The organism is Pseudobutyrivibrio sp. LB2011, assembly GCF_000701765.1.
Taxonomy (GTDB): Bacteria; Bacillota; Clostridia; order Lachnospirales; family Lachnospiraceae; genus Pseudobutyrivibrio; species Pseudobutyrivibrio ruminis.
In genome coordinates this window covers 1-461,373 of record NZ_JNJS01000002.1, presented here as the reverse complement: position 1 = coordinate 461,373, position 461,373 = coordinate 1, and the positions used below count along the sequence as shown (strand labels likewise).

The window sequence follows — 461,373 nt, the reverse complement described above, 5'->3', positions numbered from 1 at the left end:
GAACTCTTTCATCTGACCATTTTCAGCTGTTCTTTTCATAACGCCAGTGTAGATAAGAAGATGTCTGCCATCCTCTAGAGTAATGGCACTTCCTGAGAAGACGCCATCCTTGTCGTAGAACTCATCTGGAGCCAAAGCAACTGGAAGAAACTCCCAATGAAGCAAATCAGTACTTGTGGCATGGCCCCAATGCATTGGGCCCCAGTGTGCATCATATGGATGATACTGGTAGAATAAATGATACTTCCCTTCATAATAACTTAATCCATTAGGGTCATTCATCCAACCAACCCTAGGCGATAAATGAAACTTTGGTCTATTCTCCTCAGGTATTAATTTCTCATAGACCTCCTCGTATTTTCTCGCCGCTCTAAGTGTTTGACTGCTCATTGGTATTTCTAATTCCTTCCATGTTTTATTTCTTAATTAGCATAGAAATCATCAAAGTACTTCTGATAGATTTCCAAATATTGATCTAAGCCATAGCTATCAACCTGATCAAGGTATGACTGCCAAGTAGCATCTGTAATACCATCTCTGATAAACTCAGCCTTGCTTGAATTTAAGTATGATACTAAATCTGTCTGGATTGTTGAAAGCTGTTCTGTATCATCAGCTGACATAAATACCTTTGGATATACATACTTGCAGTTCATATCATCTGTGTAGTAGTCCTTAATCCAATCAAGACGATACTGAGCATCATCTGGGCATGTTACATAAACATCATAGTATTCATCTAATATTGCAAGTGGTCCACCTACGCACTCAGCCTCACGAACCTCAACAGGTGAAGCATCACCTAAAGCTGCATGCTTAAGCATTGGCTCGCCGTCTGCATTCTCGCTAAGCTCGAAGATATCGAAATCATCATCCTCGCCGTATGTACCCCAGTTGTTCTGTGGAGACTGGAATGGATCATACATCTGATCTAACCAAGCACATACTAATGCAGGGTTTGAACATACACTTGTTACTACGCAACGTCCTCTATCAAAACCAGAAGTGAATGAACCATTCTGTGGAGTAACGCTTACTGTATCTGCCTTAAGAGCTGCAAGTGGTACATAGTCCTGAATGTTGTCGATGTTTGCAACATCCCATGAGAAGCATACACCATATCTGTGTGATTTACCCTTTGCAACGTATGTTGACCAATCCTGTGTGAAGCACTCTGGATCGATTAAGCCTTCGCTGTAAAGCTTATGTAACCATTCTACACCATCTCTAAAACCATCTGTAGTTGCAGTACATACAACTTTTCCGTCATCATTTACTGCAATATGCTGACCCATATCTACATCACCGATACCATCGCCGAAACCATTAATCAAAAGGTTTGGATCCTGATCATTTACGATGCAAGACATAGGAATGATGTCACCATCAATGTTGAACTCTTTCTGAAGCTCACTTGAGTGCTCCTGGAAAGCTAAAAGAACCTGCTCAAACTCATCTACTGTTGTAGGTGTTTCAAGTCCAAGAAAATCTAACCACTTCTGGTTGATGAATGTCATGTTGTTACCAACAGTCTGGATAGCAGTCTTTTCTGAACCAAGCTGCTCAATCCAAGGCAATGCCCAAATGTGTCCGTTTTCATCTTCGCACATTGTTCGATATTCTGGATACTTCTCGAATACAGCGCTTAAGTTTGGCATGTACTCATCAATGTAATCCTCCACAGGAATGATAACGCCCTGATCAGCGTATCTTAAAAGGTCACTATCACTGAAGCCTGCGTTAAACACGAAATCTGTAAGTGTATTTACATTTGCCATGTTTAATGAAATCTTGTCACCCCACTGATCTGAAGAAATGGCTGTCCATTCAACATGTACATTTGTGTCATCCTCAAGTCTCTTGAAGATTGTACGATTGTTTGGCTCCTCCTCTGTTCCTACTGGATAGCTAGTCATACCTGTGATTGTTACCTTCTCATCCAAAGGAAATGATAGATTTGATACATCTACCTTGTCTGCATTGCTTGCGCTGTTACCCTTTGATCCACAGCCTGTGAATGCTGATGCTGCCATCGTCATTGCAAGAGCGGCTGCTGCGAATCTCTTTACATTTTTCTTCATTTTATCTCCTCCATTTAATATATATAATAGCTGCACGCTACTATTTACCCCTTAACTGAACCAACCATAATTCCAGCATCGAAATACTTCTGGAAGAATGGATACATAACTAAAAGTGGCAAGCTTGAAATAATGATTGTTGAGTATTTTAATAACTCTGCAAGTCTTGCTCTTTCTGCTGTTGACTGCATATCTGCAATCATTCCTGCATCTGGCTGATTCTGAATCAGAATAGCTCTAAGTACCAACTGTAATGGCTGCTTTGAAGCTGTGTTTAAATAAATCATTGCATCGAAGTAGCTGTTCCACATTCCGACGAACTGCCATAAGCAAAGCACCGCAATAACTGGTGTACATACTGGAAGTAGAATCTTGAAGAATAATGTGAGCTCATTTGCTCCATCAACTTCTGCTGCTTCTCTAAGCTCTCCTGGGATTCCTTTATAATATGTACGTGCAATAATCATGTTCCAAACTGAGAAAGCACCTGGAAGAATTACTGCCCACATACTATCAAGAAGACCAAGGTTGCTGATTAACAAATATGTAGGAATCAATCCACCGCCGAAGAACATTGTTATCATAAAGATAACGTTAAATACCTTTTTACCTTTGAAGTCATCCAATGACATTGGGTAGGCACATAGCATTGTAATGGCGACTGATAGGAAGGTAAACAACAACGAATAAATTACGGCATTTCTAAAGCCTACCCAAATCTGTGAATTGGAAATAACTCTTTCATATGCTGTTATTGTCCATTTATCTAAGTCAAATGTGATTCCTTGGTTTTGCAATGTAATTGGATCCATAAATGAAGCAATTACTATGTATACCATTGGCACGATTATGGCCAATACAAATAATCCTAAAAGTACATATCCAACTAATAAGAATGTTTTATCACCAGCTGAATACTTGGCAAATGTACTTTTCTTCTTTTTCTTATTCTCCATCGTATCCTCCCAATTACAGGCCCTGGCCGTCGTTCATTTTCTCAACAACTTTGTTTACTGATAAAAGTAGGATTAAGTTGATGACTGTATTGAACAAACCAACCGCTGTTGAATAACTGTAGTTTCCATCCAACAAACCTTTTTTGTATACGTAAGTAGCAATGATTTCTGAAGCACCTAAGTTCAAGTCTGTCTGTAAAGCATATGCCTTTTCAAAACCAATGCTCATTATGTTACCAGCCTGTAAAATGAACTGGATGATTACCATATCTTTAATGGCAGGCCATTCAACTGCCTTAATCTGCTGGAAGATGTTTGCTCCGTCAATCTGAGCTGCTTCCTTTAATTCCTGACTAGCATTTGCAAGTGATGCTGTGTACATGATTGATGCCCAACCAGCACCCTGCCAAATACCACTTATAATGTAGATAGGTCTGAACGCTTCTGGAAGTGTAAGGAAGTTGATTGTTGTATGGAACAACATATTAACTGGTCCTGTTACCGAAAGAAGAATTCTTACCATACCGCAAAGTACAATTACTGATATGAAGTTTGGCATGTATAAAACAAGCTGAATCTTTTGTTTGATCTTGCTGCTCTCTATTCTATTAAGAAGAAGCGCAAGAATGATTGGAACGGGGAAGCCCCATAACAATCCAAATACACTAAGCTTTAATGTATTAACCAGATATGACATGAAATCTGGGGATGATAGGAACTGGCTGAAATATTCAAACCCAACCCATTCACTTCCGAAGAAGCCTTTGAAAGGACTGTACTTTTCAAATGCAATCAAAATACCACCCATTGGCAAATACTTAAAAATGATTGTAAGTAAAAGCGCTGGTCCCAAGAAGAAAACATATAGTCTCCAATGATGTGTCACATACGTAATCGTATTGTGAAATTTGCCTTCCTTTTCCATTTATCCTCCTCATATACACCCAAAACATTTGTGTGCGTTTGCACAATTTGTGTATGAATTTACTATACCATTTTTTACATTTGTGTCAATGCGTTTTTGTTTATTTGTAACATTATTACAATACTCTACTTTTCTTTTTGTAAAAATGAACCATCTCAATTTTTACATTTGACAAATATATTTTTACATTTTATAATTCTATCAACGGATTTAGACAATAAATCCTACAGCGGATTTTTACATAAAATAAATAGGAGAATATAATGGCAAACAAAGTTACGATTCAAGATATTGCCGATGCACTTGGTGTCTCTAGAAACACCGTATCAAAGGCAATCAATAACACTGGCATACTTGCAGATGCCACACGTGAAAAGGTATTAGCGAAGGCTGTTGAAATGGGGTACAAGCAGTTTTCATACGCAAATTCAGTTTCCGATATCTTCGGAGGAAGCATAGTAAAGAAACCAGAGCACACTGGTGAAATAGCTCTTTTTACAGGAAGCTTTTTGGATAACTCCCATTTTGCTTCTACTATGCTTGATAAATTCCAGCACGAAATTACAGATTTAGGATATAGCATGTTGATGCATCGTGTTACTCCTGCCAATATTGCTGATATGGTTTTACCAGCCAGCTTTAACAGAGAGCGCACAAAGGGCATCATATGTGTAGAAATGTTCAATCAGAAGTACTGTGAAATGCTTTGTAGCCTTGGCATCCCAATGCTATTTGTGGATGCACCAGTTGAAAGCTACAGCAATCAGCTTGAAGCAGATGTGCTTATGATGGACAATTCAGCGGGCTTCTTTAACTTGATTTCTAATATGAAAGAACGCGGTGTTAAAAAGATTGGTTTCGTTGGCCAGGCTAATCACTGCCGCTCTTTCTTTGAACGATATATGGCTTTCAGAAATGCAATGTATTTAAATGGACTTCCAATAGATGAAAAGTTCTGTCTTACAGATATTCATCCACATGGCCCAGAATATTTTGCCAATCTGTTTAAAGTCATTTCAGCACTTGATGAGCTTCCAGAATTGCTTATCTGTGCCAACGATTTCATTGCAATAGACATAATCAACTGCCTCAAGGTTATGGGTCTTTCATATCCAAAGGATGTTATGGTTGCAGGCTTCGATGATTCAGCAGAATCAAAGGTTATGACACCAGCCTTAACCACCTGTCACATTCACTCACAGATTATGGGCTTTACTGCTGCCAATCTTTTGGTATCTCGTATCGAACAGCCTGATTTAAACTATCGCACTGTTTATACCGAGACAAACCTTATTTATAGAGAATCTACTAGGGATTAATTAGTAGGAGATTTTATGAGAAATTTACTTAATTACGACGGTCCGGTTCTGACCTTTCTTACCAAGATTGTCTACAGCGTCTGGCTAAATATACTTTGGTTTATTTGCTGTATACCAATTGTTACAATCGGAGCATCTACAACAGCTTTGTACTACTGCTGTCAAAAGATAGTAAAAGATGAAGAAGGCTATATTACCAAGGCATTCTTTAAAGCTTTTAAGGATGATTTTAAGAAAAGCACTATTATCGGATTGATTATGACCTTATTAGGATGTGTCATCGTCACAGACGGATACATTCTTTATCATCTTTGTTTTACTTCAAAGCTTTGGACTTTAATCAGCGCAGTACTTATCATCGCCTCTATCGCATATGCGATAGTATTGCTTTGGATTTATCCTTTACATGCACACTTCGAAAATACGATAGCTAATCTTTTCAAGAACTCAATTATGCTTGGCATGCGTTTTGTTTTTTGCACCGTCATAATGTTTGGCGTATTTCTTATTATGGGATACATCGTATATTATGTTTGTACACCATGTATCATCCTGGGTGTGGGTACATGTGCACTTATTAATTCCATGCTAATGAAAAATATATTGATTCAATGCGAGCTACAAAGCACTGAGAACTATGAAGAACAAAACTAATAAATTTTCACAATTAAACAAAAAACAAAAGCTGCAGTACATCTGGGATTACTACAAAATCCACATAATAGTCACTGCAGCTATTATTTGTATTCTTTTTTCTATCATAAGAACTGTTCATAAAAATCATGATATAGATTTATATGTGGCATATGTAAACATCGCCGCAGATGATAGTTTGCTTGAATCTATCGATGATGCGACAGGTCTTAACATTTCCAATTACACAAATCTACTTATCACTGAAGATCCAGCCAGCGACAATCTGGAGTATGCCTATGCATCTTCTATGAAGCTCATGTCTGCAATTAGTGCTGGCAAGCTTGATATCATTGTTGCTGATAGCTACGGCATCGAAATGGCTAATAACGCTGGATATCTTACAAATCCAAAGGATTATTTAGAGTCAAAAAATCCTGCTCTCGCAAACAAATTAGAGAACTATTACGTAGAGGATGAAAGCTGTGTTCCATATGCCATCGATTTATCTTACTCTAATATATTTGTTCAAGCAGGTTTTTCTGAACATCTTTATGTTGGCATCGTCGCCTCTGAGGAGGTTTCCCCAGAGGTTTCCGATTACCTGTTATCAATCAACTGATTTGATATTTACCACTAATCTGCCTCCATCCCAGGCATCGTTGCCTTCTGGATCTATGGCAAATAGTATTACATCGCCTTTCTTTACATCTATTGTTTTATCAAATGTAGCTTCTCTTTCTGAATCAAAGTTTCCAGCTGTTTGATTTTCAAAGTATATCTCCTGTCCGTTGACTCTGATTCTCATGCAGGTTCCTGTAGCATTTTCATCTTCACTATTTGCAAACTTCACATAGCTTCCTGAAATATTGATTGTTCCATCTTCTGCTACTACCCATTTGTACGCTGCATTTCTACCATTTCCTGGTTCAACAAAATCTGACTTAAGCTCTGGCTTGCCATCATTGTAGTATCTGTTTGCCCCTGAATCATAACCTAACTCGCTAAAGTTTGCTCCGTCCCAGTCGCACATTCCATAATACCATCCATCAGAGCCCTGCTCACCAAATGCAGATGCAAGATTAGTATTATTTGTTCTGCCATCTGTTTCAGGTTCATCTGATGGCTCTGGGTCTGTGTTTTCACCTGGATTTTCTGGCTCATCAGGATTATCTGGAGTGTCCGGAGTCTCTGGTTCATCGTCATTTCCTGTTCCATCAGAAATCTTGATTTCAAGACGTCCACCGTCATAACTATCGTTGCCCTCAGGGTTTACCGCAAATACGATTTCATCTCCTTCATGAACAACATATTCTTCATTGATATCTCTAGTGACTTCGCTTGAGAAGTTTCCTTGAACGCCAATAAACTTCTTTTCCTCACCATTGATAAAGATTCTGATAACTACGCCATCTGCTGCAGGATCATCGCTGCTAACAAACTTAGTATATTTTCCTGTTATCTTAATCTTTCCTGTTTCACCTGCAACCCATTTGTATGCAGCGTTCTTACCATTACCTGGTTCAACAAAATCTGCCTTAAGCTCTGGCTTACCATTGTTGTAGTATCTGTTGTTTTCTGTGTCCATTTCAAGCAATTCAAAGTTCTTGCCATCCCAGTCACACATTCCATAATACCAACCATCTGAACCCTGCTCACCGAATGCTTTCTTAAGGTCTGTATTATTTGTTCTACTTGATGCTGCTTCCTTTGCTTCGTATATACTAACTGAAAGCTTGCCGGCATCATATGCATTATTTCCTTTTGCTGAGATTACAAAGGATACCTTGTCTCCTCGGTGAATATCCTGCTTGGTGAACATGAAATCGATTTTGTTATCATTTCCATCTCCTGCAAATACTGCAACATCCTGCTCAGTTAAAAGCTTATCATTTATGTAAATCTGAATCTTTGTACCATCTGGATAGCTTGGATTTGAATCATTCTGACCAAACTTTACATAATCTCCTAAAATATCAATTTTGCCGTCTGAATAAGCTACCCACTGATAAATAGCTGCTCCATCTTTTCCTGGATGAACGTAATCTTTCTTGATTTCCAGACCTTCATTCTTTCCTGAAAGATATGCTGTACTATCATCATTCATATAGTGAAGAACCTTTGCATCCTTCAGTGATGTGCCATCTAAGAACCACCATCCATCTGTACCCTGCTCTATTGAATCTATAGCACCGAGCACTGTATTGTTTGTTCTCTTTTTGTCGCCTACTCCAACCTTTGTTGCATTAGCATCTTCAATGTCGATTTCAAGGCGTCCGCCGTCCCAGGCATTGTTCTTATTGCAGCCAATATCAAAAGTAATAACATCTCCAGCTTTAACACTAAGCTTTGAAATATTTATATCTGTCTTGTAACTTCTGTCCTCACCTCGTGGGCAGGCGCAGGTTTCATCAAAAATATCCTTACCATTCTTGTAAACCGTTACTACTGTTCCATCTGGCCATGATGCATTAGGATCTTCATGTCCAAACTTAACATAGGCTCCAGTTATATCAATTTCACCATCCACAGCAACAACCCACTTATACATTGCATGAGCATTGAGACGAGGCTGAACGAAATCCTTCTTAACCTCTAAGCCCTTAAGCTTTCTAGAAGTGTAGCCTGTACCGTCCTCTGTCTTCTGGCGAAGGACCTCTGCCTTATCTACACTCTTGCCTTCCCAGTAGTACCAACCATTGTTGCCCTGCTCACCGAAATCTAAAGCAAGGTTAGCGTAGTTGCTACCACTATTGTTTACCATATCAACAGTTTTTAAATCTGCATCTTCAATTACAAATGTGAAATTACCACCGTCATAGGCTGTATTTTCCTTGCCATCTACCATAAGTGTCAGGCAATCTCCTGCTTTTACATTTACACCTTCTACTGACAAATCCTTTGTTACTTCTTTGTCTGTAAGAGGTTCGAAATCCTGCTGTTTTAGGATTTCGTTATTCTTCTTGAGATATACTGTTACACCATCTGGCCAATCAGGATTTGCATCCTCATTTTTCAGCTTTGTATAGGTCAATGAAATATCTACTGGACCTGTCTGTGCTGCAACCCATTTTACATTTGCCGATCTGCCTTTATTGGCTGGCATAATGTAGTCTCTTTTTATTTCAATTCCATCATTAGTTGTGTACTTATCATTCTCCTTGTAGGTTTCAACATTCACTGCATAATCTGGATCAAGGTAATATCCTGACTGGAATACCCATCCATTGGTTCCCTGCTTTCCGAAGTCTTCCTGCATAGAAGCATTGTTTGTTCTAGAGCCTCCTGTATAAGTAACATCCTTATGGGTCTTTCCTGTAAGAGGTGATAATCCCTTGATTGAAAACTCATATTTTCCACCATCATAAGCATTGTTGTCCTTACCATTTACTACCATTGTGATGAAGTCGTCTTTTTTAACAGACACTTTTTCAACATTCAGAGATTTCGTTACCTCTTTTTTAGTATCTGCTTCAAACTCTTCCTGAACTAAAACTTCATCATTGTGATAGATGGTTACTCTAGTACCATCAGGCCAGCTTGGATTCTTATCTTCGTTTTTGAACTTGGTATAAGCTGCATCGATTTTGATATCACCAGTCTGAGCAACCTTCCACTTAATTACTGCAGATTTGCCCTTTCCTGTGTTTACAAAATCACGCTTGATTTCCAAATAGCTGCTATCAAAATATCTATCTTCTTCAGTTTCGAAGTTTTGCATGTTATATGAACCAGTTGGCTCATCACCAAATCCATCCTGATAGAACCATCCGTTTTTGCCCTGCTCGCCGAAATCATATTTTACATCTGCAAAGTTCTGTCTTGTCTCCGATTCATCTATCTGAACATCTGCTTCTGTAGTTGCTCCTGTTCTATCAATGATATTTATATCGAAGCATCCGCCGTCATATGATGAGTTGATTCCTGCATCAACTACAAAATATAGTTTATCTTCTGTAGTTACTTCTAAGTCCTTCTCTCTAAAGGAAATGCTGTTTTCTCCCTTAGCTGGAGCAGCCACCTTCTTGTTGAATAGTTTTTCACCATTCTTGTATACAGATACGACTACACCATCTGGCCATGTTGGATCACCATCGTTTTGCTCAAACTTGGTGTACTTTCCTCTGACCTCAATCTTTCCATCCACTGCTGGCTGCCAGCAAAGCATAGCCTCATCATTTATAGCCGGATGGATGAAATACTGGCTAATTGTAAGATTTGGAGATGTAACATTCATGTATGCTCCATCTTTTTCTGTGGAAACAAGCTTGGCATCCTTTACATTTTTGCCGTAAAGATAGGTCCAACCATTATTTCCCTGCTTTCCAAAATCCTCCTGAGAGTTTGCATTATTATTCTCTCTTGTGGTATCTACCGAAGCAGTTGGCCCTTTAGCGTTTACATCGTTGATTGCAACATAAAGCGAACCACCATCAAATGCATTGTTCATGTTAGGGTCAACGATAAAGTATAGGCTCTCCAATTCCTCCACAGATAAATCCTTGATTGTTTCCTCTACAACCTCTTCCTTATCTGTGCTTACATCTACTTCGTATCTGCCAATTGCTTCATCGCCCTTGTACACATAAAGTGTGACACCATCTGGATAAGAAGGATTCTTGTCCTTATTGGCATTCTTTACGTAAGTCAGCTGTACATTTACTTTACCTGTATCTGCAGCTCGCCACTCAAGAATTGGCGCCGTTCCTTCGGCAGTGTGTATAAAGTTTGATTTTATTTCCATGCCCGTTTTACCAAGCTGGAAATATTTCTCCCCGTCATAAGACTCAAGTCTTCTAGACTTTACTGGGTCCAGGGCTGAACCATATCTATAAAACCAACCGTTATTTCCCTGTTCTCCAAAATCTGCCACATTAAAGGCATTGTTTGTTCTGCTTGGATCATCCACAAATTCAGGCTCTACGTATTCGTCTGAAAAAAATGAATCCGGCCATCCGCCTCCTAAGGCTATTATCTCATCCTTAATTTCCATAGGATGATTCGTCATTACCACTGCAGCAACCGCAATAGCTGCCGTGGTTCCAGATGCAATCAGCGCCGTTTTTACCTTGTGAGCCAAGATAGCCTGAAGCACCTTGCTAAACCCCTTTTTTAACATTATTCTCCTCCTACTTGCTAATACTCATATTTTCGAATACCACATTAGAATTAACTGAGAAAATTCCCCATTCCATTCCCTGTGATAAATACATGCGAGTTGTAAAAGCCAGCTCATCGTTTACATACATGCAAACAACTCCATCAGAAATAACCATTGATACATGCAGCTCTTTCTCCTTTGACAAATCAAAATCAACATAGGATTGAGCGCTTATTTCCATTATGTTGCTGCCGTTGTAAAACTCGATTCTATTATTTGCCCCGTTGAAAATGATGTTGAGATTGCCCACATTTTCAGTGTTTGTATTGAAGCAAAAGCCAAACATGCCATCGGCATCAAAATCCTTGATGTCTGCCTTTAACAGGTAGCTTCCCATTAGATTCTTAAAGCCAACCATTTCATATTTGTCACCGCTAAAGGTATAGGTTGTACCGTCTGCTTTCACTGTCTCTGTCATTTTAAGTGGTTCCAAATCAAGTTCGTGTATCAGCTTCTTATTAATCTCTGGATTCAATACTGGTGATAATGTTCCATCATCATTTTGATTCAAAAGATGAGAGACCATATTTCCACCCCAGTCATATTCTCCTGTATCCTGGTGTTCCTTCTTGGTTCCATTCCAGCCAACTACATAAAGATTCTCACCATCTGTCTCCAGTCTTCCAGCATAGAAACCATTGCAATCAAATGAATCTCGTTCAGGCTTTTCAAATGGTCCATCCAATGAATCTGCTACACGATAATGAACAACTCTATTTGGCCATTGGTCCGAAAATGCTAAATAGTATTTTCCTTTATATTGAAGAAGAGATGGACACTCCATATTTGAATCGGTTCCCAAGTCATTCTCAAAAAAGACTCCCTCGTCAGTCCATTTGCTCAAATCTTTGGATGTGTATTTTACGATAACTCCCTTATTATCAAAACGAGTGGTTACAAGCATCTCATAGCATTTATCATCAACCGAATAATAAACATATGGATCTCTGAAATCATCTGTGGAGTACTTGCCCGCACCTGTAAACGTATCTGCTGGAATCTTTTCCCAGTTTTCTAAATCCGAACTTGTGGCATGCATCACAGCTTCCTTGGGTTCATATGTATCATTATGGCCTGTGTAAAAGGCATGATAGATTCCTTTGTCATCCTTGATTACGCTTCCTGTACCAAGTGCAATATCCTGACTTTCGACAGTATCTCCATAATTAATCACCACACCCTTGTCATCATACTCTGTAAAATTGCTGGTCTGAATCAAAGCCCATGGATGATAACCCTGTTTTCCATTTCGTTGATCAGCCAAATAGAAAACATTATATTTTCCATCATCATAAAAAGGCATTGTATCTCCAATAAATCCTTCTACCGAAGCTGGAAACAACTCATAATTATCATATTCTTCTCCCAAGTACTTCTCTTCCTCTGCCTCTACCTCTACTGTTTGATTGCCACATGCTACCATGTTTAACCCCATGATACCGGCCAAAATCACTACCGCTGCTTTTCTCATATTACCTCCCTAAGGTGCATTTGCACTATATCTTGCACCATAAATTTTACATTCATGGTGCATATAAATCAATAATGCTTTGCAAAAGTAACATATTTTTGTGCAAATGTAATCAAATGCACCATTCATTTTGTTAGAAATTACATACTAGACTATTTCAAAATGTTACAATTGACACATTTATCACCTTCAAGTATGATTGATATTAGATTAAATTTAGGAGACTATTATGAGTAAAAGGGTTACTTTACAAGAAATTGCAGACGCTCTTGGATTGTCACGAAATACGGTCTCAAGAGCTCTTAATAATACAGGAAATGTTTCAGAAGAAACAAGAAATCAGATATGCCAAACTGCCATTTCAATGGGATATAAGCAATTTAGTATGCCTGATTCAAGAGCCATGTACAATGGTACAGTGAGTGCAAATTTACCTGCTTCAGATGGAAAAACTGAAATTGCTTTGTTTACACATTCCTTCCCAGGCTACTCTCACTCTGGAACCAAGCTTTTAGAAGCATTCCAGCACAAAATCGATAGCCTTGGTTACAAATTAACTATCAACATTATCAGAGATTATGAAATAGACAATCTATGTTTTCCTAGCAATCTTAACATTGATAATATTGCCGGCATTCTATGTATAGAGCTTTTTTCCGAAAAGTACAGCGAGTTTTTGTGCAAACAAAATATCCCTCTTCTCTTTATAGATAGCCCTATATCTCATCGCTGTGAAATAAATGCAGATGTTTTATACATGGAAAATCTATCAAGCTCATATCACATGCTTGATACTCTGATAAAAAAAGACTGCAAGAATGTCTCTTTCGTAGGTGACCGTTTCCACTGCCAATCATTCTTTGAAAGATGGCAAGCATACGTGTCTGTTCTTGCAGATAGAGGAATTAATATAGATACAGCAAACTGCATATTAGAGGATGACAGTTGTCCATATTCAGATGTTTTATGGCTTAGCGAAAAAATAAAAGCCCTTAAAACGATGCCAGATTTGTTCTTCTGCGCAAACGACTTCTTGGCAATGTCGGTTTTAAAGGCTCTTAGATTATTAGGCAAGGATGCTCCTGCAGATGTAAAGGTGTGTGGCTTTGATGATGCCCCTGAGGCAGCCCTTTTAGAGCCAAGCCTCACAACCGTTAAAATCCATAGCAGTTCTATGGGTTACACAGCTGCAGAAATTCTTCTTTCTAGAATTGCAAATCCTCTTATGCCATATAAGAAAACATACATCGAAACTGATGTTATATATAGGGATTCCACTAAATAAGTGGAATCCCTTATTTTTATTTTATGTATTTTTTGAAGAAAGCAGCCTCATCTTGGTTGATTTGTTTGGCCTCTTCAAGATTCATATTAACATGGCACACATGTCCCATGTATTCCTGACCTTCCTCTCCATACAGCTTCCATTCTGTATCAATCCCCTTGTCCTTAAGGAAATTGTACATAGGCTCTGCATTGTCCTTCAGGAAATCATAGTAGGATGTCATAACATAGGCTGGTGGGAAGTTTTCAGTAATGTGACCTAACACATCAAGCTGTTTCTTTACTTCATCATCGTCTCTTCCAACATACATGTTGTACAAATCCTGAGTAAATTTTTCATTTCCCTTTCCACCTGCTTCAAGGCCAAATTTATACATTCCACAATTGAGAGCAATAGCCCTAACCTTTATTTCCTGTGGGGTGCTGAATGGAAATAGCTTTTCATACTTTGGATTTGTGAAGATAGCTGCATACTGGCTGCACATCTGCGCTCCAGCAGAATCGCCTACCAAAAATACATTATTAATATCGATATTGTATTGGGCTGCATTTTTCACCATCCACTGCATCACTTGATTGATTTCACTAAGCTGAGATGGGAACTTAGCCTTAGGTGCCAAATGGTAGTTGAAATTCACAACTGTGAATCCAAGGCCTGCAAGATATACACAATAGTGTTTGTAAATCTCCTTTGTGCCGTAGATATATCCACCGCCATGAATACTAACAATTGTTGGTTGAATTTCATTTGTGCCCTTCTTGAAATAAACATCTAAAAGGTTGTATTTATCGCTATTCCCAAGGTAGTTGATGTTTGTTTCAAGTTGAATATCATCTGGTATTGTCAATGTAGAATCCCTCTTTTTGTCCCCCTTTGCTGCCATATACTTAAACATGAATGTTTGAAATGACATAATACATTATCCTCCTGTGTGTTAACTAAACAGCTTGGTTCCATCTGAATCAATTGTGATAGTTGAACCTTCGCTTATGTCTCCTGCAAGTATGATTTTAGCTGCCATAGTCTCCACATTTTTCTGAATGTATCTGCGAAGAGGACGAGCGCCATATACTGGATCGTAGCCCTGATCAATGACGAACTGCTTTGCTGCTGGAGTAAGTTCGATTTTTAGCTGTCTGTCTTCAAGTCTACCATTCAATTCAGCCATAATCAAATCTACTATTCCACCAATATTGCTCTTTGTAAGTGGCTTAAACATGATGATTTCGTCCAGTCGATTTAAAAACTCTGGTCTAAATGAATTTCTCAAATCATTCATTACCAAATCATTTGTCGCTTGGGTGATTTCACCAGTATTTTCATCGATTCCCTCAAGCAAATACTGAGAGCCGATGTTGCTGGTTAGAATAATGATTGTATTTTTGAAATCAACTGTACGGCCTTGTGAATCGGTGATTCGACCATCATCAAGTACCTGTAATAAAACATTGAATACATCAGGATGTGCTTTTTCCACTTCATCAAAAAGTACTACCGAATATGGCTTACGGCGAACTGCCTCTGTAAGCTGACCGCCCTCGTCATATCCTACATATCCTGGAGGTGCTCCTATAAGTCTGCTGACGCTAAACTTTTCCATGTACTCCGACATATCAAGACGAACCATGGCGTTTTCATCATCAAATAGTGCCTGAGCTAATGTCTTTGCAAGCTCTGTTTTACCAACACCTGTAGGGCCAAGGAAAAGGAATGATCCGATTGGCTTGCTTGGGTCCTTTATTCCCGCCTTTGAACGAATTATAGCTTCTGACACAAGCTTTACAGCCTCATCCTGTCCCATAACTCGTTTGTGCAATTCCTCATCAAGATGAAGTGTCTTGCTGCGCTCTGTTTCATTAAGCTTTGCTACAGGAATACCTGTCCATCTTGAAATGATTCTTGCAATTTCTTCCTCTGAAACATTTTCATGAACCAAGCCTGTGTCTCTAACTTTAAGCTTTTCTTCAGCTTCTGCAAGTCTTGCCTCAAGCTCTGGAAGTTTACCATATTGAAGCTTTGCAGCCTCCTCTAAATCGTATTTCTGCTGTGCAACCTTTATCTGACCTTGCACATCATCAAGCTCTTCTTTGATTTTTGCTACATCCTCAACAAGCTTTTTCTCGTTGTCCCATGCAGCCTTCTTTGTGTTGTATTCATCACGAAGCTCTGACAATTCTTTTTGTAAATCAGCAAGTCTATCTTGTGACAATCTGTCTGTTTCTTTCTTAAGAGCAGCTTCCTCAATTTCCAACTGCATAACTCTTCGATTCATCTCATCCATTTCAGCTGGCATGGAATCAAGCTCTGTTTTGATAAGTGCACAAGCCTCATCCACAAGGTCGATAGCCTTATCTGGAAGGAATCTATCGGAGATGTATCTGTTAGAAAGTGTTGCTGCACTAACTAATGCGCCATCGGTAATCTTTACTCCATGGAATACTTCGTAGCGTTCCTTAAGTCCTCTAAGGATAGAGATTGTGTCTTCAACTGTTGGCTCATCAACCATTACAGGTTGGAAACGTCTTTCAAGAGCAGCATCCTTTTCAATGTACTCGCGGTATTCATCAAGGGTTGTAGCACCGATACAATGAAGCTCACCACGAGCAAGCATTGGCTTTAGCATGTTTCCTGCATCAAGACCACCATTGCCATTTTTACCAGCGCCAATGATTGTATGAAGCTCATCTATAAAAAGAATGATTTCTCCATCAGAGTTTTTAATCTCATCAAGAACAGCTTTCAACCTTTCCTCAAACTCACCCTGGTATTTGGCACCTGCAATCATTGAGCCAATCTCAAGTGAAAATACCTTTTTGTTTTTAAGTGCTTCAGGTACATCACCTCTGACAATACGCTGAGCCAAGCCCTCTACAACTGCTGTCTTACCAACACCAGGCTCACCTATAAGTACTGGATTGTTCTTTGTCTTGCGGCTAAGAATTCTGATGACATTTCGGATTTCTTCATCACGACCGATAACAGGATCAAGCTTGTTATCTCTAGCTCTTTCTACCAAATCGTATCCATATTTTTCAAGTGTGTCGTAGGTTGCCTCTGGATTATCCGTATTTACGGTTTGATTTCCTCTGACAGTTGCAAGCACTGCAAGGAATGAATCCCTTGTAATATTAAATGCCTTGAAAATATTTTTGATAGGTGTGCTTGGCTTTTTAATCATAGCAAGCATCAAATGCTCAACAGAAACGTAGCTATCTCGCATTGATTTAGCTTCGTCCTCAGCATAAGTAAGAACATAATTGAGATGCTGACCTACTCGAAGGTCACCACCCTGCACCTTTACTCTGGCTTGAAGTGCCGCATCTACAGCATTTTTGAATTGTTCCACATCGATGTCCATCTTGCTAATCAATGATGGAATCAATCCATTTTCCTGACGTAGCAACGCCATCAATAAATGCTCCTGCTCTATCTCCTGATTGCCATAATCCATGGCTATTTTTTCGCATGCATTAATTGCTTCGATTGATTTTTGTGTAAATTTTTGGATGTTCATAATCTCACCTCCACCCGTTATTTATCTTGTAATTATGTTCTAACACAAAAATTAGCACTCGACAAGTCCGAGTGCTAATAATTAATAATTATTTTAGATTTCTTTAGTTTTGTCTATCATAAACGCGTAAGTCATAATGTGTTGAATACATGTCTTCCAGACTTTCTACATCTACATCCCCACTAATTAGAAGTCTATCGAAAGATTGCGATGTACGATGCTGACGATAATCTTCGTAACACATGTAAGCAAAAGTCTCTATTAGTGTGGCATTAGGCTTATAGATAGAATAAATATCTATAATATCTGGATTCAATAAATATGTCTTCGTACCAATCGAATATGAACGAACCGCAACAATAGGTCTTTCCTTGGTACTACTTTCATGTAAATATGCAGTCAGTTTATATGCATCAATATTGGCTCCACCAACTACACAGCTTCCTAATTCTTCGTATACTGGTGGCTGAGGATCAAAATCGTATTGTTTGACATTAAGCAGTTCAATCGCACTAGCAAGCTTTTGCAACTCATTAAATAAAGTCATATTGCCAATAGTGATGGCTGTATGCTTTGCATAGTCTGTCAAAGATACAAAATCATATTTTTCATTCTCATTAAAGCCTGTTGGCTTAACTGCCTCGATAGCAGCATCACTATAATAATAATCTGGGTAATTGTCTCGAATGTAAGTAAGAAAAGTTTTGAAGTCAAAGAAAGTACAGCGATGTAGGTCAATGTTTTCGATTTCGTCCCGCGTGACTTGCCGGACTTGCTCCTCATCGCTATTAGCTTCAATTTGATAATTTAAATGCGTTCTAAATAAAATATCTGTTGTTTCCATAATTTTAATCTCCCCCTTTTAGTATACTAGCACATATAGTACCTTCTGTACATAGTAATACTAGACCTTGTAGCAATTTTATTAAATTATACTAAAATTAAATATTGGGGTTTATACAAGTTTAATATTTTTTATATTAAATATTTCTATAACTAATTATCAAATTAACTTAAAATTAATTTTAATTTTCCTCTTTAAACTACTAAAGTATTGTGCTATAATTCGACGCAAGTACAATGAAGTGCTAACAATTAGGTAGAGCTTCATTGTTTTTTTTGCCAATATGCTTTAGTTCTCTAAAGAAGAAAAGCAAGCCTAAATTTAATAACCTAAGGAGGATGAACTTATGAAGAAAAAACTACTTGCTTTAGTTCTCGCAGCCACAATGGTTGCTGGGTTAGCAGGCTGTGGAAACTCTAGTGCAGATACAGCATCAACAGGCTCTGCATCTACTGCTTCTACATCAACTGACCTGAATGTAATGATTGAAACTGCTGTTGAATCACTTGATCCACAGCAGGCAACAGACGGTACTTCTTTCGAAGTAATCGCTGACTACACAGATGGCCTTATGCAGATGGATTCTGATGGAAATCCAATCAACGCTTTAGCAGAAAGCTATGATCTTTCAGATGACGGCCTTACTTACACATTCAAGATTCGCGATGATGCCAACTGGTCAAACGGTGAGCCTGTAACAGCACAGGATTTCGTATTTGCTTGGCAGCGTGCAGTAGATCCTGAAGTAGCATCTGAGTATTCTTACATGCTTTCAGACATCGGCCAGATTGTAAACGCAGCAGAAATCATTGCTGGTGAAAAGGATAAGTCAGAGCTTGGAGTTACAGCTGTTGACGACAAGACACTTGAGGTTCAGCTCAATGTTCCTGTTTCATATTTCCTTTCACTTATGTATTTCCCAACATTCTATCCTGTAAACGAAGCTTTCTTCAACGAATGCGGTGATACATTTGCAACAAGCCCTGAGACAGTTCTTGCAAACGGTGCTTTCGTACTTGATAGCTACGAGCCAGCTGCAACAGCATTCCATCTTACAAAGAATGAGGACTACTACGATGCAGCTTCTGTTTCACTTTCAGGTCTTTCATATCAGGTAATTCAGGATTCACAGACAGCTCTCATGAGCTATCAGACAGGTGATTTAGATATCACACTTGTAAACGGTGATCAGGTTGACCAGGTTGAAGACGATCCTGAGTTCCAGTCAATCGGTGCTGGTTACTTATGGTATGTAACTCCAAACATCAAGGAAGTTCCAGAGCTTGCAAACCTCAACATTAGACTTGCTCTTACAATGGCAATCAACAGAGAATCTGTTACAGCTGATGTTTTAAAGGATGGCTCACTTCCAACATACACAGCAATCCCACGTGACTTCTCTGCTGACTTCTCTGCAGATCAGGAACAGTTTAAGGATTACTGCCGTGACGATGCAGCTGCTGCAGCTGAGTACTGGCAGGCAGGTCTTGATGAACTTGGTATCACAGAGCTTACTCTTGAGCTTGTAGCTGATGAGGATGATGCACCTGCAAAGGTTGCTACAGTTCTTAAGGAAGAATGGGAAACAACTCTTCCAGGACTTACAGTAAACATCACAACAGAGCCAAAGAAGCAGCGTGTATCTGATCTTCAGGAAGGTAACTATGAACTTGGTCTTACAAGATGGGGACCTGACTACGATGATCCAATGACATATCTTGGAATGTGGTACACAGACAACCCTAACAACTACGGTTTCTGGTCTAATGCTGAGTACGATGCAATCCTTGATGAATGCACAACTGGTGACCTTTGCACAGAGATTGATGCTAGAAGAGACCGACTTTACGATGCAGAGCAGATTGTTATGGAAGAAGCAGTTATCTTCCCAATCTACACAGCAGCAAATGCACAGATGGTTTCATCTAATGTTTCAGGAATTGATTTCCACCCAGTTGCTCTTAACAGAGTTTACAAGAACACAACAAAGAACTAATAGAAATTAAATTCTTACTTTGGAGCTCAGAATTTATAGCTGAGCTCCCTAAGTAAAAATTTAAAAGGGAAGGATATGTAATATGAAAAAATACATACTAAAGAGGGTTCTTACATCTATTCTTACTCTCTTGGCAATCGTTCTAGTGCTATTCATTTTGATGCACTTGATGCCAGGTTCGCCATTCAATGACGAAAAACTTTCAGATGATCAGCGTACCGTCTTGTACGCGAAGTATGGACTGGATCAACCAATTGTAATTCAATTTGGACGATATGTAGTCAACATGCTAAGAGGAGACTTCGGAGTAAGCTACAATATTTCCAAAAACACTCCAATTTCTCAACTTATCCAATCAAGACTTCCAATTTCAATCAACATTGGTTTCTTCGCAGTAGCATTAGGCGCTATAGTGGGCCTGATTCTTGGTCTGATTGCAGCACTAAAGCGGGATACTATTTTGGATACTATCTGCACCATCATTTCAGTAATTGGTGTGTCAGTTCCATCCTACGTATTTGCGTTAGCTCTTTCATACAACCTTGGTTTCAAATGGAAGGTATTCCCAATGCTTTACAACACTGCAGATGCGCTGAATTCCAGCATTATGCCTTCAGTTGCATTATCGATGTTTACCATGGCAACAATTGCCAGATTCACCCGCAGTGAAATGATTGAAGTATTAGGCAGTGAATACATGCTTTTTGCAGAAAGTAAAGGACTAACAAGCAGTCAGATTATCATCAAGCATGCTCTAAGAAATGCTTTGATTCCTATCATCACTGTTCTTGCGCCACTTGTAGTTGACCTTATGACAGGTTCTCTGGTTGTAGAAAAGATTTTTGCTATTCCTGGTGTAGGAAGCTTGCTTGTAAATGCAATTCAATCAAATGATTATAACGTAGTAATCGCTTTAAGTTTTATCTACTCTGCTCTCTACATTTTCGTAATGCTGGTTGTGGATATTCTTTACGGCATAATCGATCCACGAATCAGACTTGGAAAGGAGGGCGACTAAGATGGATGCATACTTTGTTTTAAAAAAGCAAAATGAAGATATCAATATCGATTCCAACTATGCTTCACAAAGCTTTTGGAAGGAAGTCAGACATCGTTTCTTCCACAAGAAAAGCGCTGTGGTCGGACTTATCTTCATTATTCTTATTGTATTTTTCGCCATCGTTGGCCCAGGCATGACCGAGTATGATTACTCAACACAGGAGCTTACTCAAAAAAACTTTGCACCACGTGTTCCTGGCCTCGAAAACCTTGGCATTCTTGATGGAACAGAAACACTTAGCACCACAACAGGTAGCAAGGAAATCAATCAATATGAAGCTGGCGGCCATGATGATTTGTACTACTGGTTCGGTAGTGACATGTACGGTCGCGACCTTTGGACTCGCTGCTGGTCAGGTGCCCGAGTATCGCTTATCATCGCTGTTGCTGCTGCCCTTATCGATATGATTATCGGTATGAGCTACGGTCTTATCTCCGGCTTCTTTGGTGGTGCCGTTGATATGGTAATGCAGCGTTTGCTAGAGATTTGGAACGGTATTCCTCGACTTGTAATCGTAACTCTTCTGCTTCTTATCTTAAGACCAGGTATGATTACAATTATTTTTGCATTAATGCTTACTGAGTGGGTTGGTATGAGCCGAATCGCACGTGCAGAAATGCTTAAACTTAAAGAGCAGGAATTTGTTCTCGCATCAAGAACTCTGGGTGCCGGCAGCTTCTTCATTATCTTTAAAGAAGTTCTGCCAAATATTATTGGACCAATCATCACACAGGTAATGTTCTCAATTCCTACAGCTATTTTTACAGAAGCTTTCCTTAGCTTCGTAGGTCTTGGAATTCCTGTACCACAGTGCTCTCTTGGTTCACTGATTTCAGATGGATACGATTCATTTACAACCCATCCATATCAGATTATTCCACCAATTATCATAATGGCACTGTTGATGCTTAGCTTTAACTTACTTGGCGATGGCCTTCGTGAAGCCTTCGATCCAAAGATGAAAGAAATGTAGGAGGGAGATATGGCAGACGTAATTTTAAATGTAAAAAACCTGGACATTTCTTTCAAGACAAGTGCAGGTATGGTACACGCCATCCGTGGAATCGACTTTGATTTGGAGCGCGGTGAAACTGTAGCAATCGTTGGAGAATCTGGTTCTGGAAAATCAGTTACAATGAAAGCCGCTATGGGAATTCTTGCAAAAAATGCGGTTGTTAACAGTGGCCAAATTGATTTCACTTACACAAACGAAGATGGCGAATTAGGAACTGTGGACATCCTTGAGAAGGATAAAAAATGGCTTAGAAAACACATCAACGGAAAAAGAATCGCAATGGTATTCCAAGATCCAATGACATCATTGGACCCTACCATGAATATAGGTAAACAGCTTGTTGAGGGAATCCTTCTTCATACAAAACTAAGTAAAGACCTTGCTTATATGAAAGCCGTTTCTCTTTTAAAGGAAGTTGGTATTGAAGATGCTGAAAAGCGAATGAAACAATATCCTCATCAGCTTTCAGGTGGTATGCGCCAGCGTGTTGTTATTGCTATCGCATTATCTTGCGACCCTAATCTTTTAATCTGCGATGAGCCTACTACTGCTTTAGATGTTACAATCCAGGCAAAAATCATAGAGCTTATCAAAAAGGTACAAAAAGAAAGAGGCATCTCTGTTATTTACATCACTCACGACTTAGGTGTTGTTGCCAAGGTTGCTGACTACGTCAACGTAATGTACGCAGGAAAGATAATTGAAAAGGGCCTGACAAACGAAGTCTTCTACGATCCAAAACATCCATACACATGGGGACTTTTATCTGCTATGCCAGATTTGGAAACAGACGACAGGTTATACACAATTCCTGGTTCTCCACCAAATCTTTTACACGAAGTCAAAGGAGATGCATTCTCTCCTCGTAACAGATTTGCACTTGAAATTGACGACATTGAAGAACCACCAATGTTCCAGATTACAAAGAATCATTTCGCAGCCACATGGTTGCTTGACCCACGTGCTCCAAAGGTTGAAATGCCTTCAGAGCTTCGTGAAAGACTAGATAGAATGAAGAAGGAGGCAAGTAAATATGACAGCGAACTATAATGCAGAGCCTCTTTTGAAGGTTGAAAATTTAAAGCAGCATTTCAAAGTTAGCAACAACTATACCGTAAAAGCGGTAGAAGGTGTTTCATTTGAAATCTATCCTGGTGAAACCTATGGCCTGGTTGGAGAATCAGGCTCAGGTAAATCTACTATCGGCCGCTCTGTAATCAGATTGTACAATCCAACCGATGGAAAGATTACCTTTAACGATACTGACATCACTGGTCATCTTTCTAGAAGCGACAAGACCATGCTTCGTACACAGATGCAGATGATTTTCCAGGATCCTATGTCGTCTCTTAATCCTAGAAAAAAGGTTGAGGACATCATCGGTGAAGGATTAGACATTCATCACACCTACTCATCAAAAGCAGAACGTGATGAAAAGATTAAGGAGATTCTTGCAAAAGTAGGGCTTGCTCCAGAGCACGCTTCTAGATATCCTCATCAGTTTTCTGGTGGACAAAGACAGCGTGTAGGCATCGCCAGAGCTTTAATCATGAATCCAAAGCTGATTATTGCCGACGAATGTATTTCTGCTCTTGATGTTTCTATCCAAGCTCAGGTTGTAAACCTTATGAAAGATATCCAGGCCGAAACAGGTGCCGCTTATCTTTTCATTGCTCACGACCTTTCAATGGTAAAGTACATCTCCGACCGCATCGGCGTACTTCACCTAGGCCACTTGCTAGAAACTGGCACCACCGAGGAGATTTTTTCAAATCCTATCCATCCTTACACAAAAAGTCTTCTCTCTGCCATCCCAGAACCAAATCCTGTTGTTGAGAAAAATCGCGTAGCATTGACTTACGATTATAAAACTTCGGGTATCAATTATAATGAGGGAACGGAGCATTTAGTTGATGGAACTCACTATGTAAAATGTACCGACGCTGAGTTTGAAAAATGGAGTAAATAAAATAAAGGCCTCTCCTGATTTGGAGAGGCCTTTGAAAGTTCAAGTTATCCTTCGATAGCTATATATTTTGTTTCATCTTTCTGAGGAATTTCTTCCTTCTTAGGTACGCTTAAAGTAAGAACTCCATCCTTGAATGCTGCATGTATATCTTCCTGTGTGATGTTATCACCTACATAGAAGCTTCTGCTGCAAGAGCCAGTGTAGCGCTCACGGCGGATGTAGTTGCCATCATCATCCTGACTGTCGTTGTTCTGATTTGTTTCAGCTTTAATTGTAAGATATCCATCTTTCAACTCAGCTTTGATATCTTCCTTGGAGAATCCTGGAAGATTCATATCTACTTGATAACCGCTTTCGGTTTCTTTTACATCTGTAGTCATCATTCTTGAGAAGTCATTGTCAAAATTTCTTCCAAATCCTGTGACACGTGGTACTCCAAAGAAATCATCCATAAAATCATTTGATAAAATACTAGGCATTAACATAATACTTACCTCCTTTTATTTACGGGCTTCTTTGAGCCTGATTGTTAATGTGGTTAAAGAAGAACTTCTTTTGTTCCTCTTTGTGATTATGTTATAAACCTAAAATTAGCACTCGTCAAGTACGAGTGCTAATAATTTATAATTATTTAATATTTTGTTTATAATTTATCTGACATTTCCAAAACTCAACATCTTCAGTAATAATCATAAACCTGCCTCTTTAAACATATATCTTCCATTTTTGCAATCAATTATTTCTGATACCCATAATGCCTTAAGGAAGAAATCCTTAGTGTTGCATAACTTTTTAAGAGACTACTACCTAAACTAGATTTTGCTAGATTAGGCAGTAGCCTTTTTGGTATTTTGTGACAGATAAGATTGAAATACTTTTGTATGCTAAAAACTAATCAACTTAGCAATAGAAATGTCGTCTAGTTACGCCACACTGCCCTTGAAAACTACTGCCTATTTCTTATTTTTTATTCTAGGCAGTAGTCTCCTAGTGATGACTTGTGGCTTCGCCACAGTCCCAGTTTCAAACCTGCTTGACTAACATTAATCTGCCAAAAGTTATGAAGTCAAGGGAGCGTAGCTCCGAAGGCTTGCCCTTGACTGAAATAACTTGGCAGATATGATGTGTCTAGCAGTTTGAAACATAAAAGAGACCAGACGCAAGTCTGGTCTCGCATTATACAATTTGCAACTACATTTAATTACTATTTAATTCCTACAAACTCGTAGCCTGCTGCTTCTACTGCAGCCTTAAGATCTGCCTCAGCAACATCAGCTGAAGTCTTAAGTGTAACAAGGTTTGCCTCGTGGTTTGCTGTAGCCTCGTCTACTCCGTTGATTTTCTCAAGGGCTTCCTTTACGTGTGCTTCGCAGTGAGCGCACATCATTCCTTTTACTGTAATTTCCATTGTTGATTTGTCCTCCTTTATTTCTCCAGCTTTTGAATGCTGGCTGTTAACTAATAATTTTTCATGGCCAACTGAGCTCTTTAACGCCTTGTCTCTAGTGTGGTCGTGCATTTTAAATAGATTTAAACGCAATGCATTTGTTACAACGCAGAAGCTTGATAAGCTCATAGCTGCTGCACCAAACATTGGATTCAGAGTCCAGCCGAATGCATGTATATATGCGCCTGCTGCAAGTGGTATTCCAATAACATTGTAGAAGAATGCCCAGAATAGATTCTCATGAATATTTCTTAATGTTGCGCGGCTAAGTCTGATTGCTGCAACAACATCAGAAAGTCTGCTCTTCATAAGAACTACATCTGCTGCATCGATAGCAACATCTGTACCAGCGCCGATGGCAATTCCCATATCTGCCCTAGTAAGTGCCGGCGCATCATTGATTCCATCTCCTACCATGGCAACCTTGCCATACTGCTGCAATGCTCTGATTACTTCCTCTTTGCCATCTGGCTTTACGCCTGCAACGACTTCATCTACACCTGCCTCAGCTGCTATGGCTGCTGCAGTCTTTTCATTGTCACCAGTAAGCATTACCACGTGGATACCAAGATTCTTAAGATGTGCGATAGCCTCTGGCGAATCTTCCTTTATAACATCTGCAACTGAAATAATTCCTAGATACTTGCCATTCTTGGCAAAGAATAATGGAGTCTCTCCCTTTTCAGCTAATCTATCTGCAAGCTCTACTATTTCAGTACCGACATTAGCATGCTGCTTGATAAGCTCAAGGTTGCCTCCGTAGACTTCCTCTCCATCCAAAATAGCTGTGATTCCATTTCCAGATAAAACCTTAAAGTCTGTAACCTCAGCTGGCTCCATGCCATTTTCAAGGCCATTTTCTACAATGGCTTTAGCTAGCGGATGCTCTGATTTATTCTCTACTGCAAAGGCTACTCGAAGAAGATCCACATCATCCACATCCTCGGCCTCAAAGATTCCTACAACCTTTGGTTCACCTTTTGTGATTGTACCTGTTTTATCAAGTGCGACAATCTGAACCTTTCCTGTTTCTTCCAAAGATACAGCTGTCTTAAACATGATGCCATTCTTGGCGCCCATGCCATTTCCTACCATAATGGCAACCGGCGTAGCAAGGCCAAGAGCACATGGGCAACTGATTACAAGAACAGAAATTGCTCTAGCAAGAGCATAGCCCACAGGCTGTCCAACAAGCATCCACACTATAAAAGTAATTATCGCAATTACGATAACTGTTGGAACAAATACGCCTGAAACCTTGTCTGCGATTTTAGCAATTGGAGCCTTTGTAGCTGCCGCATCACTAACCATCTGAATAATCTGAGAAAGTGTTGTGTCCTTTCCAACTCTAGTGGCTTCGCATACCATATATCCACTTTCATTGCTTGTAGCTGCTGAAACTGAATCACCAACCGACTTATCTACAGGAATGCTTTCGCCTGTAAGTGCGGATTCATTTACTGCACTGCTACCATCCACAACGATTCCATCCACAGGGATGTTGTCCCCAGGCTTTACAACAAATCTGTCTCCGATTTTGACCTGTTCAATAGGGACTTCTGTCTCTACTCCATCCTTTAATACAACTGCTGTCTTGGCAGCAAGCTTCATCAAATCCTTCAGGGCATTGGTGGTTCTTCCCTTTGAAATAGATTCCAGCAGTTTGCCAACTGTAATCAGTGTAAGAATCATAGCCGCTGATTCGAAATAGAACTCCATCATATATTCCATGACTTTGTCCATATCACCATCAACCATAGCTGATGTCATTGCAAATAATGCAAATACACTGTATCCAAAGGATGCTGTTGCGCCAAGGGCTACTAGGGTATCCATATTAGGTGCACCATGCATGAGCCCTCTAAATCCGCTAACAAAAAACTTTTGATTAATAATCATAATCGCGATTGTAAGAAGCATTTCATACAATCCCATAGCGATATGATTTCCATCCAAAAAACCTGGCAGTGGCCAATCCCAAAGCATGTGTCCCATCGACACATACATGAGAGGAATCAGTAGTATCACTGAAGCGATTAATCTATTTCTAATCTTTGGAGTCTCGGTGTCTGCAAGCTCATTGTCATAATTTGGCACTGAAGCACTTGCTCCTGCAGAACCATCTGCCTTTAAGCTGGCACCATAGCCTGCATTCTCGATAGCCTTTATGATTTCAGCAGAGTCTGCATTTCCTTCGACTCCCATTGAATTCGTAAGAAGGCTAACTGCACAACTGTCCACACCAGGAACTGCGGATACAGCTTTTTCCACCCTAGCCTGACATGCCGCGCAGCTCATGCCTGTCACATTATATTGTTCCATATAACACCATCCTTATTTCATTAGTTTTTGAAGAACCGTTACAAGCTCGTCTACCACCTCTTCATCACCATTGCGGATGTTGTCTGCAACGCATGTCTTTACATGATTTGCAAGCAACACCTTGTTGAAGCTATTGAGAGCTGATGTAATGGCAGAAACCTGCATGAGAATATCTGTGCAATATGCATCCTTCTCAAGCATACTTTCCACCCCGCGAACCTGTCCCTCAATTCTTTTCAGGCGATTCATCAAATCCTTAAATTCTTTATCCTCGCGACTTTTGTGCTTGCCAGAGCAGCAGCATTCGCAAGTTTCCTCTATTAATTCTTCCTTATTTCCCATGATTAACTCCTTTTGTATACCCCCAAGGGGTATCCCCTTCGTTAAGACGATAATATACCCCCATAGGGTATTTGTCAACAATTAAATTTTATACAATGAAAAAGGACCACATCACCTACTGGCAATGCGGTCCCAAAATTATATTTATTTAGTTCTGTCCGTAATAAGCATTTGCTCCGTGCTTACGGTTGAAGTGCTTATCTCTGATGCAATCTGGAGCTGGCTCAACCTTTGGGTTAACCTGCTCTGTGAAGAGTGCCATCTTTGCGACCTCTTCAAGTACTACTGCGTTGTATACTGCCTGGTCTGCATCCTTGCCCCATGTGAATGGGCCGTGATTCTTGCAGATAACGCCTGGCACATACTTTGTATTAACGCCACGCTCTTCGAATGTTTCGATGATTACTTTTCCTGTGTTTACTTCGTATGCCTCATCGATTTCTTCTGGAGTAAGATTTCTTGTACATGGAATAGGTCCGCAGAAATAATCTGCGTGAGTTGTTCCATATAAAGGAATATCTCTTCCTGCCTGGGCCCAAGCTACTGCGTATGTAGAATGTGTATGAACCACACCTCCGATGTTTTCATACTTTTTATAAAGCTCAACATGTGTAGCAGTATCTGAACTAGGCTTATATTTGCCTTCTACTACCTCACCATCAAGATTTACAAGCACCATATCCTCAGGCTTAAGCTCATCATATTCTACACCTGATGGCTTAATTGCAAATATTCCAGACTCTCTGTCGATTCCAGAAACATTGCCCCAAGTATATGTAACCAAGCCGCGTTTTGGCAACTCCATATTAGCCTCATAAACCTGCTTTTTTAATTCTTCTAACATTATCTCCATTCCTCCACTGCGCATGCCTCAGCCTTAAGTGCCTTGCGGTAGTCAACCATCCACTCATCGTAACCCTTTACCATATCAGCATCTGGCTCCATTGTTGTAGACTCCTGACCTGCAAATACGTTTTCATCAAGGTAATCCTGTAACTTCTTGCTCTTGTCTTCGCGAAGAAGATAATTTGCAAGAACAGCCATACCCCAGGCACCACCTTCGCCTGCTGTAGCCATTACAGTGATAGGTGCATTGAGTGCTGCTGCAAGAACAGACTGGCCAACACCCTTTGTCTTGAAGAATCCGCCGTGGCCTGTAATAGACTTGATAGGCACATGCTCTTCCTTAAGAAGAATATCATTACCAAGCTTTAATACGCCAAGTGCTCCGTAAAGATTTGAGCGCATGAAGTTTGCAAGACTAAACTTGGCATCTGGCTGTCTTACCACCATTGGACGACCTTCGTTTACATTAACAACAGGCTCGCCACCGAAGTAGTTGAATGAAACAACGCCACCGCAATTTGCATCTTCTGTAAGAGCCTTGCGATAAAGTGTTCCATAAATATCGTTCATTGAAACATCCATTCCAAATGCATCTGCGAACTCTTTAAAGATTCCAACCCACGCATTTAAATCGGATGTACAGTTGTTGCAGTGAACCATTGCAACTGCTTCTCCAGTAGGAGTTGTAACCATATCGATTTCCTCGTAAGGCTTTGATAATGGCTTGTCCAAAACTACCATAGAGAATACTGATGTACCAGCAGAAACATTACCTGTACCTGCTGAAACTGCATTTGTTGCAACCATACCTGTGCCTGCATCACCTTCTGGTGGAGCAAGTGGACAGCCTGGCTCAAGTTCTCCTGTTGGATCAAGGAGCTTTGCACCTTCCTCTGTAAGAGATCCTGCATCATCACCTGCCACAAGAACAGCTGGCATTAAGTCTTCTACCTTTGTTGTAACACCATGTGCTGCTGCAAGCTTGTTGAATTTTTCAAGCATTGCTGTGTCATACTGGCATGTTTTTGAATCGATAGGGAACATACCAGATGCTTCACCAACACCTGCTACCTTCTTGCCTGTCATCTTGAAATGAACGTAGCAAGCAAGTGTCATGAAGTATGCAACATCTTTTACATGTGGCTCCTTGTTAAGAATGCACTGATAATAATGTGAAATACTCCAGCGCTGAGGCATGTTGAAGTTGAGCTCTTTGCTAAGCTCTGCTGCAGCCTCTCCTGTGATAGTATTTCTCCATGTTCTAAATGGAACCAAAAGATTATCATTCTTATCAAATGCAAGATAGCCATGCATCATAGCTGAAAATCCGATGGCACCAATCTTTGTAAGCTTAACATCATATTTGTCGTTTACATCTTTTTTAAGCTTTGCATAGCAATCCTGAAGTCCAGCCCACACTTCCTCAAGAGGATATGTCCAGATACCATTATCTAAATGATTCTCCCATTCATGATCCCCCTGAGCCAAAACCTTATTCTCCTCATCAACGAGTACGGCTTTGATTCTTGTCGAGCCAAACTCAATACCAAGGGCTGTCTTCTTGCCCTCAGCAATTATCTCATTAATATTCATGTGTAAATTCCCCCAATATATCTCGCTGGTTACGGCTACAAGCCTACTGATTTCTCCGCTCGGTGACATACCTCGCTTGAGAAATAGTAGAGCTTGATGCCTACCAGCTATTTATACTTTATGAAAAATTACTCTCCAAAGACCGCTACGTAGTCCTTCTGGAATTTCTCTATGCCAGCAGTTGTAAGTGGATGATTAATCATCTGCTCGATAACATGGTATGGTACTGTTGCGATGTGAGCACCTGCAAGAGCGCAGTCTGTAACGTGAATTGGGTTACGAACTGATGCAGCGATGATTTCTGTGTCATATCCATAGATATCAAAGATTTCTGCGATGTCGCGGATAAGGTCGATACCTGGCATGTTGATATCATCCAATCTTCCAAGGAATGGAGATACATAAGAAGCACCTGCATTAGCTGCAAGAATTGCCTGGTTTGCAGAAAAGATTAATGTAACGTTTGTCTTGATGCCCTCAGCTGAAAGAACCTTTACAGCCTTAAGTCCTTCTGCAGTCATAGGAATCTTTACTACCATGTTTGGATGCATTGCTGCAATCTCACGGCCCTCTTTAATCATACCTTCTGCATCAACAGTTGTTGCCTTTACCTCGCCTGAGATAGGTCCATCTACGATAGATGCGATTTCCTTAAGGATTTCTTCCTGGCTACGTCCACCTTCCTTAGCAATCAAAGATGGGTTTGTGGTAACTCCACAGATTACTCCAAGATCGTTAGCCTTCTTAATGTCCTCAATTTTTCCAGTGTCAACAAATAACTTCATTTTATTTCTCCTTCTTTCTATGCTGGCAATTTTGCCAATTTCTTCTAGTTTTTAACTACTAAAAGTTTAATGCTTTTAACCTTTGCCTTCAATCAAATTTATGACTTTCTAATGGCAATTTATTTACCGTATACAAGATTTCCAAGTGCAAGATCACGCTTGAAATCACGAATCTTTGTATCCTTATCAATGTATACTGCTTCGATTCCCATTGCTGCAGCCCAGTCGCCCATCTGCTCTGCTGTCAAATCATAAGAGAATGCTGTATGGTGTGCACCACCTGCAAGTAACCAAGCTTCTGTACCTGTGTAGAAATCTGGCTGTGGTGTCCAGAAGTTGATAGCTGTTGGAAGCTTTGGAAGTGGCTTCTCAACCTTCTTGCAATCAACATCCTGAATGATAAGACGGAATCTATTTCCAAGGTCGATAAGAGATGTTGCAATACCCTTTCCTTCCTTTGACTGGAACACAAGACGAGCTGGATCTTCTCTGTCGCCCATTGAAAGAGGCTGAACCTTAATCTGAATAGGACCATCAGCAAGTGTTGGGCAAACCTCAAGCATGTGAGCCTGGATAATTCCTTCCTTACCTTTTACAAGATTGTATGTGTAATCCTCAAGCATTGAAGTACCCTTAGCATCCTTCATGCCTGTTGTCATAATCTTCATAAGGCGAACCATAGCAGCAACCTTCCAGTCACCTTCTGCGCCAAAGCCATATCCTTTTTCCATAAGTCTCTGGATTGCAAGACCTGGAAGCTGCTGAAGTGCGCCAAGATCACCAAAGTGAGTTACAATTGCCTGATAGTTCTTCTCCTCAAGAAATCTTTCAAAACCAAGTTCAATCTGTGCCTGAACAGCAACATGCTTTTTGAATTCCTCTGGGTCTCTACCTTCAAGGCAGATATCATATTTGCTGTAATACTCATCGACAAGAGCATTTGTATCAGACTGAGAAACAGCTGCAACTGCCTCAGCAATTTCATTTACAGGATAAGCATCAACTTCCCATCCGAACTTAAGCTGAGCTTCTACCTTATCACCTTCTGTTACAGCAACATTTCTCATGTTGTCAGCAACTCTCATTACACGAATGTGGCTTGACTCAACAACACCAACTGCTGTACGCATCCAAGAAGCAAGCTTTTCCTGAACCTCAGCATCCTGCCAATATCCAACAATTGTCTTTCTCTCAATACCCATTCTTGAAAGGATGTGAGCGTACTCTCTATCTCCGTGAGCTGCCTGATTCTCATTCATGAAATCCATATCCATTGTCTCGTATGGAATCTCACGATTATACTGTGTATGAAGATGGCAAAGTGGCTTTCTGAATTCCTGATGTCCAAGTATCCAAGACTTTGCTGGTGAGAATGTATGCATCCATGTGATTACACCTGCACATGTCGGATCATTGTTTGCCTCATTAAATGTACGTCTGATTACCTCGTTTGTAATCATTGTAGGTTTCCATACTACCTCAAAAGGAAGACGTCCCGACTTGTTTAATGTCTCAACAATCTCCTTTGAGTGTGCTGCAACGTGCTCTAAGCACTCATCTCCGTACAAATCCTGAGAACCTGTGCAGAACCAAAACTTGTAGTTAAGCTGTGTTTTCATAAGATTTACCCTCCTCCTAAATCGTTTACCTTATATAAATAAAATACAACTTGTCCAACAATTGGCACAAGTTGTATTTCTTTAATTAAAAATATTATATTTTAGCCATTTATAAGGAGTGTACAAGTTGCATTACTACTGTACAAGTTCCGCCTTTTCTCCACTTCCTTCAATTTCAAGGCTCCAATACATGCTTTTAAACTCTGTAGGAGTGCATCCCTTTTGAAGCTTAAACATTCTAATAAAAGAAGAAATAGACATAAATCCGCAGTTAAGGGCCACATCTGTAACGGAATTTCCCGGTTCTATCAAAAGCTCTGATGCTTTAGCAATACGCTTTTGATTTACGTATTTATAGAAGCTGGTACCTGTAAACTGCTTGAACAGTCTTTCAAAATAGAACTTACTAAAGCCGCTCATATCCGCAACCTCATCCAGCTTCAAATCTTCTGAACAATGGCTATCTATATAATCACAGATTTCCACAAACTTGTTGGCATAATCCTCCTTTGAGGAAATACTTGTATCATTTGTTTTAGTGGACTTGCTTGAATAGTTTTGTCCTATGAGCTTTAGCATCTCCAAAATCTTACTATATATACTAAGTTCTGAAAAAGATGTGCCTGCCATATACTCTTCTTTTATTTCTACAAGCATCTTTACCAGCTGCTCATGTATGCTTGGATATTCCTCCGGCGTGATGATTGCATATGGTGACATAAAAGAAATCAAAACCTCGAATTCTCTAAGGAATCTCAGGTATGTAGTGTTTGGTTGAAAGATGATTCTACGACCGGTTTCAGGTGCTTTTATGGCGTGTACACAACCTGGACAAATAATACAGATATCCTTCTCCCTCAAATACACCTCTGAATTTGAAAACTGCATTGTATATCCATTTTCCACTGGCATTACTATTTCAATAGCAGGATGCCAATGCTTTGGATAATCCTCATATTCTCTATTGTCATAAAGCTTTAGCGTGGTGCTTTGCTTATAATGGACAGTCTCAAATATGCCATCTAAAGTCTCTATCATTTGTAAATTCCCCCTATAGCAACAATTAGCAATAATTCTTGTTTTCAATTTTTGCTCTAATTGTCAAAAAAATCAAGACATTTTTTATTGAATTCAATTTATATTTCTCTGTTTTTGTGCATAATGCACATTTCTACAAAGCCTCATTCAGAAATCATATACAAATCACCGATAGCTAACCAACCTACTACAGCAAGATTTGATAATCAAGAAACAACAATTTATAAGAATGTGAATAATCTGTGTGCTACATTTAGGTTAACAACAACGAAGCAGTTTATTTGGGGTTTTTATAACAAACTGCTATCTAAGAAAAAAAGGAGAAAGGTATGAGAAAAAAATTATTATCAGCAATCTTATCAACAATGATGGTCGCTTCTTTATTTGCAGGTTGTGGCCAGTCAGGAAGCTCTAGCTCATCAACATCTGCTGATGGAGTAGAGGAAATCACTTGGATGTTCTGGGATGACTTAAATGCAACTGAGGATCTTATCTCTCTCGGTTACAAAGATGTTATCGACAGATTCAACGCCGATTACGAAGGTCAGTATCACGTAAATGTAGTTACAACAAACCTTGAAGAGTACTACGCAAAGCTAAATGCTCTTGTAGCTGCAGGCGATACACCTGATGTATTCATTGTCAGCCCTGGTCCAAACCTTACAGATTATGTAGAGCCAGGCGTTGCTGCTCCACTTGATGATTATCTTGCACAGGATGGTTGGAAAGATACATTCACAAGCGACGCAGTATTTACACAGCAGACGTACGATGGAAAGATTTACGCAGTACCTCTTAACACAGCTGCAGCTTGCTGCTTCTACAACACAGAGATGTTCGAAGAAGCTGGTGTAGAAGTTCCTACAAACTGGGATGAAATGCTCGCAGCATGTGACAAGCTTCAGTCAGCAGGTTACACACCAATCTCAATCTCAGCTGGTACAGCGTGGTGCCTTTCAATGGTAGCTGGTTACCTTTGCGAAGAGGAAGGTGTTGACCTTGCAGCTCTTGCAGATGGTAGTGCTTCTTGGGAAGATGGAAAGCTCGAGTCAGCTGCTACAAAGCTTGTTGAACTTTCTAAGTACTTCCAGCCAACAGCTGCTGGTGATACAAACGATGTAGCTACAGCAAACTTCTACAATGAAGAAGCTGCTATTCTTATCCAGGGTTCATGGGCAATCGCACAGATCAATGGTTCAAACCCAGACTTCGAGTCTAAGTGTGGTGTATTCCAGTTCCCAGGTTGTGACAGATTAATTGCTAAGTCTGATTCACTTGCTATGAGCTCAACAACAGAGCATCCAGAAGCTTGTGCTGCTCTTATGAAGTACTTCACAGACGACACAGCTCAGAAGTACACAGCAGAAGTTGGTGGAAAGATTCCTGTAACAAACGTTGAGTACGATGCATCTAAGGCTCCTGCACAGCTTGCATACGTTATGGATGTATTCCAGAACGCAAAGGGAACATTCGGTTTCTACAACGAGTCAATGCCTACAACTGAGACAGGTTCTCACTTCGATGACACAATGGTTTCTGTATTCCTTGGCGAAATAACCCCTGCTGAGGCAGCTACAGACATGGAAGAATATTACGAGGCAAACTGTAGATAAAAACTAAACTTCTTCTTCATAATCTCATTCTTTTTGGGGCACTTTAATGTGCCCCAATTTTAAAAAAGAAACCAATTCAGACTAACTAATTAATAAGGATATTGTTATGGATAAACTATTAAGAAATAAAAAAGCCATATTCATCTTTATGGCGCCAGCATTTATACTTTTTACATTTGTTCTATTTATACCTATTTGTCAGTCAATCTATTATTCATTCTGTGACTACAATGCACTCACTCCTCCTAAATTCATAGGACTTGAGAATTATAAAAACCTTTTACAAGATAAGACTTTAGCAATTGCATTAAAGAACTCATTGTTCTTTCTAATCTTCTCTTGTGTAACACAGCTAATTATGGGTCTGTTTCTTGCAGCCCTTCTCACAAATATAGACAAAGGAAGAAACTTATTCAAAAACATCATTTATTTACCATGCGTTCTTTCTTCTGCAGCATTAGGACTTTTGTGGATGTTCATCTTCAGTCCTAAGCTTGGTATCAACCAATTACTTGCAAAGCTTGGTATCGAAGGCCCTCTGTGGCTCATGGATATAAACGGATTCATAATCCTTCCTATGTGGGTAATCGCTTTCGTAGCCCTTTGGCAATATGTTGGTCAGTCTATGATGCTTTACATGGCCCAGATATCAGGCATTAGTAAGTCTCTTTACGAGGCTAGTTACATTGACGGATGCAACAAGGTCAAAAGTTTTCGTTACATCACACTCCCCCTCATCAGACCTATGGTTGCAACCGCAATGTCACTTAATGCTATTGGTTCATTAAAGTTCTTTGATCTGATCTTCAACATGACTGAAGGCGGACCAAACCACAAAACTGAAGTTCTTGCAACACATCTTTATCAGCAAGGCTTCAAATACTTTAAATACGGTTATGCAAGTGCCATCGGTGTGCTCTTACTAATCCTGTGTCTGCTTGTAACAGCTTTCATTAATAAAGTTGTAAAAACCGAGCAGTACGAAATGTAATAGGAGGGTTTAGTAATGAAAAAAATATCAATTCCTAAAATTATTATTTATATATTTTTAGTACTCATGGCTGTGCTTTACCTTGCACCACTACTTTGGGTATTTAACGTATCTTTTAAAACAAATGCAGAAATATTTACAGCACCATTTGCTTTGCCACAGGCTCCTACCTTTGAAAACTTTTCATTTGCCTGGACAGCAGGAAAGCTAGGCATTGCCACATTAAACTCTTTCCTTGTGTGTGTAATTACACTGGCATTAAGCATGATTATCGGCTCTATGGCAGCCTTTGGAATCGCAAGACTCCGTTGGAAATTTGCAAAGCTTTCACTTACATATTTCCTTCTTGGAATGATGATTCCTGTTCACTGTGTAATGATTCCTTTGTTCACTCGTTTTGCAAAGGTTCATCTTACAAACAGCCTAATGGGTTTGATATTGCCATACCTTACATTTGCACTTCCAGTTACTATCTTCATCATGGTTGGCTTCTTCGAAGGTATGCCAAATGAACTTATTGAAAGTGCTTGTATCGATGGTGCTACTATTTACCAGATTTTCTTTAAGGTTTGTCTTCCACTTGGAAAGACTGGCTTATTTGTAACAGGTCTTATGACTTTCATTGCAAACTGGAACGAACTTCTTTTAGCAATGGTATTTATATCTGATGATTTGAAGAAAACCCTGCCAGTTTCACTTTCAAAATTCGTAGGACCTTATAATACTAATTATTCCCAGATGTTTGCTGCAATCATTATCGCTATCGTTCCTACAATAATTGTGTACTGTGCATTCTCTAACCAAATTGTTGATGGATTGACCGCTGGTGCAGTTAAGGGCTAAAGGAGACAAAATGAAAAAACAAAACACACCCCTAGTGACACACATTTTTACAGCAGATCCATCTGCACATGTTTTCAACGACAGAATTTACATTTATCCATCCCATGATATTCCTCATGATGGTGAAGACAACGACAATGGTGATGAATACCAAATGCGTGATTATCATATCCTATCAATGGATGACAAAAGCGATGAGGTTATAGATCACGGCGAAGTTCTACATCAAGACCAGATTCCTTGGGTTAAGGAACAGCTTTGGGCACCTGATGTAGTTTACAAAAACGATACTTACTATTTAGTTTTCCCAGCAAGGGATAAGGATGGAATATTTAAACTTGGAATTGCAGAAAGCAAGAATCCAGAAGGCCCATTTACTCCAAGAAAAGAGCCAATTCCAGGAAGTTTTAGCATCGATCCATGTTCTTTCATGGATGACGATGGAAAGGTTTACATCTACTTTGGCGGTCTTTGGGGCGGCCAGCTTGAAAAATACAGAGAAGGCAGCTTTAATCCCAACGGAACAGAGCCCGAGAAAAATGAACCAGCTGTATGTCCAAAGGTTGCTGTAATGACCGATGATATGGAAGGCTTCGCTTCTACTCCTGCTGATGTTGTAATTCTTGATGAAAATGGAAAGCCACTTTTAGCCGGAGATGAAGACCGTAGATACTTCGAAGGTCCTTGGATGCACAAATACAATGGTAAATACTACTTCTCTTACTCTACAGGCACAACACATACCATTGCTTACGCAATCGGAGATAATCCACTTGGACCATTTAAATATGCAGGCAAAATTCTTGAGCCTGTTATCGGTTGGACAACTCACCACTCAATTGTTGAGTATCATGATAAATGGTATCTCTTCTATCATGATTGTGAGTATTCAAAAGGAATCAACCATCGCCGTTGCGTAAAATACTGCGAACTTACCTACAACGCAGACGGCACTATCCAGACAATAACTCCTCAATATAATTAATCAAAAAAGCTCCTAGCAACTTGGCTAGGAGCTTTTTTGTATCTTCTTTTAGTTTTTAAATGAATGAATAGGTGCTGGGATTCTTCCCTGACGATTTACAAAATCAGCACATGAGAATTTGTTAACTGGCATGATTGGAGCATATCCAAAGAGACCACCAAACTCTACTGTATCGCCTACGCCCTTTCCGATTACAGGAATAAGACGAGCTGCTGTTGTCTTTTGATTTACCATACCAAGAGCCATTTCATCAGCAATCATACCTGAGATTGTTGTGGCTGGAGTATCACCAGGGATTGCAATCATATCAAGACCTACAGAACATACGCATGTCATGGCCTCAAGCTTCTCTAGAGTGATTGCACCTGCCTCTACTGAGTTAATCATACCCTGATCCTCTGAAACAGGAATAAAGGCACCAGAAAGGCCTCCTACGTATGAGCTTGCCATTACGCCGCCCTTCTTAACCTGATCATTAAGCATAGCAAGAGCTGCTGTTGTACCAGGAGCACCTGCATACTCAAGACCAATTTCGCAAAGAATATCAGCAACGGAATCACCGATAGCTGGTGTTGGAGCAAGTGACAAATCGATAATACCAAATGGAATTCCAAGACGCTTGCTTGCTTCTTGTGCTACCAGCTGACCTACACGTGTAACCTTGAATGCTGTCTTTTTGATTGTCTCACAGAGAACCTCGAAGCTTTCACCTCTAACCTGCTCAAGAGCCTTCTTTACAACGCCTGGGCCAGAAACACCTACGTTGATAATAGCATCTGCTTCTGTTACGCCGTGGAAAGCACCTGCCATAAATGGGTTGTCATCAGGAGCGTTGCAGAATACTACAAGCTTCATACAATCAACTGAATCTCTGTCCTTTGAACGGTCAGCCACCTGAAGAAGAATATCTCCCATAAGTCTGACAGCATCCATATTAATACCAGTTTTTGTGGAAGCTAAATTAACTGAGCTACAAACTCTTTCTGTTTCGCAAAGAGCCTGTGGAATTGAACGAATAAGTAATTCATCAGCTGTTGTCATTCCCTTTGAAACAAGAGCTGAGTAACCACCGATAAGATTTGCACCAACTGCTGCTGCGGCCTTGTCCATTGTGTGAGCCAAAGTAACAAAGTCCTCTGGTTTCTTGCAAGCTGCACCGCCGATTAAAGCTATTGGTGTAACAGAAATACGTCTATTAACAATAGGAATACCGTAATCACTTTCAATTTCCTTTGCAACTTTATCTAAGTCCTTTGCAACTGTAGTGATACGGTTGTAAACCTTTTCATTAAGCTTATCTAAATCTGAATCTATGCATTCTAAGAGACTGATACCAATAGTAATAGTACGAACGTCGAGGGTCTGTTCCTCAACCATTTTGTTTGTCTCAAGTACTTCCTGTAGATTAACCATATTCCCTCCTATAATCTGTGCATTGCGTTGAAGATGTCTTCCTTCTGAGCTTTAATCTGAACTCCAATTTCATCTCCAAGCTTTTCCAAATCACACTGAATATCGCCAAAAGCACGTGAGCTTGAATTGATATCTACAATCATCATCATATTGAAGAAGCCTTGAACTATAGTTTGAGTAATATCCAACACATTAACACCGCTCTCTGCCAGATAAGTACAAATACGTGCAATAATACCTACTGTATCTTTGCCAACTACAGTAATAATAACCTTATTCTCCATCTTTTCCTCCTATAGTCCATTATCTACTAGTTATATAACCACCAATTGGGAAACCTCGCTGCGACTTGCAACTGTGATATTGAAATCATTCCCCTTGTATGGAGTGGTTTCATCCATGGTAACTTCGAGTCGGACAGTCTCGTAAGCTAAATCTGGATAATTATTTTCATGGCTTAAATGCCCTAAAAATACATGTTTAATGTTGTCATTTAAAACCTTGCTTAAAAGCTTACCGCTGGTTTCATTTGACAGATGACCATAATTTCCAAGAATTCTTTGTTTTAAATGATATGGATATGACCCCACTTCTAGCATGTGGATATCGTGATTGGCCTCTAAAAGCATAGCGTCCAAACCTGTGAGATTCTCCACAATATTGTTGTCATAATACCCTAAGTCAGTGCAGACTGCAACCTTAGATTTATCATTTTCTATACGATATGCAACTGGATCAGCCGCGTCATGGCTGATGTGGAATGGGTGAATTTTAAGACTACCTAAGACGAAGTCCTCATCGGGCTTGATAACATGAAAAAGAGTGTCATCGATAGCCCCAAGACTCTTCATAGAACGTATTGCTCTGATGGTACCAGCTGTAGCATAAATTGGGATGTGATATTTACGAGAAATAACACCAAGCCCAGAAACATGATCTGAGTGTTCGTGGGTCACAAGAAGACCAGCCATATCTGCTGTGGTGTAATCGTACTGATTCATACCTGCTTCTATGCGTTTTCCAGAAATACCAGCGTCAATCATTACGTGGGTGCTGCTGTCACCCACGCAAATGCAATTACCGCTGCTACCACTTGCAATACTAAAAAAATCCATTACTAAAATACTTCCTTACTAACTTTCGCTCCATCTAATTTCGACTTCATCGCCGGCGTTAAGATCCTTAGCATAGCCGCATGGCTGACCATTAACCTTTGTGATAAGCTGTCTTCCGCCGCCTGTACTTGGGTCGAAATTGATGAGATTGTATACATCCACAAAGATGTAATCCCTTTTACCTGCCAAGACCATGTTCTTGCCATTGACCTTGATAGGGATTTCAACGGTTTCTATTTTCATTCTTGTTCGAGCATCCTCTGCTGGTGCCTCAGGTGCTGCTGGAGCTTCGTAATCCTCTGGCAAGCCTTCTGATTCATCAACAAGATAATCTGCTCTGTATGCGATTTGATTTGTAGTTGTCCACTCGATTGCAAAGTTTTCGTATACAAGGGATTCCTTGCTAGATGGACGGTTGTTTACAAGGATTTCGTACCTGTCATCGATTGTAACATCCATAAACTCTGCCAACTGGCCAACTGTGTAGAATGGTCGAGTCTCGATGACATCTCCATCCTTGACTGAATATGTAGGTGGTTCCATTGAACCATTAACCTCAACAAACTTTGGACACTTAACTCTATGTCCGCAAACATTGAAATAGAGATACTCTGTAGTAAACTCTGCTAAATCAGCAATTGTACCGCGTCCACCTTCTCCAACTGTAGAAGGAACAACTGTAACATCTGCATTGAACTCAAGTGGTGTGTTGATTCCAACTGATTTGCCATTCATAGTAACAACTGCAGATTCGCCCTCTGTACCACGAATCATGCGTGATACACCATTGACTGTGAAATTGATTTCACGGCCACGTCTTGGGAACAACTGGTCAGCAGAGAAGCCTGCCTGCATAGCTGCATCGACAATTGTAAGCTGTCCATTATCATAAAGCTTCATCATTTCACCGTTGAAGTGAATCATAATGAAGTTGTTCTTTGTCTCGTAGTAATTCAAACAGATACCGATTGGTGTAACAAGAAGTGAATCCTTTGTAATATCCTCCTGCTCGAATACGATGTTTTTCATTACTTCCTCGCCACGAAGAGCAACACGCTCTGGCACGATTTTAAGATCAGCTGCTAACGCTTCTGTAAAGCCGTGGATTTTACCGCCACCGCCAACAACAAACGCTGCAGATACTGATTTGCCACCGTTAAGCTCTTTAATCTTTTCTGCAACCTCAGAAGCGATTTTCTTCATAACAGGATCTGTGAGCTTCCAAACATCCTCTGATTTGATGGTATGGCTAAGACCCATAATATCCTCGTATGTGATTTCTCCACCTTCGGTAGAAGCACGCTTGATTTGTTCTGCTGTAGCAAAATCTACAAGGTATTCATGTACCAAAACTTCTGTAAGCTCATCACCAGCCATAGGAATCATGCCATATGCGATGATGCTGCCGTCTCTGGTGACACAGATATCGGATGTACCTGCACCAACATCGATAAGGGCAATATTAAGCATTCTGAAGCTCTGTGGGATTGCAACATTGATAGCTGCAATAGGCTCCAATGTAAGGTTGGCAACTGAAAGATCAGCCTTGCCAACAGCTGAATAAAGACCATCAACTACATCCTCTGGAAGGAATGTTACGATGATGTCCTCTCCGATTGTATCGGCCTTGTGGTCCTCAAGGGATGTGAAAACATCTCCGTTTAAGTAATATTTAACAGTAGAATAACCTACACAGAAGAACTTGTATTTATTGTCCTCGTCGCCTTTGATTTCCTTACCAGCCTGCTCGATACCCATCATATCAAGTGTATGTAAGTCCTCTCCGGTAACAACTGTTTCCTCCGGAAATTCCAACTCTACGTGAGTAGTGATTGTACGAAGCACACGACCAGCGGCAGCGATACATACTTCTGATAAAGCAAGGCCTGTCTGTGCTTCAAGGTCCTTTTTCACCTCATCGCAAGTAGCTCCTACTCGACCAATGTCATGAATCTGACCATCAAGCATAGCTCTGGTGTCATGTTCTCTAAGATTTTGAGCGATAACATGGAATTCATCGCCATCAAGATATCCTACTGTACCAATGACATTTCTGGTACCAATATCAAGTCCAAATACAATATCTTTCTTCTCCATATAAGTTACTCTCCTCGGGAATTATTCGTGAATAATCTGGCGCAACTGAGCAAGTGTTTGCTCCTTTGTGCCACTGTTGTCTATGATTCTGTTGCAGTGAGCTCTGAAGCTCTCCTCACTGCGTTGTGTACTGATTGTTTTTGCGATTCTTTCTTTAGAATATCCGCGAGTCTCCATAAGGCGTTTTTCCCTTACTTCCTGGCTTGCATAGATATACCACATCTCATCCACAAGTTTACCATAACCGCATTCTATGAGCAATGCAGCTTCAAAGAAAAAATACTCTATATTGTGCTTTTCTTTCTCAGCTTCCACTTGATTTAGTACTTCTGTTTGTACTGCTGGATGAACTATTCCATTAACTGCCTCGCGAAGACTATTGTCAGCAAACATAAACTTTGCCATCTTAGGTCTATCGATTTCCCCCTGATGGTCCAAAATGCTCTCTGGCCATGGCAACGCCACCACCTTATCAAAGCATTCCTTACCAGGCCTCATTAAATCGGCAGCAACTAAATCTGCCAACAAGACCTTACAATTAAAGTTTTCCTCTAGTAAAGAGAGCACCGTGCTCTTACCAGCACCGATGCCCCCTGTGATTCCGATAAATTTCATTAATGTGCCTCTGCCCAATTCATTCCGATTTTCATATCGATTTCCAAATCAACTGCCAGTGAAGCAGCATGCTCCATCTCTTCTGCAACAAGCTTTTCAACCTGTGCCTGCTCGTCCTTGAATGTCTCAATAAGGAGCTCATCATGAACCTGAAGCAATAGCTTTGATTTGAGCTTTTCTTTTAATAATCTGTCATGAACATTTACCATGGCAATCTTGATAATATCTGCAGCTGTACCCTGAATAGGGGAGTTCATAGCCACTCTCTCACCAAACTGTCTTGTCATAAAGTTTGATGATTTAAGCTCTGGGATAGGACGACGTCTGCCGTACATAGTAGTAACGTAGCCCTTTTCATTGCCCTCAGCCTTTAATCCTTCCAAAAATGTATGCATCTTTGGATATGCCAAGAAGTAATTATCAATGTATTCCTGAGCCTCTTTTCTTCCAACTCCGATGTCCTTTGCAAGGCCGAATGCGCTGATTCCATAAACGATTCCAAAGTTTACAGCCTTGGCGCTGCGGCGCTGGATATCTGTAACCTCATCAAATGGTGTGTTGAATACAAGCGAAGCTGTTGAACGGTGAATGTCCTGTCCAGCCTTGAATGCCCCGATAAGATTGTCATCGCCAGACATATGAGCCAATACTCGAAGCTCTATCTGAGAATAGTCAGCATCGATGAATACGCAACCATCCTTTGGATAGAACACCTTGCGGATTTCACGGCCAAGTTCCATTCTAACTGGGATGTTTTGAAGGTTTGGCTCAGTAGAGCTGATACGGCCTGTAGCTGTAACTGTCTGCATAAATGTAGAACGAATTCTGCCGTCTGAATCTAAGCAATTTGCAAGGCCATCTGCATATGTGCTCTTAAGCTTTGCAAGCTGTCTGTACTCTAAAATATCGTTGATGATTGGATTTGCTGGAGCAAGCTCCTCAAGAATATCTGCAGCTGTAGAATAACCTGTTTTGGTCTTCTTACCGCCCTGGATTCCAAGCTTTTCAAACAAAATTACACCAAGCTGTTTAGGAGAATTGATATTGAACTCCTCGCCAGCCTGCTCATAAATGCTCTTTTCAAGCTCTGTGATACGCACTGCAAGCTTGCTTCCGTATGCTGATAAGGCCTCAGCGTCCATTGCAATACCTGCTATTTCCATATCAAACAATGTGTAAACTAAAGGAAGCTCAATATCCTCGTAGATATGAAGCATTCCTTGATCTTTAATTTCAGAAATAACCTTTTCGTATGATGCATAAGCTACATAAGCATTGTAACAAGCGTATGTTGTAATGTGCTCAAGCTCTGAATCGTCTTCTAAGGCTACCTCGAGCTTTTTCTTACCAAACAAATCAGCCACTGCAGGAATGATTACGCCAAGCATCTCGCTTGCCACGTCATCTGCTGTGTATGCATTCTTTGTAGGGTTTAGAAGATATGCTGCCACTGCAACATCGCAGGCAGTAGGGAAAATCTCAGCCTTACCACCATTAGCATCTACCTGTACTTTTTCCTCTGATGAGAAAAGCTGATAAATGATGTGCATTGCATTCTTTAAATCCCAGAAGCAAAGCTTTACGCCTGCCTTGCTGATTTCAACAAGCTTGTGACCCAAATAATCAGGAGTAATAAAGCCTGCGCAATCCACATAGACAGTTTCGTCACCGACAGAAAGGGCTACACCCTTTATGGATTTATCTGCACCAGCCATAATGCTTGCACCGATAAAGTCTTTTCCACTTTTGCTTAAATCTGCAAAGAAGTTTTCCACATCTGAAAGATCACTGATGTGCTTAAATGTCTCAGATGTTGTGTCCTGAACCTTTGAAGTATCAGTGTTTTCAAATCTTGGAAGAAGCTTTTTAAGCTCATAACGCTTGCAAAGAAGATATGCCTCCTCTGTGAATAAGTTTTCAAGCTTTGTAGAGCCTTCCTCAAGCTCGATTGGAGCGTGTACATTAATAGTAGCAAGCTCCTTTGATAAAACTGCTATGTCCCATTGAGCAATGAAATTATCAAGGACTTTTCCCTTTTTCATTTCATCCACATGGGCATGGCACTCTTCGATTGAGCCATACTGAGCAATCCACTTTTCGGCTGTCTTTGGACCAACGCCCTCAACGCCAGGAATATTATCGCTGGCATCACCCTGAAGTGCCTTTACATCTATAAACTGCTTTGGTGTAACACCGTATGTTTCCTTAACATCCGCAGCGTAATACTGCTCGATTTCAGTGCCACCCTTTTTTGTCTTTGGAATTGAAATCTTTACTTTGTCTGTAGCTAGCTGGAGAAGATCTCTATCTCCGGAAACGATAGTTACATCGAATCCCTTTTCCTCACCAATTCTAGAAAGAGTTCCAAGAATATCATCTGCTTCCCATCCCTCTAATGTGATTACAGGCACCCCCATGGCTTTAAGCATTTCCTGAATACGAGGAATCTGCTCTTTAAGCTCTGGAAGCATTGGCTTTCTAGTGCCCTTATATGCATCATACATTTTGTGGCGGAATGTTGGAGCTGAAACATCAAATGCAACAGCAAAATTGTCAGGCTTCTCATCATCTATAAACTTGAGCATCATATTCAGGAAGCCAAAAATGGCTCCTGTATGCTCGCCCTGACTATTTGTAAGATCTGGAACACCATAGAATGCACGGTTGGCAATACTATGGCCGTCAATCAATAATAATTTTCCCATTAAATGTCTCTTGTCTCCTTAGCAAGCCATGCGTATTCCTCGTCGGTTAAGTATGGCTTAAGTGTTTCACGAACAAATGCGTGATATTCGTTAAGAGTCTTCTTTTCTGCCTCTGTCATCATCTCTGGGATAACTGGATCAAGGTCGATTGGGCATACTGTAAGTGACTCAAAGTGACGGAAATCACCGTACTCTGTTGTCTCACCAGCTACACAAAGAAGCTCATTTTCAATTCTGATACCGAAGCCGTCTTCGATGTAAAGACCTGGCTCGTCTGTTGTAATCATTCCTGGCTGAAGCTCTGCAGCATTCTTACCCTGTGGAACTCTCCAACGGAAGTTGTTTGGTCCCTCGTGAACATTGAGGATGTGGCCAACACCGTGACCTGTACCGCAACGATAATCAAGTCCCATATCCCAAACTGGGCCACGTGAAAGTACATCAAGGTTTGCTCCTGTAACTCCCTTAGGGAAATTTGCAGCCATAAGTCTTAAGTGGCAACGAAGAACTACTGTGTAGTATTCCTTCATCTGCTGTGTAAGCTCACCAAGAGCTATTGTTCTAGTGATATCTGTAGTACCTTCAAGGTAGTGGGCTCCTGAATCAACAAGAAGGAATCCTTCTGGCTTAAGTGTTGCTTCTGAGCCTGGCTTAGCGCTGTAGTGCATCATCGCAGCGTTTGGACCATATGCTGAAATTGTATTAAATGATAAATCTACAAAGTGCTCCTGCTCGCGACGTCTTGCTTCAAAGTAATCTGAAGCTGTGATTTCTGTCATTGGCTCCTTTGTAATGTTTTCTTTGATATATTTGATAGCCTTTGTGCAAGCTACACCATCCTTGATATGGGCTAATCTTGTGTTCTTAATTTCTGTCTCGTTCTTAACTGCACGCATAAGCTCTGAAGGGTTCTTGCCATCGATAATCTTTGCTGATCCCTTTAATGCCTTAACGATGTTGTAGTTAACAATTTCCTGATCAAGAAGGATACGTCTGTCTGCCATATCAGCGCTCTGCATGTAGTGGTAAACCATGTCGTATGGATAAAGCTTAACGCTGTTGTCATTGAGGTAGCTCATAGCCTCCTCTGGCCAATTTGTTGTGTCTGTAAATAAGATTACGCTATCATCTGTAATAAGAAGGAATGAAAGGAAAACTGGTACGTTTGCAATATCATTTCCTCTGAGATTAAGAATATATGCGATATCATAAAGGCTTGTTACTAAATGAGCATCTGCCTTTTTCTTTTTCATCTTTTCGCGGATGCGGTAAATCTTTGCCTGCATGCTCTCACCTGAGAACTCATCCTCAAGTACCCATGTTGTAGCCTTTGGAAGCTCTGGTCTGTCTTCCCAGATAATATCAACTAAATCCTCTGTTGTAGCAAGCTCTCCGCCCTTGTCCTGAGCAATATCAAAATACTTTGCTGCATTCTTTGCTGATACGCATCTGCCATCAAATCCAAGACATCCTCCCTCAGGGAAGTTCTTCTCGATAAACTCTTCTACCTCTGGAACCTTTGGCTCACCCATTTTTTCAAGGATAACCTCTGAGCCTGCAATCTGCTTTGCAGCCTGTACAAAGTAGCGTCCATCTGTCCAAAGATGTGCCTCTGTCTTTGTGATGACTGCTGTTCCTGCTGAACCTGTAAAGCCTGTCATAAAGCTACGAGCCTTAAAGTGCTCTCCTACATATTCTGATGAATGGAAGTCATCTGTTGGAATCAGGTAAAGATCGATTCCTCTTTCATTCATTAATTCTCTAAGTTTTGCGATTTTCTCATTTGTTGTCATTATCTTTTTTTCTCCAAATTACTTTTTTCTTTATTGAGCTTTTGCTCTTTTTCTTTTATGTCTTCTGATGTTTCATCAGAGATTTTTTCATTTTCCTGCTTGCTTGTATCTATTGTTGTAAGCATATCGAAGAAGTACTGGCCCTGCTCAGAAAGCTCCTCTTCTTCCCAGTCAGCTGTTTTGTCACAGTCTGAACTAATCAAAGCAGAACCCTCTGCCTTATTTGAAAGATTCCAGATGCAAGATGAAAGCTGATACTCATCGATAATATCCTGCCATTTAGCAGCTTCCTTTGTATCAACTGAGCCATCACCATCTGCAGAAACAAAACCGTACTCTGAAATGAATACTGGAAGGCCTGCATCTAAAGCGTCTGTAAGTGTATTTCTAGCGCTGGATTTGTGTGTGCCAGCATAGAAATGATATGTGTACATGATGTTGTCGTAATCAAGTGGTGCTTCCTTAACTGAATCAAGGTCACTAGACCAGTTTGGTGTACCAACCAAAATAACTGCATCACTATCAACATTTCTGATTACAGGGATTACTTCGTTGGCATAATTGCAAATGTCTTCCCATGTAGTGTCACCGTTTGGCTCATTGCAAATCTCGTAGATAACATTTTCGTTGTCTTCGTATTTACGAACCATCTCTCCAAAGAACTGGATAGCCTGAGCTTTATATTCGTTTGGATTGCTGTCGTTTAAGATGTGCCAGTCAATGATGACATACATATCGTTTTCTGTTGCAGCTTCAACTGCAGCATCGATGTTGTCCTTTAATGTATTTTGAACATCCTCTCCTGCCACGCAATAGCCATTGTAATCGCTTGTATACATAGCAAGGCGGATAACATTGATTCCCCAGTTATTTCTAAGAGATTCGATAGTCTCAGGTGTGACATATTCTGGATACCAGCTAAGTCCATGTGAGCTGACACCTGTAAGCACTGCTACATCCCCTGACTCGTCTACAAGCTTGCCATCCTCTACATGAAGGGCACCATAATAATCAAGTGAGACACCTGTAGTAGCTGCTGTAGTCTCTGGCTCTTCTGGCTCTTCTGGCTCTTCTTCAACAGGTTCTTCTGGCTCTTCTACCTTTTCTACCTCTTTTTGAAGCTCTTCCTCTTTAGCAGTAGCCTCCTTAACCTTTTCAGCTTCTGGCTCCTCAGCAACCTGCGGCTCCTCTTCCTGCTTTTCAGTTACTTCCCAAGGAAATACCACACTGCCCTTGGCATAGCTTACTCCAAATACTCCAGCGATAATTGCTATCGCAAGAATTAATATTAACAATACTGTTCTGAATTTCTGCTTTTTTGAAACCATACCATTCTCCTTGTTTTAAATTTAGTCGAAAGTTACAGCAGCCTCTCCATTGTGAGCATACTGAATGTAATCATAGAGGCGTGAACTGGTTAAAAGATCTGTAGCCTCAAGGTCAAAATCATAATCAGCAAAATCAACTTCTTCGATAAACTTATCTAACTCCTCATTGCTGAGTGAGTTTACATATTCTTTTATTTCTACAATTGTTTTTCCCGTTAAATCGTACATACATAACCTCTTTTCTATAAAACATTCTTCTTAAGATTATAGTACATTCTCCCCTTTTAAAAAAGAATGTTTTTGTTGTGAAACTCATTGTAGTCTGTTATCATATATGATAACATTATAGTATCGAATTGGTGGGTAGCTAATGAAGGAAAGATATTCAGATGGAATCATTTCATCTCAAGCCATAGCAGCCCGGCGTTCCATTGCAAAACAGCTTAAGGACGCCCGCAAGTCCCTGCATCTCACGCAGGAGGTTTTAGCTGATATGGCCGGCACGAAAAAATCAAATATCTCCCGCATGGAAAGCGGTAAATACAATCCCTCATTGGATTTTCTAGTGAAGGTTGCAAATTCTATGGGTAAAGAAATAAACATACACTTGGATTGATAGGAAATTGTTATGAGAAAGAAACCAAAGCTTGCCAAAAACATTGATAAAGACGTTGTCTTATGCGAAATCACAAACAGAATAGTATCTAATCGTACTTCTAATCTACTTCTTCATGAATCAGTACCTTTTTCAAAGAACTGGCACCGAGTGCCATTCTTCAAACGCAGATCTTACAATGGAGCCAGAAATGTCTGTGTTATTTCAATTAGTCGTACACAATATTCAAGAGCCCGCCGTGTCCTTGATCTTCTAGAAGACCGTGACTACAACAGACTCTTACTTAACATCATATAAAATAATGCCAGGTTCAGTTGAACCTGGCATTTTATTTAATCTCTATTTCTTATTAACTTATATATACCTATTATAATTCCTCGTATCAGGGCATATATCAAGAACATCAACATAAAGCCCCAAACGCCAAACACAATATCCTCAAACTCCATAGCGCCTGAGCCTGTAATCTTTTGCTCGATTTCGATGGCGAAGGTAAGAAGAAGGATTAACGTAAATACGTATATCCAACTTATTACAAGAACGTGACCTGTTTTGGCCAAAAGCGAGAAAATTGGCTGTACAACAAAAATCATAGCCATACCAATTGCGCCAATTACAAGGAAATGTAGCTCTTTATCTGTGAAATTTGCCTCATATGCATCGTTCAGAGAAAGAAGATACGTGTGCATGTCGTTAATAAAATCCAAAATAGCGTATAAAAAGGTGTTCATAGTATCTCTCCTTATGTTAGAATAATCCCTAGAAGCTTAATTATAAGCATACGTTCGGGAGGTAATCAAATGGGAAACATCATCGTCGCACAGTCGGGCGGACCAACTGTGGCAATCAATGCCAGTCTTGCTGGCGTCATCGAGGGAGCCTTGTCCTCTAAATATGATACAATTTACGGCTCCATCAACGGAATCACAGGAATTATAGACGATAACATTATCAACTTATCCGAAGTTGTTAAATCTGATTCAAATTTTCTAAAAAAACTCAAAGTAACTCCAGCCATGTACCTTGGCTCATGTCGTTTCAAGCTTCCAAGCGTCACTTCAAACGACCCTATCTATAATACCCTATTTCAGCAATTTAAAAAATATGATATTGAAGCATTTTTCTACATCGGTGGAAATGACTCCATGGATACAGTAGACAAGCTTTCAGCATACGCAAAATCAATAGATTCTCCTATCAGATTTATTGGTGTGCCAAAGACTGTAGACAACGATTTGTGTGTAACAGATCACACTCCAGGTTTTGGCTCAGCTGCAAAATACATTGCTACAACCACTATGGAAGTTATCTACGATGCTAAAATCTATAACACTCCTAGTGTTACTATTATAGAAGTAATGGGACGAGATGCCGGATGGCTTACAGCTGCCACATCTCTTGCAAGAAACAATTGTTGCTGTGGACCAGATTTAATCTATCTTCCAGAGGTTCCATTTGACACAGAGGTATTTGTAAATGATTTATCTAAGCTTTTAAAGGAAAAGACAAATATCGTTGTAGCTGTATCTGAGGGAATTCGTGATGCAAAGGGCGAATATATCTCTGCATCTACAGGCCAATTAGACAACTTTGGTCACGCTCAGCTTTCAGGTGCTGGCAAAACCCTTGAATACATTGTAAAAGACAAACTCGGTGTAAAGGTTCGCTCAATCGAAGTAAATGTTCTTCAAAGAGCTGCCGCTCATATGAGCTCACTTACTGATTTAAAGGAATCTGTAGAGCTTGGTAAACACGGCGTTCAGTTTGCAGAAGAAGGTGTAACAGGTGCCATGGTAGTTCTTAACCGCACAAGCAATGCACCATACACTGTGGACTACAGCCACGCTACTATCAGTGACATTGCCAACGAAGCAAAGGAAGTTCCTCAGGAATGGATTAACGATAGCCACAACTGGGTTACAAACGAAATGATTGAGTATCTCAAGCCTCTCGTAATTGGCGAGCCTGAGCTTGAATATGCAAATGGACTTCCTGTTTACGTAACAAGATAATTTTGCACATTTCACAAAATTTACACTTACATTTTGTTGAAAATCATGTTATCATTGCTGACGCAACTAAAGATAATATGGTTTAATTGGAAACGACACATCCTCCGGATGATAACGAACAACACATGTAATTTTATGTATTATTCATTATCAGAAGGAGGATTTATTATGCCTAAAAACAAATTTCAAGACGTAGTATTAACTATAATTATGGCCACTGTTATGGTTTACGGAATGGTGGTTTACAACGTTGCATTAAACACAGGTGGAGTAACAGGTCAGACATTCCTTTTAGCCCTCCATGAGCTTCCTATAATGGTGCCTATCGCATTCATTCTTGAGTTTTTCATCGTTGGTAAGCTTGCACGTGCCCTTGCATTTTCTGTAATGAAACCTACTGACAGACCTCAGTTCATTACATATGCTATTTCAATTTGCATTTGCTGCATCATGTGCCCAACAATGAGCCTTGTAGCTACTATTCTTTTCAAGGACACTCACACATTTGGAACATGGATTCAGACATGGGCTATGAACTTCCCAATGGCACTTCTTTATCAGTTGTTCTATTGTGGACCATTTGTAAGACTTATTTTCAGAACTATTTTTAGAGAGAAAAATACAGAAAACGAGCTTTCAGCAGAAGCTGTAGCAGAATAAAAATATGTATTAAAAAACCAGCTTGTAGATTCCTACAGCTGGTTATTTTTATACGTTCATGCCCGCATTTTTTTGTCTCTGTTTTCTTTCTTTAATCATTTGCTTGTACTGAGCCAAGCTCATCATTTTCTTTGGGCGCTTTGTATATTTGATTTTTAATTCCTCTGGCTTATACATCTTCATGATGCCAGTGTATGTGATAAGTGTGCCATCAGACTTTGTAACACATCGTCTGTTTATATGGATATGATAGTTTGAAACTGAGCCGTTAATAATAAGCTCTGCAATGCCTTTATCATCGGTGATTTCACCGCTATTAACCTTTGCCTGAAAGGTATATATATCCATAATAATACTGGCTTTATCTTGAATTTTCTTTTGAGCCTCTTTTGCAGCCTGGATAGTCTCCTGGTCTGGGGCTTCTATTGTAAATCTATTATTCATTTCCTATTCCTCAAAAAAACCTCAGACATTCTATCATAATTTTATCGCAATTTGAAGATACTCAATTGATTTTACTCTAATACAGAATTAAGTATAGTTATATACTGGTACTCTCCTTCTGAGTAAGTTGAAAAATCACCGGAAATAACAATCTCGTCGCCATTTTCTGGATAATCTGAAGTTTCATACTGGCTTTCATCAAGAACAAACTCTAATCCTTGTGAACAACACTGGGTGGCATCCTGAACAATACATGCATAGTATGTTTTGCCTGTTTCTGGATCCTGATACACATTACAGATTCCATCCATTTTTATTGTTTTGCCTTCATATTCTTCAGGTGCCATCATCATGTTAAACACCTCAGAATAAACCATTGTTGAGGAAAGCACTGTTAAGTCCAGATCCACACTAGTATCTGCTTCAACAGTCTCATCTTCTAATGGCAGTTCGTTTTCCAGGCTTTCTGAATCTTCTACTTCTACCTCTGGCTCTTCGGCTACCTGTTCTTCTGCAATCTCAGTCTCCTGAACTGACGCAGCCTCTGTCGAACCACAACCTACAAGCACCAAAGCCATAAGTAGACCTAATAAAATATTAACTTTTTTATACATAAATTATCCTTTAATCCTTCCAATTAAATAGCAAGCACCAAAAAGGATGCAGTCAACTGCTACAATTGTGGAGCCCACTGGTGTACCTGCAAGTATGGATATAAGAATTCCTACAAGTGCGCAAATCATTGATGATACTGCTGAAAAGATTGTCACACTTCTAAAGCTCTTTAAAATGCTCATAGCTGACAATGCCGGGAAAATTACCAAAGCAGATATAAGTAACGAGCCCACCAAATTCATTGCAAGAACAATGATTACAGCAATTACTGTGGCAATAAGCAGATTGTAAAGATTTACCTTTGTACCTACCGCATTAGCAAAATTCTCATCAAATGTAACTGCAAAAATCCTGTTGTAAAACAGTATGAAAATCAAAATCACTATAACAGCAAGAATTCCGCAAGCCCATACATCAGTCTTTGTAAGTGTAAGGATAGATGTTGAGCCAAAAAGTGTAGAACAAACATCTCCGGATATATTAGAAGATGTAGGGAACAGATTCATAATCAAGTAACCAAATGCAAGTGCTCCTACTGAAAGCATAGCTATTGCTGCATCGCCTTTGATTTTTGCGTTTTGGCCCTTTCTTAGCAAAAGGATAGCAAACAGAATTGTCAGCGGAAGCACAATAATCATCTTGTTTGTAAGCTGAAGAACTGTTGCTATAGCAAGTGCGCCAAATGCTACGTGTGATAATCCATCTCCAATAAATGAATATCTTTTAAGAACAAGTGTAACTCCAAGAAGAGATGAACATAGGGCGATAAGCACGCCTACAATTAACGCATATCTTACGAATGGGAATCCCATATACAAAATAAGTTTATCTAACATGACATTCCCTCCATATCATTAACATTTAAAATACGAGTTGCGTAGTCTTTTACAGCAACCATGTCGTGACTAATCATGATAATTGTAAGCCCCTCATCGTTAAGCTGCTTTATAAGCTGATACATTTCCTCTGTAACAATAGGGTCAAGACCAGCTACTGGCTCATCTAAAAGCAGTACTCGTTTTGTTGCACATAAAGCTCTAGCAAGAAGTACACGCTGTTGCTGCCCTCCCGAAAGCTCTCTATAGCATTTGTCCTTTAAATCTTCAATACCCATTCTTTTAATATTTTCCATAGCTAAGGCTTTATGCTCCTTAGTGTAGAAAAACTTTTTCTTTAGGCTATTCTGGCAACCTGAAAGAACAATCTCAAATACCGAAGCAGGAAAATCCCTTTGAACTACTGACTGCTGTGGTAAATAGCCGATTTCATTTTGAATAAGACCATCTCCAAACTCAATGCTACCGGAAATAGGACTTTGAAGTCCCAGCATAGTCTTCATCATTGTGGACTTTCCCGAGCCATTCTCCCCGATAATACAGAAATAATCTCCTGCATTAATCTCGAAATTAATATCTGAAAGAACTGCCTGACCTTCATAGCCAACGCATAAACTTCTTGCTGTTAAAAGTGCCATATTGCCTCCTAATTTAGCCCCTGACTAAGTATATCCAAATTTCCTTCCATCACTGAAAGATATGTCACCCCTGCATTTACGTCATCCATAGTTGTGGACTGTAGAGAATCAAGGGTAAGAATCTGAGCATCCTTAGCTGCTGTGTTTTCAATAATAGTCTTAGCTATTTTTTGATCTGAGTTTTCTATCGTAAATACGGTATTAAGATTAAGCTCATCAACCTTTCCTGCAAGGAATGTGACAGTTTCAAAGCTTGCCTCTGTCTCTGCTGAGCAACCAACAAATGCTGCATAATAATCAAGGCCATAATCATCTACCAAATATCTAAATGGGAAACGGTCTCCAAATAGAACTGTTTTTACTGAAGCTTCATCGATAGTAGCCTGATATTTTTCATCAAGGGCAGCAAGCTCATCGATGTAAGCAGATGCATTGGCAGCATAAGTATCTGCGTTGTCTGCATCTACTGTAGCAATAGCCTGTTCGATAGCATCAACAAGAACCTGGGCATTCTTAAGTGAGAGCCATACGTGCTCGTCGTATTCAACCTCTTCCTCTTCGCCTTCTTCAGCTTCTGCCTCTTCCTCTTCTTCAGCCATCATGCCTTCTACAACTTCCTCTTCCTTAACAGATTCTCCAAGAGATTCAAGAAGATTTACAACCTGCATATCCTTATTAGTAGCCTCTGAAAGTGCATCCCCGACCCACTCATCAGACTCGCCGCCAACATAAACAAACACATCGCAGGAAGCGATTTTCATGATGTCCTCGGCAGTTGGCTGATAGTTGTGAAGATCTACACCATTGTCAAGAAGCATTGTGATTTCTACGTTGTCATTATCACCCACGATTTCTCTTACCCAATCATATTCTGGGAAAATAGTGGTTACTACAGATATCTTATTCTCTGAAGTTGTATTATTTACTGATGAATTATTATCTGTACTTGCACCACATCCTGTAAAAGCCGAAACTCCAAGTGTTGTTGCTGCAAGCATAGCGATTATCTTATTAGTTTTCATTATTTATTTCTCCATTCTTAAAAAATTTTACCAAAACAGAACCTGCATTGTGTTAAATGCAGAGTGAAAGGCAGTATTTTTCAAGAATCCATTCTTACCTTTTGGGAAATCAGTGTAGTCTGAACAGACTTGAATGAATAACCCTGGAATAGATTTGTGTACAACATGAATGTAAATAGGGCTACTACAGCAACAGCTACGCCTGTGCCAAGTGTCCTGAGAGAACGCTCGCACTGAACCATCATTGCACATACAGGACAGTGACTGCTGTCTTTACAATGATGTGAAGCATGCTCTGTAAGATAAATACTAGAAAAGAGCATCATAAATAGAGTAGCTGCAAGAGCTACTACAGCAATTATTCTATTTCTATAACTGCTATATTCCATGATTTCTCCTTAATTTCAGCTAATTAGCTGACTCTAACTAAATATCACTGTCATGATACTTATATCCAGTTTCTTTGTCAATTTGCAAAACTCCACATTAAAAGGCCTAAATTGAAAGAAAAGTTTTGTTATTATTTCTTGACATATGAATGAGTGCTCAAATTAAAGAATTAGTTGTTAGAATATTCACACAACTACTGGAGTTTTATGATATTATACTAATAGGATTTTTTTGAGCGAAAACTAGAATTTAATGAGAGGAGGCTCTTTTATGTACGACTACATAGCAATAGAACGTAAATATGGTAGTGGTGGTCATGAGATTGCTGATAAGCTTGCAAAGAAGCTTGGATATCAGCTTTACGATCGAGGAGTTGTTGTTGAGACTTGCAAGCGAATGGGACTTCCTTATGATCAGGTTTCTGGAATGGACGAACAGACTCCTGTAAAAGCTATTTTTAAGGCTTCAGGAACTGACAATACTTCCATGGAAGAAAAAATCTATAATACTGAGGTAGAAATCATTAAAGAAGCTGCCGAAAAGCCTGGCTGCGTTTTTGTTGGTCGTTGCGCAAGCGAAATTCTAAAAGACAAACAATGCCTTAAGGTTTTCATTACCGCAGATGATTCTTACCGCATGAAACGTGCAATTAACGTGGAAAATATTGAAGCCGACAAGGCTGAAGATGTAATGAAACGTTTTGACAAAAAGCGTGAGAAATTCTTTACCACACATTCTGGATATAAATGGGGCTCCACAGACTACTTCGATATAGTTCTCAATGTAAGCGAACTAGATGAAGAAGCCTGTGTTGCAATGCTTGAAGCATTAGTTAAGTTTTAAATATGCATCAATTCCACATTTTAATCTATCAAGGCCATCCTGTAGGGTGGCCTTTGTGCATGCCACATTCATACGAAGGAAATTGGCGCCTGTGCCACCGTAAGCTGTACCAGCTGACAGGTAAAGACCTGTTTCTTTTCTGATAAAGGCAGCAAGCTTATCACTTGATACTCCTATAGTTGAAACATCAATCCACAAGAGATATGTAGCATCTCCGCGGACCACATGAAGCTGTGGAATGTTGGCATCCACATACTCTTCTACAATACGTCTGTTTTCAAAGAGATATTCTCTGAGTTCGTCTAGCCACTGCTCCCCCTTAGTGAAAGCAGCAACTGCCGCATGAGCTGCAAATACATTTGGCTCTGCAACTTCGTCTGTATTTATTCCTCGCCATACCTTGTGACGAAGGAATTTATTTGGAACAAAAATAGCTGCTGTCTGAATTCCAGGGATGCTGAATGTCTTTGTAGGAGCGATGCAAGTGATACTGATGTCCTTGCATGTTTCTGACACCGAAGCAAATGGAACATACTCCTTGCCTGGTGCTGTCAAGTCACAGTGGATTTCATCTGATACCACGGTAACCCCATACTTCTTTGCAAGCTCTCCTACCTTGGCCAAATCTTCCTTTGACCAAATCTTACTAACCGGGTTGTGAGGGTTGCAAAGAACCATAAGACTAGCCTGTGGATCAGACATTTTCTCTTCCAGATCCTCAAAATCCATTGAGTATACACCGTTTTCATACTTCAACGGATTTTCAAGGACTCTACATCCATTATTTACAATGCTATTGAAAAAGATATTGTATACAGGTGTCTGGATAATAACCTTTTCATTTGGAGTAGTAAGCTTACGCACAATTGATGAAAGTGCAGGGATTACCCCTGTACAAAACATCAACCAATCCTTTTCAATTTTAAGGCCATGACGGCGGTCCCACCATGAAATATAAGCCTGATACCAATCGTCATCCACATCAGTGTATCCAAACACACCATGTGCCACACGCTGCTGAAGTGCCTCTATTATTTCTGGGGCGGTCTGAAAGTCCATGTCTGCCACCCACATAGGAAGTTCATTTTCCTTCACATCCCATTTCATGGAATCTGAGCCACGTCTGTTTGTGTCTAAATCAAAATTATACTTTCCCATAATTGTCCTAAACCCTGTCATATTCAAAATCTTCGCTATGCTCGATTTTAAATATGAGCTCGCCATTCAACTATCTCCTCTTTCTTTCCAACTGCCTGGCATTTGATAATAGTCTTTTCAGGATCAACGAAATCCTTCTCTACAATTAATGTTTCAATCTCAGGTGCTGAAATAGTACCGCTGATTGGGTTAAATACGCTGTCAATCTTGTTTGTAATCTCTACATCGATATTATTTGCATACTCAAATGAAAGTGTTGTATTGATAAGCTTGCAATTCTTCATTGTAAGATTGTCGATGTAGCAAAGTCCCTGAAGACTCTCGATTGTACAATTTACAAAAGTAAGATTCTTAGCATTCCATCCAAGGTACTCACCGCAGATGTATGAATCATATACAGTAACATTCTCTGTATTCCAGAATGCATCCTTTGAAAGGATAACTGAATTTCTGATAGTAATATTCTTGCCACCATCGAATGAATAGTTACCATCAAGTCTGAGATTATCAATTTCGATGTTCTCAGAGTTCATAGCAAAGTAATGTCCCTTTGCTGTAACATCCTTAAGATTGATGTTCTTACACATCCAGAATGTCTCTTCTGCATTTGTAAGGTCTACATTATCAAGTGTTACTCCATCACATCTTCTGAAATTCTTTGGAGCTGTGATAAGAGAATTCTTAATTTCGATATTGTTTGTGTACCATACACCAGAACGAGCCATCTCGAACCAGTTACAGTTTTCTACCTTTACATTGTTTGAATACCAAATTGGATACTTCCACTTAAACTGAGAGTGGTATACCTCTATATTCTTGCTTTCCTTTAATGGTGACTCGCCCTCATCAAAGATTGAATCATAAATTACAGCATCCTCTGCTGCATAAAGAGCTCGCTCGCCCTTGAAAAATTCTTGTCTATATTCCTTCATATTGCTATAACCTCCGAATTCATACTTATAATACTTCCTAAAGTTAACTTTAGGTCAAGGTATGTTTTCAATTTTATTCACGACATATATTCTAACACCTAAATTTGATTTTGTAAAATTAAATAGCGCGTCTTGATGTTAAAATTCTGTTAAATATCATTATAAGATTGATAATTCCGTCGGTAAGTAACACAATTCCAAGAAATACCATATACCATCCCAAAGTATCCTTTGGCGCTACCAAAATGAATCCTCCCAATATAATGAGGATAGAAATTTCAGCTATAAGCTTTATCTTTTCGCCACGTCTTTCTTTCTTTTCTGTTCTCTCACAAAGATTTCTGAAAGCAATGGCATTGCGGTAGGCCCAAGCTAAAAATGATACGCCAATTACTGCACTACCTATTAAGAAAATGGCATCTTCTTTTACAAGAAGCATAGCGTATACACCAACCATTCCAAGACATATATATACTCTCGCAGATTCTTCCTGTAGATTCCATTTTGCCTTGTATAAGTGCCTGATAGTAACGGCTATCTCAAACACGATTACTGCAAACAGCGCCAAGCTAATGGCTGTCTGTAAAATATACTCTGGAATAATGAACAGAACTACACTACATAAAATCATGCCCACATATGGAAGCCAATCCTTCTTTTTAATCTCTTCCTTTATCTTTTTAGCCTTCTTTTCATCTGGCGCTTTGTCTAAAGCTGCTGTAATAGGCAGTTTCCAGAAAGTCTTTACAGTCTCTTTATCAAGAGCTAAAAGCTCAATCAAAATCTTTTCTATGGCGAAAGGTCCCTTCGCCACTACCTGACTGGTTGTTTTAATGCCTGCCTTATCGATAGCATTAAACAAATCGTTAACAAAGCTTGTTCGCTTAGTATTGTTAACACTTTCTATCCACTGATTAAGAACCTGATTTATAAAAACGCATCCCGGATCAAAGCCGTCGCTAACGAAAGGATTTCCATGAGCAACTGCCCAGGATGTAGGGTCATGCTGCATGACACCTTCATTTGTGCTCTTTACAATTACCTGTGGAATATCGTGTTCTTCAAACAGCTGTCCAAAGATAGAATACTCCGGAACATATCTGGTTGCTTTATCTTTTATTTTTGAAACACAGGATTTATCGCATACTTCCGGACAAAGTCCTGGGCCATCATTCAGATACACATGCTCTATCCACTTTTGATATTCGTCTGAAATATGTGTAGAAGCATAAAGCGCAAGATTGGCACCTTTGCTGTGACCTGCCACTATTACCTGATGTTTTTCATCGAAGGCTTCTTCCAAATAAGCTAAGGCTTTCTTTTGTGCCTCAGTCTCAGTAAAGCTTATCATGAAATCTTCCTTCCAGCCTGCCATGGTATCGTCCGTTCCACGATATGCAACGAATCTGATTTCATCTGTCAAATCAAAGGTCATAGCAGAAAACTGGGCTGATATTGATTCATCCAATACATCCTCATGCTTTACTAAAAGCATTTCTCCGTATCTTTTAGAATCGGCAGCTAAAGTAACGATTTCTTCTTTGCCATAGAATGTGCCCTGGATTCCAGTTTTGGCCATCACTTCATAAACAACATCCCTAAATGGTCTAGGCTTGTCGAGCTTTACATCCTCAAGTATCAGATATGCAAGCTTACACAGGATAAAGTTGTCCACCTCTTTAAGTGGCTTCTCCTGAAATGAGTAGTCTTTGTACCATTTTATATAATCGATTACGTTATCCATATTATGCTCCACAGATTATAAAAAAATAATAGTCACTATAAAAATAGTAACTATTACTTTTCCCAAATACAATAAAGCAAATATTAAATTTTTGAAAACTTTTTGTTACTTCAAGCTTTCATCAAAATCCATATAGACTTCTTTATTCAAAGGTGTGTAAACCATGTATGTTTCTTTACCATAGATAAGTGATGCTGGGATTTCCCATGGCTTGCCATAGTAATAACAGTCGGCCACCAGCTTTCCATCTGCAATAATCTGTGCCACATCAAATTCCATATTAATAGAAACTAGTCCTTCTGGACTATCCACAGATAGCTTTTTGCATTGCAACTCTTTTCCACCACATACTGAAAACTCCTCTGGATAATCCAGCTCAGGTGTATAAACACTGTCCTCAATTTTAAGATTTGTGTGGCATATTCCCTTGTTGATATTTCTTTCAACATAGACTTTTCCATCCACTTTTCGCAAATATAGAGCCACTTCCCATGGGATAGTGACTATAGTTAAATCTCCTACCTGGTTATGGCTTACATGGGTAGAATCATCCACCGCAATCACCTTTCCATCCACAGAATACTCAGGCTTTACACCAGGCACTGCTGCAAAGAACAGAGTATTATCGTCTTTGCAAAGCAATTGAGCTGTGGCATAGTCTATATTATGATTTGAAAATGATAGATTAAATGGCAGAATAAATGCCACATCACCTTTTACATCAAACTGTGGGAACTTTACACTTCCAGTGTCTATCACTACATCCTTAATATCATTTAGCTTCAAGCTTCTCTGATGATGATTTATAAACACAAAACCACTGTGTCCATCAGTACGCATAGCATATCTTAGGCTATCTGCATCATCAGCTTCCACAAAAGTCTGGCTTCCTACATGCTCCATTGGTGCCAGAATATCACCAAAATCATTTATAAACATATGGAGCAAATTACAAAGTCTATATTGATCCCTGACCTGGCCATACTGACCAATGCAAGTCATGAAATCGTAATTCAAGATTGCATAATCATTAGGATATCCAGTAGCCTTGCTTTCATGCAATGTGGAAAGCGCACCAAGTTTGTTAGTGCCCCCATGATACATGTAGTAACCTACCAGATTATTTCCGCATCCTAGCTTTACCAGGCTAAGTGCATAGGCATCCATTGGCGCCACATACGGCCTACGTATATACGAAGTAGGAAGTCCACTGCCCAGCTCACAAGTAGCAAATGGATAATCCTCATAAGGAAGTCTCCAGCCCTCGTCATCTGTTTCATTAATCAAATCTACACCTATGGCAGCATCATTTCTGATGGTATTAAATGTGAAGTGATGTGATGGAGAAAGTGGCTTTGTATGATCTAGCCATGGAGCATCCACATATCCACCAAACACTGGCAGAAATTCCTTTACTGGAAACTTTGCTCCGTACAATCTATCCCATCCTGTCACAGTCCAAATAGGCACATCAAAACCAATTGAAACAGCTATTTCCTTGAGCTTTCCTAAGTGTTCGCACTGATCTACAAGCTCATTTTCAATCTGAATACCTATAATAGGGCCACCGTCTTTGAAGAAAAGCCCCTGCACCTGCTCATAAATCTTTGAATACCAGCCTCTGACACATTCCAAATATCCAGCGTCATTTGTTCTCAGCTTGTAGCCCTTTTTCAAAAGCCAATCAGGGAAACCACCATTTCTAACCTCTCCATGGGCCCATGGTCCAATCCTTAGCATCACAGTAAGACCTAGTTTTTGGCACAGCTCTACAAAATATCGCAGATTTCTGTCTCCAGTAAAATCATACTGTCCTTCTATCTCCTCGTGATATATCCAAAACACATAGAAAGCCACTGTTGTGATTCCGCCAGCCTTCATCTTGGCCAGCTCCATCTCCCAGTCACTACGAGGATATCGCACAAAGTGAAACTCCCCCATTATTCCAATCCAAGGCTTGCCATCCTTCTCAAGGTACAAGCTATTTACCTGATAGCTACTTCCATCTGCTCTAACCTGCCCCAAATTGAGATGATTACGTTTTATCTCAGCCTTCTTGTACTCTTTAAAACCGTATTCCATTTTCCTTCTCCCTATTTTTAAACTAAACCTATAATAACAAAAAAAATACTCTTATGGATGCCATAAGAGTATTTTTCATTTTAAAATCTTTGTTTAGTTTTCATCCACATATTTCTGGATATTGCTTGCGTTAGCATAACGCTTAACATCATCGCCGTTAACTACTACAAGAGTAGGCGCCTGCATAACGCCATATTTCTTTGTCATATCAACCTGTTCCTCAGCATCTACAAGGATGTAATCCTCATCCTCAAGGATCTCCTTTGCTCTAGCGCAGTTTGGACATGTCTTTGTAGTGAAGAGATATTTAACACCTGTTGTTGGCTCCTCTGAAACTACCTCAAGGTTGATTTCAGGCTGTTCAGCCTTTGCTGCCTGCTTTTCTCCAGCACGGCGGCATATAGAACCTGCAATATCGTAAAGCTTACGGTTCTTGTACTCCTGAGCCTTTCCTTCGTTCCAGTTCTGTACTGGACGATAGTAACCAGTGATACGGCTGTAAACCTCTGCTGTCTTGCCACAGTGTGGGCATGTGTAGTGCTCACCAGCGATGTAGCCATGATCCTTACATACTGAGTATGTTGGAGACAATGTGTAGTATGGAAGCTTGTAGTTTTCAGCAATCTTACGTACAAGATTTGCTGCTGATTCCCATGTAGGAAGCTTCTCGCCAATAAATGCATGGAATACTGTTCCAGATGTATAAAGTGTCTGGAGCTCATCCTGAACATCAAGAGCATCAAAAATGTCTGATGTGTACTCTACTGGCATGTGTGAGCTGTTTGTATAGAATGGTGTGTCGCCTTCTTTACCTGCTGTAATGATATCTGGGAACTGCTCTCTATCATGCTTTGCAAAACGGTATGTTGTAGACTCAGCTGGTGTAGCCTCAAGGTTGTAAAGGTCGCCGTACATCTCCTGATAATCAGAAAGACGCTCACGCATGTGATTAAGGACATCCTTTGCAAACTCCTGTGTCTTCTTGCTAGTCATATCTGCACGAAGCCAGTTTGCATTAAGACCTACTTCGTTCATACCGATAAGACCGATTGTAGAGAAGTGGTTGTTGAAAGTTCCAAGGTATCTCTTTGTGTATGGGTATAATCCCTCATCAAGAAGCTTTGTGATAACGCCACGCTTAATCTTAAGTGAACGCGCGCTGATATCCATAAGCTTATCTAATCTAGCATAGAAATCTGCCTCATCCTTTGCCTGGTATGCAATACGAGGAAGATTGATTGTAACTACACCTACAGAACCTGTGCTCTCGCCTGAACCAAAGAATCCACCTGACTTCTTGCGAAGCTCACGAAGATCAAGACGAAGACGGCAGCACATAGAACGAACATCGCTTGGCTCCATATCGGAATTGATGTAGTTGCTGAAGTATGGAGTACCATACTTTGCAGTCATTTCGAATAATAGTCTGTTGTTTTCTGTGTCAGACCAATCAAAATCACGAGTGATAGAGTATGTAGGGATTGGATACTGGAATCCACGACCGTTAGCGTCGCCTTCGATCATGATTTCAAGGAATGCCTTGTTAACCATGTCCATTTCCTTCTTGCAGTCCTTATACTTGAAATCCTGCTCTTTACCACCAACGATAGCTGGAAGCTCTGCCAAGTCGTTTGGTACTGTCCAATCAAGAGTGATATTTGAGAATGGTGCCTGTGTACCCCAACGTGATGGAGTGTTTACACCGTATATAAATGCCTCAAGGCACTTTTTAACTTCCTGATATGAAAGGTTATCAGCCTTAACAAATGGTGCAAGATATGTATCAAATGATGAGAATGCCTGAGCACCAGCCCACTCATTCTGCATGATACCAAGGAAGTTTACCATCTGGTTGCAAAGTACTGAAAGGTGCTTTGCTGGAGCAGATGTAATCTTTCCTGTGATTCCACCTAAGCCCTCCTGAATAAGCTGCTTAAGTGACCAACCTGCACAATAACCTGTAAGCATTGAAAGATCATGAATGTGGATATCTGCATTGCGGTGTGCCTGTGCAATTTCCTCATCATAAATCTCTGAAAGCCAGTAATTAGCTGTGATTGCACCAGAGTTTGAAAGAATAAGACCACCTACAGAATATGTAACTGTGGAATTCTCCTTAACTCTCCAGTCCTCAACCTTAACATAGCTATCTACAACGTTCTTGTAATCGAGAACTGTAGACTTCATGTTGCGCATCTTTTCACGCTGTTTTCTGTAAAGAATATATGCCTTAGCAACATCTGTATATCCAGTCTGCTCAAGTACGTTTTCTACTGAGTCCTGAATATCCTCCACCGAGATCTTGCTTTCTTTAATTTTGTTCTGGAAATCAGCCGATACTCTAAGCGACAATAATCCGATAATATCGTCGTTGTATTCCTTTCCAGTAGCTTCAAAAGCCTTTGCTATCGCATCGTTAATTTTGCCTAAATTGAATTCTGCGACTTGACCATCTCTTTTTACAACATCAAACAATTCTACTCACCAAATATTCCTTTCTCTAGTATCCTTATAATGTCAAAAAAAGGACTCCCCCTCCACCTTCTTTCAAGGCATTTTCGACTTGGTTATATGTTATCAAAATATAGGGTGATATTCAATTTAAAAAGACTAGATATTGTGCTTTTCGTCATAATTACCTAAATTGCTTCCAAGAATTTGATTATTTTCTAAGTAGAATCACGTTTCAACACACACAATATTTGGTATTTTAACACAAAATGGACACACCATATATAGTGTGCCCATTTTACGTATTTTATCTTGTCTCCAAGAATATTAACTCTTTTGATGCCTCTTCATCATTTGGATAACTCTCAAGATATTGTGTCAACACATCCTTAGCTTCTGAGTATCTTTCCAGCTTTTCAAGTGCTGCAACCTGTCCCTTCATAAGTTCAGACATATTGTCTATTGAATCCAGACTCAACCCTGCCTGATAGTATCCTAAGGCGTTTTCATAGTTGCCATTTGTCATCTCAATATCACCTAGTGCTGCAAGAGCGCTACTGGTAACTTCATCTGATGCAGCATACTCTTCTAACAGAGTCTGTGCTGAATCATAGTCCCCAGAATCCTGATATAGCTTTGCCAGATAAAGCTTTGCTTCTATTACATCTTTATCAACTGCTGCCTGAAGGTATTCCTGAGCATCAGCGGTTTGACCAAGCATGTAGTATATTCGGCCTTTGTAGTATTTTGCATTGGCTGATTTATCAGATACATCCAAAGCATTGTTTAAATAAACCAATCCCTGATCCGTGTAACCTAAAGAATTAAGGTTTTCATAAATCTGTATATATAATAGGTAATTCTTTTCATCAATGGCTACAGCAGCATCATAATCTGTGATGGCCTCTCCGATTTCCCCTTCTGTTGCATAAATGCTTCCTCTAAGGAAGTAGGCCTCGTAATTATCGCAGTCATATTTGATAAGGTAAGTGTAAGTCTTTACTGCATCGTCAAATGAACCTGCGGAGAACTGAGCTGCTGCTTTGTAATAGTTAATGTCTATCTCTAAATCAGTAACCTTACCAATGGATTTGGCAAGTGCCTGGTCGAAAAGGGTGATGGCTTCTTCATAGTTTCCTGCATCCATCTGCTCAATTCCCTGGTCTCTCAAGTCGATTTCAGACTGGCTATATTTACCACATCCTGCAAAGGATGCTGTCATTATTAAAGTTAGTAATACACATAGAATTCTTTTTCTCATAGCATCCATTTTAGCAAAGATGAACCCCTTTGGGTAGGTTATCCTTGCAACAACTTTTTACCATATGTATAATTCTAGTTATTAACTGACGAAATAATATTTTTGGTAAAAGGAGCATACATTATTGGATACACACCTGTTAATTAGACTGATAATTCTCATATTATTGTTAGTCCTTTCCGCTTTCTTTTCATCAGCAGAAACAGCACTAACAACAGTAAATAAAATCAAACTGAAAACTATGGCAGACGATGGCAATAAGAAAGCCGCCAGGGTTTTAAATGTTGTCACCCGTCCTAAAAAAATGTTATCTGCCATACTAATAGGAAATAACATTGTGAACCTGTCAGCATCTTCCCTTGCAACAACCCTTGCAATAGACATATTTGGCAGCGTTGGAGCAGGAATCGCTACAGGTATTCTTACATTATTAATATTGATATTCGGCGAAATCACTCCAAAGTCTATAGCAACTATTAATTCCACATCCCTCAGTCTTCTATTCGCACCTATAATCAGTGGACTGATGTGGTTGCTTACTCCAGTTATTATAATAATTAATTTCCTGGCAGGACTTTGTATAAAGCTTTTTGGAATCGATCCTGATTTCAAGGATGACACTATAACTGAGGATGAGCTTAGAATAATGGTAGATGCCAGCCATGAAAGTGGTGAAATTGAAGGCGATGAGCGCACCATGATACACAAAGTGTTCGACTTCTCTGATGCTTGTGCAAAAGAAGTTATGATTCCGCGTATCGATATGACCATGGTTGACGCTGATATCTCTTATAACGATTTAATATCAGTGTTTAAAGAAGACATGTTTACACGACTTCCTGTTTGTGAGCCAGACAGTGAAAAAATTATCGGCATGGTGAATATGAAGGATTTCCTTGGACTTGTTCCAGGTGATGACTTCTCTGTTAGAAACTACCTTCGCGATGTTTACTTTACTTATGAAATGAAAAACGTATCTGATCTTTTTGATGAGATGCGTGAAGAATCTACAACAGTCTCCATTGTTTTGGATGAATATGGTGATTTATCCGGAATGATAACCATGGAAGACTTGTTGGAAGAAATTGTTGGCGAGATTCGTGATGAGTACGATGAAGATGAGGAAGACCCAATCGTACGTCTAAACGATAGAGAATACCAGGTTCTCGGTTCAATGAATCTAGAAGATTTATGTAATATAATCCCTCTAGGATTTACAAGCGAAGACTATGATACCATCGGCGGATACATAGTTGGAGCCTTCGATCATTTTCCAAACGCCGGTGAAACCTACGTATCAGAAAATGGCACCATAGTTCGCGTGCTTGCAGTTGATAAAAAGCGTATCACAAAGCTTAGAATCAAATTACCTTATCAAGATACTGCTCCACAAGAATAGTTACATTGATTATTAGACCCAGACTAGCTACAGTTTGAAAGATTTCTTTCATTCTGTGGGCTGGTTTTAGGGTCTTTTTTTCTACTGCATCATTTCTTGCAAGTTTTCTGTCACGGAATTCCTCATCTACAACAACACATTCATAATCCAGAACAATGAACAAAACTACTCCAATTGTATTGACAACAATAAATATAAACAGGGTAATATTTAGTCTACTTCTGAAATATAACGCCAAATTTGCAATCATAAAAATTGTCTTTTCAATTATGTAGATAAGCCTGTTAGTATTTAAATGTTCTTGCAGCTTTTTTCTGGAAGTTATCCACAATTCCAATTGCTCTCGAAAATACTCCAACGTATCTTTGGTCAATTTTCTATCCTTGCTGTTTATAAGATACCCATTTAATAGTCTAACGGGTTCACAATATAAAGCTTTCGTCATATATCTAAATCCGCTATTGGGGTTTTGTAGACTTAAAGCCTTAAAAAGCAACCTCTGTAATGCCTTGCAGGATGCGGTATTCAAGTAGCATTCCTGAAGTAAGCTCTCCCTTTGCACTTTTCTTTCCATTAAATAAAGCATTCTATTGAAATATAGCTGTTTCATGCGAAAAGCCTTATTACTTCTGTGTTTATGGCAAAAGGCGGCAAGTATAGAAATAGCCTCTACTCCTATCCATAAAGCAAAACAAAGCCTTAAATTATTAAGTTCCATAATATTATTGGGATATGAATGAAATAAATGAAAAAGCGACACGCAAAACGCGTGCCGCTATGATATCACAACATTATGATTGTGGCAATAGTTGTTTTAGCAAAGCTAATAATTAGTACTTCTCTGGTTCTGGATACTCAACTCCGAAAGTCTCAACAGTAACCTTCTTCATCTTCTGCTCGTTAACAGGTCTATCTGACCAGTCTGTATCTGTCTCAGCGATTTTGTTAACAACATCCATACCTTCGATAACCTTACCAAATGCAGCATAGTCGCCATCAAGATGTGGGCTATTCTTGTGCATAATGAAGAACTGGCTACCTGCTGAGTTTGGCATCATTGTACGAGCCATTGAAAGTACACCTGGCTCATGCTTTAAATCGTTCTTAAAGCCATTGCTTGTAAATTCACCCTTGATAGAGTATCCTGGGCCACCCATACCTGTTCCATCTGGATCTCCACCCTGAAGCATAAAGCCCTTGATAACTCTATGGAAGATAACTCCATCATAGAAGTTGTGGTTAATCAAGCTAATAAAGTTATTAACTGTGTTTGGCGCAATCTCAGGATAAAGCTCAGCTTTCATGATATCGCCGTTTTCCATTTCGATTGTAACTACTGGATTCTGTGCCATAATTAATTCTCCTAATCCACCGTTTGCGCCTACGACGCAACAGTTTTCTTAATAATTTATTCTAGTTTTAACAATACTTAGTGAAGCTGTCTTTAACAAGCTATTATATTTCTTAAGTGAGACGTGTTGTCGAACGAAGAAATCATAATGCTTGTTAAAGTAACAGCTGGACTTAAGTATTATAAAGACTCGAGTACTTGTTTAGCCCCCTGGAGGTACTCGTTAGGTACATCATAGATGCGTCCTGCATCTGCAGCTGTTGCGAAAGCTCTATCCAGTGGCATCTTGCCAAGTACTGGAATATTAAGGCTTGCTGCAACCTCATCGATGTGGCTCTCACCGAAGATTTCGATTTTCTTTCCACAATCTGGGCAGGCAATATATGAATAGTTTTCAACAAGGCCAAGCACTGGAATGTGCATCATATCTGCCATGTTGTATGCCTTCTTAACAATCATCTGTACTAATTCCTGTGGGCTTGTTACGATAACAATTCCGTCTACAGGAAGTGACTGGAAGCATGTAAGAGGAACATCACCTGTTCCAGGTGGCATATCTACGAATAAATAATCGATATCGCCCCACTGTGTGTCTGTCCAGAACTGCTTTACAACACCTGCGATAACTGGACCTCTCCAGATAACTGGTGCTTCCTCATCCTCAAGCATAAGGTTGATAGACATGATTTTTGTACCGTCCTCAGCAACCTCTGGGAATGTACCGTCATCGTTAGCCATAGCTGGGCCGTGTACACCAAACATCTTTGGAATAGATGGGCCTGTAATATCTGCATCAAGAATACCAACACTATAACCTGCTCTAGCCATTACACCAGCAAGTGAAGAAGTAACTAATGATTTACCAACTCCACCCTTACCAGATACAACTCCGATAACATGTTTTATATTAGAATTCTTATTCTGTTCTTCTAAAAATGCTGTATTTCTAACTCCTTTTTTTGCTGCCTCTGCAGATGGACAGCCTTCACAAGAGCCTCTGCTACAAGAACTAGCTGAAGCACATGTTTCTTTCTCTGCCATTATTAGACCTCCTAATTTCTGTAATCCGTCAAACATTATATCACAATTACCTTAAATGCCCTACAATTCATAGGTTTATTTAAGAAAACATTAATAAAAATTGCCTTGTTGATATTAGTCTCAACCAGCAACTTGACTTATCCACAATTTCCACAATGGATTTTTTTCAGTTGAGGATAACTTCTATTTTCCATGTTATTAACATATTTATCCACAAATTGCACTCAATCAAAATGCCAACAAACGTTGAATTTATCAGCGATAACGTTTCAGTGATACACATTTCAACGAACAAAGTTTTCCCCAAAAGTTATCCACAATTGTAAATAACTACACATTTGGTTGAAAAACTTCTGTTAATAATGGATAATCAAAGTAGAATTTTTATTTTAGGGAGCAACAATGTCAGATACAAAAAAAGTATTGTCCTTTGCTGTGGAACTAGGAGACATTCTTCTTAGAAATGGAGCAGAGGTTTACAGGGTCGAGGACAGTGTCCTCGCCATTTTAAATTCATATGATATTACCGACTGCGATGTGTACGTATTGAGTAACGGAATATTCGCAAGTGCAGATGAGGTTACCGAGCACGCCAGCTCAATGATCAGACATGTACCGATGTATCCAACCCACTTAGGACGTATCGCTGGGCTGAATGCTTTATGCCGTGAAGTCTGTTCAAAAGAGATCACACTAGATGAAGCATGGGCAAAGCTGGAAGAATGTAAACGAATTCCTTCTTACAATTTTCCAATGTTGATAATTGCCACTGCCATTGGATGTGGTGGATTTTCTTATCTATATGGAGGAACAGTTTTAGATGCTTTAATCGCCTGCATAGTTGGTGCAGTCCTTAGATTATTCCTTCATTTTGAAGCACGCATGGGTAATTCCAAAACAATTACTAACGTATTAGCAAGTATGGTTATATCCCTTACTGCTATTCTCTTTTATGCAGTAGGGCTTCCAGTTCACTATGACAAAATAATCATCGGTGCAATTATGCCATTAGTACCAGGTATTCCTCTTACTAACAGCATTCGTGATTTTATCAACAGCGACTATTTGTCTGGCTCTATTCGACTTATAGACGCCCTTCTTACAGCCTTCTGTATTGCTGTAGGAGTTGGTGTTGTAATCACCTTTGCTCATTTCATAGGAGGAGGTGCTTACATCTAATGATAGCTGATTACATAATTCAATTTATAGTAGCTATGGTAGCCACATTAGCTTTTGCAATGATTTTTTCCGCACCAAAGTCAGAGCTTCTATTTTGTGGAATTTCTGGTGCCATTGGCTGGATATCCTACTCTATAATATCCTCCTTCCTTGGTGCACCAACACTTGGAAACATGATAGGTTCTTTGTTCCTTACACTGTTTTCACGTTCACTGGCTGTAAAAAGAAAAAATCCCGTCACCGTGTACCTTATAGCGGGAATATTCCCATTGGTACCTGGTGCCGGAATCTACTATACTTCTTACTATTTAATTATGAACAACATGGAAACCTTCGGTTCTTACGGGTTATCCACCATCAAAACAGCAGGTGCAATCGTAATGGGAATCATCTTTGGTATGGCATTCCCTCAGAGCTGGTTTAATACAGTTTTTGCACCTTCCTGTCATAAGTCATCAAGCCATTAACCTCATCTTCGATGTCAGTAGCTTGAGTGAACACCGCAGCACTTAGTCCCTCTTCCTGGAGGGACTTTATTTTTGCCATAAGCTCATCATAAGCATTCTGCAACTCATGTTGCTGTTGATATTTTTTGTATCCATAAACAGCGTCTCTCTTCACGTGAGTCCCCACTTTAAGAGAATATCCGCCATATTCAGAGATAACATAAGGTCTTCTGTTTCGCTTTACCTTTAATTCTTCAAAATAAACATGCTCAGAGAAAACATCTCCACAACCCTCATGGAACCATCCAGAAGCAGCATCAATAGGCCTTGTATCATCGATTTCTTCGGCAAAATCAAGGCAACCTGCAGCATCAAACTGCCCCCATCCCTCATTAAATAGGCACCACTGGCCTAATGAAGGTACATTATAAAGCTGATGCATCATTTCCCTGCATTCCTTAAACCATACTTCCTTTGATTTTTCAGTATTTCTTCCGGTAAATCTAAGGAAAAGTCTGTTTTTATCCTTTGCATTACCAAATGGACGCACCACAGTGGGAATATTGCAAATCATGTTCATATCGTATTTTGTGCCGCCATTGACAATATCCTGCCATACAATCATTCCTAGCCTGTCACAATGGAAATACCAGCGCATAGGCTCAATCTTGCAGTGTTTGCGAATCATATTGAAGCCCAATGATTTGATGGTTTCAATATCATTTATCATGGCTGCATCAGATGGTGGAGTCATAAGACTCTCAGGATAGTACCCCTGATCTAATATACCGTTCATAAAATAAGGCTTATGATTCAATGTAAGGCGAGGAATTCCCTTTTCGTCCCTAGCCACACCAAAATGCCTCATGGCAAAGTATGTAGAAAAACTATCCTTGCCATAGCTTATATTTAAAAAGTAAAGTACCGGGTCTTCTGGTGACCACAGCTGATACTGATTGAGTTCTATAGTCACATAAAGCTTATCATCCTTGATATTATCAACCCTGTACTCTTTTATTAAATCTTGATTTGAGGATGATATATCCAGATGTCCCTTCATTTCAGACACCTTTATTATCATATTTAGCTTATTTCCATCAATGTCTGGATTAATCTTTAAATCCGTCACAAAAGCATCTGGCACCCATTCCATCCATACTGTCTGCCATATGCCGCTTTGTGCTGTATACCACATGCCTGATGGCTCAATGCTTTGTTTTCCTCTAGCATATCCAATTCTGTCTGTATAGTCCCTAACCTTAACTTTTAGCTCGTTATTTCCCTCTACAACATAATCTGTGATATCAAAGGTAAATGCAGTAAATCCACCTTCATGGGAGCCTAAATTAATGCCATTTAAAGACACATGAGCCACCTGATCTACCGCTCCAAAGTGAAGTAACAAATGCTTTGATCTTTTCACCTTATCTATCTCAAATACCTTTGTGTATTCCAATGTTTCCTCTGGAAGAAGGATGTGCATATCCGTACCAGAAAGCTTAGTTTCTGGTGAAAAAGGGACAAGTATACTGCCCGAACTGCATACTTGTCCCTTACCATTTATAATTCGATAGTCCCACTGACCATTTAAATTAATATAAGATTTGCGCTGAAGCTGAGGACGTGGATACTCTAACAAGCCTTCAAACTTATAGTCTGTTGAAAGCTCATAAGTCTTTCCATCCTTATTAGGCTTAGCAATAGCTCCAAGCATTTCTTTCCAATACATAACTAACCCCCTAGTCCGCCTGTCACGCTCACAAGCATGATAATTCTACGCTCGAGCATTTCTCGCTTTAGAATTATCATAGCTTGTTAGCTACAGGCTCATTTAGTGTAAAGTTCTTGTCGCTTAACGTTTATTAATTTACGATTTAAATTCTCACCTCGGACGCTTTACGCTTTACCCAACCACGATATACCACTACGAGGCAGATGCTGTGGACGCTAAGGGTCAACAGCCAGCTTCCAGGGTATGAGAAAAACAGTACTGATTGTGTATGATGAACGTGGAAATATGTGGCAATCCAGATTAATCTGGTTACACATGCTCCCAACAACGACACTATCATAGGAACTGTAGAACGTCCCAATCCTCTCAGCCCACCTGTTAGTGTATCCATGACTCCACAAAGGAAATATGGACAGCAAACCCAGAAAAGACGCAGGGTTCCGGCTGCTATTGCATCTGCACTGTCTGTGTAGATACCAAGCAGTGGAGTTGCAAAATGGTAGGCTAAATTGCCCATTGTAAGACCAACTACAATTACTATACCAAGTGTCTCAAATATAACCTTCTTAACACGATGCTCATCTCCAGCTCCATAGTTCTGACCAACAAAGGTAACAGTAGTTTGAGATACTGAGTTCATTGATACATATACAAAGCCTTCGATGCTGGCAGCAGCTGACGATCCAGCTATTACCGCTGTACCAAATGAATTGATTGCCGACTGAATAACAACATTAGACAGAGAGAAGACAGTTCCCTGAATTCCGGCAGGTAATCCAATTCTTATAATACGATTTAATATTCTCTTATCTATTTTAATCTTAGAAAACTCAAGTCGTAATGCATCTTCTTGCTTCATAAAGAACCCAACTAATAAGAAACAAGAAATATAGCTAGATGTGGCAGTGGCAATAGCAACTCCTGCGACACCCATATTGAAACAAATAACCAGGATAAGATTAAGAATAACATTTACAACACCGGCAATAGTAAGGAAAACAAGAGGATGAGTAGTATCTCCTGCTGCCCTAAGAATTGCTGCCAGGAAGTTGTACAGCATGATAGCTGGCATTGCAATAAAATATATACGAACATACAATGCAGCCAAGCCAATAACATCTTCAGGTGACCCCATTATCTCAAGTATAGGTCTGGCCAAAAACAATCCAACAAATACAAGAAATACGCCACAAATCAATGAAAAAGCAGTACTTGTATGAACTGTCTTTTTAACGTCGTCATGTTGATTTGCGCCATAAAACTGAGCTGCGCATACATTTGCACCAACGGACATACCAATAAACAAGTTAGTCATTAAATTTATAAGAGCACCTGTGGAACCTACGGCTGCTAGACTCGCTTCGCCAGCAAAACGACCCACTACTATTACATCAGCTGCATTAAAAAGAAGTTGCAAAACACCTGATAAAATAATAGGTATTGTAAAGATAATTAATTTGCCCAAGAGCGGGCCATGGATCATATCGATTTTTTTTGAATTATTCATAGGTTGATTGTAGCACTTTAACATGCAAAATAAAAGCTTGAGGGCAAGCCCATCTGGACTTGCCCTCATAAAATTAAAGAAAGAAATTATAGGAAAAATCTATACTTCTAAAAGAATAGATATTGCCCTTAAAGGAATTATTTTGAAGCAACCTCAGCCTTGAGTGCCTCTGTAAGAGCTGGAAGAATCTTGTTAAGATCTCCAACGATACCGTAATCAGCTACGTCAAAGATAGGAGCTGTCTCATCTTTGTTGATAGCAATGATGATATCTGACTCTTCCATACCTGCTGTATGCTGAATAGCACCAGAGATACCGATTGCAAAGTAAACGTTAGGACGAACTGTCTTACCTGTCTGACCTACCTGAAGATCCTTTGGCTTCCAGCCAGCATCTACTACTGCACGTGAGCAAGATACTGTACCACCAAGAACCTCTGCAAGATCATCAAGGAGCTTGAAGTTCTCTGGAGAACCAACTCCACGACCACCAGATACAAGGATCTTTGCATCCATGATATCTACTGTTGTTGCAACGTTCTTTACGATGTTAAGAATCTCAACGAATCTATTGTTTTCCTTAAGCTCTGGCTTGAAGTTAATAACTTCTGCCTTGCGACCTGCCTGCTTTTCAAGCTTCTGCATAACACCTGGACGAACTGTAGCCATCTGTGGACGGTTGTCTGGGCATGCGATTGTAGCGATTGTGTTTCCACCGAATGCTGGACGAGTCATAAGAAGCTGATTGTGCTTCTGCTCCTGACCTTCTCTAGCCTGAAGTGGGAAATCACCAATCTCAAGTGATGTACAGTCAGCTGTAAGACCTGTCTTAACTCTAGCTGAAACTGTAGGACCAAGATCACGACCGATAGCTGTTGCGCCAACGAGCATGATTTCTGGCTTGTACTCATTAATATAAGCTGTAAGAGCCTGTGCATATGGCTCTGTACGATATGTTTCAAGTGCTGGATTATCAATAACAACAACCTTGTCTGCACCGTACTCAGCGAGCTCATCTGCAAGGTTAGCAATGTTGCTACCAAGTACTACTGCTGTTACATCTGTTCCTAAATCTGCTGCAAGCTCATGTGCCTTACCGATAAGTTCGAAGGCAATTGAGCTAAGTTTATTATCAACCTGCTGAGCGAATATAGCTACGCCCTTGTATTCTTCTAATGACATTATATTTGCCTCCTCTTATTAAATTACATGCTTTTCTTTAAGCTTGCCAACGATATATTCTACTGACTCCTTAGGATCAAGTGCAACCTTCTCGCCTGCACCCTTACGTACCTTATCAGAAGCCTTTGCAATCTTTGTTGGAGAACCAGCAAGACCGATGTTTGCATCATCAAGATCTGTAAGATCATCACGGCCCCATACTGTTACTTCCTTATCATAAGCATCAAAGATTCCGCCTGGAGTCATATAACGTGGCTCGTTGAGCTCTGAAAGAGCTGTAATAAGACATGGCATCTGAGCCTTAATCTCATGATATCTGTCTTCGTACTGACGCTTAACGATTACGCTGTTTCCTTCAACCTTGATGTCCTCTGCATAAGAGATAACTGGAAGGCCAAGGTGCTCAGCGATCTGTGGACCAACCTGAGCTGTATCACCATCGATAGCCTGACGACCTGTGATGATAAGATCATAATCAAGTTTCTTTACTGCAGCTGCAACTGTTGAAGATGTAGCCCATGTATCTGCGCCACCGAGGCGTCTATCTGTAACAAGTACTGCTTCATCAGCGCCCATAGCAAGAGCTTCACGAAGCATATCATCTGCCTTAGGAAGTCCCATTGTAAGAACTGTAACCTTTGCACCTGTCTCATCCTTGATACGAAGAGCAGCCTCAAGGCCTGCCTTGTCATCAGGATTCATAATTGCGAGCATAGCTGCTCTATCAAGAGTTCCATCTGGGTTAAACTTAACGCCGCCCTTTGTATCAGGAACCTGTTTAATACATACTACGATATTCATGTATTTAATCTCCTTTAACTTAAATGCTACTAATCAAAATTATTTGAGCATTGAGCCAGAGATAACCATTCTCTGAACCTCAGATGTTCCCTCATAAATTTCTGTAATCTTTGCATCACGCATCATGCGCTCAACATCGTACTCTCTTGTATAACCGTAACCACCGTGGAGCTGAACAGCCTTTGTAGTAACAGCCATAGCAGCCTCAGCAGCGAAAAGCTTAGCCTCAGCAGCTTCTACAGAGTAGCTTGTCTTGTGATCAACAAAATACTGATCCTTTGTGCAAGCAGCCTTGTAAACAAGATACTTAGCAGCATCCATACGAGCCTTCATATCAGCAAGCTGGAATGATGTATTCTGGAATGCAGCGATTGGACGACCAAACTGCTTTCTCTCCTTTACGAAATCAATTGTCGCGTCGATTGAGCCTTCACCAATACCAAGTGCCTGAGCAGCGATACCAATACGTCCACCATCAAGTGTGTGCATAGCGATACCAAATCCCTTACCTCTCTGTCCAAGGAGGTTCTCCTTTGGAATACGGCAATCCTGGAAAATAAGCTCGTATGTAGAAGAAGCACGGATACCCATCTTCTTCTCCTTTGTACCGAATGTAAATCCTGGTGTGTCCTTCTCTACGATGAATGCAGAGAACTTCTTAGACTTACGTCCCTTAGCATCTTCAACGATATCTGTAACTGCGATAACGATGTAGATGTCAGCTTCCTTACCGTTTGTGATGAAGCACTTAGAACCGTTAAGTACCCAAGAATCTCCATCTTCAACAGCCTTTGTCTGAGCACCCTGAGCATCTGTACCAGCGCCTGGCTCTGTAAGTGCGAATGCACCAAGCTTCTTACCACTTGCAAGTGGAACTAAGTACTTCTGCTTCTGCTCTTCTGTACCATATGTAAGAATAGGATCGCAGCAAAGTGATGTATGTGCTGAAACGATAACACCTGTTGTACCGCAAACCTTTGAAAGCTCCTCTACGCACATGATGTATGTAAGAACATCACATCCCTGTCCGCCGTACTCCTTTGGTACTGGAATACCCATGAAGCCATACTTCATCATCTTCTCAACGTTCTCACGTGGGAAGCACTCTGTCTCATCAATTTCCTGAGCAACTGGCTTAACTTCATTCTGAGCGAAATCTCTGAATAACTGTCTAGCCATCTCATGCTTTTTATCTAATGTAAAATCCATGATCTGAATCTCCTTAATTTATTGTTAGAATTCATTACTTTAGTTATTCTCTCGCCTGTTACACTTACAAGACTGATGAATTCTCCGCTCGACTAAATGTCTCGCTTGAGAATTATCAGAGCTTGTCAGCTACAGGCTATTTTTACTCTGTAGTAATGAATTCAATTTAATTTACATAAAGCCTAATCTGGCTTAATTACGAATTACTGTGCGTCTACAGCTGTCTTAGTACGGTCTGCGTTGTATACGTAGAATCCCTTACCAGACTTGCAGCCAAGGTTACCACCACGAACCATCTTACGAAGAAGTGGGCAAGCACGATACTTGCTGTCACCTGTTTCGTTGTAAAGAACGTCCATGATTGCAAGGCAAATATCAAGACCGATGAAATCACCAAGCTCAAGTGGTCCCATTGGATGGTTAGCACCAAGCTTCATAGCTGCATCGATACCAGCGATATCTGAAACACCTTCCATCTTGATGAAAGCAGCTTCGTTGATCATTGGGATAAGGATACGGTTTACTACGAAACCAGCAGCCTCGTTAACCTGTACAGGAGTCTTTCCGATTTCCTCAGAAATCTTCTTGATTGTCTCTACAGTCTCAGCAGGTGTGTTAACACCAGCGATAACTTCTACAAGCTTCATTCTATCTGCAGGATTGAAGAAGTGCATACCGATCATTGGACGGTTAAGACCATTTCCGATTTCTGTGATAGAAAGTGAAGATGTGTTTGAAGCGAAGATGCACTCAGGCTTAGCGATTTCGTCAAGCTCCTTGAATGTTGTCTTCTTAACTTCCATATTCTCGAAAGCAGCCTCTACGATGAGGTCGCAATCCTTGCAAAGGTCTTCCTTAAGACCTGGAGTAATCTTAGCTAAGATAGCATCTACAGCTGCCTGCTCCATTTTGCCTTTTTCAACAAGTCTTGCATAACCTTTAGCAATCTTGTCCTTTCCGCCTTCTGCCCACTCCTGCTTAATATCGCAAAGAGCTACTTCATAACCATCAACCATAGCAAATGCCTTAGCAATGCCCTGGCCCATTGTACCTGCGCCAATTACGCCTACTTTCATTTTATTATCCTCCTAATTAACCTTCATATTTTTCTACGATAGTTGCGCAACCCATTCCGCCACCGATGCAAAGAGTAGCAAGACCCTTCTTGTACTCTGGGTTGTGAATCATATCGTAAAGTAATGTTACAAGAATACGAGCACCTGAAGCTCCTACTGGATGTCCAAGAGCGATAGCACCACCGTTTGGATTGAGCTTGTTAAGATCGAAGCCAAGCTCCTTACCAACTGCTACTGACTGAGCAGCGAATGCTTCGTTTGCTTCGTATACATCAAGATCATCAATTGTAAGACCTGCCTTAGCAAGAGCCTTCTTTGTTGCTGGAACTGGACCAACACCCATGATTTCTGGAGCGCATCCGCCAAGTGCACCAGCTACCCATGTAGCAAGTGGCTTAACACCAAGTTCCTTAGCCTTCTCCTCAGACATAACAACAAGTGCAGCTGCACCATCGTTGATACCTGAAGCATTACCAGCTGTAACAACTCCGTTTGGATAAAGAGCCTTAAGCTTAGCAAGACCTTCCATTGTTGTACCAGGTCTTGGGCCTTCATCTGTATCGAAAAGGATTGTCTCCTTCTTCTTCTTAATTTCTACAGGAACGATCTCATCCTTGAATGCACCAGCTTCGATAGCCTTGCAAGCCTTGTTCTGAGAGTTAACTGCGAACTCATCAAGCTCTTCTCTTGTAAGCTTCCACTGCTCAGCTACGTTATCTGCTGTCTTGATCATGTGATAATCATTGTATGCATCCCAAAGAGCATCCTTTACCATTGTATCTACTAAAGCACCCTGGCTGTTTGATGGCCATGTCATTCTGTAACCGAAACGACCATTTGGAAGTGCGAATGGAGCAAGTGACATGTTCTCCATACCACCAGCTACAACAACATCAGCGTCACCAGCGATGATCATCTGAGCTGCCTGGTTAACACAGTTAAGACCTGAACCACAAACAACGTTTGTAGTAACAGCTGTTGTCTCGTTTGGAAGACCAGCCTTGATAGCTGCCTGACGAGCAACGTTCTGTCCTAAACCTGCCTGGATAACGCATCCCATGTATACGTGCTCTACGTCCTCTGGCTTGATTCCAGCTCTCTTAACTGCTTCCTTAATTACGATAGCACCTAAGTCTACTGCTGGAGTGTTGCTAAGTGATCCGCCCATTGTACCAATGGCTGTTCTACATGCGCTAGCAATAACTACTTTTTTTCCCATTTTTTCTTTCTCCTTTGTAGAAATAATTTGTTTTCGGTATAGATAAGTACCTTCTTTTGTCAAAATTCCACAATTATCAGCTTTTAAAACTGTTAATTTTTTAACGAACCTCTTCAAAAAAAAAGCGCTCACCTCTCGCCGTCGTTGTGAAAATATTAACACAACTCCAATTTCATTTCAATGAGAATTTTTGTCATACTTTACTATGTAAATGGTAACTTTCAGAATATTCATCACCAAGTTGCTCAATTCTCACACTCCGCTCGTTAAATAATTATCAAGAAATGGCTTATTTTCGTTAAAAAGGAAACCGCAATTTTAAATTGCGGTTTCCGAATTGTGTCTATGCATGTGAAAATTTATTATAAATTCGAACATGCTATTATTCTCTAATCCATACCTGCATCTCGTTTTCGCCTCTATTTGCCCATGCATAATATGGAATAAACTTAATCTTTGTGTTTTCTTTCTTTATTGTTTCTGTGAAGTATAGTGAATTACCGTTATCAACTACAAGTCTTTCAGCTTCCCCCTCAATAACACCTACACCATTCAAAAGCTTTTCGTCAAAATGATATTCAAGCTTATTGTCAGCAGGTAAACTAATATTATTTAGATTGTCACCATTATCGACTCCTTCAATGCAATAGATGAAAGGGCCACGTCCGATTGCAACTTTGCCATTGTTCTCAGATACAAGTGGATTACAATAATAACGTCTTACAGACATTTTAAACTTTAGAACCATGCTGACTTTTTCATTAGCTTCCAATTCCAAATATTGATAGCCTTGATCAGTATTTATAGGTACTTCTTTTCCATCAACTATAAGACACTTTTCGTCTGCCCAACTTGGAATTCTAATTCCAAATCTGATTCTATCAGCCCCTGAATTCTTAACAGAGACTTTCACAGTTTCGTCCCAAGGGAACTCAGTCTCCTGTGTTATTTCCACATAGTTGTTTCCAACGTTGATGTGAGACTCAGAATCAATATACTGATTAAGCAGAATTCCGTTCTCCTTAACTGTATAGATATAGTCATCAAGCGATGTAATCATTCTTGCCAGATTTGGTGGACAACAAGCACATCCAAGCCATGCTGGACGAACAGGCTTTACATGACTTTTGGTAGGATCCAGCTTTGACTTTTTAGGATTTACTTCAAGAGGGTTTACATAGAAGAAATGTTTACCATCAAGTGCCATTCCAGCCAACGCGCAGTTGTACAGTGCTCTTTCCATAACCTCTGCATATTCACTGTCTGGCTCTATTCTAAGCATTTGTCTTGCAAAGAAAATTAGTCCAATTGCAGCGCAGGTTTCACAGTACATGGTGTCATTTGGCAAATCATAATCAAGTGTAAATGACTCTCCTATAACAGTAGATCCAATACCTCCTGTAATGAACATTCGCTTTTCTACAACGTCTTTCCAAAGACGTTTACATGCTTCGAAGATTTCTTTATCTCCTGTTTCTGCAGCTAAATCTGCAAGTGCAGTACACATATATACCAGTCTAACGGCATGACCTTCAGCAGTTTCCTGTTCAAGTATTGGTTTATGATTTTGGAAATATGTGTCAGGCATGTTCTCAATTCCATTTAACGCATTAGGACCATCATATTTCTTTGCCTGCTCTTTGAAAAACTGAGGATTCTTTCCTCTTTCAAGCAAGAAGTACTTTGCCAAATTCAAATAGCGTTTTTCTTCTGTTGCTCTGTATAATCTCAGCAAGCCTATTTCGATTTCCTCATGTCCATCATAGCCATGAATTTTTCCGTCCTCTGGCCCAAAGTTCGCATCAATATTATCAGCACATTTCTTTGCTACATTAAGTACTTTTTCATTTCCTGTAGCATCATGATAAGCCACTGCAGCCTCAATAAAATGACCCATACAATATAGCTCATGGCTGCCTGCTAATCTTTTGTATCTACTATCCAATCCCAAGATTGAAAAGTAAGTATCTAAGTATCCATCCTCTTCTTGAGCATCAGCTATTAAATCAATAACTTCCAGTGCTTTAGCCTCAAGCTCAGGATTCATTTTTTCCCTAAGGGAGTATGCTACGGCCTCCAACCATTTATACACATCACTGTCCTGAAAAGTCCAACCATAATGTGTTCCTTTTTCTCGTCCTGCTGCAATTTTAAAATTAGCAATTGCATGGCTTTTCTCGTTTGGGATTGAATCGTCGTTTCTTTCCTTCTCAATAACGATATCCGCCTGGTCGTTTAAAACGCTCCACTGAAAAGGAATCATTTCTGTCCTTACAAGTCCGCGATATCTTCCCCAAAACTTTGATGTAATACTAATCTGCCCCATGGTAATTCCCCCTTTTTTCATAAAAAATGAAGTCACTATTAAAAGTGACTTCATAATACTCATATTAAATTAAAGTGCAATAGCTGTCTCAAGCGCAAGCTTCATCATCTCTGTGAATGACTTCTGACGATCCTCAGCTGGGATTTCCTCAGATGTAACGAAAGAATCAGAGATTGTAAGCATACATGTAGCGTTCTTTCCAAGCATGTTTGCATTGTTGAAAAGAGCAAAGCTTTCCATTTCTACGCAGTCGCACTGGCAACGCTCTTTAACTGCCTGCCATCCACCCATTTCTGGTGCTGTATAGAACTGATCTGCAGAGTGTACCTTTGCAACCTTTGCATCGATACCAAGCTCCTTAGCCTTTGCAATAGCAATATCGTTGATCTTCTTGCTTGGGTAAAGAGTCTTCTCCTCTACGCCATTTGTGTACTTAGCAAATGTGCTGTCTGAATATGCGCTCTCAGAAATAACTACATCAAGAACGTTAAGCTTGTCTGTGTAGCTTCCTGCAGAACCGATACGGATGATGTTTTCTACATCATAGAAAGCATAAAGCTCGTATGAGTAGATACCGATTGAAGGCATACCCATACCACTAGCCATTACAGATACTGGTACTCCCTTGTATGTTCCTGTGAAACCAAGGCAGTTACGAACTGTATTAACACATTTTACATCCTCTAAGAAATTTTCTGCTACAAACTTTGCTCGTAATGGATCGCCTGGCATAAGTACTGTCTTGGCGAAATCCCCTTTTTTCGCTTCATTATGTGGTGTTGCCATAAAACAAACCTCCTTTATTAATTATAATTATAGAAATAATGGGCATTTATAACTGTACCCGAAGTTCTATCTAAAAATCCTGCCTGCCCAGCAGCTACCTGTGATTCGTGCAAGCTCTGAGCATATGAATAAGTACAGAAGAATAAAGCATCTGTATTTGTGTTTCCTGCAATTGCCTGAGCTGCCGCGTATTGGCATGCACTGTTTGGCCCCTCTGCAAGAATCATGGCCACACGACCTGATGTTACTGGCGCAAACTGACCTGATGCATATATTACACCGGAAACTGTGTTAGGAAACTTTGAGCTGGCTACACGGTTCATAACAACTGAACCAACTGCTAGACGACCAGCATCTCCCTGATTGGCAGCCTCTGCCTGAATAAGAGCTGCAAGGATAAGTGTTTCCTCGTCTGTGGTGGTGTAACCGCCAGTATATCCACCAGTTTCACCTGCAAGCTTTTCAGCCAATGCAACCTGAGCTGCCTCATATTGCTGCTGAATCTTTTGCTCGTATGCTTTTGCTTCTTCTAATTGTTTTTCTAATTCTGCGATAGCAGCCTCTGTAAGCTCTATCTGAGAATTTGTAGTATTTAATGCTGAAGTGGTGCTGCTTACAAGTGTACCAAGCTCCGACCTCTTGCTCTGAAGAGTATCCTGGTATGCTGTAAGCTCGTCATTTTTAGTCTCGATAGCAGACTTGGTATCTTCCAACTCCTGCTGAGTTTCTTCGTATTTTTCTATGGCTTCCTGATCGTAAGCTGTAATCTGTGCCATATATTCAAGACGTTGTAAAAACTCCGAAATAGAACCGCTTTCCAAAAAGTTAACAAGCGTGTTTGTAGATTTGTTTTCGTACATGTACTGAATGCGAGCCTTCATGGCTTCCTTTTGTGTATCCAAGGAAGCTTGTGTTGTTTCAAGCTTTTCATTCAAAGATTCGATATCTGCTTCTACAAGTGCTATGCTGTCTTCCGTTTCGGAAATTTCACTTGATACAGTGGTAATCTGAGTATTTAAATCACTAATCTGCCCACTAAGTGAAGTTGCCTGGTCCTCAAGCTGTCCCTTTGCATCTTCTACCTGTTGCTTGGCATTGTTGATATCATCAACAGCCTGTGAGGCATTTTCCGACTCTTGTTTTAGTCGATCTACCTCCGATTGTGAAGCTCTGGCAGATGTACTACAAAGGCACAAACTAACCACTAAAAGCAGTGCTAAACTCCCTTTTAGCTTTTTCATTAATTTCTCCTACAATATATATTATCTGCAAGAACTGCTGATTGATTCTACCGCTACTGCTCCACCACGAGTGACTTCAATTTTCTTAAATCGTGATTTGAGTAGTTCTATAATCTCATTGTTCTTGCGCTCTGTCAACATACACTCAAAGAGTACTGAATCAGCGCCAATATCAACGATTTTAACGCTTCCTCCCTGATTAAATACGTTGGCTATTTGAAATGCCTCGGTCTTAGACTCACTGTTGAGCCCATTTACCCTAGCATAAAGTATCTCTTTCATGTGAATTGACATGGTGGTCAGGTCTATTACTTTTATAACCTCAACCATAGCATTGAGCTGTTTTTTAATCTGCTCAAATGTGGCATCGTCAGCTTTAACCGAAATTGTCATTCTAGAAACATCGTCTCTTTCTGTCGTACCAACAGTGAGAGTTTGAAGGTTGTAGGACTTTGCTGAAAACAATCCTGAAACCTTTGCCAAAACACCAACCTGATTTTCTACATATAATGCAATCCATCTGTTCTTCATATTGTTAGCCCCTCTACATCTACTTCAAAATCATTTCACTAAGTGGTGTACCACTTTTAACCATTGGTAATACTAAATCGTCTGGAGAGACAATAAATTCCAAAACTGTAGGGCCATCTGTATTTGCCCTTGCTGTCTCAAGCGCTGACAATACATCGTCCTGATTAGTAACACGGATAGCTTTGCAGCTGTATCCTTCAGCCCACTTTATAAAGTCTGGATAATAACTTCCATCTGATGCAGAAAGATCTGTAATCTCGTATCTCTTTCCATAGAATAACTGTTGCATCTGACGAACCATGCCCAGATTTGAATTATTAAATATACATATAATAACTGGAATTTTTTCAGTCATTGCAGTGGCCATCTCCTGCATGTTCATTTGGAAGCCACCATCACCAGTAATTAATACAACTGGCTTTTTAGGATTGCCTACTGACGCTCCAATTGCTGCCGGAAAACCAAATCCCATGGTGCCAAGACCACCTGAAGTGATGAATTCCTGACCCTCGCTTAACTTGATAAACTGTGTTGCCCACATCTGATGCTGACCAACATCTGTAACGATGTTTGCATCAAAGAATACCTGATTGATTTTCTCACAGATAAACTGTGGATTAATGCCTACCTTTGTGTCAGGCATTGAAAGAGGATGTTCACTCTCCCATTCGTTTATCTTAGCAAGCCATTTTGCTGTGTTCATTGGCTCCGCATATTCTACCAATCGTTCCAGTGCGATTTTAGCATCTGCTGTAACAGGTACATCTACCACTACATTTCTTGAAATAGAGGCAGAAGCAATATCGACGTGAACGATTTTTGCCTTTGGCGCAAATTCATCAAGCTCACCTGTTATTCTATCATTAAAACGTGTGCCAATTGAGAACAGCACATCGCACTCTGTAACTGCTTTGTTGGCAGCAAAGCGACCATGCATACCACAGTTGCCAATGAAAAGCTCGTGGTCCTCAGGCATAACACCCTTTCCCATTACTGTAGTAGTAACTGGAACATTCATTTTAGCAGCAAACTCCAGAAGCTCCTTCTCAGCGCCAGAAATTCTAACACCGCCACCAGCAAGGATTAAAGGCTTTTTAGCTGATTTAAGTAAACGATAAGCCTTTTTTAACTGGCCAATATGAACTGTTTCATTAGGATGATAGCCCCTGATATCAACATGCTCTGGGTACTCAGGATCACCAGTCTGAACCTGAATATCCTTTGGAATATCTATAAGTACAGGGCCTGGCTTGCCAGTTGAAGCAACCTGAAATCCCATTTTTATGAGACGGCCCATGTCTTCTCTATCTCTGATTGTCACGCCGTACTTGGTGATTGAACGAGTCATTCCAACAATATCTACCTCTTGGAATGCATCGTTTCCAATAAGGTGAAGAGGAACCTGTCCTGTAAAAATCACCATAGGGATACTGTCATAATAAGCATCTGCAATACCGGTGATTGTATTTGTTGCGCCAGGACCTGAAGTGACTAGGACGACCGCAGTTTTCCCAGTCGCGCGGGCATAGCCTTCCGCCTCATGAACAAGTGCTTGCTCATGACGGCCCAAAATAACACGAATTCCTTCGGTTTTGTATAGCTCATCCACGATGTCAGTAATCATGCCTCCTGGATAAGCGAAAATGGTATCTACGCCTTCTTCTTTAAGTGCCTTAACAAATAACTTCCTTCCAGTAATATTTAATGCCATGTCAGTACCCTCTTAAGTTGTGCCAATTAACGTGTATAAGTTCTAAAATAAAATTCTATATCGTAATAAGTTTGCTCCTCTGATTCTTCCGCAAGCTTCCAATCTGAAAGCTCGTCCAAATTTGGAAAATATGTATCTGCATCGTAAGCATAGTCAACATATGTAACAAATGCTCGCTTGCAGTCATTTAACATCATGCGATAGATACTTTCGCCACCGATGACAAAAATATCATCCTGATTATATTTTTTAAGTTCTTCATCAAGCTCTTCCTTTGAATGAACGATGATTGCATCCTTCACTTCGTAATTAGGGTCTCTTGTAAGAACGATATTAACTCTGTTTTTGAGAGGCTTACCATTAGGAAAGCTCTCTAGAGTCTTTCGGCCCATAACAACAACCTTGCCTGTAGTAGTCTCCCTGAAAAACTTCATATCATCAGGAATGCTCACCAAAAGCTTGTTATCCTTGCCGATTGCCCAATTTTTATCTACTGCAACTATTAAATTCATACGCACCTCCTAGACTGCTATAGGAATATTACGAATCTGTTCGCCAGCCTCGTAACCCTCTACGATGAGGTCATCAGTTGTAAAATCGTAGAAGTTCTTAACATCCGGGTTCAAGCGAACCTTTGGAGCTGGAAGCTCTGGTCGGCTAAGTAATTCCTTTATAGCATCCACGTGTCTATCGTAAATATGTGCATCAGCGATGACATGTATAAGCTGGCCCGGAATCATGTCGTTGACCTGAGCAACCATCATGAGAAGGATGGCATACTGACAAACATTCCAGTTGTTAGCTGCAAGAACATCCTGTGAACGCTGATTGAGCACCATATTAAGAACTAGCTTATCTGAATCCTTATCCTTTGTAACATTGTAAGTAGCCGAGTAGCAGCATGGATCCAAGTGACCTGTTGCTAAATCATGGAACTGATAAAGGTTTGTCATGATTCTACGGGAATATGGTGTCTCCTTGAGCTGCTTGAGAACATAATCCATCTGATCAATCATCTTGCCCTTAAACTTAAACTTTTCGCCTACAACATAGCCATATGCTGTACCAATTGAGCCTTCTTCGTCTGCCCATTGGTCCCAAATATGGCCTTTTAAATCCTTAATGTTGTTTGATTTACGCTGGTAAATCCAAAGGATTTCGTCCATAGCTGTTTTAAGTGCAGTCTTTCTAAGAGTAAGGGCAGGGAACTCCTCTCTTAAATCGTATTTGTTGACTACACCAAACTGCTTAATTGTATATGCCTTTTCGCCAGTATCCTCCCAGATAGGGCGCACAATTTCATCTTTTGTATCTGTACCATTCTCTAAGATATCACGGCACATTTCTTTAAAAATCACATCAGCTTTACTCATAACTTATATCTCCTTCGTAAAACTACCTAGACTACGTCTATAATATATTCAGTATAAATTCTACCACAATATCTTGCGGTTTGAACAGTTCTTTTCCTGTTTTTAGTTAATATTTAGTTGCGTACCCATTCTGCCCAAATTTCCTTGAAAATCAAAGCTAATTGCGTTACTATATCTTGTAGTTGTAAAATATCAAGCTGTTCCTATTGGAAATATCACAGTTTGGTTTAGGAGAAGAAATGAGTCAAGAAAAGGTAGATAAAAAAAGATACGAGCGCGATCATCGTAGATCAATTATCAGAAAGAAAAAAATAGAGGAAGCTCTCAGCATCCTTTGTGTAGCCGTTATCGGATTGGCTATTGTTGTTTGGATTGGTTTTTCAATTTATACAAAGGCTACAACAGCAGCCGAAGAAAATGCTACATACGAGTATTACGATATCACAACTGAAGCTATTCAGGATTATCTTGGTACTTTAAATTAATTTCATATGCATTATTTAAGGTCCATGTCATTTTGACATGGACCTTTGTTGTACTTCTGGTCAAATCCACATATTTATTCCATATAAATATCTATTACTCAACTGTTACTACCTTTGCAAGGTTTCTTGGCTTATCAACATCAAGTCCCTTATCCGCTGAAACGTAATATGAATAAATCTGAAGAGCAACGATTTCTGGGAATGACATATACTCGTCATCTAAATCTGGAAGACCAATTACATGATACTCATCAGAGAAATCAGCCTTCAATTCATTCTTTGCAATAAGCACAACGTTTGCTCCACGAGCTCTGATTTCCTTAACATTTGACAATGCTTTTGAAATCAAATGTGTCTGAGTTACCGCAGCGATAACTGGTGTTCCCTCTGAAATAAGAGCGATTGGACCATGCTTTAATTCGCCAGCCGCATATGCCTCTGAATGAATGTAAGAAATCTCCTTAAGCTTTAAGGCGCCTTCCATAAGTACTGTGTAATCCAAACCTCTACCAATCATGAAAAGATCAGAAGCTGTGATTACTTCTTTTGCTAATTTGTGAATTGCATCCTTCTGTCCGATAACCTCTGCCATAGCATCAGGGATTTTTCTAAGGTTGCTAGTAGCTTCCTCAAAATACTCCTCTGTGATTGTTCCTCTTACAAGACCTGACTTAAGGGCAAGCATATAGAACATCAACATCTGTGTTGTGTATGCCTTTGTGCTGGCAACTGCTATTTCTGGGCCTGCATCTGTGTAAAGAGTATAATCTGCAACTCGTGAAATTGATGAACCTCTTACATTTAAGATTGCAAGACATAGTGCACCTGCTTCTTTTGCCTTTCTAAGGGCCTCTAAAGTATCGATTGTCTCACCTGACTGAGAAACTGCAATGAAAAGTGTATCAGGACCTACTGTAGTATCTGAATAAATAAACTCTGAAGCCATCTCAGTATCAACATTTATTCCTGTCCACTTCTTGAACAACTGAGCACCCATAATACCTGCATGCAAAGCTGTGCCGCAGGCAACAATGCAAATACGATTGAAGTTCTTTAAAGCATCGTCTAATGTACCGCCGAAACCAAACTCAATATCGTTATTAACAAGATAGTTGCTTAAGATTCTGCGAATGCAAGTTGGCTGCTCATCAATTTCCTTTGCCATGAAATATGGATAGCCCTGCTTTCCTGGAGCAGAAACATCCCAATCAACCTTTGTGTAATTTGGCTCAACTGGATTACCATCGAAATCTTCTAAAGAAATGCCATCACGATTTGCTGTAAGAATAATTCTCTCATCAAGTACAAAGTACTCCTTTGAATACTTGAAAAGTGCTGCTGGGTCAGAAGACAATACAGTCGCATTGTCAGTAGTTGTAGCTACGATAGGGCTAACATTTCTAACTGCGTAGATAGTATCTGGCTTATCGTCAAACATGATTACAAACGCAAATGTACCCTTAATCTTTTTGATTACTCTTTTGATTGTCTTCTTTGGATCACCATCGTAGAGCTTATCAATAAGAGCTGCAACAACCTCAGTATCTGTCTCAGTAACAAGCTTATCCTCAAGCTCGTATTCTTCACGTAAATCAGCATAGTTTTCAATGATGCCGTTATGAACTAATGTAACTTTTCCCGAACGATGTGGATGAGCATTCTTATCGCAAACTCCACCATGAGTAGCCCATCTGGTATGACCAATACCGCAGCTAAAATCAGCACCTTCAGCTGGAACAATTCCTCTAAGGTCGCTAACTCTGCCCTGGCACTTGTACACCTGTGAGTCGCCTTCATTTTCACGTCTGATAGCGATTCCTGCACTGTCATATCCTCTATACTCAAGAAGCTCTAATCCATCTAATATATTAGCTAAAGCATCATTTCCTAAAAAACCTATAATTCCACACATATTTTATTCCTCATTCTTTCTATGTATTACAGCAATGCTGTGAAAGTTCAAAACTACCTATCGCATCATCTTTGTTTTGCAGTCACCTGCATATTTGCTAATGCGTTCGCGTTAGGCAACACGGGAGGGCACCCGCCGAATTTTCGATAATCCCTCCTCCTCGTTAACCAGTCGTCCTGGTGCATGGCGCTAAAACGAGGAATAAATACATGGATTTCTTGACCTCTATTCAATTATCAAAGTACAACGGAATGGATTCTAGCATAGTGTGTAGTATGTGTCAAATAACGGCATACAGCTTTTTCTTTCCTGTATATTAATCGCCTGCAATCTGTTAAACTATAGCCAATAATAAGCAAAGGAGATTCTTAATGGAAAAGAAAAGCTTAAAGAAAATAATAATTGGAGCCGTTGCTCTTGTAGCTTTAATAGCAGTATTTGTACTTTGCTATAACAAATTCAGTGCAAAGCCTACTGAAGGTGCAAAGTCAATTGTAATTGAAGTTGTGAATAATAACGGAGAATCAACAACATATGATGTGCATACTGACGCAGAGTATTTAAAGGATGCTATGGATGAGTTGGCAGAATCTGATGATAGTTTTTCTTTCAGCGGTCAAGATGGAGACTACGGACTTATGGTAGAAGTGATTAACGGAACTCAGGCTATCTACGCAGAAGACAATGCATACTGGGCATTATATGTTAACGGAGAATATGGTCAGTATAGTGCTAATCAGCAGCCAGTAACTGATGGTGACACATATACATGGACTTACGAATTAGCACAGTAATATGGACAGCAGATTTACAACCAAAGATATCGCCCTCATCGGAATGATGATAGCATTAATTGAAGTTTGCAAAGCAGTTCTTAGTTTTGCCCCAAATGTGGAACTTACAACGTTTTGGCTGATAATGTTCACACTCTTTTTCGGACGAAAAATAGTTGCAGTGGTCCCTGCATTTATCCTAGTGGAAGGTGCCATTTATGGCATGAATACCTGGTGGATAATGTATATGTATATATGGCCACTGCTTGTGTTATTAGCTTGGCTCTTTAGGAAAGAAGAATCACCTGTATTCTGGGCAATCTTTTCTGGATTATTCGGACTATGTTTTGGAGCACTTTGTTCGCTAACATATTTTGCAATTGGACTCTTCTCCGGAGGATTAACGGCAGCCATAAACACAGCGTTCCCATGGTGGATTGCAGGAATCCCTTGGGACTTAGTCCATTGCGTATCCAACTTTGTATTGATGCTTGTTTTATTCGTTCCTGTGAGAAGACTGTTTTTACATTTTAGTTGATTATTTTACATCATCGGAGGACCTAAATAATGAAAAGAAAGCTTATTCTATTAATAATTGCTAGCACATTGCTTCTTTCAGCATGTAATCAATCTAGTGGAGAAACCAACTCTCAAGAATTAAAAGAAAACACAGTGGATAGTGCTACTAGTTCCCCAACCAGTGATGAGTCTTCTAGTATGGAATCTAGCACTGAAGACTACTCTGATTATGTAGGCTTATGGTCTACTGATGGCTCTCGCATAACAGATAGTGGTGCTGAGTTTAATATTGAAATACAAGGTAACGAAATAACAAATGCATCTCTCTATACACAAACAAGCTCATATGATAGATTTGCCGAAGTCGACAATATCACTGGAACCATTATAGATGGAACTTGTACGTATGAATTTTCAGATGATGGTTGGGATAACAGCGGAACACTATTAATTCAATTAAAAGACAATACCATTACTATTGATGTGGAAGATTTTGTCCTGTCAGAAGACAACGTGATAGGTTATGGAATTAATGGGCATTATGAGCTTATTAAAGTACAGGATGATGACTCTCAAACTACCACCAGCGATACTACTTTAAATAAATATAATGACGATTGGACCGAGGAACAGATTCTAGCTGAGATTGATAAACGAAGTCAATATAAAGACGAAACTTCATACTATCCTGATTTCTTAAGATATAAGGAAGTAGTTTGCGAATGCACTGATATCTCTGTAGATTGCTATCCATTATTTAATACAGATACCCAATATTATCAAGCAACTGATTTTGAAAATGTTCCACCTGTAATCATTCATTTAGCAAAAAATGAAATCTATGCCAGACATGGTTATATTTTTACAGATGAGGATTTAAGCAATTTTTACCTCACACAACTCTGGTACCTTCCAGAAGTACAAGCAGCAGACTTCGATGATAGCGTTTTTAATGAATACGAAAAATATAATCTGGAACTGCTTTCAAAGATAGATACATACTAAATAATAAAAAAATGAGGTCACCCATTTGGATCATCTTTTTTGAGTAAATAATGTATTTATAAAAGTACCAAGAAACGTAGAATGTTCGATTGTAAAAACAGAACATTTGTGCTAGCATTTATCAATGCGGTTTATCCGCACTGAAAGTACCCATGACAGGGTGGTAGTCTCCCGAGCCTATATGGTGTCCGAGCAATTGGATGCTAACGGAAGGGAGGTGGCGCCAGTGAGCGATTACGAAATCATAATGATAATGCTAGGTATCCTAGTATTGCCTTTCACGGCTTGTAGTTTTCTCCTCGCGTTGCTAAACTTTCTCGACAAGAGAAATAGTAAGCGCAAATAAAAATGCCTCTCCTGTCGGCAAACAGGAGAGGCTGTGCTCTTAATGAGCATTTAAATAGTTTCAACTCGTGAGCATCCACTTTGGAGTGGGTGCTTTCTTTATTTATAATATAACATCTTCGGAATTTAGATTCAACGATTATTTAACTTTGGTTTTCTCTAAATAAATCATCATAGCTAACACCAAGTGCATTTTTTAGTTTTTCCAATGTGTCAAACTTAATAGAACTAGTTTCATTATTGTATATTTTATTAAAGTTTTGATAACTCATCGGTTCCATTTTTTTGAAGAGCCAATATTTTGTATGTTCTTGTTCATCTAGTATTTCATCAATTCTCAGTTGGAGCATTTATTTTCCCTCTCTTCTTTTGAATTGATTATAGAATTTCTCTAATTCACAGATAATTCACCTGAACGTTATATAATCTACGCATTAGATATATGTTTTTGAGGAGGCATTTATGGAAAACCACAATGAAAATGAACAAATAAGTTTTACTAACATGTTCCGGTTTATGGCAAATAAAATACGCACTATAGGTACTATAATAGGAACAATTTTAATTATTATTGGTATCATTAAATTTTGCGGAACTATTGGATACTATGGGTACTACGGAACCGATTTGTACAATGAACTATGTACATCATTAGGTGAAATAAAATCTTTACTTAGTTTACTTTTAGTTGCATCTGGCACCCTAATAGATGTTATATCATTAAAACATTAATAAATAGGAACAAATACGAGGAAAAATATATGGATAAAACTGATTCTATGAATAAAATGAATGATCAAAAATCAAAGGTTAGCTTTCCGGTTCGTTTTGTATGTATTGTTATTATAATTATAGGTGTGATATTAGGAGTTGATAAATCTCTTGAAGCTAAGGAACGTGCACGAAATACTTGGGAAGCGCTTATTAAAGCAACTGAAAAGGTGGAAACTGAAGATGGTGAAAAAACCTTATATCAACATATTACTGATTGGCTGAATTCTACAAATCCTATTTTTGATGGAGTAACCTCCGAACAAAGACAAGTTTTAATTGATTGGAAAAATGAATATGAGCACAGCCATTAAACTAGAAGGAGATAAAACTATGTCAAACCCTGAATTTACACCAATCGAAGCTGTTGAAATAATAAAAAGGATTAATATTATAGGGCCTTTTACACTCCCTGATGTATATAGAGAAAAATGGAATTTGATGTCACGTGCTAGAGGTGCAGGTGCTTTCGGCAGAAAGTTTTTCTATTATATATCAAAACATCCAGAAGAAGGCATTAGTCGTATTGAGGGGCTGAAAATAAAAAATAGGGCTGTCTACAAATATACTTCTCTTCGCGAAATATAGTTTTAAAAGATTTTTTGGGGGCAAAGAAATGGTTGTTTTATTATCAGTAGTTCTTATCATTTGTATTCTATCTGTAATCATTTTATATATTTTGTATTTTAAAATATTACATTCTAATTTAAAAGTTAGTTTTCCAATTCTTTTATTTATAGTTATTGGAATACTACTCGCGGTAACATATAGTATTGTTTTGATAGACAATAAGAAAGACACCGCAATACTTGAATATGAAACTCTCATTGTACAGATTAATACAGCTGAAACATATGATGATTGCGAGCTTGCATACAATAATGCTGTATATTGGTTAGATAAAACAAATGGCCATTTAATAGATGGCGCAACTAAAGAGCAACGAAATGAAATCGAAAAATTTGTAGATTATTACAATGACTATTTCAAATAAAAACTTAAGCTTTTTCCAAAGTTTTCATTATTGCAGTTAAAGGGAGTGCCGTATTACTACTTCAGCGCTCCCTTTTGTTTCTGTATATAAGTATTATAGCCTATTTTTTCGTTCTCCCATTTGTTGGCTGTCTAAAAATAGGATTCATAGATGCCTTTTTTACCAGATACATAAGCACCTGCACTTCATTGGCAGATAGCTTCTTAAAGTTTATGTCCCATAAGTTTGATAATCTTGTAACCTCAGCTTTTTCAAGAGTTGTCATTTCATCATCTTTTTGAAAATCTTCCTGCTCCCTTATATTTTCAATATTCCCATTGCCTTTTTTATACTCTTCAATCAGCTTGTCCATATGGTCAAAAAGCTTGTCAGTTAGCTGTTCTTCATCTCCAGTATCCCAATCCTTCTTATGATCATTTCTTATATCTTTAGCAATAGCCTTTATATCAGACTCAATTAAATCACCAAAATAATAATAATCATCAATAACATGTATGCAAATGGAATGCAGCAAGCTGATATTCAGCGAATGGCAGGTCATGCCAATCCAGCTACAACAGACCACTATAAAAGAGTGTCACGACTTGGTGATATTGATACTGATAGTTGGAATGAGATGTTTGGATAATGCCAAAATAAGAAAAAAATAAGGGCTATAAGCCCTAAAACAATGATTGTACCCCAGTTGTACCCCTTGTGTCCCCCTCGCTCGACGGGATTAAGGAAACATCTCGTCAAATTGCGCGAGACGGGGTGCGGGTGTCCAGTGGACACCTCTGCGAAGCAGAAGCACCGACCGAGCCGGCAGGCGAGACCTCGAACCTTCGAGGCCCGTATGGGCCTACGCGCTCGACGGGATTAAGGAAGCATCACGATTTCTCATCGCAAGCTCGATAAATCGTGATAGGTCGTCCCGTCTCGATGTAAAGTGCTCTTTAATACAAAAAATGAGGTCACCCATTTGGATGACCTCATTTTTTATATTAAAAGAGCGCGAGACGGGACTCGAACCCGCGACCCCCACCTTGGCAAGGTGGTGCTCCACCAACTGAGCCACTCGCGCATATCTGTTGTTTCCTCAACAACAAGATGTATTCTATAGGATAAAACCCTATAAGTCAATACAGTTTTTTAAAGTTGCAAAGCTTACTTTTTATCGATTGATTTTCAGAAAATTCAAATATCTATTATTCTGCTTTTCAAATCTCTATATGCTATACTCAAATGTAAAGTATCTAGATAAAAAGGCGGTTTAAATATGAACTTAGAAAATAAAAATGGTGTTTCCTTTCTTACATTTGATTCTTTCAAGAAAGCGGGTGTTAAGCACGGTTTTTCCACTCGAATAGGCGGTGTAAGTGAAGGTGTATTCGATTCATTGAATTTAGGATTTAATCGAGGCGATTCCGATGAAAACGTACGTGAAAACTATCATCGTATCGCAAATGCGTTAGATATGAATTATGACCGTATGTGCCTGTCAAAGCAGACTCATACAACTAATGTAATTGTAGTTGATGAAAAGGATGCAGGAAATGGACTTACCAAACCACTCCCTTACGATGATGTAGATGGTCTCATTACAAACATAAAGGATATGCCACTGGTAACATTCTATGCGGACTGCGTTCCTTTGTTTTTCTACGATCCTGTAAAAGAAGTGGTTGCACTTTCTCACTCTGGATGGCGCGGAACAGTTGGTAAAATTGGCAAGGTCACCATCGAAAAAATGTGTGCCGAATTTGGCTGTAATAAAAACAATATCCTATGTGGAATCGCACCAAGCATTTGCAAAGATTGCTATGAAGTAAGCGCAGATGTTGCCAATGAATTTATAAAAGCTTTTGGTGAGGAGCATAAGTCCGAATTACTCCGCCCATCTACTTTTAATCCAGATGATAAAGATAAATACATGCTCGATTTGTGGGCTGCATGCCGCCTCGTATTCCTTGAGGCAGGCATTCCTGAAGACCACATCGAAATCACAAATTACTGCACACGCTGCAATCCTAAGCTTTTTTATTCCCATCGAATAATGGGTGCAAATAGAGGTAGCCTGGCTGCTTTTATTTCTCTTTAGTCTTTCTTTTTTATTAAACTGTAATAATCTCATCTTTTTTACGGCTATATAAGTGTAAGGCGCTTACAAATGAATAAAAAGGGGGACACACATGAAAGACGAGGAAATAATCGAGCTTTATTTCAAACGTAACGAACGAGCCATTGAAGAGACGGACGTCAAATATGGCAATTACCTTGAATCAATCGCAAACAATATTCTTAATGATGATTTAGATGTTGAAGAATGTTTAAATGATACCTATTTAAAAACTTGGGATAAAATCCCACCTACAAGGCCCAAAGTCTTCAAAGCTTTTTTAGCTAAAATTGCAAGAGAACTTGCTTTTGATAAATACAGAGCAAGTCGAAGCAAAAAGCGTGGAAATGGTATCATGCATGAGATTCTTGATGAACTGGAAGAATGTATTCCAGCTTCAAATGGCGTAGAGCAATCCATTTTAGGACAGGAACTTGAAAATATAATAGCAGATTATGTCAGATCCCTTCCTGAAAGGGAAGCGTTTATCTTTCTTAGTAGATACTTTTATGCCGATGATATTACTGCCATATCAAAAAAATATGGTATATCAAAGAACAATGTATCAGTAATGCTTAGCAGATTGAGAGCAAAGCTCAGAACACGTTTGGTAAAGGAGGGATATTTGGCATCATGAAAAAAGAAAATTTATTTTTAGCATTTAACGGCGTAGATGACATTTTAATTACTCAGTGTGCAAGATATCAGTCCGATAAAAAGATAGTAAAATTTAATAAACGGCTGTCAGTGGCAGCTTGCATATGCTTAATACTCATAACTACCATCACTGCTACGGCGGCAATACGTCATTTCTGGGGTCATGGACTCAGCAGCTATTTTAATGCTACCGACGAACAACAACAAACTCTTACAGAACAAGGACAGGCAATAGTATTTTCTGAAGAAGACGATTATTCAAAATATGCCATCACTGACAATGGTATCACGCTTACTCCAGTAGCAATTGTTGCCGATGATAATAAAATTAGTCTTACATTGCAATACTCAGGCGTTGAGATAAACGAAGGCTGTGAGCCAAACATCAACGTTGATAATATTTATATACAAGGCTATGAAGGGGACAGCTTTGGATACGGCATGGGAATCAGAGATGATGAGTTTATCTTTAATATCGATGGAACAGATTCAATTGATTCTGAAATATCCCTAACCGGCAAAACCTTACACTTAGAATTAAGCGATTTTTCGATTGTGAATAGTGATTTCTCCGAAAATAGTTTTGGTGGTACCTGGGTATTTGATTTGCCTATTCCAGAAGTAAGTAATGCTCTTGTAATTGATTTAAACAACTTTATCCCTGAGTTTAATTGTGAGGCTACTTCATTTAAAATCAGTCCTATTTCTGCGGAGATTCGCTACACTATTACTGACGATGTAAAAGATAGCTGGTTTGCTATTCCAATGGATAAACCTCGCGTACCTTATATTACAAGTTTAACCTTAGATGACGGAACAGTTATTGATTGTAAGGATTGTGATAATCTAAATAGCATTGATGGAGATAATAACACAGCTATTTTTTCTTTGGAATTCAATAACATAATAGAGCCTAGCACTGTAAAATCAATTGAATTAGAAGATATTAACGGAAATACTGCTAGTATTTCTCTTCATTAGCACCAAATACATTGATTTCCAGAGTGATTGTGATACAATTCAATTGATTGCAACCTGATATTAATTATAGACACTTTCACTAGGAGGATTATTATGGAATTCCAACAGGTTATTGACGCTAGACAGAGCGTTAGATCATTCAACGGTAAGCAGGTTTCTGAGGAAATCCTACGCGAGATGGTATCAGCTGCATCAGCTGCACCTTCTTGGAAGAACACTCAGACATCTCGATACTACTGCATTTCTACTCCAGAGCAAGTAAGCAAATTCAGAGAGACTGTTTTACCTGATTTTAATCAGAACAGCACAAAAGATGCTACAGCATACATTGTTACAACATTCCAAAAGAACGTCTCTGGATTTAACAGAGCTACAGGTGAGGCCGACAACGAAGTTGGAAACGGCTGGGGCGCTTATGATCTTGGTTTGCACGACATGTTGCTCTGCGCAAAAGCTGTTGAGCTTGGTGTAGGCACACTTATCATGGGCTTAAGAGATGCAAATGTTGTTGCAGATTTCTGTGGCATTCCAGAGGACGAGCAGGTTATGAGCATCATTGCTGTTGGTTACAGATCAGAATCTGTTACTAAAAAACCACCTCGCAAGAATGTTGAAGATATTGCGAAGTTCATATAGTAAAAAAAATGAGGTCACCCATTTGGATGACCTCATTTTTTATATTAAAAGAGCGCGAGACGGGACTCGAACCCGCGACCCCCACCTTGGCAAGGTGGTGCTCCACCAACTGAGCCACTCGCGCATATCTGTTGTTTCCTCAACAACAATGGTTATTCTATAGGAATTCCAAGGATAAGTCAAGCACTTTTTACACAATTGTTTATATTTTTTTATAATGATAAAATCATAGATATGAAAGCACAAAAATTGGCCAGGGAATACATTCAAATTAAAGATGATAATGGCAAAATAATCGGCTGTGGTTTTAATCAATCATGGCTTAATAATACTGACCTTAAAGGCCTTAGCAATCAAGGTTGCGGTATGATTTCAGCAATCGATTGCGCTCTATATCTTTCTAACAAGGCTTCCATTTTCCAAACAGACTACATTCAACTATGTAAAAACTTTTCTAGTACTATCGTATTTACGAAGTTGTTTACCAGGGAATTCTTCGGCAAACTTTCCATTGGCATTCTACCATTTCAAATATGCAGATATATTAATTCCATGAAATCCATCCAAATGAAAGCAAAATGGAATGGTATTCATGGACACAGAAATATGCTTTCCACCATGGAAGAAATGCTTAGCAACAACATCCCCGTTATCTGGGGATTGTATCGATATAATCGCAGAATAACACTCTATTCCTATGATTCTATAAATGATACATATAAAGCTACCGCATCTACTAATAGTCACTACGTAAATGCGATAGCTATTATTCATAATGATACCCAAATCCACAATACAATGATAAAGGTTTCATCCTGGGGACAAATCTTCTATATTGATTATGATGAATATCTTGCATATGTAGGCAATTCAATCATAAGCAAGTTTTGCTCAAATATAGTGGTTATTGATTCCGTCTGTTGATATTTTTACTAGTATCAATGGTGCTGGCGCGCTGCACTGCACTATTTCCATATTTTCCTCTTATGGAATCCAGGGTAGAATCCAATGCTTTTCTCTTCTCTTTGTTTTCATCTTGAAATAGAGACATCTGCTCAAATCCATCTCTTTCTATATCTGATAGAGACAGTCCCAGCAACCTGAGAGGTTCACCATGCCAGCTTTCTCTTATTAGCTGCTTAGCAGTTTCAAAAATAATATCTGTTACATCTGTAGCTTCCGGAAGCTTTTTCTGATGTGATTTGTTTACAAAATCTAGATTCCTAAATGTGACACCTATACATCTACATTTTCCCTCATCGGCTCTCATACGTGCTGCGACTACATCCGTCTGAGCCAACAACAGACGGTTGATGGCTTCTATATCTACTAAATCTTCTTCAACCGTTGTTTCTGCAGAATATCCCTTTGCATCCTCTGCCTCCTGAAGCACTGGGGAATCATCTATACCATTTGCATAGTTATGAAAATGTATGGCGCCACGTTCTCCAAGAAGCATTGTCAATTGCTCCACTGGATATTTCGCCAATTCACCAATTGTAAATATTCCTAGGCTCCTAAGCCTTGCTGATGTAGATTTGCCGCATGTAAATAAATCCTCCACTGGTAAAGGCCACATTTTGCTCTCTATTTCATTTAAAAATAGAGTGTGCACCTTATTTGGCTTTTCAAAATCGCTAGCCATTTTTGCACATAATTTATTAGAAGCGACACCCACATTAACAGTAAATCCAAGTTCTTTATAGACTCGATCCTTTATTTCATAAGCTGTTGCAATTGGATCTGGATAAATAAGATTCATGCCAGACATATCCAAAAATACTTCATCAATTGAAAAAGATTGCATCGTAGGGGTATATTCCTGGCATATCGCTTTGAAAGCTCTGGAACATTTTACATACCAATCAAAATTTGAGCCAGCAATTACAAGATTAGGACATTTTCTAAGAGCACTGGAAACAGGCTCCCCAGTAACAATCCCATATTTCTTTGCAGGAATTGATTTTGCCGCTACAATGCTTCTTCTAGAATCTGGATCACCACCAACTATGGATGGAATTTCACGCAAATCAGGCCCGCCATTTTTTAGCATCTCCACCGCAGACCAAGAAACAAAAGCACTATTAACATCAATATGAAATATTAATCTATCACTCATATAAAAAACCTCTAGCTTTATATTACACCATTATAAGCTAGAGGCAAACACATGTTTTATAAAATTGTTAAAATTCGAATTCTTTTAGAACTTGATATACGCCCTTTTCAGCCCATGATGGACAGATGTTATTTGCATGCTCTTTAACAACATCTGGGGCAGATGCTACTGCATAGCTATGCTTTGCAACATCAAGCATACCAATGTCGTTATTGTTGTCGCCAAACACCATTGTTTCCTCTGGTGAAATATCAAAGATTCTTTGTATAAAACCAAGGGCTGCGCCTTTATCAACTGACTTATCCATACAGTCAATCCAGTCTTCTCCAGCCATTGTAGCCTTTACTTTGTCTTTCCATTCTGGAATGATTTTGCCCTCACCAAGGTCACGGATAGATGGTCTATTAAATGCTGATATTTTGATAATCTTTTTGCCGGCTGTAAGGATATCTTCTACTTCCTCTACGTGATTACGATATCCTTCGGTGAGAAGCTTGATAAAGCTTTCATCATTTCCTGGCTCAATATAAGTAACGCCAGGGCCTTCCCAAATAATGTTGCAGCCGGGTGTTTCTCTGAGTTCATGTGTAAGTCCCTTCACGTATTCCCAGTTCATTTCTGCAACGTGAATATCCACACCTCTACATTTAACGTGAGCACCATTACTTGCTATGAAAATCAAATCATCTTTGATTTCATCAAACATTCTTTCAACGCTGGTAGACTGTCGTCCACTGGCAATGCAAACAATGATGTCCTGGTCTCTAAGCTCTTTTATCTTTTCAATAAACTCAGGATAAATTTCAGATGATCCATCTTTAACTAATGTACCATCTACATCTGTGGCGATTAATTTGATCATATTCAAACTACTTTCTCTTATCTAAATTACTAGCAACTTTCATTCCAACATTTTGAATAATCTGGAATAAGATAATCAAAAGAATAACAGTGACAATCATAATATCTGTCTGCCATCTGTAGTAACCATAGCGAACGGCGATATCGCCAAGTCCGCCACCACCGACTGTACCAGACATAGCTGAATATCCAAGGATATTTCCAGTTGTGATAGTAGCGCCTACGATAAGTGATGTACGAGCTTCAACAAGCATTACCTTAAACACGATATCCCAGTTGCTTGCTCCCATTGATTTTGCAGCCTCAATAACACCTGGGTCCACTTCATTAAGAGAAGATTCAACCATACGTGCAATATAAGGTGCAGCACAAACTACAAGAGGAACAATTGTGGCTGTTGAGCCGTAGCTCTTTCCAACAACAAATCTTGTAAATGGGATCAGTAAAATAAGAAGAATAAGGAATGGTATGGAACGAACTACGTTACATATAACATCCAAAATTCTATAAACTACTACGTTAGGCTTAAGGCCATCCTTGCTTGTGACCTTGAGAAGAATTCCAAGTGGTAATCCTAAAACATATGCAATTAAAGTAGAAACAATTGTCATGTAAAGAGTATCGCGAATACCCTCTAAAATCATATTAATAACCTGTGAATCAAACATCTCCAGTCACCTCCTCAATTTCAAGGCCTCTTTCCTTAAGATAAATAATGATATCCTCCTGAAGCTGTTCATCCTCTGGAAGTCCAAGAATCATTTCGCCCTTTGCAAAACCGCCAACGTTCTTTGTATCTGCACGAAGAATGTTAACTGCAGTCTGGAATTTCAATACCATGTTTGCAATAACAGGCTCGAAAGAAGAATTCTCTGTAAATACAATACGAATCTTTCTTTCGCCATTGAGAGTCTCTACTGTGCCACCAGACTTTTCGCTATCACCACGAAGGATAAGTTCTCTAGCCGCACTAGACTTTGGATGATTAAATACATCCTCAACCAAACCGTTTTCAACAACCTGGCCCTTTTCAATGATTGCAACCTTGTTACAAATTTCAGATACAACTGACATCTGGTGAGTGATTACAACGATTGTAATACCATACTTTTTATTGATATCTCTAAGCAACTCTAAAATAGAAGCTGTTGTCTGTGGATCGAGGGCTGATGTTGCCTCATCACAGAGAAGAATTCTAGGATTGTTTGCAAGAGCTCTAGCGATAGCAACACGCTGACGCTGACCACCTGAAAGCTGAGCTGGATATGCTTTTGCCTTGTCGGCAAGGCCTACTACTTCAAGTAATTCCTTTGCTCTTTTTCTGGCATCTGCTTTTGAAACCTTCTGCAGACGAAGTGGGAAACAGATGTTATCCAAAACATTTTTCTGCATAAGAAGATTGAAGCTTTGGAAAATCATAGCAATCTGGCTACGCTCAGCTCTAAGTTCAGCCTCTGAAAGAGCACCAAGATTTTTATCTCCAATCCAAACCTCTCCGCTTGTTGGTCTCTCTAAAAAGTTAAAGCATCTTACAAGAGTACTTTTACCAGCACCTGACATACCGATGATTCCATAAATATCACCTGTTTCAATTGTAAGATTAATGTCTTTTAACGCATCGACCTTTGTCTCTGACTGATCGAAGGTTTTAGATAAGTTTTTTACAACAATTTCGTTCATATTTTTTCCTTTATTTTTTGTAATCAAAAGTAAAAACAAGTGTAGTAACACTACACTTGTTTAGATTAACCTTTGTCTCTATATTGGTCAAGTATACGACTTATTTTTCGTAGAATACTACTGCTCCATCATATGTATCCTCGATGAATTTCTTGATTTCATCAGACTTAAGGACTGATACAAGAGCCTGAATCTTTTCGTCGTTCTCATGTCCTTCGTATACAGCGATGATGTTTACGTATGTCTCAGCTGCAACTGAATCTGAAGCCTCATATGCGATTGAATCCTTAGCAACTGAGTAGCCTGCCTCAAGTGCATAGTTACCATTAAGAACTACATATGCAACTTCGCCAACTACACGTGCTACCTGAGCAGCCTCAAGCTCCTGGAATTCAAGGTTGTATGGGTTTTCTGTAATATCGTTAACTGTTGCCTCAAGACCAACGCCATCCTTTAATGTAAGAAGACCATTGTCCTGAAGAAGTAAAAGTGCTCTAGCTTCGTTTGTTGTATCGTTTGGAATTGCAACAACATCACCATCTTCTACATCATCAAGTGATGACTTTGTGCCAGGGTAAATTCCAAATGGCTCATAGTGAATATCACCAGCATCTACAAGATGTGTTCCGTGCTCCTCGTTGAAGCTATCAAGATAAGGTACATGCTGGAAGTAGTTTGCATCAAAATCCCCTGACTCTACAACCTCGTTTGGCTGTACATAATCTTCGAATACTGTAACCTGTAAATCATATCCCTGCTCAGCAAGTAATGGCTTTGCAGCTTCAAGAATCTCTGCATGTGGTGTAGCTGATGCTGCAACTGTGATTGGCACTAAATCCTCTGTAGCCTCTGTGCTTTCTGTTGCCTCCTCTGAAGATGTGTCTGCAGCTGCATCTGAGCTTCCGCAACCTACAAGTGCCCCAGCCAATACAACACCTGCTAATGATACGCTAGTAATCTTCTTTAATAAGTTGTTTTTCATATTTGTCTCCTCCTTCAAGCCCATTATTTATATTGGGGTTTTCTTTCGTATTTGTTTATGAATGAGACTTTAACACACCATAAACTCTACTTCAATACGGTTCATTATACCTAGATTTAATAGCTAGCTATCAATTTTATTTATAACCAGCATTTTCTTTTACGAATGCTTTGTTTTTAAGGGAAAATGAACTATAATTTTTTTAATTAAATATATATTTATAGGTAGAATGATTATGAAAAAGAAAATATTTATTATTTTTATTCTAACACCTGCAATTCTATTTGTTACTACCGCTATCATCCTTGGAATATACGTTACAAACCACTCGGACCTTGTATATTCCGAAGTATATGTTGAAGCCGGTACCTCAGATTGCGATGTAACAGAATTTCTAAAGGATCCAACCACTTCCGCCAGGTTTTCAGATGATTCTGTTTTTGATCCTAATGTACCAGGTGATTATGAGCTTACTATCATATGTACGAATTCAAGAGGAAGAGAACGCTCCTTTACCTCCACCTTGCATGTGCAGGATACCACAGCGCCTACTGTTACTCTTTCATCTGACTCTATCGATATGTACACCACAGCAGATATTCCAACAGCCGCTGATTTAGTTGAATCTGTAAACGATGTGAGCAACTGCACCATTGATTTTGCCGAATCATATGACTTTACAACAGAGGGCTCATTCGATGCCACAATAGTAGTAACTGATGCATCTGGCAATCAAACCACTGCAACTATCCCTTGTACTGTTAGAAAAGATTCCACACCACCAGTTATTACAGGCGTAGAACCAATTGAAATCACCCAGGGCGATACAGTTTCTTATAAAAAGAACGTAGAAGTGACAGATGATTTGGACCCAAATCCTACCCTTGAAGTTGACAGCTCAGAGGTCAATGTAGATAAGCGTGGCACTTACAATTTGACATACACAGCTACAGATTCTGCCGGTAACACAACCACAGAAACTACAACTGTAAAAATAGTCTCAGCAAAAATTGCCGAAGCCACAGAAGAAAACGTTAATGCAATGGCCGATGCCATTCTTGCTGAAATCATTACTGATGAAATGACACAGAAGGAGCAGGCAAAGGCCGTCTTCGACTGGGTTGTAGACAATATCCAGTACTCTGAAACAGCCGGCATTGACGACCTCTACTCAGCAGCCTACAAAGGAATGCACAACCGCATAGGCGATTGCACTGTCAAGCAAAAAACTGCCGAAGTCATGCTCAACAGACTTGGCATTAAAAATATGGAAATCGAAAAGATTCGTGATACACGAGGACACTACTGGTTGTTAATTGACATCGGCGAAGGCTGGTACCACTACGATCCAAACCTTCAGCTAGATGGCACAAAGATATTCTACTGGCACGACGCCGACCTATGGGAATACTCAAACGCACATCATAACACACACAATTATGACCCTAGCAAGTATCCAACTATCCAATAGCAAACAATGAATTTACATAAAGGAGAACTAACAAAATGAAAAACAAAATTATCGCATTTGCGTTAATCGCAACTACTGCACTTTCACTTGTTGCATGCGGAGGCTCTAGCGACACAAAAGTCATCGAATCAAGCAACACAGCATCTACTACAGAAGCATCTACAAACAGCGGCTACGTATTTTCATACAACGGCACAACAATCCCTGTAGACGCCGATGCAGCACCTATCGTTGAAGCACTTGGCGAACCAAACTCATACTTCGAATCACCAAGCTGCGCTGCCGAAGGCATCGGAAAGCTCTACACATACAACGACTTCGAAATCCAGACATACCCAGATGGAGACACAGACTTAATCCTCTACGTACTCCTTCGCACAGACAACGTAGCCACAGCTGAAGGCATCGACCTTTCAAGCTCTCGCGACGACATCATCGCAGCCTACGGAGACCCAACCGAAGAAGCTACCGGCTCAATGAAATACACAACCGACACAATGACTCTCGTCTTCGTATTCGACGGCGACAGCCTCGTATCGATAGAATATGACAGTTTGAAAAACTAGTATTAAAGCAGGTCAATAAGACCTGCTTTTTTTATACCAAAAATCCGCTACTATTCACAGAATTTTAATTCATTCGTTATACAATCAAACATAATAGACAAATTTCATTATGGAGGGTTGCAATAATGAAGAAGCTAAATTCGATACTGGGATGTATGGTTCTAGCTTTGGCTGTGTTCCTGTCAGCATGTACAAAACAAGCAGAAACTACATCCACCACTAGTGATATTGATGAAGGTGCAAGTGAAATCACTTTACTAAACATCAAAACAGAAGTAACTGATCAGATAAAAACTTTGGCTCAAACCTACGAAGCAGAAACGGGTGTCCATGTCGAAGTACTTGATGTTGGTCCTGGTGTTGATGCACAGGCTATGATTAAAGGATTATATCTATCAAATCAAATGCCTGATATCATCGCCTGTGAAGCATCCGGTTTTTCAAACTGGGAAGGTTTACTTTTAGACTTAAGTGATGAGGAATGGGCTAGCAGAACATCTGGAGCTTATGTAGACAAGAACTATGGAACCATAGGTTTTCCATATACAACAGAAGCCATAGGACTAGCCTATAATGCCGATATTCTAAATAAATGTGGAGTTGATCCTGCATCAATCACAAATCTTGATTCAATGCGCGCCGCATTTGAAGCTGTTGATGCAAACAAAGAAGCTCTTGGACTAGATGGTGTTGTTGATTGTTGCGTTGAACCTGTAAATTTAGGATGGTCTTCTGGAAATCATTTATTTGGTGTGTATATCGATTCAGGCTTGTCTCGCGATGATACAACTTATATAGATGGCATAAATAATAATCATGCTGTTGATGCAACCAGATTTTCAAACTATGCAGCTATGATGAGTTTAATCTATCAATATTCAAATCCTGACATGCTTTTGAGTGGTGATTATGATTCTCAAGTAGCAGGTTTTGCTGCTGGCAAATACGCTTTTATCACTCAAGGCTCTTGGATTGGAGCATCCCTTGCTGCTAGTGATGCATATAAAGCTGCAGGAAGTTTTGAAGTAGGCATGGCTCCATACGCTTTTGAAGATGGTATCGATACAATCCTTACATCTTCTCCTTCTTGGTGGGCGATTCCAAAAGAGGGTCAAACTGAAGCTGCAAAAGCCTTTCTTCAATGGTGTTCAGAGGACGCCGGTCAGAAAATTTTAGTAGAGCAGGCAGGCTTCGTAAGTCCATTCACAGATTGTCAGTACATAGCTGACGATCCATTCGCCCCTGTTTTATCTGCTTATTTATCTGAAGGCAAAACTTCTAGTTGGCATTGGATGGATTTACCTTCTGGCGTTGGAAGCAATGAAGGCGGTTTATGTTATTGCTTCTACCGATTTGCTGCAGGCGAAGATGATGCCAATACTTTCATGACAGATATAAATAATACTTTGGAAACATGGTATGCAAAACAATAGAAAGGGGGAGATAATAGTGAAAAATAAGACTACTAATACAGATGTAAAAATTTCAGGCTTCAATTCTATAGTTGTACAAATATTATCTCTGAATATTGCAATGCTTGTAGCTTTCATACTTGTTCTAGGGATGATTATGATGGCTATGCAAACCTCCACTTCAAATAGTATTGAAATGTTCGACTCCATGATGACATTAACGGAACATGAAGCCAATTTAAAAACTGACGTAATGACTTTGTACGATCAGTGTATAGGTTATGTTGCTTCTGGTTCTCAGGAAACTATGGATACGATTTTGCCTCAAATCGACATTGCTAAACAGGCTGTAAGTGATGACATTGCTGATTTAACAAACGATTTCTCTACCTACAATAATGAAGATGCCGCTGCTCAACTGGAGGAAATCGCCGCACAATATGAGCGTATGTGTGGATACATTGATAAAGCCATCGAAAAATGCGACGCTGGAGATCAAGAAAATGCTTACGCTATGCTTTTTGATAAAGCCGAACTTCAAAAGGTAGCAATGATTCATTCTACTGTAGTTTTGGATCAGGCTATCCAGGATAATGCTGTAGCCACCAAGGAAAGCATGAACAAACTCCTTGCACAGGGCAGAATAGTCGCCCTAATTGGCGCTGCCATCATTGTATTTTTAATCATATTAAACTTCCTGATTAGTTATAGAAGTATTGTGGTTAAAATCAAGGATATAAGCAACGAAGTTAATCAGATTATTACTAATATTCAAAAAGGTGAAGGAGATCTTACTGCAAGAATTCATACAAAGACAAAGTCAGAACTTTTATACATCAAAAACGGTATTAATCACTTCATCGAAACCCTGCAGGGCATCATGAAGGACGTAAAAGACGGAACCACAGTACTTACTGAAAGCTCCGAGGAAGTCAATTCACAACTACGACTTGCAGATGATAATGTAACGAATTCGTCTGCTGCCTTAGAAGAACTCTCTGCTAATATGGAATCTGTGGTTGGTATTCTTGAATCAATAAATGAACGAGTTGACGATGTAAAGCAAGCAGCTGAAAGAATCACAACCCAGGCTGAGGAGGGTTCTGGTACTGCGAACGAAATCAAAGCAGAGGCTGATGAGCTCCAAATTAAAGTCAACACCAAAAAAGCTGATGTTGGAGAAAAAATGGCTGCTCTGTCAACTACTCTTGAAAACTCCGTTAAGGATTCAGAAAAGGTCAGTCAAATCAGTGATTTAACTAATGATATTTTGGATATCGCAAGTCAAACTAATCTGCTTGCTTTAAATGCCTCTATTGAGGCAGCTAGAGCTGGTGAAGCCGGAAAAGGCTTTGCCGTAGTTGCAGATGAGATTAGCAAGCTAGCAGCAAACTCTACTCAGACTGCTGCAACCATTCAGAATATTGCAACTGAGGTTACAGCCGCAGTAAACACATTGGCTTCTAATGCCAAGGAAGTGCTTGATTTCATCAATGGAACAGTAATCAATGATTACGACGAGTTCGTTGATACTGGTGAAAAATACGGTCATACTGCCGAAGTCATGAATGAAATGCTAACTGAATTCACCGAAAAAGCAGACAGTCTGAATGAAATCATGATGGCCATGGTGGAATCTGTTGATACCATCACTAATTCTGTTCAGGAAAGCTCACAGGCAATCTCAATGAGTGCCGCAAATTCAACAGAAATCGTTTCCGGCATCAAGGCTATTTTTAGCGCTATGGACCGAAACAATGAAGTAACCGAGCAACTGAATAATACTACACAAAAATTTACGTCACTATAAGTTAACGTGCTTTGGGCCATTTCCATTTTCATAGGCTGCCACTACATAAAAGGATGACACAAAAAACGGACACCTTTTTTATCTAGGTGTCCTTTTTTATTAAGTCTTATTAATCGAATTTCAAAATAGTATTAAGTATGCGTTTTGCATTGAGCTTTAACTGTTCATGGTCAAGAGCGCCCTTTTCATCAGCGGCCTTTAAGCGGTCTGTGTAGCCATTTCCCATTTTAAGGTCGTTGCCTGCATTTGACTCTTTGTAATGCTCGCCTCTTGTCCACCAGTCAGATGTAACCATGCCTTCAAATCCCCACTCATCACGAAGGATTCCTGTAAGCAAATCATGACTTTCAGATGCTCTCTCACCGTTGATTGCGTTGTATGCGCTCATGATTGTGTATGGCTTTGCAGTCTTTACAACGATTTCAAAGGCTTTGAGATAAATCTCTCTAAGAGCTCTTTCTGAAACTCGTGAATCACTGTGTTTTCTGTTTGTCTCCTTGTTGTTACATGCAAAATGCTTAACCGATGCACCAACATTGTTGCTTTGAATACCATTTACCAAGGCTGCTGCAAGACGTCCTGCAACAATTGGGTCTTCAGAATAATACTCAAAATTTCTACCGCAAAGTGGACTGCGGTGAATGTTGATTGCAGGTGTAAGCCATACAGCCAGGTTGTTTTCTTTAAGCTCCTCGCCTCCTGCTTTTCCTACCTTTGCAAGAAGATGCTCGTTCCAAGTGCATGCTAAAAGTGTAGAGCATGGGAACGCTGTAGTGAGGATTCCTGTCTCTGGTGCAATTCTAACACCGGCTGGGCCATCTGCTGTCATTGCGCTAGGCACGCCATATTCTGGAAGATTGCCAAATCCAAATGTGTTTGCCACACCTGTGTTAGGCTGACCGCCTACTAGATTCATTAAATCTTCTAGGGAAAGCTGCTCGACAAATTCATCTAAAGTGATTTTGCCCTCAGCAACTTCTGAAAGAGTATGTGCTCCCTTTTTAAATGGAGTAATCAGACAGTAGCTATCTCTGCTACGTACAACTGGTGTAAGGCCTTCCTCTGTACCAGGCTCCATCTTTGTAATAACACTTTCGTTGATATCCTTATGCTGGCCCTGAGGAAGTGCCTCATAAGAACCATCAGAAAGCATTCTTTCTTTTAACTCAACTGGTGCAAGCTTGTGAGAAAACTCCTGTATAACCTCATCTTCCTCGTTGTTCCAAACCAAATCTACCTTTGCCACATCCATTGAATTATTGCCAAGGCAGAATCTGTACTCACCTTTTTCAAGTACATAGCTTGCATCTCTAACCTTGCCTAAATCATCAAATGAAGACATCTGATATTTGCTTACAGAAAGAGAAATAATCTGGCTCTCTCCTGGCTCTAAGCACTTTGTTTTTGCGAAATCTCCAAGCTCTCTGGCTGGCTTGAAAAGCTTGCCCTGTGGCGCACTATAGTAAAGCTGAACTACATTTTTGCCAGGCTTGTCTCCTGTGTTTGTAACCTTTACTGTGAAATAAAATGTGTCATCACAAAGTGACATTGAAACAATGTCGCTTTCAAAGCTGGTGTAGCTCAATCCGTATCCAAACGGATAAATAATCTTTTTATCTGCTTCTGGAATTGTAAGGAAATATCTATATCCTACATAAATATCTTCGTTGTAATTTACATAATCAAATGACTCATGGAAGCCTGCTGTAGAAGGATAATCCTCAAGCTCACCAGCAAATGTATCTACAAGACGGCCTGATGGATTTACCATACCAAGGAGAACTTTGGCTGCTGCATCGCCGCCTTCCATGCCGCCCTGTCCCATGTAAAGTGCTGCATTTATTCCATCCTCTTTGAGCCAGCGAAGGTCAATTACTCCGCCAATATTAAGTACTGCAATTACCTTTTTAAAGTTCTTTTTAACTGTGACAACAAGCTCCTTTTCCTCCTTAGTAAGATAAAAATCACCATCAGGGAAAATCTCTCCCGCAATCTTTGGCATGCTTGTTTCCGTTTCCCAAGGATTGCACTCATTGTTGCATTCTACGTCACTTCTGTCCCAGCCTTCACCCGAAAAGCGATTAATCAAAATAACAGCTGTATCCGTAAATGCGGTAGCCCCCTTTACCAAATCAGCCGAAACCTTTGGCTCAGCAGTCATGCCTGGCACACGGCCATTTTCGTACTGCTTTTTCAAATCATCTCTATAGAAATCTATTAATGGCTCGTACACTGATACGCCGTTAGCCTTCAAGCCATCATAAAGACTATGTACGTATTTACAATATACATCACCTGAGCCACCGCCACCTTTTACATAATCAACACTGGCTTTACCAAACAATGCCAATGGCTGCTCCTTTTTCAGAGGAAGAATTCCATCATTTTCTAACAGAACCATTCCCTCTTCCGCAGCTTTTCTTGACAATGCAATATGTTCATCGCAGCCTGTAACTCTTCTATCTCCATATAAAGGAAGAGAAGGCTGATATAGTAATCTGGACCATTTTTGCATAATATAACCTCCCAATAATAACTATATTTACCTTCTCATATTAGACTTATGTATTTAGTTTTTAAAGTGTTTTATTTTAATTGAAGTGAGATTTTTCGGTGGGGATTATTACTGTTTTTCTCAGCCATTAATCATCCAATATTCAGCTCGTCTTCACTTTACTCGCATATGCCTTTCAGACAAAGAATCCATAATATCCCACGGTATTTAGCAATCGCACCAAAGGATTTAAATTATGGATGTTTCAAATATCTATTTATTAAAAGATGCCTATGGCTCAAAAATAACCACAGGCACCTCATTTATGTCAGCATATCAAAAAGCTGCTGCAAATCCAAAATGTTCTACAATTGAAAAGGTCAATGTAGACAACAGTAGCATGAATAAAGTGTCTACTGTATGGAAAAGCAGCAGCTTCGATGTTTATGTTTGATTGAAATTAACTTTTACGCAATAACCGACATCATCGCAAGCATTCCTAAATTTGTTATATAACTTCTTCCCTCGTGTATGTTCCAGTACTTCTCATCAACTGACTTTACATCGAGAAATTCTCCGAAGTTTAACGGAGACCCCGGACCATCTGCAACAAATGGAACTATATATTTTCCTGAAGCATTATCTTTGTAAACCCCAATCCCCGCCTCATCTGGATCATTAATATTGATAGTCCTGCTAAATGATATTAATTCATCTAAACTGGAAGCTTCTGCTTCAAAGAAATACTCCTCATCCTCCGCGTCTTCATTTCTTATTACATCTACGTCGTACTCTATAATCAAAAACTTTTACCTCTATTTCTAAAAATTAGCTTTGATATATTAGCACGACTTTTTAAATGACTCTACATGCAATTTTTCCAGTATGTGTTATATGTAACCAAGTAAGAAAACTATAGATAATAGTCTTGCAAACTTTGAAAATAATGGCTATTCTCAATCTATAAACGAAGGCATAAGTGAATCAGTTCACGGCAACGTTACCTGGTATCAAATGAGGTTAACTCTATGAAAAAACTAATTCTGTTCGGAGATTCAAATACATATGGCTATGATCCAAGAGGCTTCTTGGGCGGTAGATATCCTACAGAAGTTCGCTGGACTACTCATATAAAAGAAGCCCTAAAAGATAACTATAAAGTCATTGAGGAAGGAATGAATGGCCGAATGTTGCCTGAGTTAGGCTACGGCTATTTCACAACAACCATTCAAAATCTAACTAAAGAAGATGTCTTTGTGATGATGCTTGGCACCAATGATATTCTACTTACAAATCATCCAGATGTAGAAGCTACACTGCAGAGATTGGGTGACATTCTTGATTATGTGAATCAAAACAGCCTTGCTAGATTTATCCTGATTGCCCCACCATACATAAGCGCATCAGATTCTGAAATGGAACTATACCATGACTGCAGCTTACGACTTAATGCAGGCTATATGAAACTAGCAAAGGAGCATAACATAAATGCTATCGATGCTGGAAAATGGAATATAGAGATGGGTTACGACGGAGTTCATTTTTCAATTGATGGGCATAAAAAGTTTGCCGAATCTCTATTGGAAGTTTTATCTGGAATATTATGATGTTCGATTGTAAATAAACATATGATTTGCTAGACTATCAAATTATTTGCAAATAACTATTGAACCAATTCGTGGTATTGGAGGCAGCCCATTGGGCTTTATTCCCACCACAATTTCACAACTGTAACATCCCTTTTTCACAGATATTTCGCCACTTTGGCATAACTCAAAGACTATTAGCGTGGCAAATATTAACATCTTTAATCGTTATATTATTCCCTACCACTGAATTTTCCTAATAAAATGATAAACCACAAGGCGTTAGTAAGATTTCTCCTGTTTCTTACTACCTGTAATCAAATTCTATTTACAGATAGTAAAAATCTACTCCATCATTACTATCTAGATTTATTTCTATCTCTCAGATAGTAAAAATTCCAGTCAACACTACTGCCTAGTTTCATTTTCTGCTCTCAGGCAGTAGTAGGCTCAGCAATCACTACTGCCTAGATTCATTTTCTGCTCTCAGGCAGTAGTAGTCCCAACAATCACTACTGCCTAATTTCATTTTTAGCTCTCAGGCAGTAGTAGTCACAGCAATCTCTACTGCCTAATTTCATTTTTAGCTCTCAGGCAGTAGTAGTCACAGTAATCACTACTGCCTAGTTTCATTTTCTGCTCTCAGGCAGTAGTAATCCCAGCAATCTCTACTGCCTAGTTTCATTTTCTGCTCTCAGGCAGTAGTAATCCCAGCAATCTCTACTGCCTAGTTTCATTTTCTGCTCTCAGGCAGTAGTATCCCCACTCCCCCTCACAAAAAACTACTGCCTAAATTCTTTTTCTGAATCTAGGCAGTAGTCAACCAATTCAAATATCCCCAATCTTAGCCATAGCCCATAGCCGCAGCCACAACCTCAAACCTCTAGCCTCTAGCTATTGCCCCTAGCTACAGCACTGGCAATGGACACGCCCACCAAGTCATTGTATGGAATCATGGTGGCTTGCAAAGCGTGGTAAATGTCGGATTTACCTGGCCAGACTGTTCCGATTACATTGTTGTGTTCATCGAGCTGGTGGAACCATGAGCCTGTGGCCTGGTCGTATACCTTTTCATCTAAGTATTCCATGAAAGCAGCGTAATCTTCTTTGTATTTTTCATTCCCTGTGACGCGGTATAAAACTGCAGATGTATTTATTGCTTCTGCAAGGGTCCAGTGCATTCTATCGTGAACTACAGGCTTGCCGTCCCAATCGGTGGTGTAGCAAATGCCAGGTTCGCCGTCTGCATTCCAGCCATCCTCCACTGCTCTGTTGTATAATTTCTCCGCAATTACGATATAATCTTTTGCATTTTCATTATCGTATTTACCATATGTAGAAACTGCCCATTGCATGATAAGTCTGGCCCATTCAATTCCGTGGCCTGGAGTAGCGCCATATGGCTTGAATTGATCATCTGGCTTATCTTTATTGCACTGCAAATCAGGCTTCCAATCACTTGTAAAATGTTCAGGGATTCTCCAGTTGTTTTCCCTTGCCCAATTCACAACATGATTGATAATTCTTCCTGCGCGAACGCGATAGTTTTCATTCTTTAATGCATCCGCTGCTGCAAGGAAAGCTTCTACAGTGTGCATGTTTGCATTGATTCCTCTGTAATCATCGCAGACTGTAAATTCTGTGTTCCAGGTATCTGCAGAAAGTCCCAACTCCTCATCCCAAAAGAATTCATCGTAAACAGCTAATGCATCTTCAAGGAGTTCCTTTGCACCAGGACGCTTTGCCAGAAGTGCACTGCTGGCTGCAAGTATTACAAAACCATGAGCGTAGCACTGCTTGTTAGGAAGTACCTCTCCATCAGCAGTCAAGCCTGCATACCAGCCTTTATGCTCATCATCGTGCAATTCCCCTGTCAGTCCCTTTAGTGCTGCATCAGCAAGTGCTTCGCTTCCTTCATGGCCAAGCATTGCTCCCAGACTATAGACATGGCACATTCTACTTGTGATCCAAGTTTCCCTTGGACGGTCCTTCCAAGGAGTTCCGTCATCCCCTAAATAATAAGAGCCTCCGCCAGGAGAAGGAAATCTGTGTCCAAATGACAACAGACTATTCCTCATCTCTCTGACAAAGGCTTTGTTTTCAGCTGAATCAAGTTCGTATCGTCCCATGCAAAATCCCCCTTTCTAGTCGATTAATCAACTAGTCCTATTTGCTTCAAACCATGATATATCCCATCAGCATTATTGCTAAAAGTAACATTTCCAATCCGCTCTTTTAGCTCCTGTGGTGCATTCTCCATCAAGAAAGGTTTCCCCACCTTTTCAAGCATTTCAATGTCATTGAAATGATCTCCGAATGCTACCGTCTCCTTAATATCAATATCCCATTTCTTGCAGAGAAATTCAATACTTTCTCCCTTAGAAATGTTTTTATTCATAATTTCAATAAGAATATCTGACGAACGAACTATAGATAGGCATGGGAATTCTTTTTTTAGTCTATTTTCAATTTCTACAGTATGAGCGGGGTTGCACATACACAGGATTTTTCCTATCTCTGCACCTTCTGGCAAGCTATCAACATCGCCTTCTGATGCCTGTGCCTCAACTATAGATTCTTCCCTTGCAACTCTTTCGTCAGCACGGTCTTTAACGATCCAATTGTCCATAGAATAGATATTCCATGTACAGTCAAGATTCTCTTTTTCTATGAAGTTTATAAGCTTTTTTGCTGTGCCCTTTGTAAATCCGTTTGAGTAAAGCACCTGCCCATTGTAATCAATGATAAGGCCTCCACTAAAACAAACCATGGGGCATACAAACTTGTATCTTTTAAATATTGGATAAATACCAGAAGGTCCTCTGGCAGTAACAATAACAAATGGCAGATTTTTTTCCTGTAAAGCTTTTATGGACTTTAAGGTACTATCCAATAATCTATGTTCTTTATTAAGCAATGTGCCATCCACATCACAGAACACAATTTTGTAAGTCATTATCTCACCTTGATTTAGCCAATTCATTAACCTTATCTAATGAAGGCATTACCCTAAGTGCGCCTTTAACTCTTGTAATCAGAGATGCTGCAGCGTTTGCCACTGTAAGCATTTCCTTTAATTTATTTTCATCTAATTCGTATATACCATACTCCAATAAATAGTGAATTATACATCCGCAGAATGTATCACCTGCACCAGTTGTTTCGATTGTTTCTGGTGATAAGAATGAATCAACCTCCACGATGATTTCATCCTTGCCCTCTGGCTGATAGTATGCACGGCTTCCTTCCTTGCCCAAAGAAACAGTTATAAGCGGGATATTGAACTGCTCTCTGATTTTGTGCACACCTGCTGTATAATCCTGTTCTCCAGTAAGCCACTGGATTTCATTGTCTGATATTTTAAGATAATCAGCGTATTTCATGCCACATAAAATCTGCTCTTTTGCCTCATCCAAGCTGTTCCAAAGGGGTTCTCTTAGGTTTGGATCAAATGTGATGATAGCACCATTTTTCTTAGCCTCTTCAAGAGCAAAAATTGTAGCCTCTCTTGGCAATTCATGAGTCATAGAAAGTGTTCCAAAATGGAAAACCTTTGTATTCTTGATAAGCTCTGTATCTACCTCATCCTTTCTGAGCATCATATCTGCTCCTGGATTTCTGTAGAATGAGAAATCTCTATCTCCATCTGGGAAAGTCTCTACAAAAGCAAGTGTAGTACGAACATCCTTATCCATTAAAAGATTTTCTGTACCAATGCCAACTTCCTCAAGTGTAGCTTTCAGCTTTCTACCAAAAATGTCATCTCCTACCTTACCAATAAAATTAACTTCGTGGCCAAATCTTTTAAGCATAGCAAGTACATTACATGGTGCCCCTCCTGGATTTGCCTCAAACAAGTCATTATTATTTTCTGATACTCCGTTGTTAGTCATATCTATAAGGAGTTCTCCCAATGCCACAACGTCAATTTTCTTTTCCACAACACTACCTCCTAAAATATCATTTAATAAGGGCAGTGGATTGTCACTGCCCTATAAGTGTTTAAAATACAATCTCTGAGTTAATTATACTTTAAACATATTATCAAAAAAAGAATATGAAGAAGAAATTACTTTAATAATTCTAAACGTGAAGGATCATTTGCGAATACTTCCTTCTCGTTGTCCTTTGTAACTACTACTGGTGGAAGCTCATATACTGGAACTTCGATTACACCGTTGTCTGCTGTTACTTCTGTAGCAGGCATACCGTTACCAGCCTGAAGTGAATCGATGATTTCGATTGTCTTAGCAACAAGATCTTCTGTTGGCTTAGCAACTGTAGAGTACTGACGTCCCTGCCATACCCACTCAACTGACTCGTTCTCAGCATCAAGACCAGATACTACTGGGATGTCCTGACCAGCGTTCTCGCATGATGTGATACATGCTCTTGCAATACCATCGTTAGGGCAAAGAACACCATCGATTTCCTTGTCTGAATAGAATCCTGAAAGAAGTGAATCCATTCTTGACTGTGCCTTAGCATTGTCCCAATCAACTGTTGCACACTGTGTAAAGTCTGTCTGACCAGATACAACTACAAGTGTTCCATCATCAATCTTTGGCTGAAGTACTGACATAGCACCCTTGAAGAAGTTTGGTGCGTTAGGATCAGCAGGACCACCACCGAAAAGCTCGATGTTGTAAGGAGCCTCACCCTTCTGTTCCTCAAGACCCTGTAAAAGAGCCTGAGCCTGAAGCTCACCAGTCTTTACAGAACCGAACTGAACTACACCATCAACACCTGTTGTGTTCTCAAGAAGACGATCGTATCCGATTACGTATACGCCAGCTTCCTTAGCCTGCTCAAGTACTGAACCAAGCTGAGATCCATCTACAGGACCAACAACGATAACCTTTGCACCATTCTCAATCATAGACTCAATCTGCTGTTGCTGCTGAGTAACCTTGTTATCTGCAGCCTGTACAAGTGGAGTGTAACCAGCTTCTTCAAGCTGTGTTGTAAACATCTCCTCAGCTTCTTTCCAGTTCTGAGTTCCAAGCCATGGAAGTGAGATACCAATTGTTGCTCCCTCTTCGAAACCAGGCATATCTGTTGCAGCTGTATCAGCTGAAGCCTCTTCTGTTGTTGCCTCTGTTTCTGTTGTTGCTGCTTCTTCTGTAGTTCCCTCTCTACTTCCCCCACAGCCTGCGAATGTTGCAACTGTCATAGTTGCCACCATTGCCATTGACAATAATGTTCTTTTTTTCATTTTCCATCCTCCTTAAATAATCACATATTGTGCACTTAATATGTAAGGCCCAGCAGTTTATTACTGCAGGCAAGCCTTCTTAAATTAGTTGGCAGCTTTTTTATTTCCCCCAAATACTCTGCCAATGATTGAGCTCTTGCCGCTCTTCTTGTTGTAAACATCAAATGCTACAGCAGCTAAAAGAACGAAGCCCTTGATAACCTGTGTCTTGTCGGCACCAACACCCATAAGCATAAGACCGTTGTTAAGAACTGCCATTACAAGACCACCGACGATTGTTGCAAGAATTGTACCAACACCACCTGATACTGCAGCACCACCGATGAATACTGATGCGATTGCATCCATTTCCCATGATGTTCCATCAGCAGGACCTGCTGCTGTTGAACGACCTACAAAAAGAATACCTGCGATTGATGCTAAAAGTGACATGTTTACCATTGTAAGGAAATAAGTCTTTTTAACATTTACACCTGAAAGGGCAGCTGCTGCCTTGTTACCACCTACCGCATATACGTGACGACCAAACTTTGTACGCTGTGTAATGATGTGATAAACGATTGTAAGTAATAATAAGATAAGTCCTGGAACAGGGAATGATGTACCAACACGTCCTGAACCAAATAACCATGTAAAGTAACCAATAAGTAATGTCATAAGAGCGATTCTAACGATTACAGCCCAAAGTGGATCTTTTGTGCCATTGCCATCGCCTGAGTGCTTATACTTTCTAAGCTGAGCTACTACGTAGCAAACAATTCCAATAATTCCAAGTAAAAGTGTTGAGTTGTTCATGCCTGTAAATGCAGGTCCCCATTCAGGTAAGTATCCAGCACCGAACCACTTTAACTGCTCAGGAGCAGGAACTGAAATTGAATGAGAAATCCAAATAACACCACCACGGAAAATCATCATACCACCAAGAGTTGTGATGAATCCTGGAATACCAAGCTGTGCAAGGAAGAAACCGTGCCATGCACCGGCTAAAATACCTATCGCAATTGCGATAAGAACTGCTGCCCACCAAGGAACGTTATAGTTCTTAGCAACAAGTGCCATAACCATTCCTGCGAAACCAGCTACGGAACCGACTGACAAATCAATCTGACCAATAACGATAACCATCAACATACCGAGAGCTAAAATAAGTACGTATGCATTACCTGAAATCAAGTTCTGGAAGTTTGAAGATGTAAGCATTCTTCCACCAGAAATAATGTTGAAAATAATAATCAAAGCAGCTAACGCAACAACCATTGTGTATTGGCGCAAATCCTGGCCTAATACCTGTTTTAAGTATTTCATAATTTATTCCATCCTTTCATAATTCCCATATACTAGTTTGAAGTAATTGTCATCCTCTTCATTAAGCCTTCCTGGTTAGCTTCAGCACTTTCAAGTTCGCCTGTTATAGTTCCCTCGAAGATTGTGTAAATTCTATCTGCCATTCCAAGAAGCTCTGGCAATTCAGATGACACCAGGATTACTGCCTTACCATCATCTGCAAGCTGATGAATCAATTTGTAAATTTCATATTTAGCACCTACATCAATACCTCTTGTAGGTTCATCAAGAATCAAAATATCTGGTTCTGTAAACATCCACTTTGATAATACAACCTTTTGCTGATTACCACCTGAAAGTGTTGTTACTCCAGCATCTACATTTGATGTCTTGATTTTAAGAGAATTACGATACTCTTCTGCTGCTTTCTTTTCATCATTTATATCAAGAAGACCATGCTTTGTGATTTTGTCCAAATCAGCTGCAACAACTGTCTTTCTGATTGAATCCAAAAGATTTAATCCTAAATTCTTTCTATCCTCTGGAACATAAGCAAGTCCATTTTTTATTGCCGATTCAACAGATGTGAGCTTTACCTCACGGCCTTTGATTTTGATTGAACCGCCTCTGTATATTCCATAGTTTCTACCGAATAGTGAGCGCATAAGCTCTGTTCTACCGGCACCCATAAGTCCTGCGAATCCAACGATTTCACCGGCTCTTACATTGAAGCTTGCATTCTTGCAAACCATTCTGCCTTCAACATCTGGATCCTCAACACACCAATCCTTTACTTCGAAGATAACTTCTCCAATATTTGGTTCGTGCTCTGGATATCTATTCTCAATCGAACGACCAACCATGGCTTTGATGATTTTATCTTCATCAACCTTACCTGCTTCAACGTCGTAGCTTTCTACGGTGTGACCATCTCGAATAACTGTAACAGCATCTGATACTGCAGCGATTTCGTTCAACTTGTGAGAAATCATGATACATGTGATGCCCTTATTCTTAAGGTCAATCATAAGGTTAAGTAAGTTTTCTGAATCAGCCTCATTCAATGCTGATGTTGGCTCATCCAAAATTAGAAGCTTTACATTCTTTGAAAGTGCTTTTGCAATTTCAACAAGCTGCTGCTGACCAACACCTAAGTGTTTGATTAACACATCTGGATTAATTGAAAGACCTACTTTTTTAAGAATCTCATAGGTTCTTCTTTTTTCTTCTGCCCAATCAATCATTCCCTTCTTTATGATTTCATTTCCCATAAAGATGTTTTCTGTAATGGACAACTCTGGAATCATTGTCAGCTCCTGGTGAATAATTGCTATTCCAGCGCTCTCTGATTCCTTGATGTTTTTGAATTTCATCACCTGGCCCATATAAACGATGTCGCCATCATATGTGCCATAAGGATAAACCCCCGATAAAACCTTCATCAGTGTAGATTTTCCAGCACCATTCTCACCGCAGATTGCATGAATTGTGCCTTCTTTCACTGAGAGGTTTACATCATCAAGTGCTTTTACACCCGGAAATTCTTTTGTAATCCCTTGCATTTGAAGGATAAAAGAATTGCTTTCCATATATCAAATACCTCCCTATTTTGATGCCTAATTTGAAGCCAAATACTCGCTTGGTTTTCTTAAAACCCTGTCAGTAGCAATTGCTGCTGCACCGTAAAGAGTAGGATCTACCTTTAATCTAGATATCTCTATTCTTACTTTGCTACTAACTTCTGGAATTGTTCTTTCCTCTACAATCTTTTTGATTGTTGGTAGAAGAAATTCATCTCCTTGCGATACGCTATCCCCAATAACTATAATTTCTGGATCGTATGCATTTATCAATGTTACGCATCCATATCCAATGTATGTTGCAATTTCCTGTAAAACCCTAACAGCTTTTTCATTGCCTTTTCTTGCTGCTTCAACTATTCTTGCAACAGCCTCTGATCTGTTTTCATATTTTTCTTTAAACAGCTCAGGCAATTCCTTTTCAGCTTTTTTCAAAAGTGCCATTGTTGAGCAATAAAGCTCCAAGCATCCTTTATTTCCACACTCACAAGTGCTTCCGTTAAAGTCGATGCTGATATGACCAACCTCACTGGCAATTCCCTGATATCCAAGTAAAAGACTGTCGTGATCAACCACTCCTGATCCAACACCTTCACCAACCAAGAAATAAGTAAGTGAACTAAGTGGTCTTCCATGATCTCCGAACCACCACTCTGCTAACGCTCCCGCATTGGCATCCTGCTCGATGAATACTGGCTTATCAAATTCATTTTTGAACTCATCAATGAAGTTGATGTTGTGCCAGCTTGGCATTCGTGTGACCATTGCAATTCGTCCTTCTTTTCTAAGATAAGGACCTGGAAGTGCAAGACCAATGGCTACTACATTTTCATATTCATCAAGAAGCTTTCTTATCTGGTCTTTCATAGCTGTAAGAACCTTACCTGTATTTTCATCCAGACTAAACTCTGTCTCGCTTTGTGTGTAAAGCTTTCCAGAGATATCAAAAACTCCGATGGCAAATACATGTCTTGAAAACTTTACTCCGATTACCAGATTCTTTTCGGCATTTAATCGAAGGCCAATGGAACGTCGATTTCCATTTCCCTTCACAATACCAACCTCTGATACGATACCCATATCAATCAGGTAGGCAACAAGCTTTGTGATAGATGCCTGTGTAAGGCCCATCATCTTTGCAATCTCTGCTCTAGTACAAACCTCTCTTTGCTGAAGGATTCGCACAATGGCAGATCGATTCATTTCTGTTAAATCGCTTGTATTGTTGCCTGCGACTTCTTTGACTTTTTTCATTAACATTACCTCGCAATTGCTTTCAAGTGTTAATCACTTAACACTGTTAACACATTAACGCTGTTTCATAATAAGGTCAATAGATTTAAGGACCACTTTTTCAATTTTGTGAAACTTACTTAAATTAAAATATTCATTTTCGTAAAATACGTCAAAAGCCCTAATTTACGGGCTTTTTGACAAAATAATCAGTAAACTAATCACAAAAATACATATTTATGCACCCTTTATTAATTAAAAAATGATTACTTTTGATAATTCGCAATCAAACTCAATCAAACGATTCTACATATCATACAAAATGAAAGTCAAGCAACTGTGCACATTTTTTTTGCATAAAAAAAGCCCTTGGCTCTCGCCAAGGACCTATTATTTTATATTATTCTTCTTCACTTTTACGATACTTTGGAATATCTACTTCCTTCATAAGGAAATCTGACATATCGTTAAGGATATCATTTAATGTTTCAATACGCTCCTCTGTGAAACGCTCTTCTGCTCTTTCAGCTACTGTCTTAACATAGCCCTCTGAAAGATTTAAATACTCAAGGTATTTATCTGTAACATGAAGATGGAATTCTCTTCTATCCTTTTCAGACTGAACCTTTTCAATGTACCCCTTATCAATTAAGCAAGCAATCTTATATGCAGCATTTGGTGAAGAAATACCAATAAATTCTGCGAACTCTTTTACAGTTGGATTTCTAAGTACATATATAATCTCTACGCAAAAAAGTTCTACGATTGTAAGTGATGTTTCTCTTGCACGAAGCTTTTTGAACATCTCCTGGTAAAAGTGAACTTTAAACTTGGTGTAAACCTCTGTAAGTGCTTCTTCTAACATTTCTAGCTCCTATCTTTCTTTAATCTAAACTTCTAGAAATATCATACTCAATTTAATTCCCTAAAGCAAAGGAAATTTCTGCTTTAGCAGCAATTTTTTCATTCACATAAGCAACAGCTTCCCCAAATCCAACAGGGCCTTTTCTAGAAGTTAGCTTGCATTCCAATTGTAAAACATCACCTGGAACAACTTGTTGCTTAAACCTTGCGTTTTTAATTCCACCAAAGAAAGCAAGCTTTCCTTTGTTTTCCTCTTCTGTTAAAAGTGCCACTGCGCCCACCTGAGCCAATGCTTCTATTATAAGAACTCCTGGCATAACTGGATGTCCTGGGAAATGCCCCATGAAATGCATCTCATTTGCAGATACGCATTTGATTCCCTTGGCATATACCCCGGGTTCGCATTCTGTGATTTTGTCCACCATCAAAAATGGATATCTATGTGGTAATATTTCCTGGATTTCTGAACAACTTAGTTCCATTAAAACCTCCTAAACACAATTGATGCATTGTGGCCACCAAAGCCAAGAGCATTTGATAATGCCACATTTATATCTGCTTTTCTACCGATATTTGGCACGTAATCCAAATCACAAGCCTCATCCTTTTCAAGATAATTAATAGTAGCTGGAACAAAACCATCCTTTAAAGCAAGGGCTGTAATGATTCCTTCTACTGCACCTGCTGCACCAAGCAAATGTCCTGTCATAGACTTTGTAGAGCTTACCATAAGCTTGTATGCGTGGTCTCCGAAAGCCTTTTTAATTGCAAGAGTTTCCCCTGCATCATTTAGGCTTGTGCTTGTTCCGTGAGCATTGATGTAGTCTACATCAGTCATTTCAATACCTGCATCTGCAACTGCAAGAGCCATACATTTTGCACCGCCCTCTCCTTCTGGATTTGGTGCAGTGATATGATAAGCATCGCAGTTTGAGCCGTAGCCGATTACCTCAGCATAGATTTTTGCTCCACGTGCCTGTGCATGCTCTAATTCCTCAAGCACAAGAATACCTGCACCTTCGCCCATAACAAATCCATGACGCTCCTTATCAAATGGAATAGAAGCACGATTAGGATTTTCGCTTGTGCAAAGAGCTTTCATAGACTGGAAGCCACCAATGGCAAGTGGCATAATAACCCCTTCTGCTCCTCCACAAACCATAGCATCCTCGTATCCATCACGAATTCTGTGGAACGCATCACCAATAGCATTATTTGAGCTGGCACATGCAGTAACAACTGATGTACACATTCCCTTAAGTCCAAACATTATGGCAATCTGTCCTGCTGCCATATTGCTAATTGTCATAGGAATGAAATATGGTGAAATTCTGCTGTAGCCTTTTTCCTCGCCTTTGGAATGCTCTGTAGCTATTGTTGAAAGACCGCCAATACCTGATGAAACGATGCAACCAAACCTGTCCATATTTTCTTTTTCCACATCGATTCCAGCATCAGCAAATGCTTCCTTGGCTGCAGCACAAGCGTACTGTGTGTATACATCCATACGCTTAGATTCCTTTGGTCCAAGGATTTCTGCAGCATCAAAATTCTTTACCTCACCTGCAAGTTTTACTTTTAATTCTGATGTATCAAAATGTGTGATAGGGCCAATACCGCATTTTCCCTCTCTTACCGCATTCCATGTATCTTCCACTGAATTGCCAAGTGGGTTTACAGTACCCATTCCAGTAATAACTACTCTACGCTTCATGTTTTACATTCCTCCAGTTACTTCTATTACCTGTCCTGTAATATAAGATGCTTTGTCCGATGCCAAGAAATCTACAACATCTGCTACATCCTCTGGTGTTCCAAATCTTGCTAAAGGAATCTGTTTTAAATAAGCTTCCTTTACATTATCTGGCAACTGATCTGTCATAGCAGTCTGAATAAATCCTGGAGCTACCGCATTTACGGTAATACCCTTTGAACCATATTCTCTTGCTACCGACTTCGTAAATCCGATAACACCTGCTTTACTTGCACTATAGTTTGCCTGTCCAGCATTGCCCTGAACGCCTACAATAGAAGTGATATTGATGATTCGACCATTTCTAGCCTTCATCATGTCTTTTATAGCTGCTTTTGTGCAAAGGAAAGTCCCTTTAAGATTTGTATCTAAAACTGCATCATAATCAGCCTCGCTCATTCTTAAGAGCAAGCCATCCCTTGTGATTCCAGCATTGTTTACAAGGATTTCCACAGGTCCCATCAATTCTTTTATTTGATTAAACATTTCTGAGACATCATCAGCATTACTTACGTCAGCCTTGATGTACATTGCCTGAACGCCATGCTTTTTGCAGGATTCGATTGTCTCCTGGGCTGCGTTCTCATTTCCCGAATAGCAAATAGCAATATTAATACCAGACTTTGCCAAATTTTCAGCAATTACTCTTCCTATTCCCCTGCTTCCACCTGTAACTAATGCTACACTCATGCTCCAAGCTCCTTTACAATGTTTTCAAAATCATCAACTGTGTCTATTGAATATACTTTTGCGTTATCAATAGTCTTAGTTATAAACTTACTGATGGCTTTTCCTGGTCCAATTTCCACAAAAGTATCCACACCAGCTTCTGCCATATATCTAATTGAGTCTTCCAGATAAACTGATGACTGCACCTGCTTTTCTAGAAGATTAGCAACCTCTTCATTCTGATTTTTTTCTCTTCCAAGACAGTTGAAAACTACCTTTGTTTTCTCGTCTTTAAAATCTACTGCTTTAAATTCCTGAGCAAGCTTATCTCCTGCTGGCTTCATAAGCTTTGTATGGAATGGTCCACTTACCTTTAAAGGAAGAATTCGCTTTGCCCCCGCTTCCTTAAGAAATGCACTAGCCATGTCAACAGCACTGGAATGTCCTGAAATTACAATCTGACCTGGGCAGTTAAAGTTTGCTGCCTGAACTACACGCTCACCTTCTGTTGCTTTGCATGCTTTTTCGCAGCATTCTAAAACAGTCTCTCTATCCATTCCAAGGACAGCAGCCATTTTGACATTCAATCCCTGGGAAGCCTCTGTCATGTACTTGCCTCTTTTTGCAATCAGCTCCATGATTGTTGCTTCATCTACAACACCAGCCTCATATAATGCAGAATACTCTCCAAGGCTAAGACCACATGTGTAGTCAGCCTCTATTCCTGCCTCTTTCAGAAGCTTTGTCACGCCAATTGCAAATGCAACCATGGCAGGCTGAGTATAAGCTGTCTGTGAAAGCTGCTCAATTGGCCCATTAAATGAGACCTCCGCTACATCCATGTCAGTTACTTTGCTTACAACCTCTGTTGCATTATCTATAGTCTCCCTATAGCAATCATATTTATCATAAAAATCCTGGCCCATCCCCACTCTTTGAGAACCTTGACCTGCATAAACAAAACCTAACATACTCTTGTACCCCTTATCTGGTTGTTATAATTCAATTGAAGCCGCATTTTTTAAAGATTCTACGGCGCCTCGGTTGAGTTCCTCCAAAATCTCCGCTACGGGACGAACTTCTTTGAGTTGGCCGCAAACCTGGCCTGCCATCACTGAACCACGAAGCATATCTCCATCAACTACAGCTCTGCGAAGGCCACCAAGTGTAATCTGCTCCAGGCGCTCTCGATCTGCACCCTCAGCCTCAAGCTTTAAATACTCTCTTGCCATTTCGTTTTTGATGATACGAACTGGGGCGCCCTGTGAACGTCCAGTTACTGTTGTGGCATTATCCTTTGCCTTAATAAGAGCCTGCTTGTAGTTGTCATGGATTGGACATTCCTCTGAAACAAGAAGACATGTACCAATCTGTACACCACATGCACCAAGCAACATAGCTGCTGCCATCTGCTCTCCTGATGCAATGCCACCTGCTGCAATTACTGGAACATCCACTGCTGCAACTACCTGTGGAAGCAAAGTCATTGTTGTCATATCACCTACATGACCACCTGATTCTCCGCCTTCCGCAATAATGGCATCTGCACCTGCTCTTACCATGATTTTTGCCAAAGCAACTGAAGCCACTACAGGAAATACCTTTGCTCCCATTGCTTTCCAACCAGCCATGTACTTACCAGGATTTCCTGCACCAGTTGTAATGAACTGGACCTTTTCCTCGATAAGCATCTGAGCGATATTATCCACATCTGGATTCATCAACATCAGATTCACACCAAATGGCTTGTCTGTTTTGCTTTTGCAAATTCTTATTTGTTCTCTCAAAGCTTCGGCATTCATACCACCGCTGGCTACAAGTCCTAATCCACCTGCATTTGAAACTGCAGCTGCAAACTCACCAGTAGCAATGTTTGCCATGCCGCCTTGAATAATTGAATACTTTGTACCTGTTAAATCTCTAAGTTTCATTTCTACCTCTAACCCGGTTGTTACGCCAACAAGCCTACTGATTTCTCCGCTCGACGGAATGTCTCGCTTGAGAAATAGTAGAGCTTGTTAGCTACAACCTCATCTAATAACTATAATTTAATATCAGTCCGTAGCGGCTTACCACTGCAGTACCACGGCGCCCCATGTTCGGCCGGCGCCGAAGGCGCACATCAGTACCTTGTCTCCTTTTTTAATCTTTCCGCCTTTGACAGCTTCATCCAAGGCTAAGCCAACGCTTGCCGCCGATGTGTTGCCATATTTTTCTATGTTTACTACGAATTTATCCATAGGCTGTTTAACCTTTTTAGCTATGGACTCTATGATTCTAAGATTTGCCTGATGCAATACAAAGTAATCAATTTCATCGTAGGTTAAATTCGCTTTTTTAACTGCCTGCTCTATCACCTTTGGAACTGTTGCTACTGCAAATTTGTATGTTCCCTGACCATCCATGTGAATGTATCCATCTGGGGACTTGATGTTAATCATTTCCTCATCACCGTCCACGCCAATCACTGACGAATACAGTGAATCTGCTAGTTCAACAACAACTGCTGCAGCACCATCTCCGAATAATACGCAGGTGCTTCTGTCTGTCATGTCCATCTTTTTAGAAAGAACTTCCGCTCCAATCAAAAGACCATACTTGGCATTTCTAGCCATCATAAGTGCTCTGATGGTCTCCATTCCAAAAATAAATCCAGAACATCCTGCCCCAATATCAATGGCGATAATGTCATTTGAAAGTCCAAGTCTTCCTTGTATCAGGCATGCAGCTGAAGGAGAAAAATAATCAGCTGATACCGTGCAAACAACAACTACGCCAATGTCGTCTTTATTGATTCCCGCATTCTCAATGGCTTCCTTAGCAGCCATCTCTGCAAGATATGTATGATTTTCATCACCAGTGATATGATGTCTTACGCTCATACCAGTTCTTTGCTTTATCCACTCATCACTTGTTTCAACAATTTTTGCTAAATCATCGTTGCTAACTAGCTTCTTTGGAGCATAGGCTCCTGTCCCTAAAATCCTTATTCCAGTCATTTACACATTTTCCATTCTTTCTGAAGTTGTTTCCTCCAAATACTCCTTATCGAAATATCTGAACTTTTCATATCTGTGAGTAATCAACTGTTCTGCACTTTTATTCTCAAGTTCCTTCAATGCTGAAGATATCTGTTTATCGATTCTTACATATAATCTGCTGTATTTATCAACATTGTCTGTTTCCGACACAAGCTCAAAACCAGTGCCACGTTCAGAAATTATTCCATCTATTACGCCAAATCCTAAAAGATCCTTTGCTGTAAGCTTCATCACTTCTGCTGCTTCATCTCTCTTTGCACTATCGTGCCAAAGAATGGATGCAAAGCCCTCTGGTGAAAGGACAGAATAAATTGCATTTTCCAACATATAAACTTTGTTTGCTACAGCTATTCCCAGGGCTCCACCACTGCTTCCCTCACCTGTTACTATGGTGATTATTGGAACCTTAATATCACTCATCTGGGCCAGGTTGTTTGCAATAGCCTGAGCCTGTCCATACATTTCTGCTTCAAGTCCCGGATATGCTCCTGGGGTATCCACAAATGTAATAATTGGCCTGCCGAACTTTTCTGCCTGCTTCATCAATCGAAGTGCTTTTCTGTAGCCTTCAGGCCCTGGCATACCAAAATTGCATGTCATATTTTCCTCTGCTGTGCGGCCCTTTCTGTGACCAAGCACAGTCACCGGTCTGCCATGGAACATTGCTATTCCACCATATATACTGGCATCTTCCTTGCCTAAAAAATCTCCCTTTTGCTCAAAAAAATCCGTAAACAGATTATCGATATAATCTGTAATCTTTGGTCTGTCTTTATCTCGTGCGTTTAGAACTCTATCAATAGCCTTCATCTGATTCCTCCTTAACTGTGAAGCTTCAGCAGCTTTCCAAGAGTGTTTTTCATATCCTCCCGCTTAACTATCTGATCCACAAATCCGTGTTCTTCCAAAAACTCTGCTCTTTGGAAGCCTTCAGGTAGCTTCTGACCAATTGTCTGTTCAATAACTCTTGGCCCTGCAAACCCGATAAGAGCACCTGGTTCAGCTAAAGTAATATCTCCTAAAGTAGCAAAGCTTGCGCTAACACCGCCGGTAGTTGGATGAGTGAGAACTGTAATATATAATCCACCAGCTTCTTTGAACTTTTGGATAACAGCACTTGTTTTAGCCATCTGCATAAGGCTTAGGATTCCTTCCTGCATTCTAGCTCCACCACTTGCTGTGAATATTATCAGTGGAAGTTTGTTTTTCATTGCATATTCAGCAGATCTACAAACTATTTCTCCAAGTTCCATTCCCATAGATGCCATCATAAATTTCTTATTCATAATGGCAATCACAGTCTTGTAACCATCTATCTGACATGTGCCGGCGATGATTGCATCATGAAAATCTGTTTCAGTTCTAAGCTCCTCTTTCTTTTCAACATATCCCTCAAACTCAAGGGGATTTGTCTCTGGAAAGCTGAACTTGAACTCTTCAAAAGTACCTTCATCTGCAATGTCATTAAGCCTGTCCCACACGCCATATTCCTTTACAGGTTTGATGGCTTGCTCCAACATTTCTGTTGGATTCTCACGCAAATCTTTGTATCTATTGAATTTGTTTTTTCTTTGATCTACAGCACTTATCATTCATTATCCTCTGGATATTCTGATGCAGCTTTGTCCCAGGAAAGGATTTCATCCAAATGTTCCTCGATAAAGCTAACATTGTAATTTCCTTTTATAAAATCAGGGTGATGCAAGAGAAGATAATCAAAATCTCCATTTGTTTTGATTCCCTCTGTAACAAGCTCCAAAAGAGCTCTTCGCATACGCCTGATTGTTTCAAGTCGCGTAGGTGCATGAACAATTATCTTTGCCATCATGGAATCATAAAATGGACTGGTTTCATATCCGTTGTACAAAAGTGTGTCCACTCTGACTCCAGGTCCTCCAGGCACATTTAAAAAAGTAATTTTGCCTGTGTTAGCCATAAAATTCTTTGCCGGATCTTCTGCATTTATTCTGCACTCCATGGCATGGCCTTTGATGTTTACATCCTTCTGCCTGATTTTTAATGGCTCATGAAAAGCTATCCTAATCTGTTGTTTGATAAGGTCAATTCCGGTAACGGCTTCGGTAACGCCATGTTCCACTTGAATTCTTGTGTTCATCTCGATGAAATAGTAATGATTCTTTTCATCCAAGACGAATTCTACAGTACCAGCATTTGTGTAGTTGGCTGCTTTTGCTGCAGCAACTGCCGCCTTTCCCATAGACTTTCGTAAGTCTTCGTTTATATACATACATGGACTTTCTTCAATCAACTTCTGATTCTTTCGCTGAATTGAACAGTCGCGCTCCCCTAGATGAATCACATTACCGTGCTCATCCGCTAAAATTTGGAATTCAATGTGTCTAGGATTTACAATCAGCTTTTCCAGATACATTTCATCATCATTGAAGCAAGCCATTGTTTCTGCCTTCGCTTCATCGAAAAGCTTTTTCAAATCCTCTGGTTTATAGACACGGCGCATTCCACGTCCGCCGCCACCTGCACTGGCCTTGATCAAAACAGGATAGCCAATCTTCTTAGCTATTTTTTCTAGTTTGCTGTAGTCCGCCACTGGACCATCCGATCCTGGAACTACAGGAACTCCTGCTTTCATCATCATTTTTCTTGCTGCCGCTTTGTTGCCAAGAGCATCCATTGCATCAGCTGTTGGGCCGATGAATGTGATTCCGGCTTCATTGCACTTTCGTACGAATGTAGAATTCTCCGAAAGGAAGCCAAAGCCAGGATGAAGTGCATCGCACTCCATAACCTGAGCAGCAGTTATAATAGCATCCATATTCAAGTAACTGTCTGCTGCTCGGGCTGGACCAATACAAATACTCTTAGTAGCAAGCTTTACATGAAGTGAGTCTTTATCAGCAGTGGAGTAAACAGCAACTGACTCCACATTCATCTCCATGCAGGCTCTAATAATTCGAACTGCAATCTCACCACGATTAGCAATCAAAATACGTTTAAACATATCTAATCTCCTATTAAGAAGAGTGGCTGTTCAAATTCAACCACATCCTGATTCTTTACAAAGATTTTTTTGATTACTCCATCCTTTGGTGCAGTGATTTCACTCATCATCTTCATGGCTTCAATTAAGCAGAGCACCTGTCCTTTTTTGACAGTGTCCCCCACCTGTACGTAGGCATCCTCTTCTGGAGAAGGAGCTGCATAAAAAACTCCTACTAAAGGTGCTAATACTTGTTCACCATCTAATTGTAATTCTGGGCTGTTATCCACATTACTATCAATTTGTGCAAGTGATGATTGTTCACATACCTGTGTGGTATTTTCCACAACAACCTTCTGCTCAGAATACTTTTTCAACTTGATTTTTGTATTGTCTATTTCTACTGACAGATAAGAACTATTGCTTTCATCAAAAGCCTTCAAAAGTTCTTTTACATCTTTTAATTCCATGATTATTTATGTGCCTCTAAGTAATTTACGATATCTGCAACTGTCTTGATTTCAGCCATTGCATCTTCATCAATTGTGATACCTGTCTTTTCTTCAACTGCAAGGGAAAGCTCTACTGCATCAAGGGAGTCAGCACCAAGATCATCAAAAAGATTTGCCTCCATTGTAACTTTCTCTGCTGCACAGCTAAGTGTATCAATAATTACTTCCTTTACTGTCTCGAACATAATATTCTCCTTTTCTTTTATCTTAATTTAATTAGTTAAAATGTTTTATATTAACCACCACCTATAATAGCTAAAAAAATTTAGAAGTCAACACAAATCTATAAAATCTTTTAGATAATTATTCTCAAAAAAATAAGGACGCCCTGTTTTTACAAGGCGTCCTAGATAATTTAAATTTCTATTTATTTTTTAAGTTCAAAGCGTTCAACCAATCCCTTTAATGAATCGGCATGTTCATTCATTTCGTAGCTAAGTGCAAGTGATTCTTCAGATGTAGCAGCATTGTTCTGACCAACAGATGAAATCTCGCTAATGTTAGCAGACATTTCTTTTACAGATGCAGCCTGTGAATTTGATGCTTCCGCAATAGTCTTTACCTTATCTGCAATACCCTGAACCTGTGAAACCATGCCATTAAGCTTCTCAGCTGTATCATTTGCAATAGCAATACCTTCCTGAACACTCTGGAGTGATGCATTAATAAGACCTGCAGTATTTTGAGCAGCTTCTACAGTCTGACCTGCAAGCTGAGAAACCTCTGTAGCAACTACCGCAAATCCCTTACCAGCCTCACCAGCTCTTGCAGCCTCGATTGACGCATTAAGAGAAAGAAGGTTTGTCTGATCAGCAATAGCATTGATAGTATCGATAATCTTTGAAATCTCCTGAGAAGATGCTGAAATTGCATCCATAGCGTTAACAACATCCTGCATTCTCTGGTTACCTTCAACAATATTCTGAGCAACCACTTCAACTTCCTTAGAAATCTGTGTTGCATCTGTTGAATTGCTTGAAATCTGATCTGTAATATTGTTAACAGTAACAGACAAATCTTCTACGATATTTGCCTGAGATGTAACTGTATCTGCAAGATTCTGACCAGCACCTGCAATCTGATTTGCTCCATCAGATACCATATCAGATACTTCCATAATCTCTGTCATAGAATCTGAAATCTGCTGTGAGAATGATTCAATAGATGTTTGGATTGCTCTGAAATCTCCATCAAAATTCTTTTCAAAACTAATATTGAAATTGCCGTTTGCCATTGTAGACATCTTACTTCCAATTTCATCAATATAGAATGACAAAGAATCTACAGCTGTTCTCAATTCATTTACAACCTTACCAATTTCATTATCAGCTTCATAATCAATTTCTACATGTACATTACCTTCAGCAATTTCTTCAGTAGCCTTCGCAAGTACAGCCAAATCATTTTCAATTGTTTTAATAAGCGTATCAGCCTTCTTCTTACTGATTGAACTTACAACTATAAGTCCTCCTACAAGAACGACTACTCCAGCAACAATAATTATAAGGATTGCTTTATATTTTGATGCTGCAGCCTTTTCTGCCAATTCACCTGTTTCATCAAGTGAATCTGCAAGAGTCTCTGATACTTCATTCAATGTGGAATTATAGTATTCCAATGCGCCTGCTGTATCCCCTGCTTCCACTAAATCAAGCATCTCATATGATGCCTCTTCAAAAGCTTTCCAGTTTGTTGTAAGGCGATTTCCCAAATCCTCGTTATTTAAGTTAGAAGATATTGTAGAGAAGTAGCCTTCAATCTTTGGAAATCTTCCTTCCAAATCTTCCTTCTGCGCTGCAGTAACATCAGAATCGCTAGATGCTAGTGCAAAAAGAAGTCTCTTGTTAATTGTCTGGACATCCTTTCTGATTTCCATCTGATATGTCTCTGTTACAAACTGAACATTATAGAAGCTATAAATATTCGCAAATACCAAGCCAAAGAATATCAGCATTAAAACAGTTACAAGTAAAAACATTTGGATTGTAAATCCAGAAAAGATACCGAGTTGACCGGCTATTGTAGCCTTGTCTCTTTTTAATCCTTTTTTAGCCTCCATCTTTTACCTCCGCTTTGAACTGTAGAATATTACACAGTTACCGTTTAACGCTATTATAAAATAAAGATTTTTCATTATGGGATTTTTCACAACATGTTCATTAAAAGTTCTATATTTGTTGATATAATGCTCCACAAGGAGCGAAAATTATGGATTTATCATTTGTTAGACGACTTGGAGCATTCATATATACATTGATTCTTCTTTTATTCATAGGCTTCGGTTTCTGCTATTCTAACGAAGTCAAATATGAATATAGAGAAAATACTGTATATTTTAGTGATTACTGGAAGGTTAATGGACGCCTTATCACCTTCCCTTATAGCAACCACGACGTTTTCACTATTACAAATACGCTTCCTACTGTCTACGGCGATCAAATGCTGGTTCTACGGGCTTATTATGATTCTTTTGAAGTAGCAATCGATGGTGATGTAATTCTAGAGTCAAGAGACAGTTATCTATTCGGCCATAAAACTAATATTGGCCAAAAAGAAATATGGATTCCATTGGAATACTCGTATAGCGGACACGATATATCTGTAACCATTGATTTACAGGATTCACTATATGGTTCCCAGCTTACAGAAGGCTTTATCACTACTCGTTCTTCATATGGTATACGTCAAATGCAACAAAATATCCCTTCCCTCATTCTGTTTGTAATATTTACAGTTATGGGATTGTTTGAGATGTTTATTTCCGGATATTTTATTCTGAAACGTACCGCCTTAATTAGAAAGCTTACTTTTGAAGCCCTCTTCTATGCTGGCGCATTCTCAATCATATCAGCCCAATGGATTATTAATGAAACCCGTGTTCCATTTGTAATCTGGGGACATATGACAGGTTTTTCAATATTAAATGTAATCTCATTTATTCTTATGCCTATGATGTTCTTTGAAATATCACGAGCATTATTCACGCGTATAGGCAAAGTCGACAATATAATTGATAGCATCATAGCCCTGGCTATCGTTCTTAGCTGTCTATTCGCTACCATTGGTATTATTGAATGGGGCACAGTTGTATATGTAGCCCACGCCATTGATTTGCTTGTAATGATCATGGTTGGATACTATTCATACACCACTGTAAAAGATGAGCAAAAGGCAAAAACAGGTGTAGGCATTTCCATTGCCAACTTTATATTCATTTTATTTGCAGGAATTGCATTGGTTCAATATGTAAACCATATCGATTACAACTACTTACTTGTTGTTATCATTGATTTGATGATATTCATTATGGTTCAAGTAGGATTGATTTATCGCAGAATTGGCCTGAATGTAAAAGAAGAAAAAGAATTTGCTCAAGCAAAAGTTTACGCATATACAGATGAAATGACTAAGCTTGGCAACCGCCGTCATTTCTATGCCATAGTAGGAGATTATGAAAAGCAAAAACTGCCAAAAGATTTAACCTATATAGCAATAGATGTAAATAGATTAAAATACACCAATGATAACCTAGGCCACGATGCAGGTGACGAATTATTAATTGGTACAGCCGAGTGTCTTAGAAGAGCTTTTAACACCTCTTCTACCAGCACAATTGGCCGTATGGGTGGAGATGAGTTTGCTGTTCTTTTAGTTGCAAACGAGACAGAATTAAACAGAAGACTTTTCAATTTAAAGCATTACCTTTCACATTGGAGAGGAAAGTATATCGACGGAATTTCGATTTCTTTGGGATATGCCTCTGTACGAGAAGATCCTTATGCAAATATAGATACACTTGCAAAGCTTTCTGATGAAAGAATGTACGAAGATAAAAAGCAATATTATGAGGAAACCGGTTTTGACCGCCGGTCCCCTCAATAAAAGCATAACTATTTTACTAATCCAAAGCCAAGGATTGTAAATTTATTTCGAATATCATCTGATTCGACACGAATCTCAACATGATGTGCCGCTGTATTCTTCTGGTTTATTAAAATCAGTGGATTGCAGTGGCACCATCTGTTTACGTATGGATCTAAATCTCTAACAAACTCGCCATCTACATAAGCTTTTGCTACGGCTCCATCCACTTCTCCTGTGTCCTTCATAATAACTACAAGAGCTTTGCATTCCACATCTACCGTAAATACGTTGTCAGTATTCTTGCTGCCATCATACATCCAGTTATATGGGAATTCTGGTGTCAGTTCCAAATCCAACTCACGCTCAACAGACTGAAGCACTGTATCCGTATATACGAATCCACCTGGATTGATAGTCAGCATATCAGTATTATCTTTTTTATCAACTAAAATTACATTATCAAAAGAATTTCCTATAGCAGGCTTTGCTTCAAAATCAGGATCATATTCCTTATCTATAGCTGCCTTTTCCATAATGGTCTGCATAAGATTAATGAGGCAAGCAGCCATAATAGTATGTCCCAAATTTGTTGGATGAAACATATCATAGAAGAACTGATTCTTTGTAATAATACGTTTTGCCCTATCATAAAACTGAGGTACTACAGAATCCTTCACACTAACCATAGGTAATTCATATCTGATTCCTACTGGCTTTAATCTATCCTGAAGGTTGAAATCATCTGCAAATACAGAGAACAATAAAATTACCGCTGGCTCATAATCAAGCTTAAGAATCTTTCTTACAAGACTCTCATAGCAGTCGCCCTGTGTCTCATCGCCTTCATCATTTACAGCAAATTCCACAATTACAAGGTCTGGCTTAATCTTGCCATCGTTAGTTACATCTCTATCAAATCGTAGCATACCAAGCTCTGATGGAGTACCGCCGACACCGGCCTTCACATAATGAATATTATCGCCGTCTCCAAGAAGCTTCTTGAAGCCTACAAAAGACTTATAAGCGTAACATTCTGTATTTATAGGAGTTGCACCTGCCCCCTGAGTGATTGAACCGCCGATATAGGCAATCGTCACATCCTTGCCGGCTTTCGCTTTTTCAATAAGTTTCCCAATGCGCTTCGTATTTCCAATCTGCATCAGAGAATTGGAAATCATGTCCTTATACTCTTTTGAATCCACATCTACAGGAGATTCCTCTTCCTGTTCTGGTGCTTCGAAACCATCGTTTAGATATAAGCGAAGTGTGATAAAGCCTCTAGCCTTTTCATCCTCAGATGTAAGAATAATCTGGCCTGGTACATTGTCATCCTCTTTCCACTCCACATCCTTTAAATACAGCCTCTGCTCAGAACCATCAGCTGGAATGGTAGCATAGATATTTGCTCCACCACCGTACTGATCCTTTTTACCATAAAACTGAAATCTAAAATCTATAGATTGGTCCTTGTCTTCCATTTCAATAGAAACACCAATACTATGCACAAGCTTTTTAAAACCATCTACCGTTTCAAGGAGCTTCAGCATCTCTTTATCATGCACATTTCCTGTCACTTCCGCACTATTTGGCAGTCTACATGCATCCTGATACAGCTCCGTTCTCTTTCCATAAAACTCTTTTTCCTTCATGGTGAAGAAAAATCCCCTGTTCTTTTCTGGATCTGTTGGTGCTTTAACCATATTCCCCCACTCTCCTTACTATAAATTTATTTCATAGTATAAAAAAAATCCCACATCATCTACACAAAATTTGCGATGAATGTGGGATAAATTGCTATTTCGATATTCAGTTATTAATTATTGCCCTTGAGAAGTGGTCTAAGTGGCTGATAAATTAAAATTGTAATAATTGCTGAAATCATGCCCTTTACAAATGTAAATGGTACATTGAAGAATAACAAGCACTGCTCAATTGAACTAATCTTTGCAAATGGAGCGACTACCTGGTATGCTGCGATGATTGCTTCCTTTGACATAAAGTTGTAGTACACTGGATAAACAATAAAAAGGTTTGATGGGAAGCTAATTGCACCCATAATCAAAGCACCAACAACAGCTCCTAAAATCGCACGCCCCTTTGTCTTTTTTCTGTGATAAATCAAACCTGCTGGAAGCACAAAGCTTGCTCCTAAAATGAAGTTTGAAAGCTCGCCTACACCACCAGTCTGTGTCATTGTCAAATGAAGAAGATTCTTAATAAGACAAACGATAACGCCCCACACTGGTCCCAATGCAAAAGAAGCAATAAGCGCTGGAAGCTCTGATAAATCAAGCTTAATAAAGTTTGGCATAAGAGGAATAGCAGTATCTAAAAACATCAATACGAAAGCTGCTGCCGAAAGCATTGCTGTCACTGTCATATTCCTTACATTTACTCTGCTCTGCACCTTGTTACCTACTCCTTGTCCTGTCATTTGTGTTGAATCCATAATTCAATCCTCCTAAAAATAAAATATTATTAAAATTTAGGAAGTCTCCAAAAATTAATTGTACACAATATAATAGCCCTGAGATTACTCTCAGGGCTTAATTACTATATCGCTTCTTCTTTCATCCAGACTATACTGTCGGTACTGGAATCTCACCAGTTCGGCCCGAAGGCTCGCGGACTTTACCGCCGGTCAGGAATTGAAAACCACCGTTTTCGCACCTTGCCCTGAAGATTTCCTATTTAATTGAGTACAATATACTACACTTTCCCCCGCAGTGCAACCCATTTTTATGGATGTTCCTTTAGGGCGTAGGCGATGTTGATGGCGTGGTCGGCGCATCGCTCCAGGTCAGTGACCATGTCGGAGAAGATTACACCGGCAACGGGTTCGCATTTGTTCTCCATGAGACGCTCTACGTGGTGGTTAATGAGCTGCTTCTCCTGCTTATCTACTTTCTTTTCAAGCTTTTCAATCTTGTCTAGGTTCTCGTAGTTTTCAGAAGTGAAAATGTCGATAGCAAGCTCAACCTCTTCCATAGAATTGTCAGCCATTTCCTTAAGTTCCTTGGCTGCCTTCTTTGAAAGCTTTGTCTTTTTATTCTTCATACGAGTTGCATACTCGATGATGTTTTCAGCATGGTCAGAAATACGCTCAATATCTGTAACTGCAATGGTGATTGCAGATATACGACGAAGCATAGCAGGTGTAAGGTTCAACGTCTGAAGCTTAACCATTGCATCCTGAATAGCGTGGTTGAGGATGTTAACTGTTTCCTCGCGCTGCTCTACGTCTTCAACCTTTTCAGGTGAGTAGTCGAAGAAGCAGTCGATGGCCTTTTCAAAGTTTTCTGCTGCGATAGCACCCATTCTGGCTGCCTCAAGCTGTGCCTGGTGAATAGCCATGTTTGGTGGCACGTTGTTGACCTGAGTCATAAATACAAGCTGTCTGTCCTCTGCTGCACGAGTCTCCTCTGGAAGCTTTGGAATAAACATGTATGTAAGCTTAATAATGTAATCAGTGAATGGGAAGATAATACAAACTGCTAAAATAGCGAAGATTGTATGTGTGTTAGCTATCTGACGGGCTGGATCAGATGATGTAGACTGAATCCATGTCAGAAGTGGTGTTACATTTATAATAACTACGATTACAATTGCTCTTATTACATTAAACAAAAGGTTCAAAATAGCTGAACGCTTGCCGTTTCTGTTTGCTGTAAGTGATGCCAAAAGGTTTGGTGTAACTGAACCAATGGCTGCACCGATAATCAAGTAAACTGCTACATTGTAGTCCAATATTCCTTGCACGACGAATGTCTGGAAGATAACTGTTGCAGATGATGAGCTCTGAAGTAATGCTGTGAAAGCAATACCAAATACAAGCGCTACAAATGGATTTGTTAATCCAGCAAGGAAGTTCTTAAACATTACTGAATTTGCAAGTGGTGCAATGGATGCCTTCATGATTGTGATTCCCTGGAAGAGCATACCGAATCCCATAAAGAAAGAACCTAAATGCTTAACAATATCTCTCTTCATGAAAAGATACATTACTGCACCAATAAACAAAATGAATGGTGTGAATGTAGCAATATTAAAAGCTGTAATCTGTGCTGTGATTGTTGTACCGATATTGGCACCTAAGATAACGCCGATGGCCTGTGAAAGCGCCATCATACCTGAATTTACAAAACCAATAACCATAACATCGGTTGCAGATGAACTCTGAACCAATACTGTCATAGCTATACCAACGATGACTGCTACAAATTTGTTTGTAGTAGCCTTCTCTAGAATAACCTGAAGATTATCTCCACAGCTGTTTTTTAAGCCTGTAGACATAATCGACATTCCGAAAAGAAATAGACCCACTCCACCAAGAAGTGATAATATCTCTGCTAAAGTCATTATTTTCTCCTTCTACCGTACTTTTCCTTCACGAAAAGTAAAATCCTTAATCCTTCTTTTTTTAGTCCTTGATAATCATAACATGTTAGAATGCCATTGTCTAAGTATTTTCTATGATATAAGTAAAATTTGTGTAAATTTAGATATATGCCTTGATAAAAATACCGTCTTCACGATATTCCTCTGAAATCAATTCTCCTGTCTCTCTAATCTTTGCAATACTTCCAGCTTCTGTGTAAGGAACCAATTGCTCTATATATTCCTTATTTCCACGCATCAAAGTAGCAAGGATTTCTCTTACTTTATCCAGGCCTTTTCCTGTCTTAATGGAAGTGTGTACTGTATAATCAGCTCTTAAATCGTGATAATCCAACTCATCTTCAAGCTTATCTACTTTATTAAAAATAGTAAGAACAGGTTTGTCGCTAACTCCTAATTTGTCCAAAGTCTCATATACGATTTCCATCTGACGATCCATCTGAGGATTGCTTACATCCACCACATGAATGATGAAATCTGCATATTTAGCTTCTTCCAATGTACTCTTGAAAGCATCCACCAAATGATGAGGAAGCTTTCTGATGAATCCTACTGTATCTGTGAGCAGAATCTTTTGATCATTGTCCAAAAGGAGCTCACGAGTGGTTGGATCAAGGGTCGCAAAAAGAGCATCCCACTCAAGGATGTTTGCATCTGTAAGTTTATTTAAAAGTGATGATTTGCCTGCATTTGTGTAACCAACAATAGCCGCTACAGGCACCCCATTTCGTTGTCGCTTTGAACGTGTAAGCTCACGATGGTTTACAACGTCATTTAACTCTTTCTTCAGCTGAGTAATGCGACCTGCAATAAGACGCTTATCCATCTCCAGCTTTTTCTCACCAGGACCACGTGTTCCGATAGCTCCGCCGCCACCTGCTGCAGTACCACCCACACGGGACATGTTTTTACCAAAGCCAGTCAATCGAGTCATCTCGTATCTAAGCTGTGCCAGCTCAACCTGAATTTTTCCTTCTGCTGTGCCAGCACGGGCAGCAAAAATATCAAGGATAATAAGGGTTCTATCCATGACCTTTGTATCTAGCGCATCAGCAAGATTGCGCATCTGTGCTGGTGTTAATTCATCATCGCAAACTATACCTGTAGCCTCTGTCTCCCAGATTAAATCTGCGATTTCCTCAACCTTGCCAGAGCCAACATAGGTGCCAGGATTTCTGCGCTCCAGATTCTGCATGATTTCTCCCACAACCTGTGCACCGGCAGTTTCACAAAGCTCTGCAAGCTCGTGAAGGGAATCCTTAGCCTCTACCTCGTCCCCTTCATTAACTGATACAAGTATTACTCTTTCTATAATCTTTTCTGTATTTACCATTTAATATCCTATCTTTTCAAAATCTCTTATAGTTACATTCTACAATGTTGTTTTATTTACTGCAATTTAATTGTTATTTTCTCATTGACTATATTTCCTACAAGTGATATTTTTATATCGAAATTAAATATTTTGCTAGGGGCGCATATGCTGAGAGGTGCTTGCACCGACCCTTAATACTTGAACTGGATAATACCAGCGTAAGGAAGCGATAGACGAATCTCCTAGCATTGATGTATGAAGGGAGATTTTTTTTAATGATTAATCACATGTCTAACGAAAAAACAAAAATAACATTTACTGCAAAGCAACTAGCTTTTTGTGCTGCTTCTATGGCACTTGCTTTTGTTTTGTCTAATATTAAGGTATTTAAATTCCCAACTGGCGGCTCAATTACATTACTTTCAATGCTTGTTGCTTGCCTTCCAGGTTTCTGGTTCGGCCCAATCGTAGGAATTATCACAGGTGTTGCCTATGGCTTATTAAATCTAATTGTTGACCCATATATTCTTTTCCCAGCACAGGTTATTGTTGATTACATACTTGCCTTTGGTGCTCTTGGATTATCTGGATTCTTCAAAGATTCTAAATATGGTCTTATCAAAGGTTACATCGCAGCTGTTTTAGGACGCTACGTATTTGCGGTAATCTCGGGATGGATTTTCTTTGGTGAATGGGCTTGGGAAGGTTGGAATCCACTAGCTTACTCACTTGCTTACAACGCAATCTACATCTTTGCTGAGGCTGCTGTAACACTTATCATTCTTTTCATTCCACCAGTAAGAGATGTCATGAACAGACTTAAAAACATGGCTACTGAATAATTCTTAATAATAAAAACGCCAGAGGCAATCTCTGGCGTTTTCTTATTATAACGTTGCTTTAATTTCTATTACTGTATTGATAGGTTCCCCACCGGCTTCCAAATCGTAATCAATTAAAAGATTGATTTCGGTATCTTTTTGCTCGATCACAAGACGCTTTGTGTGAACCACAATAGTCATCATGCCCATTGGTGTATTGTAAGCATTTCTGGTTCGAGCCCCTGGGGCAAATTCAAGCTTTGATTGAATGTCTCCTTTTTGAGTCAATGTAAGCTTGTTGTGTTCAAAGCTTATTAGACAATCAACCTTTTGGCCCTCTGGCATAACTCGATTATAAGAAAGGTAACGCTTACTACCTCTATCAATAAATGAACCCACATACTCCTCATTTGTAGTCTCTGATTCGTGGCCCATCTTTTGCTTGGAGCAAAGTTTAATATTACATTTTGTTCCTGTCATTATTTATTTCCAATCTATTTTTGTTCTCTAATTAATTCACGAACAGCATTTATCTGATTTGACAAATGAACATGCATTATATCCTTTAGGAAATCTACATCTCTTCTGTCGAAACCGTCAATTATAGATTTATGTTCAGATATAAGCTGCGCGTAAACAGATGGATTCTTTACATACTCGTAACGATATCTATACATCTGCTCTCTTGCAGAATTGATTATGTTTTCAAGCTTAGGATTTGCAGCGGCCGCATAAATCACATCATGGAATGCCTCATCAGCCTCCACAATCTTTCGAACATCGTCAGTTCTAGTAGCTGACTCAAATGCCTTCATAGCTTCCTTGAGCTCTACAAACTGAGCATCTGTCATTCTTTCGCAGGCACATACCACAGCAAGAGCATCAAGTGCATCTCTTACTTCCAGCACATCCTGTAAATCTTTTTCTGTCATTTTAGCAACCTGAGCGCCCTTGCGAGGAATAGTAACAGCAAGTCCCTCGTGCTCAAGCATTCTGATTGCTTCTCTGATAGGTGTACGGCTAACTCCAAGCTTTGTAGCTAAATGCATTTCCATTAGCCTCTCACCTGGCTTGAGTTCGCCCTTAAGAATAGCTTCGCGCAGGGTGTTAAACACCACATCGCGAAGTGGTAAATAATCATCCATTTGAAGTGTAAGATTTTCAGTCATTCTGTTTAAATCTCCTTATTTCATGTGTGAAACTAATTAATACTTGTTGTTAAAAAGTGTAGTGAGATAAAGCTGCTTTACAAGCTTGCTCTCTGTAAGTGCTTCCTTGGCTGCCTTTGCTGTTTTGTTGTCTTCAAAAAAGCCAAATACAGTAGGACCACTACCACTCATCATTGCGCCAACTGCTCCATGATCCAGCATGATTTTCTTTATATCAGCAATAACTGGATGTAGCGGAATTGTAACCTCTTCAAGTACATTTCCCATGTGGTTGCAAATGGCATGTAAATCCTGATTTTTAATATCTGAAATCAGCTGATCGATGTCTGGATGCTTAACATTGTCAAAGCATGTATCCAAAGATTCATATACCTGCTTTGTAGAAACTGAAATGCCTGGCTTTGCAATAAGCACTGGGCACTTCACCATTGGTGAAAGTGGTGTGAGCACCTCTCCAATTCCCTCTGCCAAAGCTGTACCACGCATTACACAGTATGGTACATCGGCTCCGATTTTGACGCCTCGCTCCATCAAATCTTTTCTGCTGAGATTCAAATCAAAAAGTTTATTTATTCCAAACATTACAGCAGCTGCATCTGTAGAACCGCCTGCCATGCCTGCTGCAACAGGAATATGTTTTTCCAGGCTGATATGCACACCAGTGTGTATATCAAACTCCTCCATGAGAAGCTTTGCTGCCTTAATGCAAAGATTGTCATCATTAACAGGAAGGAAGCGAAGATTGGTGCTCATGGTAACAGCATCCCCCTCCTGCTTCTTAATGCTGACCTTGTCAAAAAGATTGACTGTCTGCATAATCATTCTTACTTCATGATATCCATCGTCCCTGATTCCTGTAACATCAAGTCCGATGTTTATTTTTGCTAATGCTTTAAGATCTATATTATCCATTGAAAAGAAATTACTACTCCATTAAAATTTGTACTTGTGTGTATTTTGTACTTGATTGTTCTTTGTATTCAATCTTAATAAATTTTAACAAAGATACCACACTTTTACAAGAATTTTGTATTAAAATAAATACAATCTAATAATAAATATTTCTCAATTAGCATCCGATAATAAGAATAGGAAAAGGATTTCCATATGGTTTTTTATTCATGGCCACAGTAACAAGGAGGTTATTATTATGGAGTTAAGCACATTAAGCAGCGTATCTTCTAATATAGCAGGTACCTATTCTAAGACTACAAATTCTGATGGTTCGGTTACAGAAACACTTGAATTCAATGCATCAAAACAGGAAATCAGCGCATCAAAGTTTTCTGATGAAGCTGCTGTTTATGAAAAATCTGATGAACAATCACTAACAACAGACAACTACAAAAAGACAGATAGAACTGCTCTTATCCAGCAGTTGAAGGCTGACCAGGAAAAGATGATTAACAATCTTTTAGATATTGTTATGAAGACAATTAATGGTCAGGGAAGCACATTTGCTATTGCTACTCAGGATGATATGTGGAAATTCCTTGCAGAAGGTAAATTCACAGCAGACGAGGAAACAATTGCAAAGGCAAAGGAAGATATTTCCGAAGATGGATACTGGGGTGTTAACCAGACATCCGATAGAATTGTAGATTTTGCTATCGCACTTTCTGGCGGAGATACATCAAAGGCTGACATGCTCTTAGATGCTTTCAAGAAGGGCTACGAGCAGGCAACTGGAACTTGGGGCAAGGATTTACCAGACATCTCTTCTAAAACTTACGATGCTGTATTAGATAAATTTGAGCAGTGGAAGAATGGCTCCTACAGTTCTGGATCTAACTCAGCAAATAATGCAGGTTCAGCGGTTGGAACATCCATCACATATATGGAAAACATTTCCACTGTAAGCTCATCTACATATATTGAGACCTAAAACCATCTTAAAACTAAATAAATCAAGGCTGGTCAAAATTGACCAGCCTTTTTTAATGTACCTTTTACATAAAATTTATTCTATTGTTTTGCTTTCTCATCCCAAACCTTTACATCAATGCCAACAACTTCTGATGTAAATGGTGTGCCATCTTCTTTTTCGTAATGTATCTGGGCTTTTTTAACATACTTAAATCCAATGTATAAAAGTGGAATGTTGCAGTATGCAATCAGAATGTTTGCGAAATCTGATAAATCCCAAAGGGCACCTAAGTCCATTCCTACGATTGATGTAAGCATACCAAAGCAGATAACTATTATATCGAGTATACGAATAACATTTATGAATACCTTGCTTCTGCTGATTCTGTTTGCACAGATTTCTGAGAAGGACATGAAGCCTAACAAACATGTGAACGCAAAAAGTCCAAAACAAAGTGAAATAAGTAGGGTTACTACTACATTGAATGCTGTGCCTGGTGTAAGCTCTGCTGCTGAGGCAAGATACTTTGGAAGCTTGCCAAGCTCGAACCATGCTTCACCTGCATCTGTGAGCCATACACGACCCATGATTACAACAAAGCCTGTAAGTGTACAAATAACAATTGTATCAAGGAATACTCCAATTGCCTGAACGCAGCCCTGATCACATGGATGCTTTGCATCTGAAGCAGCTGCTGGCATTGTGATTGTACCCTGACCTGCCTCATTAGACATAAGACCACGCTTTACGCCCTGCATAAGAGCGATTCCAAATGCTCCACCGAAAACTGCTTCTGGCTTGAAAGCCTCTGTAAATACTGCGTAGAAGAACCATGGAATTCTTGTAAAGTTGATGACAATAAGTATTACAACAGTTAACACATAAACAATTGCCATGATTGGAACAAGTACATCAGTAACCTTTGAAATCTTTTTTGTTCCACCAAATGAAACTGAGATAGTCGCAATGATAACGATTACAAAGCCAATCCAATATACAGCATGTGTTGTTGGAAGCTCCTGCCCACTAACAATGCTTGCTATCTGGCCCATTGCAGATACTGTGTTAAATCCCTGTGCTGGGAAGCAAAGCAATGCATAAATAATGTACATAAGTGATAATACAACACCAACTATTGCAGAATTCTTTATAAGTCTGCGTCCATAGAAGGCCATACCACCTACATATTCATCATCTTTTCTCTCTTTGAAAATCTGAGAAAGTGTAGACTCTACAAATGCTGTAGACATTCCAAAGAATGCAGAAATCCACATCCAAAGAAGTGCGCCAGGGCCACCTACTGATACTGCGCCTGTAACGCCAAGGATATTTCCAGGTCCTACTCGCATAGCTGTTGAAAGGAAGAAAGCAGCAAGTGGTGAAATACCAGTCTTTGCCTTGCTAGTCTTTAAAACTTCTATTCCTCTCTTAAACTTTCTAACCTGAATAAACTTTAGTCTGATTGAAAAATAGATTCCTGAACCAATCAAAAGAATAATCGCCAGTGAAAAGTTGCCCAGAATAGGTATGTTTGCATACCATTCAAAATTTGTTGGGAAATCCCAGAATAAATCGGACACTACCTGTATTTTGCCACAGACAGTGGTAATGATATTTAAAATTGTTTCCATCATTTATCCTCCCTATAATTACATAATATCTTTTTTATCTCTCTACAACAATATAAAAATCTTATACCCTCAATTAATAAATAATCTCTTTATTATGTCTTCTATCTATATACACAAAAAGGTCTAGCTTTCGCCAGACCCTGAATTCACCCATATACTATTTACGCTTTGCGAGAACAATTGCCTCATCCTTAAATGCGATTCCCGAGAAATCATGCTTAAAATGAACAACTTCTCTATTAACTGATGGAGTAACAAAAGTTCCATCTACATCTATTACAAGCTCAATATCCTGATCATACTGACTTAACTCTTCAATAAAATCTCTAATTCTCATGCTAACCTTCTTCCTTTCATTACAAATTTCACACTTTTTTCAAAAACTCAGTTAGCTTATCACGGTTTCCAATTAGAGTCAAGTCTATGTATATAATTATCTACATTGGTGTACCAACCTCAATCAAATTGCCATCTAGATCATAGAAACGCACAACCTTTTGTCCCCAGCTATGTGTCATCAGCTCGTTAACATATATAGTATCAGGATACAACTTTTCCAGCTTTTCAATAAAAGCCTCAATATCCCTTTCTTCAAAATATAATTCACAGGAATTATTTCTATGAACTATATCCTTATTAATAAAACTGTTCCATATCTTCTCATCCTGAAGAACCAAGCCTTCTGTCAGAATCATGTTTCCATCATTATCTAGAAGCATATCCAGTCCAAACAAATCATGATAATACTTCTTTGAAGCTTCTATATCTTTTACAACTATGAGTACATTTCTTAGTTTCATAATATCTAGCACCCTTTATTCCATTCACTATTTACATATAATCTGGTTACGGCCTGTTTCCTTGGCTTCATATAGGTTGTCGTCAGCGCGCTTTAATGTTTCATCTGTGGTTTCACCGGGGACAAGAGCGGTAAGTCCAAAACTCATAGTGATTTGGCGATCTGTGTCTGGAATATAAATAGTGCGAACTTCATCCATAATCATGGAAAGCTCTCTTCTGGCGATATCCAGCTCCCGGTTCTCAAAAATGAGAAGGAATTCCTCACCACCCCAACGAGCTGAGAAGCCTTTACCTACCATGCCTGCCTTCAGTTTGTCTGCTACTGATTTAAGAATCACATCACCAATTTCATGGCCATAGGTGTCGTTAACCTTTTTAAAGAAATCAATATCTGAAATACAGACGCAATACTTATTTCCCATTTCTACTGCCTTCACTCTGATTTCTTCCAGCTTCTTATCAGCTGAACGACGATTGTTGAGCTCAGTAAGAGCATCATATTCTACAAGCTTCTTTAGTGAGCCTGCCATCCTCTTACCATCTGTGGCCAAATGCTTTATCTCATCATCTTTTGCTATGAGTTCTCGTGGCATTTCGAAATCAAATTCGCCATTGGCAAGGCGGTTCATATATTTGTCCATTTTGAAAATTCTGCCTGCCAGCTTATTGCCTTCATGAACCATAATGAATCCAAAGAATACTGCCACCACTACACATATAGCAATAATAGGAAGTACATATTTGAAGACCTCTTCTTGAACATCTTCCGCTGAACGACATACAGCAATCATACCAATGACTTCATCTTTTTCATCCTTTAAGACTGTATAGTATGCAAAACTCTTCTTATTATATACGACCACATTATCGTAGAATACACTTTCACCAGTTTTTAAAACTTCATTTTTAACAACTGCTGCAGCCTTTGTACCCATGGCACTATTGCCTTCGTCATCCTTAAGAGTTGTAAGAATTCTTGTATCTTCTATAAAAATAGAAACATCGATATCAAGAAAATCAGACATGGTTGCTATAAGAGTGTCTTCTCCATTGAGCTTTTGTTCGCCCTTATAAATCTCTATTTCCCCTTCTTCGCCTGTTTCTTCTATTCTATAATCGCCAACATAAAAATCATCAAAAACAAAGCCTATCAATTCTGCATCATGAATTAATTCATCCTCAATCTGATTAGTGATTGACGCTCTTACAATACTTACGCTTGTCACAATAATTGCCACAGTAAGCAATACTACAGGAACTAACGTCATAGTAAGCATCTGCTTTTTTAAACTATCTTTAAAATCACTTTTAGCCATGTTTTTCTCCTCTAAAAAACATCATTGTCAAATATATAATACTTCATTTTCAGGGGAAATAATATGAAATAACAGTGAATAAGCATGAAAAAAGCAGGCACAGAACGCACCCGCCTTTTCCATGTTGAAGGATTTTGTTAGAAAAAGAAAGTTACTTATTGCGGCGTGCCTTAACTAAGGCAAATACCGACTGAAGGATTATGAAAATACAAAGGAGTGCTGCCGTTGCTATGTTTGCCCAACTAGAAAGGAGCTTTCCGTTTGTATTAACTAGTACTGTGATTGTACCGTTGATGAGAACACCGAATAGTGATCCGATTACGTTTCCTACACCACCTGTAAGAAGTGTTCCACCGATAACGGCTGATGCAATAGCATCCATTTCAAGACCCTTTGCCTGGTTTACTGAACCTGACATTGTGTTCAAGCAGTAGAGGATACCACCGATTGAACAAAGGAATGATGAAAGAATATGTGAAAGCATTCTTGTCTTTTTAACATTCAAGCCCATCATTGTTGCTGATGTCTGGTTTCCACCAACAGCGTAAAGGTTACGTCCAAACTTTGTGTACTTTAACATCAAGAAGATAATTACAAGTACAACAAGGGCAATAACAACTGTTGGTCTCATGTAAGGAACAACTACCTTACCATGCTTGTTAACCTTTCCAAGGAACTCTGGAAGATTGATTTTTGAATTTGCCCAAGCATAGAATACTGGGTTGTCAGCTTCTGTAATAGAAATCTGACCAGAGCAGATAACTGCTGTCATACCTCTTCCAAAGAACATGCCCGCCATTGTTACAATGAATGGCTGTATCTCTAAATATCCAACTAAGAATCCCTGAACTGCGCCAAATACAAGGCCAATTACAAGAACAAGAATTACCATTGGAACAGCACCCATGTGCCATTCTGTCATGCCATAAACAAGTAACATACAGTCCATGGCGATAACTGAACCAACTGAAATATCAATTCCGCCTGTCAACATAACACATGTCATTCCACAGGTTACGCAGATAAGACCAGCATTGTTGATAAGGATATTTAGGAATGTCTGTAAGTTTCCAAAACCTTTATCCTGATAAATCAGGCAGCCTACGATATACATAAATATGAAGAGGCCGATTGTGATAAATATTAAAACTGTATTTGGATCTAATTTTCTTCTCGTCTTCATTATGCTGCCTCCTTTATGTGAGCCTTCTGGGCCTTTCTTGCTGCCATGTAGGCTTTGAATGCAGGAGCCTGCACTACTACGATTATGATAACGATGATAGCCTTAAACACTGGAGCCTTATCTGTTGAAACACCCATAGCAAGAAGTGTTGTTGTAATTGCCTGGATTGTGTAAGCACCAATGATTGAGCCAGCAAGGTTGAATTTACCACCACCAAGTGAGTTGCCACCAAGTGCTACTGCAAGGATGGCATCCAATTCGTAGTTAAGACCAATGTTGTTCGAATCTGCTGAGTAGATTCTTGATGAAGCTACAATACCTGCGATACCAGCACAGATACCACAAACAAGGTAGCAGATAAAGCAAATTACATCTGAGTTGATACCAGAAATTCTAGCTGCTCTGCTGTTGATACCAACTGACTGGATATAAAGTCCAAGTGCCGTTTTCTTTAAAAGAATAGTTACTATTATGATTACTAATGCTGCCACAAATACTGGTGTAGGTATTGGGCATCCCGGAAGGAAATTACCTAAATATTTGTATGGCTCATATCGTATATACGTAATCTGGTTGTTGCAAAGTAACAAACCGATTGCTCGTGCCGCCGTAAATAAAATCAAGGTTGCGACCATTGGTTGTATCTTTAACTTTGATACCAAAGCACCGTTCATTGCACCGCAGACACCACCCATAAGTACACCGAAAAGCATTCCGATTCCCATTGGAACCATCAGCTCGTTTACTGAGTTGTTGCCGTAGCCTGCAAGTAACATACAGCAGCTACATGCTGATAATGACATTACTGAACCAACGGAAATATCAGTACCTGCTGAAACTGCAACTACAAGTGTCTGTCCTACTGCAAGGATTGCGATTTCTGAACCACGGTTCAAAATATCGATTAAACGTCCAAACAAAACACCATCCTGTATCTTGATTGAAAAGAATGCAGGGCTCTTAATCAAGTTGATAAGCAAAACCAAAATCATACAGAAGATTGGTAGGAATAGTGGTTGTTTTGTTAATTTCTTAAAGTTTTCCATTATTCTGCACCTCCTGCTATGGCTGCCATGACTGTTTCTTGGTTAAGATTTTCAGTAATTTCTCCAACCTGGGCGCCATCGCGCATTACGTACATTCTTGAGCATGTACGAAGCATTTCTTCAATTTCAGAGGAAATAAATACAATGCTCATTCCCTCTTCTTCCGCAAATTTCAAAGCCAACTTCTGGAACTCTGTCTTTGTTCCAATATCAATACCTCTGGTTGGCTCATCCAAAATTAAGAAATCAGGATGTGTGCATAACCATCTTGCAAGGATAACCTTTTGTTGATTACCACCTGACAATTGATTAATAGGAGTTTCACGAGATGCTGTCTTGATTTGAAGCATGTCGATAAACTTGTCTGCAAGTTCATTTTGTTTTGAAACAGGAATCTTTTTGAACATTCCGTTTCTAGCCTGAAGGGCAAGAATTATATTCTCCCTTACTGAAAGGTCGCCTATACAGCCGTCAGCCTTTCTATCATCTGGCAAATATCCCATGCCTGCTTTGATAGCATCAAGAGGTTCTTTTACATTAAGATTTTTGCCTTTCATTTTCAGAGTACCAGTTTGAGCTTTATCAGCACCGTAGATGCAACGAACCATTTCTGAACGACCAGATCCCAAAAGTCCTGTAACACCAACAACCTCACCTTTCTTAATTTCAAAATCAAATGGTTTGATTGTTCCCTTATGGCTAAGGCCTTTGGCTTCCACAACAACTTCATAAGATGTGTGTTCTGCCCCTTCCTTTTTGATAGATGCCAAATCATCAAAATCCTTACCAAGCATTGCCGCTACAAGCTTGACACGTGGCATCTCCTCAACTGTGTACTCTCCTGCAAACTCGCCATTTCTGAGAACAGTGATAGTATCGCATACCTCATATACCTGCTCCAAGAAATGAGTTACAAATATTATTCCAACTCCCTTTGCTTTCAAGTCACGCATTACCTTAAAGAGCTTTTCTACTTCGTTATCATCAAGTGATGATGTTGGCTCATCAAGGATTAGAACCTTACAGTCCATATCTACAGCTCTTGCAATAGCTATCATCTGCTGGATTGCAAGAGAATAATTTTCAAGAGCAATAGTTACATCAATATTAATTTCCAAACCATCCATTATTTCCTTGGCTCTCTTATTCATTGTTCGCCAATCGATGGTTCCTATTTTTGTTTTTGGCTCACGGCCGATAAATAAGTTTTCTGCAACAGTGAGGTTTGGACAGAGGTTTACTTCTTGATAAACTGTTGCAATGCCCTTTTCCTGGGCTTCTAATGTTGAATGATTAATTACAGGTCCATCAACTCCAGCAACGTGGATTTCACCTGCGTCAAGAGAATATACACCAGTCAACACCTTAATCAGTGTTGATTTTCCCGCACCATTTTCTCCCATCAGTGCATGTATTTCACCCTTTCTCAGGGTAAATTGAGCATGATCCAAAGCTTTAACTCCGGGAAAGGACTTAGAGATATCTCGCATTGTGATCAACAAATTTTCATCCATAATTCTTCAACCTTTCCTTTTTAAATAAAGGGGAAGGAATTGCCCTTCCCCTATTTGCATTACATGTTAATACGATTTAGTAGCTTGCCTGTGATGCTGCGTCTGTTACAACTACAAGATCTTCTGTAACCTCTTCACCTGCATTGTTTGTGTATGTGATGCTTGAAAGGATATCCTCAGCAACGTACCATGGCTCTGTCATGAATGTCTGCTTTGCAACTGTTGCACCAGACTCAAGCTGCTGAACGATGTCTGCACAATACTCACCCTGAAGTGGGTAGCACATGAAGTCTGCATTGATATCGCCTGACTCTACATACTCAAGACCTGCCTTGCAAGCGTCGAAAGAAATAAGGATAACGTCTTTGTCTACACCATAAGAAACACCAGCTGCCTTCATAGCATCCATAGCACCAAATGCTTCGTTATCGTTCTGGCAAACAACAACGTTGAACTTGCCTTCATAAGACTTGCAGTATGATTCCATAACCTGCTGTCCACCATCCTGTGTGAAGTCACCATCCTGTGAATCAAGGATTGTCCAACCTTCAGCATCAGCGATCTTCTTGAATCCATCTGTACGTCCGATCTGAGCAGATGAACCATTAGAACCTTCGATTACAAGGATGTTGAGGTCTGAAATGCCCTTAGCCTCAGCGTAATCCTTTAACCATGTACCAGCTGCAAGACCTTCGTTCATGAATTCTGAACCAACCCATGAAACATACTTGTCTGAATCATCAATTGTTCTATCGATAACGATTACTGGAATACCAGCATCCTCACACTCTGTAAGAACTGTGTCCCAACCTGTTGAAACGATAGGATCGATTACGATGTAATCAACATCATCCTGGATGAACTGACGAACTGCTTCGATCTGTGTTGCTGAGTCATTATCGCAATCAACGAACTGGAGGTCATATCCATTCTCCTCTGAGAATGCAGCCTGTACTGAGTTTGTTGAAGCTGTACGCCAATCTGACTCATGACCAACCTGTGCGAATCCAACTGTGATTAAATCACCGCTTGCTGCTGCATCATCACTTCCAGCATCCTCTGTTGTCTCAGCTGCAGCTGTGTCAGATGATGTATCTGTTGAAGCTGTGTCTGATGCGCCACCACAAGCTACCATTGATGCAGCCATAAGGCTTACGAGCATTCCTGCTACTATTCTTTTTTTCATAAGGTTTTTCTCCTTCCTTCTCCTTACCAGGCCCCTTATTCCTGGTTGTTTTTTATTTTCTATAATTAATTTAGCAAAGGCTAAAAAATGCAACAATAAAATCACCCTAATTTCAAGGCTTTCTAAGAATGCGATAGTACCAATATTCTTCTTTTTGATATTTCCCATACCAATTCACAAACATTTCCCCTATATTCGTTTTCACCGTGAAATTTTTTTGAAAGAAATGTGGAAAATTTATGATTGGTATGTTTTCACTATTGATAAATTTCATACCAATTTTCATTGACATATGTTAGAATTTTTATAGATAACGTGGAAACTCTTATGATTAAAGGTGAAATTTTATGATTCCAAAATATATTTCATTAAAAAATAAATTAAACACTGACATACTGGAAAATAAATACCCTATCGGCTCAAAGCTTCCTACTGAGGTAGAATTAGCAAAAGAATACAAGGTTAGTCGTTCCACAGTAAGGCAAGCTTTGGATTTGCTTGTGGAGCAGGGTATCATCGATAAACATTGGGGTAGCGGAAATACGGTAATTGCCAAAAGTGATAATTCAAAAAGTAAAACTGTAATGGTGCTGTTACCAAACAATAAGGATGCGGTTTTCACTGATGTTTTTTCTGATATCAGTTCTATGCTTATGAAAAATGGTTTTGAAGTGGAGTTCCATAGCACCCAAAACAGCTATCAGCTGGAACGTCAGTACCTGCAACTACTTATGAACGATATTTATGCAGGGCTGATTATTATGATGGCTCGTTCTAATTTTCCATCCACAAATGCCGATTTGCTTCAGCTTCAATGCAAACGCCAGCTTCCTATTGTTTTTATAGATAATGCACCTTCAACTATCTATAATCCTGTAATTATCTCTGTAGATAATTACGGTAGAGGCTACCAGATGGCTCGTCACCTTATTAATCGTGGTCATAAAAAGCTTGGCGGTATTTTTATTAATGACAATTATTCTTCCATCCAAGCATTTTCTGGTTTCACTGATGCTGTCCGCGACGCCAATCTTGAAATAATGGATAACAGTTTTCATTTTTGTAACTACCACGATCCACAGGGTGTCAACTCACGAACCACTGCTGGCATCAATCGTTTTTTGAAATATGCCTATGATACAGTATCAGCTGTTTATGTGGACGATCCTAACATCACCGGCGATGGCACATTTCCAATTTTTACATCTAGCCTGACCCCATCCAAATCATTGGGTAAGGAATGTGCTAATGCAATCATGGAAATAAAAAAGAATGGTAACAGCAAATCTGTCACCATTCCATTTAAGGCTAATTAATATTTTCTATTTTGGATGTAGTCCTCTGTCAATTCATCAGGTGTAAAGGTATTCTCATCAACATAAGTTATTTTAGGAACCGTCTTGCCCTGATTTAGCATATTAACTATGTTGTACAAATATGGCCCCTGCAGAGGATTACATTCCACTACAAAATTTATCTGACCATTCATGCAAAGCTCCAATGCATTTCTCGTGGCATCAAATGAAACCACAGTAATTTTGCTTCCCAAGCCATACTTGATACCAGCTTCATTTAGCGCTGCTATTGCACCCATTGCCTCTTCATCGTTTTCGCAATAAAGCACATCAATATCACTTGGATTTACTTCCTCCAATGTGTTCTCCATTATCTCTCTGGCTTTAGCTTTGGTAAACTCACCACAATCTTCCGCAACGATGTTCCAGTTGTCGTGTTCTTCTATAGCTTTTTCCAAAGCCTTGGACCTACCTAGCTGGGCCGATGATTCCAGTGTGCCTTGAATGTGGACTATATTTAAATCCTCAGTCACCCCATCACCATCAGAATCATACAACTTTTCCAAATATGCTACTGCAGCTTCTCCCTGCGATTTAAAATCTGAGCCAACGAATGCTGTATATAAAGCTTCATTTGATACATTTACATTTCTATCGCAGATAATTACAGGAATGCCTGCCTGCTTGGCCTCTGATAAAACAGTGTCCCATCCTGTTTCCACTATAGGACTAAGAATGATGTAATCCACGCCTTGCTGGATAAAAGTACGAATATCGCGAATCTGATTATCCTGCTTTGACTGGCCATCCTTATAAATCAGCTTGTAGCCCTTCGCCTCTGAAAAAGATTCTTTGACTGAATCAGTAAGCGCCACTCTCCATGCTGATTCTGCACCTGGCTGAGAAAAGCCCACCACTATTAAGTCCGAGCTTTCATCCTCTGCCTCCTCAGTCTTTTTTGAGGCTCCGCAGCTGATAAAAGTTGCCAGGACTATACAAGCCAATATAAAGCTTAAAACCCTCTTTTTCCTAAACATTGATTATCCCCTTCTCATCATGCTTCTGTTTTGGAATGACTACAGTGATTGTGGTTCCAACTCCCTCTGTGCTGGAAATTGTAAGACCATATTCCTCACCAAACAAAAGCTGCACTCGCTCATGAACTGTGCGCAGACCAAATCCTATCTTTTCCCCATTTACGATTGCGGCCCTCATCTCCTGCAATCGTTCTTCCGTCATGCCCGCACCATTGTCCTTTACTACAAGCTCAATTCTGTCATCCAAATCCACCGCTTCAACTTTTATTGAGCCCTTCTCGCGCTGAAGCTTTATTCCATGATAAATACTGTTTTCAACAAGTGGCTGAAGCGTAAGCTTTGGTACTGAATACCCATAAAGACTTTCAGGTATATTTACCTGATAATCCATTCTATCCTGATATCTGGTTTTCTGAATTGCCAAATAGCTGAGGACATGCTTTTCTTCCTCTTGAAGAGAGATGATATCCTTTCCTCGGCTTAAGCAAAAACGGAAGAAATCAGAAAGATCACTAACCATCTTTATACTCTCTTCTTTTTTATCAGCCTCGATTAACCAGATGATTGTATCCAAAGTATTATACAAAAAATGAGGATTAATCTGAGCTTGCAAAAGTTCAAGCTCTGCATGTCGCTTTCTTCGCTCAGCCCTCTTATTTTCCTGAATAAGAGTATTTAGCTTTCCAACCATCTCCTCAAAACCATCTGACAGAGTTTGTATTTCTGCCTGGGCTGCGTCAACAGGAGTCTTTGGTTCGAAATCCCCTTTTGTAATATCGTTCACACGACCTGCCAGCTTTGTGAGAGGTGAAGTGATAGCTTCTGTAATCTTTGCAACATAAAAGATAATCAGAAACACCACTATTACAAACACCGCAACTGTTCCTATAAGAATGTACTCAACCTGTGTGGTAATCTCTTCCTGAAGCTCACTAAGATGAACTGATTCATAATATAAATAATCGTACATGTATGTCTGAATCAAATCTGTCAGAATGTAGATATTGTTTTCCAGCTGAGTCATTCCCTCATCATAAGTCTCAGCATTATCCACCTCTTCCATTCTGGTTTCCAAGGTTATGCACAAATCTCGCACCGACTCTATGGAATCAATACTATCTTTTTCTGTGGTTTGCTCTAAAAGACGCTCCGCAAGCTCCCTGGCTTTTTCAACCTCTTCTGTTGGCTTTCCATCTGCATAAGCACTATCACTAACGTAGTAGAACATTTTTAAATCTACATCACTTTTGAAATCCTGGTTGAATGCAGATGCAGCTGTAACATTATGAAGAATTGTTCTATATTGAAAAGCATTCCAACATAAGAGACCTATGAGTACCGCAATTACGATACTCATAGGTACAAAAATAACCACTATTAACCTTCTAAGCATAACGCTCATAGAAGGCTTTTGCTTTTTGTTTGTTACTTCAGCACTCATACTCCCTGCCCTTTCGCTCTGAATTCCTTAGGGCTAATTCCATAAGTTTTCTTGAAAATATAACTAAAGTAATGTGGGTCCTTATAGCCCACCTTTTCTGCAACTGCAGAGGTCTTCTCCTTTGTATTTAAAAGCAATTCCTTGGCATGCTCCATGCGCTTTGATGTAATATATTCAACAAAGGTAGTTTTATTTTCTCTTGAGAACATTGCAGACAAATAGCTAGGAGAAATATTTATTTCTTTCGCCACCTCATTAAGGCTCAAGCTTGAATCACAGTAATGCTCGTTTACATAATTAATTGCCGCAGAAAGCTGTGACTTTGACTGGTTGCCTACCAAATCCTTTCTCTTTGCAATAGCCGCTCTAAACATATCTGAAACAACATTCAATACTGAGTCACTTGTAACCTTTTCCAAGTTTCCTCTTGTGCTTGAATCCAAAACATTATCTGAATCAACACCAAGTTTTTTCAGATAATCACAAACGCACATGTACATAGTCATAGCAAAATATTTACAGAATATGCTAGAACTCAATGCACTTTTCGTCTGCTGATTTACAATGTTATCAAGGAAATCATCTATCTCAGATTCGCCGGCGTTTTCAAGGAAAAGCATGACAAGTCGCTGGTCGATTGTGTTTGCACTATCCTCGCCAAATGAGCGCATAGACTCTACATCCTGCTCTGTGAAGATATGACCATCCGGATTAATAAATCGACAGCTAAGTCGTTTGTTTGCTTGCTGACAGGCTTTTGCAAACTCCGACAGTCTAGTTATCACACCACTTTGTGCCAAATACCAATGTATTTCGTCATCATAGACCATACATCTACGATTGATATTTTCTATTAAATTAGTTGTATTACTTTCGATTGTGGATTCATCGCCCTTAACAATAATCGCATAGGTATCCATATTCCAATGGAACACAATGTATTCTGGGCAGCATTTTAGATACTGCATCAGCTGTTCTGACAAACGAGCCATGTGCTTTGAATACACTGGTGCTGTATGCATTCCTGTCATTGGGGTAAAATCCAAAAGAACAAGGTTGTAATGAGTAGTGTCCAACGAAAGACCAAGCTCCTCAGACTTCTCATAAACCTCAGATACGGACATAGTTCCACTAACCAATTGATTAAAAAATCTTACTCTGGCGAACTGTTCGTATTCCTGACTTTCCGCTTTGAATTGATCTAGATATTTGTCTCGCTCATTTTCTTTATCAAGCTTACTTTTGGCATCGTTCATAACATCCCCAAGCTTATCCTTTGTGATAGGCTTTAAAAGATAATTATCTACGCCAATGCTGATTGCTTCCTGGGCATAAGAAAAATCATCGAAACCACTGATGATAATGATTCTTGTATTAGGAAGTTCCTTTTTGATCATTTTGGACAGAGAGATTCCGTCCATGAAAGGCATCCTGATGTCTGTGATTAAAACATCAGGCTTTGTCTGTCTAATAAGAGGCAACGCCACCTCCCCATCGGCGGCATCACCAACATATGCAAAGCCATATTGCTCCCATGGGAAGCTGGCCTTTAATCCGTCTCGAATGACAATCTCATCCTCAACTAAAAAAACACTATACATTATTCCCCATATCCCCTAAACTTTACTGCTCTGCTTTGTTCTTTAAATACTCTGAAATCATTGCGTACAAGGCGTCCGCTGTTGCCTCTACACCCATAAGCGAGCTATTCACGCAGAAGTCATATCCTCTACTGTCGCCCCATTTCATTTTTGAATAGTAGTTGTGATATGCCTTACGTTTTTTATCATGTCTGAACATCTTTGCTTTGGCTTCAAGTTTGTTGAGTTTATACAAACGACAGATACGTTCTGTCTTTGCCTCCTCTTCACCTCTAACGAAAATAGAAATTAGCCCAGGAAAATCTCTCAATACATTTTCTGAACAACGTCCGACTACAACAAAGCTTTCTCCGCTTTCTGCCTTGTTTCTGATGAAGTCGAACTGAAGCTGTGCGATTTGATCCTGCACACTTGAAGAATGTCCCCTAACTGTCCTGGTTAATCCCTGACGCTTGGTTTCTTCGTGCTTGTGAAGCTCCTCAGCATCTATACCATTTCTTTCCGCCATTTGATCAAGCATGTTGCGGTCGTAAAGTGGTACATTAAACTTTTCCGCCAATCTGGAAGCAATTTCGTGTCCACCGCTTCCGTACTCTCTACCTACTGAAATAATAAACTGCCCCATAAGTTTCCTCCTGCAGTATTGATTTATACTTATATTCTAATTGATTCAAGCAAAGAAGTCGAGTTTATAAGCTTTAGAAATATCTTACAAAAATGCTGATCATGGATACTGCTAGAACGATGATTGTTCCTGGAACTAGCTCCTTACAGTATGTAGCCCAGCTGATAGGATAACCTTCCTTACCTGCTGTAGATATACCAACAACATTTGCGCTGGCACCGATTGGTGTCATGCTTCCACCGATATCTGTTCCGATTGCAAGTGTCCATGCCATTGTAGACAAATCAACACCTGTTGTAGCAGCCAATGTACGGATAACTGGAATCATTGTTGCTGAGAATGGAATGTTGTCGATGAATGCTGATGCAAAAGCACTTACCCAAAGGATAATTGCAATCATGAGGTAAGCATTTCCACCTGATACCTTTGCAATAAATTCTGCTATGACAACAAGTACACCAGTCTCCTCAAGACCACCTACTACAATAAACAATCCAATGAAGAATAATAATGTGTGGTAGTCAACTCTCTTAAGAAGAGTCCATGCCTTGCGTCCTGAAGTTGCAAGTGTGATGATTGCAATAAATGTACCGATGAATGCTACTGTAAGTCCTGTTGTAGCATGTGTTACAAGCAATACAACTGCTGTTGCAAAAATGATTGTGCTTGTTAAGAACTCTTTCATGTTATCGATTTTAATTTCAACATCGATAGTTGCTGGATCAACTTTGTCTGCTGGATCCTGTAATCTATTTCTCATTGTGAAATAGAAATAGAGAATGATGATAACAAGTGAAACTGCACCAATTGCACCTGTGTTCATTAAGAAATCTGAGAATGATAATCCCAATGATGTACCAATGATAATGTTTGGTGGATCTCCACACATAGTGGCACTTCCGCCTAGGTTGGCACAAAAGATTTCTGCCATGATAACTGGAATTGGGTTGAACCTAAGTGTTCTCGCCAATCTGATAGTAACTGCTGCAAGGAACAAAATTACTGTAATTGAATCGATAAACATTGCAAGTACAGATGAAAGAATCATAAATGCAACGAATATTCTAACTGGCTCAAAGTGAGCAAGCTTTGCAATCTTGAGACAAAGCCAATCAAAGAATCCTGCTTCAGCCATTCCTTCAACCATGATCATCATTCCCCAAAGGAAAATGATTGTAGCCCAGTTGACGCCTGATGTCTGCTCTGCAGATTCTCCTGCTTCATACCAAAAAGATGGTTTGAAAATACCTCCTATCGCCAGAGTGTTAACAAATGCTTCTACGCTTCTCATTCCAACACCGAAAACAAAAATGCTGGTCAAGGCTCCGCAGCCAAGAGTAACGTAATGCTTAGGAAATCTATCCCAAACAATAAGCACAAACATAGAAATAAAAATTACTATAGCTAGTATTTCTGCTAACATATAATACTCCCTTTCTTTAATTAAAATAAATAAAACTCGTGGACAATATATAATTGTCCACGACGCTTTTTATTTTATATTAGGCTGTATTTTTTTTAAAGTAAAAAATGCTAATTTATAGCGTTTTCCATCAACTTTTTCATTGATGCTGAATTCTTTATAGTACCCAAAATATTAATAACGGCCTGTTGTAATTCTCCAAGTGCAAGATATGCACCTCTATCAATACCTTTATAGGTAATCAGTCTACTTCCGTCATCCTGTGTTTTGACTGTACATAACCCCTGATTTTCAAGCTCCAACACTTTATCGCTTACCTGAACATCCGCAGCTACTACTGTAGAGACCTGCACATCGCCATTCTTATCCAAAAGGAACGAACCCCACTTTTCATATGTAATCATTGGCTCATTGTAAACGTAGTTCTTGTTTACAACAGCTACATATCCATCTGGCTCAAATGTAGGGGCTGTTTTAATCATCGCCTCAAGAATATGATCTGGGTCGAAGCCTGGCATAATCAAATCGCAGCCTGCATGTAAATCATAAGCTTTTTCTGACTTGGAAGCCCAATCGGAAAGCACCATGCCTGTTGAACCCCAGTCGCTTTTAATAATATCTGTATTCAAGCCTCTCTGAGAGGACGAATAATATCCGTTAATCTTGTTTCCAGAGTTTAACAGACCTGCTGGTGCAGCCACCATTTGACATGCAGAGAAAGGTCTAAGATATAGCTCGCCAAATGCCTGTCTAGATACATTAATATTTACATCAGATGTACCACTTTCCTGATTGTAAGTGGCCACATTCTTCATTATCACATCTCGACCTTCATAGCGCTTGACGCCAATAACAAATCCCGATCCAAGAATTCCTGCAAGCGAAGGGTCCTCAGAATAAAATTCATAGGCTCTATTTCTCATAGGATTTCTATGAATGTTAAGAGCTGGAGCTATACAGTAATCTATGCCATAGTATTCCATCTCTCTTCCATACACTCGACCCATACGAACCATTGCAGACATATCCCAGGTCTGGGCCATATTCATAGGCGAAGGAAAACATGTGCATGCCACCCCTTCGATTCTAAGTCCCGATGGACCATCAGCAAATGTTACCCCTGGAATGCCAAGTGTAGTTGCAAACTGTGATGTGGTTCTTGCGGATATTCCAAGCTTATTCTTTTCATGAATAATATCAAAATTGAGGCGATTCTCGCTTTCTACTTTTGACTCGCCACATTCGCCAGCCACTATGCGGGCTAATACTTCCGGTGATAATGAAGAAACAAATTCCTCCATCGATACTTTATTTTTAATAACATCAAACAATGTTGTTGAGCCACACGGTTTGATATACTCCAGATTCTCATGAACCCTAGTAGGCATGCTATATGAATTCTCATTTACATAAGAAACATACTTGCTACCTTCTGTAAGATAGGTTGTAACATCCTGTTTTACCGGAACATATTTATTCTCTGAATTGTAATCGTCCCCTGATAATGAAGCTACCTTTATATAGCCTGTATCTTCCTCTGCTCTAGGAGATGGTGATAGGAATTTCAATTCCTTTGTAGGTTCCATAACATTTGTAACTCTTTTGATAATAGTCATTCTATCAAGAACAACCTTAGCACAAAGCTTTGTATCTCTTGAATTTGAACCTAGTCTAAAGAGATAGTCACCCTTTTCCATTACCCATGCAGTGCTTTCCTCGTCAAATGAGCACAATGCCATTATTGGAATCTTTATTGTCATCTCCTCTGATTCACCTGGCTTAAGCTTTCCAGTCTTACCGAATCCTGCCAAAATCTGATACGGCTTTTCAATATTTCCCTGAGGCTGGCTGCAATACAATTGAACAACCTGTCGGCCGGCGCAGTCACCAGTGTTGGTAACCTTCACTCGCATCACAACAGCCATCCAGCTTGCTTCCAAATATTCCAATTCCATGTCAAAGGATGTGTAGCTTAGACCAAAGCCAAAAGGAAATAGAGGCGTCACATCAAATGCATCAAAATAACGGTATCCCACAAAGATACCTTCTTTATAATCGATTTCATTTGATTTTACCGATTTGTTTAAAACTGATGGGCTATAGCAAGTCGAATAATCCTTGTACTTTTTAGCCCAGGTTGCAGTAAGGCGACCACTTGGATTTACTGCGCCCGTCAATACATCAGCTAATGAGTTGCCTGCTTCCATGCCAGGCACACCCATATAAATAATCGCCTTAATGCTTTTCATCCTTGCAACAGATGAAAGCTCCAGCATTCCGGAATTAATAACTAAAATTACATTTTTGAAAGAGCTGGCAATCAATCCGATATTGCTAAGCTCCGTTTCTGTGAGTTGGTATTGATTCTCTCCACCTTCCTCACCTTCACTTATAATTCCGTGTCGTACTACATATATACATGTATCAGTACCTAAAATTGCTTCTGCCATATCTGCAACAGAAATAGGTACTTCAGGAGTACGGCAGCGCTTCCCCTCGAAGGCCAATCCCTTCTTCGCTACCTGCTTCTCCTTTTTCTCGTTAAGCTTTACCGCCTTTTCCATTTTACTCAGCCAGCTATCGGTAGTTAACGTAAATCCGTTATTAAGCAAACCTTCTTTAACGTTTACAGTGGAATCCGTAAATACGTAGTTGAAGTATAGACCACAAATAACTGTGTCTACTGCACCTGCTCCAAACAGCGCAACATTCCCCTTATTCATTGGCAAAATTCCACTGTTTTTAAGCAACACCATACCGTCTGCGCCTAATCCACGAACTACATCTCTGTGTTCAGGAAACTGCATTTTGCTGGTTTTAGAAAACACTCCCCTTAAACGTTTGATGTCCATAATGTAATACTCCCAAAATCAACAATTTTTCCCTTATTATCCCCACAAAAAGCTTTTTTTTCGTTAGTGAATATGATACTATCTTTTTATTTAAAATATGTGTCTAAATTGTTAACTTTGGCTAGTTTATAGGAGATTTTTATGTTTAAAGATATGTTTGCTAATGATTCATCTCTATCTTTTGAAGTATTTCCTCCAAAAAAGGACGATGAATTCGAAAATTGTTACAAGGTACTAGACTCACTTTCTGAATTAAAGCCAGACTTCATAAGCGTTACTTATGGTGCCGGTGGAAGCCGTTCAAAGAAGACTGTTGAAATAGCTTCTTATATTCAGAACGAATTACACACAGACGCTATGGCTCACATGACTTGTGTCGGTTCCACATCAGAAGACATCCTTGCGGTTACACGTGACTTAGAGGCAGTGGGCGTCAATCACGTGCTTGCTCTTCGCGGTGACAAACCTCGCGACATGTCTGACGAACAGTTCAATAAAAGGGTATTCCCTCATGCTACCGATTTGATTCGTTTCTTAAACGAAAACACAAAGCTTGATATCTCCGCTTCCTGCTATCCTGAAAAGCATCCAGAAGCAATGTCTATGGATTCTGATTTAGCTTTCATGAAGATGAAGCAGGATATGGGTGCCAAAATGTTTATCTCCCAGTTATTCTTTGATAACGCAGATTTCTATCGCTTTACTGAGCGTGCCGACAAGGCAGGCATAACAATTCCTATCGTAGCTGGAATCATGCCTATCACATCTGCAAAACAGATTGGATCTACAGTCACACTTGCAGGCTCATCTGTACCAAAGAAATTAGCTGACATCTGTGCAAGATATGGAGAGTCACCAGATGACATGCGCAAGGCCGGAATCGAATACGCTATCGATCAGATTAGAGACCTTCGTAAATGCGGAGTAGGTCACATCCACATCTACTGTATGAATAAACCCAAAATGACAGCAGAAATCTGTAAGTCTATCTAGTTAGCTACATGCTATTGAATGTGATACAATAGATTTACATTTTACGATACCACGGGGGTACTATTATGGATGGAAAAAAGATAGAGCAGGAAATGCTCGAAATTACAAAAGAGCTTATGAAGGATTACAAATCCGACAGAGCAATAGATAAACTTGATACATATCATCAGCCAAACAAAGATAGCATCATCGACATCACAATGAAGCTTCTTCGTGTTGTTTATCCCGGCTATTATCGTGATCACGTATACAAGGTTTACAACGTAGAAACCAACATCAACACTCTTATGGAGGATGTTGTTTACAATCTTAACAAACAAATTTCACTTGTACTTTGCTACAACTCTGTATTTGACGGTTGTGGTGATGAGATTTGCACTACAAAGGCTGAGGAGCTTTCACTGGCATTCCTCAAGAGAATACCTCACGTTCGTGCTCTTCTGGACACAGATTTGCAGGCTGCCTTCGATGGCGACCCTGCCGCTACAAGCATCGACGAAATCATCTTTGCTTACCCAGGCATTTTAGCAATCACAATCTATCGTCTTGCACACGAGCTATACTTACTTGGAGTACCTATCATTCCACGTATTATGACTGAGTACGCTCACTCAAATACAGGTATCGACATTCACCCAGGTGCAACCATCGGCGAATACTTCTTCATCGACCACGGCACCGGCATCGTAATCGGTGAAACTACAGTCATCGGCAACAACGTAAAAGTATACCAGGGTGTCACCCTTGGAGCCCTTTCAACTCGCGGTGGCCAATGCCTTCGCGGTGTCCGCAGACACCCAACCATCGAAGACAACGTAACAATCTACTCCAACGCATCAATCCTTGGAGGTGACACCGTAATCGGGCACGATTCCATCATTGGAGGCTCAACCTTCATCACCGAATCCGTACCACCCGAATCCCGCATCTACTACGACGTAAAGTAGCGGCATCATCGGGGTTGTATAGTAAATAGGACACCTCCCCTGCCCTGGCCCGCGCTATGGAACTGTAGGGGTGTCGATTTCGCGAATATTATAGTTTTTCTTAGCACAAAAGGAGAACACACAACAGGTGTGTTCTCCTTGTGCTTTAGAAAAACATAATATTCATGCGATGACTCCCTGAAGCCCTCTGCGGGGCCATTATGTGGGAGGCCTGACTTAGCCTAGATTACCCCGATGAGGCCGCATGCTAGTACGATGAGGCCTAGCGCGATTCGGTACCATCCGAAGACTTTGAAATCGTGCTTCTTGATGTAGTCCATAAGGAATTTGATTACGAACATTGATACGGCGAAGGCTACTACCATGCCTACGATAAGGATGGCTGCTTCCATGGCTGTGAAGCTGAGGCCAAACTTTAGGATTTTGAGAAGGCTGGCGCCAAGCATTACAGGGATAGCAAGGTAGAATGTGTACTCTGCGGCTGTAGTTCTAGCGACACCGATTAACAGTGCACCTACGATTGTGGCGCCTGAACGAGATGTGCCAGGGAAGATAGCAGCGATGAGCTGGAACATACCAATTAAGAATGCTGTAGTGTATGTGATGTCGGCTACGGCATTGATTTTTGCCTTGTGGCCTGACTTCATGTTTTCAACTAAGATAAATGCTACACCAAAGATGATAAGCATGATTGCTACTGTAGTGTAGTTGTAAAAAAGCTCTTCAAATAAATCGTCCCATAATACTCCAACGATTGCAGCTGGAACACATGAAACTAAAATATGGAACCATAAAACAAAAATGTCTTTTTTGATCCATGCACCAATTCCGCTTTCTGATAGTGGTGCTTTGTTGTTTTTCTTGCCAAATGGCCAAATGCTGTTCCAGAAAATCAAAACTACAGCAAGGATTGCACCGAGCTGAATTACTACCTGGAACATGCTGTAAAACTCTTCTGATACATTGAGCTTTACGATTTCATCTAAAAGAATCATATGACCTGTGCTACTGATAGGTAACCATTCTGTGATTCCTTCAACTATACCGAATAATATGGCTTTTAAAATTTCAATCATAATTATCCTCCATTTAATTAAAAAGAACTGCTGCATACACAGCAGTTCTCATTATATACTTTTATATATTTTCCTTCCAGCTATTCCTAAGAAGTCGCTCCTCTCGTTTCTTTTCTTCCTCTTCCTGCTTTGTCTGCATGATTGCATTGTTAAGCTGAAGCATCTTGGTATCCATCATTGAAACGATTTCAGAACACTCACGAAGGTCGCGGCTGATGTACTCAGGAGCATTACCTTCGAACTTGTAGTAGATTTTGTGCTCCAAGCTTGCCCAGAAGTCCATTCCGATTGTACGAATCTGGATTTCTACCTTTGTATCAACTGTCTTGTCTGAAAGATAGATAGGAATTGTTACAAGCATATGATAACTCTTGTAGCCAGATTCCTTTGGATTCTTGATGTAGTCCTTTATTGAGACGACTGTGACATCTGTCTGACGTCCTATCATTTCTGCAATCTGATAAATATCTGATGTAAATGAACAAACTATTCTTACACCTGCAATATCGTTACAATGTTCAATCATATTTGGAATGGAAATTTCGTATCCATTCTTTTTTAATTTCTTAACGATACTCTCTGGTGTCTTTACTCTTGTTTTAATGTATTCAATTGGATTATATTGATGTACCTGCTGAAATTCATCATTAAGAATTTCTACCTTAGTACGAAACTTTTTAATGGCTGACTCATATAGCAGCATAACGGTGTTCCAAGAATTTACTCCGTCATCTGGAAACATACCTAAATCCACAATGAATCACCTCCCCATATTTATTACTACTATATAATAGCATACTTTCTCTGATAAATTATTAACAAATTCTAAAATTTGAAATTGTATAAAAAGGGGAGTCTAATCTTCTTCTAATACATGAATTTCCAAATAATCAAATGGGATTTCGTCTACGAAATTATCCTGTGTAAAACGGGCTTTTCCGTGACGTTTGAATTCTCTGATTGTAGATTCCAACCATACTGGTTTGCTTGTATCAAATTCATAGCTAGCTTTATCTACCGCCGCAAAGATTTTGTGAGTACGTGTCTCTTCTGATTCATCCTCCACAACATAGTCATGAAGCATATGATTGTCTTTCCATGATTTAAACCAAATTCGCATTATTCTAATCCCTTTTATAAAACATATATAGCGTTACTTTGGTAGGTGCTTTATATGCTCTGCTTTTTCTATTATTTTTTCTTTCCAGTTGTCATCCTGAGCCTCAAGCTTGTATGTGGTGTAACCATACTGAGGCCCCAAAGAGCATACCACAGTTTCATCATCTACGTGAAGAGAAATTCTGTATTTGCTTGGAAGTTTTTGAGGAAGTATATCTTTGTTTCCCTGCTGAACTTCCTTCAGATGACGCTGAGCATTTACTATACCATCAAAATGGACATTGTAATGCTTGAATAGTCTTTTAATATATTTCTCTGGTCTGAAAGAAGACGTATAAATCCAAACTTCGTACCCCAGCTGCTGCAATTCATTTACCAACTCTGGAGTACCAAGTCTTAGTCTTTCTTTATAAATAATATTGAGAGGAAACTTGAGCTGAGGCTCTGTCTTTATATAATTTGGATTAACAAATAGTACCTCATCCAAATCAAAGGATACCCTCATCTTTTCCTCGTGATTTTTCTTTTTATTCATCCCTTTGCCCTCTTTTTTAGGCATCAATTTCCTTAATGATATCCATTACAGACTTCGACCAGTTTACACCTTCATCGATAGTGAAATCTTGGAAATCTTTACGCACATTATCTATCATTAAAACCGCATCATTATCTATATGTAAAGTAAACAAATACTTACTAGCATACAGGTTCTGCATTTCATTTTTTTCCTCTTCAGACTGCTTTCTCTTCGATGTACCAGTTACAATACCTGTCACATGAACATGATACTTTTTAAATAATGCTCTTAAATACTCCTTTGAATAAAACTTTGAGCTGTATAACCAAATGTCATATCCATCTTTGTTCAGCATATTGAAAAGAGCAGGTATTCCCAGTCTCAACTTATCTTTATAAAGCTTATTGAGTGGGAATGGTAAATCTTTTTCTGCTGGTCCATTGTTTTGATTATAAAAAACAACCTCATCCAAATCCAGCGTTACTCGCTTGTCATGCTTTGAATTATTAATAATATCTTTGATTTCCTGATTGTGAGTCACATTTATGACTTGCACAGGAATCTTTGCGTAGCCTAGTTTAAGTGCAGCAGCCCACCTATGGTGACCATTTAAAATCATATATCCATCTGGTCTGATTTTTTCCACCATGATAGGATCTTCACCATCAAAATAATCCATACTGTGATTTGAATTATAGATATATTTCTTTTCATATTCAGAAATAATTCGATAGCTTGGTCCCACGGTCGGAATAGAAAACTCGTCATCTGGATTAGGATGAAGAATTGTACATGGAGCCTTCTTCACCAAAACTCGATTTAAAAATCCAGCCTTAACAGGCATTGCTACTCCAGCGTATTTCGCTATATCATCAGCAATATACTGATCAAATGCTACACTAATATTTTTGCTCATAGGTCCCCTCACACTTTCGTCTGATTCTCCCTATGGATGTATAATATCACACTCTAAAACGAAAATAGTGAAGAAATGGTAAAAGCTAACAAACCAAATAAAAAAATTGGGATGTTAGCTTTTAATGCAATAATTATTTAATTAGTTCTGCTATGGCGGTGACTAAATCACCCTGATTCGAAATTGATATTTTTATATCTGAAGCTCCAATTTGAGGTAGAATCTTTAGGACATTCTCATTACCGTTAAACCTTGGAGCTCCATTGGATATTCTTATAGTTTCTACATTTCTAAAATCAAAATTGATTTCTGGATAATTTCCACATATGGCTTTATAAACAGCCTCTTTTACAGCAAACCTTCCAGCAAGGAACTGATAATAGTCAAGCGAGGAGTCTGCATCTTTCAATTCCCTGTCTGTAAATGTTTGTCGGACGAAGTTCCCGTTTAGTCTTTCGTCCAAATCATGTATTTCTCGTATCGAAACTAGGTCTATTCCAACCCCTAAGACATTTGACATAATTACTTCTTCTGTCCCATGGCACGTACTGCAGAAATAACTACATTACCCTTAATCTCTGAAACAGGTGCCCCTCTTGAGCAATCACATACAATGCTGTTGAAGCCCTGTAGCATTGGGCCATAAGCATCTGCATGACCAAACTGCTGAATAAGTTTTACAGCTGTATTTCCTACGTTAAGGTCTGGCCAAATAAGTACATTAGCCTTACCTGCAACCTTGCTTTCGCGGTTAACCTTCTTTGCAGCTACTGCTGGAACAATTGCTGCATCAAGCTGGAACTCTCCATCAATATCAAGGTCTGGACGCTTTTCATTTGCTATAGCAAGAGCTTCCTTTACCTTATCAATAAGCTCACCCTGACCAGAACCAAGTGTTGAGTAGCAAATCATTGCACATCTTGGCTCCCAATCAAGAAGTCCCTTAACTGTATCACAGGCAGAGATTGCAATATCAGCAAGCTGCTCAGCTGTTGGATTAGTACATACGGCGCTATCACCAACTGCAAGAAGCTGACCTTCGCTTCCTTCAAATCCAGGAATATCGCAAAGTCCAATAGATGAAACTGTGCTGATACCTTCCTTAAGGCCTATAATCATCTGACCAGCGAGAAGAACATCTCCTGTTGTGTTATCGATACCTGCAAAAGTAACATCTGCCTCTCCAACAGCCTGCATAGCCATTGCATAATAAAGAGGGTTCTCCATACGACGTCCAAGAGCTTTCTCCTTAAGTCGTGTGTTAGGAAGGGCTACATACTTTGCAATAACCTCATTCTTGTAATTCTCTTCCGCGATATCTACTATCGTAAATACGGATTCATCATAGCCTCTTTCAGCTATAAGTTCTTTAATCTTTGCAGAGTTACCAACAAGTATAGGAACAATATAGCCTTCCTGTCCACACTCATAAGCAGCCTGCATCATCTTTTCATTTTCGGCCTCTGGAAAGGCTACCTTTTGAGGGTTAGCCTTGGCCTTATCATAAATCTTTTCAAGTACGCTCATATTAAAGTTCCTCTTCAACCTTATCAACAAGATCTCCGATTGTCTTGCAAGCAGCAGCATCTGAAAGCTGAATCATTGCATCTAACTCATTTTCAATCTCAGAAACAAGACCAACCATCATTACAGATGTTCCGCTAATATCCTTTCCAAATTCTGAATCTACTGAAAGTGTAGCTTCATCTGCGTTGTAGCACTGTGCTACCATCTTAATAATCTGTGCCTCAAGTTCTTTTCTTTCCATCTTTCTAATCCTCCTAGTCCGGCAGTTACGCACGCAAGCCTTAGTATTTCTTCGCTCGACAACACGTCTCGCTTAAGAAATCTAAGAGCTTGTGCACTACTGCCTCATCTAAATAATAAAATTACTGTTCGTCTAATTCGTAGACTACGGTTTTGAATCCACCATCTCTGTCGATGATTTTTGCGTGTACTGGAAGTGGAAGCTTATCCAAAAGCTCTGGACGAGTCTTCTTGCTAATTCCAATAACTACACCATTAAATTCAGCGCCCTCTTCTGTTTCGATAACGCCGTAAGCATATTTGCCCATTCTCTCCTTATACTCAGGCTTTGATGAAAGTGGTGCAGGAAGAACGATAGACTTCATTACAGCCTTACCGCTAAGCTCAATCCACTCTGTGTCATCGCAACCGCAAGAATTACAAGCGTATACTGGTGGGAACTCTACAGCTCCACATCTCTTACACTTTCTACCAAGTAACTTGCCCTGCTCTAAGCCTTCGTAATATGTCTGTACAACCTTTTCAAGCTTAAGATTTGACTCCTTAGCTGGCTCCTTAGATGGCTCAAAATCATCTACTGTCTCAAGCATGATAGCTGCAACGTTCTGAGAACCGCCGTAACCTCTAAGCATTGCTGTCTTAGGAAGCTTCTTAACCTGGTGCTCACCGCACTCACCACGCATCTGCATACAGCACTCATAAACGTCTGCAAGACCTGAAGCTGCATGTGCATGCCCGAATGATGTACGTCCACCGTTTGTGTTGATTGGCTTGTCACCATCAAATGCTGTTCTTCCATCACAAATGTATTTCCAGCCCTCACCGTATGGTAAATATCCAGCGATTTCAGCTGCATAAAGATGTGATGTAATAATAAAATCGTTTGCGAAGAAGATATCAAGATCATCTCCTGACTTTCCTGTAAGCTCATATACCTGGCGAACAGCTTCCTTAGTCGCGTTGATTTCAAAGTGAGGTGTTGATGCTTCACAAGCAGCACTACCAATACCAATGATTTCAATTGGCTTATGTCTCAAGTTTTTGCAAAGCTCTGGGATCTTCTCTGTTGCAATTACGATACAAGCTGCTGCACCGTCACACTTACGCTCGATTCCTTCCATTCTAAGGAAATCACCAGACTTTGGATTGTATGGGCTTCTCATATAATCCATTACATTGTCGAAGCCTTTCTCCTTTGCAATGTCCTCAAACTCCTCATGTGTGATTGCAAGTGGGTTGTGAACTGCATTGTGTCTGTTGTTGATTGCCATGTGGTTAAGAGTATCGTCCATCTGCTCTGGAGTGATGCCTCGAGTTCTAACATAATCCTCTGCGCAATCATCATAGATAAGTTCCATTGGAGCCATAAGTGGTCTTGCATATGTCTTGTCATAAATCCATGCAGTTGTCTTAAGGAATTTCTCCATTGTCATCTTATCTCTCTTGAATGGATGCTTTGGATCCTCTACGCTCTCGCTTGGTGAAGGAACAGCGTCACCAAATTCTACTGCACCTGTAAGTACGCAATCATACTTACCTGATGCAACTGCGTTTGCTGCGATTTCAAGTGCAAGATAACCTGTACAGCAAGCCTCAGAATGATGCATAGAGCCTTTGCCCTTCATACCAAACCAGTTTGCCACCTGAACATTAGGTGTAATATAGTTTGAACCATTAAGTGGATTTGCCTGACCATGGAAATAATAATCAACATCCTTTGGTTCAACACCAGCATCTTCCATTGCTTTAAGAGCTGCGTATCCAAACATTTCGCCTTCAGTTAATCCAGCAGTCTCTGGATTATCCAAAGTATTCATAAATGGTGTGCAGCTTACGCCTACAATAGAGACGCTTCTTGAATACTTATTAATCTTAGTCTGATTCATCTCTTATTCTCCTTTAACATTCTACTCCGCAGGTGTCCAACAAGGTTCACCTGTGTATACCTTCGCTTCCTCTTCGCCGTCGAGGACACGGATTGCTCCAGCAGCCATAGCTTCTAGCTCAAACTCTCCAGGATATGCAGTTACTGGTGCAATCCAAGAGCATGCTTCTATAATATCAGCTACAAGCTTTTTGTTATGAACCATTCCACCACCAAGAAGAATTCCATCTACCTGGCCATGAAGAACTGCTGCCATAGAGCCAATATATCTAATAATCTGGTATGTCATTGTATCCCAGATTAGCTTAGCCTCTTTATCTCCCGCTTCTGCTCTGTTAAATACATCGAGAGCATCTGAAGTATTCAAATGGCTTACAAAGCCACCTGTTTTAGTAGTAAGTGATAATGTTTCCTTTTTATCTGGATGCTCATATGCATATCTAATCATCTGTGCAGCTGGTACTGAGCCACAACGAGTTGGTGCCATTGGGCCATCTCCAGCAACAATATCATTTCCATCAATCATCTTGCCCTTACGGTGAGCAGAAATTGAAACTCCTCCACCGATATGACAAACTACATAATTTTTATCTTCGTATTTAACACCATTTAAATTACTGTGTCTGATAGCTGTCTCTTTAAGATTTAAGGCATGTAAGTGTGACTGTCTGTACACACCTTTGATTCCTGTCATTCTTGCTTCGATAATAAACTCATCTGTATCAGGTGGATTTACTACGAATGCTGGCTTTGAATACTGATTTGCAAATTCTGCTGCAAGTTGAGATCCAAGCTGTGCTGGATGTTGAATTCCATTGGCACCTCTTCTTGCATGATCAAGAATTGTTTCATCTACTTTGTATGTGCCACCTTCTACCGAAAGAAGTCCGCCACCACGGCCAACGAATGCATCGACCTGTGAAAGATCAATACCTGCTTTTTTTATTTCTTCTAAAATCAAATCTCTTCTGTAAGGAAGCTGATCACTAATGCCGGCAAATTCTGCCAGCTTTGCTGCGTCATGTGATACATTCACCGAGAACTCTAATTTATCTCCATCAAAGTAACCTACCTTTGTAGATGTAGAGCCTGGGTTAATTGTTAAAATCTTATAACTCATTCTATTCTCCTAAAACTCATCTCAGGATTTATGATTATTTATGTTGTGCATTATCTCTTTAATACTTTTATAAGCATCTTCTGAAATAAATCTCCCACAACTCCTACATACCAAACACCGGCTAGCATTGCTGCTGCAATCTGTAGTGGCATACTTCCTACAGCTGCAATATCCATTGGTCCCATGATAGTAAGTCCAATAGCCCAACCTGCAAGCCATGCTGGTACAAATATTGCTTTTTCTCCAATTGTGCCAAGGATGACTGCGAGCCCACCCATGACAAAAAGTGTGAGATAAAGTGTAAGATTAGGATTTAGAGTGCTGTGAGCCATTATTGTAAGAGCAATAAAAGCCCACACATCTCCTAATAAGAATCCTAGGGAAACTGGAATTGCTTTTTTGATATTATTTCCAAGACATGCGAAAAGTCCTGCACAAATAAGTGCTACCGCACCTACTGTCACACCAATGTAGGGCGATAAAACCGCCCATATTGGTGGAAGTAAGGCAACGGTAAATGCCAATGTTAAGGCATTAATCCATTTTTCCTTCATTTTGTAATCCTTTATTTATCGATAATTCCTCTGTACTCGTGATCTACAAAGTTTTCAGGCTTTGCAATATCAACACCTGCAAGATATGCAGAACGTGTACACTGGTCTACCTGACCTGGTCTGATTGAATCACCTACAACAAATACCTCTGCATCACCTGCAGCTGCCTTTAACTCATCGTAAGGAACTGTCTTCATACCAAGTGCAAAAAGGATTGTATCTGCTTCAAGTGTCTGCTCACCGTCAGCGTTCTCTACTTTTACTCCATCTGGTAAGATTTCAAGACATTTTGTCTTTGGCATTGTCTTCATGCCATTATTTTCCATCTCCCAAACAAGAGCTTCACGGTAGCTACCGAATGCCTCATTTGCAACACGGTCAAGCATTTCAACAACTGTTACTTCATGACCTAACTTTGTAAGGTGTAATCCAGTTTCGCAACCAACAAGTCCTCCACCAATCATTACAACCTTCTTGCCAACCTTAAGCTCTCCATCATAAACTTCCATAGCCTGATGAGCATTCTCAATACCCTTGATAGGTGGACATGATGGAAGTGAACCTGTGGCAATAATTACTGTGTCTGCACCAAACTCCTTAATGAAATCTGGTGTAGCTTCTGTATTAAGACGAACATCAATATCACGCTTTTCAACTTCGCGAATGAGTACATTCTTGAAGTTACGTAAGTCTGGCTTATCAACATCAATATCTGTGAAGTAAAGAAGTCCTCCAAGATTTTCCTTCTTCTCAACAAGAGTTACCTTATGGCCTCTATCAAATGCTGTGATTGCTGCCTGAAGACCTGCAGGACCACCACCAATTACAAGAACCTTGTTGCTCTTTGTTGCAGCTGGAAGTGTAGCTGGGTCAAATGGTAAATGTGCAAGAGGATTGATTCTACAATGACCTACATAAAGAGCAAGCTCTTCACTTGTAAATGGTAAGTCTGTGTATCCTTCCTCAGGTGAACCTGGGAAGCAAAGGTAGCAGCGTAAGCATCTTCTGATGCAATCCTCTTCGCCACACTTGCACTTGTTTGCAAATTCTGGATCTGCAAGCATCTGGCGACCAAGAATGATGAAATCAATCTTGCCCTCAGCAATTGCCTTTTCACCCATCTCTGGTGAGTTGATTCCACCAACTGCACCAACTGGAAGCTTTGTATACTTCTTGATAATAGAAGCTGGCTCAATGTTAAGTCCATGCTCATGGAACATAGAGCTTTCTGTACCAGACTTAACTGAATCTTCGTAAATACCACATGTTACATGAACAGATGTAATGTAATCCTCAACCCAGCTGATAAACTCACCTGTCTCCTCTGGTGTAATACCGTTTGGCTGGTGATCAGTTCCATCAATACGAAGCTCGATAAGGAAGTCAGGGCCTACTGCTTCACGCATAGCCTTGATAATCTGGATTGGGAACTTAGCACGATTTTCAAGTGATCCACCGTACTCATCTGTTCTTGTGTTCATAAGTGGGCTTAAGAACTGTGTAAATAAGAATCCGTGACCGCCATGGATAAGTACACCGTCAAAGCCTGCCTTCTGCATATAAGTTGCAGCAACTGCAAAGTCATTTGCGATACGAGCCATATCATCTTCATTCATAGCACGTACATGTACACCAGCTAAGTTTGTGCATTCAACTGGTCCGATTGCTTCTTCCTCTGGTCTAAAAGGAACCTTCTCCTTACCACAGTGAACAAGCTCTGCAAGAGCGATACAATCATGGCTCTTGATTCTTTTTGCATACTCTGCAACGGCATTGAAAGTTTCCATGTCTTCCTCTGGCTTAGCAAAGTCGAATGGTCTGAAGCCTGGAATACGAACAGCATCTTTAAAGTTAACATCTGTCTCACCAACGATAACGCATGCGTTACCACCGATTGCTCCACTTTCAAGCTTACGATAAGTAAAATCTCTTGCCTCTGGATTCTGTACGATTAATCCGAATGCCATAGGCGCACTTACAATACGGTTTTTGTAAGTTACATTTCCAACTTTCATTGGACTCATTAAGTGTTCAAATTTCATGGTTTTTCTCCTTTTACACTTCTCCAGTAATTTTTCTGGCCAACATTTCTGCTGGTCTGTTCCATAAGAATGAAACAACATATCCTACTAAGTAGATAGGAATGAATGTAGAAATCATTGCGAAGAAATATGCAATGACTGGAGCGTGGCTCAAAATAACAACATTAAAGTAAGTAAGGAAAATACAGTTGACTACTACATACACAAGATTGACAATTACATTCACTAAAAGTCCGAATGGTAATGTATCCTGCTTTGCCTTACAAGCGCTTGCAAATTTTAATCCCCAAGGTACTGCTGGTAAAAACATTCCAACAAAGAATGAGATTACATATGCAAGTGTAAAATTGATTAATAAAAGTTTAGGTACAACGGTACGTGTTGCGATAAGCTGTGCAGCTAAAGAAATAGCAAACGCTATAGGAATATTTGTTATCAATACGTTTAAAACTTTACATTTTTTGCTCATGTTCATTATCGTACATCTCCCTGTTATTTAATTTTTAGATACCCTTAAACTGCTTATTTTTGTAGCGACCAATTTTGCTTGCTACAATTTCTCTGTTTTCTGGATTTGCAAAGAATCCACCCTGTGTGTGAGCAATCTCTTCAAGATGCTTTGCACGACCTGCTACAGTTGTTCTGTCCTTGAGAAGACCATCCTTCTGAATAACAAATTTCCACTTGCCATCAGCTGTCTGCTCAAGATTTCCACCTGCTCCACAAACCTGGCACTCGATTGGATAATGAAGTCCATCCCACTGCATCTCGCCAAGAACAAGCGCATTACTGTGGCAGTTTGGACACCATCCCATGTCCTCATCACCAAGCCATCCTCTTTCTTCAACTGGAGTCTGAACTGCTTTGATGATGTTCTCACCCATCTTGTGAGCTCTTTCAATGAGATCATCCTTAAGAAGTACCTGAGAAGGGCCTGGAACCTGAGTTGCAAGAAGCATATCAACAACCTTGAAGTCTGTAGTGAACATTGTTGCCTGCATACCTTCAAGAGCCATTGCCTGCCATGCTCTTGTGGAACCACCCACTGAGATAAGACCTGCTACACGATCTTTGTGCTCAATAGCACCGATTGTTTCAAGAAATGCTGTCTCGTAGCTAAGACTGCGCTGTGCGAATGTAAGATAGTTTGATGCTGGCATCAAATCATATGTTGGTGCTGCAAAAATTACGGCGTCCTGATTAAGCATGACATCCATAATTTTTTTCTTGTCATCCTTCTTGTCGAGGATACATCCAACATGCTTACCCTGAGACATTCCAATAGTACAAGAAGTACATCCTGTACAATCCATAATGTTGTAGTCTCTGAGGTTAATCATAGTGACTTCTGCACCAGCCTCCTCACAGGCGATAAGCGCCTCCTTCAACAAAATTTCGCTGTTGCTGTCCTTTCTTCCGGCAGCAACACCCATTACTTTAATAGCCATCATTATTCTCCTTTTACTTTTGTTTGACAAAAATATAACAATCTTTTCCTATATATTCATCAGACAGAAATTCAATTAAATCTATAAAAAGGAGATTACTTTTCCGACGTTTGTCTGATATACTCAGTGAGTATTCTTTGGAGGTTATTATGGAAGAATTGAACAACGAATTAAAAGAAATGCGCGACTTTATTAAAAACTATCAACAATTACAACAGAAAAAAGAGTCGCTTTTCACCGTACTACGTCACGGACATGAATTAAATCTCATCCTACAAAAAGCGTATGGTTATATAAACAATCCTATAAACATCTGCGATAGCAGCTTTTCTATTTTGGACTCCTTTCCTACAGTTGATGATGAACGTTCACTGGAAGTTAGAAATGATCGTCTTTCTCTGAAAAACGTTTTTTCAAACGATATGAAGGAATCAAATTTAACCGACCATATATTTCACAGTATCTATCCTTTTATTACAAAGGTAGATGACTTTGAATATGATTGGGCATTTGAGAGTATCCGCATCAATCGTTCAGTTGTAGGATATGTGTGTGTAAGGGGAATCAATCGAGATTTTACAGATGATGATTTGGAAATAATCCACCATCTCAGTCATATTATTTCAGTTTATCTACAAAAAAATAATCTATATATGAATCCTCGTGGAATTACTACTGATAGATTTCTAAAACAATTACTGCTTGGACATTTTGAAAACGAAGACACCATTAAATCTCAAATTTCTTCACTTGGCTACAAACCAAGTGCAAGCTACTATCTGATGTCCTATGACTTTGTAGATTCTAATCCAAAACTGCTTGCAACTGACTATTTCTGTCAACAGCTACAATCTATTTTTCCAAATGCCATTACAGGTACCTATGAAGGACAGCTGGTTACACTTTTACCAGCAAATCACACTACTCCATTCAACGGTGCAACAGAGGACAGACTACAAACATTTCTACTAATGAACAGAATGATATGTACCATCAGCTTCGTATTTACGAATCTGACAGAAGCCCCTACATATTATGAACAGTGCAAATGTATCTTTGGAATGATTGACTTAGAGGATAATATCGGAAATACGTTAAGATATGGTGACTACTGCTTGCGCCATATCACAACACTTTTAGATGACCCTTCGCTATTTTTAGCTACTATACATCCAGCTATAAAATTTATGCAATCATATGATTTAGAGAATTCAACAGATTATCTAAACACTCTTGAAACCTACATCCAAAAAAATAGGAGCGCCCCAGCAGCAGCTGAAGCACTCCATATACATAAATCAACTTTTTTCTATAGACTCGAAAAAATGAAGTCGCTTTTTAATATTGATGTATCTAATCCTGATAACATGTTTGCCTATGAAATATCTCTTAAGATTTTGGATATTTCAAAAAAGTATCGATACTAGTCTATTTTCTTTTTGCTAAGAATCTGTATAGGAATGTAAATATGATTCCAGCTACAGAAAAGCTCAATGCAATAATAAATGCATTTTGATATGCTCCTGTAGAAGCATAAACACCTCGCATGATTTGTGGTCCAAAGTATCCAGCCAACGCGAATCCAATAAACATGATTCCATAGTTTACGCTGTTGTTCTTTGGGCCGAACTGATCTGCAGTGAAGCCTGGATAAACACCCATAAATGAGCCAAAGCTTATTCCTACGATTGCAAGTCCTACATAGAATAGTCCAGCTGCCCCTGTTCCACAGTTGTAAAGAATAAAGCCGCCGATACATCCCAACATACATGCAATCATGAGGGTGTTGATTCTGCCAAGCTTATCAGAAATATAGCCAGCAAGAATTCTTCCAAAGGCATTGAATAATGCGAGTAATGATACTGCAAGAGATGCCTGAACAGCTGTCATACCAATCATGTTTTGAGCCACTGATGATGCCTGAGATATGATCATCATTCCTGAGAAAGCTCCGCATGTTAAAAGCAGAAGCATAACATAGAATACTGGTGTCTTAAGCATTTCTTTCCAGTTTTTGTTTTCAATTTTTGCACCAGAGCCAGTTGTACTCACCACATATCCTGATGGAACGTAATCTTCTGGGCACTGTTCCAAAAACATACACGAAACGGCAATAAGAACAATAAAAATAATACCAACAAGCTTGAATGCAAAGCTTGCATCTGTTCTTGAAACGATTGCTGTTACTATTGGTGGTAAAATTACCGAACTTGCACCATATACCGCTGTTGTTATTCCACCAATTAATCCCCTTTTATCTGGGAAGAATTTGACACATGTAGAAATAACACTTCCATAGGCCATTCCAAGACCAAGTCCACCGATGATACCGTAAGTTGCAATTAAATATCCTACACTGGTAGCAAATCCTGATAAGAACATGCCAAGTCCCCACATAATTCCACCAACAAGAATTACTTTCTTAGGACCGAATTTGTCATTGAACCATCCACCTGAAATCATTGTGATTGGCCCAACAGAATTTGCAATCGTATATACGATAGCTAAATCACCTGGTGTGATATTGCTTCCCATTGTAGCATTGAAATAATCTGCCATAGCAGCAGAGAAAACGCTCCATGCATAGATAGAGCCAAGGCAGAGATTAATAAAACATCCTGCCAATAAAATAATCCATCTTTTTTTGTCTAAATTCATTCTATTCTCCTTCTAATCCTTAGGTTGTGGATTGGAGAATAAATATAAGTTATAAGATTTCGCAGTAATTGCATTCTAGCGATAAAAAAAATAAATGTCAATTTTCATCGACATTTATTTCTATTAATATCCTATTCTATTTTCTCTGTCTGTGTGTTTCATACATCAGCAAACTAGCTGCAACTGATGCATTTAATGATTCTAGCTGACCTTCCATTGGAATCTTTAGGTAGCTTGTAGCCAATGCTGACATTTCGTCTGTCAGACCATTTCCCTCATTTCCAATCATGAAAGCTGTAGGGCCGGTGAAGTCCAATTCATCGTAGAACTTCTCCCCCTTTAAGTGTGCTGCATAAACTGAAAGGCCATGCTTTTCTTCAAGCTCCTTGATAGTAGCGCCTAGGTCTGAAACTATCAGGTGTGGAACTCTAAAAATGCTTCCCATTGTAGAACGCACAACCTTTGGTGAATAGATGTCCACAGTGGTGTTGTTCATGATAATGCCGGTAGCTCCTGCGCCCTCTGCAGTACGCACGATAGTGCCCATATTGCCAGGGTCCTGCAGTGATTCAAGAATAACCACATGTGCAGGCTTGCCTAAAGCAGTACCTAGCACATCATCCATAGTGAAATCCTGCATCTTTACAAGCGCAAGAACTCCCTGTGGAGTGACAGTGTCGCACATGGTTTTGAATACATTTGTAGCCACTTCTTCCACATGAACCTGTGGTGCCTTTTCCTTTATCTGTGCAAGGAAAGCCTTTCCCTCAGCTGTAGCTTCAAAGCCCTCTATGATATATACACTATCTAAAAGATTGGCTGGGACCTCTGCAACGGCACGAATCCCTTCAATCACAAAAAGCCTTTGAGCTTTACGCTCTCTGGCTTTTTTGTTAAGTGCAATAATATTTTTGATTTGATTGTTATTAGTACTTGTAATCATTGTTCAAAGATTGGCAAAGCTGATATTGATACTCGTCAACGTCCTTCTTCATTGCAAGAGCTTCGTCGATATCGAAATCAACGAACTCACCATGTCTGTAACCAACTACGCGGTTTGTCTTTCCTTCGCAAAGAAGGTCAACTGCCATAGCTCCCATAGTAGATGCGTATACACGATCCTTACATGTAGGTGAACCACCACGCTGCATGTGACCAAGGATAGTAGCACGTGTCTCGATACCTGTAGCAGCTTCGATACGCTTAGCCATAGATGTTGAGTGACCGATACCCTCTGCATTGATGATGATGTGGTGCTGCTTGCCCTTCTTACGTCCTTCGATGATGTGGTTTACAAGTCTCTGCTCATCATAATCATAACGCTCTGGAAGAAGTACGTCCTCAGCACCGTTTGCAATACCGCACCAAAGAGCGATATAACCAGCGCCACGTCCCATAACCTCGATGATTGAGCAACGCTCATGAGATGTAGATGTATCACGAACCTTATCGATAGCTTCCATAGCTGTGTTTACAGCTGTATCGAAACCGATTGTGTACTCTGTACATGCAATATCAAGATCGATTGTACCTGGAAGACCGATTGTGTTAATTCCAAACTTAGAAATCTTCTGAGCACCCTTGAATGAACCGTCACCACCGATAACAACAAGGCCATCGATACCTGCAGCGATTGCATTCTTAGCAGCCTTCTCCTGATACTCAGGATCAAGCATCTCTAAACAACGTGCTGTCTGAAGAATAGTACCACCACGCTGGATAGTCTCTGAAACGCTATGAGCGTCCATATCTATAATCTCGCCTGAAAGTAATCCGGCGTAACCTCTTCTAATACCCTTTACCTTCTTGCCTCTAGCGATTGCCTGACGAACAACTGCACGAATAGCGGCATTCATGCCAGGAGCGTCACCACCTGAGGTAAGGACACCAATTGTGTTTACTTTATCTGCCATTTTGATAAATCCTCCTAAAATATCCCTCTGAAAACAATTCCAATCTATTTTATCCTCTTTTTTCGCTTATTTCAATAAAAAATCACTCTTTTTCATTGAAATTAATACCTTCTAGAGGCAAATTGAACCTTTTTGTTTACAACCTTTACATTTGCTTCTCCAAATTTCTCGTAAAGGATTTCGAGATTCTCTGCTGTTGCACCTATTCCCCAGTTGTCTGGCATACGCTTTACAGCCTTTTCCTCGGTTAAATAGATAACCATATTGTCATTGCCATCCATACTGCGAATTGTGTCAGAAAGAAGCTGTTCCTTGGAATCATACTCTGCCTTATTGCTAAACTGAATCCAGATTTCTCGCTTGCAATCGTCAAAGCTCTTTATATCCTGGCAAATGATTTTAGCATCCTTTTCTTCCTCTGCCTGAACTCGGCCACTTATAAAGACTTTATTATTCTCTGCGATTAGTGAACGAGCTGGCTCGAAGCTGTTCGGGAATACAATTACTTCCACCTGACCTGTAAGGTCTTCCAAAGTAATAAATGCCATAGCTTTGTTGTTCTTAGTGTACTTGATTGTAACATCTGTAATCATTCCACCTACGACAACAGTTTTATTATCCTCTACCTTTGCCATTCCTGTTTCGTCATCAACCAGGAACTCACTGGCATGGGCTGTAACATTTTTCTCAAGAAGTGCAATGTAATCATCAAGTGGATGACCACTTACATATACACCCATCAGCTCTTTCTCAAAGGCTAGCAGCATTTCCTTATCAAATTCCTCTACAGGTGGTAATGAGATTTTCAAATCTTCCTTTTGCTCTTCACTGGCAAAATCAAAAAGAGACATCTGACCATCAATCTCATTTTTCTTTTTGCTATTCATGGAATCCAAAATACTTGGGAAAATCATGCATTTTTGTCTTCGGTTTCCATCAAGAGAATCCAGTGCTCCTGATTTGATAAGGTTTTCAATAGTTCGTTTGTTGGCATCGTATTTGCTAACACGATCTATAAAGTTTTCCAAATCATGGTATGGTCCATTCTTTTCACGCTCATATTTGATTGCGTCAATTGTAGGACGACCAACTGATTTGATTGCATATAAGCCATATCGAATGCTCTTGCCATCAACCGAGAAACGGCCATCTCCATAATTAACATCTGGAGGAAGAACCTCGATTCCTGAAGAACGGCATACGCCAATGTATTCTGCAACCTTTCCACTGGCATCAATAACAGATGTCATAAGGGCTGCCATAAATTCGATTGGATAATACTTTTTCAAATACGCTGTCTGCAAGGCAACTACAGCATAGGCAGCAGCATGTGATTTGTTGAAAGCGTACTTGGCGAAATCAACCATGTGGTCGTAAATTCCATTGGCCACCTGGCTCGATATGCCATTTGCACCACAACCTGGAATCTTTGTAATCTTGCCAGTGATATGGTTTTCGATTTGACCACCATTAACGAAAATCTCGCGGTTTTCCTCGATGACATACTGCTTCTTTTTACTCATGGCACGACGGATTTCATCGGCGCCACCAAGTGAATATCCAGCCAAAGACTGAACGATTTGCATAACCTGCTCCTGATATACGATACATCCGTAGGTAGGAGCAAGGATTGGCTCTAATTCTGGGCATTCATACACAATACCCTCCTGATTATTCTTACCCTTGATGTAATTAGGAATGAAATCCATTGGGCCTGGACGATATAGTGAAATACCGGCGATAACATCTTCGATTGAATGAGGCTTAAGCTCCTTCATGAAGTTTTTCATGCCAGTAGATTCAAGCTGGAAAACACCCTCGCATTTACCAGCAGAAATCATTTCCATAACGCCCTGGTCATTATAATCAATGTTATCAATATCAAGCTTGATGCCGTGGTTCTTTTCTACAAGCTTTACAGCATCATTGATAACTGTAAGAGTACGAAGACCAAGGAAATCCATCTTTAGAAGTCCAAGCTCTTCGATAGTGGTCATGACGAACTGTGTAACGATAGTACCGTCACCACCTCTTGAAAGAGGAACATACTCATCCATTGGCTTGCCGGCAATAACTACACCTGCTGCATGCATACCAGTATTTCTAGGGAGTCCCTCAAGAGTACGAGCTACATCAATAAGATTCTTGATTTGATCATCTGCATCATACATTGCCTTAAGGTCACGATTCATTTCAAGTGCCTTGTCCAAAGTGATGCCCAAATCCATAGGGATCATTTTGGCAATGGAATCCACATATCCATATGGCAAATCCATTACACGTCCTACGTCACGGATAACACCACGAGCCTTTAATGTACCGAAGGTAACAATCTGGGTTACGCATTCTTTGCCGTATTTTTCAATAACGTAATCGATAACTTCTGAACGACGCTCGTAGCAGAAGTCAATATCTATATCGGGCATGGATACACGCTCTGGGTTAAGGAAACGCTCAAACACCAGGCTGTATTTGATTGGGTCGATATTAGTGATTCCTGTGGTGTAGCTGACAAGTGAACCTGCAGCAGATCCACGTCCTGGGCCTACAGGAATACCATGAGTTCTGGCATAGTTGATGAAATCCCAAACAATAAGGAAGTAATCAACATATCCCATGTTTTTAATAACATTTAATTCGTATTCAAGACGAGACTTAAGGCTTTCTGCCTTGTCACCATAACGACGATCCAATCCCTCATAGCAAAGCTTGTTCAGATATGTCCATGAATCGTAGCCCTCTGGAACTTCGAAATGAGGAAGCTTTGTCTCACCGAAAACGATTTCTACATGACATCTGTCTGCAATTTCCTGTGTACGATAAACCGCTTCCTTCGCATAAGGAAAAAGCTCTAGCATTTCTTCTTCTGATTTGACATAGAACTCGTCTGTCTCAAAACGCATTCTATCCACATCCTGAAGCTTTTTACCTGTTTGGATACAAAGTAGCACATCATGGCTTGCTGCATCCTCTTTATTTGTGTAGTGGCAGTCGTTTGTGGCAACTAAAGGGATGCCTGTCTCCTTTGAAAGACGAAGTAATCCCTGATTAACAGTTTTCTGTTCATCAATACCATGGTCCTGAAGCTCAAGGAAATAATTATCCTTTCCGAAGGTGTCACGGTATTTAATAGCTACAGCCTTTGCATCATCATATAATCCACGTGCAAGAAGCCTAGCCACCTCGCCTGCAAGACAGGCAGATAAGCAAATAATACCCTCATGATATTTCTGGAGAGTCTCAAAATCCACACGTGGCTTATAGTAGTATCCATCTACAAAACCTGCAGAAACGATTTTTATGAGATTTTGATATCCTTCGTTATTTTCTGCAAGCAAAATAAGATGGTAGTATCTATCCTCTCCCTGCACACGCTCTCTATCAAAACGTGAACCAGAAGCAACATAGACCTCACATCCTAATACAGGATTGATTCCTGCCGCTTTACACTCTTTATAAAAATCGATAACACCATACATTACTCCATGATCTGTGATGGCTGCTGCAGTCATCCCCATGTCTACGCATTTCTTGACATAAGACTTAATCTTATTAGAACCATCCAGAAGAGAATATTCTGTATGTGTATGTAGATGAACAAAACTCATTTATACTAATTCCTCTAATTCCTTTACTATTTCACCCATCTTCGCTAACGCAGCTTCGATTGGGGCTGGTGTGGTGAGGTCAACGCCTGCTATTTTAAGAAGCTCAACTGGTGCATCGGTGCAACCTGATGACAGGAACTTCTTGTAGCGAGCCACTGCTGGCTCACCTTCTGTAAGAATCATTTCTGCAATAGCTACTGCTGCACAGAAAGATGTGGCATACTGATATACATAGAAATTGTAGTAAAAGTGAGGTATACGAGCCCACTCGTAAGCTATCTCTGGGTCAGAAATCATATCTGGTCCATAATAACGCTCATTTATGTCCTTATATATGGTCGACAGATTTTCCGCGTTCAAACTGTCACCATTTTCTACCATTTCGTTTGTGATTTTTTCAAACTCTGCAAACTGAGTCTGACGATAAACAGTTCCCTTGAAGCTGTCCAGATAATGGTTCAAAAGATATGCTCTCTCCTTTTTATCTGTACAGTTCTTAAGTAAATACTCTAAAAGTAAAATCTCATTGCAGGTTGAAGCTACCTCTGCAACAAAGATTTTGTAGTTTGAATAAATATAAGGCTGTGCACTATTTGAATAGTGGCTATGCATTGAATGGCCCATTTCATGAGCTGTTGTAAACATATCATCAAATGTATCGTTGTAATTTAAAAGCATGTATGGATGGCAGCCGTATGCAGTTGCTGAATATGCTCCACCCTGCTTTCCTTTATTTTCATACACATCAATCCAACGATTTGCAAAACCTTCTTTTAAAAGCTCCACATAATCATCCCCAAGAACTGCAAGTGCTTTGCAGATAGTCTCCTGAGCCTCTTTATAAGTAACCTTTTTAGCAACGTCTGAAATCATTGGTGTGTAGATATCGTACATATGAAGCTCATCAACACCAAGGCACTTCTTTCGAAGCGATACATACGCATGAAGCTTATCAAGATTTGCGTTTACTGTCTTAACCAGATTTTCATAAACTTCTGGTGAAACATTATTTGCATCTACTGCCGCTTCAAGATTTGAAGAATATCCCCTTACTCTAGAATGAAATACTCTCTGTTTAACCTCTCCACTGTATGAAGATGCCAATGTATTTATGTAATCCTTCATTGTGTCATAGTATGCCTTAAATGCATCTTCTCTGACACGTCTATTTGCTGACATCAAAAATGGAACAAATCGTCCGTGTGTAAGCTCTACCTCTTCCCCATCCTCGTCTTTGATGGTAGGGAATTTCATATCAACATTTGTAAATGCTTCGTACACCTCTGATGCAGTGTTGGACATCTCCGCTGTCATAGCTACAACTTTTTCCATTTCTGCCGAAAGTGTGTGAGCCTTTAATCTTTGAACTTCTTTTATCTGCTTTTTATATAAATCGAGCTTTGGCTCTTTGCTATAGAACTCTTCCAGCTTTGATTCATCACAAGCTAGAATCTCTGGGTCGATAAACGAAACATCAGAACTAATCTTTGCCATAATGCTGAATATCTTCTGATTCATGCTTTGATGAAGTGTATTGCCTTGGTCCTCGTCGAAAAGACGTGCTGCATAGTTGTATGCAAACTCTAGCTTTTCAGAAATGAAAGCTGAAAGCTCAAGAACCTGCAAAAGAGTATCTGCACTTTCGCAAACTCTACCTTCAAACTTAACAAGTTCCTCTGTTTTGCCAAGAATAACCTTTATATCTTCTTCCCAGTCGCTGTCGCTGGAATACATATCCTTAAGATTCCATGTATCTTCAACATTAACCTGATCTCTTGTAAGTAACTCCTTTGCCATTCCATTATCCTCCGTCTAAACCCACTGAATCTTTCACTATTCTATCACAGATTATTCAAAGATACATTGTATTATAAAAATGTTCCCACCGGGAAATGACGATAAAAATTATCATAATTTATAGGAGGATTCCATGGATAGCCGCGAGGATTTAATCAAGGGACTAAGCCAAGCAATGAATGGCAACAAAGAAGACGAACTTGGTCGTCAATTTTTTGCAGATACAAACACATTGAAAACAGGTGCTGCTGGTGGAAACGTAGAAGTCAGTGTCCTTGTTTCAAAAGCTGAATTTGGAAGAATTGCAAGTGGCGTTTCGAAATATCATGTAACAGACCGCCGTGGAATTGAAGACGGTAACGACATCACATTTAATGAAGTAGAAGCTGATGGCTTTACTCAGACAGGCCACAAGCTTACAAAACGTGTACTTGATGTAAAATCATATTTACAGATTAATGGTCTTAAGGAAGGCTATTATATCGTAGCTTTTTAATCAAGTGCATTTGCTACTTGAAGCTAAGAGCTTCAGGTAACTTATTATAAAAGGGCTCTGGAGACCTCCCAGTTTAGTTGGAATCCAGAGCCCGATTTTTAAATTTTTTCGTATGTGTCGCCGAAAATACTTCTTTCTATTATGTATACATCTGATTTATCTGTAGCGGAAACAGCCATGTAGTCCCCAGGCTTACCAAGATAATAATGCTCTGGGTCCCACTTGGTGAATACCTTTGTGCGGACATTTACTTCCTTTGCATATATCTCACTTGTGCCCACTGAAATACAACTGTGTGCACATGGCAATAGCTCTCTGCTTATACCTCTGTCTACATCTTTTATTGTAGGCTGATAATTTCCAGGATAAACATATTCTTCATCAGAAATTTCATATTTCTTTACAAATGTATCCCATGTCATAGGATAAACCTCACCCTTGATACCAATGGCGATAACTGTATCCTCCTGGATTTCAAGCTCCACATCACCCTCTAATGTACGAATGACACATCTGCTTGATGCTGGAAGAATATCTGTAGCCTTAACATATCCTACATGGAGACGCTTCTTTTTATATTTAGCCATGCCTTTAGTATTGGCAATATAATTATCTGTATAGATTATTTCGTTGTCCTTGAAGTATTCCTTCATGCGCTCTCTGAAAAACTGCTGAATAGCTGGCGCTGTGTACTCCATCTCCTGGAGTTCCAAAAGAGAACGACGAATCTGTCCACCGGCTTTTATCAGATGACCACCGCCATCACCGACACCTGCACAGATAAATCTGGCAAGCTCATCAGCCTTTACTTCTTTTATGCAGCTTCGTACGGAAATCTTTACACCACCTTCGTGGATAGAATATACGAGGCAGCAATGGACATCCTCTACTTCCAGAAGCATATCTGAAATAATACCTAGAACGTTTGGATCACATGGATCCGATTTTACAATCGAGTAATGATTATCACTGTAATATTCTGAGCCAAGCAGAGCAATTCCTGCAATTCTAAGCTCAGCCTGGGATATATTTGAATTTCTAAACTTTGTGATGATAGACGCACTGTACTTTAACTCATCTCGCATATCCATATCTAATGGATGATGAAGCTCCGAGAAATTGTTACTGTCTGTCATCAAGCCATAATAAAGGGCAGTCGCAAGCTTAACATCGTCGTTAGCATCGTAGCCTGCTTCTCTAAGCATATCCCATACAACTGTAGCACAGCTGGCCTGATATGAACGGACTTCAGCCAACTCTGGGAGCTCATTTGCAACCTGATGATGGTCTATTATTGCAATATTCTTAGCCTTAAACTGCTGAATATTACCTTCACCATACTGGCTGTCAACTGTAACAAGCACATCTGGCAATCCTTCCTTATCTATTCCAAGGAGTTCATTTAACTGCTCCTGATAACGTACATGATGAATTCGAATATCCAAATCTTCGATCATAAGTCTCAGATTACTCTTAGATATTTCAAAATTACCACCATAAACAAATCGAGCATGTTTGCCATTTGACTTTAAATATTTCATGACAGCATAACCAGATGCAAGAGCGTCTGCATCGGGATTATTGTGGCATTGCACTATGATATTATCGAATTTTAATAATTGTTCTAGCTTCATAGAAACTATTATATAGTTTTAATTATTAAAATAAAAGAACTATCTCCTCAATAGTCTAATAATTGTCTTTTTTCTCAATTATGAAAACTGTACACTTCAAACTCAGTTTCCTGACAACTTATTGCAATTTTGCACAAACATTGATTTTTCAAGGTTTATGGCAACTTTTTTCGTTGACAGTTCCAATGCGTGACATTATAATCAGATTTTGTCTCTATTAATCTTTTTATAACGTTTTAACGAAAAATGGATAATCAAATACTATTAGAAAATATTATTGCAGCGATCGAAAACGGTGAGCTTCAAGCATATTATCAGCCACAGTACAATGCTAAAAAAGGAGTTGTCGGCGGGGCAGAAGCCCTTGTCAGATGGGTAAAGCCAGACGGCACTATTGTCTTACCAAAAGATTTCATTCCTATTTTAGAAGAAAACGGCCAGCTTTCTGTTGTAGATTGGTTTATTGCTGAGGAAGCTTGTAAAACCATCAAGCTACTAAAAAGCAGAGCTGTTAGAATAAGTGTTAATTTCGGAAGAGAACATGCTCATGATTCTCAGTTCATAGAAAAGCTAGACAAACTTGTAGAAACCTACGGTATAAATAAGGAATTCTTAGGAATTGAAATCACTGAATCTGACGTAGCAACAGACAAACAGGATGTTATCGAATGGGTTAACAAAATCGTTGCTGCTGGTTACGCAGTTTCAATCGATGATTTTGGTTCTGGAATGTCATCTCTTTCATTTGTAAAAGATGTACCAGCCAAAATCCTTAAAATAGATAGATCCTTCCTGGCTGACAACTGTCAAACCGAAAGAGGAAAAATGACTCTTGAATCTGTATTCTATTTTGCACATCGCCTTAAGCTTATAACTGTAGTCGAAGGTGTAGAAACAGAATCACAGCTACAATTCATTAATACTTGCGATTGTGATTATATTCAAGGATTCATTTTTTCTAAGCCGCTTGAAAAAAGCGAGTTTATTCGCATGTGTATAGAAGAAGCACCTGTAGAAATCGGTACAATGGAACCATTTGAAGAAGGTGCTGTTTTTGAGCAAGTTAAAATTCTAATTGATTCAGTATATAAAAAGTTTCAAATTATAAAGTTTGCCAACATAAGTAAAAACTCATATACATTTATGAGACATGAAAACTTTATAAATACAACTATCCCTGAAACAGGTTCTTACGATGAATGCCTAAGACGAATTGTGGCTGTCACCGTACCTGAATCACAAAAGGATGTTTTAAATGCTTTCAACAGAAAAAGCCTTCTTGAAGCATATAAGAATGGTGAAAAAAGGGTAATGCGAATTGTCAATCAAATAGACAAAAACAATGAAATCCACAAAATCGCCATTGAAGACTACTTCATGGAAAACGAAAGAAACAGCGATGTATATGTAGTGTCATTCATTCAGAATCTTGATTTTGAAGACGGAACATATGTATAAAAAAGGCAGGACTTAATGTCCTGCCTCATTTACTAAATGGGAATATAAGTAGGTCAATGACCACTTTTTATTTATAGGTGTCACCATAGCTTTATAAACTATGGCTGGCGCCTTAGTTTGTTTATATGCATCTAAAAACACATCTAAACTATCGCTTGTGAAACCATCAAAAATCATCAGCTCTGTAATCACATCACTTGAATCCTTCATTGGCTTTGGATTCTTAGCTTCTCCAATAATATGCTCTACCGATTTATGAATATCATCCTTTGAAATTGTCACAAGCTCTGCACCAACTGCACTACAGGCTTTGGTGGCTGCTGCTATTTTGTTGAACATCAAATTATAAACGTATACTTTCATAATTATGATTGTAAACAATTTATTGGGAGAAAGCTATATATTAACTATTTTTCTGTGATATTACTGTGATAATTTATTTGATGCCCCGTTCTCATGTTATGATGATTTTAGAATCAATCGTAACTCATTATTCGCGAGGTTATATATGGCTGTAAAGTTTAAGTATTGTAGAATTCAAGGAAAAGAATTAGCTGCCAACACCAAAACAGGAAAAGGCATTTTCAGTATGTTTAATCAGATGCTAACTGACGGTGTTATGGATGAAGAAGATGTTGGCCTCTTCAAGGAAATAGATGCATGGTTTGCGGAAGAACTTCCTTGGCCTCCACAGTGCAAGCGCCAAGAAAAAGTCATCTGCTATTTCAAGATGGAAAATTCTGAAATGATGATGAAGATGATTAATCCACTTCTATGGCTACTTGAAAGATATAAGCATCCATACTATGTGGTATATACTAATTTCCCTGGTGAGATTGTTTACGAGGACGAATACCAAATCGTTGTAAAGGTAGACGAAAACGTTGTTATCGAGGATGTCCAGGCAAGCTGGTCACCTGAGGACTAAGTTATGTCTAACCTGCTTATATTAAAAAGGCGGCCACAATTGGCCGCCTAAGCATTACTTAGCTTTTATCTTACATATTCCCTGAGTCATTGTTCCCATAGGGCAGAATGAACACCAGGTTCTTTCCTTGTATAAAACCATCACAATTAGCCCGATTAATGTGGATGTTAGCATTAGACTATAAAATCCAAAGCCGAACTGAGCAACCCAATCAGGGAAAATGCTTCCATTGTATGCCCATTTCCAAGGCACCTTGAAGGTCCAGAATAACTTGATAGCTTTTCTAAGAGTTCCTGCTCCTGAAAATACTAGGTATGTCTGGAATATCATTGTTCCAAACATAGTCATGAAGAATGTCAAGAAGCCGTATCTAAACCATTTTGATGAAATCCACTTTGGTGCTGTCTTCTGTCTAGAAAATTTTAAATTTCTTCCCAACACCCAGAACAACTGACCTCTTCCGCACATATTGTTGCAGAACCATTTATTTCCACCTACTATTGCAAAAATAAGTGGAAGAATAAAATCTATTAATCCTAACCACGCAAATAGGATATTAAAAAATCCAAGTGCAAAATAAATAATCGACCATATCCAAAGGTAGCTATACCAAGGATTCTTCTTTGTCTTAGCCATTTGCCACCTCCGAATCTACGTCTTCTAATGTAATTGCGTCTGCTGGACATGCCTTCTTGCATAGCCCACATCCTACGCATTTGATTGCATCGACAACTGCATAGCAACCTTTATAAATACTAACCGCATCCCTTGGACATTGTAGTGCACAAACACCGCAGGCCACGCAGATGCTTTTAACCGGGTTCGCCTTCCTTTTTGCCATTTCCTATAACTCTCTTTTCTTTATCAAAACCTAATATAGTTCTATTCTCAGCTGATAGGTTTAGTATACGTGGTATATAAAATATATCAAGTACGCAGATTTTATTAACCTAGTAAGAATAAACTGACTAGAGAGTTGTGCTCACCGGCCGATTAAATTTAAATAGTAGTATATCCTAAAGCCTTTCGTTTCTCTTTCAAATCCGCAACAATCTGATTTCCCAATGCTACCGGATCAGTATTCACATTCATTGTGGAACCTAATAACTCCTTTGTTCCATATTTCAAAAACTCAATTACGTTTTTAGAACCGTATATAGGTGCTTCCACACAATGATATGAACTTATTCCATTTAATCTGAAGCCTAAAGCTGCATCTATTCCCTTTTCATTTCCCCATTCAGGTGAAGCAAATGCAAAAGGAAGTTCATACATATTTTTTCCTAGCTCATTTGCTATTCCTGCAAATATTCCGCTAGAGCGTGTGTTGTCTATACATTCGCCAACATGCCACACTGGTGGCAAATCCGGCTCCAAGAAACTTTTCAAGTTCTCTCCTGCTTTATCTTTTCCAGATATTGCACAATATCCCAGTTTCATAAGTGGAAATGATGCGCAACCATTTGTTATTATCAGCACATTATTTTTCAGCAATACATCTGCAACATCTACTATACATTTCTCATACAACACCTTTGGATTATTGCAGCCAACCATGTTAACAACACCTAAGATTTGACCCGATTTTATGGCTTCTGCAAGAGGTTTCATGCTGCCAAATCTTTTATGAATATATTCAACCGAAAAGCCTACCTCCGCTTCCACTTCATAAGGTGGAATATAAACAGGTATCCCCTTTCGTGTTTCAAAGCTTTCAATTCCTCTTAAAACTATTTTTTCAGCTAGTTCCTTTGTCTGGGCCAGATTACTATGGTGATGATCATATTCATATCTTTCTGCTCCTGGAAGTCTTGCGGAATCACTGGTTGTAATTACTGTTGTCTTAAAGCAATTGGCCACATCCATAATCGCTGGAAATACATCCTGAACATCAGCCACCCATAAATCCAAAGCTCCTGTTCCAAGTACAAGCTCCGCTGAAACTGCATTAGACAATGGAATAACTCCGCTTTCTCGATACATAGCAGAAAGTCCTGAACAGCATATACCGTAAAAACGAATTCCTTTAGCACCTTTTGACTTTGCCAGCTCTATCATATCTTCCCGCTTTCCGGCTTCCACTATTTGGCTGACCAAAACAGGCAGATGACCATGTACCGCAATATTTACATATCCCTTTTCTAAAGCACCGATATTTACTTTTGAAGTTACTCTATCCCCCACTCCAAACAATGAGTCCGTAGCAATTGACGCCCCCACTACTCCTGAAAAAGTGAATGCTAAGCCACATCGCAAAAGCTGCTGCATAATGCTTCTCCAATCTCCATCGGTGCCACACCCAGATTTGTGATAAGCCTCAAACACTTCGTGATATGCGCTAATTGGAAGAATATCCAATTCCTCCCATACCTTTTGTCTCTCAGGAACAGCGCATGCAGTTATTGTTTTGTATTCATCAGGAACGGTTCTAGATAAATCTTCCAGCAAAGCATTTGCTAAATCCTTAGCCACGTTTTTTAACTGTCTATTTTTTTGTTTTATTCCAAATGCTTCTGCTGTACTACGTATCTTTTGTTCTCCAAGTATTGGAATATCTAATTCTCCCTCCGCCGCCTTCTTCAGTGCCAACATCACTTCTCTTGCATGCATTCCATGTTGTGCAGCACCTGCCGCAGCTGACCTTAGAAGGTTTCTCGCAACTATCAAATCTGCGTCTGCTCCGCAAACTCCTTTAGGCGATTTTTGAGTTATTCTACATGGACCCATATTACAAATTTTGCAACATGTACCACATAGGCCAAAATTGCATTGAGGCTTCTGAGCATCAAACCTGTCAAAGGTTGTATCTATACCCAGTTGCTCCATACGCAGTAGCATCTCTCTTACTGCAGGATCTGGCGTTTGCTCGATTACATCCTGTTTGGTTGGAAATGTTTTTCTATACTCTGCTACTGCATTCATATAGTCTCTAGTAAAATCTCCCTCTTCCTCGCCATCATGATGACTGGCCTTCAAGGTCACTGTTGGTATTCCATGTTCGTCAAAGCCAATTAAATTTCTATGTGAATGTATATGTGTGTGATTCATTTCCAACTCCTTTTATTATATGTTATATTCAATGAATTCCTTGTTCTTCATATTTAACAGATCAAATACTTTATCTCGAACTAACAAAAAATCTCCGCTTGTTCTATCTCTAAAATGATGCAATGGAACCTTCACAATCCCTTTTACCTTGCCAGGGTTCGATGACATTACCACTATCCTGTCAGCCAGATATACTGCCTCTTCGATGTCGTGCGTAACAAATATGATTGTTTTCTTTTCTGCCTTGCAAATATCTAAAATATCATCCTGTAGCTTTATCCTTGTAATTGCATCCAATGCGCCAAATGGCTCATCCATAAATAAAATGTCCGGTTCAACTGCAAGTGCTCTAGCTATGGCCACTCTTTGTTTCATTCCACCAGAAAGCTGTCTTGGATAACTTTGGGCAAACTTTTCAAGCTTTACCATTTCAAGATACTTTCTTGCTATTTCTTTGCGCAGGTTCTTTTCTACAGATTTTGACTCCAAACCAAGCTCCACATTTTGCTGTACTGTGCGCCAAGGCAGCAATCCATAGTTTTGAAATATGGTTACATTTCGAGTGCTTGGGGCAGTCACTTCCTCGCCTTGAATCGTTATGGTTCCTTCATTCACCAAATCAAAACCTGCTATTGCATTCAGCAAAGTACTTTTCCCGCAACCAGATGGACCAAGTAGACATATGAATTCTCCCTTTTCAATTTCTAAATTAACTCCCGACAATGCTCTATACACCTGGCCATTTTCGGTAAAGGTTTTTCCAGCATTTTCAATATGAATATAGGACATACTATTCACCTCCCCATACTCTAAGAATTCTTTTCTCCAATACTCCAAGTAGCCAGTCCAATGCCAGACCAAGAAGCCCTATAACAAATATTGTTGCCAGTAACATGTCTGCTCTCACATTATTTCTCGCATCGATTATTTGATATCCAAGACCTGATTGTGCACCAACCATTTCACCAGCTACAAGGAAAATCCATGCACTACCAAGCGCCACATGTATCGCATTTGCGATTTGAAGAAACACTGCTGGAAGTATAACCTTCCACATAAGCTGCGGTTGTTTTATACCAAAATTTTCTGCGACTCTAAAATATACATCATCCACTTTTCCCACTGCTGAAACTGTTGATAATAATACAGGAAAGAAAGCTGCAATAAATATAATTACAACTGCTGGCAAATCTCCTATTCCAAAAAGAAGCACCACAAATGGCATCCATGCTGTTGGTGAAATGGGACGTAATATTTGCAATAGCGGATTTATATATTTAAATATGTTAGGAAGACATCCTAAAACTAACCCCAAAAGAACAGCTATTATTACCGATAATCCATAGCCAATTACAAATCTACCTATGCTTGTCAAAAATGATTCTAAAAGTTGACCTGACATAACCATTTCAAGCAACGCAGTTATCGCCATACCAGGAGATGGAAATAATGCAGAACTATAATTGCTAAAGTTGAAAGCTAGTTGCCATACCCCAATCAGCAAAGCAATCGATACAACCACATACCTCAAAGATAATAATTTCTTCATCCTACAGTCCTCAAAATTCATTCCACACAAACTCAGAATAGCTTGGTGGATTATCTAACAATCCGTACTCAATTACCTTTTCTGATAGCTGATCATACATTTCCTCTGTGATTTCCAAATCGTCATATGAAATCCATTCAAGTGAAATGTCTAAGACCTCATCCGTCTGATTAAGATATTTTTCTGCCACGGTTTTAGCCTGCTCAGTTGTTAAGTTTTCTCCTGCAGTTTTATATCCATCCACAAAAGCTTTTGCTGTCTCACTATTATTCTCTATGAAGCTGTCAGTAATAACCAATGCACAGCATACTGAATCTTCCCAAAGCTCATTTGATTCATATAAAACTTTTCCAGCACCAATTGAAACACCCATAGCACCAAATGGCTCAGCTACGCAATATCCATCAATGGTTCCGGCGGCAAGAGCTGATGGCATTTCAGTAGGTGCCAACTCAACAATCTCAACATCATCTATTGTTAAACCATTCTCTGCCAAGGCATCATTTACTAGAATATTGTGGGACGATTGTCTATGTGGTATTGCAATAGTTTTCCCCTTCAAATCTGCACCATCTTCAATATCATTTGAAACAACAATTACATTTCCGTCTTTATGCCCCAACGCAACTGCCTTTATTCCAATCCCCTCTGCTTTTGATTTCATGGCTAATTCTATTAACACTGAAGCTCCGTCAACCTGACCGGAATTCAATGCATCTAGTAGCTCAGGCCAAGAACCATACTTTACGAGTTCCACATTAATCTCATTATTCTCAGCCAACTCTTCTGCTTCCTCCAATACCGCAAGCGAATGTGTTATTGGTAAATAAGCAATTTTAACAGTTTCGGCTTCATTCTCAGATATGTTTTCTTCTTTAGCTGCACTTACCTGATTGCTACCGCATGCTGTAAATGCCAATAACATGCAACTAATCAGTGTTATCAATATGTTTTTCTTCATTATTCCCACCTCCATTTTTACGAAATAATATAATTTTAATTACCTACCAAGTCAATAGGTTTTAAGCATAATAAAAAACTATACCAGGTTATCAATTATTTTTATAACCTGGTATAGTCCTATCTGCTTAATATTTACATACAAATTCCTGGCTAAATTCATCAGGATTTCTATGTGTAGACATGTACATTCTTGTTCCTGCTGGATAAACCTTTACATTTTCAAATCCGTTGTTTTTAAGGATTCTCGCTGCATTGTAAGCTCGCACTCCGATTGCGCATACTACAATGTATTTCTTATTCTTATCTAGCTCATCGAGTCTGCCTCTAAGCTGTCCAAGAGGAATATTGATTGCGTTTTCATATGAATACATTGCAAGCTCGCCTGGCTCTCTTACATCAAGGATTGTAGCTTCCTTGTCTGTGTCTGGTTCGTTCCATTCTGCAATTTCTACTAATCCGGCTAAAACATTTTCAGCTACAAAGCCAAGCATATTTACAGGATCCTTTGCAGAAGAATATGGTGGTGCATATGCAAGTTCCATTTCAGTTAAGTCATACACAGAACCACCAAATCTGATAGCTGTTCCTAGTGTATCAATTCTCTTGTCTACACCTTCTTTTCCAACGATTTGAGCTCCGTAGATTTTGCTTCCATCCATTGAGAATACAAGCTTTAAAATCATTGGCTTTGCACCTGGGTAATACCCTGCATGCGAATTCTGTGTTACGATAATTGACTTGTAATCCTTGTCTTTTACCATGCCACGTCTATTGAGAGTCTTTTCATTTGCACCTGTTGCTGCAGCTGTTAAATCGAATACCTTAACAACAGAAGAACCCTGAGTTCCCTTATATGTTGAAAAAATGCCCGCAATATTATCTGCAACAATTCTTCCCTGCTTATTAGCTGGCCCTGCAAGTGGCACCATTGTCTTGTCACCAAATACAAAGTCTGTTACCTCAACCACATCACCTGCTGCATAAATATGTGAATCAGATGTACGCATGTGATCGTCTACTACGATTCCGCCACGCTCGTTAAGTTCAAGTCCTGCCTCTTTTGCCAAAGCACTGTTTGGACGAACACCAATAGAAAGGATAACTAAATCAGCTGTTACGCTCTTTCCACTTGAAAGACTTACTGTTACTGCATTTCCCTGGTCCTCAAACTTTGCTACACCATCTCCAAGGATAAGGTCAACATTGTTAGCTCTAATGTTTTCATTTAAAAGTAATGCCATTTCATAATCGATTGGAGCCATGACCTGATTTGCAGCTTCAACAATAGTAACCTTCAAACCTAAAGCATGAAGGTTTTCTGCCATTTCAAGACCAATAAATCCTCCACCAACTACAACAGCTGTTTTAGCATTGTTGTCCTTGATATATGCTTTGATTTCATCTGTATCTGGAACTGTCCACAATGTTTTAACCTTATCTGAATCAATTCCTTCGATTCTAGGTCTGATTGGTGATGAGCCTGTAGCAATCACAAGATTATCGTATCTTTCCTGATACTCCTCACCATCATTCTTGCGAATAGCAATAGTCTGGTTAGCTCTATCAATAGAGATAACTTCATTGTTTTCTCTTACATCTATTTTAAAACGATTCTGCATTACCTGTTTTTTAGTAACAAGCAAATCTTCTCTATTTTGAATTACATCACCTACATGATAAGGTAATCCACAGTTTGCGTATGAAATGTATGCTCCTCTTTCAAGCAGAATTATTTCTTCATCTTCTTTTAATCTTCTAAGTCTTGCAGCTGCACTTGCACCAGCAGCAACACCGCCAATAATGACTGTTTTACCCATAATGTTTTGTTCCAACCTCCTTGGATTTTCTTTATCATAAAACTAATTAATTGCAATTCTCAGCTGATAGGTTTATTATATGTGGTACGAAAAATATATCAAGTACGCAGAAATTATTAACCTAGTAAGAAAAAACTGACCATGGAGGTAGATAAATGAGTAAGAAAGAACCACTTTGTGATAACATTGCCGGAGAAGATTGCGGCTTAAAAAAAGTATTAAATATAGTTGGCGGAAAATGGAAAATCATGATTCTCTGTGTGATTGATAAAGAGGAAGTCGTTCGTTACGGAGATTTGAGACGTTCTGTTTTTGGAATAACAAATACCATGCTCGCTACTTCGCTCAAGGAGCTTGAAGAAGCAAACATGGTAATAAGAACACAATATGATGAAATGCCAGTCAGAGTTGAATATTCCCTGACTGACAAAGCTAAAAGTATTATCCCTATTTTACTAGAGCTTAAAAGATGGGGTGAAAAGAATCTTTAATTTTCGAACGTTTTATATTTTCTCTTTTTTCCTAAGAATCATATATGCCACTACACATATGATTAGCTGAATGACGCCTCCAAGTGGTGCTGCAAGGCCCATTGGAAACAGAGTATCTGGATAATAAATTGATGCCAAATATGCTCCTGGTACTCTCATCAAAATAATTGATGCTACATTGTGAATAAAAGAAATGTATGAGTAGTTTGATGCCACAAAAAATCCGCTAAAGCAGAAGTGGAATGAGGCAACAGTACAATCAAATACATATGATTTGATATAGGATACGCCAAGTGCAACTACCACCATATCATCAGTAAACATACCGATTACAGGACTTGCTATAAACTGGAATGCTATGGCAAAAACAAGACCAATTGATACCGCAATAGTCATGCCATAGAAGAGTGTTTTCCTTGCCAGAGGCTTGTCCCCTGCACCGATTGCCTGGGATGATATTGTTGAAATAGTTGATAGCATTGATGAAGGTACTAAGAACAAGAATGAAATAATCTTTTCTACAATACCTACTGCTGCAGATATTTCAACGCCTCGTGTATTTGCAATAATAGTGATAATTAAAAATGAAACCTGGATGAAACCATCCTGAAGACATACTGGAACGCCCACTCTTAGAATGCTTCCCAAAGTAGATTTATCAATTCGTAAATCCGTTTTAGAAATAGACACCAACTTCATTTTATAAATAGCGATAATGGAAATCAGGACGCTGAAAGCCTGAGCTATAATTGTAGCCCATGCTGCGCCAACAGCCTTCATTCCAAAGCCACCGATAAACAAATAATCCAATGCAATGTTGAAAACACAAGCAATTGCTATGAAAATCATTGGGCTTTTTGAATCCCCAAGACCTCTGAAAATCGCTGCAATTACGTTATATGCAACAATAAATGGAATGCCTGCAAAACAAACAATAAGATATGCTGTAGTTTCATCAACAGCTTCCACTGGAGTACTCATAACAGAAACAATTGGATTCACTAAAGCCAGCAAAAGTACTGCTAATAATACAGCAACTATAGCAAATAAAACTATCGTATTTCCGATAGTCTTGGATATTTTAGCTCGGTCTTTAGCTCCTACATTTCTTGCAATCATAACAACAGAACCCATAGCAAGTCCCACGATCATAACCGTAATCATGTGCATTACCTGGGAACCGATTGATACACCTGATATAGATGCTGCTCCATTATACTGACCAACTATGAACAAATCCGCCATTCCATAGAGAGTCTGTAAAAAATAAGAGAGCAGAAAAGGCCCCGAGAAAATCATAATATTTTTAAGTAAGCTTCCTTGTGTAAGATTCTTCTCCATTAGTTTATTCTCCTAACTAAATTTGGGCTCTATTCTACTCTAAATATCCTTTAAAATTCAACTATTTTATGATTCAACCAATATACCTGTGCGATATGCTTCAAGCAATTCTTCAAGCTCCATAATATTCTGCTTTAATGCTTGTCCATTATCTGTGTCTGCCACAGTCTTTCGTCTGTCCACGTGTTGAACAAGCACTGTGTCAGAATGAATATCGCTTCCGGTTTCCACTGCTTTTTCTACAGATTCAAAAGGCTCATGTGCCGCAAGTAAGAAACCATATGAATTATATGTAAGTGTGTATCCCGCGATACCAGTCTTTGGCTGATAAGCTTTTGAAAATCCTCCGTCGATTACTATTAATCTTCCACCACACTTGATAGGCAACTCACCCTTTTTTGCTTCCACTGGAACATGCCCATTAATAATATGGCTCTCAGGTGAGTTAAGACCAAACTCATTGAGAATCATAGTTACAGTTTCGTCCTTGTCGTACCAAGTGTAATATGGATTCTTCTTCTCCACATGTGTCTCTTTGTCTGCTACAAAATAACGCTCGAATGTGGCCATTTTATCTTTGCCGAATACAGGAGAATTTGCGTGGCACCATGTATACCAAAGCATGTCCATGCCCTTTTGTTTCTCCTCAGGGTCGATTGCATAGTATCCCTTTCTGAGAAGCTGTTCTAGTGCATCATATAATGCTTTTCCTTTATAGTGTTTGCCACACAATTCCACATCCTTGAATTGGCCATTGTCATCAAGAGGAACACAGCCATGGAAAAGAAGATTGTTATTATAGGTCTTATATAATCCGCCTTTACGATATAAAAATCTCACATGCTCCTGGAGCTTCTCGCATTTCATGAAAGCTACGCGAAGCTTATCCATTACATCTTTTTCTTCCTTGGATAAAGCATAAGGGTCCTCTGGGTTAACTGTTGGAAAATTACAGTCTAAAAGCTCGTACTCCTTACCATCTATAAGAACTACTCCCCTGGTTAAATCCATCTTATCAAGAAGAAGTCTGTCATCCATATTAAACTCAGGATGTTCTTTTATGAGTTGTCCCTCAATTTTAAACTGAATGATTGCTATGGCCTTGTGCATCTTCCTGTCAATTTCCGCATTTGCTAAATCGTATTCGCCCTCACGATAGTGTAAAGCAAACTGGTCGCATGGATCTTCCTTGTAGGTTTCCATTGCAAATTTGAACAGTGGCAGAAGATTTATGCCGTAGCCATCTTCAAGAATATCAAGGTTGCCATATCTAGCGGAAAATCTGAGCACTGTGGCGATACAAGCAAGCTGACCAGTGGCCGCTCCCATCCACACTACATCATGATTTCCCCATTGGATATCCACACTATGATACTTCATAAGAATATCCATGCAGATATGTGGGCCTGGCCCTCTGTCGTAGATATCCCCTACTATATGGAGATGATCCACCACAAAACGGCTGATAGCATTGGAAAGTGCCACAATAAGCTCAGGCGCTTTTCCAATACGAATTACCGTGTGGATAATTTCGTTAAAGTAAGCTTCCTGGTCACTGTGGTCTCGTCTGCCAGTAATAAGCTCCTCTATGACATATGCAAAATCCTTTGGCAGAGCCTTACGCACCTTTGACCTGGTGTATTTGCTGGCAGCTGCCTTGCATACTTGAATCAGGCGATTGATCATTACAACATACCAGTCGTCCATTGAATTACCCCAACCTGATTCTTTAATCATTCTGATTCGCTCTTCTGGATAATAAATGAGGGTGGCTAAATCTCTCTTTTCTTTCTCCGAAAGCATGTTGCCAAACTCTTCATCGATTTTGCGCTTCACCGCTCCTGAGCCATTTCTTAAAACATGAGCGAACTGCTCATATTCACCGTGAATATCCGAAAGAAAGTGCTCAGTGCCTTTTGGAAGGCTAAGAATCGACTGCAAGTTAATAATTTCTGTAGCAGTGGATGCTACATTAGGAAATTGCTTGGACAAAATCCTTAAATACTGCTTTTCCATTTCATTCTGTTGCATCTTCTCTCCTTTTGTATTCCCGTTTCCCTACATCTTTGTTTAAACTTTACACTATTAAAGGAGCGAAAGAAACAACAATTTATTTCTACCAGCGTTTCATTGCGAAAATCTTTTCTGTCACTGGTAATACAGTTTCAGGCGTTCCACCTAAGAAGAATAAGTATGGCAGTTCTGCAAGTGTATGGTTTGCCATTTCCTTGTCATGAGAAACAATTATGCCATATGAAACTGGAAGCTTTTCTTTTAAAAGCTCCATAACCTCTGTGTCACCCTCAAGCTCGGCAAGTCTGGTCTGTGGGCTGTAAATGCTTCTGTAGTCCTGAGCTGGCATGTACGATATTTCATAATGGCCAGCTCCTAAAGTGATGCATCCTTCTTCTGAAATATCTGATGCTACACAACCCTTGCAATTCAACTGTTCCTTTGAAAATCTTGGCAATGTAACATTTGCCGCTCCATTAAATGGAACTTCAACTTCAACTGTTAACATACCATCTTCTGCAATTTTCCAGTTTGATACATATTTTCCTGCAGCAGTTGTTATGGCCGAATTGAAATATCTAAATCTCATGGATGGCATAGGTGCAATGTTTGCTTCTGTAAATCCTGGCTTAGCAGGCTTGATTCCGCCAATATATTCATACATAAATTGGACAACAGTTCCATATGAATAATGGTTAAGGGAATTCATACCCATCTTTGAAATTGTTCCATCCTCAAAAACTGAATTCCATCTCTCCCAAATAGTTGTTGCACCCAAGTTTACGCAGTGTAACCAGCTTGGGAATCCCTCATTAAACAGAAAGTGATATGCCAAATCTGCCCTGCCACACTTAGCAAGTGTGGTACACAAAAGTGGCGCACCTACGAATCCACATTTTATTTGGAAACAGTCTCTGTTCAATCTATCCACAAACTGTTCAATTAGCTTTTCTCTATCAACGTAGATATCAAAAGCCAGCGCAACTATATAGGCTGCCTGTGTGTCACAAGCAAGTCTTCCTGTAGGAGTGAAGAATTCATCTAAAATTGCTTTCTTAATTTTTTCAGCAAGCTTTGCATACTCTTTGGCATCCTCATTTTTTCCAAGTCGAATTGCCATCTCACAAGTGATTACAGTAGAACGATAGTAATAAACTGCGGCTAAATAATCATCGTTTGTTCCACCTTTAAAACTCTGTTCAGTAATTCCATCTAAACCAAGCCAATCTCCAAACTGGAAAGGAAGAACAAAGAAGCCTTTGTCTCCGTGTTCCACATCATTACGATGCATATATTCCACCCAGTATTTCATCATTTCGTAGTGTTCTTCTACATCTTCTACGGAGCCAAATGTGTTGAAAAGTACATTCGGTACAAAGGTTCCAACATCTCCCCAAATGCTACCTGTATTTGCCAGGTCTTCCCCTGCCGCAGATGGTATGTAGCTTGCAACCGCTCCACCATGACGCTTTGCATCGTAGCCTAAGTCTCTCAAGAATTTTTTATAGAATGCTCTAGTGTCCATGTTGTAGCTGGCAGTCTGTGAAAATACTTGAGCATCTCCTGTCCATCCCAGTCTCTCATCTCTTTGTGGACAGTCAGTTGGCATATCCAAAAAGTTAGACTTCTGTCCCCAGATACAGTTTTCGTAAAGACGATTAATTTTATCGTTGCTAGTATTGATGTAACCAGTACGCTCCATATCTGAATAGATAACATTAGAGCGAACTTTATCCAAGGTAAGCTCTCCTACCCAGCCTTGAATCCTCAAATACCTGTACCCAAAGAAAGTAAATCTAGGGTGAACAGTTTCTTTTCTTCCATCAGAGGTATATACAAATCTAGAGCGAGCAGATCTGTAATTTTCATTATAGAAATTGCCCTGCTGCAAAATCTCGCCGCAATCAATTGTTATTACAGTACCAGCTGGAAAATCTGCATCAAACTCCATAACACCTGCGTGATTCTGGCCGAAATCAATAACTGTTTCACCTGCTGGTGTGTTAATAATCTCTTTTGCCTGAAGCACCTCTTTTACCACAACTGGAATACTATATCTATCTAAAAGATTTCTTTCTGCTGGCACTTCCACTGCTTTTCCCTTTGGGACAATTCCTGCAGTCCTATCTAAATCTTCACCGTAGTATATGCCAGATTCAATAACATCCGATGCACTCACATCCCAGCTAGAGTCTGTTCCGATAACTTCTGATGTGCCATCTTCATAGGTAACGTGTAGCTCAGCAATAGCTTCCATTCTGTCGCCATAGTTATAGCCACCTTCCAAACCAAAGTTTGACATGTACCATCCCTTGGCCACCTGAATGCTAATTGTGCTATCCTGCTTTAACTGCTGAGCTACATCAAATGCAATAATCTGCATACCTGTCTCGTAATCATTGATGTATGGTGTGAGGATTTCATTTCCAACCTTTTTATCATCAATATAAGCTTCAAATACTCCTAGGCAGCTTACGTATAGTCTTGCGTCCTTTACATTTTTAGCAAGATCAAGCTTTTTAGAAAACAATGGATGGAAAGATTTATCTTCTGCTGCAATCCATTTTCCAGTCCATGGCTCATCCATTTTTCCGGTTTCAAAATACTGAATATCAGAAGTTGCGCTATCACCATTATCTCCTGTTATAGTAACTCTCCAGAAATATCTAGCTCTTGGGCGAAGTTCAATTTCAATCACCTCACCAATCTGATCGATTTCTGCCGACTCCTTTTTATAAATAATATTCGCAAATGCGATATCCTCAGCCACCTCAAGTACGCCATTTTTTATAGTTTTAGCATCGGTATCTTCTACGTTCCATGATGCAATTATTTTCTTAAAATCAAATCCTATAGGATTAACTATTCCGTTTAATTTTGCCCTTGTAATTATCATTTAATACCGTCTCCTTTACTATCGATATAGGTCACTATAGCATTATTTATTAGTATAATCACGTAGGCAAATACGACATCTTTTCTGCTATATGCGACATTTAATAAGGGAGGCAATCTGCCTCCCACTAAAGTTCTTTATCCCTGCAATTTATTCAGCCATTTTCCTAGCATCTATTCAACTATTCTAGAACAAGAATCCCATCTATTTTTTTTACTTTCCAAAAACATGGTCGCTCCATATATTTGTCATTTGGTGAATGCAAGGTAAAAACAGTGTCACCTTGTAAATTCTTGAAGAACATACCATGGCCTCCATTTTCTGGATATAATGGTTCATCCTGTAAAATCCATGGACCATTTATAGTTCCAGACTCTGATACTGCAATACCTACCGCATAACCGTTAATACTCCAGCTTGAGAAAATCATATAAAGATTTTCATCATCCAGCTTCATGAAAAAAGGTCCATCACTAAAGTAGCAGTCTCCATCCAAACCAAACTCTGCTTTTGCAAATGGAACCGGCTTTGCCCAAGACGCTTCTTTGGGTGAGAATAGGAGCTTTGGTGTAGAAACCGCTTTCTTTAAATCACTTGATAATTCCACAACGCAAAAATCTCCATCAGCATTCCCTGTACCATCCAAAGCATCCTCAAAAGAATGGGAAAAAATTAAGTATATTGTTTCATCATCAACGTACAATGTTCCATCGATACAAGTCCAATTATCTGGTGTAAGTCTTTTTGAGTAGAGTGTAAATGGCCCGGTTGGTTCATCTGCTTGAAGAACATAAATACCCTTTTTAATATCTTTTCCACCAAATGTAGTTACAAGATAGTACTTATCCCCAATTCTATAACACTCAGGTGCCCAATAGTTTTCCGTTGCAAAAAATCCATCTGGTCTTTTGAAAATCTCAATTGGTCCTTCAAAATTTTCCAAATCATCACTCACATAGCAATCAAAGCCAAAGGCCTCTTCCCAACAAGTTTCGCTTCGTGTTCCATATAAATAATATTTGCCATTATCTACGAGCACATATGGATCTCGAATATTTATATCTTCTCTTTTCATACTGGTACACCTCTAAATACAAATCTCCAACAAATCTTTAAAGCTCCCCAATTTGTATGTCACACTTGGATGTTCTGTAGCTTCTCCTAAGCCTGCGCTTTTGAAGCCACCTGCAGTTCCTGCCTCAATTCCAGCTTTGGCATCCTCAACCACTAGGCAATCAGCTGGATTTTCACCAACGAACTCAGCAGCCTTTAGAAATACCTCTGGGTCAGGCTTAGACTTTGTGATGTTGGTTCCATCTGAAATGGCATCGAAAAATTCACCAAGTCCTATCTGCTTTAAAATCATTTTTGTGTTCTTGCTTGATGAACCAATAGCTAACTTAAAACCTCTAGCCCTCAATTCATCTAGAGTATTCTTTACCTCATCAGATAAATCAGCTGGACTCATTTCTTTTAGAAGCTCAACATAACTAGCATTCTTCTCAGCAGCCATTGCCTCTTTTTCTTCAGCAGTATATGTTCTATCGGCTCGCTCTAATATTATCTCCAGGCTATCCATTCTAGAAACACCACGTAGTCTGTTATTTATCTCTTCATCAAAATATATTCCATTTTTATCTGCAAGTTTCTTCCATGCTACGTAATGGTATTTATCTGTAAAGCAGATTACTCCATCCAAATCAAAAATTACAGCCTTCATTACGACAAACCACCTCCATAAACCGCCATCAATAACTCTTTGTTTATGAAAATACTTGCCTTACCATAACGTACACGACAAAGTGTTGGAGCCTTTGGATCCATCTCTATGTATTTATGGTTTAACTTATCTTCAATTTTTGCCGTTCCTGCAAATACGCTATCTACCAATCCAATAAAATCATCCAAATAGCTTGAAGCAATTGGTGTTCCATTATGGTTAGGGAAGATGTATCTTGGTTTGAGAGCCTTTATTCTTTCACAGTTTTCCCGCATGCAATTAAGTCTGTCTCTAACATCATATGGAGCTTCAGGATTACATGAATTATCAAACATATTTACCTGTGCAGCCTCCACTTCATCACCAACAAATATCATCCCCTGCTCTTCATCATAAAAAAACAAACTAGAATTGCAGTGGGCCGGCTTTACATCCATGACCTTTATCTTTCGATTGCCAAGATCAATTACATCCCCCTCACCTATGATTACCTTTTTGTAATTTGGATAAGGCAACTTTGAAATATCAAAGGGAATCTGTCCCGGCATATTTACAGAAGGTGCATCAATTTCCCATCCTGCTGCAACCATTACTTCTTCAAACTCTCCATTTCCTGCAGAGTGATCTGGATGAAAGTGTGTGTTTACAACTAATACTGGTTTGTCTGTTAATGACTCCACAAACGCTTTTAAATTTCCTGCTCCATATCCTGTATCAATTAAAAGAGCTTTCTCGCTTCCCTCAAGAAGATACATGTACTCCGTTCCATTCATGAAGCTAATAACCCACGTATCCTCTGTCACTTTATATGGCATATAGCTACCAAATATTTCTTCTAATGCTGGTTCCATTCCCATAATGCTTCTCCTCACATGTTTTTCAGTCCGATTCCGAACAATTCAATGCCTATATTATAAATAGAGCGACCTACAATGTATCCGACATATTTTAAGGCGTATCCTTTATTATTTCATTTATACTTTCGCTCCTTCACAATTCTGTTATATAATGACTCTACAAATTTTATTGACATCACTACATTTTTTTACACTTCTTTTATAGCTATATGAGGATTTAGTATGAACGTATACACAACCTATGGAAAATTTCAAAATGAGATGAACGCCTACTACAAACGCACCGGTCTTAAACTTCAGTTCACAGAAATGATAAAACGCATGCATGAAAAAGGATTAATGGATGTAGGCCCTACTAGACTGAGCATTTCAGAAGATTCATTGTATATAGATGATGAAGAATTTGATAAGCTTGTGGATAACATTCCTATTTATTTTTCTATACAAAGTGAGCTAAATAAGGAAGTACAAGAGGAACGTATGATTCCAAAATTTCAGGATGTTTTTACAATTCGTCATCCACGATTTACACGTAGATATTCTCACACCCATAATTATTTCGAGCTAAACTTTGTTGTCAAAGGTAGCGCTATTTTTTACTTTGAAGAAGAACCTCATGTAATGAACGAAGGTGAAATATGCATTGTTGCTCCAGGGTCTAATCATGACTTTTTAATTGATGACGAAACCTCTATCGTATATACGATATGCATCAGAAGAAGTACCTTTGATAGCACATTTTCATCAATCATGAGTCATCAAGACTTATTATCTAGTTTCTTCCGCCAAATTCTTAAAAATGATGGCAAGGCAAACTACCTTATGTTATTCACCGGTAACAATATGGAATGTCGTGTATTGCTTAGAAAGCTTTTGATCGAATCTGCTAAAAAAGATGAGTATAGCAACGGATGTTGTGTAAGCATTATCAATTTACTTTTCTGCAATATGCTCAGAAACTATAGCAAAACAATTGCCTTTTATAACTATGAGATTGGCTCTGATTTTTCACTGGTTCTACAGTATATTCAGCATAATTATCAGAGCATTACCCTCTCATCCTTGGCAGAGTTTTTCCACTACAGCGAGCCACATTTATGTACACTTATAAAGCAAAATACTGGAGAAAACTTTACCGATTTAATAAAGAAACTTCGTATGAAAGATGCTATCAACTACTTGCTGAACACTGATTTGAAAATCAACGAAATTGCTGAACAGATTGGGTATAATTCAGCAGACCATTTTTCACGAGTTTTCAGGCAAACATATAAATGCTCTCCTGCTGAATATAGAAAATCTAATAAAAAAGAAAGCCCATTCATTCCATTCTCTACAGAACAGAACGAAAGAGCTTAGCTTTGTTAAAATCTGCTTCCCCAGATATTACAGAATGGGTCGATTGGGCTTTTACCTTTAAAGCTTGAGCGGCCCATTATTTTTTCTACCACTTGCTGGCATACCTCTTTTGTAGGTGTGTAAGCATTGATAAATGTCTTTACCATTGGGACATCCACAAGATGATATGGATTTGCTACAGATATAAACATTGTAGGAATTTCATCAACAAACCATGGTGCATCTGCCGCCATCAAATGTACCCAGTCAATTCTACGGACTGATTGATTACTTGCGGTATCAATGCAAGCTACATAAATTGCTAAATCAAATTTATCCTTGGCATATGAAACTCCTGCTTCAAACATTTCATAAAAATCAGGCTTAGAATAGTCGTAAACACTAACCTCAAATCCTTCTTTTTCTAATAAATCCTTGAATGCAGCTATTTGGCTATCACCGTCTTTAAAGCCCCCTCCCACTCTATCTTCGATGTAATACAATCTGATCTTCTTATACTTTTCAGCAGAGATAGGCAGAAGATTTTGTGTGTCTTTCACAAGAGTAACTGCTTCGTCGGCACATTTCACAGTCCACTCTTTATGCTCATTGCAGCCCACATCTGACAGAGCTGATGTCTCCGGCACCAATGTTCCTTCTGCTTTCTTTTTTGGAAGCTTCATTGCGGCCTTCATTGCAAGTATTCTGAGAACCGCTTCATCCAAACGTTCTCTTGTCAGCCTGCCATCTTTTAATGCATCTCTAATAAATTGATAATCTTCTCTTATATCCTTGTTGAAAAGAATCATATCGCATCCTGCCATCACGCAAGCTGGTAAAGCTTCGTTTCGAGCCATTGATGCTGTAAATCCTACCATCGGTGTCGCGTCGGTAACTATTACTCCATTAAATCCAAGCTTTTCACGGAGCAATCCTTGTAATAATTCCTTTGATAAAGTAGCTGGTAAAATATCTTCATCCTTCAATTCCGGATTAAAAAACTTGCTATATGCTGGCTGTAAAATATGTCCTACCATTACTGAAAGGATTCCAGTATCTACAACCTCTTTCCAAATCTTGCCATATGAAGCATCGTATTCTTCAACAGACAAGCTATTTACAGAAGCTACTAAATGTTGATCTCTGAAATCTACTCCATCACCAGGGAAATGCTTTGCTGCTGCAGCAACACCATTTTCATCAAGACCTTTAAGCTGTTCCTTAACAAAATCAATTACCGTATTTACGTTATCACCGTATGTACGAACATTCATGATAGGATTCATATAGTTTTTATCCAAATCACAAATTGGAGCAAAGGACCAGTTGCAGCCTACAGCTTTTGCTTCCTTGCCAGAAATATATCCTAATCGATATGCGTTTTCTTTATCGGCTGTTGCAGCCACACCCATAGGTCGTGAAAAATAAGTGCCATCACTGGCAATACCGACACCACCGGATTCTAAGTTTGCTGCTAAAAGCATTGGAATATCTGAATTATCCTGAAATGCTCTATGGCAATTTTGAATAGTCTCTGCAGGCATTGGTCTATACAATACTCCGCCTGGATGAAACTCATCAATAAACTCTTTTATTTTTTCTGGCTCAACTTCCCCATTTATAGGACAAAAGATTTGACCAATCTTCTGCTCCTCTGTCATATTTTCTATTGTTTCTTTAACCCAATTTACCTGGGCAGTGCCCAGGCAAAAAGGTGTTTCCTTTAAAATTTCAAAGTTCAACATTTATGTAAATCCCCATTAATTCTCGTGCATTTTAGCTTTCATTTCTTCGATTTCGTTTTTATATTTATTAATTGGTCCAAATACTACACAAAGAATTACGATGATTCCTGTTACAGATGGTGCACCAAACTTAATAAAGTTAAGAGCGAACATAGCTGATTCTGGCTGCTGTCCAATTGCTCCTGCAATGTAACCTGAAACAGCAAGGATTGCTAAAATACCAGATGAAGTAACTGTGTTACCACATTTCTGAGCAAAGCCCTTGATTGCTGATACAAGTCCATTTGCTGTCTTGCCTTCTTTAAGCATAATAAAGTCAATTGTATCGTTAACAAGAATATTAACTAATGCGTTCTGCATAGCACTTGTTATAGATGATAAGAATGTAAGTACGCAAAGTAATGTAAAGCTCTGTTTTCCAAAGAAGAACAAAATCACATACATTACAATTGAAGTAATCTGTGATACACAAAGTGCTCTCTGTCCTGTCTTGAATACTTTAAGGAAGATAGGCATTGCAACAACCATTGATACAAGAGCTCCGATTGAAATAATACCCATGTAAATTCCAATAAGATCTGGTCTCTCATAGTAGTACATCATGTAATAAACAGAAGATGCAAACATAAGACCATAGCCCATTGAAGCACCTATCCATGCAATGATGTTTGGATAAACTTCCTTGTGGTGAAGAACCATTCCAAGTCCCTTAAGAGGATTCTTTTCAGGCTCTGTTAAATATCTTTCCTTTCCCTTTGATACCTTAAATAATCCCCAGAATGATACAAATGAAAGTGCTCCGCAAATAAGCATGTATGGAACATATCCATTTGAAACGCCAAGTCCTTCAAAGAAAGCTGTAATATTTGGTGTAAATGTATTACCAATTGTAAATGCAGTTGCACACGCTCCTGCACCCATAGTAATAATCTTGTTTCTTTCCTGATCTCTCTTAACAGCTGCTGGAAGAATTGCCATCTGTGGCATTGTGTACATTGTAACTGTCATTCCATATCCAATGTACATAATCAATATATAAGCAGCCTTTGCAGTGGTACTAGCGAATCCCCAGTCAACCCATACCATTGTTCCAAAGAATGTTAATAAGATTGGTGCAAAAATGAAGTAAGGTCGATAACGTCCCCATTTTGAATGCGTATTATCTGCAATAACGCCCATCATTGGATCATTGATAGCATCCCAAAGTGTTGCAATAAACATGATAAGCGAACATGTTGCTGCTGGTATTTGAAGTGTATCTGTCATGTAGACTGAAAGATAACTTGCAAGTACTGCAGCAATAGTCATTGCTCCTCCGTTTACTGATGTCGCATGGAACCATTTAAAGGCTGTGCCAACCTCAGAATTGGATTTTTTTGTAGTTGCTCTTTTTACCCCACTGTTTGCCTGAGATGTTTGATAGCTTTCAAAAGACTCTCCTATCCCAGCTTGCCTTGCTACTGAATTATTCTCCATTTTTCTTCTCCTTTACCGTAAATGGTTTTCTTGATGAAAAAATGATACAAGAATAGTTCAGCAGCCTCCATGTAATAAATTTTATGAAAACCGACATTTTTTAATTACTAGATTGTTATCTCTGTACCATATCCGTTGTCTCCAGATATTTTTAATACAGCTTTCTCCTTGCCCTTTCTTACGATAGCAAGAGCACGACCATTCCATGTATAAGTGCTATTTCCCAGATATGAATCCTGCGCTTTTGGATTACCTGAACCTATTCCTAGGAGTTCTGCATCACCTTCTATTTCAACTGTTAGCTTACATTCAACATCACTATTAACTGTGTAATTACTTTCTCCTACTGCAATATTTACATATGCAAGTTCAGAGTCTATTGGTGTATTTGTATCAAAGCTTGCATTTAGTTTTTCAGTTTCAACAGTTTTCAATACATACTCGCCTACGACCTGGTTATCCTTGTAGGCTATAGCCTTTAGAGTTCCCTTAGCATATTTTGTTTCAAACAAAACTCTATAGTTATCGGTTTCTTTTATTGACTTTCTTCCAAGTGACTCATCATTTAGGAATAACTCTACTTCATCACCTGCTGCATATACTTCCACAACAACAGGCTTGTCTTCGTATCCTGCGAAAGTCCAGCTTGAGATAGCATCACTCATTACCCATGGAGTCTTTATCAGATTCTCCCCATAGTGTGCTGGATTCTGCACAGCAATGTATGGCTCTTTTCTAAGACCAAATACAATCTGTCTATAATATGACAGCGGTCTTCTATATCCTGTAATATCAATATCTCCTGTGTATGCAAGCTTTGCTGGGAAGTGTGCACCGAATCCACCTTCTCCCCAGTTATATGCAGGAATACCTACTCCGGCTTCTCCAAGATAATCCCAGCCTGTCCATGTGAAATCACCTATTACCTGTGGATATTTGTTGACTTCTCTCCAGTTCACAGCTATCTCTGGTGGATAAGTTTCTGAACCTACCATAACTCGGTTTGGTTCTTCCTTAGCATCAAGAGCATATCTTGCAGTCATGTAGTTGTAGCCAGCAATATCTGTTGCAACGCAAGCTTTTTTCAAGACCTTTGTAATTTCTGGGTGAACCACAATTCTATCCATGTACTTGTCCATGATAGTCATGAAGTCATTTACATTGACAGAATCATCCTGATCCTTTACCTCACCTGCTACATCTGCAGTGATTTTGCCTACAGCATCTCCTGCAGCAAACACGCCATTGATGGACGCAAGTGTATATCTAGTGCTGTCCAATTCATGACATAAATCACTTATTTCAGCAGCAAGACTGCTTCCTTCATTTGTACCAATCTCTGGTATTTCATTTCCGATTGAGTAGAGAATTACAGAAGGGTGATTAAAATCCTTTGCCACCATCGCTTCTACATCTTTCTTCCACCAGTCAGTAAAGAACAAATTGTAATCGTAGTCAGACTTCGCCCTTGTCCACATATCAAAGGTTTCATCCATCACATATACACCAAGCTCATCGCAGGCTCTCAAAAGTGCAGGTGATGCAGGATGATGAGACATTCTTATTGCATTAAAGCCTGAGTCTTTAAGAATCTTTACTCTTCTATATTCTGCTTCATAATATGTTTTTGAACCAAGCAATCCATTGTCATGATGGATGCAGGCACCACGAAGTTTTACTTCTTTTCCATTTACTCTCAGTCCATGAGCAGCATCCAATGAAAGCTTTCTGATTCCAAATGTAGCTTCATCAGAATCTACTACTTTATTATCTACCGATATAGTGACCTTAGCCTTGTATAGCACTGGTGTATCCTCTGACCATAAACAAGGATTTGCTATATTTATGCGTGAAAAGAACTGCTTGTTATTGTTGCCCTTTACATAGACAATACCTGCATCTTTTGCCACTTCATTACCATTTGAATCATAGATTGAAATAGCAAATTCCACTTCTTTTGAATCAAAATTTTTATTAACAATATCAGCTGAAATTTTAATTGTAGCGCTATCCTCGTCACATTCTTCTGTAACTACCTTAGGTCCGTCTTCATGAATATAAGTAGCACCAGAAGTAAGCATATAAACGTCTCTATAAATTCCACTTCCTGAGTACCATCTACTATTTGCCATAGCACCATTTCTAACCTGAACACGGATTTCGTTTTCTCCTTCTTCCTTAAGCAAGTGAGAAATAGGTACGTAAAACTGAGAATATCCGTAAGGACGATTAGCTGCAAGCTGGCCATTTACATATACAAATGTATTCATATATACTCCATCAAATCTGAGCATAATGTTTCTTTGTCTATCCCCAGGTTTTGATTCATACATTTTCACATAAGTATATGAACCACCATCATAAAACCCTGTATTTCCACCGTTCAGAGAATCCTCGTGGGCTTCATTTTCCAACATAGCATCATGAGGCAACTGTATTTTTCTAGCCATCTCTGGTATATCCCAAACTAATGCAAATGCATCTTTACTATTCCAAAATAACCAATTATCATTCCATAATTTTTTATTCATAAATACCTCCAAATCATTACTTCAAACGATACTGATATTATCAAGAAAAAATAATTCTTATTCAATAAAATAAGTCGCCATATTTTAGGGCAAATACGACATATTTTCTTTGGGCTGTCAGTTGTACTTCAAAAATGACCAGTTGTCCTATATAAGTATCCTGTGGCAAAAATGATGGTATATTGCTTCTAACATAATGGGAATAATGGAGGATTTTGTATATGAAAAAGTCTATTAAACTACGAATTTTAACAATCCTAGTAGTACTGCTGATTTTGTTTTCGATAAATGCAGGAATGAGCGGTGTTACCAACGATCAGGTACAGCTGTCTACAACTCTATTGGCAGATTATACTGTGGAATTAAAATCTCTTCAGAATGATTTAAAGCAGAACATGGCCATGCTCGAAATTGGTACACTTACAAAAATGAATGGGCAAGATTGGGCTGTTGTAAGCGATTACAGTGCTTTAGTTGATGGATTACTGGAAACTTCTGAATCAATTAAGGCTGACGTTGATGCATTTTCCGATGCAGAAATGAATGATTCACTGCGCGATTCTTACGCTGATTATTATGATTCAATTCAGGCTTATGCTGCTCAGGCGTATAAGGTTGCTGCCGCAATAAATTCCGGTAATCCTGCCATACTTAAATCTGAATATCAGACCTTATCAACTATTGTTGCCGATATGCAAACCCCTGAAACCGAATATTTAAACACCCTTGATTCTTTAGTTGAGCACGAAACAGGACTTGTAAAAATCCGTGTTAATCGTGCTACTGCAATCACTATCGTAATGGGTGTTATCTTCATTATCTCTATGGGAATTGCAATTTTCATTACACTTAGAACAGTACTTAAGCCTCTTGAAAATATGCAGACAAGAATGAACCAGATGATTGATGAACTTCAAGCAGGACAGGGTGATTTGACCATGCGTATGGATTACTTGTACGAAGATGAAGTTGGACGAATCGCCATTGGTATAAATACATTTTTAGATGAATTACAGCAGGTAATAAAATCTATTCAAAATGGTTCAAGTAACATCCAGTCTGCAACATTCAACATGAATAACAACATAAATGATTGTGAAACCACTTCCGCTTCCATCTTTGAAAGCCTTAGTGAACTTTCTGCAAACATGGAAGAAATAAATGCTACTCTTCAGACTATCGATGAGTCTTCAATGAACATTCTTAATGCTGCAAAAGAGATTAAGGATGGTTCTGTGGAGAACACTGCTCAGGTCCAGGAATTGCTTGCACATGCTGAACTTGCTAAAAACAATTCCGAAACAAGCAAAGCACAGACCATAAACATGATTGAAGATATAAGTTCGCGCATGGAAGAATCAATTGAGAAAAGTAGTTCTGTGGAAAACATAAGAGAACTTACTGACAACATTCTTTCCATTTCAGACCAGACTAATTTGTTAGCCCTTAACGCTTCAATTGAAGCAGCTCGAGCCGGAGATGCAGGCCGTGGATTTGCTGTTGTTGCTACAGAAATTCAAAGCTTATCTGAAAACACAAAGGCCATAGCAAACCGAATTCAAGAAACTAATGTCATCGTTCTTGATTCCGTCCATGAGCTTGTGGCCAACGCTAACGAATTGCTTGAATATCTCACATCAAGCATACTTGTCGACTATGACAAGTTTGTTGAAAATGCTGTTGAAAACAAAAACGGAATTACGGAGATTAACAAACTTTTAATGAAGTTCTCTGACCATGCAAAGACCATGGAAGAGCTCACCGAATCACTTTCTGCTGGCATCAGCGAAATCAGTGTCGCCTCTGAAAACAGTGTTGCTGCACTTATCAAATCCACAGAAGAAATGAACACACTCCACCAATCCGTGGAAGATATTCAAAGTGAATCTGAGAATAATAGCGAAACTATAAGAACCTTAAATGTAGAGGTTGAGAAATTTAAAGAGATTAGCTAGAAAATTTCTTGATTGTTAAAAATAGGGCTGCTGAGCGCAGCCCTATTTTTCTATTATTTAATATCCTTTACAGGGTTGTGAATCGCCTTCAGTAAATCTACTTCCAGTTGTTCACCCTTTTCCCAATCCTTAGCCATTTTTTCAGCTATTTCAGCTGTCGAAACAAACTGGCCGTTATCCTTGTCTGATTTCATTTGTTCATTTAACATACTCATTTTCCTCTCCTTTCGATATCTTTCCTATATCTCACAGTACTATTATAATGAAAAATGTGCATTTTCAAAAATCTTTTAGATATTTTGTAACGAATTAGCAAAACTTAGGAGTCTAAAGAAAATTCCAGAAGAAATTGAATCACTATCTAATAAAATCCAAAAATGCTTAAAGCAAAAGAGTCCAAATGCCATTACATTTGAACTCTTTTGCTTAAGTTTGAACTTACCAAATAGATTCACTCTTTTGTACATAGAATGACCCTTTTCCTTCACCGTGTTTATCTATAAAGCCATCTTCATTTAGCTTTTTTAACGCATTAAACACCGAAGTACGACCTACTCCCGGACAATTGGCTAAAACATCCGCTGGGGTAAATTTTCCAATTTTAGTTTCTACATACGCCTTAACAACATCATATGAGGAACTTTTTACACCTGTATCATCCATCACACCAACACGCTCCTCAAATTCTAAATATGATGCAAGTACTACCTGTAACATATATTTTATAAATGGTGTTGGATCATTTTTCTCTTCATGCCAGCCGTAATCAATTTCCTGAAGAACGTCATAATACACATCTTTTGTTTTTTCAATCTGCTTTTCTATACTGATATATTTTCCAACAGCATATCCATTTTTATAAAGCAACAGCAATGTTAATAATCTACTCATTCTACCATTACCATCGTTAAATGGATGTATACATAGAAAATCGCAGATAAAGGCAGGTACTAATATCAACGGATCTACAATCTCTAGAGCAGCAGTTTCTGCATAACTCCTACAAATATCTTCTATTGCTTTAGGCGTCTCATATGGTGGAACTGGTGTAAATCTGATTACTTCGCTTCCATCTGGTCGTGTTTCTTTGATATAGTTCTGAGTATTTTTGAAACTGCCCCCATATGTAAAACCTGCATATTTTAGCAAATCTCTGTGCAGCTGTAAAATGTGGTTAGGAGATATATCTATATATTCATAACTTTCGTGTATGGTGTTCAAAACATCTCTATAACCAAGAATTTCTTTCTCATCCCTGTTCTTGGGTGTTGTTTTATCGTTTACTAGCTGTTTAATTCTTGTACTAGTTGTAACAATTCCTTCAATGCTATTAGATGCTTCTGTACTTTTAATCCTGGCAATTTCAATTAGACGATTTAATTGAGCAGGCTTCTGACGAACAAATAAATCCTGTCTTCCCTTACATTCATGAATTTTTGAGCACAAAAGCAAGATATCATTATCCCACGTTTGCTGGCTCAGTTTTTTATAATCAAAATTCCTCATAATGAAATCTCCTACGATTTATTCATTCACTATTATTTGAGTTCAATTATAGCATGAATTGAACTCAAATAAAATAACTTGAACTTAAATCTATCGATAATAAACACTGGTGCTTTTTCATAGAGGTAATTTTTGCCAAAAATTCTATCATTCTTCTTTAAATGAGCTTGCAAATATCATCTTCTACATTAGTAATTCCTGCTATGCCAAAATTCTGCACAAGAACGTTTGCAACATTTGGTGAAAGAAAGGCTGGAAGTGTTGGACCAAGATGGATGTTCTTTACTCCAAGGTAAAGTAGTGCAAGAAGAACTATTACAGCCTTCTGCTCATACCATGAAATGTTGTAAACAATTGGAAGTTCATTAACATCATCAAGTTCAAACACTTCCTTGAGCTTTAATGCAATAAGTGCAAGTGAATATGAGTCGTTACACTGTCCTGCATCCAAAACTCTTGGAATTCCATTGATATCACCAAGGTTTAGCTTATTGTATTTGTACTTTGCGCAGCCTGCCGTAAGAATCACTGTGTCTTTTGGAAGCGCCTTAGCAAATTCTGTGTAATACTCACGAGATTTTGCTCTTCCATCGCAACCAGCCATTACTACAAACTTTTTGATTGCTCCTGTTTTTACTGCTTCTACTACACTATCTGCAAGTGCAAATACCTGCTCGTGAGCAAATCCGCCGATAATTTCACCACGTTCAATTTCCGTAGGTGCATCACATTTCTTTGCCATTTCAATGATTTCTGAGAAATCCTTTGTTTCACCATAAGGTGCATCAATATGCTTACATCCAGGATATCCTGCAGCACCTGTTGTAAACATTCTATCTTTATAAGAATCTGCAGGTGGCACGATACAGTTTGTTGTCATCAGAATTGGGCCATTGAAGCTTGCAAATTCTTCCTTCTGCTTCCACCATGCATTACCATAGTTTCCAGCAAAATTATCATATTTCTTAAAGAATGGGTAATAGTGGGCTGGTAACATTTCTGAGTGAGTATATACATCTACTCCTGTACCCTTAGTCTGCTCTAATAGCATCTCTAAGTCCTTCAAATCATGGCCTGAAATAAGAATACCAGGGTTATTTCTAACGCCTATATCTACTTTTGTGATTTCAGGATTTCCATAAGCTGATGTATTGGCTTCATCAAGAAGTGCCATACCATCCACTCCATATTTTCCTGTTTCAAGAGTTAATGCAACCAAATCATCCACAGAAAAACTATCATCTAAAGTAGCTGCAAGCGCTTTTTGAAGGAATGCATCAACATCCTTATTATCCTTTAAAAGAGCATTTGCATGCTTCGAATAAGCTGCAAGTCCCTTGAGACCATATGTTATCAGCTCTCTCAATGAGCGAATGTCTTCATCCTTAGTTGAAAGAACACCTACTGTCTTAGCTTTTTCATCATACTGTGATTTATCTCCATCCCAGATAGCCGCATCTGGAAGATTACTCATATCTGTAAGCTTTTCTAATAACTGTTCCTTAGCATTAATAGTATCTTCGATCTTCTGGGCTATTGAATCATAATCAAAATTTGCATTTGTAATTGTTGTAAAAAGATTTACCGAAATCATATGATTAATATCTTCTGAAACCTCTTTACCCTCTGCTCTAAGCTTTGTTGTTACAAATGAAATTCCTTTGGTAACGTATACCAACAAATCCTGAAGATTTGCTACCTCTGGCTTCTTTCCACAAACACCTGACATTGTACAACCAGTGCAGCCTGCTGTTTCCTGACACTGATAACAAAACATCTTATTTTCCATTGTTTACCTCCATTTTCTAACCGGATTTCTTTGATGCTCATAATATACAGCTAGAACGGAAGTCAGTTTGTTGCAATTGCAACAGTTTGATTTTATAATAAGCTCATGAAAGAAATAGATTACAATGATATTCCCCTATTCGAGGGAATTCACCAGGACAATTTGAATAAACTACTGATATGTATCAACTCCTTTAAAAAGGATTTTGAAAAAGGGGAAACCATCATTATGGAAAAGGACAAAGTCCCTTATATCGGAATAGTTCTTTTTGGAAATGTGCACCTTCTGAAAGAAGATATATGGGGAAACTCTTCACTTCTATCCTATGTTGGACCTGGAGAATTATTTGGAGAAAACTTTGCCGTCAGCGTTGAGCAGGAATCTTCTGTTACTTTTGTTGCCGTAGAAAAAACCAGAGTATTATTTCTTGCTGCTTCAAAAATCATCCACACATGTGAAAACGCTTGTAGCTTCCATGCCAGAATTGCAGAAAACATGTTTCATCTGTTAGGACAAAAAAGTATTTCCTATATGAATAAACTTGAAATCATGTCGAAAGAATCCATCCGCGGAAAACTTATGGCATACATTTCAACCCTTGCTCAGCAACAAAAATCAAAATATATAAAAGCTCCCCTGTCACGAACACAGCTGGCTGATTACTTATCCATCAACCGCAGCGCCATGACAAGAGAGCTTGGTAAAATGCGTGACGAAGGAATTATCGACTTCGATAGAAATACCTTTGTCATCAAATAATTTTATTTTTCAAAATGCTTTTTAGCTTCATCCATTTTTTGAACGCATTCCATTGTGCCGATATATTGTCCATTGTCATCTCGAACTGCAATGTACTCTACAAGCACTGGGATGCCTTCTTTTTCCATCCAAACTGACACCTTATCCCTGGCGCCAGATTTGAAGTCTCCAATTATAGACCTAACCATCATCTCAATCTTTGGTGGATGACAACTAAACACATCACGTCCTATGGCCATGCCAGCACGTTTAAATAGCTTTGGTCCTTCGTTAAAGAAACAGTTAATATCATTTTCATCTATAAATGATATTTCTACGGGAAGAGTATTGAGCATTGCTCTAAGTTGAGCAGGTGTGAAATGTCCACCCGGCAGATTAATTATATCATCTGTAGCATTGCTAGTAGCGTTTTCTTTGGACAGTGCTGTCTCTGCCTCAGGCCATTTTATGAAATCAACCAAGCAAGGCGCATAATCCTTTGAATCCTGATAGATCTTATACCATTCTTCATCAGTGAAAAACTTAGTGCAAATGGGGAAGAGAATATTCTGCTCCTTATAAATCATTTCCTCCATGCGGGTAATAGCATGTTCTAATCTTCCCAAGTATTCAGCATTTCTAAAATCAGAGTCAGCTATAAATTTCAGCTCATCTCTTATCTCATCATCAACAGACCACATAACATCTGAAGGTCCCGAAATGTCATATTTGGCCTTCATATGAGGATAAAGTAAATCCCCCTTCTTAGCATAGTGGATAGCTACTTTTCTGAGATTATCTATAATTTCAATTATTTTTCTATTGTTATCATCAGATGGATCAATCTTAATGTCTTCAATCAAACTCTTGGTTTTATTAATCTCTTCCGTAAGAGCTTCATTTTCCTTAGTAAAAAGATGAAGTGGATGTCCCACTATTTCAGCCTGCTTTTTTGCAGCTTCTCTTTTTTCTATAGTGATATTGGATGTAACTCTTGCAGCTGATGCTTCAACTTCTTTTTCCGCATTAGCTATTTTTTCTTCTCTAGTTTTGCCATGGAACAATGCCGAATGAACATCGCAAAGCTTTTGCACCTCTGTAAAAGGCACACCTTCTTTCATCAGCTGTTGCTCAGCCTGCATGATATTAAACGCCTCAACATCAGAAAAATTATCTACAAAATCTGCACGAACAGATTCAAGACTTTCTCCATTGCTAAGGCGCTTTATATAATCTTTTAATAATTCAATATTCTTCTCTTCCATGACTAACCTCCAATTCAAACAATTTTTATTCACACGTATAATATAGCAATTTGTCAAAACTGGGGTTGTTGCAATTGCAACAGTTTTCCTAGCACCCTCAAAACACAGTTTTTAGGCTTTAATATTCAAAAATTGCTTGATAGTACGAATTATACTCTTCCTCAGTAATCACCTGGTCATTAAAGTAAAATGTCTTCGGACTATCCTCATTATAATCTTCTGTTTCCCAGTAAAGATTAATGGAATCTACAATCTGTAAATCGCCATTATATTTATCAAGAAAATACATGCGTCTTCCAGCATGTGTTGTATCTCTATGAACAATCCATGTAGCACCATCGTAGGTTGTGCATGAGCATATTGCTGCTGTGCCTTCCCCCTGAGCTATAAGAGTTACCGTTCCATCCTTACAGTCAAAAAACATGCTTCCGTACATTGGCGAAATTAATTCATATTCAAGCTCACCATCATTGTCTACATCAACAGGCTCTCCAACAGTCAGTGAATTATTTACGTCATAACCATCAATTTCATATCCATCTAGGTTGTATGGATATGAATCGCCATTTTCATCAATGTATTGACCTTCAACATCACCATTGCAAAATACCTCAAACAACTCATCCGGAGACATTGCTTTAATATCCTCATCCGAATAACTGACCTCAATTTCATCCACATCATTTTCAGAAAGAAAAGCCTCTATTTCATCCTCCGATGTAATCATATAGCCGTTATAATAAGTTAAATCTTTTAAATCGTCGCCAATGTAGTCATACCAATATTTTTGATAAAGCTCATTATATTCACTCTCTGAAATTTCTTTATCATGGTTAGAAAAAACGTCTGCAGTACTGTCATCATAATAGAAAACTCGCTCTAAAGAACAAAGATTTTCAACCTTTCCATCCTTTAGACTAAAAGCAAAGAACATGAAATCGCCACCATCATCCACGCTTTCCCCATCGTAATCATAGGAGAAATATCCTGAATTTGGAACATAGTTCATCTGACCATAACTACCATAAAATGGAAAACCATCAGTTGCCAGGTCAATCGCCTCGCCATCCTTATAAGTGTAGAGATAAGCACCGTCTGCTTTAGCATCGCCATCAAACATCGCAAGCTCATAATAATCGTCATCGTCAATATTAATAAGTGTTGCTGAAAATCCATCTTTAGTATCTTTTAAGTGTTCAGATAACACTTCACTATAGGCATCAAGCTCTTCATGAGCATACCTACTTTCTTTTTCTACAGTATCTTCATTAGCTTCAGTCACAACCTCTTCTTTCATTTCTATAGGTTCTGACTCTTCCTTTTTACATCCCATCAACATCATTGCTGCCAATGCAAGTACTATTATTTTTTTCATTTTATTCTCCCATTATTATTTTTGATTATCCTCTAGAATTTTATCATACCAACTCCACCCGGTGTACCTGTCGCAATAATAGTTCCCGCCTTCAATGTGTTCCCTATAATTAACACCTTGAGTTAGTTGTTGCTAACAAGATAATAATTTACTATCTTTTTGTTAGATGAGTACAATAGTCAATTCCTTGTAGACCAGATAACTCACTATATAATCTGGTAATATCTCCAAAACCACTATCATCGATGGACGCAAGTTTCTTCTCATCGTGCCCCCATATAACATATTTACCGTACAATGAACCATTTTTACCAATCCAATGATCTATTCTTTTGACGTCTTCTTTTTTGAAATATTTCTTTTTTCCAAACCAAGTAATAAAGCAATATTCTTTTCGTGCTTTAATGATTACCAGTTTATTTCTAAAGAAATCTTGGATATAGTAATCATACTCATCTATCCCGAAAGCTTCCTGCCTTCCCCATTTTATAAATTTATATAATCCTAAGTATTTATTAAAAAGATAAGTATCCTTTTCTTCACTAGGCCAAAAAAATATGGTCATTAGTAGGCCTGCTAATGCAAGGAGTGCAAATAACACTCCAATAAGTATTAATAAGAAATAGCCATCAGATATGTAGAGACATAATGTAGATAAAGGTGTAAATATAATAAATCCAGGTAGCATCATAAAAGCAGGGATATAGGCTTCCCCCAATACTCTGGTTAAAAATCTTATATATGTATTTATAAAGAAAAATACTAAAGGTATAGCAATTACAATTGTTATGATATCTGTAAATAAATCACTTAATATATTCATATATTTTGCCTTATTCAATTTAGTTAATTTACTTTGTTGACTTTTCCCCTATAAAAAAAGGATGCCCTTGAAAGCATCCTATATTATTCGTAATGTCCTTTACATGAAATAATTCTTATGTTTCCATCTTCAAAATCGTAAACTAAGCGATCCACATCATTAATTCTTCGGCTCCAAAATCCACTAAGATTTTCCTTTAGGGGTTCAGGCTTTCCAATGCCGTTATATGGATCACGTTGAGCATCCTTTATTAATGCATTTATTCTTTTTAATGTCTTTTTGTCCTGTGTTTGCCAATAGAGATAATCATCCCAACCACGATCTTCCCAAAGAAGCCCCATTATTCTTCATCCTCCAGTAAATCGTGTTGTTCAAAATGAGCCTTTCCAGTTTTAATATCGTTGGCAATTCCTTCAAGATATTTTATATTGGCCTCTGAATAAAAAGGATCTAAAGAGACTTCAAATGGTATTTTGTGTTCTCTAGTCATTTTCTTTGCAAAAATTGTAAAAGCAGTAGTCATAGACATACCAAGTTCATCACAAAGAGCTTCCATACTCTTCTTTAAATCTGCATCCATTCTAAAATTAACATTTACTGCATTAGCCATAATATATTCCTCCGTAGTAAAAGTTTTCTTACTATGATTATATCATGACATACGAAAAATGCAAGAGATGTCATTACATTGTAATGATATTTTTAAGCGAAATGAATAAGATTATTTTAAGATTCATTTACAAGTTTACCAGTCATATGCTCTGGTATAAGCTCAAGGCATTGCACATTGCGAAATGAATTATTGATTTCCTGTTTTAAATATTCGTCATCATCAGTAAATTTTTTGGTGAGTTCAGAGCAGATTTTTAGAGCTGTAGCTTCATCCTCCACCAAATGGATTCTTCCAAAAGTAATTACACTTGTAATGTTAAGGGCCCAATCCCCTTCTTTGCGGTAACCATCGTTATATACACAGAAACTTGCTTTATCACATGATTTTATTGCATCAATTTTGTGTCCTGCTTTTGCCCCGTGGAAATATATTTTTCCATCATCTTCACAATAATAATGGTTAATAGGCAAACCATATGGATAACCATCATCTCCAATTACAGAAAGTACACCACGTTTGGTTGTCTTTAATATCTCGATACATTCCTCATCTGATACCTGCTGCTTAAATCTTCTCATTTCTCTAAACATAATTAACACCTCTCTGTTTTGATAATATTTTTAATCCAGCTATTCCAATAATAATAAAAATCGCCACCCCCTCACCTTCTAGGACCTAACGGCAAAGGAATGACGTGAATCCCATTACTCGGTAGCAATGGGCGTCCGTATTATTTCATTGATGAGATGATAACTCAATATAACTTGATTCGTCAATAATTATGTCGGTAGAAACTAAGACAAAAAAGTTCGGGCTGCCCCTTAAATTGAGACAGCCCAAATTTAAATATTTTTCTTATATTAATACCTTCCATAACGCTCTTTACCGAGATCACGCTGAAAGGGATTAACAAGCAACAGTATCAAATAATCCCAGCTTCTCGCAGGCATTGTAGATTCCATCTTTATCAACGTCGGAAGTCACATAGTCTGCAAGCTTCTTCAGTTCAGGAATTGCATTTCCCATGGCAACCTTGGTCCAATCATCTGTAAACATTGAAATATCATTGCCAGAATCACCAAAAACAACAGCATCATTATAATCAGCTTTAAAATAATCCATTATCCTTTTTATACCTACAGATTTGTAGCTTGGCTCAATAAACAAATAACGTTCATGAAATCTACAACAAGGAAGATTCTCAAGTGCTTTGAGATTTTTCTCCTCTTCTGCTTTGCAGGCTACATATGCTTTATATATTTTTTCATAATCTTCAGGATTCAATCCCTTAACTATCTTTTGGTCCATATATGTATCCTTTGCGATTTCATTAAATCGCTCATCTGGCACATATCTTACAGCTGAATTTTCAGGCTGAATCCCCCATGGATATCCTTTTTCCTGACATTCTCTTATTAAAGCAACCACGTTTTCTTTTGGAAGTGGCTTGATTCCTAATAGAGCTTTATTAATGGTAATACCATAACCACCATCACTCACCATATTTTCAAAACCTAACTCATTCATTATATCAACTGCAAGAGCCTGAGCTCTGCCTGTTGCAATACATAGAAAATGACCAGCCTTTTTAAGCTTTTGCAGCGCTACAACAGTTGAGTCAGGAATATAGAAATTTTCATATCCTCCTGCAGCTAGTGTGCCATCAATATCAAAAAATAAATACTTTTTCTTACACATTGCTATCTCCTAACAACATTTTATATTTCCGATTGCAAAATGATAATAGCACATGTATTAACATGGTTTAATGTTCTATGTTGTTTAATTCCCCAATTTCTATGATATAATTATGTTTAATAAAACATTATATCCTCTGAAGGAGCTTTCTATGAAACAGGTAAATGAAAATAATGGCATAAGCCGCCGTGAATCTATATACGAATTATTAAAAGAACAGACTACCGTATATGTAAAGGATTTATCACAAAAATTTGGTGTGTCTGATATGACAATCAGAAGAGACTTACACATAATGGAAGAACAGGGAATACTTATTACTCATTATGGAGGTGCTACTATCAGGCATCCAAGCTCATCTCTACATACTTTTGACATGCGAAAAGAAAGCTTTTACGAGGCTAAAGCAGCAATTGCACGCCGAGCTGCAGAACTTGTTAAAGAAAATGATGTAATTTATCTAGATCCAAGTACCACAGTATTGCTTATGACTAGATACCTTCCACCTTTGCATCACACCGTTGTAACAAGCTCATTGGCTGTAATGCATGAGTGTTCTCACAATCCATATGTCACATTATACATAGCTCCTGGTAAATATCAGGACTCAAACGGCGGTCCTATGGATATAGATACTTTGACTTATCTTTCAAATTTTCATTTTAACGCTGCCTTTCTAGGAACAGGCTATATAGATACAGTCTATGGTGTTACCAGCACAGAAATGGATTGTTCAATAAAACAAGCAGTAATGAGAAATTCGGAGCAAAATATTCTTCTGGTTGACCACTCAAAATTCGGGCAACATACCATGAAAAAGTTCGGAGATATCAAAGACTTTAATACTATTATCACAGACTCTGATATCTCCGATGAGGATCAATATAATATTTTAAAAGAAAAGGTAAATCTAAACATAACACATTGTTGAGGTACCCTACACAATACAGCTTTTCGCTTCTGACTTTTTCATTTTCTAAAAACCATTAATATCGTTCTCCTTGTTATAAAGCATAGCAATATTAATATCCTTAAAGTACCAACAATAAGGTTCCGGCACCGATTAGTGCGCATCCTGCAAGTGATTTTATAGTAAAGTCTTCATGTAAAAATACAAAAGCTAAAACTAGAGTGATAACAACACTTAGCTTATCAATCGGAACAACTTTAGAAGCATCTCCAAGCTGCAAAGCTTTGTAGTAACATAACCATGATGCGCCTGTGGCTAAGCCTGACAGTATGAGAAATATCCAGCTCTTTTTGCTTATAGCAAATACGCCACTTTGAGTATTTGTGATAAACACCATTATCCAGGCCATAGCAACCACAACTACAGTACGTATAGCTGTAGCAAGGTTTGAGTTTACGCCTTCAATACCAATCTTTGCTAAGATTGAAGTTAAGGCTGCAAATATAGCTGATAGTAAAGCAAATACAAACCACATAATAGTCCTCCCATTATTTTGTATGTTTATTTTCTTCCAATTCTTTCTCAATCCGTGTCATGATTACATCCACTAAATATTCTTGCTGAATCTGACTAAGATCTTTACCAGGCGCCATCTTATGCCACTTTCTAATGCACTCTCTACAACAGGTAGCTGTTGCATGCTGCGCAATAAATACAGGATGGCCCTTTGTCGGAGTTTGTTTGCCATCATTAGGGATAACAGCAGGAGCTTCTCTTTTAGCAATGAAATCTGCAGCATGGGCTCTTATAGTATCTAGCCCTTTCTCATGTATATATTCTATATCTTTTTACTTTAATTTAAAACTTGTTCTAAATTTAGAATTGCCCAGCCGCGTAAACAGCTGAGCAAACCATTCTTCTCTATTCATTAAAAGTTACTTCCATTCCAACCCCAGTCATTCACAGGGTGATAAGTTACATATACGGCATTACCTGGAATACCAAGCTTTTCCTCAAACAAATTACAGATTTGGCCAGTAAGCCTATCGTATGATTCTGCAGGAGCATTTCCGTATAGACTTACAGAAACATAAGCTCCTTTATCAAGCTTCTTGCCACCAAGCCATAAGTCATAGGCATCTTCGATTCCTACCATTAGATAGGTTTCGCTTTTACCTAAAGTAGTTATGAGCTTTCCTAATTCTGATTTGATTTCTTCCTTTAATTCGGAAGTAACTGGTACTGTTATTTTTGAATCAATAAATGGCATGACAATAATCTCCTATCTTGTGTTGTTAATCTATATATAGTATACATAATTATCTTTTCTAGGAGCAGCTGGTTTCGCTGGCTCTTCAGCATAGCCAAGTGCACAGTGTCCGATTCCCTCAAAATCTCCTTCAATGCCTAATTTCTTAAGAATGTTTTTTCCAAAATCAGATTCAAATTCTTCTTTGGCTCTATGAATCCAGATACTACCAATTCCTAAACTTTCAGCTGCATTCATAAGATTTCCAATTACAAGAGAACCGTCGTATACATGAGTAACAACATCTTTATCAGCTAAAACAATTAAGATAACAGGTGCTCCATAGAATGGGTCAAATCCCTCAGGTGCGCCAGCAATTTTAGCATTTTCTTTAGAGAGTTCATCTCTAAGTGTTTTGTCTTTAACTGCAATAATAATTGGGCTTTGTTTTCCCATACCTGTGGCCGCATATGTTCCAGCTTTAATTATTGCATCTAAATCTTCTTCTGCAATTGCGTCCGCTTTAAATTTTCTACAGCTGCGTCGACTTTCAAGTACCTTTAATGTTTCATTCATTGTAATAATCCCCCTTTATTCATTGTCATTCCACCCTTTGCAGATATCAACCCAGCCTTCGGCGCCAGAAGCAAGCTCAAGCTCGTCTGGTGTAATCTTTACAGATGTAAACTCATTTCCACCTGCAGGATGAACGTATTCAAATCTTTGCATTGAAACATCAAGCCAAATCGGAATGTCCTCAGGTACAGCAAAAGGACAAACACCACCTGGCTGAAATCCAGTGATTTCTTTCACTTGATCACGTGGAATCATATGCGGCTTTGTGTGAAAATAAGATTTAAACTTGGAGCTGTTTACTTTTCCATCTCCAGCCATTACTACAATAACTGGCTTATCTTCTACAACAAAAGAAAGCGTTTTCGCAATCTCTGGCTCAGTGCATCCAATTTGCTGGGCGGCGTGCTCAACTGTATCAATTGTTTCTGTATGGACTGTTAGTCTATCCCCAAGTGATTTTTCATCGAGGAAGGCCTTAACCTTTTCATTAATCATGGCATATACCTCCTAATACTTGTAATTATAGACTACCTGAAACAAATATATGCTATAGCTATTTTCTATAAGCAGTCATCAATTTACATTGTATTCATGACTATCTCAAATAGTCTGAACCCTTTTTCTCATGATGCCTGCATATTTCTCATAGCTATATTCGTATAGTCTTTATTTTTTTTATAATCTTTTCTTATGGCAAATGCCAAGATTACATTCAAAACATACCATAAATTAAAAATTAGATAACCGACCATTTTGACAAAAGATATTTTATTATCCAACTTTAGCTTTATTGAACATACTTCCGCAGGGATAACTGTTGTTGCGAATATTGCCGCATCTATCGCTATAAGTATTGGTAAAACAAAAATACCAGCCCCTGCCAAAGCCATCAAAATAGAAAAAATACCTGTTGCCACTATAAAAAATAATACGTAATACGGAATCTGTATTAGCTTTACAATTAAATTAACCTTCGCAAGTTTACTTTTATCGTGTGCAGCCAAAGCAACTATTAATGAAAATATAATTTCTATTACCATTAGAATAAAGCAAATACTATAAAGCAATCCCCAACTATCCGTAATTTTGCTTGATGCATAAAATAGTAATAAATAAACGTATGGCATTACTGCGTTAAGATATAAAAGATTTTCCATTTTTCCCCCTTCATTCCTTAGAAATAATTATTTCTCAATATTATCAAATATTCCAGCTTGTCTATAATTATTCCAAGCTGCATTATAGCTCTCTGCAGCCTTTTTATCCATGATTTGCTTTCTATCACTTAATATAGCAAGCATCTCATCCGCAATTTCTACTTCTGGCAGATGGTCATAGTGAGCAAGATATCCTAGCATTCGCCCAGCTGTGAAATCGGTATTTAAATTATCTGTTATCAGCGTAGCAAACTGGTGCCCGTAGCCATCCTGCACTAGCGTATTATAAAGTTCTATACTAAGTGGTGATTTATTTCTCATATCTAATATTTCTTTAATTTAGCCTCTTTATGTTTTTTATAAATTTATCTGTCGGTAAAAAACTCTTATAGAATTTCTCATATAAATTCCAAGCCTCATCCTGATTTTGACAAAGCTTATTTCCAGCCTCTAGAACAATGTAATTTACTCCAAAGCACTCTACTCTTAGTCCTGTATCACTACAGTTATTGCGAAGGTAAAAATTCAAACGTCTAGTCTGAAGCTGCTTTTGAGATTCATCTTTTGTATAAGTAGGATCTTCCACTTCTCCTATGATTCTGTCTGCGTTTTCAAGATATTCATCTATAAGACTAAGAAGTTTGGCTCCTATACCTTTATTTCGTAATTCTGGGAAAATAGCTATGTAATCTATAAGATAGCTATTATCTAATCTTACTAAAAAAGTGTAACCTACTATTTTTTTCTTCTCAAAAAGACCAAGACACTCATAAAATCCTTCTTCAACAGATTTAAGAATCATCTTTAATGGTTTCAGCTCATCTTTAGGAAAGTCTATAACCATATGCTCTTCATAGAGCTTTGAAATTTGTTTTTCATTTAACTGCTGTAAATTCATTCACACCTGCACCATAATATGACATTGATATCAAAGGCGAGGGAAACCCTCGCCTTTATTAATTATATAGTTAGCACATTAATTTACCACTCAATAGTACCGACAACCTCTTTAAGAGTTTTGGCAGATTCCTGAAGTGCCTTTATCTCATCTTCATCAAGAGAAATTGGAACCTTTGTCTCCAATCCATCAGCACCAACAACAGCTGGCATTGAAAGGCATACGCCATCAATATCGTACTCACCGTGCATCATAGATGATACTGGAAGGATTGATTTCTCATCACGGATGATAACTTCACAAATACGTCTTACAGCAACAGCTACGCCATAATATGTAGCATGTTTCCTCTTTATAATCTCATAAGCAGCATTTTTTACGCGCTCTGCAATTGCCTTTTCAGATGCCTCATGATTAAAGTGACCTCTCATTTCACAGAAATCATTAAGAGGAATACCAGAAACATTAGCACTTGAGAATGCTGCAATTTCGCTATCACCATGCTCTCCGATGATGAAAGCATGCACCGAACGGCTGTCAATGCCAAGGTGCTCACCAAGCTCAGTCTTAAGACGAGCAGAATCGAGAACTGTACCTGAGCCGATTACTCTATTTTCTGGGAGACCAGAAAGCTTTAAAGCTGCAAGAGTAAGAACATCAACAGGATTTGCTACGATAAGCAAAATTCCGCCAAAATCTCTCTTAGAAATTTCTGGAATGATTGATTTAAAGATACCAACATTCTTGTGTACAAGATCAAGTCTTGTCTCACCTGGCTTTTGTCCTGCACCAGCTGTAACTACACAGATAGCAGCATCTGCAACATCATCATAATCTCCCGCATAAATCTTAATAGGCTTTGTAAATGGTGCGCCATGGGAAATATCCATTGCCTCACCTTCTGCCTTGTCATGGTCTGCATCAATTAAAACCATCTCTGAAAACAGACCGCTCTGAGAAAGAGCAAAAGCTGTAGCTGAGCCTACAAATCCCGCTCCTATAATCGCTACTTTTCTATGGTTTACTTCTACTGCCATACGCACCTCCTATAATCCGCAAGTTACGTCCACAAGCCTGATGAATTCTCCGTTCGACAACATGTCTCACTTGAGAATTATCAGAGCTTGTGTACTACTTGCTCACTTAAAAATTTTTATTACTTTAATGCTACTACCAAATCATCTAACACCGATGAATCCTGTAGTGTTGATTTAATGGAAACCACTGGCTCCACAAATTCCATATTTTTCATTGGCTCAAGAATTGCCTTCATGCACTTAGCTGCCTGAGGCGCCCATGTGCCATTTTCAACAAATGCAACCTTACGATTCTGATATGCCTTTGCTGTAAGATGATGTAAGAAATCCTGCATTGGTGGGAATAATCCACCATCATAAGTGCAAGCGCAGCACACCATCTTATCCCAGTAAAATGCTCTGGCAACTGCCTCTGACAGACTTTCTCTTGTAAGGTCGATAAACTGCACCTTAGTGCCATTTGCCTTTAATTTTTCGACAAGCTCAAGCGCTGCTTTCTTGGTATTGCCGTGGATAGAAGCACATGCAACAAGCACGCCCTCTTCCTCTGGTTTATAGCTACTCCATGTATCATAAAGATTAATGTAGTAATCTAAATTCTCTGTCAAAACTGGTCCATGCAATGGGCAGATTTTCTGGATGTCAAGATTTGCTGCCTTTTTCAACAATCCCTGCACCGATGCACCATACTTACCCACAATATTAAGATAATATCTACGAGCTTCGTCAATCCATGGCTCATCCACATCCAGCGCGCCAAACTTTCCAAATCCATCTGCTGAGAAAAGAACCTTCTCTGTAGATTCGTACTCAACCATTACCTCTGGCCAGTGAACCATTGGTGCCATGATGAATGTAAGCTCATGACTTCCAAGAGAAAGTGTGTCTCCTTCAGCCACCACATGCTTTCTATTTTCAAATATGCTAGCATCCATAAACTGCGCCATCATTGTAAATGTCTTGGCATTTCCAACTACTGTGGTATCAGGATATTTTTCAAGGAATACCTTGATTGAACCAGAGTGATCTGGCTCCATGTGCGAAACTACAAGATAGTCAGGTGTACGTCCAGCCAGTTCCTTATCAAGATTTGCCAACCACTGGTCTGTCACTCTTGGATCTGCTGTATCCATGACAGCAATCTTTTCATCCAAAATCACATATGAATTGTAGGATACACCGTTAGGAACAGGATACTGGCTTTCGAACAAGTCGATAGTCTTGTCATCGCAACCTATATATTTAATAGCCTCTGAAATTGTCATAACCAAAAACCCTCCTTTTACATATCTCTATCTTACCAAATAGCAATATAACTATCCATGATTTCATCTTTATCGATAAAAAGTTCTCAAGTATGAATGCCTCTTCTATTTGGTCAAATTCTGCACCCACTTATATTTGCGGAAGCGAATCATTACCCATGGAATTTTTCCAACCTCGTCCAAGCATGTGCATGAATATACCAGCAACACTGGCCAGTGGAATACAAAAGCTCCCAACAGCGCCAGAGGAATTGCTATTCCCCACATGCACACAGCCAGGCTATACATATCGAATATGGTATCTCCGCCGCCATCTAGCACACCGTTTATTGTGACAGTGTTTACACATCGCCCTATCATGTAAACAGCCATTATACACATCATACCTGTAAGATATTTTCTGGCTTCGTCAGTAAGAAGTACCATATGAACTGTCAGCGGAGTTACCGCAAATACGATAAGCATAGATGCAATGCCGATTACGTAAGAAATCTTCATAAGCTTGATTCCATAAGCTTTTCCCATTTCTAGATTACCAGCACCAAGTTCATTTCCAACAATAATTCCAGCCGCACTTCCAATACCATTACAAACGCAGCAAATCAAATCTCTTACAACTGCTGCAATAGAATTTGCTGCAGCTGCATCTACACCCATGTGTCCCATTATTGCAGTGTATGAAGTAAATCCAACGCCCCAAAATAATGAGCCTCCCATCAGTGGCAAACACTGTCGCCAAAAATCCTTAGTAAGTTGCTTACTTATAGAAAACATCTTGCTAAAGGCTGGCCTAATGTAACCTGCTCTTCCTGAAATTGCAAGACAAATAACAAGCTCTATTATACGTGCGATAGTTGTTGCCAGGGCTGCACCCTTTGCCTCCATTCTTGGAGCTCCCAGAAAACCAAAGATAAATATCAGGTTAAACACTACGTTGAGCACCACAGCACAGCTACTAATCCACGCACTTTCATTGACATGATCTGTAACCTTCATAATAGCTAGATAACTTTGTGACACACCCGTTATCAAATATGAGATTCCTGCAATACGGAGATAAGCAGCACCAAGCTCAATCAAAGTCTGGTCGCTTGCAAACACATGCATCAAGGCCTCTGGAAAAACCTCACATCCGATAAAGAAGGCTATGCAAATAGCCCCTGCATACTTCAGCATCATATCAAAAAGCTTCTGTATAGTTTCTTTATCACCTTTGCCCCAGTACTGAGCTCCAAGGATTGCTCCCGCTCCCGTAATAGCCATAATCAGCATATTCTGAACGAACTGTATCTGCGTAGCCAGGGAAACCGCCGTCATCTGCTCCTGTGCCACTCTCCCCAGCATCAACGCATCACAGGCAGCCACCAGCGCCAGCATCAAACTCTGAAACGCTATCGGCCCCGCTATGGTCGCCAACCTACTGTAAAAATGCTTACTGTCTATTCTAATCTCGTTATCCTTTGTCATTACACCCTTCTCCAATTACATCATTTTCTCCAATGGTACTGTATTGCCCCGTTTTACACAATAGGTTAACAACATAAAAAAGGACCCTAGGTAATCCTAAGGTCCTTGATTTGCATTATTTAGAGAGACGCTCAACTATCCTGTCTAGGGTATCGCGAGGTACTGTGCCATCACGATAAAGTTGGTTGATTGTGCTTTCGCTTCCAAGTAGAGCTGTGGCATCCAGCCAAGTGCCCTTTTGAAATTCTTCGTCAAATACGGCAAATATTTTTCGATTTTTTAAAAGCTCCGAAAGCGGGTATTCTCTATAATCCATAATTAAACTCTTGATAAATACTCTCCAGTTCTAGTATCAATCTTGATTGTCTCACCATTCTCAACGAAAAGTGGAACGTATACAACAGCACCTGTCTCAACTGTAGCAGGCTTTGTAGCACCTGTAGCTGTATCGCCCTTGAAACCTGGCTCTGTGTCTGTAATCTGAAGCTCAACAAACATAGGTGGCTCAACTGAGAAGATTGAACCGTTGTGTGAAAGCATCTTTACGATTTCATTTTCCTTAACGAACTTAAGAGCGTCACCAATCTGATCTGCTGTAAGAGCAACCTGATCGTATGTCTCAACATCCATGAAGTTGTAAAGGTCACCATCGTTGTAGAGATACTGCATATCCTTACGATCGATACGTGCTGCTGGGAACTTCTCTGTTGGACGGAAAGATGTTTCTGTAACACCACCGTTCTTTATGTTCTTAAGCTTAGTACGAACGAAAGCTGCACCCTTACCTGGCTTTACGTGCTGAAATTCAATTACCTGATAAACCTGATTATCCATTTCGATAGTCATACCGTTTCTAAAATCACCGGCTGTAATCATTATAAATTCCTCCTTAAAAGCTATACCTATACCGAGCCCTACCACATCGCCCGGATATATTAGCACTCGTAATGGTAATTTTACCGCAAATTTCAGTTTTTTTCAATATATTTTCATTTCTCTCTTTATTTGCTACTATAAATCCATGGAAATCGAAAGAAAATTTTTAATCAAAGAATTGCCTGATTTAGGCCAATATAAGTATGTTGAAATTGAACAGGGGTATCTTTCTACCAGTCCTGTCGTTAGAATTCGTCGAAAGAATGACGCATATATTCTGACATATAAAGGAAGTGGATTGATGGCTCGCGAGGAAATCGAAGCTCCTCTCACCAAGGAAGCCTACGAACATCTTCTTGAAAAGATTGATGGCTATCCTATCACAAAGCGACGCTACCTTATTCCACTTGATCCATACACAATCGAACTTGATGTATTCTCTGGTCACATGGAAGGCCTCATTATGGCTGAGGTAGAGTTTCCAAATGAGGAAGCCGCCAACTCCTTCACCCCACCAGAATGGTTCGGTGAAGACGTCACAAGCGACCGCCGTTACCACAACTCAAATATGATATTCGGCAACCCGCTCTCGTAAATTACCTAGAAAGATTTTACATAGTGTAGATTATACTCAAAAAAACAGAAGCCAGTATGTAGGCATCAAGCTCTACTATTTCTTAAGCGAGACATTCGTCGAGCGAAGAAATCAGTAGGCTTGTAGCCGTAACATGCTGGCTTCGTCATTATTTAATTTGGTACTCTAGGCTTTCAAAATCTGCCTCTAGAGTAATGGTGTCATTATCCTTTGTCCATGTAAAGGAAACAACTGAACCATTGGTATTGATTGAAAGTTTACTATCAAAACCAAATGCAGGATGTGACTTACGAAGCTGTAAAAGCTCAATCTGCTTTTTAACAACGTCCTTCTTAAGTCCTTCCTCAATTTGCTCCATTGTAAGATTTGTTCTGTTGATTTCTTTGTGACCACCTGCGCCTGCACGAGCAACAGCTTCGTGATCATTCTTTCCTGCGAACAAATCTAAGTACCATACCTGTGGCTTACCTGGCATGAACATCTGAATTGCTCTGGCAAAGAGCATCTTCTTATCGTCTTCACCTAATGCACTGTAGTATGTGGCATTTACCTGATAGTACATGTTCTTTGCTCCGTGAAGATCCTTTACAAATCCTCCTCTAGAAACAAGTACATCTATCATCTTCTGGATTTCGTCTTCTGGAAGAAGTCCCTTTAAATCAAGAAGTGGTATACCATCATGGCAACCAAGCATGTTTACAACTCTGATATCCTTTTCAACAAGCTCTTTTGCCCAGTTGATAAGAACATCTGGATTGTGGTTTTCGATTGCGTATATAAGAAGTCCTGGTAAGAAGAAATCATATGTCATATAGCCTTTGCCTGCTACTAACTCATAAATCTTCTCGCCGTAGCTTGCGTGAATCTCTGGAAGTAACGTTACTCCGTTTTTGTCTGCAAGCTCTCTAACCTTCTGTAGTAAATCCCAAGTACCAGGATCATTCAAGAAATTCTTTTCTCCTGGCTCCTTAGGAGCATATGCGAATGCATCAAGTCTGACGATTTTAGCACCGTATGATGAAAGTGTCTTAAGAGTGTTTTCATAGAATTCCCAAACAAGTGGAGATTTGATATTCAAATCCATCTGTCCTAAGTATCTACGGCTGCTCTCAAGTAAATCAACTACCTCATCGCGATACTGTTCGTATTTTCCAAGCTTCAATTCTGCTACGCGTGTTCCCTGGCTGATTTGGGAATTAACACACTGTGCTAAACGTGTAGCAGCCACATACTGGATATCCATCTTTTCCATAAGGTCTTCTGCTTCAAGATTCTTGTAGCGAACCTCCTGGTAGAATGTGTTCCAATATGGTACGTTTCTTCCATCTGGGAATCTTACCATAAGAATTGGTAAACCTGGCTTGCGGAAAAACATATCCTTGATATATTTTTCATCTGGCTGAATGTAACCCTCTTTTGTGAGAGTACCGCAACCTTCCCAGAATTTGTTCCAGTCAATGAAGAAATCCTTGTACTTAGAATTCTCACCATTTTTGATGATATCCTGGAACTCCTTTGATAATACAGATGCGTGGTTAAGGATGAAATCAAGCTTAAGGTCGATGCCCATATCCTTGATAGCCTCAATGGCTTCCTTACTACCAAGCTCCTCATTGATTCCATAATCAATTACTGAGAAACCTCTGTCTAAGTCTGTATTAAAAATACTTGGAAGGATATAGAATGACTCGAATACGTCCTTCAATTCATCCTTGCTAAGAACCTTTACAATATCATCTAATGTGCCTCCCATTGAATCAGGATAGGCATTTAACATTGGTCCATTGCTCATTACTAATCCCTCCTACTTCATAAGACTTTCATATTCGCTATATGAAAGTAACTCACCTGATTTAGAAAGAATAATTTTTGCCTTGTGAGCCTGTGACTTTAAAAGGTTCTGCTCGAGTTCCAACACAAGCATAGTGAATGCACTATCAGTCTTGCCATCACGATTTCTAGCTCTGCGGTGAGCCAGTGTCTCTTCTGGTGTGCTGTTAAGAAGGATTGGAATATCCACGCCTTCATAGTTATCACTATTACCATGTGTCCATTCAATAACTAGAACTTTTTTGTTTGTAAAATCAACTTCATCATACCAAAGTTCAGAGTCGGTTCTACCCATTCTCTTAAGGTAGATCTTATCCTGGCCGGATTTGAAAGCCTTAACAATACCAGTTACTTCATCGAAATCAATTTCGTTTGTAGTGCCAAGATAGCCTGTGAGTCCTTCTCTACCAGCATCAAGGTAAGCCTTCATCCATGGATCAGTTGAAACATGGTCAGCTGAAGCATCTGTCTCCTCCTGTTGCCAAGCTCTAAGCTTGTCGAAGTGTTCAGGTGTTGCTTCATTAGCCTTTACAAGGCCTCTTACACCGCTAGTTCTAAAGATGCGAAGTCTCTCAGCATCGTTGTACATAGGAATTCTTCTAGGATAGTTGTCTCCTGACATTGTATAAGCACCAATGCCCTTCTCATTTAAGAAATAAGAAATGAGAGACGCTGTCTCAGACTTTCCTACTCCTGAGCCACCGCAAACAGCTATGACAGCTCTGCCATCCTTTGCGATAACCTCATCAAGCATGCCCTCAAGTTTCTCCATAATAAGAGTTGCCTTTTTAACATGCTCCTCACCTATTTCTACCTTGTCACCTGGCATATCGCCATGTGGAAGTGCCTCGTATTGTTTAAGATCAATAGCCATAATAATATCCTCCTGCTCACTATAGATATGACATAAACAACACGCAATAAGTATACCAAAATATATTTAACGTTAAACCGCTTTACCCCAATTTTATTTAATTTACCGAAAAATCTGTCTGAATGCACAAACAAAAAAGCTGCCACACCCTTAAAGTGTGACAGCCTAATTAAAAGCTAATGATTAAAGAGAATCTTCGAATTCATCAATTCCTTCGTCACTGATGTAATCGTCGTACTCATCAATATATTCATTTGTGTTATCAATCAAATCGTCGATTGAATATGAGCCTTCGAAAAGAACCTCATCTGCGTAGTGAGTGTAATCTGTACAAACGATATCAACATCGTAATCTGCACTATCCAACTCATATCCTAAGATAATTGGAATAGACTCACCTGGCTTGATTTCTGCATAGTTAAGCTTTGATGTACCAGAGATGTATGCTCTATCAAGAGAAATACCATCCTGCTTTACTTCAACATTAACTACGCTTGCAAAATCCATTACCTCATCAGAGTTGTTTGTAAACTCACCAACAAGGTAAACAATAACTACATCATCATAATACTCATCTGTTCCAAGTAATGCTGTATCAACATTAAATGCATACTTGCTTGAAGTATCGATTGTGCCTGCTACGATAACATCGTCATCATCCTCGTCATCCTCTGACTTCTTCTTTGAATCCTTGTCATCGTCCTCGTCTTCATCCTCATCTTCTTCGTCATCTGCTGACTGCTCGATTTTATCCTTGATAGATGAAGATTTACCACATCCTGTTACACCAAATACAAGTGCAAAAGAAACAAGAAGAGCTGCTAATAATCTCTTTTTCATATTGGCCTCCCTTATTTAACCTGGATTTCCTTTTCCAAGATTACTGCCTGATCAAAGCTCTGTCTATCTGTAAGCTTAATTTCTACATTTGAATCGCTAGTAAGCTCGAATACTTCACGAACCTGAATGCTTGCACCAGACTTGATGTCTGTGTATACATTGTCATCATCCATATCCTCACGTAATGGGTGATTGTATGGAAGGTATCCACGCTGAAGAGCTACACCATCCTGGAAGAGTTCCTCTGTAACTGCAGAACCAAAGCTTGTAGCCTCATCAGAATCATTTGTAAATGTGTAATCAATAACTACGATGTTTGTTCCTTCTCCATCATCTGTAACTGTTACATTGTCAATTGAAACATCAAATTCACTTTCAGAAACCTTTGCCTCAACATCAGCCATTGAAATAGTCTCATCAAGAACGCCTACAGTTTTGTAATCCTTGATTGTGTAAGATGTTAATTCAAGCTGAAGTTCAGAATCCTCATCGTAATCAATACCTGAGATATCAAATGCTGCCTGAACCATTCCTGACTCTTCGCTCTTAATCTTTGAATCAGCAATAGCGTATGGGTTGTCAGATCCCAAATAAGATGTGCTAAGTGTTGTACCATCAAGAGTAGCTACAAGACTATACGCAACTGTATAACTATCTATGTATGAGTCTGTGTTGTTTGTAGCATCAAGATTTACAACCAATGCTGTTCCGTCGTAAGTACCACATGTAAAAACCTCGTCAACTGTTGCCTCGTACTGTGGAGTAGAGCTTTTACCACATGCTGTGAAAAGTGAGCCTGCCATAACAACTGTGGCAGCTAATAGCGTTACTTTTTTCATAATCATCCTCCTAAACGCTTTTTTTCTAATTTTATAGCTAGTTAATTTTATCTCATCTTTGAACTTATTTCAATAAATTAAGACAAAATAAAAAAAGTCGTTGAGTAATATTACACAACGACTTTATTCAGTCTATTATTGGACTTCTGACACATTTGAAGCGTCTACTGGAACAAATGGAACCAGCACGTATTTCAAATCATCTGTAGCCCCTTCAATTGATGAAATTGACTGGCCTTTGGACAATACTGCACATGCATTTACCGCTGCAACTCCCTGGCCCTGGGCATCCTGCAAAACTGTCATATACATATCTCCCGCCTTAATTGATGCGCATCCGTCAGCTGTGGCATCTACACCAGCTACAAGATACTTTGATGGATCATAACCATTATCCTTAAGCCACTTAACTGCGCCAAGTGCCATTGTGTCATTATTGCAGAATATAGCATCGAAGCTCTGATTTGTTAGCTTAAATACATCAAGCTTTTCATATGCCTCAGTATCTGACCAGTTTGCATGGTCCATAAATACTATGTTTGCATCAACTCCATTGTCACGGTAAAAATACTTGATAGCATTTGTTCTTCCAATCGCTCCTGCATGGCCTTTCTCACCCTCAAGAATAACGATATTCATAGATGATGGATTGCCCAATTTGTTCCAAACATATTCCGCCTGGAATCTACCTGCATCCTGTTCAAATGATCCTGCATAAATATATTTATCTGCCTTTAAATACTCTGAACTAGGCTCATTGTTTACAAATACGATAGGTAAATCTCCTGCTGCAATTTCCATCTGCAGAGCAGTAGATATATCAACGATTCGGCAGATAATTACATTGTACTTTCCAGATGCTGCTGCAGCCTCAATCATATGAAGCTGTTCATCTGTACTGTTACCACAATACTCAGTTGTTACTGTTGCCCCTGATTCAGCTGCGGCCTCATTTATAGCATCGCTAAGCGCTGCTCTAAAAGTATCATCAACATCCGGTATTGAAAAATAGATATTAGTGCCCTTTCCTGAAACATTTCCAGTAGACGAGCTGGCACTTCCACATCCAACCATAGAAGCTACAGCCAGCACGCCTATCATAGTCATACATAATAGTTTTTTTATCTTTGATTTCATGCCATAGCCCCCTCTATATCTTGAATTGCTGAACATAAGCTGAAAGTGTATCTGATGTGCTTGCAAGCTCATGTGAATTATCTGCGACATCCTGGCTGCTGGCTGTGATACTATTTGCCTGCTCAACCATGTGGTGACTTGTTTCAAGGATTTCATCAGCACTAGCTGCCTGCTCCTCTGAAATGGCTGCAACGTTACCTGCAACATCATCAACCTTTTCTACATCCTGAATCATTAAATCAAGCAATTCATTTGACTTTTCAATATTCTGGTAAATCTGATCAAATGTATCAACCGCTGTATCAATAAGCTGACTGTTTGCGTCGATGTTTTCTGCGCTTGCCTCAGCCTGTTCAACTACAGAATTGATAGCCTTTTGAACATCATTTATAAGCCTTGATATATTATCTGCACTGGCTGCCGAATTCTGTGCAAGCTTTCCAATCTCACTTGCTACTACCGCAAATCCCTTGCCAGCCTCGCCTGCTCTTGCAGCTTCAATTGAAGCATTGAGCGAAAGAAGATTTGTCTCGTCTGCAATTTCTGCAATCAAACCAACAATCTTTGTGATTTCCTCTGATGCTTTGCCAACATCATTAATCTTATTAACAAGCTCATCGTTGCTATTTTTGATTCCCTGCATAGCAACAGAAAGCTGTTCCATATCATCTCGGCCCTTCTTGCTGATTTCAACTGTTTCCTTCATGCTAGCGTTGGCCTGATTAGAATTCTCCCTGGTGTCAGAAACAACCATGGCAAGAGTTGTGGCGTTTTCTGCAATTTCATTAACTGCCACTGCCAACTGGTCAACAGTGCTATTCAAGTTCTGCATAGCATCTGCCTGTGAACGAGATGCCTCAAACATATCTTTTGATACTCTATCTGAGTTGTCCGATTGCTCTTTAAGCTTTTCAGACTCCTCATTAATTGTAGAAAGCATGGTTCGCATTGATTCCACAAACTCGCTAACCTTGCTTCCCATCAAGCCGATTTCATCATCGCTCTCCTGCTTAACTTCGATTGTAAAATCACCTGCTGACATATCTGTAATGTTCTTTGTGATATGTCCAAGTGGAGCAATAACTTTAGATACCAGGAGGTTGATCATAATTACTATAACGATTACTGCAATAATTCCTACTATAATGAGAAGATTTGTCAGCTTCATAACATCCTTAAGGATAACCGAATCTGCAATATATGAAACAAGTACCCAGTCTGTTCCCTGAATCTCCCTAAATGCAACTTCGTATCCATTCAATGCAACTGTATCGTAATCTCTAGTCTCAAGCTTCTCTGCAATGTCTGCCATCAGCTTATCGCTGTCTGAAGTTGTAAGAGTAGTAGATATACGCTCTGGATCTCTATGAGCAAGAATAGTGTTGTCTGATGCATCGATAAGGAATGATGCCGCAGAATCCATCTTTACTCCAGAGTTTACTATGATACTGATTTGGTCAAGAGATAAGTCTGCAGCGATAACCTTAAGCTCGCCACTACCATCATTTAAAATACCAGATGCACTAATTACCGATGTGCCTTCATCATTTGTATAAGCTGTACCATAGTTCATATTTACACTAGTGATACCCTGCTTAAAGAATGTTTCTCCTGTAGGATTTGTTACTCTTAAACCGGAAGCACTTGAAGCATAAAAGCGGCCATCTGCTGTAGCAACATATGGGCCTTCAGTGCAATACTTATTAAATCCATAGAATGAATCCAGGATTTTCTGCAGCCCCTCTTCATCTGGCTGTGTCTGTTCAATTACTTGTTTTACTGTTGAGAAATTTTCAAGATTTTCGTCAAGCCAGGCTTCGATATTGTCTGCCTGATTAGAAATTGATGAATCCAACTGTGCTGTGGCCATTTCTGTCATACTATTTCGAGAAAGAACAGTTGCTATTCCAACTAACACGAGAATAGTGACTATTACCACTGGTAGAAGCAAAAAGATTAATTTGTTTTTAATCTTTTTGCGCTTTGTTTTTATTTTTGTGTTTGCCATTTCTATCTCCTAAATCTTTCAGTCTCGTATTTGGCTCTAGTACGTACACAAACTTTTAAGTCCTGTAGTCTTGATTCGATATCTCCGTCATCAATTACAACATCAATGGATGACGCCATGTTGTCAATAAGAAGGTCGTCAAAATCCATTGTTGGCGTTGCAACCAAAAGCTTATACTTATCCTCGAAGGAATCCGCATCAAGGAACTCCAATAGGATTGGATTTACCTCTTCATTCTCTAGCTTTTCCATGTACTTTCCTCCTATGTTATTTTTTATCTAAATGACTTAGTATTTAAAACTGATTTGTATAATATATATGTCTTGCTAAGTCCTTATTACCAAAATCTACAATAATAATTCCATAGCTAGTATCATCTTTTAATTGATACTCCATTAAAAGTTCATTTAATGTATTTGCATATCCACGTGGATGGCCAATTTTTCCATCTCCACTTGTACTAACAAAATTAAGGAACAGTGTATTTTCGTCAGCCTCGCAGTTTTCAAGGCCATCTACGATTGCTTCATACTTATCCTCAACGTTGTATTTATATCTGTCCTGTATCCACACTCTGAAATTGTTATACACATAAAGCTCATAAGGGATATCGATTGGTGTATTGTTGTCCTGCTCAGTCCACTGCATATTAAGGCCCATCATATCTGTCGCGGCTGCATCTGAAAATCTTGTTGCAAGAACAATACGGCCTCTTGCATCACTAAGCAAAGGTATCTCATCCTCAGTATACCAATAATCTTTATTAGCACTTATCTGTTCAGTTAATAGATTCTGGATATCGCTAACCGAATGGTCATCATCTTCTATCTTAATGTTTACAATGACTGTCTCTGTAGGATACTGCTGCAAAAAGCTATATACATCAGCGCACACATCATCAAAATAGAGATAATCCGAAAATAGATTGCCATCTTCATGACAGCTGGCAAAATTATGTACCATCTTTACTTTATTTGTCTTTTCGTCTAATGCTACGCGAAAATCCAAATATCTATATCCGTTCTCCAACTGTTCTGAGACATCGGTGTCCTGGCATCTCATCACATAACCAAGCATAACATTTCTAGCACAACTATCATGCGTACCAGGAATTGTAATCTCTGATAAATAAAGGTCATCAGATAGGTTGCCCATCCAACTAGTTGTATCGGCATAAGGAACAGATTCATCAATACTTACGCTTGAATAAGTATCGTCATCACTTACAAAAAGCACCACAAGAATGACTACTATAATCGCAATCATTATCCCGCACACAATTCTAAAAAGTCGTCCTTTTCCCATATGTCGCATCCCCCTATCTCCAGTTATTTTCTTAAGCTCATTTTACCATTTATTAGTGACAAAGTCTTATAGTTTCTTTAAAATATAGCTTATGATAGAACGAAAGAGACTCCTTTCATTAGGATATTACAAAAAAGCTCCCTCATTTACAGGAAGCGACGGCAAGAAATGCTATAAAATTGAAAAAGTAAGCGAAGAAGGTGCTGACGACAAGTTCCAAGCCACCCTATGGCCTGGCCCCTTCAGCTCCGAAAACACACCAGACGAAAAGAAGCTCACAAACACCGCCCCATTCACAGAGGACGGCCTCCAAGAGCTGGTAGACTGGATGAATTCCACCCCCGTAGAGTAAACCCCACGGCTTGCTTGCACCTGGGGCTTCGGACTCCCCTGCCTGCCCGGCACAATCACAGATTTAGGATTATCTAATTGTGTAGTCTCCCATATTTATTAGTAGGTGTTCTTACAAAGTTTTACAATTCTATCGGTAAAGTATGCCCTAGACGGACATTCTTTACATTAAATTATCAGCTGTCTAAAGCTAGCTTTGTATTAATTACTATTTGCTTTGTAGTGAACTTAGAAAAAATAAAAGAGATATTTGATATGAATTGGCAGATGCCGCTAGGACGGCGGCAGCAGTGGTCACTTGAAACACGATGTTGAATGTGCCACGGTGCCAATACATACAAATATCTCTTTTTTATTTTTCTTAGTGAGCGGAGTAGCAAAAGTAATAATACAAAGACTAGTTTAGACTAGCTGATTATAAATATTATTTTTGTCCGTCTAGGTCACACATTACCTTCGAATTGTAAAAGCTTCGTAAGTACACCTACATATGGGAGACTTTACACATTAAGGTAATCCATAAATCTGCTCAAATGATGCCGGGCAGGCAGGGGCGTCCGAAGCCCCAGGTGCAAGCAAACCACACCACGCCCTACATACGGGGGTAGAATTCATCTACCTAGGATATGGCAGCCTTGAGCTCACGTTTGTTTTCGTACATGTGAGCATCGGCACGTTTGACGAGGGCTCGGAAGTCAGGATCAAGCTCTGAGTCATAGCGAGCGTGTCCGACGGCTACGCCGATGTCGAAGACGTGGTCACCTTCAAGGTTGGCTGTATATACCTTTGACATGAATAGCTTTTTAAGGCGATCCATATTAACGTGACGATTTGCAGGAATAATACAGCAGAACTCATCTCCACCAGTTCTATAACAGTTTCCATATTTACCATAGACACTATTGAATATGTTGGCAACTATTGTAATGTATTCATCGCCTGCCTCATGGCCGTATGTATCATTGCATTTCTTTAATCCATTAGCATCGGCTACAACTGCAACCAAACCTTCAAGACTTCCACCGGCTTTAACATGGCTCTCAAATGCATTTCTGTTAAACAAGCCTGTCATACTATCAGTAATGGCAAATACTTCAAGCTGTTTTGCACGACGACCCTTTTCAATAATTTCATTTGCATCCTTAATCATATCGAACGCAAGCAAGAATGCAAATATCAAGAATAAGTATCTACCAACTTTATCAGCATCACCAAGAACCAAATAATACTGTCCCAAATCAATAATCAAAGTAAGTATGAACAATGAAAGCCCCATCGCGCATATTTCAAGACGTCTAGAAAAATTACGCTTAATGAGCATACTAATCATTCCAACCAGGATATAGAAGGCTGCTACAACAAGTAAAATCTGCATGAAAATCAGTGTTTCTCTAAACTCCGCAATCTTTGTGAAGTGTAATATGGTAAGTACAATAGACTGCCCTACTGAATACGAAAGAATTATTTTTCTACAAGTAATACATCGTATTCCCAAATATGCATCAAAAAACATAATCATTGATGGAACGATAAGCATTAAACATATATATGGAACAAGTGAATCAACAATTTTGTTGCTCATCATAAGTGATGATACATCTGTCTCATTTAATGACCACAGACCAGCAAAGAATGAAAAATATCCAAGATATAATAATTCTCTACCGAGCTGCTGTTTTTCGCGCATTATTGCATAATATAAAAACAGTAAAACGCTAAGGAATATAATCAATATACTAACGAAGAATCTTGGCATTGAGTTTGTCATAAGCCCATCATACATTCCATATGTACTGCCTATGTAGAATGTAAGCTTTTGATTTGCCACGATATCATATACAGGCTTTACAATAACTGCAATCTGTACCATTTTTTCATTAATTTCAATAAAGTGATAAGAAGACCCCGGACTTGATGTCCAGAAACCACCTGATGTATTGAAAGAATAAATCTCTCTGCCCATATTATAGGCAGTGACTAACTGATGTGATGTATAGAATGATATTCCAGAATAGTGATAGTCATAATCTACCAACTTAAAGAAATATTCCTTAGAGCCATCTGATAACACTGCTACCGAGTACGGCTCTATTTCTTCTGTTATTACATTATCTACCGTGTCTGTAGTAGAGAAGTAACACAAAGCGAGAATTATAGCTGCCGCCATAACTATCGCTATGTTTATTTGGGCTAGAAGCCCCATTTTTTTACCCTTATTTTCCTGTGCCATAACTACCCCTGTTACTTGCCTAGCGGAACGTTATATTTAATAACGCTTAGTTTCTTTTTCACAATTTTATAACAATATTATCATGGATAGTTCATAAACACAAGGAATACTTCTACCTCAAAAAGCCTGAAATGTACTTAAATAAGCGGTTTGTCCCCACTATATAACTGTCATGATTTTCATCTGGTAAGATATGTAATTCTGCCTCAGGAATGTTGGCAGCTATTTTTTCAGACTCTTTTTCCTTGATGCAATCATCTTCTCCTGCAAATATCATTGCAGGCACAGAGATACGACGTAAGTCTGATGGCGAAATATCAGGCTCCTCAAGCATCATAAGAATCTTAGGGTCATTTGTTCTCTTATAATCCTTTTTCATTTCACGAAGCACTCTGTGATGTATTCCAGATGGTGAAAGATTTGCGCCACAGCATACAATTCCAGAAAGCAATTTGCTAGCCTTTATTGCAACTAAAAGGGCTATTATGCCACCATCCGAATATCCAATTAAGTATGGCTTTTCTATATCTAAAGCTGTAATAAGATTGATTACATCATCTGCCATATCACGATAATGATATTCCTTTGGTGTTGCACTCTCTCCATGGCCTCTTGAATCCATAGCATAAACTGTATGATACATGCTCATAGTCTCTGCTAATGCGTCAAAATCATGGAGATTTCCGTTATTTCCGTGTATAAGAATAACCGGCGTACCCTCGCCGGTCTTCTCATAGCATATTACCTGTGAATTGAGTTGAATATACATAATTCGCCCTCTATATCTTTCCTCTTATTTCTCAGCAATAACCTGCTTCATGTCGTAAAGCCCTGCTGGCTTTCCTGCTAAGAATTTGGCTGCTTCAACAGCTCCCTTAGCAAATACGCTCTTAGAATATGCTGTGTGCTTGATAGTAATAACTTCATCAAGTCCTGCAAAAATAACCTCATGCTCGCCAACAATATTTCCGCCTCTAACTGCAGAAATACCAATTTCGTTCTTAGGTCTCTTTTCTCTTCTATCTGCACGTCCGTAACAATACTCATACTTTTCATCCAATGCTTCATTACAAGCATCTGCAAGAGCAAGAGCTGTTCCGCTTGGTGCATCTAATTTTTGATTGTGATGCTTCTCTACGATTTCGATATCATATCCTGCATCAGCAAATACCTGTGTAGCTTTTTTGCAAAGATCAAATAATGTGTTGATTCCAAGTGACATGTTAGCTGAACGAAGAACTGCTACCTTCTTGCTAGCTGAATCAACATGATTAATCATATCATCTGTAAGTCCTGTTGTGCAAAGAACAACTGGCTTGCCATTTGATTCGCAATATATCAAAAGGTCATCTACAGCTGCAGCGTTTGAAAAATCAATAATCACATCAAAGTCTACATCTACATCTGAAATAGAATCAAATACTGGGTATTCATTTTCAATTCCCTTGAATTTATCTACACCAGCAACAATTGATACTTCGCTGTCAGCTTTACACAAATCAGTAATAACTCTTCCCATGTGGCCGTTGCAGCCGTGCATAACTACTTTTGTCATTTTGTCACCTCAATCTAAAAAACTTATATTACTAGTAAACATCCTAAGTGATTCGTCGTATTCCTCATCTTTTGAAGGATTAGCTTTGATTTTCATTTCCTTGTACATTCGTTTGTCCTCGTACATGGCCTGATCAGCTTTAACTACGACATCATCAAAATCATCGGATGGATTATACATATTTATTCCAAAGGAGCATGTGTATGGTGTTTCTTGAAGCTTTAATCTTATATCATGTATAAGCGTTTCAGCCTCATCCTTTGTGGCTTTTATTCCAAGCATCATGAATTCATCTCCACCTGTTCGGTAAAGAATAAATTTGCTAGGCTTTACGGAACGACATACTTCAGCAAAAGTAAGCAAAGCTATATCTCCTGCCTTATGTCCAAAATTGTCATTGATATACTTTAGGTCATTTAAATCCATTGATATAATGGCCATTTTATTCTTTGAATGTCTTTCTGCATCTGCATAAAAACATCTGCGTTTGTAGCACCTGGATACAGAATCTATGTTATATCTAGCTGCATACATATACATATACAAAAATAGGATTCCAATAGCCAAAAATGGCAGAATATAAGAAAGAACAGTAACTATTATATAGCCTGATGTTGAATAAATTATTGTTCCAAACATGGCAATTAATAGAGCTGTTGCTCCATAGATAAACCTGAATTTGACCTTGTGATCAAAAGCTCTCATTGTAAAAATGAACACAATCAAAGCAATACATGAAAACATGCCAAAAAACAGTCCGCTGCTATTTCCGATTATCCACCCTCTAACCATAGCTTCTCCTCGTAAAAACCCTACAATTGAGAATATAACAGTAGCCAGAGATTATTTCTCTGGCTTAATGTTTAATACACTGTCTGCTATTTCAAACAATCCAGGCGTCATGTTAAGACCTGTCAATATCACATTAGTGAAAACTGACTTGCCTTCTAATACTTCCATTATATCCTGTTCTGAAACGATGCCCTCGTCAACAACGCCGAGGATTTCATCAAGAATGAGTAAATCACATTCTCCTGTGCCAAGAACCTTTTTTGCATAGTTCAAGCCATTGAGAATGTTGATTTTCTCTTCCTGCTTTTGCTCGTCTGTAAGATTTTGAAAACCTTCTTTTGAACGCTCAAATCTGAAAAGCTTGATTTCTGGTTCAAGCTTTTCAAGATAGTCTGAATCGTTTTCTGATTTTAAGAACTGGATTATGATTGTACTTCTACCTTCCGAAGCAAAGCGCAGAGCATATCCAAGCGCTGCCGCTGATTTGCCCTGTCCGCTTCCGTAGTAAGCCTGTATAGTTCCCTTTTCCATAAATCTCCTACTTTCTAATGCTAGCTCTCTTTCTCATAAGAGGATCAAGGATTCTCTTTCTGATACGTAAAGACTCTGGAGTAACTTCCAAAAGCTCATCTACATCGATGAAATCAAGAGCCTGCTCAAGACTAAGAACTCTAGGTGGTACAAGAGTAAGTGCCTCATCTGCTGATGATGAACGAGTATTTGTAAGATGCTTTTTCTTACATACGTTAAGCTCGATATCTTCAGCACGTGAGCTCTGTCCAATTACCATACCAGAATATACTTTTTCGCCTGGTCCAATGAAAAGTGTACCACGCTCCTGAGCTGAGAAAAGTCCGTATGTAACAGACTCACCTGTCTCGAATGCAATAAGTGAACCCTGCTTACGATAAGCAATGTCACCCTTGTAAATCTCATAACCGTCGAAAATTGTATTGATTATACCATTTCCTTTTGTATCTGTCATGAACTCTCCACGATAGCCGATAAGACCACGTGCAGGGATCTTAAACTCAATACGTGTGTATCCACCTGTGATAGGTGTCATATTCTGAAGCTCACCCTTTCTCTGAGAAAGCTTCTCTATAACTGCACCAGTAAACTCATCTGGTACATCTACGTAAGCACGCTCCATTGGCTCAAGCTTGTGACCCTTTTCGTCTGTCTTGTAAAGAACCTCTGCCTTTGATACAGCAAACTCGAAACCTTCACGGCGCATGTTCTCAATAAGAACTGAAAGGTGAAGCTCACCACGTCCTGAAACCTTAAGTGAATCAGGTGAATCTGTATCTTCAACTCTAAGTGAAACGTCTGTGTTAAGCTCCTTCATAAGGCGCTCTCTGATGTGACGTGATGTAACGTACTTTCCTTCCTGACCAGCAAGTGGGCTATCATTTACAATGAAGTTCATTGAAATGGTAGGCTCAGAAATCTTCTGGAATGGGATAGGATTTGGTGCATCAACTGCACAAATTGTATCTCCAATATGGATATCTGCAATACCAGAGATAGCTACAATAGAACCAATCTCAGCTGAATCTACGTCTACTTTATTAAGTCCATCGTACTCAAAAAGCTTTGAAATACGAACCTTGTTGTTCTTCTCTGGGTCGTGTGCATTAACAACGATTGCATCCTGGTTAACCTTGATTGAACCATTCTCTACCTTACCGATACCAATTCTACCAACGTACTCGTTGTAATCGATTGTAGAAATAAGAACCTGTGTAGGAGCCTCTGGATCACCAGTTGGAGCTGGAATGTAATCAACGATTGTCTCGAAGAGAGCTGTCATATCCTTGTGCTCTTCATCAAGGCTTCTGATAGCATAACCTTCCTTAGCTGAAGCATAGATGAATGGGCAATCAAGCTGCTCATCAGATGCATCAAGATCCATGAAAAGCTCAAGAACTTCATCGATAACCTCATCAGGACGAGCCTCTGGTCTATCGATTTTGTTGATACATACGATAACTGGTAAATCAAGATCAAGTGCCTTCATAAGAACGAACTTTGTCTGTGGCATTGCACCTTCAAATGCATCTACTACAAGAACAACACCGTTTACCATCTTAAGAACACGCTCAACCTCGCCACCAAAGTCAGCATGACCTGGTGTATCGATAATGTTAATCTTTGTGTCTTTATAATATACTGCTGTGTTTTTTGAAAGAATTGTGATACCACGCTCACGCTCGATGTCATTTGAATCCATGACACGCTCAGCTACTTCCTGGTTCTCACGGAATACACCAGACTGCTTCAAAAGCTCATCTACAAGTGTAGTTTTACCGTGATCTACGTGTGCGATAATCGCAATATTTCTAATATCTTCTCTACTCTGAATTGCCATAAAACTTCCTTTTCTACTGCAAACCTATAGTTACAGTAAAAACCCCAAAAAGTGCAAGTAGCACTTAAGTTTTTCATGCTCCCGGAGGCCACCTTCCACACTTCGCTAGGCAACCTCCCCCTTCGGGGTTCCTTCCTAGCTTGTATGGAGCCTTCCTCCTCGCGCTTACCGAGACTTTGATGCTACTTGCCATTAAATACTATATTAGATTTCTTCCCGATGAATAATAATATGATTCGAATATATTGTCAAATACGATTATTTTACGGGTATGAGGACTTCCTTACCACCCATGTAAGGCTGGAGTGCCTTAGGGATAGCTACGCTGCCATCCTCGCGAAGGTTGTTCTCCAAGAATGCGATAAGCATACGTGGTGGAGCAACAACTGTGTTGTTAAGTGTGTGAGCAAAGTACTTTGTACCATCCTCAGCCTTAACACGAATCTTAAGACGGCGTGCCTGTGCGTCGCCAAGATTTGAGCATGAACCAACTTCGAAGTACTTCTTCTGACGTGGTGACCATGCCTCAACGTCGCAAGACTTAACCTTAAGATCAGCTAAATCTCCTGAACAGCACTCAAGTGTACGTACAGGAATATCTAAGCTGCGGAATAAATCAACTGTGTTCTGCCAAAGCTTGTCATAGTACATCTTTGAATCTTCTGGCTTACAAACAACGATCATCTCCTGCTTCTCGAACTGGTGGATACGATATACACCACGCTCCTCAATACCATGAGCACCCTTTTCCTTACGGAAGCATGGGCTGTAGCTTGTAAGTGTGTATGGTAAGTTTGCTTCATCATTAAGTGTATCGATGAACTTACCGATCATTGAATGCTCTGATGTTCCGATAAGGTAAAGATCCTCACCTTCGATTTTGTACATCATAGCGTCCATCTCTTCGAATGACATAACGCCAGTAACTACGTTTGAACGAATCATGAAAGGAGGAATGCAATATGTAAATCCTCTATCAATCATGAAATCACGTGCATATGAGATAACTGCTGAATGAAGACGAGCAATATCTCCCATTAAGTAATAGAAACCATTACCTGCAACCTTACCAGCTGCATCCATATCGATACCATTGAATCTCTCCATGATATCTGTGTGATATGGGATTTCGAAATCAGGAACCACTGGCTCACCGAACTTTTCGATTTCAACGTTGCAAGAATCATCTGGACCAATTGGAACTGAAGGATCAATGATGTTAGGAATCTTCATCATGATTTCTTCAACCTTGTCTGAAAGCTCCTTCTCAACTGGCTCAAGGTCCTTGATTCTCTGCTTAAGCTCTGCAACTTCTTTCTTTGCAGCCTCAGCCTCATCCTTTTTGCCCTGTCCCATTAATGCACCGATCTGCTTAGATGCTTTGTTCATCTCAGCACGGAGGTCATCTGCCTCCTGCTGAGCAGCACGTCTCTTGTCATCAAGTTCAATTACTTCATCAACAAGACCAAGCTTGTGCTCCTGGAACTTCTTTTTAATATTCTCTTTAACTGCGTCTGGATTTTCGCGTAAAAATTTAATGTCGATCATACTATATCTCCTAATCTATACTAAATACTTTAATAACTATTTGATGAGTGATAATTAATTCGACTTTTTACCACTAACTCTAAATATGTACCAAAGCTGTGTTGCGATAAAGATAGATGAATATGTACCAGCAATTACACCAGCAAGAAGTGGTAATGCGAACTCTCTGATTGATGAAACACCAAGGATGAGAAGCATAAGTACCATGATTGCTGTTGTTATTGATGTTGAAATACTACGAGACAATGTCTGTGACAATGAGTTGTTTGCAAGCTCCTTAAGAGTCTCAGCTGTCTCTGTTCTGATTGCCTTGTGGTTTTCTCTGATACGGTCAAATACAACGATTGTATCGTTAACAGAGTAACCGATAACTGTAAGCATACATGCAATAAATGCTGAACCAACTGATATACGTGCAAATGCATAAAGTGACAATACAATAAGTACATCGTGGATAAGAGCAATGATTGCTGATGATGCAAATCTGATGTCCTTAAATCTGAACCAAATATATACAAGCATGCAAAGTACTGCAACGATAACTGCGATTGTTGACTGGCTGCGCATCTCGCCTGAGATTGTAGAACCAATACTCTGTGAAGTAATTGAATCCTCTGCAACTGAATACTTTGACTCGAACATTTCATTTAAAGCTGTACGCTCATCAAGTGTAAGTGTACGTGTTTTGAAGATTGCCTGGTTGCTTCCATCAACTGTTGTTGTCTGGATGCTTCCCTCGCTAATATCAAGTGTAGAAGCGATATCTGGAACAACAATGCTATCTAACTGCTCAAGTGTGTATGTCTCGTTGAAATCAACTGTTGTTGATGTACCACCAAGGAACTCGAGAGAGTAGTTAAGTCCTGCTCCATCCTTTGCCTTGAATACACCCATTGTTACAAAGCCTGCTGCGATGATTGCAACTGAAATTGTAATGAAGATTGCCTTCTTTCCAACGAAGTCGAACTTTGTAGGTTCCTTAGCCTTACCGTATGCCTTTGGAGAACGAACGCCAAGTGCATAGAAAGAATTCATAAGGATACGTGTAATAACAAGTGCTGTAAACATTGATAAAACAACACCGAGTGCAAGTGTAATTGCGAATCCCTTTACAGTACCTGAACCAAGGATTCCAAGAACTGCTGCTGCAATAAGTGTTGTGATGTTTCCATCAAGGATAGCTGAAAGAGCCTTTGAGAATCCTGTTTCAATTGCTGAGATAACAGGACGTCCATTCTTAATCTCCTCACGGATACGTGCGAAGCAAATAACATTGGCATCAACCGCCATACCGATTGAAAGAATCATACCAGCGATACCTGGCAATGTAAGTGTAATATCAAATGCCTTTAAGATTCCAATAAGCATTGCTGTGTAAAGAGCAAGTGCAAGTGAAGCAACAACACCTGGTACTAAGTACATAGCAATAAGGAATAACATAACGATAACAAGACCTACACCTGCAGCAATAAGTGATGTTCTGAGTGCGTCAGAACCAAGCTGAGCACCTACTACCTGAGACTCAAGCTCTGTAAGCTCAATATCAAGTCCACCGATACGGATGTATGAAGCAAGCTTCTGAGCCTGCTCGTATGAATCCATTCCCTCGATGACGCAATTACCATCTGAAATTGCATTCTTTACGGTAGGAACTGAAACAAACTTACCATCATAGTAGATTGCAATTGAATCGCCTGTTAATGAAGCTGCTGTTGTTGCTGCTGAGAATGCTGTTGTTCCCTCATCGTCGAAACGAAGCTGAACAACATACTCTGTAGCGTTTGTTGTCTGGTTTGTCTGAGTAGCTGCCTGTGCACTAGTAACATTTGTACCAGTTGCAATAACTGAGCCATTATCAATCAATGTATCGATGTCATAGTTAAGTGTGCCATCGATGTTGCCATCTGCATCATAACCGTTGATTGTGTAGTTTGGATTTCCCTCAATATCGTACTGAGTAATGAAGTAAAGTGTACCTGGTGTACCAAGCTCTTCCAAAAGAGCATTAGCATCAGAAACACCTGGAATTTCAACTGTGATACGCTTATCGCCTACACGATAAACATTAGCTTCTGTTGTTGAGCTTTCTTCGCCCAAGTCGTTTTCGATACGCTGCTGAAGCTTAAGGATTGTATCCTCCATCTGCTCGTCAGTAGGTGTATCTCCAACTGCTTCGTATGTAATGCTGACACCACCGTCAAGATCAAGTCCTAACTTAAGGCTGTCGTCAGTCTTATTGATTGTGCCTGTAAGAACAAGTGCTGCATAGTAACCAAGTAAACCAAGGATTACTACGAACGCAACAAGCCAGGCAATACCCTGTCCCTTTTTTAAACGTCTCATTTTTATTCTCCTATTCTATTTATTGTGCCTCAGCCTCTAGCTCGCTTGCGTGAACCTTTAATGCAATAGCACATTCAATACGTTTTTTCTGTAACTCGCAGCCAACGTGATAGTTCCCCAAAATGCTGCCAGTAAAGTTGTATGCATTAGCTGCACAACCGCCGCTACAGTAAAATCTTGCGAAGCAATTCTTACATTCTTCCTTAGCGTATACATTGCAGTGCTTGAACTGATTAACAACATCAGTCTTTTTAACTCCGTTATATACATCGCCAAGACAGAAGTCTGTGTTTCCAACAAACTGATGACATGGATAAAGCTCACCAGTAGGTGTAACTGCCATGTACTCAGTTCCTGAACCACATCCTGAAAGACGCTTGTAAACACATGGGCCACCTTCCAAATCAATCATGAAGTGGAAGAAATTGAAATCTTCATCTGTGCCCTGACGTCTCATCATTTCTGCTGCAAGATTATCGTATTCTTCAAAGAGCTTTGGTAAGTCTTCCTCACGGATAGCGTAATCATCTGTATCCTGAGCGACTACCGGCTCAACTGAAATCTGCTTGAAGCCTTCGTTTGCCAAGTGGATAACATCCTTTGAGAAATCAAGATTGTTTCTAGTGAATGTACCTCTGATGTAGTATTTGTCCTGATTTCTGGATTCTGCCAACTTTTTAAACTTTGGCATAACGATTTCGTAGCTTGGTGCGCCTTTTCTGAATGGACGCATAAGATTATGAATTTCTGGACGACCGTCGCAGCTAAGTACTACATTGGCCATCTCCTTATTTGCAAATTCCTGAATCTCATCATTTAAAAGAACGCCGTTTGTCGTAAGAGTGAATCGGAAGTTCTTTCCGTGTTCCTTTTCAATTGAACGACCATACTTAACAAGATCCTTTACAACCTGCCAGTTCATAAGTGGCTCGCCACCGAAGAAATCAACCTCAAGGTTTCGACGGCTGCCTGAATTAGCAACTAAGAAATCAAGTGCTTGCTTACCAACTTCGTAGCTCATGAGCTCGCGCTTACCTGTATGGTATTCGCCTTCCTCTGCGAAGCAGTATTTACATGCCAAGTTGCAATCGTGTGTTATATGTAAGCAAAGAGCCTTTACCACTGTAGGGCGTGCTGTAAAATCAGCAATGTGAGGCTCGTAGTTATCCTCTGTAAATAATGAGCCATCGTCAATAAGCTGCTGAATTTCGGATTTGATAGCGTTAAGCTCCTCCTCTGAAACTTCTGAATGGCTCTCTTTCATCTTTGTAAAAGCGACCTCTGCGCCATGCTCCTGCCAGAGAGCAAGGTAATCGTATGTGACATCATCAACTACGTGAATCGCGCCACTGTTAATATCTATGACAACGTTATAACCGTTGTTTTTAAACTGGTGTATCACTAAAAATAAAGTCCTTTCATAAACGCACAATAGACCGTTCCCCTAATTTACATTAGATAGGACCGGCCTTCGCGTTAAATATAGATAATCTTTGTAAGATTAGTTCTTGTGCTCACAGCTCTGGTTACCAACTGTGCAAGATGTCTTGCAAGCTGACTGGCATGATGTCTGGCACTCGCCACATCCGCCTTCTTTAACTGTGTTCTGTAATCTCTTTGTGTTAAGTGTCTTAATGTGTTCCATCTTATTTCTCCTTTTATATTAATTGCTCCTAAGAGCCAAAAAGCTAGAGTAAATTATACTACAGCTAGGTAAAAATAGAAAGTATTTCCTACTGTTCATCAGCTTCTACTTCTACCTCAGATTCCAATTCTTCGTCTGTTACAACTTCTGAATCTTCCTCTGTATCAGCATCTGCATTAAGAACGTTTGTAGAATTAACTACAGCATTCTCTACACAGAAATCTGTTGCCTTTTCTGTACGATATGCAAGCTCAAAATATTTCTGTCCGCCATATCCATCTACAGTGAAATCAGCATAGAATGTATCAAGGTCTGTATAACCCATATTCTGATAAATTGGTGTGATGAACTCTGTGTAACCCTCTTCATCAACCTCTATACCTTCCTTATTAGCGATTGCTTCAAGGATAAGCTCTGTCTTAGTTGATTCCTTAACATTCTCTGTGAGAGTGTTGATTACTTCCTGGTAATCATATCCCATAGATGTAAGGTATGCTTCCATTGTTGTGCCGTATGCTTCATACTGCTTGCTCTGAATAGAAAGGATAAGATCTACTCTTGCCTGAAGAAGTCCCTCTGGTACCTCTGAAACAGTGCAGTTGTTAATGAGAGCATTTAATACTGCTGTCTCTGTATCATCCTCAAGATTGTCCTCTAATGAAGCTGTATATTCTTCCTTAAGAGCAGCGATATATTCATCAACTGTATCGTATCCGAAATTAGCTGATACTACATCATCTGTTAAGTCATCCTCAGACTCAATAGCCTTAGCAATGTAATTAATCTGGAATGTAAATACAACTGTCTGGCCAGCTAAATCTGTATTGCCATATGACTCAGGGAAAGTAACATCATATGCAACTTCATCGCCAACACTGTGTCCCACAAGACCTGCTGTAAATCCATCAATAAATCCTGTAGTACCACCAGCCATGCAATTGCCTGCTACATCAATCATCTGGTCCTCTGCTGAACCACCATCAAAAGGCACTCCATCCTGTGAACCAACATAATCAACATTTACAATTGAATCTTCCTGAACCTCTGTCTGGCTATCATCCTCAGCATAAACTGCCGCAGACTCAATAGTATCTGCTACATACTGCGCAAATCCTTCGTCAGTATACTCATACTCACCTTCGATTGTAACTTCAATCCCTTTGTAATCTCCCAGTGTAACGTAGTCGTCAACATTGTACTCTATCTCTGCTACCTGTGTAGTCTCCTCTGTAGCCTCATCAGAAGAACTTCCACATGCCACCATAGAAGTAGCCATCACTGTAGCTAAAGCTAATGCTAAAACTCTATTTTTCATCACAAAACCTCCGTCAAATATGCGAATCTTGCGCTATTGTACCACATATACCCCTCGAAATCAAAACCGTACCACCATCCAACTCCTACTCGCACGCCCCATAAAAGTACAATAAACTGGCTGCCCTCCGGGGCCCTGCACCGGTCTGTATAGGGGGAGTCATCGCATGAATATTATGTTTTTCTAAAGTGCAAGGCGAGCACACTTATTTACAGGTGTCTTTTGCAGGTCTGTACATTTTCTGAATCTGTATGTCTATGGACGGACACGCAGTTCTTGATTAGGATATGGATTTCAAAAACTATGGATACCTTTGGGTGATTTTGGAATGAGCCTAGTAGAACAAAAAGAGATATTTGATATGGATGAGCAGCTGCCGCTAGGACGGCGGCAGCAGTGGTCACTTGAAACACGATGTTGAATGTGCCACGGTGCTCATACATACAAATATCTCTTTTTTAGTTCTACTTAGCGAATGTAATATGAACCCAAGGTACCATAGCTTTGGAAATCCATATTAATAATATTATAGTGTCCGTCCTAGCCAATACAGATTCAGAAAAAGTTCATCCCGCAACAAGACACCTGCAGTATGCTCGCCTATTGCACTAAGAAAAACTATAATATTCGCGAAATCGACCCCCCCTATACAGACCGGTGCAGGGCCCCCGGAGGGCAGCCAGTTTTACATACACTAGGGGTGCGAGTAGGAGTATGGGTTATTTTTTAGCCTTTGATTTTGCAGGCTTTTTAGGGGTTTCTTTTTTCTTGGTGCGGTCGTACATGACAGACATTTTGTAGATTTTTTCTGCAAGGTCGTCTGTGATTTCGTCCTCGATAAGACGCCACTGCCAGTTGCCTGAGTCTGTGCCTGGGATGTTGATACGATTGTATTTGCCAAGGCCAAGGAAGTCTTGCATCTGAGCTACAAAGAGTATGGCCACCGAACTCATGCCACCACGAATCATGCCCCAGTTAAAGCCCTCTGATTTGGAGATTCCTAGATACTTGCTGGCATATTCTTTGTCTTTTTTGTTGGCCTCCTGGTACCATTCCATGACGGTTGCATTGTCGTGAGTGCCAGTGTAGCATACACAGTTTTTGTCGTATGTGTGTGGCTGGTAGTTGTTTGGTTCTCCTGAATCGAATGCAAACTCAAGTACCTTCATGCCTGGCCACTTGCTGTCATGTAGAAGCTCCACAACAGTTGGAGATGGTTCTCCTAAATCCTCTGCTATGAATTCGATATTTGGGAATTTTTCAGATAGTAGACCTACCAAATCCATTCCAGGGCCTTTCTTCCATTTGCCCTTTTTTGCGGTCTTCTGCCCTGCTGGAACTGCCCAGTATTCATCAAAGCCTCTGAAGTGATCAATACGTAATACATCATAGAGCTTTGCAGCACCTTCGATTCTACGAATCCACCAACGGTATCCATCCTTCTTTAGAGCCTTCCAGTTATAGCATGGATTACCCCAAAGCTGACCGTCTTCACTAAAATAATCTGGTGGAACACCGGCCACCTCAACTGGATAGTTTTCTTCATCCAGGCTAAAGAATTCTGGCTCAGCCCAAACATCACATGAGTCCAATGCTACATAGATTGGTAAATCTCCAATGATTTCTATTCCTAAATCATTGATATACTTTTTAAGCTTGGTCCACTGCTTGAAGAACAAATATTGAATGTATATAAAGAATTCAATATCCTTTTCTAATAGCTTTCTGTATTTTTCTACGGCCTCTGGCTTGTGAAGACGGATATCTTCCTCTGGCCATTCCTGCCAACTAAGCTGTCCAAAATGTTTTTTAATGGACATAAATAGAGCATAGTTCTCTACCCATGGATTGTTTTTCTTAAAGTGAGAAATATCCCCTAACGCAGCCTTGTAGCCTCTTTCCTTTGCCTTTTCAAGAATCTTGAATCTGCTGCTATAAATCTGTCCATAATCCACGTATCTTGGATTTGTTCCCCAGTTTTCAGCCTCTACTTCCTTTTTTGTAAGAAGCTTTTCCTCAATCAGCATTTCAAGATCTATGAAATAAGGGTTTCCGGCAAAAGTAGAAAAGCTTTGGTATGGGCTGTCGCCATAGCTTGTTGGGCCCAGTGGTAAAACCTGCCAATACTTCTGACCTGAAGCTTTCAAAAAATCTGCAAATTTGTACGCTGCCTTTCCAAATGTGCCAATGCCATATGCAGATGGCAATGAAGATATAGGCAGTAAAATACCGCTACTTCTTTTCATATTCTCTCTCCTAGCCTTTTACAGCTCCAGCAATTACGCCTTTGATAATATATTTCTGAAGGCAAATATACATGATGATGATTGGTAAAACTGTCATCATGATGCATGCCATCATTGGTCCCATTTCAACATGTCCATAGCTGCCGCGGAAATACTGAATAAGAATTGGAATAGTCATGTATTTCTTACGGTCTAGAACAAGATATGGTAATAAGTAATCATTCCAAAGCCACATTGTTTCAAGGATAGCTACTGAAATAAGTGTAGGCTTCAGTATAGGTAATACAATCTGGAAAAATGTCTGGATTGGATTACAGCCGTCAATCATTGCTGCTTCCTCAATTTCCAGAGGAATAGACTTCATAAATCCTGTAAACATAAACACTGCCAATCCAGCGCCAAAACCTAAATATATTATACATATATTGAATGGTGTATCCAAATCCAATCTATCAGCTGTAGATGAAAGTGTGAACATAAGCATTTGGAATGGAACTACCATTGAGAACACGAAAAGAGCATAACATACTTTTGAGAGCATTCCGTGAACTCGTGTTATGTACCAAGCGCACATTGATGTACCAATCAAAATAAGCACATCAGATGTGACAGTGATAACTAAGCTGTATCCAAAAGCTGCTGCAAATCCCTTTGAAGAAAGAGCATCCTTATAGTTTTCAAGACCTATAAAGCTCTTCGCATCTGGCAGTTGAAAAACTGTGTTAGTGCTGATAAATGTATCACCCTTAAGCGAGTTGATTAATATCATAAAAACTGGATAAATCCAAAGTACAGCCAAAATACACAAAACAATAAATACAATACCCTTGGCAATTTTCTCTTTTGCTTTCATTACTGCTGCACCTCCTTTGATTTAGTAAACTTCAACTGAATCATGGAGATAATAATTACCATAATACAGAAGATAACAGCCTTTGCCTGACCATAGCCTTTCCACTGAGGGCCTGTACGGCTGTAGAAGGTGTTGTAAATATTAAGAGCAAGCATCTCTGATGCATGTGCAGGTTCGCCGCCTGTCAATGCCAGGTTCTGATCAAAGAGCTTGAATCCATTAGTGATTGTAAGGAAGGTACAAATTGTAATTGAAGGCATTACATTTGGAATCTTTACTCTGAAAAGTATCTGACTTGTTGTAGCGCCGTCAATCTTTGCAGCTTCAATATAATCATCAGGAATAGATTGAAGTCCTGCGATATATATAATCATCATGTAACCAATCTGCTGCCAGCACATAAGAATTGTCAAACCGATAAATCCATATGTTGCATTAAGAGCAAGAAGTGGCTTTTCCAAAAGTGAAAGGACACAGTTTAAAAGAATCTGCCAAATGTAACCAAGAACAATACCACCGATAAGGTTTGGCATAAAGAAAACTGTTCTAAAAAAGTTAGATGCTTTTATTTTGTTTGTAAGTGCCAGAGCAATAGCAAATGCTATTACATTTATTAACACTGTGGATACCACAGTAAAAAGCGCTGTAAACCAGAATGAATGCCAAAACTCACTATCTAGTATTGCATACGCGTAATTGTCTACTCCAATAAATGTTGCTTTTTTAATAGTTGTAAATTTACAGAATGATAAATACAAACCTTGTACAAATGGATAAATAAAACCAACGCAAAAAGCTGCTAAGGTAGGTAGTACAAAAATGGGCCAGTATTTTCTAATAGCTTTCTCCATAGCAATCTCCAATCCCAAAAAATTTGGAGGGCGTTAGGCCTCGCCCTCCTAAGAATAAAAGAAGAAAAAATACTCTAAAAAGAGTCTTTCTTTAGTTATTAGCTGCAGCGTATTCTGATGCCCAGCCATCAACGAATGCTGAAACAACATCGTCCCATGAACCTGTGCCTGCTGCATATGCTGTAAGAGCACTACCTACGCCATTCTTCCATTCTTCTGAAGGCATAGTTGTGAAGTTCCAAGAAACTGGTGTCTTGCCTGCTTCTGTGTATGCTCTATCGTTAAGTACGAAAAGGTTAGTTGTATCTGCTGCATTCTTGAAAGGAATTACACCGATGTTTTCAGAAAGCATCTGTGTACCTGCCTCAGATGTAACCATCCATGTAAGGAAATCAATTGTTGCCTGAATATCTTCTTCTGATGCTTCAGAGTTTACACACCAATAGTTCTCTGTACCTGTGCAAAGTCCCTGATTAGCCTCATCGCCTGCGCCAATGTAAATTGGAATCATTGCAAGCTGATCATCTGTCATACCCTTATCTGTAAGGTTCTTATATTCCCATGAACCATTCTGATAGAATACTGCCTGGCCCTCTGCAAATTCATTTTCTGCATCATCACCAGTCTTACCAGCTAACTCAGAAGGATCACATGTTGCATTGTTGATGTAGAGATCCCACATTGCCTTGTAGTTATCAAGGTATGTACCTTCGATTGCGTCTGTAGAATCGATGCCCTTGTCCTGATACTCGAAGTAAATAGGGAGGTTTGCAAGGTGTGTCTTGAATCTCCAATCAGAAGAACCATCCATACCTGCTGATGTAAATGCTGAGAATCCAAGCTCTCCTGAACGAGCTGTGATATCTTCTGCAACTGTCTTTAAGTCATCGAAGCTTGCGATGTCATCAAGTGTGTATCCAGCCTGCTCAAGTAATTCTGTATTTACGATAAGTCCATAAGACTCGATAACATATGCAATACCTGCAACAGAATCCCCATCATAAAGAGCAAATGAATCACTTGTTAACTCATCATAGAGAGATGAACCCTTAAGGTCATAGCAATAGTCCTTCCAGTTAGCAAGACCTACTGGACCATTTACCTGGAATAATGTAGGAGCCTCGTCTTTAATAATCTCAGATGACAATGTCTCCTCGTATGTACCAGAAGCTGCTGTAATAACTGTTACAGGAACACCTGTCTCTTCTGTGTACTGTGCAGCGATTTTCTGCCAAGCCTCATCTGCCTCCGGCTTGAAGTTAAGGTAATAAACCTGTCCGCTTGCGCTATCTCCTGTGCTTGCAGAACCACCATCGCTACTTTCGCTTGAACCACAGCCTGCAAATGCAGCTGTCGACATCATTGCGATCAACCCTAATGCCAATACTTTCTTCATCTTCATTTCTTACACTCTCCTTTTTGTGTATGATAATTTCTATGTTTCAACAAAGGACTCTATACCTCCTTTGTAAAAACCAAGAGAATTACCTACTTAAGAGTCTCACCTTCTCTTAAAGTAGTTGGAAGAATCACATGTCTGTATGTGCGTTTCCCATTAATGATATCTACCAACAATTTCACTGCTTCACTGCCCATTTTTTCCATTGGCTGACATAGAGTTGATAACACAGGATTCATGTATTCAGAAGCTTCGATTCCATCTATCGCAATAACCGCAACATCATCTGGCATCTTTTTACCAGCTTCCCTCAAAGCTTTCATTGCTCCCATTGCCATATTATCTGAGATAGCAAATACTGCTGTGAATTCTCTATTCTTTTTTAACCATTCTTTCATGCCTGCATAGGCATCTGCAATATTGAAACTATTGATCTCTATTATCAGATTTTCCTCTAGTTGTATTCCAAAATCCTTCAATGCTCGTTTATAGCCGGCAAATCTCACCTGGCTGACTGAGCCATCCTCCACTCCTGATAGCAAAACAACTATCTTTCTGTGGCCTTCATTAACCAAATATTCCACTGCATCATATGCAGCCTGGTTGTCATCTATACATACACTTGAATAATCAGATTTATCTAATGTTCCATACTGATTATTGAATGTACAACATACATAAGGAACATTGATGCTAGTCATTCGTTCCTTTGTATAATCCAAATTTCCTCCAAGAAAAATCAGACCCTGGAGCTTCTTATCCCTTTCCATTTTGGCTGCGGTCATAATCTCATCTTCGCCTGCTGCGATTTGCTGCATCACCATGGTGTAACCAGCCTTTTCAATTCCGCTTCCAATCTCTGTAATAATCTTTGTGTAGAATGGGTTAGATAATCCTCTTACAACAACACCTATGTTGTCTGATGAAGTCTTACCAAGCTCCCTTGCGCTAGTGTTAGGTATATAGTTGTACTCTTGCACAACAGCTAATACCTTTTCCTTAGCTTCCTCGCTTACGTCAGGATGGTCATTAAGCACCCTTGATACGGTACTGACACTTACACCTGATAAACGTGCAATGTCTTTAATTGTCATGATTTTTCCTTCCTTTATTGAAACTACACAGCCTTTTTATTTAACATTCAGGGGCCTAATCCATCCTGTTATCAGCTATGTTTAGTTTTTCTGGAACCGTTACTGGTAACGTTTCCAGTACGTGTAAATAATATCCTTTATGCCCCACTACGTCAATATCTCTAAGGCCATTTCGTCCTTTCTCACAAATCGACTATGAAAATTTTGTGAAATACTCTTGTATCTCATTTATGTTTTTTCTATGTTATTTTCTTGTATATTTTATAATTTCTATGATTTTTAATAATAATCATGCTATATTTTTAGATGACTCCGCTATCGGAGAAGATTCATCAGCTGAAAGGAGCTATGATATATGAAGATTTCTAAAAAAATTGCTAGCATCGCATTTGCATTAGTTTTTTCACTTAGTGCATTTCTAGCAGTACCTAGCCTTAACGCAGAGGCTAAAACAAAGTCAGCATCCAGTGGTGTTACAATCGCCGCAGCTTTGATTCAAGGCACTGATGTTGTTGTCACAACTTCCGGTGCATCATCATCAGAGGATGGTTTATATCACCTTGTAGCATCTGATGCGAACCAGACAGCACCAGCAGGTGTTGATGTAGCCCAGGTCACAGCAGCTTCCGGAGCAACATTCTCTGTTCCACTTGGAAAAGGAACTGCAAGCACAATGCTTTTCAAGAAGTTTACTGTTTGTGTTATGAAGGGTGGAGCTCTTTCACCTGTTTCAAACAGCATGTACATTACAAATCCTGAAGGATGTGCTACATATGCATGTGCAAGAATGGATTATGGAAAGAAGGGTATTCTTCCAGCACTTGATGTTGCAACATTCAATAAGAACCAGCCAAGAGATCTTGGTTGCCAGCAGGTTCAGTTAACTCTTCCACTTTCATGGATTTCAAATGGTGGTGGTTCATATAGTTATAACGGAAAGGTTTATCACTTTGAGACAGCTAGACTTTCTGGATATGATAACGCTATTAGAAAATACAATGGAATGGGATGCCAGGTTACATTAATTATTGTTGTTGACCAGGCAGCTCAGACAGAATTTATTAATCCTTATTCTTATGATGGATTAGGACTTCACAATTACTATGGATTAAATGCTTCAACTACTGAAGGTGTAGATATCCTCAGTGCTGCAGCAGCATTCCTTGGAAACAGATATTCAGGTCACGGCTTCGGACAGGTTGATAACTATATCATCGGTAACGAAGTAAACGCTTGGGGAGATTGGAACTACATGAACTGCGGTTCATTAGAAGCTTTCACACAGCAGTATACAAATGCATTCCGCGTCATGTACAACGGAATCAAATCTGAAAACGCAACAGCTAACGTATACGTTTGTACAGATCAGCAGTGGGCTAGAGCAGGTGCAGCAAATTACTATGCTGGTAAGTCTTTCTTAACTCAGTTCAACTCAATGATTAAGGCAGAGGGAAATGTTGATTGGAGACTTGCAACTCACGCTTACATGACACCACTTACAAGTGCAACTCCATGGGCAGCTTCTAGCAGCTTAACACACAGCCAGAACTCACCATACATTTCACTTCAGAATATCGATGTAGTAACAGACTTTATGTGCCAGAGCGATATGCTTTCACCAACAGGTGCAGTTAGAACTGTAAAGCTTTCTGAACAGGGATACACATCACTTTCAGGTGAAGACCTCCAGGCAGCTGCAGTTGTATACGCATACCTTGTTGCTATGAACAACAGTCACATTGATGGAATGATTCTTTCACGTGAGAAGGATGATCCAGGTGAAATCGCACAGGGCCTCGCTAATGGACTCTGCAACGTAGACGGTTCAAAGAAGATGTCCTACACCTTCTATCAGAACTGTGCAGACCCTAATGTAGTAGCGCAAGCCAGCGCAATAGCAGGGGTAGACCTCAACACACGTATAACACCACGATAAACTATGAGAGCCATGCTGTTACGGCTACAAGCCTACTGATTTCTCCGCTCGACAACACGTCTCGCTTGAGAAATAGTAGAGCTTGATGCCTACAGCATGACTCATATAATTTAAGGCTAGCCAAGTAATTATGGCTAGCCTTTTTTTTACGATTTACTGAACCGCGTCAACCTTATGTGTAAGTGTTACTTCTACGGTTTCTTCTTCGTAGTTATTTGATGCCTTGGCGACAGTGACCTCTACGGTTGTGCCGGCTGGAAGGTACTTCATAATGTTGTTGAGTGTGTTTACAGATGTAACTGTACGTCCGTTGAATGATGTGATTACGTCATCAACTTCGATACCAGCTGCTTCAGCACCTGAACCTGCAACAACCTGAGCTACGTATACACCAACTGGAACATCATACTGCTCAGACATTTCTGATGTAATATCCTTACCAGCGATACCAAGATAAGAAGCATCAAGCTCTGATACAACATCGTTATCAATCATCTGCTGGATAATATCCCATGCATAAGAGATAGGAATTGCATATCCCATACCTTCTACAGACTCATCTGCAAGCTTTGCAGATACAATACCGATTACCTCGCCTGTCGCATTAAGTAATGCACCACCTGAGTTACCTGGGTTAACTGCTGCATCTGTCTGGATAAGGCTGTTAGTAACTATATTTCCGTCGTCGTCTGTGATTGAAACCTCACGGTCCTTAGCAGAAATAATACCAGTTGTTACTGATGTACCATAACCAAGTGCGTTACCGATTACGATAGCTGCCTCACCTACAACTGTTGAATCTGAATCGCCAAGTGTAGCAACCTTGATTACTGAAAGAGTATCTGAAGGGATATCTGCAACTGCAACTGCTACTACAGCAAGGTCGCATGATGAATCAGTTCCTTTGATTGTTCCTTCAACAGCTTCGCCGTCGTTGAAAGTAATTGTAAGTGTTTCAGCACCTGAAACTACGTGGTTGTTTGTTGCAATGTAAATGTAGTCATCATCCTGTGAGATGATAATTCCGGAACCAGCTGATGTTGTCTCCTGCTGCATTGTTCCAAAGAATGTCTGGTATTCTGTAAGACCTACATTTGTAACCTGTACGATTGCTGGAAGAACATTTTCAGCAATTTCTGATACATCTGAAGTAACTGTTGTAGATACTTTGTTTGATGTAGTAGAAAGAGCTGTGCCACTTGCGCTATCAGATGTGTCTTCTGTCTCTGTAGATTCAATTGTTGTTTCTGCTGATGCAGACATTGGTAAGAATCTGTTTGAAACATATACTACTGACTGGAATGCTGTACCTGCAATCAATCCAAATACTAAAGCGATTGCCGCTGCACGTCCAAGCTTTGCACCGAAGCCTGTGGTCTTCTTTGGCTTTTTATTCTTATTACCATTGTCGTAAGGTGACCATTGATAATAAGACTCACCTTGGTTTATCTCGTCCTTCTTGTAGGAATATGAACCATTGTTGTTTTCTGGCCCATTGTTTGAGCCTCCATTGTTGTATAAATCACTCATAAACTCGCCTCCATTTAAACTTTTAGTAAGAATAACCCAGTAATGTGATAGTCAGGTGACGGTTTATTCAACAGTAACTGACTTTGCAAGGTTTCTTGGATGATCCACATCAAAACCTTTGCCCACTGAAACATAATATCCAAACAACTGAAGTGGAATAATAGCCAATGAGTTTGTAAAGTATCTGTTTGTCTGTGGAACATACATTACATAATCTGCCACTTCTTCAATGTCTTCATGTCCAACTGTTGTAACAGCAAGAATGAAAGCGCCACGTGTCTTGCATTCTACGATATTTGAAACAGTCTTTGCATAAACGTTTTCCTGAGTTGCAACTGCTCCTACTAATGTGCCCTCTTCAATAAGAGAGATTGTTCCGTGCTTTAATTCGCCAGCTGCATATGCTTCTGAATGAATATATGAAATCTCCTTAAGCTTAAGAGAACCTTCCATAGCAATTGCATAATCAATTCCACGACCAATAAAGAATACATCCTTTGCAGCAACAAATCTGTTAGCAAATTTCTGGATACGTTCCTTATTTCCAAGGAGCATTTCTATCTGCTCTGGAAGCTTCTTTAAATCTGTGATAAGAGACTTCATTTCATCTGCTGAAAGAAGACCTCTAACATCAGCAAACTTCATAGCAAGTAAGTATAACGCTATAAGCTGTGCTGAGTATGCCTTTGTTGTAGCAACTGAAATCTCAGGACCAGCCCATGTGTACATAACCTTTTCAGCCTCACGAGCAATTGAAGAACCTACTACGTTTACAATAGCAAGTGTCATGTTGCCCATTGCACGAGCCATACGAACTGCTTCCTTTGTATCTGCTGTCTCACCAGACTGGCTGATAGCAATAACAAGCTCGTTCTCCTGAAGGATAGGGTTTCTGTATCTGAACTCTGAAGCTATATCAACCTCAACGGGGATACGTGCCATTTCCTCGAAAACATATTTAGCTGTAACACCTGTGTGATATGCACTACCGCAGGCAACGATACGAATACGTGAAATAGATTTGATTTCATCATCGCTCATTCCAAGCTCTTCGATATCAACAGTGTCATTTTTAATTCTAGGATTAAGTGTATCACGAACTGTCTTTGGTTCTTCGTGAATCTCCTTAATCATGAAGTGGTCATAACCACCCTTTTCTGCTGCATCAACATCCCAATCGATTGTCTTAGATTCCTTCTCGATTGGCTGTCCATCTACATCAAAGAACTCAATTGAATCCTCTGTAAGGCGTGCAATTTCTTCGTTCTCGATGAAGTAAACGTTTCTTGTGTATTTAAGAACAGCTGGTACATCAGATGCGATTAAGTTGCCGTCTTTTCCAAGACCAACAATAAGTGGGCTGTCCTTTCTTACTGAATAAATCTGATCTGGATAATCAGCAAAAATAATACCAAGAGCGTAAGCACCTTCTACACGGTGCATAACCTTTGTTACGCATGTAAGAGGATCATTGCCCTGCTTATAATAGTAATCAAGTAAGTGAGCAACAACCTCTGTATCTGTCTCAGACTTAAAGTTGTATCCACGCTTGATAAGCTTTTCCTTAAGCTTTGCATAGTTTTCAATAATACCATTGTGAACTACTGCGATTGTCTCTTCCTCATTGAGATGTGGATGAGCGTTTGTCTCGCTTGGCTCACCGTGAGTAGCCCAACGTGTGTGACCAATACCGATTGTACCCTGCATTGTCTCACCATCGTGAGTTTTCTCGCTAAGAAGACGAAGACGTCCCTTAGCCTTTTCATATTCGATTTTGGTGCCATCATAAACAGCCATACCAGCTGAGTCATAACCTCTGTACTCAAGCTTGCTAAGTCCATCCAAAAGGATTGGTGCTGCCTGTGACTTACCAACATATCCTACTATTCCACACATATATTTATTCCTTTCATAATACGCTTTATTAATAACATACAAGCCCTTTGATTTTACTACTATTTGCTCTAAAAGTAAAACAGGGACCAGCCATAAGGCCAGTCCCTGTGAATGAACTTTATCGATATATTAATCCGTCGTTTGTGTGATTGTCGCACTATCTTCCGTGAATCCTGTTTCATTAACAATGTGGTCGCTAATAACATCAACCATATCGTCAGTAGGATCGTAATCAGTCTGGTCATACAAGAACTCATGTAACTGCGAAACATTTGATGAAAGTGTACATGGTACCAATACTGAACCAGTAGTCTTGCTAATTGTAGTAGAGTTGAGTGCAAATGGGAATCCTGTTGAATCAGAAATCTCATAATCACCAACTGATGCTGCCATTGAAAGCACCTGTGAAAGTGACAAGCTTGTTGAAATGCTAGGGAATACATCATTTGCAATATCATTTAATGTAGCCACATTAGCTTTCTTTGCTTTTTCAATAATCTGCTTGATAACAGCACGCTGATTCTCAGCACGACCGTAATCGTTATCTACTGCGTATCTGTTACGGCAGTAACCAACAACCTGTGCACCGTTAAGTGTGTATGTTCCTGGGCTGTCGAAGTAGCAGTCTGAATACTTCCATCCATCCTCTTCGTTTGGATAGTAGTTAAGTACGTTCTCAACCTCTGCAATATAACCTGCAAGAGCGTTCTGATGTGTCTCTGGGTTGTCTGTGTCAATCATCTTCTGAGTGATTTCAAGCTCCAAACCGCCTAAGTCATCGACGATAGTAGCAAGTGCGTAGAAGTCAACTGATACGTAACCAGAAATCTTAAGGTCGAGGTTAGTATTAAGCATGCTGATAGCAGTCTCAACACCACCATGGTTGTATGCGTAGTTACATTTTCTGTATGTGCCCTCTGTAATCTGGAGATATGTATCACGCTGTACAGAAACCATCTTAACTTCTTTTGTATCGTTATTGATAGAAACAAGAATGATTGTATCTGAGTTACCACTATCAAGGTTACCATTAGAACGGTTATCAACACCGAACAATGCAAGTGTGGTGTAGTTACTTAACAACTCTTCTGTCTCTGTATCAAGGTTGTTAACTTCGATTTCATCCATGTTGATGTTGTCCCAGTTAACCTTGCCGAATTTGTTCCAGAAGAAGAAGATAAGCAAAAGAAGCAACAATACTACGATTTCAACAACAATAATTGTTCTTCTTGTCTTCTTTTTCTTGCCGTTTCTTCCTGAACCCTTGCGTCCACTAGGAACATTTCTTCCTCTAGATGAAGATGAGCTTCTAGTTGGTCTGCTGCTTGAGTGAGAAGAAGAAGGCTTCTTTTTTCTCTTAGCAGAAGATGAATGAGCAGCAGCTGCTGAAGTTCTGTGCGAGCTTGCTGAGCTACGTGGTCTGCTTCCACTTGCACTGTGGCTACCACTAGGTCTGCGAGCGCTCATTGATTCACTCTGTAAGTCATAATCATATAAATCGATTTCATCGTCCAATGAAAGATCTGGAGAAATATCAGCATCTCTACCGTATGATCTAGATACTGGTCTTCCTGTTGCTGGTCTACCAGATGCTCTATTGGCAGAAGTTCTGTTTGTAGGTCTTGCGCTTCTAGTTGAACCCGAACTTCTTCTTAAATCGTAATCTTCAAAATTACTCATCGGATAATTACTCCCATCTTAAATTAAATTTAACTATGCTAGTCTACTCTATGGCTTAATTAATTGTCAAGAAATCTGAATTATTTCTGTCACATTCTATAAAAAACGAGGTAAAAATTTATCATTTTTACTCTTGTGTTCCCGGCAATATATAATTTTCCATACCAACCGGTAAATTCTTATTGTAAAATGTGTCACCATTCTTAATGATTTCACCATGTTTTTCCATCAATATTTCATGAGAATCGGTGGATGTTATTGTCACTCTGTTCTTTTTTCTAGCAATAACTTTTGGAATGACTATTGTTCTAAATCCTCTGGCTTTTGCTCTAAGACAAAAATCAAACATTGCATCCTGACCAGAAAGTCTGGTGTCGAAACCATGAAGCATTCGATACACCTTTGCATCAATCATGCAACAGCCTGCATCTACCATCGCTACGTCCCTTGGCATACTAGCCAGGTTTTCATAACTGTCTCTGAAAATACGCTGGCCATGAAATGCTGGATACCAGGCACCATCTGTATCAAACACATATCCCACATTGTCGTAGGTGAAGCCTCTATCTATAAAGCGAGCACCTACTACGGCCACATCAGGCTGATTCAGATATGCATACATTTTCTTAGCATTGTTTCTTGTGTAGAGCTTAACATCCTCCTCTTTAAAGAACATGTAATCTTTGGAGAAACGCCTAAAGGATGTTTCATCGTAATCCAAATGCCATTTCTTTAGAGATGCATCGATACGTCCCTCTGCAATAACTCCTGTTTGGCGAAGATAAGATATAGCAAGTGCCATATGCTCCTTGCAATAAAAATTAGCTTCGGCTCTTTGCTCCTTAGTAAGAAGCTTGTCTGAAGTACGTTTGTGATACAAAAGAGATGGAATATGCTCTATAGATTCTTTTTTGAATGCTGCCCGAAGAAGATATTCATAGATATAGGCAGTCTGAGCCTTTTCATTGAATTCTCCCAATCGGTTATAAACATTCCTTGCAATTGCAACAAACTCACCGATATAGTTTGTCTGCAATAATAGTTCTTTGTTGAAATCACATTTAAAATGAGGGTTCATTCTATCCTGGCCAACAATTTCATCATTATCCGTATATACGATACTGTCATTGTCCAGCTGTGAAATCTTTTCATTTAAAAATGATAAAGTCTTAAGACTTAATCGATCGTGCTGTCCTAAATAAACTAGATAATCCCCTTCTGCAAAATGGGCGCCTATGTTATACGCATAGGCACCTCCAGATTTCTTTTTCAGTCGACGATAATGAACCTTATCTACAATGTCAGGGAAGAATTCCTTAATGGTAACTTCGATGGCATTGGAAGGATTATTATCTAGTATATAAAGTTCAAAATTACGGTACTCCTGCTCATCAATAGACTCTAGACAATCTTTGAAATAATCCATATCCGTATCTATAGTCCAGATGACCAAAGAAAAATATGTATCCGCCACTATTTCGAGCCCTTTCCGCCAAAAACAACAGCTATAGTCTTAAATATTATCTTGATATCTAATCCAAGAGACCAATTAGATATATATTCTGTATCAAGAGCAACTACCTGCTCAAAATCCTTTATGTCGCTACGTCCGCTAACCTGCCACATTCCTGTAAGGCCTGGCTTGATTGACAATCTAGCCTTGTGATGGAGAGCATAGTTTTCGTATTCCTCTTCAAGTGGTGGTCTTGTTCCAACAAGAGACATCTCTCCGATTAGAACGTTCCAGAACTGAGGTAACTCATCGATAGAATACTTTCTAAGGAAATGTCCGATTGGTGTGACACGTGGGTCATTTTCCATCTTGAACATATTTCCCTTCATCTCGTTCTGAGACATAAGCTCTTTTTTGCGCTCTTCAGCATCAATGTACATGGTTCTGAATTTGTAGAATCTAAATCTACGACCATTTTTTCCGATTCGTGTCTGAGTGAAAAATACTGGTCCTGGAGACTGAAGCTTTATAACTGGTGCAAAAATAACAAAAGCAATAAATGCTAAAACCAATCCTACGATTGCGCCGCAAATATCCATCAATCTCTTTAGGAACGCCTGTCTATTGTTGGCAATATGCATACTTGTTGTAAGTACAACATAATCGCCATATGTTTCCATAATACGATTTGGCATAAGATTGTTTGTGTGAATCAAGGACATGTGAACTGTAAGTCCCTGCTCAACCAAACGTCCTGCCAAGCTTTCCTCGCTAGCTCTAGTGTTACCATCAAGGAAAATTTCATCTACTACATTTGTCCTGAGGTATTCAAAAAGGCTATCCGCATTTGCGACTACTGGAATGCCCTGAATCTCCTGACCAGTCATATCTTTATCAACAACTACAACGCCCTCAACCTTAAACTCTGTGTATGGGCTGTGAGCAATTTCTGAAAGACAATGATCCACTGTGGTGGACTCTGCAACAACCACCATTGATGTTTTGTTGACATCCAAAAGCTTTCTTCTGCGAATGATTCTCTTCCAGAAAACTCTGACGATGTATGTAACAACAATCATCGCTACACCGAAAGCGCCTAAAGCAAATCGTGAGTAGTAGTATGATGTTTGGTTGGCATACATGTAAAGTAATACGCCAAGGAAGTTTATCAAGCTGTGCCATACAGTGGAAGTAATTTCTTGATATTTTGTTCTTCTTAATATTCCTGTGTAAGTCTCGGTAAAAAGTACACCTGTCAAATCAATGAATGGCAATATTTTTGCCAAACTCTGATAGAGGTTGTACCATTCAAAACGGTCCAAAAAGATTACGCTGTGGAACTTGATATAAACACCAATAAAAAGTGCCAGCTCCGCAGCAATCATATCAAGGATTATAAAATCCAAATGTTTTACCCAGGAACGCTTCTTTTTTTTGTACAAGTCTTTCTCCTTTAACCTAGGCAGCTAAGCCACCTTTAGTTAGAGTATAACTCCATTTTTCTTAAGCAATTCTTTTGCGCTGTCTACTGAATCTACACCGTGAAGATTTTTGATTGGTGCAAATTCGTGTACTCTGTCTACCTCGAATGCAAGGTTTGAATCCATCATGTGAACCATATCAAGAACTAAAAGCTCGAACTTGTAGCCGTTTGGTTCTTCTGGTGAAACATGATTTCCATCAGCATCGATGTGTGGAATCTTTTTCTCAACAACGTGTACAAGCATGTTGTTGTTAACGATTTCATCAAGCTTCTCAAGTGAGAATAAGTAGTTGAGGATAACGCCGTATTTGTAAAGAAGGCTTCCGTCCTCTGCTCTTGCCTCTGCCATCTCATCTGACATTTCGTAGTACTCAACGATTGATGGCTTGCCGTCCTCAAGGCAAAGAAGACCCATTTTTTCCTGTGGATCTACCTTGCGAACAACCTTTGAGCCTGCTTCGTATCCGCCTGCAATTGTAGCTCCAACAAATACTGGATCTGCAATTCGCTGACATACATTATCTACTGCAAAGATGTTAATCCACTTAACACCCTTTGCCTTCATTTCCTTATCAAGGCCTGCCTTTACCATTGATGCATACCAACCACCATTTCCGTTTGGTGATGTAGCAAGACGGCCCTTCTCCTCAAGAAGAAGCTTGCCATTGTAATCAACAGCACAAGCCATATCCTGAATGAAGTACTTAACGTACTCAGGATTGTATCCAAAATAATCATGCTCAGCGAAGAAGTCACGTGTAGCCTGATCATTCTTTTCACTTGTCATAATATAAAGAGGGACAAAACAACCTGCCTGATTAACAACATCCATAAGATTGTTGATAAGGCACTGGAAAATGTAGAGCTCTTTTGTTTCGCCAACATTAAAACATCCCTTTGGTAAATCAAAACCAAGACGAGTGCCCATTCCACCTGCAAGAAGAACTGCTGCTACTTCGCCTTTTTTGATTGCCTCTAATCCGATTGCTTCGAACTCATCGTGCTTCTTTGCAATTTCAGAAATACTTACTGCTGGAGGAACGCTAAACTCTCCTCTTGCTGCAGCTTCGTTTGAACCGATAAGCTTGAAGTCTGGCCAATTAATATTTTCAATCTGATTAAGAAACTCTGTCTTGTTTTCCTCAGGAAGCTGGTCGAAGAAATTCATTACGTGTTCCTGATTATTCTCCCTCAGTATCTCGAGTGCTTTTTCCTTATTTAACATTATAAGTTATTCTCCTTTTTATATCCATCTTTATTATTCACCCCATCGTAATCCATCTTTCTTGTATGGTACTCAATATCCTCCAAAATCTTACGATTCTTTGCAAGAAGATCACCAATGAGCGCAATCATTAGGGAAATGAATCCCATGATTAAAAGAGTACAGCCAAGTATAAGTGACTGAACATGTCCCGCTGAATTACCCATTGAAACATATACCAAATATCTGATGATAACCCCTAATCCAACAATAAATGGTATTATAGCCAAAAGACTGAATGTCTTCAAAGGCTGATACATTAAATAAGCCCTAAGTATAGTAACCATGGACTTTTTAACATAGCCCATCATGCTGTTGAACAGTCTTGATGGTCTAAGCTCGCCGTTGGTACGGATTGGTACACTGGTCTGAGCGATTTTATTGCGCCCCGCTTGCACAATAGTCTCAAGTGTATATGTATAATCGTTTGTAACGTTGAGCCTCATGGCTGCATCCCTTGAATATGCTCTAAATCCACTAGGAGCATCAGGGATATCTGTGTTGCTGGCTTTCTGAACCACCCAGCTTCCGAAGTGTTGTAACTTCTTTTTCAGTGGTGAGAAATGCTCTGTCTCATCGATTGGTCTTGCACCAATAACAATATCTGAGCGTCCCTCTAAAATTGGTCTAACTAAAAGTTCTATATCGTCTGCGACATATTGATTATCTGCATCCGTATTTACGATAATGTCTGCTCCATGGCGAAGGCAAGCATCAATACCTGCCATAAATCCATAAGCAAGTCCTTTGTTACGACGGAGATTAACGATGTGATGTACACCCCAACGTTTTGCAACCTCAACAGTGTTGTCTGCACTTCCGTCATTTATAATTAAATATTCAATTTCATCGATTCCATCAATATGCTTAGGCAAATCATTTAAGGCTATCTCAAGTGTCTCTGCCTCGTTGTAGCATGGAATCTGAATGATTAATTTCATAGCTACTCCTTACTTCTAAATGAATAGTCGAATTTGGTGAGTGATAGGTTTGGGTTGTAGTATGGATCTCCCTTATCAAGCACTGACTGCCACTTTGACATAAAGTACTCTGTCTCTGATTCCATACGAGCCTTTTTTCCATCATCCTCAAGGTCCAGTCCTCGGCTCACCGACTCTAAATGATACCACTCTGAAAATGGAGTGTAAACGCACAGTAAATTCTTGGCACGAAGCTTCAAGCAAAAATCTACGTCGTTGAAGGCAACTGCAAGGCCTTCGTCAAATCCTCCAACTGCTTCAAAATCTGACTTGCTAGTAAGCAAGCATGCTCCTGTAAGAGCTGATAAATCCTGGACGCAAGTGCTTCTGTAGAAATAGCCAACCTGCTCTCTGCCACTTCCTAAGAACTGTGAGTTGGCAACTCCGCCAAGGCCAAGTACAAGGCCGGCATGCTGTACAGTGTTGTTTCCAAAATAGAGTCTTGCACCAACAGCACCTACATCACCTCTGCGAACGAATCCCATCATCTCTGAAATGCTGTCAGCATTAATCATGCGAGTGTCGTTGTTGAGCATCAGGATGTACTCACCATCAGCGTGAGCAACTCCATAATTCATAAGAGCAGAATAATTGAATACTCCCATGGTGTCTGGATGTTCTTTTGTAAAATCAACAACCTTCGCTTTAATATCTGTTCTATTTTCAAGCTGTGTGTAGTAGTTTCTGATTGATTCTTCTGTAGAATTATTCTCTACAATTACGAACTCCACATTTGGATAATCATTTTTCTCAACGATGCTATCAATGCATGCCTTTAAATCCTCTACGTGATTCATGTTTGGAATCACAATTGAAAGAAGTGGTGAATCTGGCCACTGATAGATTGTACGGTAATATCCAAGGTGAGTATCAAGCTCTACGCGAGCTGGTATTCCAAGGCGCTTGTAATGATTTTCAACTGCACGTCGACCATTTTCATAGGCATACATTTTTGCCTCTGGATGATCTGCAGTTGAATCTGGATGACATCTCCAGTGGTAAAGCACCCTAGGAATGTGATATATATTGGTGCATTTTTCCAAAACCCTAAGGTCGAAATCGTGGTCCTGTGCACCGTCAAACTCAGAGAGAATTCCGCCACTCTCTTTTACAATGTCCGCTCTAACTACAAAAAGATGCGTGATGTAGTTGTGAGAGCAAAGCAAATCAATATTGAAATCTGACTTGAAGTGAGGAAGGAAATATTCTTTGCCCTCCATGTCGATTTTATCTTCGTCAGAATAGATAGCCTCGATTGTATCGTCTTCATTTAAAGCTTTTGCAATATAGTACATTGCATCTGGAGTGATAAGATCATCGTGGTCCGTAAATCCGATATAGTCTCCAGTAGCAAGCTCCATTGCTGCGTTTGTATTGCCTGCAATACCTGTATTATCACTTAGTTTTTTATAGATGATTCTTTCATCCCAAGTACCATCGGTAGCCTTTAGAATGATATCCTTCAAGCCTTCCTCTGGGCTGCCATCACCAAGGCAAAGCTGCCAGTGTGGATAAGTTTGAGCTGTGAAGGACTGAATTAATTCTATAAGGAATTCTTCCTTTGTGTTATATAACGGAATTACGATACTGATAACTGGATTGTATTTAAAAACAGTATGCTTTTGCTTATCTAATTCTTCTTTTGTAATTGGATTTTCTTTAAGGAACTGTCTGTAGCTGTAGTGCTCCTGGTCGTGTTTCATAAGCTTTCTAACTGTCTTTGCCACAGTCTTTTTAAAGCCATAATGCTGTAGATAAAGTAATCCTTTTTCTATTTTGTTAGTAGGTTGCTTATATTCTTTTATTTCACTCATAATCGAAAAAATCTTTTATTGCTTCAGCTAACGCTGTAGAATCTCCCATTTTTACAAAAATATGGCTGCTGTCTAGTGTGAACAGCTCGTGGTTGGCTGGGCCATCACCAAGTATCATAGGCCTGCCCATTGCCTGATATATGTATGCCTTTCCAGGAATTGTCCTCTTAGCTTTATCGATGGTTCCTGAAAAATGGCCTGCCAGGCATAAATCTGCCTGAGCGATATGCTCTGCCAACTCCTGCTGACTGAGCCAGTTTATATAAGATATATTATTCTGGATTGGTTTGTCCATAGCCGCTGGCACTGGACCAATTATTTCAAATGAAATATCTGTATCATCCTTGAAATGCTTCAGTGCATCTAAAATCACATCCACTCCCTGAAGATTTAGAATAGATCCAAAATACAAAACCTTTTTCTGTGAATCCGATGTCTTTTTATCCCTTGGATAATAGATGCTTGCATCAGCCTCAAGATATAGAACCCTAAGCTTTTCCTGGCAAGCCCCAAGCTCATCTGCAAAAAACTCACCGTGTGCCTTTGTATCGCAGACTATGTAATCTGCCTTTTTGAGTGTACTTTCATCAAGGCGATGGCAGAACTTTGAAAGGAAGCCGCCATCTTTGAACTTCTTTCTATCAAGCACCATGGTGTCATATACAGAAATAAAAAAGTCGATGATGACAGTCTTTGTTTTAAACTTCCAAGAGAAAAAAGGCATAATAAGCTGAGGAGCAAATCCCACAAATACAATATCAATGTCTTTCATGGACTTTTTGAACAAGCTAGCAAACACAAATGCAAGGCGCTTTGGATAGCTAGAGGATTTGCTTCCGATTATCTCTACCTTTGATGCAAGGCGAGATAGATAATTAATCTCTTGGGAAACTCTGATATAATCTAAATTTTTAGTTGTTATATAAAGAACCTTCTTCCCCTTAATGAGGGAATCCAGTTGACTAAATTGTTCCATATTATAATCCCTGACAACACAGTTTGTATAAGTATACCACACTTGCACATTCCTTGCATTGCCTAGGGTATTGTTTTAGAATAGTTTATATTTAATTACATGTGAAAGGCGCGCTTTTATGGCAACCATTTCAGTTTTATTGTCCACTTACAATGGGCAAAAATATATTACCGAACAAATACAAAGCATACTGAAACAGACTTTTTCAGACTTTGTTTTATATATTCGAGATGACGGTTCTAGTGATGACACATTAAACATCATTCATAATTTAGCTTCTACAGATTCACGAATTGTTGTCATCAACGATGTTTCAGAAGATACAAATACAAATTTAGGATTCGGAGAAAGCTTTAGCACCATCGCCAAATATGCTCTTACAAATAGTGATGCTTCTTATTTTGCTTTTTGTGATCAGGATGATTATTGGGAAGAGGATAAATTGGAAGTAGCTTTGTCTTATTTTGAAAAGGCTAACTCAGATACACCTATTCTTTTTGCGTCTAATTACTATATATGTGATGATGTGTTGAATGTGACCGGCACTTTCAACGAAACTAATCCTATGACTGATGTCACCTTCGAGAATCTTTTCTTTGAAGGAGTATTTCCCGGTTTCACCATGATGATAAACAGAAAGCTTGCTGAGCTTTCATTTGATAACAATTACTCCAAAGATATTTATTATCATGATAAGTGGGTCACTTTAATTGCCCTTGGATTAAATGGTCAAATCATTTACAGTGAAAAGCCTTTAGCCAAATATAGACGCCACAGCGACGCAGTATCATCCACAAATCTAGGCATCATCAAAAAGATTAAATGGAGAGTAGATAAGGTTTTAAATGGTGATTTCTGTCCTCGAACAAGGCAGATGTTAAAATGCTTTTCTGAATTGTTTTACAGCCAGGTTGATACTTCAATAAAACATTTTTTGGATACTTTCAATTCAAGTAAGATTTTCAAAAAGACATTTTACCCAAAGCATCTTCGCAGAAGTTTTTCAGGAGAAGTTATGCTTCGACTAATTCTACTACTTGGAAAACTATAATACCTTTAGGACTATATTTTAATGAAAGAGAAAAACGTAAAAAAGAATTATATATATAATGTAGCATATCAGTTACTTGTTATTATCACACCTCTTCTGACTGCACCATACATTTCCAGAGTGCTGGGCGTAGATGGCATCGGTGTTTTTTCTTACGTAACTGCCATTGCTGCATTTTTCATTATTTTTGCCACCTTGGGCACATCTACTTATGGTCAGCGTGAGATTTCATATGTGCAGGCTGATGCCCACCGACGCTCGGTGGTATTTTGGAACACAGTAATTTTCAGATGTACCTCTACTGCAATATTCCTATTAATCTACGGCATCTTTGTTTTTGCCCTAAGACCAGAATGGATGATTATTTACATCATTCAGTTCATCGAAATAATCAATGTTGCCTGTGATACATCATGGTTCTTCCAAGGCTTGGAGGAATTCGGCAAAATCGTTGGACGTAATGCCATTTTCAGATTAATAAACCTGGCAATGGTTTTTACTCTTATCAAAGATGAAAACGACCTGGCCCTCTATACTGCAGCCACTGCCATCATCACCATGGCCGGACACGTTTCACTTTGGGCGTACCTTCCAAAATATCTTACAAGGATTTCAAAATCCGAGCTTACACCATTTGCTGATACTCACGTGATTCTAGGATTGTTTTTGCCAACTATTGCTGTTCAAATATATCAGTATCTAGACAAGATTATGATTCGCCTCATCAACGGTGGCAGTACTGAAAACGGATACTATGAACAGGCTATGCGAATCACAAAAATGGTGCTGGTACTTGTCACATCAATGTCCACAGTTATGGTTCCTCGCATTGGCAGATACTTTGAAGAAGGCAACAAGGATGCCATTAGAAATGCCATGTACAAGGCCTACAGATTTGCATGGTTTTTAGGCCTGCCTCTTATGTTTGGATTATTTGGAATTGCCGACAATTTCATTCCTTGGTTCTACGGCCCAGGCTATGAAAAAGTAATCGTGCTTTTAAAGATTGTTTCAGCTATCACAGTGGCCATCTCAATCAACAATGTAACAGGCATCCAATATTTAGTTCCTACAAAAAGGGAAAACTTATACACAAAGACAGTGCTTTACGGAGCAGTTATCAACTTCTGCTTCAACCTGATGTTAATACCAAAGCTTAGCTCTTATGGAGCTGCAATCGCTTCTGTCATCGCCGAAGCATCAATCGCTATCATCCAGCTATTCGTCATTAGAAAAGAGCTGGAAATCAAGCGCATCATAGCGCCAATACCAAAGTATTTATTCTCTGCAGCTATGATGTTACTATTACTTATAGTAGAAAGTCGTCTCCTGCCAAACACAATCATCGCAACATTTATCATGATTGTCAGCGGAGCCGCAGTATATTTTATTCTTTTGCTTATACTTGCTGATTCATTCTTCATTGAGAATGCTAAGTCAGTTATTAATAAGATTTCAAGTAAATTGAGTGGAGTTAAAAAATAATGAAATTAGTAGCTTACATTTTAATTGCAGTGTTTTTTATATTAGCTATTGCTGCCTTTTATTTTGCAATCAACGTAAAAGGCAGAAAGGCATTTATAGCTTTTATATACCTGTTTTGTTTAGTATTCACTGCAAGTGCAGGCGTCTTTTACGCCAACTATGTTCCTGACACATCGCCAGATGAATCAGCCCATATTGCATATGTTTATTACCTGGAAAGCACAGGTGAGATAATTCCTCATTTCGAAGACATGCACATCTTCAGCAATGTTGTTATGAAATGGTCGGAAATTCCAAACTATGCTTACATGGAAGATCTTGTTAACTATCTATGCCACCCACCTCTTTATTATCACATCATGCGTCTTGCTGGTGGCTTTTCTCCTACAGAATCAGATGTAGTTATTACCATCCAAAAAATGCAGCTTCGATACTTCAGCTTAGGCATCAGCATCATTGGACTTTTGCTGTTTTTCTACATCGGCTACTCCAGATTATCAAAGGATATGCCATGGCTTCATCTTGTCTACGCAATGACTGTATCATCAATACCAATGCTTTCATATGAGCTTTGCGCCGTAACAAATGATGCACTTACACTTACAACTGCAGCACTTTGCATCCTTGGATTGATAAGATTCAGTGAAGGCAAACGCAACATACTAACTTATGTTTTAGTAGCACTTGGCATCACAGCATCACTTTTGACAAAGCTCACAGCTGCCATTCTGTGCATCGTAATGGCACTTATCGTACTTATCGCAACCATGATAAAAGAAAAAAGCCTCGCACCACTTATCTGCAAGGCCTTCTTCATATCATTACCAATATACGCCATAGCTATCGCCTACTACGGAATCATTTACTCTCGCTATGGAACTTTACATCCTTCATTGGAGCTTATCTCCTCAAAGGAATACTTCGAAAATACGATATACTACGTTGCCGAATCAGAGCGTCGCACCTACGACTTCGCCCAATACATTTCCTACTACATGGAGCGATTCTTCCTATCTTGGTCCGGCATCGAATCTGTATACCGTTTCACAAAAACCTACATATACAGCCTCACAGCCATACCATACGAAATCCTCTGGGTAATCCCAGCACTTGTATTCACACCTGCTGTAAAGAAATGTGCTGGCAAGCTCAGCCTACCAGTCATCGCAGGATGGATTTCACTGATAGTTACATTCCTCTACCAGTTTAAAAGCGCCTACGGCTCATTCCAAAGCCGTGGCTACCTTGGAGGCTTCGCATCACGCTACTACATGCCATTCATGCCAATCTTCGCACTGGCCGTAGCCCTACTATTCCTTGGCATGCACGCAGACAACGGATTCGAACCAAGCACCGGCGTCACCACAATCTCCGGCGACTTCCCAACCTACCGACGCCGCCTACTGTACAACACACTAATCTACATCCTGGCCCTTGCCTTTGCCTTCCTCATGTACTACGGAAGCCTACCATTCTTCCTGCTGCACTACGCAGACTAGGTGGCCACCTAGTCTGCTTTTTCGAAGTGTTGGTAGTCTTTGGAGGAGGTCCAGGCGCCGCCCCAGGTGAAGCCGTGGGCTGTGAAGAGCTGATAGGCCAAGTCCGTTTCGTCGATTTTGTATGGGAAGTCGGCGCTGCGATCTACGTATGGTGCGCCGTTGGCTGGTTCGATGCTGAGGGCGCCGTCCACGGTTTTGACGTATGGGTTGTACAAAGGGTTGATGTCGATAGCTAAGCCCGCACCATGGTTTGAGACCTTTGTGGTGTGGCTGATGAATCTAAAGTTGAAGCATGAAGAGTTGTTGTCAGCCATTGAGGCTTCATCCTCTGCATTGTATTCGTCTACAAGCTTTATTTTTTCGATTGGATACTGAGCCTCGTATAATGCTTCGAATATTTCAAGTAGATCTTCCGCTATAGATTTGTTGCAGATGATTTCGCCCTCGTGAGTCTGTCCATCAAAGCCTACATGGAGCACGTGAAGGTATCGTAAATCCGATACTGGAATTGTGCAGTCATCCTTGTAGGATTTTCCTTTGATTCGTGCGAAGATCTCGCTATCCTCTGTGAATTCTATTCCATAAAAGTTCTCTGTGTCTTTTACATTTGTGGTAGTCATTTTTGTTTCTCCTGGTTGTGTAGATTCTTGTGGTTGATTATCAGATTCAACCGAAGTAGCAGCTTCAGATGTCACTTCAGGTGTATCTTCTTCCGCAGGCTCTTCGGTTGCAGGCATCTCTTCCTCTACTTCCGGCTCAGAATCATATGATTCAGCAGACTTATGATAAAAGAGCACCACAGCGCATGCTAACACTATAAGAATTACTATAAATCCAATTAATAATTTCTTTTTCATAATTCCTCTGAATCTTCCATCCACAAATGTATCTGTACTCCACCAGGAATATCCGATATCGTTCCAGTGATGTCAGCAGTCTCCAAAAAACCTAAATCGGCGCTATCCGTAAGAATAGTTGGATGAGTAACAATATTTCCATTTTCATCAAATGAGCCATTGTTCTCTACAAAGATTTTACATGCATTCCCCTTGAAATCTTTTCCTTCAATAATATATCTAGCTGATAAAACTCTGGCACTGCCTTTTATTTCTTTTTGGGTGTCCACACCGCCTGGAAGAATAATTCCATTGAAATATTCCCCGGTAGCATCTCCATCAAAGTGAATCATCAGTGCTTCTCCACTTTGACCTTTCACTTCATCAAACTTTGTAAGTTTTACGTTAACTGTTAAGATTTCTTTTCTCTTCATAACAAGAGTCCCTTTTTCTCTTTATTTCTCGTCAACAACCTGGAACACTAAGAACTTGAGGTAGTAGCTTTCGTCAGCGGCCCAGAGGATTGGATGGTCTGGAGCCTGTGTGCGGAATTCTACCTGGCGAAGGCGCTTGTGGGCAGCCTGTGCAGCCTGGCCAATTACCTTTACGAAGAGTTCCTGAGTCATGAAATGTGAGCATGAACATGTAGCAAGGTAGCCACCGTCCTTAACAAGTTTAAGGCCCTTCATGTTGATTTCACGATAGCCCTTCATTGCGTTCTTTGTAGCCTCACGCGACTTTGTGAAAGCAGGTGGATCAAGAATTACAACGTCGTACTTTTCTCCAGCTTCTGCAAGCTTTGGTAGTTCATCTAAAACATTGGCCTGACGGAATTTGACAGTTGAACCCAAGCCATTAAGCTTTGCGTTTGCTGTAGCCTGAGATACAGCAAACTCTGATATATCAAGACCTGTTACGTCTGCCGCTCCTGCGATTCCAGCATTAAGAGCAAAAGTTCCCATGTGAGTAAAGCAATCCAAAACTTTCTTACCTTTGCAAAGGCGCTGAATAGCTAGACGATTATATTTCTGATCAAGGAAGAAACCTGTCTTCTGTCCATTTACCACATCTACCATGTAGTGAACACCATTCTCGACGATTTCTACGTTTGTATCAAACTCGTCTCCGATAAATCCCTTATATGGTGCTAAGCCCTCTTTCTTGCGGACTGCTGCATCGCTACGCTCATAAACACCGCGCACGCTAAATCCGTCTGCAGCCATAACCTCTTTAAGGTAATCTACAATCTGCAGCTTAAACTTATCTATGCCAAGTGCAAGTGATTCCACAACAAGCACATCATCGTACTTATCGATAACAAGCCCCGGAAGGAAATCAGCCTCTCCGAAGATTACTCTACAGCAGTTCAAATCCTTCTCAAGTAATACGTTTTTACGATAATCCCAGGCATTCTGCACTCTCATTTTGATGAAATCATCATCAATTATCTGGTCCTTTTTTCGTGTCATCATGCGGACACGAATCTTGGAATTAGTGTTGATGAAACCTCGTCCCATCATGTATCCATCGAAATCATGGACAACAACTATATCTCCATTTTCAAAAGACCCCATAACTGAGTCTATCTCATTATCAAATATCCAAGCGCCTCCAGCCTTAATTGTACGGCCCTCGCCTTTTTTTAATGTAACAATTGCTTCGTTCATAATAACCTTTCTTTAATCACTAAATATTTATATATTTTATCATCATCAGAGTGCTTTATCAAAAATAAAAGGAGGCTGATTAATCAGCCTCCCTATATCCTATAATTCAATTAATTCATATTCAAGACTTCCTACGCCAAGCTTTGCAGCTGTAGCAGGTGTGTGCTCGCCATTTCTGGATGTAACTCTCTCAAGGAAGTGGTCACGCCCAACATCTTTTGAAGCATATACTAAATCTAGGCAAGCTCTATCGATTGCAACCGGATCCAAGCTTGCAAGGATACCAATATCCTTAAGGCATGGGTCCTCAGCTACTGCACAGCAGTCACAGTCTACAGACATGTTTGCCATAACATTGATAAATGCAATGTTCTTGCCGAAGTGATCGACTACTGCAGATGCAGCCTCTGCCATACTTTCAAGGAAAGCGTTTTGCTCTGGCAAGTCGTTCCAAACAATATCCTGCTCGCTGGCTTTATTATATTTGCCAGCTGAATGGATTTGTACCTTTCCTGCACATGATGCACAGCCGATTGAAAGCTGCTTTAATGCTCCGCCGTAGCCTCCCATTGGATGGCCCTTAAAATGCGAAAGCACAAGCATAGAATCGTAGTTAAGGAAGTTCTTTCCCATTATATCAGTCTTAAGATGGGTACCGTTTTTGATTGGAATTTCGATATCTGGTCCTTCAGCATCCATCAAATCAACATCAAAAAACTCATTCCAGCCATGTCTCTTTAATAATTTGATATGCTTATCTGTGTAGTTTCTTTCACCTTCGTAGGCTGTGTTGCACTCTACAATAGTGCCGTTCACATGCTCTACCATTGGCTTCCAGAATTCAGGCTTTAGATAATTCTGATTACCTTCCTCACCAGAATGCACCTTTACGGCAACCTTACCCGGCAATGTGATTCCAAGCTTATCGTACATTTTTACTACAGCCTCAGCTGTAACATCCTTAATAAAATAAACTTTTGATGCCATAGATACCCTCCTATAAATCATTTTATATTTTTTATTTTAGTTTATTATTTATTCAAAAATCAATTTCAAAAATTCGTATGACATGTTGTAGATGGTAGTCTTTGCATATGACAGCTTTACCTGGTCCATAGCCTCCATCTGCTTGTCAGTAGGGTAAACATAAGGATAGATGCCATACATGTAAGGGAAGAATGCATATCGAATCTGCTCACATTTTTTCTTATCAATCCCCTCTAAATTTTTTGCCAGGCACTCTTCGAAAATATCTACAGATTCCTTGAAAGCACTTTTGAACTCTGCCAATAATTCCAGTCTGCTGTTATCCTCAATCTCGTAGAGGTTCATTGCAGATATCTTTAGAAGTGTTTTTCTATCCTCCATTGTCTTTGCAATGGCCTTAGCCAAATTATCTGCATCAAGCTTCTTGCCGCCATCAATAATTTTCCTCAAGGCTTCGTTCCACTTTAAATATTCTCTAGTAAGAATGCCCAGGAATATTTCCTCTTTTGTTTGGAAATAATTATAGATAGATGGACGAGAAAAGCTGGTTTCTGTGCTGATATCCTTTATTGTGATACTATGAAAGCCTTTTGTTTCATAAAGCTTTTCGCAAGCATCCATTATTTCTTCTCTACGTTTATCAATAGTTTCTTTTAATTCAACTGCCATTTGGCCACCACTACTTTCTTATAAATGACTGATCCTGCTCAGGAAGCGCATCTGAAGTAAAACGCTCCACTGTCATGTGCAAATCATATTTCTCTCTAAGCTCTGCAATTTTAGCCATCATAGGTGATGCATGATGCACATCAATTGCTTCCTGGTTTTCCCAGCTATCTATCAACAATACTGTTTCAGGATCATCGAATGAAGTGTAATACTCATAGCGGAGATTACCTGCTTCTTCCCTGATTTTTTGAACAGTACCACTGCTTATCATTTCCTCAGCAAATTTCTTTGCTGCCCCATTTTCACCTTTATATCTAAGATTTACTGCTATGCTCATAAAACCCCTCCAATCCGATGACACCATGTCAATTATCTATACTATACCATCTCGCTGACACAATGTCAATTTAAACAACCAAAAGCCTTGCTTTATCCTGACATCCTTTAAATTAATAATCTTTTTAGACTTTTTAATTAGTAAAAATCAGTGGATAGATTTATACTAATAAAAAAGATTATTAATAGGAGGAATAATAATGTACTACGGATATGGATACGGTTATGGCATAGATCCAACACTTATTCTTGTATTGATAGGTGCTGCTATCAGTGCGCTTGCATCTATGAATGTTCAGGGCACATTTAGCAAGTACAATAGAATTAGAAATTATCGAGGACTTACATCTAATCAAGTGGCAGAACATATACTTCACTCCGCTGGCATCTATGATGTAAAAATAGAACGTATAAGAGGGAATCTGACTGATCATTATTCACCAAATGAAAAAGTACTTCGTCTTTCCGATGCAACCTACGGGCAGACAAGTGTCGCTGCAATCGGTGTAGCCGCTCACGAATGCGGTCACGCCATCCAACATAAAGAGTCATACGCACCACTTAAGCTTCGCGCCCTTTCTGTACCTCTAGCGAATATTGGTTCAAAAGTTTCATGGCCAATTATTCTCATCGGTCTTTTACTAGGGTACTCTACAATTGCAGAGCTTGGTGTTTACCTTTTTTCATTTGTAGTTATTTTTCAGTTGATTACTCTTCCAGTGGAATTTGATGCTAGTGCGCGTGCACTTAGAATTCTCGATGAGGATAGATTATTAGAAGAGGATGAGCATAGAGGTGCAAAAAAAGTGTTGAAGGCAGCAGCGCTTACCTATGTGGCAGCTTTATTTACTACTATCCTTCAACTACTTAGATTAGTTTTGATTGTAAGCAGAGTAAGTCGTAATGACGACTAAAACACCCTTTCCGGCATACTTTTAGATTGATATTGCATATCGCTAACTTTATAAACAGTAACGAATGCTTTTGGGTCTACCTTATCTATATAGGCCATGAGCTTTTGGAATTCGCCTTTATCAACAATAGTGATAATCTCATTGTGCTCTTCCATTCTGTAAGCTCCTGTCACCTTGTAAACGCTGGCACCACTGTGAAGCTCATTTAGAATGTAATCTCTAATTTGAGCTTCATATGGTGAAACTATACATACACGTCTTTTTAATTTCTGGTCAAATATAAAATGATCAAGCACCATTCCATTCAAATATGTTCCAAGTATACTTAAAACAACTGTCTTTGAATCATATGCAAGTGCCGAAGACAATGCTATGCATAGTCCCGCAATAGACATGGCTTTTCCAATATCGATACGGAAATATTTATTTAAAATCTTTCCAATAATATCTAATCCACCTGATGACGCATTTCTATTGAACAAAATCGCGCTACCGATACTAACTACAAATATGTAGCAAACAACATCGAGAGTAGCATCGTTTGTAAGAGATGTATAACCTGGCAACATTTTTTCAAATACACCAATTACAACAGGAAGCAGAATTGATGTATAGACTGTCTTATAGCCAAATTCTGGACCGCAAGTGATAAAGCCAATTATGAGCAATACCACATTCAAAACCATGGTGATTTGCGAAACTGAAAATGGTATGAAATTGGTTAACACAATGGCCAATCCTGAAATACTGCTAACTGCTGCATGGCTTGGCATAAGGAAAAAGAATACCGCCGCACCTATAATTATTATGGCAATTGTAAGAATGAAAAGTTCTTTGATTACGGATTTAACATTCATATTATTTACCTACCCTATAATATTAATCCTTGTTTTAATTAACTAGGCGACTAATAGAGTACGGCTTGTATCCTCAAATGTCAATATTATAATTACTTCAAATTTTCCTCAAAGAAGCTCTGAAGCTTATCAAATGGGATATAGTTGTTATCGCCACCATCGTAAAGATCTGTATGGCTTGCATTTGGAATAATCATAAGTTCCTTATTTGATGTGTACTTGCTATCCTTTACCATATTTTCATAAGCATCTTTTCCAAAATAAAGGGAATGAGCCTTTTCTCCATGAATAATTAGAACTGCGCTTCTGATTTCGTTTGTATACTTTAATATTGGCTGATTCATGAATGATTCACATCCAATTACATTCCATCCACCGTTAGAATTAAGGCTACGCTTATGGTATCCTCTGTCAGTCTTGTAGTAATCATAGTAATCCTTAACAAAGAATGGGGCATCCTCAGGAAGTGGATCAACAACTCCTCCTCCAAGCTTATATTCTCCTGCTTTCAAATCCTCCAGACGCTGTGCACACATAGCAGCTTTCTTCTGATATCTAGCTTCTTCATTATCCTCAGAATCGAAGTAGCCATTTGCATTAACTCTTGTCATGTCGTACATAGTAGCGGCTACAGTTGCTTTAATTCTGGTATCGAGAGCTGCTGTATTAAGTGCCATACCGCCCCAACCACAAATACCAATGATACCGATTCTATCAGGATCTACCTCTTCATTTAATGAAAGGAAATCTACTGCAGCCATGAAGTCTTCTGTATTAATATCAGGAGATGCCATGTATCTAACATTTCCACCAGACTCACCTGTAAATGATGGATCAAATGCAATTGTAAGGAAACCTCTTTCTGCCATAGTCTGGGCATACAAGCCTGAACATTGCTCCTTTACAGCACCAAATGGGCCAGATACTGCAATTGCTGGAAGCTTGACCTCAGCATTCTTAGGCACATACATATCTGCTGCAAGAGTGATGCCATAGCGGTTTACAAATGTAACCTTCTGATGATCCACTTTGTCGCTCTTTGGAAATGTCTTATCCCAATCTGTTACTAAATTTAAACTCTCAACCTTAATCATTTTAAATACCTCCATTTGCTATTATAAATTGAATTTATTTCAAAATCGTGATACGATGGTTGTATGTTAATACCTAAAGTTAACTTTAGGTCAAGCTTTAATTTAAAAAAAATTTGGAGGAATATCTATGTACTCAATTGGACAAGTTTCAGAAATGTTTAATATACCTGTATCCACACTTAGATACTACGACAAAGAAGGCTTCTTTCCTAACATGGAACGCCAATCTGGAATCAGGAAATTTTCAGATAGAGAAATCGGAGCTCTCCACATCATCGAATGCCTAAAAAGCTCCGGCTTAGAAATAAAAGAAATCAAGCAGTTTATGGATATGACCACCAAGGGTGCCGAAACCTACGCCGACAGAAAGGCTCTTTTTGAAGCCCGCCGTGATGCTGTGGAAGCCGAAATAGCAAACCTTCAAAAGACCCTAGACATGCTTAAATACAAATGCTGGTACTACGACCAAGCCATCGCAGACGGCAGCGAAGACCGCATCAATGCCATGCTCCCCGACAAGCTTCCACCAGAAATCCAAAAACTCTACGATAGCGGAAACGGACGCCACTAGGCGTCCGTTTCTTCATATTTCACAACTCCTTTACTCTGCAAACATTATGACCTGTCCGTCTGGAAGAGTCATTCCATTTACCATCTCTCCATAGCCTGCAAAGCCGCCCATGCCATCGGCAAATCCAATCTGTCCGTCCATTTCAACTACACACCACTGGTGCTTGTTTTCATTTTCATTTACGTGGTACCAATTGTAGCCCATGTAATCAAGGATTCTGCCAAGAGCTCTTGTGGAGCCTGCGCATGTATATACTCCGTAAACGAAAGGACCTGCTGGGGACTTGTAAGCCTTTAAATCATCTGAACCATACTGTGACGCTGCACAATGTAGACTTACCACATATGCTGCAGCATTAATTCTGTCATAATCTGTTACAAGCGTAGGGTCAGCCATAATTGCATCTGCATAGTATTTTGCATTTAATTCTGCAAGTGTTACAGCCTCCTGAGGAAGCTTATTACCATAATACGAGTGGGCTACATTAGCTGCATTTAATGTATCCTGAGTTACATTGGCATAACCTATATTGGCTGCCTTTGCACTTGTGCTATAGCCTACAAGTAAAGTTCCTACTACTGCAAACATCATCATTCTTTTTACAAACTTTTTCATACTCAATTCCTTTCTATAAATAAATGCTTTCTGGTGCTGCATCTGCCAATTTAACATTATACTATCAAGTAATCTCAAATCTCACCCTCTTTTTGTAATATTTTCAGATTATTTATTAGTTAGTTTAATATACACCCTTGCCACCCCCTTGTCAATACCGCCAAGTCCAGTATTTTCAACGGTTTAATCACTTTTTTACATTTTTTTGAAAAAAAAAATAGACTGATGAGAGGTTCTAGGTTGAGAACCCTCATCAGTCCACTTATTTATAACATTGTTTGTTTATTAGTCTCTAGAGAATACGTCTCTGGTGTATACTTTGTCTTTTACGTCGTCGAGGCATGTGTCGTAGCGGTTTGCAATGATTGCATCACTCATGGCCTTGAACTTTGAAAGGTCGTTAACGACCTTTGAACCGAAGAATGTTGTGCCGTCTTCGAGGGTTGGCTCGTAGATGACTACTGTAGCGCCCTTGGCTTTTACACGCTTCATAACGCCCTGGATTGATGACTGACGGAAGTTGTCTGAGTTAGACTTCATTGTAAGGCGGTAAACACCGATTGTAACTTCCTTTTCGGCTTCCTTGCTGTACTGGTTGGCCTCTTCGTAGCCGTAGTAGCCAGCCTTTTTAAGAACCTGGTCAGCAATGAAATCCTTACGTGTACGGTTTGACTCTACGATTGCACGGATAAGCTCCTGTGGAACATCGTTGTAGTTTGCAAGAAGCTGCTTTGTATCCTTTGGTAAGCAGTATCCACCGTAACCGAATGATGGGTTGTTGTACTGGTCTGTGATACGTGGATCAAGGCAAACGCCCTTGATGATAGCCCGTGTATCAAGGCCCTTTGTCTCTGCATATGTATCAAGCTCGTTGAAGTAGCTGACGCGGAGAGCAAGGTATGTGTTAGCGAAAAGCTTTACAGCCTCTGCCTCTGTGAATCCCATTACGAGTGTGTCGATGTTTTCTTTGATGGCGCCTTCCTGAAGAAGTGCTGCAAACTCGTGAGCAGCCTTTGTAAGCTCAGCATCATTTTCATCTGTACCCACGATGATACGGCTTGGATAAAGGTTGTCATATAAAGCGCGAGATTCGCGAAGGAACTCTGGGCTAAATAAGATTTTGTCAGAGCTCATCTTTTCACGGATACGCTTTGTGTAACCTACAGGAATTGTAGATTTGATAACCATGAATGCATTTGGATTTACTTTCTTAACAAGCTCGATAACTGCTTCTACTGCAGATGTATCGAAATAATCCTTTGTGCTGTCGTAGTTTGTAGGTGTTGCGATAACTACGAATTCAGCGTCCTTGTATGCAGCCTCTCCATCGAGAGTAGCTGTTAAATCAAGCTCCTTGTTTGCAAGATAATCTTCAATCTCTGTATCAACGATTGGAGACTTTCTATTGTTAATTAATTCAACCTTTTCTGGAATAACATCAACTGCTGTTACGTGATTGTGCTGTGCCAAAAGTGTAGCTATTGAAAGTCCAACATAACCTGTACCAGCTACTGCAATTTTTCTATTCATAATAATCTCCTAGTCCGCCAGTTACGCCTACAAGCCTAATGATTTCTCCGCTCGACAGAACATCTCGCTTGAGAAATATTAGAGCTTGCTGTCTACTGGCTCACATAAATATTATTGTACACAAATTATTATTCTTCTTTTAATCGATACCATCCGTCGAGAATCGACAAGTTAGGATTGTAATATGGATCGCCTTTTTCTAAAATATCAGGCCAAAGCTTTTCAAGCTTTTCTACTTCTGAATTGAAACGAGCTACCTTCTCGCCTGTATCTTCGTATCCACGAGATTTTGACTCGTAGTGATAAAGCTCTGCGTGAGGATTGTAAACTACTAAGTAGCCTTTATCGCGAACCTTCATACAGAAGTCTACATCATTAAAGGCAACTGCCAATTCTTCAGTAAGTCCGCCTACCTCTTCAAATACATCCTTGCGTACCATCAGGCAAGCTGCTGTAACTGCAGATAAATCCTGAGTAGTTACTGCACGGAACATGTATCCTGGCTCGCTTCTTTCAAGGCCAACAAATGTGTGTCCAGCGATACCGCCAATTCCCATAACAACACCGGCATGCTGCACTGTGTTGTCTGGATAATAAAGGAGTGAACCACATATACCAACATCAGGGCGAAGGCAAACATCTACCATTTCCTTGATGCAGTTTTCATTGATTATTTCAGTATCATTATTTAAAAGCAAATACATCTCACCGCTGGCTGCCTTGGCACCGCAGTTGTTGATTGCAGAGAAGTTGAAGCCTGGTGTTTCGTAGCGAACGATTTTTACATCAGGACGATTCTCGATGCTCTTGTAATATTCGAAAGTTTCTGGCTCTGTAGAATTGTTTTCTACAATGATGAACTCAATATTTTTGTATGAGCTACGGGCGTCAATAGATTTGATGCACTTGTCCAAATCATCTGTGTGATCCTTGTTTGGAATGATGATAGAAACAAGTGGCTCCTTGCCCCAGTTGTAAACTGTGCGGTATGTGCCGTAGAAAGTATCCTGCTCAACCTTTGCTGGGATGCCCATTCTGTCGTAGTGAGCCTGAACAGCCTTGCAACCAGCATCGAAAGCATAAAGCTTGCTCTCTGCACTCATGGCTGTAGATGCTGCATGACTACGCCAATGATAAAGTGCCTTTGGCACATGATGGATGTTCTTTGCAGCCTCGCAATATCTCAAAATCAAATCGTGATCCTGAGCTCCATCGTACTCTTTATTAAATCCACCAACTGTGTCATACAAGCTACGCTTGAAGATGAAAAGATGGCAGATGTAATTAACTGAACAAAGTAAGTCGAGATTGAAATCCGGCTTGAAGACTGGCTCAAAGTATTCCTTGGAATCCATTGAGATTTTGTCCTCGTCAGTGTAGATAACATCTATGCTGCGGTCCTTGTTGATTGCAGCAACACACTCGTACATTGCATTTGGAGCAAGTGTATCATCGTGATCAGAAAGAACGATGTAGTCACCAGTTGCAAGTGCAATGGCTGCATTAGTATTTTCTGAAATACCAAGATTGTCATTCAGGTGAGTGTATTTAATTCTGCTGTCAGAACCGTATTTTTTATTAATGAACTGTCCCAATGTTTCATCAGGGCTTCCATCTGCCAGACAAAGCTCCCAGTTTGGATATGTCTGTGCAACGATTGAATCGATGAGCTCCACAAGGAATTTCTCAGGAGTCTGATACATTGGAATAACAATACTCATCAGTGGATTGTATTCGAACTTTTCATCACGCTGACGCTGAAGCTCTACCTCTGTAGGGCCAAAGCTTGTAAGGAAATCCATGTATGTGTATTTAGGAGCATCTGCATCCTTCAGCTTATCGATGGCATGCTTGATTGTAGCCCCAAGACCGTTGTCCTGACGGTAAAGCTCGATACGCTCCCAAAGTGTCTTCTTTGGAAGAAGATTGCCTCCAGTGAGAACGTGCTCTGTATCAACCTTGCAATCGTAAACCTGACCATTTGCAGTGATTGTCATACGAAGCTTTTTATAATCGCCCTTGTCAAAAACAATCTCAAGACCAGAATCACATTTCTCAGTAAGCTCTGGATAAACTCCGTAAACATCTTTTCTGAACATACGCTTAACTGAGATTGGGATTTCTTTATCGCCATCATAAAGATGGAACTCCTCTGGAACATTTCCGATTGCCCAACCAAGAATCTGAATCTTGTCGTCTGTGACTGCTGCACGCTCAAGATTGTATTCGTACTCTTTTTTAAGCTTAATCAAATCCTTGCCAGTGGCCTTGTAAACCACTGAACGAACCTGATTTTTATCTCCTGCTTCCCCAAGAACACAGATAAGCTTCAGGCTCTTTACCTGGCGCAAATCCTCTGGCAAGTTAATCTCACCAACGTATTCCTTGGAAACACTTTTGTGAGCGGCAATGTATCTACGACGAACTTCATTACCTTCGTTGATAGTCAAATCCAAATCATATGGCTTGCCATTCATCTCACAAACAAGGCTGTATCCCTTTGGATTATCAAATGGATAAAAGCCCTGGAATAATAATGTATTTTTCTTTAATAGGTGATATCTGATGAATACCACATTAAAAGTATCTCTCAAAATATATATCCTTCTAAGTAAATTATTTGGCGGTGATTATTTTACAACCCATCCACCAGTTTTTACATCAAATTTTTGGACGCCACCACGGCTGTATCCATCCTCAACTGTAAGTGTGGATACAATCTCATCTGTTAACGTACCGTCTGCAATTATATCATAGAATAAATCTTCTACAAGTTTTGCATCAGCTAAAAGACCATCTGACAGATTTCTGCTGGCGCTTGCGTACTGTTTTACATAATCCAAAATACCGGACTGAAGCATTTTTACATCGTCGCTGACATAATCATCATCCTTGAAATGAGGAGTTGGTACGCCATTTTCCATTGTGAAATTGATAAGCTGACCAAATGGTGCTGATAAAGCGCTCTCCAAAAACAGCTGATATTTAAGAAGCTTGCTATTTGGAATCTCCTTTGGATCAGTGATGGTGTAGATAGCATCTGCTCTTCCACCGATTCGCTCAGGCTTGTTTGAATGTAGTGCCAAGTAATGGCCTGCGATATCTCTGCCTGTAAGCTTCATCAAGAAGTACTGAATTGTACCTGAGAATCCCACATCAACAACAGCTAAATCCGAAGATGTTGCAAGGAATTCACTGGCATAATTCATATATGCATTCTTTTCAGTTTTGCTTCTTTCAAAGATTTCTGCTTTGTATGGCTGAATAGCCTTCATAAGCTCATCTGTGTCTGTCTCGTAATCGAACTGCCTGTCCTCATCATCCTCATGAAGTTCAATGCCAAATCTTTCATTCAAAAGATTGCTGAAGCTTCCCTGATATTTCTGAGAAAGAAGCTCACGAATATCCTCATCATTTTCAAGAGCAGGCACTGCACATGCTCTTCTTGATGTAAGGAAGTAATGGATGTCCGGCAAAGCCTCACCCTTTTGATTGCAGTATTCTTTAATGAGCTGCTCAAGCATGTAGCCCTCGCGAGACAACAGAAGAAGACTTTCTTTTTCGCTGGCATTTTTATTAACCAGCCACTGAACAAATCCTGCCATCAAAGGCCCCATTGTGGAATAACCAAAGTCGTAGTTATTCTTGAAATGAAGACCGCCCTTTTCATCGAAGGCAAATGGAGAATTGAAAATTCCTCCGTTTATAACCTGTCCTAGCACAAGCGAGTTTGCAATACTCTTGCTTGCGTATTCTTTCAAATAATCAAAGTCTGATAGTTCAAGCATGGCCATTGGATTGAGAACGATATGACTAGCCACGCCCTTATCCATAAGGATTTGTGAATCAGAACAGAAGTTGTCTCCCACATGGATAAAGCTTGAAGGGTTAATACCTGTCAGAAGCATATTCCACATTGAACCATCATCTTTTCTTGCTCCAACTTCGCACGAGATGAAGAGCTCGTCATATCCACCAATTCCGCACTTGTGAAGAAGTCCAACGACCTGTGCACGGTTCAGATACATGTCGCTGACGAGGATGACATGGCGTCCCATGGATTTTACTGCGTTGAACACATCCACCATATCTTTACGAGGAACGCAAAGGCGTGTTTCGATGTCCACCTCAAGCTTTTTGATATCCATAGCAAAATCGCCAAGTGTTCTATCCTTTGCTACTTCCACATAAATCTTGTCCAAAGTGGTCATTGGTCCAAACTGCGCTGTTGCAGCTGCCTCGGCATTCTTTCGAATCTTGAGGAAATCAACTTTCTTGCCGTATTTTTCAAGGATGATACGGCTTATAAGATTGAACACATCATCCGGCTTGAAGATGGTGCGTGTAATCAGTGTGTCGAAAATATCGAAGGATACCACATCATATCCACCAAGCTTCATTGCGAGAAGCTCTTTATCCACCTTGAAGGTGTTGAAAAATGGACGAAGGCTCTTATTCTTAACAGTGTCTTCAACATCAAGATAAAGGATGAAATCGTCGTATCCCTGCTTTCTTGAAACGAATGGAAGAATACGCTCCAAGGCATGAGCAAATGTGCCATCCGTCTGCCCCTGCTCCCTTGGAAAATCCTCGTATGTGTATCCCTTCTCAAATAGTGGACGAAGTGCATCAGTTCTAGCCCAGAAGAAAGAACCTGCTGGGTAGTTGAATACTGATGGCATATCGCCTAAATCAAACTCATCAAAAAGTTTCTTTGCAATGCCTGCATTTTTCAACCATGAATAGGCGATGGTTGGAACCTCCTCCTGCATATCAGGATAGATAAGGCCAGCATTGCTGTTTTTAAATAAATCAAAAATCTGATTAATCTTGTCTGGCGAACCAAGAAGTAACTCAAGAGAGAATCGTCTCCATCCGCCCTTTTCCTCACCTGAATACAAAGATTTCTTTGAATGGATGTGAAGGAAATAATCATGATTTAAAATCTCTGGACCAAACTTTACATAAAGGGGTGCAAGGTCGCGGCCTCTATTTGGAAGATTGCGGATATCGATTTTCTGAACCTGCTTAAGTTCCTTTAAACCTGCCTTGATTGCATTTACATCTGCATCCTCCTGGCAGGATATATATAAATCAAACTTGAATGGAATGTTTGCAAAATAGCTAACAAACTCTGGCAACAAATCTACATAGAAAAGATGAAGATGAACTGCCACCGATGGCTGTGGCTCTCCCTGGGCAGCGCGACGCTTTGCTTCCTTGGCAGCTGCCTTGACGCGCTTTGCCTCTTCTTTGGCTGCACGCTTTGCCTGGCGAGCAGGAGTATCCTTGCCTGTCAAAAATGATTTGAATGCGCGGATATTTTCAAGTGCCTTGTAGCCTCTAGTATTAACTGTGTTCTCGTAAATTGTGCGAAGCTCAGCATTTACAGCCTCGATGTTTCTGATGTGCACATCCTTTGCCTCGATTAATTCCTGAAGCTGCTTGATTTGATAATCACGGCTGGCAATGGCAAAATCTGCGCCTGTCTTGCTACGACTGTTTGCATGCTCTCTAAGCTCGTGAAGATTTTTGACATCCTTAAAAATATATTTTGACTGGAAGTGGTCTTCCATCTTTTGATATGCTTCTCTTTCAGCATCTGGAATGTCTACCAAATGCTCTGGCAAATCGCTAAACTTACTAGCTCTGAAGAACACATAGTTGATTGGTACCAAAAAGTCGAAAGTCCACTCGTAGTCGATAATCTCCCAACCTTTTGCTGTCTTGATAACATTGTCAAATATCAAATCAACATCAAGGTAATTTGCTGCAAGAACACCTCTTGGCAAATCAACATCTCCGAAGACTTCTCTGAAGCCATCTGAAATAGCAAATTCCTTTGCATTTTTCATGTAAGCATTTTTGACAGCCTCAATAAACTGCTGTGCATCGGCTGATGTGAGATGCTCACCTTCAAGGAATTCACTTTCGATTCTGTCATCAACAAAACTACTTTCGTTAACGCAAAAATCAGAGCCTTGCAATGCGTCCTGCAAGCCTCTGTAACTATCAAAAACTCTTTTTATATGTGCTATTCCTTGTTCATCGTAAGGGCGTTTAATTACTACCTTTCGTCCATCCCTTTCCACTATATCAGTGATGATATTGTACTTTGGGTTACGCTCGTTCGAAAGCTTTTCATATAGTAGTCTATCCATTATTTTGCAATGAGCAGATAGTCACCTGCTCCTCCCCCTATATAATCCTCAGCATAAATCTCTGTTGTAAACAAATAATCTGGGCTGACGCGATATGTGGTGATTTCACTGAAGCCTGCTTCCTTTAAAAGGCGCTTTGTGAAATCTGCAATTCGATCCTTTTCTGGCAGGGCATATACCAATCTGCCATCCGCTGAAAGCATCTTTTTAAGAGTGGCTGGTGTTTCGTTTAAATGGCCAAGGCTGATAATAATATTAAATGTGCCTTTAATATCTGAAAGCATTTCTGCAGCAACCTCAGTAACCTGTGTTGCCTGCTCCTTTAGCCATTCAACCAAAGCTTCGCTATCTGGATCAATGATGAGCACATTGTCCCCATCGCCTATTCCTACTGGCGACAAAACATTGCTTCTCAGGTGAGAAAGCCTAAGGATGGCATCCTCTGTTCCCTCATCAAAAATCCTTCTATTGTACTTTTCCTGAATCATAGCCGCTCCCCTTTACTTAACCTGGCTTACGCTAACTTTTGAATTCATATCATAAAAACCAACAGTGTTTTTAGTGCTAACAACTGTGATATTCATTACATCGTACAATCTATGATAAGCAACAAAATCAACACCATCAAAACCTGTACAGCTAATAGACATCAGGTACTCGCCGCCCTGCATATCCATCTTTTGTGTAAAGGTAGCAACGTATTCGCTGCCTTCCTTACAAAGACCCACATCGCACTTTTCGTACATGGTATTTGTGCCAGTAACATCGATACCCTTGAGAGTCTTGAATGTAAGTGTGAAGATAGGATTTTCAATATCTGTATTGAAGTGCACCTTTGACTTAACAGTAAATGTGCTACCCTTCATAATTGCATTTGTATAATTACCGCTATCATCGATAACAGCAAAATCTACGATAGTAGCACGGCCATCACCATACTCGTTAACATTAGGATTGAGCTGATAATTTGACTTCCAATTATCACCAGAGTTATCATCCGCACCGCTGAATGAATCAAGTGTATCTACCTTGCTATTAAGCACAGGCTCCTGGCCAACCAATATCTTTTTATAGATATCAATCATGTCCTTTGGAGCCCCCTCAGCAACCTTATCGCCTTTATTGATAAGCACTGCTCTATCGCAATACTTGCTGATGGCACCCAAATCGTGAGAAACGAAAAGAATTGTCTTTCCGGCTGCCTTGAACTCTTCGAACTTTTTATAGCACTTCGCCTGGAAGAAAACATCACCAACAGAAAGGGCCTCATCAACGATGAGAATCTCTGGGTCGATATTGATAGCCACGGCAAATGCAAGTCTTACAAACATACCACTTGAATATGTCTTCACCGGCTGAAAAACGAAATCTCCGATATCAGCAAATGACAAAATATCATCAAGCTTCTCATCAATTTCCTCTTTGGTATAGCCAAGCATGGTACCATTCAGGTAGATATTCTCCATACCTGTATATTCCTGATTGAAACCAGCACCAAGCTCCAGCAAAGCCGAAATACGGCCATCCACCGTAACCTCACCTCTAGTAGGTGAAAGCACACCAGTAATAATCTTTAAAATGGTGGACTTTCCCGAACCATTAGTACCGATAAGTCCAACACACTCGCCCTGCTTCACAGCAAAGCTCATATCCTTCAAAGCATAATGCTCTCTATAATTCTTCTTTCTAGTAAGGCCCAGTGTATCAGCCACCCTAGCCTTATTGCTATCGTAGAGCTTATAGACCTTGTCCACATGCTCCACATTTATAACGTAATCGCTCATAACGTCTCCTAAAAAATCTTCCCTTTTATCCCAACATTTTACCATAAAACCCCGCATCCGCAAAGTCCGAAGGGGATGGCAGCGACATAAAAAAAGCACCGCGGATGCGGTGCTTTATGGACTGTGTTAGATTGCGGATAGGTCGGCGAAGTCGGTTATGACGCCGTCCACGCCTAGGCGCTGGAGCGAAAGCATTTGGCCCTTGGTGTCTGGTGTGTAGCAGTAGACCATGGCGCCTGCTTCATGGATAGCCCTGACGGTTTTAGGTGTGAGGGTTTTCATATTGACTCCGTAGTATTCGGCTGGGTATCTGGTTGGTAAAGTTGATTTACCGAAGGATGCCAGCATCATGATTGGTTGGTCAGGTGCGATTTCCTTGATTTGTGAGAGGTAATCGTACTTGAATGAAAGGAATACTACGCGATCTAGAAGATTATATTCTGCGCATTTTTCGTAGACTTCGTTGGCGAAATCAGGGTCCTCACCGATGTCTTTGAGTTCGCAAAAAATCCGCATGTTAGTAGCTTGCAAAAGAGCTAGGGTTTGATCCAGGGTTGGAATGCGCTCGAGGCGGTATTCTCTGCCGAACCATTCTCCTGCGTCAACTTGCAATAGTTCTTCGTATGTATAGTCAGCGACTGATTTATCGTCGCCTGTTAATCGTTCAAGAGTGTCGTCGTGGTAGATAACCAGCTCTCCGTCTTTGGTTTTTCTGACGTCAAATTCAACTGTTTTGGCGCCACATGCGTAGGCTCCAGCGAAGGCACTAAGGGTATTTTCGGGGTACATACCTGAGTAGCCTCTGTGAGCTACTACCTGCACCACAATATCCTCATCAGCATTTGCTGGTAAATAATAGAATTCGTTTAAGAAAACCAGAGACAATAGCAAGGTCACCATGCTGACAGCGACGGCTCTTCTTGCTTTGAAAAAACGTGGTATTTTCATATTCAGGCCCCCTTTATCAAGTTACTAATATTTTACCACTAATTCAATTGTCTGACAGCAAGCCTTGAACAAAAATATTGTCCGAAATCTGCCATTATAATTTATACAATTTGTAGTCTTTACAAAGCGTCTGCAAACTGAGGCTGGAGCTTCTTAAATACGTGTGTTCCAAGAAGGAAAATAACGATTGTAAAGCACCAGAAATAAAGTGTTAAGCCTGGCTTCTCCCAAAATCCTATCTGACCAATAAAGCTGTCACGATAGCCACTTGTGATGTAGTACATTGGGTTGAGCTGGAGAACAATGCTTAACCAGTTTGGAATCTTGTCAACCATTGCGTCAAAGTTCCACATGATTGGTGTTGCCCAGATGCCTACCTGTAAAAGTATATTTACAAGCTGAGCCATATCCTTGAAGAATACACAAAGTGAGCTTGTAAGATAGATTAGTCCGATTGTAAGTACCATCATGGCACATGAATAATAAAGGGCCTGTAAAATATATGGTGTAATTGGAAATCTGTATAACAGATAAACAAGCAAAGTAAATAATACAAAGAAGCCGTGCACAAAAAGGGATGACACTGCTTTAACAACAGGTAAAACGTTGATAGGGAATACAACCTTCTTAACAAGATAATTGTACTCATGTAGAACAACGGTACCAGCTGAAAGTACCTCGCTAAAATAGAACCATGGAACGATACCAGCTGAAAGCCACAGTACGAATGGAGCGCTGATGCCAGCCTTTGTGCCCTGTGTTCCCTGATTAAGAGCCTTATCAAAAACAATCCAGTATACAAGGATTGTAATGATTGGCTGAACAAAAGCCCAAATAACACCAAGTGTTGAGCCAGCAAACTTCTGCTTGAAATCGTTCTTAGCAAGTTTCTGTATTAATTTTTTGTTTGTTAAAATGTCTTTAATCATAATATTCCTAATTCATTTTTATGTGCTTATTCTGATTCTCGTAACCACTTAAGTCAAGAGTCCAATCTGATGAGCCATCTTCCTTTTCTTCTACAAGCGTGAATCCCATATCTCCGTAGAAGTTCTTAACCATTTTGTTTTTAGCTGTTGGAAGATAATGACCGCGAAGCTCCTTAACTCCACGAGCCTTAAGGCGTGCCACCATTTCGTCCATCATAGCGAATTCCATGTCACGCTTAAGTACGCGACAGCTCATAAGCCAAAGGTCGATGTCACAAGCTTCGCCATCAATGTGTCCGATTGCGACAGTAACAACACCATTGTCACCAAACTTATCAATAAGCTTTCCGTAAAGAGTGACATAGTTTGAATCAGCTGCAGTCTCCTCGATTTCTGTTTGAGTGAAACGCTTTGTTGTAAGGTTGAACTGATTTGACTTGTTTGTAAGCTGAGCAATACGGGCCATATAAACTGGCGCAAAGCTATCTATTTCTGCCTGCATCTCTAATGAGTCAAGATACTGGCCATAATCAGTGAAGCTGCTTTGAAGCTTAGCTCTTGCAGCGTTCTCCTGATACATTTCATTTCTCTTTAAATCGTCCGCAGAAATGTTTGTTGCTTCAAAGAAGCCTGAGCGGTCGATTGTCTGGATATAGTGAACCACATCATCAAGCTCTGGTGCGCATACACCCTTAAGCTGTTCTGTTACAATGTGGCGCTCTGCTGGATTATCATCAACAAATACCAAGCTTTCTGGAAGAAGGGTAAGCTCTGATGCAATGTCTGCAAAGTTTTTATCCTTTGGATCCCAGTTGGCCTTGATTGAAATGAAATCCTTTTCCTGGAACTCACTATCCGGATGATTAATACCAGCTATAGCGTTTTCCATGTCATTTTTTGAATCTACATTTAATATTATGCCAAGCTGCTGATGTGCTTTAAGGTAACGCTGGAACTCTGTGTATGCCTGTCCTTCTGCCTCCTCTGGGCCAAGGACAATGCCATCAACACCATCGTCACCGATAACGCCGCCCCAAAGAGTATTGTCCAAATCAAGAACAAATCCCTTTTTATTCTTTCCAAGAAGTGACTTGATAATGTTGGCCACATTGAAAGAAAGTGATGGGATTGCGGGAACGCACATAGCGTATTTGTACATGTACCAGTAGAATGGATCAGACCATTCCTTTAAACCGTAATCTGCTGAGATGTAATTGATATCGCAGATATAAAAATTCTCTGTAGACATGGCGTAGTCATACATACGCTGATTCAAACGAGTAATGAAATTCATTGAACCACGGTAATCGTATGCATCTCTGTTGCCAAGAAGTCGGAATAAAGGCATCTCGAAATTGTTCTGGATGATTGGGCAATTGTACTTTTCAGCAAGTGTCTTCCAGATTGTTTCGAACTTTGCGTATTGTGCATCTAAAAGCTCATCAACTGCTGCCCTATCCATTGCTAGATTAGGGTAGCTTGTGATGTTGCGATTGCTAGTGCACACATAAATGATGTCAGGTGCAAACTCCTCTAATTCAGGATTAGGAAAAACAGCATCCTCATAATACTTATTGTATTCACTCTCGTAAAACTCTGGACGAATGCCATTGTTAAGCAAGAACAATTCAAGCATAAGAATGATATTGGCAGTAGTGCCTCCGCCAAGAACTGCAATCTTCTTGTCTATAAACTTTGTGTCTGTAGCAAGAAGCTCTTTTTTAATTCTCTTTTTCTTTGATAGTAAATAATCGCTATCAAATGGATACTCTAATTCCTTCATAAGCACCTCTCATAATTAATTATTAACAGCAGACATTCCGCCGTCAGAATAATATCTATAAATGCTAACATCATCGTTTGTAAAAACTAGTTTTAACTTTGGGCTGTTTTCCCAATAGTCCGGATGATTTAATTCGGTAACAACCAGATAATCAACACCACTCATTTCCATAGCTGCTTCTGCAACTGCAGTATCCTCGCTAAAGAACTTTTCATTGATGGAAAGCATGGCCTCAACCTGCTTTTCTGTGATGTCAGAATAGTCGTAGCCTTCTATATATACCTGACGCTCAGAAAAAGCGCTACAGTAGAAATAGATACTTCTGTAATCTAAATCCTCTGTAAATCTATCAACAGCCACCATCGCATCCTCTGGTGTGTTGTCTCTGAGCCATAGATAAGCTTCCATGGTACCTGCAGATACCAAGTCCTGACGATCTCCTGCCTCTGATTCATAAACAGCCTCTTGCTTGATATCGTCGTAGCAAAAATATCCAATATCGATTATTAAAAAGGCCGTTCCAATGCCAAAGAAAAGATATGTGACATATGAAATCAATGTCTTTTTGTTTTCGATAAGATATTTCATTGCACCGTAGAAGATAAAGGCTGCATTTGTGATAACGAAATATCCCTGAGACAATCCTGGCACGCTAACTGAACAAAAGGCAGCAACGCCAATAATTACAGAGCCTATTGCGAACCAGTCAAATATGTCTCCAATAACTTTTTCTTTGATAAGTGTTCTGAACTTGCTGTATGCAAAAGCTGTGAACGCTAAAATGCAAGGACCAACAATACATACAATGCAAAGAAGAACAGCAATAATAACCCATGGAAAGGCCATATAATCAAGGCCAAGCTTTGTAAACACCTGACCTACACGGCTGGCATCAAGTGTGCCTGCTGGTGTAACTTCCATTGCTCTGTTGTTTGAGCCAGATGGATTTAAACCTACTGTAACTATCAAGTAAGTAAGAACAAAACCTAGTGATGCACAAAATACGTAGAAAAATCTAGGCATGTGAATCTTTTTAACAATGATTGATTCGATAATAAATACCGACCATGAGATAGTTACAAGGACGATTCCTGTTGTTCCCTTGAAACCAGTGGCTGTAGCAGCTAAAAGATAGATAGCTATCATCACTCTGACAGAGAACTTGTCGTACCAAACATCTACTAAAACATCTACCAAAAGAACTGTAATAGAAAGAGCAAGCCCCATGGCATTGCCGTTTCCAAACAAATGATTATTCAACCAAGATGTTGGAAGCTTTGCTCCCACAACATTTACAGGAAGCAAGCAAATGCAAGACACAAGCATTCCTGCATAGTAAGAATAATATCTAACGCCACGAATGCTTCTGTCACCGCGAAGTCTCTCGCCTACAATCATCATGGCAAGAGTAAGTGGCCACGCACAAATCAAGGCATTGCCATTCATGTATACTCTGAATGCATCCATGCCAAAGATGTGCTTGCACATGGCAAAAATAAGCTCATAAAAATAATGATAATAAAATGTAAGGCCAGAGATTCTAATATCTCCATTTGGGAAAGAGCGACTCAAGGATACAATATTTCCTGTATGAAAAAGGAAATCGTGGTAAACCTGAGTAGTCTGTCCTGATAAGGCGCCTGCATATTTAAGCTGGAAATTGATAGTAGAAACTATAAAAATAAATCCAAATATAATTATTCCAAGCCATTTAAAATGTTCGTAGGCATTGTAAACTGAAGGGCGTCCCTTTTTGAAATAACGGATAAAAGCTATCACAGAAAGGACTGGACCAGCTATGGCAATAAGGCCATTAACGCCGATTATTGACTCGATAAAATAAATGGTAGCAAGACAGATGAAGCCTAGAAAGAATCCAGATAAAAGTCTGGTGTATGCCTTTAATCGTCTAGGCAAAAGAAAGTCCACAAGGAGCATTCCTGGCACCTGTATCCAAAAAATAACATATAACCAAAATATTACTGTAATTGTAAAGCTAAAAGTCATTAACTCTCCTCTTTCTCATCTGGGGCAAGCTGTCCCAGTTTAAAGTGCTTGCGGCAGAGTGCCACATAGGAGTCGTTTGCTCCAAGCATAACCTGTGGGCCTGAGCGTACAACTCCGTTTTCATTATATCTAGTGTTGCAGGTAGCTTTACGTCCACACCAGCACACTGTTTTAACCTCGTGAATAACATCAGCGATTGTGATAAGTCGTTCTGAGCCTGGGAAGAGCTTATTTCTAAAATCTGCTCTAAGGCCATAAGCAACAACAGGCACATCCATAAAATCAACTATGTCAGATAGAAAATCTACCTGTTCTGGGGTTGCGAACTGTACCTCATCAACAATGATGCAATCATATTTTTTGATTTCCTCCTCAGGCATTTTTATTAAATCCTCAAGGAAGACGCATTCGTTCTCCAAACCAATTCTAGAGCGAACAATTCTCTCGCCGAATCTGGTATCCATTTCTGGCTTGACCAAAAGCGCATTCTGACCAACTTCCTGATAGTTGAAATGAGTCATAAGGGCATTAGCTGTCTTTGAAGAACCCATAGCTCCATAATAATAGTACAATTTTGCCATACAAAAAACCCCTTTACATAAATTGACAGAAGACCAAGCTTAGCCTTCTGTCTGGTTATAAATATTTTAATAATTACTTGTTTAAAAGTCAAAAAACTTTGTCCCATGCAAGAGTCTCTAATTCTGTGGCTCTGTGGATAATTCGAGCATTAGCCTTGCCATGGTTCTTAACAAAATACAATGCTAAATCTGCAGCATTCATATAATCCCACGCTCTATTGAGTGGTCTAGGAATGTGATTTACGATTCCCTGGGAAACTGTGACCTTTCCTATACCAAGGGCCTCGCCAGCAATTTCCATTGATTTTTGTATGTGACGAGCAACTTCTTTTATCTGCTCATCAGTCATGTCGTAGTAGTAAATGATGAATTCATCACCACCGTATCTAGCAACGAAAATCTTGTCGTCTTCAACGCTCTTTAAGATTTTTGCAAGCATCACTAGAAGCTCATCGCCCTTGGCGTGACCGTATGTGTCGTTAACTTCCTTGAAGAAATCGATATCCATCATTTCAACAGCAAGTGTTTTGCCTTCGTTATTAGCTAATACAAAAAGCTCATCAATAACTGTATTGAGCTTCAGTCTGTTGGCAATACCTGTGAGAGGATCTGTCTCTGCGGCAGCCGAAAGGAACAGATTCTTTGTGCGCTGCTGAGCAAGCTCTGAACGAAGACGAAGAGTGGTCAAAAATGAACGCTTATTATCAACTGTTTTGATAGTGTTATATCTATAGTAGTTGCTGTAACTAGCCATAAGGCGTTCTTTATCGCCCAATGCTTCGTACATCTTAATCTTGTACTCCTCAAGGAATACTCTCAGGTTTATTAAATCGTCTTTTGATAAAACCTGTTCGGTCCTATCAAACATCTTTTGAAGTTCCTGATAATCTTTTTCTTCTGTGAGTATTTCAATAAGCTGCTTAGCCTCATCGAAATAAACAATATATTCCTGGCAAGCATAGAATGACTCCAGGCAAAGAGCCTTCATTTCCTGAATCTTTACTGTGTCATTTTTAAACTTGTAGTATACGTATCTGGCAATTCTAATATCGAAAAGATCATTTATCTCTGGGTATTTTGCAATGATTTTTTCCATCTCAGCCAGTGCCTGATCCGCGCTTTCCTCATCCTTAAGGATTACATATAGCTTTACAATAAAAGCGTAATCCCCTGCCATAAGGCTAAGCTTGAAATCTTCGTCATCTATGAAACTGCAACATTCAATGGAACGATAATGATATTCTAGTGCTCTCTCGATAGCATCCATTTCCTCACAAAGAGAAGCAAAATTAGAACACGCCATAGCTTCAATGGCGTACAATCTGTGAGCCCTGGCGATTTCCATGGCATTAATGAAATAATCTTCGCTAGTGATGAAATGACCTTCACTTCTGAAAATAATACCTAGCTCATTGTAGCATCTACATAAGAGCTCGTATTCGTCTGTTTTGGCAAGGCCTCGAACGCCTGCCGACATGTAATATAAAGCTTGCGAATAGTCCTGATTTTGGCAACAGGCGTCGCCAAGAGCACAGCTTGCGTAATCCTTTAAATCCTCGTTTCCGCATTCTTGTGCTAAATCAAACAAATCGCAAGCAAAGCTAAGGTGTTTTTCGTTATCCACCTTTCGATACTTGTTTACGTTTTTGATAAGTTCCTGTACTTCCGGAGCTTGCTTACTCAACAATTCTTCCACTTATTATTCCCCTTGGTCAAAATCCATTTTGCAGCCCTAAGCTGTGCAGGGGAATCCTTTCCCCTACTGGTAAAATCCGAATTTTACCCTGTTGGGGCGTATTATAACATGATTCTTAGACCGTGACTACAATTAATTGTGCGAAAAATATTAATTTTGCAAATAAAGTGCCGCTGTAAGATGTCCCTCATCTGCAAAAACAAAAACTACTATATTTGAATCGTATGTATTCACAAACTTAAGATCTAATGAGCCCCATGAAATTGTGGCATCCCAGCCCTCTGGCAGATAGTAAACTGGAAGAGAATGAGGATGTCTTTCAGTTGCTTTAATTCCTGCAGTCTTCATGGCTGCATATATGGTTGAAGAAACCTGGCAAACGCCTCCGCCGATTCCTGTTGCATGCTGCTTATTGATAAATACCGGTGCCTCAACAAAGCCATTTGCTGATGTACGTTTTCCAATTGAATTTGATGCTGAGAAAGTGGCTCCTGGAGCAACCACTGTACCATCTACCTTTTCTGCAGCTACTTCTATATTATGGCCTCTAGCTGCATTTGGATCATACTCTGTTGTATAGGCTCCAAGCAAAGTGTAGGTTTGTGGCATATCTGTTGCCAAGGCTCCTACAGAAGGTGTGCCATCGCGGCCCTCTGCCTTTCCTGACAATACATAGTGAATAACGTATGCTGGCATGTTATTTCCAAACACTGCTGCAAGGTCAGGATTCTTGATCATGTAGTCGGTAGCATTAAATGTACCACTGGCATTTCTTCCCTCGTACACACCGTACTTAATGTAATGCTCAAGATAATATATGTAACTACCATCTGCCTTTGCCGCCACATCCGGGTTCATAGCTGCGTAGTAATCAGCATTTAAAACCTGCGAATAAATCTGGTATTCTTCCTGGGTAGCTGCCTTTGCATCGATATGTGGCATAAGCACAACAGCAAAAGCTAAAACAAAAAGTGACAAAATGGCTTTATTAATCTTTAAATTCATCCTCGTTCCTCCCAAACTAAGTTGTCAGAAAATTATCTTAGTAACGCCATTTTATCACTTTTCTTGGACAAATAAAACACCTCGGCCATTTTTTAGCCGAGGTGTTAATAAAAACTTATTTATTCTTTCTTGTTTCCTGATCAAGCTCCTTCTGCTTGCGAAGTGCCCAAGCACGAAGTCCCTTTTTCTTCTTTGTATCCTGAGTAGCATTGCCACCGCGGATGCCCTTTACCTTTGTGATGTAAAGACCAGAAACTGTAGCCTTAACTTCCTTCTTTACAGGAACCTCATCAAAGATTTCTGCATCACAGATAAGAGTCATCATCTGTGGGCCAACCTTAGCCTTAACAACTGGAATCTTTGAATTCTTAGCATACCATGGTGTAGCAGCAACAACTGCCTCTGGAAGACCAGCTTCCTTAAGCTTCATGCGCTTCTTATCAATGATAAGCATTGAAACCTGCTGTGCAACTGCATCCATCTGATTCTGCTGCTCTGCACGCTTATCCTGTGCCTTCTTACCAAGAAAATATAATACAACGATTGCGGCAACCATAAGAACCGCAATAACGATGAGTACAATAGTCACTGTGCTCATAAAAACTTCCTCCTAATCTCCGGCTCCCCTGAGCCACAACTAGAAGCTATTTTACCATGCACTTCCCTCAAAATCAATATCTAGGCCCCATCTTACCTGCCCTTTTCCATCTATTCGCACTGGCCCAGCCAGCCCTCCCCTACAGGCCCGACCACCAGGTCCCCCTACGGGACATCGCATGAATATTATGTTTTTCTAAAGCACAAGGAGAACACACTTATTTACAAGTGTCTTTTGCAGGTCTGTACATTTTCTGAATCGGTATGTCTGTGGACGGACACACAACTCTTGGTATATATGGATTTCAAAAACTATGGATACCTTTGGGTGATTTTGGAATGAGCTTAGTAGAACAAAAAGAGATATTTGATATGGATGAGCAGCTGCCGCTAGGACGGCGGCAGCAGTGGTCACTTGAAACACGATGTTGAATGTGCCACGGTGCTCATACATACAAATATCTCTTTTTTAGTTCTACTTAGCGAATGTAATATGAACCCAAGGTACCATAGCTTTGGAAATCCATATTAATAATATTATAGTGTCCGTCCTAGCCCATACAGATTCAGAAAAGGTTCATCCCGCAACAAGACACCTGTTGTGTATTCTCCTTTTGTGCTAAGAAAAACTATAATATTCGCGAAATCGTCCCATAGGGGGACCTGGTGGTCGGGCCCGATGGGGAGGGCTGGCTGGGCCAATTTACCTTGTAGAAGGGCAGGTAGATGGGCCAGCTGCAGTCCATGGGTGGTACATGGTTTATAGGTGCCAGATATCGGCGTTGTACTGGGCGATGGTGCGGTCGCTTGAGAAGAAGCCGGCGTTTGCGATGTTTTTAACCATCTTGCGGCCCCATGTGAGGCGGTCTTCGTAGTCGGCGAAGGCTTTCTCTTTGGTCTGGCAGTAGTCCTTGAAGTCAGGGAAGGTCATGAACCAATCCTTGTTGAGGAGTTCATTGTAGAGGCGCTCAAGGTTCTCCTTCTGACCAACTGCAAGAAGCTCGTCTGATACGATGAAGTCTACGCACTTTTTGAGGTTTGCATCCTTTTCGTAGTAGTCGCGTGAGCAGTAGCTTGCATCAGCGTAACGCTTGATTACTGTATCTGAATCTTCACCGAAGATGTAGATGTTGTCGTCACCTACAAATTCGTGCATTTCTACGTTGGCGCCATCCATTGTACCAATTGCTATGGCTCCGTTGAGCATGAACTTCATGTTTGAAGTACCAGATGCTTCCTTTGAGGCAAGGGAAATCTGCTCGTGGATGTCGCAGGCTGGGATAAGCTTTTCAGCAAGTGTTACGTTGTAGTTTTCAACCATAACAACCTTGAGATATGGGCTTACCTCTGGATCCTTTGCAATGATTTCTGATAAGCAGAGGATAAGGTGAATAATATCCTTTGCGATAACGTAAGCAGGTGCAGCCTTTGCGCCAAAGATAACTGTAATTGGACGAGCAGGCTTTTTGCCTTCTTTGATTTCAAAATATTTGTTGATTACGTAGAGGGCGTTCATCTGCTGACGCTTGTACTCATGAAGTCTCTTAATCTGAATGTCGTATACGCTGTTGTCGTCGATTTCGATGCCTTGTGTCTTTGCAAGGTAGTTCTTGAGAACAGTCTTGCGTGTGTTTTTAACATCAAGGAAACGCTGAACAACTGCATCGTCATTCATGTACTGCTCGAGCTTCTTAAGCTCTGTAGCATCCTTCTTGAAACCAGGACCAATAAGCTCTTCGATAAGCTTAGAAAGCTCTGGGTTGCAATATAGTAACCAGCGACGGAATGTAATTCCGTTTGTCTTGTTGTTGAACTTTTCAGGATAGAGTTCATAGAACTTGTGAAGCTCTGTCTCCTTTAATATTTCTGTATGAAGGGCAGCAACACCATTGATTGAAATGCCATAGTGGATGTCCATGTGTGCCATGTGTACAAGACCATCCTTGATAATGGCAACATCTGGGTCTGCAACCTTCTTTGCAATGCGGTTGTGAAGCTCGCGAATGATAGGCATGAGCTGTGGAACAGCCTTCATCATAAAGTGGATAGGCCACTTTTCAAGGGCTTCTGCGAGGATGGTGTGGTTTGTGTAAGCTGTGCACTTTGAAACCACATCAATTGCCTCGTCCATTGTAAGCCCACGAATCTGAAGGAGTCGAATGAGTTCCGGTATAACCATTGATGGGTGTGTATCGTTAATCTGAATTACAGCATAATCTGCTAAATCATAAAGGTTTGAGCCCTTTTCTACAGCTTCATCAAGGATGAGCTGAGCAGCATTTGAAACCATGAAATACTGCTGATAAACACGAAGTAATCTACCATTGTCATCAGAATCATCTGGGTATAAGAACAATGTAAGATTCTTTGTAAACTCGCTCTTATCGAAATTAATTCCATCTTTAATAATTGATTCATCTACTGTATCTACGTCGAAAAGATGAAGCTTTGTTGTAACAGAATCATAACCTGTTACGTCTATATCATACATACGGGATGTTACATTGAAGCCACCAAAATCAACCTGATATGTGCGCTCTGTCTTTGTCATCCAGCTGTGCTCTGACATCCATGGGTTTGGTTCTTCATTCTGAAGGTTATTGTTGAAGACCTGCTTAAAAAGTCCCATGTGGTATGCCAATCCAACACCATCACCATTGAGGCCAAGTGTTGCAATTGAATCAAGGAAGCAAGCTGCAAGACGACCAAGTCCACCATTTCCAAGTGAAGGCTCAACCTCGATTTCCTCTATTTCTGCAAGAGACTTTCCACAAGCCTCAAGCTCAGCCTTAACCTCGTCATATATTCCAAGATTAATAAGGTTGTTTGAAAGAAGCTTGCCAATCAAAAACTCAGCACTGATGTAATAGAGCTTCTTCTTGCCCCCGGCAATCTCCTTGCTCTTAGCCTTATCTTTTACATACTCAAGTAAGCCAACATAAATCTCTTCATTTGTACACTGATCCATGTGGCGACCAAATCGAATCTTAATATACTCATTTGCAGTCATAATTACCCTCCTCGGTGATTAATTAGTTACCATTTACTTGGATTATACTGCTCATATATAGGCTATTACTTGCACAAACCCACTATAAAGTGATACTATTCTATCAAAATAGGAGATAGACACATGATTAATATTAACGATTATCAGTCCATACATGAGGTTACTAGCCACTTTGACTACAACATTCCATACAACACATATCCTTGTACTATTCCGCTGGATTTCGATTCGGTTCCACTGCACTGGCATGAGGATGCAGAGTTTATCTATATAAAAAAGGGCGCTGGAATCATTATCATCGACGGAAATGAGAACACTGTAGCTGCCGGGGATATAGCGTTTATTTTGCCAGGCAAGGTCCACGGAATCTATCAGCTTTCGGATAATTCTATGGAATACGAAAATATCATTTTTGATTCAAAGATGTTTGCCTCTAATCTGGATGAGTTCTACGACAGATTTCTCATGCCATTTTTCGAGGCCACAGTGGATATTCCTCAGGTGTTTAGGCCTGGCGTCACTGGATATGAAAGTATAAAAAAATATCTGGATAGCAACGACAACATCTCCAGCCACAGAGAAGGGGCATGGGGACTGGCCATCAAAGGCAATCTTTATCTACTGCTATTTAATTTAGTAACGCTTTATGAAAATAAGATTGATACAAAGAATAAGAAAAAAATCGACAAGCTAAAGCCTGTCATCAAATATGTAGAATTGAATTATGGTAATCAAATCACCGTTGCTGAAATGGCTGATTTGGCAGGATTTTCTGAATCTCATTTTATGCGATTTTTCAAGGAAGCCTTCGGCGTAAGCTTCATCACATATCTAAACGACTACAGGCTTTCTATGGCATCCCGTTTGCTTTTGGAATCGGAGGAGACAATCCTTACCATATCCCAGCAGGTTGGCTTTGAAAATCTCTCCCACTTCAACCGTCAGTTCAAACGTAAATACAATAAAACTCCTAGAGAATATAAAAAAGCATAGCAGCCGTAACTGCTATGCTTTATTTTTACCATTCTAATTAGTACCAACCGTAGGTGTCGTAATCCTCATCCTCGTAGTAGTAATCGTCGTAGTCATAATAGTCATCATAATAATCATCGTAGTAATAATCATCATAATAGTAATCATCGTAGTAGCTATCATATCCGTACAAGCCAAGGATCATCATGTAGATAGCTTCATCATCGCCAGACTTTAATGTCTCACTGATTGTCTTGAGAACCTCAACGTATTCGCTAGGTACCTTTGCTGCCTCAAGGTTGCTAACTGTTGATGACAAATCAACAATCTTGAGAAGGTCAATCATCTCTTCTGAATCCATATTTTCAAGATCGTAAACTGTTCCGGCCTTTGACATATCTGGCACATCTTCCATTGAGTATGAAAGATTTACCTGAAGAAGTGAATCGTTGTCTGCCATAACGTTCATGTCGATTTTACCAGTAGTGCCTTCTGCCTGAACTACGAAATCGTACTGAGCAAGTGCAAGGAACTGCATGTCATCCTCGTAGATTGACTCTGTCATTCCTTCGCCAAGTGTAACAAGGAACTCTGCGTTTACACCGCGTGTCTTTCTATATGTCTTCTGATCGAAGTTCTTAACATCAACAGTAAAGTACTCTTCGTCATCTAATGCAACTGTGTATGTACCGTTTAAGAACTCATCCTGTGATGTGCCCTTACCATCAATTGTAAGTGTTTCACCCTCTGAATCAACAATCTTTAACTTAAGACCTGAATCAGCGCCATCCTCTGGCATGTATAATGTAAATACTTCGCCTTCTGCATCGTCGTCATATGAGATACCCTTGACGTTGAATGAGCTATCAAGGTAAACATAAAGGACACCAACATCCTTGTTCTTCTTAGGATTCTTTTCAATCTTCTCTAATGTCTTCTTAGCATCCTTCTTTGCATCAGAAATCTCTGATGTGATCTCATCCCAGTACTCTTCTGCATCTGTGTACTCAGAATACTCATCTGACTGAATCTCTGCCTCAAGGAATGGCATAAGCATTTCCTTAAGATCATCATCTTCCTCAAATGCCTCAGCTAAATCGTATGTAAGCTGAGCATCTGTCTGTGCGTCGATTGTGATAGCGAGCTCTGTGTATGTAGCTTTTACGCCACTTGCCTTGATTTCCTTTTTGCCCTTTGTGATATCTGCGCCTGCAAGATCCTTCTTGATGATGCTTGCATAGTTATCAGCTGTTGTGCTCATCTGAGCAGGTGTTGGATATGTCTCTGCGTATGTTGAAAGCTGTGTTGTGTAATCAGCGATTGCCTTTACAATTTCCTGCTTGTCAAAATCTGAGCCAACAAGGAATGATGCATCAGAAACAACTTCTGGAGCTGAAATGTAAGCCTCGCCTGCATTTGCATCAATAAGTGCCTGGAATGTAGTAATGTGTGTGCCGTTGATGCTTGCATCTACATCAAGTCCTAATGACTTATCCTGAACATCCATAGCGATTGTTGCACCTGCGCTATTGAACCAAGAAATATCTTCTGCAGTCATGCCCATCTGGTCTGCTAAAAGGCTCTTGATTTTGTCGCCAAGTGTAAAATCTACTGAAAGAGTCATATCGCCATTTAAATCAGCGTATGATTCCTGGATGGAATTGTAGCTAACCTCATATTCCTCAACAAGGCTGCCTGACTGATTGTCGATTGCTTTTGCAAGCATCTTTGCAGGATTGTTGATGAATTTATATGCGAAGAATCCGCCTACTGCAAGAAGTGCAATTACAACCACTACAACAATAGCGATGATAATTCCTTTCTTGCCCTTCTTAGGAGCTGGAGCTTCCTCAGCTGGTGGAATTGGTGACCACTGTGGAGCTGGCTCTGGAGTAGGCTGCTCTACTGGAGCTTCTGCTGCTGGCTGCTCCTCAGCCTGGGCAGACTGCTCAGAAAGCACTTCATCTACTGTAAGAACTTCTTCTGTATTTTCCTCTACTGGAGTTTCCTCTACAACTGGAGCTTCTTCTGTCTCCGATACTTCCTCTACTGTCTCTTCTACAATCTCTTCTACTGTTTCTTCAACAACAGGAGTTTCCTCTACTTCTGGAATCTCCTCTACAACTGGCTCCTCTACAGGCTGCTTTGCTGGAGTTCCACACTTTGGACAGAACTTTGCTGTGGTGCTAAGCTCAAATCCACATTTAGTACAAAACATAAATCTTCCTCCCTCTCACTTTGAGTGTCGTTTGATGGTATTAATTATATACCATAAAATTAAAAAAGCAATACCATAAATTAATAAACTTTTTAAATAATATAAATCATGGATGCTATATAAATAGTGGAATGTTGGGCAAAATCGCTGTAATGCACGACCTTCTTTGAAGTCGATGAACACAGGCGAAAGCATTGCCGATGCCATGATAAGAATCGGTGTAACGATTCCAAGTCCCTTAATGCTGTGAATGATTTCTCTTATAAAAATGGCCACCACGATGACTACAAAATCATATGCAGCAATAGTCGCAATCTCTCTTCCCAAGGATGTGAAAACACCTCCCCAGTACAAGCCAACAAGTACCATTATTGTCGGAATAAAAATTATAACTAGATAATAAAGCAAATCTCTGAGTACAAAGAACCTGGTCTTCCACCAGATAAACAAGCCGTTTGCCTCATCCTCAAGATAATACATGGATGCAGCTATTCCACAAAGCAGAAGCCACAGTGCCAGGATTCCACGAAGAGGCATCATCAGATAATTAGTATCTTCAGATGAATTGTCTGTGCCATCAACATAGCCCATCTCAAAAAGATTGCCATTAATCTCGTAATTGTCATATGTTTCGATGATATGATTCAACTGGTCCTCGGTAGGATTATCACCGTACACATTTTTTGAAATATAGTAAATAGCCATCTGTCTGGCGATCATAGGATAAACCCTGCTTGAGAGAACCTCCCTGCCAAGCATGTGGGTAAGCCCACTTTCTCGAATGACAATTTCTATCTTTGTTTTAGTCTTGCCCTTTGTAGCCATGTTATCCACAAGGGTATCCAAATCCTCGGGCACAATCCACCCTTCGGTAAGCTGCTGTGACTCCACATCCTTCACCACCGCATCTGCATCGTCATAAAACTTAAAGAGCAGACTTCCTGGATTGGATTCCAGATTCTCTTTCAGCCATTTGGAGCAACTGTCATCACCTGGGATGTAGACGCCAATCGTCATAAGCCCCGATGGTGCAGCGCTCATAGCATTCAGCATAAGCACCATCAATGGCACCACCAAAAGCATGGCTATGTAACTTTTCTTTTTTAATAACCTTTTTAATAGTAGTAAGTATTTCATCCTTATTTCATCTTCTGCCTTCTTACAACCATTGCAATTCCAAGGAATGCCACGGTGTAAGCGCACATAATCCAAAAGTATAATCCTGTCTCATCATCGGTAATCACACCGCCCATGTATGAAAATGCCACACCAGACGGAATGAACTCACCAATTCTTTGGACGATTGCAGGGAAGAATGTCTTTGGATAGAAATATCCAGAAACATATCCCATTCCAATGTAAAGCATAAATGCCACCAGAATTTTGTTGATGACACCTACCAGGATTTCAAAAATCATAAATCCTAATGCCGCAAACATGATGGATACAGGAAGCAATTTGCCTGCAATTTCTCCCAGTGCTTTCATCAGATTTACATCTGTCTCCACAGAATCAAGCACTCCAAAGTGTATAGCCACCGCCATAAGTCCAAATATAACTGCCATGCAAATGATGTTGATGGTCAAAAACGGAATGTACTCTCCCAGCACCTGGGCCACCGCACCAATCCCCTTTGATTTCATGAACCTGATTCTTCCATCCTTTTGGCCAAGGAAAAAAGAGATGGCACAGAATGAAAGCAGAAGCATGAAGAACAAGAGTATTCCAAGGAAATAATAAGCTGGTGTGGATAGTCCATCAGAAAGACCAAGCTCCGTGATTTCTGCCACGTTGGTTCTGACGATTAGCGCCGAAATATATCGCATAAACAAATCGTTTATTTTCTCGGAGCGATAGTTTTTATCGAAGCCCTCTTCCTTCATCAACTGCCTGAGGGTAAGTATGCCTGTCTCGGAATAGATGATTATGTGAGTTGCAATGGATGAAATCTCGTCCATCATTACATTTGAGATACCCTTCTGGCCTGATGTGGCATAGTACTTTAGCTTCGCATCATTTGTCATTGCATCCAGCGCATTGCTGAACTCCTCCGTAATTACGATATACGCAGAAATATCAGCGTTTCTCAAAGCCTGCTTGGCAGCCTCTTCATCATCGTACTCTACCAGTTCAATCATGTATCGGCTCTCATCAAGGGTGCCTACCATGTAGATTCCAAGGCTTATCATTTCATCGTCAGTGTCACCAACAACACCTAACTTATAGCGCTGCTGCTCAGATGCGTAAGTGTCGCTATAGATAAGCGCATACCCTGTTACGGACAGCAAAAAAGCCACCACTAAAATCATTGCGAGTATTCCGGGTAGCAGTTTAAATATTCGTTTATATTGAATTAGCAAATAATCTTTAAACTTTACCATAACTCTATAATCTTCCTATCAAATGAGGAATGTCCCCGTCGTACTTGTAAGGCACAAGCTTGCCTTCCTTAAGGATGAAGCATTTGTCGCAAAGCTCTATCTCCTGCACCTCATGTGTTGCAATAATCAAAGAACCGCCCTGGCGCTTGAACTGCTCAAAGTATGTGTAGATTCTTTCTTTGCACACCAAATCAAGAGCCGCAGTTGGCTCATCCAAAAGCATAAGCTTTGGATTGGAATTGATAGCGCAGCCGATTGTGAGACGCTTTTTCATACCGCCTGACATTTGATTTACAGGAACCTTGATGAACTGGTCGATTCCAAGCATCGCCAGAAAGCCGTCCTGAAGCTCCTTCTTCAACTTGTCAGGTTTGTACCACATGCGCAGATTGTCCCAGGCGGTAAGCTCTGTAATCAGAGGTGTCTCCTGTGGAACGTATGCCACAAGCTCATTTCTTAATTTTGTATTTTTCAGCAAATCCTTGCCATCGATATTGAAAAAGCCAGAATTAGGCTTTTGAAGTCCCGCTAGAATTGTAAGAAGTGTAGATTTTCCACTACCATTCTCCCCAAGGATTCCCACAATCTCGCCAGGCTCTACCGTAAAGTCGATACCTGCCAAGACTGTGTGTTTCCCATATTTCTTTTTAACATTTTTAATTTCAATCATTACTCAAATAGCCCCTTGTAATTGTAGGTTGTGTAGAAATCAAGCTCTACATTAATGTATTCCTCGTAGTTGTCCTTTGTCAGTTCATCTGTGCCAGAATACATCCAACCTAAAATCTGTGAATTAATCCAATCACCATGATGACATTCATCACTGTAATTGTCCAGATTTGTTGTGATATCAAACTCATTATTGAATGAGAATAGATGGATATTGTCGCACTCAAGCATAAGCTCGATTGCATATTTTTCCGCTGCTATCCATCTTTGAACTGTTCCAAGCTCGTTTTGCGAACCCCACCATGCAATGGAGTATGGTGTGAAATAATAGTAAAACTGGATGTCCGGATTGTCCTTTGCAAGCTGGACAACATTCTGTGTGATGTTTTCCTCAACCTGCTGCTTTACCTCATCAACAAATGGCTCTCTAGAGGTTGGCTCCGCAAATTCAGTTCTATCTCCTAATACTACATCCGCTCCAAACTCCGCTGTGTCCATCCAGTTGGCATAGTCATCGAAGCTTGTGATACCTGCTTCTTTTCCGGCTGCTGCATCTGCAAGCATTGGTATGCAGATATCGAACAGTACCTCTTTATTGAAGAAATAGTTTACGTCATTGAAGATATTATCATCATATAAGTAATCTGGATAATCTCCCAAATCATCACGAATCCTGTTGGCATCATCCATGATGTAGGAATAATCCAACGGACGAATCACAAGCTTAAGGTTTGGATTCACTTCAATGGCATTTGCAATGTTGTCGTTAAGCTCCTTGTAAGTGCCGCCAGCAAATGTGGTCTTGATTGAATTAACACCAAACAACTCATCAACTTCGCTAGTCTTGTAGTTTTCCGCCATAGATGTGCCAATCACCATCGCATCATAATCAAAGTGCTTGATGATTCCATCGTTTTGGCTTCGCTCGTTATTCAATTCGTAATAAAGGCCAGAAAGCGGTCCGTGATAATGGAAGTATGGATCTACCACAATAATCACACTGGCAAATCCCACCAACAATATCATCAACACCGCAAGCATAGCGGCCATCCATCTTTTACTACTTTTAAACATATATAATCCTAAAAATTAAAATATAAAAATGTGCTGATTCCGCTAAGCGAGAAGATGCTGAGGACAATCAAAAATGCTGTCCAAAGCATAGTGCTTATCTTTAGCTGGAACGCCTGCATCTTTTGGTTTGAATTCTTTGCTCCAAGCACAATGAACAGTGCAAGGAAATAATAGATTCCAACATAAATAAATGGAAGTGAATTTGTAAGTGCAGTTCCATCCAGGAAGTATTTCAACACTGGTGTCTGGAATGCGCTAAGGATGTTTACATCGATGTTGGTGAAATCTACGTATAAAATCTGCTTTATAAACTCAATTGCATCGCCGATTGTATCAGCTCTGAAAAAGATAAGTGACATAGCAAAGAATACCTGTGTCAGCATCCATCCAAGGGCAGGATGCATTTCATCGAAGGTCTTTTTGTTCATGCGAGTGATGATAACAAAGATACCGTTTAGCACTGACCAAACTACAAAAGTCCACTGAGCACCATGCCAGAATCCGCTGAGCAAAAATACGATGAAAAGATTGAAGCATGTCCTTACATTTCCACGGCGATTTCCACCGAGAGGGATGTACACATATCTGGTGAAGAATCGACCAAGAGTGGCATGCCAATGATTCCAAAAGCTTGCGATGTTCAGCGTCTTGTATGGGCTATCAAAGTTAACTGGCAAATCTATGTTGAGCATCTTTGCAAGGCCTGTGGCCATGTCGCAATATCCGCTAAAATCAAAGTACAGCTGGAAGTAATATGCAATCATTACAAGGATTGCGTTGGTAGCTTTCAAATCTGCCACCTGAGTGTAGCCCCAGTTTACAGCCACACCAAACACATCTGCTATTAATATCTTTTTACCAAGGCCCATAGCAAACATGTAGAAGCCCTTTGCCATATTGTCCCAATCCACAGTCTTTTTGCTTGTATTTAATAGCTGAGGAATCATTTCATCGTGGGTAACGATTGGACCGGCAACCAGCTGTGGGAAGAAGGTGACGTAGCAAGCATATGTAAGGAAATCGTACTTAGGCACCTGTCCTCTGTAAGTATCCACGATAAATGAAATCTGCTGGAATGTGAAAAAGCTGATTCCAAGAGGAAGAGCAATTTTCATAAATGGCCAGTCGGTTTTAAATATCGTATTTACGTTATCAATGAAGAAATCCATGTACTTGAAATAAAAGATTATCCCAAGATTCACTGCTACGCCAAGTATCATCACCGGCTTGCAGGATTTCAAATAGCCAACGTTATCTATGGTGACTGAATCCAACTCTGAATTCATTGTAGTTGCTTCAAGTATGGCACCGTTTTGCAGTCTCTTCATCCACAGGTAAAACAGATAATTTACGATTACGCTGGAAATGATAATCAGCAGGTACCCTGGATTGAAATATCCATAAAACCACAATGACATTCCAAGCAGAAAAACAAGACCAAGCTTGTATCGCTTAGTCTTATTAAGTAAAAAATATCCTAGTATGCAAATTGGTAAAAAAACAAAAATAAAAATATAAGAATTAAATAACATCTACTTCCTAGTCCGCAGGTTACGGATACAAGCCTTGGTATTGCTTCGTTCCGAGATTGGTCTCTTCAGCAACACCAAGAGCTTGTTTCCTACCTACTCACTTAAATATTTTATTTTTTATTAAACCACGGTTAGTGGAGAGCCTGGGCGATATCTGCGATGAGGTCTTCACTGTCCTCGAGGCCGCAAGATACGCGGATAAGGCCTGCTGGGATGCCAGCTGCCTCAAGCTGCTCATCTGTCATCTGACGATGTGTAGATGTGGCTGGGTTTAAGCAGCAGCTTCTTGCATCAGCAACATGTGTCTCGATAGCGATGAGCTTGAGCTTCTTCATGAATGATTCTGCTGCAGCTCTGCCTCCGTTGAGCTCGAATGAAACTACGCCACATCCTCCGTTTGGAAGATACTTCTGAGCCATCTCGTAGTACTCATCTCCCTCAAGATTTGGATAAGTAACCTTCTTTACCTCTGGGCAAGACTGAAGGAATTTTGCAACAGCAAGTCCGTTTTCAGCATGGCGAGGCATACGAACGTGAAGTGACTCCAATCCAAGGTTGAGGATGAATGCGTTCTGTGGAGACTGGATGCTTCCAAGGTCACGCATAATCTGTGCAGTAGCCTTTGTAATGAAAGCGCCCTCCTTGCCAAACTTCTCTGCGTATGTGATTCCGTGGTAGCTGTCATCTGGAGTGCAAAGTCCTGGGAACTTGTCTGCGTATGCCATCCAGTCAAACTTTCCTGAATCTACGATACATCCACCAACGCCTGCGCCGTGTCCATCCATATACTTTGTTGTAGAGTGTGTAACGATATCTGCGCCCCACTCGATTGGACGGCAGTTTACTGGTGTTGGGAATGTGTTATCAACAATAAGTGGAACGCCGTGAGCGTGTGCCACCTTTGCAAATTTTTCTATATCTAAAACTGTAAGGGCTGGGTTTGCGATTGTCTCGCCAAACATAGCGCGTGTGTTGTCCTGGAATGCTGCGTTCAACTCTTCCTCTGATGCATTTGGTGAAACGAATGTAACATCAACACCCATCTTCTTCATTGTAACAGCGATAAGGTTGAATGTACCACCATAGATTGATGAAGATGCAACGATGTGACTGCCGCACTCGCAAACATTGAATAATGCGTAGAAATTGGCTGCCTGTCCGCTGGATGTAAGCATGGCAGCTGTACCACCTTCAAGCGCTGCGATCTTTGCAGCTACGTAGTCGTTTGTAGGATTCTGAAGTCTTGTATAGAAATAGCCTGATGCCTCAAGGTCAAAAAGCTTTCCCATATCCTCACTAGTGTCATACTTGAAAGTTGTAGATTGTACAATTGGAATCTGTCTTGGCTCACCATTTCCTGGTGTATAACCTGCCTGCACACATCTAGTTCCAATTCCCTGCTTATTCATGTCTTGCCCTCCTGAAATACTAAAATACAAAAATGGAGTATGAGGTGAATAGTAACATTCTTTCACCACATACTCCTAAACTTTACCATATTAAAGCGGCATTTTAAATATTAATTCTATCTAATTATTTCATCATAACGGGCTGAAACCTTGGACCAATCAAGGACCTCCCAGAATGCTTTGATATAATCTGGGCGCAGATTCTTGTACTTAAGATAGTAAGCATGCTCCCAAACATCAAGAGCAATAATTGGCGTCCAACCTTTGCCCTCTGATAATGGATTGTCCTGATTCAAAGAGTTTGATGCATGAAGCTCACCTGCAGAATCAACTGAAAGAAAAGCCCAACCTGAACCGAACTGAGCTGCTGCAAGCTTTGAAAGCTCTTCCTTGCAAGCTTCCACACTGCCAAAAGCTTTGTTTACTGCATCAGCAAGCTTGCCTGTTGGTGCCTTTGCAGCATCAGGAGAAAACATTTCAAAATAAAGATTATGATTATAATATCCGCCACCCTGATTTCTGATTCCTTTACGCAATGTCTCATCTGAAATCTTATCTAAGTTTGCAAGAACTTCTGCTGCCGACTTGTCCGCTACACCAGCTTTAGCTGCAAGATCATTGAAATTGTTTGTATAGGTTGCATGATGCTTGCCATGGTGAGTCTCGATTGTAAGCTTATCAATATATGGCTCCAAAGCATCAGTCGCATACGGCAATTTGATTTGTTCGTACATGTGTATTCTCCTTTCGTGTTCAGCTGGCTTCCGCCAGTCCCCTTGGATTTGTATACACATTTTAACATATTGCCTACGCAATTATAATCAAATCTATGTAAAATGTTTCTATAGTTTAGCTAGCTTTAGGCTCGCCATATTCTCTGACCGCCTCTTTACCACTGTATTTAGAGTGAGCACTCAGGCAGTGGTAAGTTGTCTATATTTTTATCACAAGGCTTCCCACAATCCTTATAAATTCATTAGCTTGTGATAAATTATCTTCCATTTTCTTCTTTTTTTATCACAAGACTTCCCACAATCCTTATTAATTCATTAGCTTGTGATAAATTATCTTCCATTTTCCTCTTTTTTTATCACAAGACTTCCCGCAATCCTTATAAATACGTTAGCTTGTGATAAACTATCTTCCATTTTCCTCTTCTTTTATCACAAAACTTCCCACAATCCTTATAAATGCGTTGGCTTGTGATAAATAGCCGCCGCCAGCCCCTCCTCTTAGTGTGACCTGTGGCTTCGCCACAGTCCCAGTTTCATGCCTGCTTGACTAACATTTATCTGCCAAAAGTTATGAAGTCAAGGGAGCGAAGCTCCGAAGGCTTGCCCTTGACTGAAATAACTTGGCAGATATGATGTGTCTAGCAGGTTGAAACAATAAAAAAACACCTCAGCCTTAGCTGAGGTGCCATAATCATTACTCTGTATAAGCGTTCATTGCGTCGATGACCTGGTGGATTTCGTCGTCGGTGAGCTCTGGGAACATTGGAATTGTTACGCCGTGCTCTGCGAGGTCCTCGGCAACTGGGAAGTCACCGTGTTTGTAGCCGAGCTTGCCGAAGCATGCCTGCTCATGCATTGGAACTGGGAAGTATACGCCTGTAGCGATGCCCTTTTCTTCCATGTATGCTCTAAACTTTGCTCTGTCGTTTACGCGAAGTGGGTAAACGTAGAAAATGTGCTCGTTGAAGTCAGCAACTACCGGCTTTGCAAAAGCTGTGTTTGTAATCTTTTCGTTGTAGATTGCTGCAATTTCACGACGGCGCGCATTCCAATCATCAAGATGTGGAAGCTTAACTGAAAGCATTGCTGCCTGAAGCGCATCAAGACGAGAGTTGAAGCCTACTAAGTAGTTGTAGTACTTTGGAAGATTTCCGTGGAAATCAATCTTTGACTCGTCGAACTCCTGACCGTTTAATCTAGCGTATGTGTATGCGCCATTGAGGCCTGAACCGTGAACACGGAAAGCCATAGCAGCCTTGTATAAATCTTCGCTGTTTGTAACGATGATACCAGCATCGCCTGCTGCACCAAGGTTCTTTGTAGGGAAGAAGCTGACGCATGCCATATCACCAAGTGAGCATGTGCGACGTCCCTTATACTTAGCGCCTGCAGCCTGTGCACAGTCTTCGATTACAAGTGCGTTATGGCTATGTGCGATTCTGCAAATCTCATCCATATCTGCAGCCTGGCCGTAGATGTGAACTGGGATAACTGCCTTTGTCTTCGATGTGAAAGCAGCCTCAAGCTTGCTTGGATCCATTGTGTAAGTCTCTGGTGTGATGTCTACAAATACTGGAGTTGCACCAACCTGAGCAATTGCCTCTGCTGTAGAAACAAATGTCATAGCTGTTGTGATAACTTCATCACCTTCACCAATGCCTGCTGCAAGAAGTGCAATAACAAGGGCATCTGTACCATTGCCAACACCTACTGCATACTTTGCACCACAGTATGATGCAAATTCATTTTCAAAATTCTGAACCTTTGGTCCTAAAATATATCCGCCTGAGTGAAGCACCTCAAGTGCTGCTGCATCAAGCTCATCCTGAAGAGACGCATACTGTCTCTGCACATTCATAACTGGTATCATAATTTCCTCCTTATACGCGAGCTCTTTTAGTTTCTCAAGCTCCCGGAGGCCACCTTCCATACTTCGCTAGGCAACCTCCCCCTGCGGGGTTCCTTCCTAGCTTGCATGGAGCCTTCCTCCTCGCGCTTGCCTAATTTAATTAGCTCGCTCACAACTATTATATATCTTAGCTACAAGCTATCTTTAATACTTAACTATTCCTACCTAGTCGGCTTACCACTTTATCCTTAACGTACTCAACCTCTTCTATGCGCATCATCATGAGGATGACGATGTAGCCACCGATGCCAATTACGGCTGAGAGGCCGAAGATAAGGATGTTGCTATCAAATAAATGCTTCATCAAAAGCACAACAAGAACTACATATATAGCTCCTGGAATCTGCTTAAGCAGAACAGGTATGTGTTCAAGGAACCTGTAGTTTTTGATGTGGCGCTTTAGCATCTGTGAGTTAATCAAAAAGTTGACTGTCAAGCTGATGGAGCTGGCAATGGAAATACCCATAACTCCAATGACATGTGACAGTGCAATACTAAATATGATGTTGGCGCCTACTGCGAAGATTCCTGAAATCATCGCTCGCTTGGTGTCCTTAAAAGAATAAAGTCCTCTTAAAATAATATCACGTACGCCCATACTAGTAAAACCGACAGCGTAACCGATGAGGGCTGCGCTTGTAAGGGCGATGGATTTCTCGCCGAAGTTACCACGTCCAAAGGCGATGGTAACGATTTCCCTTGCACACATGCAGGTAACAAGTGTGATTGGAATCATAATGCAAATCATGACGTTGATGGCCTTTTTCATGGTGTCGATAAGGCTATCATAATCACCCTCAGCTGTGTATGTGGAGAAGTTTACATATAAAACATCCACCAGGTTGTTTACCAGAATGATTGTTACGAAATCTTCCAGGGATACTGAGTATGATAACGCTGATACATTTCCGTGGCCAAGGCCTGTGGAAAGGGCACTATCAACAAGCTTGTTTATCTGTGAAACGGAGTTGCCGATGAATAGTGGCACCGCCGTCAAAAGTACGGTTTTAATCTCGGGCACATCCTTGAATGCTACGAAGGTGAACTTGAAATATCTGCGTCCACGAATCAAAAGCAATGAGCCGAAGATGATGTAGCTTAAATACTGAGCAATAATCAGTGATGTAACTGCCTGCACATTGTAGAGAATCAGGATACACAGGATGGTTGTGATACTGGTGATTGCTGATTCTGTACGACTGACTACAAAATCCTTGTTTGCATCCATCATTGATGTCCAAACCAATGTGACTACCGCGAACAGGAAGAACGGATAACAAATCTTAAGATATTGCTGTAAGTATTCCAGCTCTGTTGGTGTGTAGCCCTGGCCAAGTGCCGATGCAATGTAAGGTGTGATCATGTAAACAATCAGCAACACGAAAAGCACTACCGGAAGCAAGATTTCCAAGCATGCGCTCATCAGCTTTGATGCCGCTTCCCTACCGCGCTGCACCAGGCAGTGGGTGTAGATGCTTACCAGAGAAATGGTGATGGCCCTGATAAAAGCAGATGAAAGCGTGCCTACGAAATTGAAGGCTACAAAATATATATCTGTTTCAAATGTTGTGCCGAAGAAATAAGCTATGACCATCTGCTTAACGAAGCCAAGTAGCTTAAAGCACAAAGTAAGTATCGTAATTACGATAGTTGTGCTTACGATACTTTTTGTCTGTTTACTCATATTTAATTCCTACTAGAAAAGTGATGTGATTGCTGTAAGGATATCTGAGCCAAAGCTTGCAATAACGATACCGAGGATGATAACAAACAATCCTGTTGCTTTCTTAGCTCCGATTTTTTCCTTAAGAAAAATCTTTCCTAACACTGCTACCCAAATGTAACCAGTTGCTTCAAGGATTGGTCCTAAAGATAAATCCACGCCCTTGTAGCCGATTACTGAGCAAAGTGATGCTCCAAAGAAAACAATGTATGCTCCCATAACCATTGGGTTAAGGTACTCTGCGATTTTGCTTGGGTATTCTTTTTCAGCTGCCTTCTTTAAAACGATTTGTGAGCAAGAGGCGATGAAGGTACCAGTAAGCATGATTAACATAAATTTATTCATTGCTGCTTACCTCCTCTTTACTAGCTTTTCCGTTGACTTCCTCATCACCGCTAACTACAAGATATACGCCGATGATAACAACGATTGCACCGATTATTTTCTGAACAGTAATCTGCTCACCAAAAATCAATGCGCCCCAGATGAGGCCCCAGATTGTAGTGGCCGCTTTATTAGCATATGTTGTGATAAGTGGCAGATGCTTAAGAACCTGCTGCCAAGCTATAGCATAAAATCCAAGGATACAAACAACAAGCCCATAGAAGATAATCCACTTGAAGCTTAAAAACTCATAGCCTGAAGCCATCTTGGAGCAAATGCTATTTACTGAAAATATCAAAATAATTACATGTAAAATGGCGAACCACTTTATAGTATCTTTTTTCATGAATTTGTCCTACTTTCTTAATTCTTATAAACCATTACAGTATAACGCTAGCTATGCGGAAAATCTAGTTTTGATTATTTCAAACGATATTTCTTAAATATTTCATACTGCCTTTGAAGCTCGGTTTCTTCATCTGTCAATAAGCCTTTTGCCTCCAAAACTCTTTCGATGGCCTGAGATACATCGAGTGTATGATATGGTAAAAACAGTCCTCTCAGTTCCTTAGGCTTTACAATTTTATAGGCTCTTGATGAAGAGATTTCATAAGAATAGCAAAAATATCTGTAGAAATACCCAATCCAAAACATTTCGTTATTTGAGTATTTCACTGATCCATAATTGGATGTTCCATACTGCTCATTTACTGACTCTAAGATATCACCCGCTTGTAAATTGGTTTCCAACAATGAACCATTATCCAGCTTTTTCGCAATATCACTATGCATATATCTTCTGATGAAAATTTCTGAGCTTGAATTCATTTTTTCTATCGACAATTCAAATGTTTTTGCCTGTATATCACATAGCAATAAGCCATCTTTATCAATTTTTCTTGCCTTCATATTTCATCTCCTACTCGAGAATTTCATCTATATATTTTCCCTGACCTCTGTAAGTTCTTCTGGCCAACTTTACCTTATCATCTCCAAGTTTGGCCTCTTCTGTTCTTATCTTTTTATAGTAATCCCTCTCGCTTTGTGAAACATAACAACGTTCCAATAACTTTATATGACTAACAGCTTTCTCACTAATAAACACATATTGATTTCCAAGATTTGTAGCTGCCAGGCAATGTTTGCACTGTTCATCAGTGATTTCCCCATTTATAAAGGAGTTTATTATTTGGAACATCCTATTGTCGGCTATTGGGGCAATAATGTAATCACATTCTCTGGATTCTTCAATTATCTTTTTAATTCTAGGATGATTCTTATATTCATCTAAAGCTCCCCGATAATAGGCAATAGTCATCATCCATTCCTGATTCACCTTGTATTCCTTAGACATTAGTCCTTCAGGATTAAAATCTATAATATATGCAGAAGATTTATCAAAGCCCGACACAAAAGATACAGCCTGCTCATAATTTTCTCCAGTATAAAACCCTTTTCCAAAATCGTTATTATCTCTTCCATAGCAAACGTCTATTTCACCTTTAATCTCACTTTTCGCTCCATGAAATAGCTGCTTATGATTGATAGGCAAATTATCTCTACATAGCATTTCTTTCAGTCTATTAATCTTTATATTATTTTTAAAAGCATATTCATATACCATCTCCAATAACTGCTCACTAGGATTTGTAACACCACTTTCATTACGGGATAATGTTATCTGCTGTACACCTAACTCCTTAGCAAGTTCTTCTTGGCTGATACCGAGAATTTCTCTTATAGACTTTAAATCTTGTGAAAAATTATACTCCATTGTGTACCTCCAACTTATTTATATCACATTACTTAAAGAAGTTCAATAAACTTGTTTATATCACATTACTTAAAGAAGTTTGATGTTCAAATAAAAGCGAGGCATGAGCCTCGCTTCCTTTTACTTATTCCAGTTTGCAAGCATCTCACGTACGTAATCTGTAGTCATGATTTTATCTACTGTGCCCTGTACGTCGAGGCGCTTTGTGTTGTGTGATGTGTATGCATCAGAAGCCATTGTGTGAACCTGGCCATCTACGAAGAACTTGTCGTAGTTGAGGTCACGGCCGTCTGGAAGTACACGATAGTAGTTGCCCATATCTACGGAACGAACACACTCTTCGTTTGTCATAAGTGTCTCGAAAAGCTTCTCGCCGTGGCGTGTTCCGATAATCTTTGTGCCTGTGTCGCCGAAGAGCTGCTGAACAGCCTTTGCAAGGTCGCCGATTGTAGAAGCGTCTGACTTTTGAACGAAAAGGTCACCTGGCTCACCGTGCTCGAATGCAAACATAACAAGTGCAACTGCCTCATCAAGATTCATGAGGAAACGAGTCATCTCTGGATCTGTGATTGTGATTGGGTTGCCTGCTTTGATCTGGTCGATGAAAAGAGGAATAACCGAACCACGTGAGCACATTACATTGCCATAACGTGTGGTGCAGATTGTAGTCTTGCCAGCTGCAACACGAGCGTTTGCGCCGATAACCTTTTCCATCATAGCCTTTGAAATACCCATTGCGTTGATTGGGTAAGCAGCCTTGTCTGTTGAAAGGCAAACAACTCGCTGAACGCCTGCCTCAACTGCTGCATGAAGAACATTGTCAGTTCCCTCAACGTTTGTACGAACTGCTTCCATTGGGAAAAACTCGCAAGAAGGAACCTGCTTTAATGCTGCTGCATGGAAGATGAAATCAACACCTGGCATAGCATCCTGAACTGAGCGCATGTTACGAACATCGCCAATGTAGAACTTAACCTTGCCAGCAAGGTCTGGGTGCTCAGCCTGAAGCTGATGTCTCATATCATCCTGCTTCTTCTCGTCACGTGAGAAGATACGAATCTCCTTGAGGTCAGAATCAAGGAAGTGCTTAAGAACTGTACTTCCGAATGAACCTGTACCTCCAGTAATCATCAAAGTCTTATCTTTAAATAATTCACAATTCATTTCTATACTCCTAGTCCGCCAGTAAATTTACTCTTTCAAAGCTCCCGCAAGCCATCTCCCATACTTCGCTAGGCAACCTTCCCCTTCGGGGCGCCCTCCTAGCTTGCATGGGGCCTTCTTGCTCGCGCCATCCAAGTTTATGATACTGGCTCATCTAAATTATTTACATTTCTTTGCGCCATACCATCTTATTAACCACGCCGGTGTAAGACTGAATGATTTTTACTACCTTTGTGGAAACATTTTCCTCTATATAATCAGGAACAGGAATACCATAGTCCTGATTCTCATTCATGTCAATTGCAGTTGTTACCGCCTGTAATAAAGAATGCTCGTCGATTCCAGCCAAGATAAAGCAAGCCTTATCGAGAGCCTCTGGGCGCTCGGTAGATGTACGGATGCACACTGCTGGGAATGGCTTGCCAATGCTTGTGAAGAAGCTTGACTCCTCAGGAAGTGTACCTGAGTCTGAAACTACTGCGAATGCATTCATCTGCAAATGGTTGTAATCGTGGAAGCCAAGTGGCTCGTGCATGCGAACACGTGGGTCAAGCTTGAATCCTGTAGCTTCGAGACGCTTACGTGAACGTGGGTGGCAGCTGTAAAGGATTGGCATGTCGTACTTTTCTGCCAATGCATTGATAGCTGTGAAAAGGCTTGTGAAGTTCTTTTCTGTATCGATGTTTTCCTCGCGGTGAGCTGAAAGAAGGATGTACTTCTTTGGCTCAAGGCCAAGTGTCTCAAGAACGTTGCTAGCCTCGATCTGCTCAAGGTTTGCATGAAGAACCTCTGCCATAGGAGAGCCTGTTACGTATGTACGCTCCTTTGGAAGTCCACACTCTGCCAAGTAGCGACGAGCGTGCTCTGAGTAAGCCATATTTACATCTGAAATAATATCTACGATACGACGGTTTGTCTCCTCTGGGAGGCACTCATCCTTACATCTGTTTCCAGCTTCCATGTGGAAGATTGGGATATGAAGACGCTTTGCAGCAATAGCTGAAAGGCATGAGTTTGTGTCGCCAAGAATCAAAAGTGCATCTGGCTGGATTTCAACCATGAGCTCGTATGATTTTGCGATGATGTTGCCGACTGTCTGACCAAGATTGTCACCAACAGCTTCCATATAAACATCAGGATCATCAAGCTGCAAATCCTTGAAGAATACTCCGTTTAGATTGTAGTCATAGTTCTGACCTGTGTGAGCAAGTACACAATCGAAGTACTTGCGGCACTTTTTAATAACAGCAGCAAGACGAATAATCTCCGGTCTTGTACCTACTATAATTAATAACTTTAATTTTCCATTGTTCTTAAACATTCTATTACCTCTACTCCGCCAGTTACAACTACAAGCCTTAGTGTTTCTCCGCTCAACTACATGTTTCGCTTGAGAAACCTAAGAGCTTGTTGTCTACTGGCTCTTCTAAATAATCAACTATACGTCTTCACGGTATGTATCTGGTCTATCCGCCTCAAGAAGTTCGTTGGCCCACATAAGGGTTACCAAATCCTGAGAATCGGAAAGATTGATGATATTGTGGGTGTAGCCAGGAAGCATGTGAACTGCCTGAATCTTTTCCCCTGAAACTTCGTATTCAATCACTGGGAATGGGTTGCCATTTTCATCAACTCCCACACGGCGCTGCTGGATGAGACCATGGCCGCTGACAACGATGAAGAACTCCCATTTTGTGTGATGCCAATGCTGGCCCTTTTTGATGCCAGGCTTGCTGATATTTACAGAGAACTGACCTTTATCAGTAGTCTTTAAAAGCTCTGTGAATGAGCCGCGGTTGTCCACGTTCATCTTTAAATCGAAGCACGCCTTTTCCTTTGGAAGGTATGAAAGGTATGTGCTGTAAAGCTTCTTTGCAAAGCTGCCATTTGGAATGGCTGGCATGATGAGTGAATGAGGCTCTTCCACGAAGCTGTCAAGAAGCTCCACGATTTCGCCAAGTGTCACTGTGTGTGTGACTGGCACGTGGCAATAGCGACCGTCTGCTGCCTCTACCACCTGGCCCTGATCATCGTAATTGCAACGATGCTCCTGGCCGCGAAGTGCTGCAACCATTTCGTTAACCAAATCATCAATGTAAACAAGTGTAAGCTCTGTGGCTGGGTCGTTTACTGTGATGTCCAAGCCGTTTGCCTTGTTGTGGCAGAATGTGGCAACTGCTGAGTTGTAGTTTGGGCGGCACCATTTTCCAAAAAGATTTGGGAAGCGATAAACCAAAACCTTTGCCCCTGTCTCATGCTGATATTTGAAGAAAAGCTCCTCACCAGCAAGCTTGCTTTTGCCATAATCACTGCCGGCATATCTGCCAAGAAGTGTGGCCTGGATAGATGAAGAAAGCATAACAGGACAAGTGTTGCCGTGCTTTTTCAATGTATCCAAAAGAGTGCTGGCAAAGCCGAAGTTGCCTTCCATGAATTCCTCTGTGTTCTGAGGACGATTGACACCTGCAAGATTGAAAACGAAATCGCAATCGCTGCAGAATCGATCCAACTCCTCCAATGAAGAATTTCTGTCGTATTCATAAATTGTCAGGTCCTCATCAACAAAATGGAACCTGTCTCTTCCATCTGCTGCACACTTGAGAGTCTCTACAAGATTCTTTCCAACAAAGCCTGCAGCTCCTGTAATTAATATTTTCAAAATTGTTCTCCATTTTTACATAATTAAACTCATTAATTATAGCACAACAATAAAATAAGTGCATTAAACTAAAAAGAGTTCGAAGACAAACTTAATCTGCCCTCGAACTCATGTAAATTATATTGTAAAGAACTGTACGCTTTCGTTGATTGAATCTGCTGCAACTGCAACTGATGAAGCTGCGTTTGAAACAGTGTTACTTGATTCAGCAACGTTTCTTGAGCTTTCAGTTAACTGGTTAACTGTTGCTGTGATTTCCTGGCTTGTAGCTGACTGCTCTTCCGATACGGCTGCCATATTTGCTGCCACATCATTTACAGTTCCCATTCGCTCAGCCATCTTTGATAATGTGTCGCTTGCATCTGAAAGTGCAGCTGTAATGGTCTGGAATGTTGTTGCTGCATTATCAATTGCCTCTGAACTATCGTGAATCATCTTTGTGTTGGACTCTGAACGCTCTGCAAGGTCGCCAACCTTCTTTGTCATCTCATCGATGATTTCGCCGATTTTTCTAGTTGCCTCAGCACTATCATTTGCAAGCTGTCCAATCTCAGAAGCTACTACCGCAAATCCTCGGCCATATTCTCCTGCACGGGCTGCCTCGATTGATGCATTTAATGAAAGAAGATTTGTCTGTGATGCGATGCCGCTAATCATATCGATAATCTGGTTGATTTCTGCTGCGGCCGCGTCTACAGACTGAACTGCCTCATTCATATCGTTCATAGAAGCAACTACATCTTCCATTCCCTTGCGAACATTTGTCATGTCCTCTGCGCCTACATTGGCCTTATCAACAAGCTCAACCATGCTTGTCTCAATCTGATTTTCAGACTCTGTAAGCTCTGAAACAGTCATTGAAAGAGATGTGGCATTTTCGGCTACCTCTGTAACTGACTCTGCCATGCTTTCCATGTTTGCAAGAATTGTTTCCATGGATCTAGACTGCTCATTTGCTTCTGTATTTAAAACTCCAGCTGTGGACTGAGAGTTCTTTGAATCAGTTTCAAGCTGAGTTGAAATGCCCTGAATGTTGCTGATAATTCCGCGCATGCTTTCGATGAATTTGTTCATGGATTTGTTCATGTAGGCAATTTCGTCGTTACCTCTGTCATCGATTGTAACTGTAAAATCACCCTGGCTGATATGCTCGATATTTTCTGTCAAAGCAGCTACCGGCTTACGAATCATTTTATTCAATGTAAAATTGAATAAAACTGCCAGGATAATCATCATTGCAACTACTGCCCCGATGACAATAAGAAGCATGTATAACACATCTGCTAAAACATCTGTTGCCTTAGCATAATTTATAACTTTCCAATCAGTACCTTCTACTGTGTAAGTTGAAACGAAGTATTGTCCGTCTGCACCATTCACCTTGGCAACCTGACCATCCTCGTTTCCAAGAACAGCTGTCATGTTGTTGAGTAATTTATTATCAACATCTGCTAAATTCTGACCGCACATCGCTGTATCCTCAGCACTTAGAATCAAGCCCTGTGAAGTAGCCATCATTGCACGACCTGTACCGTATAATGTGACGCTGTTTAAGTAGTCCTGGCATGCAGACATCATAAGATCTGCTGCAATTACGCCTTCTCTTCCATCCTTTAAATGAACGTGACGGAGAACTGTTGCACATAGATTTCCTGTGTTCAAATCAAAGTAAGGAACATCATAGAAATAATAATATGAATCCGTATATGCGATACCTTCTTGATACCATGGCTTTTTGCGGATATCCATTCCTGGATCCCAACCTGTCAATTCAATGAAGGCCCCATCTGATAAAGATAGATATGCACCAGTTGGAATCATGTCATAGCGACCCTTTGTCTGCTGTAAAAAGGCGCGAATCTCAGTATCGTCCTCGAATTGCTGAACCTCGATTGAATCAGCAATAGCATTCAAATAATAAAAGGTAGATTTTAACTCACTATTAATTTCCACAGCATCTGATTTAACAGATTTCTCAAATGATGTGTAAAGAAGCTCATGAATGAGTTTCGTGTCAAATATACCTACAAGCAATACTAATAACGCTATTCCAACTGCAACAACAGGTAGAAATATCGAAATCAGCTTATTGCTAAGTCTTTTAATTTTTCTGTCTTTTCCTATACCATTCGTTTTCAAGTTCTTTCCTCCAGTCAGTAAATCTTGATGCCTCACGAACTCCCCGGTATAAAAAACTAGATGATTATTCTACAGTTTTCACACAGAAAATTAAGTTACCACTTTAGTTTTCAAATTTCAATATGTACTGGCTTTTGTTCATAATCTGCCACGTTGATTGTGTAAGTTCTGTTGCCTTCAGCGTCCTCGCTTTCAAGAGTGAAGCCGTAGTCTCCATAGAAATCCTTCACCATAGCGTTTTTGGCAGTTGGATAGTAATGAGCCACGATTTTATCAACACCTCTTTCCTTGCAGCGGCTGACAAATTCATTCATCATCGAATCTTCCATGCCGCGTTTCAGAACTCGACAGCTCATGAGCCACAATTTGATATCCACTGTGCTGCCATCAATCTCTCCTGCAACAACTGTGACGATGCCGTTGTCGGCGAACTTATCAACAAGCTTGCCGGCCATGCAGATGTGTTTTCCACCATCCTGCATCTGACGGATGTCGTCTTCGCTGCAGCGAAGTGTGGTGAGGTTGAACTGATTTGATTTATTTGTAAGCTGGGCCACGCGCTGAATCATAATTGGCTCGAAGCCTGTGATGTAGGCTGTCATATCCAGGCTGTCCAGATACTGGCCGTAGTCTGCAAAAGCTGCCTGAGCTTTCTTTGCCTCAGCCTTGGCATGATACATCTGAGTTTTTTTCATATCCTCGCCGGAGAAGTTTGTAACCTCGAAATATCCACCGTGGTCAAGAACCTTGATGTAGTTTTCTGCCCCATCCATAGCAGGCGTCTCTACACCAAGCTGGCTGTGGACAATCTCTCGCTCTGCAGGATTGTCATCCGCAAATACGAAGCTATCCACTCCAAGTGTGAGCTCATCAGCCATCTGAGAAAGATTCAAATCCTTTGGATCCCAGTTGGCCTTGATAGCAACGAAATCATCTGGGCGAAGGATGCCGTCTGGATGATTGAGGCCGGCGATTGCATTTGCCTCGTCGTTTTTAGAATCGATGGCAAGGACTACGCCGATGTCCTTGAGATTCTTACAGTAGCTTTGGAACTCTGCATACACCTGTCCTGCTGGAACCTCCGGGCCGATGGCGATGCCTTCCACTCCGTCATCTCCCACGATGCCGCCCCAAAGGGTGTTGTCCAAATCAAGGGCAAGAACCTTTTTGTTGCGTCCGTAGATGGACTTTATAATAGAAGCAACGGACTGAGCCACGTAAGGGATGGCGTCCATATTCATGGCGCACTTGTACATGTGCCAGTATTTGGCGTCGTTCCACTGAGAAAGGCCGTAGTCCTGTGCCAGATAATCGATATCGTTGATGTAAAAACCAGTGTGATTATTTGCATAATCATAGAAACGCTGGTTCAATCTTGAGATGAAATTGCTGCGACCTCTATAGTCCCAGATGTCGCGGTTGCCCATCAATCTGTAGTTTGGTCGGTCGAAATTGTTCTGGATGATTGGGCAGTGGAACTTCTCCTCAAGGGCTGTCCACATAGCCTCGAAATGATGGTACTGATTTTCAAGCAAATCATCAACTGTGGATTTATCCATATCCATCTGTGGAAAATCAGTAATATTTCTCCAGCTGGTGTGGATATATATGATGTCCGGATTCATTGCATCAAGCTCAGGGCTGCCGAACATGGCATCCTGCCAGTACTGGCCGTACTCAGACTGATAGAAGCTGGCCTTGATTCCATGATTCAACAAAAAAATAGAAAGCATATCTACCACATCGTTTGTAGTGGAACCGCCCAGCACTGCAACCTTCTTTTCGATGAGTCCTGGCTTTTCAGATAGCTCTCTGTAAATCTTGGCGCGCTTTCTGCGCAATGTTTTTGTATCTAAAGGATAATTAAAACAATCCATTTTTACTCCTCATTTAATTCTTTTTGTTTAAACCTATGCTTATTTTAAGGGATTTTATGGTATTATTCTAGTATGAAAAATTACGGACTAGACAGAACACAATTAAAAATTCTGGCAATCATTGCCATGGTGGTTGATCACACCGCTTGGGGATTTGTAGATTTCATGTCTCCTTTAGGACAGTTAATGCACATTTTCGGAAGGCTCACTCTTCCTATCATGTGCTTTTTTATCGCCGAAGGATACAGGCACACCAAGAGTCTACAGGAATATATCTATAGGATGTTGGCCTTTTCTGCCATCTCCATAATTCCATTTTATATTTTCTTTCATGAGGAATATGGCTATCGCCAAAACATCATTTTCGATTTGACGCTGGCGCTGCTTTGCCTTTGCATTTCCGAGGGAAAGATTTTCAAAAAATGGATGAAGATATGCTTGATTGCCCTGCTTGTGCTGATATCTCTTGTCATAGGCGGATGGGTTGTGATGCCAATCATCTACGTTTTCATCTTTTATTATGGAAAGGATTTCAAGGATAAGGCTATCAAATTTACTGGTGCCACTGTGCTTATGAGTGCAGTTCTTTCAGTGATGATAGTACTTAACCAACAGTATCATTTCTCCCAGTATGATTGGACCGTTCAGGAAAGACTTTATTTGCTTGGATTCGTATTTGCGTTAATTCCTTTGTATTTTTACAACGGCGAAAGAGGCAAGGATTTATTTGGCGGTTCAGGTATAGGCAGATATTTCTTCTACATCTTTTATCCTAGCCACTTTTTGCTGCTTGCTTACATAAGACACATCGTTCACGGATATACCTTGCAAAATGCTTACATCGATATCCATGTGCTAGCACTTTTGATTGCGCTGATTATCCTTTCATACGTGCTCACTTTGCACACCACTCGCGCTCAGATGGCAGTTACATTTTTCATGACTAGTGCGACCATGTATTTGTTCGGATTTGTAATGGAGATTACCACTTACGAAATCGAGGGTGTCTACACCGCAACCAAGCTTCAGTACTTTGCCGAATGTTTTGTGTTTATTGCAATCACTCTTTGCATTCAGGAGCTGACTCACACCAGATTGCCATATCCGGTTTATGTTTTTGAGTTTGTTTTCTCCACATTTGTCATGTATTGCATGTTCACCTGGCGGGAGAATCACCTGATGTACAAGGATGTGATTATGGACTATGATGGTCCATTCCCACGAATGTACGTGGTGGAATATGGAATTGTCTTCTATGCATTTGTGTTATACTGCTTGGCCATTTGCTTGATGGCTGTGGTCGTGGGATTTTACTCACTTCGTAATCACGATAATTTACAGAGAAAACGTCTAAGACTTTTGCTTCTTGGAATGATTACCATGTGGATTCCATATATCAGCAAGATGGTTGGTCTTTTTGACAAGTATGAAATCCCTGCTTTAACCATTCCATTTACTGCATATTTCGTTGTTCGTTCTTTGAAGAAATACAGCTACCTGGATTCTGTTGCCTTGGATTTTTCAAATGCAATTAATCGTGGTAATGAAGGAATCCTGGTGGTCGATAGAAACTTCAGCATCATGTATCACAACGAAGTGGTGCACCAGGTATTTGGCCAATTTATGAGATTTGATTCTGCAAAAAACGTGCCTGGGCTTTATGAAGCTCTCACAAGTGGAGAATCTACAATCACAAAGGACGGTCACACTTACGAGACTAGGGTTGAACCTCTTACAGAGCAAGGCCACAATATCGGTTCCATCCTTTGGATTTTTGATTTAACCGAGCATTTTGAATATCTTAGCTCTATAGAGAAATCCGCAAATACGGATTCACTTACAGGACTACTTAATAGAAAAGCTTTCGAGAAAAAAGTGGGCGAGGCCCTTGAAAGGAAGGAAGGCGGCGCCTTCTTTATGGTGGATTTGGACAACTTTAAGCACGTTAACGACAACCACGGTCACGACGCTGGAGATATTATTCTGACTACCCTTTCAAATGTAATCAAGCAAGAGCAGACTCGTGATATGAATCACAACTTGATTGCCGGCCGTGTTGGTGGTGATGAATTCACCCTCTACTATGAAGGCATCACTGATAAGCGAGCCCTCAGCAATTTTGCTCACTTGCTTATCGACAATTTTGACAACAAGCTACTGGCCACTGATTATCCTGGTGTTACATCCATTTCACTGGGAATTTCCATGACAGGCGGTAGCGAGCTTGCACCAGCAAAGGCATATAATCAGCTTTACAAAGAGGCTGACGAAGCACTGTATATTGCCAAGGGTGCTGGCAAGAAAACATTTGCATTTAGGTAAGAATTTCTAAATAAAACTAAGAGCTATCTGTTGGCAATGGCCTTCAGATAGCTCTTTTGTTTATGTATTAATGTGGGTTATGCGTGGCTAGCCACTACATCCACAATGCTGCCTACATTTTTGAGACCGGCAACTTCGTCCATTGTGAACTGGAATTCAAATTCGTCCTCGATCATTTCGATGAGGTTCATCTGCATAAGTGAGTCCCAGCCTTCGATGTCGTTTGCTGTAGTAGATTCACTGATTTCAAGGCTGTCATCGTCGAAGGCATCCTGAAAGATTTCGTTTATTTTAGATAAGATTTCTTCTCTGTTCATGGTAATCTCCTTTATTCTAATCCTTTTACTTCGTAAGGAACTGTCTTTGGCTTTGACCAGTCCAAGGTGTAGTTTTCGAATTTTAGTGTATTGGCACCGTCAGCGCGCATATCTGCAGCGATGACTGGGTAGGCTGCACCAAGGTCGCAAACGCAAAGGCCAAGGCTGTGGATTTCGCCAGCTTTTGCTACGCCATTTGAAACAAGCCATTCATTGGTGATGCTGATTTCCTGGATGACATCCAGATCACGGACATACATGCAGTAGCAGCGCTTTTCTGTAACGCCATATTTATCTGTGTAGTCGCCAAAGAAATACTTTGGATGGCGATAAGGAACATCAACGCACTGCTCTACGTAGTGACCGAAGGTGATACCCTGGTGAGCTTCAATATCGAAGAACAATTGCTTACCACCGTTGTCACGAAGATATGTGAATGGACCTGCGTCACCCCAGGCATCCTGATTACTCATAGCTGCAAGGCGGTGTGCGTTCTTACCCCAAACCATAAAGGAATACATTGGGTGCTTGGTACGGATGAAGTCGGTTCTGTTTTTAAGAATCCAGTTGTTGAGAGCGCCGACCTCGCCTGGTGTGTTTAAATAGTCGAAGCCATTGCCTCGACAAAAGTCCCAGGAAAAAACTGGAAATAGTAGTGTGCCTTCCTCTCCAACTAAATCCTGTAACGTATTTACGAATTCATTTAAGAAATCATTTCTCTGTTTTACCTTAACCTGGCATTCGTTTTTGGCAACGAATAAAAGGTTTGTAATATCGCTGGCAACGTATACCATGTCGCCATGGGCAATACCTAGGGATTCGATTTCTTTTTTTATATCATTTAATAATTCTTGTGATGTCATTTTTTCCTCTTATTTTACTTCTACCAAGCCATTTTCATGAAGCTTGTGAGCGATGTCGATTAGCTCTTTTACAGGCACTCCTGTGATTTCGGAAATGCCAATCAAATCGTTGCGACCATCGGCGTAAGTCATGAAATACATCATGGCCATAACTGCATCGTAGCTTCCCTTTTTGCTGACTGTTGGGAAGAGACCGCGCTTGCCAAGCTGTGGCTCGCAACAAACTGTCATGACAAAAGTCTTGTTGTTTTCAAGAGCATCTACCACCTGAGTGACAACATCATATGCTCCATGAAATCCCTCTGGGCTAACGAGAGTCATATCATCGGCGCTGGTGTGGTACTCTGGGTACTCGCCAAACTTGCTGCGGCAGAAGCAAACCACTGGAAGGTCCACACCTGCTGAATTGTACTGGCGCTCGTCTGAGCCGCGCTTCAAAAAGCTGTAGTCGCTATATTTTCCTTCTGTATGAGTTTTTAGAACATTCGTAAGAACTCTGTCAGCAAGGGTATCTGCGTATTTACTATGTACAATTGAATAATCTCTGTCGTCGCCTACGCAAGAAAGATTAAATCCTGCAACAATATGCTGCTTCATGTGTTGCAAATGGTTGTCTGTAGCGATGTATGTGATGGAACCGATTGTCTCTGGAATGATGATGAATCGGTATGTGTAATGACGATTCTGTATCGTTTTTACGTATTTGATAAGCTCACACATCAGCACTGGTCCAGAGACCTCGTTGTTGGCCATAGATGGGTGGCAGTCGTATGTGGAGAAGAAAATCTCCTCATCAGATTCACCTGGAAGAACAAGCTCTGCGTATGTAAGATTGCCTTCGAAAAGCTCTGAATCGATGTACATGTGATACTTGCCAGGCTTGAGGCTATCAAGTTGATTCTGGCTCATGCAGAATCCGTAGCGCTCCTTGTAATAGCTGGTTACGTATGGAACGATGTCCGGCTGATCTGGCAAAGTGAAAATGTGCTGCTTCAATTCTTCTAAATCAACCCACTCATCGATTGGGGTAGAATAGCCCATCACGTGGAGGTTGCTGACAGCCATATCTACTATGTGATTGCCTGCCTCATCCTCGATGTAGGCTGCGTTTATCTTCCATTCCTTTGGAACATTCCAGTCGAAAACCTGGGTGCCGCTGGCAACATTTTTTATTTCGAAGGTGACGCCATCATCGCCTGCAATCCTATCGGAACACATCTTTAATGTCTGGCGAACGCCCTCGCCTGTGATGCTTCGGTTGATAGGAAAAAGCTCTGTGGCAAAATCATACATGCTCTGTCCGATTGAACTCATGAATTACTCTCCTAGCTTAACAATTACTTTTCCATCAATCACTGCGATTGAACCGTCATTTGGATATGTTGGCATAGCCTGAACCTCAGCGCTATCGGCGTATGTACCGTCGTCCTCGATAAGAAGGTCGTTGCCAAATCCAAGATGCTCCTGCATGAAATATCTTGAGCCGCCGTAAGTGATGATGTCGGTGAAGCGAGGATATTTTTCTAGCTGAACTGCCTCAAGCTGATCTACTGAATCCACCTTGGCATTGGTGCCGTCGGAAAGATTTTCCCAGCCAACGAAGACAATTTCCATATCATCGGAAAAGCCCTCAGTGGCTTTGATGTTTGCTACAAGCTCGGTGTAGTAGGCAGTGGCCTGCTCCTCTGCGATTTCTGCCTTCATGTAGGCAGCGTTATCAAGATATATGTAACCCACAGTGAGAACTGCAAGTGAAAGAATCTGAATCCATGTGGCGATTGATGTAAGGCTGCGAATGATGCCCGCCTTAAACTCCTGGGCATCCAGCATCTCAATCAAAAATACTGGAAGAAGGAATACGAAAATGTTGCCGTAAACCATCAGCGAATCTACGTGATATTCCTCACTGGTAGAAAGAAGGTAAACCACATTCATTCCGATTGGAAGGAAAACAAGGCCAACCAATGAGACGATTTTCACTGCCACTTTATTGGAGCTTCGAACCAACATCACTGCAAGCTGGATGATTGTAACGACAACAACAAGTGCTGTGAAAGCTCTGAGATAAAGGAGCGCGTTGATGCCAGCCTGACGGAATCCAAAGAAAGCTGAAAGGCTTTTGATAATCTGATTTGGAAGAAGGGCAAGGCTATAGCCATCGTCCATTCCCTTGTAATCAACGGCTTCGATGCCTTTGATGTGCTGAGTGATGAGGCGCATAACACCCCAGATACCAAGGCCTGCTACGAGCTCTGCCAAATATGTGAAACCGCGTTTTGCATACTCACCGATAGAAGTGATTTCATTTTTCAAAACGCCAAGTGTAAGTGACACGAGAAATGCTGCGATTGTAACAGCGAAAAATGCCTGGTAGATACCAAGGCTAAGTGATAAAACAACAGCGGAAAGGATGAAGTTTTTCACTGATAAAGACTTAAGCAAAATCTTGGCCGCAAGGACCGCAAGAAGGAGTGCCAGGAAGTATTCCCATGCTGTAAACATGAATGAGAAAATGCTGGTGACTACCGGATATACGGACATGATTGCGCCGATGAAAGCAGCTGCAACCTTTGACTTAATCTGGAACATATCCACAATAAGCATTGCTGCAAAGCCGATGAAAATCAAAGACAAGATGCCATTGAAAACAGGCACTGAGAAAAGCTTTGCGGTCATCATCTGAATATCGTAGATGAATCCAAGAACCCATCTGCCGGATTCGTATGTGCCGCCAAGTGAAAACAGGCAGGCTGCATTGTCATGATATGAAATGCGGTTGAACAAAACATATCCATGGGCCACAAGACCAGCCACCAACACTGCAATCATGGCTGTAAGCTGTGTGGCTGTGAAATGATTTTTGATTTTCGAAAATGCTGTCTCTATCTGAGATGTGAAATTCATATTATTGCAATTCCTCTCCATCTTTTGTGATTACGCTATCAACGATGTAAATTGGACGATTCTTGACCTCGGCGAAAATGATTGCAAGGTACTCTGAAACGAATCCAAGAATGATGAACAATACACCAAACATAAAGCAAAGTAAAACGATGATTGTTGAGTATCCATCAGGTGCAGTGCCAAGGAAGTACTGAACGATGGAATAAATCATGAGAATGAAGGCAGCCACAAGTGACAGAAGGCCTGCATAGATTCCCATCTTAAGTGGTGCATCTGAAAAGTTGCAGATGGCATTAAGTGAAAGGGCGATGAGCGACTTGATGTTGTAGTTGCTTTCGCCGGCGATACGTGATGACGCCTCAAACTCAAGTGTTGTCTTTTTAAAGCCAACATTCTGAACATATCCGCGAAGAAAGCGAACGCGCTCGCGGTAATCTTTCTTTAATACAAGGGCAACTCTGCGGGAGATGCCGAAGAAATCTGATGAGTTGTTTTCGAACTTTGTCTTGCCTGAAAGCATATTCATGACTTTGTAGAAGCCCCAAGATGTGACGCGCTTGATAAGACCGGCGTCCTGGCGGGCTGTACGAATCATAGAAATAACATCATATCCCTCATCAAATTTGCGAGCCATATCTGCAAGTGATTCTGGTGGATGCTGCAAATCTGCATCCATGCAAACAACTGCATCGCCGGTAGAATAATCGATGCCGGCAATCATAGCAGCTTCGTGGCCACGGTTGGCTGCAAAATTTACAACCTTCACATGGTCATCCTGAGCAGCAAAATCACGAAGGATATTGATGCTGTCATCACGACTGCCATCGTTTACAAAAATGAGCTCGTAGTCCCAGCCAGTCTGTGCAAAATCAGTGGCAAGGACCTGATTGGTATGCTCGTAAAACTGATGCAAACCAAGGGCCTCATTATATACTGAAACAACAATTGATAATTTCTTAGCCATTTTGGATTAATCCTTTCAGCCTTTGAATGTAGGCACTGTTTCTCTGATCTTCTGTACAACCTCTGGAGCCTCGTTGCTGTATGCAAGAGTCATGAGGCACTGAAGATTCTTTATGAATTCCTCTGAATCAAACTTGATTGGCTCAGCCACGTGAATCAGATGGTTTTCTGTTTCCTTAAGACCTTCCTCGCTCATAAGCTTTTCTTCGTAAAGCTTCTCGCCTGGGCGAAGGCCGATTTCTTCGATTTCAATATCAACGTCTGGACGAAGACCTGCAAGCTCAATCATGTTGCGGGCAAGGTCCAAAATCTTTACAGGCTCACCCATATCAAGGACGAAGATTTCGCCACCTGATGCATTAGCGCCTGCCTTAAGTACAAGGCTGACAGCCTCTGGGATAGTCATGAAATAGCGGATGATGTCACGGTGTGTAAGTGTGACAGGGCCGCCCTCTGCTATCTGTTTTTTGAAAAGAGGCACAACGGAACCGTTTGAACCAAGCACGTTTCCGAAACGTACTGCAACGTACTCTGTGTGACCGCTGCCTGCTGGCACCTTTTCAGAATCTGCTGTATCGATATCAACCTGGTGAGTGATAAGTATTGGAAGCATATCCTCGTGGTTGTTGCGAACCATGTTGTCGAAGGTCTGGATGATCATTTCGCATATACGTTTTGTAGCACCCATAACGTTTGTAGGGTTAACAGCCTTATCTGTGCTGATGAGAACGAAACGGTCGCATCCATATTTCATTGCAGCATAAGCTGTCTTATATGTACCAACTGCATTGTTTTTGATTGCCTCGCAAGGGCTATCCTCCATGAGAGGCACGTGCTTGTGAGCTGCAGCGTGGTAGCAGATGTTTGGTCTGTAGGTTTCAAAAACTGATTCGATACGACGGGCGTCGCGAACCGAACCGATAAGTGTAACTAAATCAAGCTGTGGATATTTGTGCTTGAGCTCAAGCTGGATATCGTAAGCGTTGTTTTCATAAACATCAAAAATGATAAGCTGCTTTGGACCATACTTTGCAATCTGGCGGCAAAGCTCAGAACCGATGGAACCGCCACCACCTGTGACAAGAACGACCTTGCCCTGAAGCTGAGCAGCAACATCCTCCTGGTGAAGGCTGATTGGATCACGTCCAAGTACATCCTCGATAGTGATGTTCTGAAGGTTGCCAGCGCTGATGATGCCAGCCTTTTCAGCGTACATATTTGGAAGCTGCTTGATGCGGCAGTTTGTTTCCTTGCAAAGATTGATAAGGTTACGCTTTTCGCTAGGTGCAAGTGTAGCGATGGCAATGTAGATTTCCTTTATCTCGTATTTTTCAACGGCATAAAGGATTTTGTCGCGGCCACCAATAACCTCTACTCCATCGATGTAACGTCCCCATTTGTTAGGATTGTCATCGATGATGCAAACGACCTTGGCAGAACCATTTGCTCCGCCGTTTACAAAATTGACGTCACGAAGAATCATACGGCCTGCTGAGCCAGCGCCGATAAGAAGTACGTTTGTATCAGCATTGCCTGCCTCGCGGCTGTCGCGAAGAAGCAAGATAAATCGATATGAAAAACGGATAACCACGCCAAAGAAGAACTGGAACCCGATTCCGAATACGTAATATGAAATTGGCATTCTGTAGATGAATGCTGTGACGATAACTGCGTTTGCTACGAGTGTTACGGCTGTAGAAAGAACCAATTTCTTGAGCTCGTAGAAGCTGGCGAAACGCCAAATGCTTCGGTACAAGCCAAAGAGCTGGTAAATCACAACTGTAAAGATAGCGTATGGAATGATGATAAGATAATACTTTTCAAGATAATATGGTTCGATATGAGAAAACTGACAATCGAATCTAAGCCATAGCGCAAGAAAATACGAAAGCACAACGGTTATAAAATCGTAGGCAAGTAAGAAATATGCCACCTTGTGCCAATGCTTCATTTTATTCATAATCTCCATTTAAGATTAATCCTCCAGTAAATAAAAAATACGATATCTGGGTAATCGATACTATTCACAGTACCTAAACTACATTCATAATTGAACTCCTTCAGAGTTCTATTAAGTGCTAAAGCACTTGTAATTATTCATGTAGTTTAGGTCACTGATTCCAGTTAATAAATATTTAAGTATTATTCTCTTACAAGCAAGCTTGACAAGAATAAATACTTAAACATTTATTACTGTGAATAGTAACACTGTAAGCCCATGATATCGTATTATAACATAAATCGAATCTAATAATATAGGTAATGACTATTATTTCAAACCAGTTACTTCATATTCCTGAGTCACAGGATCTGGAATCATTCCGTAGTTCTGTGCACAGTATGCCTGAAGATCCTCACCAAAGTTTGGACCGTATGTTACTGTAATCTTATCTCCATTTGAAAGACCAGATGATGTATCTGCACGGAATGTGATTCCTTCGTAAATATCATCATCGGATGTGATTTCAAGCTCTACAACACCCTCGCCATCATTTCCTGAGAATGTAACCTTGAGGTCATCGAAAGGATTGAATGTAACAACATCAGCAAGACCAACTACTGACAGCTCCTGAGCATCTGCCTCAAGCTTGATGCCGTAGTGCTCTGCGATGTAGTCCTCATCGATGCTCCATGAAAGCACAACCTCATCACCGTTTGAAAGGTCTGTAGATGTGTTGAGCTCGTATGTGATACGTGACTGCAAATCAAGATCTGCAAATAAGCCTTCCTTGAAGATGTCCTGTGTGTCTGTCAAGCCAAGCTTGTCAGCCTCACGCTGAATCTTTGAATCAAGCTTTGCATTCTGAGAAAAGTCATACAAGAACTCATCATTATCAAATGTGACTGTAGCTGTTCCCATTGAATCATAACCTGAGAATTCAACTGTAACATAGTCGTTGATATTCATCTTCTTTGGCGCGTTGAGGAAATAGAATACACCACCTGCAACTGCTGCAATTACAACTAATATCGCAATTATAATAAATTTCTTACTTCCCTTTTTCTGTTCATTTTCTGCCATAATAAACCTCCTTAAATTTGGTTTTAGCACTTCAAGAATGATACTACAAATCCACGGGTGAATGCAAACTTATTATGTGGGCTTTAGAAAGTTTTAGAATTGCCAGGCATTGGGCGGCGCTTTGCTGTAAGCTCCTCCACATCAATTCGCATAACCGTTACAATAGAAACCATTCGCTCGTCAAACTGGAAATCATCCTTGCCAGTTTGTGTCTTCATGAGGGCTACCAGGGCAGCAATTTTCTCCTGTGGATTCTCTACGATTGTCACCTTGCCAAAGCCCATGGCACATTCGTAGACTGTGCCATACTGACAAGCCATGCGGCCTTCGAAAGGAGCCACATTGCACTCCATTGTGAAGCAGCAGTTGGGGTTCTTTCTTATTATGTCCAGCTTGCGGCCTTCGTGGGCACCGTGAAGATATATGATGTAGTGGCCATCCGCCGGGTCCTTCACCACTCCATAGTTGAGCGGCACCACGTATGGCATGCCATCATCCACCAGCCCCAAGTGCAGGTACTGGCTTGTGTTTAGGATTTTGTCTATTTCTGCTGGATCTGTGATTTCTCTTTCTCTACGTCTCATTGTGGGTCTCCTTTTTGTATAGTATTGTTTTCTACTGGCTTAATCATGAGATTGTCTGCTATAGCTGACTTTTTAGAAAACTTTAGTGTTGTGTAGCCAATAATACTAAAGGCTACCGCCCCAACTAGATTAACTAGCAAGTCCTTCATGGTGTCGATAATTCCAATATCCAGATAGCCGCCGGGTACTGTGTATGATTGGCCATCGGCTGTGTTGATTACTGTGTCAGTGATGTTATTAATGACAAATGGCATGCCGCTGTCGTTTGGATCAAGTGTAACTGAGCCGATGGTCTGGACTATGAAGTCTTTTTGCATATCAACATAGAAAAGCTGATCCATTGCAAACTCAAAGAATTCCCAGATTACTCCCACAGTCATAGAGAAGCAAAAGGCGACAAGCGTCAAATAGAATGGAGATAAGTTAAAATGCTTGCTACCTCTGTTCAGCAAGTAAATAAGTGAGAATCCAATAGCAGCACACAGGAATCCATTCATAGTGTGAAGCATTGTGTCCCAGCCAGGAATGATTACATAATAGTGATTCACTTCACCAAGGATTTCTGCAGCATATATGAATCCAAATATGATAGCCTGAAACACTGCAGGAAACTCAATCTTCATCTGCTTCTGCAGAACTGCAGGCATTAAAAACAGAAGTAGTGACAAGATACAGATTGCGGCACTTTCATAGTTCTGCGTTATGATACATCTGATAAGTGTAAGTATAACCAGCCCACGTAAAATCAAATAAAATATGAAAGTTCGCTTATTCTTTTTATAGCTATCCACTAGTGAATTCTTATAATCGATTATCTTCATGCTGCCGCCTTTCTCCTTGTTTATATATTAAAGTAAGGATAGCAAACTGGGTGGGCAATATCAATCGAAGAAATCATCTCCCAATCCCATAATCCTAGAAAGTATTTCTATGTTCTTCTCACTTTTCCCTTCGATAAAACGAATGTCTTCTTCCGCCATTTGATACATTATTGAAGCCGGGCGAATCTGCACTTCCAAATCCTCATAATGCTCTTTCCAAGGTCTTGACATCACCTCATATAAAGCTTCAATATGAAAATCAGTTCCGTTTTCTAATTCAACTCCAAATCTTAAATCATTGTTCCTGATAGCATTTTTTAATTCTTTAATTTCTTGCTTTTTAAAGCCTTTTTTCCTTAAGATTTCGCTATTTATTGTATAAACCCCTTTTGTATTATCAGCTCTTATAAAATCGAGAACAACATCCCAGAACAATAATACTTCTCTTATTGTATCCTGTATTAAATTCATAGAATCCCATTCTTTTTTCTCCTTATACTCATCAAAAGTTTGTATTTCAATTGCAACATAATCGTATCTATGAACTCTGTAATAAAGAACTTTTTTCTCTTTGGAATTAAGTAGTGAGTAAAAGCTTTCCATCTCAGATTCTACATCGATTTGATCATACAAATCATCAGCATCTCCGTCATAGTTTTCCATATATTTAATATAAATTTCATCAGCAATTTCTAGTATTTCTTTTGCATTCTCAAATTCTTGATATTCATCGGTTTCGCCATATGAAACATCTTCCCAAAATCTCCTTTCTATTTCATTTTTTAATACTTTTTCATACTGATATTTTGCTTTCGCCATAAGAAATTCTCTAAGTGCTACATCTGATGATTCAGCATTAACAAATATCATGTCATCCGCTTTTGTATTGAACGAATCAAAATCATAATCCCAATCGTGTAGTTTCAAATCATATTTTTCCGCTATCATAAAGCTCTTATTTTTAGGATAATATCGTTCATGTTTTTCTCTAAAGTGTGATACTCCTTTATAGGTTGCTTTTTTCTGTAGACGTGGATATCCTTCTCTCCTATACGCTTCCTCCGCCATTGCAAACCTTACTTCATCAATTGTGTCTGAAATACTAATTCCTTTTATTGCTTTAAAATATTTTCTGTCATAATAGTTTATGTCCTTAATCTTCAATCCGTTTTTATTGAGTGTTTCAATAACCATATCCTTGATATAATTGTTGCCTTTTTCTTCCTCAACACATTTCTCAATTATTTCAACGGCTAAATAAATTGTGTCTTTATATTTTTTCTCCATTTAAAGCCTCCTTTCATTCTTGCAACGAATATACTATGTATTAACGCCAAAAACTTGTTTTTATTTATTATTTTTTGGGAAATCTAAAAGAAATGATGTCAAAGAAGGTAAAACAATTACCTGCGATTAAGTGAATACTTAATGACTGGATTTTCTCACTTAATTTTTTATAAGTGGGAATAGAGGAATCCAATTTAACACTTAACTTTGCAAAATCCAGTTAAGTGGATTTTGCAAACACTATTTTTTCACTTATATGTTTTGCCAAAAAGTTAAGTGAAATTCAGCTGTTTTAATTTCCCACGCAACAATTTGGCTATTTTTGTTAAGTGAATTTTCCAGTCTAGATTTCCCACTTAAGAATGTTAAGTTTTTAAAATTTTCATTTTATTACACTTAACTCTCCTCCCTAAAATTGCGTTTATTTACAGTTTTCCAAAATCCACTTAACTTCCCCGCTCCCCGCATAAAAAAGGCCATGCCGGCGGAGCCGGGCATGGCCTTGGTAGCCCAAGAACTGTGGTAGTTCAAAGACTATGGTTATTCAAAAACTAATTTTATTCAAAGCAAGCGCGGATGACTTCGATGATTCTATCCTGCTGCTCTGGAGTCATTTTGTTGTCGCTAGGGAGGCAGAGGCCGCGGGCGAAGATGTCGCTGCCCATGTCAAGTGGCTGGCCGTCGGAACCGAGGGCGCCGCCTGCGATGTAGGCGTTGGTAACGGCGCGGCCGTTGCCTTCGCGAGTGATGAACGGATTCAAGCGGTAGATTGGCTGCATGTGCATTGGCTTCCAGATTGGGCGGCCTTCTGCGTTGATGCTTGCGATAGCATCAAGAATTTCAGTTGGGCAGCTCTTGCCGTGCTCAGGTGTGTAAAGCACATCCTGCTCGCCGCGAACCTGTGGGCACATTGCTTCCTTATCGATGATCATGCATGACAACCAGTAGTTTGGCTCAGAGTTCTCAAAGTCGATAGGGTTCATCTGAACTGGAAGTCCCTTGAAGCCATCGCGGTATCTTTCGTAGATAGCCTTCTTCTGGGCGATGTGTTCCTCAAGGTGAGGGAACTGACCGCGAACAACACCTGCGATGACGTTGCTCATGCGGTAGTTGTAGCCAAGTTCCTCATGCTGGTACCAAGCTGCAGCTTCACGGGCCTGAGTAGACCACTTGCGAACCTTTTCAGCGGCCTCTTTGCTGTCTGTAAGGAAGCATCCACCAGCTGAGCCAGTGATGATTTTATTTCCGTTGAATGAGATGGTGTTGAACTGACCGAATGAACCAGTCTGAACACCCTTGTATGTAGCTCCAAGTGACTCGGCAGCATCCTCAACAAGGATAGCGCCGTGCTTTTGGATGATAGCGTTTAATTCATCAAGCTTACCAGGTGTGCCGTAAAGGTGAGCGCAAACAACAACCTTTACCTCTGGGTAGATTTCGAATGCCTTTTCAAGGGCAACTGGATCCATGTTCCATGTGTCTGCTTCAGTGTCGATGAATACAGGGATACCGCCTTCGTAAACTACAGGGTTTACAGTTGCATCGAAAGTCATATCTGTACAGAAAACGTGATGGCCTTCGAGAGCACCGTGGCCTACCTGAGGCATGCCGTAAGCCTGAATACCTGCAAGCTTGCAAGAGAGATGAAGTGATGCTGTGCCGGCTGAAAGTGCAACGGCATATTTCACTCCTACCTTTTCTGCAGCAAGACGCTCAACCTCTGTGAGGTTTGCACCTACTGTAGACATCCAGTTTGTATCGTAAGCTTCCTGCACGTATTTGATTTCCTCACCGTGCATTGTTGGCGATGAAAGCCAAACCTTATCTTCAAATTTATCAAATGATTTTGTAAGCATTTTTATCTCCTTGTTCAAAAACAAAAAATAGCTGTGGCGAACCACAGCTATCATTATACTACAAAATATTTATTTTTCGAGTGGCTTATCCTTTGACTGCTCCGCCAGTTACACCTTCAACGTAGAATTTCTGCATGATGATGAACAAAATAGAGATTGGTACGGCAATCATAAGTCCACCGCAGCAGAAGTATGTGAAGTACTGGTTAACCAAGGCTCTCTGCAAAAGATTGAAAAGGCCAAGAGCCATTGTCCAGTCTGATGCATCCTTTGACTTAATCATCAAACGAACCATAACGAAATCCATCCATGGATTCAGGAAGGAATTGATTACGGTGTAAACAATCATTGGCTTTGAAAGTGGCACAACAATCTTTGCGAAGATGGTGGCTTCCGATGCGCCCTCAAGCTTTGCTGCTTCGTGCAAAGATACTGGAATGGTGTCGAAAAATCCTTTCAAAATCAGATAGCCAAGTCCTGATGCTCCTGAATAAAGAATGATAAGTCCAACTACGCTATCTGTCAGTCCAAGCATCTTCAGGATGAAGTACATGGCAATCATTGAAAGGACGCCTGGGAACATGCCGAGGATCAATGAAAAGCTCATGAGCTTCTTTCTACCTTTGAATTCGATGAATGAAAACGCATATGCGGTCATGATTACAAAGATAGATGAAACAAGGCAGCTGAATACACCGATTATCATAGAGTTTTTGAACCATGCTGGGAAGTTGGCAGTTGAGTCTGGTTCGAAAAACAGCTGGTGATAGTTGGCAAGTGTCCAGTGAGCAGGGAAAAAGTGGTTTGTGTTGATTCCCTTTTGTGTGCTGAAAGTGGTGACAACCAGCCAGAAAACTGGTATCAACCAAATGAAAGCCAAGATAGCTAAAAATACGTGTCTTCCGATTATTTTACCTGTTTTTTTCATTATCTATATACCCCCTCTTTATCTCCACCTATCATTCTTGAGAAAGTAAGAAGTGAAAGGGCTGCACAAACTATGAATGTTATGATACCGATAACTGATGCCATCTTGAAGTTCGAGTACTCGTTTGTCAGTCTGAATAGCCAAGTGATGAGCAGGTCAACTTCGGTGGCATGTGAGTTTGCCATAGACATGTTTGTTGTCTTGTAGTTGTATGTTAGCAAATAAATAACGTTGAAGTTGTTGATATTTGCAATTACTGACTGGATTAATGATGGGCCGGTGATGAACATTACGTAAGGCATTGTAATCTTCCAGAAAATCTGGAATTTGTTGGCGCCATCGATTTTTGCTGATTCAATCTGGTCTGATGGGATGTTCATAAGGATACCTGTTGCAACAAGCATCTGATATGGAATACCAACCCAGATATTTACCAGGATGATGGTCACGTGAGCCCAGCCTGGTCGTGACAAGAATGGAATGAAGGCATCGCCTGCGTTTAGTAGTCCGATGTTCTTGAAGAAATCAAGAATACCTACATTTGCACAAAACGTATTTACGATACCATAATCACCAAACATCTTGCTGATAAGAAGCAATGTTACGAACTGTGGAATACCGATTGTGATAACAAAAAGTGTTCTCCACATGCCCTTTAGCTTTGTATCGTCGTGGTTGATGAACTGAGCCAAAAGGATTCCACCAAGGAATGTTGTTGCTGTTGCAAGGACAGCCCAGATTAATGTCCAAACCAAAACTCTTACAAACGCGTAGCCAAATGTGATGGTCTGGCTGGTTGTAAAGAGGTTTACAAAGTTCTTAAATCCAACCCATGTGAACAGATATGTTGGTGGCTGGTGATTCTCATCGTAATTCGTAAATGCGATACCTACCATGAATAGGATTGGAATAATGTTGATAAGAATTACTCCAATACTTGGCAATGTAAGAAGAGTGATGTGGAAGCGCTCGTTTTTGAAGCTCACGATATCTTCCTTAAATGTACTTAGGTGCTCCCCTTCTTCCTGCATCTTTTGAAGGCGATAAACGGCCTTGATGTTTGCAATATATAGTGCCAGAAACGCGATGATAACAAGGATTCCGATGATTCCGTAAAGGAGAATCAAAAGCGAGTTATCAAAGTCATTTACTGTTTTTTGCATAGTTAGTGGATCAAAGATTTCCTCTCTTTGGACTGTTCCGAGAGTATTAAGCTTTGACATGTATGGGGCGAAAACGCGAAAAATTGAGGCGATTACTCCTACCTCAAGCAAAGTCATCAGTATTCCGCGGGCTATTTGTTTTCGTCCGAAATATCCAGCACCCATAATCAAAAGGGAGAGTTTAACCCAGATGTCGCCTTTGGCTATGGATGTGAAAAAGTCTTTAAAGTATACGCCAATTTTCTTCATAGAATTATTCCTCTGATTTATAAAAGGGCTTCTCCATTCGGAGAAGCCCGAAAAAGTTTTAAATCTACTCTACCGGTTGAGTAATACCTGCAACAGCATCATCAAGAACTTCCTGGCTTACTTTGCCGTCGAGGATGTTCTTTCCAAGTGACTCTGCTGGTGTCCAGTAGTTGCCACCAACTCTCTGAAGCTCTGCGAATTCTGACTGAGCTGCAAGAGCATCAAGTGCTACTGAAGAAGCCTGTGCAAGTGCCTCTGTGTTTGAAGGGCCTTCGCCTGTAGCTGCGTATACAGCTTCCTGTGTCTCAGCGTTTGTAAGGTACTCAGCAAGAAGCATTGACCAACCTGTGTTCTCTGCGTATGCATTAACACCTACGAACTTGTAGCCTGAGTATGAAGCCATCTGCTTGTCTTCGCCGTTAACCTGGAATGTAGGAAGCTTTGTAGCTGCATAGCCATCGCCATAAGCCTCTGAGAATGCGTTAACATTCCATGTACCAGAAACGTATGCTACAACCTTGCCATCGTTAAGGTTTGCAAGAAGATCATCGTTGCCATAGCTCTTGAATGCGCTTGAAGATGCGATGCTCTGAAGTGATTCTGCAGCTGCAAGACCTGTTTCAGAGTTCCAATCGCAGTTGTTTGACTGATCTTCATTTTCTGTAAGTGTACATCCAGCGCCCTGGAAGATACCGTAGAGGTACCAACCGTTTGCAACTTCGAAACCAACTTCCTTGCCGAGCTCCTCAGCCTTAGCTGTAAGTGCTTCCCAAGATGCTACGTCTTCCTCTGAAAGCTGTGATGAATCATAGTATAAGAAATAACCGTTTGAAGCTGTGAATGGGTAGCCATACTGCTTGCCTTCATACTGTCCAGCTTCAACTGTTGCTGGTGTATCTGTTTCGTTCATGTCATATGTGTACTGAGCTGCTACTTCGTTAAGAGCGCCTGCCTTAACAAGTGCCTCAAGCTGATCGTCTGGGAATACATAAACATCAGCTGCTGCCTCAACATCCTCAAGTACACGATCCTTCATATCAGCTTCTGATACAGCACCGATTGTGATGTTGAAATCTACATCAGGATACTCAGCTTCGAAAGCGTCGCAACGCTCTTTCATTACTGTCTGGTATTCCTCTGTCTCTGAGCACCAAAGCTCGATATTTACTGTGCCTTCTGTTGCAGCGATAAGATTTGCGATAGCATCCTCAGATGATGCTTCCTCTGTAGCTTCTGTAGATTCCTCTGTTGTTGAACCTGTCTCAGCTGTAGTCTCTTCTGCTGCGCCCCCGCATCCAACAAAAGCTGATGTAGCCATTGCTGAAACAAGAAGTGCTGATAATAACTTCTTCTTCATTATTACTTCCTCCATTTTCTTCATTTTTTATACTCCGGTGATTGCGACTTTGCGCAATCGGTTGTTCTTCATACATAATCCTAATGCTTATGTCGTTTTTCGTCAATTAAGCATTTCCGACAACTATTTTATGACATTTTTGTGAATATTACTAATTTGTGCTGTCTCTCATTTGGATATTAAAGTCGCTCAAGGTGAGATTTGTGACATCTTCCCCATCTAAGTTGCGCATAAGCATAGACAAGCCTTCGGCCCCCAGCTTTTTTGCATCGAAGTACAAGCTAGTGATAGATGGTTTTGATGTAGATAATAAATTTGAATCGTAAAAGCTGCACAGCTTGATGTCATCTGGAACAGATAGTCCATCGTTGTGCAAACAATTAAGAACTGAATTGCAAAGCATGTCGTCCATGCAGACTATGCACTCGGCTCCCTCTGCAATGGCAGTCTTCAAGACTTTGTCCATGCGGTCGCTTTTGTGCATGTTTAGATAAATCTGATTTTCATCAGCCTTCATTCCACGATTAATAAAGCCCTGGCGGAAGCCTGCCAAACGGCTGTGAGTAACGTTGATATTTTCGCCACCACCAATAAGGGCCATCCGAGTGATGCCCTTGTCGATAAGTGTTTCGATCATGCGTGTGGCTGCCCCCTCATTATCGTGATCGATAAAAGGAACACCTGGCTCCATTGGGTCGCCCACTACGATGTATGGAATTGCTGCGTCTTTTAGGAAATTGATAACTTTAGAATCCTGCTCGCAACGGCTGACCATAACAGCGTCGATTTTTTTGTTGCGCACTGCGTGCTTCAACGCTGATATGCCGTCGTTATCTGCAAGAATGATAAGAACGTCGTATTCGTATTCCATGGCTCTGTCGCAGACACCTGTCATGAGAGTCTGGAAATATGGCATCTCGCCGAGAGCTGAATCGGCAGGGAAAACCAGCCCCACGTTGAATGTGCGGCTAGCTGCCAAAGACCTGGCAACGGCGCTAGGTCTGTAATTTATTTCTTTTATGAAGGCATTAACTTTTGCCCTGGTTTCCTCGGAAATTCTGCCTTTACCAGAGATAGCTCTGGATACTGTTGTTTTGGAAAGCCCCAATTCTTTTGCGATTTTATCTAATGTATAACCCATAGTTTCCCCCTAATACTGTGGTCTTCTATCAAGCTATCACAATAGAATCGGTTTTGCAAACGGTTGCGCACATTTTGTTAAATAGTAACAAAATTGCATGCCACTATTCGAACAATGCGTCATAATCATAGTTGCCGTAGAAGTCTTCCATGAAGTCGAAATAGTCCTGGACATTGTCCTCAGTGAGCTCGTCCTTACCTTCGGCGATCATCTCCAAAATCTCTGTGTTATATTCTGGAACGAAGTGGCTCATATCCTTGAACATATCCAAGTTTTCTGCCACATCTGTTTCCTGAAGGAATGAATAGAGGTGGACGTTGTCGTAGCCAAGGAGCATGCCGATAGTGTAGCGCTCAGCTGCCATGTAGCGCTCAAGGTTGCCCTGCTGATTCAGGTAATCGAAATAGTACATGCTGAATGGTGGGAAGAAAATGTAGAAATCCACATCAGGGTGCTCTTCTATCTGCCTGATGAAATTTGTATTTATGTTTTCTTCCACGATGGCCATATCTTCCTCTGTGAACTCCAGAGTCTCTTCGCTTTTCTCCTCGCGGATGTAGCTGTCGTCCAAAACATCTTTGCCAAACTCAGAGTACATGCCCCAGTTTGAATAATCATCAAAGGATGTGCCGGAATAGCCAGCGCGAGTGAGGCGCAGGTCGTCGTAGGCATCCTGGATTGTATATTTGTTTAGAAGATATTCCACGTCATCGAATGGATCATTGTCGTAGAGGTATGTTGGGTAGAGGCTTTCGTCGTAGCGCATCTGCTCCGCAGTGTTGAGAAGTCCCAGGTAATCCACTGATCTAAATACCATCTTGATGTCGTTGCCACTTTCAAAAACTGCATCTAAGGTGTCGCTGATTTCCTTGTTGGAGCCTCCCAGGTATGTGAGCTTGATAGAGTTGGTTCCAAAAAGGCGATCGATATCGCTGGTCTTGTAGTTTGATGCCATGGATGTGCCAACCAAAACTGCATCGTACTGAAAGTGTTTTGCTATACCGTTGTTCTGGTAGCGCTCCTTGCTAAGGATGTAGGAAATGTGCTGATTCTGTCCGTGATAGTGAAAATATGGATCGATGTAGATGACCACAGCACTCACTGCAGCAAGGCCCACTAATATTACAGCCAAATAGGCAATTATCCAATTTTTAAATTTCCCTTCCATTATTACTTCCCCTAAAAATTGAAATATAAAAATGTGCTAATTCCTGAGAATGAAAGAATGCTCCAAATCATCAAGCATGACATTACAAGCATATTGATGACATTTGGCTTGAACTCCTTCATCTTTTCAAAGCCGTTCTTTGGAATCAGTGCGATAAATAGCGCAACTGCAAACATGCCTACCACATCAATGTAAGCGAAGTTTTTGATAACTGGTAGCTTGTCCAGAATCAGGTGAAGCTCCCAGAATGTAAACTGAGATGTGAGCTCCGCGCCAATTGGATCAAAGTGTCCGCCGAAGGCACGGCGGATAAGCTCTGTGGCAGTGGCGATGGAATCTGCTCTGAAGAACACCCACATAATATTTACAAAGAAAAATGTAACAGCCCAACCGATAATCTTTGGAACCTTGTCAAAAAACTTATGTCCCATTCTGTGGATGATGGATGCGATGCCGTGGCCCACGCCCCAAAGGATGAAGGTGAAGCCGGCGCCATGCCAGAATCCGCTGACAAGGAATACGATGAAGATATTCACATAGGTGCGAACCTTGCCCTTACGATTTCCACCAAGTGGGATGTAGATGTAGCGTGTCAAAAATCTGGTGAGGGTCATGTGCCATCTGTCCCAGAAATCGTCGATTGAAATGGCCTTGTATGGGCTGTTGAAATTCAGTGGTAGGTCGATGTTGAACATCTGGCCAATACCGATGGCCATGTCGCAGTAGCCGCTGAAGTCAAAGTAAATCTGAACTGTATAGGCCAGGATGACAACGATTGCCTCGGTAGAGTTGATGTTTAGAATCTCGTCATAGCCGTAGTTTACTGCGCAGCCAAGGGTGTCTGCGATAAGCACCTTCTTTGCCATACCGATGGTAAAAAGATAGATGCCGCGAGCAAAGTTTTCAGCATTGATGTGCTTTTTACTGTCGTCCATCAACTGTGGCACTAGCTCGTCATGAGTGACGATTGGTCCAGCAATGAGCTGTGGAAAAAAGATGACGTAGCAGGCATACTCCAAAAATGAGTAACAGGCCACATCTCCCTTGTAGCTATCCACGATGAATGATATCTGCTGGAATGTGAAAAAGCTGATGCCGAGAGGCAACACGATGTAAAGCAAATTGAACTCTGTCTTGAAGATCATGTTTACTGTGCTGATAAAAAAGTCCATGTATTTGAAATAGAAAAGGACCGCAACATTAAGGCATACACCAATAACCATAAGAACTTTTTTCTTGTCCTTATGGCTAAGCATTAAGCGGTATATTAAATAATTAAAACATACACTGGAAATGATAATTATGAGATACCATGGATTGAAATATCCATAAAACCAAAGTGACATGCCAAGCAAAAAGACATTTGCCAGCCTGTACTTTCTGAAAAATCCCAGTCCATAATAGCCTGCCAAACAGAGTGGCAGGAAAAGTAAAACAAAAATATAAGAATTGAATAACATTATAATCCCCTGATATTACCCTTATTATTTATCTATAGCGATTTGCGATGGCGGTTAGCCGATTAACACACGCTTTCCTTCGAAAGCGAACCCATAATGATATATCATATCTTCTTGAATGCCTTTATTCAACAGGTCTGCATCATAGTTTTTATCTTTTATCTGTTTTAAGGCATTTTTAACGGTGTCTTCCAAAGTCTTTTCATCATCTGAATCATGAACTTTAAACTCTAAAATATATGCAGGATTGTCCTTTTTGATTGGTTCAAGACATACATCATATCTGCCAAATCCACTCTCCCTGTTTGACACTATATGATATTTATCAGCTAATTCAACCAACAAGCCTAGCACGAATCCATGATAAAACCTTTCTGGCTCAGCATACTCGGAAGGACGATTTCCAACATCGAATGATGAAAAAGTATTTAACGCAACATCGTTCATAAACTTGTTCATGTACTTTACATCATTTTTCAGCAGGGCTTCAATGAAATCATTGTATCTGCTGCTTCCACCTTCAAACCAACGACGCACCATATCTTCATACATATGCATTACTTCGTTATTCGTAACAGCTATTCGACATTTCTTGCGCATACCGATTTCACCAAGCTCTTCCACAATTTTCAAATAGCCCGAAGCTAGAAGCATACTGAATACGCCGGATTCATTTCTATCAATCAAATTGAAAACTATTTCTTCATCTATTAAGGTCTCTATAGATTCTCCTTTTAACAGAGCCTCAAACTGCTTTTTGATATCAGAACTTCCCTCGCGAATAAGCTTATCGATTAACATGTTGCTACTGGTGTTTGCCCAATAAGCATCAAGCTTCTTTGAATCCAAAAACTGGGTAATTGACCATGGATTGTAAATATCATTTTTCGTACCTATTTTAAATCCATCGTACCACTTCTGGACCTCTTTCTTTTGGTCAAGCAAATCATATTCATCAAGGGCTGACATTACTTCTTCGCTGGTGAACCCAAAGGTAGATTCATATTTTGCTGTGGTAAGGGAGGCGACCTTTAAATTGTTCAGGTCAGAAAAGATTGATTCCTTGCTGACTCTGGTTATGCCAGTCATTATAGCTCGTTCCAAATAAATATTTGTTTTAAAGGTAGCGTTAAAAATATTTCTGACAAAGGATTTGATTTCATCCCAGAAACCATCTACATAAGCCTCCTGAAGAGGAGTGTCATATTCATCCATAAGTATGATAACTTTTTTGTTGTATTTTCTATATAAAAGCTCGCAAATAAAATTGATAGCATTGCTGGCCACGGCATCCGGCATATCGTAGCCCACCATATTCCAGTAATCCCTATCCTTGTCAGTAACAAAATCGCTTTCGATAAGATACTGATTTTTGCGATACAAGCTAACGATTTCCTGGATAATCTGCTGCTTAGCCATTTCGTATGTGTTGCCTTTGACCGATGCAAAGCTTAATAACAGAGTAGGGTATGTCCCCTGGATATCACGATATTCAGGCTCATTCCATATGGCAAGATTTTTGAATAAATCCCTGGTATCGTCATAAGCGTTAGAAAAGAAATAGTCAAGCATGCTCATATTCAACGTCTTTCCGAAGCGACGAGGACGTGTAATAAGAGTGACGACATCCCCACTCTCCCACCATTCTTTGATGAACATGGTCTTATCTTTATAAAAATAGTTGTTTTCAATGATGGTCTTAAAGTCTTGATTACCAATGGAGATTTCCCTTGGATTATCTCGGGCTGTGTGTTCAGAAATGTGCCCTGGGTACAAAGCTTCTTCCAACGCTGCAATAGTATCCAAACGTGGAGATTCTATTTTCCCACCCAAAACTTTTTGCACTGTACTAAGATTAACCCCTGATTTCGTTGCAATCTGCTCGTAAGTTAACCCCTGTTCAGCTTTTGCCTTTTTTAGATTTTCAATACGTTCATTCATATAATCACCACCCAAATTGCAATTTCGTTCTCGTAAAATTGCAATTAATTGCAATTTCTTAATTGGAGTATAACAAAAAATTGCAATTTTGTTAACCAAAATTGCAATTTATCCTTTCAGTATTAAATTCTCATAGCTGCATAGCCTACAGTCATTACATACATGAAGATCATTATCAGACCTTCTTTTCTCGTGATTTTTCTTTCGGTGAAGGCGTAGCCCCAGGAGATGATTGTAATTACCAGCAAAATCAGAATGTCATATACTGAGGCGACGTTGACAGCGACAGGTGAGATTATCGCTGAGACTCCGAGGATGAATAGCAGGTTGAAGATATTTGAGCCAAGGACGTTTCCCAATGCGATACCTAGCTGGCCTTTTCGGGTGGCGATGATGGAAGTGACCAGCTCAGGGAGGGATGTGCCTATAGCTACGATAGTTAGGCCTACCAAGGTTTCTGACATACCTGCTTGCAAGGCTAACGTCTTGGCGCTGTATACTACAAGCTTGCCTCCGGCGATTATCATGATAAGGCCTGCGATTATAAATACTGCACACCGCTTGTTGGAGTATATTCCGACACTGGACATATCCTCCAAAGCACTATTCTTTTCTTTCATGAATATCCAAGCAACATATAGGATGTATGAAAGTAAAAGCCCAGCTCCGCCAAGGCCCGAAATTGTTGCGACATTTTCTGTTACAACCTGGCCAGTTGATTTGAAGTGGCTGATTATGGAGAATCCTCCAATTGCTACAAACACCGCCAGCGTTGACACTGCTTCAACTGTAAAGTCTCTTTTGATGATTCCTTTCTCTACCACCAGCGGGGACATTACAGCGCAGATGCCAAGGATTCCCAGTAAGTTGAACATATTGGAGCCTATGATATTACTCAGTGCTATCTCGCTAGAGTGCTCCGCCGCAGCTGTGACACTTACTGCCAGCTCCGGAGCGCTGGTTCCACAGGCCACAATCGTAAGTCCTATGATTAAGCCTGATACTTTAAAATTATTCGCCAGTGCTGCGCTGCCATCTACAAATTTGTTGGCGCCGAACACGAGCAGTGCGAATCCTACTAATAAAATTAAAATTGTAATTATCATGGCTGCATTGTAACGAGCAAACCTAAAATTTATGTAAATCTGAAAAACATCTTCCGGCTTTACATATACTATACCTGACAAGTTCATATTAGAACTGTACCTATTAATGCAAAAACTAGGAGGTTTTTATGAACGAGGAATTAACTTGCCCACAAAAAATATTAAGATTTGTTCCTATGGTCGCTTTGCCGCTGATTGTGGGAGGAATCAGTGCATTACTTACAGGAAATGCCATGGATTCGTATCAAGTGATGATACAGCCGCCACTGGCACCCCCTGCCTGGCTATTTCCAATAGCATGGACAATTCTATATATACTAATGGGCTTAGGTAGCTATTTTCTGTTGCTTGCACCTGCAGATACTACAGAAAAGAAAAGCGCCAAGTGTATAGCGATGATAGTTTACTTTATCCAGCTCTGCTTCAACTTTGTATGGTCGCTGATATTTTTCAACGCAGGCCAATATACACTAGCCTTCATTTGGCTGATGATTCTATGGGTGATGATTATCGTGATGATATTGAAGACTTCGAAAGTGTGCTGGAAAGCCACATTGATGTTTCTCCCTTATCTACTGTGGTGCACCTTCGCAGCCTATCTAAATCTGATGATTGCAATACTAAACTAATGAAAAGTGGGAGCCTTTTGGCTCCCACTACCTTTTTACATCAGCACCGTAACCTTGGTTCCTGCGCCCAGTTCACTTTCAATTTGGATTTTGGCATCATGGATTTCCACGATGTGCTTTACGATGGCAAGACCAAGGCCGGTGCCGCCTGAGGCTTTGGAGCGGCTCTTGTCGACGCGGTAGAATCGTTCGAAAACACGGTCTAGGTCGCCGGCAGGGATGCCGATGCCGTCATCTTCTACGATGAGTTTTTTGTAGCCGTATTCTTCCAACACTGAGACTGCCACATGTCCACCATCATTGCCGTAGCGGATGGAGTTTTGCACAAGGTTGTCGATTAACTCCCGGATAAGATCCGGGCGGCAGCGCACTAAGGTGGATGCGCCAGATAATGTGATATCAATATTTCGTTGGCTTGCAGCCATGGTTAATGAATCTAGCTCCTCTGAGGCCAGCTCATACAAATCCACAGTTTCGAATTGCTCATCATTATCGTCACTATCTAGCTCGGAAAGCTTGATGATATCCTCTATGAGAGCCAGCAAACGATTTGCATTCTTATCTATCTCGTCAGCAAAATGCTTTCTCTTTTCCGCAGGTGTATCATCTGAGCCTAGTAGCTGGGCGTAGCCAGAGATGGCAGTGAGTGGAGTCTTTAGCTCGTGGCTGACATTAGCCGAAAAATCCTGACGCACTTTCGCAGCCGCCAAGACTTCCTCGTGTTGCTTACGTATTTTGCTAATGAATGGATAAAGCTCCGGATATGGAGAATCCACAAAATCATCGTTGAGCTTTCCAGCCACATCCTCGATTGGCTTCATAAGCTGTCGGGTAAGGATGCGCGAAGCCAGCACACAGACAAATGATATAAGTAAAATGAGGCTGAGACAAACTGGTAAGCCGCTAGCAAATACCACCCACACTGCGTCCACTTCCTGAGCAATACGAAGGATTCGACCGTCGTTTAGGCGAAGGGCGTAGTAATAGTCCTTCAGCCCCATGGTGTCAGACTGTCTTTCTATTTCTCCGGAACCAGTCTCCATAGCGCTGACAATCTCCGGCCTGCTGGCATGATTATCCATCTGCTCCGCATTTACGGTATTATCAAAAAGAACTGTGCCATCAGTATCTATCAATGTCACTCTCAGATTTGCATCCATCAGCTTTGGATTGGCCTCCAAGGCGGCCACATCTGCGGTGTCAAAAAATTCTGTATCTTTAAAAATCTGTGCGGTGACCTGCATATCCTGGTGAACCTGCCGCTCGAACAAAGCGTAGTAGGCCAAGGTCACGCAGAGAGATGTGCAAAGCACTGTGGTGATAATCAGTGCTAAAAATCTAAGGTAAATCTTCTGTGCCATGATACCTCCCTATCAATCAATGACATATCCAACATTTCGTACTGTGCGAATCAGGCTGCCGCAGCTACCAAGCTTAGTCCTGAGGGTCTTGATGTGCATGTCCAGGGTGCGGGATTCCAGCTCGTAATCTATGCCCCAGATTTTGTCCATTATCTGAGTTCGTTTCAGAACGATGCCGCGGTTCAGCGCCAAATACTTCAGCAGCTCGTACTCTTTGTAGGTGAGCTCGATATTCTGGCCAGCCACTGTAACCTGGTGACGCTGGTCATTTATGGTAAGATCTTCGATGGTAATGATTTCCTGAGAAGCCTCCATGGTACGACGAAGCAGAGCCTTTACCCGGGATGTGAGCTCCATCACCGAAAATGGCTTTTTGATATAATCATCTGCCCCTGTTTCCAGGCCTCGAACCAGGTCGATTTCTCCTGTTTTGGCAGTGACCATAATCACTGGAATGGTGGCTGTGATTTCGCTGGAGCGAAGTTGCCTTACTATTTCAAACCCGTTTTCATCAGGAAGCATGATGTCCAGCAGGACCAGGTCGGGTAAATTGTGCTCCAAAATATCAAAAAAGTCTGCCCCATTGGCAAAGCTTTCTACATCGTAGCCAGCGTTTGTCAGAGCAAACTCCTCTATCTCTCTAATATTTTCATCATCTTCAACAATGTAAACAAGAGCCATAGTGACCTCCTTCATATGTACATAAACAATCAATCTATGTGATACTATAGTATGATTATCTAAATTTTATGTAAAGAGGAATAACCTGTGCTCACGCGATTATCTGGGACTGTGTATTCCGCCAGGCGCACCAGATGCTTCGAGAATGGATAAATTATCATGGTGCTTCCTACGTTAAAAACAGAATGAATAACTGCGATGGCCACCGGGCCAACAGCCGCCGATAGGAATTCAAAGTTAAAAATCATGTTTAATCCATAGAAAGCTAACGTAAATACGGTAACACCAACTACATTGAAGTATAGGTGAATCATAGATGCTCGTCTCGCATTTTTGCTGGCTCCAACTGAGGATAGCAACGCTGTGGAGCAAGTGCCGATATTCTGGCCCAGGATGATAGGAAGTGCTGCGCCAATGCTGACTGCTCCCGTCAATGACAGCGCCTGCAGGATTCCCACCGATGCTGATGAGCTTTGGATGATGGCAGTAAACACCATGCCAACCAGGATTCCAATGAATGGATTTGAAACTGCTACCAGCATATTTTCAAAATATGGGCTGTGTGCAAGTGGCTCCATAGAAGCGCTCATTGCGTCCATTCCAAATATCAACACCGAAAATCCAATTAGCAGATGTGAGATGTTGGTCTGCTTCGCATTTTCCTTTGCCTTCATGTAAAGCACCACGCCGATTATGGCAAGGATTGGTGCAAATGATGATGGCTTGAGCAGTTTGATAAACACCGCATCGCTTTGGATGCCCACCATGGATAACAGCCAGGATGTGATGGTGGTACCTATGTTTGCGCCCATGATTACACCAACCGCCTGACGCAGGCTCATTACGCCAGAATTTACCAGACTTACTACCATTACTGTGGTGGCCGATGATGACTGAATCACCGCTGTGACGCCAGCGCCCAGTAGCACCCCGTAGATTGTTTTGTTTGTAAGACGCTCCAGTATCTGAGCCATCTTCCCCGAAGCCAACGCCTGCAGGCCGTCTCCCATAAGCTTCATGCCGTACAGAAACAGAGCCAGCCCGCCCAGCAGCTTCAGAATCATAAAAATGTCCATTTCATGCCTCCTTAATACAAGAAATTTTCCAAATGTTTGCACTTGTATTATGGAGGGAAAATGTAAAGGGTGGGTAAAATTCGGATTTGTAGCATTGGATAAGATTTGTTATACTTTCCATGTGCTAAATGAAAGTGGCGTATATCAAATAAATCTTATCCGCCGCTGGATTCAGGAACTAAGTTTTACTTAGTTCCTTTTTATATATAAGGTTTTTCCTTATATCCTTTATTAGTAGACTTCATTTTCAGATAATCTGTAAAAGATTCCCCTGGCAGCTTTCGATTCTTAGCAAGCATCTTCGACCAAATAACATTTCCATCTTCTTCAGTAATCAATCCTTTATTCAGTGCTTCTACCAATATCATGCCGGTATCAATATGCTTCAAGTCATATTTATCAATATACGGCGATATATCCCGATAATTATTACTAGCTAAAACACCTTTATAGACTTTAGCAAGAGCTATTCCCGCCGCCTCTCCATTACCAATTGACTTACTTCCAGCGTTTCCCGAAACAAGTCCTTGATAAATATCATATTCCTCTGTACCTACTTCTATATCCTGAATCCTTGCACTGTTGTCTTCTAACAGACTTTCAGCTCTCCGCTTCAAATGTGGAATAGCTGGATTAGATAACTCATCATATACAGGACTTGGGAATATTATTCGTCCTCCATATAGTTCCTTTAAAATATTTGTATCGTTTATCCACAGAAATGCTGATAAACAATCCGTATCGAAGAAATATTCATTAGTCATTCAAGTTACCTTCCTCCTCTTCGAGATTGTACACAATATCAGCCCTGTAGCCATCCAATAATAACTCTTCTCTCTTGCCGTTTGATATTAGACCTTCGCTAAATAATTCTTCTATTTTGCGAATATATTCTCCTGTGGCAAAATATTCTCTATTCGATGGTGCTGGTTGGTATAGTTCCTTGCCATATCCCAGCAATGCCGCCTCTCTGGAAACAGCGATATCTTTAAAATTCTCTTCTTGCATTTCATCAATGAAGCCATTGCTTACTAATCTAAACAACATAGCCATATGGCTTACTTGGAAGAACTGCTCAGCTTCTATAACTTTTGCAAGTGTCCACTTTCCATTATTATTTGTTACGTATTGATACAATGCGTCATATGGCATCAACAAATAGCTTGCGAATTTATCAGCTTCCTTTTCAGATTCTGATTGGTTATCGCTCATATTTTTATTACATATTATTTGGCCAACTATATCTTCGTATAATACATGGTATAGTTCATGTGCAAGCGTAAATCTCTGTCTACCATATGATGTTTTTGAATTAATACAAATCACTATATCATTGTCCACTCGGGTACACATACCACTTATTCTATCTGATAATGGATATCTAAGAATAGTAATGTTTTTTTCCTTCCACCCATTAACTATTCCGAAAATATCAATAGGCGAATATCCATCTTCATTCCAACCCCTTCTAGTTTGCAATGCAAGTGAATTTAATTCCTGATCTGTCTTCATCGCTATTTCTCCAATAAATTATTCATAAATCTGATATTTCGTGCTATTTTATTAACTGCCGCTATACTTTCTAGATCCTCCGCTTGAATGCAATTTGCCCTAAAAGCAAATGTCACTGGGGTGTATTCCTCATCTCTTCCAAATAAGTACGCCTCTGTACAACAAAACAAACTACATATTTTTTCAATCAATGACACATTAAGAGCCCTAGTTCCATTTTCAAGTTTTGTAACCATACTTTGATCCACACCAAGATATTGAGCCATTTGCTCCTGAGTCAATTTACTATTCTTGCGCAATTCTTTTAGCCTATTGCTTTGAATATTGTCATCCATATCGAATCCTCCATTTCTTAATTCTATTATAGAGCGCCTTTGTCATAAATTCAATATATTCATTTTTGTTTTTTATGACAATTTCTCTATACATTTGTCGTACCTCCTTTTATTACAGCTTACTACGACACAATTTATTTTTCTCACCTCTGAGGTTTCTTTTTTCCGTATTTTTCATTATTATAAAAGCCATTTTTGCAGTTTTTACGCAAAAATGGCTTCTATATTTGTCACTATAAACTTTTTATCTCCCACAGCACTTCTTATACTTTTTCCCTGAACCACATGGACATGGATCATTAGGATACACTTTCTTGCCCAATTCCACAGGAATACCCATGGCAGATAATTGAGACTGAAGCTCCCCAAGTATAGATGCTGCTTTAGAACTTTCTGGAACAATAGTAGGCATTCCTGTGAAGTTATTAGAATGAAGCTCCACCGGTTTGTGGCCACGATTTTCGATGAGGCGAGTGTTGTTGTGGGCATCCATTAGAAGATTCATAAATTCCCGTAACTGGTCTTCCCCATCAAAAACTGCATCATGCTCATTTAAATCTTTTATTATCTCGGTAGGGCTGTCTCCATTGTAGCTATTCATCCATACATTAAGGCACCATGTTGTAGCTAGCTCACTTTCCATATGTAGTTTCTTCATAAAAAATGTGTGCAGCTTCTTATATGCCAGTGAACTAGATTCATAGCAATCGTGTGTTATTTCTTCTATTTGAGCAGCAGATGGAATATAGAAATCCTTGCCAACCTGGCTACGTAGCAGAGGATAGACTTCTCCACTTTCAAATATATCAAAATGTACTAGCAGCCCATACTCTGTATGTAGATACTTATCTATTCCAGCTTCATTAACCTGTAATTCAACTTCCGGAAAAACAGTGCAGCCTCGGATATCCAGTGGAATCTCTAAGATAATTCCGAGCATGTCCTTTATGCTATCTTTCACTTTGAGATGATATAGTTTGTAGATTACCTCCAGTGGGGCCACACCATAGTACTCTCTGAAGAATCGAAGGCACTTTATGAACCAGCCCCTTTTCTTTCGCTCTAAAAGAAAATCTTCATCTTCAACTTTGGCATATACTTCCTTGATTTCGTCGTAGATTACAAGATTGTCTGTCTCTTCTTCGAACTCTCCAAGGAAGTACATATACAGCTGAAAGCTGTCCATGATTCTATCAATCCCTGTATCCTGAGACGATTTGATTGCCTTTTTAAGCAATGCTAGCTCTGAATCTGTAAGACAAGCCAAGCGTGTTCGCATTATTTCTGGATTGCTCATCCCAGCAACCAGTTTATCAATCATCTCTGCCTTCTTGAGCCTAGAACTGAGTTTGATGTTGAAATTGTCTGCCAGCACTAACAAATCATCTTTGGTGTATTCGTTTAGACGTGATTCTAATTTCATTGGTTCTCCCTTTTTGTTAACTCTATATTCCTACATCTCTTCCTCAAAATCCTTCTCATAAAACAGATACTTACGGCAAGCCAAAAGAATCGCAATACAAACTATACGAATCAAAGTTTCCAATGGAGCTTCATGGCCAACCACCAGTCCCCTGGCGATGGCAAATATCAAGACTTCAACGATAGTATTCATAGAATGCTTTATAAGCATCCTGATAAACTCGATAACAATCACTGCATTAAATGCTGTGACTAAAATATCTTCGATATATTCATCAAATGCCAGCTCAGTCAGGGATACCACATGTATTCCCAATTGGATGCAACTGTATGCAACACCCACTAACAATATGGCTGCCACTATCTTTTCTAGGAAGCTTGGCATTTTTAGGATGAAATCATGTGCTTTTTCTATGATAGATTTTTTCATGTTGATTCCTTTTTACCTTTGCTCTATTTTCTCAAAGTCTGCCTTAGGGTGTTTGCAGATAGGACAGATAAAATCGTCTGGTAGTTCCTCTCCAACCCACTCATATCCACAAATCCGGCAACGCCAGATTGTCTCTCCCTTTGGAGTGGTTCCAACTGCCTCTGGCTTTGGTTTAATGTTGCTTTGATAATATTCATATGTTGCAGAGGCTGCATTCGAAAGAACTTCCATGGCTACTGGCTCGCATATAAAAAGAGTATGAGAGCCCAGGTCTACAGTCTTTTCTACCTTCAATGAAAAGTACGCGTTGGTTCCTACTGTAATATATGGAATGCCATTTTCTGAGGTCTGGTAATTCGCGGTTAGATAAGCAGCAAACTTATCTACATCTCTACCGGATTGGAAGCCGAAATGCTTGAATAAATCAAAGGTAGCATCCTGGCTAATGACAGAGATATTGCACTGTCCAGTGGCTTTCACCATATCGTGAGTATAGTTTGCCTTGTTGATAGCTACTGAAATACGGTTTGGCTCTGATGCAACTTGAATAGCTGTGTTGACAATACAGCCATTGATTTTGTCGCCTTGTACTGCCGTACACACAAACAACCCATAAGATAATTTGTACATTGCCTTTGTGTTCATTTCACCCATATGCTACCTCCTTTTAAATTGAAGAATATGTAATTAATATAGTTATCTAGTGTAAAGTTGATGTAACTAATACCATTCTGGTGCTACCCTATAAAAGTGGACACGATTCGATTTAATGGATACTATTAAATCATACACCAAATGGAGATATTCGTATATCCACACGTCAAACTCTCTGTCATTGTGCTTTGGGTTGTAAGCTCCATGTGATTCTAATCTGCCACTATGGCATGATGCTCTCATAAAAATAATTCTCCTTTGCTCTAAAAAAATTTGTTAACTGTTTCAGTTTTTTCAAAAACTTTGTCCGCGGAAGTGCCGTTTTCAAAGCCATAAAACTGGCGTGGTGACAAAAAATACCCAGTACGGTGTGTCGCAAGCAACTCACCTACCTGGGCGGGATTTCCCCCTCGACCCGACAAAGGAGCTCCGCTCCCTTGACCCACGGTTGCGAAAATGTGTGCACTCATTTTCACAAGCAAAGAGAAAGACAGTGAATTGCTCCACTGTCTTTCAAAAAACAAAAATCTTATTCAAAACAAATATAATTCGGTAGATCTATCGGCTTCATTTCTCCGTCAAAATTAAAGGCCTCAATTATGCTAGTATAATAAAGTTTATGTCCCCACTCTGTAGGATTATGAATAAAGTCTGCCATAACATCTCTGCTTATTGGCTTGATATTTCCGACTCGGCAAAAAATGTAATGCACATCTGCAAAGTAAATATTTTTACTGTTAGCAATATCTTTTAAGGCTGCATTATATAGATTTGTAGCATCAACATTTTCTACATCCCACGTCATATTCTGTTGTGGAAATCCAACCAATATAACATCAATGCCATTTTCTTTGAAAACATCAACTGCATTTTCAATATCACTTTTATAACTGTTGATTCTTTCTTCGGATGCTCCGTCTGCACCGCAATGATCGTTCATACCAAATTCAATCAATAGTACATCTGGGTGCATCTTTATGATATCCGACATTTTTTCTGTCAGTAAATCTCTACCCCTCCCATCTATTGAGAAGTTTTCTGTGTTAACTTCTATGTTATAATGCTGTTCCAAGGATTCAGCTACATAATTCAAAAATATACCTTGACCATTGGTATCAGCCCCAGCACCGATAGAATCTCCACAAAGGGCAATACTAATGCTCTCTCCATTAAGCACCTTGTTCTTAACGTCATCACTTAAATAAGCACTATTATTGTCAATGGTTTCCAATTCTTTTTCGCTAACACGATATTCATAGTCAACTCTAATTTGATATCCTTTATTACTCTGTGGATTATAGTTTTCGGGGTCACTGACCCATGTAAATTTGCCTGACACGTAATTCACATGGTGCTCACAATAGTTAGGAATTGTTGAAGTATCAGTTCGTCTTATTGTTCCCCTTTCATAATCAATAATATAATCCGTTCCTTCTTCATACTGCGTTACATTTCCAGAAGAATCTACTCCATAAACACTCTTTACTGTCTTAGGCTTATGAAGAAATCTCTTTGGTAATGAATCTACTAGCACAAATGTCTCTCCTTGCTCTGTTTTTACAGTATCCGACATTGTTTCAGACTCAACAGCTCCACACAACTTCAAGTCGTCAACCAGTATACTAGTTCTTATTTTTTCACCTTCGCTATTACAATGATTTACCGCATTTGACATTAAATCAATAGGAAACATATAAAGCCTTGGATCGCTTATATACGGTATTCCAATCTGTTCTTCTTCCAGCTCCACCAGCTTAAGAAAATCATTAACATCACATGAAACACTCTCGTACAAAATTGGTGAAGAAACAAAGTAAATACTCGCGCCTCGGTCTTCTACGTATTTTTTCAAATCTTGCAAGTATTCTCTGCTAGTATCAGTTATACTTACATTTCCATTCGCATCAAGTACGGATATTTGACCGTAAACAGCTACATTATCAAAGTAATCTGACATAGCATAATATCTAGGCCATGTCATCTGTCCATTTTCTGGACTAAAAGCTTCTCTCGCATAATTACCAGAGGCGCCCCCATATGCATTCTTTTCAGCAGCATACTTAAAAATGTAACCCACAAAATCTTTCCAGTGATCAACCGGAATATGTTTATACATGTCTATGTTATCATCTATACCTGTCATAATGAGCTGTTGACCAAGTGTTTCAAAGTTATTAAACCAATTATACTCATAACCTAATAAGACAATATCGCCTTCATTTATATTCTCTTTAGCCAATTCACTGTGAAACAACTGCCCAAAACCAGCATGAAGTCCTAAGTTAGCAACTTTATAGCCTGTTTCATTTTCTAACAGTTCCTGATCAAGGCCAAATGATGATGAACTACCAGAAATCAAGATGATCTTTTTTTCGTCTGTATTCTCTAAAATCCTATATTTATCAACAATAACATTTTGATAAGAAGAACTGTATACTCCTTTCTTCTGTACAATTATTCCCCAAACTACTAATTCGAATAGTAAAACACTAATCAGAACTGTAGTTAAAAGATATTTTATATATTTCAACATGCTAACATCCCCCCTAGAACTGGAAATATAAGAATTGTGAATCAACAACAGCATCTGTATTACAAGCACCAAATATACTTATGCAAATTATTATTGAAATCATCAAACACTGACATACAAATGGCTGTGCTTTATATCTCTGATATGCTTCGCTTTCCTTTTGGCGAGCATTCTGTATAACACAAAAAATAAACGTAACTATAGCTGTAACAAAAGTTGTTGTCGCAGCACCAGCAATATTCAAGAGGTTTGGGTCAAATATGCTGACAAAGTCGAATAACAACACTCTTTTGCATATTCTTAACGCATCCATTACTCCAGCATGGAAGAACATCCACGTCATTGTTATTAATCCAAATACAACGAATCGCTTCAAAAGTATAATGCTTTCTACTTCCTCGGATATTTGCATTTTTTCATATATTTTCTTTTTGACAGGCTTTAACATCTGCCCTAATACAACCAACGCTCCATTAAATAAGCCCCAAATAACATAATGCCACTGTGAGCCATGCCATAATCCACTGATAAAGAAAACCACAAGTACATTGAAATACTTTCTCAATGTTCCTTTTCTATTTCCACCAAGAGGAATATAGACATTATCAATAAACCATTCATTCAAGCTCACATGCCATCTATTCCAAAATTCACCAGTGGTTTTGGATATATATGGATTATTAAAGTTTCTGCCCACATCAATGTTGAGTAATTTTGCAACACCACGAGCCATATCAGAATAAGCGTTAAAATCAGCATAAATATATAAAGAGAAACAACAAGCTCCAATCAGTATTTCCATAGACGAATGATTAAGATAATCGTCCAAACTGCGAGTGACTATGAGATTAAGATTATTTGCAACCAGAATCTTTTCAAATGCTCCCCATGCAAACAATAAAGTTCCCTTCTGAGCCTCTTCAAATTCAAAGTTCTTAGGTTCCCTTAGCTGTGGTAAAAGGGTTCTCGCCTTCTGTATTGGACCAGATAAAACTGTAGGAAAAAAAGCTGCATACGCAGCGTATCTAATCGGATTTTTTTCAGCGGATATCTTTCCACGATAAACATCTGACAAGTATGCACATGTCTGAAATACAATAAAAGACAGTCCAACAGGCAATATAACGTTCCATTCAGCATTTAACCTCAATCCACTATGAAGTTTTTCAGCTAGCATATTGAAGTTATTTATAATGAACGTGGTATACTTAAAAACTATTAAAACTACAATTTCTATGACAAACGAAATAATATATGCCAACTTGGAATGATTTTTCTCAATTATCAGCGCTCCAACGTACGATATAAGAGTCAATCCAACAAGCGTAATCAGCATTGTCGGGTGTCCTATTCCATAAAAAATATAGCTTCCAACGAAAATAGCTATATACCGAAATCTTGATGGCACAACATAATATACAGCGAAAAATACCATCAAGAATCCTAGAAACGTAAGTGATAAATAATTCATGCTCCCTCCAAAAGGTGTACCTTTTTGGATTTTTTATTTTTTTAGCACACCAGTTGCTATTATATCACAACTGCCTGTATTTATGCGCTTTTTCCCAATACTAAGGATTGCAAGAACAGCTTTTTTCCCTCCGTCTCAAAAGGTACACAATCTTGGATTTTTTCAGTCACCTAAATATGTGGAATTCTTGTACACCTTAGCTTTGTAGTAGAATGTGGATCTTGGCATATTGCACTCTCTGGCTGCTTCTGCAACAGATAGCTTCCCCGATTTCCATTTCTGATATACATCATGGAAGTTCTCCGGTAGCTGTTTGGGCGGTCTACCAAACTTATATCCCCTTGCTTTTGCAGCTGCAATACCTTCTGCCTGCCTCTGATGAATTGTTCTATACTCGCTCTCTGCAACATATGAAAGCAAGGCAAGCATCAGATCACTGATGAAAGTCCCCAGCAAATTCTTTTCTCTTCTTGTATCAAGGATTGGCATATCAATAACAACTACATCAGCACCTTTTTCCTTTGTGATAACTCTCCATTGATTACTAAGATCCCTGTAACTACGACCCAGCCTGTCAATTGACTTGATATAAAGGACTGAATTATTATCAAGCTTTCTGATCATTTTCTTGTATTGGGGTCGTTCAAAATTCTTACCTGAAAGCTTATCAAGGAAAATATTCTTCTCAGGAACTCCCATCTCCTTCAATGCTATAATCTGTCGGTCTTCGTTTTGTTCTCTTGTTGATATTCTGGCATAACCAAAAATCTTTTGTTTTTTATTCATTTTGCAATTTCCTCCTTTTTTGCAATAAAAAAGCAATCAAGATTTCTCTCGATTGCTCAACATTCCATATTTTAATAATAACAGTCCCAATTACCTTTTAAAATCTACACGAGGTGTACAATTTGTCTACATCTCTGCATTTCTATTCCCATTATAATAATGCCAGCTTTTAAAATCCCTGAAAATATACAGGGCGTGACATTTAGTGTCAAAAAGTGTCAATTGGTGACGTATTGTGATGTTGATCTACACTTGAATATAGACGTAGTCTTGGATTAATTACTTAGTCCAAGACTACGTCCGCACCCTCACTGGGTCAGTTTTAAGTGTAAATCAACATTTCATACTCCTCCTATTTTTAAAAACGAACGTAATTTAATACGTTCGTTTTACGTTCGCTTATAAATTCGTTAATTCTCCCACAACACATTCTCACCATGTCTCAGCGGATATGCACTCAGCTTTGTTCCATCCAAATCCGCTTTATGCATATCCACTGCAGTAATCTGGTGGTTTTCATAGGTATTGTAATAGTAGATTCCCTTATCCAAATTACAGCAGGATGTGTAGATGGTGATTTCATATGCATCATCACCTAGGTGTACGCATCCCCTCTGCTGGTCCACTGAACCAAGGATATGGAAGAATTGGCTTACACTTTCCAGCTCTGATTCGCCTGATACGGAATTCATTCGAGTGAAAGTCGCTTTCACAAAACGAGATGTAGATGATAAATCCCCAGGCAAGCCGATGGCTCCCATGCCTCGGCTATACTGTTGTAAGGATATGTTTTTAGCAAAAGTATTTTGTGCCGGCTCAGTAGAAAGAGCCATATATTTGTTTAACTCAAAGAGCTGAATATCGAAGGTTGGATTGTTAGTCATTACACCAACAGGATTATCGTAAATGCGAAGCCCCTCTTTAGTCTGCTCCACTACTATAGACTCTGTTTTATCAGATATCATCCAATGAAGTGGTGATAGCGGAAGCTGCTCGCTAAAGTTCTCATTAATGAGATTGATTCTTTCAAGTAATGTTCTGGCTTCATTCACAGAAGCACACTGCCCCAATATCCATGGAATAAACTCGAAGGGAGCAACGTTATCTTTGTCAGGATTCATTTCCTTGTAGTCTGCATTGCCAGGGAAATTCAGCCCTGCCATACCAACACCTTTTTCATTGATGGCGTCATAGAAAAGAGGATAGTCATCCACCACAAAAGCCATTCCTATTAGCGCATAATGGCTATCTAAATCATTCTGATGCCTAATAGGGAACCTGTAGTTCCTAGGCATGATGGTTACTGTCTCGTGATAAGAAAACTCCAAATCCAGGTTTCTACCAAAGTAATGATCTTTGCTATAGTATGTTGCTGCAGTACACATAATAACCTCCCCAAATATTGTTATTCTGTCTCTACCTAGGCTCCTTCCACTGGCTCACCACACCATCCGGTGTGCCCATAAACTCCTCCATGGTAGCAGATGTTTCAGAGCTGATGCCGTCGCGTTTCACAACTGCTTTTACTGTGTCTACGATGATTTGGCAATCCAGCGCAAATGAGATGTTGCGGGCGTACCAGACGTCCATGGCGAATTTGTCTTCCCAGCTGACTGAGTTGCGGCCGTGGGCCTGGGCGTAGCCGGTGAGGCCTGGGCGAACGTCGTGACGGTGAAGCTGTTCCTCGTTGTAACGAGGAAGATAGCGGACCAAAAGCGGACGTGGACCGATGATAGCCATATCACCTACTAGGATATTAAATAACTCTGGGAGTTCATCCAATGATGATGCACGGAGGAAACGACCGTATTTGTTTAGACGGACCTCATCTGGCAAAAGTTCCCCATTTGCATCACGGCGATTGTCCATGGTACGGAATTTCACCAACTTGAACACACGCTCATGAAGGCCAGGTCTGTCCTGTGTGAAGAACGGATTTCCCCCCATGAATATTGCGCCTAATATGATTAGTATTAAAAGTAAAGGGGACAGAACAACTATCCCCACTAATGCTAATATGAAATCTATTAATCTTTTAAATAACTTTGCGTACATGCAGCTTACCTCTGCTTATTTAATCTTTGCAGCTGGCACTCCCACATAGGTTCCAGCCTCTGTCAAATCCTTCACTACTACAGCTCCTGCGCCAATCATGCAATCATCGGCGACAGATATATTATTGCTCACTACAGCTCCGATTCCAAGCCAGCATCTTCCGCCCAGTGTTACAGTGCCTGCAGTATGAGCTCCCACTGATATATGTGAGAAATCTCCGATGGTATTGTCATGATCCACCGATGAGCATGTATTTATGATACAGCCATCGCCTATAGTTGTACCTGGATTGATTACTGCTCCGGCCATAACAACAGTACCAACACCAATAGCCACATCATATGCAACTACAGCCTGTGGATGAATCAGTGTGACTACATTGCATCCATCCTGCACCAGCGATTTTTGCATCCTTTGTCGAATACTAGCATTTCCTATTCCAACAAAGAAATCGTATCCAGCAGCCTTTAGTCCTGATGTTTCAGATGTCTTTCCGACAACAGAATACTCGCCCAATGTCTTGATGCTTTCATCGTCATCCAAAAAGACAATTTCATCATATCCATTTAACAACGCTATATCAGCTATAACTTTACCGTGGCCGCTGGCCCCGAGTATCGCAAGTTTTTTCATTAATTCAAAAACCTCCAAATTAAATATCCATAGCCTTTATTGTATCTTCTACAACCTTCTTTTTATCAAAGATTTCAACCATTCTCTCACGGCCCGCCAAGCCCATAGCTTTACGCTCATCTAAAGATAGTGCTAAGAACTTTTTCATACCTTCATATAAAGATACAGCATTCTGCTTCTCAATTAAAAATCCAGTGACTCCATCCTCCACAGATTCCATGCAGCCATGAATATTAGTAGTGATGACAGGACGGCCAGATGATGCCGATTCAAGATTAGTATTGGCCATACCCTCGTGCCATGATGGAAGTACGAAACAGTCACATGCTTCGATAAAAGGCTTAACGTCATTCTGGAAACCGTAATTCGTAAGCCAGCCCTCAGCCTGATACTGATTTAAGACATCAGTGTAGTCTTCCTCGCACCAACCTACCACATCAAGATGACAAGCTATTCCATCTTTCAAGAGCATCTGCATTGCTTGGAATAATTCGTCTACACCTTTTTCTTTCATAACACGTCCTACGAACAAAAACTTTACTTCGTCTGTGTGATTAGGATATGGAACTAGTGAATATAAATCTGTATTCACGCCTGCTCCATGAAGCACATGAGTCCTGTCCTCTGTGATGATATGATTTTCTATGAAGACTTGTCTGTTTCCTTCGTTTTCAAACAAAACTACTTTAGCCTTTTTCAATGCCTTTTTATAAAGACTAACCACAAAGCTCTTTAACAAACCATCTTTTTGAAATGCAGTTCCAAGGCCTGTAATATTCACTACATATGGAACTCCTGCCTGTTTACATGCAAGACCTCCGTAGATATTGGGCTTTATTGTGTATGTGATGACTAAGTCAGGTGATACTTCTTTTAACACCTTTTTATACAACTTGAATAAAGCCATATCCTTCAAAGGATTCATACCTCGACGCTCGAGCGGTGTATCGATAAACTTACATCCCATCTGGACCAAGTCTTCTACCTTTTCACCATATGGCAATGCAATGTGCACTTCATTGTTCTTTAGTAATTCTTTTATTAAATCACGACGAAACTGATACAGTCCTACGTCATTGTTTGCAATGATTAATATATTCATTCCTTCTACTCAACCCTCAACGAATTAAATCCATAATAATTACTCATATCCACATTAACCCAATCCGCTGGGTCCATATCGATATAGAAATTCTTGTAGTTTTCGATATCAGCTGGCATTTCTTGCAGAGATACTACAACATCACTGCCTTCCTCATAGGTGTCCAGCTTATCCAATATTTTGCTAACAGCACTGTGATAATCCTGGAATACTCCATCTTTAAGTTGCGACGCCACTTTGTAAGAAACATTATTCTCATAAGTGAAATTATCTAGCGCCATGCTTGTAAATATGATAACCACCATAAATGTGATTATGAGTTTTCTATTCTCTTCCGTCATCACATTATGCTTTATGAAATCAGATACCAACAATGACATTACTAACAGAACGAAGATGATTGCTACATCAAGAACAAACAACACTCTGTTTGGCATGTTATCGCCTTGGCCTAATGCAACAGGGAACACTGCTACAAACGGAAGAAGAATTGTCCCACATAACATAAGTGCAATATTTTTAACAGATAATCCTTTAGCTTCGTAGAATAATAAGCCGCATAAAATCATCAACATGAATACAGTCCAGATGCTTGTGTTACTGTTGAACCATTCTATTCGAGAAACATAGACCTTGATAGATGTAATTATTGCTGACAGTGGATGGATTCCTGAAGAGTCTGCGACATCATGTCTAACATAGTTTCCAGGTGCTGCCACATTCACTAATGCACCTATAACCCAGACAGCGAATATACAAATATGCCAAATATTAATCTTTTTAGCCTTAATTGCAAAATACACAACCAGTAACAGAAGTGCATAGCAACCGAAGCCAGAGATTATTAAAGAACCACCCATTCCCAGAAAGCCAAGTAACGAAATCAGTACCGCATATACGATATTAATTCTCACATTCTTCCTAATAAACAGGGCCACTCCTACCATTGTAATAATCAAAGGCATTGTATATACTGCCATACCAGTAAACCAATAGATACCCTCATAATATGAATTGTAGGCAGTGAAAACAAAGACAGATAGCAGTATAAACAACACTCTAGTCACCAATGCTTTCTGTCCAAATACTTCCTTAAGCACAGAATCGCAAAGAAAAATGAATGATCCAAATAGTGCAATCGAATTAATTACTGCAATATACTTTAATCCGTCCAATCCTCCATGCAAAATAGGAGATAATATTGCTATTATCCCCAATCCAGTGTATGTACCTTGCCATGAATTATAATAATACTTAATATAATTAAAACCTGTATAACCTCTTTTAAACATGCTTCCCGCACTAAAGTCATCGGCAATCATGACAGAATAAGCACTTGATATTACAGTTGGTGCAATCAAGACTATCAATATAAGAATTCCAACACCTGAAATAAGCGCGTTCCTTCTATTTTTTGAATCGCTCATGATATGCTTATATAATTCTCCAATTCTATTAATCATGTAACTATTTCCTTTTTATTGTCTTACTCCATAGCATTTTCTAGCAAATCCTATAACTGTCTTAACGATGTATTCAATAAGAATGCTTCCCATTATCATTATTGAAAAATAAACTATTCTAGCCACCCATAGATTTTCAAAACTCATGTTATCCATAATGAATGCTCTAAACATTTTATGATATAAGAAAATATAGAGAGTATGCCTTCCTAACACTGATACTTTTGTCCAAATCAAATTTAATGCATTCAAGTTTACAGCCATCAAAACTTGTTCTAACAAAAATACTACAACAAATATTAGAAATGCATATATTAACAAGCTTACACTAGGCGGATTTAAGCCTGCACCAAACTTAAATCTTTGATCTAATTGAAATCTGTCTATGCATATAAAATTTCTCCATAATATCAACAATACTATTCCAACGACCAATAGAAAAACCTTTGTTATTGACTTCAAGCCTGTTAGTGCATTCTTATACTTCTCAAAAAACATTCCCACAAATAATGCAATAATATATGTACCACCAAGCAATTTGCCTCCGCCGCCATAGATGTCTTTAATATTTGTATATAATGTTGTAACCGAAGCAAGATATACCAAACCGCACGCAGTAAGAACAGTAACAATCATCTGTTTCCAAGCATTGTCGCTGTAATTCAATAATCCAAACAAAATTGGACTCACTATAATAAGATGAATATAGAGCAAAACGTAATAATATGGAGCATCTGCACTAAATGTAAGCACCTGTTCCCAGTACATATTGAAATCAAACATTCTGTAATAGTATAAAAATACTATAAATGAAGCTATCAAATATGGATAAGTAATAGCCCATACTTTATTCCATATTTTCCTTGGTGTAACACAATTGCAGTATGATTTGTAAGTTGTAACGCCCATCAAGAAAATAAATAAAGTAACACTGTAATAGGAACTAAACGCAATATCCTGATTAAAATATAGAATATTATTTGTATGATCAATAATAACTCCAAATATTGCTATTATCTTAGCTATATCAATCCAACTTTCTCTTTTCGATGTCATGGCTTTCCTTCTTAGAATTTATTAATAGCCTCTATTACTCTATCCTGCTCCTCTTTTGTCATTCCATTGTAGAGAGGAATTGAAAGAACTGTCTTTGCGTAGTTCTCTGTGATTGGAAGTGAACCTTCTTTCACACCGAGATACTGATATGCTTCTGAAAGATGTGGTGGAATTGGATAATGAATGATTGTTCCTATCCCTTTATCATCTAAGTATTTAATAAGCTCATCTCTATAATCAGACTTGATTACAAACTGATGCCAAATATGAGTAGCGCCCTCACGAATCTCAGGTAGCTGAATTTTATCATTATGAAGTTCATTCAAATATCTCTCGCAGATTACGCGTTTTTCCTCGGCGAGCTCATCAAGATGAGACAAACGAACTCGTAGCAATCCAGCTTGCATTTCATCAAGACGTGAATTAGCTCCTACAACTTTGTTATAATAACGCTTCTCTGACCCATAGTTTCTAAATACTCTTGTGTCCTCTGCTATTTTGTCATCATTAGTGACAATAGCTCCCGCATCACCAAATGCACCAAGATTCTTTGAAGGATAGAATGAGAAACATCCTATATCTCCAAATGTACCTGTTGTTTGCCCATTAAACTTTGCCCCATGAGACTGAGCACAGTCTTCTACTAAGCGAAGATTATATTTTCTACATAAATCAACTACAGGCGCCATGTTAGAAGCCTGACCATATAAATGTACAACGAGTACAGCCTTTGTCTTATCTGTAATCTTTTCCTCAATTTTCGAAGCATCAATATTGTAATACTCATCTGGCTCAACAAATACTGGTGTTGCTCCATTCATTGTAATGCCCATAACACTGGCTATATATGTGTTACCTTGAACAATTACTTCATCACCTGCACCAATTCCTAGAATTCTAAATGCAATCCAAAGCGCATCTAAACCGCTCGCTAAACCAACGCAGTGCTTTGCTCCAACATAATTCGCAAACTCTTCTTCAAACTGCTTTACCTCGTTTCCAAGTACGTACCATCCAGAACGAAGTACCTCAATTGCCTTTGATTCAAACTCATCCTGATATTTAAAAAATCCTCTATCAAGCCTATTTGGCATTATCTTTTCCATATATCTCATTCCTTCCTTCAATTACATTTCAAATTCCTCAGCCAATATTCCATATAGACACCAATCTACATATTTGCCATCTTTGTATATGTGTTTGCGTAATTGACCTTCTTTTTTAAAGCCACATTTTTCATATAAATGAATGGCTCTTTCATTATCTGCCAGCACAGTTAAATATACCCTATGTAAACCATACTCATTAAATGCTTTGTCTAGCAATTCCTTAGATGCAGCTTTCGCTAATCCTTTTCCCCAGGACGCTCTTCTAAGACTAATTGCATATTCTGCAGATTTATTATTCAAACTTATATCCTTGAGACTTATTGTGCCCTGATATTCATCATTTGAATCTGCTATTGCAAAATGAACGCTAACGCCTTCTGTTAATTCTTCTGGTATTTTAGATGATTCACAAAAAGATGTCGCATTATCTATTGTCATATCCAACATCTTTTTTTGGAAGCCTTTTTGCACTTCCTCATCATGCATCCACTCCAACATAAGTGGAGCATCATCTACTTTTAATTCACGTAAAACTGTATTCATATATTCTTAATCCCTCTGATGATAAAAAATCATTTGTTCTTCTTTGGTAAGCTTTGTAGTTTCTTCGATATAGCTATTATATTCTTCTGTGTCATTATCTCTTTTGATTAAGTTTCTCGTAAATCCATTTGAAATCACTGCCACAAGAACCGATAATATCAAGAACGTACCAAGAACAACACCCTGTATTTTTGCTTCTTTGATTGCACTTATTTGGCATAGATTAGTACATCCAATTGCTGCTATTGGCATCAAAAATACATAGTACCATAGTGTATTTTGTGGGTTTGCTTCCCATATAGAATGAAATAAAAATCCGCCAATAAATACTATTGCAAACAATACAATATTCTCTGGCTTTTTAAATTCTATTACTAGCCCAATCATGGTGAGCATTAAAATCATAAACTGTAAATAATTTAATAGTTTACTTATATTATATACATGTGGCTCATATAATAGTCTATCACTACCAGCATGTGGTTGCTCATCATACCTATACATGAACTGATTAATCCAAAAACAATCAAAAGTAGGGTTGTTCCACTGTGACGCATTTTTGCCCGTAAAGAACTTAACAGCATGTTTCGGATCATGCTTAAAATCATTTACACGCTCTGACAAAAACTCATGGGCAATTTTCTTATGTTCATCATGATTAAACCCACTTTCTGCATATGTATTAGCGGCATATCCATTATACCAACCGTCATATCGTCTATCCGGCTGCTCAATAAGTCCTTCAGCAATCCAAGACTCCGAAGCCATTCCCTTGCCCGCATGCAAGCCACTTATTGAATAGGTTGTAATGTCAACTATCTTATTTGTGCTAACAAGTACTAAAATCAAGGCAAGAGCTATAAATACTTTTCGCAATTCGAATTTTTTGATTGTTATTAATAACCAATAAACAAATTCTGCAAAAACGAAAATAAAACTAGTTCCACGAATAAATATAGCCAAGCAGGCAGCTATGAGCGCCATTACTATATTCCTTGTCTTAGCATAATCCCTGTAATCGAGTAGATTTATAATCGATATTGCACACAACGAAGTGCTTATTATATTTCCATATACAAATGTAGTGTATAGGATAGGCGGAATGAATACGCAGCATAGGATTTGAAGCATTATTTTTGCTCGCACAGAATAATGCTGTTCGATATATCTGCACATAACAGCGTACATGGCAACCAACATTAATGTATTGACTAGTCTGTACGCTATAACTGCATGTATACCAAAAATCTTAATAAAGAAATATAACAGGATTATTATTCCTTGCTGCTGTGGATATCTATCAAAATATCCACCTTGTGCAAAAGTGCTTTCAAAGTCGCCACTAGCCCAGCTTTTAGCAATACCAAACACGGCTCCCTGATCACCAATTGGTCCACTTGGTAAAGTGAGGACTACAAGAAGTGCAATTACAATCATCACCGCATATAACACATATGATATTATTTTCGCGTATCTAATAAATCTATCCTTTAGAACTTTATCTACGATATTTAACAAAACAACTAAAAGTGCAAATGCAAACCAATTTATCACTATGCTGTCTTTTACCATAAAAGTCTTCTGTTCAATATCAAGAAAGCTCGTACTAAATCCTGCAAGTAATACGAGCCAGGCTACAATTCCTATCAGGATGATAATAACTGCTTTTTCTAACCAATCAGCAATTTTGACGTTCATTACTCTTTTTCATCCCCCTTTTCAACTATATAAGGAGGTCTATTTCTAGATGCATCAAATGTACGCCATACGTATTCACCAAGTATTCCCAATGAAATCATAACTATTCCAAAAGAAACCAGATTAAATATGAACAAAGTAGTCCATCCTTCAACTTCAATCATACCTGCAATCTTAGCAACTATTTCAAAGATTGCCCATATCAGTCCTATTACAAAGGATGCAAAACCTACAACTTCCACAAATCTTACAGGCATAGTTGAAAAACTGAACAATGTATCTGAAACAAGCTTAATTTTCTTTTTAAGAGTCCATCTGCTAGTTCCTATCTCTCTAGCCTTGCGTGTATAATAAACAATTCCTGTTTTGAATCCACTCCAAAGAATTTGACCAGTGATTGCACTGTTCTTCTCATCTAATGAATCTAAAACATTAATAACTTTTCTGTCCAATAAATAAATATCAAAGCCGTTCTTTGGCATGTTTGGAAGGGATGTCTTTCTAACCAGCCAATAATATAGATTTGCAAAACCTGTCTGTGCTTTACTTTCCTCACGAGCCTCACGACAAGCAAGTACAACATTGTTTCCTTGCTTCCAACTTTCTACCATATCTAGAATTAATTCTGTTGGTTCCTGAAGGTCTGCAGCCTTGATAATTGCACAATCTCCTGTAGACCTCGAAAGGCCACACAGGCATGCTGCGTGGCTTCCAAAATTTCTAGACAGACTATATATTTTAACATGACTATCCTTAGCGGCAATTTCCTGCATTACTTGCCAACTGTTATCACCTGAACCATCGTTAACCATCACAATTTCATAGTCATAGTCAATCTTATTAATAAACTTTTCTTTTAAATCTTCATAAAGAGGATGAAGATTCCCCTCATTATAGTACACGGGAATTACTAATGATACTTTCATTTTTACTCTTGCTCCCCTTCTTTATTCATAATTTCTACAAATTCATCATAATCCCTAATATATTCATTAGCATCATAATGTGTACTAGCCAAACACAAAAGGACGGAATCATCACTAAAATCATACATATCTTTCCATACCATTTTAGGTAAATAGATACCTGTATGAGGACGATTCAATGAATAAACAGTTTCATTCCCTTTACCGTCTTTTACTCGCACTTTACTAGTACCTGCTACATTTATTAGCACGAACTCACTATTACGATTAGCATGCTGTCCTCTGACTACTTCTGAGTCAGATCCATATATGTAAAAGATTCTCTTAATATCAAATGGAATATCTATTCCACCCTCGCATATTACGAGGTGACCTCTGTCATCACCTCTTTCTGTAAATTCTAACATCTCTGTCTTATTTTGTACGTTCATATATCTGTTCTACTCCATTCACATTAAAAAATGCTCGATTCATTTGTCTTTATTCCCTTGACATTATCAATATCAATCTCTGAATAATCATACAAATAATCTTTTAGCCTCTCTTCGATAATTTTAATACCATGATCATTTGGGAACTTTTCCCACAATCTAGTATTTACAATCGAACGCTGTGGATTCATTTTTGTATACTGTTTGTCGTGCAATTCTGCTTTCAAACCTGCTGCTTTTTCTACACGCGCAACAGTCTCATCGTACTTATATATTAAATCCTCAAATTGAATCTTAATGATACAAGACGATTCTTCAATACTACCTTTTCCAGCTTTTCTGCAATATAAAAACCAATCACAAAACTTTTCTGGGTCAGTTGGAAGAACTCCCTCTTTCCAGTAGTACTTTTCAGATAAATAAATATCTCTAGGATCTCTATCCACTACAAACACAAATACTTCATCTTCAAAATATTTTATTACTTGCTCTATATTAGAAGAAGGAAGAATTTGATCAATTTCCAAATACTCTTTATCTTCTTTATTCAAGGCTCGAAGTAATCTTGAAATATATTTTTTTGTATACTTCAAAAAATCCTGTTCTGTTGGATGGGAATATAATGTTTGTTCATTTTTTAAAATCTTAAATGGTTGACCTGGTATTCTTCTGAAGAAATGATTTGCCAACTGATATAAGTAATATATCTTTGGTCCTTTATCATATAAATCGTAGAACCACCATCCTGTACATTCAAAATCTGTCAAATCGTTAATATAATCAGCAGTAATATCTCTATACTCATTACCATCAAAGAAATTCGAATATCTTTTGCTCATGAAATTACCTTCATTAAAATGAGCCAATTTAGCAAATCGCTTTAATGCATGTCCAGAATTGTGGCGATTATGATTTTCAACTAGATGATATTCCAAATCTCTTACTCCGTCTGTATCATGTAAAAAACGAAATTCAAAATTTGATAAATCCTTTACATTTGAATATTCTGCCACTAAATCTGTAAGTGCACTAGACCCACTTCCATAGTAACTTGCACAGGTTATTACCTTCATTAAATGTTAACTCCTTACTTCGCTATTCTTTTTCTCGAATAAAATTTAAGCATTCTTTTATTAGACCCCATATCATAACTATCATTATTATTCCGATTGGAAACGCTGAAATAATACTAACTGACTGAATATTAGACATGGAACTTTCAGAGAAAATTAATGCTATTGGTAATACAATCAATAATATACACCATAGCAACTGTATAAATACATTTGGTACTTCATCCTCGCCTAAGTTCCTATAGCTATAACTTGCTGCTGTAAATGCAATAGAATCAAATGATGTGGCATAAAAGGCCATCATAGTAAGCAGTAATACTATCATCACTAATGTAGGGAAAGGCATTGTATCTATAACACTTAATATCATATCATACAAATCGCCAGTTGCAGAGTATTCAGCAATAAAATCTTTTGCACCTTTCACCTGGAGCGATAATGAATAGTTTCCTAGAATTATAAAACTAATTATTGTAGAGCCAACTCCAAAGCAATATCCGCCTATTATAGTCTGCTTTATAGTTCTTCCTCTAGATATATTTCCGATAAAAAATGGAGCTGCGATACACCATACCATCCAATATGCCCAATAATATATTGTCCAGTCCTGTGGAAAATTATTCTGGCGCTGTGGATCTACATATGTTGATAATCCAATAAAGTTTTGTATCATTCTACCAAAGGATTCAAAACCATTTTCTATTATATATCTTGTTTGACCTCCAAATAAGAAAACAAATGCTAAAAGGCCAAAGAATAAGAACATACATGCCTTTGCAAGGAGACTAATTCCTCTCATTCCATGGATAACTGCATAAGTATATACGATACAGGTAATAACTAAAATGATTATTGTTATCACTGAACGATCTACATTAATTCCAAATAATCTGGAAACTATTGTCGCCATCAATGGTGTAGCTACGCTAAATGTAGTAGCAGTTCCTGCCAAAAGTGCAAATATAGCAAATAAATCGATAACTCTTCCCAATAATCCATCTGCTTTATTTCCAATTACAGGCCTACAAGCTTCTGAATATCTCTGTCTATTTACTTTCTTGACATGCAACATAAAGCCAAAAGCAACTGCAAGAACTAAATAGAAAGACCAAGGGATGAAGCTCCAATGAAACAATGTATATACATTTGCCCATTCTGATATTGAGCCCAGTTCAGCAACATGTGGATTTGTGGCATACATAATCCATTCAGCAAACGAATAGAAAAGAATATCTGCTGCAAGGCCACATGTAAACATCATACTTCCCCATGTCCAGAATGAATACTTAGGCTTTTCATCCTGACCACCTAGTCGGATATCTCCTATTTTTGAAAAACTCAAATATATCGAAATCAAAAATACACCAATGCCTATTATCAAATAGTATACACCTAATGTGTCTCCAAAAAAGAATCTAATTTTACTGAGTATTTCATTTGATAATTCCGGCTGAATAAAGAATGACCCCGCAACAGTCATAATCAAAATAAATGGTAAAAAAGTTATAAGCCAGTCAATTCTACTTTTATTGTTCATTATTTCCCCCTATCTATTAAATCGTATACTTTGAATATGTATTATCAAGTTTAACTAAGTCTTGAAAACTATCTATTTCTACTAAATCCTCTTTACTAATAGGATTTATACCCAAGGTAAATTCTTTAAAATGACAAAACATTGGCACATCGTCCCAATATATCTGTCTGTTGTCATTTTCAAATTCCAACTGAACAAATTTCTTTAATTTCAATGCATCATCCTTGGTCCAACGACTGATACTATAAAGCTGCCATCCTTTTGAACCTCCCGTGCGAGAGCATTCTGTTACTACTCCATCCTTTTCTTGCATCAACCATTCGTCTGTGTCATTTTCAACCCACGCACCACTATATCCTGATAAATCAAACTCAGGTGCAAGGATTTTATCATTATAGATTAGCTGATCTCCATCCAATATTATGCAAGCTCTGTCTAGCTTGTCCCTTACAGAATAAAGTGATGAGATATTGTTATATTGGTCATAATATCTGTTTTCGACAAGATTGATATCTGGGTACTTATCCTTGAGTGCTTCAAAACATTCCTTCTTATACCCAACAACAATAGTTATATCATTAATTCCATTTTTCATTAAACCATCTATGACAGTATCAATCATGCGAGTTCCATTTACTTTTACCAGTGGTTTAGGTATTTCATCGGTGATAGGGCGCATTCTATTTCCAAGGCCTGCCGCCATTATAATTGCACGTTCAACTTTATTTTTCATTAAGCTTCTCCATTTCCTCTATGGCAATCTTGTAATACTCTTTCGCATATCGATATTGCCTAATAGCGTATTCTCCGAATTCTACCCTTAGGCTTAGCTTGTATTCGCACCAGTTTGACCATAATAGACCTGCTATTGCCACATAACAATATATCTTTATTCTATTTTGAACCGAACATTTTTCTTCAAAATATATATCAATCAACTTATCAATCTGTTCTTTATCATACATGCTATAGATACAAAACATAGCAATATCCACGTGCGGATCTTGCATGCCTGCATATTCCCAGTCTGTTAATTGGAGCTGTTCCACCCCAGTTTCATCTGTATAGAAAAGAAAATTATCCGGAACTGCATCAATATGTGTAAGAGTTCTTCTTTCGACATGTTTATCAACATATTCTTTTAACTTCAAGATATTAGCTTTCGTTGTACTATAATCTCGATATATTGACGTTGTATCCCTTAGCTTTTCATAAAACTCTATTTCCTCATACATATCAAAGGTATGTTGCACTTCAAGATTTAGGTTGTGAAACTCCCTAAGTTTATCCATGCATCTACGGATATCTTTGTCATCATTGGAATCAGCAGGTCTAACCCCCTCTAAAAACTTGGTAATCTTATATCCATTATCTGCGTTAATATAAACAGGATCGTCACAGATTCCTTTTCCAGCAATTGCCTTATATACGCTTTGCTCATGATATCTGTTTATGAGCTTATCTGTTCCTTCACCAGGAATTCGCATTATATATTTTTGCCCCAGTGCCTCGAATAAGAACGATCTGTTTGTCATTCCTTTTTTTAATACTTTTATATTTTCTACATCACTTTTTCTGCAATTAAGTGTCTCTGATATAATCGATATTACATCCGATTTAAGACTATTGGATTTATTATCTAACTCTCTCAATTGCTCGTATGTATTTATCTCGACGACATTGGATGCATTTATCATTTTCGCATTAATATACATTCTGTCCTTGTCAAATAATGCATCCTCCCAAAATGCATTTTTATTTTTACTGTCATGTTCTAATTCTTCGATTCTTTTTTTAAGCTGTATCGAGTCCTCTTTATTAATGTATGAAACTCCAACCATAAAATTGTTATGAGATTGATCATGTGTCTTTACCAATTCCAATTTCCTATTTATATAGACATTGCTATTATCATTCTGTTCATTTGAAATCATGTACCATGAGTATGCTTCAACTTTAGAAAAAGGATTTGAGAAAAAGTAGATATCTGAAGGCAATATATATGTGTTTGCGATCTTTTCTTTTACTAAATACAATGAGTGCAAATTATTCTTATCTGCATATTCTGTATTTATAGCCAATTTAATATCATATAAGTCAATAAGATATTCGAAGGCCTCTTTCATAAATCCAACTACTACTGTAATTTCATGTATGCCAACCTCTTTTAATTGTTTAATTAAACGCTCTATTAATGGCTCTCCATCTACTTCCATCAATGCCTTAGGCATGTTCTTCCCAATAGGAACCATCCGCATTCCATATCCTGCAGCAAGGATAATTGCGTTATGTGGTCGATTAGCTACGATCAATTCAGCACCTTTACTTAACACCTGTAATTCATCATTGATACAATCCTGCTCACAAAGAACTTTTATAGCTTTATTAACACGTCCCAATGAATATCCAGTATTCATCGCCACTGTTCTTTGGCTACATTCCCGATTCAAATATATGTTTTTAAGAATATCTAATTCGATTCTGTTCACGACATCCTCCTTTCCGGCTTTTCATGAACATTTTGACAAAAAACACAGTTGCTGTCAACTGTGTTTAAGACAAACCGATTAAACACTTTATATCAGCAACTGTATAAATAACACATTCTAATTAAGCATCTCCCTAACATAATCAGTATTCATAATCTTTTCCACTGTTCCCTGCACATCCAGTCTCTTTGTATTATGAGATGTATAAGCTTCATTTGCCATAGTGTGAACCTGGCCATCTACGAAGAACTTATCGTAATTGAGGTCACGGCCGTCTGGAAGTACACGGTAGTAGTTGCCCATATCTAAGGAACGAACACACTCTTCGTTTGTCATAAGTGTCTCGAAAAGTTTCTCGCCGTGACGCGTAATGGGGTCAGGCACCTAGTTTCTAAATTTATTCATCAAGCAAAACTCAACAACTTAATCGCCATAAACCACTTGAATTATTAATTGGTTGGTTTATGATAATTTATAAAATTATAAGAAAGGAGGCACCATATGATATTCACTAAATGTTCTATATGTGGCAAAAGCATCACTATTAGAGAAAACGACTTCCAACCAGGATGTCGTGATTTCGAAGATGTCTCTTGCCCCATCTGTAATGCTTTTCTTACTTCAGTCTTTACAAGTGGCATACCGGAAGCTCATGTAGACGAAGCCAGATAATGCATCTGTTACGAGCGATTAGTTGCAGCTAATCGCTCCTTTTTAATTAATCTTTATGTATACTCTTATATAATGTCATAACAGTACAAACGTAATTTTAAGTCCTATCCATTTAATACCACACAACTACTCAATCCAAATACTTAACTATTATTCTATTTAAGCATCGCCCTAACATAATCCGTAGTCAAAATCTTATCTACAGTTCCCTGTACATCCAATCTCTTTGTATTATGTGAAGTGTATGCTTCATTAGCCATAGTCTGAACCTGGCCATCTACGAAGAACTTGTCGTAGTTGAGGTCACGGCCGTCTGGAAGTACACGATAGTAGTTGCCCATATCTACGGAACGAACGCACTCTTCGTTTGTCATAAGTGTCTCGAAAAGCTTCTCGCCGTGACGTGTTCCGATAATTTTTGTGCCTGTGTCACCGAAGAGCTGCTGAACAGCCTTTGCAAGGTCGCCGATTGTAGAAGCGTCAGACTTCTGAACGAAAAGGTCACCTGGCTCGCCGTGCTCGAATGCAAACATAACAAGAGCAACTGCCTCATCAAGATTCATGAGGAAACGAGTCATCTCTGGATCTGTGATTGTGATTGGGTTGCCTGCTTTGATCTGGTCGATGAAAAGAGGGATAACTGATCCACGTGAGCACATTACGTTGCCATAACGTGTGGTGCAGATTGTAGTCTTACCAGCTGCAACACGAGCGTTTGCGCCGATAACCTTTTCCATCATAGCCTTTGAAATACCCATTGCGTTGATTGGGTAAGCAGCCTTGTCTGTTGAAAGGCAAACAACTCTCTGAACGCCTGCCTCAACTGCTGCATGAAGAACATTGTCAGTTCCCTCAACGTTTGTACGAACTGCTTCCATTGGGAAGAACTCGCAAGAAGGAACCTGCTTTAATGCTGCTGCATGGAAGATGAAATCAACACCTGGCATAGCATCCTGCACTGAGCGCATGTTACGAACATCGCCGATGTAGAACTTTACCTTGCCTGCAAGGTCTGGGTGCTCAGCCTGAAGCTGATGTCTCATATCATCCTGCTTCTTCTCGTCACGTGAGAAGATACGAATCTCCTTTAAATCTGAATCAAGGAAATGCTTTAAAACTGTGGAACCAAATGAACCAGTACCTCCAGTTATCATAAGTGTTTTATCTTTGAATAATTCGCAATTCATCTTCTTGTTCTCCAATATTATATGTAATATTCTGTTATGCATTAACCACTATAACACTCCCCCAAATAGGGAATTACCTAGCCCCAATACATCCTTACACAAATCTCACGAGTATCTACGTTGCATTCGCAAGTAAGACAATAATCAACTTCTCTTTTTCATTATAAATTACCTATTCTATGTAAACTAAGTCGTCATAATTATTATCTGGCTATTTCATTTATATTATTAGCTTATGATGTGTTTTATGTATTCATAAACATTTAAATCATGTACCTGCAATGCTATAGATAATAACACTCTCTATTAATACGGAAGAAATACTCGATTTAAATCAATTCAATATCTCCACTCTCTTTCAAAATACATTTTTCTAAATATTTCTATGTTTATAAACATCCATATTATTTGTCCGGCACGTTCTTCCGTTCCACAGTCGTTTATCATTTCCTCTAAGACATCTGCTTTCAGCCAATATGCATCCCTTAGTATATCACTTGCTTTATTTTCGATATCTAAAATCCAATTATTCAGCGGAACAGGAAAACCAACTTTTTTTCTGTCAATTATTTCATCAGGAAGATATTTACGTGCAACTTTTTTTAATAAGTATTTAGGTGTGTCTAAAATTTCACTATATATATCTGAAGTATCCTTAATCTGCTTTTCCGCTCCTTCTTTCCATTTCAACTTTAGTTCATATGGAACTTTCTTATAACAAAACTCAATGAGTTCGTGATCTAAAAATGGTACTCGTGCTTCTACACTCGCAAGCATAGTCGTAGTATCTACTCGCTGCAATAAACCTTTAACATGATATTCATGGAAGAACCTAAATACATTTTCTTCATTGCCATGCTCGCAAAATTCGTGTTCAACAATTTCATCCCAATAATTTCGTAAATCGCAGCTGATATTCAAATACTTATTACGAATTCTCCGTGGCACATACTCATACTTACCAATAAAATATTGGTAAAAGCTATTTTGTTGAAACTTTTTTATGTTTGAATAATCAAATGCTGAGCGAAATATCCTTCCATACCCACCCATTAATTCATCTGCGCCTTCCCCTGATAAAACAACTGTAATATCTTTACATAATACTTTTGACATTTTAGCAAGTGGAATTTCATTTGGCACACCTAATGGTGAATCTTTGTATCCAATAACCTCAGTCAATGCATCCCAATAATCGCCTTCACTCATCTTAATCTCATGATGATTTGTTAGATATTTTTTTGCAACAATATCAGCATATTGATACTCGTTCAAATCATCAAAGCCTATTGTATACGTATTAATTTGTCTATCAGTATTAATTGAAGCAATCGCAGATATAAGGCTCGAATCAATTCCTCCAGATAAATACGTCCCCACTGTAACATCCGCAACCATTCTTTTTTTTATTGATTCTATTACCTTTTTTTCAAACTCTTCGCATATTTTTTCTTCATCGTACTCATTGTCCATATTAAAATCTTCAGGCAATTCCCAGTATTTACTTTTTTCAGTCATTATCTTATTATCTGAAACGCTCACCCTAATAAGACTTCCCGGCTCTAACTGATATATATTCTTGAAAAAAGTGAATGGTGCCCTAACATATCTGTTAGCCAAGTATTCGTCTATGGCAGACTCATAGAAGTTTGCACTAACCAATCCGCTGTTTAATATTCCTTTAATCTCTGATGAAAAAATAAAAGAATCATTGGAGACATAATAATAACAAGGTTTTATTCCCAATCTATCTCTTACAATTATAATCTCATTATTATCATTATCATAATATGCAAATGAAAACATTCCATTTATATTATCTAACAACCAATCTATACCTCGAGTCTCAATTCCAGCCAATAAAACTTCGGTATCCGATTCCGTTAGAAACTTATAGTCTGAAATATGTTTTTTTATTTCTTTGAAATTATATATTTCGCCATTAAATATCAACATATTTCCCTTTGCGCTTACCATTGGTTGATTCGATCTAGCATCTAAATCTATAATGGATAATCTTGTATGACCGAACCCAATCTCATTTCCAAGAATCTTTATCCCTTGCGCATCTGGCCCCCTGTGTTTAATAGACTCATTCATCCTACCCAATCGTAGTTGCATATCACACAGTTTTTTTGTTGATATTATGCCATTTATTCCACACATATTTTTCTCCAATTCAGTGTTACTATTTTGCAATTAATTATCATTTCACTAATCTCTAAAGTAATCCCCCTTTTTCACTTTAATATTAGGTGGTGTAACTGACCATCCTCTTGCATTTTTTAAAGCTTCTGTAATCTTAGTTGACGAAATAGACTTAGTATATGGGAAATACACGATTTCAATCCCCTCATCTTTAAACTGCTCTTCATATTTCACCCATTTATCTGTTCCGTACCAATCATCTCCAACAAATAATATATTTGCCCCTAATTTTTTACATGCATCAAGTTTATCCATATCATATTGTGGTATCGCCACATCAACATATCTACATGAACGTACTATTTCCAACCTGTCATCAAATGGAATCATTGCTTTTTTCCCTTTATATTGTACCAATTCGTCAACAGTTACACCTACTATTAATTTATCACACATTCCTTTTGCATTTTTCAATAGATTCAAATGACCTATATGAAACAAATCAAACACACCAGTTGTATATCCTATAACCATACCGTATTCCCTCTTACTCTCACCTTTAATAGTTCTTTTATTTTTAAATATAGCGTTGCAAAACCAAATCCAAATACACTTTTCAGGAAAGCATAACCTAATATAAACCAAAAGCAATATTCATAACTCTTTTCAAATCCCCCTCCTACTAACCTGTCATATATATCATTGTCGAAATAAATCCTTACTAATTGATTACCTGTAATCATATATACATAAAGAGATTTTCTAGATAAATCATTAATGATTCTATTATAATATGTCTCATTATCAGCTATTATAATCAATCCATATGACATCATTATAATAAATGGATTAAGAAACGTGTTCCACATACTATACCTTTGTCCGACAAAAATTAATCTGCATCCAATCGCATTAAAACAGTATGCGCCTCCAATCCAAAAAAAGAAGCCTACTATAGTAATTATCTTTGCAAAACCAACTCCTTTCCTCGCATAATTCCAACCATTCTTTACACAGTATGTTAATATATGTATCAAGAAAAAACCAATTAAGTCATTATAATATTTAAAACCAATAGCGAACTGAAACGCAATAAACAACAGCACCATCAGAATCGTTCTCTTAGGCCTTCTTATTAATTGTTTTAATACCCCATTAATTATTCCGTGTAAACTGTAATAAATAACATAACATGTAATATACCATAATGTAGCAAAACAAAAGGGAAACATTTCTCGCAATATATCCATTTTATCTATACTATAAAAGAATAAAAAAATGAATAAAAATAACATGCTTATCAGCCAATTATCAACCAGGATATTTTTTATTTTTTTTATGTCCACTTCACTTTTATCCACTAGGAACCATGATGAAGACACCAAAAATAAAGCATTTCCTACCGATCCCAATTGTTTTAATACAGAGATTGCCCACAACCACCTATCTTGTGTAGCATAATGATACTCGACCCTTAATCCAGGAATTGAATGACATATCACTATTGCTATTATTGCAATAACCTTTATTCTTTCAATTGACGATTTTCTTTGCCTCATTTATATAATCACCTTGCAAATTTATCAACAATATACCTATATGTTCGTTCACATGAGTCAAAATTATAATTCTCAATGGTCATCTTTTTCAATTCATTCCTCTGAATTCTATAATCCAAACTCTCCAAATTATCTATTTCTTTGATAAAATCCTCAAAACTACTATATTTTATTCCCGGAGTTACACTATTGTAATCAAAATATAAATCTCTACTTCTAACATAATTTTCATAATCATATGGTATAAATATTATTTCTTTATCTAACACCAAATAATCAAACAAAATAGAAGAATAATCTGTAATCAAAAAATCTGTAAATTTTAAAAACGGATAAATATCAACATCATTATCGATTTTAATTATATTTGAATAACTATCAATATTTATGTTAGCTGTAAGTGGATGCAGCTTAAAAAACATAACCGCATTATTAGCGCAAAGTTTTTTATTCAATAAATCAAAATCAATATTTGCTTTATCCAGATAATACGGATCGTCATCTCTATAAGTAGGCATGTATAGCAAAACTCTTTGATATTGAGACGCAATATCAATATAGCGTAACAATTCTTTCGAATATTTTTCACAAAACTCTACTATGTCTTTTTTTCCCATCCCCATTACATCCATTCTAGGGTACGAAAAATTAAGGATTCTTTCTTTAACCGTATCAAACGCACTTACAAATATCTTTTCCGAAATATAGTCTGATGTAGAAAAAATATACTCCAATCCGTCTTTCTTCAAATAGCGTAATATAAAATTGTTTTGCTCTGGCTTTTTTTCTACCACATCATAACGAATTTTCTTAATTGGAGTTCCATGCCAAAAGTCTAATTGAATCATCCCTCTCTGTAGATTAAAATTAAGTTGATCTGGGCCATAATGATGAAAAGAAAATTTAGCGCGTAGTATAATATATATTGCTTTCAAACTAGGATATTTCAGAACAGGCAAGCCCATTTCTTTTAGTTTTTTTATTTCATCTTTTGATTTAGAAATCCAATAAACAGTCTCATTAGTATTATTCACAAGGTATAAAAAAAAGTATTTAGAATTATCAAAAAACATGGGCGGATTATTATCGTATTCCCATCCATTAACCTTTCCAGTGACCCATATATGTTTATTTCTAGGAAATGGTTTAAACAATATTGCCAATATGTTAAAAACAATTGTTTGAAATAGATAAATCATAGTATTTATTTTTCCTTTTTAATTATTATTTTAATAATATTTTTTAATAAATAGTCTTGCGATATTAATAATTCAATCACATATATTGTAATGCACACAATCACAAATACAAACATATCTACCGTATTCCCATCTATTCTCTCTTTATATGGTAAATAAATTAATACAAATGGGATTGACAATATTAAATACTTTAAGAGATTCTTTGAAAGCAATCTTATTTTCACTATTTTTCTTGCATAATAGTATCTAAAACAATCTGTTATCAAGTAACTTGCTATTGAAGCTAATGCTGCTCCTTCTATTCCATATTTGTTAATTAATATATAGTTTAATATTATATTCGATGCAGCAGATATCATTGACGTATTGAGTAAACTTTGCTCTCTATTATTCACTAATAAAATTTTTGATCCTAATAAATCCCCAACCGCACCTGCAATAATTCCAAAGCACATTATTCTAGATACATTCACTGCCTCCAAGAATTCATTTCCACCAAATAATTGTATTATGCGCCTAGATGTCAGAAATATTCCTACTGTCATAGGAATTGCTACTATCAATATTAAGTCGTAATTTATCTTTAAATTGTTTTCATAGTCTTTTTTAGAAGTAAAAGCTGATCTATTAATTTTGGGGAACAAAACAATCCCGGCAGTTTCAACAATAGACTGTAACATAGTAATAATTGTTATTCCGCATGTATATACTCCAACATCTTTGTATGCCATCAGTTGGCCTATCATTAATTTATCAAGATTCGCTGTTATCCCGTTCACCAATCTATACACAAACAAGGTAAACATAGTTTTTATATGAGATGAAAACCTTAGCAATTTAATTGAAAGTTTTAAATTTACATATGTCTTTCTGCTATATAATAATGTTGATATTCTTGTCCCCATCTCTGAAACGCAAGATATTATTAGATATATAATATAATGTTCGGGTTTCTTTACAAAAACAAATACTGCTGCAAGTGATAATAATCTAACTGCTATATTCCTTATAGTTGAAAAGAAATAATCATCAAATGACTGCAATAACCAATCTAACGTTAAAAAGTTGGTCAAAATAACAAAAGAATAAATAAAAAAAGCCCAAAAATGCTCTTTATACGATTGATTCATTACTACTCCTAAGTAGTATAATATGAAACCAATCAATGAAAAGAAAAAATTTAGATTAAATATTTCTCCACAGACTGTACCTGTTTGTTCAGCATTATCACGAACCTTTGAAACCTCGCGTATTGCATATGAATTAATCCCAAAATTTGCTATATGAATAAAATAATATCCATATGATTGTGCAGTATTTATAATGCCTATATTTGAAGCACCTAATATTCTTGATATATACGGGAAAGTAACTATTGGAAACAATAACGCCACAAACGTATTTGCTGTGCTCAAAATATAGTTTTTAAAATATTTATTCATTAATTATAGATTTCCTCCTAATTAACAAATAGCTATAAAATAATATTGTAATATTATACATGCATATTTTTTTTAGTATATTTATACTATTACTGAGTTTTAAATTCTTTAACAGCCACTTTAATACTGTAAAAAGCAAATCATATACTTCTGTTTCTCTTAAAATATAACGATGATTATATATTGCAAAAAACAACTGATTAACAATAAATGTCCTAACATCACTTTCATATTTATTACTAAAATAATCTCTGATTCCAAATAATGCGTTACACTCATCTCTAAAGTTTTTCACTCCATATGTATTACATATACTTGTGTTATTCCTTCGATAATAATATAGTGGCTTATCCAAATATACTAATTTCTGACATCTATCAAGGAGTTTGTACGTTATGTATAAATCTTCATGTAGTTTACCTTTTTCAAATAGCAGACCATTGAATAATTTCTTCTTGTAAATTTTCATACATAATCCGTGATATAATCGGGCAGTCTTAGGTATAAAATACTCTTTAAGAATTTCATCTGCATTTAATACAACTACATTTCCCTTTGCATTTTCAAAAATGGGTATCTCTTCCTTCGTTGAGAACTCAATTAATGCAGATGATACAATATCCGCATTATTCTCAACCTGAAGTGTCATTAAATCGAAAAAGAAACTCCTATCAACAATATCATCGCTATCAATAAACGCTAAAAATTCACCTGTTGCCTTCTGCATTCCATAATTTCTCGCGTCTGACAAACCTCCATTTTTTTTATGATAAACATTAATCCTTTCATCTAACAAAGCCATTTTCTCACAAATCTGACCTGAAGAATCTGTCGAACCATCGTCAACAATTATTATTTCTAAATTTTTGTAACTTTGATTTATTAAACTATCTATACAATCTGAAATATATTTTTCTACATTGTATACCGGAACAATCACTGAAATAAACGCATCCATTTTCTTTTTTCTCTCTGATATATTCTACGTGGCAGTTTTAATACCTCAGAAATACATTTCGTGTAGACTCTTAGCATAAAACTGTTTTTATACTCATCTGTATCCTCTATTGTATCTAAATCTGGTATATACTCGGCATTTACATCATAAAATAAAAAATCAATATCCGTACCAATATAGAATTTTTGTGGATCCTCAATCTTCTTTATATTACCAACACGCAATATAAAATCTATCATTGTATATCCGATGCATATACCTGAATTAATATCAAACGTATAATCATATTTTTTTCTGTTTACAAATTCAAAAATATCTTTGATATACTCTAGCGAAAGGTATTTTTCATCATTAATAATATTTATCTGATCTCTTCGCATTTTCATAATTCCTAAGGAATAATACCAATACTTATCCGTGTTTAAAACAGCTATCTTTCTTTTTGATTCAGCTATTCTCCTTAAATTAGTCCTACTAATACTTTCATCGCCGAACATAAATATAAAATCGTCATCTTCTCCCTCGATGGCTTTTCTGAAAGAATGAATTGCTGCCTCTGCATACTTTTCATTGATTTTCAGTTTTACATCAGGATACTTTTCTAAAAAACGTTCAATATATTTAGCCTTATACCCCGCAACAATGATTATATCCTTTTCGTCAACTATCGTCTTTGCATCTTCGATTACTCGTTCCAATTGAATCATTCCATTTAAATGATACAAACATTTTGGTTTGTCAATAAACAAAGGGAAATATTTACTCGTTCCCGCCGCTAATATTGCTATTTTCATTTTTATCTCCTAACACATATTTATAATATTTTCTCACTATTGGTCTTCCAATGTAGAATAATATAGTATCTATCTTCATCATTATTGCCAATCGCAAAACCTTATAAGTGACATTCTCCAAATTATTATTATATATTCTTTTCGTAATTCTTAGATATTTACTGTACTGCTCTTTTTCTGTTAACTCATTTATCCACAATTTGTAATCATTTTTATCACCTATAAATACTCTTCTCGAAAAATTTAGTGCTATTGCTTCTGCAAATAGTTGACCTGGAAGCTCATCTTCTATAGCCGCTACTGTTTGCAAATTTTCACAATCCTCTATAATTCTACGTTGATTTATCCATAACTCATTTGCATTCAAAGTATTTATTTTTGTCAATGAATTTGGTACATCTAAATCATAACTATATAGACACTCATTAGTCACCGCCACTTTTTTAATATGTAAAAGTACTCTTAGAATAAAATCGAAGTCCTCAGCATATATTACATCTTTATAAAACTTTATATTATAATCTGTTATTAGTTCTCTCCTTATTATTTTATTACAAGGCGAACCGATCAATGGATTAGCTTTCCATTTCACTATCAACTTAATAAATTCTTTTAAAGTATATACGCCATTATTTTCTTTAACCTCTTTTACTGTTCCATTTGTTAACATTCTGTAGCCACAGATAGCTAATTCAGCTTGATTATTTGTCACCGTTTTATAAAGCACTTCTACCATGTTTGGATCCAAATAATCATCAGCATCTGCGAACATGATATAATCACCCGTTGCGAACTTTATACCATTATTCCGAGCTTCTGAAACGCCACGATTCTCTTGATGAATCACCTTTATATTACCATTCAATTTTGCATGTAAATCACACAACTGCCCAGAGTTATCAGTTGATCCATCATCAACTAATATAATTTCAACATTATTATATTTTTGGTTCTCTACACTCTTAATACATCTTTCTATATATTTTCCCTTATTATAAACAGGAATAATTATTGAAATTTTATTATGCATCGAAATCAAAGTCTCCTTTAGTCTTCTTCCTATACATATAGTATAGAGCAAGTATATTAATAATCGTGATTTCTATTCGCTCACTCTCTAAATTTCTCGATGAACTATACCCATTAACGTAAAATAACAAATCATTATCTTGCTCCTCGCCATTGCAAATGTAAGTACCATATTCATATTGATTATCCACAACCCCTAATGATATCGAACGATATTCAACCTTTGGTATCGCATAAATCTTTAAAGTGAGATATTTATCCTGTGTATTAATAATTTCTCCGTTATCTATCTTGAGACTGAGATAATCATCATCTAAAATATCATGTAAATCCACTACCCATTTATATATAGTAGTTCCACTATCATCCTCAATTAAATCAACTACTAATTCACCTTCATTTTTCCTCCCATATGCAAAAGTATTTATATTGATACTTTCAATAGCTATATAACGGCAATAAAATGTCTGTTCAATACATACCCCTTTCAACAGCTCTTGTGAAATAGTATAATCATCATTTTTACTCGTTTTAATCATCAACTCATCATAATAAAATATTGGATAGTTCTTTAAAAGAACATCACATCCTATTGGTACTAATAGTAAAACAGAACAAACCACATATATAATTGTCCATAATTTATTATTTATATTTATTTTTTTAGCAATACATCCATATATAACAAAAAGTATTATTAAAATTGTGTCATATATTATAAGATTAATCATAACATCACCAGTACTATTCAACTATATAATCTTACTCATCACATCATGAATAACTACAATATATAGCAGTGAAATCATTATGTGAAGTCCACGTCTATTCGTTTTTTTTATTATTCCTAAATCCCCTATTACAATAAATGTCGGTAATAAACATGCTGTATAATAACGACCCTGGAGACCTTGCAATACTTCCATTCCATCGTACGTCATCAAAAAGCCTGATGCCGTAATTGCCACAATTTCAATAAAAACTATGAGCATCATATATATTTTTGTTTTTCTATTGAACACTTCTTTTTTAGATTTACCTATATTTGAACTTAATAATAAAACCGCAAAATATGTCATAGTTACATATTCACTTATTTCAACACTCAATCCTGCAAGTCGTGCTCCAACTGATTCCTTAAGTAATTGTGGTCCTTTTAAAAGGATAGTTCGAATAATAATCGTAATATATCCTATAGGTTCATTAAAAAATCCACTCACACTATAGTAATCACTTCCACTAGCACCTATACCTTTCTCCCATAATACTCCAGATCCCATCTGTACTGAATTTTGCGTTATTTGATTTACAATTGAATAATCCAAAAATAGAGCATATCCTATAGCACAACTCAATAATAGCATCACACATAATCCCAATTTCAATACTTTGTCTTGCATAGTCTTATAATTCTTACTTGGAACAAGAACCATGAACGCGAAGAAAACATAATACACTGGTTTTTGTAATCCTGCTATTGATAACAATACCGATAAGCACACCACGTCCTTACCCGTAATATAGTGTTCGTTATAGATTAATCTAATAACGTACGCCATATAAATTGCCATGCTACTTAGTATAACTCCATCATAAGATAACTGCGAAGCTTGATGTAATGCCATTGGATTAAGTGCAAACACCAGCATCAAATCTTTATTAATAGGAATAATTTTTAGCGCCATGGCCATCATAATTGAATATACAATCAGATTAAACAATCTGGCCAACATATAACATGTAACTCCGTTTAATTTAAAAATCACTCCTATAGAAAACCCAATCGCCTGTGGTATATAATAAACAGCAACAGGTTGCGTATTAACTGCATCTAAGGTCTTTTTTGTGTTATTATCACCTATCGTTTTCTTTCCAAGTCCATTGATAACACTTAAAAAATTCGAATTGGTATTATAATGCATGTCATAATCAAAAGATAAGGCTTCGTCTATAAACGTCACATTCTCATTTCCCAGCAAAACATTCGCCAATCTGGCGGTGCAGTTATAATGAAACCTTTCATCAGCCCCACTTCCCGGAGACATTATCGATAACATGATAATCCCATATAACATAATCAAAACAAATGCTTTATTTCCAGAAACTTCCTCCTTCAATAAAATTGCAATATTTAATGCTACTATCAAAATAACAAATGATAGAATTGCGAAAAAATTCACATATTCCTTTGATAAAGCAAGGTATATACATCCCTCATTATAACCATTTATCTCCGATATAAAGCACTTTATATATACAAAATCCTTATTGCTTTCTAAGCCTGCCAAGCTTTCCTTGCCTCGAATGCTTACAGCTGTTCTTTCATTAAGTTCCGGTGCTTCAATTAAAATAGTATACTCTGTTTTGGGATTCAAAGCACTTTCAAGTTTGCAATCAATCCATTCATCCTCGTCGGCATAGTCAGCCTTATTTATAATAAACTCTTCTACTATATTTCCTGTGTTATCTAATAATTTAATAGAAAAAAAACCATAATCATTTTTATATGTTACAGGTATCTCTATATTATTGACCCCACTAGTATTAAGTTCAAAACTTTGCATAACATAATTACTGCCATATATAAAATATTGATAGTCTTCTTCACTTTCATATTTTTCAGCATAATATTCATTAATACTATTAATAGGTAACACATAGCATAATAATAACATGAATACTATAACAAATATATTTATAGCTATAAGTCTTCCTCTTCTAATATTTTTATCTTTAAACATTTCTTTATTAGGCTTCATTTTCTAATATTTTCCCTACTTCTAACCAACCACTTTTATAGCTTTTTTAGTAGGCTCAATAATTGCGAGGTATCGATATCTATATCAACGAAATGACATGCTTCACCTCGCCCCATAATAATATATGATACTCTAAATAATTCATCTACCAAATTACTAATCTGCACCTACTGTTCATTATATCCTACAGGATTATTCAATAACTCATACATTGACATCATTTATATCTATTTCAAAAAATAACTAGGCTTCTGCTACAAATATATGCCACATTATGATTGTGTGTTGGGCCTCAATACTTACATAATTACTGAATATTCATTTAATGCAATGCCGACATCTTATCTCATTATTCCCAATATATATTCATTCTGTAAAACTATTTCAATATTCGTAAGCGCTTAGTATTACCCCGTAGGGTACGAATAAAGGCATCCTTTCGGATGCCAGACATTCAACATATAGAGCATTTTACTCCATTTTATATAGCGCATGCTTCTCGAGTAGCCTTGCTCCATGGAGCTAACTGCTCTAGTTCCTCGTCTGACGAACCAGCACTCGGACGACTCTCGAGAAGATACTCGAGATATTTTTCAGGATCTATGTCGTTAGCCTTTGCGGTTTCAATCATTGAGTAAATTATCATGCTTGCAGTAGCACCATCCTGACTATCACTAAATAACCAATTCTTCCTGCCCATAACAACAGGACGAATTGCATTTTCACTTAGATTATTGCTAAGGCTACAAGCTCCATCCTTAAGATAGTTCTTCAGGTATGGTCGGCATCCGTTGGTATAGTTAATCGCTTTGATTATACTATCGCCAGTCTTAGGTGTAAGTCCATCAAGCCACGCCAAGAAAGCATCTATCACAGGCTCTTGATCCTTGAGACGACGCTTATAAATCTGTTTAACTGAAAGTCCCTTCTCTTTATAGGTTCTTTCATAACTAAACAGCTTATCGCAGTATAGAAGTCCTTGTACCGCTGGATGAGTGTAATCCGTTTCATGACCTTTAGGAATGGCTCTCAGCCAATACCTTCTGATGTGTGCCCAGCAGGCACATCGATTGGCGTCAGGTACTTTATTGTATCCTTTGTAGCCATCAGTCATAAGGAAATATCCTTCGGGTGCATCCTTCAAGAAGTCTGCCGCATTGGCACCTTTTCTTGTTGGTGCATAGTTGAAAAGGATTATTGGAACTCCTCGGTCTTCGCCAGTTCGAAATACCCATACATAGGATTTCGACTGTGGTCTTCGTTTAGGTTCTTTTAAAACCTGGATAGGAGTTTCATCAGCCATGAGGAACATCCTCTCGCATAGTGATGTTCTCAAAGATTTCATCATAGGTAGCCTTTGGCTTACGTTCACGAGTGTGAGCTTTAACCTCGATAATCTCAGGCTCAACTGGAATGGCAGGCTTATCATCTGCATCAGCTGCATCAAAGAGGCTGAGCTGACCAGGAATATCGTTTTTACGAATCTCACTGGTAGAACCAAACAGCTTATTCTTAAGATAATCAAGCTGCGCCTGAAGATTTGCTATGACCTGGTCCTTTTCATCAATCCTGGCATTACGCTCATCGATAGACTTTTGAAGCGACATAATAAGCGATGTCTGAGTGTTGATTGTATTATTCAGTTGTATAATCGTATCCCTCAGATCCCTGAGTTGGATATCATTTGCACCTGACATTTACCTGTTAAAACTCCTTTTTCTGATACATTTATTATACCAGATTTAGGGGTAAAAACCCAGTAAAATCAAGGCTTTTAGGCACTTTTTATTGCCTTTGGTTGCTCGATATCCAGCCCTGACATTAGCCAGTCAAACTGTCGCCAGGTAATGGTTTTGACCTCGTTTTTATTACGTGGCCATTTGTATTTACCAAGCTTGTAATCGAGCCTTTTATATAAAAGCACAAAACCATCTTTTTCATGATACAGTGCTTTTATCCTGTCATTGCGCTTACCGCAGAAGAGGTAAAGCGATGTGGTATTTTCTGCATCGAGTTCGAGCAGATCTTTTATAACGGCACACAGTCCATCTATGGACTTGCGCATATCTGTGTAACCACAGATGATATATATGTTATCTGCCATGGAGATATCACCAATCATACGCAACCTCCCAGGCAGGTCATAACCTGAGATAATAACTTTGGATTAACATCATTGAAAACTTTTATCGATGCCTGTCCTATAGTTATTTCGATGGCACAATTGTTTGATGGAAGCTGCTGAACCACTTGTGGTTTTTCAGCAGGAAGTTCATCGACAATTTCAAGTTTCACGATATCTGGTTTTGAATCAAGATGGTAATCTTCGGTATATGTTCTTTCTGGAACATTAGCTCCATCTCTTTTCAACTGTTTTACCCAGCTATAAAAGGTGCTGCTTTGGATATCGTGCTTCTTGCACCACATGTAATCGGATAAGCCGCTGTTGCGACATTCCATTACCATGTCAAACTTTTGTTGCTTAGTAAATTTGCTTCGCATAATAACAACCTCCATGTGTAGTGAAACACTCCACTTTGAATATCCTATTCGATATGGAGTAAAACGCTCCATATGAACGAACTATAACGAATAGTAATTGGAGTGAAATGCTCCATATGTTTAGTTGTTATTATTATTTCAAAAGTGCCGCTGTCAGTCACGACGGTGGAATACTAAGCGCTTACCCTTCACCAACACCTAAAGCCTTTAAAGGCAGCATTAAAGCATCTAAACCATTACCTGTTCCTACGCAATAATCCACCCCACAAAACTCAGCAAATGCCTTTTCGAATGCTTCATCTTCGCAACCTTCAATATACCAGCTTCTGGTATATACTCTCTCAAAAGCAGCTCTTAATTCCTTATCTAATTCCTTTTCCATTGGTTTAAAACTTACAAATGGTATTTTCATATTAATTCCTCAATTTTTAATTAAACTATTATAATTCTCTTTTATGACATTTATTAAATATATAATACTGATTATCGGATATCGAATAATTGCAAAAATGCTTTTATGGTTCAATAAGTATAACTCGCACTTTACCGCTTCCCTTACCAACCATTTTTTATTAGTCTTATCTTCAACTAATTCGAATTCCGTAAAAATTTTCCCATCATGCAGTAATAATGGATGCCCCTTAGTAGAATTACCTGTCATTCTATATTTTATTGCAACTATATCATATGCCATATACAAAGGATATTTCTTTGTATATTTGTATATAAATGGACCATCTTCCCACAAACGATATCTTTCATCGAATAATCCAATCTCATCAAATATTTCTCGCTTAAAATACATAATACTTCCAGATGCCATATTTCGATATGTACTCATGACAAATTGATTATGCTGCTGTTGGCGATTCCATGATTCAATTATTCTTCTATCATTTCTATGCGGTAAATAACCTACAAATTTTTCTTCCTCATCTATACAATATCTGCTAGCAACAATGACCTTACTATCAGTTGTTTCAAATCTATCTACTATTTTTGATATCACACTATTATCAAAAAATATATCATCACCAGCTAGTAACATTATTATTTTTCCCGTTGATGATTTAATAGCATTGTTTAAATTTTTAACTGTTCCTACATTTTCTTCATTTTTTACTATAGTAAATCTGATTAAATTGTCATTCTTATTTTGCGCTATACATTCCCTTATTCTGTCCTCTGGTAAATCTCTCGAGCCATCATCTGTAATGATATACTCTATTATTTCATAATCTTGCATAAGAACAGATTTAATAGTTGTTTCAATGTCATCAAATTTATTGTATGTTGGTGTAATAACTGTAACTAATTCTTTATTTATGTTATCCATCATTTTTTATACCTTTTTACAAAGCATTCTTAAGAATCTATTCTCTAGATTCATTTTTCTTAAAATCATATATACGCATACTACAAATCTAATTGATGCTCTTTCTCCTTTTGGATTAAATAATCCCACCAACTTGTTCTTTTCAACCATAAGCATCTTATTATTCATCCAATTGAACATCTCATCTTTATAGGCGACTAGTTTTGAGTATTCTGTAGCCTTTGTAGCTGTTAAAACATGAAATAAAACTGTCTTTAAAAAGAAATACTGATAGTATTGATTTAAGCGCCAGTTATATTCAGTATCAATTTGATCCATACGTTCATACAAAAGTTTTAGATTAACCTTTTCATTAACCTGTTGATACATGGTATTAGAAACAGATGATTGATTATCTAACCAACTGTACCCCACATACTCTATACACTTGATATTGTCTGTATGCAAATAGCAATTAATGTTGAAATAAATATCCTCGCCAAGAGGAACCGGTAAAAACTCTATATTATTATTTTCAATAAATGAACGTTTGTAAAGCTTTCCCCATGGCGTAATATTCATAAACTTACACCATTCATAATCTTTTAATGAGACGTATAGCAATACTTTTTGATTCTCATCAACTCTTTTATAGCCAGATAGCACAATATCAAACTCATCTTTCGAATTTGCATTTACCAATTGCTCGATATAGTCAGGTTCAATATAATCATCCTGATCAACAAAGACAATATATTCTCCTGTTGCTGCTTTAAGACCGGCATTCCTTGCCGCTCCCTGGCCAGCATTCTCTTGATAAATTACATTTACCGACATCATATCTTTCACTTCTGAAAAAACTTCTGTCAGCTTATTGTATGAATCATCTTTGGATCCGTCATCTACTAATACAATTTCGATATTAGAATAGGTTTGATTCATTATCTGTTTATGTAATCGCTCTATATATTCAGTTCCGTTATAAATAGGTATTATCAGTGATACCCTCTTATTTGAACAATCCATTATCAATAATTATCATACGCTTTACTATAAAATTTCATCAAGAGACGAGCAATCCACTTTGGCCAGAATCGACTAAAAATGTCATACTCATTTTCATATCTATCATTTGTGGTTCTAAGCAATACGCTTGTTTGATTGTCATCATTCATTCGATGATGCAATAAAATCTTATCTACGTATACAAATGATCCTTTTACTTTAGATAAACGTTCCCACAAATCCCAGTCCATTGCAGCTTTATATTCTTCTCTGAATACTTCTTCTGGCATCTTATCTCTCACACATACTACAGATGGATGTGTAATTGGATTACCTAAGCACTGTATCAAGCGCTTACCAAATTGGGTACTCATTAACCATTTACAATGAGCTGGCAAAAGAAGAAGCTTTTTAATTTTTATCATACTAGACTGCTTGTCATCAACCACATCATTGTGCATCTCTATATAATCTGTAAATACGATTATTGGATCTTTGCTTTTATTAATTTGAGTTATTACCTCTTTCACGAAGTCTTTGTGAAGAATTTCATCTTGATGTGCTAACATAATAAGAGGCGTCTCTCCCTGGCTCATTGCAAAATTGTAATCTGCAATTTGCCCCCCCTTAGGATTGACGCACACATTGATGCCATATTTATCAGCTAATCCATTAATATAATCATTTGGTGTAGACGTAGAAATAAGTATATTAGCCTGTTCACTCTGATTCAAAAGGCTTAATATACTTTCTTCTAAATACGGGCATTCTTTATATGCACAAATTACAAAAGTCAAATCCGCACCAGTGTATTTGTTATATATCATCACTATTCCCTTCAATATCTTCAATCTTACAATACTGTCTCTCTCTAATTGCAATCTCTTGTACTAAACTGCTAATCTTGTGTTCTAATATTGAAACTTTGATAGTAAGCAGAAAACTTCGAATGATTAATAAGAAAATCATTGACAAAAATAAAAAATTAGCTGTAGACGCAACACCTGTAATACTAGCTAGTTTATCCCCTATTACTGGAAAAACCCCCAATAATAAAACAGCAAACGAAAACAAAATCCAGTATAAAGCATCCATTAATGATAATTGAGATTTTTTCAGTTTTCTGTATACAAATATAAATAGTAATAATGATAATAACAATATTATCACGCGTAATATACTAGACATTTCCTATCCTCTCTTTCTAAACCATTGAACTATTAGAATAGATGTTACCATATGGAACATATATTTAATTCCATTCGTAAAGCTAAGGTAGCTCTCACCCGCTATTCGTTCATTCATTGTTACCGGATATTCACCTACTTTTGCGCCACAGCGAATCAAATATGCAATAGTGTCCGGCTCAGGACCATAATTCATATTATACGCAAGCTTATCAATCATTTTTTTTCCATACATTCTCATCCCTGAGGTAGAATCTAATACTTTTTTCCCAGTCGTCAAGAAAATAAGAATAGAAATCAACGTATTACCCAACATCCTAAGGCTCTTTCCCTTCTTGTTCTCAAGAAAACGCGATCCAATCACTACATCTAAGCCGTCGCATTCCGCTTTCTCCATCATAGGAATTATGTACTCTGCATTATGTTGCCCATCTCCATCAAACTGAACTGCATAATCATAACCTTTATAAAGTGCATAGCGCAAACCAGCTTGAAAAGCTCCGGCCAGCCCCAAATTTACAGGTAAATCAATAATATTATAGCTATTATCCTTACATATTTGCGCCGTGGAGTCTCTTGAACCATCGTTTATTACAACATAATCCAGTTCTTTAAACTCATGCTCAATTTTATCAACAACTTTTTTTATATTTTCAGCTTCATTATATGCTGGTATAATAACTAATATTTTTTTCATAATATTTACATCCTCAGTTTTCATTTTGCTTGTCTTTCTATGAAGCGACAATCTCTTTCACTATGATACTATTTATTTACTAATTATTTTTACTTGATGTATACTAAACTCAATATAATACGTATTTTTTTAATTCTTAAAATGGCAAAAAGGCTACTTCCTTTCATATAATCATTCCGCTTCATATATTTTAATTTCTACCAATACAGATTGAGATGTGGAATATTATTTTGCTCGTACATTTCTCTTGTATGATCCACAGATGCATCATTAATAACAATAACATCATAATCGGGTGATAAATTATTAGCTCTTTTAACCGTATTTATAATAGTATTTTCCTCATTGTATGCAGGGATAATAATCAGTTTTCCATTATTCATCAAAATGTCTCACTTTCCTATGGGAGTTCATAAAATATCTGGTTCATCGTATAAGAAATAACACCTATATATGTGATAAACATCAAAGCAAACGGTACTATTTTATTAATTTTCATATATTTTTTCCCATTATATAATCCATATACAAGGACAAGTATACATGGTATAAAGTATCTTCCCTGGAGCCCCTCAAGTATCGTGTTGCCAAAACGTGTCATCAGAAATCCTGCAAAAAAAGTAGCAATCACTTCTACACATGCAACAAATAATATTATATTTGACTCCTTTTTCCCTATCTTTTTATCCCCGTCTTCACTTCTATATATACAGATGACTACGGCAATTATATATGTCCATATATATATTTCTGGAATTTTAATACTTATTCCTGCAAGATCGTTACCAAACACCCCTTTAATATAATCTGGCAGATTTGTAATTAAAGATTTCACAATGATGTACAAATATACCAATGGCCTTTTTAGAAAATCTGACAAATAATAATGTTCTTGAACAATCACTTCACCATCCACATGAAGAACTACATACAATGCTATACCTATTAACAGTATCCCTCCCAGTAAATATACTGCGATTTTTTTATATTTTTTTAGACCATAGATTTTCTCATCAAGCGCCCTAGCAATCTTTCCGTACTGATTAACTGGGATGACCAGTAATAATAACAAATGACATAAATACACCCATTTGATTGGGCCAAATAAATATGCTAGTATCCCCAGCTTAATTATATCTATTATTGTTACATCCCTTTTTGTGACTATAATGTCTATTATTATAGCTACAAACAAAAATGCTAATGAGTTTATTATCATGTCATAAGATAATTGACTGGCTTGTTGCATAGCTATAGGGCTTGCCATGATTAGAAAGGCCAAATCTTTTTTTATCGGCATTATTCTTAATGCAAACTGACAAATTATAACATATCCTAACAAATTAAAGAAACGTGCCAATAAATATAATGGAACATTAGACAAGCCCAATAATCTTCCCACTGTAAATCCTAATGCAGGAAACAAATATGCTACAGGGCACCTTAAATCATTCACAGGTGTTCCCACAATATCACACATTACTGTTGCTTCTGTTTTATTGGTTAATCCTTTTATTTCTTTTAAAAAGTTATTATTTGTGTTGTAATGTAAGTCATAATCAAATACATTATTATCTTCATATACCGCCAAGTTCTCTTTTCCGAACATTGCATTTGATAGCATATATGCAGAATAATAGTGATATCTTTCATCTGGCCCACTTCCATTGGACATGATTACCATCATTATAAGGCCTAGAGATAACATGATAAGCCATGAACATCTGGTAATATCCCCCTTGCATATAATAAGGAATACATTTATTGCTATAAAAAGAATAGCCCATGCTATATATGCGAAATAATTTGTTACAACATGCGACAGAGAAATGAATGTAGCCCCTTCATTATACCCGTTATAATAGCTATAATAACAACTTAAATATGATATGTCTACATCTATTTCTATTCCCTCTAAGCTTTCCACGCCATGAAGACGTAATGCATCTGTTTCAGATAAATCTGGTGCACTAATTATCAAATAATAATCCATATTTGAATATAGTGGCTCTTCCAACTCAAATGAAACCCACACATTGTCTATCAATTCATTCCTATTTTTAGTCCAACTTTTTACAGTATTTCCTGCATTATCCATCAATGACACTGTAAAAGTTCCGTAAAACGTTCCTGATTCACTAAGTTGATTAAAAGGTAACTCTATACAATCTACATTATCTACAGAACAGGAAAACTTTTGTATTATATAATTATCTCCATATATTAGAAAATAATCACTTTCATCATCCGTCGAATATCGTGGTACTGAATAATCCCTAAAATCTTTAACCGGATATATATGCAAAAGAATTATAGCCATAAATATAAATACTACATTTACAATTATTATTCTTTTATTTCTTTTTAAAAAATCAATTATTTTCATCAACTTTCACCATAATACCATTAAAAATAAAACACATACATATAAATGCTAAACACGAAATCCAAATATTTACATATTCAAAGCATTCTTTTTTTTCAAAACCCTTAACCGAAAATGCTATATCACCTTTTTGCTTGTTCCCATTAATATATAGATCTCCATCCTTGTACTGATTCATAACTTCTAGTAATGTAATGGCATTATACTGATATGCTCCTTCTGTCTTGATTATAATCTTTAGATTCTTATTAAGCAGATCTAGCTTTGTTGGTTCATCCAGCATTAGCGTTAAGTAATCATTATCAGGCACATTCTTCATATCTATCTGCCATTCTTGAATGATTGTCTCATCTTCTTCGTCTATTAAATCTATGATAATATTACCAGTATTAACTCTGCCATATGCCTGTGTATATATCTGAATCTGATCTATAGTTAAATAATTGCAATAAAAGCTCTGTTCTACTATATCTCCGTCAAGTATTTCTCCAATATTTGTAGCATACTTGAAATCTGCCACCTCTGTCTCTAGCATTGTCTTTTCAATATATCCGACCGTATACTTTTGAGTAATAATATCTACTATAATTGGCAGAAAACATACAATAATCAATATAAAATATATTCCTTTATATTTAATACGTTGCATTTTATCCATTTATTATTCCCATGTTCTTAATATCTCAAATCTTCTCCTCTATACCCTCAAGTCATTTTAATCTTTTTCTTACATAATTAGCGGTCATCTTAAATATAGGAGTCCATGAAATTAATACGACCCAGATTATGGTAAATATTACTACTGTGCTAACACTTCCTGCTGCCAACTCAGCAATTCCCGCAAGTAATACTTTGCCTTGAATATGTAAACACACAAACCAAATCAAGAGCATGCTAATTATTAAATAAGCAATATAAAACAAATATTTTTTCATATTAATATTATATCCTTTAGAAAGATTGTATAACTCGATTGGTAGACCTATACAAAAAGAACTTATAATCGTTCCTAGAGCAACACCTACCAATCCAATATAATGTGCTAGTATTATAGATATTAGCAAATTTGTCCCACATTCCAGCACAGATCTAATCGATTCATATTGAAATAATCCTCTAGCCGTTTTAAACGAATTCAGTTGTGAACGAATTCCTGATAAAAAGAACACAACAATATATGCAGCCACTCCAATATACTGAAGTCTAAAACTATCCCCCAGCCACAAATCAATAAATGGTTGTACAAGCACTCCTAATAATACACTTGAAACTGCAAACAATGATGTGTTAAGCAGAAATATTATCCAGAACATATTATTAATTTGGGTCTCATTGCCCTCAGCTACCATATTTCCGATAGATGCTGTAAGTGAATTAGGAAACTGTATTATTATTGCCAACGTGGATGATATTATTAACCAATAGTTACTATATAATCCACCTATATATAGTCCTAATACATTTGATATGATGATACTGTCTGTGGATTGGATTATAGAATTACCAATTTTACCTACTGCAACTTGTTTTACATCATTTAGTATCTTATTTCGTATCTGTGTATTATTTTGCTTACTTCCTTTTAAAAATGGATATATATTGTTAGTTATTCTTGAAATATTTCCATACTCAATAAATCTCGCTATAAACATAACGATTACATATCCCATAAAGCTATGCCATTTCAACAAAACTAGCACTTGTATGACATTCTGAAACAATATACATACGTAATGATTTCTTACATACACATAGTTTCTTTGGTCGGCAGTCAATAGTATTGACTTGTATCCCCAAATATAACTAAGAACTGACGCTAGCAAATACAATAAAAATGTTATATGAATATAGTCTAGGCCTTTTAAATCACTAGATATCAATGTTATAAATGGAGTTATTATTAAACCTATACATACAATAATCCCGGCTATTACCCTATAAAAACTTGCAAATGTAGCCATGATTTTTCCAATTGCTTCATTATCCCCCTTCGCCAAGGGCATATATAATGCAGAGGTCACAGCTGTTGTAATACCAAGTTCAGCTATATCTAATATGCCTATTAAATTAGTGTACAGCGATTCAACGCCCAGATATTCAACCGGCATTGCTTGTGAAAAGAATCTTCTAGATACAAATTTTACAACCATATATATAAGTTGCCAAATCCAAACAATTCTTAAATTTAATAAACTACTTTTTACTCTTGATCTTTTATTCATATATATTTTGGTTTAATTGTTTTTTTATTTATCCTATGAGCATATACTTGTTTTGGTTCTATCCCCTATGTTTGAAATAAGTATAATAAACCAAATTTCCCCAAAGATTTGGACAAATACCAAATCCTACCATTGCCATTTTTCTTGCTATATTATCAGAACATCTAAAATACTCTTTCTTCCACTTTTTATACTGAGATATTATTTTCTTTTTTATTTTTTCCTTTTTTTCATCGCTTATATTACCTTCTCTTATAAGGCAATACGTCCTTGATAATATTTTATAGTACATTACCAAGCTATAATCGTAATGCTTGCTCAGAGAGTGTGAATCACAATAGTCTAGCAAAATGTCCCCAGATGCAATCTGCTCATAATAGTAAGGTCCCATCTTTCTAGCTCTTGATATTGATGTTGCCACCTCTCTATGTACATATATAACTTTCCTTAGAATTCGAACTCTTTTTGCTTCAGCAAGCAATATCGGAGTCATTAAAAGATCCTCAAAAAAAATAGTGGGACACTGTTCTTTATATTTGCATAAATCTATTTTTGATAGAAACTCTTTTCTATATATTTTCCCCCATAAAGGTGTTATTATCTTACCATCTATGTCATTCGGTATTAGCTCGCAAGCTTCTACACCTGTAATTGTCTCATATACTGGATTGGATTTATCATTTATATGTTCAGCATAATAATTATCAGCTTCGACCAAATCAATTCTCATTCCAGTTGATATTTCAACATCATCAGATAATCCACTGACAAGTTTTTCCACAGCATCATCGATAATCAAATCATCATCATCGGCAAACATAATCCATTCGCCAGTTGCCATATTTATTCCGCTAATTCTTGCTGCTGATAACCCCTCATTGGTCTTATGCAACACTCTAACTCTATTATCATCTGAAGCAATTCTGTCACATTCTTCTGCTACATCTTTATCAGATCCATCATCCACTATTATTACTTCAATATTTTTGTACGTCTGATTTAGTATTGAATCAATGCATTTATTTAAATATCTTCGTTCGTTATAAACAGGAATAATTATTGAAACTTTATTGTCGTTTATCATTGGCCTCTCCATTTACTATAATATTTAACCATAATAGACTTCGGAACTACTGCTGAAATAATCGGTTTTATACATAATATACGCTTATAAATAGGTACACCAATCAATTTGTAGCCATTGTAAAACACCTTTGCTGTCTGTACGCCCGCCTTTATGCTGCGTTTCTTCAAATCCTCTTTCCCTTCTCGATACATATAGAGTACATCCGGAATGTTATACCCTGTATACCCTTTTGCATAGAATCTAAACCACAAATCCAAGTCTTCCGCACGCATAGTTTCCTTAGAAACTGTATAACCATTTAAACTGTCATATACTTCTTTTTTCATCATTATTGTTGGATGAGCAAAAGGAGTATCAAAAAGCAAATCACTTTTAGATGGATACTCCTTGCTACGGCGAATACCATGCTTACCCTCGCTATCAAAAATCATTCGCCCACAACCTACGCAATCATATTGCGGATGGTCTTCCAAAAACCTTATTTGACGCATAAATCTATCTGGAAGTGATAAATCATCAGCATCCATTCGTGCAATGTAAGATCCCTGGGCAATCTCCAAACATCTGTTAAGCGTAGCTGCAAGTCGCATATTCTTGTCATTTTTCAATGCAATTATTCGCTTATCCTTTTTTGTGTACTCTTCGATAATTTGATAGGTATTATCTATCGAACAATCGTCACAGATAATCAATTCCCAATTATCATATGTTTGCGAAATGATAGATTCAATTGCTTCTGCTATTGTATCTGAAGCATTATACGCACCCATGATTACACTAATTAACGTATTATTATCACTCATTTTCTGCTCTATTATTCTCAACTCGTTTTCTTAATATTCCACCTACAAAGAGTATAAAAAACCAATATTTTCTATATCTCCAAGGGCAAGTCTCAATAGTGTAGTAAATATTAATTGATACTAACAATGAAACAATAACATAATCCAGAACTTTCATTTTCACCATTAGTAATCTAATCAAATATACCAATGTAACTATTTCATATCCTACTAATAGCAAGAATATAACAGTATCATAGTCTCTTGAAAATAGTAAAAATACATTATGCGCTATATCTAATGATGGCGTACTCCATCCACCTAGCGGCTGTTGTACACTTAGAATTAATCCTTCTACTATTGATCTATATCTAACATTACCAAATATACCACCATCTCTTGCTAAAAATGAATTTGCATATCTATCGCCAATTCCTGACACATTTAGTTTTACAAGAATCATTCCACTAACCAAACAAACAAAAGCTAATATACCAATGATAGTAAGGGCTTTTCTATAAGATTTATTCTTATATTTTTTTTCTTTTATTATGTAAATGCACAACATAATAAAAGTCACAACTATCTGTGTAAGTAAACAAATTCTTCCTCTAGCGAAAACAAAATCAACCACCGTAGCTATAATATTCAATCCTATAATCAGAAGTCCAATAAGCATGTTCTTCTTAAGATATATTATTCCAAGGAATAACCATGCTGCTATTGCACAGAAGCAGAAAACGTATACCGTTCTTGCCATATGTACACCTGTAAAGAAATCAAGCCAACCATCCCAGCTATCTGTTTCTTCTAAGCCGCTATTATGATTTGCATACTGAATAAGGCCTTGTATATAAATCATGATAGTCATAATAACAAGAGCAATAAAACCACGTTTTTCAGATTTATCCTTGTCTGTCATAATATACTTTCCAAGGATGTAAAAGAATGGCCATAACAATACATAATAAACTGTTTCTGGTAATTCGATATTTCTATGAGCATCTATTAATGCTGTTCCAAATCCAGCTAATGTTATAAATCTTAGTGCCCAGTCATCAAATAAATACTTATCATAAATTGCAGCATAAATGATAAAGGTCACACTTATTATTGCGAGAACTCTAATATCTATCGCTTGAAACATAAAAGAATATATGCCAGCAAAAAAACATATAGCATAAAATAAGATATTGTCTATTCTCTTCATAAAGGTATTCATCTATTTCTCCATTCTATGTTTGTTCATTAAAACTGGAAGTAAATAAATTCCTTTCCAGTAATATCCATTGAAAATATAATCATTATCATACAACTCCAGTATAGAGCATATCTGATAATAAAATTCTTGCTTGAAATCCACTCTACTAATAGAGTTTTGTTTTTCTGGTCTCCTCTAGCTCGCATCACACTTGATATAAATAATATCAATGTACCAAGCATAAGCATGGCCATATTTCTAATGTCTAGCCCTAGTGCCCACAAATCCACTTTTATATTTACAAGGTTTGCAAGGTAGAAAGAGTTCTTAAATACGATTAAAGCATCACTAACACTATTAGCTCTAAAGAATACCCATGCTATATCTACAAATATAAAAGTCACTATAATCTTGCAAACATAAAGTACTTTGTTTTTAGGATTAATACTCAGCACTTCAAGAAGCTTGTCTGTGTGTGGTTTTAACAAATCTTCGATAATCTGATAAAAACCATGAAGCACTCCCCAGAAAATGTATGTAAATGCAGCTCCATGCCACAATCCACTTACAAAAAAAGTAACCATGATGTTGAAATACTTTCTAAGCTGACCTTTACGATTTCCACCAAGTGGAATATAAAGGTAATCCCTGAGCCAAGTGCTAAGCGATATATGCCATCTACGCCAAAAATCTTTTATAGATGTGGCAAAATATGGAAGATGGAAGTTTTCCATCAGATTATATCCAAGCACACGTGCAGCACCAATTGCTATTGTAGAATAGCTCATGAAATCACAATATATCTGCAAAGCGAATAAAACGCTAGCTAATACAAGCTGATAACCAAAATAGCCAGATACATTATTATACACTGTATCTACTAGAATTGCACATCTATCAGCAATTACAAGCTTCAAGAAATAACCCCAAAGCATTGTCAGAAGGCCGCTTCGTACATTGTCATAGTTAAACTTGCCTGGTGTAGCAAGCTGCTTTAACAAATTCTTCGAACGCTCAATTGGGCCTGCAACAAGCTGTGGAAAGAAGGATACAAAAAGCGCATATCTGAATGGATTCTTTTCAGCGTAAATCTCATCGCGATATACATCCATGGTGTAGCTAAGAGCCTGAAAAATATAGAATGATATACCAACCGGAAGAACTACATCCACGGCGGGTACGTTCATTGTAATACCGAGCTTTGTAAAGATTCTTTCCCATGTATCAATAGCAAAGTTTATATACTTAAAATAGAAAAGCATTCCAATATTCAGTATAAAACTAACTGCCACTATCCAATTCTTCTGGCGTAGGATTATTTCATCTGTTTTGCCAGAATTTTTCACATGCTCCATTAAGATACCGCTAAGATAGGTAACCAAGGTGGAAGCTATCAGAAGCAATATGTACTTTGGGTTCCAGCACATATAATAGAAATAACTACATAACAAAAGCCAATAGTTTCTTACTTTCTTTGGAAAAACAAAATATAAAAGCACTGCTATTGGAAAAAATAATAAAAATTGTGTCGAATTAAAAAGCATTTATACTCATCCTTAACTAATAAACATACTCAGAAAATCCAGCTTCATCGTTGTAGGTAACATTCTTAATGCAAACCACTTTTTGATTTACATTATCAATTACCATAATACTTATTGCATACTCATCTGAAACACTCCAGCTAGAATCACTTTGACCTGGCATTGATATTATTAAACGCTCATCATCGTCCTTAATCTCAATCTCATCTACTTCTGTTCCTGCAGTGTTGCAATAATATACTTTTCCCGCATTATCAGTTAAACCTAGGTCATTTGCTTGAGTAATCTTAAAATCTGTACCATCAATAAATGTTTCTTCAAATTTATCTATGCACCCCTCGTTGTCATAAAGAAGAATTGTATAATCTCTATCACCAACGAACTTGAAGATATCCGCGGTCATATTTTCCATCTGAATGCTGTCATCTATGGCAAGCATTTGGCGAGGTGTGTATGTATCTGCGTCATCAAATATTTCTTTATAGTTTTCCTTTATGTATTCGCTAAACTTTAAAGCACCATCATTGTTTAGATGTATTTCATCTGCAAAATCTTCGATTGTAAAAATATGTTGTCCCCAGTCAAAATCTACATTGTCATATTTCTCAACATATTTATTATAAAACTGCTTTACTTCTTCTATGTATTCATCTGACAATTGAGAATTATCTGGAAGTGGTGGTTTTACAATATGTACTGCTATTCCATTCTTCTGACAAAGAGCTATCGTTTTATCAAAATAAGACTCATACAAGCTGCCTGCTGAAAATTGTGTATATGGTCTTGCTTGAGAAGTTACAAACACTTGATTTCCAAGAGTAGTGTATCTTCCTCTATGTAGCTCAACCTTTTCCATAGCAGCAATATTAGTTTCATATCCTCTGATTTGCTGTGTATCCTCTGGCAATGTATCCTGAGTCAAATAATTTGTAAGACCCACAATATATTTACTAGGAAAATATACTTCCGTAGCAATTAAATCAGCATATGCACCATTGTGATAGAAAAGGCCGGTATCATCCTCTGTCGCATTTGATATTAGCTCAATATTGTCCAGCAAACTGAATCTATGTGCTGGAACGATCTTATCCCAATATGCTTCCGTATATCTAAAATGCGAATCATGATAGCTTAGAAACACATCTGTAGGAGCATCATTATGTTCAAGATAATCTTTTAGTACATAATAACCTTCTACCGTTGATGAGCCACCGATAGAAAGGTTTATCATTGAGTCAGAAATAACTTCCGGCATGTACGCACTATTACAAGAACTGTCTCCTATAACAACAACCTTATAATATTTATCCTGTTTGGTTTCCGTAAACTGTTTGTTCCAAAATGTATATGCAAAATCTTCATTAGAGTAATACATTTTCCCAAAACATAAGAACATGGAAAGCCCCCAAATAGGAGCTAATACCAAGCCACATTTAATAATTAGTTTTATAACTTTATTCTTCAATTTTATGCCTCTTGTGCATTTGTTTTTTAGTCAATTTGGTGATTAATAAAGATTAACTATTATCGAATCCACCCCATAATACTTTGATGCGCACTGGTTGCAGTTGCCGTATTTTGCATCCTCTGTAAGTGTCTCACGCGGAATCTCATCCAAGCTTACATAGTAGGAATACTGACACCAGTCCACATTGTCTCTGTCTATAACTACTTCAGCTCCATCTTCTGCTGCAACTACCTCATTCAAAATATCATCCCAGAAATACCAGCTTTCTTTTATAAGAGCTGATTTCTGATAAATATCATACTGAATAATTTGCTGGTATGCGCCACCCTTTAATGAAAGGACGCCACCTGCTAGGATACAAAGACAAGCTACTGCCACCATAACAGATGCTTTCATCCGAAGCTTTAAAGCCTGCTTGAGCCAAGCGCCCACTGCAAATAAAGCAACTGCTGAGCCAATGAAAATCATGTAGTCCTCCACGTAATAAACACGTGGTGTGAACTCTGCGCCGATTGTCTTTGCAGAGCCGTATACATATAAAAGCAAGCCGCTGAATGCAGATACGAATATGCAAATATATCCAAATATGATTTTAAAAATGTTGTGCTTACGCTGACTTCCAATATAAAGGCCTAGCACAAATATAATTGCAAATATAGCTACAGCCCATGGCTTTGTCTGTAATGTAAGCTTTAATCTAAAGTAAATACGATAAGCTGTGACTATTATGGCATTGAACAAGCTGTTGCCTGCGCTATTTTCATTGGACATTCTGGTGTAGTTACCAGGAGCAATAGCCATAAGTATTCCTGAAATGATATATAACACTAATGGCAATGTCTTACGCTTGATGCTCTCACCATTTTTAAATCCCATGACGAATGAAAGTGTCACATACATGGAACCGATGGCTACACAGTACATCATGCTAGTGCAGGTAATCATGCCAAGGATTATCATTGCCACATACTTTTTATTGCTAGTGATATCATCCTGATAACGCAGCATTGCTGCAACAGAGATGACACACATCATCATCATTCCTGAATATCCTGGAGTTCCTGACCACCAATTATACACATCGCTATAGTAATAGCTTGTTGTCACAAGAAGTGCAACAAGGAATGTTATTACATCAAGCACCACCTGATTTTCAATCTTAAACAGATATTTAAACACTGTTCTGGTAGCCCAAAGCACACCTACCATAATTATGGTATTTACGATAATCATGCATATGCCAAAGCTGTGACCTGCATTGTCAAAAAGATATAAAGGATTGAACAATACCTGAATTGCGATTGCAAAGATTCCAGAATTTCCAAATGAATTAGTATAGTTCCATGCGATTCGATGGAACATTTCTACTACACGATTTTTCGACCACCATTCAATAGCCCAGGCAAAATCGTCGTTTGCTGGCATTGAATAAAAGATGGAATATATAAACGGAAGAAAGATGGCTAGGTAGCCAAGAGCTAGTAGCCATCTGTAAAGATTCTCTTTCTTAAACATTCTTATTCTCCATGTCAGAATCATAGTTAATAATGTTCTTGATAACGTACTGTGGAGAATTATTGATGCTGATAAATATACGTCCTACATACTCTCCAATAAGACCAAGCACAAGAAGGATAAATCCTCCTAGTATAAGTATTACTGCTATTGTAGAGCTCCAGCCAAGCATTCTGGTTGGATCTACAAGCTTTCTGATAATGACATAAATGGCATAAATAAAGCCTACCAAGGCGATAAATGAACCACTGTAAGAAGCAATTCTAAGTGGAATGATAGAGAATGATGTGAAGCCATTCATCCATAGGCCAAGAAGCTTCTTGAATGTATATCCGGAAGTGCCTTCCATACGCTCTCTATGGTTGACACTTACGTTGCAAATATTCTTTGTGGTGCGAAGTACAAGACCGATTACATAAGGGTATGCCCCCTTGTAGTTAAGCATTTCATCCACTACAAAGCGACGAGCTGCAAAGTAGCTAGAAACATAAAGCTCCTTTGGCTTATTAAGCATAACCTCTGTCATCTTTTTATTGAGATGGCTGCCCCAGTTTCTGAAGCCAGAGTGCTGCTTGTGGTCGTACTGAGCATAAACTACATCGTAGCCTTCTTCAATTTTATCTATAAGCTTATCTACTTCGTCTGCAGGTGTCTGACCATCATCATCAAGACAAACCACAATATCGCCAGATACAAAATGGAATCCTGCCATAAGAGCGGCATGCTGTCCAAAGTTTTTAGCATGGTTTATACCAATGATATTTTTGTTTTCTTCACAAAGCTTTCTGATTACAGAAAAAGTTGCATCAGGGCTACAATCGTTTACAAGTACGATTTCATACTCGTAGCCTGCCATAGTCTGCATCTTTTCTTTTATTTCAGCTACTACCACCTGAAGTGTGTTTTCAGAGCGATAGCATGGTATCACAAAGGATATTTTCATTAATTTGTACTCCCGTCACTGTATTTAGACATAAATACTACGTCTTCTGGCTGGCCTTCCACCCACACGTCATCATGTGATTTGTATTCCTCGGTAAAGCCTGCCCTAGTGTATGAACGTCTTGCAGGAATGTTTTCTGCAAGAACGCGCAGATAGATTTTGTGCATATCCATATGCTTAAAACCGTAGTCGCAGATAAGGTTATTGGCCTCTGTACCACGTCCACCACCAAGATATGCTTCCTCACCTATCAAAATGCCAAACTCACATTTCTTGTTTTCTTTATCGATATGCTGAAGATAAACTGAACCAATCTTTTTATTGTCCTGCTTGTCCCAGATGACAAACTGAACAACCTCGTCAGTGAGCACCTTTGTGCTGATCCACTGGCGCTGCTGTTCAACTGTAATATCTTTTCTATAGATGAATTTGGATTTGATTAAATCGCTATTGCGCCATCTAACAAAATCCTCAGCATCATCAAGCTGCATAGGTGTAAGATAAACCTTTTCACCCTCTAATCTAATACTAGCGTCCATTATAGAAATCCTTTACTACCTTAACAACCTTTGCGTGATCCTCATCTGTAAGACCATAGTAGAGAGGAAGACGTACCAAACGCTCGCTCTCCTTTGTTGTGTAAACATCCTCGCCTGCAAAGCGGCCGTACTTCTTTCCAGCTGGTGCTGAGTGAAGCGGAATGTAGTGGAATACCATAAGGATGTCGTTTTCCTTAGCGTAGCTAATAAGAGCTGTACGCTCCTCCAAATCCTTACACTTAATGTAGAACATGTGGGCATTGTGCTCGCATCCCTCTGGGACTGTAGGAAGCTCTACCTTGCCTGCATCTGCAAGCTCCTTGAAAGCATCGTAGTACTTGTTCCAAGAATTCATTCTATCATCAAAGATTTCCTGGGCCTTTTCAAGCTGTCCGTAAAGATATGCAGCATTAAGCTCTGATGGAAGGTATGAAGAACCAGCCTCTACCCATGTGTATTTATCAATCTGACCACGGAAAAATTTAGCACGGTTTGTACCCTTTTCGCGGATGATTTCAGCCATTTCTGTGTTAGCATCATCATTAATAAGAAGGGCTCCGCCCTCTCCCATTGAATAGTTCTTTGTCTCGTGGAATGAGTATGCACCAAAGTCACCGATTGTACCAAGTGCCTTGCCATGGTATGTACTCATAACACCCTGCGCAGCATCCTCAACAACCTTGAGGTTGTGACGCTTTGCAATATCCATGATAGTGTCCATCTCACAAGCTACACCTGCATAGTGAACAGGTACAATTGCAACTGTCTTGTCTGTGATGGCTGCTTCAATCTTTGTCTCGTCGATATTCATTGTATCTGGGCGAATATCAACGAATACAGCTGTGGCACCACGAAGAACAAATGCATCTGCTGTAGAAACGAATGTGAATGAAGGCATGATTACTTCATCGCCTGGCTTAATATCGCACAAAAGTGCTGCCATTTCTGTAGCATGTGTGCAAGAAGTTGTAAGAAGGACCTTCTTTGCTCCTGTCTTTTCCTCAAACCAAGCATTGCACTTTTTAGTGTATTCGCCATCTCCACAAATCTTGTGCTTTGAAATAGCGTCTGTAATATAGTTAATCTCTGTTCCCACACATGGTGGTACGTTAAATGGAATCATAGTCTGCTCCTTTAATTAATGAATAAAATTGTAAATTATTATTCCGTCGAACTCATCTGTCCTTGTGACAGTGACATTTGGGTTCCGGACTGTGACATAATCTATAAGTGTATGTGAAACCTCTGTGCCGCAGAAATACACGTTTCCACCAACAAACTGGTCGATGAAAAGTGTATCAAAACCATTGGCATGAATTTGTTTCCAATACATTGGTGTATTGTACACCCATCCGCCCCAAAATACTAGATTTTTTGGAACGCCATTTTTATACACAGTGAATGGGTCCGCCGGAAGCGCCAATGACAAATCGTAGATGTACATGTTGTCAGGGTGCTCTATTGCGTAGTTTTCCAAGCTGTTGGACTGATTGATGTCCGCCTCACGATAAATATCATGAGCAACTGTGTATGTATATTTAACCATGTTTGTGTCAGGCTTTAATGTGAAGCCTGCTACCATGATAACTGCCATAAGACCTGCTGCCGCGATAAGAGGCTTTTTGCTTTCAAGCTTTGTAAGCTCACTAATCATCATTGCAACTGATGGCACAAAGAAAATAAATACAAGTGCCTGATATGCTCGCATTGGGAAGCGTGCCTGTATCAAGAAATAGATTGATACCACTGCAAACATTCCAAAGAGGGCATCTATTGTAAGGATTGCTTTTTTATTTATAAGCTTTCTGATTGCCAAGATATTGATGAGTAGTAACAGGGCAATCCAGATTACAACCTGGATGTTTACCACCTGGCTTGCCAGGATAAGATTATATGCACGCTCTACGTACTCTCTTTTTGTAAGGTCTGCTCCCTGGTACGCATTTACGATAGTAGCAAAGTTTTCTGTGGTGAGGTTCTCATCCATAAAGAACCAATTGCTGGCTGCATTGTAAAGGGATTCATCCCAACCAACTGAAGCATATACTCCGTTTACATCTTCTTCATATGGCAAGTGAGGATAATCAATCCATGTGCCTGCCTGTGCGTAATACTCATTAAACTCTGCAATACCTGTAACTTTTTCGTAGATGGCGTTGCTTCCAAAGGCTAGGACCATTGCAATAATCATTACGACTGTCTTTTTGATGACAAGCCTTCTGCTGTCTCCATTTTCTGTGAAAAACTGGAAGAACAAAATAATAAGCACTGCTGCAAATCCTACTAAACCGAACTGCTTGCGGATACCATAGGCACATACCTGCATAATTACCGCAATCAGGAATCTGCTTTCTAAAAGCTTTTCAGATTCCATGCTGGCGATAAGACTGCAAGCTGCTGCACCTGCAACAAGACCTGCTGTAGCTGTGTACTGCAAAGCTGTAGAAAAATGCATAAAACAGAAAAGGAACATAATAATGAATGCAACTTTTCCAATGATGCTTTTAAAGCTGGTAGCTATAATCCAAAGGCTGGCTGCCACCATGCCGAGCTCGAATATGGTGTACCAGGCAATACCTGAATATATTCTATAAAATAAAGCGATTATTCCATAATAATAGAAGCTTCCGAACACAGTGCCCGCTTCCGGTGTGCCGGTGGTGTAGCCTGCTGTAAGGTACATAAGCACCTTGTCATCATTGTTTTGGAAGCAGATAGGGCAAATAATCCAAAGGGCTGTAAGGGCCACTGCCACTATTATTAATGAAACAAGCCAATTCTTTTTTTGTAATAATTCTTGTATCATTTCCTACTCCTCTTCCTGTACCAAATACTTTGGTCTGTTCTTTGTTTCAAGATATGTCTTTGCCAAGTACTGGCCCTGAATGCCAAGGCAGAGAAGCTGGATGCCGGATACCAACAGGATGATGCAGACCATTGATGGCCAGCCGTTTGTTGGGTCTCCAAATATAAGTGTTCTGATAATGATTACTATAATAAATAAAAATGCTACTAGGCACATGATGCTGCCAAACAGTGATGCCAATGTGAGTGGCGCTGTGCTGAATGCCACGATACCATCCATAGCATATATAAACAGCTTCCAGAAGGACCATTTAGTCTCTCCTGCCACGCGCTCCACGTTTTCAAATTCAAGCCATTTACGCTTAAAGCCTACCCAGCCAAAGATACCTTTGCTAAAGCGGTTGTACTCTCCCATAGAAAGGATTGCAGTTACAACCTTACGAGTCATCATCTGATAGTCGCGAGCTCCGTCCACAATATCAGCACTGCTGATTTTGTTCATGATTTTGTAGAACTTACGAGCAAACCATGAGCGGATTGGTGGCTCACCTTTTCTATCAACACGGCGAGTAGCTACACATTCGTATTCGCCACTTTCAATGCATGAAAGCATCTCTGGAAGCATTGATGGTGGATCTTGTAAATCTACATCCATGATTACCACATAGTCACCATGAGATTTTTCAAGACCTGCATAGATGCCAGCTTCCTTGCCAAAGTTGCGTGAGAAGGATACATAGTGAACACGCTCATCCTGCTGTCTTAATTGCTTGAAAACCTGCAGTGTGTTGTCCCTAGAACCGTCATCTACGAAAACAAACTCGATATCCACGGTAGCAAGCTTATCTTCCATTTTCTTTATTGCGTTGTAAAAAATCGGTGCTGCTTCCTCTTCATTGAAGCAAGGCACTACAATTGAAAGTAATTTTTTCAATGATTTTTCCTCTTATCTTGGGTAATTTATTGTAATGGATTTCTTTGCATAATAAACATTTGGAAGGATTTGCTGTGAATCATAGAAAGCATCCAAATCCACTGCGTAAACCTCTCCTGGTTCCATTCCTGAGTAAAGGAAGTATTTGTTCCATGAGACGTTGTAATCTCTGTCTACAACCACATCCTCATCAGTGCTCTGCTCTATTTCAAGAAGGATTCCATTCCATAAATCGTAGCTGGCTGCTATTTCTGCACGCTTTGCATACACCTCATAGGCAACCGTGGTAGCGTAGCGGCCTGTTACAACAAGGGCTAATGCTCCAAGCACTGCTACAGCAGCTGCTACAATGTATCCAAACTTTTCTAGATTCGCATTTACGATATATCCAATCCACTGACCAATCATCAGAGCTCCAAGGCAGATGGTGATTTCAAAAAGGAAATCGAATACATACTGCATACGCACATCAAGGTAGGTGCGAGTCATGCCACGGCCATATACATATGGAAGAAGGCATCCCATCCAGATACAAGCTGAAGCAATTCCGTAAAGGATGATGTTGCCTGGCTTGCTCTTCTTTCCTGTGCTAAGTGCAAAGCCAATGATGATAAGCACTGCAATGATAATCAGTGTAACTGAACGTTCTTTTAAAACGGCCATGCCAAAGAACTTTACATCGGCAATAGTCTGGATTACTGAATTGCTAACTGACACTTCCTCTGTGTACTGGCTCTGGCGAGCGAAATTGCCAGGAGCTGCCACTGCAATGAGTCCTGCAATGATATAGCAAAGTAATGGTAAGTATTTCTTAAACAAGTTTGAAATGTGCTTATCAAATTCCTTATTAATAAGAACGATATATAGGAAGAAAATGCCAAGTGGTATATCAAGGGCTGTGGTGTTGGCAGCAAGTGTGCCAGTGATGATAGCCCCGATATAAAACTTTTTATTTCCTGTCTGTCCAAAGCGAATGATATAAGCTGCTGCTAAAAACATAAAGGCCATATTCATAGGATATGCAATCATGCCTACATACCAGTTGTATGCCTCTACATAATAGTAGTTTTCGATGAGCATCACTGCTGTAAGGAATGTGATGACAGAAGCTACTAGGTCTGATTCTGTGTGGTTACGAATCATGTATTTTACAATTGTCTTTACTCCATATAAAATGGCTGCCATGCAAAGCAAGAATGTAATGATCATGTACAGGCCATAAGCATGTCCTAAATGAATATGAAGATTAAGCGGGTTTAACAAAAGTTCAAAAACGAAAGCAACCATGGTGCCACCTCTTTGTAAAAAGAAGAAAGGCACTGCTGCAAAGAATTCAAAAAATGAGTTGCCATAAGCATCCCTGCCAAGAGCCATAGCAAAATCGTCGCTGGCAGGAACCGAATAGTATATAGAATAGATATTTGGTAGAAATAAAATCAAATATAAAAGTGCGAATATAATCTTTGTTTTATTCTTGAGAATTTTATCAGCCATTGGGGCCTCCACATATATTTTCTTTCATCTATTGCGATTTTATTATATAATCACATAAGTATTAAAAATTATAACATAAAGCTATTTTTATATCAAAATTAGGAGATTATTCATGATATTCAAATTAGAAGAACGTATTTTGAAATGGATGGCTGAAAACGTGGTATACATCGCCTTTGGGGCAGCTGTTTTAATCAGCTTCTTCATCAGATACGCACTAAAGGATGTGTACACTAGCGATGCAGATTCATGCCTACTTCCTTGGTACTATGCTATAAAGGAAAACGGTGGCATCCGAGGATTGGCCGTTCCTGTAGAGGGGCTTAATTACAATTTCCCATATCAGTTTTTGATTGCGATAATGACCTACATCCCTGTGAATCCTTTATACGGCTACAAGATTCTCAGCTGTATTTTCGATTATTTGATGGCAGGGGCGGTAGCTTTCTTGGTTTACGATATGGCAGTTAATAAAAAAAAGGAGCTTGCCTTACTTGCATTTATCGCTGTTAGCTGTTCACCAGTTGTATTTATGGATTCGGCAGCTTGGGCACAGTGTGATTCCATTTATGTATTCTGGATTATCCTTGCAATCATCATGCTTCGCAAGGAAAAGTATTTACCAACATTTATTTTTTACGGTATCGCATTTGCGTTTAAGTTCCAGGCGATTTTTATAATGCCATTCTTCCTTTTCTACTATTTTTACAAGAGAAGATTCAGCATTATTTATTTCTTCCTCATCCCAGTGATGATGATTGTGCTTAGCCTTCCAGCTTTGGTGCAGGGCAGAACTGTTAGCGAGATGATTCACATCTACACTGACAACACAAGCCTTCACCAGTCACTTGCAAACGGATATCCTACTTTCTGGAGAGTTCTTGCAGATGGAACTGATTACACAGGCGCAGATGCTTATGGCACACTTAAGCATGCCGCTATGGCCTTTGTAGTTATTGTGCTAGGATGCCTGGTTTATATGTGGATTAGAAATGCTATAGAGCTTACAAACCGCAACATCATCCTCATGGCATTCATCATGACATATACTACAGTGTTCTTCCTTCCTGCTATGCATGAAAGATACGGATATTGCTACGAAATTCTTGCAATCATGATTGCGTTTATGGTAGCTAAAACAATTCCGCTTGCTGTAGCGCTCACATGTATATCACTTACCACTTATGGTGGATATCTGTTCAACAACACAGTAAACGAGTGGACAATGGCTGTGATAAACCTGATAGTTTACATTTCATATATGATTATTCTTAATAAAGAATTAGTTAATAAAAAGATTGCAGAGGCCTAAACCTCTGCAATCTTTTTATCTTAATTTATAAATATTTGTCTGACCGTAGCTGTAGATTAATTCTCCGCCGTAGGCTTCTACCAAAGCATCTATAGTGTCGCCGTTCATTGTAGCGATGTACTTCGAATTCAAGTTTCCAATATTTTCAATGAGGAACTCATCCTCGCAACAATTGATTCCCATTCCCGCAGGAACAGCATACAAATCGTTGAAGTAGGTAGATAAACTCCAGATGATGGTGTTGTCCCATTCATCGCCGCTATCCAGTGATATGAGCTCTGTAAGCTCTGCCTGGGCCTCTGCTACCGTTTCTATCTGGGCCTGATCAGGCTTTACCAAATCGGTGTAGAAACTGTCTGCTGAAAGCCATGTGGTAAAGAATACAATCACAAGGGAAACGATGTTTATCCAGCGGTGTCTAGCCAGTACCGACATAAAGATGATGCCGATAAAGCCGCAGGCCATCAAATGACGGCAGCCTTCCTTAGAATTGTAAATAGCCCAAAGTGCACATGGAAGTATGAACCATACTAAGGCTGCTGTGATGTAGCCTTTTCTTTTGTCCTTGAATATCTTGTAGAACACAAAGATGCCTACAAAGAGATATATGATATACCAACTACCGCGCACTGACTGAAGCTGCAGAGCCTGCCACATATAATTAAGTGATTCCAGGGCGCCTACTGCTTCCTTTTTCAAAAGGATGAGTGGGTTTACCCAATCGATTGTGACATCTGGTGAGAAGTACTCTGCCAGGCAATAATGGATGATAAGTGCGTAGCCAAGGGCTGATGCAGCACCTACAAGCACCTGATAAATCACTTTCTTTCCGAAGCCATGCTTTTCCCATACCATGTAGATGAAGACAAGGACAAAGGCTGCGTAATAGCCGCGCATCAGCGATAAGTAAAACAGGAATACATCTGCCAACACAATCCAGTGTGTGGCTCCTGTTTTGTAATATCTATACATAAAAGTGAGGAGCATCAAGAAGAGAACGCAAATCAGCACCTCTGGTGATGCTGAAAAGATGTATCTCAATCCTACTGAATATCCAAGCCAAAGTCCGCTTACAACCAGCTGTTGCTTAAGTGTGAGCTTCATGATGGCGGCAAAAGCAACAAGTCCTATTATCGAAATTACGATATTGAAAATCACCGGTGTGGTGTATGTCCATCCAAATATCTTTCCAATTAAAACGAATGGCCAGTGGATAGCAAAGCTCCATCCACCAAGATTGCCCAAAAGGGCATGGCTTTCGTTGAAGCCGTAGAATCCAAGTGGCTTGCCATATGCAATGATCGCCTCCACCTGCTTGTAGTAAGTAAACTCATCATTCCACTGGGAACATGCTATGGAATATTCCGTAAATCCGATACCGTTGTACAGCAAAAACAGAATACACCCCAGTATCGGTGTAATAGCAGCTAACCCAATCGTAACATAACGATTATTCTTCAATATTAAACTCCTTTCCTCCCCCTCTTCAGGGCGGGTACAAAAATAATAGCTAGTAATGTAATTAATGTAACCCCCTCTGAAAAACGCCATACAAATGGCGCTACGGACTTAACAGACAGTGCGTCGTTAAATCCGGCTGGCACCTGTACCTGGTACTGGTTGCCATCTGTTGATTCAAGCTGATATTCAGTGCCAGCTGAATCAAAAGCTCTAATGTATTTAAAATTAAATATAGGAACAAGCACTGTGGCAGGTTCTGTGGATTCATTATCTATGAGAATCTGTCGCACGCCTTTGCTATATCCTAAATCCTGAACTGTGCAATCATCGCCCTCCAGAAGCGTTGCTTCTGTGGCAAGGTCCGATGTATCTGTGCCTACCTGAAGGTAAAGCCCATCTGCAAAGTTGTCCCTTCCCTCTATGGTCTGGATGGTGTAGTTCCTGCAAGACAGTGTGTACATGAACCATCCTGTCTGGGCCAATGCAAGCATCCCTATGCAAATGATTGCAAGGCCGTAGGTGATAACCTGTTTATCGGGCTTTATAGCCTCTACAATGGCGCGTAACGCGTATGTGCCGCACAACGTCCAACAGATGGTCTGGATGACCAGGTATCTACTAGGATACTGGACAGAACGCATAATATTTGAAACAGCGTTATCTCCCGAAAAGATTCCCCATGGGAAATATGCTGATGAAAGCCAGGCTGCAATGAGACCGATGACGAAGATGCTAAGAATTCTTTTGAAGCTGATGCCTACCAAAGCCAGCTTTTTCTTGAGAATTATCGTCAGTATCATCAGTGCAAATGCCACTACGTGAACCACTCCAAGGCGTGTGTATTCCTCGCCGGCGCTGGTCCATTCATACATGCTTCCGCTTCCCTCCGGGAACAGACCAAATACCTGGTCCAGATACAGGCCAAACTTTTGGATATTTTCCCCTGCTGTACCTACGCTCGCATTGAAATCGTAGGATGTGTAGCTATCCAAAAATGGCACTAGGAAGAATGCGTTCAAACACACAATCATGACCAGAGCAAATAATAACTCTTTTATGTGACCGATTGTTGTTTTCAAATAAATGATTAGGAAAACAAATACCCCAAGGGCCACCATGACTGTAGTGAGGATGTGTGATTCGATGATGCCTGTGGTGCCAATCACAAGTGGCAATGTGGTGCGAATCAGTCCTTCATGATTATCATCAAACAGGATATGGTATATACCATACACAAGCAGCGGGATGAAAATCATGGCTGTATATTCGCCGACTGCTGCTCGCATGTACACATTGGATATGTAATAACCAGCAAGCATATATGTGGATGTAGCAAGCAGCGCCCATCTCCTATCCTTAAAGATTCCCTTGAAGGAGTATGCCGCTATGGCAACACCAATTATGTTGGTCAAAATCACATATATGTTGTAGCACCTGTATGTGGCCAAACCTGCCATATTAAGTAGTGCTGGAACATACAGGAAGATATTGCCATACATGGTGGTGGAAATATATCCATTGCCATACCAGCCTGTGGTCTCGAACCGGACAGGAAACTGGCCGTTTGAAAGCTCTGTGGCGATGGCTTCGATACGGCCCATGTGGAACCACAAATCGTGACCGTTATATATGCCGTTTCTGAATGCTGGTAAGGAGGCTATCAAGGCCACCCCGGCCAGTATTAAGAAATACAGGCACGTTAATATTCTTTTGTTTTCTGTTAGTTTTTTTATCATATTATTTTGTGAGCAATACGAAATTGCCTGATCTACCTACCTCTACTGTATATGTGCTGAGAATATACTGTCCTGCCTCTGATTCTACGAACTTCTCATACTTTGAGCAGCTCTCATCGATGAGCACGTAGTTTGCAGTATTCTCAGGATTAACATTCCAATAATCAAGTATGCGGGTATTGATGTGGGTGCGCATATAGGCGCTACCTGCTGCCTGATGAGCATCGCTATTAAGATAGCCTGTGCTGTTGCTTCCGAAGGCTACAAGCAAATAATCATCCTCGGTAACATATGTATCAAGTAGCTCCATAACGGAAAGATTTGCATTGTAATCATCTGGTGTAAGGGCGATACCTTTGAAAGCTCCATCTTCTACAAGCCATCTTTCTGAAACGATGCTAGCGAAGCCGCCGTTGCCCTCTGCCACCCAGAAGCATCCGAAGAAAAGAGCTGCAATTGTGAGAGCTGTCACTAGGAAGCCCATGCCATTATCATCCTGGCAAGCAATGAGAATCACTGCAAGAACCACATAGTATGCCATGTGGGCTGGCACGGAAATATCCTGGTTTGTAGAAAGAAGCCAAGCGAACTGCGACACTGCCGATGTTGCAAAAATGAACTGAAGCAAAATAGTGCCACTGAGGCTGTTGTTGCTGTACTGGCCGATGACTGTGTAGTCGGCCTTTTTCTCTGGCTGGATAAGAACTGGTAGCCAGAAGAATGGAAGCAAGCATCCATACGCAAAGCGTGAGTCGCTAACGCTATCTGAGCGAAGCGCGCAAATTGCAAGCATGAACACTGCCCAGTAAAGAGACAATGTGACGCCAAGGCCATACTTATCTACGTAGCGATACTTTCCAAGAATCTTTACAAACACAACTGGAAGATATGCCACTACTGCAAACACTGCGTATTCTGCAAGCATCATGCCGATACGGACTGGAAGGCTCTGGTCGTAATCTGAATCCTCCAGGTACTGAAGCTGGGGAATAATATTGCCAAGGCCTGATGTGAGCTGCAGATAAAGAATTACAAGTGCTGCTATCACAAGGCATGTGGCAAGGTAAATCCAGAATGGCTTAATCATTTCGTATCCTCTGTAGCTAAGGATGAGAAGAATCACACCAAAGCATACTGGAAGGATAATCATAGATGGATATGCAATAACTGCAATACAGCTAGCGATTCCCATAAGCACCACGTATGCAGGCTTGCTTGTAACAAGGAAGCGAATGCCGTATGCAATAAAAAGCAATACTCCAAAATCACAAATCGATTTATATGAAATAGCCTTGTAGCTCATTACGAAAAGGAATGCGAATAAGCTAGCATAGAAGGCGCCGTTTTCATACTTTGTTCTCTTTAAAACTGAATAAAGATAGATGCAGATGGCAAGTCTGATTAACGTATATACAATACGAAGATAGAACACCAATCCGATTCCAAATGGATAGATAAGTGGCTCTAACGCAAACTTGTAAAGTGCAAACAGTGGATATGTGAGAAGGCCTCCCATCTGAAGTGGGCCCCAGGCATCCACAAACATCCTCTGCCCCTGGAAGATTCCCTTATAAATTGCCAATACACCATTTTCATCTATAAAAAGGCCTGTGTTCAAAGTGATGATTGCCCAAACAAACGCAGCCAGGCCCAAAATTCCTCTTAAAACTCCCTTTTTCTCTTCAAAAAAACCCATTAGTATCTCCTTAAATTATGCCGCCTATGAGAATAAGCGTTTTTGCACATAGTTCAATTTATTATATCATAGGCTAATCGCCGGAAAAAGTACAAAATAAGGGCCTAGGAAAACCCTAGGCCCCACAATACATATTTTGCTAATTAATTAACGCCGATACCAAGTACTGGTGCATAATTAACTGTCTGAACTGGAAGTGCTCCAGCCTTAACAGCTGATGTTGAACCAAGTACCATATCGTATACAGAGTATACTGTGATACCGTTTCTGAATGCATCACCAAGTGTTGGTGTTACACGCCATGTAACTTCCTCTGGATGTGTTGCGTAGTGAACATAGTATGCAACGATGTCATCGCCGTAAGCTGCACGAAGATCAACGTTTCTAGTAGCGTATACATCTACGTTGAACTGTGCGTTTGGCTGACGCTCTTCCCAAAGGCCACATGCTAAGAAGTGAGCAAACAATGTCATGTCGCAATCTGTTGTGTAGTAATCGAATCCATAATAATCCATTACATCAGCATTTGCGCTTGCATAAAACTTTGCATCAAACATTGAATAGAGGCACTGAACTTCCTCAGTAGTAAGCTCTCTTCTGTACTGGTCTGCACGGCTTGCTGCTGAAGCGTTTGTAGTAAATACTGATACTGCAAATACTGCTGCAAGTGCAAGAGAGAGAACCTTTGCAATCTTGAATCTCTTCATAATAGACACCTTCCTTTTAAATTTAACCCCATTTCCCTATTTTATGGAATTATTCTAATTCGAGTCTACTCCATAAGCATGTTGAAATCAAGAATAATTTCTGAACAATTGATGAATAAAAAAGATTGTAAAAAAAATCCACTGCCATTATAGTTTTGGCAGTGGAGTACGTTTTTACTTATATTCGCTTTCTGTAATGAAAGTCTTTTTCACATCCGCAAATACGTTATCTAAGATACGCTTTGTGTTCTGACTGCGCTCAGGGTTGTCCTGGTGGCCATCAAGTGAATTGTCCACGAAGTTGAGCTTGCCATTCTTGCGGCCATCGAAGCCTGCGAAGCTAAGCTCCTTGACACCAAGCTTAACAAGAAGATTGATAAGCATCAATGTGGAATCGTCATTGTATTCGTCGTTGAAATATACAAGCTCGTTGTAAGCGATTGCTGCATCGTAGCTTTCGATATCACGCATAAGGTTTGAAGTGATAACAAGCTTGCTATCTCCCTTTTTATCCTTGATGCTGTCGTAGCGCTTTGTATTTGTAAGGAAGATGATATCGGCACCTGCCTCTGGCACAAAGTTTACTGCGATAGTACATGTGTCGGCTGTCTTTGCTGCTGCAATCTTATCTGCAGATGTCTTGAGGCTCTCGCCTGGAGCCATAACAAGGATGTTTTTGTAGCCTGCAAGGATATCTGAAAGGTTCTTCAAATCTGCCTTGTCATCGTATTTAACATCCATGTACTCCATGTAGAGCTTGTCGATGTATTCCTCGTTGAATGTCTCTGCCTCGGAAGGATCCACCTGTGAAAGGATACGCTGGATGTCCTTTGTCTTGAGACGCTTTTTGTTGATCAAATGCTCTGCGTATGTACGGTGTAAGTAGTACTTTGCAGAAAGGGCGTATGGGATTGCATAGCCCCATGGCTCGCGAGCCTTGATTGGTGCGATGTAGTCGTCGATTGCATCGTAGATTGGCTCAAGGGCGTAGCTTGTGCCGTACTGCTCGTTCATGTAATCTGCAATCTGCTCGATGCAAAGGTTGCCAGGCACACGGCCCATTCCAAGAAGTGAACCATCGATAACGATGTTTCGTGTTGGGTTGGCAATCTGAGCTACGTGCTGAGCAAGGTTGTATGCCAAACCGAGATTTTCGTGCAAATGAACGCCGATTGTAATATCTGGGAGAAGGTTGTTCTCTACCAAATAATATCTGTGTGAAAGGTCGTTAACACGCATTACACCGAAGGTATCTACGATTGAGAAACCATATGGGTGAAGCTCGTTAACCTTTTCAAGAACCTCAATATATTCCTTATCTGAATAAACGTTGTTGTTTACTGGGTTGATGAAGACCTTGTATCCCTTGTCCATAAGGATGCGGGCTGTCTTGAGACCCCAGTCGAGACGCCATCTCTTGAATGAAAGACGGATGTATTCGATAGTTCCGTCGCATGGCTCCAAGTGCTCCAAATCGATAAAATCAGCCATAAGTGAGAAATGAGAATGACCTCTATCCTCTGGCAAAATTCTTTTAACATCCTCGATTGTGTAGAAACGTGCTGTGTCCTTGTCATTGACGCTGTCCCAAAGGAAACCAACCTCGATGATATCTACGCCTGCCTCTACCAAGCCTTTGATTGTGTTTTTGATAACTGACTCGCCGAATTTACCCTGAACGATGTGGCCACCGTCACGGAGAGTACAGTCTAAAAGTCTGATATGCTGTTCCATAAAAAAACCTTACTTTCTTACTTTAACTTTCCCTTTGACTTGAGGAATGTGTATACTGCATCTGCCAACTCGAAATCGTCAGCGTTATCAATATCTACGCACTCTGCTGCATCGCACTCAACGATGTATGGGTTGAGACCGCATCTTGCGTGAGTCTCTGCAAAGCACTCCTTTGTGAATACGTATGGAGATGGGTTCTCTGTGTAGAATGCTTCCATATCCTGTGTACGTGGTGGATTGCTCAAGTCGAAATTGAATGGCTTGCCATCCTTCCAGAAGAATGTCTGATGCTTCTGGCCTGCAAATGCAGATGATGCCTTGCCAGCTTGCACTGCCTCGATGCACTCTTTGATGTGCTCTGTAGTAGTGAAAGGTGCTGTGGCATGGCAGAGAATGTAAACATCAGCCTCTACCGTTTTTACGAATTCCTCGTAGATTGCACGGCCCTTGCAGAACTTGTCATCAAGGAATGTAGGGCGCTCAAGGAACTCTACTCCCTCTGGCAAATACTCTTTGATGGCTGGATTGCTGCAATAGCAGTAAACTTCATCGATGCAATCGCCCTTGAGGGCTGCAAGCTTTTCAGTTATTACTCTAACAAGTGGAGTGCCGTCGCTAAAACACTTTGTGTTCTTGCCTGGAAGGCGCTCATTGTTCATTTTTATAGGTACGAATGCTACTGTTTTCATTTTATATACCTCTCTATGTAGTTACTTATATTCGCAAATGCGTTAGGTTCAAACATACCATCTGGATCTACTTTGCCGGCGCGACCTGTTTTAATAAGGTCCACAACCTGCTCTGCTGTATCTACCAGCGGCACATTCTTTTCTTTTATAAAATACTCCATATTTACGGCGGTGTCACCATAGTTTAAGAGGATGGTGTCGCAGCCGAAGCCGATGCCTTCCCAAACTGAGGCTGTGCGGGTGCTGACAACCACGCTTGCAGCGGCAAGATATTTGAATATGTGATTTTCGTTGTTGTCAATCACATCCAGTTTGTCGTTTACAAGCCAAGGATAACGCTTTTTGTAGTAGCCAAACTCTAGTGGATGGAGCTTGTAGATGATGTGGTATTCATCCCCAATCATATCTGCCACCGCAGCTGCCACCTTGCTGATTTGCTCACCCTCTGCAAGGGTGGAAATAAAGCAGATGGTTTTGTCATCCTTTGGATTTTCTGCCTGGTAGTGTGCTCTCTGCTTTTCGAAAAATGGGAAGCCGACTGTAATCATATTTACATTGTCAGGCAGATGCACAATTGGAAGCTGGGTCTCGCTGTAGATGAGCTCGTCATCCGGAAGCTCTGTGAGGTGGTCTTCTGGATTGTACTGCATTGGCGTGTGAGTAGGGAATGCAAAGCCGTGGCTGTATTCAGCGGTGTGGATGCCCCTCTCGTGGCCAAGCATGCTCATAGCGTAGCTTTCCATTGCGTAGTAGCAGATTTCGATGATGAGCTTTGGATTAGCCTTGTCCAAAATCTTGCCACAATATTTCTTTGTGATATCGATATAGTACATTCTATCAACGATATCAGGAATAAGCTTTTCTCTTAAATCTGGGCCAAATTCTGTTTTGACTGCGTCAAGGATTGGGCCGATTTTTTCTGTGACAGCCTTAGTGCGCTGCTGGCGCTTCTTAGTATTGAATTTCTTTGAAAGCTTTACTGCCAGATTGGTCTGGAATGCCACCCTATCAGTAAAATAGACATTGTCCATTCCGTTAGGTGTGCAATGTCCGTGGTTTTCTGGATGCTCAAGAATTACACTGTTGTACTTCTTTGCTATCTCATCGCAATAGATGTCCTCGTAGATGCCAGTGTCGGCATTCTTGGTACGACGACCGTTTCCGATGAAAAGCACATCCACATTTTTATAAGTGAAAGGCTTTAGGGCATTGATGGCCATCCTGATGAGTTCCGACTTGGTGAACCCCTGGGCATCGCCCTCAGTGCGGCCCACCGTCTCGGCCTTGATGGCATTGTGGATTTCGTATCGATACAAAGCCCACACATGCATGCCTTCAATCTCTATTTGGTTACATTTGTGCTCTCGCTCGAAGGCGAGGAAGTTCTCAATCGTTGGTTCTTTCATCGTAAGTTCTCTCTGAAATGATATAACGTGGGCGAGCCTTTGTCTCCATGTAGGTCTTTCCAACGTACTCACCGATTACACCAAGTGAGATGAGCTGGATGCCGCCAAGGAAGCAGACTGCCACCATGATACTAGACCATCCGGCATTTGTATTGCCAAGGAAGTGCTGTACCACTGAATATATAAGCAAGATAAGGCTGATGAAAGCCACGAAAATACCGAAGCCTGTAATCATACGGATAGGCTTAACGCTAAGGGATGTGATGCCATCGAATGCAAGTGAAAGCATCTTTGAAAGTGGGTAGTGGCTCTCGCCGGCGATACGCTCGTTTCTTGCATAGTAAACGCTAGTGCTCTTGAAACCTACAAGTGGGAACATTCCACGAAGGAAAAGGTTGACCTCCTTGAAGTTTGCAAATTCGTTAAGCACGCGGCTTGAAACTAATCTGTAATCAGCGTGGTTGAAAACGACCTCTGCGCCCATGCTATTTAAAAGCTTGTAGAAGCTTTCAGCTGTGAAGCGCTTGAAGAATGTATCTGTAGCACGGCTGTTGCGAACACCATAGACGATTTCGCATCCATCCAAATATGCATCTACCATTTCGTTCATAGCATTGATATCGTCCTGTCCATCGCAGTCGATAGAGATAGTGATGTCACAAAGCTCCTTTGCTTCCATAAGACCTGCAAGAACTGCGTTCTGGTGACCACGGTTACGGCTCTGTGTGATGCCAACGAAGTGCTCGTTCTGCTTTGCAAGGTCCTTGATAATCTCCCATGTAGTGTCCTTTGAACCATCGTTTACGAACATTACGCGAGACTTATCATCGATTTTGTCATTCGAAACTAGTTCTTTAATCTTGTCGAGGAACATAGGCGCTGTGATTGGAAGAACTTTCTCCTCGTTGTAGCAAGGAATTACGATATATAAAATTGGTTTCATTTTAATCTCCTTAATATAAAGCCATTATTTTATCAATTTTCGAGCTATCTCCCCATACAGCCTTTGAATCGTAAGGGCGATCTGGGAATGTGCCATATGCGAGGCTGATAGAGAATCCATTGTCTTCGATGAATTTCTCTACGCGGTCAGCAAGCTTCATTGGCTTGCCTGTGCAGCACTCGATGATTCCAAGCACTTCATCCTGCATAGCTGCCTTGGCAACCTGCTCACAGAACAAATCATAATCTGTGAAATCGTACTGATTCTGACCTGTGGTGAATGGGAATGTGGTATCGCCTGCCTCTGCTGCAGCTGTGAGCTTAGAGAAAATGCTGCAACCCTTATGAGCGTTACCAACTATATAGTAGCCCCTGAGCCACTGAAGCTTTACGCCTGTCTCCTTGCAGAGGAGCATGGTAGCCTGGCGAAGGGCATTCTTTGAAATACCGTAAAGTGACTGTGGTGCGCATGGTGTGTCTGCCTTGATGCAGCCTTCCATGAAGCCGATTTCGTGCATGGTTCCCATGACACACATCTTTCTGATGCCGGCACGGCACATCTTTGAAATGAAATCATAGTGATGTGGCAAATCGTTCATATGATTTTCTGAAGCGTGGCGGAATCCGTCGCGCCAAGCCAAGTGAATCACAACATCTGGCTTTTCGAAATATCCATATGGGTCCTCAAGAGTGAAGAGATCTGCGTCGATTCGCTTTGCACGTGGGTCAACGTCATCTGTGTGGAAATCTGTGGCCACGACCTCAGCGCCGAGATCAAGCATAGTCTTCACAACTCCCTGGCCTATATATCCATTTGCACCTGTTATTAAATATTTCATTTTTTATACCTCAAATAAATTATCAATCCATGAATGGATACTATATCTACGACGGACGGTCTCGTTCTCCGCGTACGGCTTGTCCAACCAGGTCGCGTCTGGGAGGACGAAGGCTGAGTAATCACCTGATGCTTCGGCTTCGTCGCATTTTGCAGATAGGTTTTCGAGAACCACCGCATTATTTTCATTATAGAACTCATAGTCCCGTAAATAAATGTTGTTTGTTACCAACTTTCGCTTGATTCCAAGGGTTTCCATTGTACGCATTGTCAATCCCTGCTGCTTTTCATGGGCGAGATCGATGACTGCCTTGGAATGCTTTACCATATCGCGGATGGCGTCTGGGCTGAATGGCTCGAAGCTTACGATGTCCATATCAAGGTTCTTTACAAGCTTAGGATCTTTCAGCTTTTTGCCGCGATATACGCTAGGATTCAGGTAGAGCTTAAGGCAAAGATTTTTGTCCTTGTTTGCTTCCTTGAATGCCTTGAAATATCTGTATCTGAATGGGAAGAAGGCTGAAACACTGACGTAATCGTACTTGTATTCCTGCACCTCATCCATGTTGTTTGCATCAAATTCATCTGAATAGAAAAGTGGAAGCAATTTGTAATCCATGTCGGAATTTGCTGCGTCCACGGAATCGAATGTACCTCTCCAGTCGAAAAGACGGCCAAGCTCACCTTTGTGGCGCATATTTTCAAAGGAATCCCATGAATAATAGATGGATTTTCCGTTGGCCTTGAGGGCATGGAGCTTTAGCTCGTGGATGGTCAATTCGTTTAAAACATTGCCGCGGATGACAAGTAAATAGTCATATCCGCCTGCCGGCATCTCTGCCAAAATCTGATTGGTAAGCTTTTTGTTGAACCTATCAAAAATGTTTGGCTTGTGGAAGATGCTCTCAATATTTTTCATAATCAAGAACTTTGTCTTTTCAGGCTCCTCATCATAGAAATGAGGGTTGGCGCCGCGGGCCACCAAGTCCTTCTTTATCTCATTCTGATAAGCGTAGAACTTTGGCATGATAATAAGAATGTTCTTGGATTTTAAATCTACTTTGTAATCAAACTCTGTGTTCATCATAATCTTGCAATAGTTTCCTCTGCTTCCTTACGGATGATTTCTGGATTGAAGACCTTGCGGAAACGGTAGTACTCCACTGGTCTGCCGCCGTACTCGCGGAAGCTGTGATTTATCTGCTTTACAACGCTGCCTTCGAAGTCGAACTTGAGGCCAAGGTCGTGGGCCTTTTCGATTGACTTGTGGACAAGTGCGTCGTATGTCTGAAGTCTTGAGTGCTCTGGGATTGGGCCGCCTGCATCAAGATAGAGGCTTTCCTCGTCCCAAACTAAAAAGCTAAGTGAAAGAACCTCGTCGTTCTCACCGAGAGCTGCAAATACTTCGCCTGCATTGTGGGCGTAGGCTGCTTCGTATATACGATGCCACTGCTCTCTTGAAAATGGAACTGGCAAATCCTGGCGAGCGAAAATCTTTTCATGCTCGGCGTAGAATGTGTCAGCGTCGATTGTGCCGAAGTGGTGAACGTTTTTCTCACCCTTGCGGATCATGTTTTTATACTTGCTGCTGATGTTTTTATCAACCTGCTCCATGTCGAATGTATCCTCGATAACGTATGTGTAGCGAGGGATTACGCTATATCTGTGCCAGAAAAATGGAAGGAAGTTCTGGTACTTGTACTGGAACTGCTGCTCGTAAATATCGAGACCCATGCTTTCGATGAACTCGATGGCAGCGTCGCAGATTTCTTCCTCGTAGCTAGCGCGCTTTGCAAGGGACTGTGGGTCCTTTGGGTAGCTGACAATCAAGCCATTTGTCTGTGTGAGAGGTGGCTTGGTGATTCGCTTTATTCCGTTTTTCTGTTCAAGATAATATGGCATAGCAGCCCAGATACGGCCGCCCTTTTCATAGAGCCATACATCCCAATTCTCAGGGCCAACTACTGCATCGAGCCACCATGGCTTTGAATAGATGCACACGTAATTGTCCTGGCAAAATTTTTCAAACTGTTCTTTATTACTCATTTTATCCTCTTTAGCTTTTAAGCTGTGTAGATTCTTCTTGCGATTACTTCGTAATCAAACTGAAGCTTTGCGAATGCAAATGACTTGGCCTTTGTCTGCTCCAAAAGAAGCGGTGTTTCTGTGATGCTCTTGAATACGTTTACCATGTCATCAACTGTCTCCACGAAGAAGTAGTTCTCACCGTTGCAATCGCTGTATGTTGCGTCCTTGTAGGTCTCGTGTGGATATGTCATGTTGGCGCAGCCGCAGCACATAGCAGTCTCGAATGTGGATGACTGGCCACCTGGCTGGCAGTACAAATCAACGCCTGCAAGGAATTCCTCGATTTCTTTGTTGACCTTCCAGCCCATGAAGCGGATGCGGTTATCTGACTCCAAAAGTGGGCGAAGGGTGGATTCCATATCCTCTGGGATGGAACCGAATACAAACAGAGCAAGACGTGGGTCGCTGACCTGTGTGAATGCCTGCAAAAGCTCGGCAGTGCGCTTGCCTGCTGAAAGCTTTCCTGAGTGAGCCATGATGATGGCGTCCTGTGGAAGGCTATATTTGTTGATGATGTTCTGGCGAGCTTCTCGCTGCTGCTCGGTAGAATAAATGATTCCGCCGATGGCCATGAACTCCATCTTATTATCTGGAATACCGTAGATATCCTTGAGCCAATCTCTCATCTGCACGCCAAGGTAGAGAATCTTATCAACCTGTGGCAACGCCTTGTGAACGAAGTGGCCGTGGATGAATTTGTAGAATGCCTTGCTAAGTGGTGTCATGGCTGAGTTTGTGTAGTCCTCGTGGCTATCCATGAAGAAAAGGCACTCTGGATGGTGCTTGCAGTAATCTGCCACATCCATCATTTCAAATCCGCACACACCGTGATAAAGGATGGTGTCTGGCTGGATTTCCTTGAGATATTTCTTGAGCTTGCGGCACTTTTGGATTTTCTCCGTCCAAAGGTCGCTATTGAAAACTCGGTCGTATTCTAATCTGATAAGACGGGCGCCGTTGTCGAGGATTCTGTCCTCCTCTGGGCCCTTCACAAGCTTGCTGCCCTCGTAGTGATAGACGTCGGTGATGATCGTAACATCGTGGCCATCCTTACGATTCATAGCAATAAGCATATTCTCTTGATACAGCATACCCTCAGTAAAATGTGAAGGCATTCCTATGTGTAAAACTTTCATTGTAAACTCCTATTAATGTGGCATTACCACCGCGCGTGGGCGTGGGGCTGATACCACGGAATAATCTGGAACACTTTTAGCGATAACAACATTTCCGCCGATGCAGCAATTGCGCCCGATTTTTACTCCTGGAAGGATGAGCACATTGTTGCCGATAAGTGTGTTTTCTCCGATTTCGATTGGCTTGGTAGATATTGGCTGATCCTGGATTGGAGCGTCCAAATCTGCGTAGCCGTGGGCGCAGTCATTGATCATGACATTGCCACCGATTCCAACATTATCGCCGATTGTGATTCCGCTTGCGCAGAAAATGTGGGCGTTCTGGCCGATGGTTACGCCGTTGCCGATTTTGATGAGTGGATTGAACTGCACTCCGTCCTTGTATTCCAAAGTCTCCATGCGAAGGCCTGGGAGGATGTAAACTTTCTCGCCAAGCTCAACGTTCTGAAGGTTAGTAAGTCTCAGAGGCTTGGACATGACGCAGCGCTTGCCTACTTTTTTAAATTTGTGGAAGTATCTGATGTAGTTAATCGCATCTCTTACATCTCGTAATCTATTCTTGAGAAATTCCATTATAAATCTCCAAATAATTTCTATACATTACCGCGTTGTCGTAGTGCGCTACGGCGTATGCGCGGATTTCGTCTGCAGTGAGGCCACGGCCAAGCTGTAAGTCTATGGCTTTTTGCAATGCCTCCAATGTAGCGGCATATTTCACATCTGCGTCGCCAGCAATATCTACACGGACGAAGGTGCCGTAAGGCTCTGGCGCGGTTTCCTTGGTGCCGCACTCATCCAATCCTACAACAGGTGTGCCGCAGCACAATGCCTCGATGCAGGTGGTTGGGAAATTTTCCGCCTTCGAGCATATTATAAACAAATCTGCCTCAGAATACCAACGAGCCAGCTCGTCCTGGTCCTTGGTTCGGGCGATAAGCTGCACATTTGCTGAGTGGCGCTTTGTTTCATCGGCCCCTACAAGCACGAAATGTGTGTCTGGCATGGTCTCTGCCAAATCTACCACCATCTGGCCACCCTTGCGGACATCCATGATGTTTGGCGCTACTGCCAGAATGAGCCTTGCATCGGATGGGATGCCGAACTGGCTGCGGATGACGTCGTCCTTTGGACGTGGATAGAAAATGCCGTCGGTATCTATTCCGTTATGAATAACCTGGATGTTGTTGCCATACAGGTATGTTTCCTTTGTTTTGTCTGCCAGCCACTTGGAAGGTGTGACGATTGCCTTAAGATTCAGGCCCTCCATGGCTGCCTTTTTCTCTGCAAGGAGCTGAGCTGTTTTGTCGATTGCCAGCGAGCTTACGTACTGACGGAGATATGGGCAATTGCCACATCCGCTCTTATAGCCCTGACACTCGTATGCGAAGCCGCATTTGCCTGTGTACATGTATTCGCAGTGGAATGTCCACACAACTGGAATCTGCTGCTCTTTCAAAAACTCCAGCAATTGGCTTATGTTTACGAAGTATGCGTGGAGCTCGTGTATGTGAATCAAATCCGGTTTAAACTCCTTGATGTACTGGATAAGATTTGCTGTGGACTTTGGCGAGTAGCAGCCGTTTTTGCCAGTGATTCTAGCTAAAAGTGCGTGCTTTTTTGTCTCCCAGTCCAGACCGAATTTGTAAATGCCTGGTTCATCTATGACATCTCCACGGCCGTAGGCAATGCGGGCCTCGTGACCATCAGCGTTGAGGCGACGGTAAAGGTCGTACACTATTTTGCCTGTGGAGCTGTATTTGCAGTTAACATCTAATAAAAGAATCTTCATGGTTTCGTCCTTGATTTACTCGGAGTAAATTCCTGCATCAGTCAATTCTTCTTCGGTAGGAGCTGTGATGAGGACTGCCTTGAGGCGGCCGTAGTATACGAACATGCTTCCGCCTGCTGCTGCGTGAGCATGGCCATTTTCGATAACATCCTTCAGATCAGAGATGCCACCGGCGCCGCCGCAAGCTGTAACAGGAATATCTACAGCGTTAACCACCTGGTTTACAAGGTCGATGTCGTAACCTTCCATCATTCCATCGCGGTCGATTGAGTTAAGGAAGATTTCACCAACTCCAAGCTCCTCGGCATGCTTTGCAAGCTCTACTGGGCTCATGTCGATGACCTTTGTGCCGTCGCAGATGACGCATTTGTACTGGCCGTTTACCACCTTAGCATCGATGGATGCAACCACTGACTGGGAACCTGCAAGCGCAACTGCATCCTTTACAAGCTGCTCATCCTCAACAAGGCTAGTGTTCAAAACCACCTTTTCATAGCCGATTGCAAGAAGCTTGCGAACCTGGTCCAAAGTTTTGATGCCGCCGCCATATGAAAGTGGCATGAAGGCTTCAGATGCCATATCTGTAAGAAGCTCGAAGTCTGGCTCCAAGCCCTTTTTGCTGGCAGAAATATCAAGCACTGCCATCTCGTCGATGCCCTTGCGGTTGAAAATTTTCAGCGCGTTGACTGGGTCACCAAGGTATGTTGGCTTTTTGAAATTTATTGTCTTTATCAAATCCCTATCATCAATAAGAAGAACTGGGATGATTCTTGGTCTATTAAACATAATTTTTCCTTTAGGCTATTGCTAGCACTTCTTAACAAAATTTTCTAATAGTCTCATTCCGAAGTCGTGGCTCTTTTCCGGATGGAACTGAACACCATACACATTGCCTTTGTTTACTGCGCAGGCGAATTCGTATCCGTAGTCGCATGTCATCATCACATCCTCATCGTTTTTGCAAACGGCGTGATATGTGTGAACGAAGTAATATCTCTGGCGACCTTCGATTCCATCTAAAAGTGGCACGTCCTTTTTGAACTCCACGATGTCCCATCCCATGTGAGGAACCTTGAGGTTCATTTCTGCAGGGATGTCGAAGCGCTTGCAGCTGAAATCGATGAGGCCAAGGCCAGGAAGCTGACCTTCCTCGGAACCATTTCCAAGGAGCTGCATGCCAAGGCAAATACCAAGGATTGGCTTGCCGTTTCTTGCTTCTTCTTTAATTAAATCTACAAGGCCTGTTTCATTGAGCTTGCCCATGCCGGCATCGAATGCGCCGACGCCTGGCAAAATAATTTTGTCTGCTGCCTTGATTTTCTCTGGGTCCGCAGTAATGACGCTTTTCTCGCCTATAACTTTTAACATATTGGCAATGGAACCTAAATTTCCCAAGCCGTAATTAATTATTGCTACCATTTAAAACCTCATGTTACGTTTCTCAATTCCTAAAATCTGGCAAATCTTTACGCCGAGACGAATCATCCACATAGAGTTTTTGTAGTCGTCTGGGGTGTGGGCTGGGGAGTTGATAATCTCATCGAATTCCTCAGTTGAAATGCCGAGTTTCTTTGCGATGTATTCCTTATCCTGCTCCATCTGGTCTGTGTCGTATGGGTTAGTCTTAAGCTTTTCAAGAGCTTCCTCGCGAGTCATTGTGCCAGCTAAAATCTGGGTTGAGAATACATTCTTTCTAGTGTCGAATCCAAATTTGTATGGAAGGTAATATCCCTCAAAGAATCTGGTAAATACGTTTTCATAGTGCTTGTTTTCGTATTTAGTCCAGCCGTATTTCTCGTGCAAGAATTCCTCTGCCTTTGCCTTGTCATAAACTACGTAATCAAGTGGATAGAAACGCTTCATTCCGTAGACATATTTGTAGAGCAAACGATACTTGAGAATACCACAGGTTGGGTATGTCTTCAGTGGACGCTTGCCAAATTTCTTGTGAATATCCTTGTACATACGAAGGTCGTTCATGTAAATCCACTCTACTGGTGGACGAACGAACTCTGTACTGTTATTTGAGCCAGTGAGCACCCATTTGATACCATGCTTTACAGCATAGTTGTAAAGGGATGCGAAAATTGCGTGATCCTGAGGAGCATCGCAACTGCTAATTCCTGACTTAAACATAGAAAGCTGGAAGTCGCTCATCTCCTTCCAGTTAATAACATCTGTATACATATCAAGGTCCATGCCCTTGACGATTTTTTCAATATTTTCAACGGCTACGTTCAAGTTCCATCCTGTATCAACAACGTAGATAAGTGGACGAAGGTGCATAACTTCCTTTGCGATATACGCAAGATACGAGCTATCTGCACCGCCGGACATACCAAGGATACAATCGTAATCCTTGCCCTCTCCGTCTTTACGAATCTGGGCTGCTACCTTTTCAAGCTCCTCCCTGTTCTCCTTGTTTGGATTCCAGTATGGCTTGATATTTTTCTCGAAGTTGCGACAGTGGTCGCAGACACCCTGCTCATCAAATTCAATCATTGAATCAGTTGTGTCCATAACACACTGAGTGCAGCGCTGGTATTCTCTTTTAATCTTAGGAATATAAATTGCCATAAATACCTCTTACTTTTGCTTTTCTAAATCTGCTAATATGTCATCGGCGCTAACCACTTTGTCGAAGCCTTCTGTACTTTCCTTCTTGAAGACAATGCGGATAGTCATGAGGATGAGTTTCAAATCAAGTAAAAAGCTATAATTTTCAATGTACATCAAATCAAGCTTGATTTTGTCGTAAGCTGATGTGTTGTACTTGCCATAAATCTGAGCGTAGCCTGTGAGGCCTCCCTTTACCTTGTTTCTGAATTCAAATTCAGGGATGGCTGCAGTGTATTTCTCCACGTGCTCGGTGCGCTCTGGACGAGGGCCAACGATTGACATATCGCCCTTAATAATATTGAAAATCTGTGGAAGCTCGTCGATACGAGTTGCACGGATTACATGTCCTACCTTTGTGATGCGATCATCGTCATCTGTGGCTGGGCGCTGCTCTGCATCCTCAACCATACTTCTGAACTTCAGGATATCGAATACCTTGCCATCCTTTGTGACGCGGGCCTGCTTGTAGAAAACAGGGCCGTGATCCTCCAGCTTGATTGCAAGTGCAACGATAAGCATAAGTGGTGAAAGTACCACTGCGGCAATGACGCAAAGAATCACATCAAAGATTCGCTTTACGATTTCCTGCTCAGGTGTGAGGCCTGTTGTGTTGATCATCACAAGTGGAGTGTCAAACTGGTGAATACCCTCACCTCCAGAGATGATAACATCGGAAATCTTTGGAGTGATGTATGTCTCGATTTCATGCATGTAGCAGTACTTCAACAAATCGTTTCTCTGCTCAGCACTAACATCCGAAATTACGATACCGTCATAGTCAGCAAGCATCTGGCAAATCTTATCAATGCCCTCATCGATGCTGACGATGTTTTTGATGTTGTAGCTATCTGCTCTGGTGTCCATCTTGAGCTTCAGCCCAACAGATTCTTTATTTCCGTACACCATCAAAAGCTTGCTAGCCTTTGAGTGGCGCTCATATATTGCAAAGAAGATGTATACGCTGATTCCTGAGAGGAGAAAATCTCCTACTGTTAAAAGAAGCATTGGCTTCACTGGAATCATGATGTTTGCCATCAAGCAGAGCTGCAAGTATGTAACCGCATTTACGATAAAGATTGCAATCCACTGTGAGAACAGTACATCGGCAATTTTTAAAATGCCATACTTGAATCCCTCACACAGGTGAATAATTACCAGCATCAGTATGAAGTATATTCCCATGAGCACATACTTACCACGGCCCAGGAATGGGAAGAAATACTCCCTATCAAAAATCATGTATTTCCAAACGAAATAGTATGCAACTGCCATGATGGCAAGCTCTATAACGCTCTCTATTTTTCTTATAGTATTCTTATTCTTCAAACCTTATTTCTCCTAGAAACAACATTCAGTAGTCTATATAAATTTATTACAAAATGCAATCCTTAACATTATACCATTATCTGGGCTAAAATGCTCATTTTATTAATATGACAACGCGAGGTTTTGTTTCAACCTGCTTGTTACAGGATACCCATCCAGTCAGCGAGTCAATGATGCCCTTCGGCGCTTCGCGTCATTGACACACTGCCTTTTGATGGGTATACGGTAATCAAGCAGGTTTGAAACTGGGACTGTGGCGGGGCCACCAGTCTATGACTGGGTGCGACACGCGGATTGGAACTTTCTGCAATACGGCGTGTCTGTTTTGGAGGCCAGAGACACGCGCTTTGGCTGTGCCTTCAATTCCGCGTGTCAATTTTAGGCTACTTGAACACGCCGTTTTGCAATTTCTGCACTAGTCAAGCAAAAGTAGACAGGTTTACGTGTTTTTACACATAGTTTCTCCACTGTAATACTCTCGATACTGTTTTGGAGTCAGATAACTCAGAGAGTAGGCAGGGCGTTCTTCATTGAAGAACACTATGTATCTGGCAATGTCTTTTTCAATGGTGGCATTGCTTGTTATATGTAGATCACTAAATATCTCTGCCTTAATCCAACCATTAATCGCTTCCATAGCAGCATTATCAGTAGGAGTTCCCGCACGGGACATAGAGTGAATTATGTTATAAAGTGGCAGTATTTCATTAAAGTTTTTAGATGCATAAACGGACCCTTGGTCGGTATGCAGAATCA

At 39.4% G+C, this 461,373-nt stretch carries 413 protein-coding genes, 2 tRNA genes, 1 pseudogene and 2 riboswitches (1 of these 418 only partly in view); of the genes and pseudogenes, 69 read left to right on the top strand and 347 right to left on the bottom strand.

The window, feature by feature from the left end:
* The 4 genes in view from T375_RS05630 to T375_RS05615 are tightly spaced (at most 44 nt apart) and all read right to left on the bottom strand, a layout consistent with a single transcriptional unit that may run on beyond the window.
* On the bottom strand, positions 1-390 hold the 5' end (the start) of the coding sequence (locus tag T375_RS05630; RefSeq protein WP_044936009.1) for a glycoside hydrolase family 32 protein. The gene continues 1,137 nt to the left of window position 1, outside the view; 390 of the gene's 1,527 nt are visible here — the first part of the coding sequence; the start codon lies at positions 388-390; the stop codon falls past the left edge of the window.
* Positions 391-422: 32 nt separating this feature from the next.
* Positions 423-2,081 carry an ABC transporter substrate-binding protein gene (locus T375_RS05625; RefSeq protein ID WP_044936008.1) on the bottom strand — a complete coding sequence of 553 codons (1,659 nt, stop codon included), beginning with the start codon at positions 2,079-2,081 and terminating at the stop codon, positions 423-425.
* Positions 2,082-2,125: 44 nt separating this feature from the next.
* Positions 2,126-3,037: a carbohydrate ABC transporter permease gene (locus tag T375_RS05620; RefSeq protein WP_044936006.1), complete on the bottom strand. Its 912-nt coding sequence runs from the start codon at positions 3,035-3,037 to the stop codon at positions 2,126-2,128.
* Between the two features lie 13 nt (positions 3,038-3,050).
* Positions 3,051-3,962, bottom strand: coding sequence for an ABC transporter permease (locus tag T375_RS05615; RefSeq protein ID WP_044936003.1), 912 nt, complete (start codon positions 3,960-3,962; stop codon positions 3,051-3,053).
* Positions 3,963-4,225: 263 nt separating this feature from the next.
* On the opposite strand from T375_RS05615, the gene T375_RS05610 reads away from it, so the two are divergent.
* The 3 genes from T375_RS05610 to T375_RS05600 are packed head-to-tail and all read left to right on the top strand — an operon-like array spanning position 4,226 to position 6,536.
* On the top strand, positions 4,226-5,281 hold the full coding sequence (locus tag T375_RS05610; RefSeq protein ID WP_044936000.1) for a LacI family DNA-binding transcriptional regulator: 1,056 nt from the start codon (positions 4,226-4,228) through the stop codon (positions 5,279-5,281).
* 15 nt (positions 5,282-5,296) lie between these two features.
* Positions 5,297-5,935: a YesL family protein gene (locus T375_RS05605; protein WP_044935997.1), complete on the top strand. Its 639-nt coding sequence runs from the start codon at positions 5,297-5,299 to the stop codon at positions 5,933-5,935.
* Positions 5,919-6,536, top strand: coding sequence for a hypothetical protein (locus T375_RS05600; protein ID WP_044935995.1), 618 nt, complete (start codon positions 5,919-5,921; stop codon positions 6,534-6,536). The genes T375_RS05605 and T375_RS05600 overlap by 17 nt, the downstream gene beginning before the upstream one ends.
* On the opposite strand, the gene T375_RS05595 is transcribed toward T375_RS05600, so the two are convergent.
* Both T375_RS05595 and T375_RS05590 read right to left on the bottom strand, forming a co-directional pair.
* The gene (locus tag T375_RS05595; protein WP_044935993.1) at positions 6,525-11,033 is read right to left on the bottom strand and encodes a hypothetical protein; all 4,509 of its coding nucleotides are present in this window, start codon (positions 11,031-11,033) and stop codon (positions 6,525-6,527) included. The two genes, T375_RS05600 and T375_RS05595, sit on opposite strands and share 12 nt — an antisense overlap.
* Positions 11,034-11,043: 10 nt before the next feature.
* Positions 11,044-12,546: a glycoside hydrolase family 32 protein gene (locus T375_RS05590; protein ID WP_049960308.1), complete on the bottom strand. Its 1,503-nt coding sequence runs from the start codon at positions 12,544-12,546 to the stop codon at positions 11,044-11,046.
* Positions 12,547-12,775: 229 nt separating this feature from the next.
* On the opposite strand from T375_RS05590, the gene T375_RS05585 reads away from it, so the two are divergent.
* Entirely contained in the window at positions 12,776-13,831 is a 1,056-nt protein-coding gene (locus tag T375_RS05585; RefSeq protein ID WP_044935991.1) for a LacI family DNA-binding transcriptional regulator, read from the top strand.
* A gap of 16 nt (positions 13,832-13,847) precedes the next feature.
* Here T375_RS05585 and T375_RS05580 read toward each other — a convergent pair whose 3' ends face one another.
* From T375_RS05580 to T375_RS05570, 3 genes are all read right to left on the bottom strand, one after another.
* The gene (locus tag T375_RS05580) at positions 13,848-14,744 is read right to left on the bottom strand and encodes an alpha/beta hydrolase (RefSeq protein WP_044935989.1); all 897 of its coding nucleotides are present in this window, start codon (positions 14,742-14,744) and stop codon (positions 13,848-13,850) included.
* A 21-nt stretch (positions 14,745-14,765) separates the two neighbouring features.
* A complete protein-coding gene (gene clpB, locus T375_RS05575) occupies positions 14,766-17,345 on the bottom strand; it encodes an ATP-dependent chaperone ClpB (protein WP_044935988.1) in 2,580 nt (859 codons plus the stop codon).
* Positions 17,346-17,448: 103 nt separating this feature from the next.
* A complete protein-coding gene (locus T375_RS05570; RefSeq protein ID WP_044935986.1) occupies positions 17,449-18,189 on the bottom strand; it encodes a hypothetical protein in 741 nt (246 codons plus the stop codon).
* A gap of 346 nt (positions 18,190-18,535) precedes the next feature.
* Between T375_RS05570 and T375_RS05565 the strand changes: the two genes are divergently transcribed.
* The 5 genes from T375_RS05565 (at position 18,536) to T375_RS05545 (ending at position 24,229) form a co-directional block, all read left to right on the top strand.
* A complete protein-coding gene (locus tag T375_RS05565; RefSeq protein ID WP_044935984.1) occupies positions 18,536-20,185 on the top strand; it encodes a peptide ABC transporter substrate-binding protein in 1,650 nt (549 codons plus the stop codon).
* 82 nt (positions 20,186-20,267) lie between these two features.
* Positions 20,268-21,203, top strand: coding sequence for an ABC transporter permease (locus tag T375_RS05560; protein WP_044935982.1), 936 nt, complete (start codon positions 20,268-20,270; stop codon positions 21,201-21,203).
* 1 nt (position 21,204) lies between these two features.
* Positions 21,205-22,218, top strand: coding sequence for an ABC transporter permease (locus T375_RS13545; RefSeq protein ID WP_044935979.1), 1,014 nt, complete (start codon positions 21,205-21,207; stop codon positions 22,216-22,218).
* A gap of 9 nt (positions 22,219-22,227) precedes the next feature.
* Complete coding sequence (locus tag T375_RS13540) at positions 22,228-23,310, top strand: ABC transporter ATP-binding protein (protein ID WP_044935976.1); 1,083 nt, start codon at positions 22,228-22,230, stop codon at positions 23,308-23,310.
* The gene (locus T375_RS05545; protein WP_044935973.1) at positions 23,294-24,229 is read left to right on the top strand and encodes an ABC transporter ATP-binding protein; all 936 of its coding nucleotides are present in this window, start codon (positions 23,294-23,296) and stop codon (positions 24,227-24,229) included. Before T375_RS13540 ends, T375_RS05545 begins: the two co-directional genes overlap by 17 nt.
* A 44-nt stretch (positions 24,230-24,273) precedes the next feature.
* Here T375_RS05545 and T375_RS05540 read toward each other — a convergent pair whose 3' ends face one another.
* From T375_RS05540 to T375_RS05505, 8 genes are all read right to left on the bottom strand, one after another.
* Complete coding sequence (locus T375_RS05540) at positions 24,274-24,714, bottom strand: Hsp20/alpha crystallin family protein (RefSeq protein ID WP_044935971.1); 441 nt, start codon at positions 24,712-24,714, stop codon at positions 24,274-24,276.
* A 719-nt stretch (positions 24,715-25,433) separates the two neighbouring features.
* On the bottom strand, positions 25,434-27,998 hold the full coding sequence (locus T375_RS05535) for a heavy metal translocating P-type ATPase (protein WP_044935968.1): 2,565 nt from the start codon (positions 27,996-27,998) through the stop codon (positions 25,434-25,436).
* 12 nt (positions 27,999-28,010) lie between these two features.
* On the bottom strand, positions 28,011-28,340 hold the full coding sequence (locus T375_RS05530; protein WP_090395316.1) for a metal-sensing transcriptional repressor: 330 nt from the start codon (positions 28,338-28,340) through the stop codon (positions 28,011-28,013).
* Positions 28,341-28,488: 148 nt separating this feature from the next.
* Positions 28,489-29,184: an L-ribulose-5-phosphate 4-epimerase gene (locus tag T375_RS05525; protein WP_044935967.1), complete on the bottom strand. Its 696-nt coding sequence runs from the start codon at positions 29,182-29,184 to the stop codon at positions 28,489-28,491.
* Positions 29,184-30,779, bottom strand: a complete 1,596-nt coding sequence (locus tag T375_RS05520; protein WP_044935964.1) for a xylulokinase — start codon at positions 30,777-30,779, stop codon at positions 29,184-29,186. Before T375_RS05520 ends, T375_RS05525 begins: the two co-directional genes overlap by 1 nt.
* Positions 30,780-30,907: 128 nt before the next feature.
* On the bottom strand, positions 30,908-31,564 hold the full coding sequence (gene fsa, locus T375_RS05515) for a fructose-6-phosphate aldolase (RefSeq protein WP_044935962.1): 657 nt from the start codon (positions 31,562-31,564) through the stop codon (positions 30,908-30,910).
* A 119-nt stretch (positions 31,565-31,683) separates the two neighbouring features.
* On the bottom strand, positions 31,684-33,183 hold the full coding sequence (gene araA, locus T375_RS05510) for an L-arabinose isomerase (RefSeq protein WP_044935960.1): 1,500 nt from the start codon (positions 33,181-33,183) through the stop codon (positions 31,684-31,686).
* Positions 33,184-33,318: 135 nt separating this feature from the next.
* Positions 33,319-34,221, bottom strand: coding sequence for an AraC family transcriptional regulator (locus T375_RS05505; RefSeq protein WP_044935958.1), 903 nt, complete (start codon positions 34,219-34,221; stop codon positions 33,319-33,321).
* Positions 34,222-34,550: 329 nt separating this feature from the next.
* On the opposite strand from T375_RS05505, the gene T375_RS05500 reads away from it, so the two are divergent.
* The 4 genes from T375_RS05500 (at position 34,551) to T375_RS05485 (ending at position 38,653) form a co-directional block, all read left to right on the top strand.
* Positions 34,551-35,834 (top strand): ABC transporter substrate-binding protein, encoded by a 1,284-nt coding sequence (locus T375_RS05500; RefSeq protein ID WP_044935955.1) that lies wholly within the window; start codon positions 34,551-34,553, stop codon positions 35,832-35,834.
* Between the two features lie 106 nt (positions 35,835-35,940).
* Complete coding sequence (locus T375_RS05495; protein WP_044935953.1) at positions 35,941-36,825, top strand: carbohydrate ABC transporter permease; 885 nt, start codon at positions 35,941-35,943, stop codon at positions 36,823-36,825.
* Positions 36,826-36,840: 15 nt separating this feature from the next.
* Positions 36,841-37,668, top strand: a complete 828-nt coding sequence (locus tag T375_RS05490) for a carbohydrate ABC transporter permease (protein ID WP_044935951.1) — start codon at positions 36,841-36,843, stop codon at positions 37,666-37,668.
* Between the two features lie 10 nt (positions 37,669-37,678).
* Positions 37,679-38,653, top strand: coding sequence for a glycoside hydrolase family 43 protein (locus tag T375_RS05485; protein ID WP_044935949.1), 975 nt, complete (start codon positions 37,679-37,681; stop codon positions 38,651-38,653).
* 48 nt (positions 38,654-38,701) lie between these two features.
* Here T375_RS05485 and T375_RS05480 read toward each other — a convergent pair whose 3' ends face one another.
* The 9 genes from T375_RS05480 to T375_RS05440 are packed head-to-tail and all read right to left on the bottom strand — an operon-like array spanning position 38,702 to position 49,947.
* Positions 38,702-40,066 (bottom strand): PFL family protein, encoded by a 1,365-nt coding sequence (locus tag T375_RS05480; protein WP_044935946.1) that lies wholly within the window; start codon positions 40,064-40,066, stop codon positions 38,702-38,704.
* 8 nt (positions 40,067-40,074) lie between these two features.
* Complete coding sequence (locus T375_RS05475) at positions 40,075-40,350, bottom strand: ACT domain-containing protein (RefSeq protein WP_044935943.1); 276 nt, start codon at positions 40,348-40,350, stop codon at positions 40,075-40,077.
* 30 nt (positions 40,351-40,380) lie between these two features.
* Entirely contained in the window at positions 40,381-41,181 is an 801-nt protein-coding gene (locus T375_RS05470) for an MBL fold metallo-hydrolase (protein ID WP_044935940.1), read from the bottom strand.
* A gap of 18 nt (positions 41,182-41,199) precedes the next feature.
* Positions 41,200-43,278, bottom strand: coding sequence for a cell division FtsA domain-containing protein (locus T375_RS05465; protein ID WP_044935936.1), 2,079 nt, complete (start codon positions 43,276-43,278; stop codon positions 41,200-41,202).
* 21 nt (positions 43,279-43,299) lie between these two features.
* Complete coding sequence (gene coaE / locus T375_RS05460) at positions 43,300-43,893, bottom strand: dephospho-CoA kinase (RefSeq protein ID WP_044935933.1); 594 nt, start codon at positions 43,891-43,893, stop codon at positions 43,300-43,302.
* Positions 43,893-46,598, bottom strand: a complete 2,706-nt coding sequence (gene polA, locus T375_RS05455; protein ID WP_044935932.1) for a DNA polymerase I — start codon at positions 46,596-46,598, stop codon at positions 43,893-43,895. The genes coaE and polA overlap by 1 nt, the downstream gene beginning before the upstream one ends.
* Positions 46,598-48,391 (bottom strand): aminopeptidase P family protein, encoded by a 1,794-nt coding sequence (locus T375_RS05450; RefSeq protein ID WP_044935930.1) that lies wholly within the window; start codon positions 48,389-48,391, stop codon positions 46,598-46,600. The genes polA and T375_RS05450 overlap by 1 nt, the downstream gene beginning before the upstream one ends.
* Positions 48,391-49,719 (bottom strand): glycoside hydrolase family 5 protein, encoded by a 1,329-nt coding sequence (locus T375_RS05445; RefSeq protein ID WP_049960307.1) that lies wholly within the window; start codon positions 49,717-49,719, stop codon positions 48,391-48,393. Before T375_RS05445 ends, T375_RS05450 begins: the two co-directional genes overlap by 1 nt.
* A 21-nt stretch (positions 49,720-49,740) precedes the next feature.
* Complete coding sequence (locus tag T375_RS05440; protein WP_033151577.1) at positions 49,741-49,947, bottom strand: hypothetical protein; 207 nt, start codon at positions 49,945-49,947, stop codon at positions 49,741-49,743.
* 142 nt (positions 49,948-50,089) lie between these two features.
* On the opposite strand from T375_RS05440, the gene T375_RS05435 reads away from it, so the two are divergent.
* Both T375_RS05435 and T375_RS05430 read left to right on the top strand, forming a co-directional pair.
* Positions 50,090-50,335 carry a helix-turn-helix transcriptional regulator gene (locus tag T375_RS05435; RefSeq protein ID WP_033151578.1) on the top strand — a complete coding sequence of 82 codons (246 nt, stop codon included), beginning with the start codon at positions 50,090-50,092 and terminating at the stop codon, positions 50,333-50,335.
* 12 nt (positions 50,336-50,347) lie between these two features.
* Positions 50,348-50,632 carry a hypothetical protein gene (locus tag T375_RS05430; protein WP_044935926.1) on the top strand — a complete coding sequence of 95 codons (285 nt, stop codon included), beginning with the start codon at positions 50,348-50,350 and terminating at the stop codon, positions 50,630-50,632.
* Between the two features lie 35 nt (positions 50,633-50,667).
* Here the strand turns inward: T375_RS05430 and T375_RS05425 are convergent, their stop codons facing one another.
* Entirely contained in the window at positions 50,668-51,066 is a 399-nt protein-coding gene (locus T375_RS05425; RefSeq protein ID WP_044935924.1) for a hypothetical protein, read from the bottom strand.
* Positions 51,067-51,135: 69 nt separating this feature from the next.
* On the opposite strand from T375_RS05425, the gene T375_RS05420 reads away from it, so the two are divergent.
* Positions 51,136-52,347: a 6-phosphofructokinase gene (locus T375_RS05420; protein ID WP_044935922.1), complete on the top strand. Its 1,212-nt coding sequence runs from the start codon at positions 51,136-51,138 to the stop codon at positions 52,345-52,347.
* 168 nt (positions 52,348-52,515) lie between these two features.
* Positions 52,516-53,007, top strand: a complete 492-nt coding sequence (locus T375_RS05415; protein WP_044935920.1) for a DUF2798 domain-containing protein — start codon at positions 52,516-52,518, stop codon at positions 53,005-53,007.
* 48 nt (positions 53,008-53,055) lie between these two features.
* Here T375_RS05415 and T375_RS05410 read toward each other — a convergent pair whose 3' ends face one another.
* The 6 genes from T375_RS05410 to T375_RS05385 all read right to left on the bottom strand — a co-directional run bounded on the left by T375_RS05410 (position 53,056) and on the right by T375_RS05385 (position 56,951).
* Complete coding sequence (locus tag T375_RS05410; RefSeq protein WP_044935917.1) at positions 53,056-53,451, bottom strand: hypothetical protein; 396 nt, start codon at positions 53,449-53,451, stop codon at positions 53,056-53,058.
* Positions 53,452-53,522: 71 nt separating this feature from the next.
* The gene (locus T375_RS05405; RefSeq protein WP_049960306.1) at positions 53,523-54,065 is read right to left on the bottom strand and encodes a hypothetical protein; all 543 of its coding nucleotides are present in this window, start codon (positions 54,063-54,065) and stop codon (positions 53,523-53,525) included.
* 3 nt (positions 54,066-54,068) lie between these two features.
* Positions 54,069-54,902: a metal ABC transporter permease gene (locus T375_RS05400; RefSeq protein WP_044935914.1), complete on the bottom strand. Its 834-nt coding sequence runs from the start codon at positions 54,900-54,902 to the stop codon at positions 54,069-54,071.
* The gene (locus tag T375_RS05395) at positions 54,896-55,540 is read right to left on the bottom strand and encodes a metal ABC transporter ATP-binding protein (protein ID WP_044935911.1); all 645 of its coding nucleotides are present in this window, start codon (positions 55,538-55,540) and stop codon (positions 54,896-54,898) included. The genes T375_RS05400 and T375_RS05395 overlap by 7 nt, the downstream gene beginning before the upstream one ends.
* 8 nt (positions 55,541-55,548) lie before the next feature.
* On the bottom strand, positions 55,549-56,562 hold the full coding sequence (locus T375_RS05390) for a metal ABC transporter substrate-binding protein (RefSeq protein ID WP_044935909.1): 1,014 nt from the start codon (positions 56,560-56,562) through the stop codon (positions 55,549-55,551).
* Positions 56,563-56,642: 80 nt separating this feature from the next.
* The gene (locus T375_RS05385; RefSeq protein ID WP_044935907.1) at positions 56,643-56,951 is read right to left on the bottom strand and encodes a hypothetical protein; all 309 of its coding nucleotides are present in this window, start codon (positions 56,949-56,951) and stop codon (positions 56,643-56,645) included.
* Between the two features lie 271 nt (positions 56,952-57,222).
* Between T375_RS05385 and T375_RS05380 the strand changes: the two genes are divergently transcribed.
* On the top strand, positions 57,223-57,795 hold the full coding sequence (locus tag T375_RS05380; protein WP_044935903.1) for a cytidylate kinase-like family protein: 573 nt from the start codon (positions 57,223-57,225) through the stop codon (positions 57,793-57,795).
* On the opposite strand, the gene T375_RS05375 is transcribed toward T375_RS05380, so the two are convergent.
* From T375_RS05375 to T375_RS05350, 6 genes are all read right to left on the bottom strand, one after another.
* Positions 57,781-58,953 (bottom strand): MalY/PatB family protein, encoded by a 1,173-nt coding sequence (locus T375_RS05375; RefSeq protein ID WP_044936240.1) that lies wholly within the window; start codon positions 58,951-58,953, stop codon positions 57,781-57,783. The genes T375_RS05380 and T375_RS05375 overlap by 15 nt on opposite strands.
* Positions 58,954-59,000: 47 nt before the next feature.
* A complete protein-coding gene (locus T375_RS05370) occupies positions 59,001-59,885 on the bottom strand; it encodes a DUF3737 family protein (RefSeq protein ID WP_044935900.1) in 885 nt (294 codons plus the stop codon).
* 118 nt (positions 59,886-60,003) lie between these two features.
* Positions 60,004-61,629 (bottom strand): Mbeg1-like protein, encoded by a 1,626-nt coding sequence (locus tag T375_RS05365; protein ID WP_044935897.1) that lies wholly within the window; start codon positions 61,627-61,629, stop codon positions 60,004-60,006.
* A gap of 105 nt (positions 61,630-61,734) precedes the next feature.
* The gene (locus tag T375_RS05360; RefSeq protein ID WP_049960305.1) at positions 61,735-63,711 is read right to left on the bottom strand and encodes a beta-galactosidase; all 1,977 of its coding nucleotides are present in this window, start codon (positions 63,709-63,711) and stop codon (positions 61,735-61,737) included.
* A gap of 93 nt (positions 63,712-63,804) precedes the next feature.
* A complete protein-coding gene (locus T375_RS05355) occupies positions 63,805-66,186 on the bottom strand; it encodes a ribonucleoside triphosphate reductase (protein WP_044935895.1) in 2,382 nt (793 codons plus the stop codon).
* Positions 66,187-66,469: 283 nt separating this feature from the next.
* Positions 66,470-67,432: a tetratricopeptide repeat protein gene (locus tag T375_RS05350; RefSeq protein WP_081821985.1), complete on the bottom strand. Its 963-nt coding sequence runs from the start codon at positions 67,430-67,432 to the stop codon at positions 66,470-66,472.
* A 115-nt stretch (positions 67,433-67,547) separates the two neighbouring features.
* Between T375_RS05350 and T375_RS05345 the strand changes: the two genes are divergently transcribed.
* Positions 67,548-68,822, top strand: coding sequence for an HlyC/CorC family transporter (locus T375_RS05345; RefSeq protein WP_044935893.1), 1,275 nt, complete (start codon positions 67,548-67,550; stop codon positions 68,820-68,822).
* Here T375_RS05345 and T375_RS05340 read toward each other — a convergent pair.
* From T375_RS05340 to T375_RS05330, 3 genes are all read right to left on the bottom strand, one after another.
* The gene (locus T375_RS05340; RefSeq protein ID WP_155952441.1) at positions 68,785-69,396 is read right to left on the bottom strand and encodes a hypothetical protein; all 612 of its coding nucleotides are present in this window, start codon (positions 69,394-69,396) and stop codon (positions 68,785-68,787) included. The genes T375_RS05345 and T375_RS05340 overlap by 38 nt on opposite strands.
* A gap of 256 nt (positions 69,397-69,652) precedes the next feature.
* Positions 69,653-70,174 (bottom strand): peptidylprolyl isomerase, encoded by a 522-nt coding sequence (locus tag T375_RS05335; RefSeq protein ID WP_044935889.1) that lies wholly within the window; start codon positions 70,172-70,174, stop codon positions 69,653-69,655.
* A 179-nt stretch (positions 70,175-70,353) separates the two neighbouring features.
* A complete protein-coding gene (locus T375_RS05330; RefSeq protein ID WP_044935887.1) occupies positions 70,354-71,214 on the bottom strand; it encodes an Mrp/NBP35 family ATP-binding protein in 861 nt (286 codons plus the stop codon).
* Positions 71,215-71,616: 402 nt separating this feature from the next.
* Between T375_RS05330 and T375_RS05325 the strand changes: the two genes are divergently transcribed.
* On the top strand, positions 71,617-72,393 hold the full coding sequence (locus T375_RS05325) for a threonine/serine exporter family protein (RefSeq protein WP_044935885.1): 777 nt from the start codon (positions 71,617-71,619) through the stop codon (positions 72,391-72,393).
* A complete protein-coding gene (locus tag T375_RS05320; RefSeq protein WP_044935882.1) occupies positions 72,393-72,860 on the top strand; it encodes a threonine/serine exporter family protein in 468 nt (155 codons plus the stop codon). The genes T375_RS05325 and T375_RS05320 overlap by 1 nt, the downstream gene beginning before the upstream one ends.
* On the opposite strand, the gene T375_RS05315 is transcribed toward T375_RS05320, so the two are convergent.
* The 14 genes from T375_RS05315 to thyA form a co-directional block, all read right to left on the bottom strand.
* A complete protein-coding gene (locus tag T375_RS05315; protein ID WP_049960303.1) occupies positions 72,814-74,568 on the bottom strand; it encodes a glycoside hydrolase family 2 protein in 1,755 nt (584 codons plus the stop codon). The two genes, T375_RS05320 and T375_RS05315, sit on opposite strands and share 47 nt — an antisense overlap.
* A 145-nt stretch (positions 74,569-74,713) precedes the next feature.
* A complete protein-coding gene (locus T375_RS05310; protein WP_081821984.1) occupies positions 74,714-76,147 on the bottom strand; it encodes an MATE family efflux transporter in 1,434 nt (477 codons plus the stop codon).
* Positions 76,148-76,215: 68 nt separating this feature from the next.
* A complete protein-coding gene (locus tag T375_RS05305) occupies positions 76,216-77,259 on the bottom strand; it encodes an electron transfer flavoprotein subunit alpha/FixB family protein (RefSeq protein ID WP_044935879.1) in 1,044 nt (347 codons plus the stop codon).
* Positions 77,260-77,277: 18 nt separating this feature from the next.
* Positions 77,278-78,060, bottom strand: coding sequence for an electron transfer flavoprotein subunit beta/FixA family protein (locus T375_RS05300; RefSeq protein WP_044935876.1), 783 nt, complete (start codon positions 78,058-78,060; stop codon positions 77,278-77,280).
* 39 nt (positions 78,061-78,099) lie between these two features.
* A complete protein-coding gene (locus T375_RS05295; RefSeq protein WP_044935874.1) occupies positions 78,100-79,269 on the bottom strand; it encodes an acyl-CoA dehydrogenase in 1,170 nt (389 codons plus the stop codon).
* A 203-nt stretch (positions 79,270-79,472) separates the two neighbouring features.
* Positions 79,473-80,345, bottom strand: coding sequence for a 3-hydroxyacyl-CoA dehydrogenase family protein (locus T375_RS05290; protein ID WP_044935872.1), 873 nt, complete (start codon positions 80,343-80,345; stop codon positions 79,473-79,475).
* Positions 80,346-80,361: 16 nt separating this feature from the next.
* Entirely contained in the window at positions 80,362-81,564 is a 1,203-nt protein-coding gene (locus T375_RS05285; RefSeq protein ID WP_044935870.1) for an acetyl-CoA C-acetyltransferase, read from the bottom strand.
* A 382-nt stretch (positions 81,565-81,946) separates the two neighbouring features.
* On the bottom strand, positions 81,947-83,890 hold the full coding sequence (locus tag T375_RS05280) for a glycoside hydrolase family 127 protein (protein WP_155952440.1): 1,944 nt from the start codon (positions 83,888-83,890) through the stop codon (positions 81,947-81,949).
* 69 nt (positions 83,891-83,959) lie between these two features.
* The gene (deoD, locus tag T375_RS05275) at positions 83,960-84,676 is read right to left on the bottom strand and encodes a purine-nucleoside phosphorylase (protein WP_033151613.1); all 717 of its coding nucleotides are present in this window, start codon (positions 84,674-84,676) and stop codon (positions 83,960-83,962) included.
* 17 nt (positions 84,677-84,693) lie between these two features.
* Complete coding sequence (locus tag T375_RS05270; protein ID WP_044935865.1) at positions 84,694-85,917, bottom strand: cell wall hydrolase; 1,224 nt, start codon at positions 85,915-85,917, stop codon at positions 84,694-84,696.
* A gap of 21 nt (positions 85,918-85,938) precedes the next feature.
* The gene (gene ilvN / locus T375_RS05265) at positions 85,939-86,448 is read right to left on the bottom strand and encodes an acetolactate synthase small subunit (protein ID WP_033151614.1); all 510 of its coding nucleotides are present in this window, start codon (positions 86,446-86,448) and stop codon (positions 85,939-85,941) included.
* A 19-nt stretch (positions 86,449-86,467) separates the two neighbouring features.
* A complete protein-coding gene (gene ilvB, locus T375_RS05260) occupies positions 86,468-88,159 on the bottom strand; it encodes a biosynthetic-type acetolactate synthase large subunit (RefSeq protein ID WP_044935861.1) in 1,692 nt (563 codons plus the stop codon).
* Between the two features lie 26 nt (positions 88,160-88,185).
* Positions 88,186-88,671, bottom strand: a complete 486-nt coding sequence (locus tag T375_RS05255) for a dihydrofolate reductase (RefSeq protein WP_044935856.1) — start codon at positions 88,669-88,671, stop codon at positions 88,186-88,188.
* Between the two features lie 9 nt (positions 88,672-88,680).
* Entirely contained in the window at positions 88,681-89,532 is an 852-nt protein-coding gene (thyA, locus tag T375_RS05250) for a thymidylate synthase (RefSeq protein WP_044935852.1), read from the bottom strand.
* Positions 89,533-89,771: 239 nt separating this feature from the next.
* Between thyA and T375_RS05245 the strand changes: the two genes are divergently transcribed.
* Positions 89,772-90,017 carry a hypothetical protein gene (locus tag T375_RS05245; RefSeq protein WP_044935848.1) on the top strand — a complete coding sequence of 82 codons (246 nt, stop codon included), beginning with the start codon at positions 89,772-89,774 and terminating at the stop codon, positions 90,015-90,017.
* 94 nt (positions 90,018-90,111) lie between these two features.
* On the opposite strand, the gene glmS (T375_RS05240) is transcribed toward T375_RS05245, so the two are convergent.
* Entirely contained in the window at positions 90,112-91,929 is a 1,818-nt protein-coding gene (gene glmS / locus T375_RS05240) for a glutamine--fructose-6-phosphate transaminase (isomerizing) (protein WP_044935846.1), read from the bottom strand.
* 371 nt (positions 91,930-92,300) lie between these two features.
* On the opposite strand from glmS (T375_RS05240), the gene T375_RS05235 reads away from it, so the two are divergent.
* The 3 genes from T375_RS05235 to T375_RS05225 are packed head-to-tail and all read left to right on the top strand — an operon-like array spanning position 92,301 to position 94,226.
* A complete protein-coding gene (locus tag T375_RS05235; RefSeq protein ID WP_044935844.1) occupies positions 92,301-92,723 on the top strand; it encodes a DUF4430 domain-containing protein in 423 nt (140 codons plus the stop codon).
* A gap of 1 nt (position 92,724) precedes the next feature.
* The gene (locus tag T375_RS05230; RefSeq protein ID WP_044935842.1) at positions 92,725-93,240 is read left to right on the top strand and encodes a hypothetical protein; all 516 of its coding nucleotides are present in this window, start codon (positions 92,725-92,727) and stop codon (positions 93,238-93,240) included.
* Positions 93,241-93,269: 29 nt separating this feature from the next.
* Positions 93,270-94,226, top strand: coding sequence for a YARHG domain-containing protein (locus T375_RS05225; protein WP_044935840.1), 957 nt, complete (start codon positions 93,270-93,272; stop codon positions 94,224-94,226).
* 488 nt (positions 94,227-94,714) lie between these two features.
* On the opposite strand, the gene T375_RS05220 is transcribed toward T375_RS05225, so the two are convergent.
* Positions 94,715-94,921: a helix-turn-helix domain-containing protein gene (locus T375_RS05220; protein ID WP_044935837.1), complete on the bottom strand. Its 207-nt coding sequence runs from the start codon at positions 94,919-94,921 to the stop codon at positions 94,715-94,717.
* A gap of 112 nt (positions 94,922-95,033) precedes the next feature.
* Here T375_RS05220 and T375_RS05215 point away from each other — a divergent pair, with 112 nt between their 5' ends.
* The 4 genes from T375_RS05215 to T375_RS13685 are packed head-to-tail and all read left to right on the top strand — an operon-like array spanning position 95,034 to position 96,336.
* A complete protein-coding gene (locus T375_RS05215) occupies positions 95,034-95,303 on the top strand; it encodes a hypothetical protein (protein WP_044935835.1) in 270 nt (89 codons plus the stop codon).
* 29 nt (positions 95,304-95,332) lie between these two features.
* Positions 95,333-95,656 carry a hypothetical protein gene (locus T375_RS05210; RefSeq protein ID WP_044935832.1) on the top strand — a complete coding sequence of 108 codons (324 nt, stop codon included), beginning with the start codon at positions 95,333-95,335 and terminating at the stop codon, positions 95,654-95,656.
* A 19-nt stretch (positions 95,657-95,675) separates the two neighbouring features.
* Positions 95,676-95,930, top strand: a complete 255-nt coding sequence (locus tag T375_RS05205) for a hypothetical protein (protein WP_044935829.1) — start codon at positions 95,676-95,678, stop codon at positions 95,928-95,930.
* Between the two features lie 28 nt (positions 95,931-95,958).
* Positions 95,959-96,336, top strand: a complete 378-nt coding sequence (locus T375_RS13685; protein ID WP_044935826.1) for a hypothetical protein — start codon at positions 95,959-95,961, stop codon at positions 96,334-96,336.
* A gap of 100 nt (positions 96,337-96,436) precedes the next feature.
* Here the strand turns inward: T375_RS13685 and T375_RS05195 are convergent, their stop codons facing one another.
* Entirely contained in the window at positions 96,437-96,850 is a 414-nt protein-coding gene (locus T375_RS05195) for a hypothetical protein (protein ID WP_143064537.1), read from the bottom strand.
* Here T375_RS05195 and T375_RS13815 point away from each other — a divergent pair.
* The gene (locus T375_RS13815; protein WP_256377524.1) at positions 96,842-96,964 is read left to right on the top strand and encodes a hypothetical protein; all 123 of its coding nucleotides are present in this window, start codon (positions 96,842-96,844) and stop codon (positions 96,962-96,964) included. The genes T375_RS05195 and T375_RS13815 overlap by 9 nt on opposite strands.
* A 362-nt stretch (positions 96,965-97,326) precedes the next feature.
* Here the strand turns inward: T375_RS13815 and T375_RS05190 are convergent.
* A tRNA-Gly gene (locus T375_RS05190) sits at positions 97,327-97,399 on the bottom strand.
* A gap of 195 nt (positions 97,400-97,594) precedes the next feature.
* On the opposite strand from T375_RS05190, the gene pgeF reads away from it, so the two are divergent.
* From pgeF to T375_RS05165, 4 genes are all read left to right on the top strand, one after another.
* Positions 97,595-98,416 (top strand): peptidoglycan editing factor PgeF, encoded by an 822-nt coding sequence (pgeF, locus tag T375_RS05180; protein ID WP_044935815.1) that lies wholly within the window; start codon positions 97,595-97,597, stop codon positions 98,414-98,416.
* 91 nt (positions 98,417-98,507) lie between these two features.
* Positions 98,508-99,071, top strand: a complete 564-nt coding sequence (locus T375_RS05175; RefSeq protein ID WP_044935811.1) for an RNA polymerase sigma factor — start codon at positions 98,508-98,510, stop codon at positions 99,069-99,071.
* The gene (locus tag T375_RS05170; RefSeq protein ID WP_044935809.1) at positions 99,068-100,072 is read left to right on the top strand and encodes a DUF4179 domain-containing protein; all 1,005 of its coding nucleotides are present in this window, start codon (positions 99,068-99,070) and stop codon (positions 100,070-100,072) included. Before T375_RS05175 ends, T375_RS05170 begins: the two co-directional genes overlap by 4 nt.
* 93 nt (positions 100,073-100,165) lie before the next feature.
* Positions 100,166-100,708, top strand: coding sequence for a nitroreductase family protein (locus T375_RS05165; protein ID WP_044935808.1), 543 nt, complete (start codon positions 100,166-100,168; stop codon positions 100,706-100,708).
* A 51-nt stretch (positions 100,709-100,759) separates the two neighbouring features.
* On the opposite strand, the gene T375_RS05160 is transcribed toward T375_RS05165, so the two are convergent.
* Positions 100,760-100,832: transfer RNA gene (locus tag T375_RS05160), tRNA-Gly, on the bottom strand.
* 110 nt (positions 100,833-100,942) lie between these two features.
* On the opposite strand from T375_RS05160, the gene T375_RS13420 reads away from it, so the two are divergent.
* Complete coding sequence (locus tag T375_RS13420; protein ID WP_155952438.1) at positions 100,943-101,632, top strand: hypothetical protein; 690 nt, start codon at positions 100,943-100,945, stop codon at positions 101,630-101,632.
* Here the strand turns inward: T375_RS13420 and T375_RS05150 are convergent.
* The 5 genes from T375_RS05150 to T375_RS05130 all read right to left on the bottom strand — a co-directional run bounded on the left by T375_RS05150 (position 101,613) and on the right by T375_RS05130 (position 106,350).
* Positions 101,613-102,827, bottom strand: coding sequence for a DNA polymerase Y family protein (locus T375_RS05150; protein ID WP_044935806.1), 1,215 nt, complete (start codon positions 102,825-102,827; stop codon positions 101,613-101,615). The genes T375_RS13420 and T375_RS05150 overlap by 20 nt on opposite strands.
* A 67-nt stretch (positions 102,828-102,894) precedes the next feature.
* Positions 102,895-103,689 (bottom strand): Cof-type HAD-IIB family hydrolase, encoded by a 795-nt coding sequence (locus T375_RS05145; RefSeq protein ID WP_044936230.1) that lies wholly within the window; start codon positions 103,687-103,689, stop codon positions 102,895-102,897.
* A gap of 7 nt (positions 103,690-103,696) precedes the next feature.
* Positions 103,697-104,356, bottom strand: coding sequence for a methionine ABC transporter permease (locus tag T375_RS05140; protein ID WP_044935805.1), 660 nt, complete (start codon positions 104,354-104,356; stop codon positions 103,697-103,699).
* Positions 104,349-105,368 carry a methionine ABC transporter ATP-binding protein gene (locus T375_RS05135; RefSeq protein WP_033151657.1) on the bottom strand — a complete coding sequence of 340 codons (1,020 nt, stop codon included), beginning with the start codon at positions 105,366-105,368 and terminating at the stop codon, positions 104,349-104,351. The genes T375_RS05140 and T375_RS05135 overlap by 8 nt, the downstream gene beginning before the upstream one ends.
* Positions 105,369-105,468: 100 nt before the next feature.
* A complete protein-coding gene (locus T375_RS05130; RefSeq protein ID WP_044935804.1) occupies positions 105,469-106,350 on the bottom strand; it encodes a MetQ/NlpA family ABC transporter substrate-binding protein in 882 nt (293 codons plus the stop codon).
* A 235-nt stretch (positions 106,351-106,585) separates the two neighbouring features.
* Here T375_RS05130 and T375_RS05125 point away from each other — a divergent pair, with 235 nt between their 5' ends.
* From T375_RS05125 to T375_RS05110, 4 genes are all read left to right on the top strand, one after another.
* Positions 106,586-107,821: an immunoglobulin-like domain-containing protein gene (locus T375_RS05125; RefSeq protein WP_044935802.1), complete on the top strand. Its 1,236-nt coding sequence runs from the start codon at positions 106,586-106,588 to the stop codon at positions 107,819-107,821.
* Positions 107,822-107,856: 35 nt separating this feature from the next.
* Complete coding sequence (locus T375_RS05120; RefSeq protein ID WP_049960302.1) at positions 107,857-108,387, top strand: hypothetical protein; 531 nt, start codon at positions 107,857-107,859, stop codon at positions 108,385-108,387.
* Between the two features lie 125 nt (positions 108,388-108,512).
* Entirely contained in the window at positions 108,513-109,820 is a 1,308-nt protein-coding gene (locus T375_RS05115; RefSeq protein WP_044935800.1) for an ABC transporter substrate-binding protein, read from the top strand.
* A gap of 16 nt (positions 109,821-109,836) precedes the next feature.
* Positions 109,837-111,609, top strand: a complete 1,773-nt coding sequence (locus tag T375_RS05110; protein ID WP_197019838.1) for a methyl-accepting chemotaxis protein — start codon at positions 109,837-109,839, stop codon at positions 111,607-111,609.
* A 109-nt stretch (positions 111,610-111,718) separates the two neighbouring features.
* On the opposite strand, the gene T375_RS05105 is transcribed toward T375_RS05110, so the two are convergent.
* Positions 111,719-114,124, bottom strand: coding sequence for a glycoside hydrolase family 3 protein (locus T375_RS05105; RefSeq protein WP_044935796.1), 2,406 nt, complete (start codon positions 114,122-114,124; stop codon positions 111,719-111,721).
* Positions 114,125-114,359: 235 nt separating this feature from the next.
* Here T375_RS05105 and T375_RS05100 point away from each other — a divergent pair, with 235 nt between their 5' ends.
* Positions 114,360-114,557 (top strand): hypothetical protein, encoded by a 198-nt coding sequence (locus T375_RS05100; protein ID WP_044935794.1) that lies wholly within the window; start codon positions 114,360-114,362, stop codon positions 114,555-114,557.
* 13 nt (positions 114,558-114,570) lie between these two features.
* On the opposite strand, the gene T375_RS05095 is transcribed toward T375_RS05100, so the two are convergent.
* Entirely contained in the window at positions 114,571-114,906 is a 336-nt protein-coding gene (locus T375_RS05095) for a hypothetical protein (RefSeq protein ID WP_044935791.1), read from the bottom strand.
* A gap of 225 nt (positions 114,907-115,131) precedes the next feature.
* Between T375_RS05095 and T375_RS13145 the strand changes: the two genes are divergently transcribed.
* On the top strand, positions 115,132-115,710 hold the full coding sequence (locus T375_RS13145) for a GDSL-type esterase/lipase family protein (RefSeq protein WP_049960301.1): 579 nt from the start codon (positions 115,132-115,134) through the stop codon (positions 115,708-115,710).
* Between the two features lie 869 nt (positions 115,711-116,579).
* Here the strand turns inward: T375_RS13145 and T375_RS05085 are convergent.
* From T375_RS05085 to T375_RS04990, 20 genes are all read right to left on the bottom strand, one after another.
* On the bottom strand, positions 116,580-117,818 hold the full coding sequence (locus T375_RS05085; protein ID WP_044935789.1) for an AGE family epimerase/isomerase: 1,239 nt from the start codon (positions 117,816-117,818) through the stop codon (positions 116,580-116,582).
* Between the two features lie 23 nt (positions 117,819-117,841).
* On the bottom strand, positions 117,842-118,645 hold the full coding sequence (locus T375_RS05080; protein WP_044935787.1) for a Cof-type HAD-IIB family hydrolase: 804 nt from the start codon (positions 118,643-118,645) through the stop codon (positions 117,842-117,844).
* 4 nt (positions 118,646-118,649) lie between these two features.
* Positions 118,650-119,630 (bottom strand): carbohydrate kinase family protein, encoded by a 981-nt coding sequence (locus T375_RS05075; protein ID WP_044935785.1) that lies wholly within the window; start codon positions 119,628-119,630, stop codon positions 118,650-118,652.
* Between the two features lie 128 nt (positions 119,631-119,758).
* A complete protein-coding gene (locus T375_RS05070) occupies positions 119,759-120,904 on the bottom strand; it encodes a substrate-binding domain-containing protein (protein WP_044935784.1) in 1,146 nt (381 codons plus the stop codon).
* A gap of 84 nt (positions 120,905-120,988) precedes the next feature.
* The gene (locus T375_RS05065; protein ID WP_044935780.1) at positions 120,989-122,209 is read right to left on the bottom strand and encodes a sugar ABC transporter permease; all 1,221 of its coding nucleotides are present in this window, start codon (positions 122,207-122,209) and stop codon (positions 120,989-120,991) included.
* 32 nt (positions 122,210-122,241) lie between these two features.
* Positions 122,242-123,777, bottom strand: a complete 1,536-nt coding sequence (mmsA, locus tag T375_RS05060) for a multiple monosaccharide ABC transporter ATP-binding protein (protein WP_044935777.1) — start codon at positions 123,775-123,777, stop codon at positions 122,242-122,244.
* 27 nt (positions 123,778-123,804) lie between these two features.
* A complete protein-coding gene (locus tag T375_RS05055) occupies positions 123,805-125,022 on the bottom strand; it encodes an ROK family transcriptional regulator (protein WP_044935774.1) in 1,218 nt (405 codons plus the stop codon).
* Positions 125,023-125,401: 379 nt separating this feature from the next.
* Entirely contained in the window at positions 125,402-125,866 is a 465-nt protein-coding gene (locus T375_RS05050; protein ID WP_044935771.1) for a MarR family winged helix-turn-helix transcriptional regulator, read from the bottom strand.
* Positions 125,867-125,918: 52 nt separating this feature from the next.
* The gene (gene fabZ / locus T375_RS05045; protein ID WP_044935768.1) at positions 125,919-126,347 is read right to left on the bottom strand and encodes a 3-hydroxyacyl-ACP dehydratase FabZ; all 429 of its coding nucleotides are present in this window, start codon (positions 126,345-126,347) and stop codon (positions 125,919-125,921) included.
* Complete coding sequence (fabF, locus tag T375_RS05040) at positions 126,347-127,579, bottom strand: beta-ketoacyl-ACP synthase II (RefSeq protein ID WP_044935765.1); 1,233 nt, start codon at positions 127,577-127,579, stop codon at positions 126,347-126,349. The genes fabZ and fabF overlap by 1 nt, the downstream gene beginning before the upstream one ends.
* A 3-nt stretch (positions 127,580-127,582) precedes the next feature.
* Complete coding sequence (gene fabG, locus T375_RS05035; protein ID WP_044935762.1) at positions 127,583-128,308, bottom strand: 3-oxoacyl-[acyl-carrier-protein] reductase; 726 nt, start codon at positions 128,306-128,308, stop codon at positions 127,583-127,585.
* A complete protein-coding gene (fabD, locus tag T375_RS05030) occupies positions 128,305-129,258 on the bottom strand; it encodes an ACP S-malonyltransferase (protein WP_044935759.1) in 954 nt (317 codons plus the stop codon). The genes fabG and fabD overlap by 4 nt, the downstream gene beginning before the upstream one ends.
* 24 nt (positions 129,259-129,282) lie before the next feature.
* Entirely contained in the window at positions 129,283-130,218 is a 936-nt protein-coding gene (locus tag T375_RS05025) for a nitronate monooxygenase (RefSeq protein ID WP_044935756.1), read from the bottom strand.
* Positions 130,219-130,356: 138 nt separating this feature from the next.
* Complete coding sequence (locus T375_RS05020; RefSeq protein WP_044935754.1) at positions 130,357-131,286, bottom strand: beta-ketoacyl-ACP synthase III; 930 nt, start codon at positions 131,284-131,286, stop codon at positions 130,357-130,359.
* Positions 131,287-132,138, bottom strand: coding sequence for an acetyl-CoA carboxylase carboxyl transferase subunit alpha (gene accA / locus T375_RS05015; protein WP_044935750.1), 852 nt, complete (start codon positions 132,136-132,138; stop codon positions 131,287-131,289).
* A gap of 11 nt (positions 132,139-132,149) precedes the next feature.
* On the bottom strand, positions 132,150-132,920 hold the full coding sequence (locus T375_RS05010; RefSeq protein ID WP_081821980.1) for an acetyl-CoA carboxylase carboxyltransferase subunit beta: 771 nt from the start codon (positions 132,918-132,920) through the stop codon (positions 132,150-132,152).
* Positions 132,917-134,308 carry an acetyl-CoA carboxylase biotin carboxylase subunit gene (gene accC / locus T375_RS05005; RefSeq protein ID WP_044935747.1) on the bottom strand — a complete coding sequence of 464 codons (1,392 nt, stop codon included), beginning with the start codon at positions 134,306-134,308 and terminating at the stop codon, positions 132,917-132,919. Before accC ends, T375_RS05010 begins: the two co-directional genes overlap by 4 nt.
* Before the next feature lie 2 nt (positions 134,309-134,310).
* Positions 134,311-134,757, bottom strand: coding sequence for an acetyl-CoA carboxylase biotin carboxyl carrier protein (gene accB / locus T375_RS05000; RefSeq protein WP_044935745.1), 447 nt, complete (start codon positions 134,755-134,757; stop codon positions 134,311-134,313).
* A gap of 2 nt (positions 134,758-134,759) precedes the next feature.
* Positions 134,760-134,984, bottom strand: a complete 225-nt coding sequence (locus T375_RS04995) for an acyl carrier protein (RefSeq protein ID WP_330371737.1) — start codon at positions 134,982-134,984, stop codon at positions 134,760-134,762.
* A gap of 182 nt (positions 134,985-135,166) precedes the next feature.
* The gene (locus T375_RS04990; RefSeq protein WP_049960300.1) at positions 135,167-136,858 is read right to left on the bottom strand and encodes a methyl-accepting chemotaxis protein; all 1,692 of its coding nucleotides are present in this window, start codon (positions 136,856-136,858) and stop codon (positions 135,167-135,169) included.
* Between the two features lie 149 nt (positions 136,859-137,007).
* Between T375_RS04990 and T375_RS04985 the strand changes: the two genes are divergently transcribed.
* Positions 137,008-138,681, top strand: a complete 1,674-nt coding sequence (locus T375_RS04985; RefSeq protein WP_044935742.1) for a diguanylate cyclase domain-containing protein — start codon at positions 137,008-137,010, stop codon at positions 138,679-138,681.
* Between the two features lie 8 nt (positions 138,682-138,689).
* On the opposite strand, the gene T375_RS04980 is transcribed toward T375_RS04985, so the two are convergent.
* The 4 genes from T375_RS04980 to hflX all read right to left on the bottom strand — a co-directional run bounded on the left by T375_RS04980 (position 138,690) and on the right by hflX (position 144,394).
* Positions 138,690-140,363, bottom strand: coding sequence for an SGNH/GDSL hydrolase family protein (locus tag T375_RS04980; RefSeq protein WP_044935739.1), 1,674 nt, complete (start codon positions 140,361-140,363; stop codon positions 138,690-138,692).
* 113 nt (positions 140,364-140,476) lie between these two features.
* Complete coding sequence (locus tag T375_RS04975; RefSeq protein ID WP_242839266.1) at positions 140,477-141,112, bottom strand: ECF transporter S component; 636 nt, start codon at positions 141,110-141,112, stop codon at positions 140,477-140,479.
* A 109-nt stretch (positions 141,113-141,221) separates the two neighbouring features.
* Positions 141,222-141,351: riboswitch (FMN riboswitch) on the bottom strand.
* Between the two features lie 51 nt (positions 141,352-141,402).
* Positions 141,403-143,022 carry a Na/Pi cotransporter family protein gene (locus T375_RS04970; RefSeq protein WP_044935737.1) on the bottom strand — a complete coding sequence of 540 codons (1,620 nt, stop codon included), beginning with the start codon at positions 143,020-143,022 and terminating at the stop codon, positions 141,403-141,405.
* A 139-nt stretch (positions 143,023-143,161) separates the two neighbouring features.
* Positions 143,162-144,394 (bottom strand): GTPase HflX, encoded by a 1,233-nt coding sequence (gene hflX, locus T375_RS04965; protein ID WP_044935735.1) that lies wholly within the window; start codon positions 144,392-144,394, stop codon positions 143,162-143,164.
* A 127-nt stretch (positions 144,395-144,521) separates the two neighbouring features.
* Positions 144,522-144,618, top strand: a riboswitch (TPP riboswitch).
* A 33-nt stretch (positions 144,619-144,651) separates the two neighbouring features.
* Between hflX and thiT the strand changes: the two genes are divergently transcribed.
* Entirely contained in the window at positions 144,652-145,218 is a 567-nt protein-coding gene (gene thiT, locus T375_RS04960) for an energy-coupled thiamine transporter ThiT (RefSeq protein WP_044935732.1), read from the top strand.
* Between the two features lie 45 nt (positions 145,219-145,263).
* On the opposite strand, the gene T375_RS13140 is transcribed toward thiT, so the two are convergent.
* From T375_RS13140 to ispE, 3 genes are read right to left on the bottom strand one after another with little or no spacing between them, the layout of a single operon-like run.
* A complete protein-coding gene (locus T375_RS13140; RefSeq protein ID WP_049960299.1) occupies positions 145,264-145,677 on the bottom strand; it encodes a YwiB family protein in 414 nt (137 codons plus the stop codon).
* A gap of 14 nt (positions 145,678-145,691) precedes the next feature.
* Positions 145,692-146,366 carry a GntR family transcriptional regulator gene (locus T375_RS04950; protein WP_044935728.1) on the bottom strand — a complete coding sequence of 225 codons (675 nt, stop codon included), beginning with the start codon at positions 146,364-146,366 and terminating at the stop codon, positions 145,692-145,694.
* Between the two features lie 36 nt (positions 146,367-146,402).
* Entirely contained in the window at positions 146,403-147,278 is an 876-nt protein-coding gene (gene ispE / locus T375_RS04945; protein ID WP_044935727.1) for a 4-(cytidine 5'-diphospho)-2-C-methyl-D-erythritol kinase, read from the bottom strand.
* 238 nt (positions 147,279-147,516) lie between these two features.
* Between ispE and T375_RS04940 the strand changes: the two genes are divergently transcribed.
* Positions 147,517-148,251 carry a hypothetical protein gene (locus tag T375_RS04940; protein WP_197019837.1) on the top strand — a complete coding sequence of 245 codons (735 nt, stop codon included), beginning with the start codon at positions 147,517-147,519 and terminating at the stop codon, positions 148,249-148,251.
* Between the two features lie 80 nt (positions 148,252-148,331).
* On the opposite strand, the gene T375_RS04935 is transcribed toward T375_RS04940, so the two are convergent.
* From T375_RS04935 to T375_RS04900, 8 genes are all read right to left on the bottom strand, one after another.
* Positions 148,332-149,867 (bottom strand): alanine/glycine:cation symporter family protein, encoded by a 1,536-nt coding sequence (locus T375_RS04935; protein ID WP_330371736.1) that lies wholly within the window; start codon positions 149,865-149,867, stop codon positions 148,332-148,334.
* Between the two features lie 154 nt (positions 149,868-150,021).
* On the bottom strand, positions 150,022-150,201 hold the full coding sequence (locus T375_RS04930; RefSeq protein WP_044935721.1) for a hypothetical protein: 180 nt from the start codon (positions 150,199-150,201) through the stop codon (positions 150,022-150,024).
* Positions 150,202-150,301: 100 nt separating this feature from the next.
* Positions 150,302-150,664, bottom strand: coding sequence for a VOC family protein (locus T375_RS04925; protein ID WP_044935718.1), 363 nt, complete (start codon positions 150,662-150,664; stop codon positions 150,302-150,304).
* 27 nt (positions 150,665-150,691) lie between these two features.
* Positions 150,692-151,981 (bottom strand): diguanylate cyclase domain-containing protein, encoded by a 1,290-nt coding sequence (locus T375_RS13135; RefSeq protein ID WP_049960298.1) that lies wholly within the window; start codon positions 151,979-151,981, stop codon positions 150,692-150,694.
* A gap of 151 nt (positions 151,982-152,132) precedes the next feature.
* Positions 152,133-153,164, bottom strand: a complete 1,032-nt coding sequence (locus T375_RS04915) for an ABC transporter permease subunit (protein WP_044935715.1) — start codon at positions 153,162-153,164, stop codon at positions 152,133-152,135.
* Entirely contained in the window at positions 153,164-154,210 is a 1,047-nt protein-coding gene (locus tag T375_RS04910; RefSeq protein WP_044935713.1) for an ABC transporter permease, read from the bottom strand. Before T375_RS04910 ends, T375_RS04915 begins: the two co-directional genes overlap by 1 nt.
* Positions 154,210-155,724, bottom strand: coding sequence for a sugar ABC transporter ATP-binding protein (locus T375_RS04905; protein ID WP_044935710.1), 1,515 nt, complete (start codon positions 155,722-155,724; stop codon positions 154,210-154,212). The genes T375_RS04910 and T375_RS04905 overlap by 1 nt, the downstream gene beginning before the upstream one ends.
* A gap of 76 nt (positions 155,725-155,800) precedes the next feature.
* The gene (locus tag T375_RS04900; protein WP_044935707.1) at positions 155,801-156,910 is read right to left on the bottom strand and encodes an ABC transporter substrate-binding protein; all 1,110 of its coding nucleotides are present in this window, start codon (positions 156,908-156,910) and stop codon (positions 155,801-155,803) included.
* Positions 156,911-157,257: 347 nt separating this feature from the next.
* Here T375_RS04900 and T375_RS04890 point away from each other — a divergent pair, with 347 nt between their 5' ends.
* A complete protein-coding gene (locus T375_RS04890; RefSeq protein ID WP_044935702.1) occupies positions 157,258-158,226 on the top strand; it encodes a GntR family transcriptional regulator in 969 nt (322 codons plus the stop codon).
* On the opposite strand, the gene T375_RS04885 is transcribed toward T375_RS04890, so the two are convergent.
* From T375_RS04885 to T375_RS04860, 6 genes are all read right to left on the bottom strand, one after another.
* The gene (locus T375_RS04885) at positions 158,223-159,242 is read right to left on the bottom strand and encodes an ABC transporter substrate-binding protein (protein ID WP_044935699.1); all 1,020 of its coding nucleotides are present in this window, start codon (positions 159,240-159,242) and stop codon (positions 158,223-158,225) included. The genes T375_RS04890 and T375_RS04885 overlap by 4 nt on opposite strands.
* Positions 159,235-160,683: a sensor histidine kinase gene (locus T375_RS04880; protein WP_044935696.1), complete on the bottom strand. Its 1,449-nt coding sequence runs from the start codon at positions 160,681-160,683 to the stop codon at positions 159,235-159,237. The genes T375_RS04885 and T375_RS04880 overlap by 8 nt, the downstream gene beginning before the upstream one ends.
* Entirely contained in the window at positions 160,680-162,284 is a 1,605-nt protein-coding gene (locus T375_RS04875) for a response regulator transcription factor (RefSeq protein ID WP_044935693.1), read from the bottom strand. The genes T375_RS04880 and T375_RS04875 overlap by 4 nt, the downstream gene beginning before the upstream one ends.
* A gap of 22 nt (positions 162,285-162,306) precedes the next feature.
* The gene (locus T375_RS04870; RefSeq protein ID WP_044935691.1) at positions 162,307-162,909 is read right to left on the bottom strand and encodes a cytidylate kinase-like family protein; all 603 of its coding nucleotides are present in this window, start codon (positions 162,907-162,909) and stop codon (positions 162,307-162,309) included.
* Between the two features lie 73 nt (positions 162,910-162,982).
* Positions 162,983-164,332, bottom strand: a complete 1,350-nt coding sequence (locus tag T375_RS04865) for an ArsB/NhaD family transporter (RefSeq protein WP_044935688.1) — start codon at positions 164,330-164,332, stop codon at positions 162,983-162,985.
* Positions 164,333-164,442: 110 nt separating this feature from the next.
* Positions 164,443-167,184, bottom strand: a complete 2,742-nt coding sequence (locus T375_RS04860) for a glycoside hydrolase family 3 protein (protein ID WP_044935685.1) — start codon at positions 167,182-167,184, stop codon at positions 164,443-164,445.
* Between the two features lie 141 nt (positions 167,185-167,325).
* Between T375_RS04860 and metF the strand changes: the two genes are divergently transcribed.
* Together metF and T375_RS04850 are read left to right on the top strand one after the other, a co-directional pair.
* Positions 167,326-168,177 (top strand): methylenetetrahydrofolate reductase [NAD(P)H], encoded by an 852-nt coding sequence (gene metF / locus T375_RS04855; protein WP_044935682.1) that lies wholly within the window; start codon positions 167,326-167,328, stop codon positions 168,175-168,177.
* Between the two features lie 65 nt (positions 168,178-168,242).
* Positions 168,243-169,124 (top strand): serine O-acetyltransferase, encoded by an 882-nt coding sequence (locus T375_RS04850; protein ID WP_044935679.1) that lies wholly within the window; start codon positions 168,243-168,245, stop codon positions 169,122-169,124.
* Between the two features lie 221 nt (positions 169,125-169,345).
* Here T375_RS04850 and T375_RS04845 read toward each other — a convergent pair whose 3' ends face one another.
* The 14 genes from T375_RS04845 to T375_RS04780 all read right to left on the bottom strand — a co-directional run bounded on the left by T375_RS04845 (position 169,346) and on the right by T375_RS04780 (position 181,568).
* The gene (locus T375_RS04845) at positions 169,346-170,200 is read right to left on the bottom strand and encodes an undecaprenyl-diphosphate phosphatase (RefSeq protein ID WP_197019836.1); all 855 of its coding nucleotides are present in this window, start codon (positions 170,198-170,200) and stop codon (positions 169,346-169,348) included.
* Positions 170,201-170,261: 61 nt separating this feature from the next.
* Entirely contained in the window at positions 170,262-170,942 is a 681-nt protein-coding gene (locus T375_RS04840; RefSeq protein WP_044936211.1) for a GTP pyrophosphokinase, read from the bottom strand.
* Between the two features lie 114 nt (positions 170,943-171,056).
* On the bottom strand, positions 171,057-171,323 hold the full coding sequence (locus tag T375_RS04835) for a hypothetical protein (protein WP_044935676.1): 267 nt from the start codon (positions 171,321-171,323) through the stop codon (positions 171,057-171,059).
* Positions 171,324-171,353: 30 nt separating this feature from the next.
* Entirely contained in the window at positions 171,354-171,854 is a 501-nt protein-coding gene (locus tag T375_RS04830) for an HAD family hydrolase (RefSeq protein ID WP_081821979.1), read from the bottom strand.
* Between the two features lie 16 nt (positions 171,855-171,870).
* A complete protein-coding gene (locus tag T375_RS04825; protein ID WP_044935674.1) occupies positions 171,871-172,752 on the bottom strand; it encodes a ParB/RepB/Spo0J family partition protein in 882 nt (293 codons plus the stop codon).
* Between the two features lie 133 nt (positions 172,753-172,885).
* Positions 172,886-173,272 carry a holo-ACP synthase gene (locus T375_RS04820; protein ID WP_044935671.1) on the bottom strand — a complete coding sequence of 129 codons (387 nt, stop codon included), beginning with the start codon at positions 173,270-173,272 and terminating at the stop codon, positions 172,886-172,888.
* Between the two features lie 2 nt (positions 173,273-173,274).
* A complete protein-coding gene (locus T375_RS04815) occupies positions 173,275-174,279 on the bottom strand; it encodes a phosphate acyltransferase (RefSeq protein ID WP_044935668.1) in 1,005 nt (334 codons plus the stop codon).
* A 1-nt stretch (position 174,280) separates the two neighbouring features.
* A complete protein-coding gene (locus T375_RS04810) occupies positions 174,281-174,520 on the bottom strand; it encodes an acyl carrier protein (protein ID WP_044935665.1) in 240 nt (79 codons plus the stop codon).
* Positions 174,521-174,641: 121 nt separating this feature from the next.
* A complete protein-coding gene (locus T375_RS04805; protein WP_330371732.1) occupies positions 174,642-176,405 on the bottom strand; it encodes a thiolase C-terminal domain-containing protein in 1,764 nt (587 codons plus the stop codon).
* A 21-nt stretch (positions 176,406-176,426) separates the two neighbouring features.
* Positions 176,427-177,524, bottom strand: a complete 1,098-nt coding sequence (buk, locus tag T375_RS04800; RefSeq protein WP_044935663.1) for a butyrate kinase — start codon at positions 177,522-177,524, stop codon at positions 176,427-176,429.
* A gap of 50 nt (positions 177,525-177,574) precedes the next feature.
* Positions 177,575-178,078: a DUF1097 domain-containing protein gene (locus tag T375_RS04795; RefSeq protein WP_044935661.1), complete on the bottom strand. Its 504-nt coding sequence runs from the start codon at positions 178,076-178,078 to the stop codon at positions 177,575-177,577.
* Positions 178,079-178,089: 11 nt separating this feature from the next.
* A complete protein-coding gene (locus T375_RS04790; RefSeq protein ID WP_044935658.1) occupies positions 178,090-180,120 on the bottom strand; it encodes an oxidoreductase in 2,031 nt (676 codons plus the stop codon).
* Between the two features lie 13 nt (positions 180,121-180,133).
* Entirely contained in the window at positions 180,134-180,595 is a 462-nt protein-coding gene (locus tag T375_RS04785; RefSeq protein ID WP_044935655.1) for a hypothetical protein, read from the bottom strand.
* A 28-nt stretch (positions 180,596-180,623) separates the two neighbouring features.
* Positions 180,624-181,568, bottom strand: a complete 945-nt coding sequence (locus T375_RS04780) for a flavodoxin family protein (protein WP_044935651.1) — start codon at positions 181,566-181,568, stop codon at positions 180,624-180,626.
* A 137-nt stretch (positions 181,569-181,705) separates the two neighbouring features.
* Here T375_RS04780 and T375_RS04775 point away from each other — a divergent pair, with 137 nt between their 5' ends.
* Positions 181,706-182,995, top strand: a complete 1,290-nt coding sequence (locus tag T375_RS04775; RefSeq protein ID WP_155952436.1) for a PucR family transcriptional regulator — start codon at positions 181,706-181,708, stop codon at positions 182,993-182,995.
* A gap of 1 nt (position 182,996) precedes the next feature.
* On the opposite strand, the gene T375_RS04770 is transcribed toward T375_RS04775, so the two are convergent.
* The 5 genes from T375_RS04770 to pepF form a co-directional block, all read right to left on the bottom strand.
* Positions 182,997-184,226, bottom strand: coding sequence for an L-lactate MFS transporter (locus T375_RS04770; RefSeq protein WP_044935645.1), 1,230 nt, complete (start codon positions 184,224-184,226; stop codon positions 182,997-182,999).
* A 136-nt stretch (positions 184,227-184,362) separates the two neighbouring features.
* A complete protein-coding gene (locus T375_RS04765; protein WP_044935642.1) occupies positions 184,363-185,169 on the bottom strand; it encodes a TrmH family RNA methyltransferase in 807 nt (268 codons plus the stop codon).
* Positions 185,153-186,139: a 6-phosphofructokinase gene (pfkA, locus tag T375_RS04760; RefSeq protein ID WP_044935639.1), complete on the bottom strand. Its 987-nt coding sequence runs from the start codon at positions 186,137-186,139 to the stop codon at positions 185,153-185,155. The genes T375_RS04765 and pfkA overlap by 17 nt, the downstream gene beginning before the upstream one ends.
* 101 nt (positions 186,140-186,240) lie before the next feature.
* A complete protein-coding gene (locus T375_RS04755) occupies positions 186,241-189,747 on the bottom strand; it encodes a DNA polymerase III subunit alpha (protein WP_044935636.1) in 3,507 nt (1,168 codons plus the stop codon).
* Positions 189,748-191,544, bottom strand: coding sequence for an oligoendopeptidase F (gene pepF / locus T375_RS04750; protein WP_044935634.1), 1,797 nt, complete (start codon positions 191,542-191,544; stop codon positions 189,748-189,750).
* 133 nt (positions 191,545-191,677) lie between these two features.
* On the opposite strand from pepF, the gene T375_RS04745 reads away from it, so the two are divergent.
* Positions 191,678-192,040: a hypothetical protein gene (locus tag T375_RS04745; protein WP_033151739.1), complete on the top strand. Its 363-nt coding sequence runs from the start codon at positions 191,678-191,680 to the stop codon at positions 192,038-192,040.
* Positions 192,041-192,138: 98 nt separating this feature from the next.
* Here the strand turns inward: T375_RS04745 and T375_RS04740 are convergent, their stop codons facing one another.
* A complete protein-coding gene (locus T375_RS04740) occupies positions 192,139-193,674 on the bottom strand; it encodes a DHH family phosphoesterase (RefSeq protein WP_081821978.1) in 1,536 nt (511 codons plus the stop codon).
* Positions 193,675-193,920: 246 nt separating this feature from the next.
* Here T375_RS04740 and T375_RS04735 point away from each other — a divergent pair, with 246 nt between their 5' ends.
* Entirely contained in the window at positions 193,921-195,132 is a 1,212-nt protein-coding gene (locus tag T375_RS04735; protein ID WP_044935632.1) for an EAL domain-containing protein, read from the top strand.
* Positions 195,133-195,144: 12 nt separating this feature from the next.
* Here T375_RS04735 and T375_RS13130 read toward each other — a convergent pair whose 3' ends face one another.
* Complete coding sequence (locus T375_RS13130; RefSeq protein WP_143064527.1) at positions 195,145-195,495, bottom strand: DUF3783 domain-containing protein; 351 nt, start codon at positions 195,493-195,495, stop codon at positions 195,145-195,147.
* A 145-nt stretch (positions 195,496-195,640) separates the two neighbouring features.
* Here T375_RS13130 and T375_RS04725 point away from each other — a divergent pair, with 145 nt between their 5' ends.
* On the top strand, positions 195,641-196,060 hold the full coding sequence (locus tag T375_RS04725; RefSeq protein ID WP_044935629.1) for a hypothetical protein: 420 nt from the start codon (positions 195,641-195,643) through the stop codon (positions 196,058-196,060).
* Positions 196,061-196,114: 54 nt separating this feature from the next.
* Here T375_RS04725 and T375_RS04720 read toward each other — a convergent pair whose 3' ends face one another.
* From T375_RS04720 to T375_RS04690, 7 genes are all read right to left on the bottom strand, one after another.
* Entirely contained in the window at positions 196,115-196,696 is a 582-nt protein-coding gene (locus T375_RS04720; protein ID WP_044935628.1) for a 4Fe-4S binding protein, read from the bottom strand.
* On the bottom strand, positions 196,689-196,901 hold the full coding sequence (locus T375_RS04715; RefSeq protein ID WP_044935625.1) for a 4Fe-4S binding protein: 213 nt from the start codon (positions 196,899-196,901) through the stop codon (positions 196,689-196,691). The genes T375_RS04720 and T375_RS04715 overlap by 8 nt, the downstream gene beginning before the upstream one ends.
* Before the next feature lie 158 nt (positions 196,902-197,059).
* Positions 197,060-199,108, bottom strand: a complete 2,049-nt coding sequence (gene cooS / locus T375_RS04710) for an anaerobic carbon-monoxide dehydrogenase catalytic subunit (protein ID WP_044935623.1) — start codon at positions 199,106-199,108, stop codon at positions 197,060-197,062.
* Between the two features lie 15 nt (positions 199,109-199,123).
* Positions 199,124-199,897 (bottom strand): ABC transporter ATP-binding protein, encoded by a 774-nt coding sequence (locus tag T375_RS04705; protein ID WP_044935621.1) that lies wholly within the window; start codon positions 199,895-199,897, stop codon positions 199,124-199,126.
* 1 nt (position 199,898) lies between these two features.
* Positions 199,899-200,657, bottom strand: a complete 759-nt coding sequence (locus tag T375_RS04700; protein ID WP_044935618.1) for an ABC transporter permease — start codon at positions 200,655-200,657, stop codon at positions 199,899-199,901.
* Positions 200,658-200,667: 10 nt separating this feature from the next.
* Positions 200,668-201,618: an ABC transporter substrate-binding protein gene (locus tag T375_RS04695; RefSeq protein WP_044935617.1), complete on the bottom strand. Its 951-nt coding sequence runs from the start codon at positions 201,616-201,618 to the stop codon at positions 200,668-200,670.
* A gap of 127 nt (positions 201,619-201,745) precedes the next feature.
* Complete coding sequence (locus T375_RS04690) at positions 201,746-203,452, bottom strand: FAD-dependent oxidoreductase (RefSeq protein WP_242839265.1); 1,707 nt, start codon at positions 203,450-203,452, stop codon at positions 201,746-201,748.
* A 140-nt stretch (positions 203,453-203,592) separates the two neighbouring features.
* On the opposite strand from T375_RS04690, the gene T375_RS04685 reads away from it, so the two are divergent.
* The gene (locus tag T375_RS04685) at positions 203,593-203,928 is read left to right on the top strand and encodes a winged helix-turn-helix transcriptional regulator (RefSeq protein ID WP_049960295.1); all 336 of its coding nucleotides are present in this window, start codon (positions 203,593-203,595) and stop codon (positions 203,926-203,928) included.
* Between the two features lie 12 nt (positions 203,929-203,940).
* On the opposite strand, the gene T375_RS04680 is transcribed toward T375_RS04685, so the two are convergent.
* The 6 genes from T375_RS04680 to T375_RS04655 all read right to left on the bottom strand — a co-directional run bounded on the left by T375_RS04680 (position 203,941) and on the right by T375_RS04655 (position 212,755).
* On the bottom strand, positions 203,941-205,269 hold the full coding sequence (locus T375_RS04680; RefSeq protein WP_044935612.1) for an MATE family efflux transporter: 1,329 nt from the start codon (positions 205,267-205,269) through the stop codon (positions 203,941-203,943).
* Positions 205,270-205,335: 66 nt separating this feature from the next.
* Positions 205,336-207,300, bottom strand: a complete 1,965-nt coding sequence (locus tag T375_RS04675; protein ID WP_044935611.1) for a fructose-bisphosphatase class III — start codon at positions 207,298-207,300, stop codon at positions 205,336-205,338.
* Positions 207,301-207,385: 85 nt separating this feature from the next.
* Positions 207,386-210,178, bottom strand: coding sequence for an alpha-L-rhamnosidase (locus tag T375_RS04670; RefSeq protein ID WP_044935609.1), 2,793 nt, complete (start codon positions 210,176-210,178; stop codon positions 207,386-207,388).
* A 181-nt stretch (positions 210,179-210,359) separates the two neighbouring features.
* Positions 210,360-211,253, bottom strand: coding sequence for a glycoside hydrolase family 43 protein (locus T375_RS04665; protein WP_044935606.1), 894 nt, complete (start codon positions 211,251-211,253; stop codon positions 210,360-210,362).
* A 12-nt stretch (positions 211,254-211,265) separates the two neighbouring features.
* Positions 211,266-211,898 carry a beta-phosphoglucomutase gene (gene pgmB / locus T375_RS04660; RefSeq protein ID WP_044935604.1) on the bottom strand — a complete coding sequence of 211 codons (633 nt, stop codon included), beginning with the start codon at positions 211,896-211,898 and terminating at the stop codon, positions 211,266-211,268.
* On the bottom strand, positions 211,898-212,755 hold the full coding sequence (locus tag T375_RS04655; protein WP_242839264.1) for an MBL fold metallo-hydrolase: 858 nt from the start codon (positions 212,753-212,755) through the stop codon (positions 211,898-211,900). The genes pgmB and T375_RS04655 overlap by 1 nt, the downstream gene beginning before the upstream one ends.
* Positions 212,756-212,977: 222 nt before the next feature.
* Between T375_RS04655 and T375_RS04650 the strand changes: the two genes are divergently transcribed.
* A complete protein-coding gene (locus T375_RS04650; RefSeq protein WP_044935600.1) occupies positions 212,978-214,114 on the top strand; it encodes an AraC family transcriptional regulator in 1,137 nt (378 codons plus the stop codon).
* A gap of 5 nt (positions 214,115-214,119) precedes the next feature.
* Here T375_RS04650 and T375_RS04645 read toward each other — a convergent pair whose 3' ends face one another.
* The 3 genes from T375_RS04645 to T375_RS04635 all read right to left on the bottom strand — a co-directional run bounded on the left by T375_RS04645 (position 214,120) and on the right by T375_RS04635 (position 219,845).
* The gene (locus T375_RS04645; protein ID WP_044935597.1) at positions 214,120-215,838 is read right to left on the bottom strand and encodes a glycoside hydrolase family 3 protein; all 1,719 of its coding nucleotides are present in this window, start codon (positions 215,836-215,838) and stop codon (positions 214,120-214,122) included.
* Positions 215,839-215,853: 15 nt separating this feature from the next.
* On the bottom strand, positions 215,854-217,314 hold the full coding sequence (locus T375_RS04640) for an MFS transporter (protein ID WP_081821976.1): 1,461 nt from the start codon (positions 217,312-217,314) through the stop codon (positions 215,854-215,856).
* Between the two features lie 107 nt (positions 217,315-217,421).
* A complete protein-coding gene (locus tag T375_RS04635; RefSeq protein ID WP_044935594.1) occupies positions 217,422-219,845 on the bottom strand; it encodes a glycoside hydrolase family 2 TIM barrel-domain containing protein in 2,424 nt (807 codons plus the stop codon).
* A 221-nt stretch (positions 219,846-220,066) separates the two neighbouring features.
* Here T375_RS04635 and T375_RS04630 point away from each other — a divergent pair, with 221 nt between their 5' ends.
* Positions 220,067-221,800: a methyl-accepting chemotaxis protein gene (locus T375_RS04630; protein ID WP_044935592.1), complete on the top strand. Its 1,734-nt coding sequence runs from the start codon at positions 220,067-220,069 to the stop codon at positions 221,798-221,800.
* Between the two features lie 53 nt (positions 221,801-221,853).
* Here T375_RS04630 and T375_RS13530 read toward each other — a convergent pair whose 3' ends face one another.
* The 3 genes from T375_RS13530 to hcp all read right to left on the bottom strand — a co-directional run bounded on the left by T375_RS13530 (position 221,854) and on the right by hcp (position 225,095).
* The gene (locus T375_RS13530; protein ID WP_155952434.1) at positions 221,854-222,015 is read right to left on the bottom strand and encodes a hypothetical protein; all 162 of its coding nucleotides are present in this window, start codon (positions 222,013-222,015) and stop codon (positions 221,854-221,856) included.
* Positions 222,016-222,238: 223 nt separating this feature from the next.
* Complete coding sequence (locus tag T375_RS04625) at positions 222,239-223,306, bottom strand: Fic family protein (RefSeq protein ID WP_044935590.1); 1,068 nt, start codon at positions 223,304-223,306, stop codon at positions 222,239-222,241.
* 157 nt (positions 223,307-223,463) lie between these two features.
* Entirely contained in the window at positions 223,464-225,095 is a 1,632-nt protein-coding gene (gene hcp, locus T375_RS04620) for a hydroxylamine reductase (RefSeq protein ID WP_044935588.1), read from the bottom strand.
* Positions 225,096-225,200: 105 nt separating this feature from the next.
* On the opposite strand from hcp, the gene T375_RS04615 reads away from it, so the two are divergent.
* Positions 225,201-225,854 (top strand): Crp/Fnr family transcriptional regulator, encoded by a 654-nt coding sequence (locus T375_RS04615; protein ID WP_044935586.1) that lies wholly within the window; start codon positions 225,201-225,203, stop codon positions 225,852-225,854.
* A gap of 2 nt (positions 225,855-225,856) precedes the next feature.
* Here T375_RS04615 and T375_RS04610 read toward each other — a convergent pair whose 3' ends face one another.
* The 7 genes from T375_RS04610 to T375_RS04580 all read right to left on the bottom strand — a co-directional run bounded on the left by T375_RS04610 (position 225,857) and on the right by T375_RS04580 (position 231,607).
* Positions 225,857-227,098, bottom strand: a complete 1,242-nt coding sequence (locus T375_RS04610; RefSeq protein ID WP_049960294.1) for a DUF438 domain-containing protein — start codon at positions 227,096-227,098, stop codon at positions 225,857-225,859.
* Positions 227,099-227,216: 118 nt separating this feature from the next.
* On the bottom strand, positions 227,217-228,473 hold the full coding sequence (locus tag T375_RS04605; RefSeq protein WP_044935583.1) for a hypothetical protein: 1,257 nt from the start codon (positions 228,471-228,473) through the stop codon (positions 227,217-227,219).
* A 151-nt stretch (positions 228,474-228,624) separates the two neighbouring features.
* The gene (locus tag T375_RS04600) at positions 228,625-229,296 is read right to left on the bottom strand and encodes a hypothetical protein (protein ID WP_044935581.1); all 672 of its coding nucleotides are present in this window, start codon (positions 229,294-229,296) and stop codon (positions 228,625-228,627) included.
* An 83-nt stretch (positions 229,297-229,379) separates the two neighbouring features.
* Complete coding sequence (locus tag T375_RS04595; protein ID WP_044935579.1) at positions 229,380-229,637, bottom strand: Txe/YoeB family addiction module toxin; 258 nt, start codon at positions 229,635-229,637, stop codon at positions 229,380-229,382.
* Positions 229,637-229,906, bottom strand: coding sequence for a type II toxin-antitoxin system RelB/DinJ family antitoxin (locus T375_RS04590; protein WP_044935576.1), 270 nt, complete (start codon positions 229,904-229,906; stop codon positions 229,637-229,639). Before T375_RS04590 ends, T375_RS04595 begins: the two co-directional genes overlap by 1 nt.
* Positions 229,907-230,022: 116 nt before the next feature.
* A complete protein-coding gene (locus T375_RS04585) occupies positions 230,023-230,499 on the bottom strand; it encodes a pyridoxamine 5'-phosphate oxidase family protein (protein ID WP_044935574.1) in 477 nt (158 codons plus the stop codon).
* A 316-nt stretch (positions 230,500-230,815) separates the two neighbouring features.
* Entirely contained in the window at positions 230,816-231,607 is a 792-nt protein-coding gene (locus T375_RS04580; RefSeq protein ID WP_044935571.1) for an HAD-IIB family hydrolase, read from the bottom strand.
* A gap of 151 nt (positions 231,608-231,758) precedes the next feature.
* Between T375_RS04580 and T375_RS04575 the strand changes: the two genes are divergently transcribed.
* Positions 231,759-232,538 (top strand): DeoR/GlpR family DNA-binding transcription regulator, encoded by a 780-nt coding sequence (locus T375_RS04575; protein ID WP_044935568.1) that lies wholly within the window; start codon positions 231,759-231,761, stop codon positions 232,536-232,538.
* A 100-nt stretch (positions 232,539-232,638) separates the two neighbouring features.
* Here T375_RS04575 and T375_RS04570 read toward each other — a convergent pair whose 3' ends face one another.
* From T375_RS04570 to efp, 13 genes and pseudogenes are all read right to left on the bottom strand, one after another.
* Complete coding sequence (locus T375_RS04570; RefSeq protein WP_044935566.1) at positions 232,639-233,052, bottom strand: EamA family transporter; 414 nt, start codon at positions 233,050-233,052, stop codon at positions 232,639-232,641.
* A gap of 13 nt (positions 233,053-233,065) precedes the next feature.
* A pseudogene (locus T375_RS13880) lies at positions 233,066-233,446 on the bottom strand (DUF4186 domain-containing protein).
* Positions 233,446-233,787: a phenylpyruvate tautomerase MIF-related protein gene (locus T375_RS04560; RefSeq protein ID WP_033151758.1), complete on the bottom strand. Its 342-nt coding sequence runs from the start codon at positions 233,785-233,787 to the stop codon at positions 233,446-233,448. Before T375_RS04560 ends, T375_RS13880 begins: the two are co-directional and overlap by 1 nt.
* 30 nt (positions 233,788-233,817) lie before the next feature.
* Positions 233,818-234,342 carry a nitroreductase gene (locus T375_RS04555; protein ID WP_044935564.1) on the bottom strand — a complete coding sequence of 175 codons (525 nt, stop codon included), beginning with the start codon at positions 234,340-234,342 and terminating at the stop codon, positions 233,818-233,820.
* A 15-nt stretch (positions 234,343-234,357) separates the two neighbouring features.
* Positions 234,358-234,837: a YbaK/EbsC family protein gene (locus tag T375_RS04550; protein WP_044935562.1), complete on the bottom strand. Its 480-nt coding sequence runs from the start codon at positions 234,835-234,837 to the stop codon at positions 234,358-234,360.
* Between the two features lie 128 nt (positions 234,838-234,965).
* Entirely contained in the window at positions 234,966-235,499 is a 534-nt protein-coding gene (locus tag T375_RS04545; protein ID WP_044935561.1) for a DUF6652 family protein, read from the bottom strand.
* Between the two features lie 27 nt (positions 235,500-235,526).
* The gene (locus T375_RS04540; protein ID WP_155952432.1) at positions 235,527-235,820 is read right to left on the bottom strand and encodes a hypothetical protein; all 294 of its coding nucleotides are present in this window, start codon (positions 235,818-235,820) and stop codon (positions 235,527-235,529) included.
* A 13-nt stretch (positions 235,821-235,833) separates the two neighbouring features.
* Positions 235,834-236,397, bottom strand: coding sequence for a GNAT family N-acetyltransferase (locus T375_RS04535; protein ID WP_044935559.1), 564 nt, complete (start codon positions 236,395-236,397; stop codon positions 235,834-235,836).
* A gap of 83 nt (positions 236,398-236,480) precedes the next feature.
* Entirely contained in the window at positions 236,481-237,434 is a 954-nt protein-coding gene (locus tag T375_RS04530) for an L-lactate dehydrogenase (protein WP_044935557.1), read from the bottom strand.
* A gap of 119 nt (positions 237,435-237,553) precedes the next feature.
* The gene (locus T375_RS04525) at positions 237,554-238,699 is read right to left on the bottom strand and encodes an FprA family A-type flavoprotein (RefSeq protein WP_044935554.1); all 1,146 of its coding nucleotides are present in this window, start codon (positions 238,697-238,699) and stop codon (positions 237,554-237,556) included.
* Positions 238,700-238,804: 105 nt separating this feature from the next.
* Positions 238,805-240,166 (bottom strand): MATE family efflux transporter, encoded by a 1,362-nt coding sequence (locus tag T375_RS04520; RefSeq protein WP_044935552.1) that lies wholly within the window; start codon positions 240,164-240,166, stop codon positions 238,805-238,807.
* Positions 240,167-240,281: 115 nt separating this feature from the next.
* Positions 240,282-240,482, bottom strand: coding sequence for a hypothetical protein (locus tag T375_RS04515; RefSeq protein WP_033151764.1), 201 nt, complete (start codon positions 240,480-240,482; stop codon positions 240,282-240,284).
* 2 nt (positions 240,483-240,484) lie between these two features.
* Positions 240,485-241,042: an elongation factor P gene (gene efp, locus T375_RS04510; protein WP_044935548.1), complete on the bottom strand. Its 558-nt coding sequence runs from the start codon at positions 241,040-241,042 to the stop codon at positions 240,485-240,487.
* A gap of 145 nt (positions 241,043-241,187) precedes the next feature.
* Between efp and T375_RS04505 the strand changes: the two genes are divergently transcribed.
* The gene (locus tag T375_RS04505) at positions 241,188-241,637 is read left to right on the top strand and encodes a CYTH domain-containing protein (protein ID WP_044935545.1); all 450 of its coding nucleotides are present in this window, start codon (positions 241,188-241,190) and stop codon (positions 241,635-241,637) included.
* Between the two features lie 148 nt (positions 241,638-241,785).
* Here the strand turns inward: T375_RS04505 and T375_RS04500 are convergent, their stop codons facing one another.
* From T375_RS04500 to T375_RS04465, 8 genes are all read right to left on the bottom strand, one after another.
* Positions 241,786-243,429, bottom strand: a complete 1,644-nt coding sequence (locus T375_RS04500) for an alpha-amylase family glycosyl hydrolase (RefSeq protein WP_044935542.1) — start codon at positions 243,427-243,429, stop codon at positions 241,786-241,788.
* 12 nt (positions 243,430-243,441) lie between these two features.
* Positions 243,442-244,341 carry a nucleoside/nucleotide kinase family protein gene (locus T375_RS04495; protein ID WP_044935539.1) on the bottom strand — a complete coding sequence of 300 codons (900 nt, stop codon included), beginning with the start codon at positions 244,339-244,341 and terminating at the stop codon, positions 243,442-243,444.
* A gap of 183 nt (positions 244,342-244,524) precedes the next feature.
* Entirely contained in the window at positions 244,525-245,181 is a 657-nt protein-coding gene (locus T375_RS04490) for a DUF5067 domain-containing protein (RefSeq protein ID WP_044935536.1), read from the bottom strand.
* 11 nt (positions 245,182-245,192) lie between these two features.
* Positions 245,193-246,020 (bottom strand): DUF5067 domain-containing protein, encoded by an 828-nt coding sequence (locus tag T375_RS04485; protein ID WP_044935533.1) that lies wholly within the window; start codon positions 246,018-246,020, stop codon positions 245,193-245,195.
* A 135-nt stretch (positions 246,021-246,155) separates the two neighbouring features.
* Complete coding sequence (locus T375_RS04480; RefSeq protein ID WP_049960293.1) at positions 246,156-247,157, bottom strand: substrate-binding domain-containing protein; 1,002 nt, start codon at positions 247,155-247,157, stop codon at positions 246,156-246,158.
* 13 nt (positions 247,158-247,170) lie between these two features.
* Positions 247,171-249,165, bottom strand: a complete 1,995-nt coding sequence (locus T375_RS04475) for a methyl-accepting chemotaxis protein (RefSeq protein WP_044935530.1) — start codon at positions 249,163-249,165, stop codon at positions 247,171-247,173.
* A 2-nt stretch (positions 249,166-249,167) separates the two neighbouring features.
* Entirely contained in the window at positions 249,168-249,416 is a 249-nt protein-coding gene (locus T375_RS04470; protein ID WP_049960292.1) for a hypothetical protein, read from the bottom strand.
* A gap of 43 nt (positions 249,417-249,459) precedes the next feature.
* Complete coding sequence (locus T375_RS04465; RefSeq protein ID WP_044935527.1) at positions 249,460-250,470, bottom strand: phosphatidylinositol-specific phospholipase C domain-containing protein; 1,011 nt, start codon at positions 250,468-250,470, stop codon at positions 249,460-249,462.
* A gap of 91 nt (positions 250,471-250,561) precedes the next feature.
* Between T375_RS04465 and T375_RS04460 the strand changes: the two genes are divergently transcribed.
* Positions 250,562-250,822, top strand: a complete 261-nt coding sequence (locus T375_RS04460) for a hypothetical protein (protein WP_044935524.1) — start codon at positions 250,562-250,564, stop codon at positions 250,820-250,822.
* Positions 250,823-251,440: 618 nt separating this feature from the next.
* On the opposite strand, the gene T375_RS04455 is transcribed toward T375_RS04460, so the two are convergent.
* The 16 genes from T375_RS04455 to T375_RS04375 form a co-directional block, all read right to left on the bottom strand.
* On the bottom strand, positions 251,441-253,051 hold the full coding sequence (locus T375_RS04455; protein WP_044935522.1) for a GGDEF domain-containing protein: 1,611 nt from the start codon (positions 253,049-253,051) through the stop codon (positions 251,441-251,443).
* A 112-nt stretch (positions 253,052-253,163) separates the two neighbouring features.
* Positions 253,164-253,820 carry an alpha/beta fold hydrolase gene (locus tag T375_RS04450; protein WP_044935520.1) on the bottom strand — a complete coding sequence of 219 codons (657 nt, stop codon included), beginning with the start codon at positions 253,818-253,820 and terminating at the stop codon, positions 253,164-253,166.
* Positions 253,821-253,844: 24 nt separating this feature from the next.
* On the bottom strand, positions 253,845-254,606 hold the full coding sequence (dapB, locus tag T375_RS04445) for a 4-hydroxy-tetrahydrodipicolinate reductase (RefSeq protein ID WP_044935518.1): 762 nt from the start codon (positions 254,604-254,606) through the stop codon (positions 253,845-253,847).
* Between the two features lie 9 nt (positions 254,607-254,615).
* The gene (locus T375_RS04440; RefSeq protein ID WP_044935516.1) at positions 254,616-255,398 is read right to left on the bottom strand and encodes a GGDEF domain-containing protein; all 783 of its coding nucleotides are present in this window, start codon (positions 255,396-255,398) and stop codon (positions 254,616-254,618) included.
* 51 nt (positions 255,399-255,449) lie between these two features.
* Entirely contained in the window at positions 255,450-255,929 is a 480-nt protein-coding gene (locus tag T375_RS04435; protein WP_044935514.1) for a cob(I)yrinic acid a,c-diamide adenosyltransferase, read from the bottom strand.
* 7 nt (positions 255,930-255,936) lie between these two features.
* Positions 255,937-257,769 carry a translational GTPase TypA gene (gene typA / locus T375_RS04430; protein WP_044935512.1) on the bottom strand — a complete coding sequence of 611 codons (1,833 nt, stop codon included), beginning with the start codon at positions 257,767-257,769 and terminating at the stop codon, positions 255,937-255,939.
* A gap of 258 nt (positions 257,770-258,027) precedes the next feature.
* Positions 258,028-259,317, bottom strand: coding sequence for a serine--tRNA ligase (gene serS / locus T375_RS04425; RefSeq protein WP_044935509.1), 1,290 nt, complete (start codon positions 259,315-259,317; stop codon positions 258,028-258,030).
* A 54-nt stretch (positions 259,318-259,371) separates the two neighbouring features.
* Entirely contained in the window at positions 259,372-261,660 is a 2,289-nt protein-coding gene (locus T375_RS04420; RefSeq protein WP_044935507.1) for a protein translocase subunit SecDF, read from the bottom strand.
* Between the two features lie 19 nt (positions 261,661-261,679).
* On the bottom strand, positions 261,680-263,062 hold the full coding sequence (gene scfB / locus T375_RS04415) for a thioether cross-link-forming SCIFF peptide maturase (RefSeq protein WP_044936176.1): 1,383 nt from the start codon (positions 263,060-263,062) through the stop codon (positions 261,680-261,682).
* Between the two features lie 99 nt (positions 263,063-263,161).
* Complete coding sequence (gene scfA / locus T375_RS04410; RefSeq protein ID WP_033151787.1) at positions 263,162-263,305, bottom strand: six-cysteine ranthipeptide SCIFF; 144 nt, start codon at positions 263,303-263,305, stop codon at positions 263,162-263,164.
* Between the two features lie 88 nt (positions 263,306-263,393).
* Positions 263,394-264,620, bottom strand: a complete 1,227-nt coding sequence (locus tag T375_RS04405; protein WP_049960291.1) for an FKBP-type peptidyl-prolyl cis-trans isomerase — start codon at positions 264,618-264,620, stop codon at positions 263,394-263,396.
* A 719-nt stretch (positions 264,621-265,339) separates the two neighbouring features.
* Entirely contained in the window at positions 265,340-266,866 is a 1,527-nt protein-coding gene (gene malQ, locus T375_RS04395; RefSeq protein ID WP_044935501.1) for a 4-alpha-glucanotransferase, read from the bottom strand.
* 10 nt (positions 266,867-266,876) lie between these two features.
* The gene (locus T375_RS04390) at positions 266,877-267,719 is read right to left on the bottom strand and encodes a carbohydrate ABC transporter permease (protein ID WP_044935499.1); all 843 of its coding nucleotides are present in this window, start codon (positions 267,717-267,719) and stop codon (positions 266,877-266,879) included.
* A complete protein-coding gene (locus T375_RS04385) occupies positions 267,719-268,570 on the bottom strand; it encodes a carbohydrate ABC transporter permease (protein WP_044936170.1) in 852 nt (283 codons plus the stop codon). The genes T375_RS04390 and T375_RS04385 overlap by 1 nt, the downstream gene beginning before the upstream one ends.
* A 91-nt stretch (positions 268,571-268,661) precedes the next feature.
* Complete coding sequence (locus tag T375_RS04380) at positions 268,662-269,972, bottom strand: ABC transporter substrate-binding protein (protein WP_044935496.1); 1,311 nt, start codon at positions 269,970-269,972, stop codon at positions 268,662-268,664.
* Positions 269,973-270,058: 86 nt separating this feature from the next.
* Entirely contained in the window at positions 270,059-271,063 is a 1,005-nt protein-coding gene (locus T375_RS04375; RefSeq protein WP_044935494.1) for a LacI family DNA-binding transcriptional regulator, read from the bottom strand.
* A 355-nt stretch (positions 271,064-271,418) separates the two neighbouring features.
* On the opposite strand from T375_RS04375, the gene T375_RS04370 reads away from it, so the two are divergent.
* Positions 271,419-272,999, top strand: a complete 1,581-nt coding sequence (locus T375_RS04370) for a DUF5722 domain-containing protein (protein WP_044935491.1) — start codon at positions 271,419-271,421, stop codon at positions 272,997-272,999.
* 153 nt (positions 273,000-273,152) lie between these two features.
* On the opposite strand, the gene T375_RS04365 is transcribed toward T375_RS04370, so the two are convergent.
* From T375_RS04365 to T375_RS04325, 9 genes are all read right to left on the bottom strand, one after another.
* On the bottom strand, positions 273,153-274,529 hold the full coding sequence (locus T375_RS04365; protein WP_044935488.1) for a S1C family serine protease: 1,377 nt from the start codon (positions 274,527-274,529) through the stop codon (positions 273,153-273,155).
* A 63-nt stretch (positions 274,530-274,592) separates the two neighbouring features.
* Positions 274,593-276,425, bottom strand: a complete 1,833-nt coding sequence (glmS, locus tag T375_RS04360; RefSeq protein ID WP_044935485.1) for a glutamine--fructose-6-phosphate transaminase (isomerizing) — start codon at positions 276,423-276,425, stop codon at positions 274,593-274,595.
* A 129-nt stretch (positions 276,426-276,554) separates the two neighbouring features.
* A complete protein-coding gene (locus T375_RS04355) occupies positions 276,555-278,105 on the bottom strand; it encodes an LCP family protein (RefSeq protein WP_049960290.1) in 1,551 nt (516 codons plus the stop codon).
* Between the two features lie 127 nt (positions 278,106-278,232).
* Positions 278,233-279,531: a glycosyltransferase family 2 protein gene (locus tag T375_RS04350; RefSeq protein WP_155952430.1), complete on the bottom strand. Its 1,299-nt coding sequence runs from the start codon at positions 279,529-279,531 to the stop codon at positions 278,233-278,235.
* Between the two features lie 47 nt (positions 279,532-279,578).
* Positions 279,579-281,000 (bottom strand): sugar transferase, encoded by a 1,422-nt coding sequence (locus T375_RS04345; protein WP_044935479.1) that lies wholly within the window; start codon positions 280,998-281,000, stop codon positions 279,579-279,581.
* Between the two features lie 39 nt (positions 281,001-281,039).
* On the bottom strand, positions 281,040-282,266 hold the full coding sequence (locus T375_RS04340) for a UTP--glucose-1-phosphate uridylyltransferase (RefSeq protein WP_044935476.1): 1,227 nt from the start codon (positions 282,264-282,266) through the stop codon (positions 281,040-281,042).
* Positions 282,266-283,246, bottom strand: coding sequence for a glycosyltransferase family 2 protein (locus T375_RS04335; RefSeq protein ID WP_033151807.1), 981 nt, complete (start codon positions 283,244-283,246; stop codon positions 282,266-282,268). Before T375_RS04335 ends, T375_RS04340 begins: the two co-directional genes overlap by 1 nt.
* Positions 283,247-283,248: 2 nt before the next feature.
* Positions 283,249-285,099: a glycosyltransferase family 2 protein gene (locus tag T375_RS04330; RefSeq protein WP_049960289.1), complete on the bottom strand. Its 1,851-nt coding sequence runs from the start codon at positions 285,097-285,099 to the stop codon at positions 283,249-283,251.
* Positions 285,092-286,075: a glycosyltransferase gene (locus T375_RS04325; RefSeq protein WP_044935473.1), complete on the bottom strand. Its 984-nt coding sequence runs from the start codon at positions 286,073-286,075 to the stop codon at positions 285,092-285,094. Before T375_RS04325 ends, T375_RS04330 begins: the two co-directional genes overlap by 8 nt.
* 118 nt (positions 286,076-286,193) lie before the next feature.
* On the opposite strand from T375_RS04325, the gene T375_RS04320 reads away from it, so the two are divergent.
* The 3 genes from T375_RS04320 to T375_RS04310 are packed head-to-tail and all read left to right on the top strand — an operon-like array spanning position 286,194 to position 290,110.
* Positions 286,194-287,126, top strand: coding sequence for a glycosyltransferase family 2 protein (locus T375_RS04320; RefSeq protein WP_049960288.1), 933 nt, complete (start codon positions 286,194-286,196; stop codon positions 287,124-287,126).
* 21 nt (positions 287,127-287,147) lie between these two features.
* The gene (locus T375_RS04315) at positions 287,148-288,611 is read left to right on the top strand and encodes a flippase (RefSeq protein ID WP_044935470.1); all 1,464 of its coding nucleotides are present in this window, start codon (positions 287,148-287,150) and stop codon (positions 288,609-288,611) included.
* A complete protein-coding gene (locus tag T375_RS04310) occupies positions 288,611-290,110 on the top strand; it encodes a hypothetical protein (protein ID WP_044935467.1) in 1,500 nt (499 codons plus the stop codon). Before T375_RS04315 ends, T375_RS04310 begins: the two co-directional genes overlap by 1 nt.
* A gap of 8 nt (positions 290,111-290,118) precedes the next feature.
* Here T375_RS04310 and T375_RS04305 read toward each other — a convergent pair whose 3' ends face one another.
* From T375_RS04305 to T375_RS04280, 6 genes are all read right to left on the bottom strand, one after another.
* Entirely contained in the window at positions 290,119-290,967 is an 849-nt protein-coding gene (locus T375_RS04305) for a M15 family metallopeptidase (RefSeq protein WP_242839262.1), read from the bottom strand.
* Positions 290,964-291,380, bottom strand: a complete 417-nt coding sequence (locus T375_RS04300) for a DUF3237 family protein (protein ID WP_044935465.1) — start codon at positions 291,378-291,380, stop codon at positions 290,964-290,966. The genes T375_RS04305 and T375_RS04300 overlap by 4 nt, the downstream gene beginning before the upstream one ends.
* A gap of 21 nt (positions 291,381-291,401) precedes the next feature.
* Positions 291,402-292,613, bottom strand: a complete 1,212-nt coding sequence (locus T375_RS04295; protein ID WP_044935461.1) for a class I SAM-dependent rRNA methyltransferase — start codon at positions 292,611-292,613, stop codon at positions 291,402-291,404.
* Between the two features lie 99 nt (positions 292,614-292,712).
* Positions 292,713-293,600 (bottom strand): DUF362 domain-containing protein, encoded by an 888-nt coding sequence (locus T375_RS04290; protein ID WP_033151858.1) that lies wholly within the window; start codon positions 293,598-293,600, stop codon positions 292,713-292,715.
* Between the two features lie 48 nt (positions 293,601-293,648).
* Positions 293,649-294,269 (bottom strand): TetR/AcrR family transcriptional regulator, encoded by a 621-nt coding sequence (locus T375_RS04285; protein WP_044935455.1) that lies wholly within the window; start codon positions 294,267-294,269, stop codon positions 293,649-293,651.
* Between the two features lie 10 nt (positions 294,270-294,279).
* Positions 294,280-294,606 (bottom strand): putative quinol monooxygenase, encoded by a 327-nt coding sequence (locus T375_RS04280; protein WP_044935452.1) that lies wholly within the window; start codon positions 294,604-294,606, stop codon positions 294,280-294,282.
* 199 nt (positions 294,607-294,805) lie between these two features.
* Between T375_RS04280 and T375_RS04275 the strand changes: the two genes are divergently transcribed.
* Positions 294,806-295,519 (top strand): zinc metallopeptidase, encoded by a 714-nt coding sequence (locus T375_RS04275; RefSeq protein ID WP_044935450.1) that lies wholly within the window; start codon positions 294,806-294,808, stop codon positions 295,517-295,519.
* Here the strand turns inward: T375_RS04275 and T375_RS04270 are convergent.
* Both T375_RS04270 and T375_RS04265 read right to left on the bottom strand, forming a co-directional pair.
* Complete coding sequence (locus tag T375_RS04270; protein WP_044935448.1) at positions 295,516-296,376, bottom strand: YitT family protein; 861 nt, start codon at positions 296,374-296,376, stop codon at positions 295,516-295,518. The two genes, T375_RS04275 and T375_RS04270, sit on opposite strands and share 4 nt — an antisense overlap.
* A 92-nt stretch (positions 296,377-296,468) precedes the next feature.
* Positions 296,469-297,470, bottom strand: a complete 1,002-nt coding sequence (locus T375_RS04265; RefSeq protein ID WP_044935446.1) for an alpha/beta hydrolase — start codon at positions 297,468-297,470, stop codon at positions 296,469-296,471.
* Positions 297,471-297,597: 127 nt separating this feature from the next.
* Here T375_RS04265 and T375_RS04260 point away from each other — a divergent pair, with 127 nt between their 5' ends.
* The gene (locus T375_RS04260) at positions 297,598-298,041 is read left to right on the top strand and encodes a MerR family transcriptional regulator (RefSeq protein ID WP_044935443.1); all 444 of its coding nucleotides are present in this window, start codon (positions 297,598-297,600) and stop codon (positions 298,039-298,041) included.
* Between the two features lie 30 nt (positions 298,042-298,071).
* On the opposite strand, the gene T375_RS04255 is transcribed toward T375_RS04260, so the two are convergent.
* The 15 genes from T375_RS04255 to T375_RS04180 form a co-directional block, all read right to left on the bottom strand.
* Complete coding sequence (locus T375_RS04255) at positions 298,072-298,656, bottom strand: hypothetical protein (RefSeq protein ID WP_143063556.1); 585 nt, start codon at positions 298,654-298,656, stop codon at positions 298,072-298,074.
* 285 nt (positions 298,657-298,941) lie between these two features.
* The gene (locus T375_RS04250) at positions 298,942-300,186 is read right to left on the bottom strand and encodes a nucleotide sugar dehydrogenase (protein WP_044935440.1); all 1,245 of its coding nucleotides are present in this window, start codon (positions 300,184-300,186) and stop codon (positions 298,942-298,944) included.
* A gap of 128 nt (positions 300,187-300,314) precedes the next feature.
* Positions 300,315-302,780: a glycosyltransferase family 2 protein gene (locus T375_RS04245; protein ID WP_044935437.1), complete on the bottom strand. Its 2,466-nt coding sequence runs from the start codon at positions 302,778-302,780 to the stop codon at positions 300,315-300,317.
* Between the two features lie 36 nt (positions 302,781-302,816).
* Positions 302,817-306,347 (bottom strand): rhamnan synthesis F family protein, encoded by a 3,531-nt coding sequence (locus T375_RS04240; protein ID WP_044935434.1) that lies wholly within the window; start codon positions 306,345-306,347, stop codon positions 302,817-302,819.
* On the bottom strand, positions 306,347-306,835 hold the full coding sequence (locus tag T375_RS04235) for a hypothetical protein (RefSeq protein WP_044935431.1): 489 nt from the start codon (positions 306,833-306,835) through the stop codon (positions 306,347-306,349). Before T375_RS04235 ends, T375_RS04240 begins: the two co-directional genes overlap by 1 nt.
* A gap of 12 nt (positions 306,836-306,847) precedes the next feature.
* The gene (locus T375_RS04230; RefSeq protein WP_033151884.1) at positions 306,848-308,131 is read right to left on the bottom strand and encodes an ABC transporter ATP-binding protein; all 1,284 of its coding nucleotides are present in this window, start codon (positions 308,129-308,131) and stop codon (positions 306,848-306,850) included.
* A 126-nt stretch (positions 308,132-308,257) separates the two neighbouring features.
* Positions 308,258-309,079: a glycerophosphodiester phosphodiesterase gene (locus T375_RS04225; protein WP_044935429.1), complete on the bottom strand. Its 822-nt coding sequence runs from the start codon at positions 309,077-309,079 to the stop codon at positions 308,258-308,260.
* A gap of 119 nt (positions 309,080-309,198) precedes the next feature.
* Positions 309,199-310,008 carry an ABC transporter permease gene (locus T375_RS04220; RefSeq protein WP_044935427.1) on the bottom strand — a complete coding sequence of 270 codons (810 nt, stop codon included), beginning with the start codon at positions 310,006-310,008 and terminating at the stop codon, positions 309,199-309,201.
* A gap of 7 nt (positions 310,009-310,015) precedes the next feature.
* On the bottom strand, positions 310,016-311,791 hold the full coding sequence (locus T375_RS04215) for an HAD-IIIC family phosphatase (RefSeq protein ID WP_044935425.1): 1,776 nt from the start codon (positions 311,789-311,791) through the stop codon (positions 310,016-310,018).
* Between the two features lie 15 nt (positions 311,792-311,806).
* On the bottom strand, positions 311,807-313,798 hold the full coding sequence (locus tag T375_RS04210; RefSeq protein WP_044935424.1) for a hypothetical protein: 1,992 nt from the start codon (positions 313,796-313,798) through the stop codon (positions 311,807-311,809).
* Complete coding sequence (locus T375_RS04205; protein WP_044935422.1) at positions 313,798-314,379, bottom strand: thymidine kinase; 582 nt, start codon at positions 314,377-314,379, stop codon at positions 313,798-313,800. Before T375_RS04205 ends, T375_RS04210 begins: the two co-directional genes overlap by 1 nt.
* Positions 314,380-314,467: 88 nt before the next feature.
* Positions 314,468-316,075 carry a GGDEF domain-containing protein gene (locus T375_RS04200; RefSeq protein WP_044935419.1) on the bottom strand — a complete coding sequence of 536 codons (1,608 nt, stop codon included), beginning with the start codon at positions 316,073-316,075 and terminating at the stop codon, positions 314,468-314,470.
* Positions 316,076-316,225: 150 nt separating this feature from the next.
* On the bottom strand, positions 316,226-317,080 hold the full coding sequence (locus T375_RS04195; protein ID WP_044935416.1) for a VanW family protein: 855 nt from the start codon (positions 317,078-317,080) through the stop codon (positions 316,226-316,228).
* Positions 317,081-317,195: 115 nt separating this feature from the next.
* On the bottom strand, positions 317,196-317,678 hold the full coding sequence (locus T375_RS04190; protein ID WP_044935413.1) for a hypothetical protein: 483 nt from the start codon (positions 317,676-317,678) through the stop codon (positions 317,196-317,198).
* A 759-nt stretch (positions 317,679-318,437) separates the two neighbouring features.
* Entirely contained in the window at positions 318,438-320,687 is a 2,250-nt protein-coding gene (locus tag T375_RS04180; protein WP_044935407.1) for a glycogen/starch/alpha-glucan phosphorylase, read from the bottom strand.
* Between the two features lie 123 nt (positions 320,688-320,810).
* Here T375_RS04180 and T375_RS04175 point away from each other — a divergent pair, with 123 nt between their 5' ends.
* Positions 320,811-321,680: an AraC family transcriptional regulator gene (locus tag T375_RS04175; RefSeq protein ID WP_049960286.1), complete on the top strand. Its 870-nt coding sequence runs from the start codon at positions 320,811-320,813 to the stop codon at positions 321,678-321,680.
* A gap of 37 nt (positions 321,681-321,717) precedes the next feature.
* Here the strand turns inward: T375_RS04175 and T375_RS13125 are convergent, their stop codons facing one another.
* The 19 genes from T375_RS13125 to T375_RS04080 all read right to left on the bottom strand — a co-directional run bounded on the left by T375_RS13125 (position 321,718) and on the right by T375_RS04080 (position 345,305).
* Complete coding sequence (locus T375_RS13125) at positions 321,718-323,877, bottom strand: zinc-ribbon domain-containing protein (protein ID WP_049960285.1); 2,160 nt, start codon at positions 323,875-323,877, stop codon at positions 321,718-321,720.
* 15 nt (positions 323,878-323,892) lie between these two features.
* Positions 323,893-325,014 carry an ABC transporter permease gene (locus tag T375_RS04165; protein ID WP_081821970.1) on the bottom strand — a complete coding sequence of 374 codons (1,122 nt, stop codon included), beginning with the start codon at positions 325,012-325,014 and terminating at the stop codon, positions 323,893-323,895.
* A 2-nt stretch (positions 325,015-325,016) separates the two neighbouring features.
* Positions 325,017-326,186, bottom strand: coding sequence for an ABC transporter permease (locus tag T375_RS04160; RefSeq protein WP_044935401.1), 1,170 nt, complete (start codon positions 326,184-326,186; stop codon positions 325,017-325,019).
* A 76-nt stretch (positions 326,187-326,262) separates the two neighbouring features.
* A complete protein-coding gene (ccmA, locus tag T375_RS04155; RefSeq protein WP_044935398.1) occupies positions 326,263-326,928 on the bottom strand; it encodes a heme ABC exporter ATP-binding protein CcmA in 666 nt (221 codons plus the stop codon).
* A complete protein-coding gene (locus T375_RS04150; protein WP_044935395.1) occupies positions 326,928-328,001 on the bottom strand; it encodes a hypothetical protein in 1,074 nt (357 codons plus the stop codon). The genes ccmA and T375_RS04150 overlap by 1 nt, the downstream gene beginning before the upstream one ends.
* 8 nt (positions 328,002-328,009) lie before the next feature.
* Positions 328,010-329,533, bottom strand: coding sequence for an MBOAT family O-acyltransferase (locus tag T375_RS04145; RefSeq protein ID WP_044935392.1), 1,524 nt, complete (start codon positions 329,531-329,533; stop codon positions 328,010-328,012).
* Positions 329,534-329,664: 131 nt separating this feature from the next.
* Positions 329,665-330,942, bottom strand: coding sequence for an O-acetylhomoserine aminocarboxypropyltransferase/cysteine synthase family protein (locus T375_RS04140; protein WP_033151909.1), 1,278 nt, complete (start codon positions 330,940-330,942; stop codon positions 329,665-329,667).
* Positions 330,943-331,058: 116 nt separating this feature from the next.
* Positions 331,059-331,676 carry a superoxide dismutase gene (locus T375_RS04135; RefSeq protein ID WP_044935389.1) on the bottom strand — a complete coding sequence of 206 codons (618 nt, stop codon included), beginning with the start codon at positions 331,674-331,676 and terminating at the stop codon, positions 331,059-331,061.
* A gap of 694 nt (positions 331,677-332,370) precedes the next feature.
* Complete coding sequence (locus T375_RS04130; protein WP_330371731.1) at positions 332,371-333,546, bottom strand: DegT/DnrJ/EryC1/StrS family aminotransferase; 1,176 nt, start codon at positions 333,544-333,546, stop codon at positions 332,371-332,373.
* Between the two features lie 190 nt (positions 333,547-333,736).
* A complete protein-coding gene (gene murJ, locus T375_RS04125) occupies positions 333,737-335,269 on the bottom strand; it encodes a murein biosynthesis integral membrane protein MurJ (protein WP_044935386.1) in 1,533 nt (510 codons plus the stop codon).
* 12 nt (positions 335,270-335,281) lie between these two features.
* Positions 335,282-335,653, bottom strand: coding sequence for a multidrug ABC transporter (locus T375_RS04120; protein ID WP_044935383.1), 372 nt, complete (start codon positions 335,651-335,653; stop codon positions 335,282-335,284).
* Complete coding sequence (locus T375_RS04115) at positions 335,646-336,038, bottom strand: transporter (RefSeq protein WP_044935379.1); 393 nt, start codon at positions 336,036-336,038, stop codon at positions 335,646-335,648. Before T375_RS04115 ends, T375_RS04120 begins: the two co-directional genes overlap by 8 nt.
* 74 nt (positions 336,039-336,112) lie before the next feature.
* Positions 336,113-336,601 (bottom strand): hypothetical protein, encoded by a 489-nt coding sequence (locus T375_RS04110; RefSeq protein ID WP_044935377.1) that lies wholly within the window; start codon positions 336,599-336,601, stop codon positions 336,113-336,115.
* Positions 336,602-336,611: 10 nt separating this feature from the next.
* Positions 336,612-337,466: a DUF3990 domain-containing protein gene (locus T375_RS04105; protein WP_044935374.1), complete on the bottom strand. Its 855-nt coding sequence runs from the start codon at positions 337,464-337,466 to the stop codon at positions 336,612-336,614.
* A gap of 120 nt (positions 337,467-337,586) precedes the next feature.
* Positions 337,587-338,630 carry a polysaccharide biosynthesis protein gene (locus tag T375_RS04100; protein ID WP_044935370.1) on the bottom strand — a complete coding sequence of 348 codons (1,044 nt, stop codon included), beginning with the start codon at positions 338,628-338,630 and terminating at the stop codon, positions 337,587-337,589.
* A 163-nt stretch (positions 338,631-338,793) separates the two neighbouring features.
* Complete coding sequence (gene wecB, locus T375_RS04095) at positions 338,794-339,951, bottom strand: non-hydrolyzing UDP-N-acetylglucosamine 2-epimerase (RefSeq protein WP_044935367.1); 1,158 nt, start codon at positions 339,949-339,951, stop codon at positions 338,794-338,796.
* Between the two features lie 117 nt (positions 339,952-340,068).
* Positions 340,069-341,289 carry a polysaccharide biosynthesis C-terminal domain-containing protein gene (locus tag T375_RS04090; RefSeq protein WP_044935364.1) on the bottom strand — a complete coding sequence of 407 codons (1,221 nt, stop codon included), beginning with the start codon at positions 341,287-341,289 and terminating at the stop codon, positions 340,069-340,071.
* Between the two features lie 117 nt (positions 341,290-341,406).
* A complete protein-coding gene (locus T375_RS04085; protein WP_155952428.1) occupies positions 341,407-343,428 on the bottom strand; it encodes a methyl-accepting chemotaxis protein in 2,022 nt (673 codons plus the stop codon).
* A 110-nt stretch (positions 343,429-343,538) separates the two neighbouring features.
* A complete protein-coding gene (locus tag T375_RS04080; RefSeq protein ID WP_044935358.1) occupies positions 343,539-345,305 on the bottom strand; it encodes an HAD-IIIC family phosphatase in 1,767 nt (588 codons plus the stop codon).
* A gap of 72 nt (positions 345,306-345,377) precedes the next feature.
* Between T375_RS04080 and T375_RS04075 the strand changes: the two genes are divergently transcribed.
* Entirely contained in the window at positions 345,378-347,627 is a 2,250-nt protein-coding gene (locus tag T375_RS04075; RefSeq protein ID WP_044935355.1) for a TraX family protein, read from the top strand.
* Between the two features lie 77 nt (positions 347,628-347,704).
* Here T375_RS04075 and T375_RS04070 read toward each other — a convergent pair whose 3' ends face one another.
* The 19 genes from T375_RS04070 to T375_RS03980 all read right to left on the bottom strand — a co-directional run bounded on the left by T375_RS04070 (position 347,705) and on the right by T375_RS03980 (position 370,844).
* Positions 347,705-347,944 carry an acyl carrier protein gene (locus T375_RS04070; RefSeq protein ID WP_044935352.1) on the bottom strand — a complete coding sequence of 80 codons (240 nt, stop codon included), beginning with the start codon at positions 347,942-347,944 and terminating at the stop codon, positions 347,705-347,707.
* A gap of 11 nt (positions 347,945-347,955) precedes the next feature.
* Positions 347,956-348,807, bottom strand: a complete 852-nt coding sequence (locus T375_RS13120) for an AAC(3) family N-acetyltransferase (RefSeq protein ID WP_049960283.1) — start codon at positions 348,805-348,807, stop codon at positions 347,956-347,958.
* A 9-nt stretch (positions 348,808-348,816) separates the two neighbouring features.
* Positions 348,817-350,121, bottom strand: coding sequence for a DUF4910 domain-containing protein (locus tag T375_RS04060; RefSeq protein ID WP_044935350.1), 1,305 nt, complete (start codon positions 350,119-350,121; stop codon positions 348,817-348,819).
* Positions 350,122-350,124: 3 nt separating this feature from the next.
* Positions 350,125-351,711 carry a glucosyltransferase domain-containing protein gene (locus T375_RS04055; RefSeq protein ID WP_044935347.1) on the bottom strand — a complete coding sequence of 529 codons (1,587 nt, stop codon included), beginning with the start codon at positions 351,709-351,711 and terminating at the stop codon, positions 350,125-350,127.
* A gap of 1 nt (position 351,712) precedes the next feature.
* Complete coding sequence (locus T375_RS04050) at positions 351,713-352,675, bottom strand: glycosyltransferase family 2 protein (protein WP_044935344.1); 963 nt, start codon at positions 352,673-352,675, stop codon at positions 351,713-351,715.
* A gap of 15 nt (positions 352,676-352,690) precedes the next feature.
* The gene (locus T375_RS04045) at positions 352,691-354,643 is read right to left on the bottom strand and encodes a polysaccharide biosynthesis protein (protein ID WP_044935342.1); all 1,953 of its coding nucleotides are present in this window, start codon (positions 354,641-354,643) and stop codon (positions 352,691-352,693) included.
* 300 nt (positions 354,644-354,943) lie between these two features.
* Positions 354,944-355,696: a hypothetical protein gene (locus T375_RS04040; protein ID WP_044935339.1), complete on the bottom strand. Its 753-nt coding sequence runs from the start codon at positions 355,694-355,696 to the stop codon at positions 354,944-354,946.
* 83 nt (positions 355,697-355,779) lie between these two features.
* Positions 355,780-356,280, bottom strand: coding sequence for a pyridoxamine 5'-phosphate oxidase family protein (locus T375_RS04035; RefSeq protein ID WP_044935337.1), 501 nt, complete (start codon positions 356,278-356,280; stop codon positions 355,780-355,782).
* A complete protein-coding gene (locus T375_RS04030) occupies positions 356,277-357,101 on the bottom strand; it encodes a DUF2238 domain-containing protein (protein WP_044935334.1) in 825 nt (274 codons plus the stop codon). The genes T375_RS04035 and T375_RS04030 overlap by 4 nt, the downstream gene beginning before the upstream one ends.
* A 60-nt stretch (positions 357,102-357,161) precedes the next feature.
* On the bottom strand, positions 357,162-358,388 hold the full coding sequence (locus T375_RS04025; protein ID WP_044935332.1) for a hypothetical protein: 1,227 nt from the start codon (positions 358,386-358,388) through the stop codon (positions 357,162-357,164).
* Positions 358,389-358,945: 557 nt separating this feature from the next.
* Entirely contained in the window at positions 358,946-360,244 is a 1,299-nt protein-coding gene (locus T375_RS04020; protein ID WP_044935331.1) for a DegT/DnrJ/EryC1/StrS family aminotransferase, read from the bottom strand.
* Positions 360,245-360,329: 85 nt separating this feature from the next.
* Positions 360,330-361,172, bottom strand: a complete 843-nt coding sequence (locus T375_RS04015) for a sugar ABC transporter permease (RefSeq protein WP_033151948.1) — start codon at positions 361,170-361,172, stop codon at positions 360,330-360,332.
* Positions 361,172-362,584: a carbohydrate ABC transporter permease gene (locus T375_RS04010; RefSeq protein ID WP_044935329.1), complete on the bottom strand. Its 1,413-nt coding sequence runs from the start codon at positions 362,582-362,584 to the stop codon at positions 361,172-361,174. Before T375_RS04010 ends, T375_RS04015 begins: the two co-directional genes overlap by 1 nt.
* Positions 362,585-362,648: 64 nt before the next feature.
* A complete protein-coding gene (locus T375_RS04005; protein WP_044936141.1) occupies positions 362,649-363,941 on the bottom strand; it encodes an extracellular solute-binding protein in 1,293 nt (430 codons plus the stop codon).
* Positions 363,942-364,092: 151 nt separating this feature from the next.
* The gene (locus tag T375_RS04000; RefSeq protein WP_049960282.1) at positions 364,093-365,082 is read right to left on the bottom strand and encodes a LacI family DNA-binding transcriptional regulator; all 990 of its coding nucleotides are present in this window, start codon (positions 365,080-365,082) and stop codon (positions 364,093-364,095) included.
* A 103-nt stretch (positions 365,083-365,185) separates the two neighbouring features.
* Positions 365,186-366,250: a hypothetical protein gene (locus T375_RS03995; protein ID WP_044935327.1), complete on the bottom strand. Its 1,065-nt coding sequence runs from the start codon at positions 366,248-366,250 to the stop codon at positions 365,186-365,188.
* Positions 366,251-366,261: 11 nt separating this feature from the next.
* Positions 366,262-367,710, bottom strand: coding sequence for an MBOAT family O-acyltransferase (locus T375_RS03990; protein WP_044935326.1), 1,449 nt, complete (start codon positions 367,708-367,710; stop codon positions 366,262-366,264).
* 54 nt (positions 367,711-367,764) lie between these two features.
* Positions 367,765-369,651: an AAA family ATPase gene (locus T375_RS03985; RefSeq protein WP_081821966.1), complete on the bottom strand. Its 1,887-nt coding sequence runs from the start codon at positions 369,649-369,651 to the stop codon at positions 367,765-367,767.
* Positions 369,652-369,773: 122 nt separating this feature from the next.
* Positions 369,774-370,844, bottom strand: a complete 1,071-nt coding sequence (locus T375_RS03980; RefSeq protein WP_049960281.1) for a calcium/sodium antiporter — start codon at positions 370,842-370,844, stop codon at positions 369,774-369,776.
* Between the two features lie 41 nt (positions 370,845-370,885).
* On the opposite strand from T375_RS03980, the gene T375_RS03975 reads away from it, so the two are divergent.
* On the top strand, positions 370,886-371,386 hold the full coding sequence (locus T375_RS03975) for a TspO/MBR family protein (RefSeq protein WP_081821965.1): 501 nt from the start codon (positions 370,886-370,888) through the stop codon (positions 371,384-371,386).
* 35 nt (positions 371,387-371,421) lie between these two features.
* Here the strand turns inward: T375_RS03975 and T375_RS03970 are convergent, their stop codons facing one another.
* The 28 genes from T375_RS03970 to T375_RS03830 form a co-directional block, all read right to left on the bottom strand.
* Positions 371,422-372,747 (bottom strand): sensor histidine kinase, encoded by a 1,326-nt coding sequence (locus T375_RS03970; RefSeq protein WP_044935324.1) that lies wholly within the window; start codon positions 372,745-372,747, stop codon positions 371,422-371,424.
* A gap of 12 nt (positions 372,748-372,759) precedes the next feature.
* Positions 372,760-373,428 carry a response regulator transcription factor gene (locus T375_RS03965; protein WP_044935322.1) on the bottom strand — a complete coding sequence of 223 codons (669 nt, stop codon included), beginning with the start codon at positions 373,426-373,428 and terminating at the stop codon, positions 372,760-372,762.
* A gap of 59 nt (positions 373,429-373,487) precedes the next feature.
* Positions 373,488-374,504 (bottom strand): Na/Pi cotransporter family protein, encoded by a 1,017-nt coding sequence (locus tag T375_RS03960; RefSeq protein ID WP_049960280.1) that lies wholly within the window; start codon positions 374,502-374,504, stop codon positions 373,488-373,490.
* A 200-nt stretch (positions 374,505-374,704) separates the two neighbouring features.
* Complete coding sequence (locus T375_RS03955; RefSeq protein ID WP_044935320.1) at positions 374,705-375,268, bottom strand: PIN domain-containing protein; 564 nt, start codon at positions 375,266-375,268, stop codon at positions 374,705-374,707.
* A complete protein-coding gene (locus tag T375_RS03950; protein WP_044935317.1) occupies positions 375,261-376,016 on the bottom strand; it encodes an ImmA/IrrE family metallo-endopeptidase in 756 nt (251 codons plus the stop codon). Before T375_RS03950 ends, T375_RS03955 begins: the two co-directional genes overlap by 8 nt.
* A 2-nt stretch (positions 376,017-376,018) precedes the next feature.
* Positions 376,019-376,351 carry a helix-turn-helix domain-containing protein gene (locus tag T375_RS03945; RefSeq protein WP_044935314.1) on the bottom strand — a complete coding sequence of 111 codons (333 nt, stop codon included), beginning with the start codon at positions 376,349-376,351 and terminating at the stop codon, positions 376,019-376,021.
* Positions 376,352-376,595: 244 nt separating this feature from the next.
* Positions 376,596-377,774: a YecA family protein gene (locus T375_RS03940; protein ID WP_044935311.1), complete on the bottom strand. Its 1,179-nt coding sequence runs from the start codon at positions 377,772-377,774 to the stop codon at positions 376,596-376,598.
* A 30-nt stretch (positions 377,775-377,804) separates the two neighbouring features.
* Positions 377,805-378,203 carry a hypothetical protein gene (locus tag T375_RS03935; protein WP_044935308.1) on the bottom strand — a complete coding sequence of 133 codons (399 nt, stop codon included), beginning with the start codon at positions 378,201-378,203 and terminating at the stop codon, positions 377,805-377,807.
* A gap of 12 nt (positions 378,204-378,215) precedes the next feature.
* Positions 378,216-378,848, bottom strand: a complete 633-nt coding sequence (locus tag T375_RS03930) for a flavin reductase (protein ID WP_044936126.1) — start codon at positions 378,846-378,848, stop codon at positions 378,216-378,218.
* A 538-nt stretch (positions 378,849-379,386) separates the two neighbouring features.
* Positions 379,387-381,390, bottom strand: a complete 2,004-nt coding sequence (locus T375_RS03920; protein ID WP_044935302.1) for an SGNH/GDSL hydrolase family protein — start codon at positions 381,388-381,390, stop codon at positions 379,387-379,389.
* Positions 381,391-381,403: 13 nt separating this feature from the next.
* The gene (locus T375_RS03915; RefSeq protein WP_044935299.1) at positions 381,404-382,861 is read right to left on the bottom strand and encodes an MBOAT family O-acyltransferase; all 1,458 of its coding nucleotides are present in this window, start codon (positions 382,859-382,861) and stop codon (positions 381,404-381,406) included.
* 162 nt (positions 382,862-383,023) lie between these two features.
* The gene (locus T375_RS03910; RefSeq protein ID WP_044935296.1) at positions 383,024-383,647 is read right to left on the bottom strand and encodes a recombinase family protein; all 624 of its coding nucleotides are present in this window, start codon (positions 383,645-383,647) and stop codon (positions 383,024-383,026) included.
* A gap of 410 nt (positions 383,648-384,057) precedes the next feature.
* Complete coding sequence (bsh, locus tag T375_RS03905; protein WP_044935293.1) at positions 384,058-385,032, bottom strand: choloylglycine hydrolase; 975 nt, start codon at positions 385,030-385,032, stop codon at positions 384,058-384,060.
* Positions 385,033-385,063: 31 nt separating this feature from the next.
* Complete coding sequence (locus T375_RS03900) at positions 385,064-385,702, bottom strand: sugar transferase (RefSeq protein ID WP_044935290.1); 639 nt, start codon at positions 385,700-385,702, stop codon at positions 385,064-385,066.
* Positions 385,703-385,717: 15 nt separating this feature from the next.
* Positions 385,718-386,335, bottom strand: coding sequence for an acetyltransferase (locus tag T375_RS03895; protein ID WP_044935287.1), 618 nt, complete (start codon positions 386,333-386,335; stop codon positions 385,718-385,720).
* A gap of 19 nt (positions 386,336-386,354) precedes the next feature.
* The gene (locus T375_RS03890) at positions 386,355-387,437 is read right to left on the bottom strand and encodes a glycosyltransferase family 4 protein (protein ID WP_044935284.1); all 1,083 of its coding nucleotides are present in this window, start codon (positions 387,435-387,437) and stop codon (positions 386,355-386,357) included.
* Between the two features lie 5 nt (positions 387,438-387,442).
* Positions 387,443-388,900 carry a DUF6056 family protein gene (locus T375_RS03885; RefSeq protein ID WP_044935281.1) on the bottom strand — a complete coding sequence of 486 codons (1,458 nt, stop codon included), beginning with the start codon at positions 388,898-388,900 and terminating at the stop codon, positions 387,443-387,445.
* A 15-nt stretch (positions 388,901-388,915) separates the two neighbouring features.
* On the bottom strand, positions 388,916-389,956 hold the full coding sequence (locus tag T375_RS03880; protein ID WP_044935278.1) for an acyltransferase family protein: 1,041 nt from the start codon (positions 389,954-389,956) through the stop codon (positions 388,916-388,918).
* An 11-nt stretch (positions 389,957-389,967) separates the two neighbouring features.
* A complete protein-coding gene (locus T375_RS03875) occupies positions 389,968-391,062 on the bottom strand; it encodes a DegT/DnrJ/EryC1/StrS family aminotransferase (RefSeq protein ID WP_044935275.1) in 1,095 nt (364 codons plus the stop codon).
* Positions 391,063-391,083: 21 nt separating this feature from the next.
* Positions 391,084-391,608, bottom strand: coding sequence for a GNAT family N-acetyltransferase (locus T375_RS03870; protein ID WP_044935272.1), 525 nt, complete (start codon positions 391,606-391,608; stop codon positions 391,084-391,086).
* Positions 391,609-391,614: 6 nt separating this feature from the next.
* Positions 391,615-393,306 (bottom strand): glycosyltransferase family protein, encoded by a 1,692-nt coding sequence (locus tag T375_RS03865; RefSeq protein ID WP_044935269.1) that lies wholly within the window; start codon positions 393,304-393,306, stop codon positions 391,615-391,617.
* Positions 393,306-394,232, bottom strand: coding sequence for a glycosyltransferase family 2 protein (locus T375_RS03860; protein WP_044935265.1), 927 nt, complete (start codon positions 394,230-394,232; stop codon positions 393,306-393,308). Before T375_RS03860 ends, T375_RS03865 begins: the two co-directional genes overlap by 1 nt.
* A gap of 2 nt (positions 394,233-394,234) precedes the next feature.
* A complete protein-coding gene (locus T375_RS03855) occupies positions 394,235-394,663 on the bottom strand; it encodes a sugar 3,4-ketoisomerase (protein WP_044935262.1) in 429 nt (142 codons plus the stop codon).
* A 23-nt stretch (positions 394,664-394,686) separates the two neighbouring features.
* Positions 394,687-395,736 carry a hypothetical protein gene (locus T375_RS03850; protein ID WP_044935260.1) on the bottom strand — a complete coding sequence of 350 codons (1,050 nt, stop codon included), beginning with the start codon at positions 395,734-395,736 and terminating at the stop codon, positions 394,687-394,689.
* A 22-nt stretch (positions 395,737-395,758) separates the two neighbouring features.
* Positions 395,759-397,273 (bottom strand): BCCT family transporter, encoded by a 1,515-nt coding sequence (locus T375_RS03845; protein WP_044935257.1) that lies wholly within the window; start codon positions 397,271-397,273, stop codon positions 395,759-395,761.
* 16 nt (positions 397,274-397,289) lie between these two features.
* A complete protein-coding gene (locus T375_RS03840) occupies positions 397,290-398,006 on the bottom strand; it encodes a sugar phosphate nucleotidyltransferase (RefSeq protein ID WP_044935255.1) in 717 nt (238 codons plus the stop codon).
* Positions 397,996-399,762 carry a phosphotransferase gene (locus tag T375_RS03835; protein WP_044935253.1) on the bottom strand — a complete coding sequence of 589 codons (1,767 nt, stop codon included), beginning with the start codon at positions 399,760-399,762 and terminating at the stop codon, positions 397,996-397,998. Before T375_RS03835 ends, T375_RS03840 begins: the two co-directional genes overlap by 11 nt.
* A 117-nt stretch (positions 399,763-399,879) precedes the next feature.
* Entirely contained in the window at positions 399,880-400,098 is a 219-nt protein-coding gene (locus T375_RS03830; protein WP_044935250.1) for a hypothetical protein, read from the bottom strand.
* Between the two features lie 165 nt (positions 400,099-400,263).
* Between T375_RS03830 and T375_RS13525 the strand changes: the two genes are divergently transcribed.
* Positions 400,264-400,434: a hypothetical protein gene (locus T375_RS13525; protein ID WP_155952424.1), complete on the top strand. Its 171-nt coding sequence runs from the start codon at positions 400,264-400,266 to the stop codon at positions 400,432-400,434.
* 155 nt (positions 400,435-400,589) lie between these two features.
* On the opposite strand, the gene T375_RS03825 is transcribed toward T375_RS13525, so the two are convergent.
* The 37 genes from T375_RS03825 to T375_RS03645 all read right to left on the bottom strand — a co-directional run bounded on the left by T375_RS03825 (position 400,590) and on the right by T375_RS03645 (position 439,138).
* On the bottom strand, positions 400,590-401,621 hold the full coding sequence (locus tag T375_RS03825; RefSeq protein WP_044935248.1) for a polysaccharide biosynthesis protein: 1,032 nt from the start codon (positions 401,619-401,621) through the stop codon (positions 400,590-400,592).
* A gap of 339 nt (positions 401,622-401,960) precedes the next feature.
* Positions 401,961-403,787 carry an asparagine synthase (glutamine-hydrolyzing) gene (gene asnB, locus T375_RS03820; RefSeq protein WP_044935246.1) on the bottom strand — a complete coding sequence of 609 codons (1,827 nt, stop codon included), beginning with the start codon at positions 403,785-403,787 and terminating at the stop codon, positions 401,961-401,963.
* 48 nt (positions 403,788-403,835) lie between these two features.
* Positions 403,836-404,303 carry an FAD synthase family protein gene (locus tag T375_RS03815; protein WP_044935244.1) on the bottom strand — a complete coding sequence of 156 codons (468 nt, stop codon included), beginning with the start codon at positions 404,301-404,303 and terminating at the stop codon, positions 403,836-403,838.
* Positions 404,294-405,328 (bottom strand): acyltransferase family protein, encoded by a 1,035-nt coding sequence (locus T375_RS03810; protein ID WP_044935241.1) that lies wholly within the window; start codon positions 405,326-405,328, stop codon positions 404,294-404,296. The genes T375_RS03815 and T375_RS03810 overlap by 10 nt, the downstream gene beginning before the upstream one ends.
* Before the next feature lie 8 nt (positions 405,329-405,336).
* Complete coding sequence (locus tag T375_RS03805; RefSeq protein ID WP_044935240.1) at positions 405,337-406,527, bottom strand: CDP-glycerol glycerophosphotransferase family protein; 1,191 nt, start codon at positions 406,525-406,527, stop codon at positions 405,337-405,339.
* Positions 406,528-406,532: 5 nt separating this feature from the next.
* Positions 406,533-407,972 (bottom strand): flippase, encoded by a 1,440-nt coding sequence (locus T375_RS03800; RefSeq protein ID WP_044935238.1) that lies wholly within the window; start codon positions 407,970-407,972, stop codon positions 406,533-406,535.
* Positions 407,965-408,930, bottom strand: coding sequence for a glycosyltransferase (locus tag T375_RS13115; RefSeq protein WP_049960279.1), 966 nt, complete (start codon positions 408,928-408,930; stop codon positions 407,965-407,967). The genes T375_RS03800 and T375_RS13115 overlap by 8 nt, the downstream gene beginning before the upstream one ends.
* The gene (locus T375_RS03790) at positions 408,909-409,724 is read right to left on the bottom strand and encodes an NTP transferase domain-containing protein (protein ID WP_044935236.1); all 816 of its coding nucleotides are present in this window, start codon (positions 409,722-409,724) and stop codon (positions 408,909-408,911) included. Before T375_RS03790 ends, T375_RS13115 begins: the two co-directional genes overlap by 22 nt.
* A complete protein-coding gene (locus T375_RS13110; protein WP_049960278.1) occupies positions 409,690-410,754 on the bottom strand; it encodes a glycosyltransferase family 2 protein in 1,065 nt (354 codons plus the stop codon). The genes T375_RS03790 and T375_RS13110 overlap by 35 nt, the downstream gene beginning before the upstream one ends.
* Positions 410,747-411,484 carry a hypothetical protein gene (locus T375_RS03780; RefSeq protein WP_044935234.1) on the bottom strand — a complete coding sequence of 246 codons (738 nt, stop codon included), beginning with the start codon at positions 411,482-411,484 and terminating at the stop codon, positions 410,747-410,749. The genes T375_RS13110 and T375_RS03780 overlap by 8 nt, the downstream gene beginning before the upstream one ends.
* A 21-nt stretch (positions 411,485-411,505) precedes the next feature.
* Positions 411,506-413,512 (bottom strand): DUF2142 domain-containing protein, encoded by a 2,007-nt coding sequence (locus T375_RS03775; RefSeq protein ID WP_044935231.1) that lies wholly within the window; start codon positions 413,510-413,512, stop codon positions 411,506-411,508.
* A gap of 481 nt (positions 413,513-413,993) precedes the next feature.
* Positions 413,994-414,884 (bottom strand): IS66 family transposase, encoded by an 891-nt coding sequence (gene tnpC, locus T375_RS03770; protein ID WP_242839261.1) that lies wholly within the window; start codon positions 414,882-414,884, stop codon positions 413,994-413,996.
* Positions 414,808-415,209 carry an IS66 family transposase gene (locus T375_RS13770; protein ID WP_044935229.1) on the bottom strand — a complete coding sequence of 134 codons (402 nt, stop codon included), beginning with the start codon at positions 415,207-415,209 and terminating at the stop codon, positions 414,808-414,810. Before T375_RS13770 ends, tnpC begins: the two co-directional genes overlap by 77 nt.
* A 77-nt stretch (positions 415,210-415,286) precedes the next feature.
* Positions 415,287-415,634 (bottom strand): IS66 family insertion sequence element accessory protein TnpB, encoded by a 348-nt coding sequence (gene tnpB, locus T375_RS03760; RefSeq protein WP_015550389.1) that lies wholly within the window; start codon positions 415,632-415,634, stop codon positions 415,287-415,289.
* Complete coding sequence (tnpA, locus tag T375_RS03755; RefSeq protein WP_242839260.1) at positions 415,631-416,014, bottom strand: IS66 family insertion sequence element accessory protein TnpA; 384 nt, start codon at positions 416,012-416,014, stop codon at positions 415,631-415,633. Before tnpA ends, tnpB begins: the two co-directional genes overlap by 4 nt.
* Positions 416,015-416,195: 181 nt before the next feature.
* The gene (locus T375_RS03750) at positions 416,196-416,426 is read right to left on the bottom strand and encodes a DegT/DnrJ/EryC1/StrS family aminotransferase (protein ID WP_044935223.1); all 231 of its coding nucleotides are present in this window, start codon (positions 416,424-416,426) and stop codon (positions 416,196-416,198) included.
* A 9-nt stretch (positions 416,427-416,435) separates the two neighbouring features.
* Positions 416,436-417,353: a glycosyltransferase gene (locus T375_RS03745; protein WP_044935220.1), complete on the bottom strand. Its 918-nt coding sequence runs from the start codon at positions 417,351-417,353 to the stop codon at positions 416,436-416,438.
* 3 nt (positions 417,354-417,356) lie between these two features.
* Positions 417,357-418,355, bottom strand: coding sequence for a glycosyltransferase family 2 protein (locus T375_RS03740; RefSeq protein WP_081821962.1), 999 nt, complete (start codon positions 418,353-418,355; stop codon positions 417,357-417,359).
* A gap of 2 nt (positions 418,356-418,357) precedes the next feature.
* Positions 418,358-419,161, bottom strand: a complete 804-nt coding sequence (locus T375_RS03735; protein WP_049960277.1) for a glycosyltransferase — start codon at positions 419,159-419,161, stop codon at positions 418,358-418,360.
* Positions 419,151-419,522, bottom strand: coding sequence for a DUF2304 domain-containing protein (locus tag T375_RS03730; RefSeq protein ID WP_044935214.1), 372 nt, complete (start codon positions 419,520-419,522; stop codon positions 419,151-419,153). The genes T375_RS03735 and T375_RS03730 overlap by 11 nt, the downstream gene beginning before the upstream one ends.
* Before the next feature lie 3 nt (positions 419,523-419,525).
* Positions 419,526-420,218 (bottom strand): glycosyltransferase family 2 protein, encoded by a 693-nt coding sequence (locus T375_RS03725; protein ID WP_044936112.1) that lies wholly within the window; start codon positions 420,216-420,218, stop codon positions 419,526-419,528.
* Between the two features lie 197 nt (positions 420,219-420,415).
* Positions 420,416-420,601, bottom strand: a complete 186-nt coding sequence (locus T375_RS03720) for a glycosyltransferase (RefSeq protein ID WP_044935211.1) — start codon at positions 420,599-420,601, stop codon at positions 420,416-420,418.
* Positions 420,602-420,618: 17 nt separating this feature from the next.
* On the bottom strand, positions 420,619-422,604 hold the full coding sequence (locus tag T375_RS03715; RefSeq protein ID WP_044935208.1) for a DUF2142 domain-containing protein: 1,986 nt from the start codon (positions 422,602-422,604) through the stop codon (positions 420,619-420,621).
* Positions 422,591-423,253, bottom strand: coding sequence for a hypothetical protein (locus T375_RS03710; protein WP_155952422.1), 663 nt, complete (start codon positions 423,251-423,253; stop codon positions 422,591-422,593). The genes T375_RS03715 and T375_RS03710 overlap by 14 nt, the downstream gene beginning before the upstream one ends.
* Before the next feature lie 61 nt (positions 423,254-423,314).
* Positions 423,315-424,826, bottom strand: coding sequence for a lipopolysaccharide biosynthesis protein (locus T375_RS03705; protein ID WP_044935202.1), 1,512 nt, complete (start codon positions 424,824-424,826; stop codon positions 423,315-423,317).
* Between the two features lie 58 nt (positions 424,827-424,884).
* On the bottom strand, positions 424,885-425,910 hold the full coding sequence (locus T375_RS13105) for a glycosyltransferase family 2 protein (RefSeq protein WP_049960276.1): 1,026 nt from the start codon (positions 425,908-425,910) through the stop codon (positions 424,885-424,887).
* Complete coding sequence (locus T375_RS03695; protein WP_044935200.1) at positions 425,907-426,716, bottom strand: glycosyltransferase family 2 protein; 810 nt, start codon at positions 426,714-426,716, stop codon at positions 425,907-425,909. The genes T375_RS13105 and T375_RS03695 overlap by 4 nt, the downstream gene beginning before the upstream one ends.
* Positions 426,709-427,917: a hypothetical protein gene (locus T375_RS03690; RefSeq protein ID WP_044935197.1), complete on the bottom strand. Its 1,209-nt coding sequence runs from the start codon at positions 427,915-427,917 to the stop codon at positions 426,709-426,711. The genes T375_RS03695 and T375_RS03690 overlap by 8 nt, the downstream gene beginning before the upstream one ends.
* Positions 427,918-427,943: 26 nt before the next feature.
* On the bottom strand, positions 427,944-429,251 hold the full coding sequence (locus tag T375_RS03685; protein WP_242839259.1) for an MBOAT family O-acyltransferase: 1,308 nt from the start codon (positions 429,249-429,251) through the stop codon (positions 427,944-427,946).
* 205 nt (positions 429,252-429,456) lie between these two features.
* The gene (locus T375_RS03680) at positions 429,457-430,905 is read right to left on the bottom strand and encodes a hypothetical protein (protein ID WP_155952419.1); all 1,449 of its coding nucleotides are present in this window, start codon (positions 430,903-430,905) and stop codon (positions 429,457-429,459) included.
* A 42-nt stretch (positions 430,906-430,947) separates the two neighbouring features.
* Entirely contained in the window at positions 430,948-432,423 is a 1,476-nt protein-coding gene (locus tag T375_RS03675; protein ID WP_044935188.1) for a DUF6056 family protein, read from the bottom strand.
* Positions 432,416-433,366, bottom strand: coding sequence for a glycosyltransferase family 2 protein (locus T375_RS03670; protein ID WP_044935186.1), 951 nt, complete (start codon positions 433,364-433,366; stop codon positions 432,416-432,418). Before T375_RS03670 ends, T375_RS03675 begins: the two co-directional genes overlap by 8 nt.
* A complete protein-coding gene (locus tag T375_RS03665) occupies positions 433,366-433,905 on the bottom strand; it encodes a GNAT family N-acetyltransferase (protein ID WP_049960275.1) in 540 nt (179 codons plus the stop codon). The genes T375_RS03670 and T375_RS03665 overlap by 1 nt, the downstream gene beginning before the upstream one ends.
* A complete protein-coding gene (gene rffA / locus T375_RS03660) occupies positions 433,895-435,028 on the bottom strand; it encodes a dTDP-4-amino-4,6-dideoxygalactose transaminase (protein ID WP_044935183.1) in 1,134 nt (377 codons plus the stop codon). Before rffA ends, T375_RS03665 begins: the two co-directional genes overlap by 11 nt.
* Before the next feature lie 15 nt (positions 435,029-435,043).
* Positions 435,044-436,711 carry a hypothetical protein gene (locus T375_RS03655; protein ID WP_044935181.1) on the bottom strand — a complete coding sequence of 556 codons (1,668 nt, stop codon included), beginning with the start codon at positions 436,709-436,711 and terminating at the stop codon, positions 435,044-435,046.
* Between the two features lie 3 nt (positions 436,712-436,714).
* A complete protein-coding gene (locus tag T375_RS03650) occupies positions 436,715-437,644 on the bottom strand; it encodes a glycosyltransferase family 2 protein (protein ID WP_044935178.1) in 930 nt (309 codons plus the stop codon).
* A gap of 12 nt (positions 437,645-437,656) precedes the next feature.
* Positions 437,657-439,138, bottom strand: a complete 1,482-nt coding sequence (locus T375_RS03645; protein WP_044935175.1) for a hypothetical protein — start codon at positions 439,136-439,138, stop codon at positions 437,657-437,659.
* A 112-nt stretch (positions 439,139-439,250) separates the two neighbouring features.
* Here T375_RS03645 and T375_RS03640 point away from each other — a divergent pair, with 112 nt between their 5' ends.
* Complete coding sequence (locus T375_RS03640; protein ID WP_044935173.1) at positions 439,251-440,450, top strand: DUF2029 domain-containing protein; 1,200 nt, start codon at positions 439,251-439,253, stop codon at positions 440,448-440,450.
* A 15-nt stretch (positions 440,451-440,465) separates the two neighbouring features.
* Here the strand turns inward: T375_RS03640 and T375_RS03635 are convergent, their stop codons facing one another.
* From T375_RS03635 to T375_RS03545, 19 genes are all read right to left on the bottom strand, one after another.
* A complete protein-coding gene (locus T375_RS03635; protein ID WP_155952416.1) occupies positions 440,466-441,911 on the bottom strand; it encodes a hypothetical protein in 1,446 nt (481 codons plus the stop codon).
* 2 nt (positions 441,912-441,913) lie between these two features.
* Positions 441,914-443,575, bottom strand: a complete 1,662-nt coding sequence (locus T375_RS03630) for a hypothetical protein (RefSeq protein ID WP_155952414.1) — start codon at positions 443,573-443,575, stop codon at positions 441,914-441,916.
* Positions 443,576-443,648: 73 nt separating this feature from the next.
* The gene (locus tag T375_RS03625; protein WP_044935163.1) at positions 443,649-445,343 is read right to left on the bottom strand and encodes a hypothetical protein; all 1,695 of its coding nucleotides are present in this window, start codon (positions 445,341-445,343) and stop codon (positions 443,649-443,651) included.
* A gap of 143 nt (positions 445,344-445,486) precedes the next feature.
* Positions 445,487-446,050 carry a hypothetical protein gene (locus tag T375_RS03620; protein WP_044935160.1) on the bottom strand — a complete coding sequence of 188 codons (564 nt, stop codon included), beginning with the start codon at positions 446,048-446,050 and terminating at the stop codon, positions 445,487-445,489.
* A 174-nt stretch (positions 446,051-446,224) separates the two neighbouring features.
* The gene (locus T375_RS03615; protein ID WP_044935157.1) at positions 446,225-447,784 is read right to left on the bottom strand and encodes an aldolase catalytic domain-containing protein; all 1,560 of its coding nucleotides are present in this window, start codon (positions 447,782-447,784) and stop codon (positions 446,225-446,227) included.
* Between the two features lie 17 nt (positions 447,785-447,801).
* A complete protein-coding gene (locus T375_RS03610; protein WP_033152072.1) occupies positions 447,802-448,473 on the bottom strand; it encodes an acylneuraminate cytidylyltransferase family protein in 672 nt (223 codons plus the stop codon).
* Entirely contained in the window at positions 448,470-449,879 is a 1,410-nt protein-coding gene (locus T375_RS03605) for a hypothetical protein (protein ID WP_044935152.1), read from the bottom strand. The genes T375_RS03610 and T375_RS03605 overlap by 4 nt, the downstream gene beginning before the upstream one ends.
* Positions 449,860-450,822, bottom strand: coding sequence for a glycosyltransferase family 2 protein (locus T375_RS03600; RefSeq protein WP_044935149.1), 963 nt, complete (start codon positions 450,820-450,822; stop codon positions 449,860-449,862). The genes T375_RS03605 and T375_RS03600 overlap by 20 nt, the downstream gene beginning before the upstream one ends.
* Positions 450,823-450,832: 10 nt before the next feature.
* Positions 450,833-451,660, bottom strand: coding sequence for an NAD-dependent epimerase/dehydratase family protein (locus T375_RS03595; RefSeq protein WP_044935147.1), 828 nt, complete (start codon positions 451,658-451,660; stop codon positions 450,833-450,835).
* Positions 451,661-451,663: 3 nt separating this feature from the next.
* On the bottom strand, positions 451,664-452,746 hold the full coding sequence (locus T375_RS03590) for a WaaS/CpsH family glycosyltransferase (RefSeq protein ID WP_044935145.1): 1,083 nt from the start codon (positions 452,744-452,746) through the stop codon (positions 451,664-451,666).
* Entirely contained in the window at positions 452,743-453,705 is a 963-nt protein-coding gene (locus tag T375_RS03585) for a GNAT family N-acetyltransferase (protein WP_044935142.1), read from the bottom strand. The genes T375_RS03590 and T375_RS03585 overlap by 4 nt, the downstream gene beginning before the upstream one ends.
* Positions 453,706-453,722: 17 nt before the next feature.
* Positions 453,723-454,883, bottom strand: coding sequence for a glycosyltransferase (locus T375_RS03580; protein WP_044935140.1), 1,161 nt, complete (start codon positions 454,881-454,883; stop codon positions 453,723-453,725).
* A gap of 12 nt (positions 454,884-454,895) precedes the next feature.
* The gene (locus tag T375_RS03575; RefSeq protein ID WP_044935137.1) at positions 454,896-455,456 is read right to left on the bottom strand and encodes an acyltransferase; all 561 of its coding nucleotides are present in this window, start codon (positions 455,454-455,456) and stop codon (positions 454,896-454,898) included.
* The gene (locus T375_RS03570) at positions 455,437-456,672 is read right to left on the bottom strand and encodes a glycosyltransferase (protein ID WP_044935136.1); all 1,236 of its coding nucleotides are present in this window, start codon (positions 456,670-456,672) and stop codon (positions 455,437-455,439) included. Before T375_RS03570 ends, T375_RS03575 begins: the two co-directional genes overlap by 20 nt.
* A gap of 15 nt (positions 456,673-456,687) precedes the next feature.
* Positions 456,688-457,458 (bottom strand): AglZ/HisF2 family acetamidino modification protein, encoded by a 771-nt coding sequence (locus T375_RS03565; protein WP_044935133.1) that lies wholly within the window; start codon positions 457,456-457,458, stop codon positions 456,688-456,690.
* Positions 457,459-457,479: 21 nt separating this feature from the next.
* Complete coding sequence (gene hisH / locus T375_RS03560) at positions 457,480-458,091, bottom strand: imidazole glycerol phosphate synthase subunit HisH (protein ID WP_044935130.1); 612 nt, start codon at positions 458,089-458,091, stop codon at positions 457,480-457,482.
* Entirely contained in the window at positions 458,092-459,249 is a 1,158-nt protein-coding gene (locus T375_RS03555) for an N-acetyl sugar amidotransferase (RefSeq protein ID WP_044935128.1), read from the bottom strand.
* Between the two features lie 9 nt (positions 459,250-459,258).
* On the bottom strand, positions 459,259-460,617 hold the full coding sequence (locus T375_RS03550) for a sugar transferase (RefSeq protein WP_044935125.1): 1,359 nt from the start codon (positions 460,615-460,617) through the stop codon (positions 459,259-459,261).
* Between the two features lie 439 nt (positions 460,618-461,056).
* Positions 461,057-461,373 (bottom strand): integrase core domain-containing protein (locus T375_RS03545; protein ID WP_044935123.1); only part of this gene is annotated, 317 nt, incomplete at its 5' end.

Excerpts from the sequence above, each read along its gene's own strand:
- T375_RS04810 (WP_044935665.1), bottom strand. The coding sequence starts at position 174,520 with ATGGAAAGAAAAGAACTTGAGGCACAGATTATTAAGATGGTAGCACAG.
- T375_RS04990 (WP_049960300.1), bottom strand. The coding sequence starts at position 136,858 with ATGGAGGCTAAAAAAGGATTAAAAAGAGACAAGGCTACAATAGCCGGT.
- T375_RS13685 (WP_044935826.1), top strand. The coding sequence starts at position 95,959 with ATGGTTGTTTTATTATCAGTAGTTCTTATCATTTGTATTCTATCTGTA.
- T375_RS04035 (WP_044935337.1), bottom strand. The coding sequence starts at position 356,280 with ATGAGACGTAGAGAAAGAGAAATCACAGATCCAGCAGAAATAGACAAA.
- T375_RS03655 (WP_044935181.1), bottom strand. The coding sequence starts at position 436,711 with ATGATACAAGAATTATTACAAAAAAAGAATTGGCTTGTTTCATTAATA.
- T375_RS04255 (WP_143063556.1), bottom strand. The coding sequence starts at position 298,656 with ATGAAAAAGTTTGTAAAAAGAATGATGATGTTTGCAGTAGTAGGAACT.
- T375_RS04745 (WP_033151739.1), top strand. The coding sequence starts at position 191,678 with ATGGATAGCCGCGAGGATTTAATCAAGGGACTAAGCCAAGCAATGAAT.
- polA (WP_044935932.1), bottom strand. The coding sequence starts at position 46,598 with ATGGGAAAATTATTATTGATTGACGGCCATAGTATTGCCAACCGTGCA.
- T375_RS04560 (WP_033151758.1), bottom strand. The coding sequence starts at position 233,787 with ATGCCATTTATTGATTCAAAAATAACAGTACCAGTTACTTCCGAATTA.
- T375_RS04700 (WP_044935618.1), bottom strand. The coding sequence starts at position 200,657 with ATGAAGAAATTATTATCTTTGAGGTATGTGGTTGTATCGATTGCTTTG.
- T375_RS13540 (WP_044935976.1), top strand. The coding sequence starts at position 22,228 with ATGGCAGACGTAATTTTAAATGTAAAAAACCTGGACATTTCTTTCAAG.
- T375_RS05140 (WP_044935805.1), bottom strand. The coding sequence starts at position 104,356 with ATGTTTGATTCACAGGTTATTAATATGATTTTAGAGGGTATTCGCGAT.
- T375_RS05220 (WP_044935837.1), bottom strand. The coding sequence starts at position 94,921 with ATGCTCCAACTGAGAATTGATGAAATACTAGATGAACAAGAACATACA.
- T375_RS04865 (WP_044935688.1), bottom strand. The coding sequence starts at position 164,332 with ATGTTAGCAGAAATACTAGCTATAGTAATTTTTATTTCTATGTTTGTG.
- T375_RS05395 (WP_044935911.1), bottom strand. The coding sequence starts at position 55,540 with ATGGCACTTTTAACAGCAAGAAGTTTATGCGTTGGCTATGAAGGTCAG.
- glmS (WP_044935485.1), bottom strand. The coding sequence starts at position 276,425 with ATGTGTGGAATAGTAGGATATGTTGGTAAGTCACAGGCAGCACCAATC.
- T375_RS04250 (WP_044935440.1), bottom strand. The coding sequence starts at position 300,186 with ATGAATAGAAAAATTGCAGTAGCTGGTACAGGTTATGTTGGACTTTCA.
- T375_RS04420 (WP_044935507.1), bottom strand. The coding sequence starts at position 261,660 with ATGAGACGTTTAAAAAAGGGACAGGGTATTGCCTGGCTTGTTGCGTTC.
- T375_RS04280 (WP_044935452.1), bottom strand. The coding sequence starts at position 294,606 with ATGAGCATAGCAGTAAATCTTAGATATAAAGGTGAAAATGGGGCAGCA.
- T375_RS04805 (WP_330371732.1), bottom strand. The coding sequence starts at position 176,405 with ATGAATCAGACTAAGATTAATAAGTATTCAAGAAGCGTCTCTATTGTA.
- T375_RS04075 (WP_044935355.1), top strand. The coding sequence starts at position 345,378 with ATGAAAAATTACGGACTAGACAGAACACAATTAAAAATTCTGGCAATC.
- fabD (WP_044935759.1), bottom strand. The coding sequence starts at position 129,258 with ATGTTAGGTTTTGTTTATGCAGGTCAAGGTTCTCAAAGAGTGGGGATG.
- hisH (WP_044935130.1), bottom strand. The coding sequence starts at position 458,091 with ATGGTAGCAATAATTAATTACGGCTTGGGAAATTTAGGTTCCATTGCC.
- T375_RS04275 (WP_044935450.1), top strand. The coding sequence starts at position 294,806 with ATGTACTACGGATATGGATACGGTTATGGCATAGATCCAACACTTATT.
- T375_RS04500 (WP_044935542.1), bottom strand. The coding sequence starts at position 243,429 with ATGAGCAATGGACCAATGTTAAATGCCTATCCTGATTCAATGGGAGGC.
- T375_RS03995 (WP_044935327.1), bottom strand. The coding sequence starts at position 366,250 with ATGGAAGGGAAATTTAAAAATTGGATAATTGCCTATTTGGCTGTAATA.
- T375_RS05590 (WP_049960308.1), bottom strand. The coding sequence starts at position 12,546 with ATGAGAAAAGCAGCGGTAGTGATTTTGGCCGGTATCATGGGGTTAAAC.
- T375_RS04335 (WP_033151807.1), bottom strand. The coding sequence starts at position 283,246 with ATGAAATTAATCATTCAGATTCCATGCTACAACGAGGCAGAGACACTT.
- T375_RS04970 (WP_044935737.1), bottom strand. The coding sequence starts at position 143,022 with ATGACTTTAGCAGAGATATTATCACTTCTTGGTGGAGTGGGTCTATTT.
- scfA (WP_033151787.1), bottom strand. The coding sequence starts at position 263,305 with ATGGAACACATTAAGACACTTAACACAAAGAGATTACAGAACACAGTT.
- T375_RS05385 (WP_044935907.1), bottom strand. The coding sequence starts at position 56,951 with ATGGAATATAGCAGTTATAGAAATAGAATAATTGCTGTAGTAGCTCTT.
- T375_RS05365 (WP_044935897.1), bottom strand. The coding sequence starts at position 61,629 with ATGGATAACGTAATCGATTATATAAAATGGTACAAAGACTACTCATTT.
- ilvN (WP_033151614.1), bottom strand. The coding sequence starts at position 86,448 with ATGAAGAACAGATGGATTGCATTATATGTAGAAAATCAGGTTGGTGTT.
- T375_RS03900 (WP_044935290.1), bottom strand. The coding sequence starts at position 385,702 with ATGTACGCAAAGTTATTTAAAAGATTAATAGATTTCATATTAGCATTA.
- T375_RS03695 (WP_044935200.1), bottom strand. The coding sequence starts at position 426,716 with ATGAGTGATAATAATACGTTAATTAGTGTAATCATGGGTGCGTATAAT.
- T375_RS04375 (WP_044935494.1), bottom strand. The coding sequence starts at position 271,063 with ATGACAATTAAAGACATTGCACGTTTATCAGGTGTAAGTGTCAGTACC.
- ispE (WP_044935727.1), bottom strand. The coding sequence starts at position 147,278 with ATGGATAATATAGATCTTAAAGCATTAGCAAAAATAAACATCGGACTT.
- T375_RS04570 (WP_044935566.1), bottom strand. The coding sequence starts at position 233,052 with ATGTGGTTTGTATTTGCTTTACTATCAGCTATATTTGCAGCCTTAACT.
- T375_RS03960 (WP_049960280.1), bottom strand. The coding sequence starts at position 374,504 with ATGGACATTTTTATGATTCTGAAGCTGCTGGGCGGGCTGGCTCTGTTT.
- T375_RS04025 (WP_044935332.1), bottom strand. The coding sequence starts at position 358,388 with ATGGAGAAAAAATATAAAGACACAATTTATTTAGCCGTTGAAATAATT.
- T375_RS03575 (WP_044935137.1), bottom strand. The coding sequence starts at position 455,456 with ATGGAATTTCTCAAGAATAGATTACGAGATGTAAGAGATGCGATTAAC.
- T375_RS05625 (WP_044936008.1), bottom strand. The coding sequence starts at position 2,081 with ATGAAGAAAAATGTAAAGAGATTCGCAGCAGCCGCTCTTGCAATGACG.
- T375_RS04535 (WP_044935559.1), bottom strand. The coding sequence starts at position 236,397 with ATGAATTTACAGCAGTTAAATGAAAAACAAATTTCAAAGCTCTATGAA.
- T375_RS03810 (WP_044935241.1), bottom strand. The coding sequence starts at position 405,328 with ATGAGGCAAAGAAAATCGTCAATTGAAAGAATAAAGGTTATTGCAATA.
- T375_RS05255 (WP_044935856.1), bottom strand. The coding sequence starts at position 88,671 with ATGAATTTAATAGTTGCAGTAGATAAAAATTGGGCAATCGGCAAGGAT.
- T375_RS03555 (WP_044935128.1), bottom strand. The coding sequence starts at position 459,249 with ATGGCAATTTATATTCCTAAGATTAAAAGAGAATACCAGCGCTGCACT.
- T375_RS04305 (WP_242839262.1), bottom strand. The coding sequence starts at position 290,967 with ATGAAAAAGAAATTATTAATTGGATTTATAGTAATTCTTATAGTGTTA.
- T375_RS04355 (WP_049960290.1), bottom strand. The coding sequence starts at position 278,105 with ATGAGTAATTTTGAAGATTACGATTTAAGAAGAAGTTCGGGTTCAACT.
- T375_RS04625 (WP_044935590.1), bottom strand. The coding sequence starts at position 223,306 with ATGAGGAATTTTGATTATAAAAAACTGAGCCAGCAAACGTGGGATAAT.
- T375_RS04680 (WP_044935612.1), bottom strand. The coding sequence starts at position 205,269 with ATGGAGAAGAATCTTACACAAGGAAGCTTACTTAAAAATATTATGATT.
- typA (WP_044935512.1), bottom strand. The coding sequence starts at position 257,769 with ATGGCAATTCAGAGTAGAGAAGATATTAGAAATATTGCGATTATCGCA.
- T375_RS05585 (WP_044935991.1), top strand. The coding sequence starts at position 12,776 with ATGAGTAAAAGGGTTACTTTACAAGAAATTGCAGACGCTCTTGGATTG.
- T375_RS05320 (WP_044935882.1), top strand. The coding sequence starts at position 72,393 with ATGATAGCTGATTACATAATTCAATTTATAGTAGCTATGGTAGCCACA.
- T375_RS05405 (WP_049960306.1), bottom strand. The coding sequence starts at position 54,065 with ATGTATAAAAAAGTTAATATTTTATTAGGTCTACTTATGGCTTTGGTG.
- T375_RS05480 (WP_044935946.1), bottom strand. The coding sequence starts at position 40,066 with ATGGTTAATCTACAGGAAGTACTTGAGACAAACAAAATGGTTGAGGAA.
- T375_RS05300 (WP_044935876.1), bottom strand. The coding sequence starts at position 78,060 with ATGAATATCGTAGTATGTATTAAACAGGTTCCTGATACAAAGGGCGGC.
- T375_RS04675 (WP_044935611.1), bottom strand. The coding sequence starts at position 207,300 with ATGCAACAGAATGAAATGGAAAAGCAGTATTTAAGGATTTTGTCCAAG.
- T375_RS03690 (WP_044935197.1), bottom strand. The coding sequence starts at position 427,917 with ATGAATACCTTTATGAAGAGAATAGACAATATCTTATTTTATGCTATA.
- T375_RS04485 (WP_044935533.1), bottom strand. The coding sequence starts at position 246,020 with ATGAAAAAAGTAACGCTATTAGCTGCCACAGTTGTTATGGCAGGCTCA.
- pgeF (WP_044935815.1), top strand. The coding sequence starts at position 97,595 with ATGAACTTAGAAAATAAAAATGGTGTTTCCTTTCTTACATTTGATTCT.
- T375_RS04900 (WP_044935707.1), bottom strand. The coding sequence starts at position 156,910 with ATGAAAAAAAGAATAGTAGCAGGAATGCTCGTAAGCCTTATGGCTGCA.
- T375_RS05280 (WP_155952440.1), bottom strand. The coding sequence starts at position 83,890 with ATGGGGCAGATTAGTATTACATCAAAGTTTTGGGGAAGATATCGCGGA.
- T375_RS03805 (WP_044935240.1), bottom strand. The coding sequence starts at position 406,527 with ATGATTTATCTATTTCAAACAATTGTTTTTAACATATTGGCAATATTG.
- T375_RS04845 (WP_197019836.1), bottom strand. The coding sequence starts at position 170,200 with ATGATTGAAATTTTAAAAGCCATATTATTCGGTATAGTTGAAGGAATC.
- T375_RS04670 (WP_044935609.1), bottom strand. The coding sequence starts at position 210,178 with ATGATAATTACAAGGGCAAAATTAAACGGAATAGTTAATCCTATAGGA.
- T375_RS04940 (WP_197019837.1), top strand. The coding sequence starts at position 147,517 with ATGGAGTTAAGCACATTAAGCAGCGTATCTTCTAATATAGCAGGTACC.
- T375_RS04985 (WP_044935742.1), top strand. The coding sequence starts at position 137,008 with ATGGATTTATCATTTGTTAGACGACTTGGAGCATTCATATATACATTG.
- T375_RS03985 (WP_081821966.1), bottom strand. The coding sequence starts at position 369,651 with ATGAATGAACGTATTGAAAATCTAAAAAAGGCAAAAGCTGAACAGGGG.
- T375_RS04005 (WP_044936141.1), bottom strand. The coding sequence starts at position 363,941 with ATGAAGAAGAAGTTATTATCAGCACTTCTTGTTTCAGCAATGGCTACA.
- T375_RS04240 (WP_044935434.1), bottom strand. The coding sequence starts at position 306,347 with ATGGATAGACTACTATATGAAAAGCTTTCGAACGAGCGTAACCCAAAG.
- T375_RS04270 (WP_044935448.1), bottom strand. The coding sequence starts at position 296,376 with ATGAATGTTAAATCCGTAATCAAAGAACTTTTCATTCTTACAATTGCC.
- T375_RS04455 (WP_044935522.1), bottom strand. The coding sequence starts at position 253,051 with ATGGCACAGGAAAATAAGGGTAAAAAAATGGGGCTTCTAGCCCAAATA.
- accB (WP_044935745.1), bottom strand. The coding sequence starts at position 134,757 with ATGGAATTAAAAGATGTAAAAGAACTTTTGAAGGCTTTTGATGAAAGC.
- T375_RS03670 (WP_044935186.1), bottom strand. The coding sequence starts at position 433,366 with ATGAAAATATCCTTTGTGATACCATGCTATCGCTCTGAAAACACACTT.
- T375_RS05445 (WP_049960307.1), bottom strand. The coding sequence starts at position 49,719 with ATGGTTTCAAAAAAGCAGAAATTCAGAACAGTATTGTTAATATTAATT.
- T375_RS04600 (WP_044935581.1), bottom strand. The coding sequence starts at position 229,296 with ATGAATATATTAAGTGATTTATTTACAGATATCATAACAATTGTAATT.
- accA (WP_044935750.1), bottom strand. The coding sequence starts at position 132,138 with ATGAAGGCTATTGATAGAGTTCTAAACGCACGAGATAAAGACAGACCA.
- T375_RS04120 (WP_044935383.1), bottom strand. The coding sequence starts at position 335,653 with ATGAATAAATTTATGTTAATCATGCTTACTGGTACCTTCATCGCCTCT.
- T375_RS04465 (WP_044935527.1), bottom strand. The coding sequence starts at position 250,470 with ATGGGAAAAGGACGACTTTTTAGAATTGTGTGCGGGATAATGATTGCG.
- T375_RS03890 (WP_044935284.1), bottom strand. The coding sequence starts at position 387,437 with ATGAATATATTAATCATTGCAAACAATGACGTAGGACTGTATCAGTTT.
- T375_RS04385 (WP_044936170.1), bottom strand. The coding sequence starts at position 268,570 with ATGGAGAAAGCTATTAGAAAATACTGGCCCATTTTTGTACTACCTACC.
- T375_RS03875 (WP_044935275.1), bottom strand. The coding sequence starts at position 391,062 with ATGGAAAAGATAATGCCAAATAGGCTTGATAGAGGATTTTTTAAATAT.
- T375_RS04615 (WP_044935586.1), top strand. The coding sequence starts at position 225,201 with ATGAAAGAAATAGATTACAATGATATTCCCCTATTCGAGGGAATTCAC.
- T375_RS13770 (WP_044935229.1), bottom strand. The coding sequence starts at position 415,209 with ATGTCAGGTGCAAATGATATCCAACTCAGGGATCTGAGGGATACGATT.
- T375_RS03930 (WP_044936126.1), bottom strand. The coding sequence starts at position 378,848 with ATGAACACAAAGGCAATGTACAAATTATCTTATGGGTTGTTTGTGTGT.
- T375_RS04905 (WP_044935710.1), bottom strand. The coding sequence starts at position 155,724 with ATGGATGAAAATTTGTTGATCACAATGCGAGATATCTCTAAGTCCTTT.
- pepF (WP_044935634.1), bottom strand. The coding sequence starts at position 191,544 with ATGGCAAAGGAGTTACTTACAAGAGATCAGGTTAATGTTGAAGATACA.
- T375_RS05565 (WP_044935984.1), top strand. The coding sequence starts at position 18,536 with ATGAAGAAAAAACTACTTGCTTTAGTTCTCGCAGCCACAATGGTTGCT.
- T375_RS04050 (WP_044935344.1), bottom strand. The coding sequence starts at position 352,675 with ATGGCTAAGAAATTATCAATTGTTGTTTCAGTATATAATGAGGCCCTT.
- T375_RS04150 (WP_044935395.1), bottom strand. The coding sequence starts at position 328,001 with ATGTTTAAAAGTAGTAAAAGATGGATGGCCGCTATGCTTGCGGTGTTG.
- serS (WP_044935509.1), bottom strand. The coding sequence starts at position 259,317 with ATGATCGACATTAAATTTTTACGCGAAAATCCAGACGCAGTTAAAGAG.
- T375_RS03730 (WP_044935214.1), bottom strand. The coding sequence starts at position 419,522 with ATGTCTAGTATATTACGCGTGATAATATTGTTATTATCATTATTACTA.
- T375_RS05235 (WP_044935844.1), top strand. The coding sequence starts at position 92,301 with ATGGAAAAGAAAAGCTTAAAGAAAATAATAATTGGAGCCGTTGCTCTT.
- T375_RS03605 (WP_044935152.1), bottom strand. The coding sequence starts at position 449,879 with ATGAAAGAACCAACGATTGAGAACTTCCTCGCCTTCGAGCGAGAGCAC.
- T375_RS04555 (WP_044935564.1), bottom strand. The coding sequence starts at position 234,342 with ATGAATGAAACATTAAAGGTACTTGAAAGTCGACGCAGCTGTAGAAAA.
- T375_RS04230 (WP_033151884.1), bottom strand. The coding sequence starts at position 308,131 with ATGAGCGATTACGTTATAAATGTGGAGCATGTGGACAAGGTCTATAAG.
- T375_RS03815 (WP_044935244.1), bottom strand. The coding sequence starts at position 404,303 with ATGGTTATAGGATATACAACTGGTGTGTTTGATTTGTTTCATATAGGT.
- T375_RS05500 (WP_044935955.1), top strand. The coding sequence starts at position 34,551 with ATGAGAAAAAAATTATTATCAGCAATCTTATCAACAATGATGGTCGCT.
- T375_RS05065 (WP_044935780.1), bottom strand. The coding sequence starts at position 122,209 with ATGAAATACTTAAAACAGGTATTAGGCCAGGATTTGCGCCAATACACA.
- T375_RS05380 (WP_044935903.1), top strand. The coding sequence starts at position 57,223 with ATGTACGACTACATAGCAATAGAACGTAAATATGGTAGTGGTGGTCAT.
- T375_RS04390 (WP_044935499.1), bottom strand. The coding sequence starts at position 267,719 with ATGAAAGCAAAAGAGAAAATTGCCAAGGGTATTGTATTTATTGTTTTG.
- T375_RS03615 (WP_044935157.1), bottom strand. The coding sequence starts at position 447,784 with ATGGAACAGCATATCAGACTTTTAGACTGTACTCTCCGTGACGGTGGC.
- T375_RS05570 (WP_044935986.1), bottom strand. The coding sequence starts at position 18,189 with ATGGAAACAACAGATATTTTATTTAGAACGCATTTAAATTATCAAATT.
- T375_RS13105 (WP_049960276.1), bottom strand. The coding sequence starts at position 425,910 with ATGATAAACGACAATAAAGTTTCAATAATTATTCCTGTTTATAACGAA.
- T375_RS03965 (WP_044935322.1), bottom strand. The coding sequence starts at position 373,428 with ATGGCTCTTGTTTACATTGTTGAAGATGATGAAAATATTAGAGAGATA.
- T375_RS04995 (WP_330371737.1), bottom strand. The coding sequence starts at position 134,984 with ATGTTCGAGACAGTAAAGGAAGTAATTATTGATACACTTAGCTGTGCA.
- T375_RS04935 (WP_330371736.1), bottom strand. The coding sequence starts at position 149,867 with ATGATGGAAACAATTTTAAATATCATTACCACTGTCTGTGGCAAAATA.
- T375_RS04655 (WP_242839264.1), bottom strand. The coding sequence starts at position 212,755 with ATGGGAATGGAACCAGCATTAGAAGAAATATTTGGTAGCTATATGCCA.
- cooS (WP_044935623.1), bottom strand. The coding sequence starts at position 199,108 with ATGAATCACACACATATACATTCACATAGAAATTTAATTGGCTTTGAC.
- wecB (WP_044935367.1), bottom strand. The coding sequence starts at position 339,951 with ATGTTTAAGAACAATGGAAAATTAAAGTTATTAATTATAGTAGGTACA.
- T375_RS04630 (WP_044935592.1), top strand. The coding sequence starts at position 220,067 with ATGAAAAAGTCTATTAAACTACGAATTTTAACAATCCTAGTAGTACTG.
- T375_RS05420 (WP_044935922.1), top strand. The coding sequence starts at position 51,136 with ATGGGAAACATCATCGTCGCACAGTCGGGCGGACCAACTGTGGCAATC.
- T375_RS03800 (WP_044935238.1), bottom strand. The coding sequence starts at position 407,972 with ATGAATAAATATTTTAAAAACTATATTTTGAGCACAGCAAATACGTTT.
- hflX (WP_044935735.1), bottom strand. The coding sequence starts at position 144,394 with ATGGTAAATACAGAAAAGATTATAGAAAGAGTAATACTTGTATCAGTT.
- T375_RS03880 (WP_044935278.1), bottom strand. The coding sequence starts at position 389,956 with ATGACATCGAAAAGAGAAAGTTGGATTGATATAGCTAAGATAATAGCA.
- T375_RS03870 (WP_044935272.1), bottom strand. The coding sequence starts at position 391,608 with ATGAATACAGTTTTACGTGAATTAAAAGTAGATGATGCTCCACTTATG.
- T375_RS13530 (WP_155952434.1), bottom strand. The coding sequence starts at position 222,015 with ATGAGTATGTTAAATGAACAAATGAAATCAGACAAGGATAACGGCCAG.
- T375_RS03705 (WP_044935202.1), bottom strand. The coding sequence starts at position 424,826 with ATGAATAAAAGATCAAGAGTAAAAAGTAGTTTATTAAATTTAAGAATT.
- T375_RS04925 (WP_044935718.1), bottom strand. The coding sequence starts at position 150,664 with ATGAAACTAAGAAATGTACTCATAGTTGTAAAAGATATAGAAGCTTCA.
- T375_RS03735 (WP_049960277.1), bottom strand. The coding sequence starts at position 419,161 with ATGATATATAACAAATACACTGGTGCGGATTTGACTTTTGTAATTTGT.
- T375_RS04795 (WP_044935661.1), bottom strand. The coding sequence starts at position 178,078 with ATGAAGGAAAAATGGATTAATGCCTTAACATTGGCATTTACCGTTGCC.
- T375_RS05010 (WP_081821980.1), bottom strand. The coding sequence starts at position 132,920 with ATGATAAGTGCTGTAGATCAAAGAAAAAACAAATTCAATAGATACAAA.
- T375_RS03940 (WP_044935311.1), bottom strand. The coding sequence starts at position 377,774 with ATGAAATTAGAATCACGTCTAAACGAATACACCAAAGATGATTTGTTA.
- T375_RS03860 (WP_044935265.1), bottom strand. The coding sequence starts at position 394,232 with ATGAAAGTATCATTAGTAATTCCCGTGTACTATAATGAGGGGAATCTT.
- T375_RS05120 (WP_049960302.1), top strand. The coding sequence starts at position 107,857 with ATGAAAAACAAAATTATCGCATTTGCGTTAATCGCAACTACTGCACTT.
- T375_RS03855 (WP_044935262.1), bottom strand. The coding sequence starts at position 394,663 with ATGAACGTACAAAATAAGACAGAGATGTTAGAATTTACAGAAAGAGGT.
- T375_RS04575 (WP_044935568.1), top strand. The coding sequence starts at position 231,759 with ATGAAACAGGTAAATGAAAATAATGGCATAAGCCGCCGTGAATCTATA.
- T375_RS04380 (WP_044935496.1), bottom strand. The coding sequence starts at position 269,972 with ATGAAGATGAAGAAAGTATTGGCATTAGGGTTGATCGCAATGATGTCG.
- T375_RS05205 (WP_044935829.1), top strand. The coding sequence starts at position 95,676 with ATGTCAAACCCTGAATTTACACCAATCGAAGCTGTTGAAATAATAAAA.
- T375_RS04545 (WP_044935561.1), bottom strand. The coding sequence starts at position 235,499 with ATGGAAAATCTTTTATATCTTAACGCAGTAATGCCATACGTTTATTTA.
- T375_RS05315 (WP_049960303.1), bottom strand. The coding sequence starts at position 74,568 with ATGTATTGGAAAGAAATGCTTGGAGCTATTGCTAAGCCTAATAAGGAT.
- T375_RS04780 (WP_044935651.1), bottom strand. The coding sequence starts at position 181,568 with ATGGCTATTAAAGTAATGGGTGTTGCTGCCGGAAGAAAGGACAGCAAC.
- T375_RS03580 (WP_044935140.1), bottom strand. The coding sequence starts at position 454,883 with ATGAAAGTTTTACACATAGGAATGCCTTCACATTTTACTGAGGGTATG.
- T375_RS04175 (WP_049960286.1), top strand. The coding sequence starts at position 320,811 with ATGATTAATATTAACGATTATCAGTCCATACATGAGGTTACTAGCCAC.
- T375_RS05615 (WP_044936003.1), bottom strand. The coding sequence starts at position 3,962 with ATGGAAAAGGAAGGCAAATTTCACAATACGATTACGTATGTGACACAT.
- T375_RS04265 (WP_044935446.1), bottom strand. The coding sequence starts at position 297,470 with ATGATTAAGGTTGAGAGTTTAAATTTAGTAACAGATTGGGATAAGACA.
- coaE (WP_044935933.1), bottom strand. The coding sequence starts at position 43,893 with ATGAAATTTATCGGAATCACAGGGGGCATCGGTGCTGGTAAGAGCACG.
- T375_RS04440 (WP_044935516.1), bottom strand. The coding sequence starts at position 255,398 with ATGGTTAGAGGGTGGATAATCGGAAATAGCAGCGGACTGTTTTTTGGC.
- T375_RS04030 (WP_044935334.1), bottom strand. The coding sequence starts at position 357,101 with ATGAAGATAATCGATTATAAGAATTCACTAGTGGATAGCTATAAAAAG.
- T375_RS04755 (WP_044935636.1), bottom strand. The coding sequence starts at position 189,747 with ATGAGTTTTGTTCATCTACATACACATACAGAATATTCTCTTCTGGAT.
- T375_RS05440 (WP_033151577.1), bottom strand. The coding sequence starts at position 49,947 with ATGTACGATTTAACGGGAAAAACAATTGTAGAAATAAAAGAATATGTA.
- T375_RS04980 (WP_044935739.1), bottom strand. The coding sequence starts at position 140,363 with ATGGTTAAAGCACCAACAGATCCAGAAAAGAACAGGGGATTTTTCTTC.
- T375_RS04825 (WP_044935674.1), bottom strand. The coding sequence starts at position 172,752 with ATGAGCAAAAATATTAGTGTAGCATTTGATCAGTATATTGCTGATGAT.
- T375_RS13145 (WP_049960301.1), top strand. The coding sequence starts at position 115,132 with ATGAAAAAACTAATTCTGTTCGGAGATTCAAATACATATGGCTATGAT.
- T375_RS04815 (WP_044935668.1), bottom strand. The coding sequence starts at position 174,279 with ATGAGCGTACTTGAAAAGATTTATGATAAGGCCAAGGCTAACCCTCAA.
- T375_RS05375 (WP_044936240.1), bottom strand. The coding sequence starts at position 58,953 with ATGGGAAAGTATAATTTTGATTTAGACACAAACAGACGTGGCTCAGAT.
- T375_RS04580 (WP_044935571.1), bottom strand. The coding sequence starts at position 231,607 with ATGTGTAAGAAAAAGTATTTATTTTTTGATATTGATGGCACACTAGCT.
- T375_RS13130 (WP_143064527.1), bottom strand. The coding sequence starts at position 195,495 with ATGAAAGTATACGTTTATAATTTGATGTTCAACAAAATAGCAGCAGCC.
- T375_RS04525 (WP_044935554.1), bottom strand. The coding sequence starts at position 238,699 with ATGACAATTTCAGAGGCTATTAAATATATAGGTTGCGATGACAAGACT.
- metF (WP_044935682.1), top strand. The coding sequence starts at position 167,326 with ATGTTTAAAGATATGTTTGCTAATGATTCATCTCTATCTTTTGAAGTA.
- T375_RS05390 (WP_044935909.1), bottom strand. The coding sequence starts at position 56,562 with ATGAAAACTAATAAGATAATCGCTATGCTTGCAGCAACAACACTTGGA.
- ccmA (WP_044935398.1), bottom strand. The coding sequence starts at position 326,928 with ATGATTGAAATTAAAAATGTTAAAAAGAAATATGGGAAACACACAGTC.
- T375_RS05470 (WP_044935940.1), bottom strand. The coding sequence starts at position 41,181 with ATGGATTTTTTTAGTATTGCAAGTGGTAGCAGCGGTAATTGCATTTGC.
- T375_RS04770 (WP_044935645.1), bottom strand. The coding sequence starts at position 184,226 with ATGAATTTAGACAAAAAAAGATGGATTATTTTATTGGCAGGATGTTTT.
- T375_RS04145 (WP_044935392.1), bottom strand. The coding sequence starts at position 329,533 with ATGTTATTTAATTCTTATATTTTTATTTTTGTTTTTTTACCAATTTGC.
- T375_RS04115 (WP_044935379.1), bottom strand. The coding sequence starts at position 336,038 with ATGAAAAAAGATACTATAAAGTGGTTCGCCATTTTACATGTAATTATT.
- T375_RS04365 (WP_044935488.1), bottom strand. The coding sequence starts at position 274,529 with ATGAGTGATTTATACAACAATGGAGGCTCAAACAATGGGCCAGAAAAC.
- T375_RS13815 (WP_256377524.1), top strand. The coding sequence starts at position 96,842 with ATGCAGCAAGCTGATATTCAGCGAATGGCAGGTCATGCCAATCCAGCT.
- T375_RS04885 (WP_044935699.1), bottom strand. The coding sequence starts at position 159,242 with ATGTTTAGGAAAAAGAGGGTTTTAAGCTTTATATTGGCTTGTATAGTC.
- T375_RS04490 (WP_044935536.1), bottom strand. The coding sequence starts at position 245,181 with ATGAAAAAGAGATTATTAGCAGCTCTTCTTGTTTCTTTTGCACTTGTA.
- pfkA (WP_044935639.1), bottom strand. The coding sequence starts at position 186,139 with ATGGCAGATAAAGTAAACACAATTGGTGTCCTTACCTCAGGTGGTGAC.
- T375_RS05425 (WP_044935924.1), bottom strand. The coding sequence starts at position 51,066 with ATGAACACCTTTTTATACGCTATTTTGGATTTTATTAACGACATGCAC.
- T375_RS05245 (WP_044935848.1), top strand. The coding sequence starts at position 89,772 with ATGAGTCAAGAAAAGGTAGATAAAAAAAGATACGAGCGCGATCATCGT.
- T375_RS05225 (WP_044935840.1), top strand. The coding sequence starts at position 93,270 with ATGAAAAGAAAGCTTATTCTATTAATAATTGCTAGCACATTGCTTCTT.
- T375_RS04450 (WP_044935520.1), bottom strand. The coding sequence starts at position 253,820 with ATGTATATTCAACTCAATTCACAGGTAATATGCTATGAGAAGACCGGC.
- T375_RS05295 (WP_044935874.1), bottom strand. The coding sequence starts at position 79,269 with ATGGATTTTACATTAGATAAAAAGCATGAGATGGCTAGACAGTTATTC.
- T375_RS03745 (WP_044935220.1), bottom strand. The coding sequence starts at position 417,353 with ATGATGGATAACATAAATAAAGAATTAGTTACAGTTATTACACCAACA.
- T375_RS05435 (WP_033151578.1), top strand. The coding sequence starts at position 50,090 with ATGAAGGAAAGATATTCAGATGGAATCATTTCATCTCAAGCCATAGCA.
- T375_RS04325 (WP_044935473.1), bottom strand. The coding sequence starts at position 286,075 with ATGGAACAATTTAGTCAACTGGATTCCCTCATTAAGGGGAAGAAGGTT.
- glmS (WP_044935846.1), bottom strand. The coding sequence starts at position 91,929 with ATGTGTGGAATTATAGGTTTTTTAGGAAATGATGCTTTAGCTAATATA.
- T375_RS04880 (WP_044935696.1), bottom strand. The coding sequence starts at position 160,683 with ATGAGTGCTGAAGTAACAAACAAAAAGCAAAAGCCTTCTATGAGCGTT.
- T375_RS03620 (WP_044935160.1), bottom strand. The coding sequence starts at position 446,050 with ATGAAGAGATTCAAGATTGCAAAGGTTCTCTCTCTTGCACTTGCAGCA.
- T375_RS04640 (WP_081821976.1), bottom strand. The coding sequence starts at position 217,314 with ATGGAGAATAATTCAGTAGCAAGGCAAGCTGGGATAGGAGAGTCTTTT.
- araA (WP_044935960.1), bottom strand. The coding sequence starts at position 33,183 with ATGAAAACACAGCTTAACTACAAGTTTTGGTTCTGCACAGGTTCTCAG.
- T375_RS05370 (WP_044935900.1), bottom strand. The coding sequence starts at position 59,885 with ATGAAGGAATATAGACAAGAATTTTTCAAGGGCGAGCGAGCTCTTTAT.
- T375_RS04505 (WP_044935545.1), top strand. The coding sequence starts at position 241,188 with ATGGAAATCGAAAGAAAATTTTTAATCAAAGAATTGCCTGATTTAGGC.
- T375_RS03980 (WP_049960281.1), bottom strand. The coding sequence starts at position 370,844 with ATGAACTTGTCAGGTATAGTATATGTAAAGCCGGAAGATGTTTTTCAG.
- T375_RS04260 (WP_044935443.1), top strand. The coding sequence starts at position 297,598 with ATGTACTCAATTGGACAAGTTTCAGAAATGTTTAATATACCTGTATCC.
- malQ (WP_044935501.1), bottom strand. The coding sequence starts at position 266,866 with ATGAAAAGAAGTAGCGGTATTTTACTGCCTATATCTTCATTGCCATCT.
- T375_RS04460 (WP_044935524.1), top strand. The coding sequence starts at position 250,562 with ATGATAGAACGAAAGAGACTCCTTTCATTAGGATATTACAAAAAAGCT.
- T375_RS03750 (WP_044935223.1), bottom strand. The coding sequence starts at position 416,426 with ATGAAAATACCATTTGTAAGTTTTAAACCAATGGAAAAGGAATTAGAT.
- T375_RS04210 (WP_044935424.1), bottom strand. The coding sequence starts at position 313,798 with ATGACTTTTAGCTTTACAATTACAGTAATATTTTGGTTATATGTTATT.
- T375_RS03610 (WP_033152072.1), bottom strand. The coding sequence starts at position 448,473 with ATGAAAACAGTAGCATTCGTACCTATAAAAATGAACAATGAGCGCCTT.
- T375_RS05465 (WP_044935936.1), bottom strand. The coding sequence starts at position 43,278 with ATGGAGAAGAAAGATATTGTATTTGGACTTGATATTGGTACCAGAAAT.
- T375_RS03570 (WP_044935136.1), bottom strand. The coding sequence starts at position 456,672 with ATGAAGATTCTTTTATTAGATGTTAACTGCAAATACAGCTCCACAGGC.
- T375_RS03920 (WP_044935302.1), bottom strand. The coding sequence starts at position 381,390 with ATGTTGAAATATATAAAATATCTTTTAACTACAGTTCTGATTAGTGTT.
- T375_RS04650 (WP_044935600.1), top strand. The coding sequence starts at position 212,978 with ATGAACGTATACACAACCTATGGAAAATTTCAAAATGAGATGAACGCC.
- T375_RS05620 (WP_044936006.1), bottom strand. The coding sequence starts at position 3,037 with ATGGAGAATAAGAAAAAGAAGAAAAGTACATTTGCCAAGTATTCAGCT.
- T375_RS04060 (WP_044935350.1), bottom strand. The coding sequence starts at position 350,121 with ATGAGTTCAATCGGACAGAGCATGTATGATTTTGCCACAGAGCTTTTT.
- T375_RS05290 (WP_044935872.1), bottom strand. The coding sequence starts at position 80,345 with ATGAAAGTAGGCGTAATTGGCGCAGGTACAATGGGCCAGGGCATTGCT.
- T375_RS04195 (WP_044935416.1), bottom strand. The coding sequence starts at position 317,080 with ATGAATTTAAAGATTAATAAAGCCATTTTGTCACTTTTTGTTTTAGCT.
- T375_RS03825 (WP_044935248.1), bottom strand. The coding sequence starts at position 401,621 with ATGAATTGCGAATTATTCAAAGATAAAACACTTATGATAACTGGAGGT.
- T375_RS04530 (WP_044935557.1), bottom strand. The coding sequence starts at position 237,434 with ATGGCAGTAGAAGTAAACCATAGAAAAGTAGCGATTATAGGAGCGGGA.
- T375_RS05610 (WP_044936000.1), top strand. The coding sequence starts at position 4,226 with ATGGCAAACAAAGTTACGATTCAAGATATTGCCGATGCACTTGGTGTC.
- T375_RS03830 (WP_044935250.1), bottom strand. The coding sequence starts at position 400,098 with ATGACAAACGAAGAGTGTGTTCGTTCCTTAGATATGGGCAACTACTAC.
- accC (WP_044935747.1), bottom strand. The coding sequence starts at position 134,308 with ATGTTTAAACGTATTTTGATTGCTAATCGTGGTGAGATTGCAGTTCGA.
- T375_RS04790 (WP_044935658.1), bottom strand. The coding sequence starts at position 180,120 with ATGAAATTTGAACACTTAATGAGTCCAATGAAAGTTGGAAATGTAACT.
- T375_RS05105 (WP_044935796.1), bottom strand. The coding sequence starts at position 114,124 with ATGCAAAAATGGTCCAGATTACTATATCAGCCTTCTCTTCCTTTATAT.
- T375_RS03720 (WP_044935211.1), bottom strand. The coding sequence starts at position 420,601 with ATGAATAATGGAAAACTGATTATTATCCCTGCATACAATGAGGAAAAT.
- deoD (WP_033151613.1), bottom strand. The coding sequence starts at position 84,676 with ATGGCAACACCACATAATGAAGCGAAAAAAGGGGATTTCGCCAAGACA.
- T375_RS05150 (WP_044935806.1), bottom strand. The coding sequence starts at position 102,827 with ATGAGTGATAGATTAATATTTCATATTGATGTTAATAGTGCTTTTGTT.
- T375_RS04715 (WP_044935625.1), bottom strand. The coding sequence starts at position 196,901 with ATGGCAAAAAGGAAGGCGAACCCGGTTAAAAGCATCTGCGTGGCCTGC.
- T375_RS04470 (WP_049960292.1), bottom strand. The coding sequence starts at position 249,416 with ATGGAAAAGCTAGAGAATGAAGAGGTAAATCCAATCCTATTGGAGTTC.
- T375_RS05130 (WP_044935804.1), bottom strand. The coding sequence starts at position 106,350 with ATGAAAAACAACTTATTAAAGAAGATTACTAGCGTATCATTAGCAGGT.
- T375_RS05330 (WP_044935887.1), bottom strand. The coding sequence starts at position 71,214 with ATGGCAGAGAAAGAAACATGTGCTTCAGCTAGTTCTTGTAGCAGAGGC.
- T375_RS03850 (WP_044935260.1), bottom strand. The coding sequence starts at position 395,736 with ATGAAGGTAATAACCTGTGCAAGTTACTATGGAAGTGGGTCTAGTGCA.
- T375_RS04135 (WP_044935389.1), bottom strand. The coding sequence starts at position 331,676 with ATGTACGAACAAATCAAATTGCCGTATGCGACTGATGCTTTGGAGCCA.
- T375_RS04105 (WP_044935374.1), bottom strand. The coding sequence starts at position 337,466 with ATGGAGTATAATTTTTCACAAGATTTAAAGTCTATAAGAGAAATTCTC.
- T375_RS03565 (WP_044935133.1), bottom strand. The coding sequence starts at position 457,458 with ATGTTTAATAGACCAAGAATCATCCCAGTTCTTCTTATTGATGATAGG.
- T375_RS05475 (WP_044935943.1), bottom strand. The coding sequence starts at position 40,350 with ATGGAGAATAAGGTTATTATTACTGTAGTTGGCAAAGATACAGTAGGT.
- T375_RS05340 (WP_155952441.1), bottom strand. The coding sequence starts at position 69,396 with ATGGAAAGAAAAGTGCAAAGGGAGAGCTTACTTCAGGAATGCTACTTG.
- T375_RS13125 (WP_049960285.1), bottom strand. The coding sequence starts at position 323,877 with ATGTTTTGTACTAAATGTGGATTTGAGCTTAGCACCACAGCAAAGTTC.
- T375_RS04205 (WP_044935422.1), bottom strand. The coding sequence starts at position 314,379 with ATGGCAAAATTGTACTATTATTATGGAGCTATGGGTTCTTCAAAGACA.
- T375_RS05305 (WP_044935879.1), bottom strand. The coding sequence starts at position 77,259 with ATGTCATTAGAAGAATACAAGGGCGTAGCTATATTCGCTCAGCAGGTT.
- T375_RS04665 (WP_044935606.1), bottom strand. The coding sequence starts at position 211,253 with ATGAAAAGAGAAGATATAAATATTCGAGATCCATATGTGCTCGTAGAT.
- T375_RS03625 (WP_044935163.1), bottom strand. The coding sequence starts at position 445,343 with ATGGGTTTTTTTGAAGAGAAAAAGGGAGTTTTAAGAGGAATTTTGGGC.
- T375_RS04850 (WP_044935679.1), top strand. The coding sequence starts at position 168,243 with ATGGATGGAAAAAAGATAGAGCAGGAAATGCTCGAAATTACAAAAGAG.
- T375_RS04740 (WP_081821978.1), bottom strand. The coding sequence starts at position 193,674 with ATGAAGCTAGAACAATTATTAAAATTCGATAATATCATAGTGCAATGC.
- T375_RS05125 (WP_044935802.1), top strand. The coding sequence starts at position 106,586 with ATGAAAAAGAAAATATTTATTATTTTTATTCTAACACCTGCAATTCTA.
- T375_RS05325 (WP_044935885.1), top strand. The coding sequence starts at position 71,617 with ATGTCAGATACAAAAAAAGTATTGTCCTTTGCTGTGGAACTAGGAGAC.
- T375_RS05430 (WP_044935926.1), top strand. The coding sequence starts at position 50,348 with ATGAGAAAGAAACCAAAGCTTGCCAAAAACATTGATAAAGACGTTGTC.
- T375_RS04930 (WP_044935721.1), bottom strand. The coding sequence starts at position 150,201 with ATGAGAATTAGAGATTTTATTGAAGAGTTAAGTCAGTATGATCAGGAT.
- tnpB (WP_015550389.1), bottom strand. The coding sequence starts at position 415,634 with ATGATTGGTGATATCTCCATGGCAGATAACATATATATCATCTGTGGT.
- fabG (WP_044935762.1), bottom strand. The coding sequence starts at position 128,308 with ATGAGTGTAGCATTAGTTACAGGTGGAAGCAGGGGAATAGGAAGAGTA.
- T375_RS13420 (WP_155952438.1), top strand. The coding sequence starts at position 100,943 with ATGAAAGCACAAAAATTGGCCAGGGAATACATTCAAATTAAAGATGAT.
- T375_RS05535 (WP_044935968.1), bottom strand. The coding sequence starts at position 27,998 with ATGGAACAATATAATGTGACAGGCATGAGCTGCGCGGCATGTCAGGCT.
- T375_RS04080 (WP_044935358.1), bottom strand. The coding sequence starts at position 345,305 with ATGGATTGTTTTAATTATCCTTTAGATACAAAAACATTGCGCAGAAAG.
- T375_RS04435 (WP_044935514.1), bottom strand. The coding sequence starts at position 255,929 with ATGGAAAAGGGAACTATACAGGCTTACTACGGAAGCGGACAGGGCAAA.
- T375_RS03935 (WP_044935308.1), bottom strand. The coding sequence starts at position 378,203 with ATGAAAAAATCTATCATAGAAAAAGCACATGATTTCATCCTAAAAATG.
- T375_RS05415 (WP_044935920.1), top strand. The coding sequence starts at position 52,516 with ATGCCTAAAAACAAATTTCAAGACGTAGTATTAACTATAATTATGGCC.
- T375_RS04290 (WP_033151858.1), bottom strand. The coding sequence starts at position 293,600 with ATGGCATCAAAAGTTTATTTTATTAAGGATGTTACAGCTGAGGCTGTA.
- T375_RS05135 (WP_033151657.1), bottom strand. The coding sequence starts at position 105,368 with ATGAACGAAATTGTTGTAAAAAACTTATCTAAAACCTTCGATCAGTCA.
- T375_RS04910 (WP_044935713.1), bottom strand. The coding sequence starts at position 154,210 with ATGGAAAACTTTAAGAAATTAACAAAACAACCACTATTCCTACCAATC.
- thyA (WP_044935852.1), bottom strand. The coding sequence starts at position 89,532 with ATGAGTAAAGCTGATGTGATTTTTAAAGAAATGTGCCGTGATATCTTA.
- murJ (WP_044935386.1), bottom strand. The coding sequence starts at position 335,269 with ATGAGTAAACAGACAAAAAGTATCGTAAGCACAACTATCGTAATTACG.
- T375_RS03715 (WP_044935208.1), bottom strand. The coding sequence starts at position 422,604 with ATGAAAATAATTGATTTTTTAAAAAGAAATAAAAGAATAATAATTGTA.
- T375_RS04165 (WP_081821970.1), bottom strand. The coding sequence starts at position 325,014 with ATGAAATACTTACTACTATTAAAAAGGTTATTAAAAAAGAAAAGTTAC.
- T375_RS05545 (WP_044935973.1), top strand. The coding sequence starts at position 23,294 with ATGACAGCGAACTATAATGCAGAGCCTCTTTTGAAGGTTGAAAATTTA.
- T375_RS13110 (WP_049960278.1), bottom strand. The coding sequence starts at position 410,754 with ATGCATAATAAAATTTCAATAATTATTCCTGTTTATAATAAGGGAAAA.
- T375_RS04070 (WP_044935352.1), bottom strand. The coding sequence starts at position 347,944 with ATGAACAGAGAAGAAATCTTATCTAAAATAAACGAAATCTTTCAGGAT.
- bsh (WP_044935293.1), bottom strand. The coding sequence starts at position 385,032 with ATGTGTACTGCAGCAACATACTATAGCAAAGATCATTACTTTGGTAGA.
- T375_RS04285 (WP_044935455.1), bottom strand. The coding sequence starts at position 294,269 with ATGGCAGTTGAATTAAAAGAAACTATTGATAAACGTAGAGAAGAAATA.
- T375_RS13135 (WP_049960298.1), bottom strand. The coding sequence starts at position 151,981 with ATGGCTAAAAGTGATTTTAAAGATAGTTTAAAAAAGCAGATGCTTACT.
- T375_RS04180 (WP_044935407.1), bottom strand. The coding sequence starts at position 320,687 with ATGACTGCAAATGAGTATATTAAGATTCGATTTGGTCGCCACATGGAT.
- T375_RS03955 (WP_044935320.1), bottom strand. The coding sequence starts at position 375,268 with ATGACTAATGAATATTTCTTCGATACGGATTGTTTATCAGCATTTCTG.
- T375_RS04495 (WP_044935539.1), bottom strand. The coding sequence starts at position 244,341 with ATGGCTATTGATCTTAAACAATACGAGGCACTTCCACATGGCGATATG.
- thiT (WP_044935732.1), top strand. The coding sequence starts at position 144,652 with ATGATTAATCACATGTCTAACGAAAAAACAAAAATAACATTTACTGCA.
- T375_RS05165 (WP_044935808.1), top strand. The coding sequence starts at position 100,166 with ATGGAATTCCAACAGGTTATTGACGCTAGACAGAGCGTTAGATCATTC.
- T375_RS03600 (WP_044935149.1), bottom strand. The coding sequence starts at position 450,822 with ATGAAACCAATTTTATATATCGTAATTCCTTGCTACAACGAGGAGAAA.
- T375_RS04370 (WP_044935491.1), top strand. The coding sequence starts at position 271,419 with ATGAAGATTTCTAAAAAAATTGCTAGCATCGCATTTGCATTAGTTTTT.
- T375_RS03710 (WP_155952422.1), bottom strand. The coding sequence starts at position 423,253 with ATGCAACGTATTAAATATAAAGGAATATATTTTATATTGATTATTGTA.
- T375_RS05230 (WP_044935842.1), top strand. The coding sequence starts at position 92,725 with ATGGACAGCAGATTTACAACCAAAGATATCGCCCTCATCGGAATGATG.
- mmsA (WP_044935777.1), bottom strand. The coding sequence starts at position 123,777 with ATGGAAAGCAATTCTTTTATCCTTCAAATGCAAGGGATTACAAAAGAA.
- rffA (WP_044935183.1), bottom strand. The coding sequence starts at position 435,028 with ATGATTCCATTTAACGTACCACCATGTGTGGGAACAGAGATTAACTAT.
- T375_RS03840 (WP_044935255.1), bottom strand. The coding sequence starts at position 398,006 with ATGAAAAATAAAGTTGAACGTGCAATTATAATGGCGGCAGGCCTTGGA.
- ilvB (WP_044935861.1), bottom strand. The coding sequence starts at position 88,159 with ATGGCATTAAATATTACTGGAAGGAAGTTATTTGTTAAGGCACTTAAA.
- asnB (WP_044935246.1), bottom strand. The coding sequence starts at position 403,787 with ATGTGTGGAATAAATGGCATAATATCAACAAAAAAACTGTGTGATATG.
- T375_RS04190 (WP_044935413.1), bottom strand. The coding sequence starts at position 317,678 with ATGAGCACAGTGACTATTGTACTCATCGTTATTGCGGTTCTTATGGTT.
- T375_RS04875 (WP_044935693.1), bottom strand. The coding sequence starts at position 162,284 with ATGTATAGTGTTTTTTTAGTTGAGGATGAGATTGTCATTCGAGACGGA.
- T375_RS04055 (WP_044935347.1), bottom strand. The coding sequence starts at position 351,711 with ATGAATTTCACATCTCAGATAGAGACAGCATTTTCGAAAATCAAAAAT.
- T375_RS05560 (WP_044935982.1), top strand. The coding sequence starts at position 20,268 with ATGAAAAAATACATACTAAAGAGGGTTCTTACATCTATTCTTACTCTC.
- T375_RS03990 (WP_044935326.1), bottom strand. The coding sequence starts at position 367,710 with ATGTTATTCAATTCTTATATTTTTGTTTTACTTTTCCTGCCACTCTGT.
- T375_RS03665 (WP_049960275.1), bottom strand. The coding sequence starts at position 433,905 with ATGGACGCTAGTATTAGATTAGAGGGTGAAAAGGTTTATCTTACACCT.
- pgmB (WP_044935604.1), bottom strand. The coding sequence starts at position 211,898 with ATGAAGGCTGTAATTTTTGATTTGGATGGAGTAATCTGCTTTACAGAT.
- T375_RS04045 (WP_044935342.1), bottom strand. The coding sequence starts at position 354,643 with ATGGAGATTATGAATAAAATGAAGCATTGGCACAAGGTGGCATATTTC.
- T375_RS05100 (WP_044935794.1), top strand. The coding sequence starts at position 114,360 with ATGGATGTTTCAAATATCTATTTATTAAAAGATGCCTATGGCTCAAAA.
- tnpA (WP_242839260.1), bottom strand. The coding sequence starts at position 416,014 with ATGCGAAGCAAATTTACTAAGCAACAAAAGTTTGACATGGTAATGGAA.
- T375_RS04830 (WP_081821979.1), bottom strand. The coding sequence starts at position 171,854 with ATGAATAAAAAGAAAAATCACGAGGAAAAGATGAGGGTATCCTTTGAT.
- T375_RS04695 (WP_044935617.1), bottom strand. The coding sequence starts at position 201,618 with ATGAAGAAAAACATATTGATAACACTGATTAGTTGCATGTTATTGGCA.
- T375_RS04765 (WP_044935642.1), bottom strand. The coding sequence starts at position 185,169 with ATGATTACAAGTACTAATAACAATCAAATCAAAAATATTATTGCACTT.
- T375_RS04320 (WP_049960288.1), top strand. The coding sequence starts at position 286,194 with ATGGCAACCATTTCAGTTTTATTGTCCACTTACAATGGGCAAAAATAT.
- fabF (WP_044935765.1), bottom strand. The coding sequence starts at position 127,579 with ATGAAGCGTAGAGTAGTTATTACTGGAATGGGTACTGTAAACCCACTT.
- T375_RS04405 (WP_049960291.1), bottom strand. The coding sequence starts at position 264,620 with ATGAAAAATAGAGTTTTAGCATTAGCTTTAGCTACAGTGATGGCTACT.
- T375_RS03790 (WP_044935236.1), bottom strand. The coding sequence starts at position 409,724 with ATGAAAATAGCAATATTAGCGGCGGGAACGAGTAAATATTTCCCTTTG.
- T375_RS04130 (WP_330371731.1), bottom strand. The coding sequence starts at position 333,546 with ATGATACCAGTTATGAATGTGCAGAGACAGTATGCGTCTCTTCAGGAT.
- T375_RS05285 (WP_044935870.1), bottom strand. The coding sequence starts at position 81,564 with ATGGGAAAAAAAGTAGTTATTGCTAGCGCATGTAGAACAGCCATTGGT.
- T375_RS04330 (WP_049960289.1), bottom strand. The coding sequence starts at position 285,099 with ATGAGTGAAATAAAAGAATATAAGCAACCTACTAACAAAATAGAAAAA.
- T375_RS04890 (WP_044935702.1), top strand. The coding sequence starts at position 157,258 with ATGATTCCAAAATATATTTCATTAAAAAATAAATTAAACACTGACATA.
- efp (WP_044935548.1), bottom strand. The coding sequence starts at position 241,042 with ATGATTACAGCCGGTGATTTTAGAAACGGTATGACTATCGAAATGGAT.
- T375_RS04585 (WP_044935574.1), bottom strand. The coding sequence starts at position 230,499 with ATGTTTAGAGAAATGAGAAGATTTAAGCAGCAGGTATCAGATGAGGAA.
- T375_RS04010 (WP_044935329.1), bottom strand. The coding sequence starts at position 362,584 with ATGAAGAAAATTGGCGTATACTTTAAAGACTTTTTCACATCCATAGCC.
- T375_RS04590 (WP_044935576.1), bottom strand. The coding sequence starts at position 229,906 with ATGGCTAATGCAGTAAATGTTAATTTTAGAATGGATGCAGATTTAAAG.
- T375_RS13545 (WP_044935979.1), top strand. The coding sequence starts at position 21,205 with ATGGATGCATACTTTGTTTTAAAAAAGCAAAATGAAGATATCAATATC.
- T375_RS13115 (WP_049960279.1), bottom strand. The coding sequence starts at position 408,930 with ATGGATGCGTTTATTTCAGTGATTGTTCCGGTATACAATGTAGAAAAA.
- dapB (WP_044935518.1), bottom strand. The coding sequence starts at position 254,606 with ATGACAAAAGTAGTTATGCACGGCTGCAACGGCCACATGGGAAGAGTT.
- T375_RS03780 (WP_044935234.1), bottom strand. The coding sequence starts at position 411,484 with ATGATTAATCTTATAATATATGACACAATTTTAATAATACTTTTTGTT.
- T375_RS04610 (WP_049960294.1), bottom strand. The coding sequence starts at position 227,098 with ATGGAAGAGAAGAATATTGAATTATTAAAAGATTATATAAAGCGCCTT.
- T375_RS03675 (WP_044935188.1), bottom strand. The coding sequence starts at position 432,423 with ATGTTTAAGAAAGAGAATCTTTACAGATGGCTACTAGCTCTTGGCTAC.
- T375_RS04300 (WP_044935465.1), bottom strand. The coding sequence starts at position 291,380 with ATGAAGAGAAAAGAAATCTTAACAGTTAACGTAAAACTTACAAAGTTT.
- fsa (WP_044935962.1), bottom strand. The coding sequence starts at position 31,564 with ATGAAGTTATTTGTTGACACTGGAAAAATTGAGGACATTAAGAAGGCT.
- T375_RS03595 (WP_044935147.1), bottom strand. The coding sequence starts at position 451,660 with ATGAAATATTTAATAACAGGTGCAAATGGATATATAGGCCAGGGAGTT.
- T375_RS03645 (WP_044935175.1), bottom strand. The coding sequence starts at position 439,138 with ATGGCTGATAAAATTCTCAAGAATAAAACAAAGATTATATTCGCACTT.
- T375_RS03885 (WP_044935281.1), bottom strand. The coding sequence starts at position 388,900 with ATGATTAATAGAATTGGAGAATTATATAAGCATATCATGAGCGATTCA.
- T375_RS03895 (WP_044935287.1), bottom strand. The coding sequence starts at position 386,335 with ATGAAAAAACTTGCGATACTCGGGGCCAGCGGCCACGGTAAAGTTATA.
- T375_RS05600 (WP_044935995.1), top strand. The coding sequence starts at position 5,919 with ATGAAGAACAAAACTAATAAATTTTCACAATTAAACAAAAAACAAAAG.
- T375_RS03725 (WP_044936112.1), bottom strand. The coding sequence starts at position 420,218 with ATGAAAAAAATATTAGTTATTATACCAGCATATAATGAAGCTGAAAAT.
- T375_RS03950 (WP_044935317.1), bottom strand. The coding sequence starts at position 376,016 with ATGAAGACAGATCAGGAATTAAATTCACTTGCATTGCAAACTAGAAGG.
- T375_RS03685 (WP_242839259.1), bottom strand. The coding sequence starts at position 429,251 with ATGGAGCATGTGAAAAATTCTGGCAAAACAGATGAAATAATCCTACGC.
- T375_RS04215 (WP_044935425.1), bottom strand. The coding sequence starts at position 311,791 with ATGAAGGAATTAGAGTATCCATTTGATAGCGATTATTTACTATCAAAG.
- T375_RS03970 (WP_044935324.1), bottom strand. The coding sequence starts at position 372,747 with ATGGCACAGAAGATTTACCTTAGATTTTTAGCACTGATTATCACCACA.
- T375_RS04350 (WP_155952430.1), bottom strand. The coding sequence starts at position 279,531 with ATGGATTATTTCAAAGATTGTCTAGAGTCTATTGATGAGCAGGAGTAC.
- T375_RS05485 (WP_044935949.1), top strand. The coding sequence starts at position 37,679 with ATGAAAAAACAAAACACACCCCTAGTGACACACATTTTTACAGCAGAT.
- T375_RS05145 (WP_044936230.1), bottom strand. The coding sequence starts at position 103,689 with ATGATCAAATTAATCGCCACAGATGTAGATGGTACATTAGTTAAAGAT.
- T375_RS04595 (WP_044935579.1), bottom strand. The coding sequence starts at position 229,637 with ATGGGGCTTCTTTGGGAAGATCGTGGTTGGGATGATTATCTCTATTGG.
- T375_RS05210 (WP_044935832.1), top strand. The coding sequence starts at position 95,333 with ATGGATAAAACTGATTCTATGAATAAAATGAATGATCAAAAATCAAAG.
- T375_RS03945 (WP_044935314.1), bottom strand. The coding sequence starts at position 376,351 with ATGGATGACAATATTCAAAGCAATAGGCTAAAAGAATTGCGCAAGAAT.
- T375_RS04705 (WP_044935621.1), bottom strand. The coding sequence starts at position 199,897 with ATGTCCTATATTCATATTGAAAATGCTGGAAAAACCTTTACCGAAAAT.
- T375_RS03775 (WP_044935231.1), bottom strand. The coding sequence starts at position 413,512 with ATGAAGCCTAATAAAGAAATGTTTAAAGATAAAAATATTAGAAGAGGA.
- hcp (WP_044935588.1), bottom strand. The coding sequence starts at position 225,095 with ATGGAAAATAAGATGTTTTGTTATCAGTGTCAGGAAACAGCAGGCTGC.
- T375_RS05490 (WP_044935951.1), top strand. The coding sequence starts at position 36,841 with ATGAAAAAAATATCAATTCCTAAAATTATTATTTATATATTTTTAGTA.
- T375_RS05520 (WP_044935964.1), bottom strand. The coding sequence starts at position 30,779 with ATGAATATTAATGAGATAATTGCTGAGGGCAAGAAGACAGCCCTTGGT.
- T375_RS05215 (WP_044935835.1), top strand. The coding sequence starts at position 95,034 with ATGGAAAACCACAATGAAAATGAACAAATAAGTTTTACTAACATGTTC.
- T375_RS04220 (WP_044935427.1), bottom strand. The coding sequence starts at position 310,008 with ATGATTAAAGACATTTTAACAAACAAAAAATTAATACAGAAACTTGCT.
- T375_RS04685 (WP_049960295.1), top strand. The coding sequence starts at position 203,593 with ATGAGTAAGAAAGAACCACTTTGTGATAACATTGCCGGAGAAGATTGC.
- T375_RS04550 (WP_044935562.1), bottom strand. The coding sequence starts at position 234,837 with ATGATTAATGAAAAGGTTAAGGCCTTCCTCGATGAAAAATCACTTGGG.
- T375_RS04020 (WP_044935331.1), bottom strand. The coding sequence starts at position 360,244 with ATGCTTACAAAATCATTTGATAAATTTGAAGATAAGGTTTGGCTTTCA.
- T375_RS04110 (WP_044935377.1), bottom strand. The coding sequence starts at position 336,601 with ATGAAGGCAAGAAAAATTGATAAAGATGGCTTATTGCTATGTGATATA.
- T375_RS05175 (WP_044935811.1), top strand. The coding sequence starts at position 98,508 with ATGAAAGACGAGGAAATAATCGAGCTTTATTTCAAACGTAACGAACGA.
- T375_RS05050 (WP_044935771.1), bottom strand. The coding sequence starts at position 125,866 with ATGTTAGAAGAAGCACTTACAGAGGTTTACACCAAGTTTAAAGTTCAC.
- T375_RS13140 (WP_049960299.1), bottom strand. The coding sequence starts at position 145,677 with ATGACAGGAACAAAATGTAATATTAAACTTTGCTCCAAGCAAAAGATG.
- T375_RS03845 (WP_044935257.1), bottom strand. The coding sequence starts at position 397,273 with ATGAACAATAAAAGTAGAATTGACTGGCTTATAACTTTTTTACCATTT.
- T375_RS05530 (WP_090395316.1), bottom strand. The coding sequence starts at position 28,340 with ATGGGAAATAAGGAAGAATTAATAGAGGAAACTTGCGAATGCTGCTGC.
- fabZ (WP_044935768.1), bottom strand. The coding sequence starts at position 126,347 with ATGGAACTAAGTTGTTCAGAAATCCAGGAAATATTACCACATAGATAT.
- T375_RS05335 (WP_044935889.1), bottom strand. The coding sequence starts at position 70,174 with ATGGCACAGAATCCAGTAGTTACAATCGAAATGGAAAACGGCGATATC.
- T375_RS05025 (WP_044935756.1), bottom strand. The coding sequence starts at position 130,218 with ATGAAACTTAGAGATTTAACAGGTACAAAGTATTCAATTATTCAAGGC.
- T375_RS04645 (WP_044935597.1), bottom strand. The coding sequence starts at position 215,838 with ATGTTGAACTTTGAAATTTTAAAGGAAACACCTTTTTGCCTGGGCACT.
- T375_RS05580 (WP_044935989.1), bottom strand. The coding sequence starts at position 14,744 with ATGTCATTTCAAACATTCATGTTTAAGTATATGGCAGCAAAGGGGGAC.
- T375_RS04295 (WP_044935461.1), bottom strand. The coding sequence starts at position 292,613 with ATGAACGAAGCAATTGTTACATTAAAAAAAGGCGAGGGCCGTACAATT.
- T375_RS04635 (WP_044935594.1), bottom strand. The coding sequence starts at position 219,845 with ATGAATAAAAAATTATGGAATGATAATTGGTTATTTTGGAATAGTAAA.
- T375_RS04235 (WP_044935431.1), bottom strand. The coding sequence starts at position 306,835 with ATGATTCAGGAAAAGTACAATAGAAGGATTTTTGATGAGGGAACAGAG.
- clpB (WP_044935988.1), bottom strand. The coding sequence starts at position 17,345 with ATGAACATCCAAAAATTTACACAAAAATCAATCGAAGCAATTAATGCA.
- T375_RS05400 (WP_044935914.1), bottom strand. The coding sequence starts at position 54,902 with ATGTTAGATAAACTTATTTTGTATATGGGATTCCCATTCGTAAGATAT.
- T375_RS13120 (WP_049960283.1), bottom strand. The coding sequence starts at position 348,807 with ATGACATCACAAGAATTATTAAATGATATAAAAAAAGAAATCGAATCC.
- T375_RS05070 (WP_044935784.1), bottom strand. The coding sequence starts at position 120,904 with ATGAAAAAAAGAACATTATTGTCAATGGCAATGGTGGCAACTATGACA.
- T375_RS05350 (WP_081821985.1), bottom strand. The coding sequence starts at position 67,432 with ATGGATGCTATGAGAAAAAGAATTCTATGTGTATTACTAACTTTAATA.
- T375_RS04605 (WP_044935583.1), bottom strand. The coding sequence starts at position 228,473 with ATGAAAAAAATAATAGTACTTGCATTGGCAGCAATGATGTTGATGGGA.
- T375_RS05170 (WP_044935809.1), top strand. The coding sequence starts at position 99,068 with ATGAAAAAAGAAAATTTATTTTTAGCATTTAACGGCGTAGATGACATT.
- T375_RS04860 (WP_044935685.1), bottom strand. The coding sequence starts at position 167,184 with ATGGACATCAAACGTTTAAGGGGAGTGTTTTCTAAAACCAGCAAAATG.
- T375_RS04720 (WP_044935628.1), bottom strand. The coding sequence starts at position 196,696 with ATGGCTAAGACAAAGAAGAATCCTTGGTATAGCTACCTTTGGATATGG.
- T375_RS04785 (WP_044935655.1), bottom strand. The coding sequence starts at position 180,595 with ATGAACATGAGCAAAAAATGTAAAGTTTTAAACGTATTGATAACAAAT.
- T375_RS05020 (WP_044935754.1), bottom strand. The coding sequence starts at position 131,286 with ATGACTGGAATAAGGATTTTAGGGACAGGAGCCTATGCTCCAAAGAAG.
- T375_RS05270 (WP_044935865.1), bottom strand. The coding sequence starts at position 85,917 with ATGAAAAAGCTAAAAGGGAGTTTAGCACTGCTTTTAGTGGTTAGTTTG.
- T375_RS04475 (WP_044935530.1), bottom strand. The coding sequence starts at position 249,165 with ATGGCAAACACAAAAATAAAAACAAAGCGCAAAAAGATTAAAAACAAA.
- T375_RS04870 (WP_044935691.1), bottom strand. The coding sequence starts at position 162,909 with ATGGGGCAGTTTATTATTTCAGTAGGTAGAGAGTACGGAAGCGGTGGA.
- T375_RS04540 (WP_155952432.1), bottom strand. The coding sequence starts at position 235,820 with ATGAGAAATAAATCACCACTTAGTATAGAACTTTATAATACGCTAGTG.
- T375_RS05540 (WP_044935971.1), bottom strand. The coding sequence starts at position 24,714 with ATGTTAATGCCTAGTATTTTATCAAATGATTTTATGGATGATTTCTTT.
- T375_RS05495 (WP_044935953.1), top strand. The coding sequence starts at position 35,941 with ATGGATAAACTATTAAGAAATAAAAAAGCCATATTCATCTTTATGGCG.
- T375_RS04975 (WP_242839266.1), bottom strand. The coding sequence starts at position 141,112 with ATGGATTCAACACAAATGACAGGACAAGGAGTAGGTAACAAGGTGCAG.
- T375_RS05115 (WP_044935800.1), top strand. The coding sequence starts at position 108,513 with ATGAAGAAGCTAAATTCGATACTGGGATGTATGGTTCTAGCTTTGGCT.
- T375_RS05595 (WP_044935993.1), bottom strand. The coding sequence starts at position 11,033 with ATGTTAAAAAAGGGGTTTAGCAAGGTGCTTCAGGCTATCTTGGCTCAC.
- T375_RS04225 (WP_044935429.1), bottom strand. The coding sequence starts at position 309,079 with ATGAAAATACCACGTTTTTTCAAAGCAAGAAGAGCCGTCGCTGTCAGC.
- T375_RS04820 (WP_044935671.1), bottom strand. The coding sequence starts at position 173,272 with ATGTCAAATGTCTTAGGGGTTGGAATAGACCTAGTTTCGATACGAGAA.
- T375_RS04015 (WP_033151948.1), bottom strand. The coding sequence starts at position 361,172 with ATGAAAAAAACAGGTAAAATAATCGGAAGACACGTATTTTTAGCTATC.
- T375_RS05450 (WP_044935930.1), bottom strand. The coding sequence starts at position 48,391 with ATGACAACAAATGAGAAAATCGCAAAACTTAGAGAATTAATGAATGAA.
- T375_RS04515 (WP_033151764.1), bottom strand. The coding sequence starts at position 240,482 with ATGGATTATAGAGAATACCCGCTTTCGGAGCTTTTAAAAAATCGAAAA.
- T375_RS04000 (WP_049960282.1), bottom strand. The coding sequence starts at position 365,082 with ATGGGTTATACATTAGATAAAATCGCAAAAGAATTGGGGCTTTCCAAA.
- T375_RS04040 (WP_044935339.1), bottom strand. The coding sequence starts at position 355,696 with ATGGCAGAAAATGAACAGAAAAAGGGAAGTAAGAAATTTATTATAATT.
- T375_RS03640 (WP_044935173.1), top strand. The coding sequence starts at position 439,251 with ATGATATTCAAATTAGAAGAACGTATTTTGAAATGGATGGCTGAAAAC.
- T375_RS03585 (WP_044935142.1), bottom strand. The coding sequence starts at position 453,705 with ATGAGTAATAAAGAACAGTTTGAAAAATTTTGCCAGGACAATTACGTG.
- T375_RS04735 (WP_044935632.1), top strand. The coding sequence starts at position 193,921 with ATGGATAATCAAATACTATTAGAAAATATTATTGCAGCGATCGAAAAC.
- T375_RS04950 (WP_044935728.1), bottom strand. The coding sequence starts at position 146,366 with ATGACTGAAAATCTTACACTTCAAATGGATGATTATTTACCACTTCGC.
- T375_RS04140 (WP_033151909.1), bottom strand. The coding sequence starts at position 330,942 with ATGAATAAGCAGGGAATTGGAACTAGATGTGTGCAGGCAGGTTATACA.
- T375_RS03975 (WP_081821965.1), top strand. The coding sequence starts at position 370,886 with ATGAACGAGGAATTAACTTGCCCACAAAAAATATTAAGATTTGTTCCT.
- T375_RS05085 (WP_044935789.1), bottom strand. The coding sequence starts at position 117,818 with ATGGGACGATACGAACTTGATTCAGCTGAAAACAAAGCCTTTGTCAGA.
- T375_RS05525 (WP_044935967.1), bottom strand. The coding sequence starts at position 29,184 with ATGTTAGAAGAATTAAAAAAGCAGGTTTATGAGGCTAATATGGAGTTG.
- T375_RS05080 (WP_044935787.1), bottom strand. The coding sequence starts at position 118,645 with ATGACTTACAAAATTGTGTTCTGTGATGTGGATGGCACATTGCTTAAT.
- T375_RS05360 (WP_049960305.1), bottom strand. The coding sequence starts at position 63,711 with ATGGAATACGGTTTTAAAGAGTACAAGAAGGCTGAGATAAAACGTAAT.
- T375_RS04840 (WP_044936211.1), bottom strand. The coding sequence starts at position 170,942 with ATGTTTCCAGATGACGGAGTAAATTCTTGGAACACCGTTATGCTGCTA.
- T375_RS04480 (WP_049960293.1), bottom strand. The coding sequence starts at position 247,157 with ATGAAATCAAAGATAAAAAAACTATTATGTATGACTATGATAGGCGTG.
- T375_RS03910 (WP_044935296.1), bottom strand. The coding sequence starts at position 383,647 with ATGAATAAAAAACAAAAGATTTTTGGTTATGCCAGAATATCAACAAGA.
- T375_RS03865 (WP_044935269.1), bottom strand. The coding sequence starts at position 393,306 with ATGAACGTCAAAATTGCTGATTGGTTAGAAAAAGCAGTTATTATCATC.
- T375_RS03740 (WP_081821962.1), bottom strand. The coding sequence starts at position 418,355 with ATGGATTGTTCAAATAAGAGGGTATCACTGATAATACCTATTTATAAC.
- T375_RS04310 (WP_044935467.1), top strand. The coding sequence starts at position 288,611 with ATGAAATTAGTAGCTTACATTTTAATTGCAGTGTTTTTTATATTAGCT.
- T375_RS04160 (WP_044935401.1), bottom strand. The coding sequence starts at position 326,186 with ATGATTTTAGTGGTGGCTTTTTTGCTGTCCGTAACAGGGTATGCGCTT.
- T375_RS05605 (WP_044935997.1), top strand. The coding sequence starts at position 5,297 with ATGAGAAATTTACTTAATTACGACGGTCCGGTTCTGACCTTTCTTACC.
- T375_RS03590 (WP_044935145.1), bottom strand. The coding sequence starts at position 452,746 with ATGATGAACACAGAGTTTGATTACAAAGTAGATTTAAAATCCAAGAAC.
- T375_RS04520 (WP_044935552.1), bottom strand. The coding sequence starts at position 240,166 with ATGACAAAGGATAACGAGATTAGAATAGACAGTAAGCATTTTTACAGT.
- T375_RS04340 (WP_044935476.1), bottom strand. The coding sequence starts at position 282,266 with ATGTTAAATAAGGAAAAAGCACTCGAGATACTGAGGGAGAATAATCAG.
- T375_RS04725 (WP_044935629.1), top strand. The coding sequence starts at position 195,641 with ATGGCTGTAAAGTTTAAGTATTGTAGAATTCAAGGAAAAGAATTAGCT.
- T375_RS13525 (WP_155952424.1), top strand. The coding sequence starts at position 400,264 with ATGATATTCACTAAATGTTCTATATGTGGCAAAAGCATCACTATTAGA.
- T375_RS04915 (WP_044935715.1), bottom strand. The coding sequence starts at position 153,164 with ATGAAGACGAGAAGAAAATTAGATCCAAATACAGTTTTAATATTTATC.
- T375_RS05410 (WP_044935917.1), bottom strand. The coding sequence starts at position 53,451 with ATGAATAATAGATTTACAATAGAAGCCCCAGACCAGGAGACTATCCAG.
- T375_RS05505 (WP_044935958.1), bottom strand. The coding sequence starts at position 34,221 with ATGATAGAGACTTTAGATGGCATATTTGAGACTGTCCATTATAAGCAA.
- buk (WP_044935663.1), bottom strand. The coding sequence starts at position 177,524 with ATGAGTTATAAGATTTTAACAATTAACCCAGGCTCTACATCTACAAAG.
- T375_RS05310 (WP_081821984.1), bottom strand. The coding sequence starts at position 76,147 with ATGAGGGCAAGTCCAGATGGGCTTGCCCTCAAGCTTTTATTTTGCATG.
- T375_RS03915 (WP_044935299.1), bottom strand. The coding sequence starts at position 382,861 with ATGAATTATTTATCACTTACGTTTCTAGGATTCTTGATGGTATTTTTC.
- T375_RS05055 (WP_044935774.1), bottom strand. The coding sequence starts at position 125,022 with ATGAAAAAAGTCAAAGAAGTCGCAGGCAACAATACAAGCGATTTAACA.
- T375_RS04100 (WP_044935370.1), bottom strand. The coding sequence starts at position 338,630 with ATGAATTGTGAATTATTTAAAGATAAGACTTTGATGATTACTGGAGGT.
- T375_RS04315 (WP_044935470.1), top strand. The coding sequence starts at position 287,148 with ATGAAAGAGAAAAACGTAAAAAAGAATTATATATATAATGTAGCATAT.